This is a genomic window from Aquabacterium lacunae, assembly GCF_004310865.1.
GTDB classification, from domain to species: Bacteria; Pseudomonadota; Gammaproteobacteria; order Burkholderiales; family Burkholderiaceae_C; genus Aquabacterium; species Aquabacterium lacunae.
This window is the reverse complement of the sequence record NZ_SIXI01000002.1, coordinates 113144-570709: the sequence shown is the minus strand read 5'-3', so window position 1 is coordinate 570709 and position 457566 is coordinate 113144. Positions and strand designations below refer to the sequence as shown.

Annotated in this window: 402 protein-coding genes, 7 tRNA genes, 1 pseudogene and 2 riboswitches (2 of these 412 only partly in view); of the genes and pseudogenes, 258 read left to right on the top strand and 152 right to left on the bottom strand. The window is 65.8% G+C overall.

Going from position 1 to position 457566, the window contains the following annotated elements; translation table 11 throughout:
• From hisC to EYS42_RS06295, 6 genes are all read left to right on the top strand, one after another.
• Window positions 1-280 carry the end of a histidinol-phosphate transaminase gene (gene hisC, locus EYS42_RS06320; RefSeq protein ID WP_130966996.1) on the top strand. The gene continues 833 nt to the left of window position 1, outside the view, so 280 of the gene's 1113 nt are visible here — the last part of the coding sequence; the start codon falls outside the window, past its left edge; it ends in the stop codon at window positions 278-280.
• Entirely contained in the window at window positions 277-903 is a 627-nt protein-coding gene (gene hisB, locus EYS42_RS06315) for an imidazoleglycerol-phosphate dehydratase HisB (RefSeq protein ID WP_130966995.1), read from the top strand. Before hisC ends, hisB begins: the two co-directional genes overlap by 4 nt.
• A 20-nt stretch (window positions 904-923) precedes the next feature.
• Complete coding sequence (gene hisH / locus EYS42_RS06310) at window positions 924-1610, top strand: imidazole glycerol phosphate synthase subunit HisH (RefSeq protein ID WP_130966994.1); 687 nt, start codon at window positions 924-926, stop codon at window positions 1608-1610.
• Between the two features lie 26 nt (window positions 1611-1636).
• Window positions 1637-2383 (top strand): 1-(5-phosphoribosyl)-5-[(5-phosphoribosylamino)methylideneamino]imidazole-4-carboxamide isomerase, encoded by a 747-nt coding sequence (gene hisA, locus EYS42_RS06305; RefSeq protein WP_130966993.1) that lies wholly within the window; start codon window positions 1637-1639, stop codon window positions 2381-2383.
• A gap of 15 nt (window positions 2384-2398) precedes the next feature.
• The gene (gene hisF / locus EYS42_RS06300; protein ID WP_130966992.1) at window positions 2399-3178 is read left to right on the top strand and encodes an imidazole glycerol phosphate synthase subunit HisF; all 780 of its coding nucleotides are present in this window, start codon (window positions 2399-2401) and stop codon (window positions 3176-3178) included.
• Window positions 3179-3464: 286 nt separating this feature from the next.
• Window positions 3465-4049: a CBS domain-containing protein gene (locus EYS42_RS06295; protein WP_130966991.1), complete on the top strand. Its 585-nt coding sequence runs from the start codon at window positions 3465-3467 to the stop codon at window positions 4047-4049.
• A 21-nt stretch (window positions 4050-4070) separates the two neighbouring features.
• On the opposite strand, the gene EYS42_RS06290 is transcribed toward EYS42_RS06295, so the two are convergent.
• Genes EYS42_RS06290 through EYS42_RS06280 form a run of 3 tightly spaced genes read right to left on the bottom strand, consistent with a single transcriptional unit; the run spans window position 4071 to window position 8923 of the window.
• Window positions 4071-6422 carry a CHASE2 domain-containing protein gene (locus EYS42_RS06290; RefSeq protein ID WP_165456643.1) on the bottom strand — a complete coding sequence of 784 codons (2352 nt, stop codon included), beginning with the start codon at window positions 6420-6422 and terminating at the stop codon, window positions 4071-4073.
• Window positions 6423-6432: 10 nt separating this feature from the next.
• On the bottom strand, window positions 6433-8151 hold the full coding sequence (locus EYS42_RS06285) for a FecR domain-containing protein (protein WP_130966989.1): 1719 nt from the start codon (window positions 8149-8151) through the stop codon (window positions 6433-6435).
• 10 nt (window positions 8152-8161) lie between these two features.
• Window positions 8162-8923 (bottom strand): Nif3-like dinuclear metal center hexameric protein, encoded by a 762-nt coding sequence (locus tag EYS42_RS06280; RefSeq protein ID WP_130966988.1) that lies wholly within the window; start codon window positions 8921-8923, stop codon window positions 8162-8164.
• Window positions 8924-8939: 16 nt separating this feature from the next.
• Here EYS42_RS06280 and EYS42_RS06275 point away from each other — a divergent pair, with 16 nt between their 5' ends.
• Window positions 8940-10124 carry a S1C family serine protease gene (locus tag EYS42_RS06275; RefSeq protein WP_130966987.1) on the top strand — a complete coding sequence of 395 codons (1185 nt, stop codon included), beginning with the start codon at window positions 8940-8942 and terminating at the stop codon, window positions 10122-10124.
• Window positions 10125-10179: 55 nt separating this feature from the next.
• On the opposite strand, the gene tatC is transcribed toward EYS42_RS06275, so the two are convergent.
• From tatC to hisI, 5 genes are all read right to left on the bottom strand, one after another.
• On the bottom strand, window positions 10180-10935 hold the full coding sequence (tatC, locus tag EYS42_RS06270) for a twin-arginine translocase subunit TatC (protein ID WP_207301128.1): 756 nt from the start codon (window positions 10933-10935) through the stop codon (window positions 10180-10182).
• Between the two features lie 48 nt (window positions 10936-10983).
• Window positions 10984-11448 carry a Sec-independent protein translocase protein TatB gene (gene tatB, locus EYS42_RS06265; protein WP_130966985.1) on the bottom strand — a complete coding sequence of 155 codons (465 nt, stop codon included), beginning with the start codon at window positions 11446-11448 and terminating at the stop codon, window positions 10984-10986.
• 26 nt (window positions 11449-11474) lie between these two features.
• A complete protein-coding gene (tatA, locus tag EYS42_RS06260) occupies window positions 11475-11681 on the bottom strand; it encodes a Sec-independent protein translocase subunit TatA (protein WP_130966984.1) in 207 nt (68 codons plus the stop codon).
• A gap of 173 nt (window positions 11682-11854) precedes the next feature.
• Window positions 11855-12220, bottom strand: a complete 366-nt coding sequence (locus EYS42_RS06255; RefSeq protein WP_130966983.1) for a phosphoribosyl-ATP diphosphatase — start codon at window positions 12218-12220, stop codon at window positions 11855-11857.
• On the bottom strand, window positions 12217-12606 hold the full coding sequence (hisI, locus tag EYS42_RS06250; RefSeq protein WP_130966982.1) for a phosphoribosyl-AMP cyclohydrolase: 390 nt from the start codon (window positions 12604-12606) through the stop codon (window positions 12217-12219). The genes EYS42_RS06255 and hisI overlap by 4 nt, the downstream gene beginning before the upstream one ends.
• Window positions 12607-12679: 73 nt before the next feature.
• Here hisI and pdxA point away from each other — a divergent pair, with 73 nt between their 5' ends.
• Entirely contained in the window at window positions 12680-13753 is a 1074-nt protein-coding gene (pdxA, locus tag EYS42_RS06245; protein ID WP_130966981.1) for a 4-hydroxythreonine-4-phosphate dehydrogenase PdxA, read from the top strand.
• A 27-nt stretch (window positions 13754-13780) separates the two neighbouring features.
• Here the strand turns inward: pdxA and EYS42_RS06240 are convergent, their stop codons facing one another.
• A complete protein-coding gene (locus EYS42_RS06240; RefSeq protein WP_130966980.1) occupies window positions 13781-16270 on the bottom strand; it encodes a DUF1631 family protein in 2490 nt (829 codons plus the stop codon).
• 76 nt (window positions 16271-16346) lie between these two features.
• Window positions 16347-16766, bottom strand: a complete 420-nt coding sequence (gene mscL / locus EYS42_RS06235) for a large conductance mechanosensitive channel protein MscL (protein WP_130966979.1) — start codon at window positions 16764-16766, stop codon at window positions 16347-16349.
• A 196-nt stretch (window positions 16767-16962) separates the two neighbouring features.
• On the opposite strand from mscL, the gene petA reads away from it, so the two are divergent.
• The 8 genes from petA to EYS42_RS06195 all read left to right on the top strand — a co-directional run bounded on the left by petA (window position 16963) and on the right by EYS42_RS06195 (window position 25074).
• On the top strand, window positions 16963-17562 hold the full coding sequence (petA, locus tag EYS42_RS06230; protein ID WP_130966978.1) for a ubiquinol-cytochrome c reductase iron-sulfur subunit: 600 nt from the start codon (window positions 16963-16965) through the stop codon (window positions 17560-17562).
• A 20-nt stretch (window positions 17563-17582) separates the two neighbouring features.
• Window positions 17583-18986, top strand: a complete 1404-nt coding sequence (locus tag EYS42_RS06225; protein WP_130966977.1) for a cytochrome b — start codon at window positions 17583-17585, stop codon at window positions 18984-18986.
• Window positions 18987-19005: 19 nt separating this feature from the next.
• Window positions 19006-19773 carry a cytochrome c1 gene (locus tag EYS42_RS06220; protein WP_130966976.1) on the top strand — a complete coding sequence of 256 codons (768 nt, stop codon included), beginning with the start codon at window positions 19006-19008 and terminating at the stop codon, window positions 19771-19773.
• 119 nt (window positions 19774-19892) lie between these two features.
• Window positions 19893-20507, top strand: a complete 615-nt coding sequence (locus EYS42_RS06215; RefSeq protein WP_125242292.1) for a glutathione S-transferase N-terminal domain-containing protein — start codon at window positions 19893-19895, stop codon at window positions 20505-20507.
• 30 nt (window positions 20508-20537) lie between these two features.
• Window positions 20538-21071 (top strand): ClpXP protease specificity-enhancing factor, encoded by a 534-nt coding sequence (locus EYS42_RS06210; protein WP_130966975.1) that lies wholly within the window; start codon window positions 20538-20540, stop codon window positions 21069-21071.
• Window positions 21072-21166: 95 nt separating this feature from the next.
• Window positions 21167-21242, top strand: a tRNA-Thr gene (locus EYS42_RS06205).
• Window positions 21243-21826: 584 nt separating this feature from the next.
• A complete protein-coding gene (locus tag EYS42_RS06200) occupies window positions 21827-23908 on the top strand; it encodes a TonB-dependent receptor (protein WP_207301118.1) in 2082 nt (693 codons plus the stop codon).
• Window positions 23905-25074, top strand: a complete 1170-nt coding sequence (locus tag EYS42_RS06195; RefSeq protein WP_130966974.1) for a PepSY-associated TM helix domain-containing protein — start codon at window positions 23905-23907, stop codon at window positions 25072-25074. Before EYS42_RS06200 ends, EYS42_RS06195 begins: the two co-directional genes overlap by 4 nt.
• A gap of 79 nt (window positions 25075-25153) precedes the next feature.
• Here the strand turns inward: EYS42_RS06195 and EYS42_RS06190 are convergent, their stop codons facing one another.
• The 5 genes from EYS42_RS06190 to EYS42_RS06170 all read right to left on the bottom strand — a co-directional run bounded on the left by EYS42_RS06190 (window position 25154) and on the right by EYS42_RS06170 (window position 32392).
• Complete coding sequence (locus EYS42_RS06190; RefSeq protein WP_245503526.1) at window positions 25154-26464, bottom strand: TolC family outer membrane protein; 1311 nt, start codon at window positions 26462-26464, stop codon at window positions 25154-25156.
• A 115-nt stretch (window positions 26465-26579) separates the two neighbouring features.
• A complete protein-coding gene (locus EYS42_RS06185; protein WP_130966972.1) occupies window positions 26580-27233 on the bottom strand; it encodes a protein-L-isoaspartate O-methyltransferase family protein in 654 nt (217 codons plus the stop codon).
• 79 nt (window positions 27234-27312) lie between these two features.
• Window positions 27313-30522, bottom strand: a complete 3210-nt coding sequence (locus tag EYS42_RS06180; RefSeq protein WP_130966971.1) for an efflux RND transporter permease subunit — start codon at window positions 30520-30522, stop codon at window positions 27313-27315.
• Between the two features lie 3 nt (window positions 30523-30525).
• Window positions 30526-31689, bottom strand: a complete 1164-nt coding sequence (locus tag EYS42_RS06175; protein ID WP_130966970.1) for an efflux RND transporter periplasmic adaptor subunit — start codon at window positions 31687-31689, stop codon at window positions 30526-30528.
• Between the two features lie 4 nt (window positions 31690-31693).
• Window positions 31694-32392: a TetR/AcrR family transcriptional regulator gene (locus EYS42_RS06170; RefSeq protein WP_130966969.1), complete on the bottom strand. Its 699-nt coding sequence runs from the start codon at window positions 32390-32392 to the stop codon at window positions 31694-31696.
• Between the two features lie 117 nt (window positions 32393-32509).
• On the opposite strand from EYS42_RS06170, the gene EYS42_RS06165 reads away from it, so the two are divergent.
• The 24 genes and pseudogenes from EYS42_RS06165 to EYS42_RS06050 all read left to right on the top strand — a co-directional run bounded on the left by EYS42_RS06165 (window position 32510) and on the right by EYS42_RS06050 (window position 58403).
• Complete coding sequence (locus EYS42_RS06165; RefSeq protein WP_130966968.1) at window positions 32510-33424, top strand: histone deacetylase family protein; 915 nt, start codon at window positions 32510-32512, stop codon at window positions 33422-33424.
• A gap of 87 nt (window positions 33425-33511) precedes the next feature.
• A complete protein-coding gene (locus EYS42_RS06160; protein WP_130966967.1) occupies window positions 33512-33955 on the top strand; it encodes an acyl-CoA thioesterase in 444 nt (147 codons plus the stop codon).
• Between the two features lie 33 nt (window positions 33956-33988).
• Entirely contained in the window at window positions 33989-34720 is a 732-nt protein-coding gene (locus EYS42_RS06155) for a nitroreductase (RefSeq protein WP_130966966.1), read from the top strand.
• A gap of 151 nt (window positions 34721-34871) precedes the next feature.
• Window positions 34872-36503: a 3-(methylthio)propionyl-CoA ligase gene (locus EYS42_RS06150; RefSeq protein WP_130966965.1), complete on the top strand. Its 1632-nt coding sequence runs from the start codon at window positions 34872-34874 to the stop codon at window positions 36501-36503.
• 177 nt (window positions 36504-36680) lie between these two features.
• The gene (locus EYS42_RS06145) at window positions 36681-37913 is read left to right on the top strand and encodes a branched-chain amino acid ABC transporter substrate-binding protein (RefSeq protein ID WP_130966964.1); all 1233 of its coding nucleotides are present in this window, start codon (window positions 36681-36683) and stop codon (window positions 37911-37913) included.
• 156 nt (window positions 37914-38069) lie between these two features.
• Window positions 38070-39092: a branched-chain amino acid ABC transporter permease gene (locus EYS42_RS06140; RefSeq protein WP_130966963.1), complete on the top strand. Its 1023-nt coding sequence runs from the start codon at window positions 38070-38072 to the stop codon at window positions 39090-39092.
• Window positions 39093-39099: 7 nt separating this feature from the next.
• Window positions 39100-40392, top strand: a complete 1293-nt coding sequence (locus tag EYS42_RS06135; RefSeq protein WP_130966962.1) for a branched-chain amino acid ABC transporter permease — start codon at window positions 39100-39102, stop codon at window positions 40390-40392.
• A 20-nt stretch (window positions 40393-40412) separates the two neighbouring features.
• Window positions 40413-41213, top strand: a complete 801-nt coding sequence (locus tag EYS42_RS06130; RefSeq protein WP_130966961.1) for an ABC transporter ATP-binding protein — start codon at window positions 40413-40415, stop codon at window positions 41211-41213.
• A gap of 2 nt (window positions 41214-41215) precedes the next feature.
• Window positions 41216-41914 (top strand): ABC transporter ATP-binding protein, encoded by a 699-nt coding sequence (locus tag EYS42_RS06125; RefSeq protein WP_130966960.1) that lies wholly within the window; start codon window positions 41216-41218, stop codon window positions 41912-41914.
• 127 nt (window positions 41915-42041) lie between these two features.
• On the top strand, window positions 42042-44144 hold the full coding sequence (locus tag EYS42_RS06120; RefSeq protein ID WP_130966959.1) for a 3-hydroxyacyl-CoA dehydrogenase NAD-binding domain-containing protein: 2103 nt from the start codon (window positions 42042-42044) through the stop codon (window positions 44142-44144).
• 149 nt (window positions 44145-44293) lie between these two features.
• Window positions 44294-46168, top strand: a complete 1875-nt coding sequence (locus EYS42_RS06115; RefSeq protein WP_130966958.1) for an acyl-CoA dehydrogenase — start codon at window positions 44294-44296, stop codon at window positions 46166-46168.
• Window positions 46169-46186: 18 nt separating this feature from the next.
• A complete protein-coding gene (locus EYS42_RS06110) occupies window positions 46187-46468 on the top strand; it encodes a Dabb family protein (RefSeq protein ID WP_130966957.1) in 282 nt (93 codons plus the stop codon).
• A 45-nt stretch (window positions 46469-46513) separates the two neighbouring features.
• A complete protein-coding gene (locus EYS42_RS06105; RefSeq protein ID WP_130966956.1) occupies window positions 46514-47311 on the top strand; it encodes an SDR family oxidoreductase in 798 nt (265 codons plus the stop codon).
• A 2-nt stretch (window positions 47312-47313) separates the two neighbouring features.
• Window positions 47314-47769 carry a PaaI family thioesterase gene (locus tag EYS42_RS06100; RefSeq protein ID WP_130966955.1) on the top strand — a complete coding sequence of 152 codons (456 nt, stop codon included), beginning with the start codon at window positions 47314-47316 and terminating at the stop codon, window positions 47767-47769.
• A gap of 21 nt (window positions 47770-47790) precedes the next feature.
• Window positions 47791-48819: an NADP-dependent oxidoreductase gene (locus tag EYS42_RS06095; protein WP_130966954.1), complete on the top strand. Its 1029-nt coding sequence runs from the start codon at window positions 47791-47793 to the stop codon at window positions 48817-48819.
• Window positions 48820-48837: 18 nt separating this feature from the next.
• Complete coding sequence (locus tag EYS42_RS06090) at window positions 48838-49761, top strand: SDR family oxidoreductase (protein ID WP_130966953.1); 924 nt, start codon at window positions 48838-48840, stop codon at window positions 49759-49761.
• Window positions 49762-49860: 99 nt separating this feature from the next.
• On the top strand, window positions 49861-53283 hold the full coding sequence (locus EYS42_RS06085; protein WP_130966952.1) for a type VI secretion system Vgr family protein: 3423 nt from the start codon (window positions 49861-49863) through the stop codon (window positions 53281-53283).
• Window positions 53276-53812 (top strand): hypothetical protein, encoded by a 537-nt coding sequence (locus EYS42_RS06080; RefSeq protein ID WP_130966951.1) that lies wholly within the window; start codon window positions 53276-53278, stop codon window positions 53810-53812. The genes EYS42_RS06085 and EYS42_RS06080 overlap by 8 nt, the downstream gene beginning before the upstream one ends.
• A gap of 5 nt (window positions 53813-53817) precedes the next feature.
• A complete protein-coding gene (locus tag EYS42_RS06075) occupies window positions 53818-55506 on the top strand; it encodes a LysM peptidoglycan-binding domain-containing protein (RefSeq protein WP_130966950.1) in 1689 nt (562 codons plus the stop codon).
• A gap of 16 nt (window positions 55507-55522) precedes the next feature.
• On the top strand, window positions 55523-56110 hold the full coding sequence (locus tag EYS42_RS06070; RefSeq protein ID WP_130966949.1) for a hypothetical protein: 588 nt from the start codon (window positions 55523-55525) through the stop codon (window positions 56108-56110).
• Window positions 56111-56257: 147 nt separating this feature from the next.
• On the top strand, window positions 56258-56770 hold the full coding sequence (locus tag EYS42_RS06065) for a hypothetical protein (protein WP_130966948.1): 513 nt from the start codon (window positions 56258-56260) through the stop codon (window positions 56768-56770).
• Between the two features lie 211 nt (window positions 56771-56981).
• Window positions 56982-57149: pseudogene (locus EYS42_RS06060) on the top strand (IS5/IS1182 family transposase); the annotation flags it as partial.
• An 82-nt stretch (window positions 57150-57231) separates the two neighbouring features.
• Window positions 57232-57774: a hypothetical protein gene (locus tag EYS42_RS06055; RefSeq protein WP_130966947.1), complete on the top strand. Its 543-nt coding sequence runs from the start codon at window positions 57232-57234 to the stop codon at window positions 57772-57774.
• Complete coding sequence (locus tag EYS42_RS06050) at window positions 57771-58403, top strand: hypothetical protein (RefSeq protein WP_130966946.1); 633 nt, start codon at window positions 57771-57773, stop codon at window positions 58401-58403. Before EYS42_RS06055 ends, EYS42_RS06050 begins: the two co-directional genes overlap by 4 nt.
• Before the next feature lie 29 nt (window positions 58404-58432).
• Here the strand turns inward: EYS42_RS06050 and rapZ are convergent, their stop codons facing one another.
• Genes rapZ through EYS42_RS06035 form a run of 3 tightly spaced genes read right to left on the bottom strand, consistent with a single transcriptional unit; the run spans window position 58433 to window position 61967 of the window.
• Window positions 58433-59332 (bottom strand): RNase adapter RapZ, encoded by a 900-nt coding sequence (gene rapZ, locus EYS42_RS06045; protein WP_130966945.1) that lies wholly within the window; start codon window positions 59330-59332, stop codon window positions 58433-58435.
• Window positions 59329-61077 (bottom strand): DNA repair protein RecN, encoded by a 1749-nt coding sequence (gene recN / locus EYS42_RS06040; RefSeq protein WP_207301116.1) that lies wholly within the window; start codon window positions 61075-61077, stop codon window positions 59329-59331. The genes rapZ and recN overlap by 4 nt, the downstream gene beginning before the upstream one ends.
• Entirely contained in the window at window positions 61077-61967 is an 891-nt protein-coding gene (locus EYS42_RS06035; RefSeq protein ID WP_207301127.1) for an NAD kinase, read from the bottom strand. The genes recN and EYS42_RS06035 overlap by 1 nt, the downstream gene beginning before the upstream one ends.
• A 79-nt stretch (window positions 61968-62046) precedes the next feature.
• On the opposite strand from EYS42_RS06035, the gene hrcA reads away from it, so the two are divergent.
• The 4 genes from hrcA to EYS42_RS06015 all read left to right on the top strand — a co-directional run bounded on the left by hrcA (window position 62047) and on the right by EYS42_RS06015 (window position 67904).
• Complete coding sequence (gene hrcA / locus EYS42_RS06030; protein ID WP_130966942.1) at window positions 62047-63066, top strand: heat-inducible transcriptional repressor HrcA; 1020 nt, start codon at window positions 62047-62049, stop codon at window positions 63064-63066.
• Window positions 63067-63076: 10 nt separating this feature from the next.
• Window positions 63077-63712, top strand: a complete 636-nt coding sequence (locus tag EYS42_RS06025) for a glutathione S-transferase family protein (RefSeq protein WP_130966941.1) — start codon at window positions 63077-63079, stop codon at window positions 63710-63712.
• Between the two features lie 13 nt (window positions 63713-63725).
• Window positions 63726-64412: a glutathione S-transferase family protein gene (locus EYS42_RS06020; RefSeq protein WP_130966940.1), complete on the top strand. Its 687-nt coding sequence runs from the start codon at window positions 63726-63728 to the stop codon at window positions 64410-64412.
• A gap of 117 nt (window positions 64413-64529) precedes the next feature.
• Window positions 64530-67904 (top strand): patatin-like phospholipase family protein, encoded by a 3375-nt coding sequence (locus EYS42_RS06015; protein ID WP_130966939.1) that lies wholly within the window; start codon window positions 64530-64532, stop codon window positions 67902-67904.
• 14 nt (window positions 67905-67918) lie between these two features.
• On the opposite strand, the gene EYS42_RS06010 is transcribed toward EYS42_RS06015, so the two are convergent.
• The 4 genes from EYS42_RS06010 to EYS42_RS05995 all read right to left on the bottom strand — a co-directional run bounded on the left by EYS42_RS06010 (window position 67919) and on the right by EYS42_RS05995 (window position 70253).
• The gene (locus EYS42_RS06010) at window positions 67919-68800 is read right to left on the bottom strand and encodes a metal-dependent hydrolase (RefSeq protein ID WP_165456642.1); all 882 of its coding nucleotides are present in this window, start codon (window positions 68798-68800) and stop codon (window positions 67919-67921) included.
• A gap of 107 nt (window positions 68801-68907) precedes the next feature.
• Complete coding sequence (locus EYS42_RS06005; RefSeq protein WP_130966937.1) at window positions 68908-69498, bottom strand: IMPACT family protein; 591 nt, start codon at window positions 69496-69498, stop codon at window positions 68908-68910.
• 40 nt (window positions 69499-69538) lie between these two features.
• Window positions 69539-69615: transfer RNA gene (locus EYS42_RS06000), tRNA-Ile, on the bottom strand.
• Window positions 69616-69650: 35 nt separating this feature from the next.
• Window positions 69651-70253, bottom strand: a complete 603-nt coding sequence (locus tag EYS42_RS05995; protein WP_165456641.1) for a TetR family transcriptional regulator — start codon at window positions 70251-70253, stop codon at window positions 69651-69653.
• A 91-nt stretch (window positions 70254-70344) separates the two neighbouring features.
• Here EYS42_RS05995 and EYS42_RS05990 point away from each other — a divergent pair, with 91 nt between their 5' ends.
• From EYS42_RS05990 to EYS42_RS05980, 3 genes are all read left to right on the top strand, one after another.
• Window positions 70345-71352 carry a fumarylacetoacetate hydrolase family protein gene (locus tag EYS42_RS05990; protein WP_207301115.1) on the top strand — a complete coding sequence of 336 codons (1008 nt, stop codon included), beginning with the start codon at window positions 70345-70347 and terminating at the stop codon, window positions 71350-71352.
• Complete coding sequence (locus EYS42_RS05985) at window positions 71349-72491, top strand: MBL fold metallo-hydrolase (protein WP_130966934.1); 1143 nt, start codon at window positions 71349-71351, stop codon at window positions 72489-72491. The genes EYS42_RS05990 and EYS42_RS05985 overlap by 4 nt, the downstream gene beginning before the upstream one ends.
• A gap of 217 nt (window positions 72492-72708) precedes the next feature.
• Entirely contained in the window at window positions 72709-73692 is a 984-nt protein-coding gene (locus tag EYS42_RS05980) for an AraC family transcriptional regulator (RefSeq protein WP_130966933.1), read from the top strand.
• Window positions 73693-73710: 18 nt separating this feature from the next.
• On the opposite strand, the gene EYS42_RS05975 is transcribed toward EYS42_RS05980, so the two are convergent.
• From EYS42_RS05975 to EYS42_RS05905, 15 genes are all read right to left on the bottom strand, one after another.
• On the bottom strand, window positions 73711-74172 hold the full coding sequence (locus EYS42_RS05975; RefSeq protein ID WP_130966932.1) for a flagellar basal body-associated FliL family protein: 462 nt from the start codon (window positions 74170-74172) through the stop codon (window positions 73711-73713).
• A 105-nt stretch (window positions 74173-74277) separates the two neighbouring features.
• A complete protein-coding gene (locus EYS42_RS05970; RefSeq protein WP_130966931.1) occupies window positions 74278-75285 on the bottom strand; it encodes a serine/threonine protein kinase in 1008 nt (335 codons plus the stop codon).
• Window positions 75286-75301: 16 nt separating this feature from the next.
• Entirely contained in the window at window positions 75302-75628 is a 327-nt protein-coding gene (locus EYS42_RS05965; RefSeq protein WP_130966930.1) for a hypothetical protein, read from the bottom strand.
• Window positions 75629-75727: 99 nt separating this feature from the next.
• The gene (locus tag EYS42_RS05960; RefSeq protein ID WP_130966929.1) at window positions 75728-76942 is read right to left on the bottom strand and encodes an EAL and HDOD domain-containing protein; all 1215 of its coding nucleotides are present in this window, start codon (window positions 76940-76942) and stop codon (window positions 75728-75730) included.
• A 14-nt stretch (window positions 76943-76956) separates the two neighbouring features.
• Complete coding sequence (gene flgL, locus EYS42_RS05955) at window positions 76957-78207, bottom strand: flagellar hook-associated protein FlgL (protein WP_130966928.1); 1251 nt, start codon at window positions 78205-78207, stop codon at window positions 76957-76959.
• A gap of 13 nt (window positions 78208-78220) precedes the next feature.
• Window positions 78221-80560 carry a flagellar hook-associated protein FlgK gene (gene flgK, locus EYS42_RS05950; protein WP_130966927.1) on the bottom strand — a complete coding sequence of 780 codons (2340 nt, stop codon included), beginning with the start codon at window positions 80558-80560 and terminating at the stop codon, window positions 78221-78223.
• Window positions 80561-80577: 17 nt separating this feature from the next.
• Window positions 80578-81492 (bottom strand): flagellar assembly peptidoglycan hydrolase FlgJ, encoded by a 915-nt coding sequence (gene flgJ / locus EYS42_RS05945; protein ID WP_130966926.1) that lies wholly within the window; start codon window positions 81490-81492, stop codon window positions 80578-80580.
• A 1-nt stretch (window position 81493) separates the two neighbouring features.
• Entirely contained in the window at window positions 81494-82621 is a 1128-nt protein-coding gene (locus EYS42_RS05940; RefSeq protein WP_130966925.1) for a flagellar basal body P-ring protein FlgI, read from the bottom strand.
• A gap of 46 nt (window positions 82622-82667) precedes the next feature.
• Entirely contained in the window at window positions 82668-83351 is a 684-nt protein-coding gene (locus tag EYS42_RS05935) for a flagellar basal body L-ring protein FlgH (RefSeq protein WP_245503525.1), read from the bottom strand.
• Between the two features lie 40 nt (window positions 83352-83391).
• Window positions 83392-84174: a flagellar basal-body rod protein FlgG gene (gene flgG, locus EYS42_RS05930; protein ID WP_130966924.1), complete on the bottom strand. Its 783-nt coding sequence runs from the start codon at window positions 84172-84174 to the stop codon at window positions 83392-83394.
• Window positions 84175-84202: 28 nt separating this feature from the next.
• The gene (flgF, locus tag EYS42_RS05925) at window positions 84203-84928 is read right to left on the bottom strand and encodes a flagellar basal-body rod protein FlgF (RefSeq protein ID WP_130966923.1); all 726 of its coding nucleotides are present in this window, start codon (window positions 84926-84928) and stop codon (window positions 84203-84205) included.
• Window positions 84929-84964: 36 nt separating this feature from the next.
• Complete coding sequence (flgE, locus tag EYS42_RS05920) at window positions 84965-86287, bottom strand: flagellar hook protein FlgE (protein ID WP_130966922.1); 1323 nt, start codon at window positions 86285-86287, stop codon at window positions 84965-84967.
• Window positions 86288-86334: 47 nt separating this feature from the next.
• Window positions 86335-86985, bottom strand: a complete 651-nt coding sequence (locus tag EYS42_RS05915) for a flagellar hook assembly protein FlgD (protein ID WP_130966921.1) — start codon at window positions 86983-86985, stop codon at window positions 86335-86337.
• 38 nt (window positions 86986-87023) lie between these two features.
• On the bottom strand, window positions 87024-87434 hold the full coding sequence (gene flgC / locus EYS42_RS05910; RefSeq protein WP_130966920.1) for a flagellar basal body rod protein FlgC: 411 nt from the start codon (window positions 87432-87434) through the stop codon (window positions 87024-87026).
• A gap of 12 nt (window positions 87435-87446) precedes the next feature.
• Window positions 87447-87914, bottom strand: coding sequence for a flagellar basal body rod protein FlgB (locus tag EYS42_RS05905; RefSeq protein WP_130966919.1), 468 nt, complete (start codon window positions 87912-87914; stop codon window positions 87447-87449).
• A gap of 206 nt (window positions 87915-88120) precedes the next feature.
• Here EYS42_RS05905 and flgA point away from each other — a divergent pair, with 206 nt between their 5' ends.
• From flgA to EYS42_RS05890, 3 genes are all read left to right on the top strand, one after another.
• Window positions 88121-88864 carry a flagellar basal body P-ring formation chaperone FlgA gene (gene flgA, locus EYS42_RS05900; protein ID WP_130966918.1) on the top strand — a complete coding sequence of 248 codons (744 nt, stop codon included), beginning with the start codon at window positions 88121-88123 and terminating at the stop codon, window positions 88862-88864.
• Between the two features lie 142 nt (window positions 88865-89006).
• Complete coding sequence (gene flgM / locus EYS42_RS05895; protein ID WP_130966917.1) at window positions 89007-89318, top strand: flagellar biosynthesis anti-sigma factor FlgM; 312 nt, start codon at window positions 89007-89009, stop codon at window positions 89316-89318.
• Between the two features lie 15 nt (window positions 89319-89333).
• On the top strand, window positions 89334-89720 hold the full coding sequence (locus tag EYS42_RS05890) for a hypothetical protein (RefSeq protein WP_130966916.1): 387 nt from the start codon (window positions 89334-89336) through the stop codon (window positions 89718-89720).
• A gap of 15 nt (window positions 89721-89735) precedes the next feature.
• Here EYS42_RS05890 and recJ read toward each other — a convergent pair whose 3' ends face one another.
• A complete protein-coding gene (gene recJ, locus EYS42_RS05885) occupies window positions 89736-91457 on the bottom strand; it encodes a single-stranded-DNA-specific exonuclease RecJ (protein WP_130966915.1) in 1722 nt (573 codons plus the stop codon).
• Window positions 91458-91460: 3 nt separating this feature from the next.
• Window positions 91461-92438, bottom strand: a complete 978-nt coding sequence (locus EYS42_RS05880; RefSeq protein ID WP_130966914.1) for a hypothetical protein — start codon at window positions 92436-92438, stop codon at window positions 91461-91463.
• 34 nt (window positions 92439-92472) lie between these two features.
• On the opposite strand from EYS42_RS05880, the gene EYS42_RS05875 reads away from it, so the two are divergent.
• Genes EYS42_RS05875 through EYS42_RS05855 form a run of 5 tightly spaced genes read left to right on the top strand, consistent with a single transcriptional unit; the run spans window position 92473 to window position 96295 of the window.
• Entirely contained in the window at window positions 92473-93726 is a 1254-nt protein-coding gene (locus EYS42_RS05875; RefSeq protein WP_130966913.1) for a lipoprotein-releasing ABC transporter permease subunit, read from the top strand.
• A gap of 4 nt (window positions 93727-93730) precedes the next feature.
• Entirely contained in the window at window positions 93731-94492 is a 762-nt protein-coding gene (locus tag EYS42_RS05870) for a DUF2189 domain-containing protein (protein ID WP_245503524.1), read from the top strand.
• 6 nt (window positions 94493-94498) lie between these two features.
• Complete coding sequence (locus tag EYS42_RS05865) at window positions 94499-94708, top strand: DUF2788 domain-containing protein (RefSeq protein WP_130966911.1); 210 nt, start codon at window positions 94499-94501, stop codon at window positions 94706-94708.
• Between the two features lie 16 nt (window positions 94709-94724).
• Window positions 94725-95405 (top strand): ABC transporter ATP-binding protein, encoded by a 681-nt coding sequence (locus EYS42_RS05860; RefSeq protein WP_130966910.1) that lies wholly within the window; start codon window positions 94725-94727, stop codon window positions 95403-95405.
• Window positions 95406-95428: 23 nt separating this feature from the next.
• Window positions 95429-96295 (top strand): TatD family hydrolase, encoded by an 867-nt coding sequence (locus tag EYS42_RS05855; protein ID WP_130966909.1) that lies wholly within the window; start codon window positions 95429-95431, stop codon window positions 96293-96295.
• Between the two features lie 15 nt (window positions 96296-96310).
• Here the strand turns inward: EYS42_RS05855 and EYS42_RS05850 are convergent, their stop codons facing one another.
• Window positions 96311-96886, bottom strand: a complete 576-nt coding sequence (locus EYS42_RS05850) for a DNA-deoxyinosine glycosylase (RefSeq protein ID WP_130966908.1) — start codon at window positions 96884-96886, stop codon at window positions 96311-96313.
• Between the two features lie 28 nt (window positions 96887-96914).
• On the opposite strand from EYS42_RS05850, the gene EYS42_RS05845 reads away from it, so the two are divergent.
• Window positions 96915-97691: a spermine/spermidine synthase domain-containing protein gene (locus EYS42_RS05845; protein ID WP_245503523.1), complete on the top strand. Its 777-nt coding sequence runs from the start codon at window positions 96915-96917 to the stop codon at window positions 97689-97691.
• Window positions 97688-99472, top strand: coding sequence for a type IV pilus assembly ATPase TfpB (gene tfpB / locus EYS42_RS05840; protein WP_130966906.1), 1785 nt, complete (start codon window positions 97688-97690; stop codon window positions 99470-99472). The genes EYS42_RS05845 and tfpB overlap by 4 nt, the downstream gene beginning before the upstream one ends.
• Window positions 99473-99493: 21 nt before the next feature.
• Here the strand turns inward: tfpB and EYS42_RS05835 are convergent, their stop codons facing one another.
• Both EYS42_RS05835 and EYS42_RS05830 read right to left on the bottom strand, forming a co-directional pair.
• A complete protein-coding gene (locus tag EYS42_RS05835; protein ID WP_130966905.1) occupies window positions 99494-101842 on the bottom strand; it encodes a sensor histidine kinase in 2349 nt (782 codons plus the stop codon).
• Window positions 101839-102543: a LuxR C-terminal-related transcriptional regulator gene (locus EYS42_RS05830; RefSeq protein WP_130966904.1), complete on the bottom strand. Its 705-nt coding sequence runs from the start codon at window positions 102541-102543 to the stop codon at window positions 101839-101841. Before EYS42_RS05830 ends, EYS42_RS05835 begins: the two co-directional genes overlap by 4 nt.
• Window positions 102544-102716: 173 nt before the next feature.
• On the opposite strand from EYS42_RS05830, the gene surE reads away from it, so the two are divergent.
• The 4 genes from surE to rlmD are packed head-to-tail and all read left to right on the top strand — an operon-like array spanning window position 102717 to window position 106847.
• Window positions 102717-103463 (top strand): 5'/3'-nucleotidase SurE, encoded by a 747-nt coding sequence (surE, locus tag EYS42_RS05825; protein WP_130966903.1) that lies wholly within the window; start codon window positions 102717-102719, stop codon window positions 103461-103463.
• Between the two features lie 11 nt (window positions 103464-103474).
• Window positions 103475-104326: a protein-L-isoaspartate O-methyltransferase gene (pcm, locus tag EYS42_RS05820; protein WP_130966902.1), complete on the top strand. Its 852-nt coding sequence runs from the start codon at window positions 103475-103477 to the stop codon at window positions 104324-104326.
• A 23-nt stretch (window positions 104327-104349) separates the two neighbouring features.
• Complete coding sequence (locus tag EYS42_RS05815; protein WP_130966901.1) at window positions 104350-105336, top strand: peptidoglycan DD-metalloendopeptidase family protein; 987 nt, start codon at window positions 104350-104352, stop codon at window positions 105334-105336.
• 47 nt (window positions 105337-105383) lie between these two features.
• Window positions 105384-106847 (top strand): 23S rRNA (uracil(1939)-C(5))-methyltransferase RlmD, encoded by a 1464-nt coding sequence (gene rlmD / locus EYS42_RS05810; RefSeq protein WP_130966900.1) that lies wholly within the window; start codon window positions 105384-105386, stop codon window positions 106845-106847.
• A 112-nt stretch (window positions 106848-106959) separates the two neighbouring features.
• Here the strand turns inward: rlmD and EYS42_RS05805 are convergent, their stop codons facing one another.
• From EYS42_RS05805 to EYS42_RS05795, 3 genes are all read right to left on the bottom strand, one after another.
• Window positions 106960-108738, bottom strand: a complete 1779-nt coding sequence (locus EYS42_RS05805; protein ID WP_130966899.1) for a PhoH family protein — start codon at window positions 108736-108738, stop codon at window positions 106960-106962.
• A gap of 268 nt (window positions 108739-109006) precedes the next feature.
• Window positions 109007-109486: a peroxiredoxin gene (locus EYS42_RS05800; RefSeq protein WP_130966898.1), complete on the bottom strand. Its 480-nt coding sequence runs from the start codon at window positions 109484-109486 to the stop codon at window positions 109007-109009.
• 144 nt (window positions 109487-109630) lie between these two features.
• Window positions 109631-110005 carry an Mth938-like domain-containing protein gene (locus tag EYS42_RS05795; protein ID WP_130966897.1) on the bottom strand — a complete coding sequence of 125 codons (375 nt, stop codon included), beginning with the start codon at window positions 110003-110005 and terminating at the stop codon, window positions 109631-109633.
• Between the two features lie 121 nt (window positions 110006-110126).
• Between EYS42_RS05795 and EYS42_RS05790 the strand changes: the two genes are divergently transcribed.
• From EYS42_RS05790 to EYS42_RS05775, 4 genes are all read left to right on the top strand, one after another.
• On the top strand, window positions 110127-111350 hold the full coding sequence (locus EYS42_RS05790; protein ID WP_130966896.1) for a pyridoxal phosphate-dependent aminotransferase: 1224 nt from the start codon (window positions 110127-110129) through the stop codon (window positions 111348-111350).
• 100 nt (window positions 111351-111450) lie between these two features.
• Window positions 111451-112782, top strand: coding sequence for a homoserine dehydrogenase (locus EYS42_RS05785; RefSeq protein ID WP_130966895.1), 1332 nt, complete (start codon window positions 111451-111453; stop codon window positions 112780-112782).
• Window positions 112779-114200, top strand: a complete 1422-nt coding sequence (gene thrC / locus EYS42_RS05780) for a threonine synthase (RefSeq protein WP_130966894.1) — start codon at window positions 112779-112781, stop codon at window positions 114198-114200. The genes EYS42_RS05785 and thrC overlap by 4 nt, the downstream gene beginning before the upstream one ends.
• A 97-nt stretch (window positions 114201-114297) precedes the next feature.
• Window positions 114298-115551 carry an NAD(P)H-dependent flavin oxidoreductase gene (locus EYS42_RS05775; protein ID WP_130966893.1) on the top strand — a complete coding sequence of 418 codons (1254 nt, stop codon included), beginning with the start codon at window positions 114298-114300 and terminating at the stop codon, window positions 115549-115551.
• Here EYS42_RS05775 and EYS42_RS05770 read toward each other — a convergent pair.
• Window positions 115533-116048, bottom strand: a complete 516-nt coding sequence (locus EYS42_RS05770) for a hemerythrin domain-containing protein (RefSeq protein ID WP_130966892.1) — start codon at window positions 116046-116048, stop codon at window positions 115533-115535. The two genes, EYS42_RS05775 and EYS42_RS05770, sit on opposite strands and share 19 nt — an antisense overlap.
• A 148-nt stretch (window positions 116049-116196) precedes the next feature.
• Here EYS42_RS05770 and EYS42_RS05765 point away from each other — a divergent pair, with 148 nt between their 5' ends.
• The 5 genes from EYS42_RS05765 (at window position 116197) to clpB (ending at window position 122254) form a co-directional block, all read left to right on the top strand.
• Window positions 116197-117480, top strand: coding sequence for a molybdopterin molybdotransferase MoeA (locus EYS42_RS05765; protein WP_130966891.1), 1284 nt, complete (start codon window positions 116197-116199; stop codon window positions 117478-117480).
• A gap of 2 nt (window positions 117481-117482) precedes the next feature.
• Window positions 117483-117740, top strand: coding sequence for a molybdopterin converting factor subunit 1 (gene moaD / locus EYS42_RS05760; protein ID WP_130966890.1), 258 nt, complete (start codon window positions 117483-117485; stop codon window positions 117738-117740).
• A 2-nt stretch (window positions 117741-117742) separates the two neighbouring features.
• Window positions 117743-118231 (top strand): molybdenum cofactor biosynthesis protein MoaE, encoded by a 489-nt coding sequence (locus EYS42_RS05755; protein WP_207301114.1) that lies wholly within the window; start codon window positions 117743-117745, stop codon window positions 118229-118231.
• Window positions 118232-118352: 121 nt separating this feature from the next.
• Window positions 118353-119582, top strand: a complete 1230-nt coding sequence (locus tag EYS42_RS05750; RefSeq protein WP_130966889.1) for a GGDEF domain-containing protein — start codon at window positions 118353-118355, stop codon at window positions 119580-119582.
• 65 nt (window positions 119583-119647) lie between these two features.
• Window positions 119648-122254 (top strand): ATP-dependent chaperone ClpB, encoded by a 2607-nt coding sequence (clpB, locus tag EYS42_RS05745; RefSeq protein ID WP_130966888.1) that lies wholly within the window; start codon window positions 119648-119650, stop codon window positions 122252-122254.
• 18 nt (window positions 122255-122272) lie between these two features.
• Here clpB and EYS42_RS05740 read toward each other — a convergent pair whose 3' ends face one another.
• Complete coding sequence (locus EYS42_RS05740) at window positions 122273-123733, bottom strand: carotenoid oxygenase family protein (RefSeq protein WP_165456640.1); 1461 nt, start codon at window positions 123731-123733, stop codon at window positions 122273-122275.
• A gap of 64 nt (window positions 123734-123797) precedes the next feature.
• On the opposite strand from EYS42_RS05740, the gene EYS42_RS05735 reads away from it, so the two are divergent.
• The gene (locus tag EYS42_RS05735; RefSeq protein WP_165456639.1) at window positions 123798-124463 is read left to right on the top strand and encodes a TetR/AcrR family transcriptional regulator; all 666 of its coding nucleotides are present in this window, start codon (window positions 123798-123800) and stop codon (window positions 124461-124463) included.
• Window positions 124464-124485: 22 nt separating this feature from the next.
• On the opposite strand, the gene EYS42_RS05730 is transcribed toward EYS42_RS05735, so the two are convergent.
• The 4 genes from EYS42_RS05730 to EYS42_RS05715 form a co-directional block, all read right to left on the bottom strand.
• Window positions 124486-125547, bottom strand: a complete 1062-nt coding sequence (locus EYS42_RS05730; RefSeq protein WP_130966885.1) for an MBL fold metallo-hydrolase — start codon at window positions 125545-125547, stop codon at window positions 124486-124488.
• A gap of 67 nt (window positions 125548-125614) precedes the next feature.
• On the bottom strand, window positions 125615-127141 hold the full coding sequence (locus tag EYS42_RS05725) for a fumarate hydratase (protein WP_130966884.1): 1527 nt from the start codon (window positions 127139-127141) through the stop codon (window positions 125615-125617).
• A gap of 133 nt (window positions 127142-127274) precedes the next feature.
• Complete coding sequence (locus tag EYS42_RS05720; RefSeq protein ID WP_207301113.1) at window positions 127275-127829, bottom strand: DUF2062 domain-containing protein; 555 nt, start codon at window positions 127827-127829, stop codon at window positions 127275-127277.
• 23 nt (window positions 127830-127852) lie between these two features.
• Window positions 127853-128452 (bottom strand): TIGR00645 family protein, encoded by a 600-nt coding sequence (locus EYS42_RS05715; RefSeq protein ID WP_130966883.1) that lies wholly within the window; start codon window positions 128450-128452, stop codon window positions 127853-127855.
• A 144-nt stretch (window positions 128453-128596) separates the two neighbouring features.
• Here EYS42_RS05715 and acs point away from each other — a divergent pair, with 144 nt between their 5' ends.
• A complete protein-coding gene (acs, locus tag EYS42_RS05710; protein ID WP_130966882.1) occupies window positions 128597-130585 on the top strand; it encodes an acetate--CoA ligase in 1989 nt (662 codons plus the stop codon).
• A gap of 202 nt (window positions 130586-130787) precedes the next feature.
• Window positions 130788-132632, top strand: a complete 1845-nt coding sequence (locus EYS42_RS05705) for an MFS transporter (RefSeq protein WP_245503522.1) — start codon at window positions 130788-130790, stop codon at window positions 132630-132632.
• 103 nt (window positions 132633-132735) lie between these two features.
• Here EYS42_RS05705 and EYS42_RS05700 read toward each other — a convergent pair whose 3' ends face one another.
• Window positions 132736-133062, bottom strand: coding sequence for a c-type cytochrome (locus EYS42_RS05700; protein WP_130966881.1), 327 nt, complete (start codon window positions 133060-133062; stop codon window positions 132736-132738).
• A gap of 134 nt (window positions 133063-133196) precedes the next feature.
• Here EYS42_RS05700 and EYS42_RS05695 point away from each other — a divergent pair, with 134 nt between their 5' ends.
• Both EYS42_RS05695 and ilvD read left to right on the top strand, forming a co-directional pair.
• Window positions 133197-133451 carry a TIGR04438 family Trp-rich protein gene (locus EYS42_RS05695; RefSeq protein WP_130966880.1) on the top strand — a complete coding sequence of 85 codons (255 nt, stop codon included), beginning with the start codon at window positions 133197-133199 and terminating at the stop codon, window positions 133449-133451.
• A 58-nt stretch (window positions 133452-133509) separates the two neighbouring features.
• Window positions 133510-135360 carry a dihydroxy-acid dehydratase gene (gene ilvD / locus EYS42_RS05690; RefSeq protein ID WP_130966879.1) on the top strand — a complete coding sequence of 617 codons (1851 nt, stop codon included), beginning with the start codon at window positions 133510-133512 and terminating at the stop codon, window positions 135358-135360.
• 80 nt (window positions 135361-135440) lie between these two features.
• Here ilvD and EYS42_RS05685 read toward each other — a convergent pair whose 3' ends face one another.
• Entirely contained in the window at window positions 135441-136697 is a 1257-nt protein-coding gene (locus tag EYS42_RS05685) for a putative Na+/H+ antiporter (protein WP_130966878.1), read from the bottom strand.
• Window positions 136698-136775: 78 nt separating this feature from the next.
• On the opposite strand from EYS42_RS05685, the gene lgt reads away from it, so the two are divergent.
• Window positions 136776-137585 (top strand): prolipoprotein diacylglyceryl transferase, encoded by an 810-nt coding sequence (gene lgt / locus EYS42_RS05680; RefSeq protein WP_130966877.1) that lies wholly within the window; start codon window positions 136776-136778, stop codon window positions 137583-137585.
• A 194-nt stretch (window positions 137586-137779) separates the two neighbouring features.
• Here lgt and EYS42_RS05675 read toward each other — a convergent pair whose 3' ends face one another.
• The 3 genes from EYS42_RS05675 to EYS42_RS05665 form a co-directional block, all read right to left on the bottom strand.
• Complete coding sequence (locus tag EYS42_RS05675; protein WP_130966876.1) at window positions 137780-138580, bottom strand: ABC transporter ATP-binding protein; 801 nt, start codon at window positions 138578-138580, stop codon at window positions 137780-137782.
• Between the two features lie 32 nt (window positions 138581-138612).
• Window positions 138613-139539, bottom strand: a complete 927-nt coding sequence (gene ntrB / locus EYS42_RS05670; protein WP_130966875.1) for a nitrate ABC transporter permease — start codon at window positions 139537-139539, stop codon at window positions 138613-138615.
• A gap of 81 nt (window positions 139540-139620) precedes the next feature.
• On the bottom strand, window positions 139621-140865 hold the full coding sequence (locus EYS42_RS05665) for a CmpA/NrtA family ABC transporter substrate-binding protein (protein WP_130966874.1): 1245 nt from the start codon (window positions 140863-140865) through the stop codon (window positions 139621-139623).
• A gap of 250 nt (window positions 140866-141115) precedes the next feature.
• Between EYS42_RS05665 and tsaD the strand changes: the two genes are divergently transcribed.
• Window positions 141116-142207: a tRNA (adenosine(37)-N6)-threonylcarbamoyltransferase complex transferase subunit TsaD gene (gene tsaD, locus EYS42_RS05660; protein ID WP_130966873.1), complete on the top strand. Its 1092-nt coding sequence runs from the start codon at window positions 141116-141118 to the stop codon at window positions 142205-142207.
• Between the two features lie 4 nt (window positions 142208-142211).
• Here tsaD and EYS42_RS05655 read toward each other — a convergent pair whose 3' ends face one another.
• Both EYS42_RS05655 and EYS42_RS05650 read right to left on the bottom strand, forming a co-directional pair.
• Window positions 142212-142541 (bottom strand): hypothetical protein, encoded by a 330-nt coding sequence (locus EYS42_RS05655; RefSeq protein ID WP_130966872.1) that lies wholly within the window; start codon window positions 142539-142541, stop codon window positions 142212-142214.
• Window positions 142542-142655: 114 nt separating this feature from the next.
• Complete coding sequence (locus EYS42_RS05650) at window positions 142656-144488, bottom strand: TolC family outer membrane protein (RefSeq protein WP_245503521.1); 1833 nt, start codon at window positions 144486-144488, stop codon at window positions 142656-142658.
• 232 nt (window positions 144489-144720) lie between these two features.
• Between EYS42_RS05650 and EYS42_RS05645 the strand changes: the two genes are divergently transcribed.
• Together EYS42_RS05645 and EYS42_RS05640 are read left to right on the top strand one after the other, a co-directional pair.
• On the top strand, window positions 144721-145437 hold the full coding sequence (locus tag EYS42_RS05645) for a transglutaminase-like cysteine peptidase (protein ID WP_245503520.1): 717 nt from the start codon (window positions 144721-144723) through the stop codon (window positions 145435-145437).
• A 27-nt stretch (window positions 145438-145464) separates the two neighbouring features.
• Entirely contained in the window at window positions 145465-147381 is a 1917-nt protein-coding gene (locus EYS42_RS05640; RefSeq protein WP_130966871.1) for a bifunctional diguanylate cyclase/phosphodiesterase, read from the top strand.
• A 95-nt stretch (window positions 147382-147476) separates the two neighbouring features.
• Here EYS42_RS05640 and EYS42_RS05635 read toward each other — a convergent pair whose 3' ends face one another.
• The 4 genes from EYS42_RS05635 to EYS42_RS05620 all read right to left on the bottom strand — a co-directional run bounded on the left by EYS42_RS05635 (window position 147477) and on the right by EYS42_RS05620 (window position 152455).
• Window positions 147477-148913 carry an HlyD family type I secretion periplasmic adaptor subunit gene (locus tag EYS42_RS05635; RefSeq protein WP_130966870.1) on the bottom strand — a complete coding sequence of 479 codons (1437 nt, stop codon included), beginning with the start codon at window positions 148911-148913 and terminating at the stop codon, window positions 147477-147479.
• A gap of 11 nt (window positions 148914-148924) precedes the next feature.
• The gene (locus EYS42_RS05630) at window positions 148925-151204 is read right to left on the bottom strand and encodes a type I secretion system permease/ATPase (RefSeq protein WP_207301112.1); all 2280 of its coding nucleotides are present in this window, start codon (window positions 151202-151204) and stop codon (window positions 148925-148927) included.
• A 39-nt stretch (window positions 151205-151243) separates the two neighbouring features.
• The gene (locus tag EYS42_RS05625) at window positions 151244-151789 is read right to left on the bottom strand and encodes an NUDIX hydrolase (protein ID WP_130966869.1); all 546 of its coding nucleotides are present in this window, start codon (window positions 151787-151789) and stop codon (window positions 151244-151246) included.
• A gap of 84 nt (window positions 151790-151873) precedes the next feature.
• Window positions 151874-152455: a chorismate--pyruvate lyase family protein gene (locus tag EYS42_RS05620; RefSeq protein WP_165456638.1), complete on the bottom strand. Its 582-nt coding sequence runs from the start codon at window positions 152453-152455 to the stop codon at window positions 151874-151876.
• Window positions 152456-152558: 103 nt separating this feature from the next.
• Here EYS42_RS05620 and pgeF point away from each other — a divergent pair, with 103 nt between their 5' ends.
• Entirely contained in the window at window positions 152559-153449 is an 891-nt protein-coding gene (gene pgeF / locus EYS42_RS05615; protein WP_245503519.1) for a peptidoglycan editing factor PgeF, read from the top strand.
• Here the strand turns inward: pgeF and EYS42_RS05610 are convergent.
• On the bottom strand, window positions 153375-153734 hold the full coding sequence (locus EYS42_RS05610) for a hypothetical protein (RefSeq protein ID WP_342635514.1): 360 nt from the start codon (window positions 153732-153734) through the stop codon (window positions 153375-153377). The two genes, pgeF and EYS42_RS05610, sit on opposite strands and share 75 nt — an antisense overlap.
• A gap of 470 nt (window positions 153735-154204) precedes the next feature.
• Between EYS42_RS05610 and phaC the strand changes: the two genes are divergently transcribed.
• From phaC to phbB, 3 genes are all read left to right on the top strand, one after another.
• A complete protein-coding gene (phaC, locus tag EYS42_RS05605) occupies window positions 154205-155908 on the top strand; it encodes a class I poly(R)-hydroxyalkanoic acid synthase (RefSeq protein ID WP_425358876.1) in 1704 nt (567 codons plus the stop codon).
• A gap of 69 nt (window positions 155909-155977) precedes the next feature.
• The gene (locus EYS42_RS05600; protein ID WP_130966867.1) at window positions 155978-157156 is read left to right on the top strand and encodes an acetyl-CoA C-acetyltransferase; all 1179 of its coding nucleotides are present in this window, start codon (window positions 155978-155980) and stop codon (window positions 157154-157156) included.
• A gap of 93 nt (window positions 157157-157249) precedes the next feature.
• On the top strand, window positions 157250-157987 hold the full coding sequence (phbB, locus tag EYS42_RS05595; RefSeq protein WP_130966866.1) for an acetoacetyl-CoA reductase: 738 nt from the start codon (window positions 157250-157252) through the stop codon (window positions 157985-157987).
• Window positions 157988-158105: 118 nt separating this feature from the next.
• On the opposite strand, the gene EYS42_RS05590 is transcribed toward phbB, so the two are convergent.
• Together EYS42_RS05590 and lexA are read right to left on the bottom strand one after the other, a co-directional pair.
• Window positions 158106-158330 (bottom strand): hypothetical protein, encoded by a 225-nt coding sequence (locus tag EYS42_RS05590; protein WP_130966865.1) that lies wholly within the window; start codon window positions 158328-158330, stop codon window positions 158106-158108.
• A 111-nt stretch (window positions 158331-158441) separates the two neighbouring features.
• Complete coding sequence (lexA, locus tag EYS42_RS05585) at window positions 158442-159143, bottom strand: transcriptional repressor LexA (protein WP_130966864.1); 702 nt, start codon at window positions 159141-159143, stop codon at window positions 158442-158444.
• Between the two features lie 95 nt (window positions 159144-159238).
• On the opposite strand from lexA, the gene EYS42_RS05580 reads away from it, so the two are divergent.
• Complete coding sequence (locus EYS42_RS05580; RefSeq protein WP_130966863.1) at window positions 159239-160282, top strand: asparaginase; 1044 nt, start codon at window positions 159239-159241, stop codon at window positions 160280-160282.
• 64 nt (window positions 160283-160346) lie between these two features.
• Here EYS42_RS05580 and EYS42_RS05575 read toward each other — a convergent pair whose 3' ends face one another.
• Window positions 160347-160940 (bottom strand): methylamine utilization protein, encoded by a 594-nt coding sequence (locus EYS42_RS05575; RefSeq protein ID WP_130966862.1) that lies wholly within the window; start codon window positions 160938-160940, stop codon window positions 160347-160349.
• A gap of 29 nt (window positions 160941-160969) precedes the next feature.
• A complete protein-coding gene (locus EYS42_RS05570) occupies window positions 160970-161386 on the bottom strand; it encodes a group I truncated hemoglobin (RefSeq protein ID WP_130966861.1) in 417 nt (138 codons plus the stop codon).
• A 118-nt stretch (window positions 161387-161504) separates the two neighbouring features.
• On the opposite strand from EYS42_RS05570, the gene EYS42_RS05565 reads away from it, so the two are divergent.
• The 6 genes from EYS42_RS05565 to EYS42_RS05540 all read left to right on the top strand — a co-directional run bounded on the left by EYS42_RS05565 (window position 161505) and on the right by EYS42_RS05540 (window position 168875).
• Window positions 161505-162437 (top strand): DUF3034 family protein, encoded by a 933-nt coding sequence (locus EYS42_RS05565; protein WP_207301111.1) that lies wholly within the window; start codon window positions 161505-161507, stop codon window positions 162435-162437.
• An 87-nt stretch (window positions 162438-162524) separates the two neighbouring features.
• Window positions 162525-163745: an efflux RND transporter periplasmic adaptor subunit gene (locus tag EYS42_RS05560; RefSeq protein ID WP_130966860.1), complete on the top strand. Its 1221-nt coding sequence runs from the start codon at window positions 162525-162527 to the stop codon at window positions 163743-163745.
• A gap of 15 nt (window positions 163746-163760) precedes the next feature.
• On the top strand, window positions 163761-165740 hold the full coding sequence (locus EYS42_RS05555; RefSeq protein ID WP_130966859.1) for a MacB family efflux pump subunit: 1980 nt from the start codon (window positions 163761-163763) through the stop codon (window positions 165738-165740).
• Between the two features lie 26 nt (window positions 165741-165766).
• Window positions 165767-167209, top strand: coding sequence for an efflux transporter outer membrane subunit (locus EYS42_RS05550; RefSeq protein ID WP_245503518.1), 1443 nt, complete (start codon window positions 165767-165769; stop codon window positions 167207-167209).
• 142 nt (window positions 167210-167351) lie between these two features.
• Window positions 167352-168137, top strand: coding sequence for an SDR family NAD(P)-dependent oxidoreductase (locus tag EYS42_RS05545; protein ID WP_130966858.1), 786 nt, complete (start codon window positions 167352-167354; stop codon window positions 168135-168137).
• Between the two features lie 42 nt (window positions 168138-168179).
• Window positions 168180-168875, top strand: a complete 696-nt coding sequence (locus tag EYS42_RS05540) for a glutathione S-transferase family protein (RefSeq protein WP_130966857.1) — start codon at window positions 168180-168182, stop codon at window positions 168873-168875.
• A 37-nt stretch (window positions 168876-168912) separates the two neighbouring features.
• On the opposite strand, the gene EYS42_RS05535 is transcribed toward EYS42_RS05540, so the two are convergent.
• The 3 genes from EYS42_RS05535 to EYS42_RS05525 are packed head-to-tail and all read right to left on the bottom strand — an operon-like array spanning window position 168913 to window position 171942.
• Window positions 168913-170946, bottom strand: coding sequence for an acetoacetate--CoA ligase (locus tag EYS42_RS05535; RefSeq protein WP_130966856.1), 2034 nt, complete (start codon window positions 170944-170946; stop codon window positions 168913-168915).
• Window positions 170947-170999: 53 nt separating this feature from the next.
• On the bottom strand, window positions 171000-171329 hold the full coding sequence (locus EYS42_RS05530; protein WP_130966855.1) for an antibiotic biosynthesis monooxygenase family protein: 330 nt from the start codon (window positions 171327-171329) through the stop codon (window positions 171000-171002).
• The gene (locus tag EYS42_RS05525; protein ID WP_130966854.1) at window positions 171292-171942 is read right to left on the bottom strand and encodes a PadR family transcriptional regulator; all 651 of its coding nucleotides are present in this window, start codon (window positions 171940-171942) and stop codon (window positions 171292-171294) included. The genes EYS42_RS05530 and EYS42_RS05525 overlap by 38 nt, the downstream gene beginning before the upstream one ends.
• Before the next feature lie 216 nt (window positions 171943-172158).
• Here EYS42_RS05525 and EYS42_RS05520 point away from each other — a divergent pair, with 216 nt between their 5' ends.
• Together EYS42_RS05520 and EYS42_RS05515 are read left to right on the top strand one after the other, a co-directional pair.
• A complete protein-coding gene (locus tag EYS42_RS05520) occupies window positions 172159-174180 on the top strand; it encodes an NADPH-dependent 2,4-dienoyl-CoA reductase (RefSeq protein ID WP_130966853.1) in 2022 nt (673 codons plus the stop codon).
• Window positions 174181-174203: 23 nt separating this feature from the next.
• Window positions 174204-175034: a crotonase/enoyl-CoA hydratase family protein gene (locus tag EYS42_RS05515; RefSeq protein ID WP_130966852.1), complete on the top strand. Its 831-nt coding sequence runs from the start codon at window positions 174204-174206 to the stop codon at window positions 175032-175034.
• Here the strand turns inward: EYS42_RS05515 and EYS42_RS05510 are convergent.
• Window positions 175024-175689: a glutathione S-transferase gene (locus EYS42_RS05510; protein WP_130966851.1), complete on the bottom strand. Its 666-nt coding sequence runs from the start codon at window positions 175687-175689 to the stop codon at window positions 175024-175026. The genes EYS42_RS05515 and EYS42_RS05510 overlap by 11 nt on opposite strands.
• A 166-nt stretch (window positions 175690-175855) precedes the next feature.
• Here EYS42_RS05510 and EYS42_RS05505 point away from each other — a divergent pair, with 166 nt between their 5' ends.
• Together EYS42_RS05505 and EYS42_RS05500 are read left to right on the top strand one after the other, a co-directional pair.
• Window positions 175856-176203 carry a hypothetical protein gene (locus EYS42_RS05505; RefSeq protein WP_130966850.1) on the top strand — a complete coding sequence of 116 codons (348 nt, stop codon included), beginning with the start codon at window positions 175856-175858 and terminating at the stop codon, window positions 176201-176203.
• Window positions 176204-176331: 128 nt separating this feature from the next.
• Window positions 176332-178209 (top strand): response regulator, encoded by a 1878-nt coding sequence (locus EYS42_RS05500; protein WP_130966849.1) that lies wholly within the window; start codon window positions 176332-176334, stop codon window positions 178207-178209.
• Between the two features lie 21 nt (window positions 178210-178230).
• Here EYS42_RS05500 and EYS42_RS05495 read toward each other — a convergent pair whose 3' ends face one another.
• From EYS42_RS05495 to EYS42_RS05485, 3 genes are all read right to left on the bottom strand, one after another.
• Entirely contained in the window at window positions 178231-180084 is a 1854-nt protein-coding gene (locus EYS42_RS05495) for an aminopeptidase P family protein (protein WP_130966848.1), read from the bottom strand.
• Between the two features lie 70 nt (window positions 180085-180154).
• Window positions 180155-181699 carry an NAD(P)/FAD-dependent oxidoreductase gene (locus EYS42_RS05490; RefSeq protein WP_130966847.1) on the bottom strand — a complete coding sequence of 515 codons (1545 nt, stop codon included), beginning with the start codon at window positions 181697-181699 and terminating at the stop codon, window positions 180155-180157.
• A gap of 145 nt (window positions 181700-181844) precedes the next feature.
• Window positions 181845-183014: a sensor domain-containing diguanylate cyclase gene (locus EYS42_RS05485; RefSeq protein WP_165456637.1), complete on the bottom strand. Its 1170-nt coding sequence runs from the start codon at window positions 183012-183014 to the stop codon at window positions 181845-181847.
• A 122-nt stretch (window positions 183015-183136) separates the two neighbouring features.
• Here EYS42_RS05485 and EYS42_RS05480 point away from each other — a divergent pair, with 122 nt between their 5' ends.
• The gene (locus EYS42_RS05480) at window positions 183137-184828 is read left to right on the top strand and encodes a serine/threonine protein kinase (protein WP_165456636.1); all 1692 of its coding nucleotides are present in this window, start codon (window positions 183137-183139) and stop codon (window positions 184826-184828) included.
• Between the two features lie 29 nt (window positions 184829-184857).
• Here EYS42_RS05480 and EYS42_RS05475 read toward each other — a convergent pair whose 3' ends face one another.
• Entirely contained in the window at window positions 184858-185382 is a 525-nt protein-coding gene (locus tag EYS42_RS05475) for a 3'-5' exonuclease (protein ID WP_130966844.1), read from the bottom strand.
• A 204-nt stretch (window positions 185383-185586) separates the two neighbouring features.
• Between EYS42_RS05475 and EYS42_RS05470 the strand changes: the two genes are divergently transcribed.
• Together EYS42_RS05470 and EYS42_RS05465 are read left to right on the top strand one after the other, a co-directional pair.
• Window positions 185587-187302, top strand: coding sequence for an NAD+ synthase (locus EYS42_RS05470; RefSeq protein ID WP_130966843.1), 1716 nt, complete (start codon window positions 185587-185589; stop codon window positions 187300-187302).
• A gap of 72 nt (window positions 187303-187374) precedes the next feature.
• The gene (locus tag EYS42_RS05465; RefSeq protein WP_130966842.1) at window positions 187375-187713 is read left to right on the top strand and encodes a P-II family nitrogen regulator; all 339 of its coding nucleotides are present in this window, start codon (window positions 187375-187377) and stop codon (window positions 187711-187713) included.
• Window positions 187714-187745: 32 nt separating this feature from the next.
• On the opposite strand, the gene EYS42_RS05460 is transcribed toward EYS42_RS05465, so the two are convergent.
• Genes EYS42_RS05460 through EYS42_RS05440 form a run of 5 tightly spaced genes read right to left on the bottom strand, consistent with a single transcriptional unit; the run spans window position 187746 to window position 191045 of the window.
• Entirely contained in the window at window positions 187746-188372 is a 627-nt protein-coding gene (locus EYS42_RS05460; RefSeq protein ID WP_130966841.1) for an LOG family protein, read from the bottom strand.
• 2 nt (window positions 188373-188374) lie between these two features.
• The gene (locus EYS42_RS05455) at window positions 188375-188953 is read right to left on the bottom strand and encodes an RDD family protein (RefSeq protein ID WP_130966840.1); all 579 of its coding nucleotides are present in this window, start codon (window positions 188951-188953) and stop codon (window positions 188375-188377) included.
• 56 nt (window positions 188954-189009) lie between these two features.
• The gene (locus EYS42_RS05450) at window positions 189010-189798 is read right to left on the bottom strand and encodes a DUF3106 domain-containing protein (RefSeq protein WP_130966839.1); all 789 of its coding nucleotides are present in this window, start codon (window positions 189796-189798) and stop codon (window positions 189010-189012) included.
• 6 nt (window positions 189799-189804) lie between these two features.
• Window positions 189805-190425, bottom strand: coding sequence for a DUF3619 family protein (locus tag EYS42_RS05445; RefSeq protein ID WP_130966838.1), 621 nt, complete (start codon window positions 190423-190425; stop codon window positions 189805-189807).
• Between the two features lie 38 nt (window positions 190426-190463).
• Window positions 190464-191045, bottom strand: a complete 582-nt coding sequence (locus EYS42_RS05440; protein ID WP_130966837.1) for an RNA polymerase sigma factor — start codon at window positions 191043-191045, stop codon at window positions 190464-190466.
• 328 nt (window positions 191046-191373) lie between these two features.
• Between EYS42_RS05440 and EYS42_RS05435 the strand changes: the two genes are divergently transcribed.
• From EYS42_RS05435 to ilvC, 3 genes are all read left to right on the top strand, one after another.
• Window positions 191374-193119, top strand: a complete 1746-nt coding sequence (locus tag EYS42_RS05435; RefSeq protein WP_425358875.1) for an acetolactate synthase 3 catalytic subunit — start codon at window positions 191374-191376, stop codon at window positions 193117-193119.
• Between the two features lie 207 nt (window positions 193120-193326).
• Window positions 193327-193818 (top strand): acetolactate synthase small subunit, encoded by a 492-nt coding sequence (gene ilvN, locus EYS42_RS05430; protein WP_130966835.1) that lies wholly within the window; start codon window positions 193327-193329, stop codon window positions 193816-193818.
• Window positions 193819-193895: 77 nt separating this feature from the next.
• Window positions 193896-194912, top strand: coding sequence for a ketol-acid reductoisomerase (ilvC, locus tag EYS42_RS05425; protein ID WP_130966834.1), 1017 nt, complete (start codon window positions 193896-193898; stop codon window positions 194910-194912).
• Between the two features lie 134 nt (window positions 194913-195046).
• On the opposite strand, the gene EYS42_RS05420 is transcribed toward ilvC, so the two are convergent.
• The gene (locus EYS42_RS05420; protein ID WP_130966833.1) at window positions 195047-196477 is read right to left on the bottom strand and encodes a bifunctional enoyl-CoA hydratase/phosphate acetyltransferase; all 1431 of its coding nucleotides are present in this window, start codon (window positions 196475-196477) and stop codon (window positions 195047-195049) included.
• Between the two features lie 212 nt (window positions 196478-196689).
• Here EYS42_RS05420 and EYS42_RS05415 point away from each other — a divergent pair, with 212 nt between their 5' ends.
• The gene (locus EYS42_RS05415) at window positions 196690-197328 is read left to right on the top strand and encodes a flavin reductase family protein (RefSeq protein WP_130966832.1); all 639 of its coding nucleotides are present in this window, start codon (window positions 196690-196692) and stop codon (window positions 197326-197328) included.
• Here the strand turns inward: EYS42_RS05415 and EYS42_RS05410 are convergent.
• The 4 genes from EYS42_RS05410 to EYS42_RS05395 are packed head-to-tail and all read right to left on the bottom strand — an operon-like array spanning window position 197259 to window position 201450.
• Window positions 197259-198092 carry a MerR family transcriptional regulator gene (locus EYS42_RS05410; protein ID WP_165456635.1) on the bottom strand — a complete coding sequence of 278 codons (834 nt, stop codon included), beginning with the start codon at window positions 198090-198092 and terminating at the stop codon, window positions 197259-197261. The two genes, EYS42_RS05415 and EYS42_RS05410, sit on opposite strands and share 70 nt — an antisense overlap.
• Before the next feature lie 13 nt (window positions 198093-198105).
• Window positions 198106-198837, bottom strand: coding sequence for a bifunctional demethylmenaquinone methyltransferase/2-methoxy-6-polyprenyl-1,4-benzoquinol methylase UbiE (gene ubiE / locus EYS42_RS05405; RefSeq protein ID WP_130966830.1), 732 nt, complete (start codon window positions 198835-198837; stop codon window positions 198106-198108).
• 30 nt (window positions 198838-198867) lie between these two features.
• The gene (locus EYS42_RS05400; protein ID WP_130966829.1) at window positions 198868-200178 is read right to left on the bottom strand and encodes a BaiN/RdsA family NAD(P)/FAD-dependent oxidoreductase; all 1311 of its coding nucleotides are present in this window, start codon (window positions 200176-200178) and stop codon (window positions 198868-198870) included.
• Window positions 200179-200205: 27 nt separating this feature from the next.
• Window positions 200206-201450 (bottom strand): GGDEF domain-containing protein, encoded by a 1245-nt coding sequence (locus EYS42_RS05395; RefSeq protein ID WP_130966828.1) that lies wholly within the window; start codon window positions 201448-201450, stop codon window positions 200206-200208.
• Between the two features lie 150 nt (window positions 201451-201600).
• On the opposite strand from EYS42_RS05395, the gene EYS42_RS05390 reads away from it, so the two are divergent.
• The 11 genes from EYS42_RS05390 to EYS42_RS05340 all read left to right on the top strand — a co-directional run bounded on the left by EYS42_RS05390 (window position 201601) and on the right by EYS42_RS05340 (window position 215563).
• Complete coding sequence (locus tag EYS42_RS05390) at window positions 201601-202419, top strand: TIGR00266 family protein (RefSeq protein ID WP_130966827.1); 819 nt, start codon at window positions 201601-201603, stop codon at window positions 202417-202419.
• A 189-nt stretch (window positions 202420-202608) separates the two neighbouring features.
• Window positions 202609-203655: a YncE family protein gene (locus tag EYS42_RS05385; protein WP_130967344.1), complete on the top strand. Its 1047-nt coding sequence runs from the start codon at window positions 202609-202611 to the stop codon at window positions 203653-203655.
• Window positions 203642-204466 carry a polysaccharide deacetylase family protein gene (locus tag EYS42_RS05380; RefSeq protein WP_425358869.1) on the top strand — a complete coding sequence of 275 codons (825 nt, stop codon included), beginning with the start codon at window positions 203642-203644 and terminating at the stop codon, window positions 204464-204466. The genes EYS42_RS05385 and EYS42_RS05380 overlap by 14 nt, the downstream gene beginning before the upstream one ends.
• A 48-nt stretch (window positions 204467-204514) precedes the next feature.
• Complete coding sequence (locus EYS42_RS05375) at window positions 204515-205504, top strand: sterol desaturase family protein (protein ID WP_130966826.1); 990 nt, start codon at window positions 204515-204517, stop codon at window positions 205502-205504.
• Window positions 205505-205516: 12 nt separating this feature from the next.
• Window positions 205517-206494, top strand: a complete 978-nt coding sequence (locus EYS42_RS05370) for an EI24 domain-containing protein (RefSeq protein ID WP_130966825.1) — start codon at window positions 205517-205519, stop codon at window positions 206492-206494.
• Between the two features lie 43 nt (window positions 206495-206537).
• Window positions 206538-207344, top strand: a complete 807-nt coding sequence (locus EYS42_RS05365) for a competence/damage-inducible protein A (RefSeq protein ID WP_130966824.1) — start codon at window positions 206538-206540, stop codon at window positions 207342-207344.
• Between the two features lie 306 nt (window positions 207345-207650).
• Entirely contained in the window at window positions 207651-209069 is a 1419-nt protein-coding gene (glnA, locus tag EYS42_RS05360; protein WP_130966823.1) for a type I glutamate--ammonia ligase, read from the top strand.
• A gap of 184 nt (window positions 209070-209253) precedes the next feature.
• Complete coding sequence (locus EYS42_RS05355) at window positions 209254-209793, top strand: hypothetical protein (protein ID WP_245503517.1); 540 nt, start codon at window positions 209254-209256, stop codon at window positions 209791-209793.
• Window positions 209790-210947: a nitrogen regulation protein NR(II) gene (gene glnL, locus EYS42_RS05350; RefSeq protein WP_130966822.1), complete on the top strand. Its 1158-nt coding sequence runs from the start codon at window positions 209790-209792 to the stop codon at window positions 210945-210947. Before EYS42_RS05355 ends, glnL begins: the two co-directional genes overlap by 4 nt.
• A 49-nt stretch (window positions 210948-210996) precedes the next feature.
• Window positions 210997-212643 (top strand): nitrogen regulation protein NR(I), encoded by a 1647-nt coding sequence (ntrC, locus tag EYS42_RS05345; RefSeq protein ID WP_130966821.1) that lies wholly within the window; start codon window positions 210997-210999, stop codon window positions 212641-212643.
• An 82-nt stretch (window positions 212644-212725) separates the two neighbouring features.
• Window positions 212726-215563: a M16 family metallopeptidase gene (locus tag EYS42_RS05340; RefSeq protein ID WP_130966820.1), complete on the top strand. Its 2838-nt coding sequence runs from the start codon at window positions 212726-212728 to the stop codon at window positions 215561-215563.
• Between the two features lie 63 nt (window positions 215564-215626).
• On the opposite strand, the gene EYS42_RS05335 is transcribed toward EYS42_RS05340, so the two are convergent.
• The 6 genes from EYS42_RS05335 to EYS42_RS05310 all read right to left on the bottom strand — a co-directional run bounded on the left by EYS42_RS05335 (window position 215627) and on the right by EYS42_RS05310 (window position 222595).
• On the bottom strand, window positions 215627-215956 hold the full coding sequence (locus EYS42_RS05335; protein ID WP_130966819.1) for an H-NS histone family protein: 330 nt from the start codon (window positions 215954-215956) through the stop codon (window positions 215627-215629).
• Window positions 215957-216149: 193 nt separating this feature from the next.
• Complete coding sequence (locus EYS42_RS05330; RefSeq protein WP_245503516.1) at window positions 216150-217223, bottom strand: Fe(3+) ABC transporter substrate-binding protein; 1074 nt, start codon at window positions 217221-217223, stop codon at window positions 216150-216152.
• A gap of 48 nt (window positions 217224-217271) precedes the next feature.
• The gene (gene mltB, locus EYS42_RS05325; RefSeq protein WP_245503515.1) at window positions 217272-218516 is read right to left on the bottom strand and encodes a lytic murein transglycosylase B; all 1245 of its coding nucleotides are present in this window, start codon (window positions 218514-218516) and stop codon (window positions 217272-217274) included.
• A gap of 43 nt (window positions 218517-218559) precedes the next feature.
• Window positions 218560-220599: a transglutaminase TgpA family protein gene (locus tag EYS42_RS05320; protein ID WP_130966817.1), complete on the bottom strand. Its 2040-nt coding sequence runs from the start codon at window positions 220597-220599 to the stop codon at window positions 218560-218562.
• Complete coding sequence (locus EYS42_RS05315; protein WP_130966816.1) at window positions 220596-221642, bottom strand: DUF58 domain-containing protein; 1047 nt, start codon at window positions 221640-221642, stop codon at window positions 220596-220598. Before EYS42_RS05315 ends, EYS42_RS05320 begins: the two co-directional genes overlap by 4 nt.
• A gap of 11 nt (window positions 221643-221653) precedes the next feature.
• Window positions 221654-222595: an AAA family ATPase gene (locus tag EYS42_RS05310; protein WP_130966815.1), complete on the bottom strand. Its 942-nt coding sequence runs from the start codon at window positions 222593-222595 to the stop codon at window positions 221654-221656.
• Window positions 222596-222663: 68 nt separating this feature from the next.
• Between EYS42_RS05310 and EYS42_RS05305 the strand changes: the two genes are divergently transcribed.
• From EYS42_RS05305 to pbpG, 5 genes are all read left to right on the top strand, one after another.
• Complete coding sequence (locus tag EYS42_RS05305) at window positions 222664-223602, top strand: histone deacetylase family protein (RefSeq protein WP_130966814.1); 939 nt, start codon at window positions 222664-222666, stop codon at window positions 223600-223602.
• A 75-nt stretch (window positions 223603-223677) separates the two neighbouring features.
• Window positions 223678-224988 carry a mechanosensitive ion channel family protein gene (locus EYS42_RS05300; RefSeq protein ID WP_245503514.1) on the top strand — a complete coding sequence of 437 codons (1311 nt, stop codon included), beginning with the start codon at window positions 223678-223680 and terminating at the stop codon, window positions 224986-224988.
• Between the two features lie 57 nt (window positions 224989-225045).
• Window positions 225046-225879: a CDP-diacylglycerol--serine O-phosphatidyltransferase gene (gene pssA / locus EYS42_RS05295; protein WP_130966813.1), complete on the top strand. Its 834-nt coding sequence runs from the start codon at window positions 225046-225048 to the stop codon at window positions 225877-225879.
• A gap of 139 nt (window positions 225880-226018) precedes the next feature.
• Window positions 226019-227560, top strand: coding sequence for a 2-isopropylmalate synthase (locus EYS42_RS05290; protein WP_130966812.1), 1542 nt, complete (start codon window positions 226019-226021; stop codon window positions 227558-227560).
• Between the two features lie 111 nt (window positions 227561-227671).
• Complete coding sequence (pbpG, locus tag EYS42_RS05285) at window positions 227672-229000, top strand: D-alanyl-D-alanine endopeptidase (protein ID WP_245503513.1); 1329 nt, start codon at window positions 227672-227674, stop codon at window positions 228998-229000.
• A 214-nt stretch (window positions 229001-229214) separates the two neighbouring features.
• Here the strand turns inward: pbpG and EYS42_RS05280 are convergent, their stop codons facing one another.
• Window positions 229215-229955, bottom strand: coding sequence for an IclR family transcriptional regulator (locus tag EYS42_RS05280; RefSeq protein WP_130966811.1), 741 nt, complete (start codon window positions 229953-229955; stop codon window positions 229215-229217).
• A gap of 273 nt (window positions 229956-230228) precedes the next feature.
• On the opposite strand from EYS42_RS05280, the gene EYS42_RS05275 reads away from it, so the two are divergent.
• Window positions 230229-231275, top strand: coding sequence for a TIGR03790 family protein (locus EYS42_RS05275; protein WP_245503512.1), 1047 nt, complete (start codon window positions 230229-230231; stop codon window positions 231273-231275).
• Here the strand turns inward: EYS42_RS05275 and EYS42_RS05270 are convergent.
• Window positions 231253-232098 (bottom strand): phytoene/squalene synthase family protein, encoded by an 846-nt coding sequence (locus EYS42_RS05270; protein WP_165456634.1) that lies wholly within the window; start codon window positions 232096-232098, stop codon window positions 231253-231255. The genes EYS42_RS05275 and EYS42_RS05270 overlap by 23 nt on opposite strands.
• A gap of 229 nt (window positions 232099-232327) precedes the next feature.
• Here EYS42_RS05270 and EYS42_RS05265 point away from each other — a divergent pair, with 229 nt between their 5' ends.
• The 14 genes from EYS42_RS05265 (at window position 232328) to EYS42_RS05200 (ending at window position 251980) form a co-directional block, all read left to right on the top strand.
• The gene (locus EYS42_RS05265) at window positions 232328-233515 is read left to right on the top strand and encodes an efflux RND transporter periplasmic adaptor subunit (RefSeq protein ID WP_245503511.1); all 1188 of its coding nucleotides are present in this window, start codon (window positions 232328-232330) and stop codon (window positions 233513-233515) included.
• Between the two features lie 19 nt (window positions 233516-233534).
• Window positions 233535-236672 carry an efflux RND transporter permease subunit gene (locus EYS42_RS05260; RefSeq protein WP_130966807.1) on the top strand — a complete coding sequence of 1046 codons (3138 nt, stop codon included), beginning with the start codon at window positions 233535-233537 and terminating at the stop codon, window positions 236670-236672.
• 145 nt (window positions 236673-236817) lie between these two features.
• Window positions 236818-236904 (top strand) — tRNA-Leu (locus EYS42_RS05255).
• A 44-nt stretch (window positions 236905-236948) separates the two neighbouring features.
• A complete protein-coding gene (gene tig / locus EYS42_RS05250; protein WP_130966806.1) occupies window positions 236949-238271 on the top strand; it encodes a trigger factor in 1323 nt (440 codons plus the stop codon).
• A 280-nt stretch (window positions 238272-238551) separates the two neighbouring features.
• Window positions 238552-239160, top strand: coding sequence for an ATP-dependent Clp endopeptidase proteolytic subunit ClpP (clpP, locus tag EYS42_RS05245; RefSeq protein ID WP_130966805.1), 609 nt, complete (start codon window positions 238552-238554; stop codon window positions 239158-239160).
• A gap of 118 nt (window positions 239161-239278) precedes the next feature.
• Window positions 239279-240556: an ATP-dependent Clp protease ATP-binding subunit ClpX gene (gene clpX, locus EYS42_RS05240; protein ID WP_130966804.1), complete on the top strand. Its 1278-nt coding sequence runs from the start codon at window positions 239279-239281 to the stop codon at window positions 240554-240556.
• Window positions 240557-240630: 74 nt separating this feature from the next.
• Window positions 240631-243051, top strand: coding sequence for an endopeptidase La (gene lon, locus EYS42_RS05235; protein WP_130966803.1), 2421 nt, complete (start codon window positions 240631-240633; stop codon window positions 243049-243051).
• Window positions 243052-243175: 124 nt separating this feature from the next.
• Window positions 243176-243251, top strand: a tRNA-Gly gene (locus EYS42_RS05230).
• A 76-nt stretch (window positions 243252-243327) separates the two neighbouring features.
• Window positions 243328-243401: transfer RNA gene (locus EYS42_RS05225), tRNA-Cys, on the top strand.
• 217 nt (window positions 243402-243618) lie between these two features.
• A complete protein-coding gene (locus EYS42_RS05220; RefSeq protein WP_245503510.1) occupies window positions 243619-245478 on the top strand; it encodes an O-linked N-acetylglucosamine transferase, SPINDLY family protein in 1860 nt (619 codons plus the stop codon).
• Entirely contained in the window at window positions 245475-248009 is a 2535-nt protein-coding gene (locus tag EYS42_RS05215; RefSeq protein ID WP_207301110.1) for a type I secretion system permease/ATPase, read from the top strand. Before EYS42_RS05220 ends, EYS42_RS05215 begins: the two co-directional genes overlap by 4 nt.
• Window positions 248006-249262 (top strand): HlyD family type I secretion periplasmic adaptor subunit, encoded by a 1257-nt coding sequence (locus tag EYS42_RS05210; protein WP_130966802.1) that lies wholly within the window; start codon window positions 248006-248008, stop codon window positions 249260-249262. Before EYS42_RS05215 ends, EYS42_RS05210 begins: the two co-directional genes overlap by 4 nt.
• Before the next feature lie 4 nt (window positions 249263-249266).
• Complete coding sequence (locus EYS42_RS05205) at window positions 249267-250727, top strand: TolC family protein (protein ID WP_130966801.1); 1461 nt, start codon at window positions 249267-249269, stop codon at window positions 250725-250727.
• An 83-nt stretch (window positions 250728-250810) separates the two neighbouring features.
• On the top strand, window positions 250811-251980 hold the full coding sequence (locus tag EYS42_RS05200) for a glycosyltransferase family 4 protein (protein ID WP_130966800.1): 1170 nt from the start codon (window positions 250811-250813) through the stop codon (window positions 251978-251980).
• A gap of 37 nt (window positions 251981-252017) precedes the next feature.
• On the opposite strand, the gene EYS42_RS05195 is transcribed toward EYS42_RS05200, so the two are convergent.
• Together EYS42_RS05195 and murI are read right to left on the bottom strand one after the other, a co-directional pair.
• Window positions 252018-259943 (bottom strand): beta strand repeat-containing protein, encoded by a 7926-nt coding sequence (locus EYS42_RS05195; protein WP_130966799.1) that lies wholly within the window; start codon window positions 259941-259943, stop codon window positions 252018-252020.
• Between the two features lie 224 nt (window positions 259944-260167).
• Entirely contained in the window at window positions 260168-260992 is an 825-nt protein-coding gene (gene murI, locus EYS42_RS05190; protein ID WP_130966798.1) for a glutamate racemase, read from the bottom strand.
• A gap of 184 nt (window positions 260993-261176) precedes the next feature.
• Between murI and EYS42_RS05185 the strand changes: the two genes are divergently transcribed.
• The 4 genes from EYS42_RS05185 (at window position 261177) to EYS42_RS05170 (ending at window position 265840) form a co-directional block, all read left to right on the top strand.
• Window positions 261177-261926 carry an electron transfer flavoprotein subunit beta/FixA family protein gene (locus tag EYS42_RS05185; protein ID WP_130966797.1) on the top strand — a complete coding sequence of 250 codons (750 nt, stop codon included), beginning with the start codon at window positions 261177-261179 and terminating at the stop codon, window positions 261924-261926.
• Window positions 261927-261939: 13 nt separating this feature from the next.
• Window positions 261940-262869 carry an electron transfer flavoprotein subunit alpha/FixB family protein gene (locus EYS42_RS05180; RefSeq protein WP_130966796.1) on the top strand — a complete coding sequence of 310 codons (930 nt, stop codon included), beginning with the start codon at window positions 261940-261942 and terminating at the stop codon, window positions 262867-262869.
• Between the two features lie 101 nt (window positions 262870-262970).
• Window positions 262971-264773, top strand: a complete 1803-nt coding sequence (locus EYS42_RS05175) for an acyl-CoA dehydrogenase (protein WP_130966795.1) — start codon at window positions 262971-262973, stop codon at window positions 264771-264773.
• A 92-nt stretch (window positions 264774-264865) separates the two neighbouring features.
• A complete protein-coding gene (locus tag EYS42_RS05170) occupies window positions 264866-265840 on the top strand; it encodes an NAD(P)H-dependent flavin oxidoreductase (protein ID WP_130966794.1) in 975 nt (324 codons plus the stop codon).
• 20 nt (window positions 265841-265860) lie between these two features.
• Here the strand turns inward: EYS42_RS05170 and EYS42_RS05165 are convergent, their stop codons facing one another.
• Window positions 265861-266589: a response regulator gene (locus EYS42_RS05165; RefSeq protein WP_130966793.1), complete on the bottom strand. Its 729-nt coding sequence runs from the start codon at window positions 266587-266589 to the stop codon at window positions 265861-265863.
• 143 nt (window positions 266590-266732) lie between these two features.
• Between EYS42_RS05165 and EYS42_RS05160 the strand changes: the two genes are divergently transcribed.
• The 5 genes from EYS42_RS05160 (at window position 266733) to EYS42_RS05140 (ending at window position 274959) form a co-directional block, all read left to right on the top strand.
• Window positions 266733-268226 (top strand): efflux RND transporter periplasmic adaptor subunit, encoded by a 1494-nt coding sequence (locus EYS42_RS05160; RefSeq protein WP_130966792.1) that lies wholly within the window; start codon window positions 266733-266735, stop codon window positions 268224-268226.
• A gap of 15 nt (window positions 268227-268241) precedes the next feature.
• Entirely contained in the window at window positions 268242-270410 is a 2169-nt protein-coding gene (locus tag EYS42_RS05155; protein WP_130966791.1) for a PqqD family peptide modification chaperone, read from the top strand.
• The gene (locus EYS42_RS05150; RefSeq protein WP_130966790.1) at window positions 270407-272377 is read left to right on the top strand and encodes a preprotein translocase subunit SecA; all 1971 of its coding nucleotides are present in this window, start codon (window positions 270407-270409) and stop codon (window positions 272375-272377) included. The genes EYS42_RS05155 and EYS42_RS05150 overlap by 4 nt, the downstream gene beginning before the upstream one ends.
• Before the next feature lie 240 nt (window positions 272378-272617).
• Window positions 272618-273409, top strand: a complete 792-nt coding sequence (locus tag EYS42_RS05145) for an efflux RND transporter periplasmic adaptor subunit (protein WP_165456633.1) — start codon at window positions 272618-272620, stop codon at window positions 273407-273409.
• Between the two features lie 5 nt (window positions 273410-273414).
• Complete coding sequence (locus EYS42_RS05140; protein ID WP_130966788.1) at window positions 273415-274959, top strand: GGDEF domain-containing protein; 1545 nt, start codon at window positions 273415-273417, stop codon at window positions 274957-274959.
• A 27-nt stretch (window positions 274960-274986) separates the two neighbouring features.
• Here EYS42_RS05140 and EYS42_RS05135 read toward each other — a convergent pair whose 3' ends face one another.
• Window positions 274987-275838, bottom strand: a complete 852-nt coding sequence (locus EYS42_RS05135) for an urease accessory protein UreD (RefSeq protein ID WP_130966787.1) — start codon at window positions 275836-275838, stop codon at window positions 274987-274989.
• Window positions 275835-276413, bottom strand: coding sequence for an MOSC domain-containing protein (locus EYS42_RS05130; protein WP_130966786.1), 579 nt, complete (start codon window positions 276411-276413; stop codon window positions 275835-275837). The genes EYS42_RS05135 and EYS42_RS05130 overlap by 4 nt, the downstream gene beginning before the upstream one ends.
• A gap of 93 nt (window positions 276414-276506) precedes the next feature.
• Here EYS42_RS05130 and EYS42_RS05125 point away from each other — a divergent pair, with 93 nt between their 5' ends.
• Entirely contained in the window at window positions 276507-277127 is a 621-nt protein-coding gene (locus tag EYS42_RS05125; RefSeq protein WP_130966785.1) for a DUF1415 domain-containing protein, read from the top strand.
• On the top strand, window positions 277127-277858 hold the full coding sequence (locus EYS42_RS05120) for an SDR family NAD(P)-dependent oxidoreductase (RefSeq protein WP_130966784.1): 732 nt from the start codon (window positions 277127-277129) through the stop codon (window positions 277856-277858). Before EYS42_RS05125 ends, EYS42_RS05120 begins: the two co-directional genes overlap by 1 nt.
• 36 nt (window positions 277859-277894) lie before the next feature.
• Here EYS42_RS05120 and EYS42_RS05115 read toward each other — a convergent pair whose 3' ends face one another.
• The 6 genes from EYS42_RS05115 to EYS42_RS05090 form a co-directional block, all read right to left on the bottom strand.
• Entirely contained in the window at window positions 277895-278302 is a 408-nt protein-coding gene (locus EYS42_RS05115) for an MAPEG family protein (protein WP_130966783.1), read from the bottom strand.
• A gap of 110 nt (window positions 278303-278412) precedes the next feature.
• Window positions 278413-279522, bottom strand: a complete 1110-nt coding sequence (locus tag EYS42_RS05110) for an alkene reductase (RefSeq protein WP_130966782.1) — start codon at window positions 279520-279522, stop codon at window positions 278413-278415.
• 67 nt (window positions 279523-279589) lie between these two features.
• Complete coding sequence (locus EYS42_RS05105) at window positions 279590-280222, bottom strand: TetR/AcrR family transcriptional regulator (RefSeq protein WP_130966781.1); 633 nt, start codon at window positions 280220-280222, stop codon at window positions 279590-279592.
• Window positions 280223-280291: 69 nt separating this feature from the next.
• Window positions 280292-281083: an ABC transporter permease gene (locus EYS42_RS05100; RefSeq protein ID WP_245503509.1), complete on the bottom strand. Its 792-nt coding sequence runs from the start codon at window positions 281081-281083 to the stop codon at window positions 280292-280294.
• Entirely contained in the window at window positions 281080-281802 is a 723-nt protein-coding gene (locus tag EYS42_RS05095) for an ABC transporter ATP-binding protein (protein ID WP_425358874.1), read from the bottom strand. The genes EYS42_RS05100 and EYS42_RS05095 overlap by 4 nt, the downstream gene beginning before the upstream one ends.
• A gap of 35 nt (window positions 281803-281837) precedes the next feature.
• The gene (locus EYS42_RS05090; protein WP_207301109.1) at window positions 281838-282827 is read right to left on the bottom strand and encodes an ABC transporter substrate-binding protein; all 990 of its coding nucleotides are present in this window, start codon (window positions 282825-282827) and stop codon (window positions 281838-281840) included.
• Between the two features lie 105 nt (window positions 282828-282932).
• Between EYS42_RS05090 and asd the strand changes: the two genes are divergently transcribed.
• From asd to EYS42_RS05045, 9 genes are all read left to right on the top strand, one after another.
• Window positions 282933-283775: an archaetidylserine decarboxylase gene (asd, locus tag EYS42_RS05085; RefSeq protein ID WP_130966778.1), complete on the top strand. Its 843-nt coding sequence runs from the start codon at window positions 282933-282935 to the stop codon at window positions 283773-283775.
• Window positions 283776-284089: 314 nt separating this feature from the next.
• The gene (locus tag EYS42_RS05080) at window positions 284090-284944 is read left to right on the top strand and encodes a hypothetical protein (RefSeq protein WP_130966777.1); all 855 of its coding nucleotides are present in this window, start codon (window positions 284090-284092) and stop codon (window positions 284942-284944) included.
• Between the two features lie 195 nt (window positions 284945-285139).
• Complete coding sequence (locus EYS42_RS05075; RefSeq protein WP_130966776.1) at window positions 285140-285700, top strand: hypothetical protein; 561 nt, start codon at window positions 285140-285142, stop codon at window positions 285698-285700.
• Between the two features lie 228 nt (window positions 285701-285928).
• Window positions 285929-286318, top strand: a complete 390-nt coding sequence (locus EYS42_RS05070; RefSeq protein ID WP_130966775.1) for a cupin domain-containing protein — start codon at window positions 285929-285931, stop codon at window positions 286316-286318.
• Between the two features lie 33 nt (window positions 286319-286351).
• Window positions 286352-286741, top strand: coding sequence for a tautomerase family protein (locus EYS42_RS05065; RefSeq protein ID WP_130966774.1), 390 nt, complete (start codon window positions 286352-286354; stop codon window positions 286739-286741).
• Between the two features lie 3 nt (window positions 286742-286744).
• Window positions 286745-287353, top strand: a complete 609-nt coding sequence (locus EYS42_RS05060) for a transglutaminase-like domain-containing protein (RefSeq protein WP_130966773.1) — start codon at window positions 286745-286747, stop codon at window positions 287351-287353.
• An 18-nt stretch (window positions 287354-287371) separates the two neighbouring features.
• Window positions 287372-288322 carry a hypothetical protein gene (locus EYS42_RS05055; RefSeq protein ID WP_130966772.1) on the top strand — a complete coding sequence of 317 codons (951 nt, stop codon included), beginning with the start codon at window positions 287372-287374 and terminating at the stop codon, window positions 288320-288322.
• 101 nt (window positions 288323-288423) lie between these two features.
• On the top strand, window positions 288424-288801 hold the full coding sequence (locus EYS42_RS05050) for a hypothetical protein (RefSeq protein WP_130966771.1): 378 nt from the start codon (window positions 288424-288426) through the stop codon (window positions 288799-288801).
• Between the two features lie 60 nt (window positions 288802-288861).
• Window positions 288862-289203: a zinc ribbon domain-containing protein YjdM gene (locus EYS42_RS05045; RefSeq protein ID WP_130966770.1), complete on the top strand. Its 342-nt coding sequence runs from the start codon at window positions 288862-288864 to the stop codon at window positions 289201-289203.
• Between the two features lie 18 nt (window positions 289204-289221).
• On the opposite strand, the gene EYS42_RS05040 is transcribed toward EYS42_RS05045, so the two are convergent.
• Window positions 289222-289524: a hypothetical protein gene (locus tag EYS42_RS05040; protein ID WP_130966769.1), complete on the bottom strand. Its 303-nt coding sequence runs from the start codon at window positions 289522-289524 to the stop codon at window positions 289222-289224.
• A gap of 129 nt (window positions 289525-289653) precedes the next feature.
• Between EYS42_RS05040 and EYS42_RS05035 the strand changes: the two genes are divergently transcribed.
• A complete protein-coding gene (locus EYS42_RS05035) occupies window positions 289654-290022 on the top strand; it encodes a hypothetical protein (RefSeq protein ID WP_130966768.1) in 369 nt (122 codons plus the stop codon).
• A gap of 28 nt (window positions 290023-290050) precedes the next feature.
• Here EYS42_RS05035 and EYS42_RS05030 read toward each other — a convergent pair whose 3' ends face one another.
• On the bottom strand, window positions 290051-290383 hold the full coding sequence (locus EYS42_RS05030; protein WP_130966767.1) for an SMR family transporter: 333 nt from the start codon (window positions 290381-290383) through the stop codon (window positions 290051-290053).
• Window positions 290384-290461: 78 nt separating this feature from the next.
• On the opposite strand from EYS42_RS05030, the gene EYS42_RS05025 reads away from it, so the two are divergent.
• The 5 genes from EYS42_RS05025 (at window position 290462) to EYS42_RS05005 (ending at window position 293669) form a co-directional block, all read left to right on the top strand.
• Entirely contained in the window at window positions 290462-290968 is a 507-nt protein-coding gene (locus EYS42_RS05025) for a GNAT family N-acetyltransferase (RefSeq protein ID WP_130966766.1), read from the top strand.
• Between the two features lie 163 nt (window positions 290969-291131).
• Window positions 291132-291707, top strand: a complete 576-nt coding sequence (locus tag EYS42_RS05020; RefSeq protein WP_130966765.1) for a DUF2589 domain-containing protein — start codon at window positions 291132-291134, stop codon at window positions 291705-291707.
• Between the two features lie 44 nt (window positions 291708-291751).
• A complete protein-coding gene (locus EYS42_RS05015; RefSeq protein ID WP_130966764.1) occupies window positions 291752-292579 on the top strand; it encodes a hypothetical protein in 828 nt (275 codons plus the stop codon).
• Between the two features lie 3 nt (window positions 292580-292582).
• A complete protein-coding gene (locus EYS42_RS05010; RefSeq protein WP_130966763.1) occupies window positions 292583-293152 on the top strand; it encodes a hypothetical protein in 570 nt (189 codons plus the stop codon).
• A gap of 55 nt (window positions 293153-293207) precedes the next feature.
• The gene (locus EYS42_RS05005; RefSeq protein ID WP_130966762.1) at window positions 293208-293669 is read left to right on the top strand and encodes a GNAT family N-acetyltransferase; all 462 of its coding nucleotides are present in this window, start codon (window positions 293208-293210) and stop codon (window positions 293667-293669) included.
• A gap of 58 nt (window positions 293670-293727) precedes the next feature.
• Here the strand turns inward: EYS42_RS05005 and EYS42_RS05000 are convergent, their stop codons facing one another.
• The 8 genes from EYS42_RS05000 to EYS42_RS04965 form a co-directional block, all read right to left on the bottom strand.
• Window positions 293728-294687, bottom strand: coding sequence for a pseudouridine synthase (locus EYS42_RS05000; protein WP_130966761.1), 960 nt, complete (start codon window positions 294685-294687; stop codon window positions 293728-293730).
• Between the two features lie 6 nt (window positions 294688-294693).
• Window positions 294694-296115: a type II toxin-antitoxin system HipA family toxin YjjJ gene (gene yjjJ / locus EYS42_RS04995; protein WP_130966760.1), complete on the bottom strand. Its 1422-nt coding sequence runs from the start codon at window positions 296113-296115 to the stop codon at window positions 294694-294696.
• Window positions 296116-296216: 101 nt separating this feature from the next.
• On the bottom strand, window positions 296217-297080 hold the full coding sequence (trhO, locus tag EYS42_RS04990; protein WP_130966759.1) for an oxygen-dependent tRNA uridine(34) hydroxylase TrhO: 864 nt from the start codon (window positions 297078-297080) through the stop codon (window positions 296217-296219).
• A gap of 101 nt (window positions 297081-297181) precedes the next feature.
• On the bottom strand, window positions 297182-305056 hold the full coding sequence (locus EYS42_RS04985; RefSeq protein ID WP_130966758.1) for a beta strand repeat-containing protein: 7875 nt from the start codon (window positions 305054-305056) through the stop codon (window positions 297182-297184).
• A gap of 152 nt (window positions 305057-305208) precedes the next feature.
• Window positions 305209-306507 (bottom strand): M20 family metallopeptidase, encoded by a 1299-nt coding sequence (locus EYS42_RS04980; RefSeq protein WP_130966757.1) that lies wholly within the window; start codon window positions 306505-306507, stop codon window positions 305209-305211.
• Window positions 306504-308279 carry a 2-oxo-4-hydroxy-4-carboxy-5-ureidoimidazoline decarboxylase gene (gene uraD, locus EYS42_RS04975; protein ID WP_130966756.1) on the bottom strand — a complete coding sequence of 592 codons (1776 nt, stop codon included), beginning with the start codon at window positions 308277-308279 and terminating at the stop codon, window positions 306504-306506. The genes EYS42_RS04980 and uraD overlap by 4 nt, the downstream gene beginning before the upstream one ends.
• On the bottom strand, window positions 308276-309232 hold the full coding sequence (gene puuE, locus EYS42_RS04970) for an allantoinase PuuE (protein WP_130966755.1): 957 nt from the start codon (window positions 309230-309232) through the stop codon (window positions 308276-308278). The genes uraD and puuE overlap by 4 nt, the downstream gene beginning before the upstream one ends.
• A 6-nt stretch (window positions 309233-309238) precedes the next feature.
• Window positions 309239-309979, bottom strand: a complete 741-nt coding sequence (locus EYS42_RS04965) for a GntR family transcriptional regulator (RefSeq protein WP_130966754.1) — start codon at window positions 309977-309979, stop codon at window positions 309239-309241.
• Window positions 309980-310035: 56 nt separating this feature from the next.
• On the opposite strand from EYS42_RS04965, the gene uraH reads away from it, so the two are divergent.
• Together uraH and EYS42_RS04955 are read left to right on the top strand one after the other, a co-directional pair.
• The gene (uraH, locus tag EYS42_RS04960) at window positions 310036-310458 is read left to right on the top strand and encodes a hydroxyisourate hydrolase (RefSeq protein WP_130967330.1); all 423 of its coding nucleotides are present in this window, start codon (window positions 310036-310038) and stop codon (window positions 310456-310458) included.
• A 10-nt stretch (window positions 310459-310468) separates the two neighbouring features.
• Window positions 310469-311713, top strand: coding sequence for a urate hydroxylase PuuD (locus EYS42_RS04955; protein ID WP_425358867.1), 1245 nt, complete (start codon window positions 310469-310471; stop codon window positions 311711-311713).
• A gap of 21 nt (window positions 311714-311734) precedes the next feature.
• Here EYS42_RS04955 and EYS42_RS04950 read toward each other — a convergent pair whose 3' ends face one another.
• Window positions 311735-312202 (bottom strand): Lrp/AsnC family transcriptional regulator, encoded by a 468-nt coding sequence (locus tag EYS42_RS04950; protein WP_207301107.1) that lies wholly within the window; start codon window positions 312200-312202, stop codon window positions 311735-311737.
• 162 nt (window positions 312203-312364) lie between these two features.
• Here EYS42_RS04950 and leuA point away from each other — a divergent pair, with 162 nt between their 5' ends.
• Both leuA and EYS42_RS04940 read left to right on the top strand, forming a co-directional pair.
• Window positions 312365-314041 (top strand): 2-isopropylmalate synthase, encoded by a 1677-nt coding sequence (leuA, locus tag EYS42_RS04945; RefSeq protein WP_130966752.1) that lies wholly within the window; start codon window positions 312365-312367, stop codon window positions 314039-314041.
• 134 nt (window positions 314042-314175) lie between these two features.
• Window positions 314176-315381 carry a serine hydrolase domain-containing protein gene (locus EYS42_RS04940; protein ID WP_165456631.1) on the top strand — a complete coding sequence of 402 codons (1206 nt, stop codon included), beginning with the start codon at window positions 314176-314178 and terminating at the stop codon, window positions 315379-315381.
• Here EYS42_RS04940 and EYS42_RS04935 read toward each other — a convergent pair.
• Genes EYS42_RS04935 through xdhA form a run of 4 tightly spaced genes read right to left on the bottom strand, consistent with a single transcriptional unit; the run spans window position 315365 to window position 321559 of the window.
• Window positions 315365-316756, bottom strand: coding sequence for an 8-oxoguanine deaminase (locus EYS42_RS04935; protein ID WP_245503549.1), 1392 nt, complete (start codon window positions 316754-316756; stop codon window positions 315365-315367). The two genes, EYS42_RS04940 and EYS42_RS04935, sit on opposite strands and share 17 nt — an antisense overlap.
• Before the next feature lie 53 nt (window positions 316757-316809).
• The gene (xdhC, locus tag EYS42_RS04930) at window positions 316810-317703 is read right to left on the bottom strand and encodes a xanthine dehydrogenase accessory protein XdhC (RefSeq protein ID WP_130966750.1); all 894 of its coding nucleotides are present in this window, start codon (window positions 317701-317703) and stop codon (window positions 316810-316812) included.
• On the bottom strand, window positions 317700-320048 hold the full coding sequence (gene xdhB / locus EYS42_RS04925) for a xanthine dehydrogenase molybdopterin binding subunit (RefSeq protein WP_130966749.1): 2349 nt from the start codon (window positions 320046-320048) through the stop codon (window positions 317700-317702). Before xdhB ends, xdhC begins: the two co-directional genes overlap by 4 nt.
• Before the next feature lie 11 nt (window positions 320049-320059).
• The gene (gene xdhA / locus EYS42_RS04920) at window positions 320060-321559 is read right to left on the bottom strand and encodes a xanthine dehydrogenase small subunit (protein WP_130966748.1); all 1500 of its coding nucleotides are present in this window, start codon (window positions 321557-321559) and stop codon (window positions 320060-320062) included.
• 138 nt (window positions 321560-321697) lie between these two features.
• Here xdhA and EYS42_RS04915 point away from each other — a divergent pair, with 138 nt between their 5' ends.
• The 8 genes from EYS42_RS04915 to EYS42_RS04880 all read left to right on the top strand — a co-directional run bounded on the left by EYS42_RS04915 (window position 321698) and on the right by EYS42_RS04880 (window position 332695).
• A complete protein-coding gene (locus EYS42_RS04915) occupies window positions 321698-322702 on the top strand; it encodes a LysR family transcriptional regulator (protein WP_130966747.1) in 1005 nt (334 codons plus the stop codon).
• A 2-nt stretch (window positions 322703-322704) separates the two neighbouring features.
• Window positions 322705-324114 (top strand): guanine deaminase, encoded by a 1410-nt coding sequence (gene guaD / locus EYS42_RS04910; protein ID WP_130966746.1) that lies wholly within the window; start codon window positions 322705-322707, stop codon window positions 324112-324114.
• A complete protein-coding gene (locus tag EYS42_RS04905; protein WP_130966745.1) occupies window positions 324111-325628 on the top strand; it encodes an ABC transporter ATP-binding protein in 1518 nt (505 codons plus the stop codon). Before guaD ends, EYS42_RS04905 begins: the two co-directional genes overlap by 4 nt.
• Window positions 325615-326676 carry an ABC transporter permease gene (locus EYS42_RS04900; protein WP_130966744.1) on the top strand — a complete coding sequence of 354 codons (1062 nt, stop codon included), beginning with the start codon at window positions 325615-325617 and terminating at the stop codon, window positions 326674-326676. The genes EYS42_RS04905 and EYS42_RS04900 overlap by 14 nt, the downstream gene beginning before the upstream one ends.
• A 5-nt stretch (window positions 326677-326681) precedes the next feature.
• A complete protein-coding gene (locus EYS42_RS04895) occupies window positions 326682-327608 on the top strand; it encodes an ABC transporter permease (RefSeq protein ID WP_130966743.1) in 927 nt (308 codons plus the stop codon).
• An 83-nt stretch (window positions 327609-327691) separates the two neighbouring features.
• Entirely contained in the window at window positions 327692-328858 is a 1167-nt protein-coding gene (locus tag EYS42_RS04890; RefSeq protein ID WP_130966742.1) for a BMP family ABC transporter substrate-binding protein, read from the top strand.
• A gap of 140 nt (window positions 328859-328998) precedes the next feature.
• The gene (locus EYS42_RS04885; RefSeq protein WP_130966741.1) at window positions 328999-330054 is read left to right on the top strand and encodes an adenosine deaminase; all 1056 of its coding nucleotides are present in this window, start codon (window positions 328999-329001) and stop codon (window positions 330052-330054) included.
• Window positions 330055-330079: 25 nt separating this feature from the next.
• Entirely contained in the window at window positions 330080-332695 is a 2616-nt protein-coding gene (locus EYS42_RS04880; protein WP_130966740.1) for an ABC transporter permease, read from the top strand.
• Between the two features lie 132 nt (window positions 332696-332827).
• Here the strand turns inward: EYS42_RS04880 and EYS42_RS04875 are convergent, their stop codons facing one another.
• Window positions 332828-333412, bottom strand: coding sequence for a chemotaxis protein CheW (locus tag EYS42_RS04875; RefSeq protein ID WP_130966739.1), 585 nt, complete (start codon window positions 333410-333412; stop codon window positions 332828-332830).
• A gap of 75 nt (window positions 333413-333487) precedes the next feature.
• Window positions 333488-334186, bottom strand: a complete 699-nt coding sequence (locus tag EYS42_RS04870) for a PA4824 family protein (RefSeq protein ID WP_130966738.1) — start codon at window positions 334184-334186, stop codon at window positions 333488-333490.
• Between the two features lie 153 nt (window positions 334187-334339).
• Here EYS42_RS04870 and EYS42_RS04865 point away from each other — a divergent pair, with 153 nt between their 5' ends.
• Complete coding sequence (locus tag EYS42_RS04865; RefSeq protein ID WP_130966737.1) at window positions 334340-335791, top strand: hypothetical protein; 1452 nt, start codon at window positions 334340-334342, stop codon at window positions 335789-335791.
• A gap of 60 nt (window positions 335792-335851) precedes the next feature.
• Here the strand turns inward: EYS42_RS04865 and ychF are convergent, their stop codons facing one another.
• Window positions 335852-336946: a redox-regulated ATPase YchF gene (gene ychF, locus EYS42_RS04860; RefSeq protein WP_130966736.1), complete on the bottom strand. Its 1095-nt coding sequence runs from the start codon at window positions 336944-336946 to the stop codon at window positions 335852-335854.
• A 124-nt stretch (window positions 336947-337070) separates the two neighbouring features.
• On the opposite strand from ychF, the gene EYS42_RS04855 reads away from it, so the two are divergent.
• Together EYS42_RS04855 and EYS42_RS04850 are read left to right on the top strand one after the other, a co-directional pair.
• Window positions 337071-338234 (top strand): FAD-dependent monooxygenase, encoded by a 1164-nt coding sequence (locus EYS42_RS04855; protein WP_130966735.1) that lies wholly within the window; start codon window positions 337071-337073, stop codon window positions 338232-338234.
• 13 nt (window positions 338235-338247) lie between these two features.
• On the top strand, window positions 338248-339006 hold the full coding sequence (locus EYS42_RS04850) for a DsbC family protein (protein WP_165456630.1): 759 nt from the start codon (window positions 338248-338250) through the stop codon (window positions 339004-339006).
• Between the two features lie 20 nt (window positions 339007-339026).
• Here EYS42_RS04850 and EYS42_RS04845 read toward each other — a convergent pair whose 3' ends face one another.
• The 5 genes from EYS42_RS04845 to EYS42_RS04825 form a co-directional block, all read right to left on the bottom strand.
• Window positions 339027-340229, bottom strand: a complete 1203-nt coding sequence (locus tag EYS42_RS04845; protein ID WP_130966733.1) for a DUF3108 domain-containing protein — start codon at window positions 340227-340229, stop codon at window positions 339027-339029.
• Window positions 340211-342052, bottom strand: a complete 1842-nt coding sequence (locus EYS42_RS04840; RefSeq protein ID WP_130966732.1) for a M61 family metallopeptidase — start codon at window positions 342050-342052, stop codon at window positions 340211-340213. Before EYS42_RS04840 ends, EYS42_RS04845 begins: the two co-directional genes overlap by 19 nt.
• Window positions 342053-342059: 7 nt before the next feature.
• Entirely contained in the window at window positions 342060-342554 is a 495-nt protein-coding gene (locus EYS42_RS04835; RefSeq protein ID WP_245503508.1) for a DUF3429 domain-containing protein, read from the bottom strand.
• A 76-nt stretch (window positions 342555-342630) separates the two neighbouring features.
• Complete coding sequence (locus tag EYS42_RS04830; protein ID WP_130966731.1) at window positions 342631-343425, bottom strand: SAM-dependent methyltransferase; 795 nt, start codon at window positions 343423-343425, stop codon at window positions 342631-342633.
• A gap of 27 nt (window positions 343426-343452) precedes the next feature.
• Window positions 343453-344067 (bottom strand): Maf family nucleotide pyrophosphatase, encoded by a 615-nt coding sequence (locus EYS42_RS04825; RefSeq protein WP_130966730.1) that lies wholly within the window; start codon window positions 344065-344067, stop codon window positions 343453-343455.
• 66 nt (window positions 344068-344133) lie between these two features.
• On the opposite strand from EYS42_RS04825, the gene EYS42_RS04820 reads away from it, so the two are divergent.
• The 23 genes from EYS42_RS04820 (at window position 344134) to EYS42_RS04710 (ending at window position 364688) form a co-directional block, all read left to right on the top strand.
• Complete coding sequence (locus tag EYS42_RS04820) at window positions 344134-344787, top strand: YceD family protein (protein ID WP_130966729.1); 654 nt, start codon at window positions 344134-344136, stop codon at window positions 344785-344787.
• Window positions 344788-344991: 204 nt separating this feature from the next.
• The gene (rpmF, locus tag EYS42_RS04815) at window positions 344992-345174 is read left to right on the top strand and encodes a 50S ribosomal protein L32 (protein WP_035034674.1); all 183 of its coding nucleotides are present in this window, start codon (window positions 344992-344994) and stop codon (window positions 345172-345174) included.
• 279 nt (window positions 345175-345453) lie between these two features.
• On the top strand, window positions 345454-346554 hold the full coding sequence (plsX, locus tag EYS42_RS04810; RefSeq protein ID WP_425358873.1) for a phosphate acyltransferase PlsX: 1101 nt from the start codon (window positions 345454-345456) through the stop codon (window positions 346552-346554).
• A 10-nt stretch (window positions 346555-346564) separates the two neighbouring features.
• The gene (locus EYS42_RS04805) at window positions 346565-347590 is read left to right on the top strand and encodes a beta-ketoacyl-ACP synthase III (protein WP_130966727.1); all 1026 of its coding nucleotides are present in this window, start codon (window positions 346565-346567) and stop codon (window positions 347588-347590) included.
• Window positions 347591-347751: 161 nt separating this feature from the next.
• Entirely contained in the window at window positions 347752-348699 is a 948-nt protein-coding gene (gene fabD, locus EYS42_RS04800) for an ACP S-malonyltransferase (RefSeq protein WP_130966726.1), read from the top strand.
• Entirely contained in the window at window positions 348696-349430 is a 735-nt protein-coding gene (gene fabG / locus EYS42_RS04795; protein ID WP_130966725.1) for a 3-oxoacyl-ACP reductase FabG, read from the top strand. Before fabD ends, fabG begins: the two co-directional genes overlap by 4 nt.
• 107 nt (window positions 349431-349537) lie before the next feature.
• Window positions 349538-349777: an acyl carrier protein gene (gene acpP, locus EYS42_RS04790; RefSeq protein WP_109036166.1), complete on the top strand. Its 240-nt coding sequence runs from the start codon at window positions 349538-349540 to the stop codon at window positions 349775-349777.
• Window positions 349778-349840: 63 nt separating this feature from the next.
• Window positions 349841-351085, top strand: a complete 1245-nt coding sequence (fabF, locus tag EYS42_RS04785; protein WP_130966724.1) for a beta-ketoacyl-ACP synthase II — start codon at window positions 349841-349843, stop codon at window positions 351083-351085.
• Between the two features lie 75 nt (window positions 351086-351160).
• Window positions 351161-351748, top strand: a complete 588-nt coding sequence (locus EYS42_RS04780; RefSeq protein WP_130966723.1) for a hypothetical protein — start codon at window positions 351161-351163, stop codon at window positions 351746-351748.
• A 41-nt stretch (window positions 351749-351789) separates the two neighbouring features.
• Entirely contained in the window at window positions 351790-352443 is a 654-nt protein-coding gene (gene rpoE, locus EYS42_RS04775) for an RNA polymerase sigma factor RpoE (protein WP_130967322.1), read from the top strand.
• A 120-nt stretch (window positions 352444-352563) separates the two neighbouring features.
• Window positions 352564-353316 (top strand): sigma-E factor negative regulatory protein, encoded by a 753-nt coding sequence (locus tag EYS42_RS04770; RefSeq protein WP_130966722.1) that lies wholly within the window; start codon window positions 352564-352566, stop codon window positions 353314-353316.
• A 240-nt stretch (window positions 353317-353556) separates the two neighbouring features.
• Entirely contained in the window at window positions 353557-355107 is a 1551-nt protein-coding gene (locus EYS42_RS04765) for a DegQ family serine endoprotease (protein WP_130966721.1), read from the top strand.
• Window positions 355108-355480: 373 nt separating this feature from the next.
• The gene (lepA, locus tag EYS42_RS04760; protein WP_130966720.1) at window positions 355481-357289 is read left to right on the top strand and encodes a translation elongation factor 4; all 1809 of its coding nucleotides are present in this window, start codon (window positions 355481-355483) and stop codon (window positions 357287-357289) included.
• Window positions 357289-358269 (top strand): signal peptidase I, encoded by a 981-nt coding sequence (lepB, locus tag EYS42_RS04755; RefSeq protein ID WP_130966719.1) that lies wholly within the window; start codon window positions 357289-357291, stop codon window positions 358267-358269. The genes lepA and lepB overlap by 1 nt, the downstream gene beginning before the upstream one ends.
• Window positions 358270-358280: 11 nt before the next feature.
• The gene (locus tag EYS42_RS04750; RefSeq protein ID WP_130966718.1) at window positions 358281-358655 is read left to right on the top strand and encodes a DUF4845 domain-containing protein; all 375 of its coding nucleotides are present in this window, start codon (window positions 358281-358283) and stop codon (window positions 358653-358655) included.
• On the top strand, window positions 358652-359356 hold the full coding sequence (rnc, locus tag EYS42_RS04745; RefSeq protein ID WP_130966717.1) for a ribonuclease III: 705 nt from the start codon (window positions 358652-358654) through the stop codon (window positions 359354-359356). The genes EYS42_RS04750 and rnc overlap by 4 nt, the downstream gene beginning before the upstream one ends.
• A 58-nt stretch (window positions 359357-359414) precedes the next feature.
• Window positions 359415-360452 (top strand): GTPase Era, encoded by a 1038-nt coding sequence (gene era / locus EYS42_RS04740; protein WP_425358866.1) that lies wholly within the window; start codon window positions 359415-359417, stop codon window positions 360450-360452.
• 9 nt (window positions 360453-360461) lie between these two features.
• Window positions 360462-361244: a DNA repair protein RecO gene (gene recO / locus EYS42_RS04735; protein WP_130966716.1), complete on the top strand. Its 783-nt coding sequence runs from the start codon at window positions 360462-360464 to the stop codon at window positions 361242-361244.
• Window positions 361241-362062: a pyridoxine 5'-phosphate synthase gene (locus EYS42_RS04730; RefSeq protein ID WP_130966715.1), complete on the top strand. Its 822-nt coding sequence runs from the start codon at window positions 361241-361243 to the stop codon at window positions 362060-362062. The genes recO and EYS42_RS04730 overlap by 4 nt, the downstream gene beginning before the upstream one ends.
• A complete protein-coding gene (gene acpS, locus EYS42_RS04725; protein ID WP_130966714.1) occupies window positions 362059-362451 on the top strand; it encodes a holo-ACP synthase in 393 nt (130 codons plus the stop codon). The genes EYS42_RS04730 and acpS overlap by 4 nt, the downstream gene beginning before the upstream one ends.
• 5 nt (window positions 362452-362456) lie before the next feature.
• The gene (gene nagZ, locus EYS42_RS04720) at window positions 362457-363605 is read left to right on the top strand and encodes a beta-N-acetylhexosaminidase (RefSeq protein WP_130966713.1); all 1149 of its coding nucleotides are present in this window, start codon (window positions 362457-362459) and stop codon (window positions 363603-363605) included.
• A gap of 13 nt (window positions 363606-363618) precedes the next feature.
• Complete coding sequence (locus EYS42_RS04715; protein WP_130966712.1) at window positions 363619-364089, top strand: hypothetical protein; 471 nt, start codon at window positions 363619-363621, stop codon at window positions 364087-364089.
• Between the two features lie 59 nt (window positions 364090-364148).
• Complete coding sequence (locus tag EYS42_RS04710) at window positions 364149-364688, top strand: hypothetical protein (RefSeq protein ID WP_245503507.1); 540 nt, start codon at window positions 364149-364151, stop codon at window positions 364686-364688.
• Window positions 364689-364780: 92 nt separating this feature from the next.
• Here EYS42_RS04710 and EYS42_RS04705 read toward each other — a convergent pair whose 3' ends face one another.
• Window positions 364781-367714: an Rne/Rng family ribonuclease gene (locus tag EYS42_RS04705; RefSeq protein WP_130966711.1), complete on the bottom strand. Its 2934-nt coding sequence runs from the start codon at window positions 367712-367714 to the stop codon at window positions 364781-364783.
• A 762-nt stretch (window positions 367715-368476) separates the two neighbouring features.
• Between EYS42_RS04705 and EYS42_RS04700 the strand changes: the two genes are divergently transcribed.
• From EYS42_RS04700 to EYS42_RS04685, 4 genes are read left to right on the top strand one after another with little or no spacing between them, the layout of a single operon-like run.
• Window positions 368477-369457 (top strand): RluA family pseudouridine synthase, encoded by a 981-nt coding sequence (locus EYS42_RS04700; protein WP_342635513.1) that lies wholly within the window; start codon window positions 368477-368479, stop codon window positions 369455-369457.
• 22 nt (window positions 369458-369479) lie between these two features.
• A complete protein-coding gene (locus tag EYS42_RS04695) occupies window positions 369480-370148 on the top strand; it encodes an HAD-IA family hydrolase (protein ID WP_130966710.1) in 669 nt (222 codons plus the stop codon).
• On the top strand, window positions 370141-370518 hold the full coding sequence (locus EYS42_RS04690; RefSeq protein WP_130966709.1) for a Rieske (2Fe-2S) protein: 378 nt from the start codon (window positions 370141-370143) through the stop codon (window positions 370516-370518). The genes EYS42_RS04695 and EYS42_RS04690 overlap by 8 nt, the downstream gene beginning before the upstream one ends.
• A gap of 21 nt (window positions 370519-370539) precedes the next feature.
• Window positions 370540-371484, top strand: a complete 945-nt coding sequence (locus EYS42_RS04685) for a S49 family peptidase (RefSeq protein WP_130966708.1) — start codon at window positions 370540-370542, stop codon at window positions 371482-371484.
• On the opposite strand, the gene EYS42_RS04680 is transcribed toward EYS42_RS04685, so the two are convergent.
• Together EYS42_RS04680 and EYS42_RS04675 are read right to left on the bottom strand one after the other, a co-directional pair.
• Window positions 371464-372354 (bottom strand): HDOD domain-containing protein, encoded by an 891-nt coding sequence (locus tag EYS42_RS04680; RefSeq protein ID WP_130966707.1) that lies wholly within the window; start codon window positions 372352-372354, stop codon window positions 371464-371466. The genes EYS42_RS04685 and EYS42_RS04680 overlap by 21 nt on opposite strands.
• Before the next feature lie 65 nt (window positions 372355-372419).
• Complete coding sequence (locus tag EYS42_RS04675; RefSeq protein WP_130966706.1) at window positions 372420-372998, bottom strand: chalcone isomerase family protein; 579 nt, start codon at window positions 372996-372998, stop codon at window positions 372420-372422.
• Window positions 372999-373249: 251 nt separating this feature from the next.
• On the opposite strand from EYS42_RS04675, the gene EYS42_RS04670 reads away from it, so the two are divergent.
• Window positions 373250-374017 (top strand): type III pantothenate kinase, encoded by a 768-nt coding sequence (locus EYS42_RS04670; protein ID WP_130966705.1) that lies wholly within the window; start codon window positions 373250-373252, stop codon window positions 374015-374017.
• Between the two features lie 35 nt (window positions 374018-374052).
• On the opposite strand, the gene EYS42_RS04665 is transcribed toward EYS42_RS04670, so the two are convergent.
• The 3 genes from EYS42_RS04665 to EYS42_RS04655 all read right to left on the bottom strand — a co-directional run bounded on the left by EYS42_RS04665 (window position 374053) and on the right by EYS42_RS04655 (window position 377692).
• Entirely contained in the window at window positions 374053-375798 is a 1746-nt protein-coding gene (locus EYS42_RS04665) for an STAS domain-containing protein (protein ID WP_130966704.1), read from the bottom strand.
• A 32-nt stretch (window positions 375799-375830) separates the two neighbouring features.
• A complete protein-coding gene (dksA, locus tag EYS42_RS04660) occupies window positions 375831-376517 on the bottom strand; it encodes an RNA polymerase-binding protein DksA (protein WP_245503506.1) in 687 nt (228 codons plus the stop codon).
• Window positions 376518-376630: 113 nt separating this feature from the next.
• Window positions 376631-377692, bottom strand: coding sequence for a CobW family GTP-binding protein (locus EYS42_RS04655; RefSeq protein ID WP_130966702.1), 1062 nt, complete (start codon window positions 377690-377692; stop codon window positions 376631-376633).
• Between the two features lie 84 nt (window positions 377693-377776).
• Between EYS42_RS04655 and EYS42_RS04650 the strand changes: the two genes are divergently transcribed.
• The 7 genes from EYS42_RS04650 to EYS42_RS04620 are packed head-to-tail and all read left to right on the top strand — an operon-like array spanning window position 377777 to window position 385879.
• Window positions 377777-378688, top strand: coding sequence for a CorC family transporter (locus EYS42_RS04650; protein ID WP_425358865.1), 912 nt, complete (start codon window positions 377777-377779; stop codon window positions 378686-378688).
• A gap of 48 nt (window positions 378689-378736) precedes the next feature.
• The gene (gene lnt, locus EYS42_RS04645) at window positions 378737-380293 is read left to right on the top strand and encodes an apolipoprotein N-acyltransferase (protein WP_130966701.1); all 1557 of its coding nucleotides are present in this window, start codon (window positions 378737-378739) and stop codon (window positions 380291-380293) included.
• A 57-nt stretch (window positions 380294-380350) separates the two neighbouring features.
• The gene (gene glyQ, locus EYS42_RS04640) at window positions 380351-381271 is read left to right on the top strand and encodes a glycine--tRNA ligase subunit alpha (RefSeq protein WP_130966700.1); all 921 of its coding nucleotides are present in this window, start codon (window positions 380351-380353) and stop codon (window positions 381269-381271) included.
• Window positions 381272-381273: 2 nt separating this feature from the next.
• On the top strand, window positions 381274-383454 hold the full coding sequence (gene glyS / locus EYS42_RS04635) for a glycine--tRNA ligase subunit beta (protein ID WP_130966699.1): 2181 nt from the start codon (window positions 381274-381276) through the stop codon (window positions 383452-383454).
• Window positions 383455-383506: 52 nt separating this feature from the next.
• Window positions 383507-384115, top strand: a complete 609-nt coding sequence (gene gmhB, locus EYS42_RS04630) for a D-glycero-beta-D-manno-heptose 1,7-bisphosphate 7-phosphatase (RefSeq protein WP_130966698.1) — start codon at window positions 383507-383509, stop codon at window positions 384113-384115.
• 7 nt (window positions 384116-384122) lie between these two features.
• Window positions 384123-384878 carry a lysophospholipid acyltransferase family protein gene (locus EYS42_RS04625; RefSeq protein ID WP_342635512.1) on the top strand — a complete coding sequence of 252 codons (756 nt, stop codon included), beginning with the start codon at window positions 384123-384125 and terminating at the stop codon, window positions 384876-384878.
• Window positions 384875-385879: a M48 family metallopeptidase gene (locus tag EYS42_RS04620; RefSeq protein WP_130966697.1), complete on the top strand. Its 1005-nt coding sequence runs from the start codon at window positions 384875-384877 to the stop codon at window positions 385877-385879. The genes EYS42_RS04625 and EYS42_RS04620 overlap by 4 nt, the downstream gene beginning before the upstream one ends.
• Here EYS42_RS04620 and EYS42_RS04615 read toward each other — a convergent pair.
• Complete coding sequence (locus tag EYS42_RS04615; protein ID WP_130966696.1) at window positions 385866-386984, bottom strand: MBL fold metallo-hydrolase; 1119 nt, start codon at window positions 386982-386984, stop codon at window positions 385866-385868. The genes EYS42_RS04620 and EYS42_RS04615 overlap by 14 nt on opposite strands.
• 85 nt (window positions 386985-387069) lie before the next feature.
• Here EYS42_RS04615 and can point away from each other — a divergent pair, with 85 nt between their 5' ends.
• The 3 genes from can (at window position 387070) to EYS42_RS04600 (ending at window position 390631) form a co-directional block, all read left to right on the top strand.
• Window positions 387070-387750, top strand: a complete 681-nt coding sequence (gene can, locus EYS42_RS04610) for a carbonate dehydratase (protein ID WP_130966695.1) — start codon at window positions 387070-387072, stop codon at window positions 387748-387750.
• Between the two features lie 69 nt (window positions 387751-387819).
• A complete protein-coding gene (aceK, locus tag EYS42_RS04605) occupies window positions 387820-389706 on the top strand; it encodes a bifunctional isocitrate dehydrogenase kinase/phosphatase (protein WP_130966694.1) in 1887 nt (628 codons plus the stop codon).
• Window positions 389696-390631 carry a hydroxymethylglutaryl-CoA lyase gene (locus EYS42_RS04600; protein ID WP_130966693.1) on the top strand — a complete coding sequence of 312 codons (936 nt, stop codon included), beginning with the start codon at window positions 389696-389698 and terminating at the stop codon, window positions 390629-390631. Before aceK ends, EYS42_RS04600 begins: the two co-directional genes overlap by 11 nt.
• Here the strand turns inward: EYS42_RS04600 and EYS42_RS04595 are convergent.
• A complete protein-coding gene (locus EYS42_RS04595; protein WP_245503505.1) occupies window positions 390603-391433 on the bottom strand; it encodes an outer membrane protein assembly factor BamD in 831 nt (276 codons plus the stop codon). The two genes, EYS42_RS04600 and EYS42_RS04595, sit on opposite strands and share 29 nt — an antisense overlap.
• A gap of 59 nt (window positions 391434-391492) precedes the next feature.
• Here EYS42_RS04595 and EYS42_RS04590 point away from each other — a divergent pair, with 59 nt between their 5' ends.
• The 21 genes from EYS42_RS04590 to EYS42_RS04490 all read left to right on the top strand — a co-directional run bounded on the left by EYS42_RS04590 (window position 391493) and on the right by EYS42_RS04490 (window position 413424).
• Window positions 391493-392722 (top strand): RluA family pseudouridine synthase, encoded by a 1230-nt coding sequence (locus tag EYS42_RS04590; RefSeq protein WP_130966692.1) that lies wholly within the window; start codon window positions 391493-391495, stop codon window positions 392720-392722.
• Window positions 392723-392898: 176 nt separating this feature from the next.
• Window positions 392899-393765, top strand: coding sequence for an SMC-Scp complex subunit ScpB (gene scpB / locus EYS42_RS04585; protein WP_130966691.1), 867 nt, complete (start codon window positions 392899-392901; stop codon window positions 393763-393765).
• Between the two features lie 17 nt (window positions 393766-393782).
• A complete protein-coding gene (rluB, locus tag EYS42_RS04580; protein WP_130966690.1) occupies window positions 393783-395852 on the top strand; it encodes a 23S rRNA pseudouridine(2605) synthase RluB in 2070 nt (689 codons plus the stop codon).
• A 156-nt stretch (window positions 395853-396008) separates the two neighbouring features.
• Window positions 396009-396434 (top strand): nucleoside-diphosphate kinase, encoded by a 426-nt coding sequence (ndk, locus tag EYS42_RS04575; protein ID WP_130966689.1) that lies wholly within the window; start codon window positions 396009-396011, stop codon window positions 396432-396434.
• Window positions 396435-396456: 22 nt separating this feature from the next.
• Entirely contained in the window at window positions 396457-397587 is a 1131-nt protein-coding gene (gene rlmN / locus EYS42_RS04570; protein WP_130966688.1) for a dual-specificity RNA methyltransferase RlmN, read from the top strand.
• A gap of 12 nt (window positions 397588-397599) precedes the next feature.
• Window positions 397600-398454 (top strand): type IV pilus biogenesis/stability protein PilW, encoded by an 855-nt coding sequence (gene pilW, locus EYS42_RS04565; protein ID WP_130966687.1) that lies wholly within the window; start codon window positions 397600-397602, stop codon window positions 398452-398454.
• On the top strand, window positions 398447-399439 hold the full coding sequence (locus EYS42_RS04560; RefSeq protein WP_130966686.1) for a helix-turn-helix domain-containing protein: 993 nt from the start codon (window positions 398447-398449) through the stop codon (window positions 399437-399439). The genes pilW and EYS42_RS04560 overlap by 8 nt, the downstream gene beginning before the upstream one ends.
• A gap of 10 nt (window positions 399440-399449) precedes the next feature.
• Window positions 399450-400721 carry a flavodoxin-dependent (E)-4-hydroxy-3-methylbut-2-enyl-diphosphate synthase gene (gene ispG, locus EYS42_RS04555; RefSeq protein WP_207301106.1) on the top strand — a complete coding sequence of 424 codons (1272 nt, stop codon included), beginning with the start codon at window positions 399450-399452 and terminating at the stop codon, window positions 400719-400721.
• A gap of 60 nt (window positions 400722-400781) precedes the next feature.
• Entirely contained in the window at window positions 400782-402080 is a 1299-nt protein-coding gene (hisS, locus tag EYS42_RS04550) for a histidine--tRNA ligase (RefSeq protein WP_130966685.1), read from the top strand.
• Window positions 402081-402122: 42 nt separating this feature from the next.
• Window positions 402123-402815, top strand: coding sequence for a YfgM family protein (locus EYS42_RS04545; RefSeq protein WP_130966684.1), 693 nt, complete (start codon window positions 402123-402125; stop codon window positions 402813-402815).
• 6 nt (window positions 402816-402821) lie between these two features.
• Window positions 402822-403973 (top strand): outer membrane protein assembly factor BamB, encoded by a 1152-nt coding sequence (locus tag EYS42_RS04540; RefSeq protein WP_245503504.1) that lies wholly within the window; start codon window positions 402822-402824, stop codon window positions 403971-403973.
• 32 nt (window positions 403974-404005) lie between these two features.
• On the top strand, window positions 404006-405340 hold the full coding sequence (gene der, locus EYS42_RS04535) for a ribosome biogenesis GTPase Der (RefSeq protein ID WP_130966683.1): 1335 nt from the start codon (window positions 404006-404008) through the stop codon (window positions 405338-405340).
• Window positions 405341-405427: 87 nt separating this feature from the next.
• A complete protein-coding gene (hfq, locus tag EYS42_RS04530) occupies window positions 405428-405667 on the top strand; it encodes an RNA chaperone Hfq (protein ID WP_130966682.1) in 240 nt (79 codons plus the stop codon).
• A 45-nt stretch (window positions 405668-405712) separates the two neighbouring features.
• Complete coding sequence (gene hflX / locus EYS42_RS04525; RefSeq protein ID WP_245503503.1) at window positions 405713-406978, top strand: GTPase HflX; 1266 nt, start codon at window positions 405713-405715, stop codon at window positions 406976-406978.
• Between the two features lie 188 nt (window positions 406979-407166).
• Complete coding sequence (gene hflK / locus EYS42_RS04520) at window positions 407167-408357, top strand: FtsH protease activity modulator HflK (protein WP_130967303.1); 1191 nt, start codon at window positions 407167-407169, stop codon at window positions 408355-408357.
• 23 nt (window positions 408358-408380) lie between these two features.
• Window positions 408381-409259, top strand: a complete 879-nt coding sequence (gene hflC, locus EYS42_RS04515; RefSeq protein ID WP_130966681.1) for a protease modulator HflC — start codon at window positions 408381-408383, stop codon at window positions 409257-409259.
• A 68-nt stretch (window positions 409260-409327) separates the two neighbouring features.
• Entirely contained in the window at window positions 409328-409528 is a 201-nt protein-coding gene (locus EYS42_RS04510; RefSeq protein ID WP_130966680.1) for a DUF2065 domain-containing protein, read from the top strand.
• Window positions 409529-409577: 49 nt separating this feature from the next.
• Window positions 409578-410771, top strand: a complete 1194-nt coding sequence (locus EYS42_RS04505) for an ATP phosphoribosyltransferase regulatory subunit (protein ID WP_130966679.1) — start codon at window positions 409578-409580, stop codon at window positions 410769-410771.
• A gap of 34 nt (window positions 410772-410805) precedes the next feature.
• On the top strand, window positions 410806-412140 hold the full coding sequence (locus EYS42_RS04500; protein ID WP_130966678.1) for an adenylosuccinate synthase: 1335 nt from the start codon (window positions 410806-410808) through the stop codon (window positions 412138-412140).
• A 51-nt stretch (window positions 412141-412191) separates the two neighbouring features.
• A complete protein-coding gene (locus EYS42_RS04495; protein ID WP_130966677.1) occupies window positions 412192-412716 on the top strand; it encodes a phosphoribosyltransferase in 525 nt (174 codons plus the stop codon).
• Between the two features lie 24 nt (window positions 412717-412740).
• The gene (locus tag EYS42_RS04490) at window positions 412741-413424 is read left to right on the top strand and encodes a TetR/AcrR family transcriptional regulator (protein ID WP_130966676.1); all 684 of its coding nucleotides are present in this window, start codon (window positions 412741-412743) and stop codon (window positions 413422-413424) included.
• A gap of 211 nt (window positions 413425-413635) precedes the next feature.
• On the opposite strand, the gene EYS42_RS04485 is transcribed toward EYS42_RS04490, so the two are convergent.
• Both EYS42_RS04485 and EYS42_RS04480 read right to left on the bottom strand, forming a co-directional pair.
• Window positions 413636-413720: transfer RNA gene (locus EYS42_RS04485), tRNA-Leu, on the bottom strand.
• A 539-nt stretch (window positions 413721-414259) separates the two neighbouring features.
• Window positions 414260-414344: transfer RNA gene (locus tag EYS42_RS04480), tRNA-Leu, on the bottom strand.
• A gap of 135 nt (window positions 414345-414479) precedes the next feature.
• Here EYS42_RS04480 and rnr point away from each other — a divergent pair.
• The 18 genes from rnr to EYS42_RS04390 all read left to right on the top strand — a co-directional run bounded on the left by rnr (window position 414480) and on the right by EYS42_RS04390 (window position 433274).
• Window positions 414480-416813, top strand: coding sequence for a ribonuclease R (gene rnr / locus EYS42_RS04475; RefSeq protein WP_245503502.1), 2334 nt, complete (start codon window positions 414480-414482; stop codon window positions 416811-416813).
• Window positions 416814-417087: 274 nt separating this feature from the next.
• Entirely contained in the window at window positions 417088-417831 is a 744-nt protein-coding gene (rpsB, locus tag EYS42_RS04470) for a 30S ribosomal protein S2 (RefSeq protein WP_130966674.1), read from the top strand.
• 117 nt (window positions 417832-417948) lie between these two features.
• Window positions 417949-418842 carry a translation elongation factor Ts gene (gene tsf / locus EYS42_RS04465; RefSeq protein WP_130966673.1) on the top strand — a complete coding sequence of 298 codons (894 nt, stop codon included), beginning with the start codon at window positions 417949-417951 and terminating at the stop codon, window positions 418840-418842.
• A gap of 151 nt (window positions 418843-418993) precedes the next feature.
• A complete protein-coding gene (gene pyrH / locus EYS42_RS04460; RefSeq protein WP_130966672.1) occupies window positions 418994-419704 on the top strand; it encodes a UMP kinase in 711 nt (236 codons plus the stop codon).
• An 87-nt stretch (window positions 419705-419791) separates the two neighbouring features.
• On the top strand, window positions 419792-420352 hold the full coding sequence (gene frr, locus EYS42_RS04455; protein ID WP_130966671.1) for a ribosome recycling factor: 561 nt from the start codon (window positions 419792-419794) through the stop codon (window positions 420350-420352).
• Between the two features lie 86 nt (window positions 420353-420438).
• Complete coding sequence (gene uppS, locus EYS42_RS04450; protein ID WP_130966670.1) at window positions 420439-421170, top strand: polyprenyl diphosphate synthase; 732 nt, start codon at window positions 420439-420441, stop codon at window positions 421168-421170.
• A gap of 7 nt (window positions 421171-421177) precedes the next feature.
• Entirely contained in the window at window positions 421178-422110 is a 933-nt protein-coding gene (locus EYS42_RS04445; RefSeq protein ID WP_130966669.1) for a phosphatidate cytidylyltransferase, read from the top strand.
• Complete coding sequence (ispC, locus tag EYS42_RS04440; protein ID WP_130966668.1) at window positions 422103-423341, top strand: 1-deoxy-D-xylulose-5-phosphate reductoisomerase; 1239 nt, start codon at window positions 422103-422105, stop codon at window positions 423339-423341. Before EYS42_RS04445 ends, ispC begins: the two co-directional genes overlap by 8 nt.
• A gap of 57 nt (window positions 423342-423398) precedes the next feature.
• Window positions 423399-424805, top strand: coding sequence for an RIP metalloprotease RseP (gene rseP, locus EYS42_RS04435; RefSeq protein ID WP_130966667.1), 1407 nt, complete (start codon window positions 423399-423401; stop codon window positions 424803-424805).
• Between the two features lie 5 nt (window positions 424806-424810).
• The gene (gene bamA, locus EYS42_RS04430; RefSeq protein ID WP_130966666.1) at window positions 424811-427108 is read left to right on the top strand and encodes an outer membrane protein assembly factor BamA; all 2298 of its coding nucleotides are present in this window, start codon (window positions 424811-424813) and stop codon (window positions 427106-427108) included.
• A gap of 2 nt (window positions 427109-427110) precedes the next feature.
• Entirely contained in the window at window positions 427111-427617 is a 507-nt protein-coding gene (locus EYS42_RS04425; RefSeq protein WP_130966665.1) for an OmpH/Skp family outer membrane protein, read from the top strand.
• Window positions 427614-428669: a UDP-3-O-(3-hydroxymyristoyl)glucosamine N-acyltransferase gene (lpxD, locus tag EYS42_RS04420; protein WP_425358864.1), complete on the top strand. Its 1056-nt coding sequence runs from the start codon at window positions 427614-427616 to the stop codon at window positions 428667-428669. The genes EYS42_RS04425 and lpxD overlap by 4 nt, the downstream gene beginning before the upstream one ends.
• Window positions 428666-429109, top strand: a complete 444-nt coding sequence (gene fabZ, locus EYS42_RS04415) for a 3-hydroxyacyl-ACP dehydratase FabZ (protein WP_130967299.1) — start codon at window positions 428666-428668, stop codon at window positions 429107-429109. Before lpxD ends, fabZ begins: the two co-directional genes overlap by 4 nt.
• A 10-nt stretch (window positions 429110-429119) precedes the next feature.
• Window positions 429120-429908 carry an acyl-ACP--UDP-N-acetylglucosamine O-acyltransferase gene (gene lpxA / locus EYS42_RS04410; RefSeq protein WP_130966664.1) on the top strand — a complete coding sequence of 263 codons (789 nt, stop codon included), beginning with the start codon at window positions 429120-429122 and terminating at the stop codon, window positions 429906-429908.
• Window positions 429909-429912: 4 nt separating this feature from the next.
• On the top strand, window positions 429913-431052 hold the full coding sequence (gene lpxB / locus EYS42_RS04405; protein ID WP_245503501.1) for a lipid-A-disaccharide synthase: 1140 nt from the start codon (window positions 429913-429915) through the stop codon (window positions 431050-431052).
• Complete coding sequence (gene rnhB, locus EYS42_RS04400) at window positions 431021-431656, top strand: ribonuclease HII (RefSeq protein ID WP_130966663.1); 636 nt, start codon at window positions 431021-431023, stop codon at window positions 431654-431656. Before lpxB ends, rnhB begins: the two co-directional genes overlap by 32 nt.
• An 18-nt stretch (window positions 431657-431674) precedes the next feature.
• Window positions 431675-432487, top strand: a complete 813-nt coding sequence (locus EYS42_RS04395; RefSeq protein WP_130966662.1) for a TrmH family RNA methyltransferase — start codon at window positions 431675-431677, stop codon at window positions 432485-432487.
• Between the two features lie 91 nt (window positions 432488-432578).
• Complete coding sequence (locus tag EYS42_RS04390; RefSeq protein WP_130966661.1) at window positions 432579-433274, top strand: Bax inhibitor-1 family protein; 696 nt, start codon at window positions 432579-432581, stop codon at window positions 433272-433274.
• Window positions 433275-433346: 72 nt separating this feature from the next.
• Here EYS42_RS04390 and dnaB read toward each other — a convergent pair whose 3' ends face one another.
• From dnaB to ppsA, 6 genes are all read right to left on the bottom strand, one after another.
• Entirely contained in the window at window positions 433347-434783 is a 1437-nt protein-coding gene (gene dnaB, locus EYS42_RS04385; protein ID WP_130966660.1) for a replicative DNA helicase, read from the bottom strand.
• 147 nt (window positions 434784-434930) lie between these two features.
• Window positions 434931-435383, bottom strand: coding sequence for a 50S ribosomal protein L9 (gene rplI, locus EYS42_RS04380; protein WP_130966659.1), 453 nt, complete (start codon window positions 435381-435383; stop codon window positions 434931-434933).
• A gap of 12 nt (window positions 435384-435395) precedes the next feature.
• Window positions 435396-435686 carry a 30S ribosomal protein S18 gene (gene rpsR, locus EYS42_RS04375; protein WP_130966658.1) on the bottom strand — a complete coding sequence of 97 codons (291 nt, stop codon included), beginning with the start codon at window positions 435684-435686 and terminating at the stop codon, window positions 435396-435398.
• 33 nt (window positions 435687-435719) lie between these two features.
• Complete coding sequence (gene priB, locus EYS42_RS04370; RefSeq protein ID WP_130966657.1) at window positions 435720-436025, bottom strand: primosomal replication protein N; 306 nt, start codon at window positions 436023-436025, stop codon at window positions 435720-435722.
• A gap of 37 nt (window positions 436026-436062) precedes the next feature.
• Window positions 436063-436431, bottom strand: a complete 369-nt coding sequence (gene rpsF, locus EYS42_RS04365; protein WP_130966656.1) for a 30S ribosomal protein S6 — start codon at window positions 436429-436431, stop codon at window positions 436063-436065.
• A gap of 206 nt (window positions 436432-436637) precedes the next feature.
• The gene (ppsA, locus tag EYS42_RS04360) at window positions 436638-439043 is read right to left on the bottom strand and encodes a phosphoenolpyruvate synthase (RefSeq protein ID WP_130966655.1); all 2406 of its coding nucleotides are present in this window, start codon (window positions 439041-439043) and stop codon (window positions 436638-436640) included.
• A 153-nt stretch (window positions 439044-439196) separates the two neighbouring features.
• Here ppsA and EYS42_RS04355 point away from each other — a divergent pair, with 153 nt between their 5' ends.
• From EYS42_RS04355 to ppsR, 3 genes are all read left to right on the top strand, one after another.
• Window positions 439197-439712 (top strand): MarR family winged helix-turn-helix transcriptional regulator, encoded by a 516-nt coding sequence (locus EYS42_RS04355; protein ID WP_130966654.1) that lies wholly within the window; start codon window positions 439197-439199, stop codon window positions 439710-439712.
• A 143-nt stretch (window positions 439713-439855) separates the two neighbouring features.
• Window positions 439856-440281 carry an organic hydroperoxide resistance protein gene (locus EYS42_RS04350; protein ID WP_130966653.1) on the top strand — a complete coding sequence of 142 codons (426 nt, stop codon included), beginning with the start codon at window positions 439856-439858 and terminating at the stop codon, window positions 440279-440281.
• Window positions 440282-440413: 132 nt separating this feature from the next.
• Window positions 440414-441232, top strand: coding sequence for a posphoenolpyruvate synthetase regulatory kinase/phosphorylase PpsR (gene ppsR, locus EYS42_RS04345; RefSeq protein WP_130966652.1), 819 nt, complete (start codon window positions 440414-440416; stop codon window positions 441230-441232).
• A 9-nt stretch (window positions 441233-441241) separates the two neighbouring features.
• On the opposite strand, the gene EYS42_RS04340 is transcribed toward ppsR, so the two are convergent.
• The 8 genes from EYS42_RS04340 to EYS42_RS04305 form a co-directional block, all read right to left on the bottom strand.
• The gene (locus tag EYS42_RS04340; RefSeq protein ID WP_165456629.1) at window positions 441242-441880 is read right to left on the bottom strand and encodes a hypothetical protein; all 639 of its coding nucleotides are present in this window, start codon (window positions 441878-441880) and stop codon (window positions 441242-441244) included.
• On the bottom strand, window positions 441853-444774 hold the full coding sequence (gcvP, locus tag EYS42_RS04335) for an aminomethyl-transferring glycine dehydrogenase (RefSeq protein ID WP_130966650.1): 2922 nt from the start codon (window positions 444772-444774) through the stop codon (window positions 441853-441855). The genes EYS42_RS04340 and gcvP overlap by 28 nt, the downstream gene beginning before the upstream one ends.
• 114 nt (window positions 444775-444888) lie before the next feature.
• On the bottom strand, window positions 444889-445260 hold the full coding sequence (gene gcvH, locus EYS42_RS04330) for a glycine cleavage system protein GcvH (protein ID WP_130966649.1): 372 nt from the start codon (window positions 445258-445260) through the stop codon (window positions 444889-444891).
• 198 nt (window positions 445261-445458) lie between these two features.
• Entirely contained in the window at window positions 445459-446583 is a 1125-nt protein-coding gene (gene gcvT / locus EYS42_RS04325; RefSeq protein ID WP_130966648.1) for a glycine cleavage system aminomethyltransferase GcvT, read from the bottom strand.
• 90 nt (window positions 446584-446673) lie between these two features.
• A riboswitch (glycine riboswitch) is annotated at window positions 446674-446811 on the bottom strand.
• Between the two features lie 17 nt (window positions 446812-446828).
• A riboswitch (glycine riboswitch) is annotated at window positions 446829-446939 on the bottom strand.
• 164 nt (window positions 446940-447103) lie between these two features.
• A complete protein-coding gene (locus EYS42_RS04320) occupies window positions 447104-448609 on the bottom strand; it encodes a tripartite tricarboxylate transporter permease (protein ID WP_130966647.1) in 1506 nt (501 codons plus the stop codon).
• Window positions 448610-448631: 22 nt separating this feature from the next.
• Window positions 448632-449093, bottom strand: a complete 462-nt coding sequence (locus EYS42_RS04315) for a tripartite tricarboxylate transporter TctB family protein (protein WP_130966646.1) — start codon at window positions 449091-449093, stop codon at window positions 448632-448634.
• Between the two features lie 14 nt (window positions 449094-449107).
• Complete coding sequence (locus EYS42_RS04310) at window positions 449108-450100, bottom strand: tripartite tricarboxylate transporter substrate-binding protein (protein WP_130966645.1); 993 nt, start codon at window positions 450098-450100, stop codon at window positions 449108-449110.
• Between the two features lie 19 nt (window positions 450101-450119).
• The gene (locus EYS42_RS04305) at window positions 450120-451154 is read right to left on the bottom strand and encodes a TRAP transporter substrate-binding protein (protein WP_130966644.1); all 1035 of its coding nucleotides are present in this window, start codon (window positions 451152-451154) and stop codon (window positions 450120-450122) included.
• A 96-nt stretch (window positions 451155-451250) separates the two neighbouring features.
• Between EYS42_RS04305 and EYS42_RS04300 the strand changes: the two genes are divergently transcribed.
• From EYS42_RS04300 to ribA, 3 genes are all read left to right on the top strand, one after another.
• Window positions 451251-453236: a sensor histidine kinase gene (locus EYS42_RS04300; RefSeq protein WP_130966643.1), complete on the top strand. Its 1986-nt coding sequence runs from the start codon at window positions 451251-451253 to the stop codon at window positions 453234-453236.
• Window positions 453237-453246: 10 nt separating this feature from the next.
• Window positions 453247-453864: a response regulator transcription factor gene (locus EYS42_RS04295; RefSeq protein ID WP_130966642.1), complete on the top strand. Its 618-nt coding sequence runs from the start codon at window positions 453247-453249 to the stop codon at window positions 453862-453864.
• 135 nt (window positions 453865-453999) lie between these two features.
• Window positions 454000-454662 carry a GTP cyclohydrolase II gene (ribA, locus tag EYS42_RS04290; protein WP_425358863.1) on the top strand — a complete coding sequence of 221 codons (663 nt, stop codon included), beginning with the start codon at window positions 454000-454002 and terminating at the stop codon, window positions 454660-454662.
• 19 nt (window positions 454663-454681) lie between these two features.
• On the opposite strand, the gene EYS42_RS04285 is transcribed toward ribA, so the two are convergent.
• Window positions 454682-455623, bottom strand: a complete 942-nt coding sequence (locus EYS42_RS04285; RefSeq protein ID WP_130966641.1) for a DUF808 domain-containing protein — start codon at window positions 455621-455623, stop codon at window positions 454682-454684.
• Window positions 455624-455729: 106 nt separating this feature from the next.
• On the opposite strand from EYS42_RS04285, the gene rimO reads away from it, so the two are divergent.
• Together rimO and EYS42_RS04275 are read left to right on the top strand one after the other, a co-directional pair.
• Window positions 455730-457139, top strand: coding sequence for a 30S ribosomal protein S12 methylthiotransferase RimO (rimO, locus tag EYS42_RS04280; protein ID WP_130966640.1), 1410 nt, complete (start codon window positions 455730-455732; stop codon window positions 457137-457139).
• A 3-nt stretch (window positions 457140-457142) separates the two neighbouring features.
• A protein-coding gene (locus EYS42_RS04275) for a PLP-dependent transferase (RefSeq protein WP_130966639.1) crosses the window boundary here: on the top strand, window positions 457143-457566 show its start. It continues 797 nt past the right edge of the window; only the first 424 of its 1221 coding nucleotides appear in the window; it begins with the start codon at window positions 457143-457145; its stop codon lies off the right edge, out of view.

The window sequence follows — 457566 nt, the reverse complement described above, 5'->3', positions numbered from 1 at the left end:
CAAGGCCGAACGCGAACGCCTGATGGCGGCGCTGGCTACCATGCCCGGCGCCAAGGCCTACCCCAGCCAGGCCAACATGGTGCTGGTGCGCGTGGCCGATGCCGCAGGCACCTTTGCCGCCCTCAAGGCGCGGGGCATCCTCATCAAGAATGTGTCCGCCTTGCACCCTTTGCTGGCAAACTGTGTCCGTCTGACCGTGGGTACCCCCGCAGAAAATGACGCGCAGATCGCGGCCTTGGCCGAATTGCTGCGCGAACCCTTGCCCCTCAACGCCGCATGAACGCACCCGATCCGGTCGCAGGCACCCCCTGCGAGGCCCGCGTGGCCGAAGTCACCCGCCATACCGCCGAAACCCAGATCACCGCCAAGGTCAACCTTGACGGCACCGGGCAGGCCAATCTGCACACCGGCATCGGTTTCTTCGACCACATGCTCGACCAGATCGCCCGCCACGGGCTGATCGACCTCGACATCCATGCCGTGGGCGACCTGCACATCGACGGCCACCACACGGTGGAAGACGTGGGCATCACCCTGGGCCAGGCGGTGGCCAAGGCCGTGGGCGACAAGAAGGGCATCCGCCGCTACGGCCATGCCTACGTGCCGCTCGATGAGGCCCTGTCGCGCGTGGTGATCGACTTTTCCGGCCGTTCGGGCCTGACCATGGACGTGCATTTCACCAGCGGTTGCATCGGCCAGTTCGACACCCAGCTCACGTTCGAGTTCTTCCAGGGCTTCGTCAACCATGCCGGTGTCACCCTGCACATCGACAATCTGCGCGGTGTGAATGCCCACCACCAGTGCGAGACCATCTTCAAGGCCTTTGCCCGTGCACTGCGTGCCGCTCTTGAGCGCGACCCCCGCATGGCCGGCGTGATCCCGTCCACCAAGGGCTCGCTCTGACCTTTCCTGCGCGCTGAACCATGAGCCAACAAGCTAGCGTTGCCGTCATCGACTACGGCATGGGCAACCTGCGCTCGGTCTCTCAGGCCGTGCAGCATGCCGCCGAGGGCCTGGGCCTGAACGTGGTGGTCACCAACGACCCCGAGGTGGTGCACCAGGCCGAACGCGTGGTGCTGCCCGGCCAGGGCGCCATGCGCGACTGCATGCGCGAACTGCGCGAAGCCCACGGTGGTGGCCTGCTGGGTGCCGTGCTGGATGCCGCCGCCCACAAGCCCTTGATGGGTGTGTGCGTGGGCATGCAGATGCTGCTGGACCATTCCGAAGAGCAGGACACGCCCGGCCTGGGCCTGTTCCCTGGCAAGGTGGTGAAGTTCCGCCTCGACGGCCTGACCCAGCCCGATGGCAGCCGCTACAAGGTGCCCCAGATGGGCTGGAACCGCGTGCACCAGCCTGAGCACCCGGGCGTTTTTGGCGGCAAGCCGCACCCCGTGTGGGCCGGCATTCCCCAGGACAGTTACTTTTACTTCGTCCACAGCTACCATGCGCTTGTGGACAATCCCCAACACAGCGCGGGCGAGACCGATTACGGCGTTCGCTTTACCTGCGCGGTGGCCCGGGATAATATTTTCGCGACCCAGTTTCACCCCGAGAAAAGCGCGGCCCATGGTTTGGCCCTGTACCGCAATTTCCTCCTCTGGCGTCCCTGATTTTTTGACCCCCTCTGGCTGTTGCCATGCTGCTGATTCCTGCCATTGACCTGAAAGACGGCAAGTGCGTTCGCCTCAAACAAGGCGACATGAACGATTCCACCACCTTCGGCGAAGACCCCGCCGCCATGGCGCGTCGCTGGCTGGAGGCCGGTGCACGCCGCCTTCACCTGGTGGACCTCAATGGCGCGTTCGCGGGCAAGCCGGTCAACGAGGCGGCGATCAAGTCCATCATCAAGGCCGTGGGCGACGAGATCCCCGTGCAGCTGGGCGGGGGCATCCGTGACCTCGACACCATCGAGCGCTACTTGGACGACGGACTGAGCTACGTCATCATCGGCACCGCGGCGGTGAAGAACCCGGGCTTCCTGAAGGACGCCTGCAGTGCCTTCGGCGGCCACATCATCGTGGGCCTCGATGCCAAGGACGGCAAGGTGGCCACCGACGGCTGGAGCAAGCTGTCGGGCCATGAAGTGATCGACCTGGCCAAGAAGTTCGAAGACTACGGCGTCGAAGGCGTGATCTACACCGACATCGGCCGAGACGGCATGCTGTCGGGTATCAACATCGAAGCCACCGTGAAGCTGGCCCAGGCCCTGAGCGTGCCCGTGATCGCCTCGGGCGGTCTGTCGAACCTGGCCGACATCGAAGCGCTGTGCGCGGTCGAAGACGAGGGCGTGGAGGGCGTGATCTGCGGTCGCGCCATCTACACCGGTGACCTCGACCTGGCCGCGGCGCAGAAGCGCGCTGACGAACTCAACGGCCCCGCCTGAGACCGAAAGCGCACAGTGCTGGCCAAACGCATCATTCCCTGCCTGGATGTCACAGGCGGGCGCGTCGTCAAGGGTGTCAACTTCGTGGAACTGCGCGACGCCGGTGACCCGGTCGAAATCGCGGCACGTTACAACGAGCAGGGCGCCGACGAACTCACTTTCCTCGACATCACGGCCACCTCCGACGGCCGCGACCTGATCCTGCACATCATCGAGGCGGTGGCTTCGCAGGTGTTCATTCCGCTGACCGTGGGGGGCGGCGTGCGCACCGTGGAAGACGTGCGTCGCCTGCTGAACGCCGGCGCCGACAAGGTCAGCTTCAACTCGGCCGCGATTGCCAACCCGCAGGTCATCCGCGATGCGTCCGACAAATACGGTTCGCAGTGCATCGTGGTGGCCATCGACGCCAAGCGCCGCCAGGGTGACGACCTGGCCGCCAAGGGCCCCGGCTGGGACGTCTACAGCCACGGCGGCCGCAAGAACGTGGGCCTCGATGCCGTGGCTTGGGCCCGGCAGATGGCTGAACACGGTGCCGGCGAGATCCTGCTGACCAGCATGGACCGTGATGGCACCAAATCGGGCTTCGACCTCGAGCTCACCCGCTCGGTCAGCGATGCCGTGGGCGTGCCCGTGATCGCTTCCGGTGGGGTGGGCAACCTCGACCACCTGGCCGACGGTGTGCAGCAAGGCGGTGCCGATGCGGTGCTGGCCGCCAGCATCTTCCACTACGGCGAATACACGGTGGCCCAGGCCAAGGCCCTGATGGCCCAGCGCGGCATTCCGGTTCGGCTCTGAGCCAGGCGCTGGCGGTCTGCCGGCGTTGGCAAAGCAGACGGCGTCATGGCTTTCAGGCCCTGGCGCCGTTTTTTCGTGTTTGCCGTGCAGGCCCTCAGCGCGCCAGAAGGCAAAGCGTGAAGACCGTCACATCACCGGGCGACAGGTCTTTCATTTTTGCCATTCAGCCCCAGAGCAACCGGCGTAATCTGAGGGCTCGGCGGCATGCACAGAAGGCACCGCGCCTGTCCGGTCAGAGGCGACCGGAGGCCACCAGTGCCTCAGCCGTCGGGAAAAGGAATCGAAGATGTCGTCCAGCCAACGCTTCCAGCCGGTGCCGCTGACGTCGCTGCACGTGGCGCCCAGCCTCCCGCAGCTCAAGCGCGTTGCCCAGCCTCAAGACCGTGCCCTGCCGTTGCTCACCGACCTGCGTTTTGCGCCGGTCGTGGTGGCCAGTCACCGCGACGGGCTCGATGAAACCCTGCACGTGATGATGCGCGCCGGTGTGCGCATGGCCTTCGTGTCGGGCGCCGATGGACACCTGGCCGGTCTGGTCACGGCCGATGTGATCATGGGCGAGCGCCCTGTGCAGCGTGCCATGACCGATCAGGTGCACCACGATGACCTGACGGTGGCCGACCTGATGACGCCGCTGAACCATTGGGAAGTGACCGATCTGGCCCATGTGCGCACGGCTCGGGTGGGCGACATCGTGGCCACCCTGCGCGAGCATGGCATGCGCTACCTCCTGGTGACCGAGCAGCACGAAGGCCAGACCACCTTGCGGGGCCTGTTTTCGGCCAAGCGCCTGGAAATGGCGCTGGGGCAGGCCATTGAAGACGACCTTCACGCCCACAGCTTCGCCGAGCTGGAAGCCGTGCTGGCCCATTGAACCTGCGGACGCCAGGCGGTCTCAGGAGGTGCGCGGCAGGTGCAGGGTGAAGGTCGAGCCTTCGCCCACCACCGAGTTCACGTCGATGTCGCCGCCGTGGCGGCGCACCACCGTGTCCACATAGACCAGCCCCAGGCCGATGCCGGTGGCCATGCGCAGCCGCGGGTCGTGGTCGAGCCGCTGGTAGCGCCTGAACAGGCGGGCCAGGTCTTCGGGGCGAATGCCGGGGCCCTGGTCTTCGATGGCCGTGTGGATGCCTTCGATGTTCTGCGTCAGCACCACCCGCACCGTGCCGCCGTCGGGGCTGAACTTGACGGCATTGCCGAGCAGGTTGATCAGCACCCGACGCCATTGGGCGGGGTCGACCCGCACCGCCTCACCATGCCAGCCCTTGCTGTCGACCTGCAGCCGGATCTGACGGGCCTGGGCGCGAGGCAGGACCTCGGCCAGGGCCTCATCCACAAGGTCCACCGGTGAGCAGTCCTGCGTGAGCAGCGGCTGGCTTTCCGATCGCATCACCAGCAGCAGCTCCTCACAGAGGTCGATGGTGTTGCGCGCCAGGGTGTCGACCGTTTCCATCAGCGTGTCCATCGGCATTTGCTGAAGGCCCAGCTGATGCATTTCCACCAGCGACACCAGCGAGGCCTGAGGTGAGCGGATGTCATGCGCAATGAAGCCCAGCAGGTCTTCGCGCTGGCGCTCGGCCAGGCGCAGGCGGGTCACGTCCATCATGCTGATCATCAGCGCCGGCCCACCGTGCAGCAGGCTCTGGCAGGGCGTCAGGCAGGCCCAGTGCACGCTTTGCTCGGGCCCCTGGATCTCGCCTGACACACTTGCTGTGGTGCTCAGACCTTGCTGAAAGAGCGCCTGCCAGCTGGTGGCTTCCATGGGCTTGTAGCCATGCAGCAGCACGGCCAGAGGGCGCCCATGCACACTGGACGGTGTGGGGCGGTTGAGCAGGGCCAGCGCCAGCGGGTTGCTGGTTTCAATGTGGCCTTGTGCATCGATCACGAACACGGCCACAGGCAGCGTGGCCAGCAGGTCTTCGAGCTGGCGGCGGTGTTGTTGCAATCGTTCGGTGGCCTGCACCGTGAGGTCGACGCTGCGGGCCATGGCATCACCCATGTGACCAGCGGCTGCGTGGCGGGCGCTGGAGGCGCTCAGGTGCGCAGGCAGCCCCCGTTCGATGTGCGCCACGGTGTCGCGCATGGCGCGCTGGCTCAGCGCCAGTCGGCGCCAGCTCCACACCGGGTAGCACAGCAGGGCCGTGAGCATGAACCCGCCCGGCGGCCACCACAGGCCGGCCCACCCCAGGGCCAGCATGGCCCCCAGCGCGGCCAGCACGGTGCTGCCCAGGGCCGTGAGCAAGCCGAGGTGTGGCGGCAAACGCCACACAGCCCACATCAGGGCCAGCGTGCCCAGGGCAGCCATGGCGGCGCCCACGCCCGATGACACCGGCGTGATCCAGTCGCCACGCTGCAGCATGCCCAGGGCCTGTCCGGCCAGCTCGATGCCGCTGAAGGTTTCGCCCCGGCTGGACAGCGGGGTGGTGAACTGTGTGCCCAGGCCCATGGCGGTGACGCCCACCAGCACGTGCTTGTGGCGGAACGTTTCTAGGGGGACCAGGCCTCGCAGCACGTCCGCGTACGACACCGAGGGGATCCAGCCATGGGGCCCGCCGTAGCGCAGTTGCAGTTGCTCGTCTCGCACCCAGTGGGGCTGCAGTCCGTCGCGCAGAGGAGATTTCTGGGTGTCCAGGCCCAGGGGCAGGCGCTCGCCGGCCCGGCTCAGCATGGCTTCGGCCAGGTGCGGGTAGCTGGCCAGCCCAGGACCAGCCCGCAGGTGCAGGTGGCGCACCACCCCATCGGCGTCGATGGGAACGTCGGCATGCCCCAGGGTGGCGCGTGCGCGGAACAGGGGCAGGGGCAGCAGCACACCGGTGGACGGCGCATCGGCCAGGGTGGGCGCCTGCGGGTCCGTGGCCAGCGGGCTGACGGGCAGCACCACCTTGCCCGATTGCGCCATGGCACGCGCCAGCACCTCGTCTTGCAGCGGGTCGGCCGAGGGCTCACTGAGCAGCAGATTCAGCAGCACCGAGCGAGGTTCTGCGGGCTGCAGCGTGTCCAGGAGGGTGGCGTGCACCGCCCGCGGCCAGGGCCATCGGCCCAGGGCCTGGATGCTCTCGTCGTCGATGCGCACCAGCACGATGTTGTCTGGTGATGGCCGCTGGAACAGGCTCAGTGCGGCATCGTGGATGCTTTGGTCCAGTCGCCACAGCCACTGACCTGCGGTGGCCAGTGCCGCCAGCAGTGCCAGCGCGCCCGTGGTCAGTGCCCACTGGCGCGACCAGCGGTGGCGATCGAACGGGTTCATGCGGTGGGGATCATGGACGGCCACGCACCACACTGCCGTCCATGGCTCGCAGGCATTGGCCCTCGCGGTCGGCGGTGCAGCCGGGCAGTGTGATCTTTTGTGGGCTGCTGAACGGACCGACATACCCGTCGGGGTCGGTCGACTGCACACGCACCCACCAGGTGCCACCCTCAGGGGGGCGCGGCAGTTCTGCTTCGGCCTTCGCGACGTGCACGCTGGTGAGTTGCTGCTGGAAGTCGCGGTCGCGGGCCATTTGCAACAGGTGCGTCTGGCCCGCTTCGGCTGGCCAACGGAAACTGAGGTGGGTTTCGCTGAGCGTTGGCGCGGGCACATCGGCGGGCGGGGGCAGCAGGTGCGCCGTCTGGGTGTCGCCCCAGGGGCCTTGGCGGCCTGCGCCGGTCAGGCTGGCCAGGCGCCAATGCCAGGTGCCTTGGGGCAGTGGCAATGGGTGCTGCGTGGTCGTCACGCGTTGATCCAGCTGCAGCGGGCCCTGGAAGTCGGCGCGGGTGCTGACTTGCAGGCGAAAGGCAGCTGCCTCATCGGGTTGGGCCCATCGCAGGGGCAGACTGAGGCCCCGGTGCTTGGCGCCAGGAGCCGGGGCCATGGGCTGCGGTGGTTCTGGGCGTGCGGCCAGGGTGAAGGTGCGGGTGGCGTCCGGGCCTTCCAGGCCTTGACCATCGATGCTGCGCACGCGCAAGTGCCAGAGCCCATCGGGCAGGCCGGCAATGCGCAGCTCGGGGGCGCTGGAGACCACTTCGGCCCGCACGTCCTGGAACTGCGCGTCTGCGGCCACCTGGGCCCGGTAGCGCGTCGCTGCGGACTGGGGTGGCAGGTTCAGGCGCACCAGGGGGCGTTCATGCAGGGTGGGCAGGGCGTCCAGTGCGGGGGGCTGGGGCAGAGGGGTGGGGGGCGACACGCGTGCCTGTGCATCCACACGGGCGCCCTGGCCAGCGGACAGTTCAGCCTGATCGGTCCTGCGCTCGCTGCGCAGGGCCACTCGGCCCGTCAGCACCTCGCTCTGGCTGGTCTGCTCGGTGGCATCGGCCGCCACACGGAAATCGGTGCCCCGCACCCCGACAGTGGCCTGCGGCGTGCGCACTTGAAAGCGAGGCTCGCCGCCGGTCAGGTGGGCCACAGCGGCCTCGATGCGGCCCTGGATGACCTGCAACAGGTTGCTGAAGAAGCCGGGTGCTTCGTAGTGACGACTTTGCTGCAAGTTCACTTTGGTGGATGACTGGATGCGCAGCAGCGAGCCGTCGGCCAGTTTCACGGTCACGAACCCGTCGGGCCCGGTCTGGATCTGGCCGCCGGGTGCCCAGCGCATGCCAACCTGGGCGACCTGTTCGGCACCTGCGGCGGGTTTGAGTCGGGCCTGGCCGCTCACCGTGATCACTTCGGCATCTCGCGGCACGTGGCGCAGCAGCGCCACCGGAATGCGCACTGCCTGGCCCACCGGGATGCGCCGCGGGTCGGCGATGCGGTTGAGCCGCTGCAGCTGCGGCCAATCGGCCGGCTGACTCAGCAGGCGTTCGCCCAGGCCGATCAGGGTGTCGCCGGGTTGCGCCACATGGGTGTAGACCTCGGCGGGGGGCAGGGCTGGCGCCGAGGCGCCGGGCTGCGGCAGGGCGCTGAGGCACAGCGCCAGTGCCAGCACCCACGGGAATCGGGCTGCAGCGGTGTGCGAATCAGCGTGGGGCGGCAGGTCGGGCAGCGGTGTACAGGGCATCATGGCCAGGGCCTCAGGCCGGGTTGTCGATGTCGATGAATTCGTGCGCCAGGCCCCACTGCTCGGCCACGGCTTGTGCCAGAGCAGGGGCTCCGTAGCGCTCACTGGCGTGGTGCCCGCAGGCCAGGAAGGCCACCCCGGTCTCGCGTGCCAGGTGGGCTTGTGGCTCCGAGATCTCTCCGGTCAGGAACACGTCGGCGCCCGCCGCCATGGCAGGTTCGAAATACGATTGTGCCCCGCCACTGCACCAGGCCACGCGCCGCAAGGGGCGACCATCCCCCTTGATGGCAATGGGCGCGCGGCCCATGGCGTGGCCGACCCGCTCGATCAGGGTGTCCAGCGTGAGCCCGGCCTCGGGCGTGCCGATGAAGCCCAGGTTCTGCTCACCAAAGCGCGCATCGGCTTGCAGGCCCAGCTTTTGGCCCCATTGTGCGTTGTTGCCCCATTGCGCGTGGGCGTCCAGCGGCAGGTGGTAGGCGATCAGGTTGATGTCGTGGCGCAGCAGGGCAGCGATGCGCTCCTTCATCCAGCCGGTCACACGGCCGTCCATGCCGCGCCAGAACAGCCCATGGTGCACCAGCAAGGCGTCGGCGCCAGCGGCAATGGCCGCGTCGATCAGGGCCTTGCTGGCGGTCACGCCCGAGACAATCTTGCGAATCTCGCGCTTGCCCTCAACTTGCAAACCGTTCGGCCCATAATCCTTGAACCGTGCGGCCTCCAGTTGTTCGTCCAGGTGGCGGACCAGCAGGTCGCGATCGATCATCGGGGTGCTCATTTACAGTATTCCTTGCATGCGCAGACTCTGGCTCATTTTCTCGCAAGCGGTCACCGTCTCGGTGGGCGTGGTGTTTGTCGTTTCAACCCTGAAGCCGCAATGGGTGCCACGCTGGTCGTCGGCGCCCGTGCCCCTGGCCGCCGACGTGCGCCCCGTGACCGTGCCGCTGGCTGCCTCGCGCGGGGCTGCAGCCTCACCTGTGGGGTACAGCGAGGCCGCCCGGCGCGCTGCGCCCTCGGTGGTCAGCATCATCACCAGCAAGTCGGTGTCTTCGCGCCAGCAGCGCAATGACCCCTGGTTCCGCTACTTCTTCGGTGACCAGGGCCAGGGCTCGCCATCGTCAGGCGTGGGCTCGGGCGTGATCGTCTCGCCCGAAGGTTATGTGCTGACCAACAACCATGTCATCGATCGCATGGACGACATCGAGGTCATGCTCACCGACGGGCGTAAGGCCAAGGCCCGGGTCATCGGCTCTGACCCCGAAAGCGACCTGGCCGTGCTCAAGGTCGACCTCGAACGCCTGCCGTCCATCGACTTCGGTGATTCTGGCTCGCTGGAGGTGGGCGATGCCGTGCTGGCCATTGGCAATCCCTTTGGCGTGGGCCAGACGGTCACCTCGGGCATCGTCAGTGCGCTGGGTCGCAACCAGCTGGGCATCAACACCTTCGAGAACTTCATCCAGACCGACGCGGCCATCAACCCGGGCAACTCGGGCGGCGCACTGGTCGATGCCGAAGGCCGCCTGATGGGCATCAACACGGCCATCTATTCGCGATCGGGCGGCAACATGGGCATTGGGTTTGCCATCCCGGTGTCCACGGCCCGCCAGGTCATGGAAAGCCTGATCAAGTCAGGGCAGGTGGTGCGGGGCTGGATCGGGGTCGAGCCCCGCGATCTCACGCCTGAAATGGCCGAAACCTTCAACATCCCGGTCAAGGAAGGCGTGCTGATCACCGGAGTACTGCACAACGGCCCGGCCGCCCAGGGCGGCATCAAGCCCGGCGATGTGGTGCTGAAGGTGGGGCAAGCGACCGTGATGAACACCGCGCAGCTGCTCAATGCCGTGGCGGCGCTGACCCCGGGTCAGGTTTCGGTGATTCTGGTGCAGCGAGGCAAGGAGCAGGTGGCCATTCAGGTCACACCAGCCCAGCGGCCCCGCGCCAGCGCGCATGGTCTGCCTCAGGGCGAAGACGAAGAGTGATGGAAGCGTGATGGAAGCGTGATGGTGTCGGGGGCCCTCTGGCGGGGCCCGCACCTCAGGCCTTGTCGGCAGACGCCGGCTTGGCTTCTTCCTTGGGCGCTGACAGCTGCGCAGCCCAGATGCCCACCTCATAGAGAATGCACATCGGGATGGCCAGCGCCAGTTGCGAGACCACATCAGGGGGCGTGACCACGGCCGCGATCACGAAGGCCACCACGATGAAGTAGCCGCGGAAATCTTTGAGCTTTTCGATGGTGACGATGCCCATGCGGGCCAGGATCACGACCACCACCGGCACCTCGAATGAGGCTCCGAAGGCCAGGAACATGTTCATCACGAAGCTCAGATAGGACTCGATGTCCGGGGCGGCCGTGATGCTCTTGGGTGCGAATTGCTGGATGAAGGTGAAGACCTTGCCGAACACGAAGAAGTAGCAGAAGGCCATGCCCATGTAGAACAGGGCCGTGCTGGACACCACCAGGGGCAGCACCAGCTTTTTCTCGTGAGAATAAAGCCCAGGCGCAATGAAGGCCCAGGCCTGCCACAGCACCACCGGCAGTGCGATCACGAAGGCCGCCAGCATGGTGATCTTGATGGGCACCATGAAGGGCGAGATCACGCTGGTGGCGATCATGGTGGCGCCTGTGGGCAGCGCGCTCATCAGGGGCGCGGCCAGCAGGTCGTACAGGCCTGCAGGCCCCGGGTAGATGGCCAGGGCGATGAAGCACACCCCCACGCCCAGCAGGGCGCGGATCAGGCGGTCTCGCAATTCGACCAGGTGGGCCACGAACGGCTGTTCGGTGCCCTGCATTTCGTCAGGACGTGGGTCTTGGCTCACGAGAGGGGTCTCCCCCGCGGCTCATCGGCCAGCGGGCGGGCGGAACCGCGCCACACGTGCAGCGCCAGACTGCACATGGCGCTTCACGCCGTTTTTCTGCTTGTACCAGAGCGGTGTGGCGCCGCGTTTGAGGCGGAAGCTCTTGCGCCGAGGCGCGTACAGGTGGCTGTACGACGGGGTGTAGGTGCTGGCTGACGTGTGCGATTCGGTGTCGGTGCCGTTGAGTGCCGCATCGGCATCGCTCAGACCGCTCTGGACCGACTGCTGAAGGTCGCTGGCGGCGTTCTGCACGCTGCTTTGCACCTTGCGCAACTCCTCCAGCTCGATCGAGCGGTTCACCTCCGACTGCACCTGCGACACATAGCGCTGGGCCTTGCCCACCAGGGCGCCCACCGTGCGTGCCACCCGGGGCAGCCGTTCAGGGCCGATCACGATCAGGGCCACGGCCCCGATGATGGCCAGCTTGTCGATGCCGAAATCGATCACGTGCGTTCAGTCCTTCACGCCCGGTGTCAGGACTTGGACTTGGCGTCGACGTCGATCACCTCGGTCTTGGCCTGAGCGGCCGGGTCCGACGGGGTGCCGTCCTTCATGCCGTCTTTGAAGCCCTTCACCGCGGAGCCCAGGTCGGCGCCCACGTTCTTCAGCTTCTTGGTGCCAAACACCATCACCACGATCACCAGCACGATCAGCCAGTGCCAAATGCTCAACGATCCCATTTCAGACTCCTTGGGGCCCTGAATCGGCCCTCTTGACAACATTGTCCAACCAGATACCCCAGCAGGGCATGGAGGTGCACCAAGCAAGTGCCATGCCCTTGTGCATTGTCCACAGAAAGATGACAGTGCATAAGGGGTTTCAAAACTTCACGACGGCAGAAGGGATTTGCCCCTCAACGACCGGCGTTGCCCGGGCGCGATGCGAATTCCACCAGGCCCGACAGGCCTTCGCGGCGCGCCAGTTCGCCCACCACGTCGTCTGGACCGATGCCCAGGTGCGACATGGCCACCAGGCTGTGGAACCACAGGTCGGCCATTTCACCCACCAGGGCCTTGCGGGTGGCCTCTGAGGGGGCGGTGGCGTGGTCCTTGCCGGCCATCACGGCTTCCACCGCCTCTTCGCCCACTTTCTTGAGCACCGTGTCGGTGCCTTTGTGAAACAGCCGGGCCACATAGCTCTGGTCGGGGTCACCGCCCTTGCGCGACTCGATGGTCTCTGCGACGCGGCGCAGCACATCCAGGTTGGCGTGTTCGGTCATTTGTAGATGCTTTCCGGGTCTTTGAGCACGGGGTCCACGCTCACCCACTGGCCGCCTTCGTGGCGCTGGAAGAAGCAGCTGTGGCGGCCGGTGTGACAGGCGATGCCGGGCTCGTGTCCCAGTTGCGTGATCTTCAGCAGCACCACGTCGTTGTCGCAATCGAGCCGGATGTCGTGCACCTTCTGGATGTGGCCAGACTCTTCGCCCTTGTGCCACAGGCGCTTGCGGGAGCGGCTGTAATACACCGCCTCGCCGAGTTCGGCCGTGCGCTGCAGGGCCTCACGGTTCATCCATGCAAACATCAGCACGTCACCCGTGCTCGCTTCCTGGGCAATGACAGGCACCAGGCCCTGGTCATCCCAGCGGACATCATCCAGCCAGTTCATGCTGCAAGTGTACCCGCCGGGGCGTCGGCCGAAGCACTGGTCCTCGGGCCTTGTGCGCGGAGACAATACCCACATGACTTCCGCGAATGACGTGCTGGCCCTGACCATGGGCGACCCCTGCGGCATCGGCCCCGAGATCGTGCTGGCCCAGTGGCTGAGCGCCCGCCCGCCCAGGGCCTGGGTGGTGGGCTGCCCCGATGTGCTGGCCCGCGCCCAGGCGGTGCTGGCCCGCGCCCACCCGCAGGCCGCGCAGCTGCGCCTGCAGGTTCACCGCGGCCCAGCGCCCACCCCCGAGCAGGTGCATGGGGTGCTGGATCAGCCCTTGACTGTGCCGGTGTGGTGCCCCGAAGGCATGCCTGCCGGCCTGGCCAAACTGCCCTGGGGTCGGGTGTCTGCGCACGCCGGGCAGGCCGCGGCCTTGTGCGTGCGACAGGGCGCGCTGGCCTGCATGTCGGGGCTGTTTGCAGCGTTGAGCACCGCCCCGCTGCACAAAGAGGCCCTGTCGGCGGCTGGCGAGCCCTTTCCTGGCCACACCGAACTGCTGCAAAGCCTGGCCACGCCGCCTGGGCAGCCCCTGGTGCCCGTGCGCATGATGCTGGCCAACCACGAGTTGCGCACCGTGCTGGTGTCCATCCATGTGTCCTTGAGGCAGGCGCTGGCAGCCGTCACCTTCGAGCAGGTGCTCGAAACCATCCGGATCACCCACGACAGCCTGCTGCGCATGGGCCTGGCGCGGCCCCGCATTGCAGTGGCCGGCCTGAACCCCCACGCAGGTGAGGGTGGTTTGTTCGGCGACGAGGAAATCCACACCATCGCGCCGGCCATCGAGGCTGCCAGAGCTCTGGGCATCGACGCCAGCGGCCCGTGGGCGCCTGACACCGTGTTCATGCGGGCGCGCCATGCGCCTCCCAATCACCCGGGTGAGTTCGACGTGGTGGTGGCCATGTACCACGACCAGGGCCTGATCCCGGTGAAGTACCTGGGGGTCGCCGAGGGCGTGAACGTGACGCTGGGCCTGCCCCTGGTGCGCACCAGCCCCGACCACGGCACGGCCTTCGACCTGGCCGGGCAGGGGCGGGCCGATCCGTCCAGCATGGGCGAAGCCATGGCCGTGGCCCTTCAGCTGGTGGGGTGTGCCACCCCTTGAATGCGGGGTCGGGGTGCCTGGCGCCGCTCAGGCCGCGATCTTGCGGTTCGCGTTCAGTGCCGCCAGTTGCTTGCGGGCGCGGTAGGTGGCGCGTTCCAGCAGTTGGGCCTGTTCGAAAGCCTTGAATCGGCCGCCCTCGCACATCTGCTGCAGCACACGGGCCGTCAGCGAAATGGTCTGCTTCGAGGGGTGGTGCCCCTGGTTGAACATGAAGAAGGTGCGTGAACTGCTCACCCAGGTCAGGCGCACCTTTTTCCATTGGCCCTTCAGCAGCATGCGGTACGCGCCGCCCGGCTGGATGATGTCCACCAGCGATGCGCCCCGGGTGGTGGGCGCCGGGCCATCCATCGGCAGCTCCAGGTCGATCTGGGCCAGCTCTGGGTCGTCGCCCACCGTCAGGTCGATGTCGATGCCTGCGGGCACTTCGATCGCCTGCTGCTCGCTCACAAACCCTGCGGCCATGGCGTCCTTGGCGGGCAGCGCATTGACCAGCGGCAGTGCTTCCGCCTCTGCCGAGGGTGGAGGCAGCGGGTCATTGGCCGCTTCTTCGCGGCTGGGCACCGGGATCTGATCGACCTTGCGCAAGCGGTCTTCCAGCAAGCGCATGGTCAGCTCATGCGCGGGCTGGGTTTTCAGGGCTTCTGCATGCAGGGGCAGCAGTTGCGCGAAGAACTCCTGGCGTGCCGTCGGGGCCCACTGGATCAGGTCCAGGCCTTCGTTCAGGTCCTTCATCAGTTGCGGCAACTGCTTCAGAAAGCTGGCGCGCAGTGCCGGATGCCCCTTGGGTTGCACGCTCAGCACCAGGCTCTTGCTGGCTTGCTTCATGCGTGCCGTGGCCTCGCTGTCATGGCCGTGGCGGGCCACCATCAGCACCTGAACCTGGGTCCAGATTTGGGCCAGAAAAGTCTTGACGAACTCGGGGATGTCGAGGTCTGCCAGCTCTTTCTGCACCTTCTGCATGTAACGCTGCTGTACGCGCAGGTCTGCCTCTTGGCCCGCCAGCAAAGCGGCCACCGCAGCACTTTCTTCGGCCTCGCGCACGGCTTGTTGCTCGACGAACTGCTCCAGTTCGGTGAGTTGCTTTTCGTACAGTGCGATCTGGTCGAAATCGCCGTCCACGATCTCGCTGACCAGGCTGGTCACCTTGTCGATGAACTCGCGTCCAGGGCCATCGTCCAGCACCTCGAACGACGTGGCCAGCGAGGCCATGCGATTGATGAGGTGGCGGACGGGGTGGCGGCGTGAATGGAAGAACGTGGTGTCCTTCAGTGCCACTCTCAGCACGGGCAGCTGAAGTCGACCCAGCTGACGCGCCATCTGCGGAGGCACAGAAGGGTCTGCCAGCACTTGGTCGAACAGCGCCGCCACGATGTCGATCACCATCTGGTCAAGTTTGGCGCCACCCGTTGCCTGGATCAGCTCCTCACGATGTGCACGAATCACGTTCACCATCACAGGGTTGCCTGCAGCAGATGCCGTGTCCCTCGACGTGTTGTCGTCTTGAGGGCTGAGGTCCAGTCTGGGCAGCAGGCTCGCTTCTGATCGAGTGTCCGCAGGCGGCATCCAGAGTGGGGTGTCCATCCGAGCCAGTTGATGAAGCTTTTTCATCAGGCCCAGCATGCTGCTGTCGGATGCTGGTGGGCACACGTGTGCCGTCAGGGCCTGCTCTGAGCAATCTTCTTGCCCCCAGTCCATGCCGAGCATTTGCCCGATCGCCTCCAGTGCGCGGGGGGTGGCCCGCGCACTGGCGCCCGCACCGTGTGGCCTTTCGGCCAAGCCATTGCTGAGGCCTCGTTCAGCGGGCGCCTTTTCGGCAGCCGTGCCGTGTCCTGTTGCCGATGACGTGCTGTTCAATGCGCTGGCGCGGCTGATCACCGGCGTGGCACGAACGCCGGCTTGCTGGCACTGGTTGGCTGCTTCGGCATAAACGGCTCTCAGCTGGTCGGTCAAGGGCGGCAGCACCGCATCCAGCAGCAACGCCTGGCTGCCAGGCTTGTCTTGCGGCAGCCAAAGGCCTTTGAGCAAGGCGTCGGCCACCACCGTCGGTCTCAAGGGGTTGGCCAACTCGTCTGCAGGCACCTGCCGCAATGTGGCAAACAGTCCTTGCAGCAGGTTCAGTGGCTCATGGCAGCTGGATTCCAGGTGGCGTGCCAGCCGCATCGAGGCCACACCTCGTTCCACCTCGCTGTCTTCGACCAGGCGCAGCGAACTCCAGTCGGTGTCGGCCAGTTCGCGGCTGGCGGCGTCACCCTGGCTCAGTTCCTTGGCCACGCCTTCGACCAAGGCTTTGCTGAAGGCCTGCGCGATCTGGGTGGCTCGACGCTGCAGATCGAACTGCGCGTCCATCAGCGGTTGGCGCTCCAGGGCGCTGCGTGCGGCCGTGACCTTCAGGCCCAGTTGCGCTGCAGCCTTGTCCAGGGCCACAGACACCGCGCCGGTCAGGCGACCGAGGGATGTCTGGACCAGGGAATCAAGCCGCGAATCAGTCACGTGGAAGGCCTCATGCAAGTGCCCCATGGGGCGCCATGGGCAGAGGCTTCAATGTGCCTCCACCTCAGCCTTCGCTATCGGCCGAGCAGCGGCCGATCTGGAGTCATTTTTTCAAACTGTCACGAATTTCACGCAGCAGCAAAACGTCTTCCGGGGTGGCGGCCGGTGCGGCGGGGGCTGCAGGCGCTTCTTTCTTCAGTCGATTGATCTGCTTGATCATCATGAAAATGATGAAGGCCAGAATGATGAAGTTCAGGAGCACGGTCAGGAAGTTGCCGTAGGCGAACACGGCGCCCAGCTTCTTGGCTTCGACCAGGGGCAGGGTGGCGTCCTGACCGGCCAGTGCCACGTAGTAGTTGCTGAAGTCGAGGCCGCCCACGGCCTTGCCCACCAGCGGCATGATCAGGTCATTGACCACCGAATCGACGATCTTGCCAAAGGCGCCACCGATGATCACGCCAACGGCCAGGTCCATCACGTTGCCCTTGACGGCAAACTCCTTGAATTCGGTCACAAAGCTCATGTCTTGCTCTCCTGAAGTGCGGGAAGTGCTTGAAAGTGAAAGGGAAATGCTGAGCGCCCAAGCGGCGTCGACCCTTCGACTTTGTCACAGCTTGGATCCGGGTTGAATTCCCACAAGTGGTACGGGAATGCCCCGTGAGCTCCGATACAATGCCGGGTTGACCCAATCTATCTAGACTCGTCCCCAAGGAACCCCCATGAGCAATCAGCCTGTGGATCAAAGCCGTCGGACGTGGGTGACCGCGGCCTGTGCTGCCGGCGGTGTCGGTGGCCTGGCCACCGCCGTGCCCTTCGTTTCGACTTTCCAGCCCTCTGAAAAGGCGCGTGCCGCCGGTGCTGCCGTGGAAGCTGACATCAGTGCGCTCCAGCCGGGCGAGATGATGACGGTCGAATGGCGCGGCAAGCCCGTGTGGATCATCAAGCGCACGCCCGAGCAACTGGCTGCGCTGCCCAAGATCGAAGGCGAATTGGCTGATCCCAAATCCGAGCGCAAGCAGGCCGAACTCACACCCGAGTACTGCCGCAACGGCAACCGCTCGATCAAGCCCGATGTCATGGTGGCGGTGGGCATCTGCACCCACTTGGGCTGCTCGCCGTCGTCGAAGTTCCAGGCGGGCGCCCAGCCCTCGTTGCCCGACAACTGGCCGGGCGGCTTCCTGTGTCCTTGTCATGGTTCCACCTTCGACATGGCCGGTCGCGTGTTCAAGAACAAGCCCGCACCGGACAACCTCGAGATTCCGCCCCACATGTACCTGTCTGACACCAAGCTGCTGATTGGTGAGGACAAGAAGGCCTGAGCCCCGCGCAGGAGAAACACATGGCTGAATTCAAAACCGCACCGGCTGGCGCCACAGCCGGCGAGAAGCTGATGACCTGGGTCGACAACCGATTCCCGGCCACCAAGCTCTACAACGAACACGTGGGTGAGTATTACGCGCCCAAGAACTTCAACTTCTGGTACTTCTTCGGCTCACTGGCCATGCTGGTGCTGGTGATCCAGATCGTCACTGGCATCTTCCTGGTGATGAACTACAAGCCGGATGCCAACCTGGCCTTCGCCTCGGTGGAATACATCATGCGTGATGTGCCCTGGGGCTGGCTGATCCGCTACATGCACTCCACGGGTGCATCGGCCTTCTTCGTGGTGGTGTACCTGCACATGTTCCGTGGCCTGATGTACGGTTCTTACCGCACGCCGCGCGAACTGGTCTGGATCTTCGGTTGCCTGATCTTCCTGTGCCTGATGGCAGAGGCCTTCATGGGCTACCTGCTGCCCTGGGGCCAGATGTCCTACTGGGGCGCCCAGGTGATCATCAACCTGTTCGCGGCCATCCCCTTCGTCGGTCCTGACCTGGCCATCCTGATCCGCGGCGACTTCGTCGTGGGCGATGCCACCCTGAACCGATTCTTCGCGCTGCACGTGATCGCTGTGCCTCTGGTCCTGCTGGGCCTGGTGGTGGCCCACATCATTGCGCTGCACGAAGTGGGTTCGAACAACCCCGATGGTGTGGAAATCAAGCAAGGCCCGAAAGATGCCAACGGCAACCCGCTCGACGGCGTTCCGTTCCATCCCTACTACACCGTGCACGACGTGCTGGGTGTGGTCGGCTTCCTGATCTGCTTCTGCGCGGTGATCTTCTTCGCACCTGAATTCGGTGGCTACTTCCTGGAGCGCCCGAACTTCATCCCCGCCGACCCGTTCAAGACGCCCGCACACATCGCCCCGGTCTGGTACTTCACGCCCTTCTATTCGATGCTGCGTGCCACCACCGACCTGATGGTCAACGTGCTGAGCGTGCTGATCGGCATTGGCGCCATCCTGAACCTGATCAAGGGCAAGGGCGATGGCAAGACCAAGGTCGCTGCGCTGATCGGTGCTGCCGTGCTGATCGGTCTGCTCAAGACCTTCGAAGCCAAGTTCTGGGGTGTGGCCGTGATGGGTGGTGCTGTGGTGATCCTGGCCTTCCTGCCCTGGCTGGACCACAGCCCGGTCAAGTCGATCCGTTACCGTCCTGACTGGCACAAGCTGGTGTATGGCGTGTTCGTGATCAACTTCGTCATCCTGGGCTACCTGGGTGTGCAACCTCCGTCGCCCACCGGTGAGATCGTGTCGCAGGTCGGCACCCTGATCTACTTCGGCTTCTTCGTCCTGATGCCTTTCTGGAGCCAGATGGGCACCTTCAAGAAGGTCCCGGACCGCGTCACTTTCACGCCGCACTGATCGCCGGGAGAACATTCACATGAAAAAGATCCTCGCAACCCTGCTGGCCACGTTGGCCCTGGTGACTGGCGCTCAGGCCGCCGGTGGCGGCTTCCCGCTGGACAAGTTCCCGCAAGAGCGTGTGACGAATCTGGCCGCCCTGCAAAACGGCGCCAAGCTCTTCGTGAATTACTGCCTGAACTGCCACTCGGCGGCCTTCATGCGCTACAACCGCCTGAAGGACATCGGTCTGACCGAAGAACAGATCAAGGCCAACCTGCTGTTTGCCACCGAGAAGGTCGGCGAAACCATGGTGGTTTCGTTGAGCCCGAAGGACGCCAAGGAATGGTTCGGCGCCACCCCGCCTGACCTGACCCTGGTGGCCCGCTCGCGCGCCAGCCACTCCGGCACCGGCCCTGACTACCTGTACACCTACCTGCGTACTTTCTACCGCGACGACACCCGTCCGACCGGCTGGAACAACCTGGTCTTCCCGAACGTGGGCATGCCCCACGTGATGTGGGAACTGCAGGGTCAGCGTGCGGCCAACTTCGTCGAGAAGGCCGATCCGCATGACGCCGCCAAGAAGATCCACGAGTTCGAGCGCTTCGAACAACTGACCCCGGGCAAGATGAGCCCGCAGGAGTTCGACTCGAACATGGCCGACCTGGTCGCTTACCTGACCTGGATGGCCGAACCCAATGCGCAGAACCGCGTGCGCATCGGTGTGGGTGTCATGATCTTCCTGTTTGGCTTCTTCTTCATCGCCTGGCGTCTGAATGCAGCCTTCTGGAAAGACGTGAAGTGATGACGAGGCGCCTTCCTCGCTGAAGGCCCTCCGGCGCAGTGCTCGCCCCTCGATGGGCGCCACTGCGCCTCGTTGTTTTCGGGCTTCGGCCTTGACTGACCTCTGAGGATTACACCGCCATGATGGTGCTTTACTCCGGCACGACCTGCCCTTACTCGCATCGCTGCCGCTTCGTGCTGTTCGAAAAGGGCATGGATTTCGAAATCCGTGACGTGGATGTGTTCGCCAAACCCGAAGACATCGCCTTGATGAACCCGTACAACGAGGTGCCCATCCTCGTCGAGCGTGACCTCATCCTGTACGAGTCGCACATCATCAACGAGTACATCGACGAACGCTTCCCGCACCCGCAGCTGATGCCAGGAGACCCGGTGGCCCGCGCCCGCGTGCGCCTGTTCCTGCTGAACTTCGAAAAGGAGCTGTTCGCCCACGTGAACCTGCTGGAAGGCCGTGGCGGCTTGAAGGGCAACGACAAGCAGCTGGAGAAGGCCCGTTCGCAGATCCGCGATCGCCTCACGCAGCTGGCCCCGATCTTCCTGAAGAACAAGTACATGCTGGGTGACGATTTCTCCATGCTGGACGTGGCAATTGCCCCCCTGCTGTGGCGTCTGGATTACTACGGCATCGAACTCTCGAAGAATGCCCTGCCGCTGCTGAAGTATGCTGAGCGCATCTTCTCGCGTCCGGCCTACATCGAAGCACTGACGCCTTCCGAGAAGGTGATGCGCAAGTAAGCGCGCCTTGTCGACGACCACACTGCCTACATGACCACCAGCCAAGACGCCGAAGCCCAGGGAAGCTCCACTCGGCCTTACCTGATCCGCGCCCTGCACGACTGGTGCACCGACAACGGCTTCACGCCGTACCTGGCGGTGTACGTTGACCAGAGCGTTCAGGTGCCGAAGGAGTACGTCAAGAACAACGAGATCGTGCTCAATGTCAGCTTTGACGCCACCAGTCAGCTGCAGTTGGGCAATGAGTTCATCGAGTTCAAGGCCCGCTTCGGCGGCGTGGCGCGCGAGATCATCGTGCCGGTGGACCACGTGATCGCCATCTACGCCCGCGAGAACGGGCAGGGCATGGCGTTCCCCGTGCCACAACCTGTCACCGATGCCGAGGCAACGAGTGCCGATGATGCACCCCGCACCTCGGCCGAATCGCCTCGCAAAGGCGGGCTGCGATTGACGCCAGTGGCGGAGACCTCGCAGGCCGACGATGCCGACGAGCCCGATGACGGCGGTGACGAGCCCACGCCGCCGCCAGCCGGCGCGCGTCCGGCGCTTCGTCGCGTGAAGTGACGGTGTTGTCCCTCGGCTGCACGCCCCTCCGGTGTGTGGCGCAGGCCCGCCAGACCGCGTCTGACGGGCCTTTTGTCTTGTAGAATGCAAGCGGCGCCGGCTTAGCTCAGTTGGTAGAGCAACCGCCTTGTAAGCGGTAGGTCGTCAGTTCGAACCCGACAGCCGGCACCACCCCCATTTTCACACCCACGATGCACGCCCTTCGCCGCGCTCGCCTCCTGACCTGCCTGGTCGTGGCGTTGTTGTGGTCGGTTTTGGGCTGGTCGGCACTGGCACCGGTCTGGGCCAGTTCATCACCCCAACTGCTGGGTGCCATCTGTGCCGCGGCCCCTGACCGCGCGGGCAGTGCCCTGGGTGCCGACCGTGCGAGCCTCGACGCGGGTGGCTCGGCATCAGACGCGACCGGCCTGCTGGCGTCGCTGCACTCCCTCGATTGCGCGCTGTGTCTGCCTTTTGCCGCTCCGCCTGGCGCATCGCAGGCGCATCTTCCGGCGGCGAACGTCGCCAACGCGCAGACGCCCACTGACGATGCGCTTGAGCCCCACACTGCACCTGCATGGCGGTGGTCCGCTCGAGGGCCGCCTCGGTCTGCCTGATTGTTCAAGGTGCGCCTGAACGGGCGCTTGGTCCCTGCCTGTGGCAGGGCGCTTTGAGAATCAGCGGGCACGTTGGCGCGGTCCGGTTGGGCACCCAGCCTGCACCTGACCCTGTGGGGTCGGTGCGTCCGGCCTCCTGCGTCCCGCACGGAGATCGCAGTGAATCAGAACTTTCAGACCATCCACCGTCCCTGCCTGCGGGGGGGCATTCGGTTGAACGTGTGCGCCGCGGCCTGCCTGGCCGCCTTGAATGCGTTGGGTACAGCCCAGGCGCAAGCCCTCGATGACGTGACCGTGGTGGCGCCCCGCACGGTGTCGCTGCCCTCGCGACAGATCCTCACCTCGGTCGACGCCATCGGTGCTGAGCGCCTGGCCGGCCAGCACTTTGCCCAGAGCTGGGAGGTGCTGGGCCTGATGCCCGGCGTGCAGCTCACCGAGTTCCGCCTGGGTGCTGAATCGGGCAAGCCCTCGTTCCGAGCTTTCAACGGCGAGGGGTACATCAACGGCGTCAAGCTGCTGATCGATGGCGTGCCCAGCAACGTGAACAGTGGCAACCTGCGCCATTTCGACATGGTGGTGCCGCTGGACCTGGAATCGGTGGAGGTGATCAAGGGTACCAATGACCCCCGCTACGGCCTGCACAACATCGGGGGCAACGTGCAGCTGTTCACCCGCCAGGGTGGCCGTTACAGCGAAGGCCGTGTCACGGTGGGCAGTTGGGGTGCCCGCGAGGTGCAATTGGCGCTGGGTCGTGAAGGGCCGCGGTGGTCGCAGAACTACGCCTTGCAGCACCAATACACCGAGGGCCACAGAGACCATGGCCGTTCGGAGAAACTGGCGGCCAGTGGCAAGTGGACGTTCCGGCCGAACTCGGCTTGGACCCTGGGCGTCACGGCCCGGCTGTCGCAGCAAGATGCACAAGAGGCGGGTTACCTGACCGCGGCCGAGCTGGCGGCTGACCGTTTCCAGTCGGCCGCCCGCAATGCCAATGACCACGACGACCGTGCCATGCAGCACCTCAGTGTCCGCGTGGGCCACCAGCCGACCGACGATCTGCAGTGGAGCAGCCTGCTGTACGTCAACAGCATCGACGATGATCGCTTCGTGACCTACACAGGTTACAGCGGCTCGAATGCGCCACGTCAGCGCAGGCATTGGGTGGAAGACCAGTCGGGCTGGATCGGTCAGCTCACCTGGCGGCTCAACGAGCGGCTCACGCTGGAGGCTGGTGCCAACCTGGAGCAGCAGGCCAACCGCTACCAGCGGTATTTCTACGCCTTTGCGGTGCCGACCGATTTCTCTACGCCAGCCACCACCTCGAATGACGCGAACTACTCGCTCGACAACGTGGGTGCCTACATGCAGGGCGTGTGGAAGCCGTTGCCCGGTTGGAAGGTGGTGCCAGCCTTGCGCATGGACCAGTTCACGGGCCATGTGCGCTACAACGCCACGGGCAAGGCCGCCAGTCTGAAAGATTACGGCTGGATCCCTCAGCCCAAGCTGAGTGTGGTGCACGCCTTGAATGCGCAGGCCAACGTGTACGCCAACTGGGGCAAGACCTTCCAGATCCTGACCGGGTCGGGCAGCAATGCCTACCCCAGCACGCCGCCTGCCAGCACCGAGCCTTCCATCAACACCGGCTACGAGCTGGGCAGCCGTTGGCAGTGGGCTCCGCAGTCGGAAGCCCGTCTGGCATGGTGGCGTCAAGATGCCACAGACGAGGTCGCCAACCTGCCCAGCGCAGGCGTCGCACAGCAACTGGGGGCCACCCGTCGAGAAGGCGTGGACCTGTCGGCCTCGGCCACCGTGGCTGATCACTGGAAGCTGTGGGCTTCGCAGTCGTGGCAGCAGGCCAAGGTGCGGGGGGGTTATGCACTGGCCAGCACCTCGGTGGCCGGCAAGGAGGTGTTCAGCACGCCGCGCTATGTGGCCAATGTGGGCATGGCATACAGCGGGCTGCCTGGCTGGGTGCTGGGTGTGCAGGGGCGGGCACAAGGCTCTTACTTCATCGACGACCTCAATGCCCAGGGCAAGCACGGAGGGCATGTGCTCTTCGATGCATCGGTGCGGCATGCCTTGAGCCCGACCGTGAGCGTGGACCTGCAGGTGAAAAACCTGCTGAACCGCCGCCACGAGTACGTGTGGTGGGACAACTTTTTCTGGCCTTCCGGGGCGTACCAACCCATGTTCTCGCCCGGTGCGCCGAGGGCGGTGTACCTGTCGGTGCAGGTGAGCCTGTGAGGGGCTGGCTGACCTGGCTGCATCGGTGGCTGGGCCTGGCCTTGTCGGCGGTGGTCGGTGTGCTCGCTCTGACCGGGTCCTTGCTGGTGTTCTACCCCGAGATCGACCTGTGGCTGCACCCTCAGTGGCAGGCCGCGGCAACCGGCGGGGATCATGCGGGCAGGCATCGCCCAGCCCCGGACGCTCTGCCGGTTCCCGGGGTGGTGCAGCAGCAGTGGCAAGCGTTGCGGGCACACCATCCCGATCGCGTGGGCTCCTGGCGCATCGAGATGCCTTTGCAGCCCGGCTGGCCCGCCCAGGCGCGCTACATGAAGCCTGCTGAAACCCAGGGGCGTGAGTTCGCGCCCTTGATGGTGATGTTGGCGCCCGACCGGGGTGAGGTGCTGGCCGAGCGCTTCTGGGGCCAGTACCTGGTGACCTGGCTGTACGACCTGCATTACACCCTGCTGCTGGACCGCGCCGGGCGAACGGTGCTGGCCATCTTGGGTTTGGCCACCGTGCCCCTGATGGGCGTGGGCTTGTGCCTGTGGTGGCGGGCCAGGCGTCCTGGCAGGGCCTTGCAGGTGCGTTGGCGCGGCCGGGCGCAGCAGTGGGTGTATGACCTGCATGGTGTGCTGGGTGCCCTCGTGTTGCCCGTGTGGTTGCTGCTGGTGGGCACGGGTGTGATGCTGGCCGAGCCCGACTGGTTCAAGCCCCTGCTGCAGAGGGTGTCGAGCGTGCAGCCTGCCCCTTCGTTTCACGCGCCTGACTTCGAGGTCGGGCAGGCCACCATGACCGCGGACACGGTCATCGCCCGTGCACAGGCCCAGTTCCCGGGGGCCGAGTTGCGCTGGGTCGAGACACCAGGGCGCGGCATGCCGGTGTGGCGCGTGCGGCTGTGGCAACCTGACGAGCCCGGCCGGCGGTTTCCGCGCAGCCTGGTGTGGGTGCACGCGCAGACGGGAGAGGTGCTGGCCGTGCGCGACCCGGCCCGGCACTCGGGCGCCGAATCGGTGCTGGCCTGGCTGCACCCGCTGCACAGCGGCGAGGCCCTGGGCCTGGTCGGGCGTGTGGCGGTGCTGCTGGCCGGCGTGGCCTGGCTGCTCAGCGTGGGCACTGGGCTGATGCGCTGGTGGCACAAGCGGCGAGGGCGCCTGCATCGCTCGCGCGTTGACTTGAGCCCATGAAAAAGGCGCCCGAAGGCGCCTGATGGACCCAAGGGCACCCGCCGGGTGCCCCGCCCGCACATCGGCGGGATCCGCGGGATCAGCGGGTCAGCAGCTTGTTGAGGTTGTCCAGGTCTTCGGCCTTGAGGCTGCCGCTGAGCTGGCGCAGCTTCATGGTGCCCACGATCACGTCGTAGCGAGCCTTGGACAAGTCGCGTTGGGTGGTGGCCAGGGCGGTCTGGGCGTCCAGCACGTCCTTGTTCACGCGCACGCCCACACGGTAGCCCAGTTGCGTGGCTTCCAGGGCCAGCTTGGCCGAGGCTTCGGCTGCTTCCAGGGCCTTGACCTGTGCCTGCCCGGACTGCACGCCGAAGAAGGCCTGGCGGGTGGCCAGGGCCATGCTGCGGCGGGCGTTATCCAGGTCACGCTCGCTCTTGGTCAACAGAGAGGCGCTTTCCTTGATGCGGTTGGTGGTGGCAAAGCCGGCGAACACTGGCACGTTCACTTCCACACCGATGGAGGCATTGGTGCCCGTGCTGGACGCCAGCGCGGCCGAGGCCGAGCCATCGACCTCGGTGCGGCTGATGGTGCCCACCAGGTCGGCGGTGGGCAGGTGCTCGCCTTGCGCCTTGCCAGATTCGATGCGTGCGATGTCCAGGGCGACCTGAGCCTTGACCACATTGGGTGAGTCGGCCGTCAGGGCCACCCATTCGTCGGCAGTGGCGGGGCTCAGTACCGGGCTTTGTGCCGGTGCGGCCAGCGGCAGCGGCTGAACATTGCTCAGGCCAACCAATTGGTCCAGCGCGATCGACTTGACCTTCAGGTCGTTCTCGGCTGCGATTTCCTGCGCGGTGGCCAGGTCAAAGCGGGCCTGGGCTTCGCGGGTGTCGGTGATGGTGGCGTTGCCGACTTCGAAATTGCGCTTGGCCGATGCCAGCTGCTCGGCCAGGGCCTTCTTGTTGGTCTGGGCCGTGGTCAGGGCATCGCGGGCGCCCAGCACGTCGAAATAGGCCTGCGACAGACGCACGATCAGGTCGGATTCGGCCACACGAAGCTCGGCCTGGGCGACTTTCAGTGATTCTTCTGACTGCTGAATCGAAGTGGTCACGCCCTTGTTGTACAGCGACTGACGGGCCTGCAGGGCCAGTGACTTGTTCGTGAAGTGGAACTTGTCGACATTGCCCAACTGGAAGTTCTTGTTGGCCGGCTCGAACTGGTTGCGCGAGATCGAACCTTTCAGGCCCACATTGGGCAAGTTGGCCGCCTTGGCCTGTTCAACCTTGTACCCGGTGGCCTCTGCCTGGGCCTGGGCGGCCAGGAAGGCCGCGTCGTAGCCGCGGGCCGTCTGGTACAGCTCGCTCAGGCTCTGGGCGCTGGCGCCTGCCGCCCAGCAGGATGCAAGCAATGCCACGGCCGCCGCAGTGCGGCGCAGGCTCGAAGCGGGACGTTGGCAGGGACCGTGATGCAACATGGGTTTCCTTTGGGATCGACTCGAACAGGCCAGGGCGGTGGGGCCGATACAGGGGTCAGAAAGTGAAGCCAGCTTCGGCAGCCATGCGGTCCAGCGGGGTGGCCACGGTGTCGAAGAGGCGGCGAGAGGTCAGGCTGCCATCAGCAGCCTTGGTGAACAGGGTGGCCTGCATGACCGGCTCACGGCCGACGATGGCCAGCAGGCGGCCGCCGGCCTTGACCTGGTCGAACAGGGTCTGGGGCACGGCGGTGACCGAGCCGGTCAGCACGATGGCGTCGAAGGGGCCTTGCGCCGGCAGGCCTTCGCTGCCTTCACCCAGGGCCACTTCGGCGTTGTGCACCTGGTTGTTGCGCAGGTTGGTGCGGGCGAATTCGACCAGCTCGGGGCGGTTTTCCATGGCGATCACGCGCTGGGCCTTGTGGGCGATCAAGGCGGCCATGTAGCCCGAACCGGCACCGATCAGCAGCACACGGTCGCGCTTGGACAGGTTCAGGTCCTGCACCATGCGGGCTTCCACGCGCGGGGCCAGCATGTTCTGGCCGCCGGGCAGGGGAATCTCGATGTCCATGAAGGCCAGGCTGCGGTGGGCGGCCGGCACGAAATTCTCACGGCGAACGACCGACAGCAGGGCCAGCACGGACGTGTCCAGCACGTCCCACGGGCGGATCTGTTGTTCGATCATGTTGAAGCGGGCTTGTTCGACGTTCATGGTGCGTTTCCAGGGTTGCCGGCAGGAACCGGTTGAATCTTGTCAGGGGGCAGCGCGCTGCACTGCCAAACCCGTTATTTTATGAAGTGCCACCGCCCTTGTCGGCGGAATTGAGCGGCTCGGTCGCCTTTTCAGTGCCGAAATGACCTGTGGATGAACGTCGACCGGCCCAGGCCGACAACCGATCAATGTAGCTGTAGACCACCGGCACGACCACCAGGGTCAACACCGAAGAAGCGATGACGCCCCCGATCACGGCCTGGCCCATGGGGGCGCGTTGCTCCGAGCCTTCCATCATGGAAAAAGCCAGCGGCACCATGCCGAACACCATGGCCAGCGTGGTCATGAGGATGGGGCGCAGGCGCACGCGGGCGGCCATGAGCAGGGCCTCGCGGCGGGGCAGGGCGGGCAGGGGCTCGCCGGTGCGCTCGTCATGGGCCTGGCCTGCGCGGGCCCGGTTGGCGAAATCGACCAGCAAGATGGCGTTCTTGGTGACCAGGCCCATCAGCATGATGATGCCGATGACCGAGAACATGTTGAGGGTCGAGCCGAACATCAGCAGGGCCAGCACCACGCCGATCAGGGTCAGGGGCAGGGCGCTCATGAGGGCCAGCGGCTGCAGGAAGCTGCGGAACTGCGAGGCCAGGATCATGTAGATGAAGATGACGGCCAGGGCCAGTGCCGACACCGCATAGGCAAAGGCCTCGGTCATGTCCTTGGTCGAGCCCCCGAAACGGCTGCGGTAGCCACTGGGGTAGCTCAGGCGGTCCAGGGCCTGGCGGATGTCTTTCGACACTTCGCCCACCGAGCGGCCGCTCACGTTGGCCGTGATCTCGATCTCACGGTTCAGGTCTCGGCGGTTCACCTGGGTGGGCCCCAGGTTGTTGCGCACCTCGGCCACCTGGCTCAGGCGCACCACCTGCGCGCTGCCGTCCGTGGCTGCGGGCAGCAGCAGCGGCGTGGCGGCGATGTCGTCGGCCGTGCGGCGTGCCTCGGGGGCCACCGACACGCGGATGTCGTGGTTGAGGTCGTCTTCCGAACGCCAGGTGCCAGCCACCTTGCCGCTGACCAGGATGTCGAGTGCGCGGCTGATGGCGGCCACGCTCAGGCCCCGGTCGGCGGCGGCGTCGCGGTCGACCACCACATCCACCGTGGGCTTGTTGGGTTTGAGGCTGCTGTCGATGTCGACCAGCCCTGGGATCTGCCGCAGGGTGGGCAGCAGTTCCGCGCTCAGGCGCTCCAGCGTGGCCAGGTCGCTGCCCTGCAGCGAAAAGGAAATCGGCTTCTGGCCGCCCAGGGCGTCGAGCACCCCCGCATGCGTGACGGTGATGCCCGGGATGCTGGCCAGGGTCTGTCGAAGGGGCACCGAGAGCTGGTCGACACTGCGCGTGCGTTCGGCCCGTGGCTTGAGCTTGACGTACAGCGTGACCTGGTTGCGCCCCTGGGCAAAGCCGGTGTTGATGGTGGCCACGGTGTACTGCACCTCGGGCATGCGTCGCACGGTCTGCTCGACCTGCCGGGTGCGGGTTTCGGTGGCCTCCAGTGATGTGCCTGTGGGCGTGTGGAACATCACATAGGTTTCCGAATAGTCGGCGCGGGGCACGAACTCGGTGCCCAGCAGCGGCACCAGGGCCAGCGCGGCCACCATGCTGCCGCCGGCGGCGCCCAGGGGCAGGCGGGGGTGGTCGAGGGACCAGGCCAGCAGGCGCTCGTAGCCCTGTGCCAGCGAGTCGGTGAAACGTTCAAAGGCGTGCGTGAGCCGGCCCAGGGTGCGGTCGTACAGGCCGGTGCCGGGCCGCGCGCCGATGGCCGGGTCGTGCCACACGCTCGACAGCATGGGGTCGAGCGTGAAACTCACGAACATCGAGATCAGCACGGCGGCCACGATGGTCAGGCCGAACTCGTGGAAGAACTTGCCGATCATGCCGCCCATGAAGCCGATCGGCAGGAACACGGCGACGATGGACAGGGTGGTGGCCAGCACGGCCAGGCCGATCTCCTGCGTGCCGTCGAGTGCGGCCTGCCAGGCCGATTTGCCCATGCGCACATGCCGCACGATGTTCTCGCGCACCACGATGGCGTCGTCGATCAGCAGGCCCACACTCAGGCTCAGGGCCATCAGCGTGACCATGTTGATGGAAAAGCCCATCAGGTCCATGAAGAAGAAGGTGCCGATGATGGAGATCGGCAACGTCAGCCCGGTGATGACGGTCGAGCGCCATGAATTCAGGAACAGGAACACGATCAGCACCGTGAGCACGGCGCCTTCGATCAGGGTGCGGCGCACGGTATTGACCGACACCTCGATCGGGCGGCTGCTGTCGCGCACCACCTGGGCCTGCATGCCAGCGGGCAATTCGGCCTGGGCCTCGGCCAGCGCCTTCTTGATGCCCTGGACCACGGTCAGGGTGTTTTCGCCCTGGGCCTTGAGCACCTCCAGGGCCAGGGCGCGTTCACCGCTGACCAGCGCCAGGCTGTCGCGCTCCTGTGGGCCATCGACCACCTCAGCCACCTGGGCCAGGCGGGTGGGCTGGCCGTTGCGGCTGGCCACGATCAGCTGGCGGAAGTCTTCCACCGTGCGCAGCCGGGCCGACACCTGCACCACGCGTTCGTTGTCGGCCGTGCGCACGCTGCCCGCGGGTTGGTCCTGGTTCTCGTTGCGCACCGCGTTGAGCACCTGCTCGGGTGTGACCCCCAGGGCCTCCAGCGCCGAGGGCTGCAGGTAGATGTTGATTTCGCGCTTGAGCCCGCCCACGAGGTTGACCGAGCCCACGCCGGGCACGTTCTCCAGGCGCTTGCGCAGCACCTCGTTGCCGTAGGTGGTCAGCGCCATGGGGCTGACCTGACCGCCGGGCGATGACAGGGTGAGGGTGATCACGGGCCGGTCGGCCGGGTCGAAGCGCAGCACACGGGCGTCTTTCACCTCTTCGCGCAACAAGGGCTTGAGCAGGGCGATCTTTTCGCGCACCTCGTCGGCCGCACGGCGGCTTTCGGTGTCCAGCGTGAACTGGACGATGACCACCGAGCTGCCCTCGTAGCTGCGCGATGAGATCTGGTTCACGCCGGCAATGGCATTGACGGCCTCTTCCACCTTGCGTGTGACCTCGCTTTCCACGATGGTGGGCGAGGCGCCGGGGTAGTCCATGCGCACGGCCACCGTGGGCAGGTCGACGTTGGGGAACTGGTCGATCTTCAGGCGCTGGTAGGAAAACAGGCCCAGCACCACCAGGGCGGCCATCATCATGGTGGCCAGCACCGGGTTGCCGATCGACAGGCGCGTGAACCACATGGTTCAGCCTTTCATGCCGTTGGCGCCGCCAGGGCTGCGTTGCACAGGCGTGCCTTCGCGCACCAGGCCCAGACTTTCACGCAGCACCTCGTCGCCCGCTTGCAGGCCCCGTGTGATGCGCACCACTCGGGCTTCGGGTGTGGGCGCCACATCAACCAGGTGGCCTTCGGCACCCAGCCCGACCGCCTGGTGCACCACGCGCCCCTGGCGCACCACCTGCACGAACGGCCCTTGCGTGCCCGTGTGCACCACGGTGCGCGGCACCAGCAGTCCGGTATCTCGCCCAAGGGTGAGCTGCCCGCGGGCGAACAGGCCCTGTCGCAAGGCCGGGTGGGCGGCCACGCTGAGGTAAACGGTCAGGGCCCGTGTCGCTGGCGCTGCGCTGGGGTTGATGCGCGCCACCTGAACAGCCAGGGGCTGGGGCACCCCGTCCACCGTGACCTGGCCGGGGGTTCCCGCCTGCAACTGCGCCACATCGGTCGGCTGCAGGCTCACTTCCATTTCCATGCGCGACAGGTCGACCACTTCGATCAACCGGGCATCGGGGTTCACATGTTCACCGGCCTGCACATGCTGCTTCGACACGGTGCCTGACAGGGGCGCCAGCACGCGCGTGTCAGCCAGGGCCTTGTCGGCCAGGCGGGCGTTGGCCTGCGCAGCCTGCCAGGTGGCCTGGGCCGCCTCGGCGTTGAACTGGGCCGTGTCCAGGGCCGTGCGCGAGATGAAGCCCTGGCCGACCAGGGCCTGCTGGTTCTCCAGCGTGCGCTGGGCGATGGCCAATTGCGCCTTGGCTGCGTCGGCCTGCTGGCGCGCCTGCTCCAGTCGGACCTGGGCATCACGGGCATCGAGCTGCACCAGCAGTTGCCCGGCTTTCACGGACATGCCTTCACGCACCCGCACCTGGGTCACTTCACCCGCTGTTCGGGCCTTGACCACGGCCGATTGCACAGCGCGGGCCGTGCCCGACACCGCGACGCTGCGCACCAGGGTCTGCTCGCTGACGCGCCACAGATCGGCATTGGCCAGAGTCAGGGCCCGGGACGTGCCAGCGTCAGTCTGTGCCAGGTTCGCCTGGGCCAGGCGCTTGGCCACGATGGTGCGCACCACGCCTGCAGTGCCCAGACCCACCACCAGCAGTGCGATCCACCAGCTTTTGTTCACGCGCATGGCCTCATCCTTCGCGCCCGGAGGGCGGCTGACGCAGACCCGACAGCAGCAGGTCGATCTGGGTGTTCATGAATCGCTCAGGCTCCAGCGGCATGGGGTTGTGCTGGCAGGTGGCCGTGCATTGGGGGTACAGCACCAGGAACTGGGCGGTGGCCATCAGGGCTTGCACCACGGCGGTCACTTCGACAGGCCGGAACTCCTGCCTGTCGATGCCACGCTGCACGGCGCGCGACACCAGCTGGTAGGTGGGCGTGATCACCTCGTCGACATAGAACTGGGCCAGCTCGGGCATGTTGCCCACCTCGGCCACGATCAGCTTGAAGATGCCGGCCGCGTGGCTTTGCCCAAAGCGCTGCCACCAGGTGTGCGCCAGCATCTTGAGCAGGTCGTCGGTGCCGCCTTGCCATTGATCGGACAGGTCGCGGCTGGCGTCGATCACCTCCACCAGGTAATGGCGGATCACGGCCTTGAACAGCTCGTCCTTGCTGGGGTAGTAGCGAAACAGCGTGCCCTTGGACACCCCGGCCAGCTGGGCCACGTCTTCGGTGCGTGTGGCCGCCAGCCCACGGGTGGTGAACTGGGTGTAGGCGGCCTCCAGCAGTTGCTGCGGTCGCTCGGCCTTGCGGCGTTGGCGGGTGGGCGAGGAGGGCTCGCACGCGGCCTCTGGGGAAGGAGGCTGCGGGCGCGCCATGCGATCGGGCATGTGCTGCTTAATGACTGGTCGGTCAGTAATGGTAGCCAGCCCGTGGGCTTGCGGTCAACCCAAGCGTGTCAAGCGGCTGTCGCCGTCGCAGCACAAAGGCGTCGTTATGCTGCCTCCATGCATGCTTTCCATTGCGATCGTTTCGATCCGCCCTTGCCCGAGGGGCATCGCTTTCCCATGGCCAAGTATCGCCTTCTGCGTGAGCAGGTGCAGGCCCAGCTGCCCGATGTGGTGGTGCAAGAGGCCCGCGCGGCCACAGAGGCCGAACTGCAGGCGGCGCACGATCCAGCCTACGTGGCGGCCGTGCTGCAAGGCACCCTGGCCCCGGAGGCCTGGCGCGAGATCGGCTTTCCGCATTCGCCCACCATGGTCGAGCGTTCATGCCGGTCGGTCGGGGCCACGCTGGAGGCCACGGCGCTGGCCCGCCTGCAAGGCGTGGCCTTGAACCTGGCTGGCGGCACCCACCACGCCCAGCGGGCCAAGGGCAGTGGCTTTTGCGTGTTCAACGACGTGGCCGTGGCGGCTGAGCAGGCCTTGCGCCATGGTGTGCAGCGCGTGGCGGTGATCGACCTGGACGTGCACCAGGGCAATGGCACCGCCGACATCTTTGCCGGGCGCGAGGAGGTGTTCACCCTGTCGCTGCATGGCGACAAGAACTTCCCGTTCCGCAAGTCGGCCAGCACGCTCGACGTGCCGCTGGACAAGGGGTGTGATGACGCCACCTACCTGGCGGCCCTGGACCTGGCCCTGGGCCAGCTCGAAACCGCCCACGCCCACCGTCCCTTCGGTCTGATGTACTACCTGGCCGGTGCCGACGCCCACGAGGGCGATCGCCTCGGGCATCTGGCCCTCACGGATGCCGGCATGGCCCTGCGTGACCGCCGCGTGCTGGAGCTGGCCGAGCGCTGGCGCGTGCCCCTGGTGGTGTGCATGGCCGGGGGCTACGGGCGTGACCTGGAGCGCATGCTGGCGGTGCAGTGGCAGACCGTGCGCCTGTGCTTCGAAAGCTGGCACGCCCGCCAGCGCGCCTGATCTGGCAGGCGCTTCGCCGTTGATCACCTTCGCCTGCATGGCAGAACCGTGTCTCACGCCCGACGCATTTCTGGAAATAATCGCCGCATGAGCAAGCCCACCCCCACCCAGCGTTCCGACTACGCCCATCACAGCCAGATCACCACGCGCTGGATGGACAACGACATCTACGGCCACGTCAACAACGTGACCTATTACAGCTACTTCGACACCGCGGTGAACCGCTACCTGATCGAGGCCGGTGTGCTGGACATCCACGCGGGCGCGGTGATCGGGCTGGTCATCGAAACCCATTGCAACTACTTCGCGCCGCTGGCATTCCCCAAGAACGTCGAGGCCGGCATCCGTGTGGCGCACATCGGCAAGAGCAGCGTGCGTTACGAGATCGGCCTGTTCGACGAAGGACAGACCCAGTCGGCCGCCAGCGGGCATTTCGTGCACGTGTACGTGGACCGCGAAACCCGTCGCCCCACGGCGCTGCCCGATGACTTCGTGAAGGCCCTGCAGCGCCTTCAGATGCCTGCCGCCTGAGCGCAACGGCAGCACCTCGAACTGCTCAACGCCATGACCCACCCCGCCTCGCTGCCCCGCCAGCCCGACGCCATCACCCCTGACAGCGTGGCCGCTGTGGATGCGGCCATCACCTCGCGGCGCTCGATCCGTCGCTTCCTGCCCACACCCGTGCCACGCGAGCAGATCGAAGCCATCTTGGCGGTGGCGGCCCGTGCGCCCTCGGGCACCAACACCCAGCCTTGGCGCGTGCACGTGCTGACCGGCGAGCGCCGACAGCAACTGTGCGACCAGGTGCTGGCCGCTGCCGCCCAGAGCGACCCCACCAAGCGCTACACCGAGCAGTACGACTACTACCCCAGCGAGTGGGTTTCGCCCTACATCGACCGCCGCCGCAAGGTGGGCCTCGACCTGTACGGCCTGCTGGGCCTGGGCAAGGACAACAAGGCCGGCATGCAGATGCAGCAGGCGCGCAACTTCCTGTTTTTCGATGCGCCGGTGGGCCTGGTCTTCACCATCGAGCGCGTGATGGGGCGGGGCAGCCTGCTCGACTACGGCATGTTCCTGCAGAGCGTCATGGTGGCGGCCCGGGCCCGCGGCCTGGACACCTGCCCTCAGGCCGCGTGGAACCATTACCACAGCGTGGTGCTCCCCCTCTTGGGCCTTGACCCTGAACGGCACATGATGGTTTGCGGCATGGCCCTGGGGCACGCCGACCCGCAGGCCATCGAAAACACGCTGCTCACCGAACGTGAAGCGGTGTCTGGTTTCACCACCTTCTTGTGAAGGTCTAGGGTGAACCCCTAGGTGCAGGCTGTTTCTGAACCGAAGTTTTCTTTCTATGATCGAAGCGGTAACTGAAATTTGATGTTGTCAGATTCGGTTCCCGCGGTGAGTCGCACCGCTTGCTGAACACTCGTTATCACGGAGTTGAACCATGAGCCTGATGGGCCAGATGATGCACATGCCCTTGATGATCTCGTCGCTGCTCACGCACGCGGCACGTCACAACGGTGACGTCGAGATCGTGTCCAAGCGTGTCGAAGGCGACATGCACCGCACCAACTGGGCTGGCATCGAACAGCGTTCGCGCAAGCTTGCTCAGGCCCTTGAGCGCCTGGGCCTGAAAACGGGTGACCGCGTGGGCACCCTGGCCTGGAACGGCTACCGCCACCTCGAAACCTACTACGGCGTGTCCGGCTCGGGCATGGTCTGCCACACCATCAACCCCCGCCTGTTCCCCCAGCAGGTGGCCTGGATCGTCAACGACGCCGAAGACAAGGCCATCTTCGTCGACCTGAACATCTTCCCGCTGGTCGACAAGCTCGCCCCCATGATGCCCAGCGTCAAGCACGTGGTGGTGATGTGCGGCCGCGAGCACATGCCCAAGGAATCGTCGATTCCGAACCTGCTGTGCTACGAAGAGCTGGTCGAGGCCGAAGACGGCAATTACCAGTGGCCCACCTTCGACGAAAACACCGCCGCTTCGATCTGCTACACCTCGGGCACGACCGGCAACCCCAAGGGCGCCGTGTATTCGCACCGCTCGACCGTGCTGCACGCCTACGCCTCGGCCATGCCCGATGCCATGAGCGTGTCCTCGCAAGACACCGTGCTGCCCGTGGTGCCCATGTTCCACGTGAACGCCTGGGGCCTGCCCTACGCCTCGGCCATGATCGGTTGCCGCCTGGTGTTCCCGGGCCACCACCTGGATGGGGCCTCGCTGTACAACCTGTTCGAGCAGGAGAAGGTGACCTTCTCGGCCGGCGTGCCCACCATCTGGCTGGGCCTGATCAACCACGCCAAGCAGAACAACCTGAAATTCAGCACCTTCAAGCGCACCGTGATCGGTGGTTCGGCCTGCCCGCCGGCCATGATCAAGACCCTGCAAGATGACTTCGGTGTTGAGGTGATCCATGCCTGGGGCATGACCGAGCTGTCGCCGCTGGGCACGCTCAGCCGCCTGAAGGCCAAGCATGCCGACCTGCCCAAGGACCAGAAGGAAGCCATCCTGGCCAAGCAGGGCAAGGGCATCTACGGCATCGACATGCGCATCGTCGACGGTGACGGCAAGGTGCTGCCCTGGGACGGCAAGGCCGCGGGCGACCTGGAAGTGCGTGGCCACTGGGTCATCAGCAGCTACTTCAAGATGGACAAGTCGCCGCTGCACGACGGCTGGTTCCCCACGGGCGACGTGGCCACCATCGATCCCGACGGCTACATGCAGATCACCGACCGCAGCAAGGACGTGATCAAGTCGGGTGGCGAGTGGATCAGCTCGATCGACCTGGAGAACGTGGCCATGGCCCACCCGGCCGTGCATGAGGCCGCTGCCATTGCCGCCTTCCATCCCAAGTGGGACGAGCGCCCGCTGCTGGTGGTGGTCAAGAAGCCCGGTGCCGAGGTGACTGCCGCCGAGCTGATCGCCTTCTACGACGGCAAGATCCCCAAGTGGCAGACGCCCGACGATGTCGTGTTCGTGGACGAGATCCCGCACACCGCCACCGGCAAGATCTACAAGCTCAAGCTGCGCGAGACCTTCAAGGATCACAAGCTGCCCACCGCTTGATGCTGAGCCAAAAAGCACCCTTTTCAGGGTGCTTTTTTTTGTCCTGCCCGTGTCTGGAAATACCTTTGCATTTTTGCTGCAATGGTTTGCCCTGACCTCGGGTGAACCCGAAGTGCCCCCCTTGAATGTGGGGGGTAATCTGTGACTGTCACGACTGCTTTTTCGAGGAGAAAAAACATGACCTTTACCCGTCGTTCCCTGGCTGTCCTGGTCGCTGCTTCCCTGACTTCCGCCGCGGCCTTCGCTCAGAAGGGCGAGACCGTCAAGATCGGCTGGATCGATCCGCTGTCCGGCCTGATGGCCAGTGTCGGCCAGAACCAGGTCAAGAGCTTCCAGTTCGTGGCCGAGAAGCTCAACGCGAACAACCCCGCGGGCGTCAAGTTCGAGATCGTCACCTTCGACAACAAGCTCAGCCCCGCGGAAACCGCCAACGCCCTGAAGGCCGCCGCCGACCAGGGCATCCGCTACGTGGCGCAAGGCCTGGGTTCCGGTGCCGCCCTGGCCCTGGTCGATGCTGTGAACAAGCACAACGAGCGCAACCCCGGCAAGGAAATCGTCTACCTCAACTACGCCGCGGTGGACCCTGACCTGACCAACAGCAAGTGCAGCTACTGGCACTTCCGCCTCGATGCCGACACCTCCATGAAGATGGAAGCGCTGAGCACCTTCATCAAGGGCCAGCCCGACGTGAAGAAGGTGTACCTGATCAACCAGAACTACGCGCACGGCCAGCAGGTCTCGAAGTTCGCCAAGAGCACCCTGCAGCGCAAGCGCCCTGACGTCCAGATCGTGGGCGATGACCTGCACCCGCTGGCCCAGGTGCGTGACTTCACGCCCTATGTGGCCAAGATCAAGGCATCGGGCGCTGACACCGTGATCACCGGCAACTGGGGTTCTGACCTGGCGCTGCTGGTCAAGGCCGCGAACGACGCCGGCCTGACCACCAAGTTCTACACCTACTACGCCAACTTCGGCGGCACGCCAACAGCGCTGGGCACCGCGGCCGACGGCCGTGTGTTCCAGGTGGGTTATGGCCACTACAACCTGGGTGGCCTGAACTCGCAGCTGGTGTCCGAGTTCAAGAAGAAGTTCAACGACGACTACTACTCGGCCGCCACCTACCACGCGCTGGCCATGCTGTCTGAAGGCATGGCCAAGGCCAAGAGCACCGACCCCGTGAAGGTGGCGCCCATGATGGAAGGCATGAAGTTCAAGAGCTTCAATGGCGAAGTCGAGATGCGCAAGGGTGACCACCAGATGCAGCAACCGGTGTTCATCACCAAGTGGCAGAAGGTCGATGCCAAGAACACGTACAACGTGGAAGGCACGGGCATGACCTTCGCGCCAGTGCAGGCTTTTGACGCCTACGTGGCCAGCACGCCCACCTCGTGCCAGATGAAGCGTCCCTGATGCTTCGTTGATGCGCTGCATGCGGTCGATCCCGCATGTGGCGTGTCTGCCGTCCGGCGCAGCGGCCGCTCGACCTGAGCCCTTGCGCCGACCCGGTCGCCCACGATGCGGCCGGGCGTTCGACCCTCAGGGGGTGGCGCAGGCCGCCCGCAATGCATGGAAACCTTTGTCGTCTTCTTCCTCAGCGGCCTGAGTTATGGCTTGCTGCTGTTCATGCTGAGCGCCGGTCTGACGCTCATCTTCAGCATGATGGGCGTGCTCAATTTCGCGCACGCCAGTTTCTACATGATCGGTGCCTACGCCGCCTACGTGCTGGCCGACAAGGTCGGCTTCTGGGCGGCCTTGGTGCTGGCGCCTTTGCTGGTGGGCGCTCTGGGGGCCGCTTTCGAGCGCTTCTCATTGCGCAAGGTGCACCAGTACGGCCACGTGCCCGAACTCCTGATCACCTTCGGTTTGTCGTACTTGGTGCTCGAAGTGGTGCGCCTGATGTTCGGGCCGGCCAACGTCGATTACCGTGTGCCCGAAGCCCTGCAGGGCCCGATGTTCACGGTGGCCAAGTTGCAAGGCGAAGGTGTGAGCCTGCTGTGGGGCGCTGGCAGCCCCGAGCTGTGCAACGCCGCGGGCAACAACTGCACGCAGTTCCCCATGTACCGCGGCTTCATGGCTGGTGTGGCGCTGGCCATGCTGACCTCGCTGTGGCTGCTGCTCACCCGCACCCGTGTGGGCCTGATCATTCAGGCTGCGCTCACACACCCCGACATGGCACAGGCGCTGGGTCACAACGTGCCCCGCGTCATGATGGGTGTGTTCGGTGGGGGCTGCGCCCTGGCCGGTCTGGCTGGCGTGATCGGTGGCAATGCCTTCGTCACCGAGCCCAACATGGCCGCTTCGGTGGGCGCCATCATCTTCGTGGTGGTGGTGGTGGGGGGCATGGGCTCCCTGGCCGGGGCGTTCATCGCTTCGGTGCTGATCGGCCTCATCCAGACCTTTGCCGTGACCATCGACGTGTCGGTGGCCTCCGTGATGCAGAACATGGGCCATCAGGTCAACTTCGACCACTGGTCCTACCCCTTCCTGCGCATCACCGTGTCGCAGATGGCGCCCATCCTGCCCTATCTGCTGCTGGTCCTGACCCTGATCTTCCGTCCCAAGGGCCTGCTGGGCACCCGGGAAGAGTGAGAACGCCATGTCCGAGAAGGTTTACCGTTTCAAGCCCGTCAACGTCGGGCGCTGGGTGGTCTGGAGCCTGTTCGCTCTGATCCTCATCGTGGCCCCGCTGCTGTTCACCAGCGGCCTGGCCACCACCGTGCTCACGCAGATGGGCATCGCCATCATCGCCTGCCTGTCCTACAACATGCTGCTGGGGCAGGGCGGCATGCTCAGCTTCGGTCATGCCGTGTATTCAGGCCTGGGGGGCTTTGCAGCCATCCATGCCCTGAACATGGCCGGGCAGGGCACGCTGGGCATTCCCGTCAGCCTGGTGCCGGTGGTGGGCGGGCTGGGTGGTCTGGTGGTTGCGGCCATCCTGGGCTCGGTCACCACCAAGAAGGCCGGCACCATCTTCGCCATGATCACGCTGGGCGTGGGCGAGCTGGTGTTCAACATGTCGCTGATGCTGCCGGAGTTCTTCGGTGGTGAAGGCGGCATCGCGGCCAACCGTGTGGTGGGTGAGCCCGTGCTGGGCATCAGCTTCGGCCCGCAGATTCAGGTGTACTACCTGGTGGCGCTGTACTGTTTCGTGTGCACGGCCCTGATGTTCGCCTTCACGCAGACGCCGCTGGGCCGCATGCTCAACGCGGTGCGTGACAACCCCGAGCGGGTCGAGTTCATCGGCTACGACGCTCAGCGCATCCGCTACATCGCGTTCATGATCGCGGGCTTTTTTGCCGGCATCTCGGGCGGCCTGGGCGCCCTGAACATCGAGCGTGTCACCGCCGAAGTGGTGGGGGCCCATGCCTCGGGCGCCATGCTGCTGTTCACTTTCCTGGGTGGGGCGCTGTTCTTCTTCGGCCCCATCATCGGTGGTGTGCTGATGGTGGTGGCGCAAGTGCTGCTGTCCGAGCTGACCAAGGCCTGGCTGCTGTACCTGGGCCTGGTCTTCCTGCTGATGGTGATGTACGCCCCGGGCGGCATTTCCAGCCTGATCATGATGAACCTGCGGGTGGCCAGTTTTGGCTTCTGGGGCCGGCTGCGCTGGTTGTACCTGGGGCTGCTGACCGGTGCCGGGGTGCTGCTGGTGGGCTTGGGCGCCCTGATCGAGATGGTCTATCACATCAAGCTTGACCTGGGCATGGGCCCCGAGATGAAGTTCATGGGGCAGATGCTGAACGTCGATCACACCGGCACCTGGCTGGCTGCGTTGGCCATCGCGGTGGTGGGCACTGGCATCCTGGTGGGGTTTGGCCGCGTGTTTTCTGCGCGCTGGGGCCACATCCAGGAACAGATTGAAGCCGAGGTGGCGCGCCGCGCCGGCCTGTGAAACCGCCAGGAGTCGACACCATGAGTGCAACCCAACAAGCCCTGGCCCTTGAACTGCGCCAGGTCCGCAAATCGTTCGGCAAGACCGAGATCATCCGAGGCGCCGAACTGGCGGTTCGCCAGGGCGAACGTGTGGCCCTGATCGGCCCCAACGGCGCGGGCAAGTCCACGCTGTTCAACCTGATCAGCGGCCGCATGGCGCCCACCAGCGGGCAGATCCTGCTCAATGGGCAGCCCATCCACGGCCACAGGCCGTATGACATCAACCGCCGCGGCCTGGCCCGCAGCTTCCAGGTGTCCAACCTGTTCCCGCGCCTGAGCGTGTTCGAGAACATCCGCTGTGGCGTGCTGTGGTCCATGGGTGAGCGATACGCCTTCTGGCGTTTCCTGACCGACCTGAAAGAGGTGAACGCCCGTACCGAGCAGGTGCTGGACATGATCCGCCTGCGCCGCAAGCGCGACACGCCCGTCTCGCTGCTGACCTATGCCGAACAGCGCGCCGTGGAAGTGGGCGTGACCATCGCCGGCGGCGGCAACGTCATCCTGCTCGACGAGCCCACCGCGGGCATGAGCAAATCCGAAACGGCCAACTTCGTGCAGATGATCCGTGAAGTGACCGAAGGCAAGACCCTGCTGACCGTGGAGCACGACATGGGGGTGGTGTTCGGCCTGGCCGACCGCATCGCCGTGCTGGTGTATGGCGAGGTGATCGCCTTCGACACGCCTGACAAGGTGCGCTCGAACGAGCGCGTCAAAGAGGCCTACCTGGGCTCCACCCTGGCCGAAAACCAGGCCGCAGAAGCCGCGCACCACGGAGCCTGAGCATGCTGAAAGTTGTCAACCTCCATGCCTTCTACGGCAAGAGCCACATCCTGCACGGCGTGAACATGCAGGTGAACCCGGGCGAGATCGTGGCCTTGCTGGGCCGAAACGGCTCGGGCCGATCCACCCTGGTCAAGACCATCATGGGCCTGGTCGAAGGTTCGGGCCATGTGCACTGGCGCGACCAGAACGTGCTGGGCCAGAAGACCTTCGACATCGCGCGCCAGGGCATCGGCTACGTGCCCGAAAGCCGCGACATCTTCCCCAAGCTCACGGTGGAGCAGAACCTGCTGCTGGGCGTGCAGAGCGGCCGCAAGAAGGCCAACCGCTGGTGCCTGGACGACATGTACGGCATGTTCCCCCGCCTGAAAGAGCGCCAGCACACCGAGGCCGGCGTGCTCTCGGGCGGTGAACAGCAGATGCTGACCCTGTGCCGTACCCTGATGGGCGACCCCGACCTGATCATGATCGACGAGCCCACCGAAGGCCTCGCCCCCAAGATCGTGGAACTGGTGGGCGAGTACCTCAAGGAGCTGAAAAAACGCGGTCTGGGCGTGCTGCTGGTCGAGCAGAAGCTCACCATTGCCCTCGACATTTCCCAGCGTTGCTATGTGATGGGCCACGGCGAAGTGGTGTTCGAAGGCACGCCCGACGAACTCCGTGCCGACGAGATGGTTCGCAAGGAATGGCTCGAAGTCTGAGCCCCCTTGTCAACATTCATCCGACCTCATTAAAGCCCACGGTTGCCTTCCAGTGCCGTGGGCTTTTCAATTCGTACAATGATTCTTTTCAGATTCATTGGTCCAACCCTCGACGACTGAATTCGGTATGAGCACCACCTACAACGTGACCGACGGCGTGGCCGTCATCGCCCTCGACAACCCGCCCGTCAATGGCCTGGGTCAGAGCACCCGCGCCGGCATCGTGGACGGCATTGCCAAGGCCAACGCCGATGCCGCCGTCAGCGCCATCGTCATCATCGGCTCGGGCAAGGTGTTCTGCGGCGGCGCCGACATCCGCGAGTTCGGCTCGCCCAAGGCCGGTGCCGAACCCAACCTGCATGTGGTCATCGAGCAGGTCGAGCAATCGGGCAAGCCCGTGGTGGCGGCCATCCATGGTGTGGCCATGGGCGGTGGGCTGGAGCTGGCCCTGGGCTGCCACTACCGCGTGGTGGCCCCGGGCGCCCAGATCGCGTTGCCCGAAGTGAACATCGGCATCGTGCCGGGCGCGGGTGGCACGCAGCGACTGCCCCGCGTGCTGGGTGTGGATGCCGCCCTGCAGATGATCACCACCGGTGCCTCGGTGCCCAGCGACAAGCTGGCCAAGGCCCCAGGCCAGAAGCTGTTCGATCGCCTGGTCGAGGGTGACCTGCTGGCTGGCGCCCTGGCCTTCGCCAAGGACGTGGCCGCCGTGCGCCCCCTGCCTTCGGTGCGTGACCTGAGCGTGGCCGCCCCGGCCGATGCCGAGGCCTTCAACAAGGCCCGCGCCGAGCTGGCCAAGACCCGCCGCAACCTGGAAGCGCCGCAGCGCTGCGTCGATTGCGTGGAAGCCGCCACGAAGCTCGACCTGAATGCCGGCATCGCCTTCGAGCGCGAGGTGTTTGAAAAGCTGGTCACCTCCGACCAGGCCCGCGCCCTGCGCCATGCCTTCTTTGGCGAGCGTGCTGCCAGCAAGATCCCCGATGTGCCGGCCGACACGCCGCTGCGCAAGATCGAGAAAGTGGCCGTGATCGGCGCCGGCACCATGGGTGGCGGCATCACCATGAACTTCCTGAACGCGGGCATCCCCGTCACCATCCTCGAGATGAAGCAGGAAGCCGTGGACCGCGGCGTGGGCATCATCCGCAAGAACTACGAAGCCCAGGTGGCCAAGGGCAAGCTGTCGCAAGACAAGCTCGACGCCCGCATGGCCCTGCTCACCACCACCCTGAGCTACGACGACATCGCCCAGGCCGACATGGTGATCGAGGCCGTGTTCGAAGACATGGGCGTCAAGTCGCAGGTGTTCACCCAGCTCGACAGCGTGATGAAACCCGGTGCCATCCTGGCCTCGAACACTTCCACGCTGGATGTGGACAAGATCGCTGAAGTCACGAAGCGCCCCGCCGATGTGGTGGGCCTGCACTTCTTCAGCCCGGCCAACGTGATGCGCCTGCTGGAAGTGGTGCGCAGCAAGCACACCGCCAAGGACGTCATGGCCACCGTGATGGCCGTGGCCAAGAAGATCAAGAAGGTCGCCGTGGTGTCGGGCGTGTGCGATGGCTTCATCGGCAACCGCATGATCGAGCAATACAGCCGCCAGGCCGGCTTCCTGCTGGACGAAGGCTGCACGCCGCAACAGGTGGACAAGGCCGTTGAAAAATGGGGCATGGCCATGGGCCCGTTCCGCATGGGCGACCTGGCCGGCAACGACATTGGCTGGGCCATCCGCAAGCGCCGCTACCAGGAAAAGCCCAACATGCGCTACAGCGCCACGGCCGACAAGCTGTGCGAGCTGGGCCGCTTCGGCCAGAAGACCGGCGCAGGCTGGTACGACTACGAAGCTGGCAAGCGAGAGCCTGTGCCTTCGGCCGTGGTCGAAGAGATGCTGGTCAAGCACCGCGAAAGCCTGGGCATCACACCGCGCCAGATCTCTGACGAAGAGATCGTGGGCCGCCTGATCCTGGCGCTGGTCAACGAAGGCGCCCACATCCTGGAAGAGGGCATTGCCTCGAAGGCTTCCGACATCGACATGGTCTACCTGACCGGCTATGGTTTCCCGCTGTTCCGCGGTGGCCCCATGCTGTACGCCGACATGCTGGGCCTGGGCAAGGTGGTCGAGCAGATGGCCGCTTACGCGAAGAACCCCCGTGACGACGCCAGCTTCTGGCAACCCGCCCCGGTGCTGGCCAAGCTGGCCGCCGAGGGCAAGACCTTCAACAACGCCGCCTGATGCGCCTGCGCACCCGGTGAGCCCGCAGGGCCTGCAGAACCCAAGGCTGCAGGCCCTTTTCTTTGACCCCTGCATGACTTGGCATGCACTGCGCCATCGTGGCTGGCCCCCAGCCACAGCAGGACGGACCCCGACCTGAAAGCACGCACATGAGCCACCGCGCCACCGTTGACTTCCTGCTCCATGACTGGCTGAACGCCGAACAGCTGTGCCAGCGCGAGCGCCACGCCGAACACAGCCGCGAAACCTTCGAGGCCGTGCTCGACCTCAGCGAGAAGCTGGCCACCGAGCAGTTCGCCCCCCACAACCGCCTGGTCGACACGCACGAGCCCGAGTTCGACGGCCATGCCGTGACCTTGCCCGAGGTCACGCCCAGGGCCTTGCAGGCCTTCAGCGAGGCCGGCCTCATGGCGGCCAGCAAAGACGCCGAACTGGGCGGCATGCAGCTGCCCACCGTGGTCGAGATTGCGTCGATGAGCTTTTTCTACAAGGCCTCGATTGCCCTGGCGGCTTACCCCATGCTGACGCGGGGCAACGCCAACACCATCGTGGCCCACGGCACGCCGCGCCAGATCGAGGTGTTCGCCAAGCCCGGGCTGGAGGGCCGCACCTTCGGCACCATGTGCCTGAGTGAGCCGCAAGCCGGCTCCAGCCTGTCCGACATCGCCACCAAGGCCGTGCCTGATGTGGCGGGTGACGGCAGTGGCTTGTCCTGGGCCGACGACCCGCTGGGCCCACGCCACCGCCTCACGGGCAACAAGATGTGGATCTCGGGCGGCGAGCACGAGATGGGCGAGAACATCGTGCATCTGGTGCTGGCCAAGATCCCGGGGCCCGATGGCAAGACCATTCCTGGCGTGAAAGGCATCTCGCTGTTCATCGTGCCGCGCAAGCTGGTCAAGCCTGACGGCACCATCACGGCCACCCGCAACGATGTGGCCCTGGCCGGCCTGAACCACAAGTGCGGCTACCGCGGCACGGTCAACACCCTGCTGAACTTTGGTGAAGGCAAGTTCCCCGTCAACGGGCAGGCCGGTGCCGTGGGCTACCTGATTGGCAAGCCAGGCGAAGGCCTCAAGTGCATGTTCACGCTGATGAACGAGGCCCGCACCGGTGTGGGCCTGGGTGCGACCATGCTGGGCTACGCCGGCTACGAAGCCTCGCTGGCCTATGCGCAGCAACGCCCGCAGGGCCGTCATGCCAGCGCCGCCGGCAAAGACGCCTCGCGCCCGCAAGTGCCCATCGTGGAACACGCCGACGTCAAGCGCATGCTGATGGCGCAAAAGGCCATCGTGGAAGGTGGCCTGGGCCTGGGCCTGCTGTGTGCCCAGCTGATCGACGACGAACAGACCGGCACCCCCGAGCAGGCCGAGAAAGCCGGCCTGCTGCTGGAGTTGCTCACGCCCATTGCCAAGAGCTGGCCCAGCGAATGGGCGCAAGAGGCCAACTCGCTGGCCATCCAGATCCATGGCGGCTACGGCTACACGCGTGATTTCCCGGTCGAGCAGTACTGGCGCGACAACCGCCTGAACATGATCCACGAAGGCACCCATGGCATCCAGGGTCTGGACCTGCTGGGCCGCAAGGTCGTGATGAACGGCGGCAAGGCTTTGAGCGTGCTGGCCGAGCGCATCAGCCAGACCGTGCAGCAGGCCGGGCAGGTCGAAGGCCTGGCCGTGCACGCCAATGCCCTGGCCGGTGCCCTGCAGAAAGTGGGCGCCACCACCAAGGCCGCCTGGGCCACGAACCAGCCCGACGAAGCCCTGGCCAACGCCACCTGCTACATGCAGGCCTTCGGGCACACGGTGCTGGCCTGGGTGTGGCTGGAGCTGGCGCTGGCGGCCAAGGCGGCGCAGCAAGGCGGCCACTGGTGCGCTTCGCCCCTGGGCCCGGGCTTCCTGAAGGGCAAGCTGGCGGCCTGTGATTACTTCTTCTCGTACGAGCTGCCCAAGATCGACGCCTGGCTGGGCGTGGTCTCGCGCCGCGACATGACCTGCGCCCAGGCGCAGGCCGACTGGTTCTGATTTCCGAAAGCGTTCGACATGCTGCGACACATCGTGATGTTCACCCTCAAGGACCCTGCGAATGCGCCCAAGGTCAAGGCTCTGCTGGACACCTGCAAGGGCCTGGTGCCTGGCATGCACGAATTCGACGTCGGCATCAAGACCGACGGGCTCGAAGCCAATTGCGACGTGGTGCTGGTCTCCACGTTCACCGATGCGGCCGCCCTGGCCGCGTACGCGCCCCACCCGCATCACCAGCAGGTGGTGGCGCAGATCCGCGAGATGGCGGCCTCCCGCCATGTCGTCGATTACTGGGTCTGAGGTCGCCTCGGGCCTTTCCACAGGACACCTGACAAGGACGTTTCCATGAGTTCCTCTCGACGCATTCAGCAACTCTTCGACCTGAGCGGGCGCACCGCACTGGTCACGGGCGGTTCGCGCGGCCTGGGCCTGCAGATGGCCCATGCGCTGGGCGAGGCCGGCGCACGGGTCATCGTCAGCTCACGCAAGGCCTCTGACCTGCAAGAAGCTGTGGCCAGCCTCAAGGCCGCCGGCATCGACGCCAGTTTCATCGCCGCCGACGCGGGCCAGCCTGACGACATCAGCCGCCTGGCCAGCGAAGCCCTGGCCCTGGCTGGCGACATCGACATCCTGGTCAACAACGCCGGCGCCACCTGGGGTGCCCCCGCCGAAGACCACCCGCTGGAAGCCTGGGACAAGGTGCTCAACCTGAACGTGCGCGGCTACTTCCTGCTGGCGCAGGCCCTGGGCAAGCGCAGCATGATCCCGCGCCGCACCGGCCGCGTCATCAACGTGGCCAGCATCGCGGGGCTGGGCGGCAACCCTGCCTTCATGCAGACCATCGCCTACAACACCAGCAAGGGCGCGGTGGTGAACTTCACCCGCGCACTCGCTTGTGAGTGGGGCCGCCACGGCATCAACGTGAACGCCATTGCGCCCGGTTTCTTCCCCAGCAAGATGACGGCGGGCCTGCTGTCGGCCGTGGGTGAAGACAAGATGGCGGCCCATGCCCCGCTGCAGCGCCTGGGCGACGACGAAGACCTCAAGGGCCTGACCCTGCTGTTTGCCTCGGATGCGGGCAAGCACATCACCGGCCAGATCATGGCGGTCGATGGTGGCGTGAGCGCCCTGGTGGGCGGCTGAGCATGGCCATCCCTTTCGCCGTGCACATCCCGTTCGTCGAGCAACTGGGCTGCGAGCTGCAGTTCTACGACGACGGGCAGGCCGAGATCACGCTGGACGTGCGCGACGACGTGCACACCAACTCGTTCGGCGTGGCCCACGGCGGCGTGCTGATGTCGCTGCTGGACGTGGCCATGGCGCACGCGGCCCGCAGCCCGCACAAGCACCTGCCCGACGGCGGACCTGGCCTGGTCACCCTCGAGATGAAGACCAGCTTCATGCGGCCCGGCCTGGGCCGGCTGGTGGTGCGCGGCAGCGTGCTGCAAGCCACCGCGAAGATGGCCTTCACCGAGGGCCGTGTGCTCGATGCCCAGGGCCAGCTGTGTGCCCATGCCACCGCCACCTTCAAGTTCCTGCGGGCCTTGCCCATCTCCGGCCGCGAAGCGCGCCCGGCGGCCAAGCCCCGATCAACCCTCTGAATCTTTCACATGGAGTCTGACATGACCCTGATGAACCAACAGATCCTGCTGGACAACCGCCCCCAGGGCGAAGCCAGCGTGTCCAACTTCAAGCTGGTGAGCACCCCCGTGCCCGCTGCCGACGCCTTGGCCGACGGCCAGGTGCTGGTGCGCCACCATTACCTGTCGCTTGACCCGTACATGCGCGGCCGCATGAACGACAGCAAGAGCTACGCCGAACCCCAGCCCCTGGGCCAGGTCATGATCGGCGGCACCGTGGGCGAGGTGGTGGCCAGCAAGCACGCCAGGTTCGCCGTGGGCGACCACGTGGTGGGCCTGGGTGGCTGGCAAGAGTACAGCGTGGTCGATGCCACCCAGCGCGGGGCGCTCAGCAAGGTCGACACCTCGCGCGTGCCGATGTCGGCCTACCTGGGCTCGGTGGGCATGCCCGGCGTGACGGCCTTCTACGGCCTGATCAAGATCATCCAGCCCAAGGCCGGTGAAACCGTGGTGGTCAGCGCGGCCAGCGGTGCCGTGGGCAGTGTGGTGGGCCAGCTGGCCAAGGCCCGCGGCTGTCGCGTGGTGGGCGTGGCCGGTGGTGCAGACAAGTGCGCCTACGTGGTCAACGAACTGGGCTTTGACGCCTGCATCGACTACAAGGCCCATGCCGATGCCAGGTCCTTCTACAAGGCCCTGAAAGAAGCCACGCCCAACGGCATCGACGGCTACTTCGAGAACGTGGGCGGCATGATCCTCGACTCGGTGCTGCTGCGCATGAACGCCTTCGGCCGCGTGGCCATCTGCGGCATGATCGCCGGCTACAACGGCGAGCCCACGCCCCTGCAGAACCCCGCGCTGATCCTGGTCAACCGCCTGAAGGTGGAAGGCTTCATCGTGAGCGAACACCCCGAGGTGTGGCCCGAAGCGATGCAGGAACTGGGGGGCATGGTGGCCACAGGCCGCATGAAGTTCCGCGAGTCGGTGGCGCAGGGCATTGCCAGTGCGCCCGAGGCCTTCCTGGGCCTGCTCAAGGGCCGCAACTTCGGCAAGCAGCTGGTCAAGCTGGTGTAACCCCAAGGGAGAACAGCGATGCAAGGCATTGAACTGGGCCGTGGACACACGGCCGTGATCACCGGGGCGGGCAGCGGCTTCGGTCTTGAACTGGCCCGCCTGGGCGCGCAGCGTGGCCTGAACCTGGTGCTGACCGATGTGCAGGCCGACGCACTCGACGCCGCGGTGGTCGAGCTGAAAGGGCACGGCGCCAAGGTGGCGGCTCTGCGCGGCGACGTGTCACGCAGCGAAGACGTGCAGGCCCTGGCCGACCTGTGTATGGAGCGCTTCGGCGCACCGCACCTGGTGGTCAACAACGCCGGCGTGGGCGCCGGTGGCCTGATCTGGGAACACACCCAGAAAGACTGGGAATGGGTGCTGGGCGTGAACCTCATGGGGGTGGCCCATGGCGTGCGCATCTTCACGCCCCTGATGCTGGCCGCGGCCCAGGCCGACCCGCAATGGCGAGGCCACATCGTGAACGTGGCCTCGATGGCGGGCCTGCTCAACGCGCCCAACATGGGTGTGTACAACGTGACCAAGCACGCTGTGGTCAGCCTGTCGGAAACGCTTTACCAGGATCTGGTGCTGGTGTCCGACCAGGTGCGCGCCTCGGTGCTGTGCCCGTACTTCGTGCCCACCGGCATCAGCCAGTCGCACCGCAACCGCCCCGACGACATGAAGGGCGACACGCGTGTCACCCCCAGCCAGATGATCGCGCAGGCCATGGTGAACAAGGCCGTGAGCTCGGGCAAGGTCACGGCCGCCGATGTGGCCCGCATCGTGTACGAGGGCGTGGCCCAGGGCCAGTTCTACCTGTACACCCACCCGCAGGCCCTGGGCATGGTGCAGACCCGCCTGGAAGATGTGGTGCAGGCCCGCAACCCCACCGACCCCTTCGCAGGCAAGCCCGAGATCGGCGAGCAGCTCAAGACGGCACTGCGTCAGGCCCTCAAAGCCTGATTAACAACTTGTTTCAGCATCCCCAGCAATGGGGGCCGAGGCCAGCGAGCCAACTCCCTATGATGCGGTCTTCCAATCAAAGACTCACTCAGGGACCACATGGCATCTTCCATGGTGTCAGGCACGCTGGCCACGGCGCTGTCTCAGGCAGTGCCACAGGCCATCGAGGCCTTGCTGCAGCAATGGCATTCGCACACGCGGCTGTACACGCTCGAAACGTTCGACACGCCGGGGCAGTCCGCAGGCCCCCTGGCTGACTTGATGGTCGAAGGCTTTGTGCTGGTCGATGACCTCTCGCAGCCTTACACCCTGCACCTGCACACCCTGAGCCGTGATGCGGCCTTGCCGCTCGAAGCCCTGTATGCGCGACCCGTCACCCTGGTCACGCGCCTGGCCGACGGCAGCGACACCCGCCGCAGCGGTTATGTCACCGAAGCCATCGCGCAAGAATCAGACGGCGGCTTTGCCCGCTACACCCTGGTGGTGCGCCCCTGGGTGGCCCTGCTGGCGCACACCCGCTGCAGCCGCACCTGGCAAGACCTCAGCCTGATCGACATCGTTGACGACGTGCTGGCCGACCACGCCGGCATTGCTGCATGGCGCTGGGACGACGACGTGCCCCAGCATGTGGCCCAAGGCCTGTTTGCGCGCAACCAGGGCCAACGCGCCCACTGCACGCAATACCGCGAGTCTGACTTCGATTTCATCCAGCGCCTGCTGGCCGAAGAAGGCATTGGCTGGCGCGTGGAAGAAGACGCCAGCGCACCGGGTGGCCACCGGATGGTGTTCTTCGTCAGCAGCCGCCAGCAACCCCAAGACGACAGCAGCCAGGCGCAAGGCGGCATCCGCTTTCACCGCGCCAGCAGCCAGGAAATCGACGACGCCATCCAGGCCCTGGGCAGCTGGCGCGAGATGCAGGCCATCCACACCACCGTGCTGGGCTGGGACTACAAGGCCCATGCCGCCATCACGGCCGATGCGCCCAGTGCCGTCAGCTGGGGTGGGCCCGAGGCCCAGTCGCTGCAGACGTGGCTGAGCAGCTACGACCCCACAGGCTGCTTCCTGTTCAGCAACACTGACGAAGCCCGCTTTGCCGCCACCCGCCTGCAAGAAGCCCGCGAAGCCCGCCTCAAGACCTGGCTGGGCCGCGGCACGGTGCGCACCCTGCGACCGGGCCGCTGGTGCAGCGTCACCCAAAGCACGCTGGACACCCTGCAGGCTTTCGAGGCCTTGCAGAAAGCCCTGGCCGAAGACGCCGCCGCCGAAGGCGCGGCCACACAAGGCAGCGGCGAGCGCGAGTTCTTCTGCACGCATGTGCACAGCGTGGGCATCAACAACCTGCCGCGTGAGCTGAACGAGCACCTGGCCCGCCACCTGGGCGCCGACATCCAGGCCGTGCTGCACGACACCTTCGAGGCCGTGCAACACCAGCGCGCCACGCCTGACCTGGCCCTGCCGCAACTGGTGCAGCAGGCCGAGCGCAGCGGCTTTGCCATGCAGTTCCAGGCCGTGCGCCGCAACGTGCCCTGGCGCCCTGTGCTGCTGGACGAAACCGGCTGGCGCCTGCGCCCTCGGCCCACGGCCCCGGGCCCCCAAACCGCCATCGTGGTCGGGCCTGATGGCAGCACCCAGGCCCAAGGCGAGCAAGAGCTGTACACCGACGCCCTGGGCCGCATCAAGGTGCAGTTCCACTGGCAGGCGGCTGCCCATGCCCCGCAACGCGCCAACACCGCGCACAGCTGCTGGCTGCGCGTGGCGCAACGCTCGGCCGGTGCCGGCATGGGCCAGGTGCACCTGCCACGCATCGGGCAGGAAGTGCTGGTGGGCTTCCTGGGCCAGGACATCGACCGCCCCGTGGTGGTGGGCAGCCTGTACAACGGCCGCGGCGAAAGCGGCGTGCCCCGCACCCCTGGCGGTGAGCCCGCCAGCCCCGAACGCAGCGCCCTGGCCGCATCCACCGACCACCAGCCGGCCAGCCAGCTGAACCTGGTGGGCTCAGGCAGCGGCGGCAACAGCCCCGCCTGGCACGGCGCCGCCGCGGGCGAAGCCGCCCTTGAGCATCCCGCCCAGAACAACGCCGCAGCCCTGAGCGGCGTCAAGAGCAAAGAGTTTGGCGGCACCGGCCACAACCAGCTGGTGTTTGACGACACCCCTGCCCAGCAGCGCCTGCAACTGCACACCACCCAGGCCCAGACCTGGCTGCAAATGGGCCACCTGCTGCACCAGGCCGACAACCACCGCGGCAGCTTCCGTGGCGAAGGCTTCGAGCTGCGTACCGACGCCTGGGGCGCCGTGCGCGCCGCACAAGGCCTGCTGCTGAGCACCTACGCCTTGCGCAACGGCCCGGGCCAGACGCCCGAACCCGCGGGCGACAACGCGCCCGGCCTGGCCTTGGCCCGCCAGGCGCAGCAACTGGCCGCGGCCTTTCAGCAGGCGGCGCGCACCCACCAGACCGTGGGCCTGGCCAGCGCGGCCGGCAGCAGCCGCGCTGGCCAATGCAGCCTGAGCGAACAGCGTGCCCCGGCCGAGGCGCTGAGCCACAGCCTGGCCGGCATGGTGAACGCCAGCAGCCTGCCCGAAGCCTGCACCGACGCCGCCAGCCAAGCCACCGCCACCACGCCCGGCAAGGTGCCCCACATGGCTCACCCCCATGTGGCCCTGGTGGGCAAAGCCGGCGTGGGCCTGAGCGCCGGGCAAGACCTGCACATCAGCAGCCAGGACACCACCGTGGTGGCCAGCGGCCAGGACACCCACTGGGCCGTGGGCGGCCAGGCCCGCGTGCACACCGCGCAAGCCATTGGCCTGCTGGCCGGTGCCATGCAGCCGGGCGACCAGGCCGCAGGCAAGGGCCTGAGCCTGATCGCCGCCCAAGGCCCCATTGACCTTCAAGCCCAGGCCGGCCCTGCCCAGGTGGCCGCCAAAGGCACGCTGGAGATCAAGACCGCCAACGGCGTGGTGAACATTGCCGCCGCCAAGAAAGTGGTGCTGGCCGTGAGCGGTGGCGCCAGCATCACGATCGAGGGTGGGAGCTTCACGGCGCAGTGCCCGGGGAAGATCACGGTGAAGGCGGGGAAGAAGTCGATGGTGGGGGGCGGCAGCATGGGCCATGTATTCCCGAACTTCGAGCCCGTGGGCTTTGGCGTGCACCACAGCCTCAGATTTGCGCCTGCCGGCTCCGACGCCATGGCTGAAGACCTTGGCTGGGTTGGCAAGGCCTTCTCCATCAAGGACGAAGCCGGAAAGATTCTGGCCAGTGGGGTCGTGGGGCCAGACGGCAGACTGCCCCGCGTTGAAACATCGGGTGCAGAGAAGCTGACACTCACGATTGGCTCGAATCGAGTGCAAGTCACCGAGATTCTCAAACCTTCAGCGGACGATGAGTTCTTGGATGAACTCCACACCTCGGCTGAACACGATCCTTACCTCGAAAAGCTGACCGCCTCAGATCCTGTCGAGGGAGATTTTCTTGCCCCTGCCATCCTCGCGAAGATCATGGGACGCCCTGGAGACGTTGATGAATAAGTGCCTTCTGCCATGGGCTGCAGTGCTCGCTGTCGCTTTGATGGGCTCTGCCGTTTGGGCCCAGCCCGTGCCCTACACGCCCGGTCGCTACAGTTGGAAAGTGGACGACGGTGAGATCCAGTTGATCGCTGCACGGTACACCAATCGGAACAGTTTCGACGAGCGCGCCTACACCTTCTACTTTGAGCCGACAGACAAGAAGCACCTGTATGTCATCCCGCTCAACGGTGCCAAGCCGGGAGAAACGGTGCTGACGACGTCCTCCGCATCGGGCGGGGAGTGGCTGTTTTCGGACTTGGCCGTACAACGTCAGGGCAATGCATTGTATTTGATCAAGGTACGCCAAGACACAAAGAATGGCTGGGCTGAGCCGGGCGATCTGACGGTCGAGCGCTACGTGCTCAAAAAAGGTGATGAAGAAGAGTTTCCTTACCAGTTCATCCAGAAGGGAAAAAAAACCACGCCTTCTGCGCCGCGTATCAGCGTTGACGAAGAACTTCGGAAACAACTCAAAAACCTGCCTCGGTGACCTCCATGGCAAGATTTGTTGCAGCTTCTTTTGACAGGCCAACGCTCACTGTCGATTATTTGGCAGATGACGGCAGCCATTTTCTGCGCTCAGGGGGTACGATCGCCTGGCGATTCAATAACCCCGGGAACATTCGTCCTGCTCCGACCAACGCGAGCTTGCGCATCGGTACGGGCAAGACCGCCAGTGGCGAGTTCTGCATTTTTCCCAGCTATGAGATTGGACGAAGAGCCAAAAAAGAGCTCTTGCGACGCAAATACAATGCGTACACGATCCCCGAGGCCATGGAGATCTATGCGCCGCGCTCTGAAAATGACACCGATGCCTACATCGAGCACATTGTCAAAAAAACGGGGCTGCCTCGTGACAAAGCGCTGAGCAGCTTCAGCGACCAGCAGCTTGACGCCATGATGCGCGCCATGGAGTCCAGAGAGGGCTTCAATGCCAAGGCCGACACACGGAAAGAAAAATGGGTTCACGCCACGCAGCTCACCTTGTCTGACGGCGCGCGACCGATTGCTGGCGAAGACGTGAAGGTTGATTACTCTGGCAAAGAGTATGTGGTGAGAACCAATGGCCAGGGTGCCATACCGCCCATTGTTCACTTGTCGGAAAACGTATCGGTTGAGATTTCTCTCAAGAATCTCAGCGGCATTTGGGAGTGTGTCTACGAATTCGTGACTGGCAAGGCATCCCGGCAGCTGCTGGCCACTGTGGATCAGCAGAGGTACCACGGCACTGCGAGGATGAGCAGCCAGGAGGCCAAGCCAAAATCGGCGGCTGACCAGAAGCCCTTGGTCTATGTGGTCCAAAGCGGTGACAACCTGACCAAGATCGCCCAGAAGTTCAAAACCACAGTCGCTGAGCTCAGGAAGAACAACCAGGGTATCGTCAAAGGAAGCCTGATTTTTCCTGGGCAGAAGATCAATGTCTATGGGCCTGCGGGTGCGAAAGCGGCTTCTGCGGTAACTTCAAGTGAAGTGGCCAAGGTGCGGCCGAAAGCTGCGGAGCCAACAAAGCCTGTGGTGAGTGGCAAAGGTCAACCGCTGGCGCTGGTGGACCCTGCTCAGCGGAGAGCGCCCTGGATGGAGGTGGCGATTCGTGAAGCTAAGCAGTGGGCTGGATACCATGAATCGAAGAAGGCGTCAGATACAAAAAACAAAAAAGGTGCGGGGTCAAAGGGGGTAATTTCAGACAATTATCACAAAGAAGTTGGCGTTGTTGTGGGGGAGCGTACTCCCACAATGGAAACAGCGTGGTGCGCATCGTTTGTGAATTATTGTCTCAAGGAACGTGGCTTCTCCTTTACTCGGGATCCGAATTCTCAGTTCGCGGCAAGAAGTAAAAAATTCATCAAGATCGGTGCTCCAATATACGGGGCAATTGTGGTTTATAAGCATACCAATCCTGATTATGGGAATGGACACACAGCCTTTATACTTTCGAGTCTTGGGGGTGGGGACTATGCTGTGCTGGGGGGGAATCAAGGCGAAAGCATTACTTTAAACTCTCATTTGAGAGCCTACATGGGAGCTCTTGGGTGTAAATTGGTGGGTTTTTTTGTGCCTATAGAGTATGCGCAAGTATCCTCCGATATTTTGTCGTCTGGCGGTGATCTTGTTGAGGTTAGAAAGATGGCTGACTTGAAGAGTTTTATTGGGGATGGTACTGGTGATGAAACAAAGACTACCTAGTTTGTTTAAATTTTCCATGTCTTTTCGATTTTTTATTCCATTGGTTTTTTGTTTTCTGGCTCACGGTGTTTTGGCTAAATCCTTGGGTCGAGTCGAATATATAGATGGAATGGATTTTCGCAAGGTTCTCGATGCATTTTCGTCCAGCGTTTGTGATTCTGATAGATTCTTGAGTGTGTCTAAGGCGCTTGGGTTTTTGCCTACTTGGCGTCAATTTGATGATGACCCAGTCAATGGAGAAAGTCCTTTGTCCGATCTTGATAGCGATTCTCTATGCTTGATCTCTTTGAGTTCGTCGTTTAAAGCGTATCGAGTTAGTCGCAACCAAGATGGCTCTCATCGCTCGGCAGTAGTAGGACGTGGAGATGTTTTTCCAAATGGTGCTAGGGTCAACAGACTATACTTTTCATTGCCGAAATCTCCAGTTACGGAAAAGTGCATCACCTTTGGAGGGCCGCTCGTTCCCTACGTGATCATCATCGAGAAGAAAAACGGCAAGCTCGTCCGCCGAATCGATCGAACAGATGCCGACGAAGACTGCTTCATCGCCGCCCTCAAGAAAAAAGGCGCGATCCCCAGCAAGATGCCCGTTTCGCACAAGTGATCCGGCCGCTCATCCCGAGTGTTCCCTCTGTGTGTGCGGACAGGTCGGAGGATCTTGGGGTCTTGCTGAATTGGATGTTGTGGCGCTTAATCGGGATATTGCTGGTAATTTGGCTTACAAGCGTAAGGCTCTCGCAAAGGATCGGTAATGGCGGATCTTTTTCGTTCGTTCATTATTTTGTTTTTTCTTGTCTCTTGCAGTCACGCTCTGGCTGGCGTGAAAGGGTATAAGGTTGTTTTTCTTGATTTGACATCTGATCAGCAATTCAAGATGCTTTTCTCGAAGTACCGTTCATCACTTGATGCTTCCAGTGTCTCGAGCTGTTGGGATGATCGAAGGGGTGATTGGATTGATGTGGCTTATTTCAAGACGCAACCGATCAAGATTTCCCGCGAAAAGTTGAATTTGCTCTCGAAGGGGGATGCGGTTGCTGCCAAAGACTTTTCAAAGTCCATGGTGATATATCAAGATGAACAAATATCATCTGGTTTTGATGGGGCGTATCTTGTGAGGGCTGAAAAGAATGGATTTGCCATCCGTGGTATTTCAATGGGCGCAGTTTTTTCTAAATATTTCCCCGTGCGTAAAAATTCATTGAATTCCTTGGATTTCGCGCTCTGTTCGGCGGCCTCGGTATTTGATGCTCATTTCTCTCCATGAGTCATGATTGGCTAAGGAAGGTCTGCACAAATGACCACTGAAGGTGGCAGGTAAGCCCGATATGGCGCTGTCGACCGTAAACGAGCCCGTGCTTGCGTCTTTGTGGGGGTTTTCGAGGCTCTATCAGGCTGCTGAAACACCCAACAATTCCACACCCCATTGGCGTGATGCGTTACCAGCGTAGCACCTCAGCGACCTGAAGCGACACCCCATGCGCGGCGCCGACACCTCCACCGACGGCCTGTTCACCTTCAAGAAGCTCGACGACTTAGTGCCATCCAATCACCCGTTGCGGGTCATCCGCACGATGGTCAACAAGGCACTGGCCGAGATGGGCGAACTGCTTGCCCAGATGTACGAGGACGACACTAAGGAGGGGTAGCGCTCATTTGTGCAGACCCTCCCTAGGCTGACACCCCTTCAGGTTGTATTTATCGCGAGGAAATAAGGAAAGGCAAGGCTTGTTGCACCGATATCTTGTTTTTGTTTTGTTGTGTGCTGATTTGATGCTCTCTGGGAGTGCATTCGCGGGCTCTCGTGAAGGCTATGTTGTGCTTGTCACAGACATGGATGGCGCGACAAAGCCGCAGTCAAGGAAATTGATCGAGGACTATTTTCACGGGCGCCTCCCCAAGGATTTATATCTGTGCGGTGAACCGTCGATTGGTCGTTTTGAATTGGCATATTTGCGTAAGCGTCCCAGCACCATCACGCCGACCTTGATGCTTTCCGCTGTCAGTGGTGACAAGGCCAGTCTTGTGAAAGTGCAGCGAATCATGGGCAATTATCGTGATTCCGATCTCAGTAACGGGTTCGATTTTTCTTTGGCTTATCGCCTTGTTGGCGGCGATCTGGAATTGTTCGCCATATCGTCAGTTCCGGGTGTCAAGGTGGCCTCCAGCCAGCTCAAGTTCGAAAGCGTCTCACGTGCGGCCATGCAGCAAGGCTTGGCAAGTGCCGTGTGTGACCTGACCTCAGTGATGCCTTACGCATTTGCACCATGATTCGTACAAAGTGTCATGCCCGGATTTTGTCACGCCATGGGTTGAATAGGTTTTTTCTAGGGGTTGGCTTCACGGTGCTTGCAAATTCTGCATTTGGCGAGCCTGTATCGCCGGCTAAATTCATCAATAACGGCGAGTTCGAGGTGATGAAAGATATTTTCTCCCAGCGTATTTGTGACATTCAAAAGTTCATGGAAAGTTCAAGAGCGCTGGGCCTGCAGCCTACATGGCGTGTTTTTGATGATGACCCAAGTGAGCCTGAGTTGCAGTTGAGTAACCTGGATTCAGAATCCTTGTGCTTGATCGCAATGAGCTCTTCTTTTCAGGCATATCGCCATAAGCCGCCTAACAAAGACGGCATTGTTTATCCGGAAAAAATCGGTCCTAAAGATATTTTTCCGAAGGGCGCGAATGTGAGTGAATTGATTTTTACTTTGCCGAAATCACTCGCGCCCCCCAAATGCGTTAATTTTGAAGGCGCTACGGCTCCTTACGCAATTTCCTTCGAGAAGAAGGCAGGCAAGTTGGTGCGCAGAATCGATGCTCTGGATGCGGAGGAAGCTTGCTTCATCGCCGCCCTCAAGAAAAAAGGCGCGATCCCCAGCAAACTGCCCGTCGTGCACAAGTGAAGCGGCCGCTCATCCCAAGCAGCCCCCCCTCACTTCCCATCCTGCTCCCGGTGCCGCGTCAGCACCACGGCTCTTCCCTTGAAGCGCTCTTTCAGCTGCTCCACGCAGTACACCGAGCGGTGTTGCCCGCCAGTGCAGCCAATGGCCACGGTCACGTAGCTGCGCTGGTCGTTTTCGAGCGAGGGCAGCCAGCGTGACAAAAAGGCCTCGATCTGGGCAATCAGTTCGCCTGATTCGGGCTGCTGGCGCAGGTAGTCGGCCACGGGGGCGTCTTTGCCGGTCTGGGGCCGCAACTCTTTGATGTAGTAGGGGTTGGGCAGCATGCGCACGTCGAACACGAAGTCGGCGTCGAGGGGCACGCCATGCTTGAAGGCGAACGATTGGAACACCACGGTCAGGCGCGAGGGCTGGGCCTGCACCAGGTGGCGCACCCAGGTGCGCAGCTGGGCAGGGCGCAGCAGGCTGGTGTCGATCACGGCCGAGCGTTCACGCAGGGGCTCGACCAGTTCGCGCTCCTGGCGAATGGTTTCCAGCAGGGCCTGGTGGTCGGCGTCTTCGGCAGCTTCGGTCACGGCCTGCGCGCCTTTGTGGCGCATCAGTGGGTGGGGCCGGCGGGTTTCTGAAAAGCGGCGCACCAGGGTGTCGTCGCTGGCATCCAGAAAAATGGGGCGCACGGCCTGGCCGTCGGCTCGCAGCTGGTCGAGCAGGGGCAGCACCTGGTGCAGCGAGGTGGCGCTGCGTGCATCGACCGACACGGCCAGCAGGCGCTGCTGGTCGGCTGGGCGCTGTTGCTCCAGGCTCAGCAGCTGGGGCAGCAGTTCAGGCGGCAGGTTGTCGACGCAGTAGTAGCCAGCGTCTTCCAGCGTGTTCAGGGCCACGCCTTTGCCCGAGCCGGACATGCCGGTCAGCACCACGATGCGCGCGCTCATGCGGCCTCCTGGCGGGTGGTGGCGGCTTTGCGGGGTTTGGCTTTGGCCCCGCCGGTGTCTGCCGGGCTTGCCGCATGGGCTGTGGTCAGCATGGCCTGCGCATGGGCGCGGCTGGTGTCGGTGATCTGGCCGCCCAGCATGCGCGCCACTTCGTGCACGCGGGGTTCGCCCTCCACGGGGCGGATGTCGCTGGTGGTCTGGCCGCCTTGCAGGGCCTTGCTCACCACCAGGTGCTGGTGGGCGCTGGCGGCCACCTGGGCCAGGTGGGTCACGGCCAGCACCTGGCGGCCTTCGCCCAGCTGCTGCATCAGGCGCCCCACGGTGTCGGCCACCTGGCCGCCCACGCCCGAGTCGATCTCGTCAAAGATCAGGGTGCCCACCTGGGTGTCGCTGCCTTCGCGGCGCGAGGTGGTCACGGCAATGGCCAGGGCCAGGCGCGACAGTTCACCGCCCGAGGCCACCTTGGCCAGTGGGCGCGGTGTGCTGCCCGCGTGGCCGGCCACCAGAAACTCGATGGCTTCCAGGCCATGGGCTTGCGGCTCGGGCAGTTCGGTGAAGCCCACGTCGAAGCGGCCACCGGCCATGCCCAGTTGCTGCATGGCTTCCGTCACGTCGCGGGCCAGGCGCGGTGCCACCTGTTTGCGCAGGCCGGAGGCCGCACGGGCCACTTTCTGCCAGGCGGCGTCGGCCTGTTGCGCGGCCTTTTCCAGACCGGCCAGGTCGGTGGCGGCGTCGAGTTCGGCCAGCTCCTGTTTCCAGCCTTGCCACAGGGCGTGCAGCTCTTCGGGCGGGCGGCGGTAGCGGCGGGCCAGGCCCAGCCAGCTGGCCATGCGCTGGTCGATCTCGTTCAGGCGTTCCGGGTCCAGCTCGGTGTGGCGCAGGGCCGCGTTCAGGCTGTGGGCCGCGTCTTGCAGCTGGGCCTGGGCGCTGCGCAGCACCTCCAGGGCGTTGCCCAGGTGGGCTTCCACGTGGGCCACGTCTTCCAGGGCGCTCACGGCGCGGCTGGTCAGTGCGTCGGCGTTGTCATCGGCTTCCGACACCAGGTTCAGCGCCAGCTGGGCGGCATCGAGAATGGCCTGGCCATGCGCCAGGCGCTGGTGCTCGGCGTTCAGTTCCGGCCATTCGTCGGCGCCCGGGTTCAGCTTGTCGACCTCGCCCAGTTGCCACTGCAGGCGTTCGCGTTCGCGGTCGAGGTCGGCCTGGCGGGCGCGGGCGTCATCGAGGCGCTTGCGGGCATCGCGGCGCTGGGCCCAGGCAGCTTGCAGGGCGGCGGTGTCCACACCGGCCTGGGCGTCGACCAGGGCACGCACCGAATCGGCGCGGGTCAGGCTTTGCCAGGCGTGCTGGCCGTGGATGTCGACCAGGTGCTCGCCCAGTTCACGCAACTGGGCCACGGTGGCGGGGCTGCCGTTCACCCAGGCGCGGCTTTTGCCCTGGGCGTCGACCACACGGCGCAGCAGCAGGGGGGCGCCGGGTTCGGCGTCGAAGCCGGCTTCCTGCAGCCAGGGGTTCAGGCGCTGGGCGAGGGCCGGGGCCAGGTCGAATTCGGCGGTGATGTCGGCGCGGGCCGCGCCTTCGCGCACCACGCCTGCATCACCCCGGCTGCCCAGGGCCAGTTGCAGGGCATCGATCAGGATGGATTTGCCGGCACCGGTTTCGCCGGTGAGGGCCGTGAAGCCGGTGCCCAAGTCCACTTCCAGGGCCGTGACGATCACGAAGTCCCGCAGGGTCAGGCGGCGCAGCATCAACTCACTCCTTCATTCCAGCGCAGTTTGCGACGCAGGGTCGCGAAGTAGTTCCAGCCCTTGGGGTGCAGGAAGCGCACCCGGTGGTCAGACCGGCGGATGGTGACCCGGTCGCCCGGCAGCAGGCTGGCCAGCGATTGCATGTCGAAATTCATGGATGCGTCTTTGGCGGCCACGATTTCGATGGTGATGGTGTCGCGGTCAGAGACCACGATGGGCCGGTTCGACAGCGTGTGCGAGGCAATGGGCACCAGGGCCCAGCCGCCCAGCCCGGGCTGCAGGATGGGGCCGCCGGCCGACATGGCGTAGGCGGTGGAACCCGTGGGCGAGCACACGATCAGGCCGTCGGCCCGGTAGTTGGCCACGAACTGGCCTTCGATTTCGGCGCGCAACTCAACCATCGAGGCCGTGGCCCCGCGGCTGACCACCACTTCATTGATGGCGAAATCTTCGTAGATGGTTTCGATGCCGCCGTCTCGTGTGGGGCGCAGCACGGCGCCTTGCAGCATGGCGCGGTGCTCTTCTTCGTACTGCCCGCTCAGGATCAGGGGCAGGGCGGTGGGCATGTCTTTTTGCTGGATGTCGGTGATGAACCCCAGCCGCCCCTGGTTGATGCCCACCAGCGGCACGTTGAAGGGCGCCAGTTCACGCGCCACGGCCAGCATGGTGCCGTCACCGCCCAGTACCACCGCCACGTCGCATTCGCGGCCGATCTGGGCCAGCGTGAGCGCGGGGTAGTCGGTCATGCCCGTGTTGTGCGCGGTTTCCATTTCGAGGGAGACCTCGCAGCCTGCGCGGGCCAGGATGTGGGCCACGTCTTCCAGCACAGGCCGGATGCCCCGGGCGTGGTACTTGCCGACCAGGGCGGCGTGTTTGAAGCGGCAGGGCAGGTGGGGCATGCGTGGAATTACACCACACGCACATGTCCCTCCTGTGGCGGTTGACGCTTCGTTCTAGAATGAAATCGCCATGCTGGATGACCGAGCCAAGATCCTCTTGAAAGCGCTGGTCGAGCGCTACATCGCCGACGGGCAACCCGTGGGTTCGCGCACCTTGTCGAAGGCGTCCGGCCTTGACCTGTCGGCCGCCACCATCCGCAATGTGATGGCCGATCTGGAAGAGCTGGGCCTGATCGTCAGCCCCCACACCTCGGCCGGGCGTGTGCCCACGGCGCGGGGCTACCGGCTGTTCGTGGACACCATGCTGACCACGCGCCCGCAAAGCCTGGACGAACTCGCCCAGCGCACACGCGACCAGCTCATGCCCGACCAGCCGCAGCGCGTGATCACCAATGCGGCCAACCTGCTGTCCAGCCTGTCGCAGTTCGTGGGCGTGGTCACGGCGCCGCGCAAGCCCACGGTGTTCCGGCACGTGGAATTCTTGCGCCTGGGCGAAAAGCGCGTGCTGGTGATCCTGGTCTCGCCCGATGGCGATGTGCAGAACCGGGTGATCTTCACGCCCGACGACTATCAGCAGGCCCAGCTGATCGAGGCCAGCAACATCCTCAACACGCACTACTCGGGCCTGACCATCGAAGAGATGCGCGAGCGCCTGCGTTCCGAGGTGGACCAGTTGCGCGCCGACATGGCCACGCTGATGAGCGCGGCCGTGCAGGCCGGCAGCGATGCCGAGGCGGCGGCCACCGATCAGGTGGTGGTGGCGGGCGAGCGCAACCTGCTGACGGTGCAGGATTTCTCGCAAGACATGGGCTCGCTGCGCCGCATGTTCGATCTGTTCGAGCAGAAGACGCAGCTGATGCGCCTGCTTGACACCTCCAGCCGCGCCGAAGGCGTGCGCATCTACATTGGCGGTGAAAGCCAGGTGGTGCCTTACGAAGAGCTGTCGGTGGTGTCGGCGCCCTATGAGATCGACGGGCAGGTGGTCGGCACGCTGGGCGTGATCGGGCCCACCCGCATGGCCTACGACCGCATGATCGAGATCGTCGACATCACCTCGCGGCTGGTCACCAATGTGCTCAGCCAGAAATGATCGGAAGCCCATGACCATCACCCTGTACGACTGCAGCACCGCCCCCAGCCCGCGCCGCGCCCGCATCCTGCTGGCCGAAAAGGGCATCGCCCACCAGACGGTGCAGGTGGACCTGGCCCGCGGCGAGCAACTGGGCGAGGCCTTCAAGGCCGTGAACCCGCAGTGCACCGTGCCCGCCCTGGTGCTGGACGACGGCACCGTGCTGCCGGACAACGCTGCCATCTGGGCCTGGGCCGAAGCCGTGCAGCCCGAGCCGCCGCTGCTGGGCCGCACCCCGGTGGAAAAGGCCCTGGTGGCCAGCTGGAACGCGCGCATCGAGTTCGAAGGCTTTCTGGCCGTGGCCGAAGCCTTTCGCAACACCAGCCCGGCCATGAAAGACCGCGCCCTGACCGGTGCCGCCGCCGTGCCGCAGATTGCTGAGCTGGGCGCCCGTGGCCTGGCCCGCGCGCAGCGCTTTTTCGACATGCTGGATGCGCACCTGGCGGGCCGTGCGTTCATCGCGGCCGACCATTTCACCCTGGCCGACATCTCGGCGGTGGTGGTGGTCGATTTCGCGCGCATCATCAAGTTCAAGCCGGGTGAGCAGCACCCGCACCTGAGCCGCTGGCGTGCGGCGCTGGCCGACCGCCCCAGCCTCAAAGCCTGAAGGAATGTCTGACATGATCGACCTGTACACCGCTTCCACCCCCAATGGCCACAAGGTGTCGGTCGCTCTGGAAGAGCTGGGACTGCCCTACACGGTGCACGCCATCGACCTGGCCGCCAAGGTGCAGAAGGAGCCCTGGTTCCTGGCGCTCAACCCCAATGGCCGCATCCCGGTCATCGTCGACCGCGAGATGGATGATTTCGCGGTGTTCGAATCGGGCGCCATTTTGGTGTACCTGGCCGAGAAGACCGGCCGCCTCATGCCCACCGACGTGAAAGGCCGCTCGCAGGTGATGCAGTGGCTGATGTTCCAGATGGGCGGCGTGGGCCCCATGATGGGCCAGGCCAATGTGTTCTACCGCTACTTCCCCGAGAAGATTCCCCCGGCCATCGAGCGCTACCAGAACGAAAGCCGCCGCCTGTTCGAGGTGCTCGACAGCCAGCTGGCCCGCACCGAATGGCTGGCCGGTGGTGAATATTCCATCGCCGACATCGCCAACTGGTGCTGGGTGCGCACGCACCGCTGGTCAGGGGTGAGCACCGAGGGCCTGACCCATTTGCAGCGCTGGCTGGATGCCATGAAGGCGCGCCCGGCGTGTCAGCGTGGCGTCGAGATCCCGGTGAAGGTGGAAAGCCTGGTCGATGACAAGAAGGGCTCGCAGGCCTTCATCGAGCAGGCTCGCGGAATGGTGCAGCGCTGAGCCTGGCGGCTTCACCTTAGGGATGGGCCGGTCTCAAGGCCCTGACCACAATGTGCGCGAACCTGCTGGGCCTCAGGGCCTGGCCCCGCGAAAACGTTTGAGAACAGGTGCGCGCCAATGGGGTGGATCGACACATGGGGGGAGCGGCTGTTGCCGCGGCGTCTGGGTTTGCTCACAGCCTGCACGCTGGGTGTGGGCCTGGCCCTGTTCGCGCTGGAATGTGCCTTGCGGCTGCCGGCGGGGCATGGTGTGAGCCAGTTTCAGGGGTGGCAAGGGGCGGGGTTGTTGCACGCCGCGCTGGCTTTGTATGCCGACCCGGAGTTCTCGCGTTGGCGGCTGGCCGTGGCCTGGCTGGTGCTGTCTTCGGCATTGTTCATGCCGCTTTACGCCATGTGGTTGTGCGTGGTCAGTGTTCGCTTCACGCAGGCGCATCGCCTGCGTTGGCTCAGGGGCGCGCTGGGTGTGTTGCTTGCGCTGGTGCTGGGCGCGGGCGCGCTGGAAAACCTGGGTGGGCTGCAGCGCCTGCAGGTGCACCCGCTGTGGTGGGCCCTGTCGGTGGCCGCTGGCGGTTTGCTGGCGTGGCGCATGTGGGCGTCGCCCAGCCCCAGTGAAGTCGAGGCGCAGGTGGCGGCTGGTGCCTGGCCGCGTGCTTTGTGGCGCTGGTGGCGACTGCGCCCTGTGTGTGCCCTGGTCTGGACGGCCTTGACCGTGGCCGCCTTGGCGGGGCCTCAACACCCTGCGGTCAGCCCTTCGGGCGCTGTCATGGCGGACACCGCGTTGTGGCTGAACTGGGCGCCGGCCTGGATGCCCTCGGGTGTTCACGGTCTCAAGGTGATCTTGATGGGCCTGTTGCTGGCCAGTGTGGCGCTGGCGGTGGGCATCTGGTGGTTCGGGCTGTTGCAGCCTGAGGCCGTGCGCACCGAGCGAGCGCGGTTTCGGGCGGGCGTGTTGGGTGTGATCGGTCGCAGTCGCTATGTCCTGATCGTGATCGCTCTGCTGGCGGGGCTCACCTTGGGCTTGCCGCAGTGCCGCGACGTGCTGATGGCCATGGCCTGGGCGCCGATCAAGGCCCATGCGGCCTGGCAGACGCAGAGCGATTGGCGCCCCCTGGGGTGGACCTTGTTCATTCTGGCGGCCAGTCTGTGGGCCACGGGTCTGCTGTCTCAGGCGTGCTGGCAGTGGACACGCCTGGCCGTGATGGTGCGCCGTGAAGGTGCGAGCCCGCCCGACCTGCACAGCGATGACCCGGTGCCTGTGGCCGTGGGGCGCTTTGCGCAGCATTGGGCTCGCCTGGTGGGGGCGGCGCCGGTGGTGATCATTTGCGTGCTGATCAGCCAGACCCTGGGTGATGCGGTGCTGGGTACGGTGGTGCAGTTGCGCTTGCAGCAAGCGGCGGCCGGCAGTGCGCTGGGTGCCTACCAGGTTCCTTTGGGTGCCCTGCAGATCAGCTTTGCCATGCTGCTGGGTTTTGCGCTGGGGGCCGTGGCCCTGGCGACCTGGCTGAGCCACAGGCGTCACCAGATGTCGCTGTCAGACCCCAGGCTTTACCACAACGCCATTGGCGGTGACGACCCTCAGCAGGTGTACCAGGTGCTGCTGACCGACAAGTTTCGCCAACTGGGCCTGCAGGGCTTGCGCACGCAGACGCTGGCGCCTTCCGCCGCCTCGGCCGCCGGGGCACCCCGCCCCTTGCCTTGGTTGCAGGCCCGCTGGGCGCCCCTGGTGGCCCTGGGCTGCCTGGCCTTGATCCGAACCGTGGCCGACCTGGCCGATCCCAGCCTGGCAGGCTACCTGCCCCCCACCTTCCCGGTGGTGTTGCTGGCGCTGGCCTGGTGGCTGGGGCCCCTCGGGCTGATGGCCATGGCCGAACAGAACTCGGGCATGCCCTGGGGCCTGTTGCCCGTGGGCGTGGCGGTGCTGGCCACCGGACACAACCATTTGCTGCCCATGGGGGCGGTCAACTTCATCACACAGGGGGAAGGGTTGCAGGTGTGCCTGATGCTGTGCGCCTTGGGTCTGGCCTTCTGGTGTGCGGCGCTGTGGGTGGTTCGGCGTGGTTTCAACCGCTTGGGCTGGACCGCCGGGGGCGTGGCGCTGGTGATGCTGGGTGTGGTGTCGTTCGAGCCTGCGGCGGTGCCGCAAGGCCTGCAGGCCTTGCAGACCCCGCCCGAGTTGCTTTCGACCACCGCCTCCGGCCCCGAGGCTCAGCCCGCACGCGGTGAGGATGCGGCACGCACCGAAGCGCCGCAGCGGGTCTTCCTGGTCGCGGCAGAGGGCGGAGGCATCCGAAGCGCCTACTGGACAGCGCTGAGCCTGGCCTCGCTCCACGAACAACTCAAGGAGCAGCCCCTCATCTTCAGCGGGGTGTCGGGTGGTTCGGTGGGGGGTGCCATGTATGCGGCCTGCCGCGGGCCCGAGGCCACGGGCACTGAGGTGCTGAACTGCGTGAAGCAGGGCATCGAAAAGCTGGACGCGCTCACCCCCTTGCTCGGCGGGCTGATGTTCGAAGACGTGTTCGCCCAGGTGCTGCCGGCCACGTGGCTGTGCCGTGACTTCAGCCAGGGGTGTCAGATCATCAGCCGCGCGGTGCAGGCCGAGCGGGCTTTCCGGCAGGCTTGGCCGGGGCTGGCTGCCCCGCTGAAAGACTACAGCGCTCCCGGGCAGCCCTGGCTGCTGTTCAACACCACCTGGACCGAGACCGGCGAGCGCGCTGTGATGTCCAGCCAGGCCTTTCAGCCGCACGAAATGCCAGGCGTGATCGACTTGCTGGCCACCGAGGCTGGCACCGAAGGCCAGCTGGCCGACCGATCGACCGTGAGCCTCATCACCGCCGGGCATGCATCTGCGCGCTTCCCATACGTGAACCCGCTGGTCACCTTGCCTGAGGGCCTGAAAGCAGCGCCTGATGGGGGCCATCTGGCCGACGGTGGCTACAACGAAAACTCGGGTGCGGGCACGCTGATGCAGGCGTGGCAGGCCTGGCAACGGGCGAACCCTGGTGTTCAGGCAAAGCCGGTGTTGCTGCTGATTCGCAACGGGGTGGCCGAGCCAGAGTGCCTGGACACCGGGGCGGTGGTCGGCCAGCGTCACGAGCCCGCAGCCTCCTGCCTCCAGTTGCGCAGCAGCCAGGCTCAGCCTGATGCCGCGGCCTTGATGGCGCCAGGTCAGGCGGGCAGCATGCGCTTTCTGATCGGCCCGCTGGGCCCAGCCGTGACCGCACTCAATGCCATCGGCATCGGGGCGCAAGCCCGCATGGCAGTGGGCCAGCTGGTGCAGTCGGTGTGCCAGACCCCAGGCGGTACTGTGTGGGCACTGGATCAGGCCAATGCCGAGGTCAGTGCACCACTGGGTTGGTACCTGTCACCCAACAGCCGACGCTTCATGGAGGCGCAATTGCATGGGGTGCGCCGCGTGGGTGAGGCGCTGGACGAGGCCCAACCCGTGTCCGCCGGGGCTGCGGGCTGTGCCCGCTTGCCGCAGTCGTCAGGCTGAGGTGTGGCGCAGATTCACTGGCCTGCCGCGTGCAGGGCGTTGCCTGCCTTGATGGGGTCACCCGTGCGGTTGAACACCTGCAGCCAGGTGCCGTAGCTGGGCATCTCTTTGACCTTCCAGGGGTGGAAGCCCTTCTTGTAGTAGGCCGCGTAGTAGCCCAGGGTGGGGCCGAAGAGGCCGCCCGGCTTGTAGAACCACCACAGGCCCTTGGCCCACAGGCCCAGACGCTGCCAGAAGTTGAAGCCATCGACCTTGAACATGCCGTGCATGATGCGCGCCACGGTCAGCGGGAAGCCGATTGTCACCAGCACCATCGACAGGTTGCGGCGCCAGCGGGGCACCTTGGCCACCTGTTCCAGCACATCGAAGGCCACGGCCTTGTGCTCGACTTCTTCCACCGCATGCCAGGCGTACATGGCGCGCACGCGCGGGTCGCTGGTTTCCAGCAGTTCCTTGCGCTCGAAGAAGCAGGTGCACATCATCGAGGTCAGGTGCTCCAGCGCGGCCGTGATGGCCAGGCGTTGCTGAGGCGTGAGGTGCTGCTGGGCGTGGCGGAACAGGTCTTCTTCCAGCGACTCGGTGATGGCGTCGATGTCCACCCCCTGGCGCTTGAGCCGGTCGTTGTACTGGCGGTGCACCATCGAGTGCTGGGCTTCCTGGCGGGTGAAGTCCTTCACCTCCTGCAGCAGCTTGGGGTCCGTGATCTGGTCGCGGAACTCGCGCACGCTGGTGATGAAGAAGCGCTCACCCTGAGGGAAAAGGGTCGACATCGCATCGAAGAAGCGCGTCTTGAAAGGGTCTCCGCTCATCCAGTACTTGGGGATGTCGGGGTTGTCGAGGTCGAAGTCCAGGTGCTCGCGGGGCACGATGGGCGCGTGGTCGTGTGAGGCGGTCATGGTCATCTTTCGAGCATGAAGTGGGGTGCTTGCGGTGGCACCTCGTTTGATGTGACGCAGATGTTACACGGTTGGCCCTCGACCGGTGTGAAGCTTTGCGAACGGTTTCACAGGGTGTCCAGCCACTGCAGCAGGCCTCGGCCTGACTCGTTCAGCGCATGTTCAAGCTGGGGCCAGTGGCCTTCCTCCACTTCGAACTGCAAGCGAACCTGGTCATGGTGCTGCACCGCTTGCAGGCGGGCTTCGTGCTGCTCCAGCAGGCGGCGCACCTGGCCTTCCTGGGCATAGGGCACCTGGCATTCGCGCAGCAGCCAGCGGCGAATCGGCACTTTGTCGGCCTTCAGCAGCGCCTGGGCCACGCTGTCGGTGTAGGCGCGCACCAGGCCCCCCGCGCCCAGCGGGGTGCCGCCGTAGTAGCGCACCACGGTGGCCAGCACGCCCTCCAGTTCCTGGCGCATCAGCACCTCCAGCATGGGGCGACCGGCCGTGCCGCTGGGCTCGCCGTCGTCGACCGCGGCCGACTGCCCGCCGGCCAGCAGGGCCCAGCACACATGGGTGGCGGTGGGGTGCTCGGCCCACAGGGCGGCCACCACCTGCTGGGCTTCGGCGCGACCTGAAACCGACTGCACACAGCCGATGAAGCGGCTTTTCTTGATGACCAGTTCGCTGTGGACCGCAGCAGCCAGGGTGTGGGGCATGGCATCAGGAGAAGGGGCCCAGGCAAAACATGCGCCTGGGTGGTAGGCCCGGTGGGGCTCGAACCCACGACCAAAGGATTATGAGTCCTCTGCTCTGACCGACTGAGCTACAGGCCCCCCGTGCCGGGCAAGCCGGCGAGGGTGCGATTCTCTCACGCCTTGGGCGTCTTGCCGGGATACAGGGCTTGGGTGCCGGCCACCAGCACGGCCAGCAGTTCTTCTGCTTCGGCCAGCAGGGCCTCACGCTGGGTGGCGTCGTCCAGGTAGCGCACCATCAGTGCAAACACATGCCGGCCGTACAGGCCCAGCATGCGGCGCCACACGTCGTCGGGGCCCGGGGGCAGCAGGTTCATGGCGCGCTGCTCGTGCAGCATGTCGTCGCGCAGATCATGCAGGCAGCGCTGCAGCTGCAGGCGGCCTTCGCTGGGCGGGCCGTGCAGGGTGCGCCAGGCCACCAGGCACAGTGCGCGGTGCTGGGCCGCGAACTCGAACAGCCAGCCCACCACCCGCTTGGCCACCGAGGGCTCGCCTTCGGTACGGGCCCGGGCAGCCCGCGTGCCTTCGCGCAGGTGGGCGCTGAACTCGCTCATCAGCTCGGCCTGCAGCTGGCTCAGGCTGCTGAAGTGCCGGTAGAAGGTGTTGTGGTTCAGCCCTGCTTCGCGCGCCAGTTCCCGCAGGCTGAGTGCGTCGCTGGCCTGGTGCTGCGACATCAGTCGCAAGGCGGCGTCCATCAGCTGGCGTTTGCCAGTCGCCATGGGCGCAGCAGGAGCAGGGGGGGCATCGATCATGTTGACGGCAGGTATCCGGTTGGCTACATTGTATCCGTTTGGATACTTTGGGGTGCAGATGAGAGCTCGTCGGATTGTGGCATCGGGGGCGGCTCGCCAGACCAGCTGGCAGGTCGAGGCCATGGGCGGGGGCTGGCGGCCAGCGTCACAGCAGGAGGCGCTGGCCTGGGCGTTCTTGCCGCCACCCGCGCCCGATGCGGTGCCCGATTCAGCCTGGCAACCCGGCGCCCTGGCCCTGCCGTTTCAGCCGCGCAGCTTCCGAGATGCCAGCCTGTATGCCTTGCACTGGGAGCAGGCCTCGCGCGGGTATGTGCGCCGTTTTTTGCCGGCCGCCTGGCCCTTCACCCGGGCCTATGAAAAGCTGACCGGGCGCACCTTCCCGGCCTTCAAGCCCCACCCTCTGGCCCGGCAGCAGCCGGTGTACTACTTGGGCAACCCTTTGAGTTTTCTGCCCAGTGGGCAGCCGCTGCGCTGGCCGGGGTTCAGCCAGGCGCTTGACTATGAACTGGAGCTGGGCGCTGTGCTGGCCCGCCCTTTGCGCAACGCCACGCCCGACGAGGCCCTGGCGGCCATCGGGGGTTTCGTGCTGGTGAACGACTGGAGCTGCCGTGACATCCAGCGCGCCGAAATGGCCACCGGCCTGGGGCCTCAGAAATCCAAGCACTTCGGCAGTTCCATGTCGGCCGAGATCGTGCCGGCGGGCGAGGTGCTCGACCGCATCGAGCGCCTGCAGGGCGTGGTCGAGATCGATGGTCGTGTGGTGGCGCGATGCAGCACGGCCGGCATGTTGCACCACTGGGGTCGCACACTGAGTTTCCTGTCGCAAGACGAGACCTTGCTGCCCGGCGAACTGGTGGCCACAGGCACCTTGCCTCATGGCACGGGCATGGAAAACGGTCACTGGTTGCGCCCCGGACAGCGCCTGCACCTGCGCCTGGAGGGCGTGGGCGAGGTGCACCACGAGATCTTGCCCGCCATGCCCACCGACCTCCATGGCCTGCCGCTGGAACCCAAGGATGTCACCTTGGGCGCACATGCTGCACAGGCCTCGGAGCGTGCTGCATGAGTGCGCCACGCTGGGGCCAGACCGGGCAGCCGCCTGTTCCACGGCGGGTGGCGGCCACCGGGCGCACCCGCACCCGCATGGGCGAGGTGCCCGCGTTTGCCGAAGGCCTGTACGAGGTGGCGCCTGACACCTTCGCCTGGCTGGTGCCCAATGGCAGCTGGGGCGAAACCAACCTGGGCCTGGTGCGAGGGCAGGGCGAAAGCGCCCTGATCGACACCTGCTGGGACCTGCATTTCATGCGCGAGATGCTGGCCCACAGCGAGCCGGTGTGGCGGCGCGATCCGATCCGCCATGTCATCAACACCCACGCCGACGGTGACCATTGCTGGGGCAATCAGTTGCTGTCTGACCAGCACCTGGTGGCCACTCGGGCCTGCGTGGCCCAGATGCACCACCACACCCCTGGCCAGTTGCGTGCCCTGCAACGGGCTTCGGCCCTGGCCCGGCATCTGCCCCACTCCGCCTTGGGCGGGGTGGGGGCCCTGGGGCGCTACATGGGCGACATGCTGCGCCCCTATCGCTTTCAGGGCATCGTGCCGACACCCGCACGACACGTGTTCGAGGGCCAGTGCAGCCTGGACGTGGGCGGTGTGGCCCTGCACCTGCAGGAGGTGGGCCCCGGCCACACCGATGGCGATTGCTGGGTGCACCTGCCCGAACGCGACGTGGTCTTTGCCGGCGACATCCTGTTTGTGGGCGTGACGCCCGTGGCCTGGGCCGGCCCCGTGTCGAACCTGGTGGTGGCCCTGCAGCGCTTGCTGGCCCTGGGCGCCCGCGTGGTGGTTCCCGGTCACGGCCCCCTGGCCACGCCCACCGACATCCAGGCCCAGATCGATTACTGGCTGTGGCTGCAAGCCACCTTGAAACCCATGGCGCAGGCAGGACAGCCTGTGGAGGTGGCCAGTCGCGCCTGCCTGAAAGCCTCGAGCTTCCGCCGTTCGCCGTTTGCTGGGTGGGCTGCGCCCGAGCGGCTGTTCACCTCGGCCTGTACGCTCTACCGCGAGTGGGGGCTGCCGGTGGGGCGCTGGCCCGGGGCGCTGGGCACGCTGGATCATTTCCGGCGACAGGCTTTGCTGTGCATGACGCCCGCCGAAGGGGCCGCAGAACACACGCGATCAGGTGGTTCACCCCCCACTTGAAGGGCCTGTTGGCTGCCCGGACTCCCACATTGAAGCCATGATCAATGCAAGTGCATGATTAAATCTGCATGGATCAAATGACAGATGCAGCCCGATGCAGGCGGCATCCTCAGGGTGGAATGTGGTGACAGAAGGATCGACTCATGGTGCTCGCTGGGATTTCCGGCGAGGAGTGGCCAGCACACGCCTGCTGATTCAGCTGGCGCGGGAGCTGGGCATGTCGCATGGCGAACTGGTGGAAGGCTTGGACCTGGGGCCCGAGGTGCTGGATGACCCTCGTGGCGAGGTGGAGGCGCGTACCGAACTCGCCGTGATTGAACGCCTGGTGGCCCGCCTGGGGCATGTTCAGGGGCTGGGCCTGATCGCAGGCTCTCGATACCACCTCACCACTTACGGCATCTGGGGCTACGCCCTGATCAGCAGTCCGACATTGAGATCGGCTGCTCACATGGCATTGCGCTACCTGAACCTCACCTTCGCCTTCACTGACATCACTCTGGAAGAGGCCGACGGCGTGGCCACCTTCACGCTGGGTGACGACGATGTGCCATCCCACCTGCGGCGGTTTGTGGTCGAGCGCGATGCAGCCGGTATCCAGCAGATCACCAACGACCTGTTCCACCGGCCGGTGCATGCGTTGCAGTCCTTGAGCTTTCGGTGGCCCGAGCCAGCCGATGTGACCGCTTACGAGTCAGTGTTTGGCATCAGGCCTCGGTTTGGTCAGCCGGTGAACCGCTCGCGATTGCCTTCGGCGATGCTGGATCTGCCTTTGCCTCAGGCCCACCCAGCCACGGCAGCCCTGTGCGAGCAACTGTGTCGGCAGTTGCTCGACGAGCGCCAGGATTCCTCAGGGGTCTCGGCGCGGGTGCGCGCGCGTCTGATGCAGACGCCAGGTCGCCTGCCCTCCATGGAGCACATCGCTGCCGAATGGGGCATGACCAGCCGCACCCTGCGTCGCCACCTGGTGCAGGAAGGCGTGACGTTCCGTGAATTGCTTGATGAAGTGCGCGTGGCCTTGGCCTGCGAGATGATCGGGCGGGCCAACATGGGACACCGGGAGGTGGCTGACCGTCTGGGTTTCAATGACAGCTCGGCCTTCATTCAGGCGTTCAGGCGCTGGAAGGGCGTCACCCCGTCAGAGTTTCGGCGTGCGATGGGCCTGCCCGCCAGGGGCGGACGGATCATTCGCAAACGCGACTGACCCACAGGGCTCCAGCGTTCACTGCATGCGCACCAGCTCGGAAAATGCCACCGACGTCACCCGCGGCTCCAATTGCTGCCGGCGCAGGTAGTTGTTGACAGAGCTGCGAATGCTGCGGCTGAAGTCCTCGATGCCTTCGGGTGATTGCAGCTCTTCGGGGTCCACATGCTGTCCCAGGTCTTGCACCATCATGGTCAACGCAGGCGCATGGGCGGTCACGGTTTCCAGGGCCTTGGGATCTTGCAGGCGCAAAGCCACCTGAAAGCGCAGGCGTTGCCCGTCATCGAGTTGCGAGATCACGGTGTCCAGCCCGAGGTACACGGGCAGCGGCCGACCGCTGGCGGTGGGTTCCGGGCCTCGGGTGAACCACCATGCGGCGGCAGCGGTGCTGAGCACCAGGGCGCCGATGCCCAGCGCCAGGCGCAGGTCGGTGCCCTTGCGGGCCGGGGTGGCTTTGGCTGAGCGCTGCGTGTCAGGCATGAGAACCGTGAGGGTGGGCTGGACATCAGGCCATGACGATAAAGCCCGGCGTGCGCCCTGGCATGCCCCCTGAGCCCGGTCCGTGACGCATGTCGCGGTGATCGGTCACGCCATCGGGTTTTCAAGGTCTTGCTGCATCAGCTCGATCTGTTGGCGCAGCTGGTCGGCCTGTTGATGCCAGTAGCTGGCGTGCGCGAACCAGGGGAAGGCGGCCGGGAAGGCCGGGTCGTCCCAGCGGCGGGCCAGCCAGGCGCTGTGATGGATCAGGCGCAGGGTGCGCAGGGCCTCGACCAGGCGCCACTCGCGCCAGTCGAAATCGCACACGGTTTCGTAGCCGTCCATGAGTGCATGCAGCGCGACCTGGCGCTCACGGCGATGGCCGCCCAGCAGCATCCAGAGGTCTTGCACGGCCGGGCCATTCAGGGCGTCGTCCAGGTCCACGAAGTGAGGGCCATCGGGTGTCCACAGCACATTGCCCAGGTGGCAGTCGCCATGGATGCGGCCTGTCTGCAAGCCATCGATCTGCGCAAACGCCTGATCGGCCAGGTCCAGGGCCTGATCGGCCACGGACAGCCACACCTGGCGCTGCGGGTCGGGCAGGTCGCCGTGGTCTTTCAGCCATTGCCAGGCTGTGCGGCCCAGCTGCTGAACACCCAAGGTGGGGCGGTGCGCAAAGCGCTGGCGGCGGCCCGTGGTGTGCAGGCGCGCCATCAGGCGGCCGATCCAGGCCAGCACCTCTGGGTCGTCCAGTTCGGGTTCCCGGCCCCCGCGGCGCAGGCTCACGCTGAAGCGGTGCGCGTGGCCGTGCAGTTCGGCATGGTGCAGCGTGTGGCCTTGCAAGGCATGGGGCGGCACCACCGGGATGTCGGCCTCGGCCAGCTCACGGCCGAAGGCATGTTCTTCTAGGATCTGGGCGTCGCTCCAGCGGCCGGGGCGGTAAAACTTGGCCACCACGAAGGCGTTGCCCTCCAGCGGCTCGTGCAGGCCCACCTGGAAGACACGGTTCTCGTAGGAATTGAGGGCCAGCAGGCGACCGTCAGGGTCCAGGCCGATGCCCACCAGGGCATCGATGACGGCGTCGGGGGTGAGGCTGGCGTAGGCGTGTTCGGGCATCCCCGATGGTAGCGCCTCAGTCTTCGCGTGGTGCGCCCCAGCGCACGATGGCGTCGTTGGCTTCGTGCATGACCAGGCCGCACAGGGCCATGTGCATGGCCAGCTGGAAGGCGCTGCTTTGCACCTCGCCGTGTTCACCCACGGGGATCAGGCCCATGGCCACCATGGCCCCCACGAAGGGCAGCACCGCCGCCACGCTGCCGGCCAGCAGGGTGCGGTTGCTCAGGGTGGCGCGGCGCCCGAAAGCGCGCAGGATGCCCAGGCGCCAGGCGGTGCGGAAGTAGTTGGCGGTCAGGACCAGGGCCAGGATGGCGACCCCGAACAATGGGCTGAGTGGGTGCATGGCCGGCAGCTTAGCCAGCAAGCCCCCGAGTGTTAAGGGTATTCCCTTGATTTGAGGGGCCCTCAGCCGAGGGGCATTCAGACGCCAGCGTGCAGGCCGTCACTCCAGCGTGGCGGCATTGGCCAATGCCTTCAGCAATGCGGAATTGAGGGTCTCGGCGCTCATGAGCAGACCGTCGCTGGCCTCGCGGATGTCTTCAAGCTGCTGGCCTTCAATGGCTTTCACCAGGCGGAAGTACGGGCCGTAGGGGCCGCTGCCGTCGACCAGGGCCTGGTACACCCGCTCGGGCACGGGAATGGTCTTGAGCAGCTCCGAAAACGGCTGGTTGAACATGCGGTCCAGCAGAGAAAACACCCCGCAGATGAACAGCTCGCCCTTCATCTCCGCGCTGCCCAGGTCTTTCGACAGCTCTTCCATCAGCAGGCCCCGACGCACCGCAGCGAACATCACGGGCTTCATGTTGGGGTCTTTGCTGGCGGTGGCCAGCAGCAAAGCCAGCCAGCGCTTGAGCCGCTGGTAGCCCAGCACCATGATGGCGTGTCTGAACGAACTGATCTCGACCGACAGCCCGAAGGCTGGCGAGTTGATGTAGCGCAGCAGCTTGTAGGCCAGGGGCGGGTCGCGCTTGAGTGTGTTCTCCAGCGCTTCGATCTCGGCTTCCTTGTGCACCTGGTCGATCAGTTGCACGATGGCCTGCAGGGCCGGTTGCTCTGAGTTTTTGGTGCCGCCGCTCTGGATGGCGTCGTCGATCGGCCAGCCCAGCACCGACAGGGCCCCGCGACGGAAGCTGTTTTCCATATCGGCCACGGTGGTGATGCCTGACTGCACGAAGCCGATGCTGCGCGCGGGCCCTTCAGCGGCTGCTGGCGGTTGCCCTCCTCGTGCTTCGCTGGCCCGACGGTCGTCCTCCAGGTCGATGATCGACAGCTTGAAGCAGGGCAGCACCTCACGTGGTAATTCGCGGTAGGGGCGGCCTTTGAGCAGCAGGGTGTTGCCATTGGCATGAAGCCGGCCGATGCGCTCGGCGTTGTCGGCTTCGCAAGCCATGAAGGCGGGTACTTCCACGGCAATGTGGGTGGACGGCTCGGCCTCCATCAGGTCCTGCAGCAGGCTTTCGCTCATGGCGCTCAGCCACAGGGTGTTGCCTCCGACAGGCCACACTTCTGCCAGCGCCGCCAGCAGGGCACGGGCGTCCAGCGGGGCTCCGTGCTGCAGCGGGAAGACCGTCAGGCGGGTGGCCGTGACATTTCGGTTGCGGTCGATGACCGGGCTGTAGGCCAAGGCCACCTGGCCCAGGATGGGGTGTTCACTCATGAGGGGCTGCCGTTTCAGCTGATGTACTGAAAGAGGTTGAGTTTCTGGACCATGGCGTAGCTCTGCAGCGCAGCCTGGTAGCCGGCTTGCCGGTTCTGGAAGTCGGAGATGGCTTCGACCATGTCGAGGTCTTCGGCGGTGGATCGGTCGGTCTGGGCCTGCAACTTCAGCGCACTGATGCGGCTTTCGATGCCGTCCATGCGGTTGAGTGTTTCACCCAGGCTGCTGCGTGCGGTCTGCACGTTGTTGATCAGTGCATCGATGCGGCTGACCCCGCTGTTGACGGTTTGCTGCACCTGGCCGTTGTTCAGGTTGGCGTCGGTCAGGCTGTTGATGGCCTTGTCGAGCGCATCGAACACGCTGAGGTCATTCGTCGATTCACCGATCTGGAAGGTATCGCCGTTGGCCGGTGCACCCTGGATCGACACGCTCATGCCGAAGCCCGGCACTTCGATGGATTTGGCATTGTTGTAGCTCACGCCCGTGGCTGCTGGCATGGCCACGCCATCTTGCAGGATGGTGTACGTGGTGCTGCTGCCCGAGACGGCGAATTCGATGGTGAACTTCGGCGCGTTGCCCGCTGTGGCGGGATAGGGCACTTGCGAGGGGTTGCTGACATTGCCTGGCGTGATCCAGGCCGTGCCCGTGTTGGCCGCACCGGTGAGGCTGTTGGTGCCGGGGCCCGTTTCGAACACGCCATTGCCGCTGCGGCCCTTGAGCCATACCGCGCTGCCATCCACCGACAGGCTCAGGCTTTCGCTGGACGAAGCCTGTGATTCGCCCCCCACACCCACGAACTGGACACCACCTGGGCCATCGAGGAAGGGCGGTGCAGACGAGCCCTGACCGCCGAACACAAAGCCGCCATTGCCGTCAGCGCGGTTGGCCACCGACAGCAGCTGCTTGCGCAATTCCTTGAGTTGCTGGGCCTTGCCCTGGCGCTCCGCCGCGGTGTAGCTGCCGTTGCCGGCACTCACCAGGGCTTCGCGGGCCTGCTGCAGCAGTTCGGAAGCGTCGCCCAGGGCGCTTTCGCCCAGCTGCACATTGTTGCGGCTGGCTTCCAGGGCGCGTTGGTTGGCCTCGCTGCGGGCGATCAATGCGGTGCTGCGTTCGGCGCGCGCCGCGGCCACCGGGTCGTCGCTGGCCACATTCACGCGCTTGCCCGAGGTCAGTTGCACCTGGGCTTCGGTCAGCTCACGCTGGCGCTGTTGCAGGTTGTTCACCGACGTGTCGTAGCGGTTGGCGGTGCTGATGCGTGTGGTCATGGCTCAGAACTCCTCATCCACGGGCCGTTTGCAGCAGGGTGTCGAAAATGCTCTGCGCGATCTGCAGCACCTTGGCTGCGGCCTGGTAGGCCTGCTGGTACTGGATCATGCGGGCTGCTTCCTCGTCCAGGTTGACGCCTGTGCGTGCAGTGAGCGTTTCCTTGGCATTGGAGGCGATCGTCTGTGAAATATTGGCGCTGGTCTGTGCACCTTGCACGCGCACTCCGATGCTGCCAATGATCTGCGAGTAGGCGTCGGTGATGTTGGCACCGCGCGAGGGGGGCAGGCCGTTGTCGTCCAGGCCGTCCTGGTTGGCGTCGGCGATCACGCGGCCCACGAGGTCTTCGTCGCGCAGGTCGAGCAGCGCCAGGGCATTGCCGTTGTTGGTGCTCACGTACTGGGTCTGTTGAACCGTCAGCTTGTCGCCATTGCGCGGCACGCCATTGAGGCTGAGTTCGAAGCCGTTGTACGCAATGGGCTGCCCCTGCACCCATTGACCAGAGGCCACCGGGGTGCCCGGGGGGTATTCCAGGTCGTAGTGCCCGTTGTCGGAGGTGAAGTTGACCTGCAAAGGCGCGGCCACGCTTTGCTGGGTGCCAGCAGCCGGTGTGGACGCGAAGCGAATGCCCAGGTCAAAGCCCTCGTAGCTGATCGAGTGCCCCGACTGCCAGGTGCCCGTGGCGATGGCGTTGCCCGGCGGGAACTCCAGCTGGTAGTTGCCCAGGTTGTCGGTGAAAGTGACCTGCAGGGGCGCCGGCTGGCCAAAGGTTTCACCCAGCGCGGGCACCCGGTTCAGGGCGCCCGTGATCTGGAAACCGTTGTAGGTGATGGGCTGTGTGGGGTTGAGCACCCCGGTCGAGATGGGCGTGCCCGGAGGGAACTCGATGTTGTAGTCGCCCGCATTCGAGGTGAACACCACCTGCAACTGCGTGGGCGCCATGGCCGGGCTCGGTGTGCTCGACACCGACATCTGACTCACGCTGGCCGAGCCCTTGTTGCCTGGCGTGGCGGTGGCCACGAAGGGCGAGGCGGCCGCAATGCCGTTGGTCAGGCTGATCTTGACCTCCATGGCCAGCGCGGCTTCGCCCACGGGGCGCAGCTTGAAGCTGTCCTGGCTGCCCACCAGGGCGGCGTTGAAGTTGATGCGAAAGCCATCGATCACGCTGCCGTCGCTCACGGTGATGCTCGTGCTCGGGTCAGACGAGCGGGTCAGCAGCATGGTGCTTGGGTTCGTCGGGTCGGCCTTGAGCATGTAGTCTTCGGCCCGCAGCTGCCGGCCATCGATCAGGGTCAGGCTGACGGGCGGTGTGCTCAGCGACGAGGTGTTCTTGCTCGAGGGCAGCACCTGCATCGACTGCGACGGGTCGGTGAACAGGTTGGCGCCGGCCTGGGGCGGGTTGCGCAGGTCCAGACCGAACGATTGTTGCTGGTTGATGCGCCACGACAGGGACGCCGCCATCTGCCCCAGCAGGTTGCGTGCGGCAGGGATGTCCTCGTTCTGCACCCGCATCAGGCCCGAGATGGCGCCGCCGCTGAGGAAACGGTCATTGATCAGCAGGTCATTGCCATTGCTGGTCAGGTACAGGCGCGATTGGGCCGAGTCGTATTCGTCGGGCTTGAGCGTCAGGGTCTCGGCCTCGTTGCCCAGCACCAGGCGTTGCCCACCCCCGATGAACACGCCCATGGTGCCGTCGTCTGCCGCGATGGTGGTCACCTGGATCTGTTCGTTCAGGTCATTGATCAGCTGGTCGCGTTGGTCGAGCAGGTCGTTGGGCGACTGGCCCGTGCCGTTGTACTTGGCGATCTGGTCGTTGATCTGCGCGATCGACTTCGCGATGCTGTTGACCGTGGCCACCGTGGTGCCCAGGTCGCTGGTGACACCGGCTTGCAGCTCATTGAGCTGGGTGGCCGCGGTGCGCATGCGGGTGGCGTAGTCTTCGGCGCGCGCCAGCACCACCTGCCGTGCAGCGGTGTCCTGCGGCTGGTTGGCCACGTCGACAAAGGCATTGAGCATCTGGCTGGCGGCAAAGCCCAGGCCGTTCTCGCCTGTGGCAAACACCTTCTCCAGCTGCTTGAGCTTGTCGAGCCGGGCCGAATCGGCAGTGGACACGGCCGTGGCCATGTTCATCTGCTTGACCAGGTAGGGGTCGGTGGTGCGATCGACTGTGCTCACGCGCACGCCACGGCCGTAAAAGCCTGCGCCGGTGTAGCGCCCACCCTCGGTGGCCAGTTTCACTTCCTGGCGCGAATAGCCCTCGGTGTTGGCATTGCTGATGTTGTGGCTGATGGTGTCGAGCACCGACTGGTTGGCCAGCAGCGCCCGGGTGCCGATGCCGAAGATGCCTGAAGCCATCGCACTGCTCCTTCAGATCAGGTGAGCGTGCGTTGAAGGCGCACGGCGGTGTTGATCACGCGGGTCAGCTTGTCGGCATACGCGGGGTCGGTGGCATAGCCTGCCCTCTGCAGGCCACTGGCGTAGCCCTGGGCGGTGTCGGCCTGGGCCACGGCGGTCTGCTGGTACCGCTTGCTCTGGGTCAGCAGGCGGGCATGGTCCTTGAAGGCTTCTTCGTAGGAATCGTAGGCCCGGAACTTGGCGGTCACCTTGCGGGGCACACCGCCGATGTATTCGGTGGTGGTCACCTCAGCCACCTTGCCGGTCCAGTTCGAGGTGGCCTTGATGCCGAACAGGTTGTGGCTGTCCTGGCCATCGGCCGTGCGGATCACCCGCTTGCCCCAGCCGGTTTCCAGTGCGGCCTGACCCAGCACGTGGGCGGCCGGGATGCCGCTTTCGACCTCTGCTGCCTTGGCCGCCTGCAGGTGCTTCTGGATGAACTGCTCGGAGCTGGACAGCTTCTTGCCCGAGGCGTCCACCCCTGTGGTGCTTGTGGTCGCAGCGGCCGTGGAGCGAGAGGGTGCACTGACCGAGCCCTGGGCCTGAAGGGCCTTGTTCACGCTGGCGTCGGTCTTGCTGCCGGCGCCCAGCTGGCGCTCGAGCTGCCGCACGATGGCGTCGCTCAGGCCTCCGGGCATGCCGGTCATCTTGGTGGACATCTGTGTGTCCAGCATGCTCTGGCCCATTTCGGTGGCGCCGTTGTCCAGCATGCCGCTGTCCATGGTGGTGCTGCGCATGGACTTCATCAGCTCCTGCATGAACAGCGATTCCAGCTGCCTGGCGGCTTCGCGGATGCTGCCTTTGCTGTCGCGCGCAGCACTGGACTTCAGCGAGTCCAGCGAGCGCACGTCCATGGTCAGGCTCATGTTCGAGGCGGGTGGGTTGAGGCTCATGTCAGATCACCTCCAAGTCGGCTTGCAATGCGCCGGCCGCCTTCATCGCTTGCAGGATGGCCAGCAGGTCCTGCGGATTGGCCCCGAGGGCGTTCAGTGCCTTGACCACGTCCGTCAGCTTGGTGCCGGCGGGCAACTGGATCAGGGCACCGGGCTCCTGGTTGATCTTGATGTCGGCCTTCTCGGCCTGCACCGTCTGCCCGTTCGACAGGGCGTTGGGCTGGCTGATGACCGGGGTCGAGCTGATGGTGACCGACAGGTTGCCGTGGGCCACTGCACAGGGGCCGATGGTCACGGCCTCGTTGATCACGACAGAGCCGGTGCGGGCATTGAAGATGATGCGCGCTGCCGGCTTGGCCTTGTCGATGTTCAGGTTTTCGATGTCGGCCATGAAGGCCACGCGCTCGCCAGGCTGGCTGGGCAGTTTCACCTGCACCATGCGGCCGTCCAGTGCCTCGGCGGTGCCGGCGCCCTTGGCCTTGTTGATGGCGTTGGCCACTTCGCGGGCGGTGTTGAAATCGTCGGCACGCAGGTCGAGCTGGGCGGTGCTGGACTGGCCCCAGGGGCTGGGCACGGCGCGTTCCACCGTGGCCCCATCGGGGATGCGACCTGCGCTGAGGTGGTTCACCGTGACCTTCGAGCCACCGGCCGAAGCCCCTGCGCCGCTGATCACCAGGTTGCCCTGGGCCAGTGCGTAGATCTGGCCGTCAGCGCCTTTGAGCGGCGTGGCGATCAGCGTGCCGCCGCGCAGTGATTTGGCATTGCCCAGCGACGACACGTTCACGTCCATCTGCTGGCCGGGCTGGGCGAAGGGGGGCAGGGTGGCGGTGACCAGCACGGCGGCCACGTTCTTGACCTGCATGGTCACGCCGGCCGGCACCGTGATGCCCATCTGCTGCAGCATGGCGTTCAGGCTCTGCTGCGTGAAGGGGGTCTGGGCGGTCTGGTCGCCGGTGCCATCGAGGCCCACCACCAGGCCGTAGCCCATCAGCTGGTTGGCCCGAACCCCCTGAACCTGGGCGATTTCCTTGATGCGGACGGCCTGGGCCTCAGGCGCCCACCACAGGGCGGGCAGCAGGGCGGCGATCGCCAGGGCGGCATACAGCTGGGGTGCGCGGGCGTTGCTCATGGTGGGCCGATCTCAGGGGGGGACTCGGCACCATTGTTCGCCTGCTTTAGATCGGCGAAATGTTCAAAAAGAATCGGCTCAACCAGCCTATTCCCTGGGCCTGATCCTGCTGGCCTCGGCCTCTGTGCTGCACCCGCACGTTGGCGATTGCACTGGATGAAACCGAGTTGCCCGGCTGGATGTTGATGGGGTCGACCTGCCCCGAAAACTTCAACGTTTCCACGTTGTGGTTCAGGCCGATCTGCTTCTCGCCCGAGATGATCAGGTGCCCGTTGGGCAGCACCTCGACCACGGTGGTCGTGATGGTGCCCGAGAAGGTGTTGGTGGCTTCGGTGCTGCCGGTGCCGTCGAACTTGTTGCTTGAAGAAGCCTTGCCGTTGAGTTTGCTGATCTGGTCGGCGCGAACGAAGGGCGCCGCCGTGATGCTGGCGTCCAGCGCACCTTTCTTCTCGATGGAGCTGACCGATTCCTGTTTGGCCGACAGCTTCTCGGTGATGTTGACCGTCAGGATGTCGCCCACCATGCGTGCGCGCGGTGTTTCGTACAGCGGGCGGTAGCCGGCCGCCTGGAACAGCGAGCCGTTGTTCACAGGGACGGGAATGGCCACGGGCACAGGGCGCACCTGCGTGGGTTGCACCACGTCCACCGTGGGAGCGGTCATGAAGCAGCCAGTCAGGCACAGGCTGGCCATCAGTGTGCTGGCCAGGGGCAGGGCGGGGCGCAAGCTCATCTCGTGTCTCCTTCAGGTCAGCGCAGAGGGTGCATCAGGCTCACAGCTGGCCCAGCTTCTGCAGCATCTGGTCCGAGGTCTGGATGGCCTTGGAGTTGAGCTCGTAAGCGCGCTGGGTCTGGATCATGGTCACCAGCTCTTCCACCACGTTCACGTTCGAGGTTTCCAGGAAGCCCTGCGAGATCGAGCCGAAGTTGTTGGTGTTGGCCGTGCCTTCGGTGGGAGCCCCCGAAGCGGCGGTTTCCGCGAACAGGTTCTGGCCCTTGGGGTCCAGGCCAGCGGGGTTCACGAAGGTGACCAGGTTGATGCGGCCGGCTTCCTGCAGGGCGGTCTGACCCGGCACGGTGTAGGTGACCAGGCCGTCAGAGCCCACGGAGATGTTCTGCGCCGTGTTGGGGAAGGTGATGCCCTGGCCCACCGTGTAGCCGTTGTGCGTGACCAGGGTGCCCTGGGCATTGAGCTTGAAGGCGCCGTCGCGGGTGTAGCCGGTGCTGCCGTCGGGCATCTGGATGGGGAAAAAGCCGTTGCCCTGCACGGCCAGGTCCAGCGGGTTGGTCGTCTGCTGCAGCGAGCCTTGCGCGAACTGCCGAGAGGTGGCCACGGCGCGCACGCCCAGGCCCACCTGCAGTCCGGTGGGCAAGGTGCTCTGGTCGGTGGTGGCGGCGCCCGTCTGGCGCAGGTTCTGGTAGATCAGGTCCTCGAACACGGCGTGTGAGCGCTTGTAGCCGTTGGTCGAACTGTTGGCCAGGTTGTGCGAGATGTGATCCAGCTGAATCTGCTGGGCATCCATGCCGGTCTTGGAAATCCACAGGGAACGCATCATGGTGAAACTCCTTCGTCGATGCGGTGCATCAGCTGTTCGACAGCAACTTGGTCGAGGTCTGTTCGTTTTCTTCGGCCGACTTCAGCAGCCGCATCTGGGTCTCGTACTGGCGGCTGGCCGAGATCATCGCCACCATGGTCTCGATCGGGTTCACGTTCGAGCCTTCCAGCGCGCCGTCCTGCAGGCGCGCGGTGGGGTCCAGAGGCAGGTCGCCATCGGGGTTGCGGAACAGGCCGTCTTCGCCGCGCTGCAGCTTGTTTTCGGGCGTGACCAGCTTGATGCGCCCCACGGCCTGGGCAGGGCCAGTGGCGCCTTTGGCCACCACCGTGCCATCGGCGGCGATCGAGGGCACGGTATTGGGCGGCAGGGTGATCGGGCCGCCATCACCCAGCACGGTGTAACCGTTCTGGGTTTTCAGCGTGCCTTCGGTGTCCACTGTCAGGGCGCCAAAGCGGGTGTAGGCCTCGGTGCCGTCCAGCCCCTGCACGCTCAGCCAGGCCTTGCCGGCCACGGCCACGTCCAGCGGCCGCCCCGTGAAGTTGATGGGGCCTGCGGTGTCGTCGTAGCCCAGCGTGGTTTCCAGGGCATACACCCGCGTGCTGGAGCCGTCGCCCCGCACGGGCACGGCGCGGATGGCGTGCAGCTCGGCCCGAAAGCCGGTGGTCGAGACGTTGGCCAGGTTGTTGGCCAGCACCTCCTGGCGCTGCATGTCCATCTTGGCGCCGCCCATGCCGAGGTAGATCAAGCGGTCCATGGTGGGTACTCCTTGTCAGGCCGTCAGGCGTCAGGCTCAGCGCAGGTTCACCAGGGTCTGCAGGATCTGGTCCTCGGCCTTGATGGTCTGGGCATTGGCCTGGTACATGCGCTGGGCCACGATCATGTTCACCAGTTCGCCGGTCAGGTCCACATTCGACTCCTCCAGCGCACCGCCTTGCACCAGGCCCATCTTGCCGGTGGCCGGCTTGTCGATCTGTGCCTCGCCAGAGGCTTCGGTGCGCAGCCAGTTGTTGCCGCCATCGGGTTGCAGGCCTTGCGGGTTGTTGAAGCGGGCGATCATCAGCTGGCCTTCGTTGACCGTCTGACCATTGGTGTAGCGCACCAGGATGGCGCCCGTGGTGTCCACCGCGAAGCTGGCGAAGTCACCCTTGGCATAACCGTTCTGGCTCAGGCTGTTGATGGAGCTCTTGCCGGCAAACTGTGTGCTGCCACCCAGATCGAGCTGGATGCCGCTCAACAACGACTGCGTGGGCGACGACGTGCCTGCCGGAATGTCTGGCAGCGTCACGGTGGTCCCTGTCACCAGGTTGCCGCCTGAATCGAAGACCGCTGAGGGAGCCTTGCCGTCGGCCGTGAAGTCGACCGATGCGATCGGCAAGGGTTCGCCTGTGGACGGGTCGGGGTTCAACGTGGTGCCGTTGGCCGAGGCGTACACCGACCACGAATCGGTGGCGGTCTTGCGGAAGTAGTACTGCACGGTGACGGCTTCACCCGAGGGGTCGTACAGCGTCTGGGAGGTGTTGTACGAGTAGCTCTCGTCATTGTTGAAGCTGAAGGGCGTATTGACCGGGTCTTCGGGCACGTCATTGGCCGCCAGGTTGATCTTGGCCGTGATCAGGCTGGTCGGGTTGGCGGTGCCGCCGCTCAGGCCCAGGCGCACAGGGTAGGAGTTCACCGGGGCCGTGGGGTCGATGGTGCCGGTCTGCTGGCCCAGCACGCGGTGCCCTTCATTGGTCACCACATAGCCGTCCTTGTCGAGCTTGAACTGGCCATTGCGGGTGTACATGACCGGCCCCGCCTGCGAGATCGTGCCCGTGCTGCTGTTGGCGTCCCAGCGCTGCACCTGGAAGAAGCCGTCGCCATTGATGGCCAGGTCCAACGGGTTTTCAGTGGTCGAGATGTTGCCTTGCGTGAACTGCTGGGCCACGGTGGCCACACGGGCCCCGATGCCGATCTGTACCGAGCCAGCGCCGTTGAGTGCCTTCGCATACACGTCGGCAAACTCCGCCCGGGCGGTCTTGGCACCGTAGGTGTTGGCGTTCGCCACGTTGTTGCCAATGACCTGCAGGTTGCTGCTGGACACGTTCAGGCCAGAAAGTCCTTGTTGGAAGCCCATGGTGTACTCCGAAGGTGAGCGTCAGGAAGATGAAAGGGCGAGGTGGTTCAGGCCACAGCCTTGATGCTGCTGTAAGCGGTGTCGCCGCTGTAGCGCAGTTGCAGGTTCAGGCCGCCGCTGCCCGTGCGCACGGCATCGACCACATCGGTCATGAGGGGGGTGCTGCCCACGGCGGTGTTGCCGGTGGTGGCGCGCACCTTGAAGCTGAGGTTGCTGGTGTCGGTGCCAGCCGGCGGGTTCCAGACGAAGCCGTGTTCACCGGCCGCCAGCGCCCCCTCGTTCAGCGTGCCCAGCACCTTGCCTGCGCCGTTGGTGATGTCCACCTGCACATTGCCGGCGCTGGCATTCAGGTTGAAGCCCCCAGAGGCCACGCCGTCGCTGTCCACAAACAGCCGGTTGCCCTCCACCTGCACCTGGTGACCCACCATGCTCACACCCTGCAGCATCTGCAGTTGCGTGAAGTTGCTGCTCATGGTGCCCAGCGTGGTGTTCAGTTTTTCGATGCCCGTGACCGTGTTGATCTGGGCCATCTGGCTGGTCACCTGGGCGTTGTCCATGGGGTTCATGGGGTCCTGGTTCTGCATTTGCGTGACCAGCAGCTTGAGGAAGCGATCAGACGCTTCGTTCATTTCCGTGGTCTTGTCCTTGGCGCTTGTGGCCGCGGTGGTGGTGCCTGAGGTGGCGGTGATGGTGGTCATGGGAGCGTCCTTTCAATGGCGATGTCGGTTGTCAGGCATCAGCTGCCCTGGCCCATCTGAAGCGTCTTGAGCAACAGGCTCTTGGCCGTGTTCATGACCTCGACGTTGTTCTGGTACGAGCGCGAGGCCGAGATCATGTTGACCATCTCCTCCACGGCGTTCACGTTGGAATAGGTCACGTAGCCCTCTGCGTCGGCCTGCGGGTGCTTGGGGTCGTGCACGCGGCGGCCAGGGGTGTCGTCTTCCTTCACATTGGTCACGCGCACACCCGCGGTGCCCACATCGCCCATGGGCGTGGTCTCGAAGACCACATGGCGGGCCTTGTAGGGGCTGCGGTCGGGGCCCGCCACCGTGTCGGCATTGGCCAGGTTGGAGGCCACCACGTTCAGGCGCTGGGCCTGGGCGCTGACCGCCGAGCCCGACACGTTGAAGATCTTGAACATCGACATCGTTCAGCTCCTTCACTGGCCCGTGATGGCCGTGTTCAGGGTCTTGATCTGGCCGTTCAGGAAACGCAGCGTGGCTTCATAGCGCACCGTGTTGTCCGTGAAGTTGGCGCGCTCGCGGTCCATGTCCACGGTGTTGCGGTCCAGGTTGGTCATCGACTGCAGGCTGTAGGTCATCTCTTCGTTGGCATTGCTGCCGGGCGGCAGGCCGTTTTTGGCCAGGTGGGTGCCTTGGGTGCCAGCCAGGGCCAGCGTGGGCATGCGCAGGGTGCGAGGCTCGCCTGTGGGACCGGTCAGGCCCTTGGCGGCCACCGAGCCTTGGCCTGTGGCCTGCTTCAGGGCTTCGCCAAAGTTGAAGTCACGCGCCACATAGCTGGGCGTGTCGGCGTTCGCGATGTTGCTGGCCAGCAGGCGTTGGCGCTCCGACCGCAGGCGGAGCGCTTCAGCATTGAAATTCAGGCTGTCGGTGATCTTGTTCAACATGGTTCACACCTCCTGCGGCGCATGTCAGGCATGGTGTGTCGGCCACTGCCCGAACATGAGGCCGAATAACAGGCCGTTTGTCCCGCATTTCGCTCCCCATTTCATGGTGTGCCTGCCTACAGTCAATACCCATGAAAGTTCATCGTCATCCCTCTGCCTGGAGCCGGACAGCGCCCCACCGCAACAGCGTGGCGGACCTTCCGGTGATGTCCGAACACCTGCGCATCAGCGCGGCGGTGCTGCTGGCCTGGTGCCTGCTGTGCCTCCTGGCCTTGTGGGCTCAGCCCGCCCACGCACAGGACTTGCGCGCCGAACTCGACGCCCTGATCAAAGGGCAGGTCGACACGGTGGCGCAGACGGTTCAGCCTGCTGGCCCCAAAGGGCAGAAGTCGCCCCGTGTCGAGGTGACCCTGGGTGAACTCGACCCTCGCCTGAAACTGGCCCCCTGTGACAAGGTGCGCGCCTACCTGCCCGAAGGCACCCGACTGTGGGGCCGCGCCAAGGTGGGCATGCGCTGCGAGCAAGGCGCCGTGCGCTGGAATGTGTACTGGCCTGTGCAGGTCAAGGTGTGGGCGGCGGCGGTGGTGGCCGTGGTGCCACTCAAGCCCGGGCAACCCATCCAGGCTGCCGATGTGCGGCTGGGGGAAACCGACCTGGCCTCGTCGGCCTCACCGGCTTTTCAGCGGGTGGAAGACGTGGTGGGCCGATCGTTGGTTCGGCCGGTCGACCCAGGGGAAAGTGTCAGACAGGACGATCTTCGGCAGCGGCGGTGGTTCGCCGCAGGTGACCCGGTCACGGTTCAGGTCCGTGGGCCGGGTTTTGCCGCGTCTGCCGAGGGGCTGGCCATTTCGCATGGTGATGAGGGACAATGTGCCAGGATCCGCTTCGAAAATGGCCGCATCATTTGCGGTCGGCCGGTGGCGGAACGCATGGCAGAGGTCTTGCTATGAGGTCTGCGTCTTCCCGCACGTGTTTCAGCCTGCTGGCTCCCCTGAACAAGGGGAATTTGCACTTTGATACTCAAGTCGTGCACGGGGGCGACGATATCGCTGACATCACCACCTGGTCTGTACCAGGAGCAAGGAGTTCAACATGAAGATCGGCAACCCCTCCGACAAGCCCATCAATGGTGTGGGCGGCGGCACCCGCACGGAAAGCACGGTCTCGACCAAGACGTCGGGCAAGACCGCCTCGCTGGACGGCGGCGTTGGCTCGAGCGCCAAGGTCACGCTGTCCAACACCGCGGCATCGCTGCTCAATGGCACGGATCCCGCTTTCGATGCCGACAAGGTCGCGCAGGTCAAGCAGGCCATCGACGACGGCAGCTACCAGGTCAATCCGGAAGTGATAGCCGACAAGCTGATCGCCAACGCGAAAGAACTGCTCAGCCCCCGCGTGTCCTGAGCCCTGGTCTGACGCATGAGCCTGCACCCCGAGATCCGCGCGCATGTCGAGGCCATTGAGGCCCGGCTGCGCGAGCTCGATGAGGCCCTGGCCCAGCCTGATCCGGCCCGGCTGGAAACCTGTGCCCAAGACCTGCACCGCACCCTGGCCGATTCGCTCAGTGCCTTTCGCCATGCTGCCGCCACCGGCGCTGACCCGATGTCGGCCGATTTGCGCCACCGCTTGAGCCTGGCGCAGACCCGCGTCGTGCAACTGCAGCAAAACCTGCACTACGCCACGCACGCCATCTCGCGCACGCTCGACGTGCTGCTGCCCCGCGACGCCGATGCTCCCGCGGGCACCGCCCCCACAGCCGGCCCCCGCACCCGCACGGCCGCTGCGCTGAACGCCTACAAGGGCTGAGGCGGCCTGTCGGGCTCAGGCATCGGCCTGGGCCTCGATCACCATCTGCACGCGCTGCTGGCCTCGGAACTCGTCCACGGCCACCCGGTAAGCCAGCCATGCCTGGTCGGGTAGCGGCTCTGAGCGCCCAAACCAGATCCCGTCACGCTGTTGGCCGTTCACCCTCAGGCTGAGTTTGAGGTGGCGTTCGCCCACCAGCCGCTGGTTCAGCACCTCCACCCGGTCGGCAAACACGGGCGGCTCGAAACCCGGGCCCCACACGGCCTGCTCCAGCTCGGCCACCACCTCGGCGGCATAGGCCTCGGCAGGCAGCGGGCCGTCGGTGTGCAGGCGTCGCTGCAAGGTGTCGGCGTCGAGCTGGGCCTCGGCCACGGCCCGGAAAGCCGCATCGAAGGTGTCGAAGTGTTCCTCCAGGATGGTGCAGCCTGCGGCCATGGCGTGTCCGCCGAACTTGCGCAGCAGGCCCGGGTGGCGCTTGCTGACCAGGTCGAGTGCGTCGCGCAGGTGAAAGCCCGGGATGCTGCGTCCAGAGCCCTTGAGCAGGCCATCTTGCCCCATGGCGAACACGAAAGTGGGGCGGTGCAGGCGGTCTTTCAGGCGCGAGGCCACGATGCCCACTACGCCCTCGTGGAACTCGGGTTCGAACAGGCTGATGGCCGCAGGTGCTTCGCCCTCGGGCATGAGGCGGTCGAGGCTGGCCTCGGCCATGTCCTTCATGCCCGACTCCAGCTCGCGCCGTTCGCGGTTGATGCCGTCCAGCTGCACGGCCAGGCTCTGTGCGCGGGCCGGGTCATCGGTCAGCAGGCATTCGATGCCCAGGCGCATGTCGGCCAGGCGGCCGGCCGCGTTCACCCGCGGGCCCAGGGTGAAGCCGAAGTCCTGGCTGCTGGCCTTGCTTGCATCGCGCCCGGCGGCCTGGTACAGCGCGGCGATGCCGGCCTGCATGTGCCCCTTGCGGATGCGCTTGAGGCCCAGCGAGACCAGCCGACGGTTGTTCTCGTCGAGCTTGCCCACATCGGCCACCGTGCCCAGGGCCACCAGGTCGAGCAGGGCCTCCAGGCGTGGTTGGGTGGCGGCGTCAAACACCCCCCGCTGGCGGAGTTCGGCGCGCACTGCCAGCAGCACGTAGAACATCACGCCCACGCCCACCAGCGCCTTCGATGGGAACGGGCACTCCGGCTGGTTGGGGTTCACGATCACATCGGCCTCGGGCAGGCTGAACCGCCCCTGTGCATCGACCACGGGCAGGTGGTGGTCGGTGATCAGCACCTGCATGCCCTGAGCGCGGGCCATCGCCACGGCTTCGTGGCTGGCCATGCCGTTGTCCACCGTGATCAGCACCTGACCGCCTTGCTGGGCCACCAGGTCGACGATGGGGGGGGTCAGGCCATAGCCGTGCAGGGCGCGGTCAGGCACCACATAGCCCAGGTGCTCAGGCGCAAAACCCAGCAGGGCCAGACCCCGCAGGCCGGTGGCGCAGGCGGTGGCACCGTCGCAGTCGTAGTCGGCCACGATGCACAGCTTGCGGCCTTGCTGCAGGGCATCGGCCAGCAGGCGGGCCGCGTCTTGTGCGCCCTTGAGCTGGCTGGGGGGCAGCAGGCGGGCCGGGGTGTCGTCGAGCTGGTCGGCCTGGCGAATGCCGCGTGCGGCCAGCAAGCGGGCCAGCAGCGGAGGCAGGCCCGCTTCCTCCAGGGTCCAGGCCGCGCGGGGTGGCACTTCACGGGTGATGAACTGCATGGCTCAAAGGTCCTGAAGCAGAGGGGCCACCTGGGGGCTGGCGGGTTTGAACATCTGGCGAAGTCGGCTCATCAGGCCTTGCGGTTCGGCAGCCTGCAGGGCCACGGCATGGCGTTCACCGCACAGGGTCAGGCGCACGCGGCGTCCAGCCTCGTGGGCCTGCAGGGCCTCGTGCACCAGCCCCTGGTCCAGCACCTGCCAGGCGGCCTCCCAGGCCGTAACGTCGTTGCGCAGCATGGCCTGGCGCAGGCTGTCGTCCACCCGGGTGCCCAGCGGCAGGGGGCCGCCCAGGTCGGCGGTGGCCACGCCGCAGCCACTCAGCCAGAACGAGTTGACGGTCAGCCGCCCCTGCGCCTCGCGGGCTTCGTTCACCGGGTGGTTGTGGAACATCATCTGCACCTCGGCCTGCAGGCGCTTGAGGTGGCGGGCCTGGGTGGCCTCGGGCATCCAGAGGTCGGGGTTGCGGCCGATCAGCCGGTCGAGCGACGCCGTCTGGAACTGGGCCAGGCTGTCGTGCACGGCATACCAGCGTGTGGGTGTGGCCCAGTGCATCTGCCAGCCGTCGCTTTCGAACAGTTCCTGCAGGGGCTTGAACAAGGCCCGGGATTCGGTCTCGCTCAGTTGCAACTCGTCCGGGTGCACCACGGTCAGGTGGTCATGGCCCATCAGCCAGTGGCAGGGGCTCAAGAGGCCCCAGGCCTGCCCAGGGGCGGGTTGCAGACCGTCCCGCCGAGCCTGGTCGGCGGCCCATGGTGCCTGTGTGTCGGGCCAGCCGCGCAGCCGTGCCAGCACGCGCTCGTGGGGGGCGGCCGGGTCGTATTCATCGCCCTTGAGCCAGTGGGCATCGGTCAGTTGGCCCAGCAGCGCATGCAGGTGGGGCAGGGCGCCCGGGGCATCGAGCCGGGGCAGGGCCTGCAGGCAGGCGTCGGACAGGCTGGCTGACCAGGGCAGCACGAGGTGGTGGTCGGTGGGTTGAACCATGGGTGCATTATCGAATGGGTACACTGCGGGGCATATGACCTTGCCTTATGAATGGCGGATCGGCTGGCGCTATACGCGGGCCGGTCGCCGCGCCCGAAAGAACGGGTTCATTTCTTTCATTTCCGGCGTGTCCGTGGTGGGCATTGCCCTGGGGGTGGCCGCCCTGATCATCGTGCTGTCGGTGATGAACGGGTTCCAGAAAGAGGTGCGTGACCGCATGCTGTCGGTCATTGCCCATGTGGAGCTGTTCGATGCCTCCGGTGCACCGCTGGCCGACTGGCAGGCCCTGGCCCGGCGCGCTCAGCAGAACAAGGCCGTGGTGGGGGCGGCGCCCTTCATCCCGGCCCAGGCCCTGATCGCCCGAGGCGAAGACATGCGGGGTGTGATGGTGCGTGGCATCGACCCGGTGGCCGAGGCCCAGGTCACGCCATTGGCCGCTCAGATGCAGCCTGTGTTGGCGCAGCTTCAGCCCGGGCAATGGGGCGTGGTGGTGGGGCTGGAGCTGGCCCGATCGCTGGGCGTGCAACGGGGTGACGTGCTCACCCTGGTGGCCCCCAGCGGCCAGGTCACGCCGGCTGGCGTGGTGCCCCGCCTCAAGCAGGTCACGGTGGTGGGCGTGTTCCAGGCGGGCCATTACGAATACGACAGTGGCGTGCTGATGATGCATGTGCAGGATGCCGCCAAGCTGTTCCGCACCGGGGGCCCCATGGCCGTGCAGCTCAAGCTGAAGCAAGCCACCGAAGCCCGTGTGGTGGGCAACGAACTGGCCGAATCACTGGGCAGCGACATCATCGTGCGCGACTGGACCCGCACCAACGCCAACTGGTTCGACGCCGTGCAGGTGGAAAAGCGCATGATGTTCATCATCCTGACGCTGATCGTGGCCGTGGCCGCCTTCAATCTGGTGTCCACCCTGGTCATGACCGTCACCGACAAGCAGGCCGACATCGCCATCCTGCGCACCCTGGGCGCCAGCCCGCGCTCCATCATGGGCATCTTCATGGTGCAGGGCGCGCTGTCGGGCGTCATGGGCACGGTGTCCGGCCTGGGCCTGGGCCTGCTGGTGGCGTTCAACATCGATGTCATCGTGCCCTTCATCGAACGTCTGCTGGGTGTGAACTTCCTGCCCGGCAGCATCTACCTCATCAGCAAGATGCCCAGCGAGCCGCAGGCGGCCGACATCGTCCCCATCGGTGTGTTGTCGCTGCTGCTGTCGCTGCTGGCCACCCTCTATCCCAGCTGGCGTGCCAGCCGTGTTCAACCTGCACAGGCCCTGCGTTATGAGTGATTCCATGCCGCATGCTGACGATGCCCTGCACGTGCGTCGCATCCATTCCCTGCGCACCTTGCGCTGGCTGGCCCTGGGCTGGCGTGACTTCATGGAAGCGCCCTTCATCGGCCTGGGACACGGGCTGGCCATGGCCGTGTTTGGCGGCTTCCTGCTGTACGTCGGCTGGGACCGGTTCTGGGCCCTGGCCGGCGCGTTCTCAGGCTTCTTGCTGGTCGCACCCATGCTGGTGACGGGCCTGTACGCCGTCAGCCGCGAGATCAATCTCGGACGAGAGCCCGGCTGGCGCACCGTGCGGGCGGTCTGGACCACCTGGGACGGCCGCATGATGCTGTTCGGCTTCCTGCTGATGATCGCGGGCAGCGTCTGGGTGGTCACCTCGGCCTCGCTGATCACATGGTGGTCGCAGGGTGCGATCCACACCCCCACCGAGTTCCTGCGCTACATGGTGTCGCCCGAAGGCACGGGCCTGTTCGAGTTCTGGGTGATCCTGGGGGGCGCCATGGCCGCGCCCGTGTTCGCCTCGTCGCTGGTGACCATGCCTTTGCTGATGGACCGCAAGGACGTGTCTGTGCGCCGCGCCATGATGACCAGCGTGCGCGCCGTGGCCACCAACCCGGTGCTCAGCAGCCTGTGGGCGGGCATCGTCATGGTGCTCACCCTGGTGGGCTTTGGTTCCGTGATGTTCCTTCTGATCGTGGTGTTGCCGGTGCTGGGACATGCCAGCTGGCACGCCTACCGCGACCTCGTGGTGCGCGAAAGTTGATGTGCAATGTTTGGCTTGAACGAGGAGCAGATTGCTCAACTGGGCATGACCGTCGGCATCGGCGGTTTCATGCTCTACATGGTGTTCATCATCGTGCAGCTGGCCCGGCAATCGAAGGCCGGCAAGTTCGGCACCTTCGTGCTGCTGCTGGTGCTGGGCTTTGGCATGCTGGGCTTCGTGGCCAAGCAGTTCATCGCTTGGTACCTCAAGATCTGAGCCCGGGGTGCAACACATGAACCAGGACACCATCCTGTCTGCGCACGGTGTGCAGCAACGCTTTCGGGAAGGCCCGCTGGATGTCACCGTGCTGCAAGGCATCGACCTTGACGTGCGCAAGGGTGAATCCATCGCCATCGTGGGCGCCTCCGGCTCGGGCAAGAGCACTTTGCTGCACCTGCTGGGTGGGCTTGATGCCCCCAGCCAGGGCAAGGTGCAGCTCATGGGCCGCGACTGGGCGGGCATGGGGGCTGCCGCCCAGGGCCAGTGGCGCAACCGCCACCTGGGCTTCATCTACCAGTTTCACCACCTGCTGCCGGAGTTTTCGGCGCTGGACAACGTGGCCATGCCCTTGCTGATTCGCCGCGAGCCCCTTGAAAAAGCCCAGAAGGTGGCCCGTGACATGCTGGCCCAGGTGGGCCTGTCGGCGCGTGAAGCACACCGCCCTGGTGAGTTGTCGGGCGGTGAGCGCCAGCGTGTGGCCGTGGCCCGCGCCCTGGTCACGCAGCCGGCCTGCGTGCTGGCCGACGAGCCCACCGGCAACCTCGACCGCCACACGGCCGACACCGTGTTCAAGCTGCTGCGCGACTCGGCCCGGGCCCGTGGCAGTGCCCTGGTCATGGTCACGCACGACGAGGCCCTGGCGGCACGCTGCGACCGCATGTGCCGGCTCAAGGAAGGCCGCATCGCGGTCTGACCCTGCACCACAGCAGGCGCGGCATGCTCTGGATCGACACCCACTGCCACCTCGACGCGCCCGAGTTTTCGGCCGATGTGCGCGAGGTGGTGGGCCGGGCCCGCGCGGCTGGGGTGGGCATGCAGGTGCTGCCCGCCGTGGTGCCCGACCATTTCGCCACGGTGCGGCAACTGGCCCACCACCACGGCCTGAGCTACGCCCTGGGCACCCACCCCCTGTGGCTGCGGCGCGCGGGTGAACACGCCGTGCAGGCCCTGGCCGACGCCCTGGCGGCGCATGCGGCCGACCCGCGCCTGGTGGCCGTGGGCGAGATCGGGCTGGACCACTTCGTGCCGGCGCTGCAAAGTCCCGCGGCCCGTGCCGCGCAAGAGGTGCTGTACGCCGAACAGTTGCGCCTGGCCCATGCCGGGGGCTGGCCTGTGATCCTGCATGTGCGCCGCAGCGCCGACACCCTGCTCAAGCACCTGCGCCGCCTGCACGCGCAAGGCCGGGGGCTGGCCGGCGGCATTGCCCACGCCTTCAATGGCAGCGAGCAGCAGGCCATGGCGTTTGTGGACATGGGCTTCAAGCTGGGCTTTGGCGGCGCCATGACCTTCGACCGCGCCCTGCAGATCCGGCGCCTGGCACAGGGCCTGCCTGCCGAGGCCCTGGTGCTGGAGACCGATGCGCCCGACATCCCGCCGCACTGGCTGTACCGCACGGCCGAACAGCGCGCCATCGATGCACAAGCCGCCCATGGCCGCAACGAGCCTGGCGAGCTGCCGCGCATCGCGGCCACGCTGGCTGAACTGCGGGGCTGGCGCCTGGACGAGACCGCCGCCCGAACCAGCGCCAATGCCCTGGCGGCCTTGCCCCGCCTGGCGGCCCTGATGCCCGCTGTGACCGATTGAATCAGACCTGCGCCATCAGCCCTTGACGGCAAGCCCCGCCTGCTCGAAGGCTTCGCGCCAGGCCGCCAGCTTGCGTTCGAAGCCCCAGCTGGCATTCGCCGGGCTGGTCGAGGGCAGGGCCATCACCGGCAGCCCCAGTGCTTCGGTGATGCGCCGGTGCCGGGCCGATTCGCCCCCGTTGTGCGCGATCAGCCGTAGGCTGGGCACTTGGCGGATCAGGCCGGGCAGGTCGTTGAGCTGTGCCGCACGGATGGCGCTGTCCAGGCTGCCTTCGCGTTCGCAGGCGCCGTACACATCCCAGATGGCCAGGCCAGCGGCTTGCGCCACCTCCACGCGTTCGGCATAGGGCCGCGCAGGCAGGGCTTCGTCACCCTGCAGCCCCAGCAGCGTGGACACAATGGGCCAGAACTGATTGCGCGGGTGGGCGTAGTACTGCTGCGCCCTCAAGGACGCCACCCCGGGGAAGCTGCCCAGCACCAGCAGGCGTGCGCCCGACGCCACCACCGGGCCCAGGCCCTGCAAGGGGGCGGAGAGGGCGTTGTGGGGGCCGTCGTCGGGGTGGATCGGGTGACGTTGCGAGGGGCGGGGCATGGCGCCGCAATGTGCCACACTCGCCCCCGTGAAACGCAAGCCCCGCATTCCCGTTCTGCCCGACGCCACCATCTCTGAACAGGGTGGCCTTCGCTACCTGCACCTTGAGACGCCCTGGATTCAGGGTGCCATGCGCGTGCGAAAGCCGCTCAAGCTCGAACTGGACTACATCCAGCGCATGATGGCCTGGCTGCTGCTGCGCACCCCCGACAGCTGGGCCGACACCCGCACCCTGCACCTGGGCCTGGGCGCGGCGGCGCTCACCAAGTACTGCCACAGCGTGCTCAAGGTGCCCACCACCACCATCGAGCTCAACCCCAAGGTGATCGCGGCCTGCAGGGCCTGGTTCTGCCTGCCCGACAACGACGACCTGCTGAATGTGGTCGAGATGGACGCGGCCCGCTTCGTGGCCGATGCGGCCCACACGGCCAGCTTCGACGCTCTGTGCGTGGACCTGTACGACCACGAAGCCGCCAGCCCGGTGCTGGACGACGAGGCTTTTTACCGGGCCTGCTGGCAGGTGCTGGACGACGGTGGCGTGATGGCCGTGAACCTGTTCGGCCGTGAAGCCAGCTTTGACCGCAGCGCAGCCCGCATCGCGGCGGCATTTGGCGAGGGCCGCACGGCCATGCTCAAGCCCACCCGCGAAGGCAACACCATCGTGCTGGCCTGGAAAGGCTTCGATCTGCCTGAACGTGACGTTCTGGCCGCACGGGCAGAAACTTTACAGGCCCGCTGGGAGCTGCCTGCGACAAAATGGGTGAAGTTGCTGTCCGGCCTTGCGCCGAAGGTGAAGCCCGCATGAACGCTCCCCAACCTGCCACGGCCTTCCAGGGCCCGCTCGAATGGCGCCATCTGGTGAACTGGCTGGCCGAAGACGGCATGATCTCGCCCGCGCAGGCCGAGCAGGTGGCACAGCGCTTCAGTGCGGCCCAAAGCGCGCAGCACCCGCTGGTGCGCATCGCGGGTCTGGGCCTGAGCCGTGCCGACACCGGCACCGCCCTCGACATGGAGCCCCTGACCGAGTGGCTGGCCCGCCGCGTGGGCCTGCCCTACCTGCGCATCGACCCGCTCAAGGTCGATGTGGCCCGCGTGGGCGAGCTCATGTCCATCAGTTACGCCGAGCGCCGCCACGCGTTGCCCGTGCAGTTCGGCCTGAACGAAGTCACCATTGCCACCTGCGAGCCACTCGATGTGGCCTGGGTGGACGAGATCCTGGCCCACACCCGCAAGTCGGTGCGCCTGGTGGTGGCCAGCCCGCTGGAGCTGCAGCGCTACCGCACCGAGTTCTACACCCTGGCCCGGTCGGTCAAGGAGGCCAACAAGCGCACGGGCGATGCCTCCCAGATCCACAGCTTCGAACAGCTGGTCGAGCTGGGCAAGACCAACCGCCAGCTCGACGCCAACGACCAGGGCATCATCCAGGTGGTCGACTGGCTGTGGCAGTACGCTTTCGACCAGCGCGCCTCCGACATCCACCTCGAGCCCCGCCGCGACCTGGGGGCCATCCGGTTCCGCATCGATGGCGTCATGCACATGGTCTACCAGGTGCCGCTGGCCGTGATGCAGGCCATGACCGCCCGCATCAAGTTGCTGGGCCGCATGGACGTGGTCGAAAAGCGTCGCCCGCTCGATGGCCGCATCAAGACCCGCAACCCCTCGGGTGAAGAGGTCGAAATGCGCCTGTCGACCATGCCGACCGCCTTTGGTGAAAAGCTGGTCATGCGGATCTTCGACCCCGACAAGACCCTCAAGAGTTTCGACGCGCTGGGCTTTGCGCCCCACGAAGCCGCCTTGTGGGAACAGCTCACCGCGCGGGCCCACGGCATCATCCTGGTCACCGGCCCCACGGGCTCGGGCAAGACCACCACGCTGTACTCCACACTCAAGCGCCTGGCCACCGAAGAAGTGAACGTGTGCACCGTGGAAGACCCGATCGAAATGATCGAGCCGGCCTTCAACCAGACCCAGGTGCAGCCCGCCATCGACCTGGGTTTTGCCGAAGGCGTGCGCGCCCTGATGCGTCAGGACCCGGACATCATCATGGTGGGTGAAATCCGTGACCGCGAAACCGCCGACATGGCCATCCAGTCGGCCCTGACCGGCCACCTGGTGCTGTCCACCCTGCACACCAACGATTCGGCCTCGGCCATCACCCGGCTCACCGACATTGGCGTGCCGGCCTACCTGATCAGCTCGACCGTGATCGGCGTGATGGCCCAGCGCCTGGTGCGCACCCTGTGCCCGGCCTGCAAGCAGCCCGACGACAGCCCGGCCACCCTGGGCGCCCTGGCCGAGGCCATCAAGCCCTGGCGCCTCAATGGCACGCCGCGTCCCTACAAGCCCGTGGGCTGCCTGGAGTGCCGCATGACCGGCTACAAGGGCCGTGTCGGCCTGTACGAATTGCTGCCCATCAACGAAGCCATCCGCCAGGGCATGCACCCTGCGGTCGACATGGCGCGCATCAAGAAGCAGGCCGTGGCCGATGGCCTGCGCCCGCTGCGCCTGGGCGGCGCCATGAAGGTGGCCGAGGGCCTGACCACGCTCGACGAAGTGCTGCGCAACACGCCGCAGTGGGAAACCTGAGCGGGCCCCCTGGCGGTGGGCTCAGGTGCCCGTGAGCGGCATCGTGCTGGTGCCTGGGCCCGCGTTCTGGCCGGGGTCGCTGCGCGAAAAGTGCTCCACCCGCACCTCGCAGCGAATGCCCGCCGGGGTGTTTTCCGACCATCGCACGGTGCCACCCAGCTGCTTGGCCCGTTTGCGCACGCCGCCCAGCCCCAGCCCGTGCGACCAGGTTTCCGGGTGGTGGCCCAGCCCATCGTCTTCCACGCACAGCTCCAGCACGTCGTCGGCCAGGCTCAGCCTGATTTTCACCTTGCGCGCCTTGGCGTGGGCCAGGGTGTTGTTCACCAGCTCGCGCAGGATGCGGGTCAGCGCCGACCACTGCACCACCGAGAGGTCGATGTCCTGGTCGATCTGAATGCCCCAGTCCAGCTCGGCCCGGGCCGCACCCAGGCGGTGGCTGATGTCGCGTTTCCATTCGCTGGCGGCGTCGCTCAGGGTGTGACCCTGCACCGACAGGCCGCGCGTCAGGGTCTTGAGGTCCTGCAGCGTGTGGCGGATGTATTCCTCGATGTCGGGGTTGGGCGCCTGGTACATCAGGGTCAGCAGGCGCGCGCCGATGTCGTCGTGCAGGTCCTGGGCGATGCGGGTGCGCTCCTCGCTGCGGCCTTGCTCCACGGCCTGGTCGAAGCTCAGCACCCGTTGCAGCTGGTCGATGATGCGGGTGGCCAGCCGGGCGTCTTCCGAGGTGAACAGGCGCTGTCCCCGGCCCGCATGGCGCAGCACCAGCACCTGGTGCTGGGCGGGCGTGCCGATGTCGGCCGGGCACACGGGCAGACGCACCAGCATCAGGCCCCCATTGCCGCGCACCAGCGTGCTCGGGATGTGGCCATGTACCACGGCCGCCTCCAGTGGGTCGAACAGTTCGCGCATCAGGCGGGCCATCAGTTCATGCACCCTGCGCGGCTGGCGCTCGAGTTCCCGGGCAATGCGGTACAGGCGCTCGAACAGACGCTCGGTGCTCAGGCTGTCGCGGTTGAGCAGCTGGCTCAGCACCCAGCGCCGCAGGCTCAGGTACAGCCCGAACGACAGGAACAGCGACATCGTCATCGAGGTGAACTGCCCCAGCGAGAACGCCGCCACGAACAGCAGGTCGAGCGAGGCTGCCACCGTGCTGGAGGCCGCCAGCAGCGAGAACTCCTGCAGGATCTGGCGCGACTGGGTCAGGTAGGGCGACAGCAGCAGCTGCGAGGCAAAGAACACATGCCAGGTCAGCACCCCGAAATTCGCCACGTTCAGCTGCATGTCCGGCCGGTGGCCGGGCCAGGCCAGGGCCAGGCTCATCAGCACCCAGCATCCGGTGGTGATCAGGGTGAATCGCCGAAGAATCAGGGTGAAGGGGTGGGGCACTTCCCGGTGGGCCAGGGTCATGAGCGCCACGGCCGCCAGGGCCATCACGGCGCACCCTGTTTGCAGCGTCACCCACCAGGCCGAGGCAGGCACCCAGCCCGCCGACAAGGCCAGGCCGAGCATGCCCGCGGCCACCCAGCCAGCCACGGTGTAATGCACCCAATGCGGCAAGGTCCGAGGGTGCAGCACCGCCACCTGGATCATGGCGGCGGCCGAGGCCAGGTCCAGCCACATCCGGCTGCGGCAATCGAGCTTCACGAACCAATCGGGTGTGAACAGCTCCAGGTTGGCTTCTGTGCCGGTCAGCATCAGGTGCGCAGCCTGGGTGCCCATCAGGACGAGGTAACCCACATTGCGCCACTGCGGGCCAGCCAGCAGCACCATGGTGCCAGCTGCCAGCAACATCAACGCCCCGCCTGACAGCACCCAGAACATTGGCGTGATGCCGCCCCAACCCCTGGGACCCACGAACACCGGCTCGCCTGGCAGCTGGCTGAGTTCCAGCAACACCGTGCCGCCTTCGGGCGGCAGCACACTGATCAGGGCATGCAATTGCGCCAGCTGAAGGCGATGTGCCTGTCGGTCTTCGGGCTCGGGGATCCAGCGCTCGCTGCGTTGCAGGGTGGCCATCTCGATCGGTGCGGTCAGCACCTGCACCCGGCCATCGGGCTGGCTGTGCTCCAGCCGCAGACCTTCGATCGGTTGCCCCTCCAGCCGCTGCAGGGCCGGGGTGAGGGCGTTGTTCAGCTTCACCTGCCCGTCGGCCCCGGCGCGCAGGCCCACGGGCAGGCGGTGCTGGGTGCTCAGCCATTGCGCCACGCCCAGAATGCCCGCCAAGGCCATCAGGGTCAGGGCCACCAGCAGCCGCAGTCGCCATCCCATCCAGCGCGGCGGGCGTTCGGCCGCGCGCAGCAGTTCTTCCAGTGAGGCCTGTGCGCTGTCGTCTCCAGGTTGTGCAGGAGACGCCAGAGGGCCTGCGCTCACACCAGCCCCTGTTTGCTGGCCAGCACAGCCGCTTCGGCACGGCTGGAGACGTTCAGCTTTTTGTAGATCGACTTGATGTGGTCATTCACCGTGAACCACTTGATGCCCATCAGGCTGGCAATTTCCTTGATGGTGAACCCCTTGCTGAGGTAAGTCAGCACTTCGCTCTCGCGCGGGGTCAGGCGTTCGTGGTCGATGGGGGCGGGCGCCGGGGCCACGGGCGGCGGTGCCATGCCGCCCGGCAGGGGCTCGCCGGTGCGGAAGTGGGTGAGCAGTCGCCGAGCGATGGCAGGCGACAGCGGGGGCTGGCCCCGCACGATTTTCTGCAGCTCTTCGACCAGCACCTCGAAGCGGTCTTCTTTCAGCAGGTATCCGTCAGCCCCGCATTGCAGCGCGGGGAACAGGTGTTCGTCGTCCGAGTACAGCGTGGTCACGATGCGCGTGGCCGGGTAGCCGGTCAGCTCGGACAGCAACTCCAGACCACTGCCGTCAGGCAGCTCCAGATCGACCAAGATCAGCTGGAAGGGCTCGGCCGAGGGCGCAGGGCGCTGGCCGGGGCGATGACCCAGCAGGCGGCGGACAGCCTCCAGGTCACCGGCCTCGGTGATGCCGCTGATGTCGCTGAAGCTTTCCCGTACCACGCGGCACAGAAAGCCCCGAGCGACCGGGTTGTCTTCCAGAATCAGAACCTTGACAGCCATCCAATGCTCCCGAAAGTGTCTCGGGGCCGCCACGGCGGCATGTGTGTGACCCCAGCCGCAGCGGGCGCACCCGTACTGCACCCCATTATCCTGCGCGACAGGGCTGCGACAAGGGCCCCAAGCCAGGCATTTTGGTGTCGGGGTGTTGCCCCAGGGCCACCTACAATGCACCCATGCGCATTTTGATCGCCAACGATGACGGCTACCTCGCGCCGGGCATCGCCGCCCTGGTCAAGGCCTGCGAAGGCCTGGGCACCATCGACGTCTTCGCGCCCGAGCGCAACGCCAGCGGCACGTCCAATGCCCTGACGCTCTCTGGCCCGCTGTCCATCCACACCGCGGCCAATGGCTTCCGGTTCGTCACGGGCACCCCGTCGGACTGCGTGCACCTGGCGCTCACATCCGGTTTGATCCCCAAGCCCGACCTGGTGCTGTCGGGCATCAACAACGGCGCCAACATGGGCGATGACACCCTGTACTCGGGCACCGTGGCCGCAGCCACCGAGGGCTTCTTGTTTGGCATTCCCTCGATCGCCTTCTCGCAGGTCGACAAGGGCTGGGCCCACCTCGATGCAGCCGCCCAGGTGGCTCGCCGCGTGGTCGATCACGTCCTGGCCAACCCGCCTGCCCACGGTCCCTGGCTGCTGAATGTGAACATTCCCAACCGGGCCGACGCGGCTCAGGCGCCCTGGCAGCTCACCCGCCTGGGGCGTCGCCACGCCAGCCAGCCAGCCATTGCCCAGACCAACCCCCGCGGCGAGCCCATCTACTGGATCGGTCCGGCCGGCGAGGCCCGCGACGAAGGGCAGGGCACCGATTTCCAGGTCACGCGTGATGGCAGTGTCTCGATCACGCCGTTGCAGGTCGACATGACAGACCACGCCCGCCTGCCGCAGTGGCAGCGCTGGATGCCCGCCTGACCCGTCCCGGCATGAGCGAGTCCCGCCCCAAGCGATTCCCGCTGAGCCTGGACAAGGTGGCCAGCGGCGTGGCCCGCGCCCAGCCCGTGCGTGAGCTGCTGCGCCCGCAAGCCCCTTTGCAGCAGGCCGAGCAGGACCGCCGTCGCCTGGCCTCGCCTGCCAGCACGCCTGCGGGTCTGGGCATGGATTCACGCGCGGTGCAGCAACGCATGGTCGAGCGCCTGCAGGCCGACGGCATTCGCCACCCGGCGCTGTTGCAGGCTTTTGCCACCATCCCGCGCCACTGGTTTGTCGATTCGGCCCTGGTGAACCAGGCCTACGAAGACACCAGCCTGCCCATCGGCCTGGGCCAGACCATCTCCAAGCCCTCGGTGATCGGCTCCATGGTCGAGCTGCTGGTGCAGCGTCCTGGCGTGGCGCCCGATGACCCCCGCCCCCTGGGCAATTGCCTGGACATCGGCACGGGCTGCGGCTACCAGGCCGCGCTGCTGTCGTGCCTGGCCCGCCGCGTGGTGTCGGTCGAGCGCCTGAAAGATCTGCACCTCAAGGCTCGCCAGAACCTCGACCGGCTGCGCCAGGGCTTGCCCGGCTGGCAGGACGTGCGCCTGGTGTTCGGCGACGGCATGCTCGGCCACGCGCCCAACGCGCCCTATGACACCCTGATCGCTGCGGCGGGTGGCGCGGCCGTTCCCCAGGCCTGGCTCGACCAGCTGGCCCCGGGTGGTCGCCTGATCGCCCCGCTGGAAGACCCCCGCACCGGCCAGCAAATGCTCACGGTGATCGACCGCCTGCCGAACGGACAGTTACAGCAGGCCAGTGCCGGTCCGGTGCTGTTCGTCCCACTAAAATCCGGCACGATTTGAAGTTCCTGCTTCGCTTGCACGCCATGTCTCACTCACCCAGGTTGTATCTCGCCGCTGCGCTGGTGGCCCTGCTGGCCGGTTGTGCCACGCAAAACCATCGGGCTCCGGTCGAAGACCGTGCCCGTGGCCCGTCTTCGGGCGCCGGTGCATCGGCTTCCGCCACCCCCACGGCGCCTGCCCGTGTGCTGCCCGGCGCTGAAAATGCCGGCAAGCCGGGCTACTACTCCGTCAAGTCGGGCGACACGCTGATCCGCATTGCGCTCGATTCGGGGCAAAACTGGCGTGATCTGGCGGTCTGGAACAACCTCGACAACCCCAATCTGATCGAAGTGGGGCAAGTGCTGCGCGTGGCGCCGCCCGAGGGCGCCCAGGCGGTGGCCACCCGCCCGGTGGCTGCCGCGCCGCGGATCGAGTCCCGCCCTCTGGAGGCCAAACCTGCCGCACCGGCCAAGGTGGCCAATGCCGGCGCATCAGCCCCAGCCACCCCTGGCACGGCCACTGCGGGTGCCGCTGCGGGCACCGCCACGGCGATGGCCGGAGGCGCTTCTGCCTCGGCTTCTCAGGCCACGACGGCCGGCGCTGGCGCAGCCGCGACCACGGCTGCCGCCGACCCCAAAGATGCCAAGGACACCCGCGAGCTCGATGAACCGTCCTGGACTTGGCCTGCTGCAGCGCCTGTCGTGGCCAGCTTCGAAGAAGGCAAGCGCAAGGGCATCGTGCTGGCCGGCAAGTCCGGTGACCCGGTCTATGCCGCTGCCGATGGCCGGGTGGTGTATGCCGGCTCGGGCCTGCGTGGCTACGGCAACCTGGTCATCATCAAGCACAACGCCAACTACCTGACCGCTTACGCTCACAACCAGAGCCTGGGTGTCAAGGAAGACCAGCTGGTGCGCAAGGGCCAGAAGATCGCCGAAATGGGCAACACCGACGCCGATCGCGTGCAGCTGCATTTCGAGATCCGCAAGCAGGGCAAGCCGGTGGATCCGGCCCGCTCGCTGCCCACTCGCTGAGCCTGCGGCTGCAGCAGGTGGGGCCCATCCTCTGAGACAATCGGGGGATGAGCGAACATCTGCAGGCGCCCGAAGATGCGCCCCTGACCCCCGACATCCCCACCGCACTGCCGGCCGAGTGGCTGGTGCCTGACCAGGCCGACCAGCCCCCGCACCTGCAGTGGCTGAAAGTGCGTTCCCTTGACCTGGAAGCCCAGGGCGTGGCCAACCGCCCCGACGGCAAGGTTGTGTTCATCGAAGGCGCCCTGCCGGGCGAAGAGGTCCGTGTGAACGTGGGCCGCCGCAAGAACAACTGGGAGCAGGGCGAGATGCGCGAGATGCGCCGCGAAAGCGCGCAGCGTGTCACCCCCAAGTGCGAGTTCTTTGGCCTGTGTGGCGGCTGCAAGATGCAGCACTTTCACCCGGCCGCCCAGGTGGCCGTGAAGCAGCGCGTGCTGGAGGACAACCTCTGGCACCTGGGCAAGGTGCGGCCCGAGCGCCTGCTGCGCCCCATCGAAGGCCCGACCTGGGGCTACCGCTACCGCGCCCGCCTGTCGGTGCGCTATGTGGCCAAGAAGAACACCGTGCTGGTGGGCTTTCACGAGCGCAAATCGCGCTATGTGGCCGACATGAGCACCTGCGAGATCCTGCCGCCTCACGTCAGCCGCCTGCTGATGCCGCTGCGCGAACTGATCGGCGCCATGGACGGCCGTGACCGCCTGCCCCAGATCGAACTGGCCGTGGGCACCCGCGTGACCGTGCTGGTGCTCCGCCATCTCGAGCCCCTCACGGCCGCTGACCAGCAGCGCCTGAAGGCCTTTGCCACCGAGCACAGCGCCTGGAACGATGGCCAGCACCTGATCTCGTGGTGGCTGCAGCCCAAGGGCCCCGACACCGTGCACCCGCTGGACGACAGCCTGCCCGGCCTGGACTACACACTGCCCGAGTTCGGCATCACCATGCCGTTCAAGCCGACCGATTTCACTCAGGTGAACCACCACATCAACCAGGTGCTGGTGGGGCGGGCCATCCGCCTGCTGGACGTGCAGGCCGACGAGCGTGTGATCGACTGGTTCTGCGGCCTGGGCAACTTCACCCTGCCGCTGGCCACGCTGTCGAAAGACGTGCTGGGCATCGAAGGCAGCGAGCAGCTGGTGGCCCGTTCGCGCGAGAATGCCGCCGCCAATGGCGTGGCCGACCGCACCCGTTTCGTGGCCCGCAACCTGTTCGAGATGACCCCGCAGGAACTGGCCAGCTACGGCCGTGCCGACAAGTGGCTGGTCGACCCGCCGCGTGAAGGTGCCTTTGCCCTGGCCAAGGCCATGGCCGACCTGCACCAGGACCCGACCCTGGTGCCCGATTGGGTGCCCCCCCAGCGCATCGTGTATGTCAGCTGCAACCCGGCCACGCTGGCACGTGACGCCGGCCTGCTGGTGCACCAGGCGGGTTACCGCTGTGTGGCCGCTGGCGCGGTGAACATGTTCCCTCACACGGCCCACGTGGAAAGCATGGCCGTGTTCGAGCGGGCCTGACCTGGCGGGCTGTGGCCGCTGAGCGGCCACCCCATGACAAAGGGCGCCCGAGGGCGCCCTTTGTGCGTCTGGCCTGTCCCTGCCGCGGGGGCAGGGGGCAGGCCACCCAGGCTCAAAGCACTTCCGAGGCGAAGTCGGCCAGGCGCGAGCGTTCGCCGCGTGCCAGCGTGACGTGCCCGCTGTGGGGCCAGCCCTTGAACTTGTCGACGGCGTAGGTCAGGCCCGAGCTGCCTTCGGTCAGGTAGGGCGTGTCGATCTGGGCCAGGTTGCCCAGGCAGACGATCTTCGTGCCGGGGCCTGCGCGGGTGATCAGGGTCTTCATCTGCTTGGGCGTCAGGTTCTGCGCCTCGTCGATGATCACGAACTTGTTCAGGAAGGTGCGACCGCGCATGAAGTTCATGCTCTTGATCTTGATCTTGCTGCGCACCAGTTCGTTGGTGGCCGCGCGGCCCCATTCTCCGGCGCTGCTGTCGCTGCGGGCCAGCACTTCCAGGTTGTCGTCGAGCGCGCCCATCCACGGCGACATCTTTTCTTCTTCCGTGCCCGGCAGGAAGCCGATGTCTTCGCCCACCGGCACCGTCACGCGGGTGACGATGATCTCGGTGTAGCGGCGGTCGTCCAGCACCTGGGCCAGTGCGGCGGCCAGCGTCATCAGGGTCTTGCCGGTGCCGGCCGAGCCGGTCAGCGAGACAAAGTCGCAGTCCGGGTCCATCAGCAGGTTCAGGGCGAAGTTCTGCTCGCGGTTGCGGGCCTGCACGCCCCACACGCTGTTCTTGGCGTGGGTGAAATCCTTCAGCGTGCGCAGCGTGGCTGTTTTGCCCGTGATCTCGATGACCTTGGCGTACATCGGCGTGACACCAGGTGCTTCCAGGTAGGCGAACTGGTTCACCATCATCACGGGCACCATGGGGCCGCTCAGGCGGTAGTAGGTGATGCCGCCTTGCTGCCAGCTCTCCATGCCCTTGCCATGACGGTCCCAGAAGTCGGCTGGCAGGGGCAGCACGCCGGTGTACAGCAGGTCGCCATCTTCCAGGGTCTTGTCGTTGAAGTAGTCTTCAGCCGGCAGGCCCATGGCGCGTGCCTTGATGCGCATGTTGATGTCTTTCGACACCAGCACCACCTCGCGATCGGTGTGCTTGTCGCGCAGGGCCTGCACCACGCCCAGGATCTGGTTGTCGGCCTTGCCCTGGGGCAGGCCGATGGGCAGCTCCACCGCCATGCCGGTGGTCTGGAAATACAGCTTGCCGTGGGCGGCACTGTGGCCGGTCTTGTTCAGGGCGATGCCGGCGGCCGGGTCCTGCCCGCCGCGGTTGCTCATGTCGGCGGCCAGGGCATCGAGGTCACGGCTGACCTGGCGGGCGTTGCGCGCCACTTCGGTCATGCCCTTCTTGTGCCCGTCCAGCTCTTCCAGCGTGATCATGGGCAGGTAGACGTCGTGCTCTTCGAAGCGGAACAGCGACATCGGGTCGTGCAGCAGCACGTTGGTGTCCAGCACGAACAGCTTGGCCGGGCCGGTGTCTTTCTTTCGGCGGCTGGTGCTGCCCTTGGCAGGCTTGACTGCAGCCGTGGCTTTGGTCGGCGCTTCGGTGGCCGATGGGGCTTCGGCCTGGCGCTCAGCCACGACGGGCAGGGCCTTGGGTGCTGGGGCAGCCGGTTTCAGGCTGGGCGCAGGCTGGTGGCGCGGGCTGGCGGTGGCCGGGGCGCTTTGCAGGTCGGCAGCTGGGGTGCGAGACACCACTTCCAGCACCGGAGGCAGGCTCACGCGGGGGGCGGCCGGTGGCACCTTGGGGGCCTTGCCTTTGGTGGTTTTCGTGACAGCAGGCGGTTGCGAGGTGAAATCGACCTCGGAGAGCATGTCAGCGCGCTTGGAAGGAGCTTTGGGCAAGGGCATGGGGCACTTCCGTTTCAGGAGTTTCGGTATGGAGCGGGCATGAAAAAAGCCGCACGCTTTCGCGGTGCGGCTTGTTGCCGGTCATCAGGTGGCAGGGCGCGACCATCGGGAAGCGCAGACTGCCGGGAGAGATGAATCGGTGACATGCAAGATGCATGAAACCCATTATGCACAGACTGTGCCCGGCGGCTGTGCGGGTGGCCCCGCTTGTCAGCTGCCTGCCACAGGCGCACACTCGGCTGCTGTGGCGGGCAGGGGGTTCAGAGCCTCAGGCGGCCACCTTCTGCAGGTTCTGCACGGCAGCGAGCACTTCGTCCACGTGGCCTGCCACCTTGATGCCGCGCCATTCGGCACGCAGCACGCCGGTGGGGTCGATCAGGAAGGTCGAACGCTCGATGCCCTTGACCTTCTTGCCGTACATGATCTTGTTCTTGACCACGCCAAACATGTGGCAGAGCTTTTCTTCGGTGTCGGCGATGAGCTCGAAGGGCAGGTCAAGGTTCTGTTTGAACTTGTCGTGCGACGCCAGGTTGTCACGCGAGACGCCGAAGATGATGGCGCCGGCTTGCGTGAACTCCGCGTGCTTGTCGCGGAACTGCATGGCTTCGGTGGTGCAGCCGGGGGTGTGGTCTTTCGGGTAGAAGTACAGAATGACCGTCTGGCCTTGGAAGGCCTGAGGCGTGAACTTCACGCCGCCGGTGGCAGCGGCTTCGAATTCCGGCAGAGATTTATTGAGGGCTGGCGTCATGTTCGGGTACTCGGCCTGCAGGCGACCTGCGTGAAAACCTGACGATTATAAAGGCTTGGCCGAGGGCCCCCCGGAGCGGGGGATTCACACATTGGGGGGTGGTGTGGGTGCCTTGCGTCGAGGTGCGCTTTCACGGCTGCTGTGTCAGGCGTGAATGATCAAGGCCGCCAGCACGCGGCGCCCCTCCGACACCAGGATGTTGTAGGTGCGGCAGGCCGCCTGGGTGTCCATGGTGTCCACCCCGATGCCGGCCTGGATCAGGCTGCGCATCAGCCCTGGGTGCACGAATTTCTGCTGCGGGCCCGAGCCGAACACCACCAGTTCAGGTTTGTAGGCCACGATGCGTTCGAAATGCTCGGCCGTCAGGTCGGCCACTGTCGCGGCGCCCCAGGGCGCCAGCGGCGCGTCAGAAGGCACCAGCACGCTGGTGGTGTGCTTCGTGCCATTGATCGACACCGACTCGCGGGTGATGGAGTGGATGACGTTGGCGGCTTCGGGGCGGTCGGCGTGCAGCTTCATGGCGTCTGGGGCGAGGGGACTTCCGGCGGGCGCTCAACCCTGGGGGCACCTCAGAGGTGCACCAGGGGCGGCCTGTGGTTAAATTCTATCTTTACCCCCCGTTTTCCACCCGGAGAGTGCTTTGAAGCCGATCGCCAAGTCCAGCAAACTCGCCAGCGTCTGTTATGACATCCGTGGGCCTGTGCTGGAAAAGGCGCGCCAGATGGAAGAAGACGGGCACAAGATCATCAAGCTGAACATCGGCAACCTGGCCGTGTTCGGCATCGAGCCGCCCGACGAGATCGTGCAGGACATGATCCGCAATCTGTCTGGGGCGGCGGGTTACACCGACAGCAAGGGCCTGTTCGCGCCGCGCAAGGCCGTGGTGCACTATTGCCAGGAGCAAGGGGTCAAGGGCGTCACGGTCGATGACGTCTACCTGGGCAATGGCGCCTCCGAGCTGATCGTGATGTCGCTGAACGCGCTGCTCAACGAGGGCGACGAGGTGCTGCTGCCAGCGCCCGACTACCCCCTGTACACGGCTGCGGTGTCGCTGTCGGGCGGTCGCCCGGTGCACTACATCTGCGACGAGCAGCAGGAGTGGTACCCCGACATCGCCGACATCCGCGCCAAGATCACGCCGCGCACCAAGGCCATCGTGGTCATCAACCCGAACAACCCGACCGGCGCGCTGTACCCCGAAAGCCTGCTGCGAGAGATCATCCAGGTGGCCCGCGAGCACCAGCTGATCATCCTGGCCGACGAGATCTACGACAAGACCCTGTACGACGGCAACAAGCACGTGTCGATGGCCTCGCTGGCCGACGACGTGCTGTTCCTGACCTTCAACGGCCTGAGCAAGAACTACCGCTCCTGCGGCTACCGCGCCGGCTGGATGGTGGTCTCGGGCGAGAAGCGCCACGCCAAGGATTACATCGAGGGCCTGAACATGCTGGCCTCGATGCGCCTGTGCGCTAACACGCCGGGTCAGCTGGCCATTCAGACGGCGCTGGGCGGCTACCAGAGCATCAAGGACCTGGTGGCACCCACCGGCCGCCTGTGCAAGCAGCGCGACCTGGCCTACGAGCTGCTGAACCAGATCCCGGGTGTGAGCGTGGTCAAGCCCAAGGGCGCGCTGTACATGTTCCCCAAGCTCGACCCCAAGATGTACCCCATCGCCGACGACCAGCAGTTCGCCTACGAGTTGCTGGCCGAAGAGAAGGTGCTGATCGTGCAGGGCACCGGCTTCAACTGGACCCACCCGGATCACTTCCGTCTGGTGTTCCTGCCCAACACCGACGACCTGGCCGATGCCATCGGCCGCATCGCACGCTTCCTCGACGGCTACCGCAAGCGTCACGCATGAACCGCTCGGGCCCCGGCCCGAGGCGAGAGTTTGACCCCTGAAGACTGAACCCTGGCGCACGGGCGACCCCTGTCGCGCCCCGAGATCGAAAAGACACACCATGAGCCTCAACGCACTCAAACCCGTCAAGGTCGGCCTGCTGGGCATCGGCACCGTGGGCGGCGGCACCTTCACCGTGCTGCAGCGCAACCAGGAAGAAATTCGCCGCCGTGCCGGCCGTGGCATCGAGATCGCCATGGTCGCTGACCTGAACACCGAGCGCGCCAAGGAGGTGGTGGGCAACGCCGCCCAGGTGGTGGCCGATGCCCGCGCCGTGATCGCCAACCCCGAGATCGACGTGGTGGTCGAGCTGATCGGCGGCTACGGCATTGCCAAGGCCCTGGTGCTCGAAGCCATTGCCGCTGGCAAGCACGTGGTCACCGCCAACAAGGCCCTGCTGGCCGTCCATGGCACCGAGATCTTCGCTGCCGCCCGCGAAAAGGGCGTGATCGTCGCGTTCGAGGCTGCGGTGGCCGGCGGCATCCCCATCATCAAGGCCCTGCGCGAAGGCCTGACCGCCAACCGCGTGCAGTGGGTGGCCGGCATCATCAACGGCACCACCAATTTCATCTTGTCCGAAATGCGTGACAAGGGCCTGGACTTCGACGTGGTGCTGAAAGAGGCCCAACGCCTGGGTTACGCCGAAGCCGACCCCACCTTCGACATCGAAGGCGTGGACGCCGCGCACAAGGCCACCCTGCTGAGCGCCATTGCCTTCGGCATCCCGGTGCAGTTCGACAAGGCCCATGTGGAAGGCATCACCCAGCTGTCGGCCACCGACATCAAGTACGCCGAGCAACTGGGCTACCGCATCAAGCTGCTGGGTATTGCCCGCCGCCGTGACAACGGCATCGAGCTGCGCACCCACCCCACGCTGGTGCCCATGAGCCGCCTGATCGCCAATGTGGAAGGCGCCATGAACGCCGTGCTGGTGCAGGGCGATGCCGTGGGCACCACCCTGTACTACGGCAAGGGTGCGGGCTCCGAGCCGACAGCCTCGGCCGTGGTGGCCGACCTGGTGGACATCGCCCGCCTGATCGACGCGGCCCCCGAGGCGCGCGTGCCCTATCTGGCCTTCCAGCCTGATTCGATGTCGGCCCTGCCGGTGCTGCCGCTGGAGCAGGTGCAGACCTCGTTCTACCTGCGCCTGCGCGTGGCCGACAAGGCGGGTGTGCTGGCCAACATCACCGGCCTCCTGGCCGAGCAGGGCATCAGCATCGACGCCGTGATCCAGCGCGAAGCCGACCAGGTCAGCGAAGGTGGCCAGACCGACCTGATCATCCTGACCCACGAGACCACCGAAGGTGGCATGAACAAGGCGATCGCCGCCATGCAGGCGCTGCCCACCGTGCTGGCCCCGATCGTCAAGCTGCGCAAGGAAGAGCTGGCATGAAGTACATCAGCACCCGTGGCGACCAGACCCAGCGCGGTTTCGCCGAGATCCTGCTGGAAGGCCTGGCCCCCGATGGCGGCCTGTACCTGCCCACCCACTACCCGAAGGTGGACGACGCCACGCTGACCAAGTGGCGTGGCCTGAGCTATGCCGAGCTGGCCTTCGAGATCCTGTCGCTGTACATCGACGACATCCCGGCCGCCGACCTGAAGGCCCTGACCGCCAAGACCTACACCAAGGCTGTGTACGGTTTTGACGAGATCACGCCCCTGAAGCACCTGGAGCCGGGCCTGTGCCTGCAAGCCTTGTCCAACGGCCCCACGCTGGCCTTCAAGGACATGGCCATGCAGCTGCTGGGCAACCTGTTCGAGTACGAGCTGGGCCGCCGTGGTGAATCGCTCAACATCCTGGGCGCCACCTCGGGCGACACCGGCAGCGCGGCCGAATACGCCATGCGTGGCAAGAAGGGTGTGCGCGTTTTCATGCTGAGCCCGAACGGCCGCATGAGCCCCTTCCAGCAGGCCCAGATGTTTAGCCTGCAAGACCCGAACATCCACAACATCGCCGTGGAAGGCGTGTTCGACGACTGCCAGGACATCGTCAAGGCCGTCTCGAATGACCTGGCCTTCAAGCGCCAGTACAAGATCGGCACGGTCAACTCGATCAACTGGGCCCGCCTGCTGGCCCAGGTGGTGTACTACTTCGCCGGTTACTTCTACGCCACCAAGGCCAACACCGAGAAGGTGTCGTTCACGGTGCCGTCGGGCAACTTCGGCAACGTGTGCGCCGGCCACGTGGCCCGCATGATGGGCCTGCCCGTTGACCAGCTGGTGGTGGCCACCAACGAGAACAACGTGCTCGACGAGTTCTTCCGCACCGGCACCTACCGTGTGCGCGGCACGGCCGAAACCTACGAAACCTCGTCGCCCTCGATGGACATCTCCAAGGCTTCGAACTTCGAGCGTTTCGTGTTCGACCTGCTGGGCCGTGATGGCGCCGCCTGCAAGGCCCTGTTCAAGGACGCGGTCGAAAAGCAGGGCGGCTTCACGCTGCCGGCCGAGACCTTCGCCAAAGTGCCGGGTTACGGCTTTGCCTCGGGCACCAGCAACCACGCCAACCGCCTGGACACCATCCGCGCCACCTTCGAAGCCGACGGCACGCTGATCGACACCCACACGGCCGACGGCCTGAAGGTGGCCCGCGAGCACATGAAGCCGGGCACCACCATGATCGTGCTGGAGACGGCCCTTCCGGCCAAGTTCGAAGAGACCATCGTGGAAGCCACGGGCCAGCGCCCGGCACGCCCGCACTGGATCTCGGGCCTGGATGGTTTGGAGCAGCTGCCCAAGCGCTTTGTGGTGTGCCCGAAAGACACCCAGTGGGTGAAGGACTACGTGGTCCAGCACTGCCAGGATTGAGTCTGCACTGGGTTTGACCCAGGGCAAGGGCCTCAAAGGGGTGCCGCGCTTAGGCTGCGGGCACCCCTTTTTTCTTGCGGCCTAGCCGCCCGTGGCCATGACCTGCACGCCCGAAGCCCTGATCCCCGCTGACCTGCTGGCCCTGTTGCAGCGCAGCCCTTTGCGGGCCTTGACACTGGGGGGGCGAACCGTGCTGCCCATCGTGCAAGGCGGCATGGGCGTGGGCGTGTCGGGCCATTGCCTGGCGGGCACCGTGGCTGCGCTGGGCGGCGTGGGCACTTTGTCCTCGGTTGACCTGCGTCGCCACCACCCCGACCTCATGGCGCGCACCACCGGCCTGCCGCCCGATGAGCGGGCCAAGGCCGCCATCGACGCGGCCAACCTGGAGGCCATCGACCGGGACATCCAGAAGGCGCGGGCGCTGAGCGGTGGTCGGGGGCTGCTGACCATCAACATCATGCGGGCCGTCAGTGCCTACGCCGCATCGGTGAAGCAGGCCCTGGCTTCCGGCATTGACGCCATCGTGGTGGGGGCCGGTTTGCCGCTGGACCTGCCCGATCTGGCCAGCGACCACCCGAACACCTTGCTGATCCCCATCCTGTCGGACGCCCGGGGCATCCAGCTGATCGTCAGGAAATGGGAGCGCAAGAAGCGCCTGCCCGACGCCATCGTGATCGAGCACCCCCGGCTGGCCGGTGGGCACCTGGGCGCAGCCAAAGTGGCCGACCTGAACGACCCACGCTTTGATTTCGAGCGCGTGATCCCTGAGGCCCTGGCATTCTTCCGCTCAGCCGGGCTGGAGAAAGAAATCCCCTTGATCGCAGCCGGTGGCATCCGCAGCCTGGCCGACATCCAGCGGGTGCAGGCCCTGGGGGCGGCCGGGGTGCAGCTGGGTACCCCGTTTGCCGTCACCACCGAAGGCGACGCCCACCCGGAGTTCAAGCGCGTGCTGGCCGAGGCCCGCGATGACGACATGGCCGAGTTCGTGAGCGTGGCGGGTTTGCCGGCGCGGGCCGTGCGCACGCCCTGGTTGAACAACTACCTTCGCAGCGTGGACAAGCTGCAAGCCGTGGCGCATGCCAAATCACGCTGCACCAAAGCCTTTGACTGCCTGGCCCAGTGTGGCCTGCGCGATGGTCTGGCCGACTGGGGGCAGTTCTGCATTCACCACCAGCTGGCGGCGGCCTTGCGGGGTGACGTGAAGAAGGGCCTGTTCTTCCGCGGTGCGGGTGCCTTGCCCTTTGGCGATCAGGTGCGCAGCGTGCGCGAACTGATGGAGCGGCTGCTCGTTGGCCCATCGGCCGAGCCCGCCGCTGCAACGCGCCACGCTCCTCAGGCCGCGGCCTGCTGAACCCGGCGCCGGTTCACCATGTTGCGCGCCAGCTGGGCGCGCAGCCTGGCAGGCAGCTCGCTGGCGTGCGGGTACAGCTGGTTGTTTTCCAGGGCCACGTGCTGTTCACAGCGTTCGGCGAACCACTGCACATCGCCTGGCATGGGCACGGGCTGGCGCGCCACGATGGCCTGCAGCCAGGGCCTGACCCGGTCGCGCCACGCCGCTTCCAGCTGTCTGTGCTCTGTCGCCAGAAAGTCCAGGGTCAGATCAACCTGAGGGAGGCCCAGCACTCGGAGGGCTGGGAACAGGTCTTCTTCCTCGTCCTGGTGGTGCAGGGGCGCAGCCAGGTCGAAGTATCGAATGACCGACTGTGCCGCCTCGGCCGCCTGATGGTCGGCGCCATGTCGGCCGACATGGGCACCCAGGCGCCTGTGCAGGCTGGTGAAGCGCAGCACCTTGTCATGGCAGGCCAGCAGCAGTTCCAGGGGGTCGTCTTCCGGGATCAGGTCGTCCATGCAAGCGTCTCCTGTGTCTCATTGTCGGCGCAAGTGCCTGCCCCACCCGGCGGTCAGGTCAAACACTTCACGGCGGCCCAGCCCATGCAAGCACCGGGCCCGCTCCAGGCGTTATGCTGCACCGCTTGTGTGAAGCTGGAGTTTCAAAGTGTCTGCGCCGCGTTCGCCCCTCATCGCCCTGACCCAGGCCTGGCAGGACCTGGAACACACGGTCAACCACTTGTTGGCACAGGGCGCCGGGCCTGCGGTGGACGCCGTGGACAGCCTGCAGGCGCTGGGCCGTGTGCTGGCCACGGACCTGGTTTCCAAGGTGGCCGTGCCCCCGCTGGACAACAGCGCCATGGACGGCTACGCCGTGCACGAGGCCGACCTGCCGGCCTTGCAGCAGCCCGGCACCGCGCTGCCTGTGGCCCAGCGCATCGCCGCAGGCCAGGTGGGGGCCGCACTGGCCCCGGGGCAATGCGCCCGGATCTTCACGGGTGCGCCAGTGCCCGCCGGTGCGGGTGCCGTGGTCATGCAGGAGCACACCGAACGCCTGGAAACTGCCGCCGGCGCCTCGGTGCGTGTCACCCAGCCGGTGCAGCCCGGCCAGAACATCCGCCGTGCCGGCGAAGACATCACCGCGGGGCAGACCGTGCTTCAGCGTGGCACCCGCCTGACGCCTGCCGCGCTGGGTGTCGCCGCCTCGGTGGGCGCCGCCCAGTTGCCGGTGTTCGCACGGCCGCGCGTGACGGTGCTGACCACCGGCGACGAGCTGGTCATGCCCGGGCAGCCCCTGCCGCCGGGCGCCATCTACAACAGCAACCGCCACACCCTGATGGGCCTGGTGCAGGCTGCGGGCGGCGTGCCGCAAGACCGTGGCGTGGTGCCTGACCAGCTGGAGGCCACCCGCCAGGCCCTGCGCGAGGCCGCCGCCCACAGCGACCTGATCATCACCAGCGGGGGCGTGTCGGTGGGCGAAGAAGACCACTTGCGTGCCGCGGTGCAGGCCGAGGGCGAGTTGCAGTTCTGGGCCTTGGCCATCAAGCCGGGCAAGCCCTTTGTGTTCGGCCATGTCCGACGCCCTGACGGCAGCCGTTGCCTCTACATGGGCCTGCCGGGCAACCCGGTGGCCAGTTTCGTGACCTTCCTGGTGCTGGTGCGCCCGGTGCTGGGGCTTCTGGCCGGAGAAGGCTGGGCCTTGCCACGGCCCTTGATGCTGCCGGCGGCTTTCAACTGGCCCCGGCCCGACAAGCGCCGCGAGTTCTTGCGCGCACGCTTGAATGCCCAGGGGCAGGTCGAGATTCACCCCCACCAGGGCTCGGGCGTGCTGATGTCGGCCGCCTGGGCCGAAGGCCTGGTCGACCTGGCACCCGAGCAGGTCGTGCAGGCCGGGGACACGGTGGCCTGGTGGCCTTACAGCGAGTGCCTGCAACCCCGCACGGGAGCCTGACCATGCGCGTGACCGTTCGATACTTTGCCCGTGTGCGCGAGCACCTGGGGCCTGAAGAAGCCTGCGAATGGGCGGGTGATGCGCCCCGCACCGTGGGTGAGTTGTGGGCCTGGCTGCAGGCGCGCTCGCCGGCCCATGCCGAGGCCCTGGCCGAGGGACAGGGCTTGCGCACCGCCCTGGACCAGACCCTGTGCGACGCTGACGAGCCCCTGCACGATGGCGCCGAGGTGGCCTTTTTCCCGCCCGTGACCGGGGGCTGAGCATGGCTTTGCTGCACCGACATGTGGCCGTGCAGACGGCCGATTTCGACCTCAGCCACGAGGCCGGGTTGCTGGCCCAGGCTTGCGACCAGGTGGGCGCGGTGGTCAGCTTCACGGGCCATGTGCGGGCCTGGGGCGAGGGCAGTGTGGCGCTGGAACTTGAACACTACCCCGGCATGACCGAGCGCAGCATCGGGGCCATGATGGATGCCGTGGCCGAGCGCTTCGGCCTGATCGGTGTGCGCGTGGTGCACCGTGTGGGCCTGCTGCCGGTGGGCCAGCAGATCGTGCTGGTGGCCGTGGCTGCGCGGCACCGCCATGCCGCCTTCCAGGGCTGCGAATGCCTGATGGACTGGCTCAAGACCCAGGCCCCGTTCTGGAAGAAAGAGGTCACCACGCAGGGTGGGCAGTGGGTGGACGCCCGCGTTCAGGACGACGACGCCCTGGCCCGCTGGGGGGTGGCCGGTGTGCAGGCCAATTCGGCGGGCTGAGCGCGCTTGCCTGGGCAACCCTGGGCGAGTTCCTTGACCGCCAGCCCTCTGAAGTGTCAAGTTCGTCACGGAATGGCCGAAAAATGGCCGAAGACCTTCGCAACCCATTCAAGGAGCCCCAGTGGTCGATGTGTTGACCTGCTACGCCGTCACGGGCTTCAGCGCGCTGCTGGGCCTGGGGCTGATGTGGCTGATCCGCACCGACCAGCCCCGGGTGCAGTACGCGCTGAACCTCTTCCGTGCGGGCTTCATCGCTTTGTCGGGCATGGGCTTTGTGGTGCTTGTGCCCCCTTTGCACGCGCCCATCTTGATCAAAGCGGCCATCGGTCTGGCGGGCGTGGGCATCACGCTGCTGGGCTGGGCTTTCCGTCAACTCAACGGACGCCGTACGCCGCCCTGGGTGGGCACGGCCGCCATGGGCTCCGTGGGGCTGGCCCTGGGCGCTGCGGCCTTGTTGCCACCGTTGCCTTACGTGCAGGTGGTGGCGGGTGTGTTCGCCGTGCTGTCGGTGGCGCTGACGCTGGACCAGGCCTTGCTGATCCGTGCGGGGCGCCACTGGGTCACGCAGGATCTGGCCCTGCTGGCCGTGGCCGGCTTGCTGGCCCTGCTGTGGCTGGTGGTGTTGCAGCACGCCCTCACGGTGCCTGGTCCGTTGCCGCCCGACTGGCTGCATGCGCCCGACTGGCTGCGCCCGGTGGCCGGCCTGTCGTTTGCCGTGTTGCCGCTGGGCGTGGCCGCCCTGGTGTTTGCCTCCATCAATGACCGGCTGCAACAGCAGCTGCGTGCCCGCTCACTGTCGGACGACCTGACCGGCGCCCTGTCGCGCCGTGGCCTGCGTGAACTGGGCGAGCGCATGCTGGCCCTGCAACGTGGCCAGACCCGCACCGTGGCCGTGCTGATGCTCGACATCGACCACTTCCGAGCCCTGAACGATCGCTACGGCCAGCAGATTGGCGACCAGGTGCTGCGCCACCTCACCCAGGTGGTGCGCGAAAGCCTGCGCGAAGACGCCTTGCTGGCCCGCTACGGTGGTGAAGAGTTCACCGTGCTGCTGCCGGTGCGCATGCTGCGCGAGGCCGAGGCGGTGGCCGAGCGGCTGCGCAAGGTGATCGAACGCAGCCCTTGCGAATCGAAGTTCGGCCCGGTGCGCGCCACCGTCAGCATCGGCCTGAGCCTGCACGAGCCCGACACCACCCTGGAAGACGACCTGGCGCTGGCTGACGAAGCGCTGTCCACCGCCAAGGCATCCGGACGCAACCGGGTGCAGGTGGCCGAGCGCACCTCGCGCCTGGACAGCCGCCAGGCCTCGCGGATTGACGAAGCGCAAACCACGTTGCCACCAGGGGCTTGAAATGCACGGGGCCATGCCCCATGTTCATGAGCAATCGCCCCGCCTGTGGGGCCCAAGGAGTGCTCATGCGACTCGACAAACTCACCACCAAGTTCCAGGAAGCCCTGACGGAAGCCCAGAGCCTGGCCGTCACGCGCGACAACCCCTACATCGAACCGGCCCACATCCTGCTGGCCATGATCCGCCAGGAAGACGGCCCCAAGGCCCTGCTGGAGCGCGCCGGCGTGAAGGTGGCCCCGCTGGCCAGCACGCTGGAAACCCAGATTGACCGCCTGCCGCAGGTGCAGGGCGCCGACCAGGTGCAGGCCGGTCGCGACACCATCAGCCTGCTGCAGGGCGCCGAAAAAGAAGCCCACAAGGCCGGTGACCCGTTCATTGCCAGCGAAATGTTCCTGCTGGCCCTGTGTGACCACAAAGGCGATGCCTCCGTGGTGGCCCGTGACCATGGCCTGACCCGAAAGGCCCTGGAGGCCGCCATCAAGGCCGTGCGCGGTGATCAGAAGATGGACAGCCCCGAGGCCGAAGGCCAGCGCGAGGCCCTCAAGAAGTACACCCTGGACCTGACCGAGCGCGCCCGCGCCGGCAAGCTCGACCCCGTCATTGGTCGCGACGAAGAGATCCGCCGCGCCATCCAGGTGCTGCAGCGCCGCAGCAAGAACAACCCCGTGCTGATCGGGGAGCCGGGTGTGGGCAAGACCGCCATCGTCGAAGGCCTGGCCCAGCGCATCGTGGCCGGCGAGGTGCCCGATTCGCTGCGCAACAAGCGCGTGCTGGTGCTGGACATGGCCGCGCTACTGGCCGGTGCCAAGTACCGGGGTGATTTCGAAGAGCGCCTGAAGAACGTGCTCAAGGAAGTGGCCAAGGACGAAGGCCAGACCATCGTCTTCATCGACGAGATCCACACCATGGTGGGCGCTGGCAAGGCCGATGGCGCCATGGACGCCGGCAACATGCTCAAGCCCGCACTGGCCCGTGGCGAGCTGCACTGCATCGGCGCCACCACGCTCGACGAGTACCGCAAGTACATCGAGAAAGACGCCGCCCTGGAGCGCCGTTTCCAGAAGATCCTGGTCGACGAGCCCACGGTAGAGGCCACCATCGCCATCTTGCGCGGCTTGCAGGAAAAGTACGAAGTGCACCATGGCGTCGAGATCACCGACCCGGCCATCGTGGCCGCGGCCGAGCTGTCCAATCGCTACATCACCGACCGCTTCCTGCCCGACAAGGCCATCGACCTGATCGACGAGGCCGCAGCGCGCATCAAGATCGAGATCGACTCCAAGCCCGAGGCACTCGACCGCCTCGACCGTCGCCTCATCCAGCTCAAGATCGAGCGCGAGGCCGTGCGCAAGGAAACCGACGAAGCCTCGATCAAGCGCATGGGCCTGATCGAAGAAGAGATCGTCAAGCTGGACAAGGAATACGCCGACCTCGAAGAGATCTGGAAGGCCGAAAAGGCCCAGGCCCAGGGCTCGGCCCACGTCAAGGAAGAGATCGACAAGATCAAGTTCCAGATCGAAGAGCTCAAGCGCAAGGGTGATTTCAACAAGGTGGCCGAGCTGCAATACGGCAAGCTGCCCGAGCTGGAAAAGCGCCTGAAGGAAGCGCAGGACAAGGAAAGCGCCAAGGGTGCCGCAGGCAAAGCGGGCGACGGCCGCCCGCAGTTGCTGCGCACCATGGTGGGCGCCGAAGAAATCGCCGAGGTGGTGGCGCGTGCCACCGGCATCCCGGTGAGCAAGCTGATGCAGGGCGAGCGCGACAAGCTGCTCAGCATGGAAGACAAGCTGCACGAACGCGTGGTGGGCCAGGAAGAGGCCATCGTGGCCGTGAGCGATGCCATTCGCCGTTCACGCGCTGGCCTGTCTGACCCGAACCGCCCCTATGGCTCCTTCCTGTTCCTGGGCCCGACCGGCGTGGGCAAGACCGAGCTGTGCAAGGCCCTGGCCGGCTTTCTGTTCGACAGCGAAGACCACCTGATCCGCATCGACATGAGCGAGTTCATGGAAAAGCATTCGGTGAGCCGCCTGATTGGCGCGCCCCCGGGCTATGTGGGCTACGAAGAAGGCGGCACCCTGACCGAAGCCGTGCGCCGCAAGCCCTACAGCGTGGTGCTGCTCGACGAGGTGGAAAAGGCCCACCCCGATGTGTTCAACGTGCTGCTGCAGGTGCTGGACGATGGCCGCCTGACCGATGGCCAGGGCCGCACCGTCGACTTCAAGAACACCGTCATCGTGATGACCTCCAACCTGGGCTCGCAGCACATCATGCAGATGGCTGGCGAGCCGCAGGAAGACATCCGCGAAGCGGTGTGGGGTGAGGTCAAGCAGCATTTCCGCCCGGAGTTCCTCAACCGCATCGACGAAGTCGTGGTCTTCCATGCGCTCGACCAGGCGCACATCGAGTCCATCGCCCGCATCCAGCTCAAGGGCCTCGAGGGCCGTCTGCAGCAGCTGGAGATGAAGCTCGACGTCAGCCCGGAGGCGCTGGCCGAGATCGCCAAGGTGGGGTTCGACCCCGTGTTTGGCGCACGGCCGCTCAAGCGCGCCATCCAGCAGCGCATCGAGAACCCCGTGGCCAAGCTGATCCTGCAGGGCAAGTTCGGCCCGAAGGACGTGATCCCGGTGACGGTGAGCAAGACGGGCGACTTCGAGTTCACCCGCGTGGTGCACTGAGCCGCACCGGGCTCGGGCTCAGCGCAGGTTGGCAGCCGGCACCCAGTTCCCGTGGAAGCCCATGGGGATGGGGGCCGGCACCTCCACCACGGCCTGTGGCTGCATGTGCTCGGCATCGACCACATGGAACTCGCCCAGGCCAGTGCGCACGTTGAAGGCATAGCCCATCAGCCAGCCGGCGTCTTCGGGCAGGGGCTGCGCGCCCTGGCCTGACGGCGCCTGCCGCGGCACGAACACGAACTCGCCAGGCTTGAGGTCAGGGCCCAACTGCAGGGCCTGGGTGAGGAAGGTCTGCAGATCGTGCTTGAGCAAGGCCTGCCCCCCCGCGTTGTCCACCGTGAACTCGGTGGCATAGGCGAAGCGGTAGGGCTGGCCCACCAGGGTTTCGTTCAGGCGCGGGAACTCCTGCGGGCGTTCGCACACCACCTGGCGTTGCACACGGGTGCCCCCGACGGGCAGCGTCCAGCGCTCGAAGCGCGGCGCCGTGTCGTCCTCAGGCCCCACGCGCGAACGGTTGAACATGTGCTGGTGCACCACCACGTCCATCACCACCGAGCCATCGGGCAGGTCGAAGGCATTGCAGGGGTGGAACACGTAGCAGGGCTCGATGTCGAACCAGCGCATGTCGCGCGCCTCGCCGTCGCGCGGCAGCAGTCCCACACGGGCCGGGTGCTTGGGGTTCCACACATAAGGGAAGGTGTCGCGGCGCACGATCGACCACCAGGAAAAGGTCACGGGCAGGTCCATCACCACCACCTGCCGCTGCGTGACGGCGCAGTCGTGCACCATGGGGCCGTGCTTCACGGGAATGTGCACCACCTTGTCGACCGCGCCTTGCGCGTTCACGCGCACGTAGCTCAGCTTGCGGTGCTGGATGGCGTCGTAGCACACGGCATGCAGGTCACCCGTGACGGGGTCGAGGTGAGGGTGGGCGCTGAAGGGATGCCGTGTCGGGCTGTCGAACAGGCCGCTGCGCACCGTGTTGAGCTCGGCGTCGAGCTGTACCGGGGCAGGGCCCGCTTCCACCGAGGCCCAGAGGCGACCAGCGTGCCCGAACACATTGGTGTTCACCGTGTCGAAAATGCCGCGTGTTTCGCCCGGCACCTGGGCGCGGCCCAGGGCCTTGTTCACCGAAGCGCTGCCGATGTAGCGGTTGCGATACCACAGCGCCTGGCCACCTTGCAGGCGCAGGCCATGCACCATGCCATCGCCGGTGAACCAGTGGTGCTTGCTGGTCTGAGTCGGCTTCAGCGGGTTGGGCCCGATGCGCACATACAGGCCGTCCAGCTCAGCGGGCAGCGTGCCTCGCGCGGGCAAGTGCCGGTGGGTCACCTCCTGGGCCACAGGCGCAAAGGGGCCGTTCAGGAAGCGATTGTCTGCGGTGGCGCCCGCAGTGGGCGCCACCTGGCCGCGGCCGGCGGGGCTGTGACGGGGCTGACCGGTCAGGGGCAGGGCGGTGCTGCTGGCGGTGTTCGGCATGGGCAACCTCAATGTGTGCGTTGTGAACATGCGCATTCCAATCCAAAATGTGTACGATGTCAACATGCAAGATGTGTCCAGTTCTGATCACCCGAACCGCCTGAAAACCCCGGAAAGCCGCAGTTACCACCATGGCAACCTCAAGGCCAGCCTCATCGAGGCCGGCGTGGCGGCGCTGGCGCACACCGAAGCCGATGCACTCAGTTTGCGACAACTGGCCAAGGAGCTGGGCGTGTCCGCCAACGCCGCTTACCGGCACTTTGCCGACAAGGATGCCTTGCTCACGGCCATGGCCGCCGAGGGCTTTCGGCTTTTTGCAGCGGCGCAGGCTGCCAGCGCGCATGGGCTGGCCCATGCCGAAGACCGGCTCAAGGCCTCCGGGCGCGCTTACGTTGCCTTCGCCCAGGCGCACCCGGCGCTGTACCGCCTGATGTTCCAGCGCATGGACCAGGTCATGGCCGACCCGGCCCTGATGGCACACTGCAGTGGTGGTGGCATGGCGGTGCTGCTGGAGGCCACCTCCGGCCTGGTGGGTGCCCCCATGGACGACGAACGGGTGCGCGTGGCGGCCGCTGCCTCGTGGAGCTTGGTGCACGGCCTCAGTTCGCTGGCCCAGGGCGGGCAGTTGGCCATTTTCGGCCTGCCTCTGAACGACCTGATCAACCGCGTGCTGTCGATGCCCGTGAGCTTTCAGCAAGCCGTCTCCAGTCTCCAGCCGCCGTCAGATTGACTCAGGCCGGCACCCGCTCACATCAGCGCATGCGATGGGGCACGCGCATGCTGCCCCCCACGGGCAGTACGGCAAAACGTTCGGGAGAGATGTTGCTTGCAGCCAGGGCCTTTGCCAGTGCCCTGGGCGGCTCGTCCAGCGCTTCATCGGTGAGCTGGAAGGTGCCCCAGTGCACGCTGATCGCCTGTTTGCAGCCAATGTCCTGAAAGATCTGAACCGACTCTTCCGGGTTCACATGCTGATCCTTCATGAACCAGCGGGGCTCGTAAGCGCCAATGGGCAGCAGGGCCAGGTCAAAACCACCGCCGTGCTCGGGCGTGTGCTCGCGCGCGAAGTGCTGGCGGATGTCGACGAAGTCTTTGGAGTAGCCCGTGTCGCCCGCAAAGAACACATGGCAGTCGGGCGACAGCATGGCAAAACCGCCCCACAGGCTGCGCAGCGCGTCGGTGGCGGTGCGGGCCGACCAGTGCTGCGCGGGCGTCAGCACCACGGGCACGCGCAGGTTGCGTTCGGTGGCGTCGATCACGTGGGTGTCCCACCAGTCGAGTTCGACCACGCGCTGCAGGCCCCAGCGGTGCAGCCACTTCTTGTGCGCCAGCGGGCAGATCACCAAAGGGGGACCGCCCGCCTGGCGGGCCAGGGCGCGCATCGAGCCTTCGTCGAGGTGGTCGTAGTGGTTGTGCGACAGCAGCACCACGTCGATGTGGGGCAGCTCGCTCAGTTGCAGCCCGGGGGGCGTGTGGCGCTTGGGGCCCGCCCATTGCACGGGGAAACAGCGCTCTGAAAACACCGGATCGGTCAGCACGTTCAGGCCGCCCACCTGCAGCAGCACCGTGATGTGCCCCACCCAGGTGGCGGCCGGCTGCATGGCCAGACCGGCCTGGGCATTGCCCTGGATGAAGGCCAGGTCGGGCCGCACCACCTCGATGGGCGTGGTGATGGCCTTCGGGTGCCCGGCCCGCCAGGCCTGCCAGCGCCAGCGCAGCAGTTCGTTCCAGCGTTTGCCGCGGAACGACTGGTAGTTGTTCTGGAAGCCGTCAGGCCGGTGGTGCTTCTTGTGCGGGTTGAAGTGGGGGTTCTTCATGGTGCACAGGCTATCAAAAGAAAAGCCCCGCGGCCGTGGCAGCGGGGCTTGCTGAGCTTGCTGGGCTTCAATCCACCTTCACGGGGATCTTGCCGATCTTGGCCTGCCAGGTCTTGGGGCCTTCGATGTGGGCGCTGGTGCCTCCGGCGTCCACCGCCACGGTCACGGGCATGTCGACCACGTCGAACTCATAGATGGCTTCCATGCCCAGGTCTTCAAAGCCGACCACCTTGGCGCCCTTGATGGCTTTGGACACCAGGTAGGCCGAACCGCCCACGGCCATCAGGTAGGCACTCTTGTGCTTCTTGATGGCGTCGATGGCGGTGGGGCCGCGCTCGGCCTTGCCCACCATGGCGATCAGGCCGGTCTGGGCCAGCATCATCTCGGTGAACTTGTCCATGCGGGTGGCGGTGGTGGGGCCGGCCGGGCCGACCACTTCATCGCGCACCGGATCGACCGGGCCCACGTAGTAGATGACGCGGTTGGTGAAGTCCACCGGCAGCTTTTCGCCCTTGGCCAGCATGTCCTGGATGCGCTTGTGTGCGGCGTCGCGGCCGGTCAGCATCTTGCCGTTGAGCAGCAGGGTCTGGCCCGGGGTCCAGCTGGCCACTTCGGCAGGCGTGAGCGTGTTCAGGTCGACGCGCTTGCTCTTGTTGTAGTCGGGTGCCCAGTGCACGTTGGGCCACAGGTCCAGGCTGGGTGGGTCGAGGTACACGGGGCCCGAGCCGTCCATCACGAAGTGGGCGTGGCGGGTGGCCGCGCAGTTCGGGATCATGGCGATGGGCTTGCTGGCGGCGTGCGTGGGGTAGGTCTTGATCTTGACGTCCAGCACGGTGGTCAGGCCGCCCAGGCCCTGGGCGCCGATGCCCAGGGCATTGACCTTCTCGTACAGCTCGATGCGCAGCTCTTCCAGCTTGTTCTGGGGGCCGCGCTGCAGCAGCTCGTACATGTCGATGTCGTCCATCAACGATTCCTTGGCCAGCAGCGCCGCTTTTTCAGCCGTGCCGCCCACGCCAATGCCCAGCATGCCGGGCGGGCACCAGCCAGCACCCATGGTCGGCACGGTCTTGAGCACCCAGTCGACGATGTTGTCGCTCGGGTTGAGCATGTACACCTTGCTCTTGTTCTCGGAGCCACCGCCCTTGGCTGCGACCGTCACGTCGACCGTGTCGCCCGGTACCAGCTCCATGAACACCACGGCGGGCGTATTGTCCTTGGTGTTCTTGCGCTCGAAGATGGGGTCGGACAGCACCGACGCGCGCAGCTTGTTGTCGGGGTTGTTGTAGCCGCGGCGCACGCCTTCGTCGATCGCTTCCTGAATGCTCTGGGTGCCGAAGCCTTCCCACTTCACGCCCATGCCGATCTTCAGGAACACGTTGACGATGCCGGTGTCCTGGCAGATGGGGCGCTTGCCTTCGGCGCACATGCGCGAGTTGGTCAGGATCTGCGCAATCGCATCTTTGGCGGCGGGCGACTCTTCGCGCTCGTAGGCGCGCGCCAGGTGGGCGATGTAGTCGGCAGGGTGGTAGTACGAGATGTACTGCAGCGCAGCTGCGACGCTTTCAACGAGGTCGTCGTAACGAATGGTCGTCATGGCAGGGGCCTTCGTGGGGCTAGGGCTGTCCGTGGGCGGGGGGGACGGGAATGGGCGCGTCTGCGCCCGCGAAAACCGCCATTGTGCCAAGTTTGTGACGGGCGCTGGGCGACGAGCCCCGAGCCAACCGGCATCAGGGTGTGCGTGGGGTCTTGGAGCGCCAGCACAGGTGCACGGCCAGGTAGCCCAGCACGGCGCTGACGGCGGCGATCACCAGCAGGCCGGTCATCAGGGGGGCGCCATGGGTGATCGCCCAGTTGATGCCGTCGGCCAGCCAGTTGTGGGCCTCGAAGGTGAAGCTGCTGAAATCCAGCGAGGCGGGCAGCAGCTGGTCGCCCAGCTGGTAGGCCGCGTAATAGATGGGCGGCACCGTGAACGGGTTCGTCACCAGGGTGCAGGCGGCGCTGATGGGCACGTGGCCCCGGATCACGGCCGCGCCGGCCACCGCAAACAGGATCTGGGCCACCGGCATCAGCAGGCCCATGAACAGGCCCATGGCCACCCCGCGGGCCACGCTCTGGCGCTCCAGCGCCCACAGGCGGTCGTCAGACAGGTAAGGGCGCACCGGTTGCAGCCAGGGCTGCGCCAGGATGTCGTCCTTGCCGGGGGTCTGGCGGCGCAGGTGGAACCAGCCATTGCGCGCGCGGCGCTTGAAGAGGGTGGCAGGTTTGCGCAAGGGGCGGTTCATGGGGGTGGACGGGAAGTGACGGGTCAGTGCTTGTTATCGGCCGAGTGCGCGTGATGCAGCAGCTTGTCAGTGTAAGCAATGGCCATGGCCGAGAACAGAAAAGCAATGTGAATCACGGTCTGTGCGATCAGCACCTTGTCGGTGTAATTTTGCGCATTGATGAAGGTCTTGAGCAGGTGGATCGACGAGATGCCGATGATGGCTGTGGCCAATTTCACCTTCAGCACCGAGGCGTTCACGTGGTCCAGCCATTCGGGCTGGTCGGGGTGTCCGTCGAGGTCCATGCGAGAGACGAAGGTTTCGTAACCCCCCACGATGACCATGATCAGCAGGTTCGAGATCATGACCACGTCGATCAGGCCCAGCACCACCAGCATGATGGTGGTTTCCGTCAGGTGGGACGGCGCACCCGCGGCCATCTTCTGACCGGAGGCCTCGAAGATCAGTTTCAGAGCGTCCTGGTTGCCGAAAGCGGCTTCGATCAGGTGCACCAGTTCCACCCAGAAATGGAACACGTACACGGCCTGGGCCAGGATCAGGCCCAGGTACAGGGGCAGCTGCAACCAGCGGCTGGCAAAGATCACGGTGGGCAGCGGGCGCAGCTTGACAGGAGTTTTGGCCATATGTGTCAATGTGAGACAGGGATAGTACGGAGTATCAATTCAGGGGGTTGCGCGGAAAGTCCGGCTTGTGGCCTGACGGCGTTGTCTGCTGGGCCATCGGGATGACAGATGGCGCCCCAAGGCGCACACAACGGAGTGATCGAGATGACCGCATCGAATCAGACAGACGCACAAGCTGCCACCACCCAGGTGCCGGTGCCTGCTGAATTTGCTCAGAAGGCCCATGTGGCAAGCCGCGCAGCATACGACGAACTGTGCGCCCAGGCGCAAGCCGATCACGCCGGTTTCTGGGCCAACCATGCCAGAAAACTGCTGAGCTGGCACAAACCGTTCACCAAGACCCTTGACGAGAGTGATGCCCCGTTCTTCAAATGGTTCGAAGATGGCCAGCTCAATGCCTCGTACAACTGCCTGGACCGCCATGTGGCCAACGGCCTGGGCGACAAGGTCGCGATCATTTTCGAAGCCGATGACGGCACCGTGACCCGGGTCACTTACAGCGAACTGCTTGAGCGCGTCTGCCGCCTGGCCAACGCCCTGAAGGCCGAGGGCGTGCAAAAGGGTGACCGCGTGGTCATCTACCTGCCCATGTCGGTGGAGGGTGTGGTGGCCATGCAGGCCTGTGCGCGCATCGGTGCCACGCACTCGGTGGTGTTTGGCGGTTTCTCGGCCCAGAGCCTGCGCGACCGCGTGGAAGACGCGGGTGCCGTGCTGCTGATCACGGCCGACGAGCAACAGCGTGGTGGCAAGTCGCTGCCTCTGAAGGCCATTGTGGACGAAGCCATCGGCCTGGGCGGCTGCGACAGCATTCGCCGCGTGATCGTGTTCCGCCGCACTGGCGGCAAGGTGGCCATGACCGAAGGCCGCGATGTGTGGCTGCACGACGTGATGGCCGCCCAGCCGGCCACCTGCGAACCCGAGTGGGTCAGCGCCGAGCATCCGCTGTTCCTGCTGTACACCTCGGGCTCGACCGGCAAGCCCAAGGGCGTTCAGCACAGCACCGGTGGCTACCTGCTGCACGCCACCCTGACCACCCAGTGGACCTTCGATCTGAAACCCGACGACGTGTTCTGGTGCACGGCCGACATCGGCTGGGTCACGGGCCACACCTATGTCACTTACGGCCCGCTGTCGAACGGCGGCACGCAGGTGGTGTTTGAAGGCGTGCCGACCTACCCGGATGCCGCCCGCTTCTGGCGCATGATCGAGGCCCACAAGGTCTCGATCTTCTACACCGCGCCCACCGCCATCCGCGCCCTGATCAAGGCCGCTGAAACCACCCCCGAGGTGCACCCTCGCAACTTCAACCTGGGCAGCCTGCGCCTGCTGGGCACGGTGGGCGAGCCGATCAACCCGGCCGCCTGGACCTGGTACCACCGAGAAATTGGTGGCGGTCGCTGCCCGATCGTTGACACCTTCTGGCAGACCGAAACCGGGGGCCACATGATCACCCCGCTGCCGGGCGCGCACGCGCTCACGCCGGGCTCCTGCACGCTGCCGTTCCCAGGCATCGATGCCGCCGTGGTCGATGAAACCGGCAAGGAAGTGCCGTGGGGGCAGGGCGGTGTGCTGGTGGTTCGCAAACCCTGGCCCTCGATGATTCGCACCATCTGGGGTGACCCGGAGCGATTCAAGAAAAGTTATTACCCCGCGGATTTTGGCGGCAAATATTATCTGGCGGGTGATGGTGCCATTCGTGATGCGGACACCGGGTATTTCACGATCACGGGTCGCATCGATGATGTGCTGAATGTGTCGGGCCACCGCATGGGCACGATGGAAATTGAATCGGCCCTGGTGTCGCACCCCCTGGTGGCTGAGGCTGCGGTGGTGGGGCGCCCGGACGACCTGACCGGCGAGGCCATCTGTGCTTTCGTGGTGCTCAAGCGCTCTCGCCCCTCCGGTGAAGAGGCCCGCCAGCTGGCCGCCGAGTTGCGCAACCACGTGGCGCAGGAAATCGGCCCGATCGCCAAACCCAAAGACATTCGTTTTGGCGACAACCTGCCCAAAACCCGCTCAGGCAAGATCATGCGGCGCTTGCTGCGCGTGATCGCCAAGGGCGATGCCGTCACCCAGGACACCAGCACGCTGGAAAACCCGGCCATTCTGGATCAGCTGGCCCAGGCCAATTGAGTTTGGTGCGGGAGGGCGCCCTCCCGCTGTAAACCCCAAGGGCGCCACACCCGCGACGGTTGGGGAAATCCCCGTGTGTTATTTCTTCACAAAAGTACACGGAATACAGGGTTACCCTGATCTGACTTCCATCGTGACCCCCTAAATTGGGGGGTAAGAAGGTCACAAGCCTTCGATCCGCAACGACGAGGAGAAAATTCCAATGGCAACTACCGCAGCGTCCAATGCGCCCATGACGGCGGAGGAAAAGAAGGTCATCTTCGCCTCCAGCCTGGGCACGGTTTTCGAGTGGTACGACTTCTACCTGTACGGTTCGTTGGCAGCCATCATTGCCAAGCAGTTCTTTGCAGGCCTGGACCCCACTTCCGCCTTCATTTTCGCCCTGCTGGCGTTTGCCGCAGGCTTCATCGTTCGGCCCTTTGGTGCGCTGGTGTTCGGTCGCCTGGGCGACATGATCGGTCGCAAATACACCTTCCTGGTGACCATCTTGCTGATGGGCGCCTCCACCTTCATTGTGGGCATCTTGCCCACCTACGCCCAGATCGGTGTGGCCGCTCCGGTCATCCTGATCATCCTGCGCCTGCTGCAAGGCCTGGCGCTGGGCGGTGAGTACGGCGGTGCCGCCACCTACGTGGCCGAGCACGCACCGCACGGCAAGCGCGGTGCCTACACTGCCTGGATCCAGACCACGGCCACGCTGGGTCTGTTCCTGTCGCTGATCGTCATCCTGGGCACCCGCACCATCATCGGTGAAGACGCCTTCCAGGAATGGGGCTGGCGCGTGCCCTTCATCGTCTCGATCCTGCTGCTGGCCATCTCCGTGTGGATCCGCATGAGCATGAACGAGTCGCCTGCCTTCAAGAAGATGAAGGCCGAAGGCAAGACCTCCAAGGCACCGCTGTCCGAATCGTTCGGCCAGTGGAAGAACCTCAAGATCGTGATCCTGGCCCTGTTCGGTCTGGTGGCGGGTCAGGCCGTGGTCTGGTACACCGGGCAGTTCTACGCCCTGTTCTTCCTGACCCAGGCCTTGAAGGTGGACGGTGCCACGGCCAACGTGCTGGTCGCCATCTCGCTGCTGATCGGCACCCCGTTCTTCGTGGTGTTCGGCACCCTGTCGGACAAGATCGGCCGCAAGCCCATCATCCTGGCCGGCTGCCTGGTCGCCGCACTGACCTACTTCCCGCTGTTCAAGGCCCTGACCGAAGCTGCCAACCCCGACCTGGCCAAGGCGCAAGCCACGGCCCCGGTCACCCTGGTGGCCGATCAGAGCGAGTGCTCGTTCCAGTTCAACCCGACCGGCACGGCCAAGTTCACCAGCTCGTGCGACATCGCCAAGCAGTACCTGGCCTCCAACTCGGTGAACTATGAGAACGTGGCGGGCCCCGCAGGCTCCATGGCCATGATCAAGGTGGGGGATGTGGCCATCTCGGGTTACACCCCTGGCAAGGTCACCGAAGCCGACATCCCGGCTGCCAAGGAAGCCGCCGTCAAGGCCAAGGAAGGTGCCATCAAGAAGCTGGACGACCTGAAGGCTGCTGGCGGTGTCGGCAAAGACTTTGACGACAAGGTCAAGGCTGCTGAGAAGGCTGTCAAGGAAGCCGGCGCCAACCTGGCCGCCTTCGACAAGGATGCCAAGGCCGCTGCCGTGAAGGTGATCGATGGCCAGTTCAAGGCCAAGGTGGGCGCCGAGCTGAAGAAGGCCGGTTACCCCGCCAAGGCCGACCCGGCCAAGGTCAACAAGCCCCTGATCATCGCCATCCTGACGGTGCTCGTGATCTACGTGACCATGGTGTACGGCCCGATCGCCGCCATGCTGGTGGAAATGTTCCCGACCCGCATCCGCTACACCTCGATGTCGCTGCCGTATCACATCGGCAATGGCTGGTTCGGCGGCCTGCTGCCCACCACGGCCTTCGCGATCGTGGCCCAGACTGGCAACATCTACAACGGCCTGTGGTACCCGATCATCGTGGCCGGCATCACCTTCGTGATCGGCTTGCTGTTCGTGAAGGAAACCAAGGACGTGGACATCTACGCCGGTGACTGACCCTGGCACCCCGCTTCGGTGGGGGTAGCAAAAAGCCCCGCTTCGGCGGGGCTTTTTTCATGGGGTGAAGCGGTGCGACGCTGAGGCCGCACCCTTCAGGGCATCACTTCTTCTGCGACAGCACCCAGGTCACCAGTTGTTTGGCCTCGGCCTCGTTGACCTGGCTGTTGGCCGGCATGGGCATGGTGCCCCAGTTCAGCTTCTTGGGGTCAGAGCCCTTCAGGATCTTCTGAACCAGCATGGCTTCAGCGCCTTTTTGCCCCTTGTACTTGGCGGCCACATCCTGGTAGGACGGCCCCACCACTTTCTTGTCAACGGCGTGGCAGGCCATGCAGGCCTTTTTCTGGGCCAGGTCGGCGCTGGCCAGGGCCGAGGTGCTGAAAACAGCGAGCAGGCTGGCGGCGGCCAGCGAGAGGGTGCGTGGGGTCATGTTCAACCTTTCTGGGGCGGTGAATCGGTCAGCGGAAACGGTCTCTTTATAAACGCTTCTACGGTGGTGGTTGGTTGACGGATGTGGTGCAATCGCAAAGAGCTTGAAACTCATCAAAAGTGCGAGGGGTTTGTATGTGGTTTGTCGTGATCGGGGTGCTGATCCAGGTGCTCAGCCTGGTGGGCATCTGGCCGGTGGGCGACTGGTCTTGGAGCACCCACTGGATGGAAATGTGCGCGCCCTTTGCGGCAGCGCTGGTGTGGTGGTGGCTGTCTGACACCCTGGGCTGGACCCAGAAAAAAGCCATGCAGGACGCCGAGCAGCGCAAGGAAGACCGCCGCGACAAACAGCTCGAAGCCCTGGGCATGAGCCCCCGCAAGAAGCGCTGAGGGCTGCCGCGGGATAAAATCGGGGTCTTTTCAGACGCCCGTTTCTCCGGAGACCTTCATGCCCCAGTACCGTTCCCGTACCTCCACCGCCGGCCGCAACATGGCCGGGGCCCGTGCCCTGTGGCGTGCCACCGGCATGAAGGACGGTGACTTCGAAAAGCCGATCATCGCGATCGCGAACAGCTTCACGCAGTTCGTGCCGGGTCACGTGCACCTGAAGGACCTGGGCCAGCTGGTCGCCCGCGAGATCGAGGCCGCCGGTGGCGTGGCCAAGGAGTTCAACACCATCGCCGTTGACGACGGCATTGCCATGGGCCACGGCGGCATGCTGTATTCGCTGCCCTCGCGTGACCTGATCGCCGACAGCGTCGAGTACATGGTCAATGCCCACACCGCCGACGCCCTGGTGTGCATTTCAAACTGCGACAAGATCACGCCCGGCATGCTGATGGCGGCTTTGCGCCTGAACATCCCTGTGGTGTTCGTGTCCGGTGGCCCGATGGAGGCCGGCAAGGCCAAGATCGAGGGCAAGGTCATCGCCCTGGACCTTGTGGACGCCATGGTCAAGGCCGCTGACAAGAACTGCTCTGACGAAGAAGTGGCCGTGGTCGAGCGTTCGGCCTGCCCCACCTGCGGTTCGTGCTCGGGCATGTTCACCGCCAACTCGATGAACTGCCTGACCGAGGCCTTGGGCCTGTCCCTGCCCGGCAACGGTACCATCGTGGCCACCCACGCCGACCGAGAAAAGCTGTTCCGCAAGGCCGGCCGTACCGTGGTCGACCTGGCCAAGCGTTACTACGAGCAAGACGACGCCAGCGTGCTGCCTCGCAACATCGCCAGCTTCAAGGCCTTCGAGAACGCCGTGGCCCTCGATGTGGCCATGGGCGGCTCGACCAACACCGTGCTGCACCTGCTGGCCGCCGCTCGCGAAGCCGAAGTGCCCTTCACCATGGCCGACATCGACCGCATGTCGCGCAAGGTGCCTTGCCTGAGCAAGGTGGCCCCCGCCGTGCCTGATGTGCACATCGAAGACGTGCACCGCGCAGGCGGCATCATGTCGATCCTGGGCGAGTTGGCCCGTGGCGGCCTGCTGCACACCGACGTGCCCACCGTGCACAGCACGTCCATGGCCGAGGCCATTGCCCAGTGGGATGTGACTGTCTCGAAGGATGAGGCTGTGCACACCTTCTACAAGGCCGCGCCCGGCGGCATCCCCACCCAGGTGGCCTTCTCGCAAGACAGCCGCTGGAAGGCCCTGGACACCGACCGCCAAAAGGGCGTGATCCGCTCGGTCGAGCACGCCTTCACCAAGGACGGCGGCCTGGCCGTGCTGTACGGCAACATCGCCGAGAAGGGCTGCATCGTCAAGACCGCGGGTGTGGACGAATCGATCTGGAAGTTCACCGGCACCGCCCGCGTGTACGAAAGCCAGGACGATGCCGTCGAAGGCATCCTCGGCGAAGAAGTGCAGGCTGGCGACGTGGTCATCATCCGCTACGAAGGCCCCAAGGGCGGCCCCGGCATGCAGGAAATGCTGTACCCCACCTCGTACCTCAAGAGCCGTGGCCTGGGCAAGCAGTGCGCCTTGCTGACCGACGGTCGCTTCTCGGGTGGCACCTCGGGCCTGTCGATTGGCCATGCCTCGCCGGAAGCCGCTTGCGGTGGTGCGATCGCACTGGTCGAAAACGGCGACACCATCGAGATCGACATCCCCAACCGGTCGATCAACCTGGCCATCTCTGACGAAGAACTGGCCAAGCGCCGCGCCGCCATGGAAGCCAGGGGCGAGCAGGCCTGGAAGCCGGTGAACCGCGAGCGTTACGTGTCGGCTGCGCTGCAGGCTTATGCCCTGCTGACCACCTCGGCCGACACGGGCGCCGTGCGCGACCTGTCGCAGATCAAGCGCTGATCGCTTTCTGCGCCTGACGAAAAAGCCCGTCCACTGGACGGGCTTTTTTCATGGCCTGCTGCAGTCGGCCGTGTTCGCGCTCACAGCCCTTTGAGGCATGCCATGGCCACCAAGGTGGGCCCCAGGGCGGCCAGGAACAGTCCACCGGCTCCGATGGCCTCTTCGTCGAACTTGCCCTTCAGGATGGACGCGCCCGCCGGATTGGGTGCATTGGCAATGATGGTCAGGCCACCACCGGTCACTGCACCGGCCACCAGGGCGTACTTGAACTCGGGGCTCAAGCCTTGCACCAGCGAGCCCAGGTAGGTCAAGGCCGCGTTGTCTGTGATGGCCGTCAGGGCCGTGGCCCCGAAGTAGATGGCGTCGGCGTCCATGCTCATCAGCAGCGGCTCCAGCCACCATTGCTGCTGCCCGCCCAGCACCACCAGACCTGCCAGGAAGAAGGCCACCATCAGGCCCTCACGCAGGATCAGGGGGGACTGGTAACGCTCGTAGGCGGTGGTGAAGCCCAGGAAGAACAGGAACAGGCCCATGAACACGGCCGGGTGGTGGGCGAACACCACGATGCCAGCCAGGAAAGCCAGGTGGATGCCCTGCACGGTCAGCGGCGGCAGTGCCTCGGCCGACAGCGCAGCGCGCGGCACGGCGCGCAGCTCTTTGGCGAACAGCAAGGCCACGCCCAGTGCATTGATGCCCACGGCCAGGGCCGCCTTCCAGCCGAAGTGCGTGAGCATGAAGCTCAGGTCCCAACCCCATTGGGCGGCCACCATCAGCACCGGGGGCGCGGCATAGGGCGTGAGCGTGCCGCCGATCGACACGTTCACGAACAACACGCCCAGCAGGGCATAGCGCAGCTTCTGTGAAATGGGCTGGCTGTAGATGCTGTCGCGCAGCAGCAGGGCGGCCAAGGTCATGGCGGCCGGCTCGGTGATGAACGATCCCATCAAGGGCACGACCGACAAGGTCACGAACACCAGGGCCACATTGCCGGGCAGGGGCACCAGGCGTGTGAGGATGCGGGTGAGCGCACTGGCCATCTGGATGATGGGCTTGCTGGCAGCGCACACCATGATGGCGAACACGAACAGGGGCTCCGTGAAGTTGCGGCTGTCGAGGTAGGCCGTGGCCACCGCCTTGCCCTCGGTGGCAAACATGATGACCATGAGCACCATGGCCCAGAAACCGAACACGGCCTCCACCTCGGCCAGGAAGTGCCACAGGCCCGCATGGTTGGGGCGCGTGTGGGCCAGATGTTCAAAAAACTTGGTGGAAAAAGTGTGCAGCAGGGCCACGCCAAAAATGACGGCCCCGATCAGCTGGATGGTGCTCGGGTTCATGCGCGCGATGGTATCAGCGGGTGATGCCTGTCAGCCCTGAGGGCGGCCAGTGGTGTCGCATGCGTTATCGTTCGGCCCATGCTGCAACACCCTCAATTCGACCCGATTGCCCTGAGCCTGGGCCCGCTGCAGGTGCACTGGTATGGCCTGACCTACCTGGCTGCGTTTGCCATGTTCTATCTGCTGGCCCGCCTGCGGGCAGCCCGTGCCCCGTATGCCGGCACCTGGAACCCGCAGGAGATCGAAGACATGCTCTTCGTGGGCGTGCTCGGGGTGGTGCTGGGCGGGCGCCTGGGGTATGTGCTGTTCTACAAGCCGGCTTACTACCTGGCGCACCCGGCCGAGATCCTGGCCGTGTGGCAGGGGGGCATGGCCTTCCATGGTGGCCTGCTGGGCGTGATCGCGGCCATGGCCTATTACGCATGGAAGACCCGTCGGCACTTCTTCGAGGTGGCCGACGTGGTGGCGCCCTGTGTGCCGGTGGGCCTGGCTGCGGGCCGCATGGGCAACTTCATCAATGGCGAGTTGTGGGGCCGCGTGGCCGACCCTGCACTGCCTTGGGGCATGGTGTTCCGTGGTGCAGGTGAGCTGCCGCGCCACCCGTCTCAGCTGTACCAGTTCGCACTGGAGGGCGTGCTGCTGTTCGCCCTGCTGTGGTGGTACGGGCGCAAGCCGCGTCCGCTGGGGGCTGTGGCGGCCTGGTTCCTGATCGGCTATGGCAGCTTCCGCTTCGTGGCCGAGTATTTCCGCGAGCCCGACAATTTCCTGGGCCTGCTGGCACTGAACATGAGCATGGGCCAATGGCTGTGCGTGCCCATGATTGGGGCAGGCGCGCTGTTTCTGGTGCTGGCTCACCGAGGTGTCTGGCGTTCACCAGCCCGGGCCTGAGCCCTGACGGCCGCACAAAAAAAGCGCCCCAGGGGGTGAGCCCTGGGGCGTAAAGAGGTCTGTGGAGTTTTCGCGGACCCACTGACCCCCGCTGAGGAGGACGCCGTCGCTCTGAGCTCCCGCGTCCCACTGGAGAAGTATGCAAAGGGTGTGCCAGCTTTCTCCGGGGTGATGGGCTGCCGTGTCGGGGCCTGTCAGGCCGCGGTCTTGTGCGCCACGCCGTGGCGGGTGTACAGGAAGTCGAGCACCGATTTGCGGCAGTGCATGTAGGTCGGGTCTTCGGCCAGCTCGACCCGGTTGCGCGGGCGTGCCAGCGGCACGTCCAGGATCTCGCCGATGGTGGCGGCCGGGCCATTGGTCATCATCACGATGCGGTCCGACAGCAGCACGGCCTCGTCCACGTCGTGGGTCACCATCACCACGGTGCTCTGCGTGCGGGCCACGATCTTGAGCAGCTCGTCTTGCAGGTGGGCGCGGGTGAGGGCGTCCAGGGCACCGAAGGGCTCGTCCATCAGCAGCACCTTGGGTTCCATGGCCAGGGCGCGGGCAATGCCCACACGCTGCTTCATGCCGCCCGAGATTTCATTCGGGCGCTTCTGGCTGGCGTGGCTCATGTTCACCAGCGCCAGTGCGTCGTTGGTGCGCTGCTTGAGCTTCTCCTTGCTTTCCTTGCCACCGAACACACGCTCCACGGCCAGGTACACATTCTGGAAGCAGGTCAGCCAGGGCAGCAGCGAGTGGTTCTGGAACACCATGGCCCGTTCGGGACCCGGCCCGGCAATTTCCTTGTTGTCGCAGATCAGGCCACCGCTGCTGGGGCTCAGCAGGCCGGCGATCAGGTTCAGCAGGGTGGACTTGCCGCAACCCGAGTGCCCGATCAGGGCAATGAACTCGCCCTTGTGGATCTGCAGGTTGATGTCCCGCAGGGCATGAAAGCGCCCCTTTTTGGTGCTGAACACCATTTCGGCCTGGCTGACGTCGATGAAAGCAGTCATGTGAATCTCCGGTTTCGTTCAGGCAGAAGGGGTTACTCGAAGCTGAAGCGCTTGGCCACGGCCATCAGGGCCTGTTCCAGCAGCAGACCGACGATGCCGATCACGAAGATGGCGATGATGATGTGCTGCACGTTCAGGTTGTTCCACTCGTCCCAGACCCAGAAGCCGATGCCCACGCCGCCGGTCAGCATTTCGGCCGCCACGATCACCAGCCAGGCTGTGCCCACCGACAGGCGCACGCCGGTCAGCATGTAGGGCAACACCGAGGGGAACAGGATCTTGGTGACGATCTTCCACTCGCTCAGGTTCAGCACCTTGGCCACGTTCAGGTAATCCTCAGGCACGCGCTGCACGCCCACGGCCGTGTTGATGATCATGGGCCAGATCGAGCAGATGAAGATGGTCCAGATGGCGGCGGGGTCGGCCGACTTGAACACCAGCAGGCCGATGGGCAGCCAGGCCAGCGGCGAGACCGGGCGCAGCAGGCTGATGATGGGGTTGAGCATGGCGCTGATCACCTTGCTGCGGCCGATGATGAAGCCCAGCGGGATGCCCACCAGCGCGGCCAGGCCAAAGCCCATGGCCACACGCTTGAGCGAGAACCAGATGTTCCAGCCAATGCCCTGGTCGTTGGGGCCATTGCTGTAGAACGGGTCGGAGAACAGGGCCACAGCCGCTTCCCAGGTGGCCATGGGCGTGGGGAAGGCGCCCTCGCCCTTGATGGTGAGCAGGGCCCAGATGCCGATCAGCAGGGCGAGGCCGGCCACGGGTGCCAGGGCATTGAAGGCCAGCTGGCCCCAGTCGATGGGCGGCCTCGAAGGTTTGGGTGCTGCGGGCGAGGTCGCAGCGGCAGGGGTGGAAACAGCGGACATGGGAGCAGCAGCGGGGGATTCTGTGGATGTCGATGCCTGCACGTCTCGGCTGGCATCCAGGGGGCTGTGGAAAACGGCACTGACCATGGTGATCTCCTGGGGAGTTGGTCGAAGGGAAGGGCCAGCCTGTGCCGGCCCTGTCAGGTTTTCAGCAAGAAACTGGCCAGATCAGGCCTTGACCTTGAAGCCGTCGGCGTACTTCTTGGGGTCTTTGCCGTCCCAGACGGTGCCGTCGATCATCTTGGTGGTGCGCAGCACATCCTTGGGGATGGGCACGTTCACCGCGCTGGCGGCCTGCTTGTACAGCTCGACCTTGTTGACCTGCTTGGCCACGGCCATGTAATCGGGGTGATCCTTCAGCAGGCCCCAGCGCTTGTGCTGGGTCATGAACCACATGCCGTCGCTCAGGTACGGGAAGTTCACGGTGCCGTCGTTGAAGAACTTCATGTGGTTGGGGTCGTCCCAGGTCTTGCCCAGGCCGTTCTGGTAGCGGCCCAGGATGCGCTGGTTGATGGCGTCGACGCCGGTGTTCACATACGACTTGGCGGCAATGGTTTCGGCCATCTTCAGCTTGTTGCTCAGGCTGGCGTCGATCCACTTGCCGGCTTCCAGCACGGCCATGATCACGGCGCGGGCGGTGTTGGGGTACTTCTTGACGAATTCGTCGGTGGTGCCCAGCACCTTTTCGGGGTGGTCTTTCCAGATGTCCTGGGTGGTGGCCGCCGTGATGCCGATGCCGTCCATGATGGCGCGGTGGTTCCAGGGTTCGCCCACGCAGAAGCCGTCCATGTTGCCCACGCGCATGTTGGCCACCATCTGAGGCGGCGGCACGGTGATGACCTTGGCGTCCTTCATCGGGTTGATGCCGTAAGTCGCCAGCCAGTAGTAGATCCACATGGCGTGGGTGCCGGTCGGGAAGGTCTGGGCGAAGGTGTAGTCGCGCTTGTCGGTGGTCATGAGCTTGGCCAGCGAGGCGCCGTCCTTGCCGCCGGCATCGGCCACCTTCTTCGACAGCGTGATGGCCTGACCGTTGTGGTTCAGGTTCATCAGCACGGCCATGTCCTTCTTGGGGCCGCCAATGCCCATCTGCACGCCGTAGATCAGGCCGTACAGCACGTGGGCCATGTGCAGGTCACCGTTGACCAGCTTGTCACGAACACCCGCCCACGACGCTTCCTTCGAGGGCACGATCTTGATGCCGTACTTCTTGTCGAAGCCCAGCACCGAAGCCATCACCACCGAGGCGCAGTCGGTCAGCGGAATGAAGCCGATCTTGACCTCCTCCAGCTCAGGCTTGTCGGAGCCAGCGGCCCAGACCGCCGATTGCAAACCGGGCACGACACCGACGGTGGTGGCAGCGGCCGCGGTCTTCAGGAGGGTGCGGCGGGTCAGATTCAGATCCTGCGAGTTCATGATGCAAGCGTTCCTGTTCGAAAACAAAAAAGGCGTCTCCGTGTGCCCGGCCGGCCAGTGGCCGCGGTCGGGTTCAACGGGACGCCTTTGTCCGGAAGGCTCGGGCTCCAACGTTGGCACCCAAGTCACGCAAGGTCGCCCTTGACCTTGCTCACTGCATGTACTGCAAACCCTGTGCCAGCCCTTTCGGGCGTGGGGTGCCCGATGCTGGTGCGTACCGGGGGCAGGAGGGGGAACTACACTGGCGGGCATGTCTGATCTGCGTGATGCCACTGCCGCCCGCCTTGTGCTGGGCATCGAGTCTTCCTGCGACGAAACCGGGGTGGCCCTGGTGCGCACCGAGCCAGGTGGCGCGCCGCGTCTGCTTGCGCACGCGCTGCACAGCCAGATCGACATGCACCAGGCCTATGGTGGTGTGGTGCCCGAGCTGGCCTCGCGAGACCACATCCGCCGTGTGGTGCCCCTGGCGCGCCAGGTGCTGGCCGAGGCCCAGGTGGCCCTGCCCGAGGTCGATCTGATCGCTTACACCCAGGGGCCTGGCCTGGCTGGTGCCTTGCTGGTGGGCGCGGGCGTGGCCTGTGCCCTGGGCGTGGCCCTGGAGCGCCCGCTGCTGGGCGTGCACCACCTGGAGGGGCACCTGCTGTCGCCGTTCCTGTCGGCCGACCCGCCGGAGTTCCCGTTCGTGGCCTTGCTGGTGTCGGGTGGGCACACGCAACTGATGCGCGTGGACGGCGTGGGCCGCTACGCCCTGCTGGGCGAAACCGTGGACGACGCCGCAGGGGAGGCCTTCGACAAATCGGCCAAACTGATGGGCTTGCCCTACCCGGGAGGCCCCCACCTGTCGCGCCTGGCGGAAGGCGGGCGCACCGATGCGTTCGAGCTGCCGCGCCCCATGCTGCACAGCGGCAACCTGGACTTCTCGTTTGCAGGCCTGAAAACCGCTGTGCGCACCCATCTGGTGCGTCTGGGCTGGCTGGACCAGCCTGAAGCGCTGGCCGCGCCCGAGCACCGTGCCACCCTGGTGGACCTGGCGGCATCGGCTCAGGCCGCGATTGTTGAGGTGCTGGTGAAGAAATCGTTGGCGGCTCTCAAGCAGACGGGCCTTAAGCGCATCGTGGTGGCTGGCGGCGTGGGGGCCAACCGGCTGCTGCGTGAGCAGCTGAATCAGGCCTGCCAGCGGCGCGGGGTGCGTGTGCACTACCCCGAACTGCACCTGTGCACCGACAACGGCGCCATGATCGCGCTGGCGGCGGCCATGCGCCTGCAGGCGGGGCTGGCCGAGCCTCAGCGCGCTGCCACCTTCGAGGTCAAGCCCCGCTGGGACCTGTCCAGCCTGGCCTGAGCCTTCAGCCCTCGACCAGCCAGCGCCAGCGTTCGTCGCTTTCCACGGCCATGGGGAACCACTGCGGCGTCAGGCCCTGGGCCCTGAAGGTGCGGTAAATGGTGCAGGCCTGCTGTACCCGCATGCCATGGTGCTCGGCGCCACCGTCGTCACCCAGGGCCATCATGTCGGCCAGGTCATGGCCGAACACCCACAGCACGCCTTTGTGCTGCCCCGGGAAGGCCACGCGGTTGTTGGCCAGCACGCTGGCCAGACTTTCGAAGCGCAGGTCGTCGCTCTCGGGGTGCCAGCTGATGCACCACACGCCTTGGACGGCATCTCGGAACGTGCGCATAAACCCACTGTAGCGAGTTCCGGGCCAGCGTGCGCAAGGGGCAACCCGTGCGGCCTCGTGATCAGGCCATGAAAAAAGCGCCCCGCAGGGCGCTTTTCGAGGAGCCTTCGCCGATCAGCGGTTGCTTTCCTTGAAGATGATCCAGTCGTTGTCGACATAGCGCCAGGTCAGGGTCTTCTGGCTCACGTCCTTGAAGTCCTTCGAGTTGTAGACCTGCTTGAAGGAGGTGACCACGTAAGGGCCCTGTGCCGACGCCTTCACGTCCGACACCTTGATGTCGATTTCCCCCGGTTTGGTGACCAGGCGACGGCGCTCGGCGATCCACTTGGCCGAGGTGTAGCGGGCCGGGGCGAATTCCTTGGCGTAGAAGGTGAAGTACTTGTTGATGTCCTTGGCCATCCAGGTGGCCACCCAGTCGCGCAGGCGGTCTTCCACCGTCTTGACGTTCGCCTCGGTGGCCATGGGTTCGACCGCGGGAGCGGGCGCGGCCACCGGTGTGGCCACGGCAGGGCCCGCCATGCGCTTGGCGCGGGCATCGAGCTCTTCGCGGGCGGTGGCCTTGGGGTCGATCACCACGTTCGGGCAGCGCTGGGCCGCGTCTTCGGCGGCTTGCCAGTTGGCGGCCAGGTCGGCGCTGCCATCGTCGGTGCGGCTCAGGCCCAGGGAGGACACCAGGGTGTTGGTCACGGCCAGGGTGCGGGCCTGGGCCAGCATCAGATCGTGTTCGGCGTTGGCGTAGGCGCGCTTGGCGGTGTACAGCTCGTTCTCGGCGTTCAGCAGGTCCAGCAGGCTGCGCTGGCCGATGTCGAACTGCTGGCGGTAGGCGTCACGGGCCTTTTCGATTGCCAGCACGTTGCGGTCGAGGGCCGTGAGCTGGTCCTTCAGCTTGCCGATGTCGTTCTGGGCGATGGCGGCGGTCTGGCGCACATCGCGGCAGGCCTTGTCGCGCAGATCTTGCGCCTGGTTCAGCAGGTCGGCGAACTGGCGCACGCGGGCCTGGTCGGAGCCGCCGTTGTAGAGGTTCCAGTTCAGCACGATCTGACCCAGCGTGTCGTTGCGCTGACCGGTCTGGCCGTCGTAGTTGCGGCCGGCCCCAGTGCGCAGGCGGGCTTCCACCCTGGGCTGGAACGCGCCGTCACGCGACTCGGCCTGGGCTTCGGCGGCGCGCACGTTCTCGATGGCGGCGGTCACGGCCGAGTTGCGGGCCATGGCCTGCACGGTGGCGTCGGCATTGCTCTTGAAGGCGTTGCGGGCCAGGACCTCGCGCGGTGAGCCCATCTTGGCTTCGGGCGGCTCACCCACGACGCGCAGGTAGCGGGCCGACACGTCGTGCAGGTTGGCGATCTCGGTGGTCAGGTTCGATTCGGCCAGCGACAGGCGGGCATTGGCCTGTTCGGAATCGACACCGCGGCCCACGCCGGCCTTGACCTTGCTTTGCAGCTGGTCGAACACGTACTTGTGCTGCACGTAGTTGTCTTCGGCCAGTTCGACCAGGCGGCGGAAGCGCGCCACGTCGACGTAGGCACGCGAGGCTTCCAGTGCCGAATCTTCGGTGGCGCTGACAAATTCGAAATAGCGGGTCAGGCGCGCATGGCCCAGACGCTCGACTTCCTTGCGGGTGGCCTGGCCGTCCCACAGCATCTGGTTCACGCTCAGCGACAGGCCGGTGCGAGAGCCCGACTGCGACTCGGGGGCACGACCGTCGATCTTGTCGCGGTTGCGGCCGACTTCGGCGTCGAGGTTCACCTGCGGGCGCAGGCCACCACGTGCCACGTCCTGTTCGTTGGCAGCTGCGCGAAGGGCGTTGTAGCGCGCCGTGACTTCCGGGTTGGTCGAGATGGCCTTCTGGGCGGCCGCCGGCAGGCCGGCTTGCTGAGCCTGTGCCACGCAGGACAGGGCGGCCAGCGCGGTGGTGGTCAGGGCAAGGCGGAAAGAAGTGATCGTCACTGGTAAGCCTCCGGTTGCAGCGCTGCAAACAGGATGTCAAAAGGGGTCTGCAGGCCTTGGAATACGGCTTTTTTATCGGCCGAAAACCTGCGAGCTGTAGTTTAGTGTCAATGGCGCGTTGACACCTTTTGTTGCAGCCCCTGAGTGGGGGCCCTCATGGGGTGAAAAATGCACGCTCAAGTTCGGTGGGCCAGCTGTCGATACTGTTCAACGATCCGGCGGAATGAGGCACATGTGGCGTACTGAAGCGGTCTTTGCGCAAGGCAGAGGGTGGGCGAGGGCCGCGATGGCCCTTCGCCTGGGCTCTCGTGCCTTTGGGCAATGCGGGCTGGTCGCGTTGCTGCAGACCTTGTTGCTGGTTGGCAACGCCATCGATGGCCCCCGCCTGTTGCAGAGTGCTCAGAAAGCCGGGCCCGGCGCTGCGTCGCGCACCCAGGCCCTGGTGCAGGAAATGACGGCTGTTGAAAATGTGGACGAAGTCGACAAGCTGCGTGCCGTCAACACCTTCTACAACCGCCAGGTTCAGTATCGGGAAGACAAGGACGCCTGGGGCATGGTCGATTACTGGGCCAGTCCGATGGAGTTTCTGGCCAAAGGGCAGGGCGATTGCGAAGACTACGCGATTGCCAAATTCTTCAGCCTCATCCACCTGGGGGTAACCCCCGCGAAAATGCGGATGGTGTACGTGCGCGCGCAAAACGCCGGAACAATCCAGGCGCACATGGTGTTGGCTTATTACGCCGAACCCAATGCAGAGCCTCTGATTCTCGATAATCTGATCACGGACATCAGACCCGCCTCCCGCCGGCCAGACTTGGCGCCGGTGTTCAGCTTCAATGCCGAGGGTCTGTGGCAGGGCGTCGGCGCGACCACCGCGGGCGACCCTGTGGCGCGGCTGTCGCGCTGGAGAGAGGTATTGAGCAAAGCCAAGTCTGAAGGGTGGTGGTGAGATGACAACTTTCACCCGGGAGCCGGTATGTCGCTGATTCGCCAGATCTGGTTGTTGCTGTCCGCCACCTTGATGGTGGCGTTCATCGGCAGTTTTGCGGTCTGGATGGCCTCTTCGCGAGACTATCTGGAAACCCAGTTGCGCCTGAAGAATGCCGACAACGCGCAATCTCTGGCCCTGAGCCTGTCGCAGCAGCGCGGGGACCTGTCCCTGATGGACCTGGCCGTGTCGGCGCAGTTCGACACGGGCTTTTACCGGTCGATCCGGCTGCTCGATGCGGCCGGCAAAGTCGTGTCCAACCACGAAGCCGCCACGCGGCACGCCAATCAGAGTGCGCCCAACTGGTTCGTGAGTCTGGTCAACATCGAATCGCCAGCGGGCGTGGCCCAGGTCACCGATGGCTGGCGGGCGCTGGGCTCGGTCGAGGTGGTCAGCCATTCCGGGTTCGCCTACGACCAGCTGTGGGAAAGCGCGCTCAAGACCGGCTTCCTGCTGGCATTGTTGGGCGGTGTGGCCGGGGTGGTGGCGTCGATTGGCGTGCGTGGCATTCGCCGTCCGCTGGATGCCACCGTGAGCCAGGCCGAGGCCCTGATGGAGCGCCGTTTCATCACGGTGGAAGAGCCCCGAGTGCCTGAGCTGGCCCGCCTGTCGCAGGCCATGAACACCGTGGTCGGACGCCTGAAAAGCCTGTTCGACGAGCAAGCCTCGCAGGTGGAGCAGCTGCGTCAGCAGGCCTGCTGTGATGGTTTGACAGGGGTGTCGCTGCGCAGCCATTTCGTGGCGCAGCTGCAGAACATGCTCAACAGCGATGACGGCCCCTCCGGCGGTTCGATCTGGCTGGTGCGCGTGGTGGACCTGGCCAGCATCAACCGGTCGGTGGGCCACAAGCAGACCGACCAGCTCCTTCGCCGGCTGTCGGCGGCGATGCAGGAGGTGACCCAGGGCGTGCCGGGCACCTTGATCGGGCGCCTCAACGGCCCGGATTTCGCCATCGCCATGGGCGACAGTGGCGTGCCGCTGCCCCAGCCCGAGCACATGGCCGACGCCTTGCGGCGCCTGTTTGCTGAAGAAGGGGTGCACGGGCGAGCTGTGGTGGGCGCTGCCAGCTGGCACCGCGGTGAAGCCATGGGTGCTTTGCTGGCCTTGGCCGACTCGGCCCTGGCCCGTGCCGAAAGCCGTTCAGAGTTCGCGGTCGAGTCGGCCCATCAGCAGGCCGGTCAGGCCGCCATGCTGGGTGAAGACCAGTGGCGTCGCCGTCTGGGGGACACCATTGCGCAGCGTCGTGGGCAGCTGGTGCGCTTCCCGGTGATCGACCGCGAGGGGCGCCTGATCCACCACGAATGCCCGATGCGTCTGCAGCTCGACCCACAGGGGCCCTATGAAACAGCGGCGCAGTGGTTGCCCATGGCCTTGCGCTGCGGTCTGGTGGCCCGCCTGGATTTGCTGGCGGTCGACCTGGCCATCTCGGCCATTCGGGACGACGGCATCCAGCGTGGCGTGAACCTGTCTCCGGCATCGCTGCTCGACAGCCAGTTCCTGCCGCTGCTGCGCACCCGCCTGATGGAGTCGGGCGATGCCGCCCGGTCGCTGTGGCTGGAAGTGGCTGAATCGGCGGCAGTGGACAACTTTGCGATGGTGCGTGAGTTGTGCAAGCAGCTCAAGGCGCTGGGCGTGCGCGTGGGCCTGGAGCATGCGGGTGATCGCCTTACCCGCGTGGAGTTCCTGTTCGAGGCCGGCCTGGATTACGTCAAGCTCGATGGCTCGGTGGTGCAGGGCGTGGCCTCTGATGGCGCACGCCGTGCCTTTGTGTCGGGCATCGTGACCATGCTGCACAGCCTGGGCCTGCAGGTGTACGGCGAAGGCGTGAACGATGTCGACGACCTGTCCCACCTCTGGGCCTGTGGCATCGACGGCGCCACCGGCCCGGCGGTCAAGGCGCCCTGAGCATTGCACCTCCGGTCATCAAAAAGGCGCCCGAGACCTTGTCTGGGCGCCTTGTCTTTGCGGGGGCTTGTTGAGAGGGGCTTTGGTGGGCTGTCTCAGCGCTCGCGCAGGGCGTAGGCCTTGGCCTTGAGCACGGGCTTGAGCAGGTAGGACAGCACCGTCTTCTTGCCGGTCAGGATGTCCACTTCGGCGGTCATGCCGGGGATGATGGGCATCTTGGCGCTGAAGTTGGTGGCTTTGGTCTTCACGCGCACCACATAGAAGGTCTGCTGGCCGCGTTCGTCGGTTTCGGTGTCCGGGCTGATGTTGTCGACCACAGCTTCCAGCCCACCGTACACCGAGAAATCGTAGGCCGTGAATTTCACGGTGGCGGCCTGCCCAGGGTGGATGAAGGCGATGTCCTTGGGGGCCACCTTGGCCTCCAGCACCAGGGCGTCGTCCAGCGGCACGATCTCGACAATGTCACGACCTGGTTGCACCACGCCACCCACGGTGTTGGCCAGCAGGCGCTGAACGCGACCGCGCACAGGTGACTTCACCGAGGCCTTGTCCACCTTGTCGGCCAGGGCCACGGCGCCTTGATTCAGCGAATTCAGGCGCCCCAGCGTTTCCGACAGTTCCTTGCGTGCCTCGTTGCGGAACGAGAGTTCGGTCTCCTGGATCTTGCGGCTGGCCTCCGAGATGGCGGCCTGCACGCGGGCGATTTGCGCGCCCGATTGCTCGACCTCGCCACGCGCACGGGTCACCTCGCGCTCCAGGCGCAGCACTTCCACTTCCGACACGGCGCCGGTCTGCAGCAGCGGGCGGGTCTTGCTCAGCTCTTGTTGGGACAGCTCCAGCGAGCGGCTGGCCGATTCGCGCCGGGCCCGCACTTCGCTGAGCTCCTGCTGGCGTTGCGCCAGCTGCTGCTGGCTGATGCCCACCTGGTTGCTCAATTCGAAGCGCCGGTTTTCGTACAGGTTGCGCTCTTCGTCGACCACGTTGCGCTCTTCGTCGGTTTCCGGCGTCGGTGGCGTGAAGGTGGTGCCTTCGGCGAGCGCTTTGAGGCGGGCCAGCTTGGCCTGCAGCGAGAAGGTCTGCGCCGCGCTTTCCATCACGCCCGAGGTGGCACGGGTTTCGTCGATCTTGAGCAGCAACTGCCCCGCCTCGACCACATCGCCCTCTTTCACGCGGATGTCGGTCACCACGCCACCGTCGAGTGCCTGGATCACCTGCAATTGGCGCGAGGGCACGACCTTGGCGTCACCCTTGGTGACCTCGTCGACTTCGGCCAGGGCGGCCCACACGATCAAGGCGGCGGTCAGCACCAGGGCCCAGCGCACCAGCGACTGGGCACGGTAGGTGGCGGCCTGGCTCATCGCGGCTTCAGCCTGAGCCTCGAAGGGGGCCATGCCAGCGTCGCGGGCCTGGGCCTCGGAAATGCGTGGCCCCGTGAGGCCATCGATGGCACGGTTGGCCACCGGCGAGATCAGCAGGCGGATGCGTTCCAGCGCACCCACCAGGGCCAGGCCTGCATTGGCAAGTCGTTTCATGCGGGGCTCCTTCACGATGCGCGGGCGATGCGGCCGGCCTGCAGGGCCTGCATGATCCGCTCGCGGGGGCCGTCGGCCACGATCTTGCCCTGGTCGATCACGATGATGCGATCGACGAAAGACAGCATGGAGGTGCGGTGCGTGACCAGGACCACCGTCTTGCCCTGTGCGAACTGCCCGATGCGCTGGGTGACGAAGGCTTCGGTGGAGAAATCCATCGCACTGGTGGGCTCGTCGAGCAGCAGCAGCGGGGCGTTGTGCAGCACGGCGCGGGCAATGCCCACGCTCTGGCGCTGGCCGCCCGACAGCAGCTCGCCGCGCTCGCCCACCTGCATGTCGAAGCCTTGCGGGTGGCGGGCCACGAAATCGGCCATGCCAGCGGTTTCGGCGGCTTGCACGATGGCGTCGTCGGTCGCGTGCGGCATGCCGAAGGTGATGTTCTCGCGCAGCGTGCCGTAGAACAGGGTCACGTCTTGCGACACGTGGCCCTGGTTGCGGCGCACGTCGGCTGGATCAAGCTGGCGCATGTCGATGCCATCGAGCAGCACGGCGCCTTCCGAGGGCTGGTAGAGGCCCTGGATCAGCTTGAGCATGGTGCTCTTGCCCGAACCCACCTTGCCGATCAGGGCCACCTTCTCGCCGGGCTGGATCTTGAACGACAGGTCGTCCAGGGCCGAATCCTTGCGGTTCGGGTAGTTGAACGACACATGCCGGAACTCGATCTCGCCGCGCAGTTGCGGGCGCTGCACGTAGGTCTGGTCGGCAGGGCGCTCCAGCGGGCGCGCCATGATCTGCTCAAGCGATTCCATGGCCGTGCGAGCCCCTTGATACTGCATCAACAGGCCCACGATCTGGCTGGCTGGGGCCAGTGCGCGGCTGGCCAGCATGTTCACGGCGATGAGGCCGCCCATGGTCAGCATGCGCTCGGAGATCAGGTACACCCCGATGATGACCGTGACCACCGACACCACTTGCGTCAGTGTGGCTGTGCTGTACATCGCGGTCGACGACAGGGCCCGCATCTGCACATTGGTGGCGGCCAGGAACTGATTGGCGCGCTCCCAGCGGGCCTGGATCAGGCCTTCGGCCCCCTGGGCCTTGATGGTCTCGATGCCGGTGAGGCTTTCGATCAGGGTGGCATTGCGTTGCGCCGCGGCCTGGTTGGTGCTTTGCGACAGTTCGTGCAGGCGGTGCTGCAAGGTGTAGCCGCTGATCAGCACGATCAGGAACACCACCACCACGGGCAGCACCAGCCAGGGCGAGATCCACGCGATGACCATCAGGAACAGCAGGCCGAAGGGCAGGTCGATCAGGGCCGTGACGGTGCTCGACGCAATGAAGTCACGCACCTGCTCGAAACCTCTCAGGTTGGCGGCGAACGAGCCCACCGACTGCGGACGGTTCTCCAGCCGCATGCCCAGCACGGCCTCCATCAGCCGGGCCGAAATCTGCACGTCGATGCGGGCGCTGGCCTCGTCGACGAAATGGCTGCGCAGCAGGCGCATGAACAGGTCACCACCCAGGATCAGCAGCACGCCCACCGCCAGCGCCCACAGGGTCTCGGTGGCGTGGTTGGGCACGACCCGGTCGTACACGTTCATGGAGAACAGCGGGAAGGCCAGAGCGAACAGGTTGATCAGCAGGGCCGCCCACAGCACGTCGCGGTACACGAAGCGCTGGGCCAGCACCGAACTCCAGAACCAGTGGCCGCTGCGGGTGGGCCGCAGGTTGGGGGTGCGTTCGTCGAAGCGGAAGTGCGGGCGGGCGAACATCAGCACGCCGCTGTAGCGGGCCTGCAGTTCGTCCAGGGGCAGGGTCACGCTGCCTTGGCCAGTGTCGGGCAGCAGCACTCGGGCCTGCTTGCCATCGATGCCCAGCAGCACGCAAGCCTGCTGGTTGTGCAGCAGCGCGATGGCGGGCAGCGTCAGGGCGTCCACCTTGTCCAGTGCCACGCGTTGCAGGCGGGTGGCCAGGCCTGCGCGTGCTGCAGCGCGTTCGGCCAGGGGCACGGTCAGGCCGCCCTCGGTGGCCGGCAGCCCCGCCGTGAGCGAAGCGCGCGATGCGCCCATGCCGTGCAGGCGGCACACCTCGACCAGACAGTCGAGCAGAGGGTCGGGCGTGATCAGGTCTTCGCGCAAGCGGTGCTGCGGCGGGATGACCGGCGGAGCGGCAGCGGCCTCGGTGGCCTCGGAGGTCGCATGGGGGCCCACGGCCTCGGGGGCTGGCGTTGAGGCCGGGGCCTGAGGCACGGCGGGGGCAGCGCTCCCGGGGTTCTGGGTTGGGTCGCTCATGGGGCGTCGGGGCTCGCCCAGCAAGCCCAAGTCACGTTGTCAGGTGATATCGACACAATGCACGTCAAATTGACCGCTGTCGCGTTCGGCGAAGTAGCGCTCCAGGGTCAGCTTGACCGTGCGAAAGGCCAGGTCGCCCCAGGGGATCTCGCTCTGGTGGAACAGGCGCGCTTCCATGGTCTCGGGGCCAGGGTTGAATTCGGTGCTCAGCAGCCGGGCGCGGTAGAACAGGTGCACCTGTCCGGCGTGCACCACATTCAGCACGGCATACAGCCCTTGCATTTCGATCTGGGCGCCCGCTTCTTCGTCGGTTTCGCGGGCGGCGCCCTCTTCGGTGGTTTCGCCCAGTTCCATGAACCCGGCCGGCAGCGTCCAGAAGCCTTTGCGGGGCTCGATGTTGCGGCGGCACAGCAGCACCTGCTCACCCCACACGGGCAGGGTGCCCACCACGTTCAAAGGGTTCACGTACTGGATGTGGTGGCAGGCGGGGCACACGGCGCGTTCCCGGTTGTCGTCGTCGGGAATGCGGTGGTCGACCCGGGTGCCACACATGGGGCAGTGTTCGATGCGCCTGGAGAAATGCATGCGTGGCAGTGTAGGGCATTCACATGACGACATGCCCTGCCCGAACTGGCAACGCCAAGGGCAAAGTCTGGTCAGGCTGCACGCTCAGGGGCGCCACACTGCCACATGGGGCAAGAAGGCCTCCATCACGCGCAGGGGCTGGCCTTGATGGGCAAACACCGAGGCGCGCGCCCATCGGGGGGGCTGGCTGGCGCCCTGGGCTGCCAGGTCTTTGCTGGCTCGACGCTGCTCCGGGCTGCCGCGGCGCCAGGTGTGCTGCGCCAGGGGGCCACGCAGCACGCGGGCGTGGCTGAACAGCAATTCGGCCAGCGGCCGGGTGCCAAGGCCCCGCACGGCTTTCCACGGGCCTTTGAGCCCGCGGGCCCGCGTGGCACTGCGCGCCCACACGGTGGGCTGGCCCGCCACGCTCAGCACCACCTCACGCACATGGCCTGCAGTGGCCCGCAGGGCCTTGCGCTCCGGGGCTGTGAGGCGGGCGGTGCCTTGCCGACAACGCTTCACCGTCACAGGGCCGTGTGCCATCAGGCGCGCCGTGAGCGAGCCGGGTGCGGCCAGCCAGGCCATGAGGGCCGGGTCCACCGGGGTGACGGGCCAGTGCGGCCGGGGCGGCCGGGATCGGGCCAGGCGCAAGGCAGCACGTGGGCCCATGGGCAAAGCAAGGGGCATGTCGGAGAGCGGGGCGTGGCCGGGGCATGCAGCCCTGGCAGACGGCGTCAGGCGGTCGGGGTTAGCATCGGGTGGCGATGATAGCCCCTCACCTTGCCTGTCCATGGACCCGATTTCTGCCCAGTTCATGCCCCCCATGACCGAGCTGGCTGCCCCCTGGTGGCCAGAGTTGCATGCATCTGCCGGCCCTGGGCCGACAGCGTTCGGGCCCCAGGTGGGCATGTGGATGAGCACCCGGGCCTTGCCTGTCTTGGGGCAGGGGTCGGCAGCGCCCTACGACGCCTTCAATCTCGGCGACCACGTGGGCGATTCGCCTGCTGCCGTGGCCACCAACCGGGCCTTGCTGGCGCAGTGCTGCGGTGCCGAGCCGGTCTGGCTGAACCAGGTGCATGGGGTGCGGGTGGTGCGCCTGAGCCGGGACGCCATGGGCCGTGCGTGTGCCGATGGGCAACCCACGGCCATTCCGGTGGCCGACGGGGCGTTCACCACCGAGCCCGGCCTGGTGTGCACGGTGATGGTGGCCGATTGCCTGCCGGTGCTGCTGGCGGCGCCCGATGGGCGGGGTGTGGCCGCCCTGCATGCGGGCTGGCGTGGTCTGTGCGGGGCGGGTTCGCCCACACCCGGTGGTGTCATCGATGCGGGTGTGAGTGCCTTGTGCGAGGCCACGGGTTGCGAGCCCGCCGAGTTGCGGGCCTGGCTGGGCCCCTGCATTGGCCCGGAGGCTTTCGAAGTGAGCGCCGCCGTGCTGGAAGGCTTTGGCCTGGCGCCAGGGCAGCATCACCCAGCTTTCCGGCCCCAGGGCCTGCGGGACGGCGCGTTGCGCTGGCTGGCCGATCTGCCCGCCTTGGGGCGCGAGCGCCTGAACGGTCTGGGCGTGCAGCAGGTGGATGGGGGGCGCTGGTGCACCGTCAGCCAGCCCTCAAGGTTCTTTTCGTTCCGGCGTGATGGGGTCACCGGTCGGCAGGCCGCCTGCATCTGGTTGCGGCCCCGCTGAGGGGGGCTCTGCCACGGCGGGCGTCACCGCCTGGGCAGGTTGGGCGCTGCGGGCAGCCTGTTCCGCCTCTCGCTGGACCGCCGCCAGCCGTGCCCGCCGTCGCTGGGGTGTCAAAAGGATGTACATGACGATGGACACCGGGAAGATGCCATAAAGCAACAAAGTGAAGAAGGCGCCCAGCACCGTGCCAATCGGTGAGGTGGCTTCAGCGATGGCCATCAGAACGGCCACGAACATCCAGGCGATTGCAACGATCCACATAACAAAAACAAGGACTTGGAACACCGGACACCCCCCGGTCTGCGGGTCGGGGGAATGCTCCCCACAGATCGGGTGGTTGACGCCCGCTCGGGAAATGATCTGAAAAGTTCCCGCCACGGGCCTTTCGTCAAAATTTCTTCGACAGAATAGGGCAACAATGGTTTCGCAACGCGTTGAAACCTGACGCTGATCCGTTCAAGAGGAGAACCATGGCAGCAAGCACTGGACGCCGCAGTACCGCGACCACGAAGCCCCGTTCGAGCGCCTCGGCGCGCGCAGCGGAATCCCCCCGGTCCACCGCCTCTCGCGCCGAGCGTGCAGGCAGTGCCAGTGCCCAGGACGCCCGTCAAGCGCCACCGCAAGGGTTTCCAGGCCTGGGCGCCATGCCTGGCTTGAACATGCCCGGCTTTGACGCCTCGGCTTTGGGTGCCATGGGTGAATGGCTCAAGCCCGATGCCTGGTCGCGCCTGTGGCAAGGCCAGGGGGCTGCCGCCATGCCCGGCCTGGACGCCCTCAAGCAGGCCATGCCCACGCCCTCATTCGATCCCCAGGCGGGCGCTGCCTTGGGCCAGGGCATGTTCAGCTCGCTGCAGTCTCTGGCTGGCCTGAGCGTGCCGTCTGATGCGCTGAGCAAGATCCAGCACGACTACATGCAGCAGGCTGCCAGCCTGTGGAACACCGCGCTGGAAAAGCCCACCGAACTGTCGCTCGACGACCGCCGCTTTGCCTCGCCGGAATGGAAGAGCAACCCGGGCAGCGCCTACCTGGCCGCGATGTACCTGCTCAATGCCCGCACATTGCGCACCCTGGCCGACCAGCTGCAGGGCGACGACAAGGCCCGCGAGCGCGTGCGCTTTGCCGTGCAGCAATGGATCGACGCGGCCTCGCCCTCGAACTACCTGGCCCTGAACCCCGAAGCGCAGAAGAAGGCGCTGGACACCAAGGGTGAAAGCATCACCAAGGGCATTCAGCACCTGCTGCACGACATCCGCCAGGGCCACATGTCGCAGACCGATGAGTCGGTGTTCGAGGTGGGCCGCAATGTGGCCACCACCGAAGGCACTGTGGTCTTCGAAAACGCCTTCTTCCAGCTGATCGAGTACAAGCCCCTGACCGAGAAGGTGCGTGCCACGCCCTTCCTGCTGGTGCCGCCTTGCATCAACAAGTTCTACATCCTGGACCTGCAGCCCGAGAACTCGCTGGTGCGTTACGCCGTGTCGCAAGGCCAGCGTGTGTTCGTGGTCAGCTGGGTCAATGCCGACGAATCACTGTCCAAGGCCACCTGGGATGACTACATCGAGCACGGCGTGATCCGCGCCATCCAGGCGGTCAAGGACATCGTGGGTACCGAGCAGATCAACGCCCTGGGCTTTTGCATCGGCGGCACCCTGATCGCCACGGCCCTGGCCGTGCTGGCTGCCCGCGGTGAAAAGCCGGTCAAGAGCCTGACGCTGCTGACGGCCTTCCTCGATTTCGCCAACACCGGCACCATGGACGTGTTCGTCGATGAGGCCATGGTGCAGATGCGCGAAATGAGCATGGGTCCCAACAGCCCGGCCGGTGGCGGTCTGATGAAGGGGGCCGACCTGGCCACCACTTTCAGCTTCCTGCGTGCCAACGACCTGGTGTGGAACTATGTGGTGGGCAACTACCTCAAAGGTGAAATGCCCCCGGCCTTCGACCTGCTGTACTGGAACAGCGACAGCACCAACCTGCCGGGCCCCATGTACTGCTGGTACCTGCGCAACACCTACCTCGAGAACAAGCTCAAGCAGCCCGGCAAGCTCACGGTGTGCGGCGAGAAGCTCGACCTGCGCACCCTGGACATGCCGGCCTTCATCTACGGCTCGCGCGAGGACCACATCGTGCCCTGGGACGGCGCCTACGCCTCGACCCGCTTGCTCACGGGCGAAAAAACCTTCGTGCTGGGCGCTTCGGGCCACATTGCCGGTGTGATCAACCCGCCCGAGAAAAAGAAGCGTTCGTTCTGGTCGCTCAAGAGCGGCAGCAAGCTGCCCACCGACCACAAGGCCTGGCTGGCCGCGGCCGACGAGCAGCCCGGCAGCTGGTGGCCCACCTGGGCGGCCTGGCTGGACCAGCACGGCGGCGCCTGGGTGAAGGCTCCCGCGCAGCCCGGCAGCAAGGCCTATCCGGCCATCGAGCCGGCACCTGGCCGCTTTGTCAAGCGCCGGGCCTGAATCTTGCACTGATCCCCCCGTGCTTGCGGGTCACGAGCTCGCAGGCACACCCAACAAAGGAGATGCTGAATGACTGACATCGTGATTGTGGCGGCCGTGCGGACGGCTGTGGGCAAGTTTGGCGGTACCCTCGCCAAGACCCCAGCGGCAGAACTCGGCGCCGTGGTCATCAAGGAACTGCTGGCCCGCACAGGCGTGAAGGGCGAGCAGATCAGTGAAGTGATCATGGGCCAGGTGCTGCAGGCCGGCTGCGGACAGAACCCCGCACGCCAGGCCGTGATCAAGGCCGGACTGCCCCAGGGCGTGCCCGCCTACACCATCAACAAGGTGTGCGGTTCGGGCCTGAAAGCCGTGATGCTGGCTGTGCAGGCCATCCGTGACGGCGATGCCGAGATTGTGATCGCCGGCGGCCAGGAAAACATGAGCCTGTCGCCGCACGTGGTGCCGAATTCCCGCGATGGCCAGCGCATGGGCAACTGGAGCATGGTCGACACCATGGTCAACGACGGCCTGTGGGACGTTTACAACCAGTACCACATGGGCATCACCGCCGAGAACGTGGCCAAGCAGTACGGCATCACCCGTGAAGAACAGGATGCCCTGGCGCTGGCTTCGCAGCAGAAGGCGGCTGAAGCGCAGGCCTCCGGCAAGTTCAAGGCCGAGATCGCGCCCGTGGTGATCCCGCAGAAGAAGGGCGATCCCATCGTCTTCGCCGACGACGAGTTCATCAACAAGAAGACCAGCGCCGAAGCCCTGGCCGGCCTGCGCCCCGCGTTCGACAAGAACGGCTCGGTGACGGCCGGTAATGCGTCGGGTCTGAACGACGGCGCGGCCGCCGTGATGGTGATGACCGCGGCCAAGGCCAAGGAACTGGGCCTGACCCCGCTGGCACGCATCGCGTCGTACGCCAGTGCTGGCCTGGACCCCGCACTGATGGGCATGGGCCCCGTGCCCGCTTCGCGCCGTGCGCTGGAGCGCGCCGGCTGGAAGGCGTCTGAGCTCGACCTGCTGGAAATCAATGAAGCCTTTGCGGCACAGGCCTGCGCCGTGCACAAGGAAATGGGCTGGGACACCAGCAAGGTCAACGTCAATGGGGGCGCGATTGCCATTGGCCATCCCATTGGCGCCTCCGGTTGCCGCGTTCTGGTGTCGCTGCTGCATGAAATGCAGCGCCGTGACGCCAAGAAGGGCATTGCCTCGCTGTGCATCGGCGGTGGCATGGGCGTGGCGCTCACGGTCGAGCGCTGAGTTTCGGCACCGGTTCACTGACAGGCCCCGCATGCAGCGCGCCGCGCTCGGGGGCCTCACTTCACTCTCCAATTCCTGAACGAGGAGCAAGACATGGCCAAGAAAGTTGCATACGTCACCGGTGGCATGGGTGGCATCGGTACCGCCATCTGCCAGCGCCTGCACAAGGACGGCATGCTGGTGATCGCTGGTTGCGGCCCCAACCGCGACTACAACAAGTGGCTCGATGAGCAAAAGGCGCTGGGCTACACCTTCTATGCCTCGGTGGGCAACGTGTCCGACTGGGACTCGACCGTGGAAGCCTTCCAGCGCGTGAAGGCCGAATTCGGCCCGGTCGATGTGCTGGTGAACAACGCCGGCATCACCCGCGACGGCATGTTCCGCAAGATGAGCAAGGCCGACTGGGATGCCGTGATCGACACCAACCTCAACAGCATGTTCAACGTGACCAAGCAGGTCATTGACGACATGGTGGACCGTGGCTGGGGCCGGATCGTGAACATCAGCTCGGTGAACGGCGAAAAGGGCCAGTTCGGTCAGACCAACTACTCGGCCGCCAAGGCTGGCATGCATGGCTTCTCGATGGCCCTGGCCCAGGAAGTGGCCAACAAGGGCGTGACCGTGAACACCGTGTCGCCCGGCTACATTGGCACTGAAATGGTGCGCGCGATCCGTCAGGACGTGCTGGACAAGATCGTGGCCACCATCCCGGTCAAGCGCCTGGGCATGCCCGAGGAAATCGCCTCGATGGTGTCCTGGGTGGCCAGCGACGAGGCAGGTTTTGCCACCGGCGCCGACTTCTCGGTGAACGGCGGCCTGCACATGGGTTGACGCCTGTTTGCGCTGCCTGCCCGGTGGGTAGGCAGTGTCCGTGCAAGCGGCATCAGCCCGCGCACCAAGCCCCGGCATGCCGGGGCTTTTTCATGCCGGATGGCGCCGGGAGGGGGCCTCAGGCCGCTTCGAGCTCGACCAGGCGGTCAAGTGCGGCACACACATCGGCAAAGCGGCCGGTGATGACGGTGCGGCGGGTGTCTTGCGGGTCGCGGCGGATGCGCAGGGGGTTGGGGCGCGCAGGCTGGTTGGCCACGGCCATGGGGGCGGGCTGTCCAGTGGGGCGGGGGGCATGGCGAGCCGATTCGCGGATGGCCAGAGCGCGTGCAAAGTGGTGAATCATGGTGAACTCCGATGAAGCAAGAAGTTCGGCAGGATTCGTGGATGGGCCTTCCGGCGCGGGATCGCCCTGGTGACCAGGGCCAATGCCCGCCACCCGCACCGGAGGAAGAGATCAGTTCAGGAACTGGTTGCGGATCAGGCCCACGGCCAGACCCTCGAGCTCGAAATCACCCTGCTCAGGGGTGACCACGATGGGTTCGAAATCTTCGTTTTCGGGCAGCAGCTCGATGTGGTCGGGCATGCGCTTGAAACGCTTGACGGTGACTTCATCGCCGATGCGGGCCACCACGATCTGGCCGTTGCGGGCTTCGCGCACGCGGGCCACGGCCAGCAGGTCGCCGTCCATGATGCCGACGTTCTTCATGCTCATGCCCTTGACGCGCAGCAGGAAGTCGGGGCGCTTGGCGAACATGCCGGCCTCGACGTGGTAGGTGGCTTCGATCGACTCTTGCGCCAGGATGGGGTGACCGGCGGCCACGCGCCCGACCAGCGGCAGCGACAGTTGCTCCAGGCCCGGCAGGGTCATGCTGAGGGTGTCGAGCAGGCCACCGTTGTCAGGCGTGCGACGGCTTTCGTTCACCGTGCGCAGGGTGGCTGCCTTCAGGCGGATGCCGCGGGACGTACCGCCCACCAGCTCGATGACGCCTTTGCGGGCCAGGGCCTGCAGGTGTTCTTCGGCGGCATTGGCCGAACGGAAGCCCAGCTCGGCGGCGATTTCGGCCCGGGTGGGCGGTGCGCCGGTGCGAGCGATGGTGCGCTGGATCAGCTCGAAGATTTCCTGCTGGCGCGGTGTGAGTTTGGGTTTATCGTTCATGGCGAAGCCCGGTTGGTTTCTGTGATTCTATACAGGGCTGTTTGTTTGTCCAGTGTTTTGTGTGGGTGTCGGTTTCCGGCATCAGCGGGGGATGCATGAGCGCAGCGCAGGCCGCGGCAGGTTCTGCCGGTGTGGTGAGGGTTCTGGGCACGGGCGGCACGATTGCCGGGGTGTCGCACACGGGCCGCGACCGTGATTACCAGGCCGCCAGCCTGAGTGTCGAGGCGCTGGTGGCGGCCGTGCCGGCCCTGGCGGGCGTGCCGCTGCAGTGCCACCAGGTGTGTCAGGTGGACAGCAAGGACATGGGGTGGCCCCAGTGGCGCCTCTTGCTGGCCGCGTGCCTGGAGGCGCTGAACGACCCGGTGGTGGCGGGCGTGGTGGTCACGCACGGCACCGACACGCTGGAAGAAACCGCCTTGCTGCTGCAGGTGCTGCTGCCGCCGGTCAAGCCCGTGGTGTTGACGGCCGCCATGCGCCCGGCCACTTCGGCCGAGGCCGACGGGCCGGCCAATCTGGCCTTGGCTGTGCGGTGTGCGCAGGCCTGGGCTGGGCAGGCACGCGGCGTGGCCGTGGCGGTGCAGGGGCGCTTGTGGCCTGCCCTTGCCGTGCGCAAGGCCCACAGCTGGGCCATCGATGCATTTGACGGGGGCGGCGTGTGCCCCCTGCCTGCGGAGCCGCCCGCCAGCCCGGCCTTGGCTCTGTGGCCGCCCAGTTGGGGCCGCCTCGAGCAGGCAGGCGCGCAGCCCTTGTTGCATGCCGAGACCTTGCCCTGGGTGCCTTGCATCGTGTCGCATGCCGATGCTCAGGCCACCTTGGTGCAGGCGTTGGCGGCCCATGTGCCAGCGCCTCAAGGGTGGTTGCTCGCCTGCACCGGACACGGCACAGCACATGCCCATCTTCTGGCTGCGTTGCAGCAGCAGCCTCAGCCTGTGTGGCGCGCTTCCCGCGTGGCGCGGGGGGGTATTGCGCCGCCAGGCCATGAGGCGATGCCTGCGGTGGGGTGGCTCACGCCCGCACAAGGGCGGTTGCTGCTGAGTGTGGCCTTGGCGGTGTCAGGCCCCGATGTTCAGGCGCTGGAGGGCTGGCGCCAGCGCTTGCTGGCCGAGCCGGGTCTGGCCGATCTGTTGATGCCGGATTGAGTGCGCGCAATGTCGCTGTGCGCGTGGCTGTGTGTGTGGCCGTGCGCTCGACGGTTTGCCGAGGTCAGCCCTTCACACGGTACGTGGCAGCCGGCCCGGTCTTGAGGTTGAATTCGACCGGTGCGGCGTTTTCACCCATGGCGGGGCTCCAGATGCGCACCTTGTGTTCGCCACCGGGCACGTCGATCGTCAGCCGGCCCTGCGCATCCGTCACACCATAAAACGGCGTGTCGACCACGTGGATGTAGCCGATCATGCCGTCGTGGATGTTGCAGCCCAGGGTGGCCGTGCCGGGTTTGTCGAACACGATGGGTGCATTCGGTGTGCCCGCGTACAGCTTGATCTCGAATTTCTTGACGGGCGAAAACGAATACACGTGGTGACGCACCGTGTCGTAGTTCGGGAAGTTGACGGCCCCCCCCACGGGCACGGCCACCACGGTGGGTGTGAACTGGCGGTTGCGCTGCCCCATTTCGATCACCGTGCCGCCTGCGTTGGCTTTGTCGCCCTTGGCCGTGATCACGGACACCACCGCCATGGGCAGCGGTTGCCCGGCTTCATTGAGCACGGTGAAGGCCTGTGGTGCTGCCCAGCAGCAGGCCATGGGCAGGGCGACGAGGGCGGTTGCCAGCCCGGTGCGCAAGGACAGTGTCGACATGGAAAGCTCCCGGAAGGTGGCGCCCTGTCTCATCGTTGCACCATGTCGCGGCGGCTGGGCGCAAGCCGGCGCAACAGTTCGTTCTTGGCGGCGTCACCCACGCCTGCACGGTCGAGCTCCTCGCGCAGCACGCTCACCATCACATCGAATTCCGAGCCTTGCAGCCCCAGGTCGGCATGGGCACGGACCATGTTTTCGCCCTCATACACGCAAGGGCCATCGGCCACCTTGCAGACGTACTTGCTGACCGAGTCGACCAGGAAAGGCATTTTCACGCCTTTGAAAGTGCGCCCGGCTGTGGGGTGCTGCGCCACGCGGGTCAAGGTGCGACCGACGATGTCCTGGATGCCATCAGGCCCGCCCAGTTGCCGGTACAGCGGCACCGATGGGGTGTGGCTGCAGGCGGCAAGGCTGGCGATGAGCAGGGACAGGATCAGGCGGTGCATGGCAGAGCTCCTTGAGGGTTCTGAGGTGTTGTCGGCTGGTGCCGGCAAAAGTTGAGCTCAAGCTGCGTCCGTGGCTGCCGATAAGCCAGCAACGTTCGTCACCCTCAGGGACCTGTTCATGACACATTCCCGCCACGCCCGCGCCAAGCCCTTGTTGAATCCACCGGTGGCCCACGCAGGCTGGATGCTTGGGGCTACGAGCCTCTTGATCGGTGCTGCGCTGCTGATGGCACCGCCAGCACGTGCAGGTGACCGCCTGTTGGCCACCTGGGGCGTGACGCAGGTCGAGGGCGCAGCCGGTGGCGGTCTCACACCTTGGGCCGTGATCGCGGGCACAGGCAGCAGCGACCAGGTGGGCGGTTCGGCCTACACCACCCGGTTGCGCACCCAGGATGGGTACGAGTTGAAGGCGGCCGGTGCGGCCATCGGCATCCGGGACCGGCTGGAGATCAGCATGGCGCGCTGGAGTTTCACCTTGAGTGACCAGGTGGCCCCGGGCAAATCGGTCGAGATGACCTCCGTGGGTGCCAAGGCCAAGGTGCTCGGCGACGCGGTGTATGACCAGGACCGCTGGTGGCCCCAGGTGTCGGTGGGCATTCAGTACAAGAGCACCGATGACAAGGCCCTGGCCCGCGCCCTGGGCGCTCGCGCCACCGACGATGTCGACCTGTACCTCACGGCCACCAAGGTGTGGCTGGGCGCCCTGGGTGGCAAGAACGTGCTGGCCAATGTCACCTTGCGCAACACCCGCGCCAACCAGTTCGGCCTGCTGGGCTTCGGCGGGGCCGACATCGGCGGGCGCCGCTGGCACCCCGAGATGTCGCTGGCGGTGATGCTGCGCGACGACCTGGTGCTGGGCGGCGAATACCGCGCCAAGCCCGATGCTTTGCGCCAGGTGCCCGGGTTCGAGGAGGAGGATGCCTGGGACCTGTTCATGGCCTGGTTTCCCTGGCGCCATGCCAGCCTGACCCTGGCCTGGGTGAACCTGGGCAACATCGCCACGCTCAAGAACCAGCAGGGCCTGTACCTGTCCGGTCAGGCCGCCTTCTGAGGCCCAGGGGGCCGAGGGTGTTTCAGCTTTACAAAGCGTATATCCATGCTTCACAAGCGATGAAACACCTTGGGGCACACTTCCGGGATGACTGCAACAAAGCGTACTGCCTGGGTGGGCCATGTGTTTTCCGTGAAGGGCCTGGTGGCCGCCCTGGTGTTGGCCGGCATCGGTTGGGGCGTCAAGACCCAATGGTTTCCCAAGGCCAAGCCGCCTGAAGTGATCACGGCCGCCGTCGAGCGCGGTGACATCGAAGACACGGTGCTGGCCACGGGCACCATCCGTCCGCTCAAGCAGGTGTCGGTGGGCGCCCAGGTGTCCGGGCAGATCCGCAAGCTGCATGTCAAGCTGGGCGACGAGCTCAAAAAGGGTGACCCGGTGGCCGAGATCGATGCGGTCACCCAGCAAAATGCCCTGAAGAATGCCGAAGCGGCGATTCGCAACATCCAGGCACAGCGTCTGGCCCGCCTCGCCTCGCTGGAGCAGGCAGAGCTGGTCCTCAAGCGCCAGCAGGACCTGGCCCAGCAGGACGCCACCTCGCGCCAGAGCCTTGAAGAAGCCCGGGCCGCTGTGGCCACGCTGCGCGCCGAGGTGAAGGCCCTGGATGCGCAGAGCGAGCAGCAGTCGGTGTCGGCCGACACGGCCAAGGTGAACCTGGGGTACGCCCGCATCGTGGCGCCCATGGACGGCGTTGTCTCGGCCCTGGTGGCCGAAGAAGGCCGCACCGTGAACGCCGTGCAGAGCGCGCCGGTCATGATCAAGCTGGCCGACGTCAGCACCGTGACCATCAAGGCGCAGATTTCGGAAGCCGACGTGGTACGAGTCAAGCCTGGCCTGCCGGTGTACTTCACCATCCTGGGTGACACGCGCAGCAAGTACGAAGCCCGGTTGCGCGCCATCGAGCCCACACCCGAGTCGGAGCAGACCGAGACCACCACGCCCGTCACCAACACGACGGCAGCGGTGTACTACAACGGACTGTTCGAGGTGCCCAACCCCGATCGCCGCCTGCGGGTGGCCATGACGGCGCAGGTGTCCATCGTGCTCGACAAGGCCGACAACGCCCTGCTGATTCCAGCCTCTGCGCTGGGCAAGCGCGGCAAGGGCGGGCACTACGAGGTCAAGGTGCTGGTGGGTGAGGGCGAGAAGGCCCGGGTCGAGACCCGCCAGGTGAAGGTGGGCTTGAACAACCGTGTGCAGGCCCAGGTGCTCGACGGACTGAAGGAAGGCGAGCTGGTGGTGGTGGGTGAGGCCGCAGGCGATGGCAAGAAGGCTGGCGGTGCAGGTGGCCCACCGCGCATGTTCTGAACGGGCTGAGCACACATGAATCAGCCGTTGCTGCAGGTGCAGGACCTCTGGCGGGAGTACCCGTCGGGGGATGGTGTGGTGGCCGTGCTCAAGGGCGTGAACCTGAGCATCCACGCGGGCGAGATGGTGGCCATCATTGGCGCCTCGGGCTCTGGCAAGTCGACCCTGATGAACATCCTGGGTTGCCTCGATCGCCCCACGCGTGGCGAGTACCGTGTGGCCGGTCAGTCGACAGCCACGCTGATGCCCGACGAACTGGCGCGACTGCGCCGAGAGCATTTCGGGTTCATCTTTCAGCGCTACCACCTGCTGGGTGACCTCAGCGCCGTGGGCAATGCCGAGATCCCGGCCATCTATGCGGGCAAAGGCAAGGCCGAGCGTCGTGAACGCACGGAGGCGCTGCTCAGGCGGCTGGGGCTGGGCGAGCGGCTCAACAACCGACCAGGGCAGTTGTCGGGCGGGCAACAGCAGCGTGTGAGCATCGCGCGCGCACTGGTCAATGGCGGTGATGTGATCCTGGCCGACGAGCCCACCGGGGCGCTCGATTCGGCCTCGGGGCAGGAGGTCATGAAGATCCTGCGCGAGCTGCATGCCGAGGGGCACACCGTCATCCTGGTGACCCACGACCCCCAGGTGGCGCGCAATGCGCAGCGCATCATCGAGGTCAGCGATGGCCGTGTGGTGGACGACCGCGCGCACACCCCGGCCGACCCTTTGCCGCCAGCGCCTCAGGCCGCTCAGCGCCCTCTGGCCGGTGGTCAAGGCCCTGGGCATTGGTGGGACCGCTGGCTGTCGCAATGGGGGCGCCTGACCGAAGCCTTCACGATGGCATTGCGGGCCATGGCCGGCCACCGCCTGCGCACCTTGCTGACCATGCTCGGCATCATCATTGGCATTGCGTCGGTGGTGTCGATGGTGGCGCTGGGCGAGGGTTCACGGCAGCGGGTGCTGGCCAACATCAATGCGATGGGCACCAACACCATCGATTTTTTCCCGGGCAAGAACTTCGGTGACCGCATGGCCAGCCGGATCCGCACGATGGTGCCTGACGACGCCCGCGTGCTGGCTGCGTTGCCCTACGTGGACAGCGTCTCGCCGGGGGTGAGTACCAGCGTCACCTTGCGGCGTGGCAACGTGGAAGCCTCGGCCAACGTCAGTGGGGTGGGTGAGCAGTTTTTCCAGGTCAAGGGCTACGCCATGGACAAGGGCATGGCCTTTGATGCAGAGGCCGTGCGCACGGCTGCGCAAGACGCCGTGATCGACCCGGCCACCCGCGATGCGCTGTTCCAGCCGGGCGAGAACCCGGTGGGCCAGGTCATCTTCCTGGGGCGCCTGCCGGTGCGCGTGGTGGGTGTCACCCAACCGCAGAACAACGCCTTCAGTTTCGGCGACAACCTGAACGTGTGGGTGCCTTACACCACGGGCATGCGCCGGCTGATCGGCACCAGTTCGCTGCGCAGCATCACCGTGCGCATCAAGGACGATGTCTCGGCCGTGGCGGCTGAACAGGGCATCACCCGTTTGCTCACCCAGCGCCATGGCAGCAAGGACTTTTTCGCTCGCAACAGCGACAGCATCCGCCAGACCATGGAAAGCACCACGCAGACCATGACGCTGCTGATCTCGTCGATCGCCGTGATCTCTCTGATCGTGGGTGGCATCGGGGTGATGAACATCATGCTGGTGTCGGTCACCGAGCGAACCCAGGAGATCGGCGTGCGCATGGCCGTGGGCGCTCGGCAAAATGACATCCTTCAGCAGTTCCTGATCGAAGCGGTGCTGGTCTGCCTGATTGGTGGGGTGCTGGGCATTGCCCTGGCCCTGGCCATCGGGGAGGTGTTTGCCGCCATGGGCAGCAGCTTCCAGCTGATCTACAGCACACAATCCATCGTGACCGCCTTTGGCGTGTCCAGCCTGATCGGGGTGGTCTTCGGGTTCCTGCCAGCGCGCAATGCGGCGCGGCTGGATCCTGTCGATGCCCTGGCTCGCCCTTGACCTTGCACAAGAACACCGGAGAGAACATGCGCACCGTTCGTTTCACCCTGACCCTGCTGGCCGCCGTGGCCACGAGCCTGGCCGGTTGTGCGACTCAGCAGGCAGGCACCGGGCTGCCCGAGCGGGCTGGGGCCACCGTGCCTGCGCAGTGGCAGCAGCAGGCTGCAGGCACCGCCGCCCTGGCTGGCACCCTGGCCCTGGACGAGGCCTGGTGGACCGCCTTCAACGACGCACAACTCGATGCCCTGGTTCAGCGCGTGCTGGCCGAGAACCTGAGCCTGTCAGCGGCAGCGCTCAAGGTTCGCCAGGCCCGCTTGCGCGCCGACCTGGCCGATGCCGACCGCTGGCCCACGGTGGCCGCCAGCCTCAGCGCCCAGGGGGCTCGCCCGTTGGAAGGTGGCAGCACCACCCGCAGCAGCAGTGCCACCCTGAGCGCCACCTGGGAGCTTGATTTCTGGGGGCGTGTGTCGGCTTTGCGCGATGTGCAGGTCTGGGAGGCCAAGGCCACCGAAGACGACCGCCGCGCCTTGGCCCTGAGCCTGGTAGGCACCACGGCCCGCCTGTACTGGCAGATGGCCTATCTGGACCAGCGCGTACAGTCGGCCCAGCAAAGCCTGGACTACGCTCGCAAGACCCAGACCCTGGTGGCAGCGCAGTACAAGGCAGGCAGTGTGGGTGGGCTGGAGCAGGCCCAGGCCCAGCAGGCGGTGTCGGCCCAGGAGGCCGTCCTGGCCGCCTTGGTGCAGACCCGCGAAGAAACCCGTCAGGCCCTGGCCCTGCTGCTCGACGGCCCCACGCAGTCGGCCAGCTTGCCAGCGCAATACACCTGGCCAGCCACGCCATGGCCTGTGGTGCGTGCGGGCGTGCCGGCCGAGGTGCTGGCCCGCCGGCCCGACTTGCGCGCGGCCGAGTACCGCATGCGGGAGGCCCACGCCGGTGTCACGGCCACGCGCACCGCCTACTACCCCAGGCTCACGCTCACGGGGGCCGTGGGTGGCAGCAGCCAGGACCTGAAGGACGTGTTGCGTGACCCGGTGGGCACCCTGGCTGGCTCGCTGCTGTTGCCTTTTGTGCAGTTCCGCGAGATGGCGCGCAACACGGCCATCGCCCAGGCCGATGCCGATGCCACGGTGCTCGGTTTCCGCCAGACCCTCTACCAGGCGTTGTCCGATGTCGACAAGGGGCTGTCGGCCCAGGTGCAGGCCGAACGGCAAACGCAGGCCTTGCAGACCCGCCTGGAGCAGGTCCTCAAGGTCGAGCGCCTGACCGAGGCGCGCTACCGCGCCGGGGCTGAGCCGCTCAAGGCGTGGCTGGATGCCCAGGAGGCCCGCCGCACCGCCGAACTGGCCTTGGCCGACGCCCGCTACAGCCAGCTCAGCAGCTATGTGGGCCTGGTGCAGGCGCTGGGTGGCCATGTGCCGCTGGCGGATGTGCCAGCCGAAGGGCCCGTGGCGCAGGCCAGGCCCTGAGCTCTTGTGCGAGGCTTCGCATGAGACCTCGCATCACGTCTGTCATGTGCGCCACGCCGGGCTGAAATCTGGGTCGCTGGCCTCACAATGCACACCCGATGTGCCTGGCGTTTCAGCCGGGTAGTTTTTGGGAGCACTCCGCATGACGAGACCTCTGGCCCTGGTGACTGGCGCCTCCTCTGGCATTGGCGAGCAGATCGCCCGCAGCCTGGCCCGCCGTGGCCATGACCTGGTGCTGGTGGCCCGCCGCAAGGGCCCCATGCAGACTCTGGCCGAGCAACTGGCTCAGCAGCATGGTGTGCGTTGCCACGTGCTGCCACAGGACCTGGCCGACGCCGATGGCGTGCAGCAACTGGCCGCCGCTCTGGCGGCACAGGGCCTGCAGCCCGAGGTGCTGGTGAACAACGCCGGCCTGGGCCACATTGGCTACCACCTCGACAACCAGTGGGCCGACGAGCAACGCATGATCGACCTGAACATGCGCGCCCTGACCGAACTCACGCACGCGCTGCTGCCGGCCATGAAGCGGCAGGGCAGGGGCCGCATCCTGAATGTGGCGTCCACTGCCGCCTTCCAGCCCGGTCCGGGCATGGCGGTGTACTTCGCCAGCAAGGCCTATGTGCTGTCGTACAGCGAAGCCTTGCACCACGAACTCGCGCCGCACGGCATTGCCGTCACGGCCCTGTGCCCGGGCCCGACGCAGAGCGAGTTCGTGCAGGTGGCCTCCAAGGCCCGGCGCATTTCGCTGGCCGACAAGGTGCCTTTTGCCAGCGCAGCCAGCGTGGCCGACACCGCGGTCGATGCACTCATGCGCAACCAGGCCATCGTGGTGCCGGGCCTGGTCAACAAGCTGGGCGTGTGGTCCACCCGCTTCACGCCGCGCTGGTTGCTGCGACACATCGTGGCCCGCGTGTTCCGCCCGGTGTGATCCACGCCGCCCAGCTGTCCTTCGTCATCGAAAGTCTGCCCCATGATCACCGTCCACCACCTGGAGACTTCGCGCTCGCAACGCATCTTGTGGCTGCTGGAGGAGCTGGGCCTGCCCTATGAACTGAAACTGTACAAGCGGCACCCGGTCACCAGGCTGGCGCCGCCCGAGCTCAAGAAGGTGCACCCGCTGGGCAAATCACCCGTGGTCACGGACGACGGCCTGGCGGTGGCCGAATCGGCGCCCATTCTGGAGCACATCGCCGAGCGTCATCTGGCTCAGGGCGGCCGCTGGCCCGATGAACTGGTCCATCTGGTGCCCGAGCGCGGCACGCCCGAGGCCTTCCAGATGCGTTTCTGGATGCACTTTGCCGAAGGCTCGCTGATGAACTGGGCCGTGATGAAGCTGGTCTTCATGACCATCCCCACGCAGCCCATGCCGTTCTTCGTGCGGCCCATCGCGCGCGAGTTGTGCAAGCGTGTGCAGCAGCAGCTGATCGACCCGAACCTGAGCACCAGCCTGGCCTTCATCGAAGCCCACCTGTCGCGCCACACCTGGTTCGCGGGCCAGCACCTGACCCTGGCTGATTTCCAGATGAGCTTCGCCGTGGAGGCCCTGTTGCAGCGTGCCGGCGGTGCGCAGCAGTACCCGCACCTCATGGCCTACCGCGACCGCATGGTGGCGCGCCCGGCTTACCAGCGGGCCATCGCCAAAGGCGGGCCCGTGGTGATGGGCTGATGCGCTGCTGCGCCGGGGCCGCCGCCTGACCGCCTGATCAGCCCTGGCGTGCCAGGTGCTCGTCGGCGCGGGCCTGGTACCAAGGGAGGCAGCCCGGGTTGGCCATGGCGTCGCGGTTGACCACCTTGGCCAGGGGCTGTCCCAGGAACACCTTCTTGATCGGTACTTCCTGCTTCTTGCCCGACAGCGTGCGCGGGATCTCGGGGGCCTGCAGGATTTCGTCGGGCACGAAGCGAGGCGACACCGCCTGCCGAATGGCCCCCTGCACGCGGGCGAGCAGTGCGGCGTCCATCGTGAAGCCGGGCCGCAGGCTCACGAACATGATCATGCGGCTTTCCTTGCCCAGGTACTCCAGGTCGATCACCAGGCTGTCGAGCACCTCGGGCAGGGCCTCGACCGCGTTGTAGAGCTCGCTGGTGCCCATGCGCAGGCCATGCCGGTTGATGGTGGCGTCGCTGCGGCCGTAGATGATGCAGCTCTCGTCGTCGTGCACCTTCAGCCAGTCGCCATGGCGCCACACGCCGGGGTAAGTGTCGAAGTAGCTGCCCAGGTAGCGGGCGTTGCCCTCGTCGCCCCAGAAGTACAGCGGCATCGAGGGCAGGGGGCTGCGGCACACCAGCTCGCCCACTTCGTCGGTCACGGCCTGGCCTTGCTCGCTCCAGGCTTCCACGGCGCAGCCCAGCATGCGGCATTGCATGCGCCCGGGCTGGATCGGCAGCTCGCGGTGCCCGCCGATGAAGGCCCCCGCGAAGTCGGTGCCACCCGAAATGTTGTTCCACCAGATGTCCGGGGTGCCCAGTGCAGCGAACTGGTCGCTCACCCAGCGCTGCACGTCTTCGGCCAGGGGCGAGCCGGTCGAGCCCAGGGCGCGGATGCGGCGCAGGTCACCGAAGTCACTCAAGGTGATGCCGGCCTTCATGCAGCTGGCATAGAACGCCGCGCCTGCCCCGAACCAGGTCACGCGGTGGCGGGCGGCAAAGCGCCACAACACGCCCCAGTCGGGCTGGTCCTTGCTGCCACCTGGGCTGCCGTCGAACAGGCACACGGTGGCGCCGTCCAGCAGGCCGGCCAGCTGCGCGTTCCACATGATCCAGCCGGTCGAGCTGTACCAGTGGAAGCGTTCGCCCAGGTTGTTGGCCGCGTGACTGCAGCCGATGTCGTAATGCTTGCCGCTGGCCGCCGAGATCAGCAGGATGCCGCCATGCCCATGCACGATGGGCTTGGGCAGGCCGGTGGTGCCGCTGGAATAGACCACCCACAGCGGGTGGTCGAAGGGCAGCCATTCGGGCGTGAAGGCCTGCACGGCTTCACCCGTGTCGGCAATGGCGTCTTCGTAGTCGATGTCGGCGGGCAGCACCTGCCGGGCATGCGGGCTGCGCACCATCAGCAGGGTCTGCACGCTGGGCAAGGCGGCGCGCAGGGCCTGCACGGTCTCGCTGCGGTCGATGGCCTTGCCCGCGTAGTACACGCCGTCGGTGGCGATCAGCAGCTTGGGCGTGATCTGGCTGAAGCGGTCGGTCACGGCCTGCGTGCCCATGTCGGGCGCGCACACGCTCCAGATGGCGCCCAGGCTGGCGCAGGCCAGGAAGGCCACCATGGTTTCCGGGATGTTGGGCAGGTAGGCCGCCACGCGGTCGCCGCGGCCCACCCCGGCCGCCCGCAGCCTCAGGGCCAGCGAGGCCACCTGGCGTTGCAGTTCGGCCCAGCCCAGCTCGCGGGCCTGGCCCAGTTCGTCGTCACTCACGATGGCGGGCACGCCGGCCGCTTCGGCGGCGGCCACGTGGCGCAGCACGCGCTGGGCGTAGTTCACCTGCGTGCCCGGGAACCATTGCGCGCCTGGCATCTGGGCATTCGCCAGCGCCACGGTGGGCGGCGTGGGCGATTCGAAGCCATCGTGGTCCCACAGGCTGCGCCAGAAGGCTTCGGGCTCGTCCACGCTCCAGCGCCACAGCTCGCCATAGCTGTTGAACTGCAGGCCCCGGTGTTCGGCCAGCCAGTCCTGGTACAGGCGGATCAGGGGGCGATTCGGCGGGTTGGCCGAGGCGTGGGCTGTGTGTGCAGGTGTTGTCATGGCGAGGCAGGCTGGGGTGGGGCTGCTGGGCGCCATGCAAGCACGATGCCGACTCAGCGGGGCGGGGTGTCCGCTGCAGGCCGGGTGGTGTCGAAGTGGTGGTGTTTGCGCACCTCGCACACCTGCAGGCTGTACTGCAGGTAAAAGGCTTCGCGGCCGCGCTTCATGGCCTGAAGGTGCTCGGGGTGTCGGCCCCAGGCCTGCGTGGCGTCCAGAGAGTCGAATTCCACCACGGTCACGCGCTCGCCATCGTCGGCCGTGAAGCCTTTGTGCGACACATAGCCCGGCATGGTGCGGGCCAGGGCGGCCATGCGGGCGGCCCATTCGGTGTACTCGGCCTGGTGCTCAGGGTTCAGGCGCGAGCGAAAGACGGTCACGATCATCGGGGGCTCCTGGTGTTTGTGATGTGTGCGTGCTTGCTGGGGCTGCAGGCGATTCAGAGGCTTCAGGCGACAGTGTGTGCAGCGTCCTGAGCGCGTCTTCGCACCAGCGGGCCCAGCCCTGTTCGTACATGATCCCGGTCTTCAGGATCATGTGCTGGATCGTGGCCTCGCGGCTGAGGGGCTGGCCGGCAGGGAAATCACGCGCCTCGATGGCGCGGTAGGCCACCAGCTTGGTGCGGTGCAACTGCAGGCGGCGCTCGATTTCGGTGTCCAGGCTCAGGGGGCTGTGGGCGCCCAGGGCCGCATCGGCGCGCAGCTTGACCATCAGGTCGTCGCGCATGTCCATGGGCGGTGTGGGCTCCTGCGCCCAGCGCACCACTTCCTGGCGTCCGGCGTCCAGCACGCGGTACACGCGCTTGCGGGTCTTGCCGCCATCGGGCGCCAGGTCGGAAGCGATCCAGCCGCTGGCCTCCATGCGCGCCAGCTCGCGGTAGATCTGCTGGTGCGTGGCATGCCAGAAATAGCCGATCGATTTGTCGAAGCGGCGCGCCAGGTCGTAGCCGGAAGAAGATTTCTCCAGCAGGGACGTCATCAGGGCGTGCGCGAGCGACATGGGCCACAGTGTACGTCGCGCAATGCACCATGCAACCAGTTGCATAGTTCGGATTTCTGCCCTACATTGCAGCTTGCCAACTATGCAACTGGTTGCATGTTTGTTTTCGCCCACGCGGCACGGCCCCATGGCCGAAAGCCGCCGAAGGCGTCAAGATCCCCGCTGCTTTCAAGCCGTCTGTTTCCCCAAGACATTTCTCAGCCACACAGGAACGCCATGTCCGCTTACCCCCACCTGCTGCAACCCCTGGATCTGGGCTTCACCACGCTGCGCAACCGCGTGCTGATGGGCTCCATGCACGTCGGTCTGGAAGAAGCCAAAGACGGCTTCGCGCGCATGGCCGCCTTCTATGCCGAGCGCGCCCGCGGTGGCGTGGCCCTGATGGTGACCGGCGGCATCTCGCCCAACGACGCAGGCCGCCCTTACCCCGGTGGCGCCCGCATGGCTTCTGAAGAAGAAGCCGCCCAGCACAAGGTGGTGACCGACGCGGTTCACGAAGCCGGCGGCAAGATCGCCATGCAGATCCTGCACTTTGGCCGCTACGCCTACCACCCGGGCCTGGTCGGCCCCAGCCCCATCAAGGCCCCGATCTCGCCCATGCCCCCGCGTGAACTCAGCACCGAAGAGGTCTGGCAAACCGTCGAAGACTACGCCCACTGCGCCGCCATGGCCCAGAAGGCCGGCTACGACGGCGTCGAGATCATGGGCTCCGAGGGCTACCTGATCAACGAATTCATTGCCGCCCGCACCAACCACCGCACCGACGAATGGGGCGGCAGCTACGCCAACCGCATGCGCTTCCCGGTGGAGATCGTCAAGCGCGTGCGCGAGCGTGTGGGCCCCAACTTCATCATCATCTACCGCCTGTCCATGCTCGACCTGGTCGAAGGCGGCTCCACCCACGACGAAGTGGTGGAGCTGGCCCAGGCCGTGGAAGCCGCTGGCGCCACCCTGATCAACACCGGCATCGGCTGGCACGAAGCCCGCATCCCCACCATCGCCACCAGCGTGCCCCGCGGCGCCTTTGCCTGGGTCACCAAGATGATGAAGGGCAAGGTCAAGGTGCCCCTGATCACCACCAACCGCATCAACACGCCCGAAGTGGGCGAGCAGATCCTGGCCGAAGGCAGCGCCGACATGGTCTCGATGGCCCGCCCCCTGCTGGCCGACCCCGAGTTCGTGAACAAGGCCGCCGCCGGTCAGGCCGACCGCATCAACACTTGCATCGGCTGCAACCAGGCCTGCCTGGACCACACCTTCAGCGGCAAGATCACCTCCTGTCTGGTGAACCCGCGCGCCTGCCACGAAACCATCCTCAAGATCGAACCGGCCACCGCCAAAAAGCGCGTGGCCGTGGTGGGCGCTGGCCCGGCCGGTCTGGCTGCGGCCACCACCGCAGCCAGCCGTGGCCATGAGGTCACCCTGTTCGAAGCCGACAGCGATGTGGGCGGCCAGTTCAACGTGGCCAAGCAGATCCCGGGCAAGGAAGAGTTCTACGAAACCCTGCGCTACTTCCGCAACGAGCTCAAGGCCACCGGCGTGACCACCAAGTTCAACACCCGCGTGTCGGTGGAAGACCTGGTGCAAGGCGGCTTCGACGAGATCCTGCTGGCCACCGGTGTCAGCCCGCGCACCCCGGCCATCGACGGCATCGACCACCCCAAGGTGCTGAGCTACCTCGACGTGCTGCGCGACAAGAAGCCCGTGGGCAAGACCGTGGCCGTGATCGGTGCCGGTGGCATCGGCTTTGACGTGTCCGAGTACCTCACGCACGAAGGCGAAAGCCCCTCGCTGAACCTGAACCTGTTCAACGACGAGTGGGGCATCGACAGCAGCTACGCCGAAGCCGGTGGCCTGAAGGCCCCGCACCTGCCCACACCCCCGCGCCAGATCTACCTGTTGCAGCGCAAGGCCAGCAAGGTGGGTGACGGCCTGGGCAAGACCACGGGCTGGATCCACCGCACCTCGCTGAAGAACCGCCGCGTGGAAATGATCGCTGGCGCCAGCTACAACAAGATCGACGATGCCGGGCTGCACATCACCGTGGGTGGCAAGGACATCACCTTGCCGGTGGACAACGTGGTGATCTGCGCAGGCCAGGAACCCTTCCGTGCCTTGCAGGCCGGCCTGGAAGCTGCGGGCCAGAAGGTGCACCTGATCGGCGGTGCCGACGTGGCCTCCGAGCTGGACGCCAAGCGCGCCATCAAGCAAGGCACCGAAGTGGCCGCGGCCATTTGAGCGCACACCTTCAGGAGCACGCCATGAGCATTGAAACGCCTCAGCTGGAGACCCTGCGCATTGCGCTGGCCGACCACATCTCCACCGTCACCCTGAACCGCCCGGACAAGGCCAACGCCATGAACTGGGCCATGTGGCAGGACATCCGTTCGGCCATGCAATGGGCTGACCGCACGCCCGAGGTGCGCGTGGTGGTGCTGGAAGGCGAGGGCAAGCACTTCACCTCCGGCATCGACCTGACCATGATGATGGGCCTGCAAGGCCAGATCAAGGACGAGTGCGATGGCCGCTCGCGCGAGAAGCTGCGCGCCCTGGTGCTGGAGCTGCAGGACACCCTGACCAGCCTGGAAAAGTGCCGCAAGCCCGTGCTGGCCGCCATCCACGGCGGCTGTGTGGGCGGTGGGGTCGACCTGATCTGCTGCGCCGACATGCGCTACGCCAGCGCCGACGCTTACTTCACCATCAAGGAAATCGACATCGGCATGGTGGCCGACGTGGGCACCCTGCAGCGCCTGCCCAAGCTGATCGGGCACCAGGGCCTGGTGCGCGAGATGGCCTTCACGGGCCGCAAGGTGCTGGCCGACGAGGCCCAGCGCATCGGCCTGGTCAACACGGTGTACGACAGCCGCGAGGCCCTGGTGGCCGGCGTGCGCGAACTGGCGGCCCAGATCGCGGCCAAATCGCCGCTGAGCATCCGAGGCACCAAGGAGATGCTGAACTACAGCCGCGACCACAGCGTGGCCGACGGCCTGAACTACATCGCCACCTGGAACTCGGCCATGCTGATGTCGTCCGACCTGATGGCGGCCATGATGGCCAGCATGGCCAAGCAGACGCCCCAGTTCAAGGACTGACGGGGTTCGCCCAGCCGGTGCAGGCTTCTTCGTGCGGTGGGTCGGTGGGCTCGCTGCGCGCGGCCTGCACCCATTCCTGCACGGCCGGCAAGGCCAGCAGGCGCTCGGCATAGGCCTGAACCTCGGGCTGCACGGGCAGCTGGTAGGCCTTGAGCCGGAAGGCCACGGGCGCAAAGAAGGCGTCGACCGCTGTGAAGCGATCGCCCGCCAGGAAGGGCCCGCCGAAGCGCTGCAGGCCTTCACCCCACAGCGCCTGCAGGCGGTCGAGGTCTTTCTGCAAGGCCGCGTCGATGGCCTTCATCTCAAAGGTGCGCAGCGTGTTCATCGAGCACTGCGTGCGCAGCGTGCCAAAGCCGCTGTGCATTTCGGCGGCCGCGCAACGGGCCCACGCACGCGCGGCCGGGGCGTCGGGCCACACCCCTTCAAAACGTTCGGCCAGGTATTCGGTGATGCCCATGGAATCCCACACCAGGCCTTCGGGTGTGTGAAGCGCGGGCACCTTGCCCGAGGGCACCTGCTGTCGGTAGGCCTGCCAGGCGGGCTCGTCGCCGAACAGCACCATGTGTTCTTCAAAGGCAATGCCCAGCTGCTTCATCAGCAACCAGGGGCGAAGTGACCACGAGGAATAGGTCTTGTGCGAGATGCTCAGGCGCATGGAAAAACCGTGAGGGGGCTGTGCTGGGATCTCACAGTGTGCCTTTTCGGTGCGCCTTCTGAAAATCGGCCCCGTGTTCGCGGGGGACCCCCTGTGCAGAGGCTGACCATTTGTCACAACTTGGCACCATATTTGCACATGCCGAGAACCGAACCAGGGAGTTTCCATGAGCACAGACAGCCAACGCCTCGCCATCGCCGCCCACCTGCACGTCGCCATGCGACGCAAGCTGGGTCGTGTCACCGACACCGAATGGATGGCCAGCAATGTGGAGTACGCCCTGGCCATGGTGCGCTTGTGCCGCGCCGAACAGGATCCTGACCTGAACACCCTGGCCGACCGGCTTGAGGCGGCTTTTGAACCCTTGCGCCCACGCCGCCCGGCCAAGGCCAGCGAAGCCGCCAACGAGGTGCCTTCTCGCTGGCACGACAGCGAACTGCGCCCTGAGTCGCGCAGCGAGTCAGTCTCCCGTAGTGCAGAACTGTCGCAGCGCTATGTGGGACGGCTGCGCTGACCCCCGCGGGCAGGGGGGATCGAATGTCCAGAATTCACGGTGACAGTGGGGGAGCCCGAGGGGATTTGCTATGAAGGCCTGAGGGGGGCGCTTGCAACACTGGCAGCACGATTTCCAAAGAATCTGCCATGTCGCCCCAGTCCCATCCTCCATCCATGCAGAGCCAGATGCAGCATGCCCGAACGCGCATGCTGCACGCCCATGTGCCCTTGGCCTCTCTCTGGGCGGCCGTGTTCGCAGTGATGCTGGTGGCGCTGGTCAACCACATGCGCCCTGAGGCCAGCCTGAGGGGGGCCATGGTCTGGATGATCAGTGCTTTGCTGCTGTCCCTGCTTCGGGCGCACCACGCCCTGAGTTTTCGTCACGCCGCAGACCCCGAAGCGCCGCACTGGCGCCGCGGATTCCTGGTGTACACCCTGGCCTATGCCACCGTGTGGGGACTGTCTGTTTGGATGCTGCCTTTGCACGGGCGCACCGACCTTCAGGCCATTGTCCTGGGCTCGGTGGCAGGCATGGCGGCCAGTGGCACGCTCATGCTGATGCCCGACCAGCGTGCGGCAGCGCTCTGGCTGGCGCCAGTGCTGTTGCCAGGTGTCGGCTATTGCCTGACCCTGGGCTCCGACTACGGCCTGTTCGGTACCATCACCTTGCTCGGCTTTGCCGTCATCTTGTGGGTCGAGGCCGTGCGCAGCCACCGGCGCCTGGGCGAACTGCTTCAGTTGCGTTTCCAGAGTGACCACATTGCCGAGGCCAGAGCCCAGGCCCTGAACGAGGCCGAGCAATTGCAGGAGGCCAAAGGTCATTTCCTGGCCGCCATGGGCCATGAGCTTCGCACGCCGCTGCACGGCATCCTGGGCCTTTCACGCATGCTGCGAAGCGAGTTGCAGACCCAGGAGGCTCACCAGCGCCTGAACTTGCTGCAGGGCGCGGGGCAGCACCTGCTGCACGTGATCAATGATGTGCTCGACCATGCGCGTCTGCAGTCTGGCCAGCTGGAGCTGGCCGAGCGGCAGGTGGCCCTGCACGAGCTGGTGCGCGATGCCGCCGCAGTGGCCGAAGTCTCGGCGCTCGACAAAGGTCTGTCGGTCGAGCTGGAGAATCGCCTGCCTGACGGGGTCTGGGTGCAAGCCGACGGTGACCGCATACGCCAGGTGCTGGGCAATCTGTTGTCCAACGCCGTGAAGTTCACCGAGCGCGGTCAGATCACCGTGCGGCTGCACCAGGGCTTCACCGAACCCGGTGGCGACAGGTCGTGGTTCCACATCGAAGTGCAGGACACCGGCATTGGCATGGCGCCCAGCGAGACGGAGCGCATCTTCGACGCCTTTCAGCAGCTCGACGGCAGCCACCGGCGCAAGAGCCCCGGCAGCGGTCTGGGCTTGAGCATTGCGCGTCAGGTGTGCGAGGCCATGGGGGGCGAGCTGGTGTGCGACAGTCAATTGGGCGAGGGCACGCTGTTCAGATGCGTGCTGCCGCTCAAGGTGGTGCCCGGACCAGCGCTGGCTGTGCCGTCGACCGCCATGGGCACGCTCAACACCTGGCCCACGCCCACAGAGCCTCGCACCCCGCTTCATGGCACGGTGCTGCTGGTCGAAGACAACCCGGTCAACGCCATGGTGGCCCAGGCCGAACTGGAGCAACTGGGCCTGGTGGTGGCCACGGCAGAAAACGGGCGGCAGGCCCTGGAGTGGCTGACCCTGCACGAGGCGGATCTGGTCCTGATGGATTGCCAGATGCCCGAGATGGACGGCTTCGAAGCCACCCGTCACATCCGGTCAGTCGAACAGCACAAGGGGGGCGAACGCCTGCCCATCATCGCGCTGACGGCTGCTGCGCAGGTGGAAGATCAGAGGGCTTGCCTCGAAGCTGGCATGGACGACCACCTGGCCAAACCCTTTCACCAGGGCGACCTGGTGAAGGTGATCCGGCGGCACCTGCTGCGTGGTGGCCGTCGCACAGCGCGGGCCCTGATGGGACAGGGCGAACGCCGGCGCGCCACCGCCTGAGACGCCTGCCCCGAAGGGCTTTCAGTGCGTCGGCACGGGCTCGGTGCGCGCCAACAGCCATGTCAGTGCATCGCCCTCGACCCGGGGCGCCAGCCGGCGGCGAACCTCGGCGTGGTACTGATTCAGCCATTGCACTTCATCGGCCCGCATCAGTGTCAGGTCGATGCAGCGCGTGTCGATCGGGCACAGCGTCAAGGTTTCAAACGCCAGGTACTGACCATGTTCGGGCTCGCCCGGCTCCGCGTTTTGCACCGGTGGCAGGGCCACATTCAGCACCAGGTTTTCGATGCGGATGCCCCAGCGCCCAGGGCGGTACAGGCCGGGTTCGATGGAGGTGATCATGCCCGGCTGCATGGCCATGTCGGCGTTTGGCACAGCCTTGGAAATGGACTGCGGCCCTTCGTGCACGTTCATGAAGTAGCCCACACCATGCCCCGTGCCATGGCCGAAATCGATGCCTTCGGCCCACAGGGGCGCCCGCGCCAGGGCATCCAGCATGGGGGCCAGCGTGCCCTGCGGGAAGCGGGCGCGTGACAGGCCGATGGTGCCCTTGAGCACCAGGGTGTAATCGCGCTTTTGCGCAGCGCTGGGCTGACCAATGGGCCACACCCGGGTGATGTCGGTGGTGCCACCCAGGTACTGCGCACCCGAATCGATCAGCAGCAGGCCCTGGGCCACCAGGCCTTGTGGCGTGCTGATGTGGCCAAAGGCCTCGGGTGTGGCGCGGTAGTGGGGCAGGGCGCCATTGGCGTTGAAACCGGCAATGGTGGGGAAGCTCAGCGACACGAAATCGGCCTCCTTGGCGCGCTCGGCGCTGAGGCGTTCGTCCACTGTCAGCTCGCTGATGGCTTCGCGCCCCAGGGCCTGCTCGAACCAGGCATAAAACCGGCACATGGCCGCGCCGTCTCGTTCCATGGCTTCGCGGATGTGCTCGGCCTCGGCATCGGTCTTGCGTGATTTGGCCAGCGTGGTCGGGTTGAGGGCCTCGACCACGCGGGTGTGAGCAGGCACACGCTGGCGCAGGCCATGGGTGACACGCTTGGGGTCGATCAGCAGCACGCTGCCTGGGGGCAGGGCCGCCAGGGCGTCCAGCGCCTCGGCGTAGGGCCTGAGTTGCACGCCATCGGCCGCCAGCCGCTCGGCCAGTTCGGGTGCCACCTTGCCCTCGGGCACGAACAACTCGGCCCCATCGGCATGCACCAGCAGGTGGGCCAGGAACACGGGGTTGTAGTCCACATCGGCGCCGCGCAGGTTCAGCACCCAGGCCAGGTCGTCGAGCGTGGCGATCCAGTGGTGGCTGGCCCCTCGGGCCCCCATGGCCTGGCGCAAGGCCGACAGCTTGTCGGCGCGCGACGTGCAGGCAAAAGGGGCGGTGTGTTCGTACACCGCGGCCGTGGGCAGGCCGGGGCGGTCGGCCCAGATGGCCTCCAGCACGTCAAGTTGCGGCTGCACCTGCCACGCTGGGGCCTGCGCCTGAAGGGCTTCCTTCAGTTGCTGCACCGCGGCCAGGCCCATGACCAGGCCATCGAAGGCCAGCGCGGGCTGGCCAGACAAGCCCAGATCGGCGAGCCAGCGCGCACAGGCGGGCGAGAAGGCGCCGTCCAGCTTGACCAGGTCGATGCCGGTGCCGGCCAGCTCGGTCTCGGCCTGCGCCCAGTAGCGGCTGTCGGTGAACAGGGCGGCGCGGTCGGCGGCCACCAGCAGGGTGCCCGATGAGCCAGTGAAGCCACTGAGCCATTGCCGGCCCTGCCAGCGTTCGGGCAGGTATTCCGACAGGTGCGGGTCACTGGAGGGGATCAGCGCGGCCTGGATGCCGCGTGCGGCCAGCGCAGCGCGCAGGGCCTGCAGGCGTTGGGTGATGGGGGTGGCACTCATGCTTTGATGATGCCACCAAAGCCCCAGGCACATGGGCCGAGGGCTTGTGCGGTCAGGGGTGCCGCTGCGGTCAGGCGGCGCGGTTCTGGCCGTCGTTGGGCTGCGGGGCCTGGGTCCCGGTGGCCGAGGCAGCAGGCGCCGTGGGCGCCGTGGGTGGGTGCTTGACCGGGTTCACGGCCAGGTCGGGGTTGTTGCCCGTCACCACGGCCACGGGGGGCACCCGCACCAGCATGGCGTTGGGCTCCAGGGCGTGCGGGTCGGGGAACACGCGTGCGTGGCGCTGCGAGGTGAAGTACGCCCAGGCCCAGTCCATGAACACGACCATGCGGTTGCGGAAGCCGATCAGGAAGTACACGTGCACGAACAGCCAGAACAGCCAGGCCGAAAAGCCGCTGAACTTGATGCGCTTTTTCGTGAACGGGATGTCGATCATGGCCACGGCCGCGCGTTTGCCGATGGTGGCCAGCGAGCCGTAGTCGAAGTAGCGGAACGACTGCGGCGCCAGGCCCTTGAGCTTGCGCTGGATGTTCTTGGCGGCCTTGCGGCCCATCTGCTTGGCACCCGGGCTCACGCCAGGCACCGGGGTGGGGTTCTCGGGGTCGAGGTAGCTCTTGGCCGAGGCCAGGTCGCCCACCACGTAAATGTTGCCGTGGCCGGGCACGGTCAGGTCGGGCTCGACCACCACGCGGCCTGCGCGGTCGAGTGCACAACCCGTGCTCTTGCTCAGGGCGCGGCCCAGCGGTGAGCCAGCCACGCCGGCGCCCCACACCACGGTGCGGGTGGGCAGGAAGTGCGACACGTTGCGCACGCTGCCATCGGCCTGCTTCTCGCCCAGGTCGTAGTGAATGCCGAAGGCCGTGATGTTGGTCACCTTGGCGCCGGTCAGCACCTCGGCACCCAGCCCTTCGAGCTGGTCCTTGGCCTTGGCCGACAGGTCTTCCGGGAAGGTGCCCAGCACCCGCGGAGCACCTTCGATGAGGATGACCCGCGCGCGGCGCGAGTCGATGCGCTTGAACTCCGAACGCAGCGTCTGCTGGGCGATTTCGGCCATGGTGCCGGCCATCTCCACGCCGGTCGGGCCAGCGCCCACCACGGCGAAGGTCAGCCATTGCTCCCGGGCCACGGGGTCGTTCTCGCGTTCGGCCTGCTCGAAGGCCGTCAGCACGCGGCGGCGGATGGTGAAGGCGTCGCCCAGGGTCTTGAGGCCGGGGGCGTACTTGGCCCACTGGTCGTTGCCGAAGTAGCTGTGGGTGGCGCCGGCGGCGACGATCAGGTGGTCGTAGTGCAGGTGTTCGCCACCGTCGAGCACCACGCAGTTCGACGCCGTGTCGAGGCTGGTGACCTCGCCCATCAGCACCGTCAGATGGCCTCGGGCGATCTGGTTGCGCAGGATGTGACGGATCGGGCTGGCAATGGCCGGGGCCGGCAGGCCTGCGGTGGCCACCTGGTACAGCAAGGGTTGGAACAGGTGGTGGTTGGTGCGGTCGACCACCACGACATCGACATCGGCACCGTCAAAGGCCTTGGCGGCCTCCAGACCACCGAAGCCGGCCCCCACGATGACGACGCGGGGGCGAGGTGAAGCAGGGGGCGCAGGCGTGCGGATGTCGGCCATGAGGGTGTGTCAGTGTCTGGTTGTTTTTGACAAGCGTCTGCACGTCTCCACACGGCAGCGCTTGAGGCTTGTCAGTGTTTATACCAGTACCCGACCACAGTGTGTGGATTTGCACCAACCTGGTGCCACCCCGGTTCACGGGGTTTCATGCGACACGGGCTGTCGTGCGGCCTTCCACAGGCGCGGGTGTGTCACCCAGGTCCAGCACCATGCGGCATTTGCCCGCCCGTTTGGCGCTGTACATCGCGGCATCGGCCCGTTGCATCAGGGCCGCCTCGTTTTCGTGCGGCTGGTGCACCACCAGGCCGATGCTGGGCGTGGCCTTCACGTGGTGGCGTTCCAGGGTGTAGGCCTCGCTCAGGCAGGTCAGGATGCGCTGGCCGATGCGCTCGACTTCGTGCGGCATGCCCGCACCTTCCAGGATCACCATGAACTCGTCGCCTCCCAGTCGGCAGACGATGTCGGTGGTGCGCACGCAGGCTTGCAGTCGCCGCGCCACCTGCTGCAGCAGCAGGTCGCCCACATGGTGGCCATGCGTGTCGTTCACGGCCTTGAAGCCGTCCAGGTCCACAGCCATGACGGCCAGTGTCTTGGGTTCACGGCGCGCACGTGCCATGGCGTGGAAGAGATGCTCCGAGAAAGCCCGGCGGTTGGGCAACTCGGTCAGGCTGTCATGGCGGGCCTGATCGGCCATCTGGCGCAACTGTTTTTTCAGCGGCGCGATGTCCTGGAACACGCGGTTGTGGTGCGTGATGCGGCCCTGCGCATCTCGCAGGGCACTCACGGCCAGCCACATCTCGTGCACGGCGCCGTCGTGTGCCGTGATGGCCGATTCTCCCGCCCAACGGGTGCCGTCACGCAGGTGCTGGTCGACACCGGGCAGGTGCGAGGGCCGCAGGGGCGCCAGCCCGTGCAGTTCGGCGCTCTGGCCCAGCAAGGCATCGGTGCTCATGCCGCACAGGCGGGCGAAGGCCTGGTTGACCATGACGATGCGGTCGAGTGCATCAGTGATCACCATGGGCGCCTGGGAGTGCTGGAAGGCCGCTTGCAGGAGGTGGGCGCCCGCTGGGGCGGTGGCGTCGGTGGCCTGAAGGGCGCGCAAGGCGTCCTGGTACCGGTCATGGGTTTGCTGGGTCTCGCCACGCTGGCGTCCCAGGCAATGCGCGGCCCATGCCACACACCCGGTGGCAGACAGCCAGGCCACATGGCCCAGCCAAGGACTGGAAGACGACAGCAACATGGCGCCAGCGGTGGTGGCCAGGGCAGCCCCTGAAAAGGCCACCCAGCGGTGCTGGGCCAGGGTGGGCGTCCCCATGGTCATCATCGATCGTGAAGACATGGACACCCCGACTGAAACAACATCAGTGCCCAGGTTATCGGCCACGAAACCCGAAGCTTGAACGGCTGCTCGCCGGTCATTTGATAAGCTGCGCCGTTGTGAACACGTCGTCTTCTGTTCCCCCCGCGTCGAGAGACACCCTGCCAGTCGGCTTCCAGCTCAACGAGTACGTCGTCGAAGGCGTGCTGGGTGTGGGTGGTTTCGGGGTGGTCTATCGCGCCCATGACCCGCAGTTGCAGCGCCAGGTCGCCATCAAGGAGTACCTGCCCGTCACGCTGGCGGCTCGCGGGGACGATGGCGGCATCGTCTTGCGGTCGCCCCAGCACCGTGCAGCCTTCGAGTTGGGCTTGCAGTCGTTCGTGAACGAGGCCCGTCTGCTGGCCCGATTCGATCACCCCTCGCTGGTGCGTGTGTTCCGCTTCTGGGAGGCCCAGGGCACAGCCTACATGGTCATGCCGTGTTACGAAGGCGCCACGCTCTACACCGCCCGCAAGGCCATGAGTGCTCCCCCCAGCCAGGCGTGGTTGCGCGCCCTGATGGAGCCCCTGCTGGGCGCTCTGGAGTTGTTGCACCGGGAGCAGGTCTATCACCGTGACGTGGCCCCCGACAACATCCTGATCGTGCCCGATGCCGATGCACCCGAAGGCATGCGCCCGGTGCTCCTCGACTTCGGCGCGGCACGGCGCGTGATCAGCGACCACACCCAAAGCCTCACGGCCATCCTCAAGCCGAGCTTCGCGCCCATCGAGCAGTACGCCGAAACCAGCCACCTGCGCCAGGGGGCCTGGACCGACCTGTACGCGCTGGCGGCCGTACTGCACTATTGCCTGACCGGCCGCACCCCGGTGCCATCCACCGCCCGGGCGGTGCACGACGATCTGGCACCGCTGTCGTCCATGGCCGATGAGCTCGGGCGTGATTTCGGACAGCACTATCCGCCGGCCTTGCTGGAGACCATCGACCGGGGGCTGGCCGTGCGCCCCGAGCACCGGCTGGCCTCGGTGGCCCAGTGGCGAGCCAGCCTGCTGGGTGAGCCCTTGCCACCCGTCACCCAGTCGATCATGCGCACCACCCAGGCGCCAGTTCGGCCTGACCCCGCGTCGGCGCCCGCCCGCGAGCCCACCTTCGCGCCCACGATGCTGGTCAGCCGGCCTGATGCCGTGTCGCACGAGGCCACAGGTCTGGCGGAGGCGTCTGCATCGGCATCATCTGGTGGCATGGGCATGCTGACGGGCTTGCGGCAGTCGGCCTGGTTCCGTGCCGCAGCCCTGGGGCTGGCGGGGATGGGGCTGGTGGGTCTGGCCGTGCTGTGGGCCGGGCGAGGACCCGTCACAGGCCAACCGGACCTTCAAGCCCAGACACCACAAGCCGGGCTCGCGGCTTCGGCCACAGTCGCCGCCCCGGCGGGTGCTTCGCTGCCTACAGCTGGCGCCAGAGGGGTGTCCCCGCCGGCGGTCTCAGCAGCCGAGCCTCCGCGTGAACGTGTGGCCGAGCGTGCGCCAGAACAGCCGGACAGGCGTGAGGCACAGCGGTCAGCCGGACAGGCATCGCAGCGCACGGCAGACACCGAACGCGCGCCGTCTCGCGCCCCGGAGCGCACGGCTGAACGTCCGCAGGCCTCCGCCGACAGCGCACGCAGTCCTGCCGACGCCTGTGGTGGGCGCATCTTCATTGCGCATGCCTTGTGCATGAAACGCCAGTGCGAACGTCCGCGTTTCAAATCGCACGCCCAGTGCGTGAAACTGCGTCAGCAAGAGGCCGACCAGCGCAAGGCCCTCGAAGGCGTCTGATCGGTGCCCCGACCTGGGCGCCAGGTTGCTCAGGCTGCCGCGGGTTGCGCGGCGCGCAGGGACTGCAGGGTCAGCTGGAGCAGGCGCGCGTCGCTGCTGGCGCGGTGCCGCGGCAGGCAGGCCTGCACGGCCACGCGCTGTTTGGCCTCGTGCCACAGCGCGGCTTCGGCATCCGACAGCAGGGCCCGCAGGTTTTCCAGCCGGAAGCTGGGGCTGCGATCGGCGGCGTCGTACAGCTTGTTCAGCCAGGTGTAGTCGTGGGCCCAGGCGTCTGAGTACACCACCATGCCGCGCAGCCAGTCGTTCAGCACCGCCACGATCTCGGCCGGGCTGCGCCCGTGTTGCAGCAACTGCTCGCGCGAAATGTTGTGCACGGTGGCCGCGTTGGGGTCCCAGTGCTGCCAGGCCGGCTCGGGCCGCACGAGCGAACACCAGCTGCGGGCGTCCGGCATCACGATGCCGATCTCGATCGGGTAGCTGCCCAGGCCAAAACCCGACGCCTCGATGTCGAGGATCGGCGGCAGCGCAGTCGATGGGGTGTCTGTGTTGGCCATGGGACCCTGGTGTCTCGTGTAGGAATCGTTATCCGTTCAGTTTCGCACCCTTGTTTCTGTCCGAATCTAGGGGTTTGAACGGCATTTCGCCCCCATGTCCTGTTTGATGCAGGTGCATCTGTGTCCCAGATGCCAGCAGGATCCGGGCCAGGCGCTACCATTGCAAAGCCGGTGGCCCCGCGCCATCTCGTCCCGGATTTCACGATGCCTCACTCTTTCTCGCACGGCCCTCTGTCAGTGGCCGTGATCCAGTTCAATCCCGTGGTGGGTGACCTGGCCGGCAACGCCCGCCAGCTGGTGGCGCTGGCACGTCAGGCCCATGCCGATGGCGCCCGCCTGGTGGTCACGCCCGAGCTCTCGCTGTGCGGCTACCCGCCCGAAGACCTGTTGCTGCGCCCGCGCTTCATCGACGACTGCCAGAGCACCCTGGTGGGCATGGCCGAACAGCTGGCCGACCTGCCTGATCTGCAGGTGGTCGTCGGCCACCCCGCGCCTTCGCGCCTGGGCGATGCCCGCACCCGCTCCTGGTCGGTGCCCGGCTTGGTCAATGCCGCCAGCGTGCTGCAGGCCGGCGCCGTGGTCGGCACCTATGCCAAGCGCGACCTGCCCAACTACCAGGTGTTTGACGAGCGCCGCTACTTCGTCAGCGGCCGTGACGCCGGTTTTGGTCCCCTGGTGATCGACGCGCAGGGCATCCGCCTGGGTGTGCTGATCTGCGAAGACGCCTGGTTCGACGAGCCCGCCGACGCCGCCTGCGCGGCCGGGGCCCAGGCCCTGCTGGTGCTGAACGCCTCGCCCTTCCATGCCGGCAAGGCCGCCGAGCGCGAACAGCGCATGGCCGTGCGCGCCACCCGCAGCGGCTGCCCGCTGGTCTATGCCCACCTCGTGGGCGGCCAGGACGAGGTCGTGTTCGACGGCGCTTCTTTCGTGCTCGATGCCGAGGGGCGTGTGCAGGCCCGCGCCCTGAGTTTCCAGTCCGATGTGCTGCACGTGCAGCTGCAGGCGGGTGGGCCCGGGCAGGCCGTGACGGTGGCGCCAGCCCGCACCGAGCCTTTGCTCGACGCTGACGCCGAAATCTGGGCCGCGCTGGTCACTGGCGTGCGCGACTACATCGGCAAGAACGGCTTTCCGGGCGCCATCATCGGCCTGTCGGGCGGCATCGACTCTGCCCTGGTGCTGGCCATTGCGGTTGATGCGCTGGGCGCCGACAAGGTGCGCACCGTGATGATGCCTTCGCCCTACACGGCCGACATCTCCTGGATCGACGCCCGCGACATGGCCGACCGCCTGGGTGTGCACCACGACGAGATCGCGATCGCCCCCGAGTTCGAAGCCTTCAAGGCGTCGCTGGCGCCGCTGTTCGTGGGCCGCGCCGAAGACACCACCGAAGAAAACATCCAGGCCCGCATCCGCGGCACCCTGCTCATGGCGTTGTCGAACAAGACGGGTGCCATCGTGCTGACCACCGGCAACAAGAGCGAAATGGCCACCGGCTATTGCACGCTGTATGGCGACATGGCCGGCGGCTTTGCCGTCATCAAGGACCTGGTCAAGACCACGGTGTACCGCCTGTCGAACTGGCGCAACGCCCAGGCCCGCGCGCAAGGGCAGGTCGAGCCCATCCCCGAGCGCATCATCACGCGCCCGCCCTCGGCTGAATTGCGCCCCGATCAGAAAGACCAGGACAGCCTACCCGAGTACGACGTGCTGGACGCCATCCTGCAGCGCTACATGGAGCAGGATCAGTCCATCGAAGACATCGTGGCCGCAGGGTACCCCGCGGCCGATGTCGACAAGGTCACGCGCCTGCTCAAGATCAACGAGTACAAGCGCCGGCAGGCACCGGTGGGCATCCGCATCACGCACCGCGCCTTCGGACGCGACTGGCGCTATCCCATCACGTCTCGCTACCGGGCCTGAGTGTCATCGAACGAGATTGCGTGCCGCACTGCGCAACCATGCTTAAATAACGACAGTTCCTTCGGAGTCACCATGAAACAGATCACCGCCGTCATCAAACCGTTCAAGCTCGAAGAAGTCCGCGAAGCGCTGGCCGAAGTGGGCGTCACTGGCCTGACCGTCACCGAAGTGAAGGGCTTTGGCCGCCAGAAGGGCCACACCGAGCTGTACCGTGGCGCCGAATACGTGGTCGACTTCCTGCCCAAGGTGAAGGTGGAAGTGGTCGTCAAGGAAGACGACGTCGAGCGCTGCATCGAAGCCATCGTCAAGGCTGCCAAGACCGGCAAGATCGGCGACGGCAAGATCTTCGTCACCTCGGTCGAGCAGGTGGTGCGCATCCGCACCGGCGAGACCAACGAAGACGCCGTCTGACGCCTTCAGCCGCTTGGTTCCGGGCCTGCTGATCAGGTCCCGTCGGCCACGCCGCCTGGCGCTGCCACCTGCAGCTCCGGCGGCGTTTGTGCTTTCAGGCGCCGGGCTTCGGTGTGCAGTCGGTCGAGCAGGCGCTCGATGTCGGTGTCGATCAGCAGCAGCTCCTGCACATCGGGCCACAGGAAGCCTTCATCGCGCAGCGCGTCAATGAAGCGCAGCAGGTGGTCGTAGCAGCCATCGACATTGAGCAGGCCCAGTGGCTTGCTGTGGTAGCCGAGCTGACGCCAGGTCCAGATCTCGAAGATCTCTTCCATGGTGCCGATGCCGCCGGGCAGGGCCACGAAAGCGTCCGATTGCTGGGCCATCTTGTGCTTGCGCTCGTGCATCGAGCCCACCACCTGCAGCTCGGTCACACCACCATGGCCCAGCTCGCGCTGGATGAGTTTGTCCGGGATGATGCCGATGACCGGGCCGCCGGCCTGCAATGTGGCGTCGGCCACGGCGCCCATCAGGCCCGTGCTGCCGCCGCCATACACCAGTTGCCAGCCGCGCTGGCCGAGTGATTGGCCGCAGGCCTGGGCAGCGGCCAGGTAAGCCGGGCGTGTGCCGTCACGTGAGCCACAGTACACGCACACGGAAAAAGTGGCAGGGGCTTTCACGGTCAGGGCTTTCTGGCGTTGGGGTGAGCGGGCAGCTGGTCGTCGGGTCGGGTGTCGACCAGGGCCGTGCGGCAGATCTGGTCGTGCAGGAACTGCCCTTGGGGCAGCGCCTTCGACAACAGGGCGTACAGCACGAACCACACCAGCAGCAGGCTGGTGATCTCTTTGGCGCTGTGCCACTGCATGGCCCAGGCCAGCAGCAGCGGTGGGAAGAACCACAGCCATGACAAGGCAAAGCGCAGCGCCGCCTGCAGGGGGCGCACGGGCAGGCCATCGCGACGCAGCAGGCGCAGGTGCCAGGTCTTCATGGCCAGGGTTTGGCCACCACGCACCCAAAAGCCCACGAAGTACAGGGCCAGCACGGCGAACATGGTGGCTTGCAGCCCGTTGCGGTGGGCCAGGGCGTGCTTCTGGTCCACCAGCACACCGAAAACGATGCCCGCGAACATGACCACCCCGAACAGCAGGGTGCTTTCATACACGATGGCGGCCAGGCGGCGAATCAGGGCGGGGGCGCTGTGCTGAGCGCGGGCCACGCATTGCGCGTGGGTCAGGGGAGGGGTGGGCGGCGGACGGAACATGCGCGGCAGTGTGCACCAGGGTGCACCGGGTCACGGGGCGGGTGCCCCGATGAAGCTCAGGGGCTGGGACTCGATGTTGCCACAGGCGTCATGCCCGCACTTTGCGGCCCCTTCTTGGGCAGCATGGTCTGCGGGTCGACAAATGGCTTGGTGGCCGCGATCTTGGGCAGGCCGCTGTGCTGGTACAGCGGTGGTTTGGGTGCCGATTGGGTCATCAGCTGGGTGGTGGCGCCAGGGCCCGCCTTGACCACGGCGGCTGACACCGGTTTGCGGGCGGCCGCCTGCGGTGTCGGGGTGGTCGGCACCAGGTTGGTCTTGCGGTCAGGCATGGCCGCCTGACGTTGCCCGGGGGAGGGGGCCGAAGGGTTGGCCGCGGCCTGTTTGGCCTTGGCCTGCTCCAGCAACTCGGCTTTCTTGTCGGCGGGCAAGGCCTGGTAGGCCTCCCACTTCTGCTGGCGCTCGGCCGGTGCCAGTTCGCGGGCTTTCTGGAAGCGCAGGCGCGCCTCGTTCCGCTCGGTCGGGGAGGCGGCCGACCAGGCTTTCATGCGGTCGCGCACGCGGGCCTGGCCATCGGCCGACAGGGTCGGGTAGCGGCGGGCCACGCCGATCCACTTGTCCTGCACATCGTCGCTCATCTGGCCCCATTGAGACGCCAGGGGCGCCAGAACCGTGCGCTCCTGGGCCCCCAGGCGCAGCCACTCGTTGTCCTGGCGAGGTGCGCCGGCGGCGTTTGTGTTGGCGTCGGGTCTGGCGTGTGCCGAGCCTGTCGCCCAGGCCGAAGCCACCAGCCCGGCGCACAGGGCCAGGGCAGTCAGGGGCAGGGCGATCCAGGCGTTCAGGGGCATCGGGGCTCAGCTCTCGGTGGTTTCGGTGGCAGATTCGTCGGTGTCGCTGGCATCGCCCGCATCGTTCGGGGTGTCAGCACCTTGAGGCAGGGTGTCTTCTGCGGGCATCACGGCCGGCATGGGCGAGCCAGCCCGCAGGAATTCTTCAAAGGCCGGGTCGGCATAGGCAGCTGGTGGCAGGTCGTCTGCCAGCAGGGCCATGTCGATGTCGGCTGCCGCATCGACCTGTTGTTGCCGCTGCCACCAGTGGATGCCCCAGAGCCCCGCCACCAGGGCAATGATCGGCAGGGCCGAGGCGATGCGCCAGCCCCAGCCGGTGGGCTTGTCTTCCAGGCGGCGGCCATGGTCGATGTGGCGGGCAAAGCCGGGGCTGCCTGCCGAGGCAGGCCCTGCCAGTTGCCACTGGGGTGCACGAAGGGGGGCTGCTGCTGTGGCCACCACGGCCTGGGTGGCCCGCACATTGCGGGCTGCGGCCACGGCCTGCATGCGGGCCACACGCAGACGCTCGGACACCTCGTGGCCGACCGACGCGCTGCTGTCGTCCAGACGCGCCGTCAGTCGCAGGGCGAAACGGGCCTCCAGGGCTTCAACCTGGGCCGGGGTGAGGGGCTTGCCAGTGGTGTCCATGGTGCGTGTCCTGTCGTGGGTGCCGGGGTCTGGTGACATCACAGGCCAATGCCTCGGCCTTTGAGGGCCTTGGCCAATGCAGCAACGGCCCGGGAGCAATGCGTTTTCACGCTGCCCTCCGAGCAACCCATGGCTGCAGCCGTCTCTGCGACATCCAGTTCCTCCCAGTAACGCATCAGAAACGCTTCGCGTTGACGCGCCGGCAAATTTTGAATTTCTTCTTCGATGATCCGCAGCACCTCGCCGCGGTTGGCGGTTTCCTCAGCACCTTCCGTGCCCAGGGCCTCCACCGCCAGGATTTCCAGCAGGTCGACATCGCCATCGCCATCGCCCGACACCGTGGCTTCCAGATCGCTCATGGTGTGAAACACCGCATTGCGAACTTTCTGGCGCCTGAACCAGTCCAGCGTGGCGTTCGACAGGATGCGCTGGAACAGCATGGGCCACTCGGCGGCGGGCCGGTCGGCGTAGCTGGTCACGAGCCGGATCATGCTGTCCTGCACGATGTCGAGGGCGGCTTCCTCATCGCGCACGGCATACAGCGCCCGCTTGAACGCGCGCTTTTCCACGCTGGCCAGGAACTCATCGAGTTCGTCTGCGGGTGACGGAGCAGCAGGCAAAGGCAGGGCAGGCCGTGAGGCGGTTGTGAGGACGTCGACGCGGCCGGATTATGCCTTGTCCGTGCGAATTCGCCCGGAATGCACCCGAAAGCCGGGCTTGGTGCGATAATCTGCGTTTTTGCGTCATCCCGATCTGGGCTGAGCTGCGGCGCGATACGCTCGCAGTGGCAGTCCGCGCAGGCTTCGAATCCGCCTCACAAGGGCGAGCCTTGCGGTGATCCGTCACCGTGAAGCTGTGAGTCAGGGCGCCCTCAGGGCCCTGGGTTGCGAGGAGGGGCACCGATCGTTTTTCGTTAGAGAAATTCGGAAAGGTTCTTTCATCATGGACATGTCTCAAGGCAACGCACAAGGCAGTGCGGCTGAAATCCTCAACGGCTCGGACATCCTCGTCCGCTGCCTGCAGGCCGAAAACGTCAAATTCATCTGGGGCTACCCAGGCGGCGCGGTCCTGTACATCTACGACGCCCTGTACAAGCAGGACACCATCGAGCACGTGCTGGTTCGCCACGAACAGGCCGCTGTGCACGCCGCTGACGGCTACGCGCGCGCCACCGGCGACGTCGGCGTTGCGCTGGTGACCTCCGGCCCCGGTGTGACCAATGCCATCACCGGCATCGCCACCGCGTACATGGACTCCATCCCGATGGTGATCATCACCGGTCAGGTGCCCACGCCCGCGATCGGCCTGGACGCCTTCCAGGAGTGCGACACCGTCGGCATCACGCGCCCCATCGTCAAGCACAATTTCCTCGTCAAGGACGTGGCCGACCTGGCCGTGACCTTGAAGAAAGCCTTTCACATCGCCCGCACCGGCCGCCCCGGCCCTGTCGTGGTCGACATCCCGAAAGACGTCTCGCTCAAGACCACCGCGTTCCGCTACCCCGAAACGGTGGAAATGCGCTCGTACAACCCGGTGCGCAAGGGCCATGGTGGTCAGATCCGCAAGGCCGTGCAGCTGCTGCTGACCGCCAAGCGCCCCTACATCTACACCGGCGGCGGTGTGATCCTGGGTGAAGCCTCCAATGAACTGCGCGAACTGGTCGGCATGCTGGGCTACCCCAGCACCAGCACCCTGATGGGTCTGGGCGCCATCCCCGCCTCCGACAAGACCTTCTTGGGCATGCTGGGCATGCATGGCACTTACGAAGCCAACATGACCATGCAGAACGCTGACGTGGTCATTGCCGTGGGCGCTCGCTTCGACGACCGCGTGATCGGCAACCCCAAGCACTTCGCCCAGGTCGAACGCAAGATCATCCACATCGACATCGACCCCTCGTCGATTTCCAAGCGCGTCAAGGTCGACATCCCCATCGTGGGTGATGTGAAGGACGTGCTGCAGGAAATGATCGCCCAGATCAAGGAATCGACCACCCGCCCGGACCCCAATGCCCTGGCGGCCTGGTGGAACCAGGTCAACGAGTGGAAGAAGCGCGACTGCCTGAAGTACAAGACCTCTGACGACGTCATCAAGCCGCAGTACGTGGTCGAGAAGCTGGCCGAGCTGACCGCCGGCACCGATTACTACATCACGTCAGACGTGGGCCAGCACCAGATGTTCGCCGCGCAGTACAGCAAGTTCGAAGAGCCCCGCCGCTGGATCAACTCCGGCGGCCTGGGCACCATGGGTGTGGGCCTGCCCTACGCCATGGGCATCAAGCTGGCCAAGCCCGACGCCGAGGTGTTCTGCATCACCGGCGAAGGCTCGATCCAGATGTGCATCCAGGAGCTGTCGACCTGCAAGCAATACAACACCCCGGTGAAGGTGCTGTCGCTGAACAACCGCTACCTGGGCATGGTGCGCCAGTGGCAGCAGCTGGACTACGGCGGCCGCTACTCGCACTCGTACATGGACGCGCTGCCTGACTTCGTCAAGCTGGCCGAGGCCTATGGCCACGTGGGCATGCTGATCGAGCGCCCCTCCGATGTCGAAGGCGCCCTCAAGGAAGCCATCAAGATCAAGGACCGCTCCGTGTTCCTGGACATCCGCACCGACCCCACCGAAAACGTGTGGCCGATGGTGCAGGCCGGCAAGGGCATCTCCGAGATGCTGCTGGGCTCCGAGGAGCTGTGACCGCTCGCTGAAAGCCAAGACCCCGAGCCACTCGGGGCCCCAGGCGCCGCGCTTGCCGGCACGTCGCCTCGGGGTCAAGCCTCAAGCCCCTGGGGGGCCCACAGGTGGAGTGGCCCGGGACGCTGTTCCCCCTTTGTTCATCGCTGCTTCACGGCCACGGCAGGCGGCTTACCGGCCCCTGACTCAAGAGCCTGAAAGGACGATTCCATGAAACACGTCATTGCCCTGCTGCTCGAAAACGAACCCGGCGCCCTGTCGCGCGTGGTGGGCCTGTTCTCGGCCCGCGGCTACAACATCGAAAGCCTGACCGTGGCCCCGACGGAAGACCCGTCGCTGTCGCGCATGACCATCGTGACCACCGGTTCCGATGACGTCGTCGAGCAGATCACCAAGCACCTCAACCGTCTGATCGAAGTCGTCAAGGTGGTGGACCTTTCCGAAGGCCCCTACACCGAGCGCGAACTCATGCTGATCAAGGTGCGTGCTGTCGGCAAGGAGCGCGAAGAAATGAAGCGCATGGCCGACATCTTCCGTGGCCGCATCATCGATGTCACGGACAAGACCTACACCATTGAACTCACGGGTGATGCGTCCAAGCTCGATGCCTTCCTTGAAGCCATCGACCGCGCAGCCATCCTGGAAACCGCACGCACCGGTACCAGCGGGATCGGTCGTGGCGAGCGCATCCTGCGCGTCTGAGCCTGAAGCGAACACCGCATCGGTTCACCCCATCGACCCCGCAACAATCTTCCCAGTTATCTGTTGGAGCTAAGACAATGAAAGTCTATTACGACAAGGACGCCGACCTGAGCCTGATCAAGGGCAAGAACGTCACCATCGTGGGCTACGGCTCGCAAGGCCACGCCCACGCCCAGAACCTGCGTGATTCCGGCGTGAACGTGACCGTCGGTCTGCGCAAGGGTGGCGCTTCGTGGTCCAAGGCCGAAGGCGCTGGCCTGAAGGTCGCCGAAGTCGACGAAGCCGTGAAGGCCGCCGACGTCGTGATGATCCTGCTGCCCGACGAGAACATCCCCGAGGTGTACAACAACAACGTCGCCCCGAACATCAAGAAGGGCGCCACCCTGGCCTTCGCCCACGGCTTCAACGTGCACTACAACCAGGTCGTGCCCCGTGCTGACCTGGACGTGATCATGGTCGCCCCCAAGGGCCCTGGCCACACCGTGCGCTCGGAATACCTGAAGGGCGGCGGCGTGCCTTCGCTGATCGCTGTGTACCAGGACGTGTCGGGCAAGGCCAAGGACATCGCCCTGTCGTACGCTGCTGCCAACGGCGGCACCAAGGGCGGCGTGATCGAAACCAACTTCCGTGAAGAAACCGAAACCGACCTGTTCGGCGAGCAAGCCGTGCTGTGCGGTGGTGCCGTGGAACTGGTCAAGATGGGCTTCGAAACCCTGGTGGAAGCCGGCTACGCTCCCGAAATGGCCTACTTCGAGTGCCTGCACGAGCTGAAGCTGATCGTCGACCTGATGTACGAAGGCGGCATCGCCAACATGAACTACTCCATCTCGAACAACGCCGAGTATGGTGAGTACGTGACCGGTACCGAAGTGATCAACGAGAAGTCGCGCGAAGCCATGCGCAACGCTCTGAAGCGCATCCAGACCGGCGAATACGCCAAGATGTTCATCCTGGAAGGCCGCACCAACTACCCGAGCATGACCGCTCGCCGTCGTCTGAACGCCGTTCACCCGATCGAGACCGTCGGTGCCGAACTGCGCGGCATGATGCCCTGGATCGCCAAGAACAAGCTGGTCGACCAGTCGAAGAACTGATCGCCTGGCTGGCCGGCCTACCGACCTGTCGGTGGGCCCCAGGGAAAAGCCGCTGCCCTGCAGCGGCTTTTTTCATGCCCAGCTCATGCCTTGATCATGCCCTCGCTCGCATCGGGGCGGGAGAGGCCTGTGCTTCAGGCCGCCACACGCAGAGCCGGCGAGCCCTTGTCGCTGGCCACGGCATCGTCGCCGCGCGCCATCAGCAGGGCCAGGGCCGCCGAGGCGATGTGGCTGCGCTCGCTGTCGGTGTCGTTGCACAGCAGGATCGGCACCTGGGCACCCAGCACCAGGCCGGCCACTTCGGCCTGGCCCATGTACGCCAGCTGCTTGACCAGCAGGTTGGCCGTTTCCAGGTTGGGCGCCAGCAGGATGTTGGCGCGACCGGCCACGCTGGAGCCAGGGTGGCGCAGGCGGGCCACCTCAGGGCTCACGGCGGCGTCGAAGGGCAGGGGGCCGTCGATGTCGAAGTGCTCGCCCTTCTGGCGTGCGTAGGCCTTGCACAGTGCGGCGGCGTCGATCGACGAGCTCAGGTTGGTGTTCAGCGTCTGGGTGGCCGACAGCAGCGCCACGCGGGGCGACATGCCCAGGCGGCGGGCCAGGGCGGCGGCGTTGTTCAGGATGTCGCGTTTGTCGTCCAGCGTGGGGTGGATGTGCACTTCCGAGTCGGTGATGATCAGCGGGCGTCCATAGCCCGGCACGTCGGCCACCGCGGCGTGGCTGATGCGACCCTGGGTGCGCAGGCCCCCTTCATGGGTCAGCACGGCCTGCAGCAGTGGGCGCACGTCAATCTGGCCTTGCTGGATGGCCTGCACCTTGCCGGCCTGCACCAGTGCCACGGCCTGCTCTGCGGCGGCTTCGGCGGTGTCGGCTTCGACCCATTCGCAGCCGGCCAGTGGCAGGGCGGCTTCGCGGGCCACGGCCTCGATGGTGGCGCGCGGGCCGATCAGCCAGGGGCGCACCAGGCCAGCCTGTGCCGCCACCACGGCTGCACGCAGGCTGCAGGCTGTGGTGGGAAAGACCACGGCGCAGTCGACGGCCGGCAGCGATGCGGTCAGGGCCATCAGCCGGGCAAAGCCTTCGTGGCGCGTGAGGGTCAGCTCGGGCAGCGGGGCACTTTCACGCCGCACCTTCTGCGTGGGAGCCATCACTTCGGCCGTGCCGCTGATCACCGACTTGCCGGCCTGGTTGGTGCACAGGCAGTCGAGCAGCACCATGTGCTTGTCGCGCTTTTCCTGCACCGTCACGGTCACGGTGATGACGTCACCCACACTGACCGGACGCAGAAAGCGCAGCTGCTGGCCCACGTAGATGGTGCCGGGGCCGGGCAGCTGGGTGCCCAGGATGGTCGAGATCAGCGTGCCACCCCACATGCCATGCGCGATCACCTTGTGGAAGGGCGTCTGGGCGGCGTAGGCGTCGTCCAGGTGGGCCGGGTTCACATCACCGCTCAGGATGGCGAAGACCTCGATGTCTTCACGGGTCAGGGTGCGGGTGAGGCTGGCGCTGTCGCCGGGCTGGAGCTCGTCGTAGGTGCGATTTTCCAGCAGGGTCTGAGCTTGTTTCATGGCGAAGAGGGTGTGTCCGCGTGTGGGTTTGAAGTGCTTGGCATGACCGTGGCCTGTCATGTTGCGGCGCAGCATTTCATGCGGGTGCATGAACGTCAAGCACTTCTGTCAGTCCTTGGCACGCACGCCACAGTGCACCGTGACCGGTGTGGCGTTCTGGCCGCAAAAGCCATGCGGCGCGGGCCATCTCGGCGCCTTGTCATACTTCGGGCATGAACACCGCCACCGCCTCTCCTGTCTGGCTGGACCGCCCCGAATGGCTGACCCCGGTGCCCCTGCCACAGGCCTACCGTCTGATCAACCACGGCCCCACGGTGCTGGTGTCAACTGCCCATGGCGAGCGATGCAACGTGATGGCTGCCGCCTGGAACATGCCGCTGGATTTCAACCCGCCCAAGGTGGCTGTGGTGGTCGACCGCAACACGCTGACGCGCGAGTGGCTGGAAGCCTCTGGCGAGTTCGTGCTGAACGTGCCGGTGGCGGGGCAGGCCGATGCCGTGCGGCGTGTGGGCACGGAAACCGGCCGCACGCTCGACAAGTGGCGGGATGCCGGCTTGCAGGCCCACCGGGCCGAGCAGGTGCGGGCCCCGCTGGTGGCCGGGTGCGTGGCCTGGCTGGAATGCCGTTGCCTGCCCGAGCCTGAGGTGCTGGCGCGCCATGACCTGGTGCTGGCCGAGGTGGTGGCCGCGTGGGCCGATGCCCGGGCTTACGCCTCAGGGCGCTGGTTGCCTTTGCAGCCTGCCCAGCACATGCTGCATCACATCGCCGGAGGCGAGTTCTTTCAGACGGGCTCTGAGCGGTCGGTGCCTGGCGTCGGGCCCTCTGGCGAGTTGCCGTCCGAGAAGGCCTGAGCCAGTTGCTGCATGATCAGATCGAGCGCATCGCGGTCGAATTCCTGCTGCAGCACCACCGGGAAGGCGGCTGACACCGATCCGATCGCGATGGGGCGCAGGCGTTCGATCAACTGATGGATGCCCCTCAGCACACTGGGTGGCAATTCGGGTGAATCGGTTTCGCGCCTGATCTGCTGCACCATGCTGACCACGAATTGATCGACATACATCTTGGCCAGGCTGCGGCACTGCTCGATCAGGCGCTCTTGCAGGCCCAGCACGGTGCTCATGGGCATGCGCAGGTCGGCCAGCTGCTTGCCGATCGACCACAGGCTGGGGCTGAGCACCTCGAACACCGCTTCGTTCAAGGGCGTACCGGGGGGCGAGACCTGGCGGTACAGACCGTTGCGGATGAGCTGCGCCACCTGCTCGGGCGTGGCACGCTCACCCCAGTGAGAAGCCAGCTGTTCCAGGGTACGGTACTCGGGCTTTTCGACCTGGAAGAAGCCCTGCGAAAACATCTGGGTGACCAGCGACTGCGTGGTGTTGGCCGTCATGGGCACTTCGGCCAGCATGGCGCCGATGGCATCCAGGCCAAAACCCAGGCCGCGCAGCTCCTTGATCAGCTCCACCCGCTGGGCGTGCAGGCTGCTGTACAGGGCGCGCCGCCCCTGCAGGGATGGGGGCGGCAGCAGACCGGCCGTCTGCCACGCGCGGATGTTGCGCACGCCAACGCCAGTGGCCTTGGACAGTGCCGTGACGCTCAGGAGCGTGTGGACCACCGCAGCCCTCAGATCAGCACTTCAGGCCCATGTGCAGGGCCACCACGCCGCCGGTCATGTTGTGGACGTCGACGTGTCCGAAACCGGCGTCCTTCATCATGGTCTTGAGGGTGGCCTGGTCAGGGTGCATGCGGATGGATTCAGCCAGGTAGCGGTAGCTGTCTTCGTCATTGGCCACCACCTTGCCGATCTTGGGCAGCAGCTTGAAGCTGTACCAGTCGTAGGCCTTTTCCAGAGGCTTGGCCACCTTGGAGAACTCCAGCACCAGCAGGCGACCACCCGGCTTGAGCACGCGGCACATCTCTTTCAGGGCCGCGTCCTTGTGGGTCATGTTGCGCAGGCCGAAGGCCACCGTGACGATGTCGAAGGTGTCGCTGGGGAAGGGCAGCTTTTCGGCGTCGCACAGCGTGGTGGGCAGCATCACGCCGGCGTTGACCAGGCGGTCGCGCCCGGTGCCCAGCATGGCCTCGTTGATGTCGGTGTGCACGACCATGCCGCGCTCACCCACCCGTTTGGCAAACGCCAACGACAGATCACCCGTGCCACCGGCAATGTCGAGCACCTTGTGGCCTTCCCGAACGCCGCTGGCGGCGATGGTGTAAGCCTTCCAGGCGCGGTGCAGGCCCATCGACATCAGGTCGTTCATGATGTCGTATTTGCTGGCCACAGAGTCGAACACGCCGCGCACGCGGCTGGCCTTCTGCGATTCGTCGACGGTCTCGAAACCGAAGTGGGTGGAGCTCATGGGGCGTGATCTTAGCGCCTGTGCGCGTTTTCAGGGTTCGACATGGCCGTGTTCGTTCGCCATGGCACGGGCGCAGGCCATGCCGCTGGACCAGGCCCACTGGAAGTTGTAACCCCCCAGCCAGCCGGTCACATCGACCACTTCGCCAATGAAGTACAGCCCCGGGCTGCGCTTGCTTTCCATGGTGCGGGACGACAGCTCGTTCGTGTCCACGCCACCGGCCGTCACTTCGGCTTTGGCGTAGCCCTCGGTGCCATGGGGGGTGATCTGCCAGCCGTTGAAGGCCTGCCCCAGGGCTTCGAGGTCTTTGTCACGGGCCTCGGCCACGGGCTGGTCGTCGCGCAGCGTGGGCACCTGCTCGCGCGTGGCGTCCAGCCACGCCTGGGCCAGCCGCTGCGGGATGTGGACGGGCAGGGTGTCTTTCCAGGCATTGCCCAGCTGCTTGCGGTTGCCGCTCTTGGCCTGCTTCATGGCGGATGCCAGTTCGGTGCCCGGCGCCAGGTCGATGTGCAGCGGCGTGTCGGGCTGCCAGAAGCTGGAGATCTGCAGCACGCCCGGGCCGCTCAGCCCGCGGTGGGTGAACAGCAGGTCTTCGTCGAAGCTGATGTGCTGGGTCTTGGCCTTGCCCCCGTGTTTGCCGCCGCCTTTGCCTTGCGCAGGCGCGTCCACCGCAATGCGCACCGGCACGGCCACGCCGGCCAGCGGCACCCAGCGCGCCCACTGGCTGACGTCAAAGGTCAATGGCACCAGCGCAGGCTTCAGCGGCACGATGCGGTGGCCGAACTGCTGGGCCAGGCGGTGGCCGAAATCGGTGGCGCCGATCTTGGGGATCGACAGGCCCCCGGTGGCCACCACCACATGGCGGGCCTGCACCGGGCCCCGGTCGGTCTCGATGTCGTAGCGGGGGGCTGTGGCCTGATCCTCGGCAGTCAAGGCGCGCACGGCTTTCACACCGCAGGGTTGCCAGCGCTCGACGCCACCCAGGGCGCATTCGGCCAGCAGCACGTCGATGAGTTGCTGGCTGCTGTGATCGCAAAACAGCTGGCCTTTGTGCTTTTCATGGAAGGGCACGCCGTGCTTGTGCATCAGGGCGATGAAGTCGGCGCTGGTGTATTGCGACAGGGCCGAGCGGCAGAAGTGCGGGTTCTCGCTCAGGTAGTTGGCGGGCGTGCATTCGCGGTTGGTGAAGTTGCTGCGCCCGCCGCCCGAGATGCGGATTTTTTCGGCCACTTTGGGTGCGTGGTCGATCAACAGCACTTTCAGGCCGCGCTGGCCTGCGGCGCCTGCACAGAACAGGCCGGCGGCGCCCGCGCCGATCACGGCGACATCCACAAGAGGCATGGCAAACAACAGGAAGCAGGGGTGGGATCAGCCGGCTGCGGTGGCCAGGGGCTGCACGTGAACCACTTCAAAGCCTTGCGTGTCGTGCGGGCGCGTGCTGACAGCACAGCCCCTTCCACGGCGCTTGGCTTCCGCCAGGGCCTCGCTGGCCCGGTGGATCGAGTGGTCCAGGCCCTCATTGTCCTGCATCTGCACGATCCCGAAGCTCAGGCGCACGGGTTCGCGCCCCTCGGTGGTTTGCTGCTTGTCGAGCACCAGCCGGGTCATGCGTTCGGCCACCCGGAAAGCGTCGGCCTCCGGGGTTTCGGGCAGCAGGCACACGAACTGGTCGCCACCCAGGCGGCCAATCAGGTCGCGGCCCCGCAACATGTTGCGCGCCACACCGGACACCAGCCGCAGCGCCGTGTCGCCCGCGGCATGACCATGCTGTTCGTTGATGCGGCGGAAGTGGTCGATGTCGAACACCAGCAGCGTGCAGCTGCCCGGCCGTGAAAGCCGGATGCTCTGGCGCGCGCTTTCCATGAAATGCACGCGGTTGGGCAACTGGGTGAGCATGTCGAGCTCGACCATCAGGCGCAACTGACGCTGTGACTCGCGCAAATCGTGTTCGGTGCGCTCGTAGGTGAGCATCAGGCCCATGTAAACCGCCAGCAGCACCCCCACCATCAAGGCCAGCACGAGCGCTGGCTGGGTGGCGGTGAAGCTGGCATGCGCCGCAGGATCACCCCACGCGTTCCAGGCATCCACCAGGCGCGGCAGCTGCATGGGCACGGCCATCATCAGGAAAAAGGCCATGGCCCGGATGTTGGCGCTGCGGCGGTGGTCAGGCATGGACAGCACCATGGCCGCCGAGTAGGCATAGCAGGCCATGCTGCCGATGGAAAAAGCGGCCACGCGTGCGGCCACGTCATCTGGCAGCAGCAGGCGCGTGCCCGACCACAGCAGGAAGGCCGAGGCCAGTACCAGTCGGTCGACCCAGGCCGGCGCGATCATCTCCGAGCGCACGTAAAAGCTGCGCAACCCGGTGAGCATGGTGATCGGCCATTGCATGGCTAACACCACCGACAGCGCCAGCATGATGGGGTGGGTGTCGACCAGCAGCAGGCAGGCGGCGCTGCCCAGGTTCAGCCATTGCGCCCAGACCCACCACCAGAAGCCCCGGTAGGTGCGTTGCGTGAAGCCCACCCAGGTCAGCAGCGATGCAGCCGAAAACATCACCACGGTCACGGTGATGTACAGCGTCTGGGCGTGCAGCGAGGCCAGCAAGTTCATGGTGGCAGTGTGTCAGGGAGCCGGGGAAAACGCGCACAATCAGACGCCAAGGGCGACAGCAATGCGCCCGCACATTGTGATGTCAATTGCGGACAGGGCGTCCCAGGGTTTGGCGCCGATGCCGCGTGTTGTATTTCTGGAGCAACCAACATGGCGATGGACGTTGTCGACTACGAGATCAAAGGCAGTGAAATGCAGTTCGTGGAGGTGGAGCTCGACCCGGGCGAAGCCGCCATTGGCGAGGCTGGCAGCATGATGTTCATGGACGCAGGCATCGACATGGACACGGTCTTCGGTGACGGCTCGAAGCAGGAAGGTGGGCTTTTCGGCAAGCTGCTGGGCGCTGGCAAGCGGCTGATCACGGGTGAATCGCTGTTCACCACCGTGTACACCAACCAGGGGCAGGGCAAGCGCCGGGTGGCTTTTGCTGCGCCTTACCCGGGCAAGATCATTCCCATGGACCTGCGCCAGCTGGGGGGCACGCTGATCTGTCAGAAGGATTCCTTCCTGTGTGCGGCCCGTGGTGTGTCGCTGGGCATTGCGCTGCAGCAGAAGTTGGGCACCGGGTTTTTCGGGGGCGAAGGCTTCATCATGCAGAAGCTCGAAGGCGATGGCCTGGCCTTTGTGCATGCCGGTGGCACGCTGGTGCACCGGGAGTTGCAGCCTGGCGAGGTGCTGATGGTGGACACCGGCTGCGTGGTGGCCTACACCGCCACGGTTGACTTCGACATCCAGTACGTGGGCAAGGTCAAGACCGCGCTGTTTGGCGGTGAGGGCCTGTTCCTGGCCCGCATGACGGGGCCCGGCCATGTGTGGCTGCAAAGCTTGCCCTTCTCGCGTCTGGCTTCACGCATCTTTGCTGCTGCACCGCAGCAAGGGGGCGGCCGCGAAGAAAGCACCTTGCTGGGTGGCCTGACCGCGGGTGGTGCAGGCGGTCTGCTGGGCGGCATCCTGGGGAATGACCGCTGAGCGGTCATCGTTTGCGCCGCATCGATCGGCGCACCCCAGCGTGCGCCAGATCAATGTGCGGGCAGGCCGGCGGCCGGTGAGGGCGGAAGCAGGTTGCGGGGGCGCTTAAACTCCGCGGCTTGATTTCAGGTGAATGAATTGACTTCCAGCCGTCTGTTGCAGGGTGCCCTGCGTCGAAAGTTCCGTCCGATGAATGAGTGGTTGCTGGTGCTGGCCTCGCTGGCGGTGACTCTGAATGCTTCGGCGCAGCCACAGTCACCGGCACGGCCTGCGGTGCCGTCTTCGGCTGCGGCGGTGGCTGTCAAGCCAGCGGCCCCTGCGCCGATCTTTGCGCTCAACTCGCTGGACGCCAACGTCAGCGTGATCGATCCTGTCACCTTCAAGGAAATCAAGCGCATCCCGACCGGCAAGGAGCCGCACCACCTGTACCTCTCGCCCGACGAGAAATCGCTGCTGGTGGCCAATGCCCTGAGTGATTCGATCACCTTCCTGGACCCTCGCACCGCGGCCGTGCAGAAGGTGATCACCGGCATTGCCGACCCGTATCACCTGCGGTTTTCGCCTGACATGAAGTGGTTCGTGACCGCAGCCAACCGGCTGGACCATGTGGATGTGTACAAGGCGGTCAACAAGCCGGGCAGTGGCTGGGAGTTCTCCCTGGCCAAGCGCATTCCCACAGGCAAGACGCCCAGCCACATCTACATCGACAGCCGCAGCACCGTGGCCTATGTGACGATGCAGGACAGCAACGAGCTGATCGCCATCGACCTGGCCACCCAGGCGCCCCGATGGAAGGTGCCGGTGGGTAAGCTGCCGGCCGACGTGTACCTGACCCGCGATGACAAGTTCCTGATGGTGGCCCTGACCGGCGACAAGTTCGTGGAGGTGTATGACGTCAGCGGTGCCAAACCTGTGCTGACCAAGCGCATCCAGACCGGCGAAGGCGCCCACGCCTTCCGTGCTTGGGGCGACAAGCGCCATGTGCTGCTGAGCAACCGCGTGGCCAACACCATCAGCAAGATCGACACGCAGACCATGGCGGTGGTGGCCAGCTACCCGGCACCCGGTGGCCCCGACTGCATGGATCTGCTGGCTGACGGCAAGACCATCCTGGTGACTTCTCGCTGGGCGCGCAAGGTCACGTTCATCGACACCGCCCTGGGCAAGGTGGTGCGCCAGGTGCCGGTGGGGCGTTCGCCTCACGGGGTCTGGACCCTGGACCATGCACCGCGCTGAACGCCCTTTCTGCATGAAGGTGTCGGGTGCCGCGGCAGCCGTGGCCTTGGCCTGCGCCATGGCGTCGGGGCCCGCCCGGGCCGCCTGCACCCAGCCGGTCTACCTCACCTTCGACACCGGCCACATGGGCGTGGCGCCCTTGATCGACCGCGTGCTCGACCAGGCGCAGGTCAAGGCCACCTTCTTCCTGGCCAATGAGCGCACCCAGCCCGTCGGTGAGCGGCCATCAGGCACCTCGCTCGACGACCACTGGGCTCCCTGGTGGAAGGCCCTGGCACGCAAGGGCCATGACTTCGGCTCGCACACCTGGGACCATGGCATCTACCGCGGGATGGTCGAAGGGCAATTCAAGCTGGTGCCCACGGCGGGCCCCAACCCCGGCAAGCCTGTGCTGCTGGACGCGCAGGCTTATTGCGCCGAGCTGGCTCGCCCTGCCCAGCGCTTCGAGCAGATGACCGGCCAGCGCATGCGCGCCATCTTCCGCGCGCCCGGCGGCAAGACCTCGCCAGCCTTGCTGGCGGCCGTGCAGCGTTGTGGCTGGCACCATGTGCCCTGGACCGACGCCGGCTTCCTGGGCGATGAGTTGCCCAGCGACCGGTACCCCAATGACCGCTTGCTCAAGCAGGCCTTGCAGCGCGTGCGCGCAGGCGACATCTTGCTGGCCCACCTGGGCATCTGGTCGCGCCAGGACGCCTGGGCGCCCGCCGTGCTCCAGCCGCTGATCCAGGGACTCAAAGCCAAGGGGCTTTGTTTCGCCACCTTGCGCGATCATCCGCAATACCGCATGGTGGGGCCTGTGCCTTCACCCTGACGCACCGGCCCTTTGGCCCGGGCAACCTGCACGTTTCACCGGCTTCGCATGCTTGACGATTTCCTCTCTGCCTTCTCGGTCTGGTTCGGCGATCTGCAACAGGCCTTGTTCGAAACCGCGGTTCAGCCCCTGATGTACCCCATGGGGCTGGGCAACCTGCTGGAAGATGCCTACACCGCCACCGGTTGGTTGATGGTGGGCGTGATCCAGTTGCTGCTGATGCTGGTCTTCATCGGTGCCTTGCAGCGGTGGTGGCCGGCCGAGCCCGGGCAGCGTTGGCGCGCCATGGCGCCCGATGTGTTCTACACCTTGCTGCACCGGCTGGGCGTGTTCCGGGTGGCCATGTTCTTCATGGTCGAGCCGCTGGTGGAGCGGCTGTTCGGCTGGGGGGCTGTGCACGGCGTGCAGGGTTTTCAGCTGGATGCCCTGGTGGCACCGCTGTGGCAAGGCATCACCGACACCGCATGGTTCAGTCTGTTGCTGTACCTGGTGGTGTTTGACTTCGTCGATTACTGGATCCATCGCGGCCAGCACGCCAGCAACCGCTGGTGGGCGCTGCATGCCTTGCATCACAGCCAGCGCGACATGAGCATGTGGAGCGACAACCGCAACCACCTGCTCGATGACCTGCTGCGCGACCTGATTTTCGCGTTCACGGCCCGTGCCGTGGGCGTGGCGCCGGGCCAGTTCGTGGCGGTGGTGGCCATCACGCTCACACTGGAAAGCCTGTCGCACGCCAACACCCGCTTGCGCTTTGGTGCCGTGCTCGACAAGCTGCTGGTCGATCCACGCTTTCACCGGGTGCACCATGCCATCGGCATCGGACACGAATCGCATGGCAAGGGCAGCCTGGGCGGCTGCAACTACGCCGTGCTGTTCCCGGTCTGGGACATTCTGTTCGGCACGGCCAACTATCGCAGCCCGATCGAGCCCACGGGCATCCGCGATCAGCTGCCCCACGAAGGCGGTCGTGATTACGGGCAGACCGTGCTGGCGCAGCAATGGCTGGGCTTGAAGCGGCTGCTGGGCCGCGCCTGAAAGGGAGCCACCATGTCCAACACCCACTTGCCCCCAGACCGTCTTGCTTCGGCGGCCGACCTGCGTCAGACCGCATCCACTGCCGCGGCCCATGCGGGCCATCAGGCCGTGGGCCTGGGGCAGGCCTTCTGGAGGGCCCTCTGGTCCTGCCTGCACCCGCAAGTGATCTGGGCCGTGAGCTGGCCCATGGCGTTGTCACTGCTGGTGTTCTGTGGCCTGGCCGTGTGGGGCTGGGCACCCTGGGTGCGCGCACTCGAGGGTGTGCTCGCCGGGCAGGAGGGGCAGGCCTTCCAGGGCGTGCTGGCCTGGCTGGGCTTGCCGCCGGTCGACGCACAGGGTGTGGCGCACGTGCTGGCGCCGTTGTTGCTCACCTTGCTGGCTGTGCCGGTGCTGGTGCTGGCGGCTTTGCTCACGGTCTCGGCGTTCCTGGTGCCCACGCTGTCGCGGTGGGTGGTGCAGCGCCAGGGGCTGCAACTGGCGCCGCGTGCGCCGGCGCCCTGGTGGCGCACCCTGTGGCGCTCCGGGGTGATCACCGTGCAGGCGTTGGGCTTGCTGGTGCTGAGTTTTCCACTGTGGTGGGTGCCTGTGCTGGGCACCCTGGTGCCCGCCCTGGTGTGGGGCTGGCTGGCCAGCCGTGCCCTGAGCGATGAGGTGTTGGCCGACCACGCCAGCGACACCGAAGCGGCCGCTTTGCGCCGGGCCCATGGCACCCCCTTGCTGCTGCTGGGCTTGCTGGCCACCACCCTGGGGGCGGCGCCCTCGCATCTGCTGGTGATCGGTGCCGTCACGGCCGGGCTGCTGGCCGGTCTGGCTGGTGGCGCCTGGCTGGGGCCAGCCGGCGCCTTGTTCGCGGTGGGGGCGCCCGTGCTGGTGGGGTTGTTCGTGTGGTTCTACATCCTGCTGTTCGCCTTCTCGGCCCTGTGCTTTGCGCACTACCTGCTGCCCCGTCTGGCAGCCTTGCAAAGCAGCGGCCCGACAGTCGAGGCATGATGGGGCCCTCACGCTGCAACGGCTGAATCCCACAGCCTTTCCCATGACCGGACTCATCATCATTGGCGACGAGATCCTGAGCGGCCGTCGCCAGGACAAGCACCTTGGCAAGGCCATCGAACTGCTCGGCGAGCGTGGCATGCGCGTCGACTGGGTTCGCTACGTGGGCGATGACCCCGAGCGCATCACCGCCGACATCGGCCACGCCATCGACGGCGGCGACGTGGTCTTCTCGTTCGGCGGCATCGGTGCCACGCCAGACGACCACACCCGGGCCTGTGCCGCCCGAGCGCTGGGTGTCCCCCTGGTCCTGCACCCCGAGGCTCGCCCTCTGATCCTTCAGCGGGTGCAGGAGCTGGCGCAGGAAACCGGGCAGCCTTACGACGAGCATTCGCCCGACACTTTGCGCCGCCTGCAGATGGGCGAGTTCCCTGAGGGTGCCCGCATCATTCCCAATCCCTACAACCGCATCCCAGGTTTTTCAGTGCTGGGGCGGGTGCACTTCGTGCCGGGCTTTCCTGTCATGGCCTGGCCCATGATGGCCTGGGTGCTCGACACCTGGCACCGCGACCTGCACGGCCAGGCCCGTTCTGAGGAGCGTTCGGTCATCGTGCCTGGCGCGATCGAGTCGGTGCTCACCCCGCTGATGGTCGAGATCGAGGCGCGGTTTGCTGGCATCAAGGTGTTCAGCCTGCCCAGCGTGGACCACCCGGTGCACGGCCGCCACATCGAGCTGGGTGTCAAAGGGCTGGGGCCGAGTGTGTCGCAGGCCTTTGAGGCCTTGAAAACCGGCTTGACCAACCTTGGTGCATTATATGGCACCGAAGCGGTGCGCTCAGTGGGTTCTTGATTGTGATGCACTATATTGGTGCGCTTCGTGGGTGGTTCGCGCTTCACTCTGACGCATGCCGTGCGGTTGGTCGGCCCTCATCGTGAACGCCTGATGCATCGCGGTGCGTTCACCTGACGGGAAACCGGCGTGTCCCTGGCCGGCAGGCGCCCGGTCGCAGCGCTTTTTACAGCGTCGGCTGACAGCCAAGTTGCGGGGGGTGCCCGGTCGGCACGGATTTCGCTATTACACTGCGCGCTGTTTCTGATCCGGAAACAGATCAAACCCAAGTTCTTGCACTTACAAGCCTCTTGCTAGGAGCACCTGATGGCCACCAAGACCGTCGCAGACGTGATGAAGATGGTGAAGGACAACGACATCAAGTTCGTTGATTTCCGTTTCACCGACACCCGTGGTAAGGAACAGCACGTTTCCGTGCCTGTCTCGCACTTTGACGAAGACAAGTTCGTTTCTGGTCACGCTTTTGACGGTTCGTCCATCGCCGGTTGGAAGGGCATCGAAGCCTCCGACATGCAGCTGATGCCTGACCCGAACACGGCCAACGTCGACCCGTTCTTCGAAGAGCCCACCCTGATCCTGACCTGCGACGTCATCGATCCCACCGACGGCAAGGCTTACGAACGTGACCCCCGCTCGCTGGCCAAGCGCGCTGAAGCCTACCTGAAGGCTTCGGGCCTGGGCGACACCGCCTACTTCGGTCCGGAACCCGAATTTTTCGTGTTCGACTCCATCCGTTGGGGCAACGACATGTCGGGTTCGTTCTTCAAGATCGAATCGGAAGAAGGCGCCTGGAGCACCAGCAAGGAATACGAACACGGCAACAGCGGCTACCGCCCCACTGTGAAGGGGGGCTACTTCCCCGTGCCGCCCGTGGACTCGATGCAGGACATGCGCTCGGAAATGAGCCTGATCCTGGAATCGATGGGCATCCCTGTGGAAGTGCACCACCACGAAGTGGCCAACGCCGGTCAGATGGAAATCGGCACCAAGTTCAGCACCCTGACCCAGCGCGCTGACTGGCTGCAACTGCAGAAGTACATCATCACCAACGTGGCCCATGCCTACGGCAAGACCGCCACCTTCATGCCCAAGCCCATCGTGGGCGACAACGGTTCCGGCATGCACGTTCACCAGTCCATCTGGAAGGACGGCAAGAACCTGTTCGCTGGTGACGGCTATGCCGGTCTGAGCGAATTCGCGCTGTACTACATCGGTGGCATCATCAAGCACGCCCGTGCCCTGAACGCCATCACCAACCCCGGTACCAACTCGTACAAGCGTCTGGTGCCTGGCTTCGAAGCCCCGGTGAAGCTGGCCTACTCGGCCAAGAACCGCTCGGCTTCGATCCGCATCCCGTACGTGGCCAACCCGAAGGGTCGCCGCATCGAGGCTCGCTTCCCCGATCCTTCGGCCAACCCCTATCTGGCCTTCTCGGCCCTGATGATGGCCGGTCTGGACGGCGTGGAAAACAAGATCCATCCGGGCGAAGCCGCCACGAAGGACCTGTACCACCTGCCGCCGGAAGAAGACGCACTGATCCCGACCGTGTGCCACAGCCTGGACCAGGCTCTGGAATACCTGGACAAGGACCGCGCGTTCCTGACCAAGGGTGGTGTGTTCACCGATGCCTACCTCGATGCCTACATCGACCTGAAGATGCAGGAAGTGACTCGCTTCCGCATGGCCACCCACCCGGTGGAATTCGACATGTACTACGCCCTGTGATTCCCTGCGGATCACTGCGTAGCGAAGAAGGGACGGCCTGGCCGTCCCTTTTTTTTGGTCTGGCGGCAGGCGGGGTGTGGCCCGGTCAGCCGCAGGGCTTCTCGTTGCGTTGCGTAAACAGCGCCCGGCGCCGGGCGGGCTTTCACCTTCGCAAAGGCATACTAGCCACATGACGTTCTGCCCCTTGCTCCGCGTTCAGGCGCGCTCACGCTCATTGGTCCTGGGCCTGTGTGCCCTGCAGGCCACCGTGTGGCCTCTGGCTGTTCAGTCCCAGCAGGTGTACCGCTGCCCTGGCAACCTCTACACCGACGCGCTGTCGCAGCGCGAGGCGGCCGAAAAAGGCTGCAAGACGCTGGAGGGTGCGCCAGTCACCATCATTCAGGCCACGCCTCGCCCTGCGCCCCGGCCTGCCGCCACATCGGGTGGTGTGGAGCGCCCGCCCGCCAGCGATGACGCGAAAGCCAAAGACGCCGATGCCCGGCGCATCCTGGAGGCCGAATTGCGCAAGGAAGAAGAGGCGTTGGCCACCCTGCGCAAGGAGTTCAACAACGGCGAGCCCGAGCGACGCGGTGACGAGCGCAACGCCCAGAAGTACCTGGACCGCATCAAGGACATGAAGGACGCCATCACGCGCAAAGAGGCCGACATCGCGTCGATCAAGCGTGAGCTGGCCAAGTTGTCGGGGGGCGCCGGTGCCGGTGCCTCGGGGGGCGGTGTGCGATGACCCTGTCTGCTCGCAATGCCGTGGCCAAAGGGCGTCAGGAAAGCGTGGCCCGTGGGCGTTCGCAAGTGCACCCGGATGATGTACAGGCCCTGCTGCCTGGCACCCTGGAGGCCTTCGATCACTTGGCCACCATGGTGGCCGTGATCGAGCCTGACGGCCAATGTCTGTTCGCCAACGTGGCCTTCGAGGAAGAGCTGGGCCTGTCGCGCCGCAGCGTGCTGCGCGAATCGCTGTTCGACTGGTTCGAAGACGCCACCCTCCTGCGTGATGTGGTGCGCGCCGTGGCTGCCAACGAATACGCCACCAGCCGCCTGGAGGCAAGCCTGAAGCGCCACCCCCATGTGTTCGCCGAGCCGCTGCCGGTGCAGGTGCTGGTCACGCGCATGGACCACCGTGGCCTGATCGTGGTCGAGCTGGTCGAGGTCGAGCAGCAGACCCGCCAGGAGCGCGAAGAGCGTGTGCTCGACCAGGTGCAGGCCAACAAAGAGCTGATCCGCAATCTGGCCCACGAGATCAAGAATCCGCTCGGCGGCATCCGCGGTGCGGCGCAGCTGCTGCAGCTCGAGCTCGATTCCCCCTCGCTGACCGAGTACACCCAGGTCATCATCCATGAGGCCGACCGCCTGCAGGCCCTGGTGGACCGGCTGCTGGCCCCACATCGCCGGCCCCACGTGGTCGGTGATGTCAACATCCACGAGGTGTGCGAGCGTGTGCGGTCGCTGATCCTGGCCGAGTTCCCCAAGGGGCTGAAGGTCTGGCGCGACTATGACACCTCCATCCCCGAGTTCCGTGGTGACCGCGAGCAGCTGATCCAGGCGGTGCTGAACATCGCGCACAACGCGGCCCAGGCCCTGGCCGAGCGCATCGCGCAGGGGGATGCCTTGCTGGCCTTGCGCACGCGCGTGGCCCGCCGGGTCACCGTGAACCGGGTCTTGCACCGCTTGGCACTGGTCTTGCTAATTGAGGACAACGGCCCGGGCATCCCCGAGTCCATCCGAGACCGCATCTTCTACCCCCTGGTGTCAGGGCGAGAGGGCGGTTCCGGTCTTGGGCTGACCCTGGCGCAGACTTTCGTTCAACAGCACCTTGGCACCATCGAATGCGAGAGCGAGCCTGGCAAGACGGTCTTCAAGATCATCATCCCCTTGCCATGAGCCGCACGGCGTTCTTGACGGGGCATGAGGTGCAACCCAACAGGCCAGCATGAAACCCATCTGGATCGCCGACGACGATCAATCCATCCGCTTCGTTCTGGAGAAGGCGCTCGCGCGGGAAGACCTGCCGGTGCGCAGCTTCACCAACCCGCGCGATGTGCTGGCGGCGCTGGAAGACGACGAGCCGCAGGTGCTGGTGTCTGACATCCGCATGCCGGGGGGCTCGGGCATCGACCTGCTGGGCAAGGTCAAGGAGCGCTTCCCGGGCCTGCCGGTCATCATCATGACGGCATACTCCGACCTGGACTCGGCCGTGTCGGCCTTCCAGGGCGGCGCCTTCGAATACCTGCCCAAGCCGTTTGACCTGACCAAGGCCATCGAGCTGATCCGCCGTGCGGTCGATGAAAGCGTGCGCGAAGACGTGGCCGACGAGCGTCTGCAGCAGATGCCCGAGATGCTGGGCCAGGCCCCGGCCATGCAGGACGTGTTCCGCGCCATCGGTCGCCTGTCGCAAAGCAATGTGACCGTGCTGATCACGGGTGAATCGGGCGCCGGCAAGGAGCTGGTGGCCCATGCGCTGCACAAGCACAGTCCCCGGGCCAACGGGCCTTTTGTGGCCATCAACACGGCGGCCATCCCGAAAGACCTGCTCGAATCGGAGCTGTTCGGCCATGAGCGCGGTGCCTTCACGGGCGCGCAGACCATGCGTCGCGGTCGCTTCGAGCAGGCCGACGGCGGCACGCTGTTCCTCGATGAAATCGGCGACATGCCCTTTGACCTGCAGACCCGCCTGCTGCGGGTGCTGTCGGACGGGCAGTTCTACCGCGTGGGCGGGCACCACCCGCTCAAGGCCAATGTCCGCGTGATCGCCGCCACCCACCAGAACCTGGAAGAGCGCGTGCGACAGGGCGCGTTCCGTGAGGACTTGTTCCACCGTCTGAACGTGATCCGCCTGCGCCTGCCTGCGCTGCGCGAACGCCGCGAAGATGTGCCCACGCTGGCCCGCTTCTTCCTGCAGAAAAGCGCGCGTGAACTCGGGGTAGAGGCCAAGCGCATTTCCGACGCGGCCCTGGCCCGACTGGTGGCCTTCGATTTTCCGGGCAATGTGCGCCAGCTGGAGAACATCTGCCACTGGCTGACGGTCATGGCGCCGGCCCAGGTCGTGGAGCCCAAAGACTTGCCGCCTGAGCTGATGCACTCCACGCCCCTGGCCGGTGGAGCCTTGGGTGCGCTACCTTCCGCACCCGTGGCGCCCGTGGCTTCCGCTGTGGTGGTGCCTGCTGCGCTGGGTTCCGCACCGCTGGTGCCTCTGCCCGTGGCCGCCGCAGGGGCGCCGGGCGCTGTGGCGTCGTCGGATGCCTGGTCGGCACCCGGTGAGCGCGCGGTGTCGGCCGACTGGGCGGCGCCCGTGGCCTCGGCGGCGGGCGTGGCTGCTGCGCCCCTGTCCGTGCCGGTCGGCGCAGCCGGTGGACAGGCGGCGGGGGGCTGGCTGCATGACCTCGAACGCGAGGCCAAAGCCCTTCTGGATTCGGGCCGAGCCGACGTCTGGGACCACCTGACCCGCCAGTTCGAGGCGCGCCTCATCCACACCGCGCTCGAGCTGACCCGCGGCCGTCGCATCGAGGCAGCCCAGAAACTGGGGATCGGGCGCAACACCATCACCCGCAAGATTCAGGAACTCGGCATGGATGAATGACGGCAAAGCAGGGAACCGATGCGGCCGGTGCGACACTCAAGGGTGTCGATGTTCACCGGCCCCATGGGCTGCACCTGCCGTCATGACCCCTCGTCTGTCACGCGTTCCTGCCTTTCCGGTTCTTCGTCCTGCCCTGCGCCATGTGGCGCTGGCTTGTGCCTTGGCGGCCTGCCAGCCTGCTTTCTGGGGTGCTGCTCAGGCCACCCCTGCACAGGCTTCCGGTGCCTCCGCCACCAGCGCGGTGGCCCGTGGCGTCTTGCAGCAGGTGGCTTCGGTCGAAGGCATCACCGAATACCGCTTGCCCAATGGCCTGCAGGTGCTGCTCATCCCCGATGACTCCAAACCCACCACCACGGTCAACATGACCTACCGCGTGGGCTCTCGCCACGAAAACTACGGCGAGACCGGCATGGCCCACCTGCTGGAGCACCTGCTGTTCAAGGGCTCGCCGCGCCACCCCACGGTGTGGGCCGAGTTCAACAAGCGGGGCCTGCGTGCCAATGGCACCACCTGGTTCGACCGAACCAATTACTTCGCCAGCTTCGCGGCCAACGAAGACAACCTGCAGTGGTACCTGCAGTGGCAGGCCGACGCCATGGTCAACAGCTTCATTGCGCGCAAGGACCTCGACTCCGAGATGACCGTGGTGCGCAATGAGATGGAAATGGGCGAGAACAACCCGGGCCGCATCCTGTTCGAAAAGACCCTGGCCACCATGTACCAGTGGCACAACTACGGCAAGTCGACCATCGGCGCGCGCACCGATGTCGAGGGCGTGAACATCGAGCGCCTGAAGGCCTTCTACCGCACCCACTACCAGCCCGGCAACGCCACCCTGATCGTGTCGGGCAAGTTCGATCCGGCCAAGGTCAAGGCCTGGGTGGGGCAGTACTTTGGGCCCTTGAAGGCCTCCAGGCAGCCACGCCCGGCGCAATACACGCTCGAGGCCGTTCAGGATGGTGAGCGCGCCGTGACCTTGCGGCGCGTGGGCGGTGTGCCGCTGCTGTACGCGGGCTACCACATCATGCCGGGGCCCTCGGCCGACTATGCGGCCGTGGAGCTGCTCAACATCATCCTGGCCGACACGCCGTCGGGACGGTTGCACAAAGCCTTGACCGAAAAGCAGCTGGCCTCGGCCGTGTTCAGCTTTTCGGAAGGCCTGCATGACCCGGGCTTCGTGCTACTGGGCGCCCAGTTGGGCCCAGGTCAGGACGTTGACGCGGCCAGCCAGGCGCTGGTGCGCACCATCGAATCGGTGGCGCAGCAGCCCATCACGGCCGAAGAGTTGGAGCGGGCCCGCGCCAAGTGGCTCAAGGACTGGGACGTGGGCTTTGCCGACCCGCAGCATGTGGGGGTGGCCTTGTCCGAGGCCGTGGCCCAGGGCGACTGGCGCCTCTACTTCCTCTTGCGCGACCGGGTGAAAGCCATGCCTCTGGCCGATGTGCAGCGCGTGGCCACGCAGTACCTCGTGCCGGCGAACCGCACCCTCGGCCGTTACGAGCCCACCACCGCACCTCAGCGTGCGCCGGCGCCTGCCATGGCCGATGTATCCCGTGAAATGCAGGCCTTCAAGCCTCAGGCGGCCGCCGAGGCCGGTGAGAGCTTTGTGGCCACGCCCGAGAACATCGATGCGCGTACCCAGCGCATCACCTTGCCGTCGGGCCTGAAGCTTGCCTTGCTGCCCAAGGCCACGCGTGGTCAGGCCGTGAAGCTGACCCTGGCCCTGCGCCATGGCGACGAGCCATCGCTCAAGGGATGGGGCGAAGCGCCCTCGGCCCTCGCGGCGCTGCTGGACAAAGGCACGGCTCGCATGAGCCGTCAGCAGGTGCAGGACCGACTGGATGCCTTGCAGACCGATCTGTCGATTGGCCAGTCTCCGGGCGTGATTCAGGTGCAGTTGAACTCGCGCCGCGCCCAGTTGCCCCAGGCCATCGAGCTGCTGGGTCAGCTGCTCCGTGAGGCCAGCCTTCCAGCCGATGTGCTGGAAGAAGTGCGCCGCCAGGCCCTGACGGGGCTGGAAGCCCAGCGCAAGGAACCCGAGGCTGTGCTGGCCAACGCGATCGGGCGCCACGGCAATCCCTATCCGCGGGGTGACGTGCGTCATGCCCGCACCTTCGACGAGATCGAGCAGGACTGGAAAAGCCTGACATTGGCGCAGGTTCGCGGCTACCGAGACAAGTTCCTGGGGGTCAGCCACGGTGACATGGCCGTGGTCGGTGATTTCGACGCAGCGGCCGTGCAGGCAGCCGTGCAGAAGGCCTTTGAGGGGTGGCGCAGCCCAAGCGCGTTCCAGCGTGTGCCAGAGCCCTGGGTGGCGCCTCAGCCGACCCGCATGGTCCTGACCACCCCCGACAAGCAGAATGCGGCCATGAGTGTGGCCTTGCCGTTGGCCCTGAGCGATCGCCACCCCGACTACGCGGCCTTGATGCTGGCCAACCATTTGTTTGGTGCTGGCGGTGATTCACGTCTGTGGAACCGCATCCGTGAAAAGGAAGGCCTGAGCTACAACGTGTACAGCACGGTCCAATGGAATCAGGTGGAAAACAATTCGGAATGGGGGGCTGAGGCCATTTTTGCGCCCCAGAACCGGGCCAAGGTGGAAAAAGCCTTCCGTGAAGAATTGTCTCGCTCTCTGCAGGATGGTTTCACCGCGCAGGAACTTGAGGCGGGCAAACGCAGCCTGCTGAACTTCCGGCAACTGGCCCGTGCGCAAGACGCCCGCATTGCGGCTGGTTGGGTGCAGAACCTGTTTTTGGGGCGCACGTTCGCCGACTCGGCACGCGTCGATCGGGAATTGAAGGCCTTGACACTGCAGCAGGTCAATGAGGCCTGGAAGCGCCACATCCAGACCCAAGACCTGGTGATGGGTTTCGCCGGTGACTTCAAGGGGGAAACCTCGGGAACGCCGCCCAAGCCGTGAATGGGTGACGAATGAAAAAGCCGCGCAGGGCGCGGCTTTTTATCGCGAGAAACCGGAAATGCCTCAGATGGCGAAGTCTTCCAGTTTCTTGCCGGCGGCCACTGCGGCCTGAACCCACTTGGGCTGCAGACCACGGCCGGTCCAGGTTTCGCCGGTGGCGGTGTTGCGGTACTTGGGGGCCACCTTGCGGCCTGCAGTGCCGGCCGACGAGGCCTTGCCAGGCTTGGCGGCCAGATCTTCCACGGTCAGCTGATGCTCATTCATCAGGTTCTTGATCTGGGCGATCACGCCAGCGCGTTCAGCACGGCGGGCATCAGCCAGGGCCTTGTCCAGTTCCTGGGCTTGTTTTTCGAGGGCGGCTTTTTGAGCCAGCAGATCCTGATACGACGACATGGCGGTTCCTTTTGCAAAGTGATGCAAGGGGCAATGTGAATTGCCGGTTGTTGAAATGCCCACGGCCCAGTCGCTGCCGCGGGAATTCCTTGTTGTGGGCAGATTTTAAGCACAAATGAATAAGGCGGGGCAAGCCCCGCCTTGTGATTTTGTTTTCCGCTGAAAATGTTTCAGACGGAAACCTCGCCCGGCATCACTTCATGCCAACCTTGTCCAGCAATTGTTGCACCTTGCCCGTGTTGGCACCCACCACGGCCAGAGGAATCACCTCACCCTTGAAACTGCCCAGGGCATCGAGCGCCGGGTTCTGCAGTTTCACGCCGGGCACCACTGCATATTCATTGTTGCCATTGGCGAAGTAGCCCTGGGCTTCGTCGCTGGCGAGATACTCCAGGAACTTCACGGCGGCCTCACGATGCGGCGCGTTGCGTGCCACAGCGCCGCCGGCAATGTTGATGTGGGTGCCCCAGCTTTGCTGGTTGGGGAAAATCACGCCCACTTTTTCCATCACGGCGCGGTCTTCGGGTTTGCTCGAGCGCATCAGTCGGGCCACGTAATAGCTGTTGCTCAGGGCTGCGCCACATTCTCCGCTGGCCACCGCCTTGATCTGGTCGGTGTCACCCCCCTTGGGGTCACGGGCCTGATTGGCCACCAGACCCTTGAGCCAGTTCTCGGTGGCGGCCGGGCCCATGTGTTCCATGAGCGCGCCAATCAGTGACAGGTTGTAGGGGTGGGCACCCGAGCGGCTGCAGAACTTGCCCTTGAGCTTGGGGTCGGCCAGCTGCTCGTAGGTTTGCACGTCGGCCTTGTTCACGGTCTGCTTGTTGTAGACGATGACGCGGGCACGGGTGGAAAAGCCGAACCATTGGCTGCCTTTGCCCTCGTCCTTGTCGCGCAGGTGGGCCGGGATTCGCTTTTCCAGCACCGGCGACCGCACAGGTTGGAAGAGACCATCGACATCACCACGCCACAGGCGTGCCGCGTCGACCAGCAAGATCACGTCGGCCGGGCTGGCCGAGCCTTCGCTGCGCAGCCGCGCCACCAGCCCGGCGTCATCGGAATCCACGCGGTTGATGCGGATGCCGGTGGACTTGGTGAAGTTGTCGTACAGCGCCTGATCGGTCTGGTAGTGGCGCGCCGAATACAGGTTCAGCACGTTGTCTTGCGCATGGCCAGACAGTGTGACGGCAGGCAGGGCAGCGATCAGGCCCAGGCGGGCCAGGCCAGCCAGGCGGTTCATGGCGGAAGTCAGTCGTGTGATGCGCATGGGGCAGTCTCCAAGAATGCCCGCATGGTACACGAATACGAATTATTCTCAGTTATTCCGGGCTTTGGCGTTGAGCGACAACACGCGTCCCAGCTCGATCACGGCCAGTGCGTAATAACTCGACTGGTTGTAGCGGGTGATCGAGTAAAAGTTGTCGGTGCCCGCCAGGTAGGTGGGCTCGTTGGCGCCGTTGTGCAGCAGCACCAGGGCCAGTTTGCCGCTGTGGCGTTTGCCGGGTTCGTCGAGCACGGCACCCAGGCGAGCCATCTCCTCGGAGGAGAACGTGGGCTTGATGTCGGGACCGAGCAGGGTCTGGCGTTGATCCAGATCGGTGGGGGGGGCCACGAGATAGTGCGTGGGCATGCCGCGTTGCCAGCCGTGGCGCGCCAGGTAATTGGCCACGCTGCCGATGGCATCGGCGGGGCTGTTGCGCAAGTCGATCACGCCATCGCCGTCGAAATCGACCGCGTAGGCCCGGATGGAGCTGGGCATGAACTGCGGCAGCCCGATGGCACCGGCGAACGAGCCCTGCACCGTCATCGGGTCGAAGTGCTGTTCGGCACACAGGCGCAGGAACTGACCGAGTTCGTTCTGGAAGAAGGGGCTTCTGTCGCTTCGACCCGTGGGGAAGTCGAGGCTGAGGGTGGTCAGTACGTCGAGCACCCGCATGTTGCCGGTGTAGCGACCGTAGATGGTTTCCACGCCGATCACGCCAGCGATGATGTCGACCGGCACGCCCCAACGCGCTTCAGCTTTCTGCAAGGTGGCTTCGTGTTCCTTGACGAACTGGGCGCCAGCCCGCAAACGAATGGGCTCGATGAAGCGGGCGCGGTAGGCCTGCCAGTTTTTGCTGCCAGGGTTGGACGCTGGCATGTTGAGCTTTTGCACCTGCTCGATGAAGCGGGCCTGTGACAGCACGGAGACCGTCCATTCGGGATCGAGCCCTTGCTCGCGCGCCAGTTTGAGGGCGAGGGCTTGCGAACGGGGGTGCAGGGCGTAGCTGCCAGGCTCCGGGTTGACTGGCAGCGGGTAGGCTGGCAGCCGGATCAATGCCGGCCCCTGGGGCGTGCTGTCGGCCGTGCTGCGGGTCGCGGCACTGGCTGCGGACTGCGGGGGCATCGGCACCGAACGTTCAACCACCGGGGCGGGGGCGTCGGCCGATGACCGGCGAATCAGGCTGGTGCAGCCACCCAGGGTCAGGACAAGGGCGGCCAGGCCCAGACAGCTCAGGCGCATCAGGGTGGGTGTGTCGTGGGGCGATGACAGCGAGAGGGCGCGACAGGGTCCCGGCATGGGGCAGTGGGCAGGCTGGGCGCATGGCCTGCCTGCTGGCGATTCAGAAGCCCCGATTGTGCCGACAGATTTGCTCAATCTCGCGCAGCAGTTCGCGTGCTTTGCGTGGCAGTCTGGCTTGGTGCCCCATGCCTGGTGTCGGCGTTTGGGCGTCAGCGCCATAGCGCAGGGCGTCCAGGCCATGCAGCCTCGTGAGCAGGGCCTCATGGTTGGCCAGCGCGGGGTGGCGAGCCCAGGCCAGCGGTGATGCCGGACGCGGCCCTGGCGGCGGAGCAATGCGCGCAGACAAGGCCCGGTCGAGCGCGCTCAGCAGCCGCGGCCACGGGGCCTTGCGTGCTTGCCATGCCTGCCATCCCGCCCAGGCCGCGCCGCCCAGGCCCAGCAGACCCAGCGCCAGCCCCAGCACGTGCAGCAGGCTGCCCACGTCGGGGTTGCGCATGCCGAGCTGTTGCAACAGGTTCATCTGCTGGCTGTTGGAGTACTGCAGCACCCAGGTGTTCCAGCGGTGATCAACCGCTTCCCAGGCATGCCGCCAACGCTTGAGGAAGGCCGGGTCCAGGTCACCCATCATGCCGGGCAAACCTTGCAAAGGGCGCAGTTGCGGCGGTTGTTCGATGCGCTCGGGAGCCACTGCGGCGGTGGGGTCCACGCGCACCCAGCCACGGCCGGGTTGCCAGTATTCGGCCCAGGCGTGTGCATGGCTTTGGCGCACCGTGAACTGACCGTCGATCGGGTTGAACTCGGCCCCTTGGTAGCCCAGCACCACGCGGCTGGGGATGTCCATGGCCCGAAGCACCACCACGAAGGCGCTGGCAAAGTGTTCGCAAAAGCCCGCCTGCTGATCGAACCAGAACCGGTCGATCAGGTGCTGTTCGCCAGGCGGCGGTCGCCCTGGTGACAGGGTGTAGCGGAAGTCGGCGCTGCGGATGTGCCGAAGCACTTCGCCGACCACGGCCGACGCTGGCGCTTCCCGCCAGGCCGGCTGCTGCCGAAGAGCCAGGGCCCAGGCCAGGGTGCGCGGGTTGCGCCCCGGGGGCAGCTGCACCCATTCGCGCAGCCGCAAATGGTCTTCCAGTGGGCCTTCGTTCGCCACGGGCCAGGCCCTGGCCTGAAGGCGAAGGCGTTCACCGGTTAGTGGTGCTTCCCATTGCAGACCGCGGCGCGTCAGGGCTGGCAGGCGAGTCCCGGGTGCGGGCGCCACTTCGCCGGTGCCGTCCAGCAGGGGCAGCACTTTCAACTGAAGCGGCTCCAGAGTCATGTCGTACGTCCAGGGCGTGCCGCCGACCTGCACATCGGGTTGCCGGGTGGGGGGGCGCACCTGGGCCTGCCACTGCTGACCATCGAAATGATCGAGCACGGGCCCACGAAAGTACATGCGGTTCATGGGCGGTGGCGGGCCCTGGAACTTCACGCGCAGGGCCACTTCCTGGCTGGCGGCCAGCGAGCCCACATCGCCCAGGCTGATCTGGTCGGACAGGCCGATGCGACCTTGCGCGTCCGAGGGCAAGGCCCACAGCGGCCCGAAGCGCGGGAACAGCACGAACAGCAGCACCATCACGGGCAGGCCCACCAGCATGTTGCGTGCGGCTTCACCGCCCACTTCGCGCAGGGGCGGATGCCCCAGTGGGCGCTGACCCAGCACCAGGCTGACCAGCAGGCCCCACACCGCCCCCAGCATCAGCACGGCCGTGACAATGCCCTGGTCGTACAGAAATTGCGTGAGCACCAGGAAAAAGCCCAGGTACAGGCAGACGAGTGCGTCGCGCCGCGCGCGCAGTTCCAGGCTTTTGAGCGTGGTCAGCATCACCACCAGGGCGGTGCCTGCTTCCCGGCCCAGCACCGTGCCGAAGGTCAGCCATGTGCAGGCCATGGTGGCGGCCAGCAGGGCCATCAGCAAAGGCCTGCGGGGCAGGGGGGCGTCGTGCACGGCCAGCCAGGCCCGCCAGCCCAGTGCCAGCGCGGCCAGGGTGCTGCTCCACCATGGCAGCCGGGGCACATGCGGCACCAGCACCAGGGCCAGCATGCCCAGCAGCCAAAGCGTGTCCCGCGCCTCGCGTGTGAGGGTGTTCAGCCAGATTTTCATCGTGGCCACCTGGCGAGTAGGTCGAGACACTGCTGCAGGTGGGCCTGGCCCGCCCCGTCAGGAACCGCCGTGCCGGGCAGGCTGAGCGCATAACGGCCACCGCCGTGCGCAGCCTGTCGCTCGGCCTCGATCAGCCAGGCGGTCAGCCGGCTCAGGCGGGCTTCGGTGTGCCCCAACGAGCTGGTGTCTTCCCAGCGCAGGAGGCGCTTCGGGGGTTGCTCGGGCTGGGGTTCGCGCACCACCGGCGGCAGGTGCATGTCCATGCGCCAGGCCGACTTGCGCCACACCACCTGTCGCAAGCTGTCGCCAGGCTGCCATTCGCGCAATTCGTCGGGTGTGGCCGATCCAGCGCCTCCGGGGTTCGAGCCCGAGACCGCCTCGCCCGGCGCGCTGGGCCAGGGTGGGCAGGGGGATTCGGGTGCGGGCCATACCAGCACGGTCTGCGCCGGGCGCCAATAGCCCCAGACCGTGAACAGTCCCAGGGGGTAGCGGCTTTGCACACGCAGGCGAGGCAGAAGGTGCTCTCCGCGCTCAGGCATGCGCAACGGCACGGTCACAGCGCAGGACCCGCGGGCTGGGGCGTCGGCCCACACGGTGTGCTCACCCGGCCAGGTCAATTGCACGCCCAGGGCTGCACGGCCTTCGGGTGGCGCATCGAGCTGCACAGGCAAGGCGGCCGATTGCCCGGCGTGCAGGCGAGGCAGTGCCTGCAGGCTCAGGGTCACGCCACGCAGGTTGGCATGGCTGCGGCCCATGGCGGCAAAGCCCACGCCCCCCAGCAAGAAGGTGAGGGCGTACCCCAGGTTCACTTGCTCGTTGATGGAAGCCAGCAGCAGCACGCCGCACACCAGCAGGAAGGTGCCTCCCTGCCCGCTCGGCACGATGTACAGGTTGCGCTGGGTGAACACCTGCGTGGCCTGGCGTGGCTGACGCTGGTCGGCCCACTGCTGCCAGCGCCGGCGCAGCCACGCCTTCAGGCCGCGGGGCGCGGGGTCTGACGGTGGCTGGGCGCGGGGGCGCGGCGCGGGATCAGCGGTTGGCACGGCCTGGCGGGTCAGGGAATGGGCACAGCGTCCAGCAGGGCCCGTGCGGCCGCCGAGGTGTCCTCGCCGCCCGGTCGGGCCATCACGCGGTGTGCCACGGCCGGAACCCACAGCGCCTGCAGGTCTTCGGGCGACACATGGCTGCGGCCCTGCAGCAAGGCCCTACCGCGGGCCAGACGCAGCAGCGACAGGCCGGCCCGAGGGCTCAGGCCCTGGGCGAACCAGCGACCGTTACGGCTGGCCTGCAGCAACGCCTGGAGGTAGTCGAGCAACGGTTCGCTGGCATGCACCCGTGGCACAGCGGCCTGCGCGGCGGCCCAGTCTTGCGCAGCCAGCACACAGGGCAGCGCCAGCATCAACTGGCGTCGGTCCTGGCCGGCGAGCAGTGCGCGTTCGGCCTGGGGTGCGGGGTAGCCCAGCGACACCCGCAGCGCGAAGCGGTCGAGTTGCGACTCGGGCAGCGGGTGGGTGCCCAATTGCTCCGTGGGGTTCTGGGTGGCGATCACAAAGAACGGCGCGGGCAGCGGGCGCGTGGCGCCTTCGGCCGACACCTGTCGCTCTTCCATGGCTTCCAGCAGCGCGCTTTGCGTGCGAGGGCCGGCGCGGTTGATTTCGTCGGCCAGCAGCACCTGGGCGAACACCGGGCCGGGCTGGAAGGCAAAGCCCCCCGTCTGGCGATCGAAAATGCTCACACCCAGCAGGTCCGAAGGCATCAGGTCGGCTGTGAACTGCACCCGGGAAAAGCTCAGACCCAGGCTGCGCGCCAGGGCTTGCGCCAGGGTGGTCTTGCCCACACCCGGTATGTCCTCGATCAACAAATGGCCATCTGCCAGCAGGCAGATCACGCAGAGCTCGACCTGCTCGCGTTTGCCGATCACGATCGTGCTAATCTGATCCACAAGACGCTGAAGTGCTGCGGCAGCCTGCCCGCCAGAGGCTTCTGCGGTCGACATTGAAGTGTGGCGCATCATGCGTTGCACCATAACCGAAAAGGCCACCCCAGGTGGCGCGGAGACAGCGCATGGCCACAGGCTACTTCACGCATTCGGCGTGCCAGAAGCACGACATGGGCCCTGGGCACCCGGAATGCCCCCAGCGCCTGACGGCCATTGACGACCACCTGCGCGCCCAGGGCCTTGACGCGGTGCTGCTGCCCGGTGATGTGCCCCATGCCACCCTCGACCAGCTGGGCCGTGCCCACGACCACAACTACGTGATCGGCACGCTCGATTCGCTGCAGCGCCTTGAAGCCGCCCAGGACCATCGCAGTTACGACCCCGACACCATTGGCATGTCGGCCACCCGCGAGGCGGCCTTGCGTGCCGCGGGGGCCGCCGTGGCCGCCACCGATGCCGTGCTGACAGGCAAGCTGGCCAACGCATTCTGTTCGGTGCGTCCGCCCGGTCACCATGCCACCCGGCATGAGGCCATGGGATTCTGCTTTTTCAACAACGTCGCTGTGGCTGCGCGACATGCGCTGGACGTGCACCGCCTCAAGCGGGTGGCCGTGGTCGATTTCGACGTGCATCACGGCAACGGCACCGAAGACATCCTGGATGGTGACGAGCGCGTGCTGATGGTGGGCACCTTCCAGCACCCCTTTTACCCGTACACAGGTGATCACCCGCTGGGCACCAACTCGGTCAATGTGCCACTGCCGGCCCGCTCTGACGGTCGGGCCTTCCGGGAGGCCGTTCAGGACCGCTGGTTGCCCGCGCTGGAAGATTTCCGCCCTGAGATGATCTTCATTTCGGCCGGCTTCGACGCCCACCGTGAAGACGACATGGGTGGGCTGGGCCTGGTCGAAGCCGACTACGCCTGGGTCACCGAGCAGCTGATGCACGTGGCACGGCGCTGGTCCAAAGGCCGCATCGTGTCGTGCCTGGAAGGGGGCTACAACCTGTCGGCCCTGTCGCGTTCGGTGGCCGCGCACTTGCGCGTGCTGTCCGGACAGATGTGACCATCCGGCGCCCGTCGGCCCGGCGTTTGGTCATGGCCCGTCACAGGGCTTTGCGGGCCCCGACATAATCGGGGCATGGTGACCACAGCGACCCTTCCGGCGGCATTGGCCGCATCTTCCACCGTGCAGGTGGCGCGCCCTGTATCCGCCGACGAACTCACCCGGCTGTTCGATCAGCTGATCCGGCCCAGCTCCTTGCTCGAGATGGCCGTGGTGCTGGGCTGCCTGGCCTTGAGCTGGCTGCTGGTGCGTCTGTGGCGAGGGCAGCAAGCCGATCCGCGCTCCATCTGGTTCGGGCATCACATTGTGGATGGGGTGCTGTTCCCGGTGCTGTCGCTGGCCTTGGCCCTGCTGGCCAGGCGCTTGCTGATCGATCATTTGCCCATGGCGGTGTTCCGGGTGGCCATCCCGGTGCTGGTGTCGCTGGCTGGCATCCGCCTGAGCGTCAAGGCGCTCAAGGTCTTCTTCCCGACTTCCAGCACAGTGGTGGCCTTCGAACGCACGGTCTCGTGGCTGGCCTGGATCGGCACCATCCTCTGGGTCACGGGCATCCTGCCGCTGCTGCTCGACGAGCTCAGCGAGATCACCTGGAAGATCGGGGCCACCACCCTGAGCCTGCGCAATGTGGTGGAGGGCACAGTCTCGGCCGTGCTGGTGCTGATGCTCTCGTTGTCGCTGTCGTCGGCCATCGAGGCGCGGCTGCTCAAGGGCGCCACCGACAACCTGTCGCTGCGCAAGATCGCCGCCAACGCCATCCGGGCCATGCTGCTGGGCCTGGGCCTGATGCTGGCGCTGTCGGCGGCCGGGGTGGACCTGACGGCGCTCTCGGTGCTGGGCGGCGCCGTGGGTGTGGGCCTGGGTTTTGGCCTTCAGAAGCTGGCGGCCAACTATGTCAGCGGTTTCGTGATCCTGGCTGAGCGGAGCCTGCGCATCGGTGACCTGGTCAAGGTGGACAACTTCGAGGGACGCATCACCGACATCAACACCCGTTACACGGTGCTGCGTGCCGCCAATGGCCGAGAGGCCATCGTGCCCAACGAGCTGCTCATCACGCAAAGGGTTGAAAACGCTTCGCTGGCCGACAACAGCCTGATGCTGACCACGGTGGTGCAGGTGGCCTACGGCACCGACCTCCACAGCCTGATTCCGAAGATGGTGGGGCTGGTGTCGGAGGTGCCACGAGTCGATCAGCGCCAGTCACCCGCGGTGCACCTCACGGCGTTTGCGGCCGACGGGCTGGAGCTGACCGTCAACTTCTGGGTGGCTGACCCTGAAAACGGGCAGCAGAACGTCAGGTCCGCGGTCAACCTGGCCATCCTCAAGCTGCTAAACGACTCGGGCATCGACATTCCATTCGCCCAGCGGGTGGTGCAGATCAAGTCCTGAGGTATCCTCCGCGTCAGTCTTTTCGAGCGCAGGCCCAAGGTCGGCGCCGCCTGCTGAATGACCGCACCTGCACCGAACCCTGCCCCTGTTGCCGACACGGACTCCGACGACGCGCAGCGTCCGCGCCGCAAGGGCATTTACATCCTGCCCAATCTGTTCACCCTGGCGGCCCTGTTCGGGGGGTTTTACGCCATCGTGATGGCCATGAACGGCCAGTTCGAGCAATCGGCCATCGGCATTTTCTGCGCCATGGTGCTCGACAGCCTGGATGGCCGTGTGGCCCGCATGACCAACACCCAGAGTGCCTTTGGCGAGCAGATGGACAGCCTGTCCGACATGGTGTCGTTCGGTGCTGCCCCGGCCCTGATCGTGTACGAATGGGCGCTCAAGGGCATGGGCAAGCTGGGCTGGATCGCTGCCTTTGTGTATTGCTCGGGCGCTGCTTTGCGACTGGCGCGCTTCAACACCAACATCGGTGTGGTCGACAAACGCTTCTTCCAGGGCCTGCCCAGCCCGGCGGCGGCGGCCCTGGTCGTGGGCCTGATCTGGGTGGTCACCGATGGCTCACCCGAGGGGCGCTCACTGCCCTGGATGCCCTGGCTGGCCTTTGCCTTCACGCTGTACGCCGGCCTGACCATGGTCACCAATGTGCCGTTCTACAGCTTCAAGGACGTGAATTTCCGCAAGACCGTGCCCTTCATCGTGATCGTGGCCATCGCCCTGGGCTTTGCCGTGATCACCATTCACCCGCCCATCGTGCTGTTCGGCGTGTTCGTGGTGTACGGTTTTTCGGGCTATGCCGTGTTCGTCTGGAAAAAGCTCAAGGGCAAGCCCGTGAGCGTGATTTCCACCTCGACCGACGAGCCCGACGAGGCCGGTCTGCACCGCTGAGCCGGGGTGCGGGGCAGGCCCCCGTGTTATCATCGCGCGCAAGACATCACGGCCCGCCCGCCATCCCGAGCGGGCCGTTTCATTTGGCCTCGCCTCGGCCGTTCCATCCGGCCCGTGCCTCGGCCCAGCGGAGACTTCCATGACCGACAAGCTGATCATTTTCGACACCACCTTGCGCGACGGCGAGCAGTCGCCCGGTGCCTCCATGACCCGCGAAGAAAAGCTGCGCATCGCCCGTCAGCTCGAGCGCCTGAAGGTCGACGTGATCGAAGCCGGTTTTGCCGCCTCGTCCAATGGTGACTTCGAGGCCATCAAGGCGATCGCCGACATCATCAAGGATTCGACCGTGTGCTCGCTGGCCCGAGCCAACGACCGCGACATCTCGCGTGCGGCCGATGCGCTGCGGGGTGCCAACGCCTGGCGCATCCACACCTTCATCGCCACCAGTGCGCTGCACATGGAAAAGAAGCTGCGCATGTCGCCCGAGCAGGTGCTGGAGCAGGCCAAGGCGTCGGTGCGCTTTGCACGCAACCTCACGGCCGACGTCGAGTTCTCGGCCGAAGACGGCTACCGCTCCGAGATCGACTTCCTGGCCCGCGTGTGCGAGGCCGTGATCAACGAAGGCGCCACCACCATCAACATCCCCGACACCGTGGGCTATGCCATCCCCGAGCTGTACGGCAACTTCATCCGCACCCTGCGCGAGAAGGTGCCCAACTCGGACAAGGCCATCTGGTCGGTGCACTGCCACAACGACCTGGGCATGGCCGTGGCCAATTCGCTGGCCGGCGTGAAGATCGGCGGCGCCCGCCAGATCGAATGCACCATCAACGGCCTGGGCGAGCGCGCCGGCAACTGCGCCATGGAAGAGGTGGTCATGGCCGTCAAGACCCGCCGCGACTACTTCGGCCTGGACGTGGGCATCGACACGCAGCAGATCATGTCGGGCTCGCGCCTGGTGTCGCAGACCACCGGCTTCGTGGTGCAGCCCAACAAGGCCGTGGTGGGCGCCAACGCCTTCGCGCACGCCTCGGGCATCCACCAGGACGGCGTGCTCAAGGCCCGCGACACCTACGAGATCATGCGCGCCGAAGACGTGGGCCTGTCGGCCAACAAGATCGTGCTGGGCAAGCTGTCGGGTCGCAACGCCTTCAAGCAGCGCCTCCAGGAGCTGGGCATCGACCTGGATTCCGAGGCCGAAATCAACGCCGCTTTCGCCAAGTTCAAGGAGCTGGCCGACCGCAAGAGCGAGATCTTCGACGAAGACATCATTGCCCTGGTGGGCGATGACAGCGTGACCAGCGAGCAGGAGCATTTCCGCCTGCAGTCGCTGTCGCAGCGCTCCGAAACCGGTGAGCGCCCACAGGCCGAGGTGGTGTTCTCGGCCGGTGGCGCCGAGCACCGCGCCAGCAGCGACGGCAATGGCCCGGTCGACGCCTCGCTCAAGGCCATCGAGTCCGTGGTGCAAAGTGGCGCCGAATTGCTGCTTTACTCGGTCAATGCCATCACCTCGGGCAGCACAGAATCGCAGGGCGAGGTGACCGTTCGTCTGCAACACGGCGGCCGCGTCGTCAACGGTGTCGGCTCCGATCCGGACATCGTGGTGGCATCCGCCAAGGCTTATCTGTCGGCGCTGAACAAGCTGCAGAGCAAGGCAGAGAAGGTCGCGGCCCAGGGTTGACCCTGAAGCTGGCGGCATTTGGGCAGGTGCCGCTTGATGAAACCCTCGTAAGTTGTTGATGTTGCGCGGGTTTCTCTTTACACTCGGGTGAACGGGAAAGGATGGGTTGTGGTGCCTACGAAGTACAAGCTGCGCTGGCTGATCAGCGTCATGGTGTCGGCCTTCTTGGCAGCGACTGCGGTCAGTGCCGAGGCCACCACCCGCAAGTCCTCTGACGACACCCGCACCAGCGCCAAGGCTGGCAAGTCCAAAGCTGCTGCCCGCTCCGCCCGAGCCCCCAAGGCGGCCAAATCGTCGACCAAGGTGTCCAGCAAGGCGTCGGGCAAGGCTTCTGCCAAGGCCGCGGCCCGTGCGGGCAGCAAGGCCAAGGCCAGCGCCCGCGCTGCCGGCCGGTTGTCGGCCAAAGCCGCACGCTCGGCTCGCCAGGCCAAAACCGCCTTGCCCGCCAACAGCGGTCGGGCCATGGCCGATGCACCCCGCGCCCGCCAGGGCATGGTCAGTGCCGTGGCTTCTGATGTGCGCGTGCCGATGCACCCCGTTCGCATCGAATCGCCCGCCGTGGCCGCCACCCGTGCCCAGATTGCCTCGCCCGCAGCGTCGGCCGCCACGGGTGCTTCGTTCGGTCAGATCTACGGGCTGCACCACACGCCCGACCCGCTCGAGCTGCGCTCCAGCGTGGCCCTGGTGGTGGACCAGGACACCAACGAAGTGCTGCTGGCCAAGAATTCCGAGGCGGTGCTGCCCATCGCCTCGCTCACCAAGCTCATGACCGCCATGGTGGTGGTTGAAGCCCGCCTGAACCTGGACGAGCTCATCACCATCACGCAAGATGACGTCGACACCGAGAAAAACAGCAGCTCGCGCTTGTCGGTGGGCGCCACCCTCACCCGAGGCGAGGCCCTGCACCTGGCCTTGATGGCCTCAGAGAACCGTGCTGCCCATGCGCTGGGCCGCACCTTCCCGACGGGTCTGGGCGCCTTTGTCAACCTGATGAACCAAAAGGCACGCCAGCTGGGCATGGTCGATTCGCACTATGTCGAGCCCACCGGCCTGAGCAGTCGCAACCAGGCCAGTGCCCGTGACCTGGCCACCCTGGTCAAGGCGGCATACCAGCAGCCCTTGATCCGTGAGCTGTCGACCTCGCCGGAATACTCGGTGCAGGTGGGACGCCGTCAGGTGCGTTTCGGCAACACCAACAGCCTGGTCAAGAACCCGGTGTGGGACATCGGCCTGCAAAAGACCGGCTACATCGTCGAGGCTGGGCGTTGCCTGGTCATGCAGGCCCGCATGGCGGGCCGCAAGCTGATCATGGTGTTCCTGGATTCCAGCGGCAAGTATTCACGCCAGGCCGATGCCGAGCGCGTGCGTCGCTGGATCGAAACCGCAGCACCGCGCCATTCGCCTTCGGCGGCCTGGCACCTCGACGCGCCGCGCTCCTGAGACCGCCGAGCGTGGGCTGGCCCACGCTGTCATTCCCACAGACCCCAGGTCGCCGTGAGCGGCCTTTGTCATGGGCCTGTGCTGCAGCCCGTGCGAGCCCATTCAGCGCCACAGATTGCATTGCATTCGGTTCTGCCGCCTGTGCACACCTCAGGCCATGGCAGGCCATGAAAAAGGCACCCCGTGGGGTGCCTGTCGGGGTGCAGGGCGGAGGTCAGCGTGTTTCGCTCACGTGGCCCATCTGGGCAGACACCTGCAGTGCGGCCTGGCGCACGGCGTCGGCCTGTTCCTGGCCTGGGGCACCCACGGCCGCCAGGGCGCCGATCACCACGCCCTCATCATTGAAGATCGGTGCGGCAGTCACCTGCTGGCCGGGCGTCAGGGCGTCAGGCCCGCTCAGGGCACCTTGCAGCCGCGCTTGCTGAACATCCAGCTGCACCGCTTCAGGGCGGCTGGCGCCCTGGTTGCACAAGTGGGTCAGTTGCGCGGGGGAGTCCTTCACCAGCATGGCACGGCCAGGCACGGTGTCGGTCAGGGGGGTGCGCTGGTGGGTGATTCGCTGTGCGCTCACCCCGTGCCGTTCCTGGGCCGTTCGCATCTGAGCGACCGCGTCCTGGTCCTGGCGGGCGTACAGCCACACGGTCTGGCCCAGCAGCCGGTGCAGTTCGGCCATCACCGGCCCGGCTTCGTCGCGCAGGTCCAGTCGGGCGCGCACGAGGTTGCCCAGCTCCAGCAGCCGCAAACCCAGGCGGTAACTGCCAGGGCCCGAGCGCTCCACGAACTGGCCGGCAGCCAGGTCGTTCAGGATGCGGTGCGCGGTTGACGGGTGCAGTCCGGTCTGAGCGCTGATGTGCTTGAGGGACACCGCTTCCTGGCCCTGTGCCAGGGTGTCGAGCAGCGAGAACATGCGGCTCATCACCTGGATCGATGTCTGTTGATTGGCGGATTGACTCATCGGGTATTCCTCCGTGACATCCCATTCTGTGAGGTGGGAATCAACTTCAATCAGCGGAATAATCCGGGCACTGCCCGTGATTTGTCCCGCGGTCAGACCCCCTAGACTGTGTCCATGAAGCCTCGCCACACACATTTCGGATTCTGGTGTCTGACCTTTCTGCTTGCATGGTGTGCAATCGCGTTTCGCGTGGCATATGCCGCAGAAAATCCTGCGGCGCCGGGCGGAAGCAGTGGTGCATCGTCGGCGTCGGCCCCCGAAGGTGGTTGGTCGGTGCCTTCGGTCATCCAGCGTCGCTGGTTCAATGTGCCGCGTGTGCAGGGGCGTCTGACGGCCGCCGACCTGGGCCTGGTCATCAACACCGAAGACCCCTACTCGGTGCGTGTGGGCGAGTACTACGCCAAGGCCCGAGGCATTCCGGATGCCCGGATCCTGAAAGTGGCGTTGCCCGTGCGTGCCACGCTCACCAAGGAAGAATTTGCCGAGTTCAACCGCAGGGTGGACCGATTTTATGGCGGCCGCGTGCAGGCTCTGGCCCTGGCCTGGCGCTTGCCTTACGCGGTCGAGTGCAACGCCATCACGGGCGCATTGGCCATGGGTTTTGACCCGGCGCTGTGTGCCAACACCTGCGGCATGCCCAAGCCGTCGCCTTATTTCGGTTCGGCCTCCACCCGCCCGCATGCCGATCACAAGATGCGGCTGAGCATGTTGCTGGCTGCACCGTCGTTCGACAGCGCCAAGGCACTGATCGACCGGGGGGTGAAGTCGGATGGCACTTTGGGGTCGCCCACCAGCCCGGTGGCCAATGTGCATTTTCTGACCACTGCCGACAACGTGCGCAGCGTGCGCAACGTGCTGTTTCCGCCGCCCGGGCCCATCAAGGCCATGGCCTTGAACATTTCGCTCGACCGTGCCGAGCATTTGCGCAATGCCAGCAATGTGTTGATCTACCTGACCGGATCGACCCAGGTGCAGTACCTCGACACGGTGCAGTTCCTGCCTGGCGCACTGGCCGATCACCTCACGTCCTTCGGGGGGGTGCTGGACAAACCCCATGGCCAGATGAACATCCTGTCGTGGATCGAAGCGGGCGCCACCGCCACCTACGGCACGGCCAGCGAACCCTGCGCCCACTTGCAGAAGTTCCCACACCCCCAGGGCTTGCTGCTGTTCTATGCCCAGGGCGCCACTGCGCTGGAGGCTTACTGGAAGAGTGTGGCCTGGCCTCAGCAAGGCCTGTTCGTGGGCGAGCCGCTGGCCGCACCTTTCGACCGGGGCGTGGCCGCGCGCAACGCCATCAGCGAGTCCGCCACGCCGTGAACCACTTGCGCCAGGGCCCCACCGAAATCCGCTGCCGCAAGATCTGGTAGTCGTGTGCGTCCAGGTCCTCCAGCAGTTTCACGTTCAGGGCCGTCAGCACGCGCAGCGGTCGCAGGGCAGGGCGCTGGGCGCCTGCCGCCTGGTTCAACCGGGCCAGGCTGTCGCGCAAGTCGGCCAGGGTCTGCTGTTGCCATTGGCGCATCAACTGCTTCATGGCCTCTGAGGGGGCGTCGGCCGCAGGCCGTGTCCATTCGTGGGCCTTGGTGCCATGTTGCTGCAGCAGGTCGACCGGCAGGTGCAGCCAGCCGGCGTGGGCGTCCTGCCCCACCCGCGTCAGGATATGGGCCTTGCGCAGGGCCACGCCCAGGTCGCGCGCGGCAGCCAGGGCGGCGGGTTCACGCACGCCCAGGATCCAGGCGGCGCCTTCCACTGCCAGGCCCGTGCTGTGCTGCATGTGGCGTTGCAGGCCTGCGCTGTCCAGCCATCGCGTCTGGTGTAGCAGGTCTTGCAGGGCCTGAAGCTGTCCCGACCAGCAGGCTGCAGGGGGCAGCGGTGCCCAGTCGGGCGGCGTGCTCTCGCCCAGCAGGGCCTTGAGCCGCGGGTGCTGCGGCGGCTGGCCTTGCGCATCGGCCACCGCATGCTGCCACCACAGCAGCTTTTTCTCGCCCACGGCAGGGTCGCTCACTTCATAGGGAATGCGGCTGATTTCGTGCCACCACTGGGCCCAGGCGGTCAGCCGGGGCCGATGGGCGCCGGCGGTCTTCAGGGCCAGGTCCAGGGCAGACCCCGGGCGAGGGAAGGGCGTGTCGGGCGAAACAGACATGACAAGGGCTGGCAGAGGGCCTGAGGCGTTCAGGGGCCACATTGTGGCTTGTCAATCGTTGACATTTCCGGTGGCGCCCTCCTAACATTACTGACCCGTTGGTCAATAAGGGCTGGCGGCGCGTTTGTGATTTCATCCTGCGAATTCTTCGGGGTCTGCAGGGGCCACTTCCTCCGTTTCGATCATGCGCCTTCGCTTTGAGACCCTTCCCCGCAGCCGCAAGGCGGTCATGTGGCTGTCCCTCATTTCTTTGGGGTTGGCTGGTTGCAGCAAGCCGGTCGAGCGTGTCGAGCCCATTCGCGCCGTGCGCACCGTGGTGCTCGCCGATGCCGGTGGCCTCATCGACCGCGAATTCGCCGCCGAAATCAAGGCGCGCACCGAATCGCGCCTGTCGTTCCGCGTGGGGGGCAAGATCACGCAGCGCCAGGTGGCACTGGGCCAGGCGGTCAAGGCCGGCCAGGCGCTGGCTCAGCTTGACACCACCGACCTGCGCCTGACCGCCAGCGCCGCCCAGGCCAGCGTGAACGTGGCCCAGGTGCAGCTGGCCCAGGCCCAGGCCGATTTCAAGCGGTTTTCCGACCTGAAGGCCCAGGGCTTCATCAGCCAGGCCGAGCTCGACCGCCACCTCACGGCGCTGAAGGCGGCCGAGGCCGGGCTGGCCCAGGCGCGGGCCCAGTCGGGCGTGCAGGGCAACCAGACCGCCTATGGCACGCTGTCGGCCCCGGCCAACGGCGTGATCACCCAGGTGCTGGGCGAGCCGGGCCAGAACGTGGCGCCCGGTGAGCCGGTGCTGGTGTTCGCGGCCGACGGCCCGCGCGACGCCGTGTTCGCCATCCCTGAAGACATGGGCCCGGCCGTGCGCCCCCTGGTGGGCAAGGCTGGAGCCGTCAAGATGAAGCGCTGGGGCCAGGACCAGTGGGTGCCCGTCACCCTGCGGGAAATGGCCGCTGCAGCCGACCCGGTCTCGCGCACGCTGCTGGTCAAGGCCGACGTTGGCCAGGCCGACGTGGCCCTGGGTCAGACCGCCACCATCGCCCTGAGTGTGGCCCCGCGCGTGCGGGCCGGGGTGCACCTGCCGCTGCATGCCCTGGTGGAAAGCCAGGGCCGTTCGTCGGTCTGGGTGCTCGATCCCAAGACCATGACCGTGAGCCAGCAGCAGGTGATCACGGCCGAGGTCAATGGCAACATCATCCAGGTGTCTGCCGGCCTCAAGCCGGGCCAGGAAGTGGTGACCGCTGGCGTGCACGTGCTCCAGCCCGGTCAGAAGGTCAAGCGCCTGATCGACCCGGCGGCAGAGCATGCCAAGGCCGAGAAGGCGGCGCGGGTTGCCGCCGCCGGGCTGATCGCCTCGGCCACCGAAGCTGCCGATGCCGCCAAGGCCGAGCAAGCTGCCCAGGCCTCGCAAGCCGCCCGTTGACCCACGCCCCTGACTGCCCATGAGCGATCCGCACCAAACCGCCGTCAACGAGGCCGACGAGAAGTTCAACCTGTCCAAATGGGCACTGGACCACCCAGCCCTGACGCGTTACCTGATGGTGGCGCTGATGCTGCTGGGCCTGGCCGCCTTTTTCCAGTTGGGCCAGGACGAAGACCCGCCATTTGCCTTCCGCATCATGGTGGTGCGGGCCTACTGGCCGGGCGCCTCGGCCCAGGTCATGGCCGAGCAGGTCACCGACAAGATCGAGCGCACCGTGCAGGAAGTGCCCGACATCGACAAGGTGCGCTCATATGCCAAGCCCGGTGAAACCACCACCCTGGTGCTGCTGAAAGACAGCACCAACCCCAAGGATGTGCCCGACCGCTGGTACCAGACCCGCAAGAAGGTCGGCGACATGAGGCAGACCTTGCCGCAAGGCGTGATCGGCCCCTTCTTCAACGACGAGTTCGGAGATGTGTACGGCTCCATCTACGCGCTGTCGGCAGACGGCTTCAGCGAAGAAGAGTTGCGCCAGTACGCCGACCGTGTGCGTTCGGGCTTCCTGCGCGTGCCCGACGTGGCCAAGGTCGAACTGTTCGGCGTGCAGCCCGAGAAGATCTTCGTCGAGATTCCGCAATTCCGCCTGGCCCAGACCGGCCTGCACCTGCCCGAGTTGATCCAGCAGCTCAACGCGCAGAACGGCATCGAAGGTGCGGGTGTGTATGACGGGGCCCAGGACACCGTGCAGATGCGCGTCACGGGCGCCCTGCAGACAGTCGATCAGCTCAAGGCCTTGCCCATCCGCCTGGTCGACCCGACCACGCAGCAGGCGCGCACCATCAAGCTGGGCGACGTCGCCACCATCCGCCGCGCCTACGAAAACCCGCCGGTCACCAAGGTGCGCCACAACGGCAAGGAAGTCATCGCTGTGGGCATTTCCATGGCCAAGGGCGGCGACATCATCGCCCTGGGCAAACGCCTGCAGGTGGCCGCCGACAGGATCAAGGGCAGCCTGCCCGTGGGCATCGAGCTGGAGCAGGTGCAAGACCAGCCCAAGGCCGTGAGCACATCCGTCAACGAATTCCTGAAGGTGCTGACCGAAGCCGTGGTGGTGGTGCTGGCCGTGAGCTTCGTCAGCCTGGGGCTCCACACGCGCCCGCTGCGCCTGGACATCTGGCCCGGCATGGTCGTGGCCATCACGATCCCGCTGGTGCTGGCCGTCACCTTCCTGATCATGTACATCTGGGGCGTGGGCCTGCACAAGATCTCGCTGGGCGCCCTGATCATCGCACTGGGTCTGCTGGTCGATGACGCCATCATTGCCGTCGAGATGATGGTGCACAAGCTGGAACAGGGCTACACCAAGGTGCAGGCGGCCACGGCGGCCTACAACATCACGGCCATGCCCATGCTCACCGGCACCCTGATCACGGCCGTCGGTTTCCTGCCCATCGGCATGGCCAAATCGGCCGTGGGGGAATACACCTTCGCCATCTTCGCGGTCACGGCCGCGGCACTGATCGTGTCGTGGGTGGTGTCGGTGTATTTCGTGCCCTACCTGGGGCAGTGGCTGCTCAAGACCCAGCCCAAGGCATCGGGCCACGCCGACGATCTGTACGACACCCCGTTCTACAACCGGTTCAAGGCCCTGGTGAGCTGGTGTGTGGCGCACCGCTGGGTCACCATCGGCCTGACGGTGGGGGCGCTGTTCCTCGGCTTTGCCGGCATGGGCAAGGTGCAGCAGCAGTTCTTCCCTGATTCCAGCCGCCTGGAAATCCTGACCGACCTCTGGACCCCCGAAGGCACCAGCTTCGAGGCCACGGAGGCCGTCACCCGCCGGGTGGAAGCCCGCTTGTTGAAGGAAGCCGACATCGGTTCGGTCACTTCGTGGGTGGGTGCAGGCGTGCCGCGCTTTTACCTGCCCATGGACCAGATCTTCCCGCAGACCAACGTCAGCCAGCTGATCGTGCTGCCCAAGGACAGCGAGGCCCGCGAGCGCATGCTGCAGCGCATGCCCGAGATCATGGCCGAAGAGTTCCCGGAGGTGCGCGCCCGCATCAAGCTGCTGCCCAATGGCCCGCCTGTGGCCTACCCGGTGCAGTTCCGCCTGGTGGGTGAAGACATCGCCGGCTTGCGCCAGATGGCCGAAAAAGCCAAGGACATGATGCGCCAGCACCCCGACATGCACGGCGTGAACGACAACTGGAATGAGTACGTCAAGGCCATCCGCCTGCGCATCGACCAGGACAAGGCCCGTGCCCTGGGGGTGACCACCCAGTCGATCGCCCAGGCCAGCCGTGTGCTGACTTCGGGCGCCATCATCGGCCAGTACCGCGAAGGTGACCGCCTGATCGACATCGTGCTGCGCCAGCCGCAGTCCGAGCGCCTCACCCTGGGCGCGCTCGACAACGCCTACGTGCCCACGGCCACCGGCAAGATGGTGCCGGTGCTGCAGGTCGCCAAGCCCCAGCTGGTGTGGGAGCCTGGTGTGGTGTGGCGTGAAGGCCGCCAGTACGCCATCACCGTGCAGGGCGACGTGCGCCCTGGTGTGCAAGGCCCCACCGTCAGCGGCGCATTGTTCCCCCAACTGCAGAGGCTCGAGCAGGAGATGCCGGGCTTTAGGGTCGAGCTGTCCGGCACGGCCGAGGAAAGCACCAAGGGCCAGGGCTCGATCTTCGTGAACGTGCCCGTGATGCTGTTCCTGACCTTCACCCTGCTGATGCTGCAGCTGCAAAGCTTCTCGCGCGCCATGCTGGTCTTCCTGACCGGCCCCATGGGCATCGCCGGCGTGGCTGCGGCGCTGCTGACGCTGAATCGTCCGTTCGGCTTCGTGGCCCTGCTGGGTGTGATCGCCCTGATGGGCATGATCATGCGCAACTCGGTGATCCTGATCGACCAGATCGAGTCCGACCGGGCCCGCGGCATCGAGGCCTGGGACGCCATCGTGGGGGCCGCGGTGCGCCGTTTCCGCCCGATCGTGCTGACCGCGGCGGCGGCCGTGCTGGCCATGATCCCGCTGACTCGCAGCGTGTTCTGGGGCCCGATGGCCGTGGCCATCATGGGCGGCCTGATCGTGGCCACTTTGCTGACCCTGCTGGCCCTGCCTGCCATGTACGCGGCCTGGTTCCGCGTGAAGGAACCCGCGGCCCGCAGCTGAGTCACACCGCCACCACGGTCGGCCCGCAAGCCGGTGCGCTGAAGCGCGCTAGAATTGTGGGTTCTGACCGAATCTCGGCGAAATCCGCGGGCTGCCTGGCAGCTTTCGGGTTTGGCCCATCCCGCAAGGGTTCATCCGGTCGCCTGCGCGGGTGGCGAAATTGGTAGACGCACCAGGTTTAGGTCCTGACGCCAGCAATGGTGTGGGGGTTCGAGTCCCCCCCCGCGCACCAGACGACCGTTCATTGCCAACAATTTTGATCTGAGTGAGTTAATCATGGCTGTCACCGTGGAGACCCTGGAAAAGCTGGAGCGCCGCATCACCCTGACGCTGCCCGCTGAGGCCCTGCAAGCCGAAGTCGACACCCGCCTCAAGAAGCTGGCCCGCACGGCCAAGGCCGATGGCTTCCGCCCGGGCAAGGTGCCGATGAACATCGTGGCCCAGCGCTACGGCTATTCGGTGCAGTACGAAGTGATCAACGACCAGCTGGGTCAGGCCTTCGCCAAGGCCGCTTCTGAAGCCCAGCTGCGCGTCGCCGGTCAGCCCAGCATTTCCGAAAAGGAAGGCGGCCCGGTGGACGGCCAGCTGCAGTTCGACGCCACTTTCGAGGTGTACCCCGAAGTGAAGCTGGGTGACCTGTCGGCCGTGGAAGTCGAGCGCGTGACCGCTGAAGTCAACGACGCCGCCATCGACCGCACCGTCGAAATCCTGCGCAAGCAACGCCGCACCTTCGCCCAGCGCCCCGCTGCCGAAGGCGCTGCCGAAGGCGACCGCGTGACCATGGACTTCGAAGGCAAGATCGACGGCGTGCCGTTCGAGGGCGGCAAGGCCGAAGGCTTCCAGTTCCTGGTCGGCGAAGGCCAGATGCTCGAAGCTTTCGAAAAGGCCGTGCGCGGCATGAAGGCTGGCGAATCCAAGACCTTCCCGCTGGCTTTCCCCGAGGACTACCACGGCAAGGACGTGGCCGGCAAGGAAGCCGACTTCCTGGTCACCGTCAAGAAGATCGAAGCCCAGAACCTGCCTGAAGTGAACGACGAGTTCATCAAGACCCTGGGCCTGGCCGACGGTTCGGTCGAATCGCTGCGCGCCGACATCCAGAAGAACCTGGCCCGTGAGGTCAAGTTCCGCGTGGCCGCCCGCAACAAGGGTGCTGCCCTGGACGCCGTGCTCAAGGCCGCCGAATTCGATGTGCCCAAGTCGCTGGTGGCTGCCGAATCCGACCGCTTGGTCGAAGGCGCCCGTGCCGACCTGAAGGCCCGCGGCATCAAGGACGCCGACAAGGCCCCGATCCCCGCTGAAATGTTCGCTCCCCAGGCCGAGCGCCGCGTGCGCCTGGGCCTGATCGTGGCCGAGCTGGTCAAGGTCAACAAGCTGGAAGCCAAGCCCGAGCAACTGCAGGCTCACATCGAAGAGCTGGCCCAGTCGTACGAGCAGCCCCAGCAAGTCATCGCCTGGTACATGAGCGACCGTCAGCGCATGGCCGAAGTGGAAGCCGTCGTGATCGAGCAGAACGTCACCGACTTCATCCTGGCCCAGGCCAAGGTGACCGACAAGGCCCTGTCCTTCGAAGAACTGATGGGCCAGCAAGCTGGCGCCTGAGGCGACCGGCTGCCCTGCTAGCCCCTGGCGCCTTCACGGGCGCCCCGAAGCACCCGCTGCGGCGGGTGCTTTTTTTTGCCCTGCAGGTGCTGTGGTGCTGATCGCACGCGGCATAAAGACGACAGCCGCAGTCGGCGTCTTTTTCCACGCATCGGGCGGGCCGTTCAGAAGGTGATAATGAAATCGTCACATTGATTTCCCGGCCTTTCGCCCCACCTGCTGCCGACCGCCCCGCGTCACCCCGACGCCGGCACTTACGAATTTCTTCCCAAGGAACCCCATGAGCGCACTGGACATTCAAAACCTGGGCATGGTCCCGATGGTCATCGAACAGTCGGGCCGCGGCGAGCGTGCCTACGACATCTACAGCCGCCTGCTGCGCGAGCGCGTGGTCTTCCTGGTGGGCCCCGTGAACGACCAGATGGCCAACCTGGTGGTCGCCCAGCTGCTGTTCCTGGAAAGCGAAAACCCCGACAAGGACATCTCGCTGTACATCAACAGCCCGGGCGGCTCGGTCAGCGCCGGCATGGCCATCTTCGACACCATGCAGTTCATCAAGCCGCACGTGTCCACCCTGTGCATGGGCATGGCCGCCTCGATGGGCGCCTTCCTGCTGGCCGCCGGTGAAAAGGGCAAGCGTTTCGCCCTGCCCAACAGCAAGATCATGATCCACCAGCCGCTGGGCGGCACGCAGGGTCAGGCCACCGACATCGAGATCCATGCCCGCGAGATCCTGAAGACCCGCGAGCAGCTCAACAAGATCCTGGCCGAGCGTTCCGGCCAGCCGCTGGAAAAGATCCAGCAGGACACCGAACGCGATTACTACATGTCGGCGGCCGAAGCCGCCACCTACGGCCTGATCGATCAAGTGCTGGAAAAACGCGCCTGAAGGCCGTTTTGAAGGGGTAAAAAGCCCCTTCCGGGGCCCGGATGCTCGGCATCTGCCCCGTCAGCGCTTTGACGTATCATCAAATTGAATCCAGCTCCGCCTGCCCAGGCCGAACACCATGCCCGAGAAAAAAGGCTCTTCCAGCGAAAAGATTCTCTACTGCTCCTTCTGCGGGAAGAGCCAGCATGAGGTCAAGAAGCTCATTGCGGGCCCGTCGGTCTTCATCTGCGACGAGTGCATCGAGCTGTGCAACGACATCATCCGTGACGAGGTGGCTGCCGAGGCCGAAGCCAGCGGCACCAAGCCCGCACGCTCCGACCTGCCCACCCCGGCCGAGATCAAGACCAGCCTGGATCAGTACGTGATCGGGCAGGACCCGGCCAAGCGCACCTTGTCGGTGGCCGTGTACAACCACTACAAGCGCCTCAAGCACATGGGGCCGGACGGCAAAAAGCCCGACGTGGAGCTGGCCAAGAGCAACATCCTGCTGATCGGGCCCACCGGCTCGGGCAAGACGCTGCTGGCCCAGACCCTGGCCCGCTTGCTGAATGTGCCTTTCGTGATCGCCGACGCCACCACCCTGACCGAAGCCGGTTACGTGGGCGAAGACGTCGAAAACATCATCCAGAAGCTGCTGCAGAACTGCAACTACGATGTGGAAAAGGCCCAGCGCGGCATCGTCTACATCGACGAAATCGACAAGATTTCTCGCAAATCCGACAACCCGTCCATCACGCGCGACGTGTCGGGCGAAGGCGTGCAGCAGGCCCTGCTCAAGCTGATCGAAGGCACCATGGCGTCGGTGCCCCCGCAAGGTGGTCGCAAGCACCCCAATCAAGACTTCCTGCAGATCGACACCACCAACATCCTGTTCATCTGCGGTGGCGCTTTCGACGGCCTGGAAAAGGTCATCCAGAACCGCTCGGTCAAGTCGGGCATCGGTTTCTCGGCCCAGGTCAAGACCAAGGGCGAGCGCAAGCTCACCGAGGTGTTCCGCGAGGTCGAGCCCGAAGACATCATCAAGTTCGGTCTGATCCCTGAACTCGTGGGCCGTCTGCCGGTGGTCGCTACCCTGGGCGAGCTGACCGAAGACGCTCTGGTGCAGATCCTGACCGAACCGAAGAACGCGCTGGTCAAGCAGTACCAGCAGCTCTTCCACATGGACAACGTCGAACTCGAGATCCGTCCGGCCGCGCTGAACGCCATCGCCCGCAAGGCGCTGGCCCGCAAGACCGGCGCTCGCGGGTTGCGTTCCATCGTCGAGCAATCGCTGCTCGACACCATGTTCGAACTTCCCACCATGGAGGGCGTGCAGAAGGTGGTGCTGGACGAGTCCACCATCGAGGAGCAGGCGAAACCGTTGCTCGTGTACCGCGACAAGAAGGCCACGGCCTAACCTTGTGTCGCGACGGGGCCCTTGTGTTTTGGCACCCGGGCCCCACCTGATAGCTTGAGAAAGTGAGGCCACCCATGTCAGGACATCCGATCCTTCCCCCTGAACCGCTGACGCTGCCGCTGCTGCCGCTGCGCGACGTCGTGGTCTTCCCCCACATGGTGATCCCGCTGTTTGTGGGGCGCCCCAAGTCCATCAAGGCCCTCGAACTGGCCATGGAGTCTGGCCGTCAGATCATGCTGGTGGCGCAGAAGGCCGCCGGCAAGGACGAGCCCAAGGCCGACGACATGTTCGAAGTCGGCTGTGTCTCCAGCATCCTGCAGATGCTCAAGCTGCCCGACGGCACCATGAAGGTGCTGGTCGAAGGCGTTCAGCGTGCCCGCACCTCGGCCATCCACGACCTCGGTGAGCACTTCACCGCCGACGTGGTGCCCGTCACCCCCGAGACCACCTACACCGCAGAGGTCGAAGCCCTGCGCCGCGCGGTCACGCAGCAGTTTGACCAGTACGTCAAGCTCAACAAGAAGATCCCGCCCGAGATCCTCACGTCCATTTCGGGCATCGACGATGCCGGCCGCCTGGCCGACACCATCGCCGCGCACCTGCCGCTCAAGCTCGAAGCCAAGCAGGCCGTGCTCGACATCATGAGCGCCGCCCAGCGCCTGGAAAAGCTGCTGGAGCAGCTCGAACATGAAGTCGACATCCTGCAGGTTGAAAAGCGCATCCGTGGCCGCGTCAAGCGCCAGATGGAAAAGAGCCAGCGCGAGTACTACCTGAACGAGCAGGTCAAGGCCATCCAGAAGGAGCTGGGCGAGGGCGAGGAGGGCGCCGATCTCGAAGAGATCGCCAAGAAGATCGAAGGCGCCCGCATGCCCAAGGAGGCCAAGAAGAAGGCCGAAGCCGAGCTCAAGAAGCTGCGTCTGATGTCGCCCATGTCGGCCGAGGCCACCGTGGTGCGCAACTACATCGATACGCTGGTGGGCCTGCCCTGGAGCAAGAAGTCCAAGATCAAGCACGACCTGACCTTGGCCGAATCGGTGCTCAATGAAGAGCACTACGGCCTGGACAAGGTCAAGGAACGCATCCTGGAATACCTCGCGGTGCAGCAGCGCGTCGACAAGGTCAAGGCCCCCATCCTGTGCCTGGTCGGCCCTCCTGGCGTGGGCAAGACCTCGCTGGGCCAGTCGATCGCCCGTGCCACCGGCCGCAAGTTCGTGCGCATGGCCCTGGGCGGCGTGCGTGACGAGGCCGAGATCCGTGGCCACCGCCGCACCTACATCGGCTCCATGCCGGGCAAGGTGCTGCAGAGCCTGAGCAAGGTCGGCGTGCGCAACCCGCTGTTCCTGCTCGACGAGATCGACAAGCTGGGCATGGACTTCCGTGGCGACCCGTCGTCGGCGCTGCTGGAAGTGCTCGACCCCGAGCAGAACCACACCTTCGGTGACCATTACATCGAGGTCGATTTCGACCTGTCGGATGTGATGTTCGTGGCCACCTCGAACTCGCTGAACATCCCGCCGGCGCTGCTGGACCGGATGGAAGTGATCCGCCTGGCCGGCTACACCGAAGACGAGAAGGTCAACATCGTCCAGACCTACCTGCTGCCCAAGCAGCTCAAGAACAACGGCGTGAAGGAAAGCGAGCTGGAGGTGGCCGAAAGCGCCATCCGCGGCGTGATCCGCTACTACACCCGTGAAGCCGGTGTGCGTTCGCTGGAACGCGAGGTCTCCAAGATCTGCCGCAAGGTGGTCAAGGGCATCGCGCTCAAGCAGTTCACCGACAAGGTGGTGGTGACCGACGAGAACCTGAACGACTTCCTGGGCGTGCGCAAGTACAGCTACGGCGAGGCCACGAAGGACAACCAGGTCGGCCAGGTGGTCGGTCTGGCCTGGACGGAGGTGGGCGGCGACCTGCTGACCATCGAAGCGGCGATCATGCCCGGCAAGGGCAACATCATCCGCACCGGCCAGCTGGGTGACGTGATGAAGGAATCGGTCGAAGCGGCCCGCTCGGTGGTGCGTTCGCGCGCTCGCCGCCTGGGCATTGCCGACGACCTGTTCGAGAAGCGCGACATCCACATCCACGTGCCCGATGGCGCCACCCCGAAGGATGGCCCGTCGGCGGGCATCGCCATGACCACGGCCTTCGTGTCGGCCTTGACCGGCATCCCGGTGCGTGCCGATGTGGCCATGACCGGCGAGATCACGCTGCGCGGTGAAGTCACCGCCATCGGTGGCTTGAAGGAAAAGCTTCTGGCGGCCCACCGTGGTGGCATCAAGACCGTGCTGATCCCGGAAGAGAACGTGAAGGACCTGGCCGAGATCCCGGCCAATGTGAAGGACCAGATCGAGATCGTGCCGGTGAAGTGGATCGACAAGGTGCTGGAAGTGGCGCTGGAATCGCAACCCACGCCGCTGCCTGAAGAGGAAGCCAAGCCGGTCGAGGTCAAGCCCGAAGCCGTGGCGGCTGCCGCTGCCGGCGACCTGATGAAGCACTGATCGGCAGCTTGTTGCAAAAAAATCAGCGAAGCCTGAGTTTTCGATGAAAATCGATGTATAGTTCAGGTCTTCGCTGATCACGCAAACCAAGCGCGATCAACAAGGCGAAGTGCTGAAAAGCAATGCGGGATTAGCTCAGTTGGTAGAGCGATACCTTGCCAAGGTATAGGTCGAGAGTTCGAGCCTCTTATCCCGCTCCAGATGCTGAAAGCCTGGTCTTGAAACGCCAGGCTTTCTTTTTGCCACAGCAAACTGTGGCATCCTGCGGTTTCGCGGGGCGCGGTAGCAAAGCGGTTATGCACCGGATTGCAAATCCGTGTAGGTCGGTTCGACTCCGGCCCGCGCCTCCACCCATTCAAAGCCACCCTGCGGGGTGGCTTTTTTGTTGCGCGCGCGCCTCGCTTTGGGCGTTGGCAGCCTGCTGGCACACATGCCGCAGTTTTGCTGCGTGAAATGCTGCCGAACTGGCCGTGTGCGGGTGCCTTTATGGGCCTTAAGGGCAGGGCGGCATTGCCTAGCATCGGGTGACGTACCAGACCTGCGTCGGGTCTGGCGAAGGAATCACCCATGGACAGAACCGATCCCGGTGCACTGAACACGCAAGCCACGCCCGCGCAGACCCCGGGCGCCATGGCAGCGCAGGCCCTGGCACAGTGGATGAACACGGCGCGCAGCGGGCAGATGCCGCTGGTGAACCTGCTCGATGTGGCGCAGCAATGGGCGCAGGCCGGGCAGGTGGAAGCCTCGGCCGCGCTGTACGAGACCTGGCTGGCGCACACGCAGTCACCGCAGCGCCCCATCGCGCTGTTCAACTGGGGCACGACCCTGGGAGGGCTGGGCCGCCATGCACAGGCCGAACAGGCCTACCGCGAGGCCCTGGCCTTGCAGCCGCAGTTCATCCAGGCGCACCTGAACCTGGGCCATCAGCTGGAGCACCTCGGGCAGCCCGACGAGGCCCTGGCATGCTGGCGCAAGGTGCTGGCCCTGGTCGATGAGCAAAAGGCCGACCTGGAGCTCAAGCTGCACGCGCTCAACAACATGGCGCGTTTGCTGGAGCAGCTCAGGCGCTATGACGAGAGCGAGGCCTGCATGGTCGACAGCCTGCGCCTCAAAGCCGAGCAGCCCCGCGTGGTGCAGCACTATGTGCACATCCGCCAGAAGCAGTGCGAGTGGCCGGTGTACCAGCCGGTTGGGGCACTCACGGCCAACCAGTTGCTGCTGGGCACCTCGCCCCTGGCCATGCTGAGCGCCAGCGACGACCCCGCCTTGCACCTGCTCACGGCCCGCACGTTTTGCCATGAGCGGGTGTTGCCGCTGCAGACACCGCTGGCGGCGAGCCAGCGCCGCCCGGGCAAGGTCCGCCTCGGTTACCTGTCGGGTGACCTGCACATGCATGCCGTGGGCTTGCTGACGGTGGACATGCTGGAGCTGCACAACCACGACGAATTTGAGGTGTTCGCGTTCTGCTGGAGCACGGAAGACGGCACGCCGCTGCGGCAGCGGCTGCTCAAGAGCTTCGACCATGTGGTGCCTTTGCGCGGCTTGTCGGACGAGGCCGCCGCGCGGGCCATTGCCGCGCACGACATCGACATCCTGATCGACCTGCAGGGGCTGACCAACGGGGCCCGGCCCGACATCCTGAGCTGGCGCCCGGCAAGGCAGCAGGTGACCTACCTGGGGTTTCCTGCCACGACGGGCCTGCCGGCCATCGACTGGGTGATTGCTGATCGGTTTGTCATGCCCGAGTCGGTGCAGCCTTACATGACCGAAAAGCCGCTGTACCTGCCGCGCTGCTACCAGGCCAGCGACCGTCAGCGCCCGGTGGGCCCCTTGCCCCGGCGGGCCGATTACCAGCTGCCCGAAGACGCCTTCGTGTACTGCTCGTTCAACAACAATTTCAAGTTCACGCAGGAGATGTTCAGCCTGTGGATGCGCGTGCTGCATGCCGTGCCCAACAGCGTGTTGTGGCTGCTGGCCGACAACGCCTGGGCCAAGGCCAACATGCAGCGCTGTGCCAGCGAACACGGCGTGAACCCCGACCGGCTGATCTTTGCGCCGCGCGTGGCACCGCCCGACTACCTGGCGCGCTTCACGCTGGCCGACCTGTTCCTCGACACTTTCCCCTACAACGCGGGCACCACGGCCAATGACGTGCTGTTCATGGGCGTGCCCTTGCTGACCTTGTCGGGGCGCACCTACATCTCGCGCATGGCAGGCTCGCTGCTGCACCACGTGGGGCTACCCGATCTGATCACGGAAGACATGGCGTCTTACGAACGCAAGGCCGTGCAGCTGGGCCAGAACCCGCAGCGGGTGGCCAGCCTTCGCCGCTACCTCGCTGAACACCGCATGGCCTCGTCGCTGTTCGACATGCCGGGCTTCGTCAAGGACCTTGAAACGGCTCTGAAATCGCTGGTGCTGGGATGACAGACGTGCAGTTGCCTCCTGACCCGGCGCCGCCCACTCGACCGGCTGGCGCCACGGGTGACCCTGGAGACCCTTTGCTGGGGGCTCTGCTGTGGCTGTGTCGCCACCACGGGCAGGAGCGCTCGGCCGTGTCCTTGCTGGCCTTGACCTCGGCCACCTTGCCGCTGACACCGCCGAAGGCGGTGCAGCTGATGCAGGAGGCGGGCTTCCATGCGGCGGTCATCCAGCGGGCACCAGAGCGCATGCTGGGCCTGCTGTTCCCGCTGGTGCTGCTGTTGCGCTCGGGCGATGTGTGCATCGTCACGCGGCGGCTGGAGGCCTCGGGGCGGCGTGGCCAGGATCGCTACGAAGTGATCATGCCGGGCGAGTCGCACACGGTGGAAGCCAGCCTGCAAGACATCCAGGCCGAGTACTCCGGCTATGCCCTGGTGGCGTCTCCGCGCGTGTCAGATGCGGCGGCCGACGACGATGGCGTGCCGCTGGACCCCGATCGGCACTGGTTGTGGGGCACCTTGCGCCGCTTTGCACCCTATTACCGCTCGGCCATGGTGGCGGCCTTGCTCAGCAACGTGCTGATGCTGGTGGTGGGCCTGTTTTCGTCGGTGGTGTTCGACCGTGTGATCCCGCACAAGGCCATGGTGACCTTGTGGTCGCTGGCCATTGGCACGGCGGTGGCCATCGGCTTCGACCTGCTGGCCAGGCAGCTGCGCAGTCACCTGATCGACCAGGCCGGCAAGAAGGCCGACCTGATCCTGGGCAATGTGCTGTTCAGGCAGGCCTTGTCGATCCGGCTGGAGCACCGGCCGCCCTCGGCGGGCGGTTTCGCGCATGAGCTGGGACAGATCGAGATCATTCGCGACTTTTCCACCTCGGCCACCATGGCGGTGCTGACCGATTTGCCCTTTGTGCTGCTGTTCGTGGCCATGACGTTTTTCATTGCCGGGCCGCTGGGCTGGGTGCTGGTGCTGACCGTGCCCCTGGTGCTGGGCCTGTCATGGGCCGGCCAGAAGATGCTGGCGCGTTTGAGCAGCGCCAACCTCAAGCAGAACGCGCAGTTGCAAGGCGTGCTGGTCGAGGCCATGGACGGGCTGGAAGACATCCGCGCTGCGGGCGCCCAGGGGCATTTTCTGCAGCGCTACGAAGAGTCGAACAGCGCCCAGGCAGTGTCCTCGCTCAAGAGCCGGGCCCTGACCAGCTGGGTGAACAACTTTGCTGGCGTGGCGCAGCAGCTGGTGACCGTGGTCATGCTGGTGTGGGGCGTGCACCTGGTGCACGACGGCGTGATTTCGGCGGGTGCCGTGATCACGGCCGTGATGTTTGGCGCGCGCGCCATCGCGCCGCTGTCGAGCGTGGTGAGCCTGGCCACGCGCTACCAGGGCGCCAAGGCCGCCTTGCGCATGCTGGACCGCATCATGAAGCTGCCGCTGGACCGGCAGCCCGATCGGCAGTACCTGCCACGGCACAAGGTGCGTGGGCAGATGGCGCTGCGCGAGGTGGGTTTTTCCTACCCGGCGCAAGGGGCCGAGCACGCGCCCGCGGTGCTGAAAGACCTGAACCTGCAGATCCAGCCAGGGCAGCGCGTGGCGGTGCTGGGCAAGATGGGCAGTGGCAAGTCGACCATCCTGCGCCTGCTGGGCGGGCTGTACCAGCCGACCGAGGGCCTGGTCGAGGTCGATGGCATCGACCTGCGCCAGATCGACCCGGTGGACTTCCGTTCGCACGTGGGCTTCATGTCGCAAGAGCCCAAGCTGTTTGCCGGCTCCTTGCGCGACAACATTGTGCTGGACCGTGCCCACGCCGATGTGCGGGCCCTCGTGCCCATCCTTCAGCTGACCGGGCTGGACAAGGTGGCGGCGGCCCACCCGCTGGGCCTGGACATGCCGGTGGGCGAGGGTGGTTGCCTGCTGTCGGGCGGCCAGCGCCAGCTGGTGGCCCTGGCGCGCTGCCTGATCACCCGCCCGCAGGTGTTGTTGCTGGACGAGCCCACCAGCGCCATGGACGCCCAGGCCGAAGCCCTGTTCGTCAAGCACCTCAAGGCCGTGGCCGAGGGCAAGACCCTGGTGGTGGTGACGCACCGCCCTGCCTTGCTGGAGGTGGTGGACCTGGTGGCCGTGGTGGAGCAGGGGCGCCTGCTGGCCTTCGGCCCCAAAGGGCAGGTGATGGCGGCCCTGGCCGGTGGCAAGCCCGTGGGCCTTCAGACTGGCGCCATGCCGGCCGTGCCCGCTGCACAGGCTTCAGGGCCGATGGCGCCTCGGGCGGCCATGCCGGCTGCCCCCGTGGCGGCTGTGACGCCTGTGGCCGCAGAGCGTCCTGTGGCCCCTGCAACCCCTGCCCCTGCAACCCCTGCCGCTGTGGCGCCGGCTCCCGTGGTGCAGCCGCCGCCTGGCGTGGCCGAACGCGCGCCCACCCTCAGCCAGCCTGTGTCGGAAGAGCCCTCCGTGGCGCGCCCGTACGTGGCCCCGGCCGAACGCCGCACCTTGCCCGACGGTGTGCCCGATTTGTCGATGCCCCCGGCGGAGGTGCCTGAATGAGCGCCTTCCGCCTGCGCTGGCCCTGGCCTGTGAGCGGTGCGGCCCGTGTGAGGCGCGCCGCCCCGGGCGACGAGCGCTTCCTGGCAGGAGCCAAGGCAGCGCAGGTCATCGATGGCGCGCCCGCGGTGGCGCTCACGCTGTGGCTGTTGCTGGCCATCGTGGGGTTCACCTTCGCCTGGGCTTACCAGGCCAAGGTCGACCAGATCACCCGGGCCGAGGCCAAGGTGATTCCAGACGGCCGCGAACAGATCATCTCCAGCCTGGAAGGTGGCATTTTGCGCACCTTGCTGGTCAAGGAAGGCATGCTGGTCGAACAGGGACAGGCGCTGGTGCGGCTGGACCCGACCCGGGTCGAAGCGCTGCAGAACGAAGGGCAGGCCAAGACCCTGGCGCTGAAGGCGGCCATCGTGCGCCTGACGGCCGAGGCCTCGGGCAAGTCGCTGGAGTTCCCTGAGGAGGTGGCCGCGGTGCCCGCGCTGGTACAGGGCGAAACCGACGCGTTCAATGCACGCCGGCAGCTGCTCAACGAAGCGGTGGCCGTGAACCGCCACAGCCTGGGCCTGCTGATGCGCGAAGTGGCCATGGCCGAGCGCATGGCCGACAAGGGCGTGCTGTCGAATGTCGAGGTGATGCGCCTGCGCCGTCAGGCCAACGACCTGTTGCTGCAGGTGCAGGACCGGATCAACCGCTTCCGGCAGGAAGCCAGCAGCGAGCTGGTACGCGTGCAGACCGAGCTGGCCCAGCTGCAGGAGCAGATGATCGTCAAGCAGGACGTGCTGTCGCGCACCCTGATCCGATCCCCCATCCGTGGCCAGGTCAAACACATCCGCCTGGGCACGGTGGGTGGCGTCATCCAGCCGGGTGCGGCCATCATGGAAATCGTGCCCGTGAGCGAGCAGGTGCTGGTCGAGGCCCGCATCAAGCCGGCCGACATCGGCTTCGTGCGGCTGGGCATGCCGGTGCAGGTCAAGCTGTCGGCCTATGACTTCTACACCTACGGCGGCCTGAAGGGTCGATTGGATTACCTCAGTCCAGACGCGCTTTCCGACGAACCGAAGTCGGCCAATCAGGACAACAGTTACTACCGTGCGCTGATCCGGGCCGATGCCACCGAGCTGAAAAAGGCCGGTCAGCCGCTGCCTGTGATCCCGGGCATGACGGGAACGGTCGAAGTTCGCACCGGCGAGCAGACGGTGCTGAGCTACGTGTTCCGGCCTCTCCTGAAATCAAGGGAGGCGTTCACGGAGAGGTGAGTCGATGGCAAAACGCATGTGGCAGTGGGCTGCTGGCACCTGGCTGGTGGCGATGGCATGGTCCGCCGGGCTTTCCGGTGGCGCGCAGGCGGCGGTCAAGGCGCGAGCCCCTGTGGCGGCGGCAACGGCGCCCACATCCTCCGCAGGCACCAGCCCTGGGGGCGGTGTTTCGGGGCAAAGTGGTTGCATCGAAGCTGGCACGCAAGCGCTCGATCGCGCCAGCGAGCAGGCATCGCACCAGCACCTGGGCGATGCTGCGGGTGACCCGATGCAGCAACTGCAGGGCCTGGTGCGAGAGGCCAACCGGCGCAGTGCCGAGGTGGGTGCCGCCCGCCTGCTGGCCGATGCCACCGAGTTCGACCTGAGCGAGTTGCAGGCCTCTCGCAAGCCCCGCGTCACGCTGTTCGGCAGTGCGGCCTATGGCCTGACGCAGCAGACCGGGCGGCCCGATGCCACCGGGGTGCAGGGCAACGTGGGCCTGAACGTGAGCGCGCCGCTGTTTGACGGCGGGCGCCTCGATGCCCTGGACACCTGGCGCAAGCGCCTGTCTGAAGCCGCCCGCCAGGGGCAGGGGGCCACCAGTGAGCGCGTGGCCCTGGAGGCCGTCTACACGGCCCTGGAGCGCCACCGTTACCGCCTGCAGGCCCAGATCTACCAGCAGTACGCCCGCAAGATGGGCTGCCTGGTCGAGGCGCTGGACATCATCGTGTCGGAAGACAAGGGCCGCGCCAGCGAACTGGTGCAGGCCCGCAAGTCTCGTCGTCAGGCCGAGATCCAGCGTGAGCAGGCCATGGCCACGGCTCGCCAGTTCGAGACCCGCCTGCGCAAGCTGGTGGGCGAGCAGGTGCAGCTGGGCGAAGGCTTTTCCACGGTGCTGATGAGCACGCCCGCGCTGGACGAGGTGCAGCGCCTGATCGAACGCAGCGCCGAGCTGCAGCGCCTGCAAAGCGAGGCCGATGCCCAGCAGGCCTACGCACAAGCCGTGGCCACGGGCAACACGCCGCAGGTGAACTGGACGGTGGGCGAGTCGGTGTCGAAGCTGCCGGGCAGCCGCACCTCGTCGTTGTCGCTGGGGGTGCAGTTCAGCTGGCAGCTGTACGACGGTGGCGGGGTGGACGCGGCCACCCGCGCGGCGCTCAAGCGCGCCGAGGCCTATCGCCAGAACCGTCAGGAGGCCTTGCAGGCCCGCATGAGCCAGGTGGCCCAGCAGCACGACACAGCGGTCTCGGCTTTCGACCGGGCACGCCGACACGCCGAGGTCATGCGGGACAGCGACCGCGTGCGCAACTTCACCTTCCAGCAGTGGTCGCAGCTGGGCCGCCGTTCTCTGTTCGATGTCATGTCGGCCGAAAGCGATCACTTCAATCAGCGCGTCTCGTACATCAATGCCCTGGTCGATGGGGCCCAGGCCAACGCCAGCCTGCGCTCACAGGGGCTGGGCCTGATCCAGTGGGTGGGACCCTGAACCGGACCACACCCTTCGGATGCGGCCTTCAGGCCGCTTTTTTCACCGTTTGACAAGGGCCGGCCCTCGGCACACTCCAGACCATGAAAGTCCTGCAGGTTGAAGGCTGGCGCGGCGTGAACCATTCGTTCGCCCTGGTGAACCAGCACCAGTTGCTCGAGTTGATGCGCCGGCCTGGCTGGCAGGTGTGCCACCGGGACCTGCCTTTTGCCATGGGGCACTGGAGCCGTGAGCGCAACAGCCCTGGTTTCATGCCGGGCGAAATGGAGGCCATCGACGCCTTGCCCGCGCCGGCGCCTGAGCAACGTGCAGACGCCTGGTTGAGGCTGGGCTCGCCCTTCGCGGCGGTCACCGAAGCGGCAGGGCCCCAGCTGACCTTCATGGTCACCGAGCTGGGCATCACGGCGCGCAGCTTTGCCGACCCGGCATTGCCCTTGTCGGCCTACACCAGCGGGCAGCGGGCCGTGATCACGCCCACCCGCTGGTCCAGAGACCGCCTGGCCGACTTCGGGCTGGACCCGGGCGGCATCCACGTGGTGCCCCATGGCGTGCGGCTGTCCACCTTTCACCCCTTGTCGGCGCAGGAGCGTGCCCACAACCGGCAGAGCCTGGGCATCCAGCCCGATGAATTCGTGCTGCTGAACCTGGGTGTGGCCACCTGGAACAAGGGGCTCGATCTGTTGCTGGTGGCCTTCGCGCGCTTGCGCCAGCGCCACCCGCAGGTGCGCCTGATCCTCAAAGACCAGCGAGACCTCTACGGCATCTCGGTCGAGCCCATGCTCAAAGACCTGGCCGCACAGCACCCGAGCCTGTTCACGGCCGACACCCTGGCGGCCTTGCGCTTCATCCCGACCAACCTGCAGCCAGCAGAGCTGCGCCTGCTGTATGGACTGGCCGATTGCTATGTGTCGCCCTACCGGGGTGAAGGCTTCAACCTGCCTGTGCTGGAGGCCATTGCCTGCGGCACACCGGTGGTGGTGACCGACGGCGGCGCCACCGATGATTTTTTTGTCGATGGCGTGGGCTCGCGGGTGCAGGCCCGCGAAGGGCAGCAGCCCGATGCAGAGGGGCGCCCTGGCGGCCGTTTCCGCGAGGTGGACCCCGATGCCTTGTTGCAGGCCCTCGAGACTCACGTGCAGGGGTGGCGTGCACAGCACCCCGACTTTGCGGTGCATGCCATGGACCTGGCGCAGCGCATGTCGTGGGCCCGTGCGGTCGACCAGCTGCTGGCGCTGATCGACCGACTGGCCTGAAGCTTCGGGCCCCTCCCGCGGGAAGGGCCCCTCGGGCTCAAATCAGCAGGTTGCGGCGGGCCTCTTCGCTGAGGTCGCTGCTGAGCGACGGGCTGCTGCTCACCACAGCCGCTGTGGCCTGACCGGCGCTGGCGGGGCTCGCTTGCCCGTCAGACACCAGTGCATGGCCCAGCCCGCTGTCGGTGGGGCCTGCCAGCAGGTCGTCGGTGCTCACCGTGGTGGCTTCCCGGGCGAACCACACGTCGGCCATGTCACGCTGTTCACCGCCCGTGGTGGTGTAGCTCGACACCAGACCCAGCAGGTTGCCCTGGTCCATCTGCGTGCCGGTCAGGGCCTGCAGGTCCATCGAGGCCACGCCCATTTCGTTCAGGCCGTGCAGCTCGCCGGCATCGGTCACACCATCGCTGTTGGCGTCCACCCACAGCTTGAGCGTGGCCCAGGCCGCGTCTTGCGCGTCCATGCGCAGGTCATGGTTGCTGTCCAGGGCCAGCAAGGCTTCGTAGCCGTTCGAGGCGCGCTGGCCGTTGTCCAGCAAGGTGGCGCTGCCGAACAGCTCGCGGCCATCGTTGATCTGTCCGTCGCCGTTGCGGTCCATCACCAGCAGGCCATCGGTGGCCGAGGCCCAGCCCACGGTGCTGGCGCGCCCGGTGGCGTTCAGGTCGAACTGCACGCCAGCCTGGGTCGACAGGGTGCGCACGCCGTCACCGTCGAGATCCAGCACGATGGGTGAGGCTGACAGCAGGGCGTCGATCTGGTCGGCGTTCATGGCGGCCAGCTGCGAGCCGCTGAAGGCCGAGACCTGGATCATGTTCAACGCGGCCAGGTCACCGGTTTCGAAGGCAGTGACCTGGTCGGTGGTCAGCGCCGCGATCGAGCCCACACTCAGTGCACGCATCTGTGTGGTGGTCAGGGCCACCAGGTCGGCGGTCTCGATCGCCACCACCTGGGCGGTGGTCAGTGCCGCGATGTGCGCCGTGCCCAGGGCCGCCACCTGGTCGGTGGTCAGGGCCTCGATGGCACTGGTCTGCAGGTTGGCGAACTGGGTGCCAGTGAAACCACGCAGATCGGCCGTTTCGATGGCCACGATCTGGTCAGAGGTCAGGGCAGCCACCTGTTCGGTGCCAAAGCCCGCCATCTGCGCCGAGGTGAAGGCGCGGATCTGATCGGTGCTCAGGGCAGCGAATTCATCGGTGGCGATGGCACGGATCGACGTGACATCCAGTGCCGCCACCTGTCCCGTGGTCAGGCCCACCAGCTGTTCGCTGTGAAGCGCCTGGAACTGTGTGGCCGTGAAGGCCCGGATGCCAGCCGTGTCCAGCGCCACCAGTTGCTCGGTGGTCAGTGCGGCCACGGCGGCAGACCCCAGCGACCGCAGATCGGCAGTGTCGATCGCAGCCACCTGGGCGGTGGTCAGGTTGGCGATCTGCTCGGTGTTCAGCGTGCCCAGCTGGGTGCCGCTGAGGGCCTTGATGTCGGCCGTTTCCATGCCGGAGAGCTGGGTGGAAGAGAGCGCCGCGAGCTGGCCAGCGTTCAGTGCTGCGGCTTGGGCCGTGGTCAGGCCCTGCAGCTGAGCGGTCGACAACGCTGCGATCACGGCGGTGCTCAGTTGCGGCACCAGGGCCACCGACACCGCGGCCAGGTCAGCCACCTCCAGCCCTTCGACCTGGGTGGCGGTGAGGGCGGCCACCTGTTGAGAGGTCAGGTTGGCGGTCTGTGCCGTGGTCAGGGCCCCCACCTGTTCGGTGCTGAGGGCCGCGAAGGCAGAGGTGCTCAGCGAACGCAGATCCAGCGTTTCAAGTGCGGCCACTTGCGCGGTGGTCAGGGCTTGCGCCTGGTCACTGCTCAGCGCAGCCACTTGCGAGGCCAGCAGGGCGCGGATGTCGGCGGTCTCGATGGCCGCGACTTGGTCGGTGGTCAGGCGGCTGATCTGGGCCGTGCTCAGGCCGGCCACCTGGGCCGTGGTCAGGCCCACCACTTGCGCGGTGGTCAGCGCAGCGGCGCCCGTGGTGCCCAGGGCCTGGATCTGGGCGGTGCCCAGGGCGGCCAGGTCATTGGTTTCGACAGCCACCAGCTGCTCGGTGCTCAACGCGGCGACCTGGGCATTGGTGAGTGCTGCAGCCTGTGCACTGCTCAGCGCGGCCACCTGCTCGGTGGTCATGCCGGCGATGGCGGCCGTGGTCACTGCGCGCAAGTCAGCGGTTTCGATGGCGTCGATCTGTGCGGTCGACAGGGCAGCGAACTGTGCCGTGCTGAGCACACCGAACTGGGTGCTGATCATGGCGCGGATGTCTGCCGTGTCCAGCGCGCCGAGCTGCTCGGTGGTCAAGGCCTGCACCTGAGCCGTGGTCAGTGCTGCCACCTGTGTGGCGGTGAGTGCGGCCACCTGACTGCTGCTGAGGTGGGCCACGGCTGCCGTGCTCATCGAGCGCAGGTCGACGGTTTCGATCGCGGCCACCTGGTCGGCGCTGAGGCCTTCCACCTGGGCGGTGGTCAGGGCCGTGAACTGCTGGGTGCCCAGGGCGCGGATGTGGGCCGTGCCCAGTGCGCCCACCTGGTCACTGGTCAGGGCCTGCACCTGGTCGGTGCCCAGTGCAGCCGCTTGCGCGGTGGTCAAGGCGGCGATGCGGTCGGTGGCCAGCGCAGCGATGCCACCGGTCATGATGGCGCGCAGGTCAGCGGTTTCAAGTGCGGTGACCTGACCGGCCGTGAGGCTGGCCACCTGCTCGCTCGACAAGGCTGCAAACTGGGCCGTGCCCATGGCCCGCAGGTCGATTGTTTCCAGCGCGGCCACCTGTTCGGTGCTCAGTGCGGCCACCTGGGCCGTGCTCAGGCCGGCAGCCTGTGCGGTGGTCAGGGCCTGGATCTGGTCTGTGGTCAGGGCCTGGGCGCGTGTGGCCCCCAGGGCCTGCACCTGGCTGGCGCTCAGGGCGGCAAAGTCCTGGGTTTCCAGCGCACGCACCTGGTCGGTGCTCAGGGCTTGCAGTTGCGCGGTGGTGAAACCTTGCATCTGCTGGGTGCCCAGCGCTTCGATCTGCTGGGTCTCCAGGGCGGCCACCGCGTCGGTGCTCAGGCTGCGGATCTGCAGCGAGGTCAGTGCAGCGACCTGCGCCGTGGTCAGCGCCACAGCTTGTGCGCTGCTCAGCGCCCCCAGCTGCATGCCCGACAAGGCCCGCAGGTCCTGGGTTTCCAGTGCGGCGACCTGATCGGTCAGCAGGGCTGCAACTTGCGCGGTGCTCAAGGAGGCCACTTGCTGGCTGCTCAGTGCCACCACCTGCGCCGTGGTCAGCGCGCTGGTGCTGTCGGTCTGCAGGGCCTGCAGTTGCTGCGTGGTCAGTGCGGAGACGTCTTCCGTGGCGATGGCGGCGATCTGTGTGGTGCTCAGGGATCGGATCTGGGCGGTGCCCAGGCCGGCCAGCTGCGCGGTGCTCAGGGCCACGATGGCGGCGGTTTCCAGACCGGCCAGGCTGGCGTTCTGGATGGCCTTGAGGTCGGTCACTTCCAGGAAGGCCAGTTGCTGGGTGGTCAGAGCCCCCACCTGCTCGGAGCTGAGCACGGCGGCCTGCTGCGAGGTCAGGGCACGCACGTCCACACCCTCCATGGCGGCCATCTGCTCGGTGGTCAGTGCGCGCACTTGCTGGGTGCTCAGGCCGGCCACCTGGGTGGTGGTCAGCCCCTCGATCTGCGCGGTGCTCAGCGCCGCCACCGATTCGGTGGCGAGGGTGACCAGCTGGGCCACCGTCAGGGCCGCCACGTCACGCGTTTCCAGGGCCTGCAGCTGTTCGGTGCTCAAGGCACGCAGCTGCTGCGACGTCAGGGCGGTGGCTTGCGCCGTGGTCAGGGCCTGCAGCTGGGCGCTGCCCAGGGCCGCCACGGCGTCTGTGCTCAGCGAACGCAGGTCGGCGGTTTCGATCGCGGCCACCTGGTCGGCGGTCAGTGCCGCTGCCTGGGCGGTGCTCAGGGCTGCGATGTGGCGAGCCTGCAGGGCCCGGATGTCGGCGGTTTCGATCGCTGCGATCTGCTCGGTGGTCAGGGTGCTGACCTGACCGGTGGTCAGTGCGGCCGCCTGTGCCGTGGTCAGTGCAGCCACCTGATCGGTGGTGAGCGCGTCGAAGTGATCCGAATTGATGGCCGCCACCTGGGCGGTGCTCAGCGTGATCAGGTCCGCCACCTCCAGAGCCTCCAGCTGGCTGCTGGTCAAGGCTGCCATTTGTGCGGTGGTCAGCTGCTGGGCTTGCGCGGTGGTCAGCGCCACCACCTGGGCGGTGGTGAGCGAGGCGATCTGGTCGGTGCCCATGGCGCGCACGTCAAGGGCGTCAAGCGCCGCGAACTGGGCGGTGGTGACGGCTTGCAACTGCTCGGTGGTCAGTGCCGCCACCTGGCCGGAAGTCAGGGCCCGCACCTGCTCGGTGGTCAGGGTCTCCAGCACCGCCGTGGTGATGGCGGCCACCTGGCCGGTGCTCAGGGCGGCCACCTGTCGAGAGCTGAAAGCGGCCATCTGGGCGCTGTCGAGCGCCGCCACATTGGCATTGCCCAGGGCCACCACCTGCTGCACCGTCAAGGCCGCCACATCGGCGGTTTCCATCGACAGGGCTTGTTCGGTGGTCAGGGCTGCCACTTGCTGTGTCTGCAGGTTGGCCACTTGCGCGGTGGTCAGGGCACGGATCTGGTCGGTGGTCAGGGCCGCGATGTTCTCGGTGCGCAGGGCCCGCAGGTCGGCCGTTTCGAGGGCGGCAACCTGTGCCGTGGTCAGTGCGGTGCTCTGGGCCGTGCTCAGGGCCATGGCCTGGGCCGTGGTCAGTGCACGCACATCGGCGGTTTCGATGGCCGCCATCTGCTCGGTGGTCAGGGCCGCCACCTGGGCCGTGGTCAAGCCGGCCACCTGGCCCGTGGTCAGTGCCGCGATCTGGTCTGTGGTCAGTGCGGCCACGCTGCCGCCAGTCAGGCGCGACAACACCGCAGTGCCGATGGCCTGCAGGTCAGCGGTTTCGATCGCCACCAGCTGGGCCGTGCTCAGGGCGGTCAGCTGGCCTGAGCTCAGGGCGCCCACCTGGGCACTGGTCATGGCCTCGATCTGCTCGGTCGACAGGTTGGCCACGGCAGCGGTCGTCAGGCCACGCACATTGGCGGTGGTCAGGGCCTGGATCTGTCCGGTTTCCAGCGCAGCAGCCTGCTCCGAGGTGAACGAGCTGACCTGGGCCAGCGTCATGCGGGCCACGTCGCCGGTTTCGATGGCGGCGATCTGGGCCGTGCTCATGGCGCGCAGCTGGTCGGTGCGCAGCGACACCACCTGGGCTGAGGTCAGCTCACGCACCTGGTCGGTGGTCAGCGCGGCGATCTGCGCGGTGCTCAGCGCATTGATCTGACCGGTCAGCAGCACCGCAGCATTGGTGGTGGTGATGGCTTCGACCTGGGCGGTGGTCAGCGCGCGCACCTGCTGTGTCTGCAGGGCAGCGGTCTGACCGGTGGTCATCACCTGGATCTGTTCGGTGGTCAGCGCCGCGATGTTGGCGGTGCTCAGCACACGGAAGTCACCCGATTCGATGGCCGCCACTTGCTGCGTCTGCAGCGCCACCACCTGTGCGGTGGTCAGGGCTGCGGCATGGGCGGTGGTCAGGGCCACCACGTCGGCAGTTTCCAGTGCGGCCACCTGGGTGGTGGTCAGGTTGGCCACCTGAGCGGTGCCCAGGTTGGCCACCTGGGCGGTGGTCAGTGCAGCCACCTGGTCGGAACTGAGGCTGCTCAGCGTGGTCGTGCCGATGGCGCGGACATCGGCCGTTTCAAGCGCCTGAACCTGGGCGGCCGACAGCGCGCTGGCCTGCTCGGTACTCAGCACGCCGGCATGGGCCGTGGTGATGGCGGCCAGGTCCTGCGTTTCCATCACGGCCACCTGCTCGGAGGTCAGGCCGCTGAACTGGCGGGTGCTCAGGCCGGCCACCTGCGCGGTGGTCAGGGCCACCACCTGGTCGGTGACCAGGGCGCCAATGCGGTCGGAGGTCAGGCCTGCCATCTGCCCCGTGGACAAGGCTGCCAGGTCGGCCGTTTCGATCGATTGCACCTGGGTGGTCGACCAGGCGCCCAGCTGGGCCGAGCTCAAGGCGGCCGCCTGGCGGGTGGTCAGGGCCTGGATCTGGTCGGTGCTGAGCGATTCCACCGCGGCCGTGCTCAGGGCACGCACATTGGCGGTGCTCAGGGCCTGCACCTGGTCAGCATCCAGACCGGCCACCTGGGCCGAGGTCAGGGCAGTGGCTTGTGCCAGGGTCAGGGCAGCCACGTCTTGCGTGTCGATGGCACTGACCTGGGTGGAGCTCAGGGCCACCACCTGCGCAGTGGTCAGCGAGCTGACCTGGCTGGAGGTCAGGGCCGTCACCTGATCGGTGGTCAGTGCAGCCACACTGGCGGTCTGCAGGGCGCGCAGGTCCACGGTTTCCAGGGCTTGCACCTGGGCCGTGGTCAGGGCTGCGGCCTGGGCCGAGCTCAGCACCGCGGCCTGTGCGGTGGTCAAGGCCCGCACATCGGCGGTTTCCAGCGCGGCCACCTGCGTGGTGTCCAGCGCTTCGATCTGAGCGGTGCTCATGGCCGCCACCTGGCCGGCGGTCAGGGCCACCACCTGGTCGGTGCTCAGGCCAGCCAGTGCGCCGGTGTCGATCGAGCGCACCTGGGCGGTCTGCAGGGCTGCCACGTTGGCGGTGCCCAGGGCACCGATCTGATCGCTGCTCAGCCACCCCATCTGGGCTGTGGTCAGCCCGCTCATCTGGCCCGTCGTCAGGGCGGCGATCTGTTCGGTCTCCAGGGCGTCGACTTGATCGTTGCTGAAGGCGCGCAGGGCCGATGTGTTCAGCGCAGCCACCTGGCTGGACTGCAGCTCTGCCACCTGGGCGGTGGACAAGCCTGCCACCTGCGTGCTGCTCAGTGCTCGGATGTCCTGCGTTTCGATGGCGCTGACCTGGTCATTGCGCAGGGACTGAATCTGGGTTGAACTCAGGGCGCCCACCTGGCTGCTGGTCAGCGCGATCACCTGGTCGGTGCTGAGTGCAGCGACCGATGCGGTACTCAGTGCGCGAACGTCGGCGGTTTCCATGGCGGCCACCTGGGCCGTGGTCAGGGCGCTGGCCTGCCCGGAGGTCAGGGCGGCGACCTGTGCGGTGCTCAGGGCCCGCACGGTGCCTGCCGTCAGGGCTTCCACCTGCACGGTTTCCAGTGCGGCCACCTGGGCGGTGCTCAAGGCTGCGATCTGGGTCACCGAGATCACGCGGATGGCATCGGTGTTGATGGCCGCCACCTGCTCGGTGGTCAACGACGTGACCTGGCCGGCACTCAAGGCGGTGAATTGCGCCGTCGTGATGGCCTCGACCTGGTCCGACGTCATGGCCGACAGGGCGGTGGTGCTCAGGGCCCGAATGGTGCCTGTGGTCAACGAGGCCACCTGCTCGGTGGTCAGCGCGGTCGATTGGGTGGTGGTCAGTGCGGCCGCCTGGGTGGCGGTCAGGGCGCGCAGGTCGGCCGTTTCCATGGCCGCCATCTGCGTGCTGCTCAGCGCTGCAATCTGGCGGGTGCTCAGGCCGGCCACCTGGCCCGTCGTGAGCGCCTGGATCTGTTCGGTGTTGAAGTGGCTCAGGCCGGCGGTGTTGAAGGCCACGATCTGCGCATTGCTCAGCACGGCAATGTCGGTGCCTTCCAGCGCCCCGATCTGGTCGGATTGCAGTGAAGCGATCTGGGTGGTGCTGAGCGCCTGCAGCTGGTTGGTGGCCAGCGAGTCGATCTGGGCCGTGGTCAGCGCCGAAATGTTGGCGTTGCTGATGGCGCGCAAGCCGCTGGTCGTGATCGCCGCCATCTGCGTGGCCGTGAGCGCCTGGATCTGCTCGGTCGTGAAGGCTTGCCAGTCGGTGCTGGTCAGCCGCGCGATCGACGAAGTGGACAGACCGGCGATCTGGGCGGTGGTCAGCGAAGTGATGATGGAAGGCATGCGGGTACTCCGACAGGCGCAAAGACTGCTCAAGGCGGAAGGCCATACCTTCCACCACTGTCGGCTTTATCGACCCCTTGCTTTCGGGACTTGAGTCACACCCGGCTTGCGGGTTCTGCCATTTCACCCCGGTTTTTTCACTTTGGCCTGCGCTTCGTGACGCATGCACGAAAGCCCGCGCCCGGATTTCATGTGGCGCAGTCGAAGCCCTGAACAGGGTGCGCTTACACCCTCAGTTGGGTGGTTGGGGCTGTGAGATTCAACCAGCTTCCAGCCACCTGGGTCAGGTGTTGGGCGTCGCCGGTTGTCCACAAATGCACACCCTGCGCCAGCGGTTCCGGCTCGGCTGGCAGCCGGGCGATCAGGCGTGTGGTGTGCCGCGCCACGGCATCGGCGGTGTCCAGCAGGTGCACCTGCGGGCCCATGGCCTGCTGGATCAGCGGGGCCACGAAGGGGTAGTGCGTGCAGCCCAGCACCACCGTGTCCACATCGGCGGCCCGCAGGGGCTGACAGAACCCGTCCACCAGGTCGCGCAATGCGGGGCTGTCGAGTTCGCCCTTTTCGATTTCGCGGGCCAGTCCGGGGCACGGTTGCAGCACCACGCGGGCCGAGCCGCCATGCGCGGCCACCAGGTCGCGGAACTTCTGGCTGCCCAGCGTGCCGGGCGTGGCCATCACGCCGACCCGCCCGTTGTGGCTCAAGGCCACCGCCGGTTTGACGCCGGGCTCGACACCCACCACCGGCACATGCGGGTGTTGCGTGCGGATTTCACGCACGGCCGCTGCGGTGGCGGTGTTGCAGGCCACCACCAGCACCTGCGCGCCCTGTTCCAGCAGAAACTGTGCGATGCGCAGGGATCGGTCGATGATGAAGGCTTCGCTGCGCTCGCCGTAGGGTGCATGGGCCGAATCGGCCACATACAGCAGCGGGGCCTCGGGCAGGTGCTGCCGCATGGCCCGCAACACCGACAGCCCGCCCAGACCCGAGTCGAACAGGCCGATGGCCGGAGCGGGTGAAGGGGCAAGGTGTTCGACAGCGGGCAGGCTCATCTGGGGCAGGGGCTGGTCAGCGAGGCGGCGCCCGCGGGATCATCGCAAAAGTACCATTTTCCCCCGTTCTGACGCTTGCACGCTCGCGCAAGCGCAGAACTTCAGGCTAGAATCGAACGATCGTGCTATTTTGAACAGCACGGCACACTTCGATCAACTTCCTCATTGCGCAGGAGAACAACGCATGAAGGTTCTGGTTCCAGTCAAGCGTGTTGTGGACTACAACGTGAAGGTTCGCGTGAAGTCTGACGGCACCGGTGTCGACATCGCCAACGTCAAGATGAGCATGAACCCCTTCGACGAAATCGCCGTCGAAGAGGCCACCCGCCTGAAGGAAAAGGGCGTGGTCACCGAGATCATCGCCGTCTCCATCGGCCCGGCCCAGGCTCAGGAAACCCTGCGCACCGCCATGGCCATCGGCGCTGACCGCGGCATCCTGGTCGAGACCGACGCAGAAGTGCAGCCTCTGGCCGTGGCCAAGGTGCTCAAGGCACTGGTCGACAAGGAACAGCCTCAGCTGATCATCCTGGGCAAGCAAGCCATCGACGACGACAGCAACCAGACCGGCCAGATGCTGGCTGCGCTGACCAACCTGCCCCAAGGCACCTTCGCCTCGAAGGTGGAAGTGGCTGGCGGCAAGGTCAACGTCACCCGTGAAGTCGACGGCGGTCTGGAAACCGTGGCCCTGAGCCTGCCGGCCGTGGTCACCACCGACCTGCGTCTGAACGAGCCCCGCTACGTGACGCTGCCCAACATCATGAAGGCCAAGAAGAAGCCCCTGGAGACCGTCAAGCCGGCCGACCTGGGTGTGGACGTGGCCCCGCGCATCAAGACCCTGAAGGTCGAAGAGCCGCCCAAGCGTTCCGCTGGTATCAAGGTGCCCGATGTGGCCACCCTGGTTTCCAAGCTGAAGAACGACGCCAAAGTGATCTAAGGAGTTCGAGAAAATGACCGCTCTCGTCATCGCTGAACACGACAACGCTTCCATCAAGTCGGCCACCCTGAACGCCATCACCGCTGCCAAGCAAGCCGGTGGTGACGTGCACGTGCTGGTTGCTGGCTCGAACGCTGGCGCCGCTGCCGCTGCTGCCGCCCAGATCGCTGGTGTGACCAAGGTGCTGCACGCCGACGGCGCCCAGTTCGCCGACGGCCTGGCCGAAAACGTGGCCGCCCAGGTGCTGGCCGTGGCTTCGGGCTACAGCCACATCGTGTTCCCCGCCACCGCTGCTGGCAAGAACGTGGCCCCTCGCGTGGCGGCCAAGCTCGACGTGTCGCAAGTGTCGGAAATCACCAAGGTGGTCTCGGCTGACACCTTCCAGCGCCCCATCTACGCTGGCAACGCCATCGCCACCGTGCAATCGGCCGACGCCGTCAAGGTGCTGACCGTTCGTGGCACCGCTTTCGAAGCCGCCGGTAACGGTGGTTCGGCTGCTGTCGAAACCGTGGCCGCTGTGGCCGATTCGGGCACCTCGGCCTTCGTGGGCCGTGAAGTGACCAAGTCGGAACGCCCTGAACTGACCGCCGCCAAGATCGTGGTGTCGGGTGGCCGTGCCCTGGGTTCGGCTGACAAGTTCAACGAAGTCATGTCGCCCCTGGCCGACAAGCTGGGCGCCGCCCTGGGTGCCTCGCGCGCCGCTGTGGACGCTGGCTACGCCCCCAACGACCTGCAAGTCGGTCAGACCGGCAAGATCGTTGCGCCCCAGCTGTACGTGGCTTGCGGCATCTCCGGCGCCATCCAGCACTTGGCCGGCATGAAGGATTCGAAGGTCATCGTGGCCATCAACAAGGATCCCGAAGCCCCCATCTTCCAGGTGGCCGACTTCGGTCTGGAAGCCGACCTGTTCTCGGCTGTGCCTGAGCTGATCCAGGCTCTGTAATACGGTTGTAGCAGCCATGTCAGACCCTGCGTCTGCCATCTGTTGACCTCAGGGGGGTGCCTTGTCAGGCACCCCTCTTGTGCTTTTGTTTGGAGAAAATCATGTCCTTCCGCGCTCCCGTCCAGGACCAGCTGTTCTGCATCAAGGAACTCGCTGGCATCGACCAGATCGCCCAGATCCCCGGTTTCGAGGACGCTGGCTTTGAAACTGCCCAGGCCGTTCTGGAAGAATCGGCCAAGTTCAACGAGGGTGTCGTGGCCCCGCTGAACTGGAGCGGCGACCAGGACCACGGTTCGTGGGACAACGGCGTCGTGAAGGCTTCGCCGGGCTTCAAGGAAGCCTACGCCGCCCTGGCCGAAGGCGGCTGGCAAGGCCTGGGTCAGCCCACCGAGTACGGTGGCCAAGGCCTGCCCAAGACCATCGGTGCCGCCTGTGTCGAACAGACCATGGCCGCCAACCTGAGCTTCTCGCTGTGCTCCATCCTGACCGGTGGCGCCATCGAAGCCCTGCTGACCGCAGGCAGCGACGAGCTCAAGACCCGCTACATCCCCAACATGGTGTCCGGCAAGTGGACGGGCACCATGAACCTGACCGAGCCGCAAGCCGGTTCCGACCTGGCCCTGGTGCGTTCCAAGGCGGTCAAGCAGGAAGATGGCACCTACCGCATCAGCGGTCAGAAGATCTTCATCACCTACGGTGAGCACGACATGACCGAGAACATCGTTCACCTCGTGCTGGCCCGCACCCCTGACGCGCCCGAAGGCGTCAAGGGCATCTCGCTGTTCGTGGTGCCCAAGTTCCTGGTGAACGCCGATGGCTCGCTGGGCAAGCGCAACGACGTGTACTGCGCGTCCATCGAAGAAAAGCTGGGCATCAAGGCCTCGCCCACCGCCGTGCTGGTGTACGGCGACGACAAGGGTGAAGTGGGCGCTGGTGCCATCGGCTACCTGGTCGGCGAAGAAAACCGCGGCCTGGAGTACATGTTCATCATGATGAACGCCGCCCGCTACGACGTGGGCGTGCAGGGCATTGCCGTGTCCGAGCGCGCTTACCAGCACGCCGTGGCCTACGCCCGTGACCGCGTGCAGTCGCGCCCGGTCGATGGCTCGGCCAAGGAGTCGGTGGCCATCATCCACCACCCCGATGTCAAGCGCATGCTGATGACCATGCGTGCCCTGATCGAAGGTGAACGTGCCATGGCCCTGGTGGGTGCCGCCGCTTACGACACCGCCCACAACCACCCGGATGCCGCGGTGGCCAAGCAGGCCCAGACCTTCTACGAATTCCTGGTGCCCCTGATCAAGGGTTTCAGCACCGAGAACTCGGTGGAAGTGACCTCGCTGGGCGTGCAGGTGCACGGTGGCATGGGCTTCATCGAAGAAACCGGCGCTGCCCAGTACTACCGCGATTCGCGCATCCTGCCGATCTACGAAGGCACCACCGCCATCCAGGCCAACGACCTGGTGGGCCGCAAGACCTCGCGTGACGGCGGCGCCACCGCCAAGGCCATCGCTGGCCAGATCGCTGACTGCGAAGGCCAGCTGGCCGCTCGCGGCGCGGCTTGCCAAAAGTACGCCAAGCAGCTGAAGGCCGCTCGCGAATCCTTCCTGCAAGTGGTTGACTTCGTGTGCGCCAATGCCAAGGGCAACCCCAACGCCGTGTTCGCCGGTTCGGTGAACTACCTGATGCTGACCAGCAACCTGGTGGCAGGCTGGCAGATGGGCCGTGCGCTGATGGTGGCCGAAGACAAGCTGGCCGCTGGCGAAGAAGTGCCCTTCATGACCGCCAAGATCGCGACCGCCCGCTTCTACGGCGACCACATCCTGGCCCGCATCGCTTCGCTGCGCGACGCCATCCTGGACGGTGGCGACAGCGTGACCGCCATGCCGGTGGAAGCCTTCTGAAACACACGCTGAGCTTCAAAAGCCCACGTTCAACGGCCACCTTCGGGTGGCCGTTTTTGCATCTGCCCCACACCGCATGAATGGAGTGCCCGATGGTTCCACCGCTGCTGCAGCACCTGCGTCTGCCTGTGATCGCCTCGCCGCTGTTCATCATCAGCCACCCGGCGCTGGTGATCGCGCAGTGCAAGGCCGGCATCGTGGGCTCCGTGCCGGCCCTCAATGCCCGGCCCTCGTCGCAGCTCGATGAATGGCTGCACGAAATCTCCGAGGCACTGTCGGCGCACGACCGTGCCCACCCCGAAGCCCCGGCGGCGCCCTTTGCCATCAACCAGATCGTGCACCGCAGCAACAACCGGCTGGAGGCCGACCTGGCCTTGTGTGAAAAGCACAAGGTGCCGCTGCTGATCACTTCGCTGGGTGCGCGGGCCGAGGTGAACCAGGCGGCCCATGCCTGGGGCGGCCTGGTGTTCCATGATGTGATCCACAACGGCTTTGCCCGCAAGGCCGTGGAGAAGGGCGCCGACGGCCTGGTGGCGGTGGCCGCCGGGGCAGGGGGGCACGCAGGGACCACCAGCCCTTTTGCGCTGGTGCATGAAATTCGCGAGTGGTTCGACGGGCCGCTGGCCCTGTCGGGCTCGATCGCCACCGGGCGGGCCATCCTGGCCGCGCAGGCCATGGGTGCCGATTTCGCCTACATCGGCTCGGCCTTCATTGCCACCGACGAGGCCCGGGCGGCCGAAGGCCACAAGCAGATGGTGGTCGGCAGCAGCTCACAGGATGTGGTCTACACCAACGCGTTCACCGGAGTGCATGGCAATTACCTGAAAGGCTCGATCGTGGCGGCGGGGCTCGACCCCGACCACCTGCCAGGCTCCGACCCGGCGCGCATGGACTACGGCTCCACGGCCGAAGGCGGGCACACCAACCAGGCCCGCAAGGCCTGGAAGGACATCTGGGGGGCGGGGCAGGGCATTGGCGCGGTCAAGGCCGTGGTGCCTGCGGCCGAACGCATCGCGCAGTTGCAGCGCGACTACCTGGCAGCCCGGCAGGCGCTGCTGGGCGCCTGAGGCCGGGCGGATGTCTGAATTCAGCGACGCACGGGGTTCCAGGCCGAGAAGCCCCCCGGCGTGCCGCTGCCTTGCAGCTTGAGCATCTGGCTCACGGCGATCACGGCCTGCGTGCGCGAACTCACGTTCAGGGCACGCAGCACGGCGGCCACGTGGTCTTTCACGGTTTCGACCGACAGGCCCAGTTCGCGGGCGATCAGCTTGTTGGGCTGGCCCTTGAGCAGCAGCGCCAGCACATCGGTCTGGCGGGGCGTCAGGCCCAGCTGCGACAGGGAGGGCGTGGTCTGGAAGCCGGCCTCGTAAGCCTCGCTCTGCACGCGCTGGGCGGGCGTGCTGGCCGTGCCGATCACGTCGCTGGCCATGTTCATCGGCGGCACGTACACACCACCCGAGACCACCTGCTGCAGTGCTTCGACCAGCGTTTCGTTGCTGGAGCGCTTGGGCACGAAGCCCATGGCACCCATGTCGATCGACCGGATCACGTCAGAGGTGCGGTCAGAAGCCGAGATCACCACCACCGGCACGGCCGGGTATTGCGAGCGGAACTCGGTCAGCAGGTCGAAGCCGTCGGCGTCCCCCAGGTGCAGGTCGAGCAGCACCAGGTCGAAGCTGCTGTCGTTGCGCAGGGCCTCGCGGGCCGCCTTGCCGCTGGAGGCCGACGACACCACGACGTTGTCGCCCAGGCCCTGGATGACCGATTGCAGTGCGGCCAGGATCAGGGGGTGGTCGTCGATCAGCAGGACTTTCATGACAGCTCCTTGGTGGCTGCCGTGCGACAGCAGCCCGTGTTCGTGCTTTGGTTCGTGTTTTCCGTGCTTTTTCCTCATTTGAAGCACGGCCAAGGCCAGATGATAGGGCACGTCCTGGATCTCGCTGTACCCAACACCCTCGCATGACCCCCGTCACCCAACGCCCGGCACCCCTTGCGCCTGTGGCGCCGCCCGTGGCGCCACAGGCCGCAGCGCGTGCCGTGCCGGAAAGCTGTGGCGACCTGCTGGCCTGCCTGCAGGTGGCGCTGCGAGCCCATGACTGGACCGCCTGCACCGCCGAAGTCACCTCCGAGCTGAACCGTCAGATGCGTTGCCTGCGCGTGTCGATGGGCTGGATGGTGAGCGGCCAGTTGCGCGTGGTGGCCCTGTCTGACGGTGTGGTGGTGGACGACGGTGCGGCCCTGCCCGAGTTACAGCAGGCCATGCTGGAGGCCTTGCACCAGCAGGTCACGCTGACCTGGCCGCCGCACGGCAAGCCGGGGGTCCACATCACCCTGGCGCATCAGGCCTTGTACAAGACCCAGGGGCTGGCCGCCGTGCTGAGCGTACCCATGGCGCACCACGGCCGCCCCGCAGGTGTGCTCACTTTCGAGCGCTCGGTGGTGTCTGACCCGCTCTCGCCGCAGCCACAGGTCAATGCCGGCGATGTGGCCTTCACCCCTGCCGAACGTGTGTGGTTGGAGCAACTGGCCGAGAGCCTGTCGCCCTTGTTTGTGATCCGCCACAAGCTGGACAGACCCTGGCGCGAACGTCTGCGTGCGTTGTTCTGGGTCACCCTGTACCGCCTGCGTGACCCCCGAGAACGCAAGCTGCGTCTGGGGGTGGCAGCCGCCGCCCTGGTGCTCGCTGCCGGCCTGCTGGTGCCGGTGCCCATGCATGTGACCGCCCAGGCGCGGCTTGAAGGTGCCGTGCAGCGGGTGCTCAGCGCCTCGCAAGACGGCTTCCTGAGGGCGGTGCATGTGCGTCCCGGTGACGTGGTCAAGGCCGGGCAGTTGCTGGCCGAGTTGGCCGATGATGACCTGCGCAATGCCCGGCGTGCCCGAGAGGCCGAGATCGTCCAGCACGAAAACGCGTTCGCCGAAGCGTTTGCCCGTGGCGACCGCGCGGCCGCGGCGCAAGCCCAGGCCAAGCTCGGCGAAACCCGGGCACAGCTGGGCCTGGTCGATCAGCAATTGCAGCGCTTGCGGCTGGTGGCGCCTTTTGATGGCGTCGTCATCGCCGGTGACCTGCGGCAGCAACTGGGCGCGCCGGTCAAGCGCGGCGAGGTGTTGCTCACGCTGGCGCCCGGCCTGGACTGGCGCGTGGTGATGGCCGTGGAAGAACCCGACGTGCCCGACCTGGCCCCGGGGCAGCGTGCCGGCCTGCGACTGGCGGCCATGCCCGATCAGGTGATTGGCCTGGAGATCGAGCGGGTCACGCCCGTGGCCACCAGCACCGACGCCGGCGTGCGCTACGAGGTGGAGGCCGCGCCGACGGGGCGTGGCGCCGGGCTGGCCGGCTTGCGCCCAGGGCTGCAAGGTGTGGTGCAGGTGGAGCTGGCGTCTCAGCCTTTGCTGGTGCGCTGGTGCAACCGTTTGTGGGCCCGCTGGCAGCTGCTGCGCTGGACCTGGTTCTGACAGGAGCCCGTGGCCATGCAGGACGCCATGCTCTCGCCGCAGTGGTACCGCATCTCGGGCCTGCACCCGCGCTTGCGCCCCCATGTGTCGGTGCGCATGCAGACCACGCGCGGGCAGGCCTGGTACGTGCTTTACAACCATGCCACAGGCCGACACCACCGGGTCAATGCGCAGGCCTATCAGCTAGTGGGACGGCTCGACGGGCGCCTCAGCGTTGATCAGGTCTGGCAGACCCTGCTGACCCTGCAAGGTGACCGCGCCCCGACCCAGCATGACGTGATCCGTATCCTGGGGCAGATGACCGATGCCGGGCTCATCCAGGCCGAAGTCACGCCCGATGTGCGCCAGCACGTGCAGGCCCACGAGCAGGCGCAGCAGCGGCAGGCGCGGGCGCGCCTGAACCCCCTGGCTTTCCGGATGGGCCTGTTCGACCCTTCCGGCATGCTCGAGCGCATCCGCCCTTGGAGCCGATGGATGTGGTCACGTTGGGCACAGGCCCTGTGGCTGGTGGTGGTGCTGGGCGCCCTGGGGGCCGTGCTGGCCCATTGGCAGGCTGTGCATGCGTACGGCCGCATCCATTTCATGTCGCCGGGCTACCTGGCGATGGCGTGGCTGATCTACCCCTTGATGAAGGGCCTGCACGAGCTGGGGCATGCCCTCACGCTGCGCCGATACAACTGCGAAGTGCCCGAGGTGGGGGTCACCTTTTTCCTGTTCGTGCCTTTGCCCTATGTGGATGCGTCGGCCACCAACCGCCTGGCCAGCCGATGGCAGCGCGGTCGCATCAGCGTGGCCGGCATTGCGGTGGAGCTGTTCCTGGCGGCGCTGGGCGCCCTGGTGTGGTTGCTGGTGGAAGACGGCTGGCTGCGACAGGTGGCCTTTGTGGTGATGAGCATTGGCGGGCTGTCGAGCCTGCTGATCAATGGCAACCCGCTCATGAAGCTGGACGGCTATTACGTGATGATCGATGCGCTCGACCTGCCCAACCTGGCGCCCCGCAGCAGCCAGCAGTGGCAGCAGCGCTGGCGCAAGGGCCTGACCCGGCTGTTGGGCCTTGAGGCCCCGCCCGAGGCGCAGACCGTGGCCGCCAGCGATGTGCTGGAGCGACTGGCTTTGCAGGTGTACTCGCCCCTGGCCTGGGCATACCGAGGGCTGGTCACCGCCATGATCGTGGGGTGGGCGGCCGATCAGGTGCCTGCCCTGGGCCTGGTGGTGGCGGTGTGGGGCCTGTGGAGCCTGCTGCTCAAGCCATGTCAAAGCCTGCTGTCCGGTATCCGGACCCTGCCGTCGTACGTGGCCGCGCAAGGGCGCGTGCGTGCATTCCTCATGGGGGGCACGGCCTTGCTGCTGGCCCTGGTCATGTTCCTGCCCCTGCCTTCCAGCCGTGTGGTGGAAGGCGTGGTGTGGTTGCCCGAAGAGGCACAGGTGCGTGCCCGGGTCGATGGCCGGATCGACAGCCTGAAGGTGCGCCCTGATCAGGCTGTGCGCGAAGGCACGCCCTTGCTGGCGATGGTGTCGGACACGCTCGAGACCGAGCGGGCGGCCTTGCTGCTGCAAATCGACCGCGGCGAAAGCGAGTTCAATGCGGCCTTCCTGACCGACCCGCTCAGGATGGGCAATGCACGCGAGGCCCTGGAGCGTGACCGTGCGGCCCTGGCACGTGTGGAAGACGATCTGGCCCGACTGGTCGTGCGCGCCAGCCGTGACGGCACCTTTGCGGTGGCCCGCGCGGAAGACCTGGAGGGCCGTGAGGTGCGCCAGGGCGATCTGCTGGCCTATGTGTTCCGTCCCACCGACGCCGTGGTGCGTGCCGTGGTGCCCCAAGCCGATGTGGAAGAAGTGCGGCGCCGGCTCAAGCGCATCGACGTGATGCTCGACGAACAACCTGGCCGATTGTTTCCTGCCCGCATGTACCGTGAAGTGCCCACGGCCACCGATGCACTGCCCAGCCCGGCCATGGCCGACCGCGTGGGCGGACGCGTCCCCACCGACCCGAAAGACCCGGAAGGCCAGCGCCCGCTGCTGCCAGGCCATGTGGTCGACATCGAGCTGATCCAGCCCTTGCCGCGTGCAGGGGGGCTGGCGCGCGTGCGGCTGGAGTTGCGGGCCGAATCGCTGGCCAGTTCTGCCCTGCGCCTCTTGCGTCAGCTCATGTTGCGCCACTTTGCCGGCGTGCAGCCATGAGCATCAGCCAGGCACCCGCCGGGCGCCTGTGGCAGGCCGGGTTGCCAGTGCCAGGCCCTGTGCATGGCCGCTACCCCATTCGCCCTTACCCCGAGCACGGCCAGAGCTGGGTCTGGCTGTGGATGCGCCAGGCATTGCAGGCGCCGCCCACGCCGCCACATGTCGGCCAGCGGCGCTGGCTGATGGCTGTTCAGGAAGGCCTGCTGAAGTGGGGCTTGCTGGATGCGCGTGGCTTTCGCGAACAACTGCTGCAGCTGCGGGGGCAACTGGCCATGCGGGGCTTCAAGCCTCATCTGGTGGCCGAGGCCATGGCCGCTGTGGGCGTGGTGCTGCAGCGCCACAAGGGCTGGGCCGTGCATGACGTGCAATGGCTGGCTGCCCGCTGGATGCTGGACGGCCGCCTGGTGGAAATGGCCACCGGCGAGGGCAAATCGGTGGTGGTGGCCCTGGCGGCCACTGTGGCTGCGCTGGCCCACGTGCCCGTGCACGCCATGACCGCCAACGACTACCTGGCGCGCCGCGACCTGGACGCCTGGCTGCCTGTGTACGACGCCCTGGGCCTGAGCGCGGCCTGCGTGCTCGCGTCCATGCAAACACCTGAACGCCGCGCTGCATACGCCTGCGACATCGTGCACGTCACGGCCCGTGAAGTGGCTTTTGACCACCTGCGTGACCAGGCGGCGCTGGCCAGCAACGCGCATGACCAGGTGGTGCTTCGGGGGCTGTGCCTGGCCATACTGGACGAAGCCGACTCCATCCTGATCGACGAAGCCTGCACACCGCTGGTGCTGTCGCAGGCCGTGGAGCCGGCAGGGCGCGACCGGCCGCAGCGCGTGGCCATGTTCCTCGCCCAGCAACTGCTCAACGGCCATCATTACGCTGTTCAGCCCACCCGGTTGGTGCAGCTGACCCCGCCGGGCAGGGCTCGGTTGGCCCAGCTCACGCAGAGCCATGACGGGCCCTGGCGCCTGGCACGCTACCGAGAAGAGCAGGTGCAGCTGGCACTGATGGCGCTGCACAGCTTGCAGCGCGATGTCGATTACCTGGTGCAGGACGATGAAGTGGTGATCGTCGATGGCGTGACCGGTCGGCAGGCCATGGGGCGAGTGTGGTCGCGCGGTCTTCACCACATGGTGTGCCTGAAAGAGCGCTTGCCGCTGCCGCCCGACACCGAGACCCTGACGCAGACCACCTACCAGGCCTTTTTCCCGCGCTACCACCGCCTGTGCGGCCTCAGTGGCACCCTGTGGGAAGAACGCGCCGAACTGATGGCGCTGTATGGCCTGCCCGTGTGGCGGGCCCCCTTGCGCCAGCCCAGCCGGCGGCTCGACCTGGGCTGGCACCTTGACCTCAACGAAGCGGCCCAGCACCAGCGTGTGCTGCAGCAGGCCCAGGCGCACGCAGCGGCGGGGCAGGCCGTGCTGATCGGCACCGATTCGGTCCAGGCCAGCGAGGCCCTGTCGGCCCTCCTTCAGGCGCATGGCGTGGCCCACACCCTGCTCAATGCCCGGGTGGACAGCGAAGAAGGGGCCCGCGAACGCGAGCTGATTGCCGACGCCGGCCGCCCCGGTGCCATCACCATCGCCACGCACATGGCGGGCCGTGGCACCGACATCCATCTGCACGAAGCCACGTTGCAGCAGGGTGGGCTGCATGTCATCAACACCCGTCTGAACACCTCGGGCCGGATTGACCGTCAGCTGATCGGGCGGTCGGCGCGCCAAGGGCAGCCCGGGTCGTGCTGCACCTGCCTCCACCTGGATGACCCCACCCTGGTCAGCCGGCTGGGCGTGGCACGACGCCTTTTGCAACCCCTGGCCCGTTGGCCTGTGCTGTTGCGTCTGGCCTGCCGGTGGCTGCAGCGCAGCGAGGGCCGTCAGGCAGCCTCCCAACGCTGGCTGCAGTTGCTGGCCGCGCAGAGCTTGCGCAAACAGCTGCGCTGGTCGGGCAAGGACGACTGGTTGTGAGCCCTGGCGCCCACCGCATGCCGTGGCTGTGCAGCTTGTCACGACCTGGGTTGTTCTCCCGCTTTTTCGGCCTTTTGCAGCATGTTGCATGGTGGAACATGCAACAGCACGCTTGCGTCAGCCGCCTCAAGATTTTCGCCAGATGGTCGAAAAGCCCCGGGTGATGCGGCAGTTGTGGCATCGAACAGGAGATCAGCAGTGAAACCGTGGGCCCTGAAGTGCGCAGCCGCATGCAGCGTCATGTTGGCCGCTGCGACGGCGCACAGCGCCGAGGCGATGGCCTGTCTCATCGAACCCGACCGGGTGGCCGACGTGGGTGCCCAGGCGGTCGGCGTGATCGAAGCCCTCAAGGTCGAGCGGGGGGATTCGGTCAAGACGGGCCAGCTGATCGCACGGCTGGCCAATGATGTCGAGCAGGCCTCCAGCAATGTGGCCGAGGCCCGCGCCACGGCCGATGCCGAGCTGCGTCAGGCCGAGGCCGCCTACGACCTGGCCATGAGCAAGCTGCAGCGCAACCGCGACCTGCTCAAGCAGAACTTCGTGTCGCCACAAGCGCTGGAACAGGCAGAGGCCGAGGCCCGTGTGGCCGAGCAGCGTGTGGCCCAGTCCCGTGAAACACGCCGTGTGGCACTGCGCGAGTTCAAGCTCACCACCGCACAGCTCAAGCAGCGTGAAGTGCGCAGCCCTTTTGACGGTGTGGTGGTCGAACGTTATCGCACCGAGGGCGAGCGCATCGAGCGCGAGCCCGTGGTGCGGGTGGCGCGCATCAACCCGCTGCGTGTGGAGGCCATCGTGCCAGCCTCGCAGTTCGGCTCGGTGCAGCCCGGTCAGGTGGCACGCGTGCGCACCGACCTGCCCATGTTCCCTCTGCTCGAAGCCACCGTGGTGCTGGTTGACCGCGTGATCGACCCCGCATCGAACAGCTTCCGGGTGCGCCTGAGCCTGCCCAACCCCGAGCAACGCATTCCGTCGGGCCTGCGCTGCAAGCTCGATCTGGGCGGCGCCCGCCCAGCCCCCAAGCCCGGCACCTGAGCCCCATGCGCCTGCCGCAGTTCAAGTTCCTCCATTTCAGTCCCACCACGCGCATCACGCTGGGGCTGATCTCCCTGCTGGTGGGCTTGCTGATGGTGCTCGACCTCGTCTTCAAGCTGCTGCCCGACCAGCGCAGCATCACCCTGGCCGTGCGCGAACAGGTGTCGGTGCATCTGGCCCTTCAGGTGCGCCAGATGCTGGCCGAGTCGCCGCAGCCCCAACGTCTGGTGAACCTCTTCGATCAGGTGGTCAGCCAGAGCGATGACGTGCGCTCGGTGGGTGTTCGCATGGTCAACGGCAAGCTGGTGGCGCAGACCCTGCAGCACCCCACCGCCTGGCAGCAGCCCGCCGGAGGCCTGTCCACCATCACGCATGTGGTGGTGCCGCTGAACACGCCGCAGGGCCGCTGGGGGCAGCTGGAGGTGGCCTTCACCTCGCCCTGGGCCACTACGCTGATCGGTTTTCTGCAGCAGCCCACGGTGCAGCTGGTGGGCCTGCTCAGTGCCGCCTGCTTCGTGGCTTTTTACCTGTACCTGCGGCGGGTGCTGCAACACCTTGACCCGTCCAAGGCCATTCCCGAGCGGGTGCGCGTGGCCTTCGACACCCTCACCGAAGGCCTGATCGTGCTTGACCTTGACGGGCACATGCTGATGGTGAACGAGGCTTTTCGCAACCTGCACCCCAGTGCGGCCAGTGCCTCGCTGCTGGGCAAGAAGATCGGGCACCAGGCCTGGTTGCTCGACGGCATCCGGGGGCAGCACGACAGCCCACCGTGGCAGCAGGCCATCGAATCCCCGGAGCCCATCATCGGGGTCGAGGTGGACCTGAGCACGCCCGATGGCAGCCACCGCCGCGTGCTGATGAACTGTGCGGCCATCAAAGACGCGGCCGGCAACCCGCGCGGCTGCCTGGTCACGCTCGATGACGTGACCGCGCTCGACCGTGCCAATGCCCAGTTGCGTCAGACCCTGAGCGAGCTGCACGCCTCGCGCGACAAGATCCAGCAGCAGAACGACGAACTGCAGAAACTGGCCAACTGCGACCCCATGACAGGGTGCTTCAACCGCCGCGCCTTTTTCAACCGCGCCCATGAACTGATGACCCAGGCTCAAGCCGGCGGCGAGCCGCTGAGCTGCCTCATGAGCGACATTGACAAGTTCAAGAACTTCAACGACACGTATGGCCATGCCGTGGGTGACCTGGTCATTCAGCAGGTCTCGCGCCTGCTCAAGCGCGCCATGCGGCCCGAAGACGTGCTGTGCCGCTATGGCGGCGAAGAGTTCTGCATCTTGCTGCCCGGCATGAAGCTGGACCAGGCCGCCCGGGTGGCCGAAAGCATTCGCGCGGCCATCGAGGCCGAGGCTGGCTCGTCGATCACGGAAGTGCCCAACCTGCGCATCACCTCCAGCTTTGGGGTGGCGCAGCTGGGCAAGGGCGGTGCGCTCACGCTGGAGCAGCTGATCGACCGCGCCGACCAGGGCCTGTACGTGGCCAAGGAAAGCGGCCGCAACCAGGTGCAAAGCCTGGAGTGGCAAGAAGCCAAGGTCTGATCAGCGGTTGGCGGGGTGGCCTGGGCTTCAGGTTTTCCACACCCGCGGCGGGCAGGGCGTGACCTGCCACCCGTGCTGGCGCCAGTCGGCCCAGATGGCGGCCAGCAGGCCCATCATGGGCTCGACCCGAGCGGCCAGCGCCCGCACCACCACCGCCCGCTCATGCGTGCTGGTGGCGCCGGCCACACAAGGCGCATCGGCTGGCAGGGCATCGATGTGCGTGCGGGCCAGGTCCAGCAGCTGCTGCCGGCGTGCATTGGGCATGGCGCTGCCCGTGGCGAACCAGAAGGTGCCACTGACCCGGCGGCCGGCCCAGCCCAGCGGGCTGTCCAGCAGCCGGTGGTCCGATGCCTTCACGGTGCCGCGCTCCAGCCACACACCCGGCAGTTCGATCTCTTGCGTGAAAAACGCGTCGGCATGGTCCGGGCTGTCGAAGGCTTCGTTGGCAGCGGGCAGGCCCAGGGCCAGCAGGTCCCAGCCCATCATCTCGGCGCCAGGTGCCAGCTCGAAGCGCATGCGGTTGACCGCCTTGCAGCCCCGGTAGGCAATGGTTTCCAGCGGCAGCCATTCCAGGCGGGCACCATCGGCCACTCGGGCCACCAGGCTCTGTTCGGCCGTGGCGCCACTGCTTTTGTAAAAGCGCGTGGCCCCCGGCGTGGTGATCACGGCGTGCGTGCCTTCTGCCAGCGTGGCCTGCACGTTCAGCACGTCGCCCCCCACGATGCCACCGGGCGGGTGCACCAGCACATGGTGGCACACCTCCGGGCCTTCGGGGTACAGCCGCTGCAGCACCCGCAAGGGGCCATCGTGGCGGTCGTGGGCGGTGGTGCGTTCGCCGTCGCGGCGGTAGTCAAGCGTCAGGTGGCCAAGCCAGCTCATGGGGAACTCGGTACTTCAGTGGGTTCAGGTGTCGGGAACTCGACGGTCACGGTGCAGCCTTGCTGCAGCCAGCCACCCTGCACGATGCGTGCCGTCATGCCGCCATGGCCGCGCATGGCGTTGTAGCCACCCGGGCCCAGTTCGGCTTCCATGCGCGAGCAGGGGTCACAGGGCCCTGTGAGTTCCAGCAGCACGTCGGGGCCCAGGCGCAGGCGCACGGGCTGGTCCTTGAACAAGGCCTTGGCCGCCAGCAGGTTCAGGCCCGACACAACCAGGTTGCGGCGCAGTCGGGTGGGGTCGATGGGCCCTTCGCCCAGCAGCGCGCCCAGGGTGGCCAGGTGCTCGGCCTGGATCAGGGTGACCTGCCGCGCACTGCCTTTGCCGCTGGCCGCTGCGCCGCGGCTGGGCTTCTTGCTGGCCATGCGGTCACCGGCCAGGCCCAGGCCCGCCAAAGCCTGCACCTCGGGCACCACCCGCACAGGGGCCAGGCGCTCTGGGCGCAACACGATGGTTTCCAGCCGCCCGGGGCGGGGAAACTGCTGAACCAGCTGGCGCAGGGTGACGGCGTCGTGCATGGGGTGGACAAGCGGGGTGGACAAGCCAGGGCTGATGGACGGACAGGCGAGGGCAGGGTGCCTAGCCCGCATCATGGCATGCACAATGGCCGCATGAGCGCCCCTGACACCTTGCCTCACACCCCGCCCGACGATCGGCTCGGCATCCCCGCGCACAACCTGCAGGCCCACCCCGACGAACTGCCGGTGGTGCAGGCCACCCGCCACTGGCTGGAGAAGGCGGTGATCGGCCTGAACCTGTGCCCCTTTGCCAAGGCGGTGCACGTCAAGCAGCAGGTGCGCTATGTGGTCTCGCCCGCCACCAGTGCCAAAAGCCTGGCGCGTGAGCTGGTGCGCGAGCTGGAACTGCTGGCCAGCGCTGATCCCGCCCGCACCGACACCACCTTGCTGGTGCACCCCTATGTGCTGGAAGACTTCCTGGACTACAACGACTTCCTGGAAGAGGCCGACGAGGTGCTGGTGGACATGGGCCTCGATGGCGAGATCCAGATCGCCAGCTTCCACCCGGCCTACCAGTTCGAGGGCACCGAGGTGGACGACATCACCAACTTCACCAACCGCTCGCCTTACCCCACGCTGCACCTGATCCGTGAAAGCAGCATCGAGCAGGCTACGCAGGCCTTCCCGGATGCGGCCGACATTTACGACACCAACATGGCCACCCTGCGCCGCCTGGGCCTGGAAGGCTGGCGACGCCTGATGGTGGCGCCTTGATGTTGAGCACTTTGAGCACGTTGCCAGAGGGCTACCGCGCCCTGGTGGTGGGGGCCCAGGGTGGCATTGGCGCGGCCCTGATGGCCCGGTTGCAGGCCGACCCGCGCTGCGGCGGGGTCTGGGGCACGGCCCGCCAGCCTGATGCGGCCAGCCAGCTGCTGCCCATGGACCTGTGCCACGAGCCCAGCATCGAAGCCGCCATGCAGGCCTTGCGCGTGCACGGCCCTTTCCATGTGCTGATCAATGCCGCCGGGGTGTTGAGTCTGAACGGCGTCCCCCCTGAAAAGCGCCTGGCCGACCTGAACGCCGAGCACATGGCCCAGGTGCTGGCCATCAATGCCCTGGGCCCGGCGGTGTGGCTCAAGCATGCGGTGGCGCTGTTGCCGCGCCAGGGCCGCTGTGTGGTGGCCACCTTGTCGGCCCGCGTGGGCAGCATCGGTGACAACCGCAAGGGCGGCTGGTACGCCTACCGCGCCAGCAAGGCCGCGCTGAACATGCTGTGGCGCACCGCCGCCATCGAGGTGGCCCGACAGCGCCCGGAGGCCGTGCTGCTGGCCCTGCACCCGGGCACGGTGTTCTCGCCGCTGTCCAAGCCGTTTGTGCCCGATGGCCCCGAGCAGCCCGGCCTGATGCACCCTGAAAACGCCGCTGCCCGACTGCTGGCCGTGATCGACACGGCCACCGAATCGGGCAGCTTCAAGGCCTGGGACGGCAGCACCATCGAGTGGTGAGCGCCCCTTTGTCTGGTCAGGCCTGATCGGGCTTGATCAGAGCGGCAGCTTCAGCGTGGGCGCGAAGATGGCAATCGTCACGCCCAGGCCTGCGGCCCACACCAGCGAACGCAGCGCGGCCAGGTTGGCCAGGTAGGTCACGGTGTACAGCACGCGCACGCCAATGAAGGCCATGGCCAGCATGTCGGTGCGGGCCTGGTCCAGGCCGGCCAGTTGCGCGGCCAGCACGGCAAACACGAACAGGGGCAGGGCTTCAAAGCCGTTGTTCTGCGCGGCGGCGGCACGGGCCTGCCAGCCTTCCAGCTTGGTTTCCCATTGGCGAGGGTGGTTGTTGTCGTAGCCACCGTCGCGGCGCTTTTTGCCGGCGGTCGAGCCCTTGGCCAGGCCCACGGTCACGATCGGCAGCACAGCCGCCACCAGCACGCAGGTGTTTGCAATCGTCATCTTGTCTCCACAGCAGGAAAAACGGCCCCAGGCGGGTGCCTGAGGCCGTTGCATTCTAGTCTGACAAGAGTTGTTGTCAATTAACGATTGTCAGGGCTGCCGGGGGCCGTTCATGCCAGGGCCGGGTAGTCGGTGTAGCCGTGGGCACCCTGGCCGCCGTACAGGGGGGCGTCCTTGAACAATTCGTTCAGGGGCGCGCCTTCCTTGAAGCGGCGGGGCAGGTCGGGGTTGGTCAGCGCCGCACGGCCGAACGACACCAGATCGGCCTTGCCATTGGCGATGGCCTCGATGGCCATGTCGCGGGTGTAGCCGTTGTTCACCATCCACACGCCCTTGTACAGGGCACGAATGGCTTCGTAGTCGAAGGGGGCGTTGTCGCGCGGGCCGCCGGTGAAGCCTTCCACCACGTGCACGTACACGGGGTTGATCTTGGCCAGTTCACGCACCACGTGCTCGAACAGCGGCTGCGGGTTGCTCTCGTTCGAATCGTTCACGGGCGACACGGGCGAGATGCGCACGCCGGTGCGGTGCGCGCCGATCTCGGCGGTCACGGCGGCCATCACTTCCAGCAGGAAGCGGGCACGGTTTTCGATGCTGCCGCCATAGGCGTCGGTGCGCTTGTTCGAGCCGTCGCGCAGGAAGGCGTCGAGCAGGTAGCCGTGGGCGCCGTGAATTTCCACGCCGTCAAAGCCCGCTTCGATGGCGTTGCGCGCTGCGGTGCGGAAGTCATCGACGATGCCAGCAATCTCGCTGGTTTCCAGGGCGCGGGGCTCCGAGGTGTCCACATAGCCTTGACCCGGGATGTAGGTCTTGGCATTGGCGCGCAGGGCCGAGGGGGCCACGGGGGCCTTTTCGCCCGGCTGGAAGGCCGTGTGCGACATGCGGCCGGTGTGCCACAGCTGCACGAAGATCTTGCCGCCACGGGCGTGCACTTCGTCGGTCACCTTCTTCCAGCCGGCGATCTGCTCGGGGGTGTGCACGCCGGGCGTGGCGATGTAGCCCTGGGCCTGGGCCGACACCTGGGTGGCTTCGGCAATGATCAGGCCGATGCTGGCGCGCTGGGCGTAGTACTCGATGGTCAGTGGGCCAGGCACGTTGCCGGGCTCGGCGCGGTTGCGGGTGAGGGGGGCCATCACGATGCGGTTGGCCAGGGTGATCTCACCCAGCTTGAACGGTTGAAACAGTGCGCTGTTGGCGATGTCGGCTTGGCTCAGTGCCATGGGGTGCTCCAGTGGAAGGAAGTGGGTGAGGCGGCGACCGCCCCGAGGGAACTTCAGTACGACAAGCTCAGGAATCGGAAACTTCAGACACGTCAGTGGGCTGAAAGAAGTGGTCCAGCATCAGGCGCAGGCACTCTTTCAGCGGCTTGGCGTTGTGGGTGACCTTCATGCGCAGCAGGGCGCCTTGCCAGGCGTTCCAGAAGAAGGCTGACAAGGCCTTGGCCTGCACGTCGCGGCGCACCTCACCGGCCTGCTGGGCCTGCTCGATCAGGGCCGTGAGGCGCTGGTGCCAGTGGCGCATGGCGGTGTCGAGCGCCTCGCGGCAGGCCGGGCTGCTTTCGGCCAGTTCGGCCGAGAAGTTACCCACCAGGCAGCCGGGGCAGGTGGCCTGCTCGTGGTGCGCAATGAAGGTTTGAAACAGGTGGCGAATGGCCGCCAGCGGCGAGGCCTGGCGCGCTGCCGGCAGGGTGGCCATGGCTGCGTCCCAGGTGGCGTCCATGCCCTGCGCATAGCGCTGGATGATCTCCACCGCGAAAGCCTCTTTGCTCTCGAAGTGGTTGTAGAACGAGCCCTTGGGCACCTTGGCCTGAGCGGCCAGCTCGGACACCCCCGTGGCGTTGTAGCCCTGCTGCTTGAACAGCAGGTGCCCCGCCGCCAGCAGGCGGTTGGGGATGTCGGTGGGGTCGGCGGTGCGCGGCATGGGCGAATAATATGACCAGTCGTCTTGAAGTGCGTGGCACGCCTTCAAACCCGAGCTGACCCAGGGGTTTTAGTCGTGTGCCGAGCGTTCGGTGGGGTGCCAGCCCCCCATGGCCCAGCGGGCCAGGGCGTTCATGCAGGCAAAGATGGCCACGCCCGTGGCCGTGATCAGGGCCAGTGCCGCGAACATGCGGGCCACCTGCAACTGGTAGCCGCTCTGCAGAATTTGGTAGGCCAGGCCGCTGCTGGTGCCGCCGGTGCCGGCCACGAATTCGGCCACCACCGCGCCGATCAGGGCCAGGCCCCCGGCCACGCGCAGCCCCGCAAAAAAGTGGGGCAGGGCCGAAGGCAGTTGCAGCCGCCACAAGGTTTGCCAGCGGCTGGCTTTTTTGAGGCGGAAGTAGGCCGCCAGCTCGGGGTTCACGCTGCGCAGGCCCAGCGTGGTGTTCGAGATCACGGGGAACACGGCCACCACGGTGGCGCACACCACCAGGGCCAGCGTGGGCTCGGGCACCCACAAGATGATGAGCGGGGCCAGCGCCACCACCGGGGTCACCTGCAGCAGCACGGCATACGGGAAGAACGCGGCTTCCACCCAGCGGCTTTGCACAAAGGCAAAGGCCACCAGCGTGCCCAGCGTGGTGGCGGCCAGCAGCGCACCGGCCGTGATCTTCAAGGTGGTCAGCCAGGCGGCGCCCAGCAAGGCGCGGTCGGCCCACAGGGTTTCGGCAATGCGCAGCGGCGTGGGCAGCAGGTATTCGGGCACCTTGGCCCAGGTGCAGGCGGCCTGCCACAGCGCCAGCAGGGCAGCGGCCACCAGCCAGGGCATCAAGCGGGGCATCAGGCGTGGCAGGGCACTCATGCGCTGGCCTCTTTCAGCAACTGGTGCAGCTGGCGCACCAGGGCATTGAAGGGCGCGCTGGTGCGCAGCCATTCGTCACGCGGCTGCTCGGGGCAGGCGGGCACATCGGCCACCACGCGGCCCGGCTTGGGCGCCATCACCAGCACGCGGTTGGCCACAAAGGCCGCTTCGGCCAGGCTGTGCGTCACGAACAGCACCGTCAGGGGCTGGCCGCTGCTGGCCTGCTGTTGCCACAGGGTGCGCAGGTCGGTGTCCAGCTTGTGGCGGGTGATCTCGTCGAGCGCGCCAAAGGGCTCGTCCATCAGCAACAGGCGAGGGCGCGTGACCAAGGCCCGCGCAATCGACACGCGCATCTGCATGCCGCCCGACAGCTCGTGCGGGTGGCGCGCACCGGCATCGCCCAGGCCCACAGCGGCCAGGGCCTGCTGCACGCGGGGCTCGGCCTCGTGGCGGGGCACGCGGGCCAGGTCCAGCGGTAAGCGCACATTGGCAGCCACGTTGGCCCAGGGCATCAAGGTGGGCGCCTGGAACACATACGACACATCGGCCTCAGAGGCCGCACGGCGCACCTGCCCCTGGCTGGGCTGCAGCAAGCCGGCCACCAGGTTCAGCAGCGTGCTCTTGCCGCAGCCCGATGGGCCCAGCAGGGCCACGAACTCGCCCTCGGCCACGTGCAGGTTCAGGGCGGCCAGGGCCTGCGTGCCGTTGGGGTAACGCAGCTGCAGGCCGGTGGTTTCAATGGCGGGCAGGGCGCTCAGGGCAGCACCTTCAGGTTCTTCACGAACTCGGTGGTGTAGGTCTTGCGCACATCCACCTTGGCGGGGTCGATCAGCTTGTGGCGCACCAGCAGGTCAAACGTGGCCTTCATGCGGGCGTCGGTCAGGGTGCCGATGCCTTGCGTGGCGGCGTCACCGCCCAGCACCACGCCTTCGCTCTTGAGTTTGCCGATGCCGTAGGCCAGCAGGTCATCGGTCATGTTGGGGTTGTCTTTCTTGATCAGGGTGTGGGCCGGGGTCGGGTCACCCTGCAGGTAGCTCTTCCAGCCCAGCATCGAGGCCTTCACGAAGGCGGCCACCTCTTTGGGCCGCTGCTGCAGCGTCTTGCGGCTGCACACCACGGTGGTGGCGTAAGGGGGCCAGCCGTGGTCGGCCAGCACGAACACCTTGGGCGCCTTGCCGGTGGCCTTTTCAATGCTGTAGGGCTCAGAGGCCAGGTAGCCCTGTTGCGCAATGTTCTTGTCGGCCAGGAAGGGCTGGATGTTGTAGGCGTAGGGCCGGGTTTGCTCGTCGGTGAAGCCATACCGCGCCTTCAGCCAGGGCCAGAAGCTGACCCGGCTGGCCGCGCCGATCAGCAGCGTGCGGCTTTTGAGGTCTTCCATGCGTTTGACATCCGGGTGGGCCACCAGCACGGCCGGGTCTTTCTGGAACACCGCGGCCACGGTGACGGCCTCGATGCCTTGCTCCCACACCTTCATGGTTTCGACGTCGTAGCCCATGATGCAGTCGGCCTTGCCGGCCAGCATCTGCTGCATGATGTTGATTTGCGGCCCGCCCATGCGAATGGCCACCTCCAGCCCAGCCTGCTTGTACAGGCCCTGCGCCTGCGCCTGGTAGAAGCCGCCGTGCTCGGCCTGGGCGTACCAGTTGGTCAGGTAAACAAAAGGCGCGGCCGAAGCTGCTGTGGAAACCGCGGCCGAGGCCAGCACCAGGGCGCGGGCGGCCAACACATGAAGAGGGCGAAGCATGGCGTGAATGATCAAGCAGGTTGGGTGCAGCCGTGTTTGTACACCGGCGTCTTTAGAATGGCGCCTCTTTTGCCGTTTTGCCATTTCTGCCTGTGGGGTGCACCCGTGTCTGAGCGCTTGTTCGTTGCTTCGCAATATGTGTTGCCCAAGGTGGCCCTGACGGCCGCGGCCGGCCACGCCGCCAACATCAAAGGCGGGGCGTTCACCACCCGGTTCATTGAGTGGTTCATTGGCCGCTATGGCGTGAACATGCAGGAAGCGGCCAACCCCGACCCGGCCAGCTACCCCACCTTCAACGAATTCTTCACGCGCCCCTTGAAGGCCGGTGCCCGCCCCCTGGCCCAGGCCAGCCTGGTGTGCCCGGTGGATGGCGCCATCAGCCAGTTTGGCCCGATCAAAGCCGACCAGATCTTCCAGGCCAAGGGCCACCAATACAGCACGCGCGCCCTGGTGGGCGGTGACGCCGAGCTGGCCGCCCAGTTTGAAAACGGCCACTTTGCCACCCTGTACCTCAGCCCGAAGGATTACCACCGCATTCACATGCCGTGCGCCGCGCGCCTGCGCCGCATGATTTACGTGCCGGGTGAATTGTTCAGCGTGAACCCCGCCACCGCCCGTGGCGTGCCCGGCCTGTTTGCCCGCAACGAACGCGTGGTGTGCGTGTTCGACACCGAGTTTGGCCCCATTGTGCAAACCTTGGTGGGCGCCACCGTGGTGGGCAGCATGGCCACCACCTGGCACGGCGTGGTGAACCCGCCTCGCAGCAAGCAGGTGCGCGAATGGCGCTATGACGACCGGAACATCACCTTCCAGCAGGGTGACGAAATGGGCCGCTTCTTGCTGGGTAGCACCGTGGTGATGCTGCTGCCCAAGGGCGCCTTTAAATTCAACCCGCAATGGCAGCCCACCCGCGCCATTCGCATGGGTGAGGTGATGGGCAACTGGTGAAAGTGAACGGCCCGGCGCCCAGGCGCTGAGCGGCCCATAACAACGGCAGCGCCGCCCCCGTGGGAGCACGGGAGGCGGCGTTTTTGCGTGGGGGTGGCGCGAACGTTGCGTGGGGGATGGGGGGCGTTAAGATGTTGGGAAGTGAAAAAAATTTCGCGGCTGGCTTGGGCGGCCGTTGTCAATGAGGGAGGTGGGATATGTTGTTTGTGATGGATAACTCTTTGGCTGGTTGGTTATCTGTGCTTCGTGATCGCCATAACCAATTAAGCCGTCAATGAAGACGTATAAATTACGTTAGAAAACGGCAAGAATTTATGCACCAACAAATCAATAAGTTCGATAAAAACAACAAAGAGAGAATATACAATCTATTGGTATTAAAGGGTGAGGCCTTGCTGAAGGGGCATTTTTTAGCAATGCGCCAAAGTAGTATAAGCGCCGAATCATATAGTAATTTTTTTACTGCAATTTCCGATCAGGTTGACCCTCTTCTTATTTATTTTATAAATGACGAAATAAGTGCATCACTGCTTGAAAGAGGCCCCTTAATAAATTTAATTAAAGAGGTTAAAGATAACCACTATAGTGATGAGCACTTTAAGCGACTGCAATATGCGGAGAATGATTTGCAAGACCTCTTTGCAAACAGGACTGATTTCATCATTGGTTCAAATTTTCTTGATTTCAAAGTAAACACATTTTCCGCCTTTGAGAAACATGTTGAGGAATTGTACGAAAAGTTATTACTCAACAAGCCACGAAGCGACAAGAAGGAAAAGAAGCTTATTGAATTAATTGGGAAATACTCCGAAATCAGTGACAATGACGAAAAAGCCTCGATCTTGGAAAAGATAAAAAGAATTTCTTTCTATGTGTCCAGCTCTGAAAAAATAGAGTACGTGTTATATAAATCTGGAATTCAAAAGGAGGAAGCAGACGAGGTGCGTACTTTTTTAAATTTTTATAGAAATCAAAGAAACACCATACATAACCTAGGGATTCACAAGGGAGAAAGTCAGGCCGTGGTTGCAAACGACATTGAGATTTCCTTGGAAAATGGAAAACCTGGCTATACAGAAAACCACAACTCAGCAATTTTTGCTTGCCATAAATTGATGGGTATTTATGAGTCAATGCATCATAGCGTTACTGGTGAAACAGTTTTCTAACATGGCGCTCAACCTCGCGCCCTTCGGTCGCTGGACTCGCCAAAGCGTAGCTTTGGCTCGCCGGTTAGCTTTACGTTAGGCTTTTCAGTTATTGTCACGAGCGAAAATCTTGGGAGAGCGTACTTGGATAACTCGATAGTTAGCGCGCTTTTGGCGCTAGTGGGAACACTAATAGCAGGCTTTCTGAGCACGTTCGTGTCTGAGCACTACCGTCGTCACTGTAATAGAACCGCCTTAGCTGGCGCTCTCGCTGGCGAACTTGGCTCATACAGCGACGCCTGGCCTCTTGCCCACTCAAACGTCAAAAAAATCTATGAATTGGCGGCGTCTGGCGCCAAGCTGAGAATTCCAAAAACAGAAAAACCTAATGATCGAGTTTTTGATAGTTGCGTGGCACAAATAGGCTTGCTTGGACCTGAACTTGCAGATGATCTCGCGTATACCTATAACAATATCAATGCTTTCAGAGTTAGCATACAAGCTGCGAGCGACATCGACTCAGATCCCGCTGGGCAGGCAGCCCTATTGAGCGGTGCTTTGGCGGCAATGGAACGTGCAAATGAGCGCGGCAAAACGCTTCCAGAAAGATTACGCCTCATTGCAAGAGAGAGCTACTTTCAAAGATGGCCTTGGTTACTACTTGTTGTGGGCGCACTATGCTCCGCCATAGTTGCAGCATTTCTGCTCGGCGCGGCGTACGGTGACCCTTTGCAGACAATGAGTAAAAAACCGGAACAAGCGCGACGCGCGGATTGATACATGAAATGCAGCACCCAACACTGTCGGTCAGTGCGGCATGAAAAATTTCCACTCCGCGCCCCAGCCTAGCTGTCGGTTCAACGCGGACGCGAAGCTTACGGTTGGTTCCCTTTATAAGTTTCGCTACTTATTGCACAGCTTAAATTGGGCGTCAGGCGTCTAAGGCAGCCCCAGTCCCGTGCATCAAGGCAATTAACAGCCAATACCCACTCATCGGAGGCCCTCATGAATCTCGACGGCGAAATCATCACTGTGCGACCCGATGTCGCCATCGACACCCTGCAGAAGTTGCCCAACTATGTGGGCATCTCAAGTCAGACAGCCGGCGCAAAAGGCATATCGATGAACATCGTGATCATTCCTGCGGGCGCCAAGGCACAACCGCACTACCACGATGGGTTCGAGACTGCGATCTACATACTGAAGGGTGAAGTTCAAACCTTTTATGGCAAGGGTCTGTCCAAGTCGTGCATAAACAAACAAGGAGACTTCCTCTACATCCCCTCTGGCCTGCCGCATCAGCCCGTCAATTTGAGCCAAGACTCAGAGGCCATTGCGCTGGTGTCTCGCACGGATGCGAGCGAACAAGAAAGCGTTCGCGCTTACCAGCCATAGTTGCTGCGGCAACTTGCAGCAAGGGAAACAGAAATGCCAACGGTGACCATCGAAGTCAAGCACAACTACACCACCGAGCAAGAGATCGCCATCATCGATGCCGTTCACCAAGCAATGATGGAGGGCATCAAGACGCCAGAGTGGGACAAGAACATTCGTCTCGTCGTTCACGAGCCTCACCGCTTCACCAGCCCGCCGGGGAAATCTGATCGGTACACCTTGGTGACGTTTGACATGTTCTCGGGGCGTTCAATTGAAGCAAAGCGCGCGCTCTATTCGGCAATCGTCAGAAACCTGTCAGCGCTCGGTATCCAGGCGTCGGATGTGATCATCAATTTGAGAGAGCACCCTCCAGAAAACTGGGGCGTTCAAGGCGGCAAGCCGGCCTCTGATGTTGATCTTGGCTTCAACATCAATGTGTAAGCCATGCACAACCATGAAGTGCCTGCGCGCCTTGTGAACGCTTACCTGCAAGCCAGCGAATTCATTGACCACCAGCACCCGGCCGTGGCGGCCCAGGCCCGCCAGTTGGCCGAGGGTGCTGCGGGCCCCCACCAGGCCATTGCGCGCACCTTCCACTTTGTGCGCGACCAGATCCAGCACAGCGCTGATTTCAAGCGCAACCCGGTCACGTGCAAGGCGTCTGATGTGCTGCTGCATGGCACGGGCTATTGCTATGCCAAAAGCCACTTGCTGGCGGCGCTGCTCAGGGCGCAGGGCATTGCCACGGGGCTGTGCTACCAGCGCTTGTCGGTGGATGGGCAGGGCGCGCCGTATTGCCTGCACGGGCTCAATGCCGTGTGGTTGCCGGGGCATGGCTGGTTCAGGGTTGATGCGCGTGGCAACAAGCCCGGCGTGCAGGCCGAGTTCAACCCGCCACACGAGCAACTGGCCTTTGCCGTGCACCCGCCCTTTGAGCGCGACCTGCCCGAGGTGTGGGCCGAGCCCTTGCCCCAGGTGGTGGCCTGCCTGCAGCGTTATGGCACTTATGCCGAGGTGCTGGCCAACCTGCCTGATGTGCAGTTGTGGGGCTGAGGCTGGTGGGTGCACACCATGAAGTTTGAGAACCCTTTGGCCGCCTTGCTGCCACACCGCCCAGCCTTGCTGGTGGGCAATGGCATCAACCGCTTTGGCGCCGCGCCCGGCACCAACTCGTGGGAAGCCTTGCTCACAGCCCTGGCCCGCCAGCACCTCAACCCACAACACGAGGGCGTGCCCGCGGGCGTGTCGCCTACGGAGTTTTTCGATGTGCTGGAGCTGGCCTTGCACCGCCCGCCTGGCGCACCGCGCAGCACGGGTCACAAGGCCTTGCAGGCGCAGTTTTGCGAGCTGATGGGCCAGTGGCAGCCACTGCCGCATCATGGGCACATCATGCGCTGGGCGCAGCAGGCGCAGGCGCCGGTGCTCACCACCAATTTCGAGCATTCACTGGCGCAGGCCGCGGGCTGCACCTTGCAGCGGTCTGGCCCGCAGCGGCAGGCGTTCACGGCCTTCTACCCCTGGGGGCGCTGCTTTGCGCCCGGCCCGGTGGCTGACCCGCTGCAGGCCTTTGCCATCTGGCATGTGCACGGCATGGCGCATTACCGCCAAAGCGTGCGCCTGGGCCTGTCGCACTACATGGGCGCGGTGCAGCGTGTGCGGGGGTGGCTCACGCAGGCGGGCAACCGGCTGTACAAGCCGCAGCACATGGCCAGCTGGCCGGGCGCGCACACCTGGCTGCAGGTGTTCTTTCACAAGCCGCTGTTGTGTTTCGGCCTGGGCCTGGGTGAAAACGAAGTCTTCCTGCGCTGGCTGTTCATTGAACGGGCGCGATACTTCCAGCGCTTTCCTGAGCGCGCACAGCCCGCCTGGTTCGTGCATGTGCAAGGCAGTGGTGACCTGACCCCGGGCAAGGCCTTGTTCCTGCAGGGTGTGGGCGTGCAGCCTGTGGCGGTGGCGGGGCATGAGCAGGTGTATGCCGCCGAAGTGTGGCAATGCGCAGCGCCACATGCTGCCCGGGGGTGAAAACCGCACACTTGCGCCCCGCCTGCAGTGGCTGGCCACTCCAGCCCCCCGCCACATGGCCGAAACTGCAAAGGTTGCGGCCATGGGTGTGAGGTACAGCCATGCAGGAAGCAGTCACAGACACCACCGAGTCTGCAACATCGGTGGACGCCCTGGTGGGCTGGGTGCTGCCCGGCCAGCATGGCGCACCGGCTGAGGCCCTGGGCCGCATCCGCTTCATCTGCGAGCACACGCCCGATCTGTTCCAGGCGGTGTGGATCGTGCTGGCCACCCACCAGGGTGTGGCCCGCGAAAAGCTGGCCGCCGCCTTGCGGCAGTTGCGGCCCGAATTCGCCACGTTTTCTGTGGACGACATCCAAGGTTTGCTGAACAGCATCTGGCATGGTGGCCAACCCGGCTTCGAGGCCGTGATGCGCGCGCGCCAGCGCGGCAAGAAGCTGGCTTCGCCCAATTGCAGCAAGTTGCCGTGGAATCAGTGAAGGGTAGAGCGCCAAGCTCGGTCTGACAGCCTGCGAAACACGCGGGTGAGACAATGGCGCATGAGCACCTTTCCTCCTTGCCCCCAGTGCCAATCGGCCTTCACTTACGACGACGGCAGCCAGCTGGTCTGCCCGGAATGCGGCCACGAATGGCAGCCTGGCGCCTCAGCCGCCGCTGAAGACACCGCCCTGGTCGTGAAAGACGCCAGCGGCAACCTGCTGGCCGATGGCGACAGCGTGACGGTGGCCAAAGACCTGAAGATCAAGGGCTCGTCGCAGGTGGTGAAGGTGGGCACCAAGGTCAAAAACATCCGCCTGGTCGAGGGTGATCACAACATCGACTGCAAGATCGACGGCATTGGCCCCATGAAGCTCAAGTCGGAGTTCGTGAAAAAGGCCTGAGCAGCCTCGGCTCCCGCTTCAGGCCTCCGGTTCGGCCTTCTTGCGCGTGCGCGTGGGCTTGAAGTGTTTTTGCAGGGCGTCTGCGACCACGCCGCTGATGCCGTCTTCGTGGCTCAGGGCCTGTTCGCGCAGTTGCGCCACCAGGGCCGGTGGCAGGCGCAGCGTGATCTGCACGGGCTTGGGTGCCGCGGGCGCCTTGGGCTCTTCCACAGCCACCGCCTTGGCGGCCTTGCCGAAACGTTCGGGGGTGCGCTCGGCCTTCTGCTGGCCGCCAACCTTCTTGGCCAGTGCCTTGTAGAGGTCGGTCTTCTTCATGCTCATGGGTGGGCCTTGGTGTGCGTAACGATGATCTGACCCAGGATTCTCTCAGGTAACGCAGGCCTGGGCTTTTTGGCTCATGGGCGCTCATTCCGGCGCAACCTGGTGCAGGGATCATCAAACTTTTTTGCCATGAAGTTGAAATCCATCGCCATCCTTGCTCCTCTTTGCTTCCTTGCCGCATGTGGCGGGGGAGGGGATGGCGCAGGCAGTACCGCAAGCAATGATCTGGTCCTTCGAGAGTCAAAGGTCCTTGAAGAGGGGGCAAGCTTCTCTATGAGGCTCACGCCAGGCACTTACAAGGCCAATGTCACTAGCTCCTCGTCTGGGGTTGTGGTTACTTGGGTGGGTGACAGCCAGGGCTGTGGCAAGTCTGGTGAGGTCAAGGTATACAGTCAAATCTGTACGTTCACGATCACCGGCCAGCTGCTGGTGGCCAACCCCACAACCTTTGGCTTGGGGGCCCAGGAAATAGTGACTGTCGAGGTGTTCAAACTATGAAGCTATTAATCGAGGCATGAGCCTGTGTTCAATGCCCCACCTTTGAAAACAGATTGATCACCACCACCCCGGCAACGATCAAGCCCATGCCGATCACGGCCGCGGCGTCCAGGCTTTGCTGAAACGCCAGCCAGCCCACGAGCGAGATCAGCACGACGCCCACGCCCGACCAGATGGCGTAGGCCACGCCCGTGGGGATGGTGTGCAGGGTGAGCGACAGGAAGTAAAAGGCGGTGCCGTAGCCCGCCACGGTGGCCAGGCTGGGCCACAGGCGGGTGAAGCCTTCCGAGGCTTTCAGGCAACTGGTGGCGATCACTTCAGCCACGATGGCCACGGCCAGACAGGCATATGCAGAGTTCATCCCGACATGGTCTCGCAAATGCGGTGCTGTTGCTGTCCTGGCATTGAAAGCCCCGACGCACTGGCTATATTGGCCTGCATGCAGCCCAGTTTGATCCGCCCCTTTGCGCCCGGTGACGAACACGCCATCGCGGCCATCTACAACCACTACATCCTGCACACCACGGTCACGTTCGAGGAAGAACCTTTGTCGCCGGCTCAGATGCGCGAGCGCATTGACGCCTACCGACAGCATCACCCCTGGCTGGTGTGTGTGCGTGGCACCGAGGTGCTGGGGTACGCCTACGGGGCGAAGTTCCATGCCCGCGCGGCCTTTCGGCACACGCTGGAAGCGTCGGTGTACCTGAAGGCGGGCTGTGAGCGCCAGGGCTTGGGGCGGGCTCTGTACAAGGCGCTGATTCCGATGCTGGCTGAGCAAGGGTGCCGAACGCTGGTGGCCGTGATTGCACTGCCGCACGAGGGTAGTGTGGCCCTGCATCAGTCGCTGGGATTCGAGGCCAGCGGCCGGCTCAAGCAGGTGGGCTTCAAGTTCGGCCAGTGGCTGGACATCGGGTACTGGACCTTGGCCTTGGGCCCCAGGGCTTGATGTCACAAACCCACCCCCCTAGCTTGCTCAGGGATGTGTGCGCTGCCCGCGCTTCAAGTTAGGGGGCGCGGGCCCTGGAGGGCTGTTGCGATCGATCAGGGGTTTTGACAATGCGTCTCGCAGTACGCAAAACCTCTTTTCTCACAACCTTCAGGAATGCATCATGGCAATCGGTGACGAACTCTCCAGCCTCGATTTCTCGGCAATGATCGGTGGCCCGCTGAACGCGGTCATCAAGGCGCAGGCCCAGTCGGCCATCACGTCGGTCGACTTCATCAAGTCGGTGGGCTTCGACAAGGACGGCAACGTCGAGCAGGTCGAGTTCAGCTACAACAAGATGGTCCCCAAAAAGGACGCGCAAGGCAATCCCACCGCGGAGCTGGTGGAGACCAAGCAGAAGCTGTCAGTGCCCTTGCTGACCATGCTGCCCATTCCGTTCATTCGCGTCGAAGAAACCACCATCGATTTCAACGCGAAGATCAATTCGGTGCAGGAAAGCACCACCACCAGCTCCACCGACCTGAAGACCTCGCTGGCCGCCAAGGCCGGTTGGGGCCCGGTGTCTGCCGAGCTCAAGACCAGCTTCTCTTACAAGAAGTCCACCAGCGCCTCGTCCAAGACCGAGCGCACCTACTCGATGGCCGTGCATGTGCGCGCTGTGCAGGATGAGCTGCCTGCCGGTACCGAGCGTCTGCTTTCCATCCTGGAAAACAGCATCAAGGAAGCTGCCGCCGCCTGATGGCGTTGGTCCCTGCACATGGCATTGATTTGAAAAGGTGAACCATGGCCGAACTGGACCAGGTTTTGGGCGCGGTGTTGAGCAGTCTTGCGCAGGCCCGTCGCATGGCCGATGAGCAGACCTCTGCCATCGCTCAGTATTACCAGAGCAGCCCACTGCTCAAGGGCATGACCGTGCCTCGCATCCGCTTGCCCGAGGTGGTGGTGGATGTGCCTTTGATCATTGACGAAGTGCAGGCGGCCCGACCGCCTGTGTTTGCCAGCCCGAAAGAGTTGTCGACTCTGGCGGTCGATGCGGCCATCCAACAAGCCCAGCAAGCCGATGTGCCCGTGAGTGCCGCGCTGCGTGAACAGATCAGCCGCAGCTTGCTGGTCAGTTTCGAGCAGGTGCTGCAGGCAGGGCAGGCTGGCAAGCTGGCCCCTGACTTGTTGCGTGAGCAACTGGCAGAGGCCACTGACAAGGCCCTGATGACTCCGGTGCGTGACACTGTGGACACGCGCGTCGCGGCTTTGAACAAGGCGTCGATCGCGGCCAGCAGCCGCAAGCTGCGCGGTGCAGCCGATCTGCCAGCCGCCACCACACGTGCAGCGACAGCCGCGGGCCTCAATGCGGGTGCGGCGGTCCAGAAAGACCCGCTCGTGATCCGCGCGGCGGTGTTGACGGCGGCCAAGGAGGCCATCAGGCTGTCAGCCATCAAGGAGCCTGGGCGGGCAGCCACACTGAAGACCAGTGTGCTGACCAGCGAGATCAAAGAGCGAACCAACCCCGACACGGTGACCCGTCTGAAGCTGGTGCTGCGTGAGGAAGGCATGGAGTGGCAGGACGTGAAGCGGGCCGATGGCTCGTCGTCGGTGATGCTGACCCCCGAGTGAACCATGCAGCTCTACACACGTGAAACCTTGCTGGAGCGCCTGATGCTGGTGCCCGACCTGATCGGGCTGTACCAGGCGCAAGATGCCTCGTTTGCCCCTGCGGTGCTGCAGTGGATGACAGCCACCGAAGACCTGCTCAAGCGCTTGCGCTCACCTTTGGTCTCGATGTGCAGTGGTCAGCGAGCCAGGTTGCTGGCGGCTGTGGACGGCGTGCATGCGGACGCCGCAGCCGCAGGAAGCAGCCCGCGCAAGGCCAGCCGCGCCGCGGCTGCGCTGTGCCTGACCCAGGTGGAGGCGGCCCTGCGCCATCGTGTGCAGGAGCTGGACACCCAGCTGCAGGTCAATGCCGAAAAGATGGCCCAGCTGGTGGCTTTGGGTGCAGCGGTCAAGCCGCTGCCGGTGGCTCCGCAGACCATCGACCCCAGCTGGTTGCAGCTGGTGTGGCAGCAGCTGGCGGCGGTGCCGGAAACACGGCATTTGCATGGCTATTTGTCTGCCTTGATGGCGCCAGCCGACCGGCATGCCCTGCTGGAAGACGCTGTGCTGAACTGGCACCACGGCCAGCAGGTCTGAAGCCTTCTGGTATGGCAGGATTGCCGTGGCGAGTGTCTGTGGCTACCATCGGGCCATGGAGACACTGATTCGCGTGGCAGATCCAGACGACGCCCCAGCGGCCAGCCGGCTCATACGCAGCTTGTCGCATCATTTTTTTCTCTTGCCTGGCGGGCAGGGCGCGGAGCGATTCATGGCCTCGACGTCGGCCGCTGAGCTCTATGCTTTGATGGCCTCACCGCATTTCCATTACCTCACAGCCTGGCAGGGCGAGGTGTTGGCGGGTGTGGCGGGCATGCGTGATCACACCCACTTGTTTCACCTGTTCGTGGCACCTGAGGCGCAGCGCCAAGGGCTGGCCCGCCGCCTTTGGGTGGGCTTGGTGAAAGCCGCCCAGGCTGCAGGCAAGGGCCAGCACATCACGGTGAATGCGTCGGCCGTGGCTGTGCCGGTGTACGAGCGCTTTGGCTTTCAGCGTGAGGGCACCGAGATTCGAACCGATGGCATCCGTTATGTGCCCATGCGATGGGTGGCTTGATCTGCAAGGCCCCATGAGCCGAATGCGACGCCCCTTGCCGTGGCGCCGTGGTGCGGTGTCATTCGATGTCGTCGAGAAGCCCTGGACACGACGGCAGCGGCCTTTGGCTGACGAAGTGACGGCGCTGATGGGTGAAGGGGTCTTGGAATGCCAGTTGGCTGGCCAGCAGTTGCAGCGGCTTTGAAAAATCAGGCGCCTGGGTGACGGGCGGCTCGGGCCGCATCACCGGGTAGATGCGGTCGTTTAGCAAAGGCAGGCCCAGGTGGTTCATCTGGGCACGCAGCTGGTGCTTGCGGCCCGTGTGCGGGTGCAGTCGGTAATGCCCCAGGGGGTGACCGTTTGGCCCGATGAAGGTGCGCAGCAGCTCGATGAGGGTGTCGGCGTTGGGCTCGCCGGGCACGGTGTGCATGGCCATGAAGTGCGGGCTTTCTTCCAGCCGCGTGTGGCAACGCAGGGGAAGGTTCAGCTCAGGGCGCACAGGGGCGATCGCTTCGTACACCTTGCGCACTTGCCGCTCGGCAAACAGGCGCTGGTAGGCGGCACGTTCGCTGGGTTGCACGCTGAAGGCCACCAGCCCGGCGGTTTCCAGGTCGATGCGGTGCAGCGGCACCAGGGTGTCAATGCCTGTGAGGCGCTTGAGCTTGACCAGCAGGGTTTGCTGCACATGCCGGCCTTTGGGGCTGATGGGCAGGAAGTGCGGCTTGTCGGCCACCACCAGGTGCTCGCACTGGTGCACGATGCCCACCGGGAAAGGCACCTCGTGTTCGAAGGGCACTTCACGCCAGTAATACAGCCTCATGCCCGGTGTGCAGGGCGCATCGGGTGGCACCGGCTGGTTCTGGGCGGTGACCACATCGCCTTGCGCCATGCGCTGCTGCCAGTCGGTCTTGGGCACGGCGGGGATGCGCTCGGCCAGGAAGCTGAGGCAGTCGGGCCAGTGCGGGCCGGGCACCACCACGCAGCTGGGGCTGACCCCGTCACGCGTGGGCACCTGGTGGGGCACTTTGGCAAAGCCCATGGCGGCTCACACCTGGGTGTGCAGGGCCTGGAGGCGCTGCAGATTGTGGGCGCATTCGCCCCGGAAGGCCGGGCTGATGCGCGGCTCGGTGCTGGCGGCTTGCCAGAAGTGCAGCGCGGCGCGGCAGGCGTCTTGCCAGGCGGGCCGCTGCTCGGGCAGGGGCCAGGGTGGTTCGAACTGACGGGGCGGCACTTCGCCGCCGGCCAGGGGCGCGTACAGCATGGGCAGCATGTCGTAGCTGGGGGCCAGCATGAAGCCAGGCCGTGGTGACTGACCCGACGGGCCCTGACCAGGGCCCGGCACCAGGCTGAGGTTGCCCAGGTGCATGTCGGTGTTGCCGATCAGGCGGCCGAACCACCACCAGCGCTCGGCCTGGGCCAGAGCTTCGGCGCCCAGCCAGCCCTGCTGGTGCAGCGCACGGCACAGGCTGGGCCAATCGGTGGCACGGCTGCCGAGGAAGGCGCCTTGCACGGTGTCCAGGCTGCACAGGCGGCTGCGGCCCCAGGTGCCGTGGCGGTCGAAGCGTTCCACCTCAAGGAAGGTGCGACCGCCATGCTGCAGCACGCGGGTGTGGGCCGCGGGGCCCAGGCCATGGTGCTGCAGGCTGTGCAGGGCCAGGTGCTCGCACACCAGCAGGTCGGCCCAGCGCCGCACGGTGGGTGAGGTGTCAGCCCCCGAGAACTTGACCAGCACGTGCTCGGTGGGGCGCCCGCTCAGCAGGCGGCGCGCGCTGAATTTGGGGAACTCACCGGCGGCGCTGGAGCCCGGCACGCCCAGGGCCACGGCTTGCTCGGCCAGGTGGGCGTAAGCGCTGGCGTGGCCGGCCTCGGGCAGGGCGGCGGGCGCGGTCAGGCGCTGCTGCATCCAGCGTTCGTAAGCCTGGGCGCCCACGATCAGGCTGCCGCTGCAGTCTTCGCCTCGGTGCTGCAGCGCGTGCAGCACGTCGTCGTCGTCCCATTCGGCCGGGTTGGGGCTCAGGCCCAGGGCCTGGTGTTCCCGGCGGGCCAGTTGGCGGCCCAGGTAGCCCTGGGGGCGCATGTCTTGCAGGGGCCAGGGCAGGCCGTCCCACCAGCCGTCGGCCGATTCAGCGGGCAGAGGCCAGTGCGCGGCAGGCCAGGGGCTGGCCGTGCCGAAAGGCGCCACACCTTGCAGCTGGCTGACCGGCTGGGCCCGGCCGCTGGGCAGCACTTCGTAAATGGGGATGACACCGGTGCCACCGCGGTCGTGCCGCAAGCGGCGCACAGCCGCATGGCGGCTGCGCCGCGCCTGGCCCAGCCGCACCACCTGCTCGCCCGCTTCGGCCAGCAGTCGGTGCACGGTGGGCACGCTCACGCCCAGTGCTGTGGCCAGTTCAGAGGCCGAGCATGCGCGGTGCTGGCGCAGGACGGTCAGCAGGTCGTCGCGGGCGTTTTGCAGGCGAGGGCGCATGTTCTGAGAAGATTATTGAGGCCATTTTAAGTGACCTAACCTTTTCAGATCAATGGCTTATGAGCACTGTTTCCCTATTTGACGGCATGTTTTGAGAAGATTCACGAAGACTTGGGTTCTGCCGAGTCGAGCCGCCGAGCGCGCGCCAGCCGCCAGGCTTCGTCCGGGCTGTTGTTGTACACCTGCTCGGCGGTGGTGCCTGTTTCCTGCAGCCGGGTGTCGATGGCCACGCGGTTGTCGAACACGAAGCACTCGCCCTCCCAGTCGCGGTCGGCATCGGGCAGGGCCTGGAAATAGCTGACGATGCCGCCGTCGAGCTGGAACACGTCCAGCCCCAGGTCGTTCTGCATCCAGGCACCGGTTTTTTCGCAGCGGATGCCGCCGGTGCAGTACATGGCCACGCGCTTGCCTTCGGCCTTCCATTGCGGGGCCATGGCCTGCAGGTAGCTGGGGAAATCACGAAAGTTGTCGACTTTGGGGTCGATGGCGTTCTTGAAACGACCCAGCCGGTATTCGAAGTGGTTGCGGTTGTCGATCACCACCACGTCGTCGCGCTGGATCAGCTCACGCCACTGCTGGGGGCTGACATGGGTGCGGTCGGTGCGCTGGCGGGGCTCGGTGTCGGCCACGCCTGTCACACCTTCAACGCCCAGGGCCACGATTTCCTTCTTGCGGTGCACGCGCACCTTCCAGAACGGGCGGGTGGCGCAGGCGCTGTGCTTGAACACCATGCCGGCGAAAGCGCCGTTCAGGCGTGGGTCGTGCTGCACGGCGTGCTCGAAGGTGGCCAGGGCCTCGGCTTCGGCCGCCAGGGCACCGCTGATGCCTTCTTCGGCCACCAGGATGCTGCCGGTGAGTGGGGCCACCAGTTCACGCAGCACCTCGACCACGTGATCGGGGTCGGGCAGGCGCACGAATTTGTAGAACGAGCTGTGCAGGTAAGCGGCAGGGGCGGGGGCAGACATGGCTGAAATTGTCGCAAGAAACCCGACCCAGGCACCCAGGGGGTTCTTGTGACAGATCAGACCGGGCGGTTTTCAGCCGCCCGGGTGTCTGGGTGTGGCGGTCAGATCAGCGGCAGCTGGCTGGCGCGTTGCTGTTCGTCTTGCAGGCTGCGCGCCAGGGCCACCGCGGCCTGGTCGGCTGAGGTGTCTGCCGTGGGGGTGCTGGCGGTGGTTCCGCCCAGGGCGTTGCCCGGGGTGCTCGCCCCGCCTGGCAGGCCCATGTCGGCCGAGGGTGCGGTGAGCAGGTCACCGACGGCAGGCGCCGTGGTGTCCTTGGCGAACCACACGTCAACCATGTCGGCGCTGCTGCCGTCGGTGCGGGTGTAGCTCGACACCAGGCCCAGCAGGTTGCCGTTGTCCATGGCGGTGCCGGTGCTGGCGGCCACGTTCAGCGAGGCCACCCCCAGCTCGGTCAGACCGTGCAGCTCGCCGGCGTCGGTCACGCCATTGCTGTTGGCGTCCATCCACAGGCGCAGCGTGGCAAAACTGGCGTCGTGGCCGTCGACCACCCCGTCGGCGTTGCCATCGAGCTCGGCCAGGGCCGTGAAGCCGTCACCGGCGCGCTGGCCGTTGTTCAGCTGGGTGGCCGTGCCGAACAGCTCGGTGCCGTCGTTGATCTGGCCGTCACCATTCAGGTCGCGCACCAGCAGGGCATCGGTGGCCGAGACCCAGCCCACCTGGTGGGCCGTGCCGGTGGCACCCAGGTCGAAGTTCACGCCCTGGGCTGCGGCCAGTGTGCGCACGCCGTCGCCATCGAGGTCCAGCACGATGGGCGAGGTCAGCAGGAAGGTGTCGAGTTGTGCAGCCGTCATGGCGGCGACGTCATCGCCTTCGAAGGCCAGGTGCTGGTCGGTGGTCATGGCCGCGATGTCGGCCGTTTCCAGCGCCGGGATCTGGTCGGTGGTGAAGGCCACGATCTGGGCGGTGGTCAGGGCCAGGGCCTGCGCCGTGGTCAGGGCCGCCACATCGGCGGTTTCCAGCGCGGCGATCTGCTCGGTGCCCAGGGCCGCGATGAGCGAGGTGCTCAGACGCGAGATCTGCGCGGTGGTCAGGGCTGCGATGTCTTCGGTTTCCAGCGCGATGATCTGCTGGGTCGAGAAGGCATTGAGCTGCGCGGTGGTCAGCGATGCCACCTGGGCCGTGGTCAGGGCCGTCAGGGCGTCACTGTCAAGCGACGCCACCTGCGCGGTGGTGAGGGCGGCCACCTGGCGGGTGGTCAGCGATGCCACCTGGTCGGAGGTCAGCACATCAAGCTGCGCGGTGGTCAGGGCCTGCACCTGGGCATTGGTCAGCACCGACAGGTCCTGGGTTTCCAGCGCCACCACCTGTTCGGTGGCCAGCGCGGCCACCTGGCCTGCCGTGAGCTGCACCACCTGCTGGGTGGTGAGGGCCTGCACGTTGGCGGTTGTCAGGGCCTGGACCTGGTCGGTGCCCAGTGACACCAGCTGCTGGGTGCTCAGCGCCTGCACCTGTGCGGTGGTCAGCGCTTCCAGCCCGGCGGTGCCCAGGGCCCGCAGGTTGGCGGTGGTGAAAGCGGCCAGGTCGTCGGTTTCCAGAGCGGCCACCTGACCGGTGGTCAGGGCGGCCACCTGCGCCGTGGTCAGGGCCTGGGCCTGGGCCGTGGTGAGTGCGGCCACCTGATCGCTGGTCAAGGCTTCCACGCCAGCGGTGCTGATCGATCGCAGGGCGAAGGTGCTCAATGCGGCCAGGTCGGCGGTCTCCAGTGCGGCCACCTGGGCCGTGCCCAGTGCGGCGGTCTGGGTGGCCTGCAAGGCGGCCGCCTGGGCGGTGCCCAGCGCCACGACCTGGTCGGTGGTGAGCGCGGCCACTTGCGCCGTGGTCAGCGAGCGCACCTGCTGGGTCGTCAGTGCCGCGATGTTGGCGGTTTCGATGGCGGCGATGCGGTCGGTGGCCAGCAGGGCGAACTGCACGGTGCTCAGGTTGCTGAGTTGTGCGCTGCTGAACGCGGCCAGGTCAGAGGTTTCCAGGGCCTGGACCTGTGCCGAGGTCAGGTTGTTCAGCTGGGTGCTGCTCAGGGCCGTGGTTTGCTCGGTGGTGAGCGCCTCGACCTGATCGGCGGTGAGCGAGCGCAGCAGGGTGGTGCTCAGGCTGGCCAGGTCGGCCGTTTCGATGGCCTGCACCTGGCCCGTGGTCAGCGCAGCCAGCAGGTTACCCGTCAAGGCACCCAGTTGGGCCGAGCTGAGGGTGGCGATGTCTTCGGTGTCCAGGGCCACGATCTGGTTCGTGCCCAGCGCGGCCAGTTGGGTGCTGGTCAGGGCGGCCACCTGGTCGGTGCTCAGTGCGGCCACTTGGTCGGTCAGCAGCGCCCGCACCTGCACAGCGCTGAGGGTGCGCAGATCGGCCGTTTCAATGGCGGCCACCTGGGCGGTGTCGAGGGCGGCCACCTGGTCGGTGCTCAGACGGGCGAACTGTCCGGAGGTCAGGGCCTGGATGTCTTCGGTTTCGATGGCCACGATCTGCTCGGTGGCCAGTGCGGACACCTGAGCCGAGGTCAGGGCCTCGACCTGTGCCGTGGTCAGCGCCTGGATCTGCGCGCTGTTCAGGGCCAGCACGCCAGCGGTGGTCAGAGCCGCCAGATCGGCGGTTTCCAGCGCTGCCACCTGTTCGGTGCTCAGTGCCGCCACCTGGGCGGTGCTGAGGCTGGCCACCTGGGCCGTGGTCAAGGACACGACCTGGGCGGTGCTCAGCGCGGCCACGGCTTCAGTGGCCAGGCTGCGGATCACGGTGGCCTTGATGGCCGCCAGGTCAGCCGTTTCCAGCCCGGCCACCTGGCTGCTGCTCAGCGCGGCCACCTGGGCGGAACTGAGGGCGAAGGCCTGTGCCGTGGTCAGTGCACCCGCCTGCTCGCTGGTGAGGGCGCCCACTTGCGCACTGCTCAGCAAGGCAAGCTGCCCGGTCTGCAGGGCAGCCACGTCCTGGGTTTCCAGGGCAGCGACCTGCGCCGTGCTCAGGGCGTTGAGCTGGGTCGAGACCAGTGCGCGCACCTGTGCGGTGGTCAGCGCTGCGATGTTCGTGGTCTCCAGCGCCTGGGCCTGGGCCGAGGTGAGTGCAGCCACCTGGGTTGTGGTCAGGGCGGCCATCTGATCGGACGTCAGGGCCTTCACCGCGTCGGTGCTCAGGCTGCGCAGGGCCAGGCTGCCGATGGCGGCCAGGTCGGCGGTCTGCAAGGCCACCGCCTGGGCGGTGGTGAGGGCCGCCACCTGGCTGGCGCTCAGCAGGCTGGCCTGGGTGGTGGTGAGGGCCTCGATCTGTTCAGTGCCCAGCGCGGCCACCTGGCTGGTGCCCAGGGCGCGGATCTGCGCCGAGGTCAGGGCCGCCAGGTCAGCGGTCTCGATCGCCACCACCTGGGCCGTGCCCAGTGCAGACACCTGGGCCGTGGTCAGGCTGGCCACCTGGGCCGTGCCCAGTGCCACGACCTGTTCGGTGGTCAAGGCGGCCACCTGGCCAGTGCCCAGGCTGGCCACCTGGGCCGTGGTGAGCGAGGCCACCTGGTCGGTGCCCAGTGCCGCCACCTGTTGTGTGCTCAGGGCACGCAGCTGCACCGAGCTGAGGGTGCGCAGGTCGGCCGTCTCGATGGCCTGGATCTGCTCGGTGCCCAGGGCTGCCATGTGTGCCGTGGTCAGGGCCGTGAACTGCGCGCTGCTGAGGGCCTGCACATTGGCTGTGGCCAGTGCCGCCACCTGCTGGGTGCTCAGGGCCGCCAGCTGGATGTTGCTCAGGGCCGTGGCCTGGTCGGTGGTCAATGCAGCCACCTGTTCCGTGCCCAGGGCACGCACTTGCACGGCGTTGAGGGCGCGCAGGTCGGCCGTGTCAATGGCCGCGATCTGATCGGTGCTCAGCGCCGCCACCTGGGTGCTGCTGAAGCGGGCGAACTGTGCCGTGGTCATGGCCGCCAGGTCTTCGGTTTCGATGGCCAGCACCTGGCGGGTGGTCAGGGCAGAAACCTGGGCCGAGTTCAGTGCCGCCATCTGGCTGGAGCTCAGGGCCACCACGGCCGAGGTGTCCAGGGCCGCGATGCCGTCGGTCTTGAGGGCAGCCAGGTCACGGGTTTCCAGCGCGGCCACCTGCTCGGTGGTCAGCGCAGCCACTTGCGCGCTGTTCAGCGCTGCGGCCTGGGCGGTGGTCAGGGCCACCACCTGCGCCGTGCTGAGTGCGGCCACGGCTGCGGTGCTCAGGTGCGTGATCTGTGCTGCATTCAGCGCGGCCACGTCTTGTGTTTCCAGGGCTGCAGCCTGTTCGGTGTTCAGGGCGGCGAGTTGCGCCGAGGTGAGTGCGGCGGCCTGGCCCGTGCCCAAGGCCACAACCTGGTCAGTGGTGAGGGCGGCCACCTGGGCGGTGCTCAGGCGCGAGACCTGCAAGGTGCTGAAGGCGGCCATGTCGGCCGACTCGATCGCGGCCACCTGGGCGGTGTCCAGTGCGGCCACCTGGGCGCTGGTGAGTGCGGCGATCTGTCGGCTGGTCAGTGCCGCCACCGTGTCGGTGGACAAGCTGGCGACCTGGGTGGTGCTCAGCCCAGCCACCTGCCCGGTGGTCAGCGAGGCCACCTGCTCGGTGCTGAGGGCGTCCAGCTGTGCGGTCGAGAAACTGCGCACTTGCGCGCTGCTCAGGGCCGACAGGTCAGCCGTTTCCAGTGCGGCCACCTGGTCGGTGGTCAGTGCCTGCACCTGGGCCGTGCTCAGGCGCACAACCTGGGCAGTGCTCAAGGCGGCCATGTCGGCGGTTTCGATGGCCGCCACCTGCTCGGTGGTCAGCGCGGCCACCTGGCCGGTGGTCAGGGCGGCAATCTGGGCCGAACCGAGTGCCTCGATGGCGCCGGTGCTCAGGCTGCGCAGGGCCGCGGTGGTCAGTGCCACCAGATCGGCGGTTTCCAGCGCAGCGGCCTGGGCGCTGCTCAGTTGTGCCGCTTGGTCGGAGGTCAGGGCTGCCGCTTGTTGCGAACTCAGGGCCACGATCTGGCTGGTTTCGAGTGCAGCGATCTGGTCGGTGCGCAGAGCCCGGATCTGCAGCGACGACAAGGCGCGCAGGTCCTGGGTTTCAAGGACCACGATCTGTTCGGTGGTCAGGGCACGCAGTTGGGCCGTGCTGAGTCGGCCGACCTGGGCCGACGTGAGTGCAGCCACATCTTCCGTGTCCAGCGCGGCCACCTGGGCGGTGGTCAGCACACCCACCTGGGCCAGTGTGAGCGCAGGCGCCTGTTCTGTGGTCAGCGCCGCGATAGCCGCCGTGCCCAGGGCGGCCACGGCGTTGGAGGTCAAAGCCGCCAGGTCGCGGCTTTCCAGGGCCGCCACCTGCTCGGTGCTCAAGGCCGCCACCTGTGCGGTGGTCAGCGTGCCCGCCTGGGCAGTGGTCAAGGCCACGACCTGGTCGCTGGTGAGGCCCGCCAGTGCGGCGGTGCTCAGCGAGCGCATGGCGAAGGTGTTGAGGGCCGCGAGGTCGGCAGTTTCAAAGGCAGCCAGCTGCTCGGAATTCAATGCAGCCAGCTGTGTCGAGCTCAGCGAGGCCGACTGCGCCGTGGTCAATGCCACGATCTGCTCGGTGGTCAAGGCCTGGATCTGTGCGCTGCCCAGCGCGCGAAGCTGGGTGGTGTTCAGCACGGCCACGTTGTCGGTGGTCAGCGAGGCCACCTGTGCGGTGCCCAGGGCACTGAGCTGCGCTGCGGTCAGGGCGCGGGCCTGTGCCGTGGTCAGGGCGTCGATGTGGTCGGTGCCCAGGCCCTGCAGTTGTGCAGTGCTCAGGCTGCCGACCTGGGCGGTGGTCAGAGCGGCCGCCTGTTCGGTGGTCAGGGCCGCCAGTTGCGCTGTGCCGATGTTGCGCAGTTGCAGTGTGGTCAGCGCGCGCAGGTCATCGGTTTCCAGGCTGTTGACCTGGGCTGTGGTCAGTGCCGTCAGTTGGGCGCTGGCCAGGGCTGCAAACTGTGCCGTGCTCAGGGCGTTGAGGTCGTCGGTGGCCAGGGCGGCGAATTGCGCGCTGGTCAGGGCCACCAGCTGGGCGGTGCCCAGGGCAGCGGTCTGTGCCGAGGTCAGTGCCTCGACCTGCGCCGTGGACAGGGCACGGATCTGCGCCGTGCTGAGTGCGCGCAGGTCTGCGGTCTCGATGGCCTCGACCTGGCCAGTGCTCAGGGCCGACACCTGCGCCGTGCTCAGGCGGGCCAGTTGTGCGCTGGTCAGGGCCTGCACCTGTTCGGTGGTGAGCGCCGACACCTGGGCAGTGTTCAGTGCGCTGATCTGCTGGCTGGTCAGGGTGGCGGCCTGTGTGCTGGTCAGCGAGGCGATGGCGTTGCTGGCCAGTGCGCCGATCACGCCCGACTGGATGGCCGCCAGGTCACGCGTTTCGATCACCACGAGCTGCTCGGTGCTCAGCGCCACGGCTTGCTGGCTGCTCAGAACGCCCGATTGCGCCGTGGTGAAAGCGACCACCTGCTCGGTGGTGACCGCAGCAATCTGCGCCGAACTCAGCGCGCGGAACTGCGCCGTGGTGAGCGCGGCCACGTTGTCGGTGGTGATGGCCACCACCTGCTGGGTTTCCAGCGCCGCCACCTGGGCGGTGGTGAGCTTGTTGATCTGCTGAGAGCTCAGGGCCGCCACGTTGTCGGTGTTGAGCGCGGCCACCTGGGCCGTGCTCAGTGCGGTGAGCTGCGTGGCGCTGAGCACTGCCGATTGCTGTGTGGTCAGCGCGGCAACCCCTTCGGTGTCGAGCGCGCGCACGTTGGCGGTGTTCAGCGCCGCCACGGCCGCTGTGCTCAGGGCCGCGACCTGCTCGGTGGCCAATGCCGCCACCTGGGTGCTGGTGATGTTGGCGGCCTGGGCGCTGGTCAGCGCGGCCACTTGCTCGGTGCCCAATGCGGCCACGGCCGCGGTGCTCAGCGACTTCAGGGCGATCGTGTTCAGCGCGGCCACGTCCTGGGTTTCCAGCGCTGCTGCCTGGTGGGTGCCCAGGGCAGCCAGCTGGGTGCTGGTCAGTGAAGTGGCCTGGGTGGTGGTCAGTGCCACCACCTGGTCAGTCACCAAGGCGCCCACCTGGGCCGTGGTCAGGGCCTTGACCTGGTTGATCGACAGCACGGCCACATCCTGTGTTTCCAGCGCCTGGATCTGGGCGGTGCTCAGCACGGCCACCTGGGTGGCGGCCAGGTTGCTCACCTGCTGGGTGGTCAGGGCGGCCACGGCGGCCGTGTCCAGCGCCACCACCTGGGTCGAGCCCAGTGCATTGAGCTGGGCCGACGTCAGGCTGCTGGCTTGCTCGGTGGTCACGGCTGCCACCTGCTGCGTGGTCAGGGCACGCACCTGCGCATTGCTCAGGGCCACCACGTCACGCGTTTCCATGGCCGCGATGTCTTCCGTTTGCAGCGCCACCACCTGGGTGGTGGTCAGGGCGGACACCTGCTGTGTGGTCAGGGCCACCACCTGGTCGGTGGTCAGGGCTTCGATGCCCGCCGTGCTGATGGCCCGCACTTGCAGGCTGGTCATGGCCTGAATGTCTTGCGTTTCGATGGCGCTGACCTGCTGGGTGGTCAGCACCCCCACTTGCGTGACCGTCAGCGCAGCCACCTGCTGGGTGCTCAGCGCAGCCACATGGTCACTGGTCAGGGCGGGCACCTGGGTGGTGGTCAGGGCTGCAACCTGCGTGGTGGTCAGGGCAGCCACCTGTTCGGTGGTGAGGGCGCCAAGTTGCCCCGTGGTCAGGGCCCGGATGGCCGGCGCACCGAGCACCCTCAGGTCTTGGGTTTCCAGGGCAGCGATCTGTTCGGTGCCAATGGCCGCCAGTCCCACTGGCGTGATGGCCAGCATTTGTGCGGTGGTCAGCGCGGCAATCTGTGCCGTGCTGAAGGCAGCCCAGTCTTCCGTGCCCAGCAGCGAAATGGTGCGGGTGGACAGCGACGCAATCTGCGCGGTGGTCAAACTGGGGATCGAGGTGGCCATGCCGGAACTCCTGCCGAGCGGGAGTTCCAGGGCGGGTGCACCACGCACCACGCGCTACCGGAAAAAACCCAGCTCTGCGGCGTTATCGACAGGCTGTGAGGCGCCTTGAGCCCTCTTCATCTGGTGGAAACCAGGGGCGTAAAGCGTCAATTTCAGGCAGCGGTGTGCAACAAGTCACACAGACTGCGGGCCACGACCTTGGTGGCGCGGCGCAGGTCTTCCAGCACCAGGTGCTCGTCGGCGCGCTTGGCGTTACTTTCGCGCACGGTGCGTGGGCCTGCGCCATAAATCACGGCCGGCACGCCTTGTGCGCAGTACAAGCGCACGTCGGTGTACAGCGGTGTGCCCTTTTCAGGCAAGGGCTCGCCCAGCACGGCCAGACCATGCTTTTGCAAGGCCTGCACCAGCGGGGCATTGCCGGGCAGGGGCTTCAGGGAATGTGCCAGCAGCAGCCGTTTGACCTCGACCTGAATGCCGGGGAAAGACGCCGCTGATTCGGCGATCACCTGGCGGATGCGGGCCTCGACCTCGACCGGGTTTTCTTCCGGGATCATGCGGCGATCCAGTTTGAACACCACCTTGCCCGGCACCACGTTGGTGTTGGTGCCGCCTTCGATGCGGCCCACGTTCAGGTAAGGGTGGTTGATGCCCGGCACCTTGGATATCACCTGGCGGTACAGGGCGTTCTGGGCGTACAGGGCATTGAGGATGGTGACCGCACCCTGCAGCGCATCCACCCCCGTTTCGGGAATGGCGGCATGGGCCATCACACCCTGCACGGTCACTTCCATTTGAAGGCAGCCGTTGTGGGCGGTGATCACTTCGTAGCTGAAGCCGGCCGCGATCAGCAGGTCAGGCTTCGTGAGCTTTTGCTTGAGCAGCCAGCCCGGGCCCAGCTCGCCGCCGAACTCTTCGTCGTAGGTGAAGTGCAGCTCCACCGCGCCTTTCAGGGCGGGGGCCTGAGCGCTGGCGGCCAGGGCTTCCAGGGCGCGCACGGCGTAGCTGAAGGTGGCGAAATCGCTCTTGCTCACGGCCGAGGCGCGGCCGTACAGCTTGCCGTCGACCACTTCGCCGCCATAGGGAGCGTGGGTCCAGCCTTCGCCGGGGGGCACCACATCGCCATGGGCGTTCAGGGCCACAGTGCGGCCTGGGCCACTGCGAGAAGGGCCACTGTCAAACGGGCGGCGCACGATCAGGTTGGTCAGGCTGGTCAGGCCATAGGCCTTGACCTCGGCCTCGGGCACGGGGTGTTGTTCAGCCTGCCAGCCGAAGGACTGCAGCAGCTCGGCCGTGCGTTCGGCGTGGGGCGCGTTGTTGCCGGGGGGCGTGTCGGTGGGCACTTGCACCAGGGCCTGCAGGAAGCGCACTTCTTCGTCGAAATGGGCGTCGATCCAGCGGTCGAGTTCGGCGTAGGCCGCGTCCAGCGAGGCGGGGGAAGAAGGCGAGGTCATGCGTGCTCCAGCAGGTGCATGAAGGCGTCGACGCACAACTGGGCGTCGTCGTTGGTGATGGTTTCCAGCGGGTTGTGGCTGATGCCGGCATTGCCGCCGCGCACGAACAGCATGGCCTGAGGCATGACCTCGTGCAGCTTCATGGCGTCGTGGCCCGCGCCACTGGGCAGGTGGAACACGGGCAGGCCCACATGCTGCACGGCGGCTTCCCAGCGGGCTTGCCAGGCCGGGTGCGAGGGCGCAGCGGCCGCCCGCACCGATTCTTCGATGTCGATCTGCACGCCGCGGCGCTCGGCAATGGCCTGGGCCTGGGCCAGCACGTCGGCGCACAGGGCGTCGCGCTGTGCGTTGGTGGGCGCGCGCAGGTCGAGCGTGAAATCGCACAGCCCGGGCACGACGTTCACCGCGCCGTGCGGCACGTGCACCACGCCCACGGTGCCCACCGAGGGGCCGTGGGGCGAGGCGGCGTCGGCCAGGGCGCGTTGTTCGACGTACAGCAGCAACTCGGCCACGGCCGCCGCGGCGTCATGTCGCATGGGCATGGGGGTGGTGCCGGCGTGGCAGGACACTCCGGTGGCGCGGCCGGTCAGGCGCATCACGCCATTGATGCCGCTGACCACGCCCAGGGGCTGATCGATTTCGTCGAGCACGGGGCCCTGCTCGATGTGCACCTCGACAAAGCCGCGGTACTGGCTGGCATCGCGCTGCAGGGCCTGGATGTTGGCCAGGTGGGCCGAGTAACCTGCGGCCTGCATGGCGTGGCGCATGGTGATGCCCTGTGCATCGGCCTGGTCCAGCCAGGCAGGGTTGAAGGCGCCGATCAGGGCGCCCGACCCCAGGAAGGTGGCCTTGTAGCGCTGGCCTTCTTCTTCGGCAAAGCCCACCACCTCCAGGGTGTAGGGCAGGCGCTTGCCCTGCACATGCAGGGCCTGCACGCAGGCCATGGGCACGAAGATGCCCAGGCGGCCGTCGTACTTGCCGCCATTGCGCACGGTGTCGTAGTGCGAGCCGGTCAGCAGGCGTGGGGCCTGCGGGTCGGTGCCGTGGTACAGGCCCACCACATTGCCTACGGCGTCGATGTTCACCTCGTCAAAGCCACAGGCCTGCATCCAGGCTTGCAACTGGCGGGCACAGGCCTGGTGGGCCGGGGTCATGTAGGTCACGGTCAGCACGCCGGGCTCGCCCTCGGTGTGCACGGCCAGGGCCTCGGCCCAGTCCCACACCTGGTTGCCCTGGGTGGGCGTGTGGCCGAACTTGTCGTTCAGTCGGATCTCTGCAATGCGGTGGATCTGCCGCAGGCATTCGGCCCGCTCGAAGGCCGGGCTGTGGCGCAAGCGGCGGGCGAAGGTGTCGATGATCTGCTGGCGGCTCAGGCCCAGGCCACGCGGCCCTCGCACGGCCAGGATGAAGGGGAAGCCGAAGCGCGCGTTGTAGTCGCGGTTGAGTTGCTGCAGGCGCTCGAATTCGGCCGGGGTGCAGTGCGTCAGGCCTGCGGTGCGCTGCTCGTGGGTCGATTCGGCCGTGAGCTCTCCGGCCACTGCGGCCTTGCCGGCCAGCTCGGGGTGGGCACGGATCAGGCCCAGCTGCTCGGCCTCGCTGGCCTGGCGCACCACCTGGGCCAGTGCGTGCTTCAGGTGGGCCAGGGTGCGGAAGGGGCGTGCGGCAGCGGCCCGCTCGGCGATCCAGGGGGAGTGCTCGTAGACGCCATCCAGCGCCGCCACGAAGCCCGCGCGGTCCAGCGCATTGAGGGCGTGCAAGGTCAGGGTGCTCATGGTGCAGGGCAGGGGTGGGTGGCCATCCAGTGGCGGGCGATGTCGATGCGGCGGCACACCCACACATCGGCATGGGCCTGGATGTGGTCCAGGAACTTCTGCAGGCCCCGCATGCGGCCCGGGCGGCCCAGCAGCCGGCAGTGCATGCCGATGCTCATCATCTTGGGGCGGTCCAGGCCTTGCGGGTCACCTTCGGCATACAGCACATCGAAGCTGTCGCGCAGGTATTCGAAAAAATGCTCGCCCGTGTTGAAGCCCTGGGGCGCGGCAAAGCGCATGTCGTTGGCATCGAGCGTGTAGGGCACCACCAGCTGGTTCACGGTCTCGCCATTGGTCTTCTCGACCTTCATCCAGAAGGGCAGGTCGTCACCGTAGTAGTCGCTGTCGTAGGTGTAGCCGCCGTGGTCCACCAGCAGGCGACGGGTGTTGGGGCTGTCCCGGCCGGTGTACCAGCCCTGGGGCCACAGCCCCCCGGTCATCTCGCGGATGATCTCGGTGCCCCTGGCGATGTGCTCGCGCTCGGTGGCCTCGTCCATGTGCTGGTAGTGGATCCAGCGCCACGAGTGGCAGGCGATTTCATGACCGCCTTGCACAAAGGCCTGGGTCAGTTCCGGGTGGCGTGCCAGTGCCATCGACACGCCGAACACGGTGAGTGGCAGGCCGCGTTGTTCGAACTCGCGCAGCAGACGCCACACCCCTGCGCGCGAGCCGTATTCATAGATCGAATCCATGCTCATGTGGCGGGCCGGGAAGCTGGCCGCGCCAATGATCTCGGACAGGAACTGCTCGCTGCCGGCGTCGCCATGCAGCACGTTGTTTTCGCCGCCTTCTTCGTAGTTCAGCACGAACTGCACGGCAATGCGGGCGCCACCCGGCCAGCGTGCGTGCGGCACGTCGCGGCCATGGCCGACCAGGTCACGGGGATAGGGCTGGGTGCTGTCGTAAAGGCTCATGGGGTGTCAATCAAGCAGGGCGTCTTCGATGCGCAGCGTGGGCACGCGGCGGCGCTCGGTCAGCTGGCGTTCCACCGTCAGCAGGTGGCGGTCGATCAGGTCGGCGGCCAGGTCGGCGTCGCGGGCTTCGATGGCCTTGAGGATGTCCACGTGTTCGGCGTTCGAGGCCTCGGCGTCATCGGCCGACTGGTACATCAGCGTGATCAGCGAGCAGCGCGACACCAGCTCCTGGATCAGGTCGACCAGCACCTGGTTGCCCAGGGCCTGCGCCATGCACACATGGAAATCGAACAGCAGCTTGGTGCGGGTGGCCACGTCGATGCGAGCCACGGCGTCGCGCTCGGCCTTGAGGTGGGCCTTGAGCAGCTTCAGGTCGGCTGGTTTGATCTGCGCGATCAGCTGGCGCACCATCTGGCCTTCGACCATGCGGCGCACGGCGAACACCTCGCGCGCTTCTTCGATGGAGGGCTCGGCCACGAAGGCGCCCCGGGCCTGCTCCAGCCGCACCAGCTTGAGTTGCGACAGCCTGAACAGCGCCTGCCTCACGATGGTGCGCGAGACACCAAAACGGTCTGCCAGTTTCTGTTCGACCAGCTTGGCGCCAGGCAGCAGGCGGTGCTCGACGATGGCGCGGGTCACGGCCACCACGATGTGTTCGGTGGTGTTGCCCACAGCTTGCGCTGCGGCCGGGTCGTTGGCCGATTCAGCCACTGAAGGGGGTGAGGTTTTCTTGCGTGATGCGGTCATCGTGGTTAAAGTGTATACAGTTTTGTGAACCGCTGACAACCTTGCAAGCACATTCCATGCAGGCCCCCGAACACACCCCTTCCAGCGCCTCTCTGGGCGCCGCCACTGGCAGGCTGTCCACCCACGTGCTCGACACCGTCAAGGGTGGTCCTGCCGTGGGCATGGCCATCGAACTGTATGTGCGCGAAACCTCGCCCGACGGCTGCGCCGACGGCCGCTGGCTGTGCCTGCGCACCGTGAGCACCAACCACGATGGCCGCATCGACGGGCCTTTGCTGGCGGGTGACGATTTCAAGCCGGGCTGCTACCGACTGGTGTTTGATGTGGAGGGCTACTTCCGGGCGCAGGGCGCGCAGTTGCCCAGCCCGGCCTTCCTGGGCAAGGTGCCACTGGATTTCGGCATTGCCGACGGCGCCGGCCACTACCACGTGCCCCTGCTGGTGAGCCCGTGGTCGTATTCCACCTACCGCGGCAGCTGAGGGGGGTGCCATGGAGTTCTCTCCCCTGATGGCCTATGCCCTGGATTGGGCCAACCTGCTGCTGCGCTGGGTGCACGTGATCGTGGCCATTGCGTGGATCGGCTCGTCGTTCTACTTCGTGTGGCTGGACAACAGCCTGACCCCGCCCGAAGACCCGAAGTTGCGCGACAAGGGCGTGGGCGGCGAGCTGTGGGCGGTGCACGGGGGCGGCTTCTACAACCCGCAGAAGTACCTGGGCGCGCCGCCGCAGTTGCCCAGGAACCTGCACTGGTTCTACTGGGAAAGCTACTCCACCTGGCTGACGGGCTTTGCGCTGTTCACGGTGCTGTACCTGTTCAATGCGGGCACCTTCCTGATCGACCAGAGCGTGTACGCGTGGAAGCCGGTGGTGGCCGTGCATGCTGCCTTGGGTTTCCTGGTGGGCTTCTGGCTGGTCTACGACCTGATCTGCCGCTTTCTGGGCAAGGGGCCCCATGGTGACAAGGTGGTGGGGGCCTGCGTGTTCGCCGTGGTGGTGTTTGCGTCGTGGCTGGCCTGTCAGCTGTTTGCCGGGCGCGCCGCCTTCCTGCTGGTGGGCGCCATGATGGCCACGGCCATGAGCGCCAACGTGGCCATGTGGATCATTCCTGGCCAGCGCAAGGTGGTGGCCGCCATGAAGGCCGGCGAGCCCATCGACCCGGTGCACGGGCAGCGCGGCAAGCAGCGCAGCGTGCACAACACGTACTTCACGCTGCCGGTGCTGTTCGCCATGCTCAGCAACCACTACAGCTGGGCCTACAGCCACTCGCACAACTGGCTGGTGCTGGTGCTGATCATGCTGGCCGGTGCCTTGATCCGGCAGTTCTTTGTGGCCCGCCACAAGACCGAAGTGGCGGGGCGCCCCGCGCCGTGGGGCTGGGCTGCCGCAGGGGCTGCGCTGTTGCTGGGTGTGGCCGTGTGGCTGGCTCCCGCGCCACAGCCTGCCGCTGCGGGCGCCTCTGCCGGCTCGGCGGCGGCCAGCGCGCCCACGGCCGCCAGCCTGCTGCCCCAGGTGCAGGGCATCATCACCCAACGCTGCGTGATGTGCCACAACGCCCAGCTGGCCAACAAGGGCGTCATGCTGCACGAGCCCGCCCTGATCGAGCAGCACGCCCAGGGCATCTACCAGCAGGCGGTGGTGCTCAAGGCCATGCCCATGAACAACGCCACTGGCATCACCGATGCCGAGCGTGCCTTGCTGGGCCAGTGGTTCCAGGCCCGCCAGGCCAAGCCCTGAGCCACGCCAACATGCCGGCGGTCAAACCGGCAGCGCCGTCCGGTCCACCACACGGCGCAGCACGAAGCTGGTGTGCACGCCGGTCACGCCTTCGATGCGCGTGATCTGGTTGAGCAGCAGGTGCTGGTAGGCGTCCATGTCGCGCACCACCACCTTGAGCTGGTAATCGGCTTGCTGCCCCGTGATCAGCAGGCATTCCAGCACCTCCGGGATGTCGCGGATCACGGCCTCCAGGCTGTCGAAGCGTTCGGGCGTGTGCTTGTCCATCGAAATGCCGATCAGGGCCATCAGCGTCAGGCCCAGCTTGCGCGCGTCCACCAGGGCCCGGTAGCCCGCGATGATGCCGGCGTCTTCCAGCATGCGCACCCGCCGCAGGCAGGGCGAGGGCGACAGGCCGATGCGGTCGGCCAGCTCCTGGTTGCTGATGCGCCCATCGGCCTGCAGCGCCGACAGGATCTGTCGGTCGTATCGGTCAAGTTCGTGGTCCATTGCTATGGTGGGTGCATTGTTGGCAGAAAATGCCAAACATTTGGTGAAGCATGCCATCAAATGGCAGCACCTGCCAAGGGCTTGGGCATAAGCTATCGGTCATCGGCACACGCCATAGCGGGTGCCAACGCAGAGTCACCGCCCACCCCACAGGACCCCGCCATGCTCGCCAACCCCGCCACCAAGTACGCCGCTTTCCCGCCCGTGGGCTTGAAAGACCGCACCTGGCCCGACCAGGTCATCAGCCGCCCACCCATCTGGATGAGCACCGACCTGCGCGACGGCAACCAGTCGCTGTTCGAGCCCATGAACGCCGACCGCAAGTTGCGCATGTTCCGCCAGCTGGTGCAGATCGGCTTCAAGGAAATCGAGGTGGCCTTTCCATCGGCCTCGCAGACCGATTTCGACTTTGTGCGTCAGCTCATCGAGCAAGGCGAGATCCCGGACGACGTCACCATCGAAGTGATCACCCAGGCGCGCGAGCACCTCATCAGCCGCACCATGGAATCGGTGCGTGGGGCGAAGCGGGCCATCGTGCACGTGTACAACGCCACGTCAAAGCCCTTCCGCGAGATCGTCTTCAACATGAGCCGCGACGAGGTGCGTGACCTGGCCGTGGCCGCGGTGCGCCAGATCCGGGACCTGGCCGCCCAGATGCCCGAGACCGAGGTCATCTTGCAGTACAGCCCCGAGACCTTCACGGGCACCGAACTCGATTTCGCGCTCGAGGTGTGCGATGCGGTGACCGCCGCCTGGGGCGCCACGCCCGAGCGCAAGGTGATCCTGAACCTGCCCACCACGGTCGAGCTGACCACACCCAATGTGTACGCCGATCAGATCGAGTGGATGCACCGCCACCTGGCCCGCCGCGACAGCGTCGTGCTCAGCCTGCACCCGCACAACGACCGGGGTACCGGGGTGGCCGCGGCCGAGATGGGCCTGATGGCCGGCGCCGACCGCGTGGAAGGCTGCCTGTTCGGCAATGGCGAGCGCACCGGCAATGTCGACATCGTGACGCTGGCGCTGAACATGTACACCCAGGGCGTGCACCCCGGCCTTGATTTCTCGGACATCAACGCCGTGGTGCGCACGGTCGAGCACTGCAACCAGTTGCCCGTGCACCCGCGCCACCCCTATGCCGGCGACCTCGTGTTCACGGCCTTTTCAGGCTCGCATCAGGACGCCATCAAGAAGGGCTTTGCCGCCCGCCGCGCCCAGCCCGAGGGCCTCTGGAACATGCCCTACCTGCCGATTGACCCGGCCGATCTGGGCCGCAGCTACGATTCGGTCATCCGTGTCAACAGCCAGTCGGGCAAGGGCGGCATGGCCTACCTGCTGGAGACCGACCATGGCGTTGTGATGCCCCGCCGCATGCAGATTGCGTTTTCGCAGGTGATGCAGCAGGTGATGGACGCCCAGGGCGGTGAATTCAGCGCCGACCAGATCTGGCAGATCTGGCAGGACACCTACGCCGCACCGTTGCCGGCCTTGAGCTGCCAGGCCCTGCACGTGGTCGAGCAGGACGGCGGGCAGACGGCCGAACTGCAGGTGAATGTGCATGGCACGCACCAGGTGTGGCGCGGCCATGGCAATGGCCCCCTCCACGCGGCGGTGCAGGCCATGGCCCAGGCCGGGGTGGCGGTTGAATTGCGCCATTACGAGGAACGCAGCCTGGCCGCGCCCCGTGAAGATGGCAGCGCCCAGGCCTGTGCCATCGTCGAAGTGACCGTGAACGGGCAGGCGGCCTTCGGGGCCGGCATCGATGCCAACATCGTGACAGCGTCGGTGAAAGCCCTGTGCAACGCGGTGGCCCGGGCCCAACAGGCGCAGCCCGCCTGACTTCAAACTGGGGGGAGGGCCACCCCTTCCCCCGGCCGAGCGATGGGCGGCCGCACCGCATGCAGATACGCTGGGTGACAATGGGATGCACTTGCTTGCCGTTTGGCGGGCCGCTTGCCCTAACATTGCACACCATGAATGGATCAAATGCACATTTGATGGGCCGTTGCCTGGGCCTCGGGCTGGCGCTGCTGCTCGGCTTGGGTGGTGACGCCGCGCGAGCCTTGACCTTGCCCACCTGGGCCTACAAGCCCGAGTGGGTGCTGCCCCAGGCCACGGTGGCTGCATCGCCTGCACCCGTGCCCCTGGTGGCAGGCCCACGGGCCGAATTGGGCAATGTGCTGTACCACCACCCCTCGGGCACTGGCACCCTCAACGAGTTCCTGGCCCAGGGCAAGGTGCAGGCCTATCTGGTACTGCACCAGGGGCAGGTGGTGTACGAGCACCATGCCAGCCAGAATGGCCCGGCCACCTTGCACCAGTCGTTTTCCATGATGAAGCAGGTGCTGGGCCTGCTGGTGGGCATTGCGATCGACGAGCGCAAGATCGCTTCGATCGACACCCCGCTGGACCAGTACGCCCCCGGCCTCAAGCGCACAGCCTTTGCCGGCGTGACCTTCCGCCAGGCCTTGCACATGGCCACCGGCGTGGCCTACGACGAAGACCGCGAGCGTGTGCAATTGTTTGTCAAGGCCGCCCTGAACCGGGGCACCTTCGGGCATGCCGGTGCCACCGTGGTCGAGCAGTTGCTGTCACCCGATCGCCAGCGGGTGGCCGAGCCGGGCAAACGCTACCAATACGCCAGCATCACCACCCAGGTGCTGCAGCTGGCGCTGGAAGGCGCCACGGGTGAGCCGGTGCAAAAGTACCTGCAAAGCCGACTGTGGCAGCCGCTGAACATGCCCGATGCGGCCCGCTTGCTGACCGACGGTCAGGGCGAGGCCTACACCCTGTGCTGCCTGCACGCCACCGCCGCCAGCTACGCCCGCATCGGCCAGATGATGGCCCAGGGCGGGCGCTGGCAGAACCGGCAGGTGGTGCCTGCGCGTTGGGTGCAGCTGTCCGGCAGCTTTGCGGATCCCACCGTGTGGCGGGCCCGCGATGTGCCCCGCACGGGCAAGCGCATGAACCTGTTCGGCTTTGGGTACCACTGGTGGCCCATGGAGGGTGACCGGGGTGATTTCACCGCCCTGGGCATCCGCGGGCAGTCCATCTATGTCTCGCCTCGGCAGAACGTGGTGGTGGTGCGCCTGAGTGACGACGATGCCCTCGGCCACCATGCCGAAGAGGCGGCCTCACTGGCCCGCGCCATCGCCGACCGGCTCAGCCCCCTGAAATGAGCTGACGCGCCAGCAGGTTGTGGCGCTCGACCAGGCGCGGCTGGTCGAGGGTGCGCAGCTGGCCCTGCTCGCACACCACCTGGCCATTGACCACGGTGTAGGCCGTGTGGGCGCTGTGGCAGAACATCAAGGCCGCCACGGGGTCGTGCACGGCGCCGCCTGCCATGCCCAGCGTGCGCAGGTCGAACAGGGCCAGGTCGCCCGCAAAGCCGGGTGTGATCTGGCCGATGTCGTCGCGGCCCAGCACCTCGGCACCACCGCGGGTGGCCAGGCGCAGGGCGTCTCGGGCGCTCATGTCGCGCGGGCCCTGGTCACAACCGAAGCTGGGGCGGCCATCGGGGCCTGTGCCCGGTGGCTCCAGGCTGCGCCCCACGCGCGCCAGCAGCATGGCCTGGCGGGTCTCGGCCAGCAGGTGCCCCGCATCGTTGCTGGCCGAGCCGTCCACCCCCAGCCCCACCGGCACGCCGGCGTTCAGCATGCGCCGCACCGGCGCAATGCCCGAGGCCAGGCGCATGTTGCTGCACGGGCAATGCGCCACGCCGGTGCGGGTGGCGGCAAAGCGGGCAATGCCGTGGGCATCGAGCTTCACACAGTGCGCGTGCCACACGTCATCACCCAGCCAGCCCAGGCTTTCGGCGTATTCGGTGGGGGTCTGGCCGAACTTCTCGCGGCTGTAGGCAATGTCGTGGTCGTTCTCGGCCAGGTGAGTGTGCAGGCGCACGCCCATGCGGTACTGGCGCGCCAGCGAGGCCGACTCTTTCATCAGTGCCGGGCTGACCGAAAACGGCGAACACGGGGCCAGGGCCATGCGCACCATGGCGAAGCGGGCCGGGTCGTGGAAGGCTTCGATCAGGCGTTGCGAGTCGGCCAGGATGTCGGCCTCGCGCTCGACCAGGTGGTCAGGCGGCAAACCGCCCCGGCTTTCGCCCACGCTCATGCTGCCGCGGCTGGCGTGAAAGCGCATGCCGATGGCGCGGGCCGCGTGGATGCTGTCGTCCAGCCGCACCCCATTGGGGTAGAGGTACAGGTGGTCGCTGCTGGTGGTGCAGCCGCTGTGCAGCAGCTCGGCCATGGCCAGCTGCGTGGACACGGCCACCATCTCCGGGGTCAGCCCGGCCCAGAGGGGGTAGAGCGTGCGCAGCCAGCCGAACAGCTCGGCGTTTTGCGCCGCGGGAATGGCCCGCGTCAGGCTCTGGTACATGTGGTGGTGGGTGTTCACCAGCCCGGGGATCACCACATGGCCTTGGGCGTCGATCACCTCGGTGGCGTGCGGCAGCCACTGGGCATCGACGGTGTCGCTGGGGCCCACGGCCACGATCTCGGGGCCCCGCATCACCACGGAGGCCTGGGGCAGTTCATCGCCCGCGTCGTTCATGGTCACCACGCAGTCGGCGCGGCGGATCAGCAAGAGGGTGTCGGTGTTGGAGGTCACGGCGGAAAGGCTTGCAACAGTTGGGCCACCACCGACACGGCGATCACCGCGGGCTCCTTTCCCACCAGGCCCGGCAGGCCGATGGGGCAGGTCATGCGGGCCAGGGTGTCGGGTGGCAGGCCCGCAGCCTCCAGCCGGTGCAGGAAGCGCGCGCGCTTGGTCTGCGAGCCGATCAGCCCGGCGAAGGCGAAGTCGCCACGGCGCAGCACGGCGTCGATGATGCGCAGGTCGAGGTCATGCCGGTGGGTCAGCACCAGGTGGCAGGCGTTTGCGGGCGCATCGCGCACGGCGCTGGCCGGGTCGTCCTGCGGGTGCCAAGTGATGTGCGGGGGCAGGGTGGCCAGCAGGGCGGCCGAGGGCAGGCGAGTGCGATCGTTCAGCAAAGGGTCGCCGTGCGCGGCCTCGGCTGCTTCGGTGTCGTCGGCCCGCTGGTCGATCCAGCGCACGGTGCAGTCCAGGTCGCGCAGCAGGTGCACGATGGCCTGGCCCACGTGGCCGGCGCCATGCAGCTCCAGGTGAAAGCGTGCGGGGGCGGCTGGCCATGCCGACAGCGCCTCCTGGTTCAGCGCTTGAAAGCGCAGCACCACCACGCCGCCGCAGCACTGGCCCAGCGTCGGGCCCAGCGGGTAGCGCTTCTCGACGGCAGGGGCTTGCGGCCATGCGGTGCCTGCTTCGGTCAGCGTGTGGCGGGCCAGCGCGATGGCTTCCCATTCGAGGTGGCCACCGCCGATGGTGCCCCACAGCTGGTCGGCACTGACCAGCATGCGCGTGCCCTCTTCGCGCGGCGTGCTGCCCTGGATCTGCAGCACCTGCACCACCAGGGCGGGCACGCCGGCCTGCACCCAGGCCTGGGCCTGGGCGCGCAGGGCGGCCGCGGTGTGGCTGTTCATGCGCTGGCCTGCACCGCCGTGATCGCCTCCAGAATGGCTTCTGCGGTGGCCGGTGCGCGCAGTGGCGGGTCCACACGGTGCTGGCCCACGGCCGAGATGGCATCGCGGATGGCAAAGAACACCGAAAACGGCAGCAGCAGTGGCGGTTCGCCCACGGCCTTGGAGCGGTACACCGAATCTTCTACGTTCTCATTGGTGAACAGGTTCACGCGGAAGTCGGCCGGGCAGTCGCTGGCGGTCGGGATCTTGTAGGTGGACGGAGCGTGGGTCAGCAGTTTGCCGCTGGTCGGGTGCCACACCAGTTCTTCGGTGGTCATCCAGCCCATGCCCTGGATGAAAGCGCCTTCCACCTGGCCAATGTCGAGTGCCGGGTTGATCGAGCGGCCCACGTCGTGCAGCACGTCGGCGCGCAGCACCTTGTGCTCGCCCGTGAGCGTGTCCACCAGCACCTCCGATACCGAGGCGCCATAAGCAAAGTAGTAGAAGGGCCGGCCCTGCATGGTGTTGCGGTCCCAGTGCAGCTTGGGCGTGGCGTAAAAGCCGTCCGACCACAGCTGCACGCGCGCCACATAGGCCGACATGACCAGGTCTTCGAAGGAAACGGTCTGGCCGTTCACCGTGGCCACGTCATGGGCCAGATCGACCGTGTCCACAGGCACCTGGTGCTTGGCCGCCAGGTGGGCCAGCAGGCGCTGGCGGATCTGCTGGGCTGCATCGGCCGCGGCCTTGCCGTTCAGGTCTGAGCCCGTGGAGGCGGCCGTGGCCGAGGTGTTGGCCACCTTGCTGGTGTCGGTGGCGCTCACGCGCACCCGCTCCAGCGACACGCCCAGGGTGTGCGCCACCATCTGCGCCACTTTGGTGTTCAGGCCTTGCCCCATTTCGGTGCCGCCATGGTTCACCAGGATGCTGCCGTCGTTGTACACGTGCACCAGGGCGCCGGCCTGGTTCAGGTGCACCAGGTTGAACGAGATGCCGAACTTCACCGGCGTGAGGGCCAGGCCCTTTTTGAGCACGGGGCTGGTGGCGTTGAAGGCGTTCACAGCCTCTCGGCGGGCGCGGTAGTCGCTGCTGTGCACCAGCTGGCCGATCAGGGCCTGCAGCACGTTGTCTTCCACCACCTGGCCATAGGGCGTCACGTTGCGCTCGTGCTGACCGTACAGGTTGGCCATGCGCACATCGAGCGCGTCGCGGCCCAGGCGGCGCGCCACGGTGTCGAGGATGTACTCCACCGCGAAGGCGCCTTGGGGGCCGCCAAAGCCCCGGAAGGCGGTGTTGCTTTGGGTGTTGGTGCGGGCGCAGAACCCATCAATCTGCACATTGGGCAGCCAATAGGCATTGTCGAAGTGGCACAGCGCGCGGCCCATCACCGGGGCCGACAGGTCGGCTGAATACCCGCAGCGCGAGACCATGTCCACATCGGCGGCCAGCAGGCGGCCCTCGGCGTCGTGGCCCACGGTGTAGTCGTGCACGAAGCAGTGGCGCCGGCCCGTGATCATGAAATCGTCGTCGCGGTCGGGGCGCATCTTCACGGGGCGGTTCAGCTTGCGCGCGGCCACGGCGGCCACGCAGGCGAACACGGCCGATTGCGACTCCTTGCCACCAAAGCCTCCGCCCATGCGGCGGCATTCCACCTGCACATGGTGCGCGTGCAGGCCCAGGGCATGGGCCACGGCGTGCTGCATCTCGCTGGGGTGCTGGGTGGAGCAGTGCACCAGCATGCCGCGGTTTTCCTTCGGCACGGCATAAGAGATTTGGCCTTCCAGGTAGAACTGCTCCTGCCCGCCCAGCTCGATGCGGCCTTGCACGGTGTGCGGTGCCTGCGCCAGGGCCGTGGGCACGTCGCCGCGGGCCATGTGCATGGGCGGTACCACGTACTGCTGCTGGGCATGGGCTTGAAGCGGGTCGAGCACCGGGGGCAGGGGCTCGATCTGCACGAAGTCTTTCAGGCGGGCGGCGGCACGGCGCGCCAGTTCGCGGTCGTGCGACAGCACGGCCACCACCGGCTGGCCCAGGTAATGCACCACACCGTCGGCCAGGATGGGGTCGTCGTGGATGACCGGGCCGCAGTCGTTGGTGCCCGGGATATCGGCGGCGGTGATCACGTCGACCACGCCGGGCAGGGCCTTGAGGCCCGCCACATCGATGTGCAGCAGGCGGCCATGCGCCACGGGCGACAGGCCCAGGGCGGCATGCAGGGTGCCTTGCAGCTCGGGCAGGTCGTCGATGTAGGGCGCGGCACCGGCCACGTGCAGGTGGGCTGATTCGTGCGGGCGGGACTGGCCTGCCGCAGTGGAGGCGGTGGCCTGGCTCAGGGCTTTCACGCCAGCGTCAACGGTCTGGTTCATGGCGTTCTCCTTCAGACCACAGCGGGCCACACTTCGACCTGGTCGCCCGCCATCGGGGCTTGTGGGCGGGTTTCCAGCCAACAGCGGCGGATCAGGTTGGCGGCCACCTGCTGGCGGTAGCCCTGGCTGGCGCGCAGGTCGGACAGGGGGGTGAAGTCTTGCGCCAGGGCGGCCTGGGCGCGTTGCACGGTGGCTTCGTTCCAGGGGTGGCCCACCAGGGCCTGTTCCACCAGCGCTGCGCGGCGGGCGGTGGCGGCCATGCCGCCGTAGGCCACGCGGGCTTCGGTGATCACGCCATGCTCCACCGTCAGGCCAAAGGCCGCGCACACGGCCGAGATGTCGCTGTCTCGGCGTTTGCTGACCTTGTAGGCGCGCACCATCTGGCCGGCCGTGGGCCAGGGCACTTCGATGCTCTGCAGGAACTCGCCGGGCTGCAGGTCGTTCTTCATGTAGTCGAGGTAAAAGCCGCTCAGGGGCACGCGGCGTGTGTGTTCGCCGTGGCGCAGCACCAGCTCGGCCCCCAGGGCCAGCAGCACCGGCGGCGCATCGCCAATGGGCGAGCCATTGGCCACGTTGCCGCCCAAAGTGCCCGCGCGCCGCACGGGGGGCGAGGCAAAGCGCAGCCACAGTTCTTTCAGCGCGGGCAGGCGCTCGGCCAAGGCGCTCCAGGCCGCCTCCAGGCTGGCGGCCGCGCCAATGCTCAGGCCCTTGCCGTCAGCCCAGGGCGTGATGGCCCGCAGTTCGGGCACCTGACCCACGTACAGGATGTCGCCCAGGGTGCGGAACTGCTTGTTCACCCACAGGCCGATGTCGGTGGCGCCCGCCAGGATGCGGGCCTCGGGCAGGGCGGCCCGCCATTGCGCGAACTCGGCCAGGCTGCGGGGGGCGATGAAGCGCTGTCCGGGCTCACGGCCCAGCACCAGGGTGCTGTCGGGCAGGGCGGCCAGTGCCTGCGCCACGGGGGCGGTGTCCAGCACCTGGCGGGGGGCGTCGAACATCTGCTGGGCCGCGTCCAGGATGGGGCGGTAGCCGGTGCAGCGGCACAGGTTGCCGCTCAGGGCGTCGGCCAGGGCCTCACGGGGCGGGGCCTGGTCGTGCGCCTGGTAGAGCTGCCACATCGACATCACGAAGCCCGGGGTGCAGAAGCCGCACTGCGAGCCATGGCACTGCACCAGGGCCTGCTGGCACGGGTGCAGCGTGTCGGGCGTGGGTGCCACGTCTTCCACCGTGTACAGGGCCTTGCCATCGAGCGTGGGCAGGAACTGGATGCAGGCGTTCACGTTGTCCAGCCGCACACCGCCCGGGGCCTGGGCATCGGGCGTGGCCACCACCACGGTGCAGGCACCGCAGTCGCCTTCGGCGCAGCCTTCCTTGCTGCCGGTGCAGTGCGCATGGCCACGCAGCCATTGCAGCACGGTGGTGGTTGGGGGCAGGCCACCGACCTGTTGCAGCTGGCCGCGGTGCAGGAAGTGCACGGGGCGTTCGGTGGGGGTGATCGGGGTGTCAGGCATGGGCATTCAGGGGCTGGTGTCGGCGGCCGGGCGCTGGGTTGCATCCCTGCACGCAAGGGCCATTCCACCTTCTGAGGGTAAGGCGTGCCGGTGCTTGCGGTATAGCATGTGCTTGATAAGCGGTATCACCATACACATATGAACAAGAACGCTGTTTTCGACAAGATCGACATCTCTCTCATCAGGGTCTTGCACACTGTGATCACCGAATGCAGCGTCTCCCGGGCGGCCATCCGCCTGCAGACCAGTCAGCCTGCCGTCAGCGCGCAACTCAAGCGCCTGCGCGAGCTGACCGGAGATCCTTTGCTGGTGCGCTGTGGCCAGAGCATGGCGCCCACCGATGTGGCGCTGAACCTGCTCGAGCCGGCCACCATCATCCTGCACCAGGCCCAGGCCATGTTCGGCAGCAAGAACACGGTGCGTGATTTCGACCCGGCCACCACGCAGCTCACCTTCCGCATCGCGGCCACCGACTACCTCGACCCCTTCTTTCTGCCGGAACTCACCTTGCAGATCAAGCGGCAGGCGCCGAACGTGCGGCTCGAGTTCGTGCCCCTGTCGGGCGACCTCGATTACCGCCGCAGCCTGGCCCGTGGCGAGGTCGATCTGGTCATCGGCAACTGGCTGGAGCCGTCTGACGAGCTGCACCTGGGCCGCCTGATCAGCGACGAAGTGGTGTGCCTGGTGTCTGAAGACCATCCGGCCGCGCGCCTGCCCAAGGAGGGCAAGCGGGCCTGGTCGCTCGAGCAGTACCTGCAGGCCGAGCACGTGGCGCCGCCCGCCTTGCACCCCGGCGGCATCGGCGTCATCGACGAACACCTGGCCATGCAGGGCCTCAAGCGCAACATCGCGGTGCGCAACCCCCACTTCGCCCAGCTGCCCTACATGGTGGCCGGCTCGCTGCTGGTGCTGACCACCGGCCGCCGCTTCTGCGAGCGCTACGCCCAGCAGCTGCGCGTCAAGATCATCAAGTGCCCGGTCAGCTTCCCGGCCATGAACTACTATCAGCTGTGGCATGACCTGACCCACCACTCGGCCGGCAGTCGCTGGTTGCGCGAGCAGGTGCGTGAGGTGGTGCGCAACCTCCAACACGTTCGCCCGCCCTGGCGCGGTGACGCCTCCAACGGCCCTCGCGCCTCCTGACCATGTCTTTGCCGCCTGCCAGCCCCCACCTGCCTGGAGCCACGCCATCGGGCGCCCGTCGCCGCGTGCTGCGCGCCGACCTGCTCGACTTCGTGGCCGACCCCGGCTTTGTGCCGCCGGCCGAGGCGCCTGGGGTGCGCCACCGGCCTGACCACCGGGTGCTGATCGAGGGTGACCGCATCGTGGCCGTGCGACCTGCGGCGGCTGGCTGGCAGCCCCTGCCCGATGACCCGCCAGCCCTGTCGGCCCCCGAGCTGGCCGCCTGGGCCCAGGTGCCCGAAGAAGACCACCGGGGCCGCCTGCTGCTGCCGGGCTTCATCGACACCCATGTGCACTGCCCGCAGCTGGACGTGATCGCCAGCTTCGGCACCGAGCTGCTCGACTGGTTGAACACCTACACCTTCCCGGCCGAGCGCAAATACGCCGACCCGGCCGTGAGCCAGGCCGGTGCCGAGCGCTTCCTCAATGCCCTGTGGGCGCAAGGCACCACCTCGGCCGTGGTGTTCCCCACCGTGCACAAATGCAGCGCCGAGGCCCTGTTCGAGCATGCCGCGGCCGTGCGCATGCGCCTGGTCACGGGCAAGGTGCTGATGAACCGCCACGCGCCCGACGGCCTGCGCGACGACGTGGAACAGGCCGAGCGCGATTGTGTCGACCTGATCCAGCGCTGGCATGGCCGTGACCGCCAGGCCTTCGCCGTGACCGTGCGTTTTGCCCCTTGCAGCACGCCCGAGCAGCTGGTCATGGCCGGCCAGCTGGCCCAGGGCCATGCCGGTGTCTACATGCAGACCCACGTGGCCGAAAACCGCGACGAAGTGCGGTGGGTGGCCGAGTTGTTCCCCAGCGCCCGCAGCTACCTCGACGTGTACGACCGCGATGGCCTGATCGGCCCGCGCGCCGTGCTGGCCCACGGCATCTGGCTGAACGACGAGGACCGCGCCGTGCTGCGTGCGCACGGGGCCCAGATCGCCCACAGCCCCTCGTCCAACCTGTTCCTGGGCAGTGGCCTGTTCGACTGGCCGCAGGCCCAGCAGCAGGGCGTGAACGTGAGCCTGGCCAGCGACGTGGGCGGCGGCACCAGCCTGTCCATGCTGCGCACCATGGGCGACGCCTACAAGATCCAGGCCCTGCAAGGCCACCGTCTCACAGCGTGGAAAGCGCTGCACACGGCCACGGCCGGGGCGGCTCAATCGCTGGGGCTGTCCGAAGAAATGGGTCGCATCGAGCCCGGTTTGCTGGCCGACCTGTGCATCTGGGATGTCGCGGCCGATGAGGTGGCCCGACACCGCGACAATCTGGCATCTTCCTTGCACGAGAGAATCTTTGCCTGGCTGACCCTGGGAGACGACCGCAACCTGGTCGAGACCCTGGTCGCCGGGCAGACCCGATACCAGAAGAAGCACGCAGCATGACGCCAAGGCTCGAACTCCAGCACATCACCAAGCAGTACCCGGCGGTGCGCGCCAATGACGACGTCAGCCTGACCGTCATGCCCGGCGAAATCCATGCCGTGCTGGGTGAAAACGGTGCCGGCAAATCCACGCTCATGAAGATCATCTTCGGCGCGGTCAAACCCGACGCCGGCGAGATCCGGTTCAACGGCCAGAAGGTGCAGGTGCGCTCGCCGCAAGAGGCGCGCGCGCTGGGCATCAGCATGGTCTTCCAGCATTTTTCGCTGTTCGACACCCTCACGGCCGCCGAGAACGTGTGGCTGGGCCTGGACAAGGGCATGTCGCTCGACGAGGTCACCCGCCGCATCCGCGAGGTGTCGGGCACCTACGGCCTGGAGGTCGACCCCGAGCGTGTGGTGCACACCCTGACCGTGGGCGAGCGCCAGCGGGTCGAGATCGTGCGGGCCTTGCTGACCCGACCGCAGGTGCTGATCCTGGATGAGCCCACCTCGGTGCTCACGCCCCAGGCGGTCGACAAGCTGTTCGTGACCCTGCGGCAACTGGCCGACCAGGGCTGCGCCATCCTGTACATCAGCCACAAGCTCGACGAGATCCGGGCGCTGTGCCACAAGTGCACCGTGCTGCGCGGCGGCAAGGTGACCGGTGAGGTCGACCCGCGCCAGGAAAGCAATGCCAGCCTGTCGCGCCTGATGATCGGCTCGGAGCCGCCTGAGCTGGAGCGCAGCGCGCCCGTGCTGGGCGATGTCGCCCTCGACATCAAGGCGCTTGACCTGCCGCGCACCGACCCCTTCGGCGTCAGCCTGCAGGGCATCGACCTGCAACTGCGCGCCGGCGAGATCGTCGGCATTGCCGGGGTGTCGGGCAACGGGCAACAGGCCCTGATGGCCGCGCTCAGTGGCGAAGACCCCCGCGCCCGCAAGGGCAGCATCCGCCTGTTCGGCAAGGACATCGCCCAGGCCAACCCGGCGCGGCGCCGGCAGATGGGCCTGCACAGCGTGCCCGAAGAGCGCCTGGGCCGGGGCGCCGTGCCCACGATGTCGCTGGCGCAGAACACCTTGCTCACCCGCCACGACGCCATCGGCCCTGGGGGCTGGTTGCGCGTGCACGGCATGAAGGGCATGGCGCAGGAGCTGATCGAGCGCTACAAGGTCAAGGCCGGTGGGCCCAATGCCCTGGCCCGCAGCCTGTCGGGCGGCAACCTGCAGAAGTTCATCATGGGCCGCGAAATCGACGCCCGCCCCAAGGTGCTGCTGGTGTCGCAGCCCACCTGGGGGGTGGATGTGGGCGCTGCAGCCCAGATCCGGGGCGAGTTGTTGAAACTGCGCGATGCCGGCTGTGCCGTGCTCGTGGTCAGCGAGGAGCTGGACGAATTGTTCGAAATCAGTGACCGCCTGATGGTCATGGCCCAGGGGCGCCTGTCGCCCAGCGTGCCGGTGGCCGAGGCCACCGTGGAAATGATCGGCGCCTGGATGAGCGGCCTGTGGAACACGGAGGCCGCGCATGTTCAAGCTTGAACCCCGCCCGGCGCCTTCGACCCTGCTGAGCGTGGCCTCGCCGCTGCTGGCCCTGGCCATCACGGTGCTGGTGGGTGTGGCCCTGTTCGTGGCCCTGGGCAAAGACCCGCTGGCCGGCCTGCAGATGTTCTTTGTCGAGCCTCTGCGCAGCGCCTACGCGCTGTCCGAGCTCAGCCTGAAGGCCGTGCCCCTGGTGCTGATTGCCCTGGGGCTGGCCGTGTGCTTCCGGGCCAACCTCTGGAACATCGGGGCCGAGGGGCAGTTCATCCTGGGCGCAGTGTTCGCCGGGGGCGTGGCCATGCGGGCCGAGCCGGGCGCCGGTGCGCACTTCGTGGTCTGGGTGGTGCTGGCCGGCATGCTGGGCGGCATGCTCTGGGCGGCCCTGGTGGCCCTGCTGCGCGACCGCTTCAACGCCAACGAGATCCTGGTCAGCCTGATGCTGGTGTACGTGGCCGAAATGGTGCTGAGCTACCTGGTCTACGGCCCCTGGAAAGACCCCAACGGCTACAACTTCCCACAGACCATCACCTTCCTGCCTGACGCCCGCCTGCCCAAGTTCGTGCCGACGCTGCGCATGAACGTGGGCCTGTGCGTGGCCGCGGTGGCGGTGGTGGTTTTCCTGGTGTTCATGTACCGCACCTTCGCGGGTTTTCAGATGCAGGTGGGGGGGCTGGCGCCCCAGGCCGCGCGTTACGCGGGCTTCTCGTCGCGCAAGGCCCTGTGGACGGGCCTGCTGCTGTCGGGGGCCATGGCCGGGCTGGCCGGCGCGCTGGATGTGGCGGGGCCCCAGGGGCAGCTCACGCCCTATGTGCCCATGGGCTATGGCTTCGCGGCCATCATCGTGGCCTTCGTGGGGCGCCTGAACCCGGTGGGCATCGTGTTTTCGGCCGTGCTCATGAGCATGTTCTACATCGGGGGCGAGCTGGCGCAGTCTCGCCTGGGCCTGCCCAAGGCCCTGACCGGGGTGTTCCAGGGCCTGCTGCTGTTCGCGCTGCTGGCCTGTGACACCTTCATTCATCAACGCATCCGCTGGGTGAAGACCGCATGACCGGCATGACTGCTGATTCCCTGGCCCTGCTGATCGCGGCCACCCTCAACGCCGGCACGGTGGTGGGCCTGGCCGCCCTGGGCCTGCTCATCAACGAACGCTCTGGCGTGGTCAACCTGGGCGCCGAAGGCATGATGCTGGTGGCCGCCATCGCCGGCTTTGCCGCGGGCGTGCACACCGGCAGCGACTGGTGGGGCTTTGCGGCGGGCGCTGCGGCCGGGGCCACCCTGGCGGCTGCGCTGGGTGGGCTGGTCATCTGGCTGAACACCAACCAGTACGCCTCGGGCCTGGCGCTCACGCTGTTCGGCACGGGCCTGAGCGCATTTGTGGGCATCAAATACACCCAGCTCAAGCTGCCCGAGCGCCCGCACTTCGAGATCCCGGTGCTGGCCGATCTGCCCTTCGCGGGCCCGGCCTTCTTCAAGCACCACCCCATGGTCTACCTGACCATCGTGCTGGCCCTGGGCCTGACCTGGTTCCTGATGCGCACCCGCGCCGGCCGTGTGCTGCGCGCCGTGGGTGAATCGCCCGAATCGGCCCATGCGCTGGGCTACCCGGTGCGCCGCATCCGCCTGCTGGCCGTGGTCACCGGGGGCGCGCTGTGCGGTCTGGCCGGAGCCTACCTGTCGCTGGTGTACACGCCGCTGTGGGTGGAGGGCATGGTGGCCGGCAAGGGCTGGATCGCGCTGGCCCTGACCACCTTCGCCACCTGGCGCCCGGCACGCGTGTTGCTGGGGGCTTACCTGTTCGGTGGCGTGACCATGCTGCAATTTCACCTGCAAGGGCAGGGCGTGCAGGTGCCCAGCCAGTGGCTGACCATGCTGCCGTATCTGGCCACCATCGTGGTGCTGGTGCTGATCTCGCGCAATCCGACGTGGATTCGCATCAACATGCCCGCATCCCTGGGCAAACCCTTCCATCCGGGGGCCTGAGTCGGCATGATGGCCGATGCTGTGCTGCCCAGTCTGTTTCGCTGTTTCCCTCTCCGTTTCGCTGTTCCCAACCTGGAGTTGACATGACACTGAACCTGTCCAAGCGTTCCATCCTGAAGATGACCGCCTGGGGCGCCCTGGCCGCTTCCGCCGCACTGGTGGGCTGTGGCAAGAAAGAGGCCGCACCCGAGGCTGCCTCGGCCGCTTCGGAGCCCGCATCGGCGGCTTCGGCCGCGGCTGCCGGCCCGCTGAAAATCGCTTTCGCCTACGTGGGCCCGGTGGGTGATGCCGGCTGGACCTTCGCCCACGACCAGGGCCGCCTGGCCGTCGAAAAGGAATTCGGCGACAAGGTCAAGACCAGCTTCGTCGAGAAGGTGCCCGAGGGCCCCGAGGCCGAGCGCGTGATCCGTGACCTGGTGGCCCAGGGCAACACCCTGGTGTTCGGCACCACCTTCGGGTACATGGAGCCCATGCTCAAGGTGGCCGCCGACCACCCGAACGTGAAGTTCGAGCACGGCACCGGCTACAAGACCGCGGCCAACATGCGCACCTACGATTCGCGCACCTATGAAGGCGCCTACATGGCCGGTGTCATCGCGGGCAGCATGACCAAGACCAACACCCTGGGTGTGGTCGGCTCGATCCCCATCCCCGAGGTGATCCGTAACATCAACTCCTTCACCCTGGGCGCCCAGAGCGTGAACCCCAAGATCAAGACCAAGGTGGTCTGGGTCAACGCCTGGTTCGATCCTCCCAAGGAAACCGAAGGCGCGCAAAGCCTGCTGAACCAGGGCGCCGACGTGCTGTTCCAGAACACCGACTCCAGCGCCGTGCTGCAGACCGCCGAAAAGGCCGGCAAGTACGCCTTCGGCTGGGATTCGGACATGTCCAAGTTCGGCCCCAAGGCCCACCTGGGGTCGGCCATCATCAACTGGGGCCCGTACTACATCAAGGCCACCAAGGACGCGCTGGAAGGCACCTGGCAGACCGGCGGTGTGTGGTGGGGCGTCAAGGAAGGCGCCATCGACCTGATCGGCGTCCCCGAGATCGTGCCTGCTGACATCCGCGCCAAGGTGGACACCATCAAGGGCGGCCTGAAGGACGGCAGCTTCGTGATCTGGAAGGGCCCCGTCGTTGACCAGGACGGCAAGGAAGTGCTGGCCAAGGACGCCGTGGCCGACGACAAGTTCCTGGGCGGCATCAAGTTCTACGTCAAGGGCGTGGAAGGCAAGGTGCCGGCCGGCAACTGATCGGGCTTGCGCCACACGGGGCCAGGCCCCGTGCAGCCCCCCGCAACCGCCGTCCGGCCCTGTGCTGGCGGCGGTTTCTGTTTTTCTGCTACGGTGAGCCGTGCCGCTTGCTGCGGCGCCTGAATTCACACAAAAACACCATGAGCCTGACTGCCGCCACATTCGACGCCATCCCCGCCAGCCGCCTGCCTTCGCTGTTGCAGACCATGCCCAAGGCCGAGCTGCACATGCACATCGAGGGCTCGCTCGAGCCCGAGCTGATCTTTGCGCTGGCGCAGCGCAACGGCGTGCAGCTGAGCTACCCCAGCGTGGAGGCCCTGCGCGCTGCCTACGCCTTCACCGACCTGCAGTCCTTCCTCGACATCTACTACGCTGGCGCTTCGGTGCTGCTCAAGGAAGACGACTTCCACGACATGGCCTGGGCCTACCTGCAGCGCTGTCAGGCCGAGCACGTGCTGTGCACCGAGATCTTCTTCGACCCGCAAACCCACACCGACCGCGGCGTGCCTTTTGAAGTGGTCATTCAGGGCCTGACCCGTGCCTGCGAACGTGCCCGCACCGAGCTGGGGGTGCACGCCAGCCTGATCATGTGCTTCCTGCGCCACCTGTCGGAAGAGTCGGCCCTGGCCACCCTGGAGCAATCCTTGCCCTTCCGCCACCTGTTCATCGGCGTGGGTCTTGATTCCAGCGAAAAAGGCCATCCGCCCGAGAAGTTCGCCCGCGTGTTCGCCCGTTGCAAGGCGCTGGGCCTGCGCCTGGTGGCCCATGCCGGCGAAGAGGGCCCGCCCGAATACATCCACAACGCACTCGATGTGCTGAAGGTCGAGCGCATCGACCATGGCGTGCGTTGCCTGGAAGACCCGGCCCTGGTGCAGCGCCTGGCGGCCGAGGGCATGGCCCTGACCGTGTGCCCGCTGTCGAACGTGAAGTTGTGTGTGTTCCAGACCCTGGCTGAGCACAACCTCAAGCAGCTGCTCGATGCCGGGCTGAAAGTGACCATCAACTCCGATGACCCGGCTTATTTTGGCGGCTATCTGAACCAGAATTTCCTGGAAACCTTCGAGGCGCTGAAGCTGGGCCCCAGAGAGGCTTACACCCTGGCGCGCAACAGCTTCGAAAAGAGCTTCGCCTCTGACGACCAGAAGGCCGCCTGGGTGAAGCAGCTCGACCAGGTCTTCCTGGCCGCGGCGGCCTGAACAACCTTTTCCTTCCAAGGCACACATGCTGATCCGACCCTGGGTGTGGCGCATGGTCTGGCGAGACCTGCGCTCGGGCGCTTTGCGCTGGCTGTGGATGGCCGTGGCCCTGGCCGTGGCGGCACTGTCGGCGGTGAGTCTGTTCGCCGACCGCATCGAGCGCGGGATCACGCGTGACGCTGCGCAATTGCTGGGTGCTGACCTGGTGGTGCTGGGCGACCAGCCCTTGCCACCCGCCGTCACACAGCAGGCGCGTCAGGCAGGCCTGCGTGTGGCCGAGACCGCGGTGTTCCCGAGCATGGCCCGTGCGCCCGACGAGCAAGGCGGCGAAACCCGCCTCGTGGCGGTCAAGGCCGTGGGCGAAGGCTACCCCTTGCGTGGTCGCCTCACCCTGGGCCGGGTGCAGCCCGATGGCACGGTCAAGCCCGCTGGGCCAGCACCCGCGGGTGGGCCGCCCTCCGGTTCGGTGTGGCTGGATCCGGCCGTGCTGCAGGGCCTGGGCCTGAAGCTCGGAGACAGCCTGTGGCTGGGCGATGCCCGCTTCCGCATCGATGCGGTCATTGCCTCAGAGCCCGACCGTGGGGCCGGCTTTGTGAGCTTTTCGCCTCGCGTCATGCTGCGACAGGCCGATCTGGCGGTCACCCGCCTCATCCAACCCGCCAGCCGCGTGACCTGGCGGGTGCTGGTGGCGGGCCCTGCGCGTGCCACCGATGCACAGCCGGCAACGCCGGCCACGGCGTCGGGCGCCAATGCCCCGGCCGCGCTGCAGCAACTCGCGGCCACGCTGCGGCAGCAGGCCGAGCAATGGCGTGGTGTGCGTGTCGAAACCCTCGATGACGGGCGCCCGGAAATGCGTTCCACCATCGACCGCGCAGGCATGTTCCTGCGCCTGGTGGCCTTGCTGGCGGCTTTGCTGGCGGCGGTGGTGGTGGCCACGGTGGCGCGTGACTTTGCGCAGCAGCGCCTGGACGACTGTGCCTTGTTGCGTGTGATGGGTGTTTCGCAAGGCGACATGGTGCGCGCCTATGCGCTGGAGCTGCTGCTGGTGGGCCTGGGCGCCTCGCTGCTGGGACTGGCCCTGGGTGGCGCTTTCCACCAGGTGTTCGTGTGGATGCTGGCGGACCTCGTCAATGCCGACCTGCCGTGGCCGGGCCCCTGGCCTGCGGTGCTGTCGGTGGGCGTGGGGCTTGTGCTGACCTTGGGTTTTGGCCTGCCCCCGCTGTTGCAACTGGCCCGTGTGCCCGCGCTGCGGGTGTTGCGTCGGCAGCTGGGCGCCCCCCGTGTGGCCTCGGTGCTGGTGCTGGGGTCGGGCGTCGCAGCCCTGGCCCTGCTGCTCACGCTGGTGGTGCGCGATCTCAAACTGGCGGGCATCGCGCTGGGCGGCGTGGCCGCGGCCGTGCTGGTGCTCAGCGGCGTGGCCGCGGGCCTTCTGGCCTTGCTCAAACGCTGGCTGGCCTCGGCATCGGCCCTGAAAGCGCCCTTGCCCTGGCGTCAGGCCGTGCGCGGCATGGTGGCCCAGCCGGTGCCCACGGTGGTGCAGGTGGCCTCCCTGTCGCTGGGCCTGCTGGCGCTGTTCCTGCTCATCCTGATCCGCACCGACCTGGTGGCCAGCTGGCGCAATGCCACGCCGCCCGATGCCCCCAACCGTTTCGTCATCAACATCCAGCCCGACCAGGTCGACGGTTTTCAGGGCACCCTGAAGGAAGCCGGGGTGGGGCGCTTTGACTGGTACCCCATGATCCGCGGCCGCCTGGTGCGCATCAATGGCCAGGAAGTCAAGCCCAGCAGCTTCACCGAGGATCGGGCTCGGCGCCTGGTTGACCGCGAGTTCAACCTCAGCGTGGCCGAGCAGGCTCCGGGCCACAACGAGGTGGTGCAAGGCACCTACCGCCAAAGTGCTGCCGACAAGCAAGATGGCTCTGCCGGACAGGGCGAATGGAGTGTCGAAGAAGGCCTGATGAAAACTTTGGGCTTGAAACTGGGCGATCGCCTCAGCTTCGACGTGGCCGGACAGGTCAGCGAGGGCCGCATCACCAGCGTGCGCAAGGTCGATTGGGGCTCGATGCGCGTGAACTTCTTCGTGATGGCGCCGGTGGCCCGCGTGGAGGGCTGGCCCGAAACCTACATTGCGGCATTCCGGATCCCCGAGGGCACCGGCCTGGACCGTGCCCTGGTGCAGCGCTTCCCCAATGTCACGGTGGTCGATGTGACCATGTCCATCAACCAGGTGCAGGGTGTGCTCACCCAGGTGATCGCCGCGGTCGAGTTCCTGTTCCTGTTCACCCTCAGCGCCGGCGTGCTGGTGTTGCTGGCGGGGTTGTGGTCGTCGCGCGAGCGGCGTGCGGCCGAATGGGCCATCATGCGGTCGCTCGGTGCCTCGCGCGAACAGCTGGCCCGCATCCAGCGGCTGGAACTGGCGGGTGTCGGGCTGCTGTCGGGTGGGCTGGCGGCCGCAGCGGCCATTGCGATCGGTGGCGTGCTGGCCGCACAGGTGTTCGAGTTTGCCTGGGCGCCTCCCTGGTGGGGACCGGTGGCTGGCGGTCTGGCGGGCATGGCCCTGGTCATGCTGGCCGGTTGGTGGAGCCTGCGTGGCCTGCTGAACCGCCCTGTGCTGGCCATGCTGCGCCAGCAAGATGCGTGAGCCAGGCGCCAGGTGACAATCGCCTGACGGTGCAAGCACAGCGCCTTCATGTCCGTGCCTCCCATGACAAAACCCCGCCTCGGCGGGGTTTTGTGTCGCAGGGCGCAGGCCGAGGGGGCGGCCTGACTCGCCTCAGTTCGGGCTCAGGCTGTTGATCAGGCCCATTTCGGCGCTGCCGATCAGGGCTTCGATGTCCATCAGGATCAGCAGGCGCTCGTTCACGTTGGCAATGCCGGTGATGTACGAGGTGTCGATCACGTGAGCGCTCATTTCTGGCGCAGGCTGGATGGCCTGCTCGGCCAGCTGCATCACGTCGCTCACCGAGTCCACCACGGCGCCCACCACGCGGCCCTTGACGTTCAGCACGATCACCACGGTGAAGCTGTTCATCTCGGCTTCACCCATCTCGTTGACGCAGTTGAACTTCACCCGCAGGTCGACGATGGGCACGATCACGCCGCGAAGGTTCACCACACCCTTGAGGTAGGCCGGCGCATTGGCGATCTTGGTGGGGGGCTCGTACGAGCGAATTTCCTGAACCTTCAGGATGTCGATGCCGTATTCTTCGCTGCCCAGCCGGAAGGTCAGGAACTCGCGACCGTTGGTGGCGTGGCGGGTGGCCTGCTTGGGCGTCAGGCCCTTGGCGCCCAAGCCGAAGGAAGGGTTGGCACGTTGGCCGGTGGGGGCAGCGGTGGAGGCGTCGTGAAGCGTTTCCATGGGGCGGTTCCTCGGTGGATCCTGTGGCGCCAGACCGTGCGGTCTGGTCTCTGTGTGGCTTATCGGCCTGGCCCGTCAGAACTTGATGCCATACCAGCCGATGCCCACCGTGTAGGTGGTGCTGTCGCGCACGGCATTGCTGCGGCTGACCGTGAAGTCCAGCCCCAGCACCTCAGGCACCAGCCAGTGGCGAAGGCCTGCACCCCTCACAGGCGTCACTTTTTCCTCTGCGGTCAGTTCGGCAAACACCAGCCAGCGTTCGTGTGGCTGCCAGGCCAGAGCCAGCCCGGCATGGCCGGTGGTGTCCGAGGGCTTGCGGCGGTGGTCCACCCCCAGGTTCACGTGCAACGTCAGTTGCTCCTGGGCTTGCCAGGAGCCGATGCCGAGCAGGCTCACCGGGGTGTCCGACCATTTTTCTTCGCTGGCCACACGCTCGCTGCCTGCGCTGAGCTTGGCCCCGAAGTGCCAGGCGCCCCATTGGGCCGCTTCCGGCACCCATTTCAGTGCCACGCTGCGGTGCGCGTCGCCTTGGCGCCGATGACTCGGTACGCCGAACTCGACCCCCACCTCCAGGCCTTCGATCACGCCACAGGCGGGAGCGGCCACCCAGAGTGTGTCCGAACCCGAGGCCTGCGCCCGCTCGGCCCAGGCCTCGACCTGGCATTGACCCACGGGGTTCACGCCAGCGTCTTCCACCGACAGCGGGCGCCCGGCGTGGACAGGCATGGCCATTGCGGCGATGGTCAGACAGCCAAACAGGTGACGTGCGTGCATGCGAGAGCTCCTTCCTGAGCAGTGGGGATGCGCCTGTACTTCGGCCAGTCTGGTCCGATTCTTGAACAGCTTCAGTCCACAGTTTGCAATCGATTTGCATCTGGCGGCAATTGACCGCTCTTTGGGTGATTGATTCAGCGTTCATCGCTGATCATGATGTGGGAAGTTCTGCGCAAGGGCACGGTGCCCGCCTTGCGCTTCAGAAAGCCTTGCGACATGTCGTCCCCCACGCCTCTTGACCCCTGGAACGTTCCCACCGAGCTGGCCACACGCCTGGAAGCTCGTTGGGATGACGAATCGCCCGAGTCGGCTGCTCATCCTGACATCGGTCGTCAGGTCGGGCCCGATCAGTGGGAGCTGTTCGTCACTTGCGCGGCTGCCGACGCCCTGCAGTTGCAGTTTTCCCTCAAGCAGCACTGTTACCTGTTTGTTCACGGTCCACACGCCGCGGTGGGGGCTCGTTACCTCACCGCGCTGGCGCAAGAGCGTCGTCGCCCGCTCCAGCATTTGCGCATCCGTCGCCAGGGTCATGGAGACGATCTGGCCAGTCTGGTGTGGCTGGAGCTGGTGCAGGGTGAGCAGCCGCTGCGCCTGATGGCGCTCGAGCAGTGCTCTGTCCCTCAGGATTGGCCGGGTTTGGTGCACGTCATGCTCGCTCACGCCGTCGTGCGGGTGGTGGTGTTCGATGCGGCAGCGCCCGAGCCGCCGCCGGTGGCCACAGCATGGTTGCGTGATGCGGTGCCTTCAGGGGCCGTGATGGCCCATGCACCTTGGGTGTGGGTGCCATGGGGCGCGCATGCCCATGAGCGTCCCTGGAGCACCACATGGCAAACAGCGATGGGCTTGCAGTTGCGCCGCGCGCCAGCATCCCCCCGTGCGGCCGACGCCTGGCCTTTCCTGGTTTCCACCTGGCGCCTCATGGCCGATGTTCGGCGCCCTGTTGCTCCCACCAGCGCCGAGCCCCAGGGTTCTCACACAAGCAGCGCTGTGCCTGGCAGCACTGTGCGCCGTGGCCCGGTGGATCCTGCCAGCATCTTCAAGGTGGCAGAGCCTGCCGCGATTCCCGGCGCCGAGCTACCCCCTCTCGAATTCGACATGGGACGCCAGCCCGCCCGGGCGCCCGATGCACCGTTGGCCGTGAAGGTGTTGCCCGGGGTTTCAGTGGCAGCCCCGATGGGCCAACCGGAGGCGCCTCGTAGCGTGTCGCCCGGGGCGGTGGCCTCGCTGCCCGTGTCGGACGGGCTTCGCGCCTTGATCGCAGCCTTGGCCGGACTCAGCCCCAAGGGTGGTGCCGTGCTGTTGAGCCGTGCGCAAGGGCGCGTGGCGCATGCGGAAGGTCAGGCCCAAGAGGGGCTGTTGCCGGCCATGGTGCCCTTGTTGCACCAGACCTGGCACCGCGCGCAGGCTCAGGCCATGTCGGCCAAGGTGGCACACCTGTCCGGCCAGGTGCTTGAGCTGGGTGTGGACGATGCCCGCCTGTGCGTGCGAGAAGTACCCGGTGAGCCCGACTGGCTCACCGTCACGTTGGTTCGACCGGTGGGCAGCGCCGCGATTGCACCCTGGCGGGCAGCGCTGGATCGGGTCGAGAGCAGCTGGCGGCGCTGATCGCCAGCCTCACGGCGTGCCGCTGACAGAGCAGCACGCGCTTTGCCTGATCGATGGGCGTCAGACGTTGAACAGGAAGTTCAACACGTCGCCGTCCTTCACGACATATTCCTTGCCTTCGGCGCGCATCTTGCCGGCTTCCTTGGCGCCAGCTTCACCCTTGAACTGGATGAAGTCGTCGTAGGCAATGGTCTGCGCACGGATGAAGCCGCGCTCGAAGTCGGTGTGAATGACGCCAGCAGCCTGAGGGGCCGTGTCGCCAATGCGGATGGTCCAGGCGCGCACTTCCTTCACGCCGGCCGTGAAGTAGGTCTGCAGGCCCAGCAGCTTGAAACCTGCACGGATCAAGCGGTTCAGGCCCGGTTCGTCCTGACCCATCTCGGCCAGGAACATGGCGCGGTCTTCGTCTTCCATCTCGGCCAGTTCAGCCTCGGTTTTGGCGCAGATTGCCACCACTTCACCCTTCTGTGCGGCAGCGTATTCACGCAGGCGGTCCAGGAAGGGGTTGTTCTCGAAACCGGTTTCCGACACGTTGCCCACGAACATGGCGGGCTTGGCTGTGATCAGGCACAGGGGCTTGAGGACGGCCAGTTCTTCTTTGCTGAAGTCGATCGAGCGCACGGGCTTGGCCTGGTCCAGCGCCGCCTGGCACTTCTCCAGCACCTTGACCAGGGCCGCGGCTTCCTTGTCGTTGCCCGAACGTGCAGCCTTGGTGTAGCGCTGCAGGCTCTTCTCGACGGTGCCCAGGTCAGCCAGGCACAGCTCGGTCTGGATCACTTCGATGTCGGCAATCGGGTCGACCTTGCCTGCCACGTGGATCACGTTGTCATCTTCGAAACAGCGCACCACATTCACGATGGCGTCGGTTTCACGGATGTGGCTGAGGAACTGGTTGCCCAGGCCTTCGCCCTTGGAGGCGCCCGCCACCAGGCCAGCGATGTCCACGAATTCGACGATGGCCGGCACGATGCGCTCCGGCGAAATGATGTCGGCCAGAGCCTTCAGGCGCGGGTCGGGCACTTCCACCACGCCCACATTGGGCTCGATGGTGCAGAAGGGGTAGTTTTCAGCCGCGATGCCGGCCTTGGTCAGGGCGTTGAAGAGGGTGGACTTGCCGACGTTGGGCAGGCCCACGATGCCGCATTTGAGGCTCATGGTGCAATCCTGTGTCTCGTGGCGCCTTGTGGATCGTCAAGGGCCGGGGTGTTGCCGCGTTTTCGCAGCCAATCCCGCATTATCCAGCACCTGCGGCATCGGACCGGGCGCCTAGAATGGGCCCATGGTTTCTCCAACTTTCGATGTGTGCGTCAGCGGTGGTGGCGCGGTGGCCCGCAGCTTGGCGTTGGTGCTGGCCGGACATGGTTTCAAGGTGGCCCTGGCCTGTTCGCCCGGCGCCTTGCAGCTGAATTCCTCTGACGTTCGCACCTATGCGCTCAACGCACGTTCCCTCGCACTGCTTGACCACATCCGCGTAGGCGCTCCCTTGCGCCAGCATGGTCACCCCGTTCACGAGATGGACATCCGTGGGGATCACGGTGGCCGATTGCTCTTTTCTGCGTGGGAGCAACGCGTGACGGACCTGGCCTGGATCGTCGATGCATCAGCCCTCGACCGCCTGTTGGCCGACGCCATCCAGTTCAGCCCCAACATCACGGTGGTGCCACCGCAAGGAGACAGCGCTCATGCGCCGGTTGCCTGCGATTTGTGGGCCATCTGCGAAGGCAAGCATTCGAGGTCTCGTGAGGCCCTCGGTGCCACTTTCGACCGACACGCCTACGGACATCACGGTCTTGCCACGCGGGTGGTGGCAGGCCGGCCGCACGCGGGCACTGCTCGCCAATGGTTTCGCTCCCCCGATGTGCTGGCGTTGTTGCCGTTTCACGCCCCCGTGGCGGGCGCATCGTATGGCGTGGTCTGGTCGCTGCCTGAAGGGCTTGCGCAGTCACTGGCGGCTCTGCCGGAGGGGGAGTTCATGTCGCAGTTGTGCGCTGCCCTGGAGGTCAGTTCGCCTGGCGTGGTCAATGAATTGGGGGGGCTGACCCTTGCGGCACCCGTCGCCACTTGGCCGCTCGCGATCGCGCAGGCCCGACCCTGGTCTGGAGATGGCTGGGTGCTGGTGGGTGACGCGGCGCATCAGGTCCACCCGTTGGCGGGGCAGGGTCTGAATCTGGGGCTTGCCGACGTCGATGCCCTGGCCAGCGTGCTGGTTCAGGCGCGGGCCAATGAGCCCTGGCGAGCACTGAGCGATGCCAAACTGCTGCGCCGTTACGACCGCGCCCGCTGGCTGCCCACCCAGGCCATGGGGCAACTGACCGATGGGTTGCTCAATCTCTTTGCTGCAACGCCTGCGCCATTCAAGGACGCTCGCAATGTCGGCATGGCCCTGTTGGACCGTGCCACCCCCCTCAAGCGCTGGCTGGTGGGCCGTGCGCTCGATGCATGAAAGGTTCAATGTGATGTTTGATGTGAAAGTGGGCCGCTGGGCTGCCACATGCATGGTCGTCCTGGCGGCCGTTACGGGTGTGGCTCCGGCTCAGGCCCAGGCGCTCAGCGCAGCTCAGGAGACTGCACTGCGCAAGGCGCTGGTCGGGCGCCTGGTCAACGACGGTGCTGCCATCAAGGGGATCCGGCCTTCGCCTGTCAAAGGTCTGTATGAAATCGAACTGCCTGGCGCTGTGTTGTACACAGATGCCAAAGGCGATTATCTGATCGAGGGCCAGATCACCGACCTCGACAATCACCGCAACCTCACGCAGGAGCGCCTCGACGAGATCAACCGCGTGGATTTCGCCAGCCTGCCGTTGAAAGATGCGGTGGTCTGGAAGAACGGCACGGGACAACGCAAGCTGGTGATCTTTTCCGATCCCCATTGCGGTTATTGCAAAAAGCTTGAAGCCGAATTGCAGACCATCAAGGACCTGACGGTTTACACCTTCATCATTCCGATCCTCAGCGAAGACTCGAAGACGCTGGGCGAGCGGATCTGGTGTGCCCGAGATCGCACGCAGGCGTACCGTGACTGGATGCTGTCCAACACCCAACCCCCGCGTCTTTTGGGCATGTGCGCCAGTCCGCTGCAGCGCAACCTGCAAATGTCTCAGAAGTTCGGCATCACCGGCACGCCCGCCATGATCTTTGAGGACGGTTCTCGCCTGGCTTCTGCGGCGGCTGCCTCCGAGGTCGAAAAGCGTTTGCGCAAAGCGGCCGGGCGCTGAAATTTTTCCGGCGCGGGCGCTCAAAACTGGGGCGTCGGTTCTCGCACCTGTTGCTCTGGGGGGTCGTCCGCCGGAGTCTGTTGCGGGGGCTTGTCCATTTCCATTTGAAGGAAGGTGTCAGGCCCCTGTCTGATCAGCATCCGTATCGGCAAGTATTGCAGTTGTGGCGCGATCCAGATTTCGGCCAACACATCGCCGCCTTTGACATTCGTCACGTTCATGGGCACCAGCTTGAACGTGTTGATGTCGCCTAGCGGGGTCTTCAACGTTTCTTCAGCGGCCACGCTGTAGACGATCATTTCCTGTTTTTTGGTCCACGCCATGGGCACCCCGATGACGTTGCCGACCACCAGTGGGGAGTTGTCCAGGATCATGTGGTAGGCGATCTGAATGTAATGACTGGCCGGATCTTGAACACCTTCCAGTTTGGGCACCTGCTCACCACTGGACAGCACCACCGTGGTTGGCGTGAAGCTCACCACCCGTGAAGGGTTGCTTTTGATCAGCAATTTGTTGATCGACTCAAAGCGCTCGGGGACCAGGCCGTCTTTGGTGAGGTAGCCTTCGCTGGTCCATCGTTGAGAGCCCAGAGGGGCAAACGACGGCCCCACGATCGCATCGACGTGCACCTGGTACTTGCTGCCCTGGCGCACCCACTCCACCTTGGCCGAGCCGTGGATTTCGCCCCGCAGGTAGCCACTCAGCTTGAAGCTCACTCGCGTGGCTTTTGGCCACTGGAACACATTGCTGCCAGCCTGCACAGAGGCCTGTGAGGCCGGAGGGCTTGGGGCCAGCGCGCTGTCGGGGGCCGAGGCTGCCGCGAAGGCCTGGCTGGCGGCTTTGTCGGGCTCCGAGGCTTTCGCTTCGGGGGCTGACGCCGCAGGCTCTGGCGCTGAGGCCTTGTCCTCGGGCTTGCTGGCTTTCTCTGGGGCTGACGGCGGCAGTTCGGCCGGTTCGGGCGCCTCGGGTTCGGGTTCTGGCTCGGCCACTTCAGGCTCGGCCGTGTCGGCCTGGGCCACCACCACGGGCGGCTCGGTGAGCTGCATGTCGGTGTCGAAGGTGGCTTCCATGCGGTCGATGCTGGACGCCTCGTCGCCCCGTGCCACGGCCAGTTCGTGCAGCACGCCCTGAGTGGCCAGGGCGTGCACCAGCAGCACCACGAGCACGATGGCGCCAAACACCTTGCGGTGCGAGCGGGTCTGGCTCAGCAGGTTTTCAGCCATGCCGCGCGTCGGCCTAGGGTGGCGCCATCCAGCCGGTCTTCAGGGGGCAGGCTCAGCACCACGCTCTGACCCCAGCCTTGCACCTCGGGTACGGCCTCGGGCAGGGTGGCGGTGAACAGCCGCTGGTCACGGTTGACCAGCAATTGCTGGGGCTGGCCCGGTTGCAGCCATTGCTTGAGGTCGTCAGGCTTGCGCACCCGCCACTGGTTCAGGGCCAGCAATTCATCACCGGCGCTCAGCCCTGCGCGCTCAGCCGGGCTGCCACGCATCACGGCGCCGACCACCAGCGCGCCGGCCTTGTCGGTGGTGCGCAAGCCCCATTGCTGGGTCAGCGAGGGCGGCTTGGCGGTCCAGTCCACACCGAAGGCCTTGAGCAAGGCGGGCAGGGGCAGTTCGTCGGTGCCGTGCACCAGGTGCTGCAGCCATGCCTGCCAGTCGGCAAAGCCGGGCACCCCGGGCTGGCTGGGCGGCGCCAGGGTGTCGGCTTCAGCCGCCAGGGCCTGGGCCACATCGGCTTCTTCGATGGGGCGCTGCAGGGCCCACAGGCGTGCCATCACGCCGTCCAGGCTGGGCTGCCGGCTGGCGGCGGCCTTGCCTCGCACAGGCGGGCTGGCCACCGAGGCGCACAGGCGAAGGCTCAGGTCGAGGCACAAGGCCACCAGCGAGCCCTTGGTGTAGTAGCTCACGGTCGAGTTGGCCGTGTTCTCGTCCATGCGGTAGTAGCGGATCCAGGCGTCCATGCTGGCCTGGGCCACGCTCTGGTGCTGCCGGCCCGGGGTGGCCAGCACCTGGTTGACAGGTTTGGTCAGCAGCTTCACGTAGGCCGCCGGGCTCAGCAGGCCGGCGCGCAGCAGCAGCAGGTCGTCGTAGTAGGAGGTGAAGCCTTCGAAGAACCACAGCATGCGCGTGTAGTTCTCGCGGGTGTAGTCGTAGGGGGCGAACTCGCGGGGCTTCAGGCGCTTGACGTTCCAGGTGTGGAAGTACTCGTGGCTGATCAGGCCCAGCAAGGTGGTGTAGCCCTCGCTGCGGGCGTCAATGCCCTGTTTGTCGCCCTGTTCGGGCAGGTCCTTGCGCGAGCAGATCAGGGCCGTGCTGGCGCGGTGTTCGAGGCCGCCGTAGCCATCTTCCACCACATTGAGCATGAACACATAGCGATCGAACGGTGGCTTGCGGCGCCCGTGCCAGAAGCCGATTTCGGCCTCGCAGATGGCCTGGGTGTCTTTCAGCAAGCGGGCCAGGTCGGCCTTGGGGTGGTGGCCGGCCACCACCAGTTCATGCGTCACGCCGCGCACCTCGAATGCATCCCGCCAGAAGGTGCCCAGTTCAACCGGGTGGTCCACCAGTTCGTCGTAGTTCGGCGCCTCGAAGCGGTGTTTGCCTCCCTGAGCGGGCAGCGAGGTGGCCACCTGCCAGCCTTTGGGCAGCCCGGTCAGGCCCAGCGCATGGGGGCCGTTCTCGAAGCCTTCGACCTGCAGGCACACGCTGGTGCCGTTGAAAAAACCGCGCCGGCTGTCCAGGAAGGCGGCGCGAACCGAGGTGTCGTTGGCGTACACCTCGTAATGCAGGGTGAGTGCACCTCGGCGGCCGTCGGTGTTCGCCAGGACCCGCCAGCTGGCCTTGTCCTGTTGCACCACCGCGCAGGGCTGGCCTGCCTGCTCGGCCCTCAGCCCATTGAGGTGGCGTGCGAACTCGCGCACCAGGTAGCTGCCCGGGATCCACACTGGCAGGCTGACCCGCGTTTCGGCCTGCGGCCGAGCGATTTTCAGAGTCACCACAAAGCGGTGGGCATGCGCCTGGCTCAGGTCGATGCGGTAGTCGATCATGCGGGCCTCAGATCTGGGCGGCGGTCAGGAAACAGCTCAGGCTGGCGATGGCGGTCAGCTGAAAGCGCAGGGTCAGCCAGTGCTCCACGCCCAGGGCGGGGTAGAGCTTGCGGTCGTTCAGGTAGGCCACGATCAGCAGGGTGCCCAGCACCACCAGGCCGGCATGCGCCGGCATGCACAGCGCCACCCAGGCCAGCAGCGAATAGGCAATGCCCCACCACAGCGCTTTGCGCACGGTGTCGTCGGGCTCGGCGGCGTCACGCATGACCAGCCCCCACGGCAGCCCCCCCAGGAACGACACGATCAGGGCGGCATAGCCCGTGATGGCGTTGACCAGGAAAATGAAGGGCTCGCGGTCGATGCGGCCGGTGAGCAGCCACACGAACAGGGCGCCACCCACGAAGGGGATGAGGCCGGCATAGCCAAGCTTGCGCGCAAGCTCGCCCGGGTGGGCCTGGGCAGGGTCGCCCTGCCGGTAGGAGGGGGTGCTGGAGGTGGTCACGTCGATCAGAAAGGTGAAGCAGCGGGCCCTGTGTGGTGTCGGGCGGTGATGTGATTGTGGCAAGAATGCCGGGCGCTCAACCGGCCAGCCAGGCAAAGACCGTTGGAATCTCGCTGCTGATCTGCAGGCCAGCCTGTTGCCATTGCCGCACGGTGAGGGTGCGGTTCCAGCCCTGGGCCAGGGTCAGGCCGCAGGCCACGGCCAGGCGTGTGTCGGGCTGCAGGCTGGCCAGCAGGGCATCGGCCAGGGCCTGGTTGCGGTAGGGCGTTTCGATCACCAGTTGGGTCTGGCGCTGTTTGCGCGAGGTCTGCTCCAGCTGCTGGATGCGTTGGGTGCGCTGCGCGGCATCGGTCGGCAGGTAGCCCACGAAGGCAAAGCTCTGGCCATTCAGACCGCTGGCCGCCACCGCCAGAATCAAAGACGAGGGTCCCGACAGCGGCACGACCTGCACGCCAGCCGCATGGGCCGCCTGCACCAGGTCTGCGCCGGGGTCTGCCACGCCGGGCAGGCCCGCTTCCGAGATCAGGCCGAGGTCATGGCCCTCCAGTGCGGGCTTCAACAAGGCCTGCAGCGCGGCGTGCTGAGCCTTGGGGTCTGGGGCGGTGCCTCGGCCCCCCTTGGGCGGGCGCGGCAGCACCTGCACGTCGTGCTGCTGCAGGGGGGCCTTCAACGGGCAAACGGCATCCACGCGTTTGAGAAAAGCCCGGGTGGTCTTGGCGTTTTCGGCCACCCAGTGCGTGAGCTGCGCAGCGGCTTCGATCACGCCCTGCGGCAGCACGGCCTGCAGGGGTGGCTGCGGCTGACCCTCGGGCACACAGCCCAGGTCCAGGGTGTTGGGGATCAGGAACAGGCGTCCGGTGGGGCGGGTCATGGGGTGTCGGTGTGAACCGGTGAATGTTCAGGCGGCCAGAGGGTCCAGGCCCATCTCGCGCATCAGGCGGGCCACGGCCATGAGGGGCAGGCCGATCAAGGTGGTCGGGTCGTCCGACTGCACGCGGCTCAGCAGGGCAATGCCCAGGCTTTCCACCTTGGCGCTGCCGGCGCAGTCGTAGGGCTGCTCCAGCGCCAGGTAACGTGCAATGGTGCTGTCGGTCAGTTCGCGGAAGGTCACGGCCACCGAATGCACTTCGGTGGCAGCCTGCCCGGTGCCGGTGCGAAGCACCGTCAGGGCGGTGTGAAAGTGAACGGTCTGGCCACTCATGGCGCGCAACTGGGCGGTGGCGCCTGCATGGTGGCCTGGCTTGCCCAGGCATTGGCCGTTCAGGTCGGCCACCTGGTCAGAACCGATCACCAGCACATCCGCGTGCCCGGCGGCCCGCTGCAGCTCGGCCACGCGGGCCGCCTTGGCCTGGGCCAGGCGCGCGGCCAGTGCCCGTGGCGCTTCGCCGGGCAGGGGGCTTTCGTCGATGTCGGGGCTGCAGGTGTCAAAGGGCAGGTGCAGTCGGCTCAGCAGTTCGCGCCGGTAGGGCGAGCTGGAGCCCAGCACCAGGCGGGGCAGGGCGGTGGCGTGCATGGTGGCATTGTCCTGCAAGCGGCCCTGGGCGCTCGCGACACCTGCGCTGCGCCTACACTTGCGCCCATGAAATCCCGTGAACCTCGCCCCCTGAACCCACGCAAGCTGGACATCGGGGCCTTCATTGAAACGCAAACCCCTCTGGCGGGCGAGATGCCGCTGACCGAGGCGCAACGCCTGGCCGCCGGGCTGGCGCCTGAAGTGCCCGCTGCCGACATGTCGCCGGTGCACTGGGAGGCGGTCGGCGAACTGGTGCCTCAGCGCGTGGGTGCCCCGCACCTGTGGCTGAACCTGCAGGCCCAGGCCCGCCTGCCCTGGACCTGTCAGCGCTGCCTGCATCCGGTCGAGATCGAGATCGAGGTCAGCCGCCGCATCCGTTTTGTGGCAGATGAATCGCTCGCTGCCAGCCTGGATGCCGAATCTGACGAAGACGTGCTCGAACTCAGCCGCAGTTTCGATCTGCTCGAGCTGGTCGAAGATGAGCTGATCATGGAGTCGCCCATCGTGCCTTTCCACGATGAATGCCCTGAGCAGCCGCGCATGTCGGTGCAAGATGCCGATTTCGACGGCGATGAAGCGTCAGACGCCGCTGCCGAGGGCTCCTCAGATGCCGATGGCGCAGCCGCATCCCGTGGAGGCAAGCCCAACCCCTTCGCGGTTCTGGCCCAGCTCAAGACCCGAAAAGCCGACGATTCCGACGAGGGGTCGAGCGGGGGCTGAACCCTGCCTTGAGAAAACCCTTGGTTTCATGCTAGAATCGATGGTTTTCGAGATCAACCCGTGCCAGGTTTGACGCGATCAGCCTGTGCGCCTCGAGCAAAGCCCTGTTCATTTCAGGCTTGCAGCAAGGTGCACACCAAGGGCTGCCGCTGGTGGATCTGGTGCTCATGCCGGGGCAGGTGCCCTGGTCTTTCGGAGTCCATCATGGCCGTTCAACAGAACAAAAAGTCGCCCTCCAAGCGTGGCATGCACCGCTCGCACAACGCCCTGGTCACCCCGGGCACCGCTGTGGAGCCCACCACCGGCGAAACCCACCTGCGTCACCACATCAGCCCCACCGGCTTCTACCGTGGTCGCAAGGTCCTCAAGACCAAGGCCGACGCCTGATTTTCACGGGTGATTCAAGGGTGGTTGCACGCTGCCCTTGCGAAATCCTTTGATCTGTGTGAGGCTGGTTTTCAACCAGCGGTCGCACCTCCAGGGCTGGTTGAGCCGACATTGTCGTCGGTTCTCCGGCCCGTGGTCATTTCCTGGGCTGACCGGCATGCGCCGGCCTCGGCCTCTTCTCGTGCCCAACGCACCGTACCCATGAGCACCAACACTGTCCCCGTGTCTCCTGCTGTGGCAGGGGCGGCGCGGTCCGCTCTCCCCGATTTGCAAGGCCCCGTGCGCATCGCCGTGGACTGCATGGGCGGAGACCATGGTCCGTCCGTGACCTTGCCCGCGTGCAAGGCCTTCCTCGACAAGCACCCTGAGGCCCACCTGGTGCTGGTGGGGCTGCCCGATGCCATCGCCCCGGCCAAAGCTTGGCCGCGCGTCACCCTGGTCGAGGCTTCCGAAGTCGTCACCATGGACGATTCTGTCGAAGTGGCCTTGCGCCGCAAGCGCGATTCCTCCATGCGCGTGGCCATCAGCCAGGTCAAGGTGGCTGATGGCTCGGCCGCTGCGCACGCGTGCGTGTCGGCCGGCAACACCGGCGCCCTGATGGCCGTGGCCCGCTACGTGCTCAAGACCATCGAAGGCATCGACCGCCCGGCCATTGCCACTGTCATGCCCAACCAGAAAGACGCCTACACCACGGTGCTCGACCTGGGGGCCAACGTCGACTGTTCGGCCGAGCACCTCCTGCAGTTTGCCTTGATGGGTTCTGCGCTGGTGGCGGCGGTCGAGGGGCGCGACAGCCCCACTGTCGGGCTGCTCAACATCGGTGAAGAAGTCATCAAGGGCAACGAGGTCATCAAGCAGGCCGGCGAGTTGCTGCGCAAGGCCCATGCGGCCGGTGTCATCAACTTCCATGGCAACGTCGAAGGCAATGACATCTTCAAGGGCACGACCGATCTGGTGGTGTGCGATGGCTTCGTCGGCAACGTGGCGCTCAAGACCGCTGAAGGCTTGGCCACGCTGTTCGCCAACGTGATCAAGCAGGAGTTCACCTCCAGCATTTTCACCAAACTGGTGGCCATCGTCGCGCTTCCGGTGCTTTCGTCGTTCAAAAAGCGCATGGATCACCGTCGCTACAACGGTGCGGCGCTGCTGGGTTTGCGTGGCCTGGTCTTCAAGAGCCACGGCTCGGCTGATGCATATGCATTCGAGCATGCCCTGAATCGCGCCTATGATGCGGCCCGACATCGTTTGCTGGACCGCGTTCAGGACCGCATCGCCGCGGCCGTGAGCAGCTTGCCTGCAACTGGTGTCGAATCCGTCGACAACTCACAAGGTACTGTCGCCGCGAGTGCCCCACAGACCCCCGTGGGGCGCGTGGCCTGACCTCGACTCAATGACCACTTCCCCCCTGGTGCCAGGCGGGGGCGTGGCGAACCCCGCCAACCGGGTGTTCGCGCGCATCGCCGGCACAGGCAGCCACCTGCCACCCCGATGCCTGAGCAATCAGGCCCTGGCCGATCAGCTCGCGCAAGACGGCATCGAAACCTCCGATGCCTGGATCGTGGAACGCACCGGCATCCGCCAACGCCACTTTGCCGAGCCCGACGTCACCTCCAGCATGCTGGGCGCCGAGGCGGCCCGCCGTGCCATCGAGGCCGCTGGCTGCCAGCCGCAGGACATCGACCTGATCATCTGCGCCACGTCCACGCCGGACATGGTGTTCCCGTCCACCGCCTGCCTGATCCAGCGCGAACTCGGCATCAGTGGCGGCCCGGCCTTCGACGTGCAGGCTGTGTGCTCGGGGTTCATTTATGCGCTCACCCTGGCCGACGCCATGATCCGCACCGGTGCAGCCCGCAAGGCGCTGGTGGTGGGGGCCGAGGTGTTTTCCCGCCTGCTGAATTTCAAGGACCGCACCACCTGCGTGCTCTTCGGTGACGGCGCCGGCGCCGTGGTGCTGGAAGCCGCCAGCGAGCCGGGTATCGTGGCCAGCGCGCTGCATGCCGATGGCCGCCACGCCGACATCCTGTGCACCCCAGGTGCCATTTCGGGTGGGCAGGTGCTGGGCGACCCTTTCCTGCGCATGGAAGGGCAGGCCGTGTTCAAGCTGGCCGTGTCGGCCCTGGACACCACCACCGCCGAAGTGCTGGCCCAGGCGGGCCGCTCGGTCGAGTCGGTCGACTGGCTGATCCTGCACCAGGCCAACATCCGCATCATGCAGACCGCCGCCAAGAAGCTGAAGCTGCCCATGGAGCGCGTGCTGGTCACGGTCGACCGCCACGGCAACACCTCGGCGGCTTCCATCCCGCTGGCGCTCGATTTCGGCATCCGCGAAGGGCGCATCACCCGCGGCCAGAGTTTGCTGCTGGAAGGCATGGGCGGCGGTTTCACGTGGGGTGGGGTGCTGATTGATTATTGACAATGTTCATTGTCAACAGCCCTGTGTGGGTGTGCGCCGGTTTCGGGATCGTCTGGTTTGACCAGTAAGATGCGCGCCACATTCCGGCCAAAGGCACGTTCTCGGGCCTGCCGCCGGAAAAACACACGACCAGAACAACGATTCGAGCAACGAGCAAGACCATGACCGCATTCGCTTTCGTTTTCCCCGGCCAGGGTTCTCAGGCCGTGGGCATGCTGGACGCCTGGGGTGACCACCCCGCTGTGCGTGCCACCCTGGCCGAGGCCTCCGAGGCGCTGGGCGAAGACATCGCCGCCCTGATCGCCCAAGGCCCGAAAGAAAGCCTGGACCTGACCACCAACACCCAGCCCGTGATGCTCACGGCCGGTGTGGCCTGCTGGCGTGCCTGGCTGGCTGAAACCGGCCTGCAGCCCGCCCTGGTGGCCGGCCATTCGCTGGGTGAATACTCGGCCCTGGTGGCCGCGGGTGCCCTCAGCCTGAAAGACGCCCTGCCGCTGGTGCGCTTCCGTGCCCAGGCCATGCAGGAAGCCGTGCCCGTGGGCACCGGTGGCATGGCCGCCATCCTGGGTATGGACGCCGAGGCCGTGAAGGCCGGCTGCGCCCAGGCCGCTGCCGCCGTGGGCGAGCCGGTCGAGGCCGTGAACTTCAACGACCCCAAGCAGACCGTGATCGCGGGCACCAAGGCCGCCGTGGAAAAAGCCTGCGAAGTGCTCAAGGCCGCAGGTGCCAAGCGCGCGCTGCCGCTGCCGGTGTCGGCCCCATTCCATTCCAGCCTGATGAAGCCGGCGGCCGAGCGCCTGAAGGGCCAGCTGGCTGCCACGGCCTTTGCCGCCCCGGCCATCGCCGTGCTGAACAACATCGATGTGGCCACCGCCACCGAGGCCGACGCCATCCGCGACGCCCTGTACCGCCAGGCCTTCGGCCCCGTGCGCTGGGTGGAAAGCATCCAGGCCATGAAGGCCCGTGGCATCACCCATGTCATCGAGTGCGGCCCCGGCAAGGTGCTGGCCGGCATGGTCAAGCGCATCGACGGCGAACTCGTTTCCACCACCATCTTTGACCCGGCCTCCCTGCAGGAAGCCAAGGGCCTGATCCAGGGAGCAGCATGAGCACCCCCCGCATTGCACTGGTCACCGGCGCCAGCCGCGGCATTGGCGCCGCCATCGCCGCCACCCTGGCCCAGCAGGGCTTCAAGGTCATCGGCACCGCCACCTCGGAAGGCGGCGCGCAGAACATCTCGGCGGCCTTGTCGGCCCATGAGGGCAGCAAGGGCGTCGTGCTGAATGTGAACGACGGCGCAGCCGTTGAAGCCCTGATCGACGGCATCGTCAAGGAATACGGCGGCCTGCACGTGCTGGTGAACAACGCCGGCATCACCCGCGACACCCTGGCCATGCGCATGAAGGACGACGACTGGGACGCCGTGCTGGACACCAACCTCAAGGCCGTGTTCCGTTGCGCCCGCGCCGTCATGCGCCCCATGATGAAGCAGCGCTTTGGCCGCATCGTCAACATCACCTCGGTGGTGGGTGCCAGCGGCAACCCTGGCCAGGCCAACTACGCCGCCGCCAAGGCGGGTGTGGCCGGCATGACCCGCGCGCTGGCCCGCGAGCTGGGCAGCCGCAACATCACGGTCAACTGCGTGGCCCCGGGTTTCATCGACACCGACATGACCAAGTCCCTGTCGGAAGAGCAGCACACCGCGCTGAAGGCGCAGATCCCGCTGGGCCGTCTGGGCCAGCCGGAAGACATTGCCGAAGCCGTGGCCTTCCTGGCCTCGGACAAGGCCGCTTACATCACCGGGACGGAAATGCACGTCAACGGTGGCATGTTCATGTGATCGAGGCCTTGCAAGGGGAGCCTCTTTTTCATCCGCTCCGGCTGAAAACGTATTGTCTTGTTTCAGCCGGTAGAATCACCCCTGTTTTTCACCCTCCTGGAGGAGTCATGAGCGATATCGAAGCACGCGTCAAGAAGATCATTGCCGAACAACTCGGTGTGGCCGAGTCTGAAGTCACCAACGAAAAGGCCTTCGTGGCCGACCTGGGCGCAGACTCCCTGGACACCGTCGAACTGGTGATGGCCCTCGAAGACGAGTTCGGCATCGAGATCCCCGACGAAGAAGCTGAAAAGATCACCACCGTGCAACTGGCGATCGATTACGCCAAGGCACACGCCAAGGCCTGATCTTCTTCATGCGCGCAGGGCCCTTCGGGGCCTTGTCTGTATTCAATCATTTAATCTCTGCACATGACCCGTCGTCGCGTCGTCGTCACCGGCCTGGGCCTCGTCACACCTGTGGGCAACACGGTGGCCGAGTCCTGGCAGAACCTTGTGGCCGGACAGTCCGGCATCGACACCATCACCCGGTTCGATGCCTCTGCCATGGCCACCCGGTTTGCCGGTGAGGTCAAGGGCTTCAAGATCGAGGATTACATCCCCGCCAAGGAAGCCCGCCACATGGACACCTTCATTCACTTCGGTCTGGCAGCGTCGCTGCAGGCCGTGCAGGATGCCGGTCTGCCCACAGGCGAAGCCCTGAGCCCCGAACTGGCCGAACGCATTGGCTGCATGGTCGGCTCCGGCATTGGCGGCCTGCCCATGATCGAAGCCACCCACAAGGACTACACCGAGAAGGGCCCGCGCCGCATCTCGCCGTTCTTTGTGCCGGCTTCCATCATCAACATGATCTCGGGTCATGTGTCCATCCATTGCGGTTTCAAGGGTCCCAACCTGGCCATCGTGACCGCCTGTACCACGGGCCTGCACAGCATCGGTCAGGCCGCCCGCATGATCGAATACGGCGATGCCGACGTCATGGTGGCCGGTGGTGCCGAATCGACCGTCTCGCCGCTGGGCATCGGTGGCTTTGCCGCCGCCCGCGCCCTGTCGAGCCGCAACGACGACCCCAAGACGGCTTCTCGCCCCTGGGACAAAGACCGTGACGGCTTCGTGCTGGGCGAAGGCGCTGGCGTGATGGTGCTCGAAGAGTACGAGCACGCCAAGGCCCGCGGTGCGCGCATTTACGCCGAGGTGGCCGGTTTCGGCATGAGTGCCGACGCCTTCCACATGACCGCTCCTGATGTGAACGGCCCCAGCCGGTCCATGCAGGCAGCGCTTCGCAATGCTGGCGTCAACGCCGACGAGATCCAGTACCTGAACGCCCACGGCACCTCCACGCCGCTGGGCGACGTCAACGAGACCAACGCCATCAAGAACACCTTCGGTGCCCATGCCAGGAACCTGGTCGTCAACTCGACCAAGTCCATGACCGGCCACCTGCTGGGTGGTGCCGGTGGCATCGAGTCGGTGTTCACCGTGCTGGCCATCCACCATCAGGTGTCGCCCCCCACTATCAACATCTTCAACCAAGACCCGGAATGTGACCTGGACTACTGTGCCAACACCGCCCGCGAGATGAAGATCGATGCGGCGCTGAAGAACAACTTCGGCTTCGGTGGCACCAACGGCTCGCTGGTGTTCAAGCGCGTCTGATGAGCCTTCCGGCTGCTTGCAGCCTGCGTTGACACTGGCGCTGCGGGCTTGGGCGCCAGGGTCTGACCGATCGACATGCCCGACACACCGAACGATCACAGGGCTCAGACCCTGACCTGGCACCTGCCTGCGCCGTCGGCGCGGCAGGTGTTCGTCTTTCGGGTGCTTTGTGCGGTGCTGGCCACGGTGGCCACTGCCTGGTGGGTCTCCCTGATGTGGGACATCTTCAAGGGGCGCATGGCCGTGGTGGCCATCCCCGTGTCGCTGACCGTGCTGGGGTTGTGGGCCCTGGAGGTTCAGCGCCAGGTGCGCCACCTGCTGGAGGCCTTGCCCATTGAGCTGCACTGGGTGCCTGCCCATGACGATTTCCGTGCCGGCTGGTTCACACCCCAGGGCACGCCAGCGCGTGTGCAGGTGCTGGCCGACATCGGGCCCTGGTTGTGGCTGCGCTGCCGCATTGGGGGGCGCTGGCACTGGCGGCTGGTGTCTGCCGAGCAGCTTTCGCCACCATTGAGGTGGCGACTCTTTCACGGAAAGGGGCAAGCAGTGGCATCATCGGGACATTCCGATTCCGAAAGTGCTCTGGTGCAGTCAACTCGCTTCCCCTCCACCCCAGGTCAGGGTCACCCTGCCGAGGTGGCCTCTCGGCGGAGGCGTGCGTGAGCCAGTCGGGTGAGGGCCCCACCAACGGTCTTCCGGAGGGTATGGGGCTCGTGGGCGGTGACCTCGACGCCGTGGCCGCTCCCCAGCCCTTTGTCGATGTCGACGCACCGCTGGTACAACGTGTTCAGCGTGGTGACCAGCGGGCGTTCGAGATGCTGGTGGTCAAGTACCGCCGCCGCATCGAACGCCTGATCGCGCGCATGGTGCGCGATGTCGATCTGGTGGAAGACATCACCCAGGAAACCTTCATCCGTGCCTACAAGGCCTTGCCGCAGTTTCGCGGTGAAAGCGCGTTCTACACCTGGCTCTATCGCATCGGGGTGAACACGGCCAAGAAGGCCATGGTGCAACTCAAACGCGACCCGGTGCTCACCGAATCGGCCCTGGGTGGGCATGGCGATGACGATGACGACGGCCCGCGCGTCGAGCACGACATCACCGATGGTGAAACGCCTGAGTCGGTGCTGGCCACGCGGCAGATCGCCGACACGGTCAACCAGGCCATTGAGGCCCTGTCGGAAGACCTGCGCCAGGCGATCACCCTGCGCGAAATCGAAGGCCTGAGCTACGAAGAAATTGCCGAGCTCATGAATTGCCCCATCGGCACCGTGCGCTCCCGCATATTCCGTGCGCGCGAATCGATCGCTCAGAAGCTGCGTCCACTGCTGGACACGCGCCAGGGACAGCGCTGGTAACCAGGGGGTAACCCTTGGTTGTGAAAATTTGTCGAAACCCGGTTGAACTTTTCTGCAATCAGGGCGTCTAGTCACCATGCGGGGTCATGCCAGGCCCCTGAATCCCAGACGAGGTGACGCATGGCAGACCGCTCGCAAGACGACGCAATCTCCTTCGAATCCCTGTCGGCCCTGGTCGACAACGAAGCCACCGACCGCGAAGTGCAACGCGCGGTGCTGGCTTGGCGCGATCAACCGGAAGCCCGCCAGCGCTGGAGCACCTACCAGCTGATCGGTGACGCCCTCCGCGCCGAAGGCATGGCCCGAGGTGGGCGCACCGATGCCGATTTCCTGTCCAGCCTGCGGAGTCGTCTCGATGCCGAGCCTGTCGTGCTGGCCCCTCAGGCTGCCGTGGCCGTGCAACAGGCCCAGGCCTTTCAAATGCCCGAGGTGGTGGCTCCAACGCCCCATGTGGTCTCGCTGGATGCTGCTCGCGAGTTGCGCCGTCGTCGGTGGTCCGGTCCCATCTCTGTCGCAGCTGGTTTCGTGATGGTTCTGTCGGCTGTGGTTTCCATGGTCAATGGCGATGCCGTGACCGGGACGTCGGCGGACACCGTCGCCCAGGCAGTCACGCCCGTGCCGAATGCAGGCTTGTCGCTGGCACAAGGGTTTCAGGCCGATGGCATGATGCTGGGTCTCAACACCCACAAGGTGGGTTTGTCAGATGCTGCGCCGTCTTTCACTGAAAAAGCGGAGGGGCGTCGCAATTACCTCGTGCTGATGCGCGATGACCAGCTGGATCAGCTCATGGCTGCCCAGCGCGAAATGGGCGCCAGTCGAAGCCTCAGTGGCGCCCAGGTCCAACCGGTTTCTTTCGGGGCCAGCGCCCCCTGAAGCGCTGAATTGCTTGTCTCTCCTCCACATGTTTTTGAGCACCCGTCACCGGGTGCTCTTTTTTTTGTGTGAGGTGCCTCCATCTGATACCACGCTGTAGCTTGGGGCCTTGCCTGTGCGGCTGTGCATGCGAAATGCAAAGTTGCATGTCGCCAACCCGCATGAATGAACTGTCAGCGCCGTGGCAGAGTCACACGTTACGTGTCCACCATCCAAACTTTCTGGATCCAAGGTATGTCCATGTCGACTTCGTCGAGCATCTTCCAGCATCAAGTGGTTCGCCGCACCCTGGTCGTGGGGGCGGTGGTGTCCGCAGTGGGGTTCGTGTTGAGCTCCAGCCTGTTTCCTCACCCGATTCAGGCGCAGCAGAACGCACCGCTGAGTGCCCAGGGCACTCAGGTCGCGTCCCCCAATGTGGTCAGTGGCCTGCCTGATTTCACCCAGCTGGTCGAGCGGGTGGGGCCCTCTGTGGTCAACATCCGCACCACGCAGCGCGTGAACGTGGGTGGCGCAGAAGCCAACCCCATGGACGAGCAGATGCAGGAGTTCTTCCGCCGCTTCTTTGGCACGCCCATGCCCGGTCAGCCCGCGCAACCTCGTGGCAACAACAAAAAGAACGGGGAAGGAAAAGGCGAAGAGCGCCCGCGCGGTGTGGGCTCAGGCTTCATGCTGACCTCTGACGGCTACGTCATGACCAATGCCCACGTGATCGAAGGCGCTGACGAGGTGTACGTCACCCTGACCGACAAGCGAGAATTCAAGGCCAAGGTGATCGGCGCCGACAAGCGCACCGACGTGGCTGTTGTCAAGATCGAAGCGTCCAGCCTGCCGGCGGTGCGCATTGGTGAGGCTGGCCGTCTGAGGGTGGGTGAGTGGGTCATGGCCATCGGTTCGCCCTTTGGTCTGGAGAACACCGTCACGGCTGGCATCGTGAGTGCCAAGTCTCGCGACACCGGCGAAGAAATTCGCTTCATCCAGACCGATGTGGCGGTGAACCCCGGTAACTCGGGTGGACCTTTGATCAACATGCGCGGCGAGGTGGTGGGCATCAACTCCCAGATCCTGAGTCGCTCAGGCGGCTTCCAGGGCATTTCCTTCTCCATCCCCATCGACGATGCCATGAAGGTGGCCGACCAGTTGCGAGCCAATGGCAAGGTCACCCGCGGCCGCATCGGGGTGCAGATCGAGCCCATCTCCAAGGAGTTGGCCGAGTCACTGGGCCTCAAGAAGCCAGAAGGTGCGGTCGTGCGAATGGTCGAGCCTGGAGGTCCTGCCGACAAGGCTGGCATTGAGGCCGGCGACGTGATCGTCAAGTTCAACGGTCAACCGGTGGAAAAGGCCGGCGATCTGCCGCGCCTTGTTGGGAGCACCAAGCCCGGCAGCAAGGGCGTGGTCACGGTGTTCCGACGGGGTGCCTACAAGGACCTGAATGTGGGCATCGTCGAACTCGAGCCGGCACAGAAGGCCGCTGAGGCCAAGCAGCAGCCTGCCAAGCCGGCTGAGGCCGCACTGGCGAAGTCGGCGCTGGGCCTGACGCTGGCCGAGCTTTCTGCCGAACAAAAGCGCGAGCTGAAGGTGCAAGGCGGTGTGCTGGTGCAGGATGTGGATGGACCCAGCGAAACCGCTGGCCTGCGCGCCGGTGATGTCATCCTGCAGATGGCCAACGCCCAGATCGACAATGTGCGTCAGTTCGAAGCCGTGCTGGCCAGGGTCGACCGCCAGAAAACCATTCCGCTGCTGGTGCGCCGCAGCGACTCGACCGGCTACGTGCTGATCCGCCCGGAGCGTTGACACTCAAGCGGCAATTCCCTGTGCCGTGCTGGGGCTATGGCGCCCTGGCAACAGGCGCGCGGTGCTGTTGATAACTGAAAAGAGGGGGGGCCGTCGGTAGCGGCAGGCCCCCGTTTCACTGTCAGTGCATGTGTCAGCCCGAGAAAGAGGAGGGGGTCCGCTACAATCGCGGCTTCGCGCTCACTTCGGGGTGTGCGATCAGGGTTGTGGATAACTTGTTGACAACTTGTTTTCTGGTGGGTTCTGCCCAAGCCCTGTCACCCCTGAAACCGACTTGCTGGCAGATGCTTTTGGCTACAATGAAAGCCCAACAAGCAGTTGCCATACGTTTTTGTTGGAAGGCGCGTCTCTTTTTTGGACGTGCCTTTTTTTTATGAACCACATCCGCAATTTCTCGATCATTGCCCACATCGACCACGGAAAATCCACCCTGGCCGACCGCATCATTCAACGCTGTGGCGGCCTGAGTGACCGCGAGATGGAAGCCCAGGTGCTGGACTCGATGGACATCGAGAAAGAGCGCGGCATCACCATCAAGGCTCAGACCGCAGCCCTGGAGTACAAGGCGCGCGACGGCAAGGTCTACAACCTCAACCTGATCGACACCCCGGGTCACGTCGACTTCTCGTACGAAGTCTCGCGTTCGCTGTCGGCCTGTGAAGGTGCGCTGCTGGTGGTCGACGCCAGCCAGGGTGTGGAAGCGCAGACGGTGGCCAACTGCTACACCGCGCTCGACCTCGGCGTGGAAGTGATCCCGGTCCTCAACAAGATGGACCTGCCGCAGGCCGACCCTGACCGGGCCAAGGCCGAGATCGAAGATGTGATCGGCATTGACGCCACGGACGGCATTCCGTGTTCGGCCAAGACCGGCATGGGTGTGGAAGACATCCTCGAGGCCGTGGTGGCCAAGATGCCCCCGCCCAAGGGTGACCCTGAAGGCCCGCCGCGCGCCATGATCATCGACGCCTGGTTCGACAACTACGTGGGCGTGGTGATGCTGGTGCGCGTGGTTGACGGCGTGCTGCGCAGGGGTGAACGCATTCGCCTGATGGCCACCAACTCGGTGTACCCGATCGATCACCTGGGCGTGTTCTCGCCCAAGTCGGTGGACCGTCCGCAACTCAATGCGGGCGAAGTGGGCTTCGTGATCTGCGGCATCAAGGAACTGGCCGCGGCCAAGGTGGGCGACACCATCACGGTGGAAAAGAAGCTGCCCAACAACGCTGGGCCTGCCGAGCAGCCGCTGCCCGGCTTCAAGGAGATCCAGCCGCAGGTGTTCGCCGGCCTGTACCCCACAGAAGCCAGTGAATACGACCAGCTGCGCGACGCGCTGGAAAAGCTCAAGCTCAACGACAGCTCGCTGCGTTACGAGCCCGAGGTGTCGCAGGCTCTGGGCTTCGGCTTCCGTTGTGGTTTCCTGGGCCTGCTGCACATGGAGATCGTGCAGGAGCGCCTGGAGCGCGAGTTCGATCAGGACCTGATCACCACAGCGCCCAGCGTGGTCTATCAGGTCGAGCTGAACGGCGGTGAAGTCATCGAGGTGGAGAACCCCTCGAAGATGCCCGAGGTGGCCAAGATCAACGAGATCCGCGAGCCCATCGTCACCGTGCATCTGTACATGCCGCAAGATTACGTGGGTCCGGTCATGACCCTGGCCAACCAGAAGCGTGGCGTGCAGCTGAACATGGCTTATCACGGTCGCCAGGTCATGCTGACCTACGACATGCCGCTGGCCGAGATCGTGCTGGACTTCTTCGACAAGCTCAAGAGCGTGTCGCGCGGCTATGCCTCGATGGACTACGAGTTCAAGGAGTACCGCGCCTCTGACGTGGTCAAGGTCGACCTGATGATCAACGGGGATCGCGTCGATGCCCTGTCGATCATCGTGCACCGCGCGCAAAGTGCCTACCGTGGCCGCGCCGTGGCCGCCAAGATGCGCGAGCAGATCCCGCGCCAGATGTACGACGTGGCCATCCAGGCCGCCATTGGCGGCAACATCATTGCCCGCGAAAACATCAAGGCCTTGCGCAAGAACGTGCTGGCAAAATGCTACGGCGGCGACATCACCCGCAAGAAGAAACTGCTCGAAAAACAAAAGGCCGGTAAAAAGCGCATGAAGCAGGTGGGCTCTGTCGAAGTGCCCCAAGAAGCGTTCCTGGCCATCCTTCAAGTGGACGATTGATGAGTTTGATCACCGGTGTGTTGTACGCGGCGCTGCTCGCGTACCTGGGGGGCTGGTACATCGGCAAGTGGCAGGGCAATTTTGCCCTGGCGCTGTTCCTGATGACGGTCGTGACTTTTGTCTATTGGCTGGCTGAGCGCTACAAGTTTGCGCCGGCCCGCCGTGCCGCGGCCGACCGCCTGACGCAAGAGATGCAGGCTCGACGAGCCCAACTGGCGGCAAAGGGCATCAGCCAGGTCGATGGTGACTTGGCCAATATGGAAGCGGCCCGCCAGAATCTGCTGCAGCAGCCGTGGTGGCTGGACTGGACCGCCGGGTTGTTCCCGGTGATCTGCGCCGTGTTTTTCATGCGCTCGTTCCTCTTCGAGCCCTTCAAGATTCCTTCGGGCTCCATGATCCCCACCCTTCTGGTGGGTGACCTCATTCTGGTCAACAAATTCCACTATGGCATTCGCCTCCCTGTGATCAACAAGCTTGTCGTCGAGAACCACAAGCCAGAACGGGGAGACGTGGTTGTTTTCCGTTACCCGGTGGACACGCGCATTGATTACATCAAGCGTGTGGTGGCCGTTCCTGGTGACGAGGTGAGTTATCTGAACAAGAAACTGGCCATCAACGGGAAGGTGCTGGAGATGCAGCCCCTGCCCGAGTTTTACGACGAAGAGAGCATGGCCTACAGCCTGCAATTCGAAGAGAACCTCCTGGGGCGCAAGCACCGTATCCTGGTCGACAAGAATCGGCCCGGCTACATCCCTGAGCCGGCCATTGAGCCTTTCCCTTTCCGTGACCAGTGTCGTTACAGTGGCGAAGGGGTGGTGTGCAAAGTGCCCCCGGGTCATTTCTTTGCCATGGGTGACAACCGCGACAATTCGCAGGACAGTCGTTTTTGGGGTTTCGTGCCTGAAGAGAACATCGTCGGTCGGGCCTTCATGGTGTGGATGAATTTCGGCAACATCAAGCGCATCGGCTTCTTCCAGTGAGCGAGGGTGACATGAGCGTTCTGCAATCGAGTTCCAAGGTCCGTGCCCAGCGTGGCCTGTCCCTGGTGGGGCTGATGGCCTGGGCCTTCGTGATCGGATTTTTCGGCCTCATCGGCATCAAGGTGTTCCAACCCGTCGTGGAGTACAACACCATCCAGAGCATGGTCACCAAGGTGGCTCGCGACGGGGGCAACAGCGTTCCTGAGATCCGCTCGGCCTTCAGCAAGCTTCAGGCTGTCGAATATGGGGTGGAGTCCATCCAGGCACAAGACCTCGAGATCACCAAAGAAGACGAGCGCATCGTCGTGCGCTTTGCGTACGAAAAAGAAATCGAGCTGTTCGGCCCCGTGTCCCTGCTCCTCAAGTTCAAAGGTCAATCGAAGTGAGTGCCAGCGGCCAGGCCGCACCTGCCCCTGCCCTGATCGCGCTGCAGCAGCGCCTGGGCCATGTGTTTTCCGACCCCGCGCTGCTGCAGCGGGCGATCACCCACAAAAGCCACAGTGCCGATCAGAACGAGCGTCTTGAGTTCCTGGGCGATTCGGTGCTGAACCTGGCGGTTTCCGACCTGCTGTACCGACAGTTTGGGCAGCAGGATGAGGGCGACCTCACCCGGGTTCGGGCTCATCTGGTGCGCCAGGACACCCTGCACAAACTGGCCTTGCAGCTGGAATTGCCCCGTGTGATGCGCCTGGGTGACGGCGAGGCCAAAGGGGGGGGGGCCCAGCGGCCTTCCATCCTGGCCGATGCGGTCGAGGCCTTGATCGGCGCGCTTTACCTGGATGCAGGTTTTTTGCCTGCGCGCAGGTTCGTGTTCAGTCTGTTCGAGCCTCTGGTGGGGCAGACCACGGCCGAGGTCTGGCGCAAGGATGCCAAGACGGCCTTGCAGGAATGGCTGCAAGGGCGCAAGCTGGCATTGCCCAAGTACCGAATCGATGCCACCCGGGGCAAGGCCCACGAGCAGGTGTTCGTAGTTGTTTGTGACGTGCCGTCGGCCGGCTGGTCGGTGCGCGGCGAAGGCCCCACACGCCGTGCTGCTGAACAGGTGGCGGCGCAGCAAGCCCTCCAACGGCTGGAGCAGGGCGCTTGAAGCGCTTGTCTGTGGTCCATCCCTATTTCTTTTTCCGTCTTGCCGACGGCAGCCCGACATGAGCGACCAACCTTCTGACAACACCAACCCCGACCTCGACGCCATGCTGGCCAACCTGGCCATGGCCAAGAAGAGCGAGGGACAGGGCGAGGGGCAGGGCGCTGAGGCAACCGTGCCGGCCGATCAGCAGCGATGTGGCGCAGTGGCCATCGTGGGCCGCCCGAACGTGGGCAAGTCCACCCTGATGAACGCGCTGGTGGGCCAGAAGGTGTCGATCACCTCGGCCAAGGCCCAGACCACCCGCCACCGCATCACCGGCATCCGCACCGACGGCGACAGCCAGTTCGTGTTCGTCGACACGCCGGGCTTCCAGACCCGCCATGTGGCCCGCGGCACCTCGGCCCTGAACCGCAACCTCAACAAGACCGTGCAGGCCACCCTCGGCGATGTCGATGTGGTGCTGTTCCTGGTCGAAGCCGGCAAGTTCTCGGCCGACGACGAAAAAGTGCTGGCCCTGATGCCGGCCGGCAAGCCGGTGTTCCTGGTGGCCAACAAGCTCGACACCATCCACCGCCGCGCTGACCTGCTGCCCTGGCTGCAGACCATGCAGACCAGGCATGCCTTTGCCGAGTTCGTGCCCATGTCGTCGAACAAGGCCGACGACATCCGCCGCCTGGCTGACATCGTGCGCCCCTATCTGCCGCAGCAACCGTGGTGGTACGACGCCGAGGCACTGACCGATCGCACCGACCGCTTCCTGGCCAGCGAGATCATCCGGGAAAAGCTGTTCCGCCTCACGGGTGACGAACTGCCGTACACCAGCACGGTGGTCATCGACACCTACAGCGAAGAGCCTTCGCCGCGCCCCGGGGCATCGCCCATGGTGAAGGTGGCCGCATCCATCATCGTCGAGCGCGATTCGCACAAGGGCATCGTCATCGGCGACAAGGGCGAGCGCCTCAAGCGCATCGGCACCGAAGCCCGCACCGAGCTGGAGCGCCTGATGGGCACCAAGGTGTTCGTCGAAATCTGGGTGAAGGTGCGCTCCGGCTGGGCCGACGATGACACCCGCCTGCGCGCCTACGGCTACGAATAAGCCAGCCCTGTGAGCACGCGCTCGGTTCAACGGCCACCCACACTGGCCTATGTGCTGCACGCCCACGACTGGAGCGAGTCCAGCCTGATCGTCGACCTGTTCACGCGCGATTTCGGCCGGGTGTCGGCCGTGGCCAAAGGGGCCAAGCGGCCCCATTCGCAGCTGCGCCCGGTGCTGATGCCTTTCCACCAGATCGTGGTGGGCTTTGGTGCCAAGACGGGGCCCGAGGTCGAGGTGTGGCTGCTGCGCCTGGCCGAGTGGGGTGGCGGGCCGGCCTGGCCCGGTGGCGCGGCCTTGTTGCCGGCCTTCTATGCCAATGAAATTTTGATGCGGCTGCTGCCGCGCCACGACCAGCTCACGTTGTTGTGGGATGCCTACGCCCACCTGCTGCCTGCGCTGACCTACCCGGGCACCTTGCACGCTTCGTTGCGGGCCTTCGAGCTGATCCTGTTGCGTCAGCTGGGGCACTTGCCTGACCTGGCCCGGCACAGCGCGCGCAATACCGAACTCGACGACGACGTGCTGTACACCGTGCGCGCCGATGTGGGCGTGGCCGAAGCCGCGCACGACGAACCTGCCGTGGCCGGCTGGCTGCTCAAGCGCCTGGAGGCTGAACTGGCCCCCGTGTTTCTGCATGGCGCACCGTCGCCCATGCCCGAGGCCCTGTTGCAGGTGTGTGCACAGGGTTCGTCTGATCTGCGCACCTTGTTGCGGGCCGTCCTTCACTATCATGTGGGGCCACAGCCCCTGCGCACCCGCCAGCTGATGCTGGACATCACCCAAGCACCATGAGCCTGTCCCCCCTGCAATGGACCCATGCCCCCAGCGCGCTGCTGGGCGTGAACATCGACCACGTGGCCACCGTGCGCAACGCGCGGGGTGGTCTGTACCCCGACCCGGTGGCCCTGGCCCAGGTGGCTGTGGAAGCCGGTGCTGACATCATCACCTTCCACCTGCGCGAAGACCGCCGCCACATCAAGGACGTGGATGTCGAGCGCATGAAGGCCCACATCAAGGCGCCGCTGAATTTCGAGGCGGCCGTGACCGACGAAATGGTCGCCTTGATCGAGCGCATCCAGCCCGAGCACGTGTGCCTGGTGCCCGAGCGCCGCCAGGAAATCACCACCGAGGGCGGTCTGGACGTGCGCGGTCAACTGCCGCGCGTGAAAGATGCCTGCGCGCGCCTGGCCGCCGTGGGCAGCCGCGTGTCGCTGTTCATCGGTGCCGACCTGGACCAGATCGGTGCGGCGGCCGAGGCGGGCGCCCCCGTGATCGAGCTGCACACCGGCGCCCTGGCCAATGCCTGGTGGGCGCAAGACGAAGCGGCCGTGCAGGCCGAACTGGCCCGCCTGAAGGCTGGCATTGCCCACGCCCACAGCCTGGGCCTGCGCACCCATGCGGGCCACGGGCTGGCCCTGAGCGACACCGGCCCGGCCATGCCCTGGATGCCCCCGGCCCAGCGCACCAGCAGCACGGCCCTGGTGGCTGCCTTGCCCGAGCTGCAAGAGCTGCACATCGGCCACGCCCTGATCGGCCATGCCCTGATGGTGGGCCTGTCCAGGGCCATTGCCGACTTCAAGGCCGAGATCATCCGGAGCCGCCAGCCATGATCGTGGGCATCGGCACCGACCTGTGCGACATCCGCCGCATCCAGCAGACGCTGGACCGCAAGACGCTGCGATTCGCTGAAAAGGTGCTGGGTCCCAACGAGCTGCTGGTGTTCCAGCAGCGCCTGGCCAAGGTGCCTGCCCGTGGCGTGCGTTACCTGGCCACCCGATTCGCCGCCAAGGAGGCCTTTTCCAAGGCCATTGGCTTGGGCATGCGCATGCCCATGACGTGGCGGCGCTGCGAGATCCTCAACGCCCCCAGCGGGCGCCCTGAAATCCGTCTGCACGACGAGCTGGCCGACTGGTTCGCCCAGCACCAGTGGAAGGCCCATGTCACCGTGACCGACGAGGTCGATCACGCCCTGGCCTTCGTCGTGGTTGAAACCCTGTGAACACCATGTCCAAGAAGCCTTCTGCCGTCCAAACCGCTGCAAAGACCGCCGCCAAGCCTGCATCCAAGCCCACCCGTGACGCTGTGGCGCACGCCCCCGTGGTGCTCGACATCGAAGGCCTGAGCCTGAACGACGACGACCGCCGCCGGCTGCAGCACCCGCTCACGGGCGGCCTGATCCTGTTCGGGCGCAACTGGCAAAGCCGTGCCCAGGTGACAGCCCTGTGTGCCGAGATCAAGTCCATCCGCCCGGATGTGCTGATCAGCGTCGACCACGAAGGCGGCCGCGTGCAGCGTTTCCGCACCGATGGTTTCACGCACCTGCCGCCCATGCGCGCCCTGGGCGAGATGTGGATGAATGATGGCCGCAAGGCAGAAGGCACGGGGGCCATGCTGGCCATGGATGCCGCCAGTGCCTGTGGTTATGTGCTGGCCGCCGAACTGCGCGCCTGCGGTGTGGACATGAGCTTCACCCCGGTGCTCGACCTCGACTGGGGCCCCAGCGGCGTGATCGGTGACCGTGCCTTCCACGGCGACGCCCGGGTGGCGACCATGCTGGCCCGCGCCGTGATGCAGGGGCTGCTGCACGCTGGCATGGCCAACTGCGGCAAGCACTTCCCCGGCCATGGCTTTGTGGCCGCTGATTCGCACACCGAGATCCCGGTCGACAAGCGAAGCCTCAAGGCCATCCTGGCCGATGATGCCAAGCCTTACGAATGGCTCAGCACGGTGCTGACCAGCGTGATGCCCGCCCATGTGATCTACCCCAAGGTCGATGCGGCCCCGGCAGGCTTTTCCAAGAAATGGCTGCAGGACATCCTGCGGGCTCAACTGGGCTTCACGGGCGCCATCTTCAGCGACGACCTGTCGATGGAAGGCGCCAGCGTGGCTGGCAGCCACACCCAGGGTGCGATTGCAGCGCTGAACGCAGGCTGTGACCTGGTGCTGCTGTGCAACCAGTCGCTCAAGGGCGGCCAGGCCGTTGATGCCCTGCTCGATGGCCTGCAAGCCGCTCTGGCCCGCGGTGAATGGGAGGCCAGTGCCGACAGCGAAGCCCGCCGCCTCGACCTGCTGCCTCAGACTGCGCCCATGGCCTGGGACGAACTGATGGTGCACGGGCCCTACCTGCAGGCGCTGAGCAAGCTGCCGCGCTGAGAGGAGGGGGCTCATGCACCAACCTGCTGATTCGTCGCTGACCACCGGGGTGGAGCAGGCCCATGATCTGCCTGCGCCCCATGTGGCCGACCAACGCCCCGTGCACGAAAGCGTGCTGTCTGCGCCCCTGATGGAAACGTGGTTACCCGGCCAGCCAGGTGCTGCGGCCTGGGTGCGCCAGCATGGTGACCGCCTGGTGGCCGTGCGCGTGCGCATCGACCCGCGCAGCGGGCAGCGCTACACCACGGTCGAGCTGCTGGCCGAGCACCCCGATGAGCCGCTGGCTGCGGCGGTGCAGCGTCCGGAGCCACCCGCCAGCGGTGCGGGGGCCGATGACCTGGTCTCCTTGAAGGTGGGCCTGGCCGAGCGCCAGATGCACCGCAAGCTCAAGGCGGCGGGTGCCACCTACGACGAAGGCACCCGGGTGTGGCGTCTGCGACGCAGTCAGGCCATCGCTTTGGGCTTGCAAGGTCGTATCCTGTGAAGCCAGGGCGTGTGCTGCACCGTGCGGCGTGTGCCTCGTCTGAAACCTCGGGAGAACTGATGAAAACCACCCTGCGCATGGCCCGCCATGCCCTGCTGGTGCTGGCGGTGGCCAGCCTGGCGGCATGTGCCAGCCGCGACCAGAAAAGTGTGACAGACGCGGCCACCGCGCCGTTGAGTGACCTGAACCTGCTCAAGGCGGAGATCCCTGCCCCTCTGATCAAGGCCCAGCAAGGGCCGTATGCCGCCCCTGTCACCTCCGATTGCCCTGGCTTGACTGCCGAGTTGCAGGCACTCAATGAAGTCCTGGGGCCTGACTACGATGCCCCGCCTGGGGCTGAAGAGAGCCTGCTTGACAAAGGCACTGCAGAGGCCAAGAAGGCCGCGGTGGGGGCGCTGCGCAACACCACCGAGGGCATCGTGCCCTTCCGTGGGTGGGTTCGCAAGCTCAGCGGCGCCGAGCGTCATTCGCGCAAGGTGCAGGCAGCCATCACTGCAGGCACGGCCCGACGTGCGTTCCTGAAGGGCATGCGATTCCAGATGGCTTGTCCTGCGGTGCAGGACGCGTCACTGGTGCCAGAGGTCGCCGCGCGGCCCTGAGACTCAGCGCCCGCGGCAGCCAATCCGCAGCCCATGAAAAAAGCCCGGTGCATGCACCGGGCTTTTTCGTGGTCACAGAAGACCAAGGCCGGTCAGGCGGCGCTCTCTTCGAACGGCAGCTTGATCTGGCTGAGGTCCTTGCGGGTCTCGACCAGAATCAGCGGGCCATCGTCCACCACCACCATCGGCTTGCGTTCACGCGGCACATGCACCGGCTTGGGCTCAGCGGCAATCGCTTCCTGCACCGCCCGCACCTTGTCTGCGTCCGAGTTCACCCATTCCAGTCCTGCGCTCTGGGCCAGCTGGCTCAGGGTTTCCAGGTTCAGGGTGTAGGCCTCGACCACGGGAGCGGCAGCGGCAGCGGGTGCCTCTGGGGCCTGCACCAGCGGCGCAGCGATCGGCGCCGCATCGGCGGCGGCCGGCGTGACATCCGCCTGAACTGTCGGTTCGCTTGAAGGCGCCAGGCTGAACGGTCCGGTGTCGTCGGTGCCCGACGGCAGCGCCAGCGACAGGCCGGCTTCAGCGGCTTCGCCGGCATCAGCGCCATCACCTTCAGTGCGCTCACGGCGTTCGCCGCGGCGGTATCGGTCACGGCTGCGACGACGGCGGCCACCGTCTTCGCCTTCGGCGTCCGGGGCAGAACCTTCCGCACCCTCCGAGGCGTTGTCGGTCGAAGTGTTCAGCTCGGTGCCGTTGTTTGTACCGTTCTCTGCGCCGTCCTGTGCCTCGCTGCCCTCGCCTCCGCGGCCACGACCACCACGACGACGGCGACGGCCATTTTCACGAGCCTCTGCTGCGGCTTCATCGGCGCTGGCAACTGGCACCTCCACGCCTTCGGCGTTCACCAGCGTGTTCACGCGGGTGTCCAGTGCTTCACTGCTCAGGCCCTCGGCCTGGGCTTCGCGCGGACCCCGTTCACGGCGGCGGCGGTTGCCGTCACGGGCCTGGCCTTCGGCGCGGGTCTCGGTGCCGGCCTGGTCGCCACGCTCTTCACGCGGACCACGGCGGTTGCGGCTGCCGCGCTCTTCGCGGGTTTCGCCTTCGGCGCTGGCCGGGCGGTCGGCGCGCTCTTCGCGGCTGCGGCGGTTGCCACCTTCGCTGCGTTCGCCACGCTCACCGCGGCGGCCTTCTCGGTTGCCGTCGCGGCCACCCTGGCGCTGGCCGTCACGGCGGCCACGGCCACCGCTCTTGCCTTCGCTGTCGGTGTCGGCGGCAGGGGCTGCCACAGGGGCGGCCACCGGTGCCGGTGCGGGTGCGGGTGCGGCCACGAAGGGCTCAGGCGCGCTGAACAAGCGCTTGACCCAGCCGAAGAAGCCGCCGTTGCGGGCGGGGGCCACCGGGGCAGGCGCCACCGGTGTCGGCGCCACGGCCACAGGGGCCGGCGCCGGAGCGGGTTCAGGCTTGGGCGGTGCCACGGGCGCCGGCTGGTCGGGCAGCACGCCCTTGATCACCGGCTCCTGCTTGGGCTTGGCGCTCTTTTCACGGCGGGTGATGCCCACGTCTTCCTCGACGTCTTCCACCATGGCGTAGCTGGCCTGGATGTTTTCCAGGCGCGGGTCGTCATGGCGCAGGCGCTCCAGCTTGTAGTTGGGCGTTTCGAGGTGGCGGTTGGGCACCAGCAGCACGGTCACGCGCTGCTTGAGTTCGATCTTGGTGATCTCGGTGCGCTTTTCGTTCAGCAGGAAAGAGGTCACTTCCACCGGCACCTGCACGTGCACGGCGGCGGTGTTGTCCTTCATCGATTCTTCTTGAATGATGCGCAGGATCTGCAGCGCCGACGACTCGGTGTCGCGGATGTGGCCGGTGCCGTTGCAACGCGGGCAGGTGATGTGGCTGCCTTCGCTCAGCGCAGGGCGCAGGCGTTGACGCGACATTTCCAGCAGGCCGAACTTGCTGATGGTGCTGAACTGCACGCGGGCACGGTCGAAGCGCAGGGCGTCACGCAGGCGCTGCTCGACTTCGCGGCGGTTCTTGCTCTCTTCCATGTCGATGAAGTCGACCACGATCAGACCACCCAGGTCGCGCAGGCGCATCTGGCGGGCGATTTCGTCGGCCGCTTCCAGGTTGGTGCGGAAGGCGGTTTCCTCGATGTCACCGCCACGGGTGGCGCGCGCCGAGTTCACGTCCACGGCCACCAGGGCTTCGGTGTGGTCGATCACGATGGCGCCGCCCGAAGGCAGGTTCACGGTGCGGCTGAAGGCCGTTTCGATCTGGTGCTCGATCTGGAAGCGCGAGAACAGTGCCGCGTCATCGCGGTAACGCTTCACACGGTTGGCCGTCTCGGGCATGACGTGCAGCATGAACTGCTTGGCCTGCTCGTAGATGTCGTCCGTGTCGATCAGGATCTCGCCGATGTCGGAGGTGAAGTAATCGCGGATGGCGCGGATCACCAGCGACGATTCCTGATAGATCAGGAAGGCGCCCTTGCCCTCGCGGGAGGCTTCGTCGATGGCCGTCCACAGCTTGAGCATGTAGTTCAGGTCCCACTGCAGCTCGGCGGCGGTGCGACCGATGCCGGCGGTGCGGGCGATCAGGCTCATCCCCTTGGGGTATTCGAGCTGATCCATGGCTTCTTTGAGCTCTTCGCGGTCGTCGCCTTCGATGCGACGGCTCACGCCACCCCCGCGGGGGTTGTTGGGCATCAGCACCAGGTAACGGCCGGCCAGCGAGACGAAGGTGGTCAGGGCAGCGCCCTTGTTGCCGCGCTCTTCCTTCTCGACCTGCACCAGCAGCGACTGGCCTTCCTTGATCACGTCCTGGATCTTGGCCGAGCGAACTTCCACGCCTTCCTTGAAGTACTGGCGGGAGATTTCCTTGAACGGCAGGAAGCCGTGGCGTTCTTCGCCGTAATCGACGAAACAGGCCTCGAGCGAGGGCTCGACCCGGGTGACCACGGCCTTGTAGATGTTGCCCTTGCGCTGTTCGCGCCCTTCGATTTCGGTCTCGAAGTCGAGCAGTTTCTGTCCGTCAACAATGGCCAGGCGCCGTTCTTCGGGCTGCGTGGCGTTGATCAGCATGCGCTTCATGTGCACTCCAGTGACACAACGAGGCCTGCCCGGGATGGCGCCGGGCGCAGCCTCATTCAATTGCCAGCCTTGCGGGCCGGCAACCCTTGTCATGCACGAATCAACACGAACGAACCGGTGAAGGAATTGCCTGGGCTGGAACTGGCGTGCTGGCGGTGAAGCGCAGGTCAGTGCAGCAGGGGCGCGTGCGCCAGCAGAGTGAACGCAGGCCCGCTCGCCCCACGGCCAAACGCCGCCCGGGGCGCAGAAGCACCACCGGAGGGTTGATCGGGCAGGGGGAGGGCGGGGGGCATGGGGCGTTTCACCACGGGAAGCGGCGACCACACTCGCTCACAGGCAAGCCCCACCGGGGTACGGCGGGCGGCCAGGCGAGGGGTATCAGCAGCGCTTGCCTTGAAAGGCCCCATCTTGCGTTCGACTGTTGACGCGGGTGCCAGCGTCTTGCCGGAGACCGGCGGGCTCGCTGGCGCCCAAAACCTTGTGTATGAGTTCGATCGATGTGTCATCTGACACCACCACCGGCGTCGCAAGACCGCACCTTGGGCGGGCTTCTCGACGGGGGCAGGGGTGCTGCATCACCATCTTTCACGTTGGCAGGCGCACCTGCCGCAGCCCGTTCTCATGGAGGCAACCGGCGACGTACCGAAGTTCTGAAAGGTACACTGTCCACCGGGCCTGGCCTGCATTGCAATTCATCAAATCACAACACAGCACTCGAACGTGGCCAAACCCATTATAGGCGCGAAAAAATCGTCTCAAGAAGTGAAACAGCCTGTGGCGTCGGTGCAATACGTGCGCATTGACGAGGGCAGCGACGGCCAGCGTCTGGACAACTTCCTCACCAAGATTCTCAAGGGGGCGCCCAAGCCCCTGGTGTACCGCATCATCCGCAGCGGCGAGGTGCGGGTGAACAAGGCCCGGGCCTCGGCCGACACGCGCCTGAGCCTTGGCGACGAGGTGCGTGTGCCCCCGGTGCGCCTGCCCGAGCCGCAAACCGAAGCCAGCAGCGTGCCGGCTCGCGAATTTCCGGTGTTGTTCGAAGACGACCATTTCCTGGCCATCAACAAGCCCGCCGGCGTGGCGGTGCATGGGGGCAGCGGGGTCAGCTTTGGCGTGATCGAACAATTGCGCCGCGCCCGCCCCCAGGCCAAGTTCCTGGAACTGGTGCACCGACTCGACAAGGAAACCTCGGGCGTGCTGCTGGTGGCCAAAAAGCGCAGTGCGCTGACCCGCCTGCAAGACTGCTTCCGCGAGCGCACCGCCCACAAGACCTACGCCGCGCTGGTGATCGGCGCCTGGCCGCGCAGCAAGAAGGTGGTCGATGTGGCGCTGCACAAATTCCTGACCGCCGAAGGCGAGCGTCGGGTGATGGCCGTTGCCGACCCCGACGAAGGCCGCCGCTCGATCAGCCTGGTGCATGTGGTGAACGATTTCGGTGATTTCAGCCTGCTCGACGTCACCATCAAGACCGGCCGAACCCACCAGATCCGTGTGCACCTGTGCCACGAAGGCCACCCCATCGTCGGTGACGAAAAATACGGAGATTTCGCCCTGAACAAGGCCATGGCCCGCGGGCAGCAGCTGCCCGGTGCCAAGTTCGACCGCATGTTCCTGCACGCCCGCTCGTTGCGCATTCCCCACCCGGCCACGGGTGAAGAAGTCAGCCTGCAAGCCCCTCTGCCTGCAGAATGTCAGGGCCTGGTGGATCATCTCCAGGCCCGCCAGGCCGCGTCTGGCGCCTGATGTCGTACCGCGAGGCCCTGCTGTGAGTGATTTCCGCCCCCGCCAGTTCGACCTGATCGTCTTCGATTGGGACGGCACCCTGTTCGATTCCACTGCCCTGATCGTGGGCTGCATCCAGAACGCCTGCCGCGACCTGGGCCTGCCGGTGCCCCCGAAAAGCGATGCTGCTTACGTGATCGGCCTGGGCCTGCACGACGCACTGGCCCACGTGGCACCCACCCTGGAGCCGGCCCGCGTGCCCGAACTGGGGCACCGTTACCGGCATCACTACTTCGCCAGCCAGCACATGCTGAGCCTGTTCGACGGCACCCTGCCCATGCTGGCCGACTTGCGCGCGCGCCAGCACTGGCTGGCCGTGGCCACCGGCAAGAGCCGCCAGGGCCTGGACGAGGCCTTGCAGCACGTGGAACTGCGCGGCATGTTTGATGGCACCCGAACGGCCGATGAAACCCGCTCCAAGCCCCACCCGCAGATGCTGCAGGAACTCATGCGTGAGTTCGGCGTCGACCCTGAGCGCACGCTCATGATCGGCGACACCACCCACGACCTGCAGCTGGCAGCCAACGCAGGCACGGCGTCGATCGCCGTCAGCTACGGTGCCCACGAGCCCGACGCCTTCGCCAGCTTCGACACCCGCCTGGTGGCCCATTCGGTGGCCGAGTTGCACCAGTGGTTGAAGGACCATGCCTGATCTGAACCTGGCGCCCCAGTTCCTGTGCGTGTCGGCCGATTTGCGCGAGCGCGAGGGCTCGGTGCTGTTCGAGGTGCTGGAATACGGGCGCACGGCCCCCGCTTTTGCGGTGCGCGCCAACCAGCAGGCTGTGGCCTACTTGAACCGCTGCGCCCACGTGCCCACCGAACTCGACTGGCAACCCGGCGAGTTCTGGGACCATGAGCAAAAGTTCATCATCTGTTCGGTGCATGGCGCCTTGTACGAGCCTGCCCATGGCCAGTGTCTGATGGGGCCCTGCACCGGCAAGCGCCTGGTGTCCGTGCCGCTGAAAGAAGAGGGTGGTCAGGTGTTCTGGCTGCCTTCCGACCGTTTCCAACCTGTGTTCTGACCTCACCGAAGCCTCTGTGCCATGAGCCTGGAAGACCCCACCCCCGCAGCCCAGCAGCAGCTGATCGCTGAGTTCGCCCGTGCCTACCTCGCTGAGCAGAAGCGCCAGGCCCGCTGGCGCTGGTTCTGGCGTGTGCTGTTCGCGGGGCTGCTGCTGTCCAGCCTGTGGGCCACGCACCAGTCCATGCCTTCGGCCACGGCGCCGGTCACCCCCCACACGGCCCTGGTCGAAGTGCGCGGTGAGATCGCCACCGAATCGGAGGCCAACGCCGATGGGCTCAACGCTGCGCTGGTCAGCGCCTTCGAAGACGAGGGCGCCAAAGCCGTCGTCATCCGGCTGAATTCTCCGGGCGGCAGCCCGGTGCAGGCGGGCCTGATCCATGACGAGATCCGGCGGCTGAAGGCCAAGCACAAGAAGAAGGTGTATGCCGTGTGCGAGGAAATGTGCGCCTCGGCGGCCTTCTACATCGCGGTGGCCGCTGACGAGATCTGGGTGGACAAGGCCTCGGTGGTGGGCTCCATCGGTGTGCTGATGGACGGCTTCGGCTTCAACTCGGTCATGGACAAGCTCGGCGTGGAACGCCGCCTCATGACGGCTGGCGCCAACAAGGGCATGCTCGACCCGTTCTCGCCGCGCAACGAGCAGCAGGAGGCCTATGCCCAGGCCATGCTGGACCAGATCCACCAGCAGTTCATCAAGGTGGTGCGAGAAGGCCGTGGCAAGCGTCTCAAGGAAAACGAAGACACGTTCTCTGGCCTGTTCTGGAATGGCGAGCAGGCCGTTCAGTTGGGCCTGGCCGACCACCTGGGCAGCCTCGACAAGATTGCCCGCGATGTGATCAAGGCCGAAGACGTGATCGATTACACGGTCAAGGAAAACCTGGCCGAACGCCTGGCCAAGCGTTTTGGTGCCTCGATTGGCGCTGGCGCCGTTCAGGCCATGCGCTCAGCCGTCACCCTGCGCTGAGGTCTCACCGCCGTGGGCCAGGCCCAGGCTGAGGTCAGTGTCCTGCACCTTGCGCAAAGCCGCCTGGTTTGACAGGTTCAACAGGCGGGCGATGTCCTGGATGTCGTCCGGCAGCGCTGCCTGCGCGTTCGGGGTGAGCCAGCCATACTGGGTATGCCGAGCCAGCCTCATCGCCAGCATCACGGTGCGCACCCTCGGGTGCTCGGCGTGCCGGTCGTCGGTCACTTCGATCAGCAGGCCGGGCAGGTGCCACTGGCGCATGAGGGCCTGTGACAGGTCGCTCAGGTTCACGTTCAACATGGCTTGCTGCACATCACCCGAGCGCAGCGTGTGGTCAGCGGCCAGCTGGCGCTCGACCTGCAGCATCAGTCGGGGCGCATGGCACCACATCATCAGTTCGGCCACATCGTGCAGCAAAGTGGCCTGGTAGATGATTTCGGCGTCTTCATCTTGCCGGTGCAAGGCCCAGTGGTAAGCGTGGTGGGCTGCGCGGCGAGCCCTCATCAAGGTGCGCTGCAGTCCCTCCAGGGCCTCGGGGTGCTCGGTCAAGTGGGTTTGCAGCCCTTGCAAGTCGGCAAAAGCCCTGAAGAACGGTGCGATGCCCAGCATCACCAGGGCGCCGGTCAGGGTTTCGGGGGGCTCTGCGCCTTTTCGAGTGCACAGGCGCGACACATGCACCAGCACCCGCAGGGTCATCAGGGGGTCGCCGCCGATCGCCTGGGCCAGCGTGTGCGCATCGACATTGCCCCGGGCCTCTTCGGCCTCGGCCAGCAGGGCGATCTCGTCGATCGAATCCTGCATCACAGGCAGTTCAGCCTGAACCAGGTGGCGGCACCAGGCGTCGAGGTCGCGTAATGGCTGTTCGAGCATCGTGTCCGAGGCGGGGAGCCCAGGGGGCGATGCCTGAATTGTCGGCCGCTCGGGCCTGAACTGAATCAGGGTTGACCCAGCAAGGCCGACTTCAGCTCTTCATCGACAGGTTTGGGGCCCAGCCAGATGCGAAGAAGGCTCTGGTAAAACCCTTCGCCTGCGATGTCAGCACCCATGCGTTGGCCGTTCAGGTAGATGCGCGTGCCGATACCCGGGACCAGATCGATCCGCACGCGGCTGCCTTTGGGGGCCTGCTTCATGCCCAGCATCATGGTTTCGAGCTGCTCCAGTTGCACCTTGTAGCGCTGCTGCTCGGCCTCTGGGTTGTTGGCGCGGTAGCCATTGACGAGCGCGTCGACAAATTCGTCAGCCGTCAGGTTGCGCAGCAGCACCGCCTGCACGCTCTTGGCGCCGGGGGTTTGCAGCACGCCTTGGGCGGTGCTTTGCTTGCTGGGCAGGTAGAGGCTGGCCGCATAGATGTCGAACACCACCTTCACACGCACGCCGGCACCATTGATGGTGAGGTGCTGCTGTGCCACCTCTTCCGTGTCGGGAAACTGCACGCCGCGCACGTTCACCGCGGCCAGGGCCTGCCCTGCGCACAGGCCTGCGATCAGCCAGGCCATCATGGGTTTGATTGTCATGGTTCTTTTGGGGTCAGTGTTAACCCTAATTTAACCCAAGTCAGGCACTGGGGCAATCCGTTGTGTCGGGCCCACCTCACACCGTGCGTGCACCCGAGCGGCGGAGTTGCGACCAAAAAAAAGAGAGGGGGCTGTCGAGCCCCTGTCGGGCGCAGGCACAATGTCCACGACCTGTCGACACAAGGCAGGCAAGCCGCCAACATCCGGGCCTGCGCAGCCAGTGGAGACGCAGTCCGAACTTCATTGCATTCATGACGTTCCTGGTCATCGACATCGGCAACTCTCGCCTCAAGTGGGGGTTGTTCGATCGCGTCGCGCCAGAAGCCACCTTGCTGGATCACGGCGCGGTGGTGCTGGAAGACATCGACAGCCTGTTCGAGACGGCCTGGCGCCATCACCCGCAACCGCAAGGCATGCTGGGGTGTGTGGTGGCCGGTGACGCCATCAAACGACGGGTGGAAGAGCAGCTGGCTCGCTGGGGGCAACGGCCTCGCTGGCTTGTCTCCAGTGTCGAGGCTGGCGGCGTTGTCAACGGCTACGACCACCCGCAGCGCCTGGGTGCTGACCGTTGGGCCGCCCTCGTGGGCGCTCGTCAGCATGCGCGCCGTCAGTCAGCGCCGGCCCTGGTCATCATGGTGGGCACGGCCGTGACCATCGACGCACTCGACCCTGAGGGCAAGTTCCTCGGTGGCTCGATCATGCCGGGCTTCGGCCTGATGCTGCGGGCGCTGGAAACCGGCACCGCCGGCCTGAAAGTGCCCATGGGTGAGGCCTGCGACTTTCCCACCAACACCAGCGACGCACTCACCAGCGGCGGCACGGACGCCATCGCCGGGGCCATCGAACGCAATTTCAGGCGCCTGGCCTCGCGCACGGGCTGCCAGCCGCTGCTGCTGATGAGTGGTGGCGCGGCCCCCAAGCTCATGCACCTGGCCGAAGACCTGCCTGTGCAGGTGATCGACCACCTCATCTTTGAGGGGCTGCTGGTGTTGGCCCACGAGCAGAAACTGGGCGCCTGATCGGTTGGGGCTTCGGCCCCACCGGGTGAACTGCCTCAGTGCATCTGCAGCGTGATCTTCGCGTGTTCGCTGATGCCCATGGCGCCGAAGAACAGGGCCACCAGGCGGTGCGGGTTCAGGAAGGTGATCTGGCGGTTTTCGGCTCGGCGTGCCAGCACCCAGTTCAGCAGGTCGCCTGCTGCAATGAAGTCCACCCGGATCAGGTGGGCGCAGTCCAATTGCACCAGGGGGCTGTGCCCCAGTTGGCGATCGAGCTCGCTCAGGGTGCTGCCGATGTCACCCACCAGTTGCCCGGCCAGCTCCAGACTGGCTTGCTGAACGATGGCGATGTCTTCGTCAGCCAGTTGTGATTCGACGAAATTGGTCGACACCTCGCTGATGTGGCTGAGCGAGACTGTTTGCGTGCAGGTGGCGTCGGCCATCAGCTTGACGTGGCAGCTGGTCGACTCCCATGACGGGGGTGACTGTTCATACGTCACGCAGTAGTCGATGGCGACCTCGTCAAAGCGGTCGGCGCGGTTGCACAGGCGCAGCATTTCCAGGCGCAGCATCCAGAACGCCGGGTCGACGTCGCGGGTGCCGGTGGGGGCTGCTTCGCTCAGCACCTCGTCGAGGCGGTCGATGCCGATCCAGGTCATCTGCTCCTGGCCCTGAGCCCACTGGCGGAACAACTGGCTGAGTTGCCCTGCGGCTTCGGGGGTGAGGCGCTCCAGCCCGGCCCAGTCCATGGCCCAGGGGCGGGGCAACTGCAATACCTCACAGCGCAGGCGGCCCACGCCATCCGCATCCAGCAAAGGCGGTGCAATCCAGCCCTCCAGGGTGGTGGGCAACTGGCTGTCGGCTGGCGGGCGTGGCGTCGTGGGCGGCTGGTTGCTGCTGTTGCCCGGCTGCTCGCTGAGGTGGTGCGACACGCGCTCGGGCAGGGAGTACCAATGGGGTGCCGACAGGCCAAACTGGTGCGCGTAGGCCGTGGCCAGGGCGTCGAATCGCTGAGGCAGGTCGAGCGCACGGTACAGATCGAACAGCACCATCCACGCTTCGGCCTGTTCGTGCTTGATGCCGCCAGGCTGCAGCAGGTTGACCAGGCTCTGCTCGCACTGTTCGAAGTCGGCGTTGGCGAACGCGATCACGGCTTCGTCCAGGTCGGGGTCGTGCACCACTTCGCACACATCGACAGCAAAGGGGTTGGCAAAGCCGCTGGGTGCCATCGGCGAGGCCGCTGGTCGGGGGTCATGCACCGTGCGAGGCTGTTGCTGTCGCGCCACCTGCAACACTTCATCAGAAATGTCGAGGCTGAGTGGCGGCAGCTCGCGGGCTGGCGGGCGTTGCGCCGTGGTGCCTTCCGCGGGCGGCGATGCTGTTGGGGGCAGGCTGCTGAGCGGGCGGGTGGCTGCGGCGGGCTGCGGCGCGTCCGTGGAGCGCTGCGAAGAGCTGGCGCCCACCATCTGCTGTTCGATCTCGTCGATCTTGGCCTTCACGGCAATGTCCGACCGGGCGCCCGAATTGGAGCGGCTGTCTCCGTCCAGGTTCGAGGGGGCTGTCAGCGCCAGGGCGGCGTCCTGGCTGAGGCCCTCTCTGCGGATCTTGCGCAGCATGTCGAGTTCGCGCTTGCGCACGAAATCGTTGCGGCGCTTGCGCTCGATCATCGCCTTGATTTCGGCCTTGGCGAACTCGCTGGCGCGGTCGCCCTCGGTGGCCCCGTCAAGCTCGGTCCAGTCCGTCGTCGGGTTGGCGACGAACTTGACCATCTTGCGCAGAAAGTTTCCTGCGTCGTTGCTCATGTGGGGACTGCCTGTGAGGGGGGTGTCAGGGCTCAGTCCCCGAACATCTTCTGCTTGAGCTCGCGGCGCTGTTGAGCCTCGATCGACAAGGTGGCGGTCGGACGGGCCAGCAGCCGGCCCAGACCGATGGGTTCACCGGTTTCGTCGCAGAAGCCGTAGTCGCCCGATTCGATGCGGGTGATCGCCTGTGAAATTTTCTTGAGCAGCTTGCGTTCGCGGTCGCGGGTGCGCAGCTCCAGGGCATGCTCTTCCTCGATGGTGGCGCGATCGGCCGGATCAGGCACGATCGAGGTGTCTTCGCGCAGGTGCTCGGTGGTTTCGCCGGCGTTGCTCAGCAGGTCGTCCTTCAGCGCTTCCAGACGGGTGCGGAAAAACTCCAATTGCTTGTCGTTCATGTACTCGGCGTCGGGCATGGCCAGCAGTTCCTGCTCGGTCAGCTGGGCGCCGGACTTGGTCTTCCAAGCGTTGGCGAGCTTGCTGTCAACCTTGGTGGCGGTGGTGGGCATGTTCTTGGAAACCTTGGACTCTGGTACTGCGGGTTCGGCCAGTTTGGCCGAAGCTTGAGTCGCCGAGGGGGCGGGTTTGACCGCCTTGGCGACTTTGTTGGGGGATTCAGACGAGCTGTTGCTGGACGCAGCGCTTTTCGGTGCTGCGGTGGCTGCCTTGGTGGCGGCTTTTTTGGTGGCTGGCGCGGCAGTCTTGGCCGTGGTCTTGGTCACAGGAACCTCCTTCTTGTCCAGCGATCCGCTGACATTTCTTGGGTGACGCATGGCCGGTACTGCTCCATCGCCTGCTCATTGCATGGGGTGAGCGCGCGGCATTGTAGCCACGTTCAGGCCAGGCAACCCTCCAGACCTGCCCTGAAGAGGTCCTGGGGGATGTCGATGCCGATGAACACCATCTTGCTGATGCGCGCTTCGCCCTTGGCCCAGGCGGGGCCGACGTCGCTGCCCATCATCTGGTGCACGCCCTGGAAGATCACCTTGCGTTCCATGCCCTTGACGTTCAGCACACCCTTGTAGCGCAGCATGCGTGGGCCGTAGATCTGCACCATCGAGCCCAGGAAATCTTCCAGTTTGCTGGGGTTGAAGGGCTTGTCGGCTTTGAAGACGAAAGATTTCACATCGTCGTCGTGGGCGTGGTGGTGCGGGTGGTCGCAGTGTTCGCCGTGTGCATGGTCATGGCCGCAGTCGTGTCCATGGTCGTGCCCGTGATCATGGTGATGGTGGTGCCCGTCGTCTTTCAGGAAGTCGGGGTCGATGTCGAGCTTGGCGTTCAGGTTGAAGCCGCGCAGGTCGAACACCTCGCTGATGGCCACTTCACCAAAGTGCACGCGACGCTGTGGCGCGCGCGGGTTCATGTGCTTGATGCGGTGGGCCAGCGCGTCGGCCTCGGCTTCGGTGACCAGGTCGGACTTGCTGATGAAGATCTGGTCGGCAAAGCCCACCTGGCGGCGCGCTTCCTGACGGGTGTCCAGCTGCTGATGGCCGTGCTTGGCGTCGACCAGGGTGACGATGGCGTCCAGCAGGTACTGCTCGGCAATGTCGTCGTCCATGAAGAAGGTCTGGGCCACAGGGCCTGGATCGGCCAGGCCGGTGGTTTCGATCACCACGCGGTCGAACTGCAGCTTGCCTTCGTGGCGTTTGAAAGCCAGATCGGTCAGGGTGGCGCGCAGGTCTTCCCGGATCGTGCAACAGATGCAGCCATTGCTCATCTGGATGATCTGCTCCTCGGTGTCGGCCACCAGGATGTCGTTGTCGATGTTTTCTTCACCGAACTCGTTTTCGATGACAGCGATTTTCTGGCCGTGCGACTCGGTGAGCACGCGCTTGAGCAGCGTGGTCTTGCCGCTGCCGAGAAAACCGGTAAGGATGGTGACGGGAATCAGGCTCATACCACAAGTGTAGCCCTGCTGGTGCACCCCGGCAGCCACACGGGTGCGCTATTCTTGCTGTGTCTCAACTGCGACACCGCTGCCGTGTCTGAACCCTCCCAGAGTCGGCCCCCTCGGGCTGAACCCAGAAATGCGCCCCTGGCGCGCCGCGATCGTCGTTCCCTCTTCGATCGGGTGGTTGAATTCCTGCACCCAGGCCCGGATTCCACCGACGAACTGATCGAATCGCTGGCCGACGCCGAGCAGCGCGAGCTGATCGAGCCGCAGTCGAGGGTGATGCTGGAGGGTGTGATCCGCATGGCGGACATGACCGCCGGTGATGTGATGGTGGCGGTGCGCCGCATGGACATGCTCGACATCGACATGCCCTACGACGACCTGCTGGCGCGCGTGATCGACACCGGGCATTCGCGTTTTCCGGTGTTCGAAGGCAGCCGCGACAACATCGTGGGTGTGCTGATGGCCAAAGACCTGCTCAAGTTGCAGCGCGCGCCTGAGCTGAAGTTGCGCACGTTGCTGCGTCCGCCGATGTTCGTGCCTGAATCTCGCGGGCTCAATGAGTTGTTGCGCGATTTCAAGACCAACCGCAGCCACCTGGCCATCGTGATCGACGAGTTCGGTCGCACGGCCGGGTTGATCACCATCGAGGATGTGCTTGAAGAGATCGTGGGCGAGATCGAGGACGAGTTCGACGACGAGTCGAGTGATTCGTCGATCTTCACGCTCGCCGATGGCAGCCAGCGCGTGGCGGGTGACACGACGATTGCGGAAGTGAACGAGGTGTTCCGGGCGAACCTGCCTGAAGCGGAGTTCGACACCATCGGGGGGCTGGTGGCCCATGAGATTGGCCGGGTGCCCCGACGGGGTGAGGCGCTTGACCTCCAGGGCTTGCGTTTCACGGTGATGCTGGCGCGTGGTGGTTCTGTGCGCTGGTTCAAGGTCACGCGCAAGCCACAGTCGGTGCCGGAGCCTCAGGCTGCCGACGACGCGGCCTGAGTGGGCTCTCGCTGGCGCTCTGCGCCGCATTCTTCACATTTGTGCTTCATGGGAACTGTTGTCTTGTCTGGCTGGCGCTGGACCTTGCCTGGCCTGGTGTTGGGGGCGCTGATGGCGCTGGCCTTCACCCCTTGGGTGCACCGCAGTTCAGCAGCCCTGCCTGGCCTGCTCGCCATGGGTGTGCTGGCTGCTTTGGTGGCCATGCTGTCGCGGGCGGCGCGGCCGGGGCAGGGCGGCTGGCTGCTGTGGGGTTTTGCCACGGCCTGGTTCACGGGTGGTACGGCCTGGTTGTATGTCAGCTTGCACAAGTTCGGAGGGCTGCCCTCCTGGCTGGCCGTGCTGTCCATCGTGCTGCTGTCAGGTGCTTTGGCGCTTTACATGGCCGCGGCGGGGGCTTTGTGGGTGCGCTGGCGACGCGGCCAGTGGTGGGCTGATGCGGCGCTTTTTGGAGCCCTTTGGTGCCTGGCCGAGGTGGCCCGCGCCCTGATCTTCACCGGTTTTCCCTGGGCGTCCAGTGGCTATTCGCAGGTGGACACCCCGCTGGCGGCCCTGGCGCCCTGGCTGGGCGTGTACGGCATCGGCTGGGTGGCGGCCACCCTGGCGGCGGCCCTGGCGCTGGCCGCGGTGTTGCGCCGTGGGCTGGTGAGGGCTGCAGCGATGGTGCTGGGCCTGATGCTGGCGATGCAAGCAGCGCAAGTGGGTGGCGTCGGACAATGGGCCCAGCCCGTCGGAGCGCCCCTGTCGGTCAGCCTGGTGCAAGGCAATGTGCCCCAGAACGAAAAGTTCGAGGCCTCGTTCCAGATCCAGGCCATGGGCTGGCACGCCGACGCCATGCTGGCTCAGCGTTCTGACCTGGTCATGGCGCCTGAAACCGTGATCCCCTTGCTGCCCGAGCAACTCCCTGACAACTTCTGGCCGCCCCTGGTGCGTCATTTTCAGCAGGGCGGTACCGCGGCACTGTTCGGTGTGCCGCTGGGCAGTTTCAAGGCGGGTTACACCAACTCGGTGGTCGGCATCTCGGCAGGCACGGTGCAGCAGCCGGGGGGGTACTACCGCTACAACAAGCACCACCTGGTGCCGTTCGGTGAATTCATTCCCTGGGGCTTCCGGTGGTTCGTCGACCTGATGCAGATGCCGCTGGGTGATTTCACCCGTGGGCCGGCCAATGCGCCTTCGTTCGAGGTGAAAGGGCAGTGGGTGGCGCCCAACATCTGCTACGAAGACCTCTTTGGCGAAGACCTCGCCGCGCGTTTCACGCAGGGGCCCACACCGCCGCCCACCATCCTGGCCAATGTGAGCAACCTGGCCTGGTTCGGTGAGGAGGTCATCATCTTCCAGCACCTTCAGATAGCACGCTTGCGTTCGCTGGAGTTTCAGCGTCCCAGTCTGCGTGCCACCAACACCGGGGCCACGGTGGTGATCGATCACCGCGGTCAGGTGGTGGCCATGCAGCCGCCCAACACGCGCGGCGTGCTGCAGGCCTCCGTGCAGGGCACGCAAGGCCTGACGCCTTTTGCGCGTTGGGCCGGCCCCTTCGGCCTGTGGCCTTTGATCGCCGCTGCGCTGGCGCTGTTGCTGGCCCTGGTCTGGCGGCCCGTAAAATAACGCGTTTTGCCGCTGCCGCACCTTCATGCAGCGGCCCACGAATTCAAGGCGATCGACATGCTGACCTTCCAGCAACTGATTCTGCGTCTGCAAAGCTACTGGGACGCCCAAGGCTGCGCCCTGCTGCAACCCTATGACATGGAAGTGGGCGCCGGCACCAGCCACACTGCCACCTTCCTGCGCGCCCTGGGCCCCGAGCCCTGGAAGGCCGCCTACGTGCAGCCCAGCCGTCGCCCGAAAGACGGCCGCTATGGCGAGAACCCCAACCGTCTGCAGCACTACTACCAGTTCCAGGTGGTGCTCAAGCCCGCGCCGGCCAACATCCTGGAGCTGTACCTGGGCTCGCTGGAAGCCCTGGGCTTCGACCTCAAGAAGAACGACGTTCGCTTCGTGGAAGACGACTGGGAAAACCCCACGCTCGGCGCCTGGGGTCTGGGCTGGGAGGTGTGGCTCAACGGCATGGAAGTGACGCAGTTCACCTACTTCCAGCAGGTCGGCGGCATCGATTGCAAGCCCATCACGGGCGAGATCACCTATGGCCTGGAGCGCCTGGCCATGTACCTGCAAGGCGTTGAAAACGTCTATGACCTGGTCTACGCGCCGGGCATCAAGTACGGCGATGTGTTCCACCAGAACGAGGTCGAGCAGAGCACCTACAACTTCGAGCACAGCAATGTCGAGTTCCTGTTGGGCGCTTTCAGCAATTACGAGGCCCAGGCGAAGTACCTGATGGAGCAGCAGCTGGCCTTGCCGGCTTACGAACAGGTGCTCAAGGCCGCGCACACCTTCAACCTGCTGGACGCACGCGGCGCAATCTCTGTGACCGAACGTGCCGCCTACATCGGCCGCATCCGCAACCTGGCGCGCAGCGTGGCCGCCGCCTACCTCGACAGCCGTGCGCGCCTGGACTTCCCCATGGCCCCAAAGGACTGGGCCGACGAAGTGATCGAACAACTGAACAACAAGAAGGCTGCCTGAGCATGACCACTGCCCACACCGCGAACCTGCTGGTCGAGCTGTTCGTTGAAGAGCTGCCCCCCAAAGCCCTGCGCAAGCTGGGTGATGCTTTCGCCACCACACTGGCCGACAGCCTGAAGGCCCAGGGCCTGGCCGCCGTCGATGCCGCCGTGACCGCTTATGCCTCGCCGCGCCGTCTGGCCGTGCACGTGGCCCAGGTGGCTGCCAAGGCCGCCGACCAGGCCGTGCAGCTCAAGCTGATGCCCGTGGCCGTGGGCCTGGATGCCAATGGCCAGGCCACGCCCGCACTGCTCAAGAAGCTGGCCGCCGTCGGCGCTGGTGCCGAGGTGGTGCCTTCGCTCAAGCGCCTGCCCGACGGCAAGGCCGAAGCCCTGTTCTTCGACAGCGTCAAGGCCGGCGCCACGCTGGCCGAGGGCCTGCAAAAGGCCCTGGACGAAACCATCGCCAAGCTGCCCATTCCGAAAGTCATGACCTACCAGCTGGAGCAGGGCGAAGGCGCCGGCTTCAAGCCCGGTTGGACCAGCGTGAACTTCGTGCGCCCGGCCCACGGCCTGGTGGCCCTGCACGGTGACCAGGTGGTCGAGATCGGCACCCTGGGTCTGAAGTCGGGCCGTGCCACGCAAGGCCATCGTTTCGAGGCGGCCGTGAACCCGGTCGTCATTCGCACGGCCGACACCTACGCCGAGCAGCTGCTGGCCGAAGGTGCCGTGATCGCCGGCTTTGAAGCCCGCCGCGCCGAGATCGTGCGCCAGCTGGCGGCTGCCGCAGCCCAGGCCGGCGCCAACCTCAAGCCCATCGAAGACGACGCCCTGCTGGACGAAGTGACCGCCCTGGTCGAGCGCCCCAACGTGCTGATCGGCAAGTTCGAAGAGGCCTTCCTGGAAGTGCCTCAAGAGTGCCTGATCCTCACCATGAAGGCCAATCAGAAGTACTTCCCGCTGCTGAACACCGAAGGCAAGCTGACCCACCAGTTCCTGGTGGTGAGCAACATCAGCCCCGCCGACCCCAGCGCCATCATCCAGGGCAACGAGCGCGTGGTGCGCCCCCGCCTGGCCGATGCGAAATTCTTCTTCGATCAAGATCGCAAGAAGACGCTGGCCTCGCGCCTGGATGGCCTGGCCAAGGTGGTGTACCACGGCAAGCTGGGCAGCCAGGGCGAGCGTGCCGAGCGCGTGCGCGCCATCGCCCACGAGATCGTCAAGCAGTGGAGCCTGGGCACCGTGCCGTTCACGGCCGACCAGAAGGACCACTTCGATGTGCTCGACAGCAAGGCCCAGGAAGCCGCGCGACTGGCCAAGGCCGACCTGCTGACCGACATGGTCGGCGAGTTCCCCGAGTTGCAGGGCATCATGGGTGGCTACTACGCCCGCCATGAAGGTCTGCGCGACGGCGTCGCCATCGCCATCGAAGACCACTACAAGCCGCGCTTTGCAGGCGATGCGCTGCCTCGCAACCACACAGGCACCGTGGTGGCCCTGGCCGACAAGCTGGAAACTCTGATCGGCCTGTTCGGCATCGGTCAATTGCCCACCGGCGACAAGGACCCCTTCGCGCTGCGCCGCCATGCGCTGGGCGTGATCCGCATCCTGGTCGAGAACAAGCTGCCGGTGCAGCTGCCCGCCCTGATCCAGGCCGCGCTGTCCGCCTTTGGCGAGCTGATCCAGGACCCTTCGCAGCCTTTGCTGACTTTCTTTGCCGACCGCCTGGCCGTGTCCCTGCGCGAGCAGGGCTACAGCGCTCAGGAGGTCGATGCGGTGCTGGCCCTGTCGCCAGCTCGCCTGGGTGACGTGCCCCGTCGCCTGGAGGCTGTGCGTGCCTTCGCGGCACTGCCCGAGGCGGCTTCGCTGGCGGCGGCCAACAAGCGCGTGGGCAACATCCTCAAGAAGGCCGATGGCGAGGTCAAGGCCGTGGTGGACACCGCCTTGCTCAAGGAAGCGGCCGAAGCTGCCTTGTACGAGGCCCTGCAAGCGGCTGCACCGGTGGCACAACAGGCTTTCGAGCAGGGTGATTACACCGCCTCGCTCAAGGCCCTGGCCGTGTTGAAGGGCCCGGTGGACGCCTTCTTCGACAGCGTGATGGTCAATGCCGACGACGCCGCACTCAAGGCCAACCGCCTGGGTTTGCTGGCCACCCTGCATGGCGCCATGAACCAGGTCGCCGACCTGTCACGCCTGGCCGCCTGAGGCCGGGTTTGCAGCGCGTATTTTTGGTCATCACTGCGTCATACTGGCAGGCATGAAGCTGGTCATCCTCGATCGCGACGGCACCATCAACCACGAGCGTGACGACTACATCAAGTCGGCCGACGAGTGGGTGCCGCTGCCAGGCGCCATCGAAGCCATTGCGCGCTTGAACCACGCCGGCTGGCATGTGGTCGTCGCCACCAACCAGTCGGGCATCGGCCGCGGCCTGTTCGACATGGCGGCACTCAATGCCATGCACGCCAAGATGCACCAGATGCTGGCGCGGCACGGGGCGCGGGTCGATGCCGTGTTCTTCTGCCCCCACACACCGGAAGACCACTGCACCTGCCGCAAGCCCCAGCCGGGCCTGTTCAACATGATCGGTGAAAGGTTTGGCGTGGCCCTCGATGGCGTGCCCATGGTGGGTGACCTGCCGCGTGACGTGCTGGCTGCCCAGTCGGTGGGCTGCGAGCCGCACCTGGTGCGCACCGGGCAGGCCGCCAGCATGACGGAAGCCGAACTGGTGGCGCTGCGCCAGCAGGTGCCTGACCTGACCATTCACCCTGATCTGTCGTCGTTTGCAGATTTCGTCATCTTGCGTGACCGCAAGGCCCACGGTGAAGAGGCTCCTGTGGCCACGCACATGGGCGAGCTGACCTGAAGCGCCGATGCTGAACCTGATTCGCACGGTCATGCTGGGTGTCTGGCTGACCACCACCGTCGTTCCGGTGGCCTTGTCCATCGTGCTGGCTTCCGCCTTCGTTCGGGGCAAGGCGCTGTTTGCTTTTGCGCGCTTGTGGTGCCAGCTGGCCCTGTGGGGCGCCGAGCGCATCGCCGGGGTTCACGCGCGCGTGCACGGCTGGGACCATGTGGCCTCGGCCCATGCAGCCAACCAGCGCCTGGTGATCTGTGCGAAGCACCAGTCGGCCTGGGAGACCTTTTTCTTTCTGGCCACCATGCCCCGCCCGCTGGCCTATGTGTTCAAGAAAGAGCTGCTGTGGGTGCCGTTTTTTGGCTGGGCCCTGGCCCGCATGGACATGGTGCACATCGACCGTTCGGCCCGGCAGCAGGCGTCCCGCAAGGTGGCCGAACAGGGGCGACTGATGATGGACCGCGGCAACTGGGTGATCCTGTTTCCTGAGGGCACGCGAGGGCCCCGTGGCGGACAACTGCCCTACAAGCTGGGCGCCGCCCGGCTGGCGGTGGCGACCGACACGCCGGTGCTGCCCGTGGCGGTTACGTCGGCGCGTTGCTGGCCCAAAGCCCGGTGGGTGATCGAGCCCGGGGTGATCGATGTGTCGTTTGGCCGTCCGATCCCGCCGCAGGGGCGCGATGCCCAGGCCCTGATGGACGAGGTCGAGCGCTGGATCGAAGCCGACATGCGCCGACTGGACCCAGACGCCTACCGGGGGCAGACGGCATGAACCTCAAGCAGATGCTGCTGCCCTGGTGGGGGGAGCCCCTGGAGGCCCCCACCCACGTGAGCACACGCACCGCGCCGCACGCGCCCCATGATTCGCCCACCGACCCCTCCGGTTTTCCCGTTTCTGACGTTTCCTCTGACGGCATGACGCCTCCTCCCAAGTTTTCTTTGTTGCGCCATTCGGTCACGGCCGAGGCCTCTGCGCCTGCGGCGGCTTTGTCGGTGTTCCGTCATCCGTCGGCGCAGCATGAGATGCTGCTCGGGCAGGTGCTGGTGGGCTTCGAGTTGTTGCGTTGCAAGCGCCGCAGCATTGGCATGGTGGTCAGCCCTGAGGGTCTCACCGTGCGTGCGCCCCGATGGGCCACCTGGAACGACATCGAGCAGGCCCTGAGCGACAAGTCGCGCTGGATCTGCGCCAAGCTGGTCGATCAGCGCGACAAGGGCCAAAGGCAGGCCGCTGCACGCATCACATGGGAAGAAGGCGGCAGCATTCCCTACCTGGGTGAGCCGCTGGTGATGATGTGGGCCCCGGGCCAGAAGGGTTGCACCCTGGTCGAGCAGCAGCATGGCTTGCCGGGCGTGGCACAGCGGGTGCTGCATGTGGGCGTGCCTGCTGCCGAGCAGGTGCAGTGGGCCGCCGAGCCAGCCCGTGCGGTCACCTGGATGCGCGAGCATGTGCTGCGCTGGCTCCAGGGCCAGGCACTGGCGCATTACCGTGAGCGTCTGGCGCATTTCAGCCCAGCCATGGGCGTGCAGATGAAGGCGCTCAAGCTGTCGTCGGCCCGCACGCGCTGGGGCAGTGCCAGCGTCGATGGCACCATCCGCCTGCAGTGGAAGCTGATGCACTTTTCACCGGCCGTGATCGACTATGTGGTCGTGCACGAATTGGCTCACCTCCGCGAGATGAACCACAGCCCGCGTTTCTGGCAGGTGGTGGCTGAGGCCTTGCCCGACTACGAGGTGCCGCTCGAGCAACTGCGGCACGCGGTCATCCCCGAGTGAAGCGCCACACGCCGCCGTCGTCCTGGTGGCGTTGAAGCTGGCCCTGGTGCCACAGGTGGTTCAGGTGGGCCACGGCTTCGCCCATGGCAAAGCTGGTCTGGTGCAGGTCCAGCGCGCGCTTGAACAGCACGGGCAGCAGGGCGGCGGCGGTCAGGCTGCCCTGGGTGGCACAGGCCTGCAGGATGTCGTCCAGGCGGTCAGCATGGTGCTGGCGCAGCGCCGCCACCCGCGCGTGGATGCCCACGAAGGGCAGGCCATGCGAAGGCAGCACCACGGTGTCGGCTGGCAAGGCCTCGTAGGCACTCAGCGAATGCAAGAACAGGCCCAGCGGGTCGGCCTCGGGCTCTGATTCGATCACGCTGATGTTGGTGGAAATGCGTGGCAGCAGCATGTCGCCCGAAATCAGCACGCCCCGGTTGGCGCAGTACAGGGCCATGTGCTCGGGCGCATGGCCATACCCCGCGATGCAGCGCCAGCTGTCACCGCCGATGCTCACTGCCATGTCATCCAGCAGGCGGCGGTGCCGTCCGGGCACCTGCGGCACCATCGAGGCGTAGTAATCCCCGCGCGCACGGATCTTGTCCAGGCCCTGGGCCTCGGTCAGGCCGTGGCTGGCAAAGAAGGCTGCAGCACGCTCCCCGCCGTGTCCGGAGGTGGTCTCGCTGGCCACGCGGGCAGCCAGCCAGTCGGTGGCGCTCATCCAGCACAGGGGCGGCGCTTCGGCACAGCCGAAACGCTCGATCAGCCATTGGGCGTTGCCCACATGGTCGGGGTGCATGTGCGTGACCACCATCTTGGCCAGTGCGCCACCGGCCATGGGGCCGGCCCACAACTGCACCCAGGCCTCCTGGATGGCCGCAGTGTGCACGCCTGAGTCGACCACGGTGTACCCCGGCAGGCCATGGGGTGCCGATGCAGGCAGGGCGTCGTCCAGCACCCACAGGTTGATGTGGTCCAGCGCGAAGGGCAGGGGCATGCGCACCCAGTGCAGGCCCGGCTGCAGTGTCAGCCATTGGCCCACGGCAGGGCGTTCGTCACCCCAGGGAAACTGCAAGGGGGCAGGGGCGGCAGTGGGTGCAGCGGCCTCGGTGCGTTCAATGGTCATGGGGGGCATCCTAAAGGACTGCAGGTGCGCGCGAGGCTTGGGGGCTATTCGCCCCAGGGGGCCAGCCATTGTCTACACTGGCGACATGGCATTGACACATCTTTTCGAGAGCAACCGCGCCTGGGCGCGCGACATCGAGCAACGCACGCCGGGTTTCTTCACTCGCCTGCAAAAGCAGCAGAACCCGGAGTACCTCTGGATCGGTTGCAGCGACAGCCGCGTTCCGGCCAATGAAATCGTGGGCCTGCTGCCTGGTGAGCTGTTCGTTCACCGCAACGTGGCCAATGTGGTCGTGCACTCCGACCTGAACTGCCTGTCGGTCATGGAGTTCGCGATCGACTCGCTCAAGGTCAAGCACGTGATGGTGGTGGGCCACTACGGCTGCAGCGGCGTGAACGCTGCCATGAACAACCTGCGCGTGGGCATCGCCGACAACTGGTTGCGCCATGTGCAGGACGTGCGCAACCAGCACCGCGACTGGCTGCTGGCGCTGCCCGAAGGGCCGGTGCGCCTGGATGCGATGTGCGAGCTCAATGTGCTGGAGCAGGTGCTCAATGTGTGCCAGACCACCGTGGTGCAGGACGCCTGGGCCCGGGGGCAGGGCGTGGAAGTGCATGGCCTGGTCTATGGATTGCATAACGGTTTGCTCAAGGACATCCGCATGAGCGTGAACCGCAGCGAAGATGTGCCAGAAGCCTACGCTCAGGCGCTGGGCTCCCTGCGGGCGCGTTATGCAGCCCAGCTGCCGGCCGCCGCGCAGGACTGACCTTTCAGATCCGGTCTCGGGCATTTCCAGCCCGCCCGAGGCCTCAACACCCACAGGACGGTTTCGCCCATGTTTCCGCAGCAGCTCACCGACACCCGCGTTTTCGAAATTGCTCAGGCCTTGCTGGATGGCTTCGACAAGCATTACCAGATCTTCCGCACCACCAGCGGTCGCGCCAAGCAGCGTTTCGAGCAGGCCGACTGGCATGGCCAGCAAGACGCCCAGCGCGCCCGCATCGAGTTCTATGACCTGCGCGTGGACGAGGCCATCGAGGCCCTGGAGGCCCGCTACCAGGCCAGCGAGCTGCCCATGGAGGTGTGGCAGCAGGTCAAGCTGTTCTACATCGGTTTGCTGACCGGGCACCCGCAGCCGGAGCTGGCCGAGACCTTTTTCAACTCGGTCACCATCAAGATCCTGCATCGGCAGTATTACCAGAACGACTTCATCTTCCTGCGGCCTGCGGTGTCGACCGAGTACATCGACGACGAAGACAGCAACGGGCAGACTAGCTTCCTGGCCTATTACCCGAACAAGGACAACCTGCGCGACATGCTGCGCCAGATGGTCGTGAACTACGACCTGGCCATCCCCTTCGAAAACCTCGACCGCGACGTCGACCACGTGTACGACGCCTTGCGTGAGCAGGTGGGCAATGTGCGCCTGCGCACCAACTTCCAGATCCAGGTGCTGGCCAACCTGTTCTACCGCAACAAGGGGGCCTACATCGTGGGCAAGGTGGTCAATGGCTTCCGCAGCCTGCCCTTTGCCCTGCCCATCCTGCACAACGGCAAGCAGCAGCTGTACATCGATGCCGCCCTGTTCGGGGAAGATGACCTGCTGGCCCTGTTCAGCTTTGCCCGCGCCTACTTCATGGTCGACATGATGGTGCCTTCGGCTTACGTGCAGTTCCTGCGCACCCTGATGCCACGCAAGCCGCGCGCCGAGCTCTACAGCGCCATCGGCCTGCAAAAGCACGGCAAGAACCTGTTCTACCGCGACTTCCTGTTCCACCTCAAGCACTCGAGCGACAAGTTCCGCATCGCGCCGGGCATCAAGGGCATGGTCATGCTGGTGTTCGACCTGCCGTCGTACCCCTTCGTGTTCAAGGTCATCAAGGACTACTTCCCGCCACAGAAGGAAACCACGCGCGAGATGATCATGAGCAAGTACCAGCTCGTCAAGCAGCACGACCGCGTGGGGCGCATGGCCGACTCACTCGAATTCACCAGCGTGGCCTTCCCGCGCGACCGCTTTGAAGACGAGCTGATCGAAGAGATCCGCAAGTTCGCGCCCAGCGTGATGGAAGAGGAAGAGGGCGGCAAGGTGCTGATCCTCAAGCACCTGTACATCGAGCGCCGCATGGTGCCGTTGAACATCTACATCCAGGAGGCCGAGGGCGAGGCACTGGAGCATGCCGTGATCGAGTACGGCAACGCGTTGAAAGACCTGGTGGCCGCCAACATCTTCCCGGGCGACATGCTCTGGAAGAACTTCGGTGTCACCCGCAACGGCAAGGTCGTGTTCTACGACTACGACGAGATCGAATACATCACCGACTGCAACTTCCGCAAGGTGCCTGAGCCGCGCAACGAGGAAGACGAGATGTCGGGTGAGATCTGGTATTCGGTGGGCCCGAAAGATGTGTTCCCCGAAACCTTCGGCCCCTTCTTGCTGGGTGACCCGCGCGTGCGTGCCATTTTCATGAAGCACCACGCAGACCTGCTCGAACCCGATTTCTGGCAGCAGTACAAGGAGCGCATCCAGGCCGGTTACGTGCACGATGTGTTCCCGTATGACCGTGCCAAGCGCTTCAAGCACCAGCGCGCGCAGTTGGCGTCGCAACCCGGTGACGAGGCGCCCGTGGACGAGCCGGTCGATGTCCAGCCGCTGGGCGGCACGGTGCATGACCAGGGGCGACTGACCGGTTTCACCCCCGGGGGCTCAGATGCTGGTTGACCGCGTCACGCTCCTGGAGGTGGGGCCGCGCGACGGGTTGCAGAACGAGGCCCAGCCGGTTCCGGCCGACCTGAAGGTGGCACTGGTCGAGCGCCTGCAGGCTGCAGGCCTGCGCCAGATCGAGGTCACCAGCTTCGTCAGTCCCAAGTGGGTGCCCCAGATGGCCGATGCGGCCGAGGTCATGGCGCGCATCCAGCGCCAGCCTGGCGTGCGTTACTCGGTGCTGGCACCCAATGCCAAGGGGCTGGAGGGGGCCCTGGCCAGCGGCGCCGACGAGGTCTGCATTTTCGCGGCGGCCAGCGAGGCCTTCAGTCAACGCAACCTGAACTGCAGCATCGACACCTCGCTTGAGCGCTTTGCCGACGTGGTGGCCGGCGCCAAAGCCGCTGGCCTTCGCGTGCGTGGCGCCATTTCATGCGCCGTGGGTTGCCCTTACCAGGGCGATGTCTCACCTGAAGAGGTCGAGCGCGTGGTCAAGGCCTACCGGGCCATGGGCGTGGACCATGTGGGTGTGGCAGACACCATTGGTGTGGGCACGGCCCGCCAGGTGCAGTCGGCCATGGAGCGTGCCCTCAGGCACTACCCGCTGCACGAGGTGTCGGGTCATTTCCACGACACCTATGGGCAGGCGCTGGCCAATGTGCTGGCCAGCCTGCAGATGGGGGTGCACGTGTTCGACGCCAGCATCAGCGGCCTGGGCGGTTGCCCCTTTGCGGCCGGCGCCACGGGCAACGTGGCCACCGAAGACGTGGCTTACCTGATGCGGGGCCTGGGCATCGACACCGGCATCGACTTCGATGCCCTGGTCGATGCCGGGCAATTCATCAGCGAGGCGCTGGGGCGCCCGAATGGCGCACGCGCAGCCAAGGGCTGGCTCGCCCGCCGTGCGCGTCAGCTCACCACACCTGCCACCAGGGCTTGCTGACCGGCTGGTAGCCCTGGCTCAGCAGCGTGCTGTTTGGAAAGTTGGTCTTGAGCACGCGCAGGGCGTCGTCGCGCAGTTGCGGCATGGCCATCTGGTCGTAGCTGCGCGCCATGATGAACAAGGCTTCTTCCACGGCCGGTGAATTGCGGAACTCGGTCACGGCCACCTGGGCACGGTTCACCGCGGCCAGGTAGGCGCCACGGCGGTAGTAGTAGCGCGCCACCAGCACTTCGCCTTCGGCCAGCGTGTTCACGATGAAGTTCATCCGCAGACGGGCGTCGGCAGCGTACTTCGAGGTCGGGAAGCGCTCGGTGAGCTGCTTGAAGGCGTCATAGGCGTCGCGGGAGGCCTGCTGGTCGCGCTCGGCCATGTTCTGCTTCGACAGCCGACCAAAGATGCCCAGGTCGTCGTTGAAGTTGATCAGGCCCTGGAGGTACATGGCGTAGTCCATGGCCGGGCTGGTCGGGTGCAGGCGAATGAAGCGCTCGATCTTGGCCAGGGCCTGGGCGCGCTCATTGGTCTTGTAATAGGCGTATGCCAGTTCCAGCTGGGCTTGCTGGGACATCAGCGTGCCCGAAGCGCGCGCCTCGACCTTTTCGTAGCGCTTGATGGCCGCCTCGAAATTGCCGGCGGAGGCCTCTTCGCGGGCGTCGGCATACAATTTGTCGGTGCTGACGTTGGCGAATTCGTCTTGCGGCGTCGAGCCACAGCCCGCCAGTCCGATCGTCAGCGACACGGCCACCAGGGCCGCCCACAGGCTTTTGTTCACGATGCCGGTCGGCGATTGCTTGAAAACGTTCACTGGTCTGTTGCGCAGGGCGCAGTTTGTGCGAAACACCCTGCAGTATAGAAGCCTCTCACATGCCCAAACCCAAGTCTGTCAAAGCCAAATCTGCTGCTGTCGTTCTGCCCGAGGAAATCGCGGGTTCGCAGTCGGCGCTGCCTCAAGGGCCCGCGCCCTCGGAAGAAGGGGTTTTCGACGAACTGGACCTGGTCGACGGGGAGGGTGCCGATGAAGGCGAGCCTGATGCCGACGATGAGGCTGTTCATGGCGCCGATACCGCAGCGTTCGTGCCCGAGGCGGTGGATGTCACCGTCGACGCAGCCCATCACCTCAAACGACTCGACCAGTTCCTGGCCTTGGTGGTTCCGCACTACTCGCGCAACCACCTCAAACAACTGATCGAAGATGGCCTGGTCACGGTGGGGGGGCAGCCGCTGACCTCGCCTTCGAAGAAGGTGCAGGCCGGCCAGCGCGTGCAGGCCCAATTGCGGCCCACGGCCCAGAGCCTGTCGTTCACGCCCGAGCCCATGGCCTTGAACGTGGTCTATGAAGACGACGACCTGCTGGTGGTCAACAAGCCGGTGGGGCTGGTGGCGCATCCGGCCGCCGGCAACTGGAGCGGCACGCTGCTCAACGGCCTGCTGGCCCACCATGCCGGAGCCGTGGTGCTGCCACGCGCTGGCATCGTGCACCGTCTGGACAAGGACACCAGCGGTCTGATGGTGGTGGGCAAAACGCTCGAAGCCTGCACCCGCCTGACCCGCGCCATCGCCGACCGCAAGGTGCACCGGCAGTACCGCGCCCTGGTCTGGGGTGATCCGCCCATCCAGTTTTCCATCGACGCCCCCATCGGCCGCGACCCCGTCTCCCGCGTGAAGATGGCCGTGGTGCGCACGGGCAAGCCGGCCCGCACCGACGTGAAGGTCAAGGGGCTGCTGGAGGTCGATCACCGCTTCCGCACGCCCAAGGGGGTGGTGCGTGGCGAGGTGGCCGCGGTGGAGTGCATCCTGCACACGGGGCGCACCCACCAGATCCGCGTGCACCTGTCGAACCGACAGTACCCGCTGGTGGCCGATGCCCTGTACGGCGGGCCGCAGGCCCTGGGCATGGAGCGCCAGGCCTTGCACGCGTTCCGCCTGTCGTTCGATCACCCCATCACCGGCGAGAAGCTGACCTTCCGTGCGGCCATGCCGGAAGATCTGTCCACCGCGTGGCAGCAGGTGGTGCATAATGAACTGGAAGACGAAGCGTTCGACGGTTTCGACGACGAAGACTTCGACGACGAATTCGACGACGACTGGGAGTGATTCCCCTCGTCCTGCCTGACGCCGCAGCCAGGCACCCCGCAGGCTCTGTCCGTGCCCGGGTGCCCACAAGAAGGTGTCACCACGCCCTGGGCCCAGGCCCCCGATGCACCGCCTGAACATCCTGCTCTCTTTTGGAGAGCCTCAGGTGCATGCGTCGGCCGAACGTGACCGGAGAGATGAACATTCTCGACAGCCGGGACGCTGAATGCATCCTGGAGGCGGCGCTCCTGAGTGCCGATCAACCGCTGACCCTGCGCGACATGCGCGGCCTGTTCGACGACATGCTGTCGGCCGACGCCGTGCGCGCCTTGCTGTCTGCCTTGATCGGGCGCTGGCAGGGGCGCGGCGCTGAACTGCGGGAAACAGCCACCGGCTGGCGTTTTCAGACCCGGCCGGAAGTTCAGGGCTGGCTCGATCGCGCCAACCCCGAAAAGCCGCCCCGCTATTCGCGCGCCACGATGGAAACCCTGGCCATCATTGCCTACAAGCAGCCGGTCACCCGGGGTGACATCGAAGACATCCGCGGCGTGACCGTCAGCGCCCAGATCGTCAAACAGCTGGAAGACCGCGGCTGGATCGAGGTGATCGGCCACCGCGAAGCGCCTGGTCGACCTGCCTTGTTCGCCACCACGAAACAATTCCTGGACGACATGGGCCTGGCCAGCCTCAGCCAGTTGCCCGAACTCGATGGACTGGTGGGGGCGCAAAGCCTGCTGCCGGGCCTTGAAGGCGAGGTGGCCGACGCCGTGGCGTCCCACCTGGCCGAACTGGAGGCGGCCGAACAGGCCACCTCCGACCCCCAGGCCGATGCGGCACAAGCCGAACTGCTGGCCGAAGCCCTGGGGGACAGCGAGGCAGCCCCAGCGCTTCCCGAGGTGCTTGACGCTGCTTCTGATGACCTTGTCGCCCCGCCCGATGCGGCGGCCGATGCGACCCCCGCCGATGCGCCCAGCCAGGTTGACCCTGCGCCTGATTCGTCCGACACGCTGACCGATGGGCCAGCGCCGGACGACGGCCCGGTGCCCCCTTCTCCCTCCCTTTGATGAGCAACGACATCCCCATGCAAGAACCTGATGACCTGAACCCCGTCTCGGGAGGTTCTGCGGCCGACGCCGCCGAGGCGGCACCCGCCAAGCCCAAGCGCACCCGCAAGCCCAAGGCTGACGCGACGCCCGGTACCGAAAGCGCCGAGGGCGCTGCTCCGGCCGAGGCTTCGGCAGACGAGCCCGCGCCTGCCCGCAAGGTGGCCCGCAAGCGTGCCGTCAAGGTGGTCGAGGCCGAAAGTGCTGCGGCCCCGGTGGCCGCGCCCGCTGACGAGTCGGCAGAGGGTGCCGAGCCCGTCAAACCCAAGCGTGCGCCGCGCAAGCGCGTGGCCGACGCCGAGGCGCCCGAAGCAGCGCCCGTGGAGCTTGCAGCCGATGGCGTGCTGAGCCTGGGTTCGGCCTCGGATGCGCCGGCTGAAGCCGCGATGGCGTCGGCCGACTCCGAGGTGGCCGCGCAAGATGGCGAGCGCCCCCCGCGCCGCGAGCGTCCGGCGCGAGGTGAGCGCCGTGATGGTGGTCGTGAGGGTGGCCGTGGCCCGCGCGACGAGCGCCGCGGCCCGCGCCGTGACGCCGACGCACCAGCCGCTGCCCTCGAAGACCGCCGTGCCGCCGAGGGCGCAGGCGGTGCCGAATCGGCCGAAGGTCAGGGTTCGGAAGACGACCGCCCCTCGCGCCGCGCCCTGATCGCGGCCGAGCAGGCCAATGCCGTGTTCCAGGAACTGCTGGAAGGCCAGTTCGACGAACTGCACCAGGAAGAGCAGGAAGAATCGGAAGAGGCTGCGCAGACCAAGCGTGTGCTGCGCCCCGAACCCGATGCCCCCAAGCTGCAGAAGGTGCTGGCCCAGTCGGGTGTGGGCTCGCGCCGTGACATCGAGCAGATGATCGAAGAAGGCCGCATCTCCGTGAACGGTGAAGTGGCCCACATCGGTCAGCGCGTGTCGTTCGGTGACAAGATCGCCGTGGGTGGCAAGCTCATCCGTGTGCGCATCCAGCCGCCGCCGGCCCGCATCCTCGCCTACCACAAGCCCGTGGGCGAAGTGGTCACCCACGAAGACCCGCAGAACCGCCCCACGGTGTTCCGCCGCCTGCCCAAGCTGCAGCACGGCAAGTGGCAGTCGGTGGGCCGTCTGGATCTGAACACCGAAGGCCTGCTGCTGTTCACCAACAACGGCGACCTGGCCAACCAGCTCATGCACCCGCGCTTCGGTGTGGAGCGTGAGTACGCCGTGCGTGTGCTGGGCTCGCTCACGCCCGATACCCGCAACACCCTGCTCAATGGTGTCGAGATCGAAGGCCAGCAGGCCTCGTTCAAGTCCATCGACGAAGGGGGGGGCGAAGGGGTGAACCGCTGGTACCGCGTGGTCATCACCGAAGGCCGCAACCGCGAAGTGCGCAAGCTGTTCGACGCTGTGGGCTTGACGGTGTCCCGCCTGATCCGCGTGCGTTATGGCTCCATCGTGCTGCCGCACGGCCTCAAGCGCGGCGTGTGGGTCGAGCTGGGTGAGTCCGATGTGCGTGCCGTGAAGTCGCTGGCAGGTCATCAGGAGTTCCAGCGCGGCGACCGTCAGGGCGATCGCCAGGGTGACCGCCAGGGCGGCAAGCCAGGTGGCAAGCAGGGCGGCAAACACGGCGGCAAGCAGGGTCAGGGCTTCGGTCAGGGTCAGCAAGGCCATCAAGGTCAACAGCGCCCGCAGCAAGGCGGCCCCAAGCAGGGGGGGCAGCAGCGTTTCGAGCGCAACGACCGCCCGCAGCAGCCCAATCGCCCGCCGCGTGACGACCGTGCCCACGAGGCCCGCCACGACGACGACGAGGAAGATTTCACCCGCATCCCGAACCCGCTGGAGCAGACCTTCGACCGTCGCTTCGCCAAGGGTTCCAAGCGCATTGCCTCGGGCTTTGGTCGACCGGACCAGTTTGATCAGCAGCGCGGTGGCGGTGCCAAGAAGGGCGGCGGCCCGCGTGAGCCCGATCCGCTGCAGACCTCGGTGGGCTACATCGGCGCCGACGCATTCTTTGGCAAGTCGGGCGGTGGTGGCGGCAACCGTGGGGGTGGCAACCGCAGCGGTGGCGGCGGTCGTCGTCGCTGATCCGGGCAATCGCCACGCCGGTTTCCGGTCATTTCCCCGGGTGTGCGGGGGTGTCACAGGGTTAGCCCAGCTTGACGCCCGCACACCTTCTTCATTCCTTCACCCGGCCACAGTACAATGCCGGGTTTTCCCAATCCAACAATCGGAGCTCTTTTCATGGCCATCGAACGCACCCTGTCGATCATCAAGCCTGACGCCGTTGCCAAGAACGTCATCGGTCAAATCGTCGCCCGCTTTGAAGGCGCTGGCCTGAAGGTCGCCGCTGCCAAGCTGGTGCACCTGTCGCGCGCTGAAGCCGAACAGTTCTACGCTGTGCACGCTGCCCGTCCTTTCTTCAAGGACCTGGTGGACTTCATGGTGTCCGGCCCCGTGTTCATTCAGGTGCTGGAAGGCGAAGGCGCCATCCAGAAGAACCGTGACCTGATGGGCGCCACCGATCCCAAGAAGGCTGCCCCCGGCACCATCCGCGCTGACTTCGCCGAGTCGATCGACGCCAACGCCGTGCACGGTTCGGACGCTCCCGAAACCGCCGCCGTCGAAGTGTCGTTCTTCTTCCCTGGCATGAACGTCTACGCTCGCTGATCCCGGCGAACAAGGTGTTTCCATGAGCGCTGTCAACCTGCTGGACTTTGACCTCGACGGGCTGACGGCGTACTGCGAGCAACTGGGCGAAAAGCGCTTTCGCGCGGTCCAGTTGTTCCGCTGGATCCACCAGAAGGGCGCGACCGACTTCGATCAGATGTCGGATCTCGCCAAATCCTTGCGCGCCAAGCTGCAAGGGTCGGCAACCATCACGCCGCTGAAAGTCATCAGCGAGCATGTCTCCTCCGACGGCACCATCAAGTGGCTGTTCGATGTGGGCGGTGGCAATGCCGTGGAAAGTGTCTACATTCCTGAAGACGACCGGGCCACGCTGTGCGTGTCTTCCCAGGCCGGTTGCGCCGTGGGCTGCCGTTTCTGCTCCACCGGTCACCAGGGTTTTTCGCGCAATCTCAGCACCGGCGAGATCATCGCCCAGCTCTGGTTTGCCGAGCACAACCTGCGTCAGCGCCTGGGCCAGTCCGAGCGCGTCATCAGCAATGTGGTCATGATGGGCATGGGCGAGCCCTTGCAGAACTACAACGCCCTGGTGCCCGCCCTGCGCACCATGCTCGACGACCATGGCTACGGCCTGTCGCGTCGCCGCGTCACGGTGTCCACCTCCGGTGTGGTGCCCATGATCGAGCGCCTCAAGGCCGATTGCCCTGTGGCGCTGGCGGTGTCGCTGCATGCGCCGAATGATGCGCTGCGTGACGAGCTGGTGCCGCTGAACCGCAAGTACCCCATCGCCGAACTGATGGGCGCCTGCGTGGATTACCTCCAGGCCGCCCCGCGTGATTTCATCACCTTCGAGTACTGCATGCTCGACGGTGTGAACGACACCGAAGAGCATGCCCGCCAGCTCATCGCGCTGGTGCGCCACAAGGTGCCTTGCAAGCTCAACCTGATCCCTTTCAACCCCTTCCCTGAGTCGGGGCTCAAACGCTCCAGCAACACCCGGGTACAAGCCTTTGCAAAAATCCTGATTGAGGCTGGTATTGTCACCACCGTGCGCAAGACCCGCGGTGACGACATCGATGCCGCCTGCGGGCAACTGGCCGGTGAGGTGCAAGACCGCACCCGGGCCCATGAGCGCATGCTCCGTCGCCCCATTCCAATCACCCCCGTGCAAGGGGGCGGTGGGGCGTCTCATTGAACCGAGGGTGAGATGCGAATGAAGTACCGATTCACGGCACTGGCCACCTGGATCCTGGCGTTGTTGCTGGCTGGCTGTGCGCAGACTGGCACTGTGCCCTCGCGCGTGCTGCCAACGTCCGAGTCCCCCGTTCCACGGCCGCAGCCCTCGTCTGTGGGTCGAGACATCGCGACACAGTCTGATGAGTCTGAAACGCGTCGTCGGGCTCGGATCCGTCTGGAGTTGGCCACGGCCTATTACACCCGCGGTGACTTGCGCACGGCGCTGGATGAAGTCAAGCAAGTGCTGGCCATCGAACCCGGCTTTTCCGATGCGATGGAGCTGCGGGGTTTGATCTATGACCTCATGGGTGAGCCTGTGCTGGCTGAAGAGAGCTTTCGCCGTGCGTCCCAACTCGATCCTCGAAACGGAAGTGTCTCGCACAACCATGGCTGGTATCTGTGTCGCAAACAGCGTTACACCGAGGCTGACGCGATGTTTGATCGGGCGCTGACGTTGCCATCCAGCGTCTCGCCAGCCAAGACCTTGCTGGTCAAGGGTGTTTGCCAGATGCGCGATGGGCGAGCCACAGATGCCGAAAAAACCTTGGCGCGTGCCTATGAGCAGGAGCCATCCAATCCTGCCACCGCATACAACCTGGCCTTGGCGCTTTACGTGAATGGCAATGTCGAGCGCGCCCGTTTTTACATCCGCCGCGTGAACAATGTGCCTGAGCAGGCCAATCCAGAGTCGCTCTGGTTGGGCATCCGAATCGCTCACAAGCTCCACAATTCAGCCGAGAAGGAAGAGTTGGCTAGCTTGCTGCGCAACAAGTTTCCGAACGCGCGCGAAATCAATTCGCTGGAATTGGGACGTTTTGATGAGTGAGATGCCTGACACCTCCGCTTCTGGTGGAGCGCTACTTCGGAGCGCCCGTGAGCAGCGTGGCTTGTCGATCGAGTCTTTGGCGGCCATGCTCAAGGTGTCACCTGCCAAGCTTCAGGCTCTTGAGAACGGTGCGCATGAGGCCTTGCCGGATCTGGCTTTTGCCCGCGCCCTGGCCAAGACCGTCTGCCGGCAGTTGGGTCTGGATCCAGAGCCCGTGCTGGCCTCTTTGCCAAGTGCTCAGCCTGTGAATCTGGCGGCGAGTGACCCCAAGGGGGTGCCTTTCAAGGCGACCAAGGCTCGTTTGAATCTCGATGCTCACACCGGCTGGAACTGGCAGCCGCTGCTGCAGGTGCGCTGGCTGGTGCCGGCTGGCATTTTGGCTGCAGCGGCCTTGCTGCACTTCTGGCCGCAGGGTGCAGACTGGGGCACTCTCGGATGGCCGGTGCCGGCGGCGTCAGCCCCTGAGCTGGCGGCCTCTGTTGCCCTGCCCGAGGCGCTGGCAGAGCGCAATGCATTGGCCAGCGAACAGGCTGCCAGCGGAGAAGGGGTGCCCACGCTCGCGCAACCCTCCATGCCCCTGGCCTCGGCGAACGCCTCTGCCGCGGCGTCCGCCCTGGGCCTGCCCGCAGCGCAGGGCCCAGATGCTGCCTCGGGCGCGCAGCCAGGGGTGGCGGCAGTGCCTGCCATGGCGGTGCCCAGCGCCCCGCTGTCTCCCGTGGTCCCCATGGGTGCGGTCGCAGCTGTGCAAGGGGCTCTGGTGCTCAGCGCCGATGAAGGCTCCTGGGTGGAAGTTCGCCAGCTGGCAGGCGGGCAGAAGGTGCTCCAGCGCCACCTCCAGCCTGGTGAAACTGTCAGCCTGGACGCGCCCCAGGCGCTCACTGTCAAGATTGGCAATGCCAACGGTGTGCGTGTGCAGTACCGCGGCCAGCCCATCGAACTCGCCGCCTTCACGCGCAACAACGTCGCGCGGCTTGAACTGAAGTGACATTCCGCCCATGATTTCGAACTGCTCCGAGCCTATTTTGGTGGCCGCACCAGCCCCACGCCGCAGCCTGCAGGCCCGCGTGACCTGGGGTGACCGCGTGGTCACCGTGGGTGGCGATGCGCCGGTGCGCGTGCAGTCCATGACCAACACCGACACGGTGGATGTCATCGGCACCGCCATCCAGGTCAAGGAGCTGGCGCTGGCCGGCTCCGAGATGGTGCGCATCACCGTCAACACGCCCGAGGCCGCGCAGGCCGTGCCGCACATCCGCGAGCAACTCGACCGCATGGGCATCGACGTGCCGCTGGTGGGCGACTTCCACTACAACGGCCATCGCCTGCTCAGCGAGTTCCCGGCTTGTGCGGAGACCCTGTCGAAGTACCGCATCAACCCCGGCAACGTGGGCAAGGGCGACAAGAAAGATCGCCAGTTTGCCCAGATGATCGAGGCCGCGCTGAAGTACGACAAGGTGGTGCGCATCGGCGTGAACTGGGGCAGCCTGGACCAGGAAATCATGGCCCACCTGATGGACCAGAACGCTCAGCGCAGCCAGCCCTGGGAAGCCCGCCAGGTCATGTACGAAGCCCTGGTCACCTCGGCTCTGCAGTCCGCCAATCTGGCCGTCGAGCTGGGCATGCGTCCCGAGCAGGTCATCCTGTCGTGCAAGGTCAGTGGCGTGCAGGACCTCATCAGCGTGTACCGTGCGCTGGCGCAACGCTGCAATCACCCCTTGCACCTGGGCCTGACCGAAGCCGGCATGGGCACCAAGGGCACAGTGGCTTCTGCCACGGCTCTGGCCATCCTGTTGCAAGAGGGCATTGGCGACACCATTCGGGTGTCGCTCACACCGCAGCCCGGCGAGGCCCGCACGCAAGAGGTGGTGGTGGCCTCCGAGATCCTGCAGTCGCTCGGCCTGCGCGTGTTCGTGCCCAGCGTCACGGCCTGCCCAGGCTGTGGCCGCACCACCAGCACCACCTTCCAGGAGTTGGCCAAACAGATCGACGACTACCTGCGCGCCCAGATGCCTGTGTGGCGGGCCCGCTACCCTGGTGTCGAGGGCATGAAGGTGGCCGTGATGGGGTGCATCGTCAATGGCCCGGGCGAAAGCAAGCATGCCGACATCGGCATCAGCCTGCCCGGCACCGGTGAAGCCCCCGCGGCGCCCGTGTTCATCGACGGCGAGAAAGCCCTGACCCTGCGCGGGGAGGGCATCGCCCAGGAATTCCAGGCCCTCGTCAACCAGTACGTCGAGCGCCGTTTCGGCAACCAGGCTTCGGCCTGAACCCGCAGGGCAGGGCGCTGTGCGCCAGCCCTCAGAACCGCATTGCACAAGAAAAGACCCATGGCTGAACAGCTCAAAGCCATCAAAGGCATGAACGACATCCTGCCGCCGGACTCGGCGCGCTGGGAGTGGCTGGAAGACAAGGTGCGCGCCCTGATGCGCCGCTACGGCTACCAGAACGTGCGCACGCCCATCGTCGAACCCACGGCCCTGTTCGTGCGCGGCCTCGGTGAGGTCACCGACATCGTCGAAAAGGAGATGTACTCCTTCGAAGACAGCCTCAATGGCGACAAACTCACCCTGCGCCCCGAAGGCACAGCCGGCGTGGTGCGCGCCATGAACGAGCACAGCTTCCTTTACGAAGGCGGCAAGCGCCTGTACTACATCGGCCCGATGTTCCGCCATGAGCGCCCGCAGAAGGGGCGCTATCGCCAGTTCCACCAGGTGGGTGCCGAGGTGCTGGGCTTTGCCGGCCCTGACGTTGACGCTGAAATCATCCTGATGAGTGCGGCTTTGTGGCGTGACCTGGGCATCGAGGTGGGCACCGACGTGCGGCTCGAGATCAACAGCCTGGGCCAGCCGGAAGAGCGGCGGGCCCACCGCGAGGCCCTGATTCAGCACCTGCAGGTCCACGCCGACCTGCTGGACGAAGACGGCAAGCGCCGTCTGCACACCAACCCGCTGCGCATCCTCGACACCAAGAATCCGGCCATGCAGGCCGTGGTCGAAGCGGCGCCGCAGTTGATCGACTTCCTGGGTGAGGCCTCGTTGGCCCATTTCAATGCCGTCAAGTCTACGCTGGATGCCGCGGGCATTGCCTACCGCGTCAACCCTCGCCTGGTGCGCGGCATGGACTACTACAACCTCACGGTGTTCGAGTGGGTCACCGAGCGCCTGGGCTCGCAAGGCACGGTGTGTGGGGGGGGGCGTTACGACGGCCTGATCGAGCAACTGGGCGGCAAGCCTGCACCGGCTGTGGGCTGGGGGCTGGGCATCGAACGCCTGTTGCTCCTGGTTGAAGAGCTGGGCAAGGCCCCGCAGCCCGACGCGCCCGATGCCTTCGCCATCACGCTGGCTGGCGTGCCGGTGGCCCAGGTCATGACCACGCTGGAAGCCCTGCGTGCCCAAGGCGTGCGGGTCGTCCTGAACCCTGCAGGCAAAGAGGGCCCGGCCAGCATGAAGTCTCAGTTCAAGAAGGCCGATGCCAGCGGCGCCCAGTTTGCCCTGGTGTTCGGCCCTGACGAAGTGGCCCAGGGCCTGGTCACCGTCAAGCCCCTGCGTGGCAATGGCGAGCAGTGCACCGAGTCGCTGGCCATGGCAGCGCAGTGGGCCGGGCGCCTGCAGGCGCATCGGTCATAATCAGCCACCCTTTCAATTGGCTTCGAGAGAACAATCAGAACCATGGCGACGTACGACCTCGAGCAGCAGGAACAGCTGGACCAGTTCAAGCATTTCTGGAAAACCTATGGCAACCTGATCAGCTGGTTGGTGGCGGCAGCTGTTGCCGCTTATGCGGGCTGGACCGGCTATCAGTACTGGCAGACCGACCGGGCCACCAAGGCCGCCGGCATGTACGAGGAGCTCGACCGTGCCGCTGTGCAGGGCGATGCCGACAAGGTGCAGCGCGTTTTTTCCGACCTGAAGGGTCAGTACGGTGGCACCACGCTGTCCGAGCAGGGGGCGCTGCTGGCCGCCCAGACTTTGGTGGCCAAGGGCAAGACCGACGAAGGCCGCGCTGCGCTGCAGTGGCTGGTCGATTCCGGCAAGAATCCGAACCTGGTGGCCGTTGGCCGCTTGCGTCTGGCCGGAGTCTTGCTCGACCTGAAAAAGTACGACGACGCCCTGGTTGCCGTGTCGGCCAGCGTGCCCCAAGAATTCCAGGCCCTGACGGATGACCGCCGTGGCGACATCCTGCAAGCCCAGGGTAAGAAGGATGAAGCGCTCAAGGCCTACCAGGACGCCTATAAATCCATGGACCCCCAAGTCGAGTACCGCCGCTTCATCGAGGGCAAGCTGACCGCCCTGGGTGAGCCGCCGGCCGATGGCCAGCTGAAGTCGATGTCGCCTCAAGTGAGCCTGCCGGCCCAGAACTGATCGCCCATGAACCTGTCCACACGCCGAGCCTCTTTCTCTCGCGGCCAAGCCGCGCGCATGGCCCTGTCGGCTGCCGTACTGGCCTTGCTGTCCGCGTGCAGCGGTTCAGGCCGTCCCAAGCCCACTCCGCTGGAAGACTTCAAGCCCTCGCGCTCTGCGCAGGTGGTCTGGTCGGCCAAGGTCGGTGCAGCCCAGGGCACGCTCAGTCTGGCCACGTCCGACGGGCAGGTGCACATGGCGTCTGCCGACGGCACTCTGGTCTCGCTGGACCCGTCCACAGGCAAGGAACGCTGGCGCGCCGCCATCGGGGCTCCGGTGGCCGCGGGTGTGGGCTCTGACGGTCGTTTCAGTGCTGTGGTCACGGCCGACAACGAGCTGGTGGTGCTGGAGGGCGCTCAGGTCAAGTGGCGTGAGCGCCTGCCGGGCCGCGCCATCACGGCGCCTCTGGTGGCGGGCGAGCGCGTGTTCGTGCAACTGCTTGACCGCAGCGTGCGCGCCTACGACGCACTCGACGCCCGCTGGATCTGGCAGTTTCAGCGCCCAGGCGGCGAACCGCTGGCCCTGAGCCAGCAGGGTGTGCTCACGGCCTTTCGCGACACCCTGGTCGTGGGTGTGGGCTCGCGGCTGGTCGGTCTCGACCCTGCCCGTGGCACCGTGCGCTTCGAGGCCAGCCTGGGCGTTCCCCGTGGCAGCAACGAAGTCGAGCGTCTGGCCGACCTGATCGGCCCGGCCGTCCGTGCCGAAGATGACCTGTGCGTTCGCGCTTTCCAGCTGTCTGCCGGTTGCATCGACATGAACCGAGGCGCTGTGCGCTGGACCCGCCCGCAGGCAGGCACCCAGGGTGTGGCCGCATCGAATGACCTGGTGGTGGGCGCCGATGGCGCCGACCGCCTGTCGGCCTGGAATGCCGACACCGGCGAAGTGCTGTGGCGCGTCGAGCGATTCCAGTACCGCGGCCTGGGCACACCAGCCTACGCCAACGGCCTGGTGGCCGTGGGTGACCAGGAGGGCTACCTGCACTTCTTGGCCGCCCAGGACGGCCGCACCGTGGCCCGTGTGTCGCTTGACGGTCCGGTCAACGGGGCACCCCGTGTGGTCAACGGCCTGTTGCTGGTGGCCACCCGTGCCGGCACCCTTTACGCGCTGCGCACGCCCTGAAGCGGCTGCAGCCAACGATTGTTGAGAACCGAATGAAACCCGTCATTGCGTTGGTTGGTCGCCCGAACGTGGGCAAATCGACGCTGTTCAACCGCCTCACGAAAAGCCGTGACGCCATTGTGGCCGACTATGCCGGCCTGACCCGTGATCGCCATTACGGCGAGGGCCGCGTGAGCGGCCGTGAATTCATTGTCATCGACACCGGTGGCTTCGAGCCCGATTGTTCGTCCGGCATCTTCCAGGAGATGGCCAAGCAGACGCGCCAGGCCGTGGCCGAGGCCGATGCCGTCATCTTCGTGGTCGACCTGCGTGCGGGCCTGTCGGGTCAGGACCATGACATTGCCCAATACCTGCGCGGCGCCAACAAGCGCGTGCTGCTGGCCGTGAACAAGGCCGAGGGCATGAGCGAGTCGCCCCTGGTTTCCGAGTTCTACGAACTGGGCATGGGCGAACCCATTCCGGTGTCGTCGGCGCACGGGCAGGGCATTCGCAGCCTGCTGGACATGGCCCTGGAAGGCTTCTTCGATGAAGAAGACGAAGAAGACGAGGTCGATGACGAAAACCGTCCCATCCGCCTGGCGGTGGCCGGACGCCCCAATGTGGGCAAATCGACCCTGATCAACACCTGGCTGGGTGAAGAGCGCCTGGTGGCCTTCGACATGCCCGGCACCACGCGTGACGCCATCTCGGTGCCGTTCGAGCGCAACGGTCAGCGCTACGAGCTGATCGACACCGCGGGCTTGCGTCGCAAGGGCAAGGTGTTCGAAGCCATCGAAAAGTTCTCGGTGGTCAAGACCCTGCAGGCCATCTCCGATGCGAACGTGGTGCTGCTGTTGATCGACGCCACCCAGGGCGTGACCGACCAGGACGCCCACATCGCTGGCTACATCCTGGAGTCTGGCCGTGCGGTGGTGGTGGCCATCAACAAGTGGGATGCCGTGGACACCTACCAGCGCGAAATGCTGCAGCGGTCCATCGAAACCCGCCTGGCTTTCCTGCGTTTTGCGCCCATCCTGAACATCTCGGCCAAGCGCCGCCAGGGGCTGGGCCCGCTGTGGGCCGCCCTGGGCGATGCCTGGCGCTCGGCCACTTGCAAGATGCCCACGCCGGTGCTCACGCGCCTGCTGCACGAGGCGGTCGAGTTCCAGCAGCCCAAGCGGGCCGGCACGTCGCGGCCCAAGCTGCGTTATGCCCACCAGGGTGGCCAGAACCCGCCGGTCATCGTCATCCACGGCAATGCACTGGAACATGTCACCGAGGCCTACAAGCGCTTCCTTGAAAGCCGTTTCCGTGAACATTTCAAGCTCTCAGGCACGCCTTTGCGCATTGAAATGAAACTCTCGGCCAATCCCTTTGATCAATCCTGACACAGCTTTGCGCAAACCCTTCCCTCGCAAGAGGGAGTCGCATGTGATAAGGTGTGTTCTCTCCAACTTTCCATCACGGAGCATATCGTGAGCAACAAAGGGCAACTTTTACAAGACCCGTTCCTGAACCTTCTGCGCAGAGAGCATGTGCCGGTGTCCATTTACCTGGTCAACGGCATCAAACTCCAGGGCCAGATCGAATCTTTCGATCAATATGTGGTCCTGCTGCGCAACACCGTCACCCAGATGGTTTACAAGCATGCCATCTCGACCGTGGTGCCGGGTCGTGCCGTGAACTTCCACGCCAACGACGAAACCCCCGCCTGATCCGTCTGGCGTTTCCCTCTTCCCACCGCACCCTTCACCCACACCTTGAGTGATGCCTCTTTGAGCCAGTCTCGCGAGCCCGGGCCGCCCCGGGTGGTGCTGGTGGGAGTCGATTTCGGGCCGGGGTCTTCGTTTGACCCCACCCTCGACGAACTGGCGTTGTTGGCCGAATCGGCCGGCGATGCCCCTGTGGCCCGCGTCATTGCGCGCCGCAAGGCCCCCGACGCCGCCCTCTTTGTGGGCTCCGGCAAGGCCGACGAAATCAAGTTCCTCGTGCAGGCCGAGCAGGCCCATGGGGTGATTTTCGACCAGTCCCTCTCACCCGCGCAGCAGCGCAACCTTGAACGCCATCTGGGTGTCGAGGTGCTTGACCGCACCGGTCTCATTCTGGAAATCTTCGGCGCCCGAGCGCGCAGCCACGAAGGCAAGCTGCAGGTCGAACTGGCGCGCCTGGAGTACCTGTCCACCCGCCTGGTGCGCCGCTGGAGCCACCTGGAGCGCCAGCGCGGCGGGGTGGGGCATCGCGGTGGTCCGGGCGAGTCGCAGTACGAGCTGGACCGCCGCATGATCGAGCAGAAGATCAAGTCGCTCAAAGCGCAGCTGGTCAAGGTCAAGCGCCAGCGCAACACCCAGCGACGTGGCCGCGAGCGCAACGGCACCTTCCGCGTTTCTCTGGTGGGCTACACCAACGCGGGCAAATCGACGCTCTTCAACGCGCTGACCAAGGCGGGTACCTACGCGGCCAATCAGCTGTTCGCCACGCTGGACACGACCACGCGCCAGCTGTATCTGGCGCAGGCCCAGCGCAGCGTCAGCCTGTCCGACACCGTGGGCTTCATCCGCGACCTGCCGCACACGTTGGTGGAATCGTTCGAGGCCACGCTGCTGGAGGCCACCGAGGCCGACATCCTGCTGCATGTGGTCGATGCCGCCAGCCCGGTGTTGCTGGAACAGATCGAAGAAGTGCAGCGTGTGCTGCAGACCATCGGCGCGGGGCACATCCCGCAGGTCATTGTTTTCAACAAGGTCGATGCGCTCGAGCCGCACCAGCAGCCCCGCCACAGCCAGGATGTGTACGAACTGCCCGACGGCACCCGCGCCTGTCGAGTGTTTGTCAGTGCCATCGAAGGGCAGGGCCTTGACGTGTTGCGTCAGGTGCTGTCCCGGGCGGCAATCGAAGGTGTGGGCCCCGAAAACTGGCCCTTTCAGCCATCGGGGCATGCAATCCCCGTGCACAATCTGACAAGTGACATGCCTGAAGCTGAACCCAGTCTTGCAGGCGACCCATTCATCAACGACGCAGAAACATGACCCAGAACACCGCTGAGTCGGCTCAGACCGGCAAGGGCCGGACCTCGATCCCGTCGTTCCGCCTGTCCCAGGCGGCGCAGGCAGCCTGGCTGTCGGTCGGTTTCCTGACCTCGGCCGCAGGCCGCATGGTCTGGAAACTCTCGCACCCGCTGTACCGTCGGCTGCCGCTGGTGGCGCGTGGCGAGGTCATGCAGGCCAACCGCGACGACGGCCCTCCCGACCTCGACGAACTGTGGCGCGACTTCAATCGCAAGCTCAGCGGCGTGTTCAACCAGCAAAAGGGCGGTGGTGGTGACAACAACGGCCCGGGTGGCAGCATGTCGCCCGATCCGGCCAGTGCCGGCATCGGCCTGGGCGTCATCGCGGGCCTGGTGGCCCTGGTGTGGCTGGGCAGTGGCTTTTTCATCGTGCAGGAAGGCCAGCAGGCCGTGATCATGCAGTTCGGTCGCTTCAGCCACACGGCCGAAGCTGGTTTCCAGTGGCGCGCCCCTTACCCGTTCCAGAGTCATGAGATCGTCAACCTGACGCAACTGCGCTCGGTCGATGTCGGCTCGTCGTCGGTCACCCAGGGCTCTGGCTTGCGTGACTCGTCCATGCTCACGCGCGACGAAAACATCATCGACATCCAGTTCACGGTGCAGTACCGCCTGGAAGACGCCCGCCAGTACCTGTTCGAGAACAAGAACTCTGACGAAGCTGTGTTGCAGGCCGCCGAGTCGGCTGTGCGCGAGATCGTGGGCGCCAGCACGATGGATTCGGTGCTGTACGAGCAACGCGATGCCATCGCGGTGGACCTCACCAAGTCGATCCAGACGCAACTTCGCAAGATCAAGGCCGGTGTGACCGTGGTGAATGTGAACGTCAAGAGCGTGCAGGCCCCCGAGCAGGTGCAGGCGGCCTTTGACGACGCCTTCAAGGCCGGTGCCGACCGCGAGCGCCTCAAAAACGAAGGCCAGGCCTACGCCAATGACGTGATCCCCAAGGCACAAGGCACGGCTGCGCGCTTGCGCGAAGAAGCTGCGGGTTACTCGGCCAAGGTGGTTGCGCAGGCCGAGGGTGACGGACAGCGCTTCAAGATGGTGCTGGCCGAGTACCAGAAAGCGCCTGCGGTCACGCGTGATCGCCTGTACATCGACACCATGCAGCAGATCTACAGCAACGTGACCAAGGTCATGGTCGATTCCCGCCAGGGTTCGAACCTGCTGTACCTGCCGCTTGACAAGCTGATGCAGCAGGCTGGCGGCAATGCAGGTGCTGCCTTGTCGGCCGCTCCTGCCGCCTCGGCGGTGGCCTCACCAGACACCTCAGGCGCCACGGGCGGCATGGTCGATTCGCGCTCGCGCGACGGTCAGCGCAGCCGTGATCGCGACGTTCGCTGAAGCCGAAGGGAAGGAACGCCATCATGAATCGCATTGGAACCATCCTGGCTGGCGCACTGCTGGCCCTCGTGGTGCTTGGCTCAACCCTGTTTGTGGTTGACCAGCGTCAGTTTGCCGTGGTCTACGCCTTGGGCGAGATCAAGGAAGTCATCAGCGAGCCGGGCCTGAAGTTCAAGATGCCCGCACCGCTGCAGAACGTGGTCATCCTCGACCGCCGCACGCAGACCCTCGACAGCCCCGAGTCCAAGCCCATCTTCACCGCGGAGAAGAAGAGCCTGGTGATCGACTGGCTGCTGAAGTGGCGCATCACAGACCCCAAGCAGTTCATTCGCAACGCCGGCACCGACCCGCGTCTGGCTGAGAACCGCCTGGCGCCGATCGTTCAGGCCGCCTTGAACGAAGAAGTGACCAAGCGCACCGTGGCCGCCGTGCTGTCCACCGAACGCGAGAAGGTCATGCAAGGTGTGGTCAAGCGCCTGACCGAAGACGCCAAATCCTTCGGCATCGAAGTGATCGATGTGCGCATCAAGCGCGTGGACTTTTCGCCCAACATCACCGAATCGGTCTACCGCCGGATGGAGTCGGAGCGCAAACGCGTGGCCAACGAACTGCGTTCGACCGGTGCTGCCGAAGGCGAAAAGATCCGCGCCGACGCCGACCGTCAGCGCGACATCATCGTGGCTGAAGCGTACCGCGATGCGCAAAAGACCATGGGTGAGGGCGATGCCAAAGCTTCGGCCATTTATGCTGAATCGTTCGGCAAGGACCCGCAATTCGCTGCGTTCTACCGCAGCCTGCAGGCCTACCGCACCACCTTCCGCAGCAAGTCTGACGTGATGGTGCTGGACCCCAGCAGCGACTTCTTCAAGTCGATGCGCTCGTCGGGCGCTGGCGGCAAGTGACACAGGTGCTCTTGACGCAACCCCGATGAACACGGGCCTTCGGGCCCGTTTTCTTTGAAAGAAGGCCGATGTTCGAAGGCGATTCGCTTCACTCGCTCTGGATGGCGCTCGCTCTGATGCTGGTCATCGAGGGCTTGATGCCATTTTTGAACCCGGCGGCCTGGCGAAAGATGTTCACCCAGGTGCTGCAACTGCACGACGGGCAGCTGCGTTTCGTGGGACTGGCCAGCATCGTGTGCGGCCTGCTCCTGCTGTGGTGCTTGGGTTGATGCCCGTAACCCGGTAGAATCTCGTTTTTAACCCCTCCCCCGGTTTTCTATGTCGTCTGCTTGGCTGTTGCCAGAGCACATCGCTGACGTCTTGCCGTCTCAGGCGCGTCGCATGGAAGAGCTGCGTCGCGTGTGGCTGGACGCCGCTCGGGTCTACGGCTACGAACTGGTGATGCCCCCGCTGCTCGAACACATCGAGTCGCTGCTGTCGGGCACCGGCCAGGCGCTCGATCTCAAGACCTTCAAGCTCGTTGATCAGCTCAGCGGTCGCACGCTGGGTGTGCGTGCCGATGCCACCCCGCAGGTGGCTCGCATTGACGCTCACCTGCTGAACCGCGACAGCGTCACCCGCCTGTGCTACTGCGGCCCTGTGCTGCACACCCGTCCTGCGAGCCCGCACGCCACGCGTGAGCCGCTGCAGATGGGCGCTGAAATCTATGGCCATGCCGGCCTGGAAGCCGAGCTGGAAGCCACCGAGCTGGCCTTGTTGGGGCTGCAGACTTGCGGCATCAAGGGCCTGGTGATCGACATGGCCGATGTGCGCGTGGTACAGGGCGTGCTGGCCGCTTTCGGTCTCGACAAGGTGTCTTTGGCCCAGCAGCAGGCCATCGTGCAGGCGGTGGCCACCAAAGACGTGGGCACGCTGCGTGATCTGGGGGCTGCCGGCCACCTGGGCACCAGCGAAGGCGCCTTGCAGGCCCTGCAGTCGCTGACCACGCTGTTCGGTGGCGATGAGGTGCTGACTCGGGCGCGGCAGGTGCTGCCAGCCCACGCGGCCATCGATGCTGCCCTGAACGATCTGGCCTGGCTGGCTCGCCACCTGCGTGAAGCCCAGCCTGATCTGGTGGTGGGGTTCGATTTGTCCGACCTCAGCGGCCATGCCTACTACAGCGGCATCCGCTTTGCCGTGTACGGGCAAGGCCACGCCGATGCGCTGCTGCGTGGCGGCCGTTACGACGAGGTGGGGGCTGTGTTCGGTCGCCGCCGTCCGGCCGTGGGCTTCAGCCTCGACCTCAAGATCTTGGCCGAGTTGCTGGCGGGCGCTGGTGCGTCTGCTGTGCGATCGGCCATCCGCGCCCCCTGGGGCCAGGATGCCGCGCTGCGCCAGGCAGTGCGCGAATTGCGCGGGCAAGGGCACACCGTGGTGTGCGTGCTGCCCGGACATGAACACGACGTCCAGGAATTCGAGTGCGACCAGGAACTGGTCCTCGTGGACGGCCGCTGGTCGCTGCGCGCTCTCTGAGCCCAGGGCCTTCTCTAGCGAACAGGAATTCACCATGCAAAGCAACAACGTGTCGGCGCGCAATGTCGTCGTGGTCGGAACCCAGTGGGGCGACGAAGGCAAGGGCAAGGTCGTCGACTGGCTGACCGACCACGCCGCCGCCGTCGTGCGTTTCCAGGGCGGCCACAACGCCGGTCACACCCTGGTGATCAACGGCAAGAAGACCGCGCTGCAACTGATCCCCTCGGGCATCATGCGCGAAGGTGTGGCCTGCTACATCGGCAACGGTGTGGTCGTCGACCCTGTGCACCTGCTGTCGGAAATCAAGCGCCTGGAAGACGCGGGCCTGGACGTGCGTTCGCGCCTGTTCATCAGCGAATCGTGTCCGCTGATCCTGCCGTTCCACGTGGAGGTCGACAAGGCCCGAGAGGCCCTGCGAGAGTCCAGCGGCTCGGGCAAGATCGGCACCACGGGCAAGGGCATCGGCCCGGCCTACGAAGACAAGGTGGCCCGTCGCGCCCTGCGCGTGCAAGACCTGAAGCACCCCGACCGTTTCGCCAAGAAGTTGCGCGAACTGCTGGAGCTGCACAACTTCGCTTTGCAAGGCTACCTCAAGAGTGAAGCGCTGGCCTTCGAGCCCATCTATGAACAGGCCATGGCCGCCGCTCAGCAGATCCTGCCGATGCTGGCTGACGTGGGTGTCAAGATCCACGGCCACAACGTGGCGGGTTGCTCGGTGCTGTTCGAAGGTGCGCAAGGCACGCTGCTGGACATCGACCACGGCACCTACCCCTACGTGACTTCGTCGAACTGCGTGGCAGGCAACGCCGCCGCCGGTTCCGGTGTGGGTCCCGACAAGCTGCACTACATCCTGGGCATCACCAAGGCCTACACCACCCGCGTGGGCAGTGGCCCGTTCCCCACCGAACTCGAGTGGGACAAGGAAGGCACCGTGGGCTATCACCTGTCCACCGTGGGCCAGGAGCGTGGCACCGTGACCGGCCGTGCCCGCCGCTGCGGCTGGCTCGATGCCGCCGCCCTGAAGCGCTCGGTGCTGATCAACGGCGTGTCGGGCCTGTGCATCACCAAACTCGACGTGCTGGACGGCCTGAAGGAAATCAATGTGTGCGTGGGCTACATGCTCAACGGCGAACGCATCGACATCCTGCCGCTGGATGCTGACGAGATCGTGGCCTGCCAGCCCATCTACGAAACCTTCCCGGGCTGGGAAGGCACCACCTTCGGTGTGACCGACTGGAATGCGCTGCCTGAAAACGCCCGTGCTTACCTCAAGCGGGTCGAGTCGTTCATCGGTGCCCCGATCGACATGGTGTCGACCGGCCCCGACCGCGACCACACCATCCTGCTGCGTCACCCCTACAAGGGCTGAACACGGCGCCACGCACCGATCACCACGCGTCAAGATCACAAGGACCGACACATGCTCACCGACGACGGCAAGCACCTGCATGTCAGCTGGGACGAATACCACCAGCTGATCGAGCGCCTGGCGCTCAAGATCCACGAATCGGGCTGGGAGTTCGACCAGATCCTGTGTCTGGCCCGTGGGGGCATGCGCCCGGGTGACGTGCTGTCGCGCATCTTCGACAAGCCGCTGGGCATCATGTCGACCAGCTCCTACCGTGACGAAGGCGGCACCCTGCAGGGTCGCCTGGACATGGCCAAGTACATCACCATGCCCAAGGGTGAACTGGCCGGTCGCGTGTTGCTGGTCGATGACCTGGCCGATTCGGGCGTCACGCTCAATGCCGTGGTCGATCGGCTGCGCGCCATGCCGTCGATTGCCGAGTTGCGCTCGGCCGTGATCTGGGTGAAGGGTGTGTCCACTTACACGCCCGAGTACTACGTCGACGCGCTGCCCACCAGTCCCTGGATCCATCAGCCCTTCGAGGAGTACGACACCCTGCGCCCTGAGGTGCTGGCCCGTCGTCACGCCCAGGACTGAGCCGACACGCACGGAAGGCCCGCGATGTCGACCCAGAAGACCGAACTGGACACCCGTGAACTGCTGATTCACACGGCGTTGCGCCTGTTTGCGCGCAACGGCATCGAAGGGGTGTCGCTGCGGCAGATCACGCAGGAGGCCGGGCAGTCGAACCAGTCGGTGGTGCAGTATTACTTCCTGAACAAGGAAGGTCTGATCGAGGCCGTGCTGGGGCATGTGGCGCAACTGCTGCTGCCCAGCCAGGACGAAGCCCTGCACCGGCTCGACGTGCTGTTTCAGCGCGGGGTGCTGACGCCCCGCGACGTGGTGGCCACGGCGGTGATGCCTTTTGTGCTCACGTATGCGAAGTCGGACGAGGGACGCTGGTCGATCAAGTTCCTGTCGCGCATGACCTGGCAGGCCCACTCGCAGGGCTTCCAGATGGTCGAGAACCTGTTGTGGCCATATTTCGGGCGACTCGAATCGCACCTGGCACGCACCATGCCGAATCAGTCGCGCGAGGCGCTGCAGATCAAGTGTCTGTTTGCCATCATCGATCTGATTCACGGCCTGTCGAGTTCGCGATTGCTCAGTGCCTCCCCGGTGGTGGGGCACCTGTATCAGCAAGACCCGCGCTATGTCACGGAGTACCTGATCGACTACATCACCGGCGGGCTGAGTTTCGAGGCGCGCTGGCGTCAAGAAGAACGCACAGCTGCGCAACCTTGAGGTTGCAGGGCCCACCGCCTTCATGAAAGAGCCCCGCACTGCGGGGCTTTTTTATGCGCGCCGGATGGGTGTTGCGTGCGCTCAGTGCTGCGACGCCTGCCGTTTCACCAGAGGGCAGGGTGGTGCGTGCAATGTCGAAAGGCCGATCAGGAAGTGCTCGGCCCCAGAAAGACTTAAGCCGCATGACCTTTCGGTCATGCGGCTTGCATCTTGGTGCCCAGGAGAGGACTCGAACCTCCACGGAGTTACCCGCTAGTACCTGAAACTAGTGCGTCTACCAATTCCGCCACCTGGGCAGGTACTTTCTCGTCACAATCAGCTTGCTTCTTTCGTTGCTTGCTGTGCATCGCGTCGAGAACGAAACTATAGCACAGCATTTTTTCTGGCTGCAAGCTTTCTGTGAAAATTTATCAAAAAAGTGTCTTGGCCGCGTCTTGCGGCTTGGCACAGCACACTCAGGCGATGTTTTTGTGCTTCGCGTGCTTTGAAAGGCATGGTGAGGCCGGTGCATGCGTTACGCTGGAGCGCATGGTGTGTATGTGTGGTTTGTTGTTTGTGCAGCACGCGCCCTGGTGGGCTGTGGGGTCGCCCCGCGGCAAGCGCGCGTTGGTTGGCCGCAGCGGCTGCACAGCATGTATCGCACCGGGTGGCGCGGTGTCTGGCTTGACCCGGTGCGTTGAATCGCCGGTGCTGCATCAGGGGGATGATCAGGCAGCCTGCTGGCCAGGCGCGCCGGCACAACTTGGGGCACAACACCCGACACAACACCGGGCACCACAAAAGGCGGCGCCCAAAGAATTAAGCCGCATGACCTTTCGATCATGCGGCTTGCATCTGGTGCCCAGGAGAGGACTCGAACCTCCACGGAGTTACCCGCTAGTACCTGAAACTAGTGCGTCTACCAATTCCGCCACCTGGGCAGGTACTTGTGTTGTTGCATTCAGGGCGGCTGCCTTGCCTGCTTCAACTATTTCTTCGCTGCAATCAGCGAAGACCTCAACTATAGCATCAAAATCTCACGCATGGCAAGCAACACAAAACTTTTGGTGAACTTGATGAGCGAAATCGAGGGCACAGTCCAAGGACATCGCGATGGGCACGGCTTCGTGGTGTCGGACGACGGCGAGACTTCGCTGTATCTGTCGCCCCAGGAGATGCGCTCGGTGCTGCACCGGGACCGTGTGCGGGCCAAGGTGATCCGTTTTGACCGCAAAGGTCGACCGGAAGGCCAGGTGCTGGAAATCATCGCGCGCCGCAAAACCCCCATCATCGGCCGCTTGCTCCATGAGGGGGGGGCCTGGCTGGTGGCGCCGGAAGACCGCCGTTTTGGGCAGGACATCCTCATCCCGGCCAAAGCCACAGCGAACGCCCAACCAGGGCAGGTGGTCGCGGTCGAGCTCACGGAAAAGCCTTCTCTGCACGCGCAGCCCGTGGGCCGCGTGACCGAGGTGCTCGGTGGCATTGACGATCCGGGCATGGAAATCGAAATCGCGGTGCGCAAGTACGAAGTACCGCACCAGTTCAACGACGACACCCTGGCCCAGGCCGCCAAGCTGCCCGACAAGATCCGTCCGACCGATCGCAAGCAGCGCATCGACCTGACCGACGTCCCGCTGGTCACCATTGACGGTGAAGATGCCCGTGACTTCGACGACGCGGTGTACTGCGAGCCCGCCGTGCTGGGGCGTGGCAAGAAGCCCAATGGCTGGCGCCTGCTGGTGGCCATTGCCGATGTCAGCCATTACGTCAAGCCTGGCGAGCCGCTCGACCGTGACGCCTACGAGCGAGCCACGTCGGTGTATTTCCCGCGCCGCGTGATCCCCATGCTGCCCGAGAAGCTTTCGAACGGCCTGTGCTCGCTGAACCCCGAGGTCGATCGCCTGTCGATGGTGTGCGACATGCTGATCAACGCCAGCGGCGAGATCCACGCCTATCAGTTCTACCCCGCGGTGATCTGCTCGCACGCGCGCTTCACCTACACCGAGGTGGCGGCCATCATCGGCAACACCAAGGGGCCGGAAGCGGCCAAGCGCGCCGACCTGGTGCCGCACCTGCTGAACCTGTATGACGTGTACCGCGCGCTGCTCAAGGGCCGCGGCGTGCGTGGGGCGGTCGATTTCGACACCACCGAAACCCAGATCGTGTGCGATGACAACGGCCGCATCGCCCGCATCGTGCCGCGCACGCGCACCGAGGCTCACCGCCTGATCGAAGAGGCCATGCTGGCGGCCAACGTGTGTTCGGCCGAGTTCATTGCCAAGTTCGCGCACCCGTCGCTGTACCGCGTGCACGAAGGCCCGACGCCCGAAAAGCGCCAGACCCTCAAGAACTACCTGAAGGCTGTGGGCGTGGGTGTGACCTTGAGCGAAGAGCCCAAGCCGAGCGACTACCAGGCCATCGCCGAGGCCACGAAAGAGCGGCCAGACGCCGCGCAGATCCACACCATGCTGCTGCGCTCGATGCAGCAGGCCATCTACACGCCGGTCAACAGCGGCCACTTCGGCCTGGCGTATGAGGCCTACACGCACTTCACCAGCCCGATCCGCCGTTACCCTGACCTGCTGGTGCACCGTGTGATCAAGTCGCTGCTGTTGCGTGACAAGTACGGTCTGGTGTTGCCGCCGGTCGAGTCGAACCCGGGCAGCTTCAAGAAGGGTGGCGCCAAGCTGACGCGGGGGCTGCCGGTGGCACCCAAGAACGCCAAGGGCAAGGCCAAGGTGAAGATCACGCCGGCCGAGGCGCAAGACTGGGAAACCGCAGGCATCCACTGCAGTGCCAACGAGCGTCGCGCCGACGAAGCATCGCGTGACGTCGAGGCCTGGCTCAAGTGCATGTTCATGCGCGAGCGCCTGGGCGAAGAGTACGGCGGCACCGTCAGTGCCGTGACACCGTTCGGTCTGTTCGTGCAGCTCGATGGCTTGTTTGTGGAGGGCTTGATCCACATCACCGAGCTGGGCGGGGATTATTTCAAGTTCGACGAGGCACGCCAGGAGTTGCGAGGCGAGCGCACGGGCGTGCGTTACGCCACAGGGGCCCGGGTGCGCGTGCAGGTCAGCCGCGTTGACCTGGACAGCCGCAAGATCGATTTCCGCCTGGTGCGCGAGGGCGCGCAAGCCTCCGAGCCGAGTGGCGGTGGGCGCCGCCGCAACGGGCGGGGTGCGCGCGACGGTCAGCGCGACGAGCTGGCTGACACCGGCTTGCGTTCGGCCCAGGACGAGCTCGCCGAGGTGCGTCAGCGCGACCGCGATGTCAAGCGATCGGCCCGACCGGGCGGGAAATCGTCTGGCAAGAAGGTGGAGCAGGGCGCCAGTCGGGTGGAAGGCCTGCCGCGCAGCAAAGCCGCCGGCAAGAAGGCGCCCAGCCGCAAGAGCGTGCGTCGCCGCAGCTGAGGCCCTGCCTGTTCAGGCTGGGGCGATTCGCTCGCCGGCCTTGGCGGCCCCGTCTCCGTCCCCGTGCATGGGCAAGGCAAGCCCTGGCGGGGCTGCCTGTTTTCATGCTAGAATCTTCGGGTTTGGCCCTAATCGGGTTTCAAACGCAAGTTATTTCATCAATCGCGAAACCGCCGCACCAAGGTGTTGGCAGGCCGCGCGGTGTGCGTGTTGAACGCGCGCCGACGTGGCCGCCGATTACGGTGGTTTCCAGACCCAACCTTTGGAGTCTCACATGTCCGTGTCCATGCGCGAAATGCTGGAAGCCGGTGTCCACTTCGGTCACCAAACCCGCTTCTGGAACCCCAAGATGGCCCCCTACATCTTCGGCCATCGCAACAAGATTCACATCATCAACCTCGAGAAGACGCAACCCGCCTTCGAAGAGGCCCTGAAGTTCATCAAGCAGCTGTCGGCTCGCCGCGGCAACATCCTGATGATCGGTACCAAGCGTCAGGCCCGCGACATCATCGCCGCTGAAGCCGACCGCGCCGGCATGCCCTTCGTGAACCAGCGCTGGCTGGGCGGCATGCTGACCAACTTCAAGACCGTCAAGGGTTCGATCAAGAAGCTGAAGGACGCTCAGGCTCAAGTGGAAGCTGGCCTGGACAACCTGAAGAAGAAGGAAGGCCTGCTGTTCCAACGCGAGCTGAACAAGCTGGAAAAGGACATCGGCGGCATCCAGGACATGGCTGCTCTGCCTGACGCCCTGTTCGTGATCGACGTTGGCTACCACAAGATTGCCGTGGCCGAAGCCAAGAAGCTGGGCATCCCCGTGATCGCCGTGGTCGACACCAACCACTCGCCCGAAGGCATCGACTACGTCATCCCCGGCAACGACGACTCGTCCAAGGCTGTGGCCCTGTACGCCAAGGCCGTGGCTGACGCCGTGCTGGAAGGCAAGGCCAACGCCGTGAACGAAGTGGTCGCCGCTGCGGCTGGCGAAGACGAGTTCGTGGAAGTCAACGACGCTGCCTGATCCCGGCGTCCTGGGCTGAACGGCCCGATCCAAAGGGGGTCCGAGTGGCCCCCTTTTTACAAACTGAATCTGACATGACGCGCTGATGACAGCGCGTCGTAACCAACGGAGATCCATATGCCCGCCATCACCGCCAGCATGGTTGCTGACCTGCGCGCCAAGACCGACGCTCCCATGATGGAGTGCAAGAAAGCCCTGACCGAAGCCGATGGCGACATGGCCAAGGCCGAAGAAATCCTGCGCGTCAAGCTGGGCAGCAAGGCTTCGAAGGCCGCTTCCCGCGTGACCGCCGAAGGCGTGGTGTCCTCGTTCGTCGACGGCGCCAACGGTGCCCTGGTCGAAATCAACTGCGAAACCGACTTCGTGTCCAAGAACGAATCGTTCCTGGCCTTCGCCAAGTCGGTTGCCGAACTGGTTGCCAAGAACAACCCCGCCGACGTCGCCGCCGTGGGTGAGCTGCCCCTGTCGCAAGACGGCTTCGGCCCCACCGTGGAAGAAGTTCGCAAGGGCCTGATCGGCAAGATCGGCGAAAACATGTCGATCCGTCGTTTCAAGCGCTACGCTGACGGCGGCAAGCTGGCTGCTTACCTGCACGGCGCCCGCATCGGCGTGGTCGTCGAGTTCGACGGCAACGAAGTGGCTGCCAAGGACGTGGCCATGCACATCGCCGCCATGAAGCCCGTGTCGCTGTCTTCGGACGACGTGCCGGCCGCCCTGATCGAAACCGAGCGCAACGTGGCCACCGCCAAGGCTGCCGAATCGGGCAAGCCCGCCGACATCGCTGCCAAGATGATCGAAGGCGCCATCCAGAAGTACCTGAAGGAAGTCTCGCTGCTGAACCAGGTCTTCGTGAAGGCCGCCGACGGCAAGCAGACCGTCGAGGCTTACCTGAAGTCCACCGGCACCACCGTCAAGTCGTTCACCATGTTCGTGGTGGGCGAGGGCATCGAGAAGAAGGTCGACGACTTCGCTGCCGAAGTGGCCGCCACGATGGCTGCCGCCAAGGGCTGATCAGCCCGGCATTGCAAGGGGGCTGAAAAGCCCCCTTGTCGCATGAGGAGGGCGGAACTGTTGCCTTCCTCTCCACTCCAAAGAGGCGCTGCGCCTGCCTGGTTTAAGCTATCAGGTGACAGCCGCCCGATGACACCCCAAGGACGATTGCATGGCCGCCTACAAGCGAATCCTTCTGAAACTCTCCGGTGAGGCCCTGATGGGCGATGATGCCTACGGCATCAACCGCGCGACCATCGTGCGCATGGTCAAGGAAATCCAGGAGGTGACCGCACTGGGCACCCAGGTCGCTGTGGTGATCGGTGGCGGCAACATCTTCCGCGGCGTGGCGGGTGGTTCTGTGGGCATGGACCGCGCCACGGCCGACTACATGGGCATGCTGGCCACCGTGATGAACTCGCTGGCCCTGGCCGACACCATGCGCCAGGAGGGCATGACCGCCCGCGTCATGTCGGCCATCAGCATCGACCAGGTGGTCGAACCCTATGTGCGCCCCAAGGCCCTGCAGTACCTCGAAGAGGGCAAGGTCGTGGTGTTCGCCGCCGGCACGGGCAACCCCTTCTTCACCACCGACACCGCCGCCGCCCTGCGCGGCGCCGAGATCGGTGCCGAAGTGATGCTCAAGGCCACCAAGGTCGATGGCGTGTACACCGCCGACCCCAAGAAAGACCCGTCGGCCACGCGCTACAGCACCATCACCTTCGACGAAGCCCTCATCAAGAATCTGCAGGTGCTGGACGCCACGGCCTTCGCGCTGTGCCGCGACCAGAACCTGCCCCTGAAGGTGTTCTCGATCTTCAAGCCCGGCGCGCTCAAGCGCGTGGTCATGGGCGAAGACGAGGGCACGCTGGTCCACGTCTGAGTCTGGCAGGCTGCTCGACCGCGTCGCTGAACGACGTGTTGACGAGTCGGCCCGAGCCGTGACCTGGCCCCCAATGGAGCACACACCATGAGCATTTCCGACATCAAGAAGAACGCCGAGCAGAAGATGGCCAAGTCCATCGACGCTTTCAAGAACGAACTGGCCAAGGTCCGCACCGGCCGGGCCCACCCGGGCATCCTCGACCAGGTGCAGGTCGATTACTACGGCTCGATGGTGCCCATCAGCCAGGTGGCCAACGTGACCCTGGTCGACGCCCGCACCATCGGCGTGTCGCCCTGGGAAAAGGGTCTGGCTCCCAAGATCGAAAAAGCCATCCGCGAGTCGGACCTGGGCCTGAACCCGGCCGCCCAGGGTGACCTGATCCGCGTGCCGATGCCCCCGCTCACCGAAGAACGTCGCCGCGAGCTGACCAAGGTGGTGAAGAACGCTGGCGAAGACGCCAAGGTGGCTGTGCGCAACCTGCGCCGTGACGCCAACGAGCAAGCCAAGAAGCTGCTCAAGGACAAGGAAATCACGGAAGACGAAGAGCGCCGTTCGCAAGACGACGTGCAGAAGCTGACCGACAAGGTGATCGCCGACATCGACAAGCTGGTGCAGGCCAAGGAAGCCGAGGTCATGGCCGTCTGAGGCCGCAGCCCGCTCCTCGGGCTCCGAAAGAGGCGGCATGGCCGCCTCTTCCTGTTTTCAACCCCTCTTCGTTCAGCCACCCCCTCATGGCGTCTTCTGCAGCAAGCAATCCCCGGCACATCGCCATCGTCATGGACGGCAATGGCCGCTGGGCCCGCAAACGTCTCATGCCGCGCGGCATGGGCCACAAGGCCGGCGTGGACGCGCTGGTGAAGGTGGTGCAGGCCTGCGCCGACCGGAATGTCGAGTTTCTGACGGTGTTCGCGTTCTCTTCCGAGAACTGGAAGCGCCCGGAAGAAGAAGTGTCGGGGCTGATGAGCCTGCTGCTGGTGGCGCTGTCCAAACACCTCGTGCGCCTGAGCGCCGATGGTGTGCGCATCCGCATCGCCGGTGACCTGGCCCATGTCTCGCCCAAGGTGCGCGATGCCCTGCTGGATGCCGAGCAGAAGACCGCCCACAACAGCCGTCTCACGCTGACGGTGGCGTTCAACTATGGCGGACGGTGGGACATTGTTCAGGCCTGTCAGAAGGCCCTGCGCGAAGGTGTGGCGCCCGAGGCACTGGACGAGGCCACACTGGCCCGCCACATGGCCATGGCCTACGCGCCCGACCCCGACCTGCTGATCCGCACCGGCGGCGAGGTGCGCATTTCCAATTTCCTGCTGTGGCAGTGCGCTTACGCCGAGCTGGTGTTCAGTGACTGCCTGTGGCCCGATTTCGACGCCGCCCAGCTGGACGCCTGCATCGCCGACTACCGCCGCCGCGAACGCCGGTTTGGTGACGTGGGCGCCGATCCGGCCGAACCCCTTGCCTCGTGAGGTTGGCATGCTCAAGCAACGTGTGATCACGGCCCTGGTTCTGATGGCCATCCTGCTGCCGGCCTTGTGGGCCGATGCGCTGTGGCCGTTCGCCACGCTCAGCCTGCTGTTTGTGGCAGCTGCCGGGTGGGAGTGGGCCCGCCTGAATGACGCGCCGGGCTGGCGTGCCTGGGCACTGGCCCTGGGCGTGGTGGGAGGCTGTCTGGCCGTGGCCCAGAAGCTGGGGCTGCCTGTTCTGGGCGGCGCCTCGACCGCCGTGGCGGCGGCCCATGGTGCCGCAGGCCACGTGCATGCCCTGGGCGAGCCCCTGGTGGGCTTCGCCGTGCCGGCCACCTGGTGGTGGTGCGCCACCGCCGTGTGGGTGCTGGGTGGTGCATGGGCACTGCGCTTCGGCCCGACACACTGGAAGGCCCTGGGCATGGGGCCGCGCGGTCTGATTGGCCTGGGCCTGCTGGTGACTGCCTGGCTGGCCATGACCGAAGCGAAGCAGCATGGATTGAACTACCTGTTGTCGATCATGAGCCTGGTGTGGGCTGCCGACATCGGCGCCTATTTCGGTGGCCGAACCTTCGGTAAGCGCAAGCTGGCACCCACCATCAGCCCGGGCAAGAGTTGGGAAGGTGTGTATGCCGGCGCGGTGTCCACCCTGGTGCTGGCCGTGGCCTGGGTGGCTGCTGATCGCCATCTGGGGGTCGACTCGCCGAGCCTGTACAGCCATTTGCTGATGGGGCTGGGGCCGGTGGGCCTGGCGCTGGCCGTGGCGGCCCTGACCGCCGTGAGCGTCGCCGGTGACCTGATCGAATCCATGATCAAGCGTGTGGCCGGAGCCAAGGACAGCAGCCAGTTGTTGCCGGGCCATGGCGGTGTGCTCGATCGCATCGATGCCCAGTTGCCGGTGCTGCCCGTGGCCCTGGCCCTGACCACCCTGTGCCATGGATGAAGGATTGACCGTGTCGAAGTCTGACGCCGCTGTTTCCGCCTCTGCAGGCCATCGCCAGGGTGTGTGCATCCTGGGCTCCACCGGCTCGATCGGCACCAACACGCTCGATGTGCTGGCCCGTCACCCCGATCGTTTCGAGGTCGTGGCGCTGACGGCCGGTCAGCGTGTGGACGAAATCCTGAGCCAGTGCCGCACCTGGAAGCCCCGTTTCGCCGTCATGCACGATGAATCGGCGGCGGCCCGCCTGCGCGAAGCGGTGCGCCAGGAAGGGTTGCCCACCGAAGTGCTGGCCGGCCCCGCGGCCATGGAAACCGTGGCCTCGCTGCCCGAGGTCGACATGGTGATGGGGGCCATCGTGGGCGCCGCGGGCCTTTCGCCCTGCCTGGCGGCAGCGCGTGCAGGCAAGCGTCTGCTGCTGGCCAACAAGGAGGCACTGGTGGTGGGTGGTGCGCTGTTCATGCAGGCGGTGGAGGAGGGCGGTGCCACCTTGCTGCCCATCGACAGCGAGCACTCGGCCATTTTCCAGTGCCTGCCGGAAGACCGCAGCACCTGGGCGCAGCGCATCGACCACATCGTGCTGACCGCCTCGGGCGGGCCGTTCCGTGACCGCGATCCGGCCACCTTTGCCGGCATCACGCCCGAGCAGGCCTGCGCGCACCCCAACTGGGTGATGGGGCGCAAGATTTCGGTCGACTCGGCCACCATGATGAACAAGGCGCTGGAGGTGATCGAAGCCCGCTGGCTGTTCGACCTGCAGCCCGAGCAGATCCGCGTGGTGGTGCACCCGCAAAGCATCATCCACTCGATGGTGGTGTGCCGTGACCGTTCGGTGCTGGCTCAGCTGGGCACGCCCGACATGCGCGTGCCCATTGCCTACGGCCTGTCGTGGCCGGAGCGCATCGAGTCGGGTGCTGACCTGCTGGATTTCATGCAGTTGCAGGCGCTGACCTTCCGTGAGCCCGATGCCGCACGCTACCCCGGTCTGCCACTGGCCTGGGACACCCTGCGCGGCCCCGAAGGCTCGACCTGCGTGCTCAATGCCGCCAACGAAGTGGCCGTGGCCGCCTTTCTGGCGGGCGTCCTGCGGTTTGACCAGATCCATGCGGTCAATGCCGACACGCTTGCACGCCTGTCGATCGATGCCAGCCTGACCACGTCGGTGGAAGGCTTGCTGACCCTGGATGCCCAGGCCCGCCGTGTGGCCGACAGCGTGGTGGCCGGCCTCCGCTGAGGCCTGCAGTACCATCTCGCTGACGCAGATGCGCCCACCGGGCGCAGGAGTTCGAAGATGCTGATGACCGTCCTGGCATTTCTGGTGACGATCGGTGTGCTCGTGGTGATCCACGAGTACGGGCACTACCGTGCCGCTGTGGCCTGCAATGTGAAGGTGCTGCGCTTTTCGGTGGGCTTCGGCCGCGTGCTGTGGTCCCGCCAGCGCGGGGAAACCGAGTTCGTCGTGGCTGCCCTGCCGCTGGGTGGCTACGTGAAGATGCTCGACGGGCGCGAGGGCGAAGTGCCCTCTGGCGAACGCGACCGTGCCTTCAACAACAAATCGTTGCGCCAGCGTGCCTTCATCGTGGCCGCAGGCCCGGCCGCCAACCTGCTGCTGGCCGTGCTGCTGTATGCGCTGGTGAACTGGCTGGGCGTGAAAGAGCTGGTGCCGCGCATGGCCGAGCCCGTGGTGGCCTCGGTGGCGGCCCAGGCCGGTCTGAAAGCCGGTGATGAGATCCAGGCTGTGGCGGTGAAGACCGAGGGCAGCGCGCTGATGCCGGGGCAGGGTGATGCCGCCGATGCCCGCGACTGGCAGAGCCTGCGTTCCATGAGCGACCTGCAGTGGCAGCTCACCCAGGCTGTGCTGGCCGGTGACGACCTGTGGCTGCAGGTTCGTCGACAAGCGGGTGAGCCCCTGATCCTGCAGATGGCCACCTCCAGCGTGCCGCCCGCCGATGTCGATGCACGCCTGATGGATCGCCTGGGCCTGGCAGGCCCCTACGCTCCTCCCGTGATCGGCAAGGTGTTCGAAGGCGGCCCTGCCGAGCAGGCCGGGCTCCGCACGGGTGATGTCATCTTGAAGGTCAATGGCCAGGCCGTGGGCGACGCGGCCCGTGCCCGCCAGTTGATCCGCGACAGCGCGGTCGACGGCAAGGCCCGCTCGGTGGAATTCGTGGTCGAGCGCCAGGGCCGTGTGGTGACGCTGCAGGTGCTGCCCACGCTGAAAGACGACGGCTCACGCATGGTGCCCCGCATCCAGGCCGAAGTGGGGCGCGCCCCCGAGATGATCGACGTGCGCTACGGCTTCACCGAAGGTCTCGGGCGCGCCTTGCAGAAAACCTGGGACATGTCGGTCACTTCGCTCGACATGCTGGGCAAGATGCTGATCGGGCAGGCCTCGCTCAAGAACCTGAGCGGCCCGCTGACCATTGCCGACTACGCTGGCAAGTCGGCCGAACTGGGCCTGAGCTATTACCTGGGCTTTCTGGCGGTGGTCAGCGTGAGCCTGGGCGTGCTCAACCTGTTGCCGCTGCCGGTCCTCGATGGTGGGCACCTCATGTATTATCTTTTCGAAGGCGTGACCGGACGGCCAGTCTCCGAGCTGTGGCTCCAGCGGCTGCAGCGTGGCGGCGTGGCCGTCATGCTTTTCATGATGTCACTGGCTCTTTACAACGATCTGGCCCGAATCCTGGGCATGCACTGAACTTCATGCAAACGAAGAAATCGTTCCGGCTCAAGCCGACCTTTGCCGCAGCCCTGTTCGCTGCGATGTCCCATGTGTCGGTCTGGGCCGTCGAGCCCTTCGTCCTCAAGGACATCCGTGTCGAGGGCCTGCAGCGCGCCGACGCCGGCACCGTGTTCGGGGCCTTGCCCTTCCGCGTGGGCGACACCTACACCGACGACAAGGGGGCCGCGGGCCTGCGTGCCCTGTTCGGCACCGGCCTGTTCAAGGACGTGCGCATCCAGATCGACGGCAATGTGGTCGTGGTCGTCGTGGAAGAGCGCCCTGTGATCTCTCGGGTCGAGTTTTCGGGCACCAAGGAATTCGACAAGGACGTGCTGGTCAAGGCCCTGAAGGACATCGGCATCGGCGAAGGCATGCCGTTTGACCGGGCCCAGGCCGACCGCGCCGAGCAGGAGCTCAAGCGCCAGTACCTGTCGCGCAGCCTGTACGGTGCCGAAGTGGTCACCACCATCACCCCTGTCGAGCGCAACCGCATCAACGTCACCTTCAGCGTGAACGAAGGCGAAGTGGCCAAGATCCGCCAGATCAAGGTGACCGGCAGTTCGGCCTTCAGCGAAAGCACGCTCAGGGGCCTGATGGAGTTGCAGACCGGCGGCTGGCTCAGCTGGTACACCAAGTCGGATCAGTACTCGCGCGCCAAGCTCAACGCCGACCTGGAAACCATCCGCGCCTACTACCAGAATCGCGGTTACCTCGATTTCCGCATCGAATCGACCCAGGTGGCCATTTCGCCTGACAAGCAGGACATTTCGATCACCATCAACGTGGTCGAAGGCGTGAAATACACCGTCACCCAGGTGCGCCTGGAAGGTGATTTCCTGGGCAAGGAAGAAGAGTTCCGCTCGCTGGTCACCGTCACGCCAGGTCAGCCTTACAAGGCCGAAGACGTGGCGGCCACGGTCAAGGCCTTCACCGACAAGTACGCGGCATTCGGCTACGCTTTCGCCCGCGTTGATTTCAAGCCCGAGGCTGACCGTGAAAAGGGGCAGGTTGTGGCCGTGCTGCAGGCCAACCCATCTCGCCGTGCGTATGTGCGCCGTGTGAATGTGGCTGGCAACTCGCGCACCCGTGACGAGGTCATTCGCCGCGAATTCCGCCAGTTCGAGTCGGCCTGGTATGACGGCGCCAAGATCAAGGCCTCGCGTGACCGCGTGGACCGCCTGGGCTACTTCAAGCAGGTGTCGGTGGACACGGCTGAAGTGCCCGGTACGCAGGACCAGGTCGACCTGACGCTGAGCGTGGAAGAAAAGCCCACGGGCAACCTGATGCTGGGCGCTGGCTTCTCGAGTGCTGACAAGCTCTCGCTGTCGGCCTCGATCAAACAGGAAAACGTGTTCGGCTCGGGTAACTACCTCGGCCTGGAAGTGAACACCTCTCGCTCGAACCGCACGCTGGTGGTCTCCACGGTCGATCCGTATTTCACCGACATCGGCATTTCGCGGTCGGTCGATGTGTTCTACCGCACCACCAAGCCCCTGACCAGCCAGGGCGGCACCTACGAGCTGATCACTCCCGGTGCGGCCGTGCGTTTCGGCGTGCCGTTCACCGAACTGGATACCGTGTTCTTCGGCGTGGGTGCCGAGCAGACCGAGATCGTGGGTGGCATTGGCCTGCCCGTGAGCTACGAGCGCTACCGCCAGCAGTTCGGCGACAAGAGCCTGAGCATCCCGCTGACCGTGGGCTGGCAGCGAGACGGTCGCGACAGTGTGCTGGTGCCCACCGATGGCCGCTACCAGCGCGTGAACGTCGAGCTGGGCGTGGCCGGTGACACCCGCTACGTGAAGTCGAACTACCAGTTCCAGCAGTATTGGCCGCTGTCCAAGGCTTACACCCTGGGTTTCAATGCCGAATTCGGCTACGGCAAGGGCCTGTCGGGCAAGCCGTACCCGGTGTTCAAGAACTTCAACGGGGGTGGCCTGGGCACGGTGCGCGGGTTCGACCAGAACTCGCTGGGCCCGGTCGACATCGAAGGTTCCTACGTGGGCGGTACGCAGCGCGTGAACGTCAACACCGAGCTGTACGTGCCGTTCCCCGGCTCGGGCAATGACCGCACCTTGCGCCTGTTCGGTTACGCCGACATGGGCAACGTCTGGGGTGAGAACCAGACGCCTTCGGTCGACGATTTGCGCGCCTCCGTGGGCATCGGCATCAGCTGGATTTCGCCCATCGGTCCGCTCAAGCTCAGCTACGGCCAGCCCGTTCGCAAGTTCGATCAGGATAAAATCCAGAAACTCCAGTTCCAGATCGGGACCGCCTTCTGACCATGACACGGATTGCTTCCTCCCTGTGCGCCCTGGCGCTTGCCTTCGGGGCAACCAGCCTGGCCGCCCAGGAAATCAAGATCGGCTACGTGAACATCGACCGCGTGCTGCGCGATGCCGCACCGGCCAAGGCTGCCCAGTCCAAGCTGGAGCAGGAATTCAGCCGCCGAGAAAAAGAGCTCAACGATGCTGCTCAGCGTCTGAAGGCCGCCTCCGACAAGTTCGAAAAGGACGCGCCCACGCTGTCCGAGTCCGAGCGTGCTCGCCGTCAGCGCGACCTGGTCGAACAAGACCGCGAACTCAAGCGCCGAAGCCGCGAGTTCCAGGAAGACCTGAGCCAGCGCAAGAACGAAGAGCTGTCGGGTGTGCTGGACCGTGCCAACAAGGTGGTCAAGCAGATCTTCGACCAGGAAAAGTACGACCTGATTCTGCAGGAAGCCGTGTTCGCCAGCCCCCGAGTGGACATCACCGACCGCGTGATCAAGGCCCTGGGAGCCCCGGCCAAGTGAGCGTTGCCGAGCTTGATCCCCCGGTGCGCCTGGGGGACCTGGTGGCCGAGCTGGGAGGCGAGCTTCTGGGGTCGCCCGACCAGACGATTCGCCAGATCGCCTCTCTCGATGCAGCCGACAGCGGCTGCATTTCGTTTCTGGCGAACCCGAAGTACAAGGCCCAGTTGCAGACCACCCGGGCCGCTTGCGTGATCGTGGCGCCGGCGGTGAAAGATGAAGCCGCTGCCCGTGGCGCGGCCATCGTCACGCCCGACCCCTACCTGTATTTCGCACGCCTGACCCAGTGGTGGGCGCGTCGTGTGCGTCCGGCGGCGACCGCCGTGGTGCACCCCGGCGCCGTGGTCGACGCCTCGGCCGTGCTGGGCGCTGGCGTGTCGGTCGGGCCGCTGGCGGTGATCGAAGCCGGTGCCGTGGTGGGCGAGGGCGCCGTGATCGGCCCGCACTGCGTGGTCGGTCGCAACGCTCGCATCGGTGCAGGCACCCGCCTGTCGGCCCGCGTGACCATCGGCTTCGATTGCGTGCTGGGCGCGCGCTGCATCGTGCACAGCGGGGCGGTGATCGGTGCAGACGGTTTCGGCTTTGCGCCGCACCAGGGCCGCTGGGAAAAAATCGAACAACTCGGCGCCGTGCACATCGGCGACGACGTCGAGATTGGCGCCAACACCTGCATCGACCGTGGCGCCCTGAGCGACACCGTGATCGAGCAGGGTGTGAAGCTCGACAACCTCATTCAGATCGCCCACAACGTGCGCATCGGCGAGCATTCCGCCATGGCCGCCAACGTGGGTGTGGCCGGTAGCACGGTCATTGGCAAGCACTGCACCGTGGGCGGTGCGGCCAACATCATCGGCCACCTGGAACTGGCCGACCGCGTGCACATCTCGGTGGCCACCACCGTGACGCGGTCGCTCAACCAGGCGGGCCACTACACCGGCGTCTTCCCACTCGACACCCATGCCGACTGGGAGAAGAACGCGGCCACGGTCAAGAACCTCGCGAAGTTGCGAGAGCGCCTGCGCGCGCTGGAGAAAGCATGCAACAAGAACGAATGATGGACATCCACAAGATTCTGGAACTCCTGCCCCACCGCTATCCCATCCTGCTGGTGGACCGGGTGCTGGAGATCACGGACGATCACAATCGCATCCGTGCCCTGAAGAACGTCACGTTCAACGAGCCCTTCTTCCAGGGGCACTTCCCGCACCGTCCGGTCATGCCGGGCGTGATGATGCTCGAAGCCCTGGCCCAGGCCGCGGCCCTGCTGGCGTTTTCCACCCGCGGCATCGTCAGCGACGACAAGTCGGTGTACTACTTCGTGGGCATCGACAACGCGCGTTTCAAGCGCCCGGTCGAGCCGGGTGATCAGCTCATCCTGGATGTGCAGATCGAACGCGCCAAGGCGGGCATCTACAAGTTCAAGGCCAAGGGCCTGGTGGACGAGCAGGTGGCGGTCGAGGCCGACCTGATGTGCACCATGCGTCGCATCGACTGAAGGGGGCAAGATGGCCACCATCCACCCGACCGCTCTGGTCGACCCCAAGGCCCAGCTGGCCGACTCGGTCAGCGTGGGGCCTTATGCCGTGATCGGCCCGAATGTCGTGATCGGCGAAGGCACGTCCATCGGCGCGCATTGCGTGGTCGAAGGCCACACCACCATCGGCCGCGACAACCAGATCTTCCAGTTCGCCTCCATCGGTGCGGCGCCCCAGGACAAGAAGTACAGGGGCGAACCCACGCAGCTGATCATCGGTGATCGCAACACCATCCGCGAGTTCTGCACCTTCAACACCGGCACCACGCAGGACGAAGGCATCACGCGCGTGGGCGATGACAACTGGGTCATGGCCTACGTGCACGTGGCCCATGACTGCCAGCTGGGCAACCACCTGATCCTGGCCAACAACGCCACCCTGGCGGGCCACGTGCACGTGGGCGACTGGGTGATCGTGGGCGGCCTGACCGGCGTGCACCAGTTCGTGCGCATTGGCGCGCACGCCATGGTGGGCTTCCAGACCCGCCTGGCGCAAGACGTGCCGCCGTTCATGATGGTGCAGGGCAACCCCTGTGAGGCCAGCGGCTTCAACGTGGAAGGGCTGCGTCGCCGCGGCTTCTCGGCCGAGCGCATTGCCGCGGTCAAGCAGCTGTACAAAATCATCTACCGCCAGGGCCTGACCCTGGAGGCCGCCAAGGCCCAGCTGGCCGAGCTGGCCCTGGCCCGCCCTGAAGCCCAGGCCGATGTGCAGTCGGTGATCGACTTCCTGGCCACCGCCACGCGCGGCATCGTGCGCTGAGCCCATGGCACCACGCATGGGCATGGTGGCCGGCGAGGCCTCGGGTGATCTGCTGGCCGGCCTGCTGCTGGGTGGGCTCAAGCAGCGTTTCCCGGGCATGTCGGCCTTCGGCATTGGCGGGCCCAAGATGGCGGCTCAGGGCTTTGACGCCTGGTGGCCCCACCACAAGCTGTCGGTGTTCGGCTTTGTCGATGCCTTGCGGCATTACCGAGAGCTCTCAGGCATCCGTGACCAGTTGGGCGATCGCCTGCTGGCCGAGCGGCCCGATGTGTTCGTGGGGGTCGATGCCCCCGATTTCAACTTCGGGCTGGAGCGTCGACTGAAAGAGGGCGGCATTCGCACGGTGCATTTCGTCAGCCCCTCGATCTGGGCCTGGCGAGGTGGGCGCATCGACAAGATCGCACGCTCGACCGACCATGTGCTGTGTCTGTTCCCTTTCGAGCCCGAGCTGTACCAGGCCAAGGGCATTGCGGCCACTTTCGTGGGCCACCCCCTGGCCGACACCATCCCGATGGAAGCGCCGAAGGCGCCCGCGCGCGCTGCATTGGGCCTGACAGCCGATGCCCCGGTGCTGGCCGTGCTGCCGGGCAGCCGCCGCTCTGAAATCCAGCACATCGCACCGGCCTTCTTGCAGACCGTGGCCGTGCTGGCTCGCCAGCGCCCTGACATGCAGTTCGTGATGCCGGTGGTGCCCGGCCTGCGTGACATGGTCGAACCCATGGTGCGCGAGCATTGCCCCGACGCGCCCTTGCAGGTGCTCGACGGCCGTTCGCACGAGGCCCTGGCCGCCTGCGACGTGACCCTGATCGCCAGTGGCACCGCCACCCTGGAGGCGGCCTTGTTCAAGCGCCCCATGGTGATCGCCTATCGCCTGGGCTGGATGAGCTGGCAGCTGATGCGCCACATGGGCTACCTGCCCTGGGTGGGGCTGCCCAACATCCTGGCCCGTGATTTCGTGGTGCCAGAACGCCTTCAGGATGCCGCCAGCCCTCAGCAACTGGCCCAGGACTGCCTGGCGTGGTTTGATCAGCCGGCTCGCATGGAGGCGGTGCAGGGCCGCTTTGCCGAGATGCACAACACCTTGCGCCGGGACACCGGCCGCTGCGCCAGCGATGCGATCGCGAAAGTCCTTGAAAGCCGCTGAGCCCCAGCAGCTGGACCTGCTGTGGACGCCCTCGGGCCTGATCGCCGGGGTGGACGAGGCCGGCCGTGGCCCCCTGGCCGGGCCGGTGGTGGCCGCTGCCGTCATCCTGGACGACCAGCACCCGATCGCTGGCTTGAACGACTCGAAAAAGCTCACGGCCGCCCGCCGCGAGCAGCTTTTCGACGAGATCCGGGCCAAGGCGCTGTGTTGCAGCATCGCCGAGGCCAGCGTGGCGGAGATCGACCAGCTCAACATCTTGCAGGCCACCATGCTGGCCATGCGCCGGGCCGTGGAGGGCCTGCGCCTGCGGCCGGCCCAGGTGCTGGTCGACGGCAACCGCATCCCGGTGTTGAATGTACCGGCCGAGGCCATCGTCAAGGGCGATGCCAAGGTGGCCTGCATCGCGGCGGCGTCCATTTTGGCCAAGGTGCACCGTGACCGCCTGTGCGACGACCTGCATGCCCGCCACCCGGGCTATGGCTTCGCCACCCACAAGGGCTACCCCACGCCCGACCACCTGCAAGCCCTGCAGACCCTGGGGCCTTGCCCTGACCACCGCCAAAGCTTCGCGCCTGTGCGCGTGGCCGCCGCTGCACGCGCCTGAGTGGCCCGTTTCACCCCCATGCCCATCGTTCAAGCCATCACCTCCCGCGACAACCCGCTGCTGCAGAAGTTGCGCAAGCTGGTGGCCGACCCCGGCGCTTACCGCAAGCTGGGCGAGCTGTGGGTGGAGGGTGACCACCTGTGCGACGCTGCCTTGCAACGTGGGCAAGCCGTGCCGCTGGCCGTGATCGCCGACACCGCCTGGTGCGGCGAGCAGGGGCAGGGCGCCACCACCGACCCGGTGGCCCAACGCTTGAGCCAGCTGGCCGAGCAGGCCCGCAAGGTGGTGGTGTTGCCCGAGGCCCTGATGCGCACGGTGTCGTCGCTGGAATCACCCGCACGCCTGGGCTTCGTGCTGCCCCTGCCGCAAGACACGGCCGTTCGCCCGGGTCTGCGCACGGTGGTGCTGGACCGGCTGCAGGATGCGGGCAACGTGGGCACGGTGCTGCGCAGTGCGTCGGCCCTTGGTGTGCAGCAGGTGGTGGCGCTCAAGGGCACAGCGGCCTTGTGGTCGCCCAAGGTGCTGCGGGCCGGCATGGGCGCGCACTGGGCCTTGCACCTGGTGGAACAGAGCCCCCTGGAGGCGCTGGATGCCCTGCAAGTGCCCCTGGTGGCCACCAGTTCGCACGCCGATCATCAACTGCACCAGGCTCCCTTGCCCGAACCCTGCGCCTGGGTGATGGGGCATGAAGGGCAGGGTGTGCAGGCCGCACTGATGGCCCGTTGCGCCATGACGGTGGGCATTCCGCAGCCGGGCGGTGAAGAATCCTTGAATGTGGGGGCTGCCGCCTCCATTTGCCTGTATGAATCGATGCGTCGGCGTCTTGTCTGACATACGCATGCGTTTCTGGTACTAAAATGAACCGAAACTTGCAGAGGCTGCATGCCAACTGGCAAGCCTCGGTGCTTGAACGGAGATCACCATGGACCAATCCCTGAAAACTCTTGATGTGGCTTACGGCGGTGCGCTGTCGGCCCAACGCCAGCGCGTGCTGCGCAACACCTACGCCCTGCTGGCCCTGTCGATGGTGCCCACCGTGCTGGGTGCCTGGTTGGGCGTGCAGATGGGCTTCAGTTTTTTCGCGGGCAGCCCCCTGATCGGCATGCTCGTGTTCATGGGCGTTGCCTTCGGCTTCTTCTTTGCCATCGAGAAGTTCAAGAACTCCGGCGTGGGCGTGTTGCTGCTGCTGGGCTTCACCTTCTTCATGGGCCTGATGATGTCGCGCCTGATCGGTGCCGTGCTGGGCTTCAGCAATGGCGCCCAACTGATCGCCACGGCCTTCGGTGGCACCGCGCTGGTCTTCGCCGGCATGGCCACGATGGCCAGCACCATGAAGCGTGACCTGGCCGGCCTGGGCAAATGGCTGATGATCGGTGCCGTCGTGCTGATGGTGGCTGCCGTGGCCAACATCTTCCTGAAGATGCCTGCCCTGATGCTGACCATCTCGGCTTTGGCTGTGGTGATCTTCTCGGCCTTCATCCTGTACGACCTCAAGCGCATCATCGATGGCGGCGAGACCAACTACGTCACGGCCACCCTGTCGATCTACCTGAGCGTGTACAACGTGTTCACCTCGCTGCTGCAGATCCTGGGCGTGTTGGGCGGAAACGACGACTGACCTGCGTCCCGTCGCCAACCCAAAAAGCCTCGCAGTGCGAGGCTTTTTTCATGGGGCCAGGGTTGGGCAGAATCAGTACTGATCGCCTTCGCCCACATAGGTGCCAGGCGCCAGGTTCTCGAAGCGCGTGTTCGATTTCAGGAAGGCCAGGTGGATGCTGCCCACCGGGCCGTTACGCTGTTTGCCGATGATGATCTCGGCCGTGCCGGGGATCTTGGAGTCGCGGTTGTAATACTCGTCGCGGTAGATGAACATGATCACGTCGGCGTCCTGCTCGATGGCGCCCGATTCGCGAAGGTCGGACATCATCGGGCGCTTGTCGGGCCGGGTTTCGACCGACCGGTTCAGCTGGGACAGCGCGATCACCGGGCACTGCAGCTCTTTGGCCAGCGCCTTCAGGCCCCGCGAGATTTCACCGATCACGGTGGCGCGGTTTTCCTCGTTGCCTCCCGAGCCGCTCATCAGCTGCAGGTAGTCGATGATGATCAGGCCCAGCGTGCCGCCGTACTGGCGCGCCAGGCGCCGCGCACGGGCCCGCAGTTCGTTGGGCGACAGGCCGGGCGTTTCGTCGATGTGCACCTTGGCGTCTTTCAGGCGCTCGACGGTTTCGCTCAGGCGGCTCCATTCGTCATCGGTCAGTCGGCCTGTGCGCAGGTTCTGCTGGTTGATGCGGCCGATCGAGCCGACCATCCGCAGTGCCAGCTGCGAGGCACCCATTTCCATCGAGAAGATGCAGACGGGCAGGCCTTCGTTGACGGCCACGTTTTCGCCGATGTTCAGGGCGAAGGCGGTCTTGCCCATGGAAGGGCGCGCGGCCAGGATGATCAGGTCGCCCTTTTGCAGGCCAGCGGTCATCTTGTCGAGGTCGATGAAGCCGGTGCGCACCCCGGTCACGTCGTCCAGGCCGTTGTCGGCCAGTTCCTGCACGCGGTCGAGCAGGTCGACCACCAGGGTGTCCATGTTGTGGAAGCCCTGCTTGCCCTTGTTGCCCTCTTCGCCGATCTTCATGATGCTGGCTTCGGCGGCGTCGAGCAGGTCGGACACCGACTTGCCTTGCGGGTCGAACACGTGGGTCGCGATCTCGTCAGCGGCCGTGACCAGTTTGCGCAGCACGGCGCGCTCGCGCACGATTTCGGCGTAGCGCCGGATGTTGGCCGCGCTGGGCACCGACTGCGCCAGATCGTTCAGGTACTTCAGGCCACCGATCTCGTCGGCCTTGCCCAGGGTCTGCAACTGCTCGTACACCGTGATCACGTCAGCCGGTTTGCTGGCATTGATCAGTTTCTGCACGGCCGTGAAGATCAGCTGGTGCTCGCGGCGGTAGAAGTCGGTCTCGTTGAGGATGTCAGAGGCACGGTCCCAGGCCGAGTTGTCCAGCAGCAGGCCACCGAGCACGCTCTGCTCGGCCTCGATGGAGTGCGGTGGCAGGCGCAGGCGCGCGATGTCGGCGCTGCCTGTGCTGGTGCCGGGCGTGGGCAGGGGAGTCGATTCGGGGAGTACGGCAGCCATGGCTTGATCATACGGGCGTTGCCCACAGGCCCCTGTGGATAAGGCTGTGGGCAGCCTTGGGAAATCAGGTGGAAAGCCGTGGACAACGTGGGAAAAACAAAAGCCGCCCGAAGGCGGCTTTGTGTGGGCAGGGTTGCCGGGCCGAAATTATTCGGCGGCAGCCACCACCTGCACGGTGATGTCGACGACGACATCGGTGTGCAGAGCGACCGACACGGCGTGCTCGCCGGTGGTCTTCAGGGGGCCGTTGGGCAGGCGAACTTGCTGCTTGGAGGCGTCGAAGCCGGCGGCCTTCAGGGCGTCAGCGATGTCGGCGTTGGTGACCGAGCCGAACAGACGGCCGTCCACGCCAGCCTTCTGGCTGACGGAAACGGTCTTGCCCGACAGCTTGTCGCCAGTGGCTTGAGCGGCGGACAGCTTTTCAGCTTGGGCCTTTTCCAGTTCGGCGCGACGGGCTTCGAATTCCTTGATGGCCGAATCGGTGGCGCGACGAGCGCGGCCCGAAGGGATCAGGAAGTTGCGAGCGTAGCCGTCCTTCACCTTGACGACATCACCCAGGTTGCCCAGGTTGGCGACTTTTTCGAGGAGGATGATTTGCATGTCAGTGACTCCTTAGGCCTTGTGCTGGTCGGTGTACGGCAGCAGGGCCAGGAAACGAGCGCGCTTGATGGCGGTCGTCAGTTGACGTTGGTAGATGGCGCGGGTACCGGTCAGGCGAGCAGGGATGATCTTGCCGTTTTCCGAGATGAAATCGCGCAGGGTGTCGACGTCCTTGTAGTCGATTTCTTCAACGCCAGCGACGGTGAAGCGGCAGAAACGCTTGCGACGGAACAGCAGCGACTGGGTGTTGCGCTTGCCCTTGCGGTCTTTGGAGAACTTGCCCTTGCCACGAGTGATAGCCATGGTTGACCTCTTGTGTGCAGAAATGTATTGAATTCAAAGAAGCTCGATGATGTGCAGCAGCACGCCGCGTCCGTTGCGCGTCATGCCCAGAAACCCCTTGAGCGTGAGCTCGGCACCGATGTCGGTGCGACCGAGTCGTTCGGCCAGGGGGCCCATCGCCACAGCGTTCAGATCACAGGCCACCTTGCGGGGCTTGCCGGCTTCCACGACGGTTGATTCGTGGTGCAGGCGCAGATCGAGTGCTGGGAGACCGGCTGGGGTGTAGCGCAGGGCCTTGCGTTCGACGATCTGGGTGCTCAGCAGGACTTCATTGAAGCTCGGCTGAACCGGATCGGTCATCGTGCAGGCCAGACGTCACGCCCTGATGCGCCAGGCATCAGGCAGCGGCTTGCTGGTCTTGAGCGGCCTTGCGGGCCTCTTCGCGCTCGACTTGCTTCATCATGATCGAAGGAGCGGTTTCGGCCTTCTCCTTGACGACGGTCATGTGGCGCAGAACGGCGTCGTTGAACTTGAAAGCGGTTTCGAGTTCAGCCAGCGATTCCTTCGAGGCTTCGATGTTCAGGCACAGGTAGTGGGCCTTGGCCAGCTTGTTGATCTGGTAAGCCAGTTGACGGCGGCCCCAGTCTTCCACGCGGTGGATCTTGCCGCCGGCGGCGGTGATCGAACCCTTGTAGCGTTCCAGCATGGCCGGAACTTGTTCGCTTTGATCCGGGTGGATCAGCAGCACGATTTCATAGTGACGCATGGAGTCTCCTTGTGGATTCCAGGTGGTGGAAGCCGTCGCGAAGCGTCAAACCCGCAGGCGGCAAGGTTGGCGAATGCACCGCGCATCGCCCTGAGGCGCGTGGCCTCTGGCAATGACACAGCAAACCCGCCGGTCGAAAAGCCTGCGATTCTAGCATGAAAAAGCCGCCCCGTGGGGCGGCTGCTTGGGGCAGGCAGCAATGACGCTCAGCGGGCGGCCAGGCGTTGCCAGGTGTCGACCACCGTGTCGGGGTTCAGCGAGATCGACACAATGCCCTCGTCGGCCAGCCAGTCGGCGAAGTCGGGGTGGTCGGATGGGCCCTGGCCGCAGATGCCGATGTACTTGCCCGTGGCGCGGCAGGCGGCGATGGCCCGGGCGATCAGGGCCTTGACGGCCGGGTCACGCTCGTCGAAATCGTGGGCCAGCAGCTCCAGGCCGGAGTCGCGGTCCAGACCCAGGGTGAGCTGGGTCAGGTCGTTCGAGCCGATCGACATGCCGTCGAAGAACTCCAGGAACTGCTCGGCCAGGATGGCGTTGCTGGGCACTTCGCACATCATGATGACGCGCAGGTTGTCGCTGCCACCCTTGGCGGCACGCACCAGGCCGTGGTCGGCCAGCATGCCCGTGACGCGCTCGGCTTGCTTGAGGGTGCGCACGAAAGGCACCATGATCTCGACGTTGGTCAGGCCCATGTCGTTGCGCACGCGTTTGAGCGCCTCGCATTCCATGGCGAAGGCTTCACCGAACTCCTTCGAGATGTAGCGCGAGGCGCCACGGAAGCCCAGCATCGGGTTTTCTTCTTCCGGCTCGTAGCGCGAACCGCCGATCAGCTTCTTGTACTCGTTCGACTTGAAGTCGGACAGGCGCACGATGACGGGCTTGGGGTAGAAGGCCGCAGCAATGGTGGCCACACCTTCGGCCAGCTTGTCGACGTAGAAGGCGCGAGGCGAGGCATGGCCGCGGGCCACCGATTCGACGGCCTTCTTGAGGTCGTTGTCGATGTGCGGATAGTCCAGGATGGCCTTGGGGTGCACGCCGATGTTGTTGTTGATGATGAACTCGAGGCGGGCCAGGCCCACACCGCCGTTGGGCATCTGGGCGAAGTCGAAAGCCAGCTGCGGGTTGCCGACGTTCATCATGATCTTGACGCCGATGTGGGGCATCTCGCCACGGGTGACCTCGGTGATCTCGGTTTCCAGCAGACCGTCGTAGATGTAGCCGGTGTCGCCTTCGGAGCAGGCCACGGTGACCAGGGTGCCGTCGGTGAGGCGCTCGGTGGCGTTGCCGCAGCCCACCACGGCCGGGATGCCCAGCTCACGCGCGATGATGGCCGCGTGGCAGGTGCGCCCGCCGCGATTGGTCACGATGGCGCTGGCGCGCTTCATGACGGGCTCCCAGTTGGGGTCGGTCATGTCGGTGACCAGCACGTCGCCGGGCTGCACCTTGTCCATCTCGGTGATGCTGTGCACGATGCGCACGGGGCCGGTGCCGATCTTCTGACCGATGGCACGGCCTTCCGCCAGCACGGTGCTCGAGCCCTTGAGCTTGTAGCGCTGCTCGGTCTTGCCTTGTTGCTGGCTCTTCACGGTTTCCGGACGAGCCTGCAGGATGTAGAGCTTGCCGTCGGTGCCGTCCTTGCCCCATTCGATGTCCATGGGGCGGCCGTAGTGCTGCTCGATCACCAGGGCGTAGCGGGCCAGCTCCAGCACGTCGTCGTCCGTCAGGCTGTAGCGGTTGCGCAGCTCGGTGGGGGTGTCCACCGTTTTCACCAGCTTGCCCGAGGCAGCCTTTTCTTCGGCGGTGCTGAACTCCATCTTGATCAGCTTGGAGCCCAGGTTGCGGCGGATCAGGGCGCGCTTGCCGGCCTTCAGGGTGGGCTTGTGCACGTAGAACTCGTCGGGGTTCACGGCGCCTTGCACCACCGTTTCACCCAGGCCGTAGCTGGAGGTGATGAACACCACGTCGGAAAAGCCCGATTCGGTGTCGATGGTGAACATGACGCCAGCGGCGCCCAGGTCGGAGCGCACCATGCGCTGCACGCCGGCGGACAGGGCCACCACGTCATGGGCAAAGCCCTTGTGCACGCGGTAGGAAATGGCGCGGTCGTTGTACAGCGAGGCGAACACTTCCTTCATCTTGTGCAGCACGTCTTCGATGCCGACCACGTTCAGGAAGGTTTCCTGCTGACCGGCGAACGAGGCGTCGGGCAGGTCTTCGGCGGTGGCCGACGAGCGCACGGCGAAGGACGCCTGCTGGTTGTCGCCCGCCAGGGTGGCGAAGGCTTCGCGGATGGCCTGTTCCAGGTCGGCAGGGAAGGGCTGGGCTTCGACCCAGCCGCGGATTTCGGCGCCGGCGGCGGCCAGGGCCTTGACGTCTTCGGTGTCGAGCGTGGCCAGGCGCTGGTTGATGCGCTCGGTCAGGCCGTCGTGCTTGAGGAATTCACGGAAGGCGTGGGCCGTGGTGGCAAAGCCGGTGGGCACGCGCACGCCATCGGGCAGCTGGGAGATCATCTCGCCCAGCGAGGCGTTCTTGCCCCCGACCGACTCGACGTCGGACATGCGCAGCTGTTCAAACGGGACGACCAGGGCGGTCGGCTCGAAGCGTTGAGACATGAAAAACTCCAGATGATGAAAAACCGGGGTCCCGCGCGGGTGTGGGCGTGTTGGAGTGCTTGTGTGCCCTGCACCAATGTGGGACAGATGACTGACATTCTAGGGTTGGCGAAAGGCTTCTGCAGGGCTGTTTGAAACGATTAGGATGGCCAGATGAAAAAAGGCGCCCCGAACGTCGCACCGGCTTCCCGCGATGTCGCGAAAGAAGACCTGGCCTTGCTGCTGGATCAGCAACTGTGCTTTGCGCTGTACAGCGCGTCGCTGCAGGTGACCAAGCAGTACAAGCCCCACCTCGATGCCTTGGGCCTGACCTACCCGCAGTACCTGGTGATGCTGGTGTTGTGGGAGCAGGATGGTCTGGCGGTCAGTGACCTGGGTGCTCGCCTCAGTCTGGATTCCGGCACGTTGACGCCGCTGCTGAAACGTCTGGAGGGCAAAGGCTGGTTGACGCGGACGCGCGACAGTGTGGACGAGCGCCGGGTGCGTGTGACGGTGACCCCCGAGGGATTGGCCCTCAAAGGCCAGGCCCGTGCCGTGCCCCAGGCCATGCGATGCCTGATGGGCGGCTCGGATGCCGAACTGGTGGCCTTGCGCACCACCTTGCATGCCTTGCGCCAGCGCATGGCTGACGCTGACGTGGCGCCCGACACCGCCAGGGGCCCTGCGTGATGCAATGCCCTTGCGGGTGAAATGGCTTCGTTGCAGCATGCGCATCGCGCGTCAGTTTCTTGTAGAGTTGCGTTAAATTCAATTGCGCGCAATTGAATCGCCGCAGTACCCCCCGTCTCACCCCACCCTCAGGAGCCATCGCCATGCAAGCCCTCGAAAAAGTCGTCTACACCGCCTACGCCACCGCCACTGGAGGCCGTGACGGCCGCGCCACCAGCAACGACAACAAGCTGGACGCTGCGCTGTCGGTGCCCAAGGAAATGGGCGGCAAAGGTGAAGGCACCAACCCCGAACAGCTGTTCGCTGCCGGTTACTCGGCTTGCTTCCTGGGCGCCATGGGCTTTGTGGCCGGCCAGCAGAAGAAGGCCCTGCCGGCTGGCACCAAGATCGACGGTGAAGTGGACATCGGCCCCATCCCCAATGCCTTTGGCATTGCCGTGCGCCTGAACATCACGCTGCCGGGCATGGACCGAGCGGCCGCCGAGGCCCTGGTGGCCGCCGCACACCAGGTGTGCCCCTACTCGAACGCCACCCGCGGCAACATCAGCGTGACGCTGACCGTGGTGTGATGCAGTTTGCACAGACCCTTGCACGGGTCTGAGCCACGTCTGAGCCACGTCTGAGCCACAATCGGGGCACTTCGCATCGGGCGTTGTGCCCCGATGCCTTTCTGGCCCCAGAGCTTGGCTCCACAGCGCACCATGTCCGATCGCAGCGTCTTTTTCATCTCCGATGGCACCGGCATCACCGCCGAAACCTTCGGCAACTCCATCCTGGCGCAGTTCGCCATCAAGCCGCGCCATGTGCGCCGCCCCTTCATCGACACGGTGGACAAGGCCCATCAGGTGGTGCGCGAGATCAACCACGTGGCCGAGCGCGAAGGCAAGCGCCCGATCGTGTTCATGACCCTGGTCAATGAAGAGGCGCTGGAGATCATCCGGGGCTGCCAGGGCAAGGTCTTCGACATGATCAAGACCTTCGTGGAGCCGCTGGAAACCGAGTTCAACATGAAGTCGAACCACCGGGTGGGGCGCTTTTCGGATGTGGCGGTCGATCGCGAGTACAACGACCGAATCGAGGCCATCAATTTTTCGATGGAACACGACGACGGGCAGTCGTCGCGCAACCTGGAGATGGCCGACGTGGTGCTGGTGGGCGTGAGCCGCAGTGGCAAGACGCCGACGTCGCTCTACCTCGCCATGCAACATGGGGTGAAGGCCGCCAACGTGCCGCTGATCCCGGAAGATTTCGACCGTGGTTTTTTGCCGCCCATGCTCAAGCCTTTCAAGAAGAAATGCTTTGGCCTGACCATCGAGCCGCATCGCCTGTCGGAGATCCGCAATGAACGCCGCCCAGGCAGCAAGTACGCCAGCCTGGAGAACTGCCGCTACGAGGTGCAGCAGGCCGAGGCCATGATGCGCCGCGAGGGCATTGCATGGCTGTCCTCGACCCACAAGTCGATCGAAGAGATCGCCACCACCATCTTGCGTGACGTCAAGCCGGATCGGCTGATCTACTGATGGCCTGACCTATGGCGCGGCCGTGTCGATGCGGCGCACAAAGCGCCAGCCCAGCAGGCCTTGTTCAACCGTCACGTGCACCGGCATGCCGGGCTTGAGGGTGCCTGTGTCCTGAAGGGCTTGCAAGGCTGCCAGCTGATGCCGGCTGATCTGGCGATGAAGGGTGGGGGCCTCGGCTGACACCTGTGTCACGAGCAGGTGAGCCGTGCGGTGTTTGCCCAACGACCGCGTCTGAAGGGCCACGAAGGCCTCGGTGCGGCTGGCCTGCCGGCGGGCCTCGCTGGAGAGGGCGTGCGGCCATGGCAGGTCGGCGTTGGCCGCGTGCAGCAGGTCAGGCACGCTGGTGGCGCCCATGACCGGCAGCACGAACACGGCCACCACCGCTGCGATGGCGCGCTGGTTGGCGTCTTTCGCCCAGCGCCACGCGCCAAGCGCCACGCAGGCAGCCAGGAGCAGCACGCCCACCCACACGGGCCCCTGTCGTTCGCCGTCTAGCGGCACGGGGGGCTGCAGGGCAGAACCTGCGAGGGCCGATGCCAGCCCCAGCATCACCACCGCGGCGGTGAGGCTGTGACCCGCCCAGTGCGGCCTGCCTGCTGAGGCGCCCGCAGGCGCCTGCTTCACTGGTAGTCGGCGACGGGCACGCACGAGCAGAACAGGTTGCGGTCACCGTAGACGTTGTCCACGCGGCCCACGGGCGACCAGTACTTCTGCAGGCGCAGCGAGGCCACCGGGTAGGCAGCCTGCTCTCGGCTGTAGGCGTGAGCCCAGTCGCCGGCCATCAGGCTGGCGGCGGTGTGCGGCGCGTTCTTGAGCGGGTTGTCTTCGCGCGGCAGGCGGCCTTCTTCCACGGCGCGGATCTCGTCGCGGATGGCGATCATGGCGTCGCAGAAGCGGTCGAGCTCGGCCTTCGACTCGCTTTCGGTGGGCTCGACCATGAGCGTGCCGGCCACGGGGAAGCTCAGCGTGGGCGCGTGGAAGCCGTAGTCGATCAGGCGCTTGGCCACGTCTTCGGCGCTGATGCCGCTGCTGTCCTTCAGGGGGCGCAGGTCGAGGATGCACTCGTGGGCCACGCCGCCACCCTTGACGCCGGCATGGCCGCCGCTGAAGTGGATGTCGTAGTGGTCGGCCAGTCGGGCCGCCACATAGTTGGCGTTCAGGATGGCCACCTCGGTCGCGGCCTTCAGGCCGTCGGCGCCCATCATGCGCACGTACATCCAGCTGATGGGCAGCACGGCGGCGTTGCCCAGCGGGGCGGCGCTGACGGCACCCACTTGCGCTTCGGTGCCGATGCCGGCCGAGCGGTGCGCGGGCAGGAAGGGCTTGAGGTCATCGACCACGCACACGGGGCCCACGCCGGGGCCGCCACCGCCGTGGGGGATGCAGAAGGTCTTGTGCAGGTTCAGGTGGCTGACGTCACCGCCGAACTGGCCCGGTGCAGCCAGGCCGACCAGGGCGTTCATGTTGGCGCCGTCCACGTACACACGGCCGCCGTGCTGGTGCACCAGGGCGCACAGCTCGGTCACGCGGGCTTCGAACACGCCATAGGTGGACGGGTAGGTGATCATCACGCAGGCCAGGTTGGCGCTGTGCTGTTCACACTTGGCCTTCAGGTCGTCGAGGTCGACGTTGCCATTGGCGTCGCACTTGGTGACCACCACGCTCATGCCCACCATCTGGGCCGAGGCCGGGTTGGTGCCGTGGGCGCTTTCAGGGATCAGGCAGATGTGGCGGTGGCCTTCGCCACGCGATTCGTGCCAGGCCTTGATGACCAGCAAGCCGGCGTATTCGCCTTGCGAGCCGGCGTTGGGCTGCAGGCTGATGCCGGCATAGCCGGTGGCCTGGGTCAGCCAGCTGCACAGCTGCTCGTTCAGCAGGTCGTAGCCCTTGAGCTGCTCACGCGGGGCAAAGGGGTGGATGTGCGCAAACTCCGGCCAGGTGATGGGGATCATCTCGCTGGTGGCGTTGAGCTTCATGGTGCACGAGCCCAGCGGGATCATGCTGCGGTCCAGGGCCAGGTCCTTGTCGGCCAGGCCACGCAGGTAGCGCAGCATGGCGGTTTCCGAATGGTGGCTGTGGAAGACCGGGTGGGTCATGAAGGCGCTGGTGCGGCGCAGGGCGGCGGGCAGACCCAGCTGGGCCTCGGCCACACAGGCGTCGAAATCGGGCAGCGCGGCGCCGTTGGCGAACACGGCCCACAGGTCGGTGATGTCCTGGCGGGTGGTGGTTTCGTCGAGCGAAATCGTCACGCTGTCGGGGCTGGCGGCGCGCAGGTTCATGCCGGCGTTCACGGCGCGGGCCATCAGGGCATCGCGGCCGGCGGTGTCACCGGTGAGCACCTGCAAGGTGTCGAACCAGGTGGTGTGCACGATCTGCTGGCCCAGGCGCTTGAGGCCAGCGGCCAGCACAGCGGCGTAGGTGGCCACGCGCAGGGCGATGCGCTGCAGGCCTTCGGGGCCGTGGTAGACCGCGTACATGCTGGCCACCACAGCCGGCAGCACCTGCGCCGTGCAGATGTTGGAGGTGGCTTTTTCGCGGCGGATGTGCTGCTCGCGGGTCTGCAGGGCCAGGCGGTAGGCGGTGTGGCCGTGGCTGTCCACGCTCACGCCCACGAGGCGTCCGGGCATGGAGCGCTTGAACTCGTCCTTGGTGGCCAGGTAGGCGGCGTGCGGGCCGCCGTTGCCCATGGGCATGCCGAAGCGCTGGGTGGTGCCGCAGGCGATGTCGGCGCCCAGCTCGCCCGGGGGCGTCAGCAGGGTCAGGGCCAGCAGGTCGGCCGAGGCAATGGCCAGGGCGCCCTTGGCGTGCAGGGCATCGATCAGGGGCTTGAGGTCACGCACCTGGCCATTCACGCCCGGGAACTGCATCAGGGCGGCGAAGCAGTCGTTGGTTTCCAGGTGCTGGGCCAGCTGTGCGGCGTGCACCACATCCACGGTGATGCCCAGGGGCTTGGCGCGGGTCTGGATCACTTCCAGGGTCTGCGGGAACACGTCATGGCACACCACGAAGCGCGTGCTCTTGCTCTTGCCGCCTCGGGCCGCCAGGGTCATGGCTTCGGCCGCAGCGGTGGCTTCATCCAGCATGGAGGCGTTGGCAATGGCCATGCCCGTCAGGTCGGTGACCATGGTCTGGAAGTTCACCAGGGCTTCCATGCGGCCTTGCGAGATTTCAGCCTGGTAGGGCGTGTAGGCCGTGTACCACGCGGGGTTCTCCAGTATGTTGCGCAGGATGACGCCGGGCGTGTGCGTGCCGTAATAGCCCTGGCCGATGAAGTTGCGCTTGAGCTGGTTCTGTTGGGCAATGGCCTTGAGTTCGGCCAGGGCCTGGGCTTCGGTCAGCGGTGCGGGCAGGTCCATGGCGGCCGGGCGGCGGATGCTTTCCGGCACGATGGTGTCCATCAGGGCCTGGCGCGAGGCGGCGCCGACCACGCTGAGCATGGCGTTTTGATCAGCCGCCACAGGGCCGATGTGGCGGGCGTGGAATTCGGTGGCGTTTTCAAGCGCGGCAAGTTGTGCCAGCGCGGTCTGGGCGGTGTTCGACATGGTGTTCAGCCTTCAGGTTCGGTGCGGTGCAGGCGGTGTTCCGGGCCGCCTGGCCGTGTCGCGTGAGACACGCGTGAGGTGCTGCCGGCCAGGCCTGGCAGCACCTGGCGCGGGTCAGCTGTTTTTCAGCAGTTCGTCGTAGGCCGTGGCGTCCATCAGGCCGGCCAGGTCGGCGGCATTGGCCAGCTTGACCTTGAAGAACCAGCCGGCGCCCATGGGGTCGCTGTTGGCCAGCGAGGGGTCGTCGCGCAGGGCTTCGTTGACTTCGGTGATTTCGCCGGTCAGGGGCATGTACACGTCGGCGGCCGCCTTCACGGACTCGACCACGCCGGCCACGTCCTTGGCGTTCAGCGTGGCGCCCACGGCGGGCAGGTCCACGTACACGACGTCACCCAGGGCGTCCTGGGCGTGCTGGGTGATGCCCACCACGGCGATGTCGCCGTCGACCTGGAGCCATTCGTGGTCGGGGGTGTACTTGAGGGTCATGGTGAAGTCCTTTGAAAACTGGTTTTCGGATTCGGTGTGGCTGGAACGGCCTGAAGGTCAACACGCACGCCAAGGCGCGGCAGATGTTGTGAACGGGCGAGATTGTCTCAGCGTTCGATGGGGTTTTTCAGGCCCGTGGCACACCCGAACATGCGGTGCAGGTGCGCGTTGCAGCCGCGTTCGGTCAGCCGCGGTCAATCAACCGCGGTGGTAACGGTTGGGCACGAAGGGCAGGGCGGTCACGGTCATGGGCACCTGCTTGTCGCGCACCACGGCGAACAGCGCGGTGCCCACGGCGGCCAGGTCAGTGCGCACGCAGGCCAGTGCGATCGGTTGGCCCAGGCTGGGGCTGGGCGAGCCGCTGGTGACCACGCCCACTTCGGTGCCGTTGGCGTCGACCACCTTGGCGCCTTCGCGCACTGGAGTGCGTTCAGTGCCGACCAGGCCCACACGCTTGCGGGCTGCGCCCTGGGCCAGCTGGGTGTCGATCACGCTGGCGCCCGGGTAGCCGCCCGCTCGCTCGCCACCGGCACGGCGCACCTTCTGGATGGCCCAGGTCAGGGCGCCTTCCACCGGGGTGGTGGTGGTGTCGATGTCATGGCCATACAGGCACAGGCCGGCTTCCAGGCGCAGGGTGTCGCGTGCGCCCAGGCCGATGGGCTTGACTTCGGGCTGGGCCAGCAGGGCGCGGGCCAGTTGCACGGCGCGGTCGGCCGGCACGGAAATCTCGAAACCGTCTTCGCCGGTGTAGCCCGAGCGGGTCACGAAGCAGTCGATGCCGTCGAGGGTGAAATGGCCACCGGTCATGAAGACCAGCTTGTGCACGTCGGCGTTCAGTCGGGCCAGAGCGGTCACGGCCTGAGGGCCTTGCAGGGCCAGCAGCGCCTGCTCGGGCAGGGGCACCACCTCGCACAGATGGCCGATGCGGCTTTGCAGGTGAGCGATGTCCTGCACCTTGCAGGCGGCGTTGACCACCAGGAACAGGTCGTTCTCGCGGCGGGTGACCATCAGGTCGTCGAGGATGCCGCCTTGCTCATGGGTGAACAGGGCATAGCGTTGCTTGAACGGGGCCAGGCCCACGATGTCGACGGGCACCAGGGTTTCCAGGGCAGCAGCGGCTCCGTCGCCCTTGAGCAGGACCTGGCCCATGTGCGACACGTCGAACAGCCCGACAGACGCGCGGGTGTGCTTGTGCTCGGTCAGGATGCCGGTGGCGTACTGCACGGGCATGTCGTAGCCACCGAAGGGCACCATCTTGGCGCCCAGTTCGATGTGCAATGCGTGCAGCGGGGTGGTCAGCAGGGGGGTGTCAGGTGCGGACATGGCGGTTTTCCCGGCGGGCCAGGGCCTGCCAGTGAGGGCTGAGTGTTCCGCCCAGCAGGCGCACGGCTGGCCGTGATCCCGTCGGGTGGTGCTGCCCTCGCTGTCCGCTTTACCTGAGAGATTGACCCATCGCGACCGGTTGATGGCCGCGTTTCGGGCTTGCCCCTTCGGTGGGCCAACACGCCCCGGCAATGCCCGGGCCATCGGCCTCTCTCCAGTGAGGATCATGCAGGGGTTTCACGCCTGCATGTCTGCCAGTCCTTTTGCCTGAGCGTTCGGGCGATGCGGTCTGGCATGGCCCTGCGCCTTCGGCGACAGCCCCTGTTCGGGATGCTGTTCTCTCCTGGCAGACCCACATTGTAGTAGAGCCAGGCGCGCAAAAGAAAAAAAGCCGCGAGGGACCCTCACCCCTCGCGGCCTTTCCAACATCGGCACCCTTTGACACTGGCCACAGTGCCTCGGGGGTGGAGAACGCCGATTCTTTGGCCCTGGTGGGCGATTCGTTCGTGCTGAAGGTCGATCAGTCTTCTTCAGCGAAGGCTTCTTCGCGCTTGTTGCGGATGGCCGGCAGCAGCACCACGATCAGGGCAGCGGCGGCCAGGATCAGCATGGTCAGGCTGATGGGGCGCTCGATGAACACCATCGGGTCACCGCGCGACAGCAGCAGGGCACGGCGCAGGTACTCTTCCATCATCGAGCCCAGCACATAGGCCATCAGCATCGGGGCGGGTTCGCACTCCAGCTTCGAGAAGATGTAGCCGGCCACGCCGAACAGAGCCATCAGGTAGACGTCGAAGGTGGCGTTGTTGACGCTGAACACGCCGATGGCGCAGAAGGCCAGGATGATCGGGTACAGCACGCGGTAGGGGATCGAAATCATCTTCACCCACAGCCCGATCATGGGCAGGTTCAGGATGACCAGGAACACGTTGCCCACCCACATCGACACGATCATTCCCCAGAACAGTGCAGGCTGCTCGGTCATGACCGCGGGGCCAGGCTGGATGCCCTGGATGATCATGGCGCCGATCATCAGGGCCATCACCGGGTTGGACGGGATGCCCAGCGTCAGCATGGGGATGAACGAGGTCTGTGCGCCGGCGTTGTTGGCCGATTCAGGGGCGGCCACGCCTTCGATGGCACCCTTGCCGAACTCCGCACCGTTCTTGGAAATCTTCTTTTCCAGCGAATAGGCAGAGAACGATGCCAGCATGGCGCCACCACCTGGCAGGATGCCCAGCAGCGAGCCGAGGGCCGTGCCACGCACGATGGGACCGGTCATGCGCTTGAAGTCATCGCGGGTGGGCATCAGGCCCGTCACCTTGGTCAGCAGCACGCTGCGGGTGTGCTCGTTTTCCAGCTCGCGGATGATCTCGCCCAGGCCGAACATGCCCATGGCGATCACCACGAAGCTGATGCCGTCGGCCATTTCGGGCAGGTCGAAGGTGTAGCGCTGGGTGCCCGAGTTCACGTCGGTGCCGACCGTGCTGACCAGCAGGCCCATCAGGATCATGCCGATGGCCTTGAGGAGCGAGCCGTGCGCCAGCACCACCGAGGCCACCAGCCCCAGCACCATCAGCGAGAAATATTCGGCGGGGCCGAACTTCAGCGCGATGTCGGCCAGGGGCGGCGCAAACAGGGCAATGATCACGGTGGCGATGGTGCCCGCCACGAACGAGCCGATGGCGGCCGTGGCCAGTGCGGCACCGGCGCGGCCTTTGCGGGCCATCTGGTAGCCGTCCAGCGCCGTGACCACCGATGACGATTCACCCGGCAGGTTCACCAGGATGGCGGTGGTCGAGCCCCCGTACTGGGCGCCGTAATAGATGCCCGCCAGCATGATGAGCGACGCGGTGGCATCCAGGCCGAAGGTGATGGGCAGCAGCATCGCGATGGTCGCGATGGGGCCCAGGCCCGGCAGCACGCCGATGGCGGTGCCCAGGAACACGCCGAACAGGCAGTACAGCAGGTTGTGCAGGCTCAGGGCGGTCTGCACGCCCAGGCCGATGTCTCCGAGGAGGTCCATGTTGTTGTTCTCCGAAAGGTGCTCAGCCGCCCAGCCAGGGGCCGAGCACGGGGATGGGCAGGCCCAGACCCTTGAGGAAGACCAGGTAGCAGAAGGCGGTCAGCAGCACGATCGTCAGCGCCGTGGTGCGCTTGGAGAACTGGCTGCTGGCCAGCGAGCTGATCAGGATGGAAGTGGCCAACGCGGCCAGCAGGCCCGCGTTGCGCAGCAGCACCCCGAAGACCAGCGTGGACACCACGACCAGGATCAGTGGCTTGAAGGCCAGCTTCTCGAGGGGGGCGCCTGCCAGCACCAGCGAGCGGGCCACACAGGCGGCACCCACCAGGCAGAGCAGGGCGCCCAGAACCAGGGGGAAGTACCCCGGGCCCATGCGGATGGCTTGCCCCACCTCATAGTCCTGTCCCAGGAAGATGGCGCCACCGCCGAAGCCCAGGAACATCAGGCCGGACAGGAAGTCCTTGGGGTTGCGGATGAAGTTGGACATGCCAGACACCCCGATCAGTCGGCGTAGACGCCCGCAGCCTTGATGATGCGGGTCCACTTGACGATTTCAGCGCGCAGGAACTGGTCCAGTGCGGCAGGGGTGGCGCGGGCCGGGGCCACCGGCTCGGTGCCCAGGTCGGCCAGCTTTTGCTTGACCATGGGGTCCTTCACCGCGTGCTGCAGGGCAGCCTGCAGCTTGTCGGCCACCGGCTTGGGCAGGTTCTTCGGACCGTACAGGGCGTGCCACACGGCGATCTCGAAGCCAGGCAGGCCAGCGGCAGAGGCCGTGGGCAGGTTCGGCAACGAGGCCACAGGCGCCTTGGTGGTCACGGCGTAAGCCTTGATCTTGCCGGCCTTGATCTGGCCCGTGGTGTTGGTGGTCTGGTCGCACATGAAGTCCACCTGGCCGCCCAGCAGGTCGTTCATGGCGGGGCCGGTGCCCTTGTAAGGCACGGTGGTCAGGTCGGCCTTGATGGCCGACATCAGCAGCATGCCGCACAGGTGCGAGGCCGAGCCCACGCCAGCGTTGGCGTACGTGATCTTGTCCTTGTTGGCCTGCACGTAGCTGACCAGCTCTTTCAGGTCCTTGGCCGGGAAGTCCTTGCGGGCCACCAGGGTCATGGGCACATCGGCCACCAGGCCGATGGGGGTGAAATCGTCGGCCGCGTTGTAGCTCAGCTTGCGGTACAGGGCCGGCGCGGTGGACTGCCCGATGTGGTGCAGGAAGATGGTGTAGCCGTTGGCTTCACTGCGGGCCACGCGGGCCGCACCCAGCGTGCCACCGGCGCCACCGACGTTTTCCACGATCACCTGCTGCTTGAGGAAGCCGGTCATCGACTGCGCGAAGATGCGCGCCACCGTGTCGGTGGGGCCGCCCGCCGCAAAGGGCACGATCATGGTGATCGGCTTTTCCGGGTATGCCTGTGCCCAGGCGCTCTGGCCCATCAGGCCAGTCAGGGTCACGGCGGTGGCCAACAGTGCAAAGCGTCGTTGCTGGTTCGATGACATGGTGTCTCCTAGTCGGGGGTCAATGGGGGCGAGGGGCGTGAAAACCGGTTGCCTGGTAGATGTCCTGGATCGTCTCGTCGCCGATGCGTCCGGCCATTTCTTTGTGTACGGTCAGCAGCGCCGCCTTGAGCTGGGCCCTTTCAGCGGCCGACGGCTGGTGAATCTGTGTCTTGCCGGACGCGCGAATCGCGACCAGCGCGGCCTGGTTGTCCTTGCTGGCGCTCTCGTTGGCCACTTGCGTGGCTTCGGCCATGGCCTGGGTCAGCGCCGCGCGGATGTCCTTGGGCAGCCCGTCCCAGAATCGCTTGTTCACCACCACGGCATAACCGAGATAACCGTGGTAAGTCAGGCTCACATGCTTTTGCACTTCGTGCATGCGCTGTGTGTACAGGTTCGATGGGGGGTTCTCGGTGCCATCGACGCTGCCGTTTTGCAATGCGGCATACGTTTCCGAGAACGCCAGCACCTGAGGCGTGGCCTTGAGCGCACGCATCTGGGCGCCCAGCACCTTTGACGACTGGATGCGCATGCGCAGGCCCTGGTAGTCGGCCACGGTCTTGAGTGGGCGGTTGGCCGACATCACCTTGAAACCGTTGTTCCAGTAGGCCAGGCCCGTGATGCCGCGTGTTTCCAGCTTGCCGAGCAAGGCCTGGCCGACCGGGCCATTCGTGACCTTCTGCAGCTCTTGCGGGTTGTCGAAAATGAACGGCAGGTCGAAGACCTCGAACTCTTTCACGCCCAGCGGCGCGAACTTCGACAGGGAGGGGGCCAGCATCTGCACGGCGCCCAGCTGCAGGGCTTCCATCTCTTCCTTGTCTCGGTAGAGCTGGCTGTTGGGGAACACTTCCACCCGCACCTTGCCGCCTGTCAGTTCGGCCGCTCGACGAGCAAAGTGGTCGGCCGCCTTGCCTTTGGGTGTGTCGGTGGCCACCACATGGCTGAACTTGATGACGATGGGCGGCTGTGCCTGCGCCTGGGCTGCCGTCAGCGGGCCGATACCGGCCGCCAGGAGCAACAGGCGGACAAAGGCTGATCTGGTGACGTTCAATGGCATGGGGATGGGCGCGGTGCGAGTGACGCCATTCTCATGAGCCTTGAACGCGGTACATATTGTGGACTCCCACATCGCGTGAAGGCCTAGACTGAAAGCATGAACAAGGTCCCACCCAGTGCGCCATTGCTGCCGCAGATGGCCCTGCCGCCCAAGCCCCGCACCGCCTTGCTGGGCATGCGCTGGCGCCACCTGGCCACCCTCTGGGCCTGGCCTTTCGTGCTCTCTCTGGTGTTCGTGCTGGGCGTGATGGCCTGGCTGGCCAAGGCCGATCTGGACGAGCGCGAGGCAAGGCAGGCCGAAACCATCTCTGACGTGCTGTCGCTGGAGGCCCAGATCAGCGGGTGGCTCGACGGCGAGGCCCGCCGCCTGCAGGTGCTGGCCGACCTGGTGGCTTCCGGTGCGGTATTGCCTGACACCTTCGACAATCAGGCCCTGGTGCTCGATGGCATGCGCAGGTTCTGGGTCAGTGTGACCTGGGTGGATGCCCGGGGACGCATTGCCGCCCAGGTGCCTGATGACCAGTTGCCGCCGCGCTCGGTGTACCGCGACACCGACACCGGCATGGCCGCGCATGTGTCGGTGGACATCGAAGGTGGCGGCAGCCTGGTGGCTCGGTACTCCACGGCCAACCTGCTGCGCCAGAGTGTGCCCTGGTGGTTGGCCAGCAAGTACGACATTCGCCTGCTCGACGCCCAGGAAGACGTGGTAGCAGCCACTGCGGATGGCGAGCGGCAGCCCGATCAGATCTGGTACCGCAAATCTTTGGGTGGCAGCATGCAGGGGGGCTGGCTGGAGCTGGCCACCCGTGAGCGCCTTGTGCCCTGGTGGCGCTCGGCACCGATGGCCCTGATGGCCGGCTTTGTGCCGCTGCTGGCCGTGGCCTCCTGGATGCTGCGCCAGCAGATGCAGGGCGTGGCCCGTGCCGAAGAGGCCTGGCGCACCGAAGCCGCCTGGCGTCAGGCCATGGAAGATTCCCTGGCCGTGGGCATCCGCGCCCGTGACCTCGATGGTCGTCTGATCTACGTGAACCGCACCATGGCCGACATGGTGGGCTACACCCCGGAAGAACTGGAGGGTGTCATGCCCCCCATGCCGTACTGGCCCAAGGACGAGATCGAGCTGGCCATGAAGCGCCACCAGCGCAACATGGCCGGTGCGGCGCCCCGTGACGGTTACGAGTCCCGCTGGCAGCACCGCGACGGCCGACCTGTCGAGGTGATGGTGTACGAGGCGCCGCTGGTCGATGCCAAGGGTCAGCAGATCGGCTGGATGGCCTCGGTGGTGAACATCACCGAGCGCAAGCGCATGGAAGAGCGCGAGCGCAAGCAGGCCGAGGCCATGGCCCACCACGCCCGCCTGACCATGCTAGGCGAGGTGGCCTCCACACTGGCCCATGAGCTGAACCAGCCCCTGTCGGCCATCACCAGCTACAACGCCGGCGTGCAGAACGCGCTGCAGCGACAAGGTTTTTCTGATGCGTTGGTGCTCAACGCCATCCAGCGCATGGGTGAGCAGGCTTCGCACGCCGGGCGCATCGTCAAGCGCATCCGCGAGTTCCTGACCCGGCGTGAACCGCAACGCGAACCTTGCAACATCAACGAGGTGGTCGAATCGGCCATGGGCCTTCTGTTGCGTGAGATCACGCGCCATGGCGTGGCCGTGTCCATGCAGCTCGACCGCCAACTGCCCCAGATCGAGGCCGACCCTGTGCTGATCGAGCAGGTGGCGGCCAACCTCATCCGCAACGCCTGCGACGCCATGGCCACGCAGAAAGGGCCCAGGCGACTGCAGGTGCAAACCCAGTTGGCCCAGGGCGGACAGTTCGTCAAGGTGGTGGTGACCGACAACGGGCCTGGTCTGCAGGGGCAGACCATCGAGGCCCTGTGCGCACCTTTTTACTCGACCAAGAGCGACGGCATGGGCATGGGCCTGGCCATCTGTCGATCGATCGTGGAATTGCACTATGGTGCACTTGATGCGCACGATGCACCGGGTGGCGGCGCCGTGATGTCGTTCTCGGTGCCATGTCGCCCACGGCTGGACCGCAGCGCCGACGACCATGCCCGCGCAGACCTTGCATGAAGGAGACCGCATGACCCCTCACAGTGCCGGTACCGTGTTCCTCGTGGATGACGAAGCCGTGGTGCGTGACGCCCTGGCGTTCTTGCTCGGCTCGCGCGGTCTGCTGGTGTACAGCTTCCCCTCGGCGCCCGCTTTGCTGGAGTACCTCGACACCGTACCGAAGCCTGTGCGTGGCGTGTTCCTGGTCGATGTGCGCATGGAGCCGATGTCAGGGCTGATCCTGCACGAAACCTTGCTGGAGCAAGGCGTTCGCAACCCTTTGTTGTTCCTCAGTGGTCATGGCGACATCCCCATGGTGGTCGAGGCGCTCAAAAAAGGCGCCTTCGATTTCCTGGAAAAGCCATACAGCGACAACACCCTGGTCGATCGGGTGGAGCAGGCCCTGGCCGTCGAGCAGGCCATGCGCACTGACGATGCCCGTCAGGCCGAGAAAGACGCGCGACTGGCCAGCCTGAGCGATCGTGAGCGCGAGGTGATGCACCGCGTGGCGGCTGGCAAGCTCAACAAGATCATTGCCGATGAATTGCACATCGCGGTGCGCACGGTAGAGGTTCACCGTGCGCGGGTGTTCTCGAAACTGGGGGTTCGTTCCGCAGCCGAGCTGGCCACCTGGCTGGCCCAGCCCTGAGCCCATCGGCAGGCCTCGGGGGACATCCGTGACAACCCGAGCATGGCGCAGGGGCTTTTGCTAGACTATCGGACTGGCTGACGGGTGAGCGCGTTCCTGCAACGCCTGCTGCCAGATCCCCAATAAGCCACGCTGATGAGTACCCCCGCTCCCGCCGAGTCCATGAACGATGCCCCGAATGCCGCCGAAGGTGTGCCATCGGGCAGCACCTGCGTGACGTTCATGTCCGAGGCCCGCATTCCCACGCCGTACGGCACCTTCTGCATGAAGGTGTACCGCGAAGAAGCCACCGGCCTCGAGCATGTGGCCATGGTGATGGGCGAGGTGGCGGGCACCGCGCTGGCCCGCGTGCACAGCGAGTGCATGACCGGGGATGTTTTTGCCTCCTTGCGCTGCGACTGCGGGCCACAGCTGCACTCGGCCCTGCAACAGATCGGTGAAGCTGGGCAGGGTGTGGTGCTGTACCTGCGCCAGGAAGGCCGTGGCATTGGCCTGATCAACAAACTCAAGGCCTACGCCCTGCAGGACGAAGGTCTGGACACGGTCGAGGCCAACGTGCGCCTGGGCTTTGCGCCCGACCTCCGCAATTTCGTAGTCGCGGCCCGCATGTTCGACCACCTGGGTGTGACGGGTGTGCGCCTGATCACCAACAACCCGCGCAAGATGGCCACGCTGGAGCAGCATGGCGTGAAAGTGGTCGAGCGCGTGCCGGCCCGCATCCAGCACCAGGCCGAAAACGAGCGTTACCTGGCCACCAAGGCCCTGAAGCTGGGCCACCAGATCGACTGGCTGGGCTGAGCCTGCACCCGCTGGGGTGTCAGTGGCTGCCCCGCAAGCGCTGCCACGCCGTCACCGCGCCCACCACCACGGCACCCACCACCATGCCCCCCACGGCTTCCACCAGGGTGGACGCCAACGGGGCGAGCCAGGGCCCCACCACAGTCAGGTGGCTCACGGCATGTTCGGCTGCATGCAGCACATCGTGGCTGCCCGGGATGCCATGCACCACGATGCCGCCGCCCACCATGAACATGGCCGCCATGCCCACCACCGACAGCAGCTTCATCAAGGGTGCAGCGGCCGATACCAGACCGACGCCGAGGCGCCGCAGCAGACCATCAGCCAGCGTGGTGCCAGGGCGCCGCGCAAAGTGCAGGCCCACATCGTCCATCTTCACGATGGCCGCCACAAAACCGTAAACCCCGACGGTCATCACCAGGGCCATGGCCACCAGCACGCTCACCTGCTGAGTGAATGGGCTGTTCTGCACCACCCCCAGCGTGATCGCGATGATCTCGGCCGACAGCACGAAGTCGGTGCGCACCGCGCCCTGGATCTTGTCCTTCTCGAAGGCCACCATGTCCACCTGCGGGTTCTTCACGGCCTCGGCAATCTCGCCCTTGTGGGCCGAGGCCTCTGCGGCGTGCAACCAGGGGTGCACCAGCTTTTCAAAGCCTTCAAAGCACAAAAAGGCGCCGCCCACCATCAGCAGGGGCGTGATCAGCCAGGGTGCCAGCGCGCTGATGGCCAGCGCTGCAGGCACCAGAATGGCCTTGTTCTTGAGCGAGCCCAGCGCCACGGCCCACACCACGGGCAGCTCACGCTCGGCCCGGATGCCCGCCACCTGCTCGGCGTTCAGCGCCAGGTCATCGCCCAGCACGCCGGCGGTTTTCTTGGCGGCCACTTTGGACATCACGGCGATGTCGTCCAGCACGGTGGCAATGTCGTCGATCAGGGCAAGCAGACTGCTGGCGGCCAAGGGGTCCTCCGAATGTGTGGTTTGGGTCTTGTGAATGGGCTCAGGAAAGGCCCGATGGCGCATTGTGGCACCCAGCCCGGGCGGATTTCCCGGACAATACCGCCCCATGACCGCAGAACAGACCTCTTCCTCCCCCGCAGCCGCTGGCGCCGCGCCCAAAATCGGCTTCGTCAGCCTGGGCTGCCCCAAGGCCCTGACCGACTCCGAACTGATCCTCACGCAGCTGCGTGCCGAGGGCTACGAAACCTCCAAGACCTTCAATGGCGCAGACCTGGTGATCGTCAACACCTGCGGCTTCATCGACGATGCGGTCAAGGAAAGCCTGGACACCATCGGCGAGGCCCTGGCTGAAAACGGCAAGGTGATCGTGACCGGCTGCCTGGGGGCCAAGGCCGCCGAAAGCGGTGACAACCTGGTGCGCGCGGTGCACCCCAAGGTGCTGGCCGTGACCGGCCCCCATGCCACGCAAGAGGTGATGGACGCCGTGCACCTGCACGTGCCCAAGCCCCACGACCCCTTCATCGACCTGGTGCCTGAAGCCCGCGGTGTGGCGGGCATCAAGCTCACGCCCAAGCACTACGCCTACCTGAAGATCAGCGAGGGTTGCAACCACCGCTGCAGCTTCTGCATCATCCCCAGCATGCGCGGCGACCTGGTCTCGCGTCCCATCGGTGATGTGCTGAGCGAAGCCAAGGCCCTGTTCGAGTCGGGTGTGAAGGAGTTGCTGGTCATCAGCCAGGACACCAGTGCCTACGGCGTGGACGTGAAGTACCGCACCGGTTTCTGGGACGGCAAGCCGGTCAAGACCCGCATGTTCGACCTGGTCGAGCGCCTGGGCCAGATGGCCCGCGAACACGACGCCTGGGTGCGCCTGCACTACGTGTACCCCTACCCGCATGTGGACGAGATCGTGCCGCTGATGGCCGAAGGCCTGATCCTGCCCTACCTGGACGTGCCTTTCCAGCACGCCCACCCCGATGTGCTCAAGCGCATGAAGCGCCCGGCCAATGGCGAGAAGAACCTCGAACGCCTGCTGAAGTGGCGCGAGATGTGCCCCGAGATCGTGGTGCGTTCCACCTTCATTGCCGGCTTCCCGGGCGAGACCCAGGCCGAGTTCGATTACCTGCTCGACTTCTTGCGTGAAGCAAAGATTGACCGCGCAGGGTGCTTCGCCTATTCGCCGATCGACGGTGCACCGGCCAACGAATTGCCAGGCGCCTTGCCCGACGAGGTGCGCGAAGCCCGCCGTGCCCAGTTCATGGCCGTGGCCGAAGAGGTGTCGATCGCCAAGCTGAACAGCCGCGTGGGCGCCACCATGCAGGTGCTTGTCGATTCTGCCCCGGCCATGGGCCGCAAGGGCGGGGTGGGGCGCACCTACGCCGACGCGCCCGAGATCGACGGCACCGTGCGCCTGCTGCCGCCGCAGAAAGCCTCCAAGACGCTCAAGGTGGGCGAGTTCACCAAGGCCCGCATCGTGTCGGTCGATGGCCACGACCTGATCGGCATGCCGATCTGACGCATGTCGCACGCCCCAGGCAAAGGCCCATCGGCCACCACGCTGATTCACCACCCTTATGAAGCCCCTGGTGGTTTCGATGCGGTGGTGCCCGGTGTGCACAAGGGCTCGACGGTGCTGTTCCGCAACGTGGCCGACCTGCACAGCCGGCAGTGGATGGACAAGAGCGGCTACACCTACGGCCTGCACGGCACGCCCACCAGTTTCACGCTGGAAGAGCGCCTGGCCACGCTGGAAGGGGGGCTGCAGTGCCTGCTGACCCCCTCGGGGCTGTCGGCCATCAGCCTGGTCGACATGGCCTTGCTGCAGTCTGGCGACGAGGTGCTGCTGCCCGACAACGCCTATGGCCCCGGCAAAGATTTCGCGCGGGTCGAACTGGCCCGCTGGGGCGTCACCACCCGCTGCTATGACAGCCAGGACGCGGCCT

Coding starts and splice junctions, on each gene's coding strand:
- EYS42_RS04600 (WP_130966693.1), top strand. CDS start 389,696: ATGCTGGTTGACCGCGTCACGCTCCTGGAGGTGGGGCCGCGCGACGGG.
- fabD (WP_130966726.1), top strand. CDS start 347,752: ATGACCGCATTCGCTTTCGTTTTCCCCGGCCAGGGTTCTCAGGCCGTG.
- EYS42_RS04850 (WP_165456630.1), top strand. CDS start 338,248: ATGTTTGATGTGAAAGTGGGCCGCTGGGCTGCCACATGCATGGTCGTC.
- EYS42_RS05755 (WP_207301114.1), top strand. CDS start 117,743: ATGGCTTTGCTGCACCGACATGTGGCCGTGCAGACGGCCGATTTCGAC.
- flgJ (WP_130966926.1), bottom strand. CDS start 81,492: ATGAGCCTCAACCCACCCGCCTCGAACATGAGCCTGACCATGGACGTG.
- rpmF (WP_035034674.1), top strand. CDS start 344,992: ATGGCCGTTCAACAGAACAAAAAGTCGCCCTCCAAGCGTGGCATGCAC.
- EYS42_RS05970 (WP_130966931.1), bottom strand. CDS start 75,285: ATGCCCGAACACGCCTACGCCAGCCTCACCCCCGACGCCGTCATCGAT.
- EYS42_RS05815 (WP_130966901.1), top strand. CDS start 104,350: ATGTCTCACTCACCCAGGTTGTATCTCGCCGCTGCGCTGGTGGCCCTG.
- EYS42_RS04730 (WP_130966715.1), top strand. CDS start 361,241: ATGAGCCTGTCCCCCCTGCAATGGACCCATGCCCCCAGCGCGCTGCTG.
- xdhA (WP_130966748.1), bottom strand. CDS start 321,559: ATGCCTGACACCCCGATCACCCCCACCGAACGCCCCGTGCACTTCCTG.
- EYS42_RS05455 (WP_130966840.1), bottom strand. CDS start 188,953: ATGTTCCGTCCGCCGCCCACCCCTCCCCTGACCCACGCGCAATGCGTG.
- EYS42_RS06065 (WP_130966948.1), top strand. CDS start 56,258: ATGGCGGATCTTTTTCGTTCGTTCATTATTTTGTTTTTTCTTGTCTCT.
- EYS42_RS05485 (WP_165456637.1), bottom strand. CDS start 183,014: ATGGGGACGCCCACCCTGGCCCAGCACCGCTGGGTGGCCTTTTCAGGG.
- EYS42_RS05335 (WP_130966819.1), bottom strand. CDS start 215,956: ATGTCGTCGTATCAGGATCTGCTGGCTCAAAAAGCCGCCCTCGAAAAA.
- EYS42_RS04295 (WP_130966642.1), top strand. CDS start 453,247: ATGACCCCTCACAGTGCCGGTACCGTGTTCCTCGTGGATGACGAAGCC.
- gcvH (WP_130966649.1), bottom strand. CDS start 445,260: ATGACCCTCAAGTACACCCCCGACCACGAATGGCTCCAGGTCGACGGC.
- flgE (WP_130966922.1), bottom strand. CDS start 86,287: ATGGGCTTCCAACAAGGACTTTCTGGCCTGAACGTGTCCAGCAGCAAC.
- puuE (WP_130966755.1), bottom strand. CDS start 309,232: ATGAGCCTTTACGACAGCACCCAGCCCTATCCCCGTGACCTGGTCGGC.
- pgeF (WP_245503519.1), top strand. CDS start 152,559: ATGGACCCGATTTCTGCCCAGTTCATGCCCCCCATGACCGAGCTGGCT.
- mltB (WP_245503515.1), bottom strand. CDS start 218,516: ATGCCGGGACCCTGTCGCGCCCTCTCGCTGTCATCGCCCCACGACACA.
- EYS42_RS05030 (WP_130966767.1), bottom strand. CDS start 290,383: ATGAACTCTGCATATGCCTGTCTGGCCGTGGCCATCGTGGCTGAAGTG.
- EYS42_RS04625 (WP_342635512.1), top strand. CDS start 384,123: ATGCTGAACCTGATTCGCACGGTCATGCTGGGTGTCTGGCTGACCACC.
- EYS42_RS06005 (WP_130966937.1), bottom strand. CDS start 69,498: ATGCCCCACACCCTGGCTGCTGCGGTCCACAGCGAACTGGTCATCAAG.
- EYS42_RS05535 (WP_130966856.1), bottom strand. CDS start 170,946: ATGACAACACCTGCACACACAGCCCACGCCTCGGCCAACCCGCCGAAT.
- rnhB (WP_130966663.1), top strand. CDS start 431,021: ATGCGATCGCGAAAGTCCTTGAAAGCCGCTGAGCCCCAGCAGCTGGAC.
- EYS42_RS05850 (WP_130966908.1), bottom strand. CDS start 96,886: ATGCCCCGCCCCTCGCAACGTCACCCGATCCACCCCGACGACGGCCCC.
- EYS42_RS05220 (WP_245503510.1), top strand. CDS start 243,619: ATGGACAGAACCGATCCCGGTGCACTGAACACGCAAGCCACGCCCGCG.
- uraD (WP_130966756.1), bottom strand. CDS start 308,279: ATGAGCACCCTGACCTTGCACGCCCTCAATGCGCTGGACCGCGCGGGC.
- EYS42_RS05505 (WP_130966850.1), top strand. CDS start 175,856: ATGAGCACAGACAGCCAACGCCTCGCCATCGCCGCCCACCTGCACGTC.
- hflC (WP_130966681.1), top strand. CDS start 408,381: ATGAATCGCATTGGAACCATCCTGGCTGGCGCACTGCTGGCCCTCGTG.
- EYS42_RS06225 (WP_130966977.1), top strand. CDS start 17,583: ATGGCTGAATTCAAAACCGCACCGGCTGGCGCCACAGCCGGCGAGAAG.
- lon (WP_130966803.1), top strand. CDS start 240,631: ATGTCAGGACATCCGATCCTTCCCCCTGAACCGCTGACGCTGCCGCTG.
- ppsR (WP_130966652.1), top strand. CDS start 440,414: ATGTCCGATCGCAGCGTCTTTTTCATCTCCGATGGCACCGGCATCACC.
- EYS42_RS05290 (WP_130966812.1), top strand. CDS start 226,019: ATGACCGACAAGCTGATCATTTTCGACACCACCTTGCGCGACGGCGAG.
- rapZ (WP_130966945.1), bottom strand. CDS start 59,332: ATGAGCGCGCGCATCGTGGTGCTGACCGGCATGTCCGGCTCGGGCAAA.
- EYS42_RS05205 (WP_130966801.1), top strand. CDS start 249,267: ATGGCAAAACGCATGTGGCAGTGGGCTGCTGGCACCTGGCTGGTGGCG.
- EYS42_RS05045 (WP_130966770.1), top strand. CDS start 288,862: ATGAGCACCTTTCCTCCTTGCCCCCAGTGCCAATCGGCCTTCACTTAC.
- EYS42_RS05015 (WP_130966764.1), top strand. CDS start 291,752: ATGGCCGAACTGGACCAGGTTTTGGGCGCGGTGTTGAGCAGTCTTGCG.
- EYS42_RS06185 (WP_130966972.1), bottom strand. CDS start 27,233: ATGAACGTCGAACAAGCCCGCTTCAACATGATCGAACAACAGATCCGC.
- trhO (WP_130966759.1), bottom strand. CDS start 297,080: ATGTCTGCCCCCGCCCCTGCCGCTTACCTGCACAGCTCGTTCTACAAA.
- tfpB (WP_130966906.1), top strand. CDS start 97,688: ATGAACGCTCCCCAACCTGCCACGGCCTTCCAGGGCCCGCTCGAATGG.
- EYS42_RS05210 (WP_130966802.1), top strand. CDS start 248,006: ATGAGCGCCTTCCGCCTGCGCTGGCCCTGGCCTGTGAGCGGTGCGGCC.
- scpB (WP_130966691.1), top strand. CDS start 392,899: ATGAACATTCTCGACAGCCGGGACGCTGAATGCATCCTGGAGGCGGCG.
- EYS42_RS05725 (WP_130966884.1), bottom strand. CDS start 127,141: ATGACGACCATTCGTTACGACGACCTCGTTGAAAGCGTCGCAGCTGCG.
- ychF (WP_130966736.1), bottom strand. CDS start 336,946: ATGAGCCTCAAATGCGGCATCGTGGGCCTGCCCAACGTCGGCAAGTCC.
- EYS42_RS05720 (WP_207301113.1), bottom strand. CDS start 127,829: ATGAACCGCCCCTTGCGCAAACCTGCCACCCTCTTCAAGCGCCGCGCG.
- EYS42_RS05490 (WP_130966847.1), bottom strand. CDS start 181,699: ATGGCCGACATCCGCACGCCTGCGCCCCCTGCTTCACCTCGCCCCCGC.
- pssA (WP_130966813.1), top strand. CDS start 225,046: ATGACCGCACCTGCACCGAACCCTGCCCCTGTTGCCGACACGGACTCC.
- ilvC (WP_130966834.1), top strand. CDS start 193,896: ATGAAAGTCTATTACGACAAGGACGCCGACCTGAGCCTGATCAAGGGC.
- priB (WP_130966657.1), bottom strand. CDS start 436,025: ATGACCGATCCGGTTCAGCCGAGCTTCAATGAAGTCCTGCTGAGCACC.
- EYS42_RS05065 (WP_130966774.1), top strand. CDS start 286,352: ATGCCAACGGTGACCATCGAAGTCAAGCACAACTACACCACCGAGCAA.
- lepA (WP_130966720.1), top strand. CDS start 355,481: ATGAACCACATCCGCAATTTCTCGATCATTGCCCACATCGACCACGGA.
- flgA (WP_130966918.1), top strand. CDS start 88,121: ATGTCCGAACACCTGCGCATCAGCGCGGCGGTGCTGCTGGCCTGGTGC.
- rnr (WP_245503502.1), top strand. CDS start 414,480: ATGAGCGAAATCGAGGGCACAGTCCAAGGACATCGCGATGGGCACGGC.
- EYS42_RS04885 (WP_130966741.1), top strand. CDS start 328,999: ATGAGCCTGACTGCCGCCACATTCGACGCCATCCCCGCCAGCCGCCTG.
- EYS42_RS05080 (WP_130966777.1), top strand. CDS start 284,090: ATGCACCAACAAATCAATAAGTTCGATAAAAACAACAAAGAGAGAATA.
- rpoE (WP_130967322.1), top strand. CDS start 351,790: ATGGGGCTCGTGGGCGGTGACCTCGACGCCGTGGCCGCTCCCCAGCCC.
- hisH (WP_130966994.1), top strand. CDS start 924: ATGAGCCAACAAGCTAGCGTTGCCGTCATCGACTACGGCATGGGCAAC.
- EYS42_RS06010 (WP_165456642.1), bottom strand. CDS start 68,800: ATGACCGCCTCACACGACCACGCGCCCATCGTGCCCCGCGAGCACCTG.
- EYS42_RS04315 (WP_130966646.1), bottom strand. CDS start 449,093: ATGTCCAACTTCATCCGCAACCCCAAGGACTTCCTGTCCGGCCTGATG.
- lgt (WP_130966877.1), top strand. CDS start 136,776: ATGCTGCAACACCCTCAATTCGACCCGATTGCCCTGAGCCTGGGCCCG.
- yjjJ (WP_130966760.1), bottom strand. CDS start 296,115: ATGCGCCCTCGCCTGCAAAACGCCCGCGACGACCTGCTGACCGTCCTG.
- EYS42_RS06275 (WP_130966987.1), top strand. CDS start 8,940: ATGCGCAGACTCTGGCTCATTTTCTCGCAAGCGGTCACCGTCTCGGTG.
- EYS42_RS06025 (WP_130966941.1), top strand. CDS start 63,077: ATGACCATCACCCTGTACGACTGCAGCACCGCCCCCAGCCCGCGCCGC.
- fabZ (WP_130967299.1), top strand. CDS start 428,666: ATGATGGACATCCACAAGATTCTGGAACTCCTGCCCCACCGCTATCCC.
- guaD (WP_130966746.1), top strand. CDS start 322,705: ATGTCTTTGCCGCCTGCCAGCCCCCACCTGCCTGGAGCCACGCCATCG.
- EYS42_RS05010 (WP_130966763.1), top strand. CDS start 292,583: ATGCAGCTCTACACACGTGAAACCTTGCTGGAGCGCCTGATGCTGGTG.
- EYS42_RS05855 (WP_130966909.1), top strand. CDS start 95,429: ATGCTCTGGATCGACACCCACTGCCACCTCGACGCGCCCGAGTTTTCG.
- EYS42_RS05600 (WP_130966867.1), top strand. CDS start 155,978: ATGACTGACATCGTGATTGTGGCGGCCGTGCGGACGGCTGTGGGCAAG.
- EYS42_RS05515 (WP_130966852.1), top strand. CDS start 174,204: ATGAGCATTGAAACGCCTCAGCTGGAGACCCTGCGCATTGCGCTGGCC.
- EYS42_RS06070 (WP_130966949.1), top strand. CDS start 55,523: ATGTCTTTTCGATTTTTTATTCCATTGGTTTTTTGTTTTCTGGCTCAC.
- EYS42_RS05390 (WP_130966827.1), top strand. CDS start 201,601: ATGGCGATGGACGTTGTCGACTACGAGATCAAAGGCAGTGAAATGCAG.
- EYS42_RS05340 (WP_130966820.1), top strand. CDS start 212,726: ATGACCCCTCGTCTGTCACGCGTTCCTGCCTTTCCGGTTCTTCGTCCT.
- EYS42_RS05055 (WP_130966772.1), top strand. CDS start 287,372: ATGAAGTTTGAGAACCCTTTGGCCGCCTTGCTGCCACACCGCCCAGCC.
- ntrC (WP_130966821.1), top strand. CDS start 210,997: ATGAAACCCATCTGGATCGCCGACGACGATCAATCCATCCGCTTCGTT.
- lexA (WP_130966864.1), bottom strand. CDS start 159,143: ATGAACGATAAACCCAAACTCACACCGCGCCAGCAGGAAATCTTCGAG.
- EYS42_RS05865 (WP_130966911.1), top strand. CDS start 94,499: ATGTTTGGCTTGAACGAGGAGCAGATTGCTCAACTGGGCATGACCGTC.
- ispC (WP_130966668.1), top strand. CDS start 422,103: ATGGATGAAGGATTGACCGTGTCGAAGTCTGACGCCGCTGTTTCCGCC.
- tsf (WP_130966673.1), top strand. CDS start 417,949: ATGCCCGCCATCACCGCCAGCATGGTTGCTGACCTGCGCGCCAAGACC.
- EYS42_RS05070 (WP_130966775.1), top strand. CDS start 285,929: ATGAATCTCGACGGCGAAATCATCACTGTGCGACCCGATGTCGCCATC.
- moaD (WP_130966890.1), top strand. CDS start 117,483: ATGCGCGTGACCGTTCGATACTTTGCCCGTGTGCGCGAGCACCTGGGG.
- EYS42_RS05165 (WP_130966793.1), bottom strand. CDS start 266,589: ATGAAAGTCCTGCTGATCGACGACCACCCCCTGATCCTGGCCGCACTG.
- EYS42_RS05310 (WP_130966815.1), bottom strand. CDS start 222,595: ATGTCGACCGCAGAAGCCTCTGGCGGGCAGGCTGCCGCAGCACTTCAG.
- EYS42_RS05050 (WP_130966771.1), top strand. CDS start 288,424: ATGCAGGAAGCAGTCACAGACACCACCGAGTCTGCAACATCGGTGGAC.
- EYS42_RS05880 (WP_130966914.1), bottom strand. CDS start 92,438: ATGGTTCAACCCACCGACCACCACCTCGTGCTGCCCTGGTCAGCCAGC.
- EYS42_RS05675 (WP_130966876.1), bottom strand. CDS start 138,580: ATGACTGCTTTCATCGACGTCAGCCAGGCCGAAATGGTGTTCAGCACC.
- ilvN (WP_130966835.1), top strand. CDS start 193,327: ATGAAACACGTCATTGCCCTGCTGCTCGAAAACGAACCCGGCGCCCTG.
- EYS42_RS05215 (WP_207301110.1), top strand. CDS start 245,475: ATGACAGACGTGCAGTTGCCTCCTGACCCGGCGCCGCCCACTCGACCG.
- recJ (WP_130966915.1), bottom strand. CDS start 91,457: ATGCAGTTCATCACCCGTGAAGTGCCACCCCGCGCGGCCTGGACCCTG.
- EYS42_RS05260 (WP_130966807.1), top strand. CDS start 233,535: ATGAGCGATCCGCACCAAACCGCCGTCAACGAGGCCGACGAGAAGTTC.
- rpsF (WP_130966656.1), bottom strand. CDS start 436,431: ATGCGTCACTATGAAATCGTGCTGCTGATCCACCCGGATCAAAGCGAA.
- EYS42_RS05135 (WP_130966787.1), bottom strand. CDS start 275,838: ATGAGCTGGCTTGGCCACCTGACGCTTGACTACCGCCGCGACGGCGAA.
- gmhB (WP_130966698.1), top strand. CDS start 383,507: ATGAAGCTGGTCATCCTCGATCGCGACGGCACCATCAACCACGAGCGT.
- EYS42_RS04715 (WP_130966712.1), top strand. CDS start 363,619: ATGCACCAACCTGCTGATTCGTCGCTGACCACCGGGGTGGAGCAGGCC.
- EYS42_RS04305 (WP_130966644.1), bottom strand. CDS start 451,154: ATGCCATTGAACGTCACCAGATCAGCCTTTGTCCGCCTGTTGCTCCTG.
- EYS42_RS04820 (WP_130966729.1), top strand. CDS start 344,134: ATGAAATCCCGTGAACCTCGCCCCCTGAACCCACGCAAGCTGGACATC.
- EYS42_RS04895 (WP_130966743.1), top strand. CDS start 326,682: ATGACTGCTGATTCCCTGGCCCTGCTGATCGCGGCCACCCTCAACGCC.
- EYS42_RS05510 (WP_130966851.1), bottom strand. CDS start 175,689: ATGCGCCTGAGCATCTCGCACAAGACCTATTCCTCGTGGTCACTTCGC.
- EYS42_RS06280 (WP_130966988.1), bottom strand. CDS start 8,923: ATGAGCACCCCGATGATCGATCGCGACCTGCTGGTCCGCCACCTGGAC.
- EYS42_RS05445 (WP_130966838.1), bottom strand. CDS start 190,425: ATGGACACCACTGGCAAGCCCCTCACCCCGGCCCAGGTTGAAGCCCTG.
- EYS42_RS05320 (WP_130966817.1), bottom strand. CDS start 220,599: ATGAAAATCTGGCTGAACACCCTCACACGCGAGGCGCGGGACACGCTT.
- leuA (WP_130966752.1), top strand. CDS start 312,365: ATGCTCGCCAACCCCGCCACCAAGTACGCCGCTTTCCCGCCCGTGGGC.
- EYS42_RS06115 (WP_130966958.1), top strand. CDS start 44,294: ATGAGCCACCGCGCCACCGTTGACTTCCTGCTCCATGACTGGCTGAAC.
- EYS42_RS04505 (WP_130966679.1), top strand. CDS start 409,578: ATGTCGTCTGCTTGGCTGTTGCCAGAGCACATCGCTGACGTCTTGCCG.
- EYS42_RS05570 (WP_130966861.1), bottom strand. CDS start 161,386: ATGCACCGCCTGATCCTGTCCCTGCTCATCGCCAGCCTTGCCGCCTGC.
- flgF (WP_130966923.1), bottom strand. CDS start 84,928: ATGGACCGCTTGATCTACCTCGGCATGGGCGGCGCCAAGATGGACATG.
- EYS42_RS05005 (WP_130966762.1), top strand. CDS start 293,208: ATGGAGACACTGATTCGCGTGGCAGATCCAGACGACGCCCCAGCGGCC.
- EYS42_RS05110 (WP_130966782.1), bottom strand. CDS start 279,522: ATGGCACTGAGCCAAGCCGACATCGCCAACAGCGCACTGTTTCAACCG.
- EYS42_RS05435 (WP_425358875.1), top strand. CDS start 191,374: ATGTCTCAAGGCAACGCACAAGGCAGTGCGGCTGAAATCCTCAACGGC.
- tatA (WP_130966984.1), bottom strand. CDS start 11,681: ATGGGATCGTTGAGCATTTGGCACTGGCTGATCGTGCTGGTGATCGTG.
- EYS42_RS06085 (WP_130966952.1), top strand. CDS start 49,861: ATGGCATCTTCCATGGTGTCAGGCACGCTGGCCACGGCGCTGTCTCAG.
- EYS42_RS06255 (WP_130966983.1), bottom strand. CDS start 12,220: ATGACCGAACACGCCAACCTGGATGTGCTGCGCCGCGTCGCAGAGACC.
- EYS42_RS05905 (WP_130966919.1), bottom strand. CDS start 87,914: ATGTTGAACAAGATCACCGACAGCCTGAATTTCAATGCTGAAGCGCTC.
- EYS42_RS04690 (WP_130966709.1), top strand. CDS start 370,141: ATGCCTGATCTGAACCTGGCGCCCCAGTTCCTGTGCGTGTCGGCCGAT.
- bamA (WP_130966666.1), top strand. CDS start 424,811: ATGCAAACGAAGAAATCGTTCCGGCTCAAGCCGACCTTTGCCGCAGCC.
- EYS42_RS05500 (WP_130966849.1), top strand. CDS start 176,332: ATGTCGCCCCAGTCCCATCCTCCATCCATGCAGAGCCAGATGCAGCAT.
- EYS42_RS05565 (WP_207301111.1), top strand. CDS start 161,505: ATGACACATTCCCGCCACGCCCGCGCCAAGCCCTTGTTGAATCCACCG.
- acpP (WP_109036166.1), top strand. CDS start 349,538: ATGAGCGATATCGAAGCACGCGTCAAGAAGATCATTGCCGAACAACTC.
- EYS42_RS06210 (WP_130966975.1), top strand. CDS start 20,538: ATGACCACCAGCCAAGACGCCGAAGCCCAGGGAAGCTCCACTCGGCCT.
- EYS42_RS04300 (WP_130966643.1), top strand. CDS start 451,251: ATGAACAAGGTCCCACCCAGTGCGCCATTGCTGCCGCAGATGGCCCTG.
- EYS42_RS04500 (WP_130966678.1), top strand. CDS start 410,806: ATGCAAAGCAACAACGTGTCGGCGCGCAATGTCGTCGTGGTCGGAACC.
- EYS42_RS05000 (WP_130966761.1), bottom strand. CDS start 294,687: ATGGGCTTTGCCAAAGTGCCCCACCAGGTGCCCACGCGTGACGGGGTC.
- EYS42_RS06220 (WP_130966976.1), top strand. CDS start 19,006: ATGAAAAAGATCCTCGCAACCCTGCTGGCCACGTTGGCCCTGGTGACT.
- flgC (WP_130966920.1), bottom strand. CDS start 87,434: ATGTCGATGTTCAAGATCTTCAACGTGTCGGGCTCGGCGGTCAGCGCC.
- EYS42_RS06170 (WP_130966969.1), bottom strand. CDS start 32,392: ATGCCCGATCGCATGGCGCGCCCGCAGCCTCCTTCCCCAGAGGCCGCG.
- EYS42_RS04310 (WP_130966645.1), bottom strand. CDS start 450,100: ATGTCATCGAACCAGCAACGACGCTTTGCACTGTTGGCCACCGCCGTG.
- EYS42_RS04780 (WP_130966723.1), top strand. CDS start 351,161: ATGCCCGACACACCGAACGATCACAGGGCTCAGACCCTGACCTGGCAC.
- EYS42_RS05195 (WP_130966799.1), bottom strand. CDS start 259,943: ATGCCTTCCATCATCACTTCGCTGACCACCGCCCAGATCGCCGGTCTG.
- thrC (WP_130966894.1), top strand. CDS start 112,779: ATGAAGTACATCAGCACCCGTGGCGACCAGACCCAGCGCGGTTTCGCC.
- EYS42_RS06215 (WP_125242292.1), top strand. CDS start 19,893: ATGATGGTGCTTTACTCCGGCACGACCTGCCCTTACTCGCATCGCTGC.
- EYS42_RS04320 (WP_130966647.1), bottom strand. CDS start 448,609: ATGGACCTCCTCGGAGACATCGGCCTGGGCGTGCAGACCGCCCTGAGC.
- EYS42_RS05980 (WP_130966933.1), top strand. CDS start 72,709: ATGTCGCATGGCGAACTGGTGGAAGGCTTGGACCTGGGGCCCGAGGTG.
- EYS42_RS05620 (WP_165456638.1), bottom strand. CDS start 152,455: ATGCCCCTTGCTTTGCCCATGGGCCCACGTGCTGCCTTGCGCCTGGCC.
- rseP (WP_130966667.1), top strand. CDS start 423,399: ATGCTGATGACCGTCCTGGCATTTCTGGTGACGATCGGTGTGCTCGTG.
- EYS42_RS04620 (WP_130966697.1), top strand. CDS start 384,875: ATGAACCTCAAGCAGATGCTGCTGCCCTGGTGGGGGGAGCCCCTGGAG.
- EYS42_RS06050 (WP_130966946.1), top strand. CDS start 57,771: ATGATTCGTACAAAGTGTCATGCCCGGATTTTGTCACGCCATGGGTTG.
- EYS42_RS05890 (WP_130966916.1), top strand. CDS start 89,334: ATGAGCCTGCACCCCGAGATCCGCGCGCATGTCGAGGCCATTGAGGCC.
- EYS42_RS05495 (WP_130966848.1), bottom strand. CDS start 180,084: ATGAGTGCCACCCCCATCACCCAACGCCTGCAGGCCCTGCGCGCTGCG.
- dnaB (WP_130966660.1), bottom strand. CDS start 434,783: ATGGCTGCCGTACTCCCCGAATCGACTCCCCTGCCCACGCCCGGCACC.
- EYS42_RS06285 (WP_130966989.1), bottom strand. CDS start 8,151: ATGATGCCCTGTACACCGCTGCCCGACCTGCCGCCCCACGCTGATTCG.
- EYS42_RS04680 (WP_130966707.1), bottom strand. CDS start 372,354: ATGCTCGAACAGCCATTACGCGACCTCGACGCCTGGTGCCGCCACCTG.
- glyQ (WP_130966700.1), top strand. CDS start 380,351: ATGCTGACCTTCCAGCAACTGATTCTGCGTCTGCAAAGCTACTGGGAC.
- gcvT (WP_130966648.1), bottom strand. CDS start 446,583: ATGTCCGCACCTGACACCCCCCTGCTGACCACCCCGCTGCACGCATTG.
- EYS42_RS05635 (WP_130966870.1), bottom strand. CDS start 148,913: ATGAAACGACTTGCCAATGCAGGCCTGGCCCTGGTGGGTGCGCTGGAA.
- ntrB (WP_130966875.1), bottom strand. CDS start 139,539: ATGGTCAGTGCCGTTTTCCACAGCCCCCTGGATGCCAGCCGAGACGTG.
- EYS42_RS05105 (WP_130966781.1), bottom strand. CDS start 280,222: ATGCCGCGCACCGCCGACCCCACCGACATCCCCAACCGCCTGCTGGCG.
- EYS42_RS05120 (WP_130966784.1), top strand. CDS start 277,127: ATGTTGAGCACTTTGAGCACGTTGCCAGAGGGCTACCGCGCCCTGGTG.
- pcm (WP_130966902.1), top strand. CDS start 103,475: ATGAGCGAGTCCCGCCCCAAGCGATTCCCGCTGAGCCTGGACAAGGTG.
- EYS42_RS06295 (WP_130966991.1), top strand. CDS start 3,465: ATGTCGTCCAGCCAACGCTTCCAGCCGGTGCCGCTGACGTCGCTGCAC.
- EYS42_RS04980 (WP_130966757.1), bottom strand. CDS start 306,507: ATGACCTCGCCTTCTTCCCCCGCCTCGCTGGACGCGGCCTACGCCGAA.
- EYS42_RS04750 (WP_130966718.1), top strand. CDS start 358,281: ATGAGCGTTCTGCAATCGAGTTCCAAGGTCCGTGCCCAGCGTGGCCTG.
- ppsA (WP_130966655.1), bottom strand. CDS start 439,043: ATGTCTCAACGCTTCGAGCCGACCGCCCTGGTCGTCCCGTTTGAACAG.
- EYS42_RS05040 (WP_130966769.1), bottom strand. CDS start 289,524: ATGAGCATGAAGAAGACCGACCTCTACAAGGCACTGGCCAAGAAGGTT.
- EYS42_RS06100 (WP_130966955.1), top strand. CDS start 47,314: ATGGCCATCCCTTTCGCCGTGCACATCCCGTTCGTCGAGCAACTGGGC.
- uraH (WP_130967330.1), top strand. CDS start 310,036: ATGCAGGCCCCCGAACACACCCCTTCCAGCGCCTCTCTGGGCGCCGCC.
- phbB (WP_130966866.1), top strand. CDS start 157,250: ATGGCCAAGAAAGTTGCATACGTCACCGGTGGCATGGGTGGCATCGGT.
- EYS42_RS04890 (WP_130966742.1), top strand. CDS start 327,692: ATGACACTGAACCTGTCCAAGCGTTCCATCCTGAAGATGACCGCCTGG.
- EYS42_RS05160 (WP_130966792.1), top strand. CDS start 266,733: ATGACCCCCGTCACCCAACGCCCGGCACCCCTTGCGCCTGTGGCGCCG.
- pilW (WP_130966687.1), top strand. CDS start 397,600: ATGCGAATGAAGTACCGATTCACGGCACTGGCCACCTGGATCCTGGCG.
- EYS42_RS06160 (WP_130966967.1), top strand. CDS start 33,512: ATGAGCAAGCCCACCCCCACCCAGCGTTCCGACTACGCCCATCACAGC.
- EYS42_RS05695 (WP_130966880.1), top strand. CDS start 133,197: ATGTGGTTTGTCGTGATCGGGGTGCTGATCCAGGTGCTCAGCCTGGTG.
- glyS (WP_130966699.1), top strand. CDS start 381,274: ATGACCACTGCCCACACCGCGAACCTGCTGGTCGAGCTGTTCGTTGAA.
- EYS42_RS05550 (WP_245503518.1), top strand. CDS start 165,767: ATGCGCACCGTTCGTTTCACCCTGACCCTGCTGGCCGCCGTGGCCACG.
- EYS42_RS05035 (WP_130966768.1), top strand. CDS start 289,654: ATGAAGTTGAAATCCATCGCCATCCTTGCTCCTCTTTGCTTCCTTGCC.
- rlmN (WP_130966688.1), top strand. CDS start 396,457: ATGAGCGCTGTCAACCTGCTGGACTTTGACCTCGACGGGCTGACGGCG.
- EYS42_RS05685 (WP_130966878.1), bottom strand. CDS start 136,697: ATGAACCCGAGCACCATCCAGCTGATCGGGGCCGTCATTTTTGGCGTG.
- EYS42_RS05180 (WP_130966796.1), top strand. CDS start 261,940: ATGACCGCTCTCGTCATCGCTGAACACGACAACGCTTCCATCAAGTCG.
- EYS42_RS06140 (WP_130966963.1), top strand. CDS start 38,070: ATGGAAACCTTTGTCGTCTTCTTCCTCAGCGGCCTGAGTTATGGCTTG.
- EYS42_RS05960 (WP_130966929.1), bottom strand. CDS start 76,942: ATGAGTGAACACCCCATCCTGGGCCAGGTGGCCTTGGCCTACAGCCCG.
- glnA (WP_130966823.1), top strand. CDS start 207,651: ATGGCCACCAAGACCGTCGCAGACGTGATGAAGATGGTGAAGGACAAC.
- fabF (WP_130966724.1), top strand. CDS start 349,841: ATGACCCGTCGTCGCGTCGTCGTCACCGGCCTGGGCCTCGTCACACCT.
- ndk (WP_130966689.1), top strand. CDS start 396,009: ATGGCCATCGAACGCACCCTGTCGATCATCAAGCCTGACGCCGTTGCC.
- EYS42_RS04845 (WP_130966733.1), bottom strand. CDS start 340,229: ATGGCTGAAAACCTGCTGAGCCAGACCCGCTCGCACCGCAAGGTGTTT.
- EYS42_RS06155 (WP_130966966.1), top strand. CDS start 33,989: ATGACCCACCCCGCCTCGCTGCCCCGCCAGCCCGACGCCATCACCCCT.
- EYS42_RS05450 (WP_130966839.1), bottom strand. CDS start 189,798: ATGCCCCTGAACGCCTGGATCGCCCTGCCCCTGACTGCCCTGGCCCTG.
- EYS42_RS04540 (WP_245503504.1), top strand. CDS start 402,822: ATGAACCTGTCCACACGCCGAGCCTCTTTCTCTCGCGGCCAAGCCGCG.
- EYS42_RS05530 (WP_130966855.1), bottom strand. CDS start 171,329: ATGATCGTGACCGTCTTTCGCTCGCGCCTGAACCCTGAGCACCAGGCC.
- EYS42_RS05965 (WP_130966930.1), bottom strand. CDS start 75,628: ATGCACCCACTCAGCCCATTGTTCGGGGTCGCCATCCTGGCCCTGGTC.
- EYS42_RS05060 (WP_130966773.1), top strand. CDS start 286,745: ATGCACAACCATGAAGTGCCTGCGCGCCTTGTGAACGCTTACCTGCAA.
- clpP (WP_130966805.1), top strand. CDS start 238,552: ATGAGCGCACTGGACATTCAAAACCTGGGCATGGTCCCGATGGTCATC.
- EYS42_RS05185 (WP_130966797.1), top strand. CDS start 261,177: ATGAAGGTTCTGGTTCCAGTCAAGCGTGTTGTGGACTACAACGTGAAG.
- EYS42_RS05175 (WP_130966795.1), top strand. CDS start 262,971: ATGTCCTTCCGCGCTCCCGTCCAGGACCAGCTGTTCTGCATCAAGGAA.
- EYS42_RS05090 (WP_207301109.1), bottom strand. CDS start 282,827: ATGCTTCGCCCTCTTCATGTGTTGGCCGCCCGCGCCCTGGTGCTGGCC.
- EYS42_RS06135 (WP_130966962.1), top strand. CDS start 39,100: ATGTCCGAGAAGGTTTACCGTTTCAAGCCCGTCAACGTCGGGCGCTGG.
- hisA (WP_130966993.1), top strand. CDS start 1,637: ATGCTGCTGATTCCTGCCATTGACCTGAAAGACGGCAAGTGCGTTCGC.
- ubiE (WP_130966830.1), bottom strand. CDS start 198,837: ATGAGCTCCACCCACTTCGGTTTCGAGACCGTCGACGAATCGCAGAAG.
- EYS42_RS05655 (WP_130966872.1), bottom strand. CDS start 142,541: ATGCGCACGTTCCGAGATGCCGTCCAAGGCGTGTGGTGCATCAGCTGG.
- EYS42_RS04490 (WP_130966676.1), top strand. CDS start 412,741: ATGTCGACCCAGAAGACCGAACTGGACACCCGTGAACTGCTGATTCAC.
- EYS42_RS05465 (WP_130966842.1), top strand. CDS start 187,375: ATGAAACAGATCACCGCCGTCATCAAACCGTTCAAGCTCGAAGAAGTC.
- EYS42_RS04590 (WP_130966692.1), top strand. CDS start 391,493: ATGCCCAAACCCAAGTCTGTCAAAGCCAAATCTGCTGCTGTCGTTCTG.
- clpB (WP_130966888.1), top strand. CDS start 119,648: ATGCGACTCGACAAACTCACCACCAAGTTCCAGGAAGCCCTGACGGAA.
- EYS42_RS04545 (WP_130966684.1), top strand. CDS start 402,123: ATGGCGACGTACGACCTCGAGCAGCAGGAACAGCTGGACCAGTTCAAG.
- EYS42_RS05100 (WP_245503509.1), bottom strand. CDS start 281,083: ATGAGTGCCCTGCCACGCCTGATGCCCCGCTTGATGCCCTGGCTGGTG.
- tatC (WP_207301128.1), bottom strand. CDS start 10,935: ATGCAGGGCACCGAACAGCCGTTCGTGGCCCACCTGGTCGAATTGCGA.
- EYS42_RS06290 (WP_165456643.1), bottom strand. CDS start 6,422: ATGAACCCGTTCGATCGCCACCGCTGGTCGCGCCAGTGGGCACTGACC.
- EYS42_RS04855 (WP_130966735.1), top strand. CDS start 337,071: ATGGTTTCTCCAACTTTCGATGTGTGCGTCAGCGGTGGTGGCGCGGTG.
- EYS42_RS05625 (WP_130966869.1), bottom strand. CDS start 151,789: ATGCATTTCTCCAGGCGCATCGAACACTGCCCCATGTGTGGCACCCGG.
- EYS42_RS05995 (WP_165456641.1), bottom strand. CDS start 70,253: ATGGCGACTGGCAAACGCCAGCTGATGGACGCCGCCTTGCGACTGATG.
- hisB (WP_130966995.1), top strand. CDS start 277: ATGAACGCACCCGATCCGGTCGCAGGCACCCCCTGCGAGGCCCGCGTG.
- tsaD (WP_130966873.1), top strand. CDS start 141,116: ATGTCTGATCTGCGTGATGCCACTGCCGCCCGCCTTGTGCTGGGCATC.
- EYS42_RS05150 (WP_130966790.1), top strand. CDS start 270,407: ATGAGCATCAGCCAGGCACCCGCCGGGCGCCTGTGGCAGGCCGGGTTG.
- EYS42_RS04395 (WP_130966662.1), top strand. CDS start 431,675: ATGCCCATCGTTCAAGCCATCACCTCCCGCGACAACCCGCTGCTGCAG.
- EYS42_RS05300 (WP_245503514.1), top strand. CDS start 223,678: ATGGTGACCACAGCGACCCTTCCGGCGGCATTGGCCGCATCTTCCACC.
- EYS42_RS04985 (WP_130966758.1), bottom strand. CDS start 305,056: ATGGCCACCTCGATCCCCAGTTTGACCACCGCGCAGATTGCGTCGCTG.
- EYS42_RS05705 (WP_245503522.1), top strand. CDS start 130,788: ATGGCAACTACCGCAGCGTCCAATGCGCCCATGACGGCGGAGGAAAAG.
- EYS42_RS05280 (WP_130966811.1), bottom strand. CDS start 229,955: ATGAGTCAATCCGCCAATCAACAGACATCGATCCAGGTGATGAGCCGC.
- EYS42_RS05140 (WP_130966788.1), top strand. CDS start 273,415: ATGCGCCTGCCGCAGTTCAAGTTCCTCCATTTCAGTCCCACCACGCGC.
- EYS42_RS05020 (WP_130966765.1), top strand. CDS start 291,132: ATGGCAATCGGTGACGAACTCTCCAGCCTCGATTTCTCGGCAATGATC.
- EYS42_RS05665 (WP_130966874.1), bottom strand. CDS start 140,865: ATGAACTCGCAGGATCTGAATCTGACCCGCCGCACCCTCCTGAAGACC.
- EYS42_RS04870 (WP_130966738.1), bottom strand. CDS start 334,186: ATGCACGCACGTCACCTGTTTGGCTGTCTGACCATCGCCGCAATGGCC.
- EYS42_RS05985 (WP_130966934.1), top strand. CDS start 71,349: ATGAGTGCGCCACGCTGGGGCCAGACCGGGCAGCCGCCTGTTCCACGG.
- hisS (WP_130966685.1), top strand. CDS start 400,782: ATGGCTGAACAGCTCAAAGCCATCAAAGGCATGAACGACATCCTGCCG.
- surE (WP_130966903.1), top strand. CDS start 102,717: ATGCGCATTTTGATCGCCAACGATGACGGCTACCTCGCGCCGGGCATC.
- EYS42_RS05975 (WP_130966932.1), bottom strand. CDS start 74,172: ATGCCTGACACGCAGCGCTCAGCCAAAGCCACCCCGGCCCGCAAGGGC.
- EYS42_RS06120 (WP_130966959.1), top strand. CDS start 42,042: ATGAGCACCACCTACAACGTGACCGACGGCGTGGCCGTCATCGCCCTC.
- frr (WP_130966671.1), top strand. CDS start 419,792: ATGAGCATTTCCGACATCAAGAAGAACGCCGAGCAGAAGATGGCCAAG.
- EYS42_RS04805 (WP_130966727.1), top strand. CDS start 346,565: ATGACCACTTCCCCCCTGGTGCCAGGCGGGGGCGTGGCGAACCCCGCC.
- EYS42_RS05380 (WP_425358869.1), top strand. CDS start 203,642: ATGCACCGCGCTGAACGCCCTTTCTGCATGAAGGTGTCGGGTGCCGCG.
- rimO (WP_130966640.1), top strand. CDS start 455,730: ATGACCGCAGAACAGACCTCTTCCTCCCCCGCAGCCGCTGGCGCCGCG.
- EYS42_RS06130 (WP_130966961.1), top strand. CDS start 40,413: ATGAGTGCAACCCAACAAGCCCTGGCCCTTGAACTGCGCCAGGTCCGC.
- EYS42_RS04675 (WP_130966706.1), bottom strand. CDS start 372,998: ATGACAATCAAACCCATGATGGCCTGGCTGATCGCAGGCCTGTGCGCA.
- flgL (WP_130966928.1), bottom strand. CDS start 78,207: ATGACCACACGCATCAGCACCGCCAACCGCTACGACACGTCGGTGAAC.
- clpX (WP_130966804.1), top strand. CDS start 239,279: ATGCCCGAGAAAAAAGGCTCTTCCAGCGAAAAGATTCTCTACTGCTCC.
- ilvD (WP_130966879.1), top strand. CDS start 133,510: ATGCCCCAGTACCGTTCCCGTACCTCCACCGCCGGCCGCAACATGGCC.
- EYS42_RS04905 (WP_130966745.1), top strand. CDS start 324,111: ATGACGCCAAGGCTCGAACTCCAGCACATCACCAAGCAGTACCCGGCG.
- can (WP_130966695.1), top strand. CDS start 387,070: ATGGCATTGACACATCTTTTCGAGAGCAACCGCGCCTGGGCGCGCGAC.
- EYS42_RS04615 (WP_130966696.1), bottom strand. CDS start 386,984: ATGACCATTGAACGCACCGAGGCCGCTGCACCCACTGCCGCCCCTGCC.
- EYS42_RS04950 (WP_207301107.1), bottom strand. CDS start 312,202: ATGGACCACGAACTTGACCGATACGACCGACAGATCCTGTCGGCGCTG.
- EYS42_RS04390 (WP_130966661.1), top strand. CDS start 432,579: ATGGACCAATCCCTGAAAACTCTTGATGTGGCTTACGGCGGTGCGCTG.
- EYS42_RS04840 (WP_130966732.1), bottom strand. CDS start 342,052: ATGATCGACTACCGCATCGACCTGAGCCAGGCGCATGCCCACCGCTTT.
- tig (WP_130966806.1), top strand. CDS start 236,949: ATGGCTGTCACCGTGGAGACCCTGGAAAAGCTGGAGCGCCGCATCACC.
- EYS42_RS05370 (WP_130966825.1), top strand. CDS start 205,517: ATGTCCAACACCCACTTGCCCCCAGACCGTCTTGCTTCGGCGGCCGAC.
- lnt (WP_130966701.1), top strand. CDS start 378,737: ATGGGAACTGTTGTCTTGTCTGGCTGGCGCTGGACCTTGCCTGGCCTG.
- EYS42_RS05330 (WP_245503516.1), bottom strand. CDS start 217,223: ATGCGCATCACACGACTGACTTCCGCCATGAACCGCCTGGCTGGCCTG.
- xdhC (WP_130966750.1), bottom strand. CDS start 317,703: ATGAACAGCCACACCGCGGCCGCCCTGCGCGCCCAGGCCCAGGCCTGG.
- EYS42_RS05590 (WP_130966865.1), bottom strand. CDS start 158,330: ATGATTCACCACTTTGCACGCGCTCTGGCCATCCGCGAATCGGCTCGC.
- EYS42_RS06165 (WP_130966968.1), top strand. CDS start 32,510: ATGCATGCTTTCCATTGCGATCGTTTCGATCCGCCCTTGCCCGAGGGG.
- EYS42_RS05935 (WP_245503525.1), bottom strand. CDS start 83,351: ATGAGCTTGCGCCCCGCCCTGCCCCTGGCCAGCACACTGATGGCCAGC.
- EYS42_RS05400 (WP_130966829.1), bottom strand. CDS start 200,178: ATGCCTCTTGTGGATGTCGCCGTGATCGGCGCGGGCGCCGCCGGCCTG.
- EYS42_RS05990 (WP_207301115.1), top strand. CDS start 70,345: ATGAGAGCTCGTCGGATTGTGGCATCGGGGGCGGCTCGCCAGACCAGC.
- rplI (WP_130966659.1), bottom strand. CDS start 435,383: ATGCAAATCATCCTCCTCGAAAAAGTCGCCAACCTGGGCAACCTGGGT.
- EYS42_RS05270 (WP_165456634.1), bottom strand. CDS start 232,098: ATGTCTGTTTCGCCCGACACGCCCTTCCCTCGCCCGGGGTCTGCCCTG.
- EYS42_RS06180 (WP_130966971.1), bottom strand. CDS start 30,522: ATGTGGTTCACGCGCCTGTCGATCGGCAACCCGGTGCTGGCCACCATG.
- EYS42_RS05735 (WP_165456639.1), top strand. CDS start 123,798: ATGCAAGATGTGTCCAGTTCTGATCACCCGAACCGCCTGAAAACCCCG.
- EYS42_RS05630 (WP_207301112.1), bottom strand. CDS start 151,204: ATGAGCGACCCAACCCAGAACCCCGGGAGCGCTGCCCCCGCCGTGCCT.
- EYS42_RS05545 (WP_130966858.1), top strand. CDS start 167,352: ATGACGAGACCTCTGGCCCTGGTGACTGGCGCCTCCTCTGGCATTGGC.
- pyrH (WP_130966672.1), top strand. CDS start 418,994: ATGGCCGCCTACAAGCGAATCCTTCTGAAACTCTCCGGTGAGGCCCTG.
- EYS42_RS05475 (WP_130966844.1), bottom strand. CDS start 185,382: ATGGCCAACACAGACACCCCATCGACTGCGCTGCCGCCGATCCTCGAC.
- EYS42_RS05125 (WP_130966785.1), top strand. CDS start 276,507: ATGAGCGCCCCTGACACCTTGCCTCACACCCCGCCCGACGATCGGCTC.
- EYS42_RS05640 (WP_130966871.1), top strand. CDS start 145,465: ATGTCGCTGATTCGCCAGATCTGGTTGTTGCTGTCCGCCACCTTGATG.
- EYS42_RS04965 (WP_130966754.1), bottom strand. CDS start 309,979: ATGACCGCATCACGCAAGAAAACCTCACCCCCTTCAGTGGCTGAATCG.
- lepB (WP_130966719.1), top strand. CDS start 357,289: ATGAGTTTGATCACCGGTGTGTTGTACGCGGCGCTGCTCGCGTACCTG.
- pdxA (WP_130966981.1), top strand. CDS start 12,680: ATGACTTCCGCGAATGACGTGCTGGCCCTGACCATGGGCGACCCCTGC.
- EYS42_RS05870 (WP_245503524.1), top strand. CDS start 93,731: ATGCCGCATGCTGACGATGCCCTGCACGTGCGTCGCATCCATTCCCTG.
- EYS42_RS05155 (WP_130966791.1), top strand. CDS start 268,242: ATGCAGGACGCCATGCTCTCGCCGCAGTGGTACCGCATCTCGGGCCTG.
- EYS42_RS04350 (WP_130966653.1), top strand. CDS start 439,856: ATGCAAGCCCTCGAAAAAGTCGTCTACACCGCCTACGCCACCGCCACT.
- nagZ (WP_130966713.1), top strand. CDS start 362,457: ATGTCCAAGAAGCCTTCTGCCGTCCAAACCGCTGCAAAGACCGCCGCC.
- EYS42_RS06145 (WP_130966964.1), top strand. CDS start 36,681: ATGACCTTTACCCGTCGTTCCCTGGCTGTCCTGGTCGCTGCTTCCCTG.
- EYS42_RS04825 (WP_130966730.1), bottom strand. CDS start 344,067: ATGCACGCCACCGCCCTGCCCCGCCTGGTGCTGGGCTCCAGCTCGCCC.
- EYS42_RS05560 (WP_130966860.1), top strand. CDS start 162,525: ATGACTGCAACAAAGCGTACTGCCTGGGTGGGCCATGTGTTTTCCGTG.
- EYS42_RS05200 (WP_130966800.1), top strand. CDS start 250,811: ATGAAAGTCCTGCAGGTTGAAGGCTGGCGCGGCGTGAACCATTCGTTC.
- EYS42_RS05830 (WP_130966904.1), bottom strand. CDS start 102,543: ATGGCTGTCAAGGTTCTGATTCTGGAAGACAACCCGGTCGCTCGGGGC.
- EYS42_RS06090 (WP_130966953.1), top strand. CDS start 48,838: ATGCAAGGCATTGAACTGGGCCGTGGACACACGGCCGTGATCACCGGG.
- gcvP (WP_130966650.1), bottom strand. CDS start 444,774: ATGTCGAACACCGCCCAGACCGCGCTGGCACAACTTGCCGCGCTTGAA.
- EYS42_RS04765 (WP_130966721.1), top strand. CDS start 353,557: ATGTCGACTTCGTCGAGCATCTTCCAGCATCAAGTGGTTCGCCGCACC.
- EYS42_RS04685 (WP_130966708.1), top strand. CDS start 370,540: ATGAGCCTGGAAGACCCCACCCCCGCAGCCCAGCAGCAGCTGATCGCT.
- rlmD (WP_130966900.1), top strand. CDS start 105,384: ATGAGCGAACATCTGCAGGCGCCCGAAGATGCGCCCCTGACCCCCGAC.
- flgM (WP_130966917.1), top strand. CDS start 89,007: ATGAAGATCGGCAACCCCTCCGACAAGCCCATCAATGGTGTGGGCGGC.
- EYS42_RS04560 (WP_130966686.1), top strand. CDS start 398,447: ATGAGTGAGATGCCTGACACCTCCGCTTCTGGTGGAGCGCTACTTCGG.
- EYS42_RS05420 (WP_130966833.1), bottom strand. CDS start 196,477: ATGAAACAAGCTCAGACCCTGCTGGAAAATCGCACCTACGACGAGCTC.
- EYS42_RS05540 (WP_130966857.1), top strand. CDS start 168,180: ATGATCACCGTCCACCACCTGGAGACTTCGCGCTCGCAACGCATCTTG.
- EYS42_RS04955 (WP_425358867.1), top strand. CDS start 310,469: ATGGAGTTCTCTCCCCTGATGGCCTATGCCCTGGATTGGGCCAACCTG.
- EYS42_RS04670 (WP_130966705.1), top strand. CDS start 373,250: ATGACGTTCCTGGTCATCGACATCGGCAACTCTCGCCTCAAGTGGGGG.
- EYS42_RS05170 (WP_130966794.1), top strand. CDS start 264,866: ATGGTTCCACCGCTGCTGCAGCACCTGCGTCTGCCTGTGATCGCCTCG.
- EYS42_RS06240 (WP_130966980.1), bottom strand. CDS start 16,270: ATGGGGCACTTGCATGAGGCCTTCCACGTGACTGATTCGCGGCTTGAT.
- phaC (WP_425358876.1), top strand. CDS start 154,205: ATGCCCGGCCTGGACGCCCTCAAGCAGGCCATGCCCACGCCCTCATTC.
- xdhB (WP_130966749.1), bottom strand. CDS start 320,048: ATGAACCAGACCGTTGACGCTGGCGTGAAAGCCCTGAGCCAGGCCACC.
- murI (WP_130966798.1), bottom strand. CDS start 260,992: ATGAGCCTGCCCGCTGTCGAACACCTTGCCCCTTCACCCGCTCCGGCC.
- hflK (WP_130967303.1), top strand. CDS start 407,167: ATGCAGGCCAACCGCGACGACGGCCCTCCCGACCTCGACGAACTGTGG.
- rluB (WP_130966690.1), top strand. CDS start 393,783: ATGCAAGAACCTGATGACCTGAACCCCGTCTCGGGAGGTTCTGCGGCC.
- EYS42_RS06015 (WP_130966939.1), top strand. CDS start 64,530: ATGGGGTGGATCGACACATGGGGGGAGCGGCTGTTGCCGCGGCGTCTG.
- recN (WP_207301116.1), bottom strand. CDS start 61,077: ATGCTGCGCCGCCTGACCCTGCGGGACTTCGTGATCGTCACGGCCCTG.
- EYS42_RS04770 (WP_130966722.1), top strand. CDS start 352,564: ATGGCAGACCGCTCGCAAGACGACGCAATCTCCTTCGAATCCCTGTCG.
- EYS42_RS05305 (WP_130966814.1), top strand. CDS start 222,664: ATGGCCACAGGCTACTTCACGCATTCGGCGTGCCAGAAGCACGACATG.
- EYS42_RS05025 (WP_130966766.1), top strand. CDS start 290,462: ATGCAGCCCAGTTTGATCCGCCCCTTTGCGCCCGGTGACGAACACGCC.
- EYS42_RS05700 (WP_130966881.1), bottom strand. CDS start 133,062: ATGACCCCACGCACCCTCTCGCTGGCCGCCGCCAGCCTGCTCGCTGTT.
- EYS42_RS04915 (WP_130966747.1), top strand. CDS start 321,698: ATGAACAAGAACGCTGTTTTCGACAAGATCGACATCTCTCTCATCAGG.
- ribA (WP_425358863.1), top strand. CDS start 454,000: ATGAGTACCCCCGCTCCCGCCGAGTCCATGAACGATGCCCCGAATGCC.
- EYS42_RS05940 (WP_130966925.1), bottom strand. CDS start 82,621: ATGAGCAACGCCCGCGCACCCCAGCTGTATGCCGCCCTGGCGATCGCC.
- EYS42_RS05645 (WP_245503520.1), top strand. CDS start 144,721: ATGTGGCGTACTGAAGCGGTCTTTGCGCAAGGCAGAGGGTGGGCGAGG.
- EYS42_RS05365 (WP_130966824.1), top strand. CDS start 206,538: ATGACCGGACTCATCATCATTGGCGACGAGATCCTGAGCGGCCGTCGC.
- EYS42_RS05785 (WP_130966895.1), top strand. CDS start 111,451: ATGAGCCTCAACGCACTCAAACCCGTCAAGGTCGGCCTGCTGGGCATC.
- EYS42_RS04875 (WP_130966739.1), bottom strand. CDS start 333,412: ATGGAAACGCTTCACGACGCCTCCACCGCTGCCCCCACCGGCCAACGT.
- EYS42_RS04655 (WP_130966702.1), bottom strand. CDS start 377,692: ATGAGCCTGATTCCCGTCACCATCCTTACCGGTTTTCTCGGCAGCGGC.
- EYS42_RS04935 (WP_245503549.1), bottom strand. CDS start 316,756: ATGAACGACGCGGGCGATGAACTGCCCCAGGCCTCCGTGGTGATGCGG.
- EYS42_RS06075 (WP_130966950.1), top strand. CDS start 53,818: ATGGCAAGATTTGTTGCAGCTTCTTTTGACAGGCCAACGCTCACTGTC.
- EYS42_RS04865 (WP_130966737.1), top strand. CDS start 334,340: ATGATGTGGGAAGTTCTGCGCAAGGGCACGGTGCCCGCCTTGCGCTTC.
- fabG (WP_130966725.1), top strand. CDS start 348,696: ATGAGCACCCCCCGCATTGCACTGGTCACCGGCGCCAGCCGCGGCATT.
- EYS42_RS05115 (WP_130966783.1), bottom strand. CDS start 278,302: ATGACGATTGCAAACACCTGCGTGCTGGTGGCGGCTGTGCTGCCGATC.
- EYS42_RS04510 (WP_130966680.1), top strand. CDS start 409,328: ATGTTCGAAGGCGATTCGCTTCACTCGCTCTGGATGGCGCTCGCTCTG.
- EYS42_RS05715 (WP_130966883.1), bottom strand. CDS start 128,452: ATGGCCAAAACTCCTGTCAAGCTGCGCCCGCTGCCCACCGTGATCTTT.
- mscL (WP_130966979.1), bottom strand. CDS start 16,766: ATGAGCTTTGTGACCGAATTCAAGGAGTTTGCCGTCAAGGGCAACGTG.
- uppS (WP_130966670.1), top strand. CDS start 420,439: ATGGCGTCTTCTGCAGCAAGCAATCCCCGGCACATCGCCATCGTCATG.
- EYS42_RS06150 (WP_130966965.1), top strand. CDS start 34,872: ATGAGCCTGATGGGCCAGATGATGCACATGCCCTTGATGATCTCGTCG.
- ispG (WP_207301106.1), top strand. CDS start 399,450: ATGATTTCGAACTGCTCCGAGCCTATTTTGGTGGCCGCACCAGCCCCA.
- EYS42_RS04705 (WP_130966711.1), bottom strand. CDS start 367,714: ATGAAGCGCATGCTGATCAACGCCACGCAGCCCGAAGAACGGCGCCTG.
- EYS42_RS05860 (WP_130966910.1), top strand. CDS start 94,725: ATGAACCAGGACACCATCCTGTCTGCGCACGGTGTGCAGCAACGCTTT.
- EYS42_RS04900 (WP_130966744.1), top strand. CDS start 325,615: ATGTTCAAGCTTGAACCCCGCCCGGCGCCTTCGACCCTGCTGAGCGTG.
- EYS42_RS05375 (WP_130966826.1), top strand. CDS start 204,515: ATGCTTGACGATTTCCTCTCTGCCTTCTCGGTCTGGTTCGGCGATCTG.
- rpsB (WP_130966674.1), top strand. CDS start 417,088: ATGTCCGTGTCCATGCGCGAAATGCTGGAAGCCGGTGTCCACTTCGGT.
- EYS42_RS04830 (WP_130966731.1), bottom strand. CDS start 343,425: ATGACCCGCCCCACCGGACGCCTGTTCCTGATCCCCAACACCCTGGAC.
- EYS42_RS05875 (WP_130966913.1), top strand. CDS start 92,473: ATGACCTTGCCTTATGAATGGCGGATCGGCTGGCGCTATACGCGGGCC.
- EYS42_RS06095 (WP_130966954.1), top strand. CDS start 47,791: ATGACCCTGATGAACCAACAGATCCTGCTGGACAACCGCCCCCAGGGC.
- EYS42_RS04940 (WP_165456631.1), top strand. CDS start 314,176: ATGAATGGATCAAATGCACATTTGATGGGCCGTTGCCTGGGCCTCGGG.
- EYS42_RS05805 (WP_130966899.1), bottom strand. CDS start 108,738: ATGCCCTTGCCCAAAGCTCCTTCCAAGCGCGCTGACATGCTCTCCGAG.
- EYS42_RS04710 (WP_245503507.1), top strand. CDS start 364,149: ATGAAAACCACCCTGCGCATGGCCCGCCATGCCCTGCTGGTGCTGGCG.
- petA (WP_130966978.1), top strand. CDS start 16,963: ATGAGCAATCAGCCTGTGGATCAAAGCCGTCGGACGTGGGTGACCGCG.
- EYS42_RS04880 (WP_130966740.1), top strand. CDS start 330,080: ATGCTGATCCGACCCTGGGTGTGGCGCATGGTCTGGCGAGACCTGCGC.
- EYS42_RS05265 (WP_245503511.1), top strand. CDS start 232,328: ATGTGGCTGTCCCTCATTTCTTTGGGGTTGGCTGGTTGCAGCAAGCCG.
- EYS42_RS05580 (WP_130966863.1), top strand. CDS start 159,239: ATGAGCGCAGCGCAGGCCGCGGCAGGTTCTGCCGGTGTGGTGAGGGTT.
- glnL (WP_130966822.1), top strand. CDS start 209,790: ATGACCCTGTCTGCTCGCAATGCCGTGGCCAAAGGGCGTCAGGAAAGC.
- hrcA (WP_130966942.1), top strand. CDS start 62,047: ATGCTGGATGACCGAGCCAAGATCCTCTTGAAAGCGCTGGTCGAGCGC.
- der (WP_130966683.1), top strand. CDS start 404,006: ATGAAACCCGTCATTGCGTTGGTTGGTCGCCCGAACGTGGGCAAATCG.
- EYS42_RS05730 (WP_130966885.1), bottom strand. CDS start 125,547: ATGAAGAACCCCCACTTCAACCCGCACAAGAAGCACCACCGGCCTGAC.
- EYS42_RS05525 (WP_130966854.1), bottom strand. CDS start 171,942: ATGTCGCTCGCGCACGCCCTGATGACGTCCCTGCTGGAGAAATCTTCT.
- era (WP_425358866.1), top strand. CDS start 359,415: ATGAGCGACCAACCTTCTGACAACACCAACCCCGACCTCGACGCCATG.
- EYS42_RS05770 (WP_130966892.1), bottom strand. CDS start 116,048: ATGGACGACCTGATCCCGGAAGACGACCCCCTGGAACTGCTGCTGGCC.
- EYS42_RS06105 (WP_130966956.1), top strand. CDS start 46,514: ATGAGTTCCTCTCGACGCATTCAGCAACTCTTCGACCTGAGCGGGCGC.
- EYS42_RS05395 (WP_130966828.1), bottom strand. CDS start 201,450: ATGAACTTGCTGGCCTCGCTGCACGCCCAGACGCTGTACATCACCGTG.
- EYS42_RS06020 (WP_130966940.1), top strand. CDS start 63,726: ATGATCGACCTGTACACCGCTTCCACCCCCAATGGCCACAAGGTGTCG.
- flgG (WP_130966924.1), bottom strand. CDS start 84,174: ATGATGCGTTCCCTGTGGATTTCCAAGACCGGCATGGATGCCCAGCAG.
- EYS42_RS05520 (WP_130966853.1), top strand. CDS start 172,159: ATGTCCGCTTACCCCCACCTGCTGCAACCCCTGGATCTGGGCTTCACC.
- lpxB (WP_245503501.1), top strand. CDS start 429,913: ATGGCACCACGCATGGGCATGGTGGCCGGCGAGGCCTCGGGTGATCTG.
- EYS42_RS04665 (WP_130966704.1), bottom strand. CDS start 375,798: ATGAGCAACGACGCAGGAAACTTTCTGCGCAAGATGGTCAAGTTCGTC.
- EYS42_RS05555 (WP_130966859.1), top strand. CDS start 163,761: ATGAATCAGCCGTTGCTGCAGGTGCAGGACCTCTGGCGGGAGTACCCG.
- EYS42_RS05775 (WP_130966893.1), top strand. CDS start 114,298: ATGACCTGCACGCCCGAAGCCCTGATCCCCGCTGACCTGCTGGCCCTG.
- EYS42_RS06175 (WP_130966970.1), bottom strand. CDS start 31,689: ATGCGCGTGAACAAAAGCTGGTGGATCGCACTGCTGGTGGTGGGTCTG.
- lpxA (WP_130966664.1), top strand. CDS start 429,120: ATGGCCACCATCCACCCGACCGCTCTGGTCGACCCCAAGGCCCAGCTG.
- acs (WP_130966882.1), top strand. CDS start 128,597: ATGACCGCATCGAATCAGACAGACGCACAAGCTGCCACCACCCAGGTG.
- EYS42_RS05145 (WP_165456633.1), top strand. CDS start 272,618: ATGTTGGCCGCTGCGACGGCGCACAGCGCCGAGGCGATGGCCTGTCTC.
- EYS42_RS04445 (WP_130966669.1), top strand. CDS start 421,178: ATGCTCAAGCAACGTGTGATCACGGCCCTGGTTCTGATGGCCATCCTG.
- EYS42_RS05915 (WP_130966921.1), bottom strand. CDS start 86,985: ATGACCACCATCACCGCCACCTCAGGCACCACCACCGCGGCCACAAGC.
- EYS42_RS05575 (WP_130966862.1), bottom strand. CDS start 160,940: ATGTCGACACTGTCCTTGCGCACCGGGCTGGCAACCGCCCTCGTCGCC.
- EYS42_RS04355 (WP_130966654.1), top strand. CDS start 439,197: ATGAAAAAAGGCGCCCCGAACGTCGCACCGGCTTCCCGCGATGTCGCG.
- rpsR (WP_130966658.1), bottom strand. CDS start 435,686: ATGGCTATCACTCGTGGCAAGGGCAAGTTCTCCAAAGACCGCAAGGGC.
- EYS42_RS05130 (WP_130966786.1), bottom strand. CDS start 276,413: ATGCACGACGCCGTCACCCTGCGCCAGCTGGTTCAGCAGTTTCCCCGC.
- EYS42_RS05800 (WP_130966898.1), bottom strand. CDS start 109,486: ATGACGCCAGCCCTCAATAAATCTCTGCCGGAATTCGAAGCCGCTGCC.
- EYS42_RS05795 (WP_130966897.1), bottom strand. CDS start 110,005: ATGAAGCTGCACGCCGACCGCCCCGAAGCCGCCAACGTCATCCACTCC.
- EYS42_RS06080 (WP_130966951.1), top strand. CDS start 53,276: ATGAATAAGTGCCTTCTGCCATGGGCTGCAGTGCTCGCTGTCGCTTTG.
- EYS42_RS04425 (WP_130966665.1), top strand. CDS start 427,111: ATGACACGGATTGCTTCCTCCCTGTGCGCCCTGGCGCTTGCCTTCGGG.
- hisI (WP_130966982.1), bottom strand. CDS start 12,606: ATGAACTGGCTGGATGATGTCCGCTGGGATGACCAGGGCCTGGTGCCT.
- acpS (WP_130966714.1), top strand. CDS start 362,059: ATGATCGTGGGCATCGGCACCGACCTGTGCGACATCCGCCGCATCCAG.
- EYS42_RS04495 (WP_130966677.1), top strand. CDS start 412,192: ATGCTCACCGACGACGGCAAGCACCTGCATGTCAGCTGGGACGAATAC.
- EYS42_RS06110 (WP_130966957.1), top strand. CDS start 46,187: ATGCTGCGACACATCGTGATGTTCACCCTCAAGGACCCTGCGAATGCG.
- EYS42_RS06125 (WP_130966960.1), top strand. CDS start 41,216: ATGCTGAAAGTTGTCAACCTCCATGCCTTCTACGGCAAGAGCCACATC.
- EYS42_RS05740 (WP_165456640.1), bottom strand. CDS start 123,733: ATGCCGAACACCGCCAGCAGCACCGCCCTGCCCCTGACCGGTCAGCCC.
- EYS42_RS05415 (WP_130966832.1), top strand. CDS start 196,690: ATGAACACCGCCACCGCCTCTCCTGTCTGGCTGGACCGCCCCGAATGG.
- EYS42_RS05470 (WP_130966843.1), top strand. CDS start 185,587: ATGCCTCACTCTTTCTCGCACGGCCCTCTGTCAGTGGCCGTGATCCAG.
- flgK (WP_130966927.1), bottom strand. CDS start 80,560: ATGGCTTCAGGCATCTTCGGCATCGGCACCCGGGCGCTGCTGGCCAAC.
- EYS42_RS05385 (WP_130967344.1), top strand. CDS start 202,609: ATGAATGAGTGGTTGCTGGTGCTGGCCTCGCTGGCGGTGACTCTGAAT.
- aceK (WP_130966694.1), top strand. CDS start 387,820: ATGTTTCCGCAGCAGCTCACCGACACCCGCGTTTTCGAAATTGCTCAG.